This is a genomic window from Streptomyces sp. NBC_00045 (assembly GCF_045041095.1).
Classification (GTDB): domain Bacteria; phylum Actinomycetota; class Actinomycetes; order Streptomycetales; family Streptomycetaceae; genus Streptomyces.
The window spans coordinates 2,460,864-2,918,031 of the sequence record NZ_CP108271.1; the positions used below are offsets into that span (position 1 = coordinate 2,460,864).

Annotated in this window: 405 protein-coding genes, 6 tRNA genes, 1 other RNA gene, 8 pseudogenes and 2 riboswitches (2 of these 422 only partly in view); of the genes and pseudogenes, 192 read left to right on the forward strand and 228 right to left on the reverse strand. The window is 71.7% G+C overall.

From position 1 onward, the window contains the following. Positions 1-963 carry the 5' portion of an NYN domain-containing protein gene (locus tag OHA65_RS11610; RefSeq protein WP_327285621.1) on the reverse strand. Its footprint begins 402 nt before the window's first position, so 963 of the gene's 1,365 nt are visible here — the first part of the coding sequence; it begins with the start codon at positions 961-963; the stop codon falls past the left edge of the window. Between the two features lie 39 nt (positions 964-1,002). After that, positions 1,003-1,242, reverse strand: coding sequence for a hypothetical protein (locus OHA65_RS11615; RefSeq protein WP_008738811.1), 240 nt, complete (start codon positions 1,240-1,242; stop codon positions 1,003-1,005). Positions 1,243-1,369: 127 nt separating this feature from the next. On the opposite strand from OHA65_RS11615, the gene OHA65_RS11620 reads away from it, so the two are divergent. Next, positions 1,370-2,092, forward strand: a complete 723-nt coding sequence (locus OHA65_RS11620) for a rhomboid family intramembrane serine protease (protein WP_328762503.1) — start codon at positions 1,370-1,372, stop codon at positions 2,090-2,092. Continuing rightward, positions 2,089-2,370: an Lrp/AsnC family transcriptional regulator gene (locus OHA65_RS11625; RefSeq protein WP_030013053.1), complete on the forward strand. Its 282-nt coding sequence runs from the start codon at positions 2,089-2,091 to the stop codon at positions 2,368-2,370. The genes OHA65_RS11620 and OHA65_RS11625 overlap by 4 nt, the downstream gene beginning before the upstream one ends. Before the next feature lie 605 nt (positions 2,371-2,975). Here the strand turns inward: OHA65_RS11625 and OHA65_RS11630 are convergent. The 6 genes from OHA65_RS11630 to OHA65_RS11655 all read right to left on the reverse strand — a co-directional run bounded on the left by OHA65_RS11630 (position 2,976) and on the right by OHA65_RS11655 (position 10,411). Continuing rightward, entirely contained in the window at positions 2,976-4,394 is a 1,419-nt protein-coding gene (locus tag OHA65_RS11630; RefSeq protein ID WP_327283052.1) for an aminotransferase class V-fold PLP-dependent enzyme, read from the reverse strand. Between the two features lie 231 nt (positions 4,395-4,625). Continuing rightward, positions 4,626-4,742: riboswitch (SAM riboswitch) on the reverse strand. Positions 4,743-4,997: 255 nt separating this feature from the next. Beyond that, positions 4,998-6,062, reverse strand: a complete 1,065-nt coding sequence (gene trpD / locus OHA65_RS11635; RefSeq protein WP_327283053.1) for an anthranilate phosphoribosyltransferase — start codon at positions 6,060-6,062, stop codon at positions 4,998-5,000. Positions 6,063-6,227: 165 nt separating this feature from the next. Continuing rightward, positions 6,228-7,853: a cytochrome bc complex cytochrome b subunit gene (locus OHA65_RS11640; RefSeq protein ID WP_327283054.1), complete on the reverse strand. Its 1,626-nt coding sequence runs from the start codon at positions 7,851-7,853 to the stop codon at positions 6,228-6,230. Then, complete coding sequence (locus OHA65_RS11645) at positions 7,850-8,908, reverse strand: Rieske 2Fe-2S domain-containing protein (RefSeq protein WP_327283055.1); 1,059 nt, start codon at positions 8,906-8,908, stop codon at positions 7,850-7,852. The genes OHA65_RS11640 and OHA65_RS11645 overlap by 4 nt, the downstream gene beginning before the upstream one ends. Continuing rightward, complete coding sequence (locus OHA65_RS11650) at positions 8,905-9,714, reverse strand: c-type cytochrome (protein ID WP_327283056.1); 810 nt, start codon at positions 9,712-9,714, stop codon at positions 8,905-8,907. Before OHA65_RS11650 ends, OHA65_RS11645 begins: the two co-directional genes overlap by 4 nt. Positions 9,715-9,790: 76 nt before the next feature. Further along, complete coding sequence (locus tag OHA65_RS11655; RefSeq protein ID WP_327283057.1) at positions 9,791-10,411, reverse strand: heme-copper oxidase subunit III; 621 nt, start codon at positions 10,409-10,411, stop codon at positions 9,791-9,793. 198 nt (positions 10,412-10,609) lie between these two features. Here OHA65_RS11655 and OHA65_RS11660 point away from each other — a divergent pair, with 198 nt between their 5' ends. After that, on the forward strand, positions 10,610-11,014 hold the full coding sequence (locus tag OHA65_RS11660; protein WP_327283058.1) for a hypothetical protein: 405 nt from the start codon (positions 10,610-10,612) through the stop codon (positions 11,012-11,014). Between the two features lie 74 nt (positions 11,015-11,088). Here the strand turns inward: OHA65_RS11660 and OHA65_RS11665 are convergent, their stop codons facing one another. The 4 genes from OHA65_RS11665 to coxB all read right to left on the reverse strand — a co-directional run bounded on the left by OHA65_RS11665 (position 11,089) and on the right by coxB (position 15,550). Continuing rightward, on the reverse strand, positions 11,089-12,336 hold the full coding sequence (locus tag OHA65_RS11665) for an Ig-like domain-containing protein (RefSeq protein WP_327283059.1): 1,248 nt from the start codon (positions 12,334-12,336) through the stop codon (positions 11,089-11,091). Positions 12,337-12,453: 117 nt separating this feature from the next. After that, positions 12,454-12,852, reverse strand: a complete 399-nt coding sequence (locus OHA65_RS11670) for a cytochrome c oxidase subunit 4 (protein WP_030291781.1) — start codon at positions 12,850-12,852, stop codon at positions 12,454-12,456. Further along, positions 12,849-14,579, reverse strand: coding sequence for a cytochrome c oxidase subunit I (ctaD, locus tag OHA65_RS11675; protein ID WP_327283060.1), 1,731 nt, complete (start codon positions 14,577-14,579; stop codon positions 12,849-12,851). The genes OHA65_RS11670 and ctaD overlap by 4 nt, the downstream gene beginning before the upstream one ends. Beyond that, positions 14,576-15,550, reverse strand: coding sequence for a cytochrome c oxidase subunit II (coxB, locus tag OHA65_RS11680; protein WP_327283061.1), 975 nt, complete (start codon positions 15,548-15,550; stop codon positions 14,576-14,578). The genes ctaD and coxB overlap by 4 nt, the downstream gene beginning before the upstream one ends. Positions 15,551-15,833: 283 nt before the next feature. Between coxB and OHA65_RS11685 the strand changes: the two genes are divergently transcribed. Continuing rightward, positions 15,834-17,213, forward strand: a complete 1,380-nt coding sequence (locus OHA65_RS11685) for an aminotransferase class V-fold PLP-dependent enzyme (protein WP_328762505.1) — start codon at positions 15,834-15,836, stop codon at positions 17,211-17,213. A gap of 48 nt (positions 17,214-17,261) precedes the next feature. Here OHA65_RS11685 and OHA65_RS11690 read toward each other — a convergent pair whose 3' ends face one another. After that, positions 17,262-18,239, reverse strand: coding sequence for a carbohydrate kinase family protein (locus OHA65_RS11690; protein ID WP_327283063.1), 978 nt, complete (start codon positions 18,237-18,239; stop codon positions 17,262-17,264). A gap of 133 nt (positions 18,240-18,372) precedes the next feature. On the opposite strand from OHA65_RS11690, the gene OHA65_RS11695 reads away from it, so the two are divergent. Together OHA65_RS11695 and OHA65_RS11700 are read left to right on the forward strand one after the other, a co-directional pair. Continuing rightward, positions 18,373-18,597 carry a hypothetical protein gene (locus tag OHA65_RS11695; protein ID WP_327283064.1) on the forward strand — a complete coding sequence of 75 codons (225 nt, stop codon included), beginning with the start codon at positions 18,373-18,375 and terminating at the stop codon, positions 18,595-18,597. Between the two features lie 114 nt (positions 18,598-18,711). After that, positions 18,712-20,190: a hypothetical protein gene (locus tag OHA65_RS11700; protein WP_327283065.1), complete on the forward strand. Its 1,479-nt coding sequence runs from the start codon at positions 18,712-18,714 to the stop codon at positions 20,188-20,190. Between the two features lie 75 nt (positions 20,191-20,265). Here the strand turns inward: OHA65_RS11700 and erpA are convergent, their stop codons facing one another. Then, complete coding sequence (erpA, locus tag OHA65_RS11705) at positions 20,266-20,622, reverse strand: iron-sulfur cluster insertion protein ErpA (RefSeq protein ID WP_008738845.1); 357 nt, start codon at positions 20,620-20,622, stop codon at positions 20,266-20,268. 306 nt (positions 20,623-20,928) lie between these two features. Between erpA and nadA the strand changes: the two genes are divergently transcribed. From nadA to OHA65_RS11720, 3 genes are all read left to right on the forward strand, one after another. Beyond that, positions 20,929-22,116, forward strand: a complete 1,188-nt coding sequence (gene nadA / locus OHA65_RS11710; RefSeq protein WP_327283066.1) for a quinolinate synthase NadA — start codon at positions 20,929-20,931, stop codon at positions 22,114-22,116. Between the two features lie 86 nt (positions 22,117-22,202). Then, positions 22,203-22,592: a hypothetical protein gene (locus OHA65_RS11715; RefSeq protein ID WP_327283067.1), complete on the forward strand. Its 390-nt coding sequence runs from the start codon at positions 22,203-22,205 to the stop codon at positions 22,590-22,592. Then, positions 22,579-24,861 carry a caspase, EACC1-associated type gene (locus OHA65_RS11720; protein WP_328762507.1) on the forward strand — a complete coding sequence of 761 codons (2,283 nt, stop codon included), beginning with the start codon at positions 22,579-22,581 and terminating at the stop codon, positions 24,859-24,861. Before OHA65_RS11715 ends, OHA65_RS11720 begins: the two co-directional genes overlap by 14 nt. Before the next feature lie 54 nt (positions 24,862-24,915). Here the strand turns inward: OHA65_RS11720 and OHA65_RS11725 are convergent, their stop codons facing one another. The 3 genes from OHA65_RS11725 to OHA65_RS11735 form a co-directional block, all read right to left on the reverse strand. Then, entirely contained in the window at positions 24,916-28,047 is a 3,132-nt protein-coding gene (locus tag OHA65_RS11725) for an efflux RND transporter permease subunit (RefSeq protein ID WP_327283069.1), read from the reverse strand. A gap of 201 nt (positions 28,048-28,248) precedes the next feature. Next, complete coding sequence (locus tag OHA65_RS11730; RefSeq protein WP_327283070.1) at positions 28,249-28,947, reverse strand: response regulator transcription factor; 699 nt, start codon at positions 28,945-28,947, stop codon at positions 28,249-28,251. A 38-nt stretch (positions 28,948-28,985) separates the two neighbouring features. Continuing rightward, entirely contained in the window at positions 28,986-29,819 is an 834-nt protein-coding gene (locus tag OHA65_RS11735; RefSeq protein WP_327283071.1) for an adenosylcobinamide-GDP ribazoletransferase, read from the reverse strand. An 87-nt stretch (positions 29,820-29,906) separates the two neighbouring features. Here OHA65_RS11735 and OHA65_RS11740 point away from each other — a divergent pair, with 87 nt between their 5' ends. Further along, positions 29,907-30,677: a hypothetical protein gene (locus OHA65_RS11740; RefSeq protein ID WP_327283072.1), complete on the forward strand. Its 771-nt coding sequence runs from the start codon at positions 29,907-29,909 to the stop codon at positions 30,675-30,677. Between the two features lie 124 nt (positions 30,678-30,801). On the opposite strand, the gene OHA65_RS11745 is transcribed toward OHA65_RS11740, so the two are convergent. Together OHA65_RS11745 and OHA65_RS11750 are read right to left on the reverse strand one after the other, a co-directional pair. After that, on the reverse strand, positions 30,802-31,080 hold the full coding sequence (locus tag OHA65_RS11745; protein ID WP_327283074.1) for a PspA-associated protein PspAA: 279 nt from the start codon (positions 31,078-31,080) through the stop codon (positions 30,802-30,804). A gap of 13 nt (positions 31,081-31,093) precedes the next feature. Then, on the reverse strand, positions 31,094-31,888 hold the full coding sequence (locus tag OHA65_RS11750) for a PspA/IM30 family protein (RefSeq protein WP_327283075.1): 795 nt from the start codon (positions 31,886-31,888) through the stop codon (positions 31,094-31,096). Positions 31,889-32,211: 323 nt separating this feature from the next. On the opposite strand from OHA65_RS11750, the gene OHA65_RS11755 reads away from it, so the two are divergent. After that, entirely contained in the window at positions 32,212-32,820 is a 609-nt protein-coding gene (locus OHA65_RS11755) for a DUF3043 domain-containing protein (RefSeq protein ID WP_327283076.1), read from the forward strand. A 101-nt stretch (positions 32,821-32,921) separates the two neighbouring features. Continuing rightward, the gene (locus OHA65_RS11760) at positions 32,922-33,629 is read left to right on the forward strand and encodes a class I SAM-dependent methyltransferase (RefSeq protein WP_327283077.1); all 708 of its coding nucleotides are present in this window, start codon (positions 32,922-32,924) and stop codon (positions 33,627-33,629) included. An 84-nt stretch (positions 33,630-33,713) separates the two neighbouring features. On the opposite strand, the gene OHA65_RS11765 is transcribed toward OHA65_RS11760, so the two are convergent. Beyond that, positions 33,714-33,926: a hypothetical protein gene (locus OHA65_RS11765; protein WP_327283078.1), complete on the reverse strand. Its 213-nt coding sequence runs from the start codon at positions 33,924-33,926 to the stop codon at positions 33,714-33,716. A gap of 104 nt (positions 33,927-34,030) precedes the next feature. On the opposite strand from OHA65_RS11765, the gene OHA65_RS11770 reads away from it, so the two are divergent. The 5 genes from OHA65_RS11770 (at position 34,031) to OHA65_RS11790 (ending at position 40,366) form a co-directional block, all read left to right on the forward strand. Continuing rightward, entirely contained in the window at positions 34,031-35,236 is a 1,206-nt protein-coding gene (locus tag OHA65_RS11770; protein ID WP_327283079.1) for a bifunctional adenosylcobinamide kinase/adenosylcobinamide-phosphate guanylyltransferase, read from the forward strand. A gap of 71 nt (positions 35,237-35,307) precedes the next feature. Then, positions 35,308-36,372, forward strand: coding sequence for a nicotinate-nucleotide--dimethylbenzimidazole phosphoribosyltransferase (cobT, locus tag OHA65_RS11775; protein WP_327283080.1), 1,065 nt, complete (start codon positions 35,308-35,310; stop codon positions 36,370-36,372). 106 nt (positions 36,373-36,478) lie between these two features. Then, entirely contained in the window at positions 36,479-38,377 is a 1,899-nt protein-coding gene (locus OHA65_RS11780) for a phosphatidylglycerol lysyltransferase domain-containing protein (RefSeq protein ID WP_405761819.1), read from the forward strand. Further along, positions 38,374-39,108 carry a hypothetical protein gene (locus tag OHA65_RS11785; RefSeq protein WP_327283082.1) on the forward strand — a complete coding sequence of 245 codons (735 nt, stop codon included), beginning with the start codon at positions 38,374-38,376 and terminating at the stop codon, positions 39,106-39,108. Before OHA65_RS11780 ends, OHA65_RS11785 begins: the two co-directional genes overlap by 4 nt. A 43-nt stretch (positions 39,109-39,151) precedes the next feature. After that, complete coding sequence (locus tag OHA65_RS11790) at positions 39,152-40,366, forward strand: sensor histidine kinase (RefSeq protein ID WP_371646658.1); 1,215 nt, start codon at positions 39,152-39,154, stop codon at positions 40,364-40,366. Positions 40,367-40,388: 22 nt separating this feature from the next. Here the strand turns inward: OHA65_RS11790 and OHA65_RS11795 are convergent, their stop codons facing one another. The 5 genes from OHA65_RS11795 to OHA65_RS11815 all read right to left on the reverse strand — a co-directional run bounded on the left by OHA65_RS11795 (position 40,389) and on the right by OHA65_RS11815 (position 47,194). Then, complete coding sequence (locus tag OHA65_RS11795; protein WP_405761821.1) at positions 40,389-41,240, reverse strand: endo alpha-1,4 polygalactosaminidase; 852 nt, start codon at positions 41,238-41,240, stop codon at positions 40,389-40,391. Further along, a complete protein-coding gene (locus tag OHA65_RS11800) occupies positions 41,237-41,884 on the reverse strand; it encodes a spherulation-specific family 4 protein (protein WP_327285623.1) in 648 nt (215 codons plus the stop codon). Before OHA65_RS11800 ends, OHA65_RS11795 begins: the two co-directional genes overlap by 4 nt. Positions 41,885-41,991: 107 nt before the next feature. Then, positions 41,992-43,530 carry a hypothetical protein gene (locus tag OHA65_RS11805; RefSeq protein WP_371646660.1) on the reverse strand — a complete coding sequence of 513 codons (1,539 nt, stop codon included), beginning with the start codon at positions 43,528-43,530 and terminating at the stop codon, positions 41,992-41,994. Continuing rightward, complete coding sequence (gene pelF / locus OHA65_RS11810; protein ID WP_327283085.1) at positions 43,527-45,062, reverse strand: GT4 family glycosyltransferase PelF; 1,536 nt, start codon at positions 45,060-45,062, stop codon at positions 43,527-43,529. The genes OHA65_RS11805 and pelF overlap by 4 nt, the downstream gene beginning before the upstream one ends. Positions 45,063-45,166: 104 nt before the next feature. Then, the gene (locus OHA65_RS11815) at positions 45,167-47,194 is read right to left on the reverse strand and encodes a hypothetical protein (protein WP_327283086.1); all 2,028 of its coding nucleotides are present in this window, start codon (positions 47,192-47,194) and stop codon (positions 45,167-45,169) included. Between the two features lie 346 nt (positions 47,195-47,540). Here OHA65_RS11815 and OHA65_RS11820 point away from each other — a divergent pair, with 346 nt between their 5' ends. The 7 genes from OHA65_RS11820 to OHA65_RS11850 all read left to right on the forward strand — a co-directional run bounded on the left by OHA65_RS11820 (position 47,541) and on the right by OHA65_RS11850 (position 58,322). Beyond that, a complete protein-coding gene (locus tag OHA65_RS11820; protein ID WP_327283087.1) occupies positions 47,541-49,073 on the forward strand; it encodes a leucyl aminopeptidase in 1,533 nt (510 codons plus the stop codon). Between the two features lie 343 nt (positions 49,074-49,416). Continuing rightward, positions 49,417-50,805, forward strand: a complete 1,389-nt coding sequence (lpdA, locus tag OHA65_RS11825; RefSeq protein ID WP_327283088.1) for a dihydrolipoyl dehydrogenase — start codon at positions 49,417-49,419, stop codon at positions 50,803-50,805. A gap of 54 nt (positions 50,806-50,859) precedes the next feature. Then, a complete protein-coding gene (sucB, locus tag OHA65_RS11830) occupies positions 50,860-52,605 on the forward strand; it encodes a 2-oxoglutarate dehydrogenase, E2 component, dihydrolipoamide succinyltransferase (RefSeq protein WP_327283089.1) in 1,746 nt (581 codons plus the stop codon). Positions 52,606-52,720: 115 nt separating this feature from the next. After that, positions 52,721-54,055 (forward strand): lipase/acyltransferase domain-containing protein, encoded by a 1,335-nt coding sequence (locus OHA65_RS11835; protein WP_327283090.1) that lies wholly within the window; start codon positions 52,721-52,723, stop codon positions 54,053-54,055. An 85-nt stretch (positions 54,056-54,140) separates the two neighbouring features. Then, positions 54,141-54,764 carry a GntR family transcriptional regulator gene (locus OHA65_RS11840; protein WP_327285624.1) on the forward strand — a complete coding sequence of 208 codons (624 nt, stop codon included), beginning with the start codon at positions 54,141-54,143 and terminating at the stop codon, positions 54,762-54,764. A gap of 231 nt (positions 54,765-54,995) precedes the next feature. Next, on the forward strand, positions 54,996-57,680 hold the full coding sequence (gene aceE / locus OHA65_RS11845; protein ID WP_327283091.1) for a pyruvate dehydrogenase (acetyl-transferring), homodimeric type: 2,685 nt from the start codon (positions 54,996-54,998) through the stop codon (positions 57,678-57,680). Between the two features lie 123 nt (positions 57,681-57,803). Next, positions 57,804-58,322, forward strand: coding sequence for a DUF4240 domain-containing protein (locus tag OHA65_RS11850; protein WP_327283092.1), 519 nt, complete (start codon positions 57,804-57,806; stop codon positions 58,320-58,322). Positions 58,323-58,326: 4 nt separating this feature from the next. Here OHA65_RS11850 and OHA65_RS11855 read toward each other — a convergent pair whose 3' ends face one another. Further along, positions 58,327-59,097, reverse strand: a complete 771-nt coding sequence (locus OHA65_RS11855) for an SDR family oxidoreductase (protein WP_327283093.1) — start codon at positions 59,095-59,097, stop codon at positions 58,327-58,329. An 85-nt stretch (positions 59,098-59,182) separates the two neighbouring features. Between OHA65_RS11855 and OHA65_RS11860 the strand changes: the two genes are divergently transcribed. After that, positions 59,183-59,869 carry a TetR family transcriptional regulator gene (locus OHA65_RS11860; protein WP_327283094.1) on the forward strand — a complete coding sequence of 229 codons (687 nt, stop codon included), beginning with the start codon at positions 59,183-59,185 and terminating at the stop codon, positions 59,867-59,869. Between the two features lie 60 nt (positions 59,870-59,929). Here OHA65_RS11860 and glnA read toward each other — a convergent pair whose 3' ends face one another. Beyond that, entirely contained in the window at positions 59,930-61,339 is a 1,410-nt protein-coding gene (gene glnA / locus OHA65_RS11865; RefSeq protein WP_327283095.1) for a type I glutamate--ammonia ligase, read from the reverse strand. Positions 61,340-61,523: 184 nt separating this feature from the next. Between glnA and OHA65_RS11870 the strand changes: the two genes are divergently transcribed. Further along, on the forward strand, positions 61,524-61,991 hold the full coding sequence (locus tag OHA65_RS11870) for an RDD family protein (RefSeq protein WP_327283096.1): 468 nt from the start codon (positions 61,524-61,526) through the stop codon (positions 61,989-61,991). A gap of 82 nt (positions 61,992-62,073) precedes the next feature. Here OHA65_RS11870 and OHA65_RS11875 read toward each other — a convergent pair whose 3' ends face one another. The 8 genes from OHA65_RS11875 to OHA65_RS11910 form a co-directional block, all read right to left on the reverse strand. Next, positions 62,074-62,772, reverse strand: coding sequence for a DUF4191 domain-containing protein (locus OHA65_RS11875; protein ID WP_327283097.1), 699 nt, complete (start codon positions 62,770-62,772; stop codon positions 62,074-62,076). Between the two features lie 10 nt (positions 62,773-62,782). Beyond that, positions 62,783-62,980 (reverse strand): hypothetical protein, encoded by a 198-nt coding sequence (locus tag OHA65_RS11880; protein WP_054225563.1) that lies wholly within the window; start codon positions 62,978-62,980, stop codon positions 62,783-62,785. A 389-nt stretch (positions 62,981-63,369) separates the two neighbouring features. Continuing rightward, the gene (lipA, locus tag OHA65_RS11885; protein ID WP_327283098.1) at positions 63,370-64,317 is read right to left on the reverse strand and encodes a lipoyl synthase; all 948 of its coding nucleotides are present in this window, start codon (positions 64,315-64,317) and stop codon (positions 63,370-63,372) included. Between the two features lie 111 nt (positions 64,318-64,428). Next, entirely contained in the window at positions 64,429-65,226 is a 798-nt protein-coding gene (lipB, locus tag OHA65_RS11890) for a lipoyl(octanoyl) transferase LipB (protein ID WP_328762514.1), read from the reverse strand. A 76-nt stretch (positions 65,227-65,302) separates the two neighbouring features. Then, on the reverse strand, positions 65,303-65,581 hold the full coding sequence (locus tag OHA65_RS11895) for a hypothetical protein (protein WP_327283100.1): 279 nt from the start codon (positions 65,579-65,581) through the stop codon (positions 65,303-65,305). A gap of 432 nt (positions 65,582-66,013) precedes the next feature. After that, complete coding sequence (locus tag OHA65_RS11900; protein ID WP_405761824.1) at positions 66,014-66,844, reverse strand: helix-turn-helix domain-containing protein; 831 nt, start codon at positions 66,842-66,844, stop codon at positions 66,014-66,016. Beyond that, positions 66,841-67,362: a DUF6879 family protein gene (locus tag OHA65_RS11905; protein ID WP_405761826.1), complete on the reverse strand. Its 522-nt coding sequence runs from the start codon at positions 67,360-67,362 to the stop codon at positions 66,841-66,843. The genes OHA65_RS11900 and OHA65_RS11905 overlap by 4 nt, the downstream gene beginning before the upstream one ends. After that, the gene (locus OHA65_RS11910) at positions 67,349-67,540 is read right to left on the reverse strand and encodes a hypothetical protein (protein ID WP_033222303.1); all 192 of its coding nucleotides are present in this window, start codon (positions 67,538-67,540) and stop codon (positions 67,349-67,351) included. The genes OHA65_RS11905 and OHA65_RS11910 overlap by 14 nt, the downstream gene beginning before the upstream one ends. 389 nt (positions 67,541-67,929) lie before the next feature. Here OHA65_RS11910 and OHA65_RS11915 point away from each other — a divergent pair, with 389 nt between their 5' ends. Beyond that, on the forward strand, positions 67,930-69,372 hold the full coding sequence (locus OHA65_RS11915) for a regulator (RefSeq protein ID WP_327283102.1): 1,443 nt from the start codon (positions 67,930-67,932) through the stop codon (positions 69,370-69,372). A 149-nt stretch (positions 69,373-69,521) separates the two neighbouring features. On the opposite strand, the gene OHA65_RS11920 is transcribed toward OHA65_RS11915, so the two are convergent. From OHA65_RS11920 to OHA65_RS11930, 3 genes are all read right to left on the reverse strand, one after another. Next, entirely contained in the window at positions 69,522-70,778 is a 1,257-nt protein-coding gene (locus OHA65_RS11920; RefSeq protein WP_328762516.1) for an FAD-dependent oxidoreductase, read from the reverse strand. 215 nt (positions 70,779-70,993) lie between these two features. Further along, on the reverse strand, positions 70,994-71,887 hold the full coding sequence (locus OHA65_RS11925; RefSeq protein ID WP_327283104.1) for a TIGR01777 family oxidoreductase: 894 nt from the start codon (positions 71,885-71,887) through the stop codon (positions 70,994-70,996). Between the two features lie 54 nt (positions 71,888-71,941). Then, on the reverse strand, positions 71,942-72,652 hold the full coding sequence (locus OHA65_RS11930) for a VIT family protein (RefSeq protein ID WP_327283105.1): 711 nt from the start codon (positions 72,650-72,652) through the stop codon (positions 71,942-71,944). Positions 72,653-72,741: 89 nt separating this feature from the next. On the opposite strand from OHA65_RS11930, the gene OHA65_RS11935 reads away from it, so the two are divergent. Continuing rightward, a complete protein-coding gene (locus tag OHA65_RS11935; protein WP_327283106.1) occupies positions 72,742-73,923 on the forward strand; it encodes a PP2C family protein-serine/threonine phosphatase in 1,182 nt (393 codons plus the stop codon). An 89-nt stretch (positions 73,924-74,012) separates the two neighbouring features. Here OHA65_RS11935 and OHA65_RS11940 read toward each other — a convergent pair whose 3' ends face one another. Then, complete coding sequence (locus tag OHA65_RS11940) at positions 74,013-74,270, reverse strand: hypothetical protein (protein ID WP_327283107.1); 258 nt, start codon at positions 74,268-74,270, stop codon at positions 74,013-74,015. A gap of 107 nt (positions 74,271-74,377) precedes the next feature. Between OHA65_RS11940 and OHA65_RS11945 the strand changes: the two genes are divergently transcribed. The 3 genes from OHA65_RS11945 (at position 74,378) to OHA65_RS11955 (ending at position 76,956) form a co-directional block, all read left to right on the forward strand. Further along, positions 74,378-74,749 carry an ArsC/Spx/MgsR family protein gene (locus OHA65_RS11945; RefSeq protein ID WP_327283108.1) on the forward strand — a complete coding sequence of 124 codons (372 nt, stop codon included), beginning with the start codon at positions 74,378-74,380 and terminating at the stop codon, positions 74,747-74,749. A gap of 71 nt (positions 74,750-74,820) precedes the next feature. Next, a complete protein-coding gene (locus tag OHA65_RS11950; RefSeq protein WP_327283109.1) occupies positions 74,821-76,269 on the forward strand; it encodes a PLP-dependent aminotransferase family protein in 1,449 nt (482 codons plus the stop codon). A gap of 141 nt (positions 76,270-76,410) precedes the next feature. Next, the gene (locus tag OHA65_RS11955) at positions 76,411-76,956 is read left to right on the forward strand and encodes a hypothetical protein (protein ID WP_327283110.1); all 546 of its coding nucleotides are present in this window, start codon (positions 76,411-76,413) and stop codon (positions 76,954-76,956) included. A 52-nt stretch (positions 76,957-77,008) separates the two neighbouring features. On the opposite strand, the gene OHA65_RS11960 is transcribed toward OHA65_RS11955, so the two are convergent. After that, positions 77,009-77,938 (reverse strand): Gfo/Idh/MocA family protein, encoded by a 930-nt coding sequence (locus tag OHA65_RS11960; protein WP_405763399.1) that lies wholly within the window; start codon positions 77,936-77,938, stop codon positions 77,009-77,011. A gap of 236 nt (positions 77,939-78,174) precedes the next feature. On the opposite strand from OHA65_RS11960, the gene glnII reads away from it, so the two are divergent. After that, the gene (gene glnII, locus OHA65_RS11965) at positions 78,175-79,194 is read left to right on the forward strand and encodes a glutamine synthetase (protein ID WP_327283111.1); all 1,020 of its coding nucleotides are present in this window, start codon (positions 78,175-78,177) and stop codon (positions 79,192-79,194) included. A gap of 509 nt (positions 79,195-79,703) precedes the next feature. Then, on the forward strand, positions 79,704-80,327 hold the full coding sequence (locus OHA65_RS11970) for a winged helix-turn-helix domain-containing protein (protein WP_327283112.1): 624 nt from the start codon (positions 79,704-79,706) through the stop codon (positions 80,325-80,327). Between the two features lie 82 nt (positions 80,328-80,409). Here the strand turns inward: OHA65_RS11970 and OHA65_RS11975 are convergent, their stop codons facing one another. Further along, on the reverse strand, positions 80,410-81,897 hold the full coding sequence (locus OHA65_RS11975; RefSeq protein WP_327283113.1) for a PepSY domain-containing protein: 1,488 nt from the start codon (positions 81,895-81,897) through the stop codon (positions 80,410-80,412). Positions 81,898-81,984: 87 nt separating this feature from the next. Then, entirely contained in the window at positions 81,985-82,614 is a 630-nt protein-coding gene (locus OHA65_RS11980; RefSeq protein ID WP_405761830.1) for a hypothetical protein, read from the reverse strand. Between the two features lie 155 nt (positions 82,615-82,769). Here OHA65_RS11980 and OHA65_RS11985 point away from each other — a divergent pair, with 155 nt between their 5' ends. From OHA65_RS11985 to OHA65_RS12020, 8 genes are all read left to right on the forward strand, one after another. Further along, positions 82,770-83,372, forward strand: coding sequence for a rhomboid-like protein (locus OHA65_RS11985; protein WP_327283115.1), 603 nt, complete (start codon positions 82,770-82,772; stop codon positions 83,370-83,372). A 112-nt stretch (positions 83,373-83,484) separates the two neighbouring features. Then, complete coding sequence (locus tag OHA65_RS11990) at positions 83,485-84,282, forward strand: tyrosine-protein phosphatase (RefSeq protein ID WP_327283116.1); 798 nt, start codon at positions 83,485-83,487, stop codon at positions 84,280-84,282. 158 nt (positions 84,283-84,440) lie between these two features. After that, a complete protein-coding gene (locus OHA65_RS11995; protein ID WP_371646679.1) occupies positions 84,441-86,384 on the forward strand; it encodes a hypothetical protein in 1,944 nt (647 codons plus the stop codon). A gap of 154 nt (positions 86,385-86,538) precedes the next feature. After that, positions 86,539-87,990: a hypothetical protein gene (locus OHA65_RS12000; RefSeq protein WP_328762522.1), complete on the forward strand. Its 1,452-nt coding sequence runs from the start codon at positions 86,539-86,541 to the stop codon at positions 87,988-87,990. Positions 87,991-88,110: 120 nt separating this feature from the next. Further along, positions 88,111-89,007 carry a metal-dependent hydrolase gene (locus OHA65_RS12005; RefSeq protein WP_405761832.1) on the forward strand — a complete coding sequence of 299 codons (897 nt, stop codon included), beginning with the start codon at positions 88,111-88,113 and terminating at the stop codon, positions 89,005-89,007. Continuing rightward, positions 89,004-90,050: a PDR/VanB family oxidoreductase gene (locus OHA65_RS12010; protein ID WP_328762526.1), complete on the forward strand. Its 1,047-nt coding sequence runs from the start codon at positions 89,004-89,006 to the stop codon at positions 90,048-90,050. The genes OHA65_RS12005 and OHA65_RS12010 overlap by 4 nt, the downstream gene beginning before the upstream one ends. A 30-nt stretch (positions 90,051-90,080) precedes the next feature. Beyond that, complete coding sequence (locus OHA65_RS12015) at positions 90,081-90,803, forward strand: TetR/AcrR family transcriptional regulator (RefSeq protein WP_327283120.1); 723 nt, start codon at positions 90,081-90,083, stop codon at positions 90,801-90,803. Between the two features lie 22 nt (positions 90,804-90,825). Beyond that, the gene (locus OHA65_RS12020) at positions 90,826-91,362 is read left to right on the forward strand and encodes a GNAT family N-acetyltransferase (protein ID WP_327283121.1); all 537 of its coding nucleotides are present in this window, start codon (positions 90,826-90,828) and stop codon (positions 91,360-91,362) included. Here OHA65_RS12020 and pulA read toward each other — a convergent pair. The 7 genes from pulA to OHA65_RS12055 all read right to left on the reverse strand — a co-directional run bounded on the left by pulA (position 91,349) and on the right by OHA65_RS12055 (position 105,345). Next, complete coding sequence (pulA, locus tag OHA65_RS12025; protein ID WP_405761835.1) at positions 91,349-96,691, reverse strand: pullulanase-type alpha-1,6-glucosidase; 5,343 nt, start codon at positions 96,689-96,691, stop codon at positions 91,349-91,351. The genes OHA65_RS12020 and pulA overlap by 14 nt on opposite strands. 85 nt (positions 96,692-96,776) lie before the next feature. Beyond that, the gene (locus OHA65_RS12030; RefSeq protein WP_327283122.1) at positions 96,777-98,474 is read right to left on the reverse strand and encodes a carbohydrate-binding module family 20 domain-containing protein; all 1,698 of its coding nucleotides are present in this window, start codon (positions 98,472-98,474) and stop codon (positions 96,777-96,779) included. Between the two features lie 981 nt (positions 98,475-99,455). Beyond that, on the reverse strand, positions 99,456-100,472 hold the full coding sequence (locus tag OHA65_RS12035) for a LacI family DNA-binding transcriptional regulator (RefSeq protein WP_327283123.1): 1,017 nt from the start codon (positions 100,470-100,472) through the stop codon (positions 99,456-99,458). Continuing rightward, positions 100,460-102,067, reverse strand: a complete 1,608-nt coding sequence (locus OHA65_RS12040; RefSeq protein ID WP_405761837.1) for a glycoside hydrolase family 13 protein — start codon at positions 102,065-102,067, stop codon at positions 100,460-100,462. Before OHA65_RS12040 ends, OHA65_RS12035 begins: the two co-directional genes overlap by 13 nt. A gap of 74 nt (positions 102,068-102,141) precedes the next feature. Continuing rightward, positions 102,142-103,020, reverse strand: coding sequence for a sugar ABC transporter permease (locus OHA65_RS12045; protein WP_405755764.1), 879 nt, complete (start codon positions 103,018-103,020; stop codon positions 102,142-102,144). A gap of 2 nt (positions 103,021-103,022) precedes the next feature. After that, positions 103,023-104,063 (reverse strand): sugar ABC transporter permease, encoded by a 1,041-nt coding sequence (locus tag OHA65_RS12050; RefSeq protein WP_327283126.1) that lies wholly within the window; start codon positions 104,061-104,063, stop codon positions 103,023-103,025. A gap of 7 nt (positions 104,064-104,070) precedes the next feature. Next, positions 104,071-105,345, reverse strand: coding sequence for an extracellular solute-binding protein (locus tag OHA65_RS12055; protein ID WP_328762531.1), 1,275 nt, complete (start codon positions 105,343-105,345; stop codon positions 104,071-104,073). A 222-nt stretch (positions 105,346-105,567) separates the two neighbouring features. Here OHA65_RS12055 and OHA65_RS12060 point away from each other — a divergent pair, with 222 nt between their 5' ends. The 4 genes from OHA65_RS12060 to OHA65_RS12075 all read left to right on the forward strand — a co-directional run bounded on the left by OHA65_RS12060 (position 105,568) and on the right by OHA65_RS12075 (position 110,306). Then, on the forward strand, positions 105,568-107,196 hold the full coding sequence (locus OHA65_RS12060; RefSeq protein WP_327283128.1) for an alpha-amylase family glycosyl hydrolase: 1,629 nt from the start codon (positions 105,568-105,570) through the stop codon (positions 107,194-107,196). A 26-nt stretch (positions 107,197-107,222) separates the two neighbouring features. Then, on the forward strand, positions 107,223-108,272 hold the full coding sequence (locus OHA65_RS12065) for a LacI family DNA-binding transcriptional regulator (RefSeq protein WP_327283129.1): 1,050 nt from the start codon (positions 107,223-107,225) through the stop codon (positions 108,270-108,272). Positions 108,273-108,365: 93 nt separating this feature from the next. Next, positions 108,366-109,259 carry a phosphatase PAP2 family protein gene (locus tag OHA65_RS12070; RefSeq protein ID WP_327283130.1) on the forward strand — a complete coding sequence of 298 codons (894 nt, stop codon included), beginning with the start codon at positions 108,366-108,368 and terminating at the stop codon, positions 109,257-109,259. Between the two features lie 150 nt (positions 109,260-109,409). After that, positions 109,410-110,306, forward strand: coding sequence for an immunity 49 family protein (locus OHA65_RS12075; protein ID WP_405761839.1), 897 nt, complete (start codon positions 109,410-109,412; stop codon positions 110,304-110,306). Between the two features lie 179 nt (positions 110,307-110,485). On the opposite strand, the gene OHA65_RS12080 is transcribed toward OHA65_RS12075, so the two are convergent. From OHA65_RS12080 to OHA65_RS12090, 3 genes are read right to left on the reverse strand one after another with little or no spacing between them, the layout of a single operon-like run. Then, the gene (locus OHA65_RS12080; RefSeq protein WP_405761841.1) at positions 110,486-111,652 is read right to left on the reverse strand and encodes a hypothetical protein; all 1,167 of its coding nucleotides are present in this window, start codon (positions 111,650-111,652) and stop codon (positions 110,486-110,488) included. Then, positions 111,649-111,906, reverse strand: a complete 258-nt coding sequence (locus OHA65_RS12085) for a DUF397 domain-containing protein (protein ID WP_328762537.1) — start codon at positions 111,904-111,906, stop codon at positions 111,649-111,651. The genes OHA65_RS12080 and OHA65_RS12085 overlap by 4 nt, the downstream gene beginning before the upstream one ends. Beyond that, positions 111,903-112,751, reverse strand: coding sequence for a helix-turn-helix transcriptional regulator (locus OHA65_RS12090; RefSeq protein WP_327283134.1), 849 nt, complete (start codon positions 112,749-112,751; stop codon positions 111,903-111,905). Before OHA65_RS12090 ends, OHA65_RS12085 begins: the two co-directional genes overlap by 4 nt. A 407-nt stretch (positions 112,752-113,158) precedes the next feature. Here OHA65_RS12090 and OHA65_RS12095 point away from each other — a divergent pair, with 407 nt between their 5' ends. Beyond that, the gene (locus OHA65_RS12095) at positions 113,159-113,959 is read left to right on the forward strand and encodes a helix-turn-helix domain-containing protein (RefSeq protein ID WP_328762539.1); all 801 of its coding nucleotides are present in this window, start codon (positions 113,159-113,161) and stop codon (positions 113,957-113,959) included. Positions 113,960-114,153: 194 nt separating this feature from the next. Further along, the gene (locus OHA65_RS12100; protein WP_405761843.1) at positions 114,154-115,383 is read left to right on the forward strand and encodes an esterase/lipase family protein; all 1,230 of its coding nucleotides are present in this window, start codon (positions 114,154-114,156) and stop codon (positions 115,381-115,383) included. Positions 115,384-115,505: 122 nt separating this feature from the next. Here OHA65_RS12100 and OHA65_RS12105 read toward each other — a convergent pair whose 3' ends face one another. Continuing rightward, positions 115,506-118,493: a bifunctional [glutamine synthetase] adenylyltransferase/[glutamine synthetase]-adenylyl-L-tyrosine phosphorylase gene (locus tag OHA65_RS12105; RefSeq protein ID WP_327283137.1), complete on the reverse strand. Its 2,988-nt coding sequence runs from the start codon at positions 118,491-118,493 to the stop codon at positions 115,506-115,508. Between the two features lie 1,005 nt (positions 118,494-119,498). Here OHA65_RS12105 and OHA65_RS12110 point away from each other — a divergent pair. Next, a complete protein-coding gene (locus OHA65_RS12110; RefSeq protein WP_371643371.1) occupies positions 119,499-121,778 on the forward strand; it encodes a PIG-L family deacetylase in 2,280 nt (759 codons plus the stop codon). Between the two features lie 188 nt (positions 121,779-121,966). Next, entirely contained in the window at positions 121,967-124,057 is a 2,091-nt protein-coding gene (locus tag OHA65_RS12115; RefSeq protein ID WP_327283140.1) for a PIG-L family deacetylase, read from the forward strand. Between the two features lie 58 nt (positions 124,058-124,115). On the opposite strand, the gene OHA65_RS12120 is transcribed toward OHA65_RS12115, so the two are convergent. Both OHA65_RS12120 and OHA65_RS12125 read right to left on the reverse strand, forming a co-directional pair. Further along, a complete protein-coding gene (locus OHA65_RS12120; RefSeq protein ID WP_328762547.1) occupies positions 124,116-125,450 on the reverse strand; it encodes a hypothetical protein in 1,335 nt (444 codons plus the stop codon). A 541-nt stretch (positions 125,451-125,991) separates the two neighbouring features. Then, on the reverse strand, positions 125,992-126,906 hold the full coding sequence (locus OHA65_RS12125) for a phosphatidylinositol-specific phospholipase C (protein ID WP_328762548.1): 915 nt from the start codon (positions 126,904-126,906) through the stop codon (positions 125,992-125,994). Positions 126,907-127,255: 349 nt separating this feature from the next. Here OHA65_RS12125 and OHA65_RS12130 point away from each other — a divergent pair, with 349 nt between their 5' ends. Next, positions 127,256-129,619 carry an ATP-binding protein gene (locus OHA65_RS12130; protein WP_405761846.1) on the forward strand — a complete coding sequence of 788 codons (2,364 nt, stop codon included), beginning with the start codon at positions 127,256-127,258 and terminating at the stop codon, positions 129,617-129,619. A 101-nt stretch (positions 129,620-129,720) separates the two neighbouring features. Here the strand turns inward: OHA65_RS12130 and OHA65_RS12135 are convergent. Beyond that, a pseudogene (locus OHA65_RS12135) lies at positions 129,721-129,807 on the reverse strand (glutamine synthetase); the annotation flags it as partial. Positions 129,808-130,350: 543 nt separating this feature from the next. On the opposite strand from OHA65_RS12135, the gene OHA65_RS12140 reads away from it, so the two are divergent. Beyond that, positions 130,351-130,689: a hypothetical protein gene (locus OHA65_RS12140; RefSeq protein ID WP_405761848.1), complete on the forward strand. Its 339-nt coding sequence runs from the start codon at positions 130,351-130,353 to the stop codon at positions 130,687-130,689. Between the two features lie 6 nt (positions 130,690-130,695). Next, positions 130,696-131,343: a hypothetical protein gene (locus tag OHA65_RS12145; RefSeq protein ID WP_405761850.1), complete on the forward strand. Its 648-nt coding sequence runs from the start codon at positions 130,696-130,698 to the stop codon at positions 131,341-131,343. Between the two features lie 308 nt (positions 131,344-131,651). Here OHA65_RS12145 and OHA65_RS12150 read toward each other — a convergent pair whose 3' ends face one another. From OHA65_RS12150 to OHA65_RS12165, 4 genes are all read right to left on the reverse strand, one after another. Next, on the reverse strand, positions 131,652-134,360 hold the full coding sequence (locus OHA65_RS12150) for a tetratricopeptide repeat protein (protein WP_405761852.1): 2,709 nt from the start codon (positions 134,358-134,360) through the stop codon (positions 131,652-131,654). Positions 134,361-134,697: 337 nt separating this feature from the next. Continuing rightward, entirely contained in the window at positions 134,698-135,030 is a 333-nt protein-coding gene (locus OHA65_RS12155; protein WP_405761854.1) for a trypco2 family protein, read from the reverse strand. Between the two features lie 109 nt (positions 135,031-135,139). Further along, positions 135,140-135,448: a hypothetical protein gene (locus OHA65_RS12160; protein ID WP_405761855.1), complete on the reverse strand. Its 309-nt coding sequence runs from the start codon at positions 135,446-135,448 to the stop codon at positions 135,140-135,142. A gap of 376 nt (positions 135,449-135,824) precedes the next feature. Beyond that, on the reverse strand, positions 135,825-136,415 hold the full coding sequence (locus tag OHA65_RS12165) for a UTRA domain-containing protein (RefSeq protein ID WP_405763400.1): 591 nt from the start codon (positions 136,413-136,415) through the stop codon (positions 135,825-135,827). Here OHA65_RS12165 and OHA65_RS12170 point away from each other — a divergent pair. After that, positions 136,340-137,392: pseudogene (locus tag OHA65_RS12170) on the forward strand (tyrosine-type recombinase/integrase); the annotation flags it as partial. The gene OHA65_RS12165 and the pseudogene OHA65_RS12170 overlap by 76 nt on opposite strands. Before the next feature lie 84 nt (positions 137,393-137,476). On the opposite strand, the gene OHA65_RS12175 reads toward OHA65_RS12170, so the two are convergent. Beyond that, positions 137,477-138,838 carry a glutamine synthetase family protein gene (locus OHA65_RS12175; RefSeq protein WP_327283144.1) on the reverse strand — a complete coding sequence of 454 codons (1,362 nt, stop codon included), beginning with the start codon at positions 138,836-138,838 and terminating at the stop codon, positions 137,477-137,479. A gap of 173 nt (positions 138,839-139,011) precedes the next feature. Between OHA65_RS12175 and OHA65_RS12180 the strand changes: the two genes are divergently transcribed. The 4 genes from OHA65_RS12180 to OHA65_RS12195 all read left to right on the forward strand — a co-directional run bounded on the left by OHA65_RS12180 (position 139,012) and on the right by OHA65_RS12195 (position 141,436). Beyond that, positions 139,012-139,422, forward strand: coding sequence for a hypothetical protein (locus OHA65_RS12180; protein ID WP_327283145.1), 411 nt, complete (start codon positions 139,012-139,014; stop codon positions 139,420-139,422). A 72-nt stretch (positions 139,423-139,494) separates the two neighbouring features. Beyond that, on the forward strand, positions 139,495-140,148 hold the full coding sequence (locus OHA65_RS12185) for a DUF3105 domain-containing protein (protein ID WP_327283146.1): 654 nt from the start codon (positions 139,495-139,497) through the stop codon (positions 140,146-140,148). After that, positions 140,145-140,894, forward strand: coding sequence for a DUF305 domain-containing protein (locus OHA65_RS12190; RefSeq protein WP_405761856.1), 750 nt, complete (start codon positions 140,145-140,147; stop codon positions 140,892-140,894). Before OHA65_RS12185 ends, OHA65_RS12190 begins: the two co-directional genes overlap by 4 nt. A 122-nt stretch (positions 140,895-141,016) precedes the next feature. After that, positions 141,017-141,436, forward strand: coding sequence for a CBS domain-containing protein (locus OHA65_RS12195; protein WP_327283148.1), 420 nt, complete (start codon positions 141,017-141,019; stop codon positions 141,434-141,436). 52 nt (positions 141,437-141,488) lie between these two features. Here the strand turns inward: OHA65_RS12195 and OHA65_RS12200 are convergent, their stop codons facing one another. Beyond that, positions 141,489-142,367, reverse strand: coding sequence for an alpha/beta hydrolase (locus OHA65_RS12200; RefSeq protein WP_327283149.1), 879 nt, complete (start codon positions 142,365-142,367; stop codon positions 141,489-141,491). Further along, positions 142,364-143,074: a DUF998 domain-containing protein gene (locus OHA65_RS12205; RefSeq protein WP_327283150.1), complete on the reverse strand. Its 711-nt coding sequence runs from the start codon at positions 143,072-143,074 to the stop codon at positions 142,364-142,366. The genes OHA65_RS12200 and OHA65_RS12205 overlap by 4 nt, the downstream gene beginning before the upstream one ends. A gap of 71 nt (positions 143,075-143,145) precedes the next feature. Between OHA65_RS12205 and OHA65_RS12210 the strand changes: the two genes are divergently transcribed. The 4 genes from OHA65_RS12210 (at position 143,146) to OHA65_RS12225 (ending at position 148,743) form a co-directional block, all read left to right on the forward strand. Beyond that, the gene (locus tag OHA65_RS12210; RefSeq protein WP_405761858.1) at positions 143,146-143,769 is read left to right on the forward strand and encodes a hypothetical protein; all 624 of its coding nucleotides are present in this window, start codon (positions 143,146-143,148) and stop codon (positions 143,767-143,769) included. A 109-nt stretch (positions 143,770-143,878) separates the two neighbouring features. Further along, positions 143,879-145,507 (forward strand): multicopper oxidase family protein, encoded by a 1,629-nt coding sequence (locus OHA65_RS12215; RefSeq protein WP_327283152.1) that lies wholly within the window; start codon positions 143,879-143,881, stop codon positions 145,505-145,507. Positions 145,508-145,633: 126 nt separating this feature from the next. Beyond that, positions 145,634-146,902 (forward strand): hypothetical protein, encoded by a 1,269-nt coding sequence (locus tag OHA65_RS12220; RefSeq protein WP_405761860.1) that lies wholly within the window; start codon positions 145,634-145,636, stop codon positions 146,900-146,902. An 86-nt stretch (positions 146,903-146,988) separates the two neighbouring features. Further along, on the forward strand, positions 146,989-148,743 hold the full coding sequence (locus tag OHA65_RS12225) for an NAD+ synthase (protein ID WP_329313394.1): 1,755 nt from the start codon (positions 146,989-146,991) through the stop codon (positions 148,741-148,743). A gap of 143 nt (positions 148,744-148,886) precedes the next feature. On the opposite strand, the gene OHA65_RS12230 is transcribed toward OHA65_RS12225, so the two are convergent. Continuing rightward, positions 148,887-149,915, reverse strand: a complete 1,029-nt coding sequence (locus tag OHA65_RS12230) for an endonuclease/exonuclease/phosphatase family protein (RefSeq protein ID WP_327283155.1) — start codon at positions 149,913-149,915, stop codon at positions 148,887-148,889. A 338-nt stretch (positions 149,916-150,253) separates the two neighbouring features. Here OHA65_RS12230 and panB point away from each other — a divergent pair, with 338 nt between their 5' ends. The 3 genes from panB to OHA65_RS12245 all read left to right on the forward strand — a co-directional run bounded on the left by panB (position 150,254) and on the right by OHA65_RS12245 (position 153,089). Beyond that, positions 150,254-151,114 (forward strand): 3-methyl-2-oxobutanoate hydroxymethyltransferase, encoded by an 861-nt coding sequence (gene panB / locus OHA65_RS12235; RefSeq protein ID WP_371643384.1) that lies wholly within the window; start codon positions 150,254-150,256, stop codon positions 151,112-151,114. A 101-nt stretch (positions 151,115-151,215) separates the two neighbouring features. Beyond that, on the forward strand, positions 151,216-152,250 hold the full coding sequence (locus OHA65_RS12240) for an ATP-binding cassette domain-containing protein (protein ID WP_327283157.1): 1,035 nt from the start codon (positions 151,216-151,218) through the stop codon (positions 152,248-152,250). Then, entirely contained in the window at positions 152,247-153,089 is an 843-nt protein-coding gene (locus OHA65_RS12245) for an ABC transporter permease (RefSeq protein WP_327283158.1), read from the forward strand. Before OHA65_RS12240 ends, OHA65_RS12245 begins: the two co-directional genes overlap by 4 nt. Before the next feature lie 62 nt (positions 153,090-153,151). Here OHA65_RS12245 and OHA65_RS12250 read toward each other — a convergent pair whose 3' ends face one another. Next, entirely contained in the window at positions 153,152-156,448 is a 3,297-nt protein-coding gene (locus OHA65_RS12250; RefSeq protein ID WP_327283159.1) for a BTAD domain-containing putative transcriptional regulator, read from the reverse strand. A gap of 73 nt (positions 156,449-156,521) precedes the next feature. Here OHA65_RS12250 and OHA65_RS12255 point away from each other — a divergent pair, with 73 nt between their 5' ends. Next, a complete protein-coding gene (locus OHA65_RS12255; protein WP_327283160.1) occupies positions 156,522-157,322 on the forward strand; it encodes a site-2 protease family protein in 801 nt (266 codons plus the stop codon). 10 nt (positions 157,323-157,332) lie between these two features. Here OHA65_RS12255 and OHA65_RS12260 read toward each other — a convergent pair whose 3' ends face one another. Next, entirely contained in the window at positions 157,333-157,518 is a 186-nt protein-coding gene (locus OHA65_RS12260; RefSeq protein ID WP_054221878.1) for a hypothetical protein, read from the reverse strand. Between the two features lie 83 nt (positions 157,519-157,601). On the opposite strand from OHA65_RS12260, the pseudogene OHA65_RS12265 reads away from it, so the two are divergent. Continuing rightward, positions 157,602-158,159: pseudogene (locus tag OHA65_RS12265) on the forward strand (TerD family protein); the annotation flags it as partial. A gap of 104 nt (positions 158,160-158,263) precedes the next feature. On the opposite strand, the gene npdG reads toward OHA65_RS12265, so the two are convergent. Beyond that, complete coding sequence (gene npdG / locus OHA65_RS12270) at positions 158,264-158,992, reverse strand: NADPH-dependent F420 reductase (protein ID WP_327283162.1); 729 nt, start codon at positions 158,990-158,992, stop codon at positions 158,264-158,266. Between the two features lie 114 nt (positions 158,993-159,106). On the opposite strand from npdG, the gene OHA65_RS12275 reads away from it, so the two are divergent. Then, positions 159,107-159,712, forward strand: coding sequence for a hypothetical protein (locus tag OHA65_RS12275; RefSeq protein WP_327283163.1), 606 nt, complete (start codon positions 159,107-159,109; stop codon positions 159,710-159,712). Between the two features lie 20 nt (positions 159,713-159,732). Here OHA65_RS12275 and OHA65_RS12280 read toward each other — a convergent pair whose 3' ends face one another. Then, positions 159,733-159,972 carry a hypothetical protein gene (locus OHA65_RS12280; RefSeq protein ID WP_327285628.1) on the reverse strand — a complete coding sequence of 80 codons (240 nt, stop codon included), beginning with the start codon at positions 159,970-159,972 and terminating at the stop codon, positions 159,733-159,735. 72 nt (positions 159,973-160,044) lie between these two features. On the opposite strand from OHA65_RS12280, the gene map reads away from it, so the two are divergent. After that, complete coding sequence (gene map, locus OHA65_RS12285; protein ID WP_327283164.1) at positions 160,045-160,902, forward strand: type I methionyl aminopeptidase; 858 nt, start codon at positions 160,045-160,047, stop codon at positions 160,900-160,902. Between the two features lie 154 nt (positions 160,903-161,056). Then, positions 161,057-161,704: a heme oxygenase (biliverdin-producing) gene (locus tag OHA65_RS12290; protein ID WP_405761863.1), complete on the forward strand. Its 648-nt coding sequence runs from the start codon at positions 161,057-161,059 to the stop codon at positions 161,702-161,704. 1 nt (position 161,705) lies between these two features. Here OHA65_RS12290 and OHA65_RS12295 read toward each other — a convergent pair whose 3' ends face one another. From OHA65_RS12295 to OHA65_RS12310, 4 genes are all read right to left on the reverse strand, one after another. Next, complete coding sequence (locus OHA65_RS12295) at positions 161,706-162,038, reverse strand: hypothetical protein (protein WP_327283166.1); 333 nt, start codon at positions 162,036-162,038, stop codon at positions 161,706-161,708. A 65-nt stretch (positions 162,039-162,103) separates the two neighbouring features. After that, positions 162,104-162,781: a PhzF family phenazine biosynthesis protein gene (locus OHA65_RS12300; RefSeq protein WP_327283167.1), complete on the reverse strand. Its 678-nt coding sequence runs from the start codon at positions 162,779-162,781 to the stop codon at positions 162,104-162,106. A gap of 19 nt (positions 162,782-162,800) precedes the next feature. Next, entirely contained in the window at positions 162,801-164,252 is a 1,452-nt protein-coding gene (locus OHA65_RS12305; protein ID WP_405761864.1) for an HtaA domain-containing protein, read from the reverse strand. A gap of 73 nt (positions 164,253-164,325) precedes the next feature. Next, positions 164,326-165,852 carry an HtaA domain-containing protein gene (locus OHA65_RS12310; protein ID WP_327283169.1) on the reverse strand — a complete coding sequence of 509 codons (1,527 nt, stop codon included), beginning with the start codon at positions 165,850-165,852 and terminating at the stop codon, positions 164,326-164,328. Between the two features lie 138 nt (positions 165,853-165,990). On the opposite strand from OHA65_RS12310, the gene OHA65_RS12315 reads away from it, so the two are divergent. From OHA65_RS12315 to efeU, 6 genes are all read left to right on the forward strand, one after another. Further along, a complete protein-coding gene (locus tag OHA65_RS12315; RefSeq protein WP_405761865.1) occupies positions 165,991-167,040 on the forward strand; it encodes a hemin ABC transporter substrate-binding protein in 1,050 nt (349 codons plus the stop codon). Position 167,041: 1 nt separating this feature from the next. Continuing rightward, a complete protein-coding gene (locus OHA65_RS12320; protein WP_405761867.1) occupies positions 167,042-168,142 on the forward strand; it encodes a FecCD family ABC transporter permease in 1,101 nt (366 codons plus the stop codon). Next, positions 168,139-169,029, forward strand: a complete 891-nt coding sequence (locus OHA65_RS12325; RefSeq protein WP_405761868.1) for a heme ABC transporter ATP-binding protein — start codon at positions 168,139-168,141, stop codon at positions 169,027-169,029. The genes OHA65_RS12320 and OHA65_RS12325 overlap by 4 nt, the downstream gene beginning before the upstream one ends. 186 nt (positions 169,030-169,215) lie before the next feature. After that, a complete protein-coding gene (gene efeO / locus OHA65_RS12330; protein WP_371643392.1) occupies positions 169,216-170,364 on the forward strand; it encodes an iron uptake system protein EfeO in 1,149 nt (382 codons plus the stop codon). A 20-nt stretch (positions 170,365-170,384) separates the two neighbouring features. Beyond that, on the forward strand, positions 170,385-171,713 hold the full coding sequence (gene efeB, locus OHA65_RS12335; RefSeq protein WP_371643394.1) for an iron uptake transporter deferrochelatase/peroxidase subunit: 1,329 nt from the start codon (positions 170,385-170,387) through the stop codon (positions 171,711-171,713). 25 nt (positions 171,714-171,738) lie between these two features. Next, positions 171,739-172,620: an iron uptake transporter permease EfeU gene (gene efeU, locus OHA65_RS12340; protein ID WP_327283174.1), complete on the forward strand. Its 882-nt coding sequence runs from the start codon at positions 171,739-171,741 to the stop codon at positions 172,618-172,620. A gap of 61 nt (positions 172,621-172,681) precedes the next feature. On the opposite strand, the gene OHA65_RS12345 is transcribed toward efeU, so the two are convergent. The 3 genes from OHA65_RS12345 to OHA65_RS12355 all read right to left on the reverse strand — a co-directional run bounded on the left by OHA65_RS12345 (position 172,682) and on the right by OHA65_RS12355 (position 175,125). Beyond that, positions 172,682-173,239 (reverse strand): GNAT family N-acetyltransferase, encoded by a 558-nt coding sequence (locus tag OHA65_RS12345; protein WP_327283175.1) that lies wholly within the window; start codon positions 173,237-173,239, stop codon positions 172,682-172,684. 196 nt (positions 173,240-173,435) lie between these two features. After that, positions 173,436-174,296, reverse strand: a complete 861-nt coding sequence (locus OHA65_RS12350) for a PhzF family phenazine biosynthesis isomerase (RefSeq protein WP_327283176.1) — start codon at positions 174,294-174,296, stop codon at positions 173,436-173,438. Between the two features lie 67 nt (positions 174,297-174,363). Further along, the gene (locus OHA65_RS12355) at positions 174,364-175,125 is read right to left on the reverse strand and encodes an SDR family oxidoreductase (RefSeq protein WP_327283177.1); all 762 of its coding nucleotides are present in this window, start codon (positions 175,123-175,125) and stop codon (positions 174,364-174,366) included. Positions 175,126-175,233: 108 nt separating this feature from the next. Here OHA65_RS12355 and OHA65_RS12360 point away from each other — a divergent pair, with 108 nt between their 5' ends. Next, entirely contained in the window at positions 175,234-176,538 is a 1,305-nt protein-coding gene (locus tag OHA65_RS12360; protein WP_327283178.1) for a multidrug effflux MFS transporter, read from the forward strand. A gap of 67 nt (positions 176,539-176,605) precedes the next feature. Next, positions 176,606-177,613 carry a small ribosomal subunit Rsm22 family protein gene (locus OHA65_RS12365; protein WP_327283179.1) on the forward strand — a complete coding sequence of 336 codons (1,008 nt, stop codon included), beginning with the start codon at positions 176,606-176,608 and terminating at the stop codon, positions 177,611-177,613. Between the two features lie 13 nt (positions 177,614-177,626). On the opposite strand, the gene ddaH is transcribed toward OHA65_RS12365, so the two are convergent. Further along, a complete protein-coding gene (ddaH, locus tag OHA65_RS12370) occupies positions 177,627-178,436 on the reverse strand; it encodes a dimethylargininase (protein WP_327283180.1) in 810 nt (269 codons plus the stop codon). Between the two features lie 131 nt (positions 178,437-178,567). Between ddaH and OHA65_RS12375 the strand changes: the two genes are divergently transcribed. Together OHA65_RS12375 and OHA65_RS12380 are read left to right on the forward strand one after the other, a co-directional pair. Then, entirely contained in the window at positions 178,568-179,197 is a 630-nt protein-coding gene (locus tag OHA65_RS12375; RefSeq protein ID WP_327283181.1) for a TetR/AcrR family transcriptional regulator, read from the forward strand. Between the two features lie 183 nt (positions 179,198-179,380). Next, the gene (locus OHA65_RS12380; RefSeq protein ID WP_327283182.1) at positions 179,381-180,127 is read left to right on the forward strand and encodes a bifunctional DNA primase/polymerase; all 747 of its coding nucleotides are present in this window, start codon (positions 179,381-179,383) and stop codon (positions 180,125-180,127) included. 175 nt (positions 180,128-180,302) lie between these two features. Here the strand turns inward: OHA65_RS12380 and yaaA are convergent, their stop codons facing one another. Beyond that, the gene (yaaA, locus tag OHA65_RS12385) at positions 180,303-181,103 is read right to left on the reverse strand and encodes a peroxide stress protein YaaA (protein ID WP_327283183.1); all 801 of its coding nucleotides are present in this window, start codon (positions 181,101-181,103) and stop codon (positions 180,303-180,305) included. A gap of 102 nt (positions 181,104-181,205) precedes the next feature. Between yaaA and OHA65_RS12390 the strand changes: the two genes are divergently transcribed. Both OHA65_RS12390 and OHA65_RS12395 read left to right on the forward strand, forming a co-directional pair. Continuing rightward, positions 181,206-182,654, forward strand: a complete 1,449-nt coding sequence (locus tag OHA65_RS12390; RefSeq protein WP_327283184.1) for an RNB domain-containing ribonuclease — start codon at positions 181,206-181,208, stop codon at positions 182,652-182,654. Between the two features lie 147 nt (positions 182,655-182,801). Further along, positions 182,802-183,068, forward strand: a complete 267-nt coding sequence (locus OHA65_RS12395) for a hypothetical protein (protein WP_327283185.1) — start codon at positions 182,802-182,804, stop codon at positions 183,066-183,068. Between the two features lie 15 nt (positions 183,069-183,083). On the opposite strand, the gene OHA65_RS12400 is transcribed toward OHA65_RS12395, so the two are convergent. Together OHA65_RS12400 and OHA65_RS12405 are read right to left on the reverse strand one after the other, a co-directional pair. Next, positions 183,084-183,941, reverse strand: coding sequence for a hypothetical protein (locus OHA65_RS12400; protein WP_327283186.1), 858 nt, complete (start codon positions 183,939-183,941; stop codon positions 183,084-183,086). Further along, positions 183,938-184,699: a MerR family transcriptional regulator gene (locus tag OHA65_RS12405; RefSeq protein ID WP_327283187.1), complete on the reverse strand. Its 762-nt coding sequence runs from the start codon at positions 184,697-184,699 to the stop codon at positions 183,938-183,940. The genes OHA65_RS12400 and OHA65_RS12405 overlap by 4 nt, the downstream gene beginning before the upstream one ends. 77 nt (positions 184,700-184,776) lie before the next feature. On the opposite strand from OHA65_RS12405, the gene rnpB reads away from it, so the two are divergent. After that, positions 184,777-185,178: RNase P RNA component class A (rnpB, locus tag OHA65_RS12410), an RNA gene on the forward strand. A 73-nt stretch (positions 185,179-185,251) separates the two neighbouring features. Here rnpB and OHA65_RS12415 read toward each other — a convergent pair. The 3 genes from OHA65_RS12415 to OHA65_RS12425 are packed head-to-tail and all read right to left on the reverse strand — an operon-like array spanning position 185,252 to position 188,165. Then, positions 185,252-186,568, reverse strand: coding sequence for a bifunctional RNase H/acid phosphatase (locus OHA65_RS12415; protein WP_371643404.1), 1,317 nt, complete (start codon positions 186,566-186,568; stop codon positions 185,252-185,254). Then, positions 186,568-187,311, reverse strand: coding sequence for a C4-type zinc ribbon domain-containing protein (locus OHA65_RS12420; RefSeq protein WP_327285630.1), 744 nt, complete (start codon positions 187,309-187,311; stop codon positions 186,568-186,570). Before OHA65_RS12420 ends, OHA65_RS12415 begins: the two co-directional genes overlap by 1 nt. Further along, positions 187,308-188,165, reverse strand: coding sequence for a Nif3-like dinuclear metal center hexameric protein (locus tag OHA65_RS12425; RefSeq protein ID WP_328762593.1), 858 nt, complete (start codon positions 188,163-188,165; stop codon positions 187,308-187,310). Before OHA65_RS12425 ends, OHA65_RS12420 begins: the two co-directional genes overlap by 4 nt. A gap of 233 nt (positions 188,166-188,398) precedes the next feature. On the opposite strand from OHA65_RS12425, the gene OHA65_RS12430 reads away from it, so the two are divergent. After that, entirely contained in the window at positions 188,399-189,466 is a 1,068-nt protein-coding gene (locus OHA65_RS12430) for a hypothetical protein (protein ID WP_327283190.1), read from the forward strand. Positions 189,467-189,577: 111 nt separating this feature from the next. Here the strand turns inward: OHA65_RS12430 and OHA65_RS12435 are convergent, their stop codons facing one another. After that, positions 189,578-190,774: an ROK family protein gene (locus OHA65_RS12435; protein WP_405761872.1), complete on the reverse strand. Its 1,197-nt coding sequence runs from the start codon at positions 190,772-190,774 to the stop codon at positions 189,578-189,580. Between the two features lie 132 nt (positions 190,775-190,906). Here OHA65_RS12435 and OHA65_RS12440 point away from each other — a divergent pair, with 132 nt between their 5' ends. Continuing rightward, positions 190,907-191,197 carry a hypothetical protein gene (locus tag OHA65_RS12440; protein ID WP_327283192.1) on the forward strand — a complete coding sequence of 97 codons (291 nt, stop codon included), beginning with the start codon at positions 190,907-190,909 and terminating at the stop codon, positions 191,195-191,197. Further along, entirely contained in the window at positions 191,194-191,787 is a 594-nt protein-coding gene (locus OHA65_RS12445; protein WP_327283193.1) for a hypothetical protein, read from the forward strand. The genes OHA65_RS12440 and OHA65_RS12445 overlap by 4 nt, the downstream gene beginning before the upstream one ends. Here the strand turns inward: OHA65_RS12445 and OHA65_RS12450 are convergent. The 3 genes from OHA65_RS12450 to OHA65_RS12460 are packed head-to-tail and all read right to left on the reverse strand — an operon-like array spanning position 191,784 to position 194,735. Beyond that, the gene (locus OHA65_RS12450; protein ID WP_327283194.1) at positions 191,784-192,734 is read right to left on the reverse strand and encodes a 3-oxoacyl-ACP reductase; all 951 of its coding nucleotides are present in this window, start codon (positions 192,732-192,734) and stop codon (positions 191,784-191,786) included. The two genes, OHA65_RS12445 and OHA65_RS12450, sit on opposite strands and share 4 nt — an antisense overlap. Before the next feature lie 14 nt (positions 192,735-192,748). Further along, positions 192,749-193,828 (reverse strand): Zn-dependent alcohol dehydrogenase, encoded by a 1,080-nt coding sequence (locus OHA65_RS12455; protein ID WP_327283195.1) that lies wholly within the window; start codon positions 193,826-193,828, stop codon positions 192,749-192,751. 34 nt (positions 193,829-193,862) lie between these two features. Then, positions 193,863-194,735 carry a MaoC/PaaZ C-terminal domain-containing protein gene (locus tag OHA65_RS12460; protein ID WP_329313406.1) on the reverse strand — a complete coding sequence of 291 codons (873 nt, stop codon included), beginning with the start codon at positions 194,733-194,735 and terminating at the stop codon, positions 193,863-193,865. Between the two features lie 265 nt (positions 194,736-195,000). On the opposite strand from OHA65_RS12460, the gene OHA65_RS12465 reads away from it, so the two are divergent. Together OHA65_RS12465 and OHA65_RS12470 are read left to right on the forward strand one after the other, a co-directional pair. Next, positions 195,001-195,417, forward strand: a complete 417-nt coding sequence (locus OHA65_RS12465) for a DNA-binding response regulator (protein ID WP_327285631.1) — start codon at positions 195,001-195,003, stop codon at positions 195,415-195,417. A 113-nt stretch (positions 195,418-195,530) separates the two neighbouring features. Continuing rightward, the gene (locus OHA65_RS12470) at positions 195,531-195,959 is read left to right on the forward strand and encodes a hypothetical protein (protein ID WP_327283197.1); all 429 of its coding nucleotides are present in this window, start codon (positions 195,531-195,533) and stop codon (positions 195,957-195,959) included. Positions 195,960-195,982: 23 nt separating this feature from the next. Here OHA65_RS12470 and OHA65_RS12475 read toward each other — a convergent pair whose 3' ends face one another. The 3 genes from OHA65_RS12475 to OHA65_RS12485 are packed head-to-tail and all read right to left on the reverse strand — an operon-like array spanning position 195,983 to position 204,029. Beyond that, the gene (locus OHA65_RS12475) at positions 195,983-196,321 is read right to left on the reverse strand and encodes a YcxB family protein (RefSeq protein WP_327283198.1); all 339 of its coding nucleotides are present in this window, start codon (positions 196,319-196,321) and stop codon (positions 195,983-195,985) included. Between the two features lie 3 nt (positions 196,322-196,324). Next, on the reverse strand, positions 196,325-196,825 hold the full coding sequence (locus OHA65_RS12480; RefSeq protein WP_327283199.1) for an SUKH-3 domain-containing protein: 501 nt from the start codon (positions 196,823-196,825) through the stop codon (positions 196,325-196,327). Then, entirely contained in the window at positions 196,767-204,029 is a 7,263-nt protein-coding gene (locus tag OHA65_RS12485; protein WP_327283200.1) for an RHS repeat-associated core domain-containing protein, read from the reverse strand. The genes OHA65_RS12480 and OHA65_RS12485 overlap by 59 nt, the downstream gene beginning before the upstream one ends. Before the next feature lie 349 nt (positions 204,030-204,378). Here OHA65_RS12485 and OHA65_RS12490 point away from each other — a divergent pair, with 349 nt between their 5' ends. After that, on the forward strand, positions 204,379-208,587 hold the full coding sequence (locus OHA65_RS12490; RefSeq protein ID WP_405755841.1) for a ricin-type beta-trefoil lectin domain protein: 4,209 nt from the start codon (positions 204,379-204,381) through the stop codon (positions 208,585-208,587). Positions 208,588-208,662: 75 nt separating this feature from the next. On the opposite strand, the gene OHA65_RS12495 is transcribed toward OHA65_RS12490, so the two are convergent. Both OHA65_RS12495 and OHA65_RS12500 read right to left on the reverse strand, forming a co-directional pair. After that, positions 208,663-209,853 carry a lipid-transfer protein gene (locus tag OHA65_RS12495; protein WP_405755844.1) on the reverse strand — a complete coding sequence of 397 codons (1,191 nt, stop codon included), beginning with the start codon at positions 209,851-209,853 and terminating at the stop codon, positions 208,663-208,665. 12 nt (positions 209,854-209,865) lie between these two features. Further along, entirely contained in the window at positions 209,866-211,998 is a 2,133-nt protein-coding gene (locus OHA65_RS12500; protein ID WP_405761875.1) for an acyl-CoA dehydrogenase, read from the reverse strand. Between the two features lie 172 nt (positions 211,999-212,170). Here OHA65_RS12500 and OHA65_RS12505 point away from each other — a divergent pair, with 172 nt between their 5' ends. Further along, positions 212,171-212,566: a hypothetical protein gene (locus OHA65_RS12505; protein ID WP_405755850.1), complete on the forward strand. Its 396-nt coding sequence runs from the start codon at positions 212,171-212,173 to the stop codon at positions 212,564-212,566. A 30-nt stretch (positions 212,567-212,596) separates the two neighbouring features. Here the strand turns inward: OHA65_RS12505 and OHA65_RS12510 are convergent, their stop codons facing one another. The 6 genes and pseudogenes from OHA65_RS12510 to OHA65_RS12535 all read right to left on the reverse strand — a co-directional run bounded on the left by OHA65_RS12510 (position 212,597) and on the right by OHA65_RS12535 (position 215,564). After that, positions 212,597-212,728, reverse strand: a complete 132-nt coding sequence (locus OHA65_RS12510; protein WP_405755853.1) for a hypothetical protein — start codon at positions 212,726-212,728, stop codon at positions 212,597-212,599. Continuing rightward, on the reverse strand, positions 212,692-213,516 hold the full coding sequence (locus OHA65_RS12515) for a hypothetical protein (RefSeq protein ID WP_405755856.1): 825 nt from the start codon (positions 213,514-213,516) through the stop codon (positions 212,692-212,694). Before OHA65_RS12515 ends, OHA65_RS12510 begins: the two co-directional genes overlap by 37 nt. A 430-nt stretch (positions 213,517-213,946) precedes the next feature. Beyond that, positions 213,947-214,270, reverse strand: a pseudogene (locus OHA65_RS12520) (protein kinase domain-containing protein); the annotation flags it as partial. After that, positions 214,177-214,440: pseudogene (locus OHA65_RS12525) on the reverse strand (serine/threonine protein kinase); the annotation flags it as partial. The pseudogenes OHA65_RS12520 and OHA65_RS12525, both read right to left, overlap by 94 nt. A 55-nt stretch (positions 214,441-214,495) precedes the next feature. Continuing rightward, on the reverse strand, positions 214,496-214,756 hold the full coding sequence (locus OHA65_RS12530) for a DUF397 domain-containing protein (RefSeq protein ID WP_405755859.1): 261 nt from the start codon (positions 214,754-214,756) through the stop codon (positions 214,496-214,498). After that, entirely contained in the window at positions 214,716-215,564 is an 849-nt protein-coding gene (locus tag OHA65_RS12535; protein WP_405755861.1) for a helix-turn-helix domain-containing protein, read from the reverse strand. The genes OHA65_RS12530 and OHA65_RS12535 overlap by 41 nt, the downstream gene beginning before the upstream one ends. Before the next feature lie 84 nt (positions 215,565-215,648). Here OHA65_RS12535 and OHA65_RS12540 point away from each other — a divergent pair, with 84 nt between their 5' ends. From OHA65_RS12540 to OHA65_RS12580, 9 genes are all read left to right on the forward strand, one after another. Then, complete coding sequence (locus OHA65_RS12540; protein ID WP_405755864.1) at positions 215,649-216,086, forward strand: ATP-binding protein; 438 nt, start codon at positions 215,649-215,651, stop codon at positions 216,084-216,086. A gap of 102 nt (positions 216,087-216,188) precedes the next feature. After that, positions 216,189-217,202, forward strand: a complete 1,014-nt coding sequence (locus OHA65_RS12545; RefSeq protein WP_329313415.1) for a polyprenyl synthetase family protein — start codon at positions 216,189-216,191, stop codon at positions 217,200-217,202. A gap of 146 nt (positions 217,203-217,348) precedes the next feature. Further along, on the forward strand, positions 217,349-218,884 hold the full coding sequence (locus OHA65_RS12550; RefSeq protein ID WP_405761877.1) for a protein kinase domain-containing protein: 1,536 nt from the start codon (positions 217,349-217,351) through the stop codon (positions 218,882-218,884). 88 nt (positions 218,885-218,972) lie between these two features. Continuing rightward, the gene (locus OHA65_RS12555; RefSeq protein ID WP_405761878.1) at positions 218,973-219,179 is read left to right on the forward strand and encodes a hypothetical protein; all 207 of its coding nucleotides are present in this window, start codon (positions 218,973-218,975) and stop codon (positions 219,177-219,179) included. Positions 219,180-219,308: 129 nt separating this feature from the next. Further along, entirely contained in the window at positions 219,309-219,956 is a 648-nt protein-coding gene (locus OHA65_RS12560; RefSeq protein ID WP_327283209.1) for a class I SAM-dependent methyltransferase, read from the forward strand. A gap of 265 nt (positions 219,957-220,221) precedes the next feature. Next, positions 220,222-221,154 (forward strand): N-acetylmuramoyl-L-alanine amidase, encoded by a 933-nt coding sequence (locus OHA65_RS12565; protein ID WP_328762605.1) that lies wholly within the window; start codon positions 220,222-220,224, stop codon positions 221,152-221,154. A 137-nt stretch (positions 221,155-221,291) separates the two neighbouring features. Beyond that, complete coding sequence (locus tag OHA65_RS12570) at positions 221,292-222,098, forward strand: hypothetical protein (protein WP_329313419.1); 807 nt, start codon at positions 221,292-221,294, stop codon at positions 222,096-222,098. Positions 222,099-222,205: 107 nt separating this feature from the next. Next, on the forward strand, positions 222,206-223,216 hold the full coding sequence (locus tag OHA65_RS12575; protein WP_327283212.1) for an LLM class F420-dependent oxidoreductase: 1,011 nt from the start codon (positions 222,206-222,208) through the stop codon (positions 223,214-223,216). Positions 223,217-223,308: 92 nt separating this feature from the next. Then, a complete protein-coding gene (locus tag OHA65_RS12580; protein ID WP_329313421.1) occupies positions 223,309-226,059 on the forward strand; it encodes a PKD domain-containing protein in 2,751 nt (916 codons plus the stop codon). 64 nt (positions 226,060-226,123) lie between these two features. Here OHA65_RS12580 and OHA65_RS12585 read toward each other — a convergent pair whose 3' ends face one another. Both OHA65_RS12585 and OHA65_RS12590 read right to left on the reverse strand, forming a co-directional pair. Next, complete coding sequence (locus tag OHA65_RS12585) at positions 226,124-226,543, reverse strand: hypothetical protein (RefSeq protein ID WP_327283214.1); 420 nt, start codon at positions 226,541-226,543, stop codon at positions 226,124-226,126. A gap of 146 nt (positions 226,544-226,689) precedes the next feature. Further along, positions 226,690-227,337, reverse strand: a complete 648-nt coding sequence (locus OHA65_RS12590; RefSeq protein WP_371646824.1) for a hypothetical protein — start codon at positions 227,335-227,337, stop codon at positions 226,690-226,692. 133 nt (positions 227,338-227,470) lie between these two features. On the opposite strand from OHA65_RS12590, the gene OHA65_RS12595 reads away from it, so the two are divergent. Further along, complete coding sequence (locus OHA65_RS12595; protein ID WP_327283216.1) at positions 227,471-227,773, forward strand: hypothetical protein; 303 nt, start codon at positions 227,471-227,473, stop codon at positions 227,771-227,773. Positions 227,774-227,845: 72 nt separating this feature from the next. Here the strand turns inward: OHA65_RS12595 and OHA65_RS12600 are convergent, their stop codons facing one another. The 3 genes from OHA65_RS12600 to OHA65_RS12610 all read right to left on the reverse strand — a co-directional run bounded on the left by OHA65_RS12600 (position 227,846) and on the right by OHA65_RS12610 (position 231,067). Further along, positions 227,846-228,928, reverse strand: coding sequence for a prenyltransferase (locus tag OHA65_RS12600; protein WP_327283217.1), 1,083 nt, complete (start codon positions 228,926-228,928; stop codon positions 227,846-227,848). Continuing rightward, entirely contained in the window at positions 228,925-229,659 is a 735-nt protein-coding gene (locus OHA65_RS12605; protein ID WP_327283218.1) for a class I SAM-dependent methyltransferase, read from the reverse strand. The genes OHA65_RS12600 and OHA65_RS12605 overlap by 4 nt, the downstream gene beginning before the upstream one ends. A gap of 91 nt (positions 229,660-229,750) precedes the next feature. Further along, positions 229,751-231,067 carry a glycosyltransferase family 4 protein gene (locus tag OHA65_RS12610; RefSeq protein WP_327283219.1) on the reverse strand — a complete coding sequence of 439 codons (1,317 nt, stop codon included), beginning with the start codon at positions 231,065-231,067 and terminating at the stop codon, positions 229,751-229,753. Positions 231,068-231,318: 251 nt separating this feature from the next. On the opposite strand from OHA65_RS12610, the gene OHA65_RS12615 reads away from it, so the two are divergent. Beyond that, the gene (locus tag OHA65_RS12615) at positions 231,319-231,945 is read left to right on the forward strand and encodes a TetR family transcriptional regulator (RefSeq protein WP_327283220.1); all 627 of its coding nucleotides are present in this window, start codon (positions 231,319-231,321) and stop codon (positions 231,943-231,945) included. 50 nt (positions 231,946-231,995) lie between these two features. On the opposite strand, the gene OHA65_RS12620 is transcribed toward OHA65_RS12615, so the two are convergent. The 3 genes from OHA65_RS12620 to OHA65_RS12630 form a co-directional block, all read right to left on the reverse strand. Next, positions 231,996-232,322 (reverse strand): hypothetical protein, encoded by a 327-nt coding sequence (locus OHA65_RS12620; protein WP_405761881.1) that lies wholly within the window; start codon positions 232,320-232,322, stop codon positions 231,996-231,998. 139 nt (positions 232,323-232,461) lie between these two features. After that, a complete protein-coding gene (locus OHA65_RS12625; RefSeq protein WP_327285633.1) occupies positions 232,462-232,695 on the reverse strand; it encodes a ferredoxin in 234 nt (77 codons plus the stop codon). 5 nt (positions 232,696-232,700) lie between these two features. Beyond that, complete coding sequence (locus tag OHA65_RS12630) at positions 232,701-234,164, reverse strand: aldehyde dehydrogenase (RefSeq protein ID WP_329313425.1); 1,464 nt, start codon at positions 234,162-234,164, stop codon at positions 232,701-232,703. 217 nt (positions 234,165-234,381) lie between these two features. On the opposite strand from OHA65_RS12630, the gene OHA65_RS12635 reads away from it, so the two are divergent. The 7 genes from OHA65_RS12635 (at position 234,382) to OHA65_RS12665 (ending at position 242,580) form a co-directional block, all read left to right on the forward strand. Further along, complete coding sequence (locus tag OHA65_RS12635; protein ID WP_405761882.1) at positions 234,382-235,503, forward strand: MBL fold metallo-hydrolase; 1,122 nt, start codon at positions 234,382-234,384, stop codon at positions 235,501-235,503. A gap of 98 nt (positions 235,504-235,601) precedes the next feature. After that, positions 235,602-235,676, forward strand: a riboswitch (cobalamin riboswitch). A gap of 134 nt (positions 235,677-235,810) precedes the next feature. Next, a complete protein-coding gene (locus tag OHA65_RS12640) occupies positions 235,811-237,058 on the forward strand; it encodes a prenyltransferase/squalene oxidase repeat-containing protein (protein ID WP_405761883.1) in 1,248 nt (415 codons plus the stop codon). Then, positions 237,058-237,714, forward strand: a complete 657-nt coding sequence (locus OHA65_RS12645; protein WP_327283225.1) for an SCO2322 family protein — start codon at positions 237,058-237,060, stop codon at positions 237,712-237,714. The genes OHA65_RS12640 and OHA65_RS12645 overlap by 1 nt, the downstream gene beginning before the upstream one ends. After that, positions 237,711-239,117 (forward strand): energy-coupling factor transporter transmembrane protein EcfT, encoded by a 1,407-nt coding sequence (locus OHA65_RS12650; protein WP_405755885.1) that lies wholly within the window; start codon positions 237,711-237,713, stop codon positions 239,115-239,117. The genes OHA65_RS12645 and OHA65_RS12650 overlap by 4 nt, the downstream gene beginning before the upstream one ends. Beyond that, complete coding sequence (locus OHA65_RS12655; protein ID WP_328762616.1) at positions 239,114-241,027, forward strand: ATP-binding cassette domain-containing protein; 1,914 nt, start codon at positions 239,114-239,116, stop codon at positions 241,025-241,027. Before OHA65_RS12650 ends, OHA65_RS12655 begins: the two co-directional genes overlap by 4 nt. Further along, complete coding sequence (locus OHA65_RS12660) at positions 241,024-241,827, forward strand: ECF transporter S component (protein WP_328762618.1); 804 nt, start codon at positions 241,024-241,026, stop codon at positions 241,825-241,827. The genes OHA65_RS12655 and OHA65_RS12660 overlap by 4 nt, the downstream gene beginning before the upstream one ends. Positions 241,828-242,127: 300 nt before the next feature. Beyond that, positions 242,128-242,580 carry a transglycosylase SLT domain-containing protein gene (locus OHA65_RS12665; protein ID WP_327281485.1) on the forward strand — a complete coding sequence of 151 codons (453 nt, stop codon included), beginning with the start codon at positions 242,128-242,130 and terminating at the stop codon, positions 242,578-242,580. 155 nt (positions 242,581-242,735) lie between these two features. On the opposite strand, the gene OHA65_RS12670 is transcribed toward OHA65_RS12665, so the two are convergent. Further along, positions 242,736-243,905, reverse strand: coding sequence for a steroid 3-ketoacyl-CoA thiolase (locus tag OHA65_RS12670; protein ID WP_327283229.1), 1,170 nt, complete (start codon positions 243,903-243,905; stop codon positions 242,736-242,738). 242 nt (positions 243,906-244,147) lie between these two features. Here OHA65_RS12670 and OHA65_RS12675 point away from each other — a divergent pair, with 242 nt between their 5' ends. Together OHA65_RS12675 and OHA65_RS12680 are read left to right on the forward strand one after the other, a co-directional pair. Next, complete coding sequence (locus OHA65_RS12675) at positions 244,148-245,392, forward strand: cytochrome P450 (protein ID WP_327283230.1); 1,245 nt, start codon at positions 244,148-244,150, stop codon at positions 245,390-245,392. Between the two features lie 227 nt (positions 245,393-245,619). Beyond that, the gene (locus OHA65_RS12680; protein ID WP_327283231.1) at positions 245,620-246,003 is read left to right on the forward strand and encodes a DUF6193 family natural product biosynthesis protein; all 384 of its coding nucleotides are present in this window, start codon (positions 245,620-245,622) and stop codon (positions 246,001-246,003) included. Positions 246,004-246,247: 244 nt separating this feature from the next. On the opposite strand, the gene OHA65_RS12685 is transcribed toward OHA65_RS12680, so the two are convergent. Beyond that, a complete protein-coding gene (locus OHA65_RS12685; RefSeq protein WP_405761885.1) occupies positions 246,248-248,266 on the reverse strand; it encodes a bifunctional glycosyltransferase 87/phosphatase PAP2 family protein in 2,019 nt (672 codons plus the stop codon). A gap of 120 nt (positions 248,267-248,386) precedes the next feature. Here OHA65_RS12685 and OHA65_RS12690 point away from each other — a divergent pair, with 120 nt between their 5' ends. Next, positions 248,387-248,719 carry an antibiotic biosynthesis monooxygenase gene (locus tag OHA65_RS12690; protein WP_327283233.1) on the forward strand — a complete coding sequence of 111 codons (333 nt, stop codon included), beginning with the start codon at positions 248,387-248,389 and terminating at the stop codon, positions 248,717-248,719. A 48-nt stretch (positions 248,720-248,767) separates the two neighbouring features. Here the strand turns inward: OHA65_RS12690 and OHA65_RS12695 are convergent, their stop codons facing one another. Beyond that, positions 248,768-249,163 carry a nuclear transport factor 2 family protein gene (locus OHA65_RS12695; protein WP_327283234.1) on the reverse strand — a complete coding sequence of 132 codons (396 nt, stop codon included), beginning with the start codon at positions 249,161-249,163 and terminating at the stop codon, positions 248,768-248,770. A gap of 106 nt (positions 249,164-249,269) precedes the next feature. Here OHA65_RS12695 and OHA65_RS12700 point away from each other — a divergent pair, with 106 nt between their 5' ends. Then, positions 249,270-249,824 carry a GNAT family N-acetyltransferase gene (locus OHA65_RS12700; RefSeq protein WP_405761887.1) on the forward strand — a complete coding sequence of 185 codons (555 nt, stop codon included), beginning with the start codon at positions 249,270-249,272 and terminating at the stop codon, positions 249,822-249,824. Between the two features lie 29 nt (positions 249,825-249,853). On the opposite strand, the gene OHA65_RS12705 is transcribed toward OHA65_RS12700, so the two are convergent. Beyond that, positions 249,854-251,920 carry a DHA2 family efflux MFS transporter permease subunit gene (locus OHA65_RS12705; protein WP_371646826.1) on the reverse strand — a complete coding sequence of 689 codons (2,067 nt, stop codon included), beginning with the start codon at positions 251,918-251,920 and terminating at the stop codon, positions 249,854-249,856. Positions 251,921-252,143: 223 nt separating this feature from the next. Here OHA65_RS12705 and OHA65_RS12710 point away from each other — a divergent pair, with 223 nt between their 5' ends. Then, positions 252,144-252,998: a peptidoglycan-binding domain-containing protein gene (locus tag OHA65_RS12710; RefSeq protein WP_328762624.1), complete on the forward strand. Its 855-nt coding sequence runs from the start codon at positions 252,144-252,146 to the stop codon at positions 252,996-252,998. Between the two features lie 125 nt (positions 252,999-253,123). Then, positions 253,124-253,807 (forward strand): HAD-IA family hydrolase, encoded by a 684-nt coding sequence (locus OHA65_RS12715; RefSeq protein WP_405761888.1) that lies wholly within the window; start codon positions 253,124-253,126, stop codon positions 253,805-253,807. 62 nt (positions 253,808-253,869) lie between these two features. On the opposite strand, the gene OHA65_RS12720 is transcribed toward OHA65_RS12715, so the two are convergent. Then, entirely contained in the window at positions 253,870-254,490 is a 621-nt protein-coding gene (locus tag OHA65_RS12720; RefSeq protein WP_405763402.1) for a DUF664 domain-containing protein, read from the reverse strand. Between the two features lie 140 nt (positions 254,491-254,630). Next, positions 254,631-255,224: a TMEM165/GDT1 family protein gene (locus tag OHA65_RS12725; RefSeq protein WP_327283240.1), complete on the reverse strand. Its 594-nt coding sequence runs from the start codon at positions 255,222-255,224 to the stop codon at positions 254,631-254,633. A gap of 557 nt (positions 255,225-255,781) precedes the next feature. On the opposite strand from OHA65_RS12725, the gene OHA65_RS12730 reads away from it, so the two are divergent. The 4 genes from OHA65_RS12730 (at position 255,782) to OHA65_RS12745 (ending at position 259,712) form a co-directional block, all read left to right on the forward strand. Continuing rightward, entirely contained in the window at positions 255,782-256,426 is a 645-nt protein-coding gene (locus OHA65_RS12730) for an HNH endonuclease family protein (RefSeq protein ID WP_327285636.1), read from the forward strand. Between the two features lie 105 nt (positions 256,427-256,531). Beyond that, on the forward strand, positions 256,532-258,199 hold the full coding sequence (locus OHA65_RS12735) for an alkaline phosphatase D family protein (RefSeq protein ID WP_327283241.1): 1,668 nt from the start codon (positions 256,532-256,534) through the stop codon (positions 258,197-258,199). A 186-nt stretch (positions 258,200-258,385) separates the two neighbouring features. Then, positions 258,386-259,015 (forward strand): VTT domain-containing protein, encoded by a 630-nt coding sequence (locus OHA65_RS12740; RefSeq protein WP_327283242.1) that lies wholly within the window; start codon positions 258,386-258,388, stop codon positions 259,013-259,015. A 187-nt stretch (positions 259,016-259,202) separates the two neighbouring features. Continuing rightward, the gene (locus OHA65_RS12745) at positions 259,203-259,712 is read left to right on the forward strand and encodes a hypothetical protein (RefSeq protein WP_327283243.1); all 510 of its coding nucleotides are present in this window, start codon (positions 259,203-259,205) and stop codon (positions 259,710-259,712) included. A gap of 7 nt (positions 259,713-259,719) precedes the next feature. On the opposite strand, the gene OHA65_RS12750 is transcribed toward OHA65_RS12745, so the two are convergent. From OHA65_RS12750 to OHA65_RS12760, 3 genes are all read right to left on the reverse strand, one after another. After that, positions 259,720-259,944 carry a DUF2277 domain-containing protein gene (locus OHA65_RS12750; RefSeq protein WP_327283244.1) on the reverse strand — a complete coding sequence of 75 codons (225 nt, stop codon included), beginning with the start codon at positions 259,942-259,944 and terminating at the stop codon, positions 259,720-259,722. A 15-nt stretch (positions 259,945-259,959) separates the two neighbouring features. Next, on the reverse strand, positions 259,960-260,580 hold the full coding sequence (locus OHA65_RS12755; RefSeq protein ID WP_327283245.1) for a TRADD-N-associated membrane domain-containing protein: 621 nt from the start codon (positions 260,578-260,580) through the stop codon (positions 259,960-259,962). A gap of 431 nt (positions 260,581-261,011) precedes the next feature. After that, on the reverse strand, positions 261,012-261,188 hold the full coding sequence (locus OHA65_RS12760; protein ID WP_327283246.1) for an HGGxSTG domain-containing protein: 177 nt from the start codon (positions 261,186-261,188) through the stop codon (positions 261,012-261,014). A 451-nt stretch (positions 261,189-261,639) separates the two neighbouring features. On the opposite strand from OHA65_RS12760, the gene OHA65_RS12765 reads away from it, so the two are divergent. Next, entirely contained in the window at positions 261,640-262,425 is a 786-nt protein-coding gene (locus OHA65_RS12765; RefSeq protein ID WP_405703190.1) for a hypothetical protein, read from the forward strand. A 69-nt stretch (positions 262,426-262,494) separates the two neighbouring features. Here the strand turns inward: OHA65_RS12765 and OHA65_RS12770 are convergent, their stop codons facing one another. After that, positions 262,495-263,250, reverse strand: coding sequence for a GntR family transcriptional regulator (locus OHA65_RS12770; RefSeq protein WP_327283248.1), 756 nt, complete (start codon positions 263,248-263,250; stop codon positions 262,495-262,497). A 76-nt stretch (positions 263,251-263,326) separates the two neighbouring features. On the opposite strand from OHA65_RS12770, the gene OHA65_RS12775 reads away from it, so the two are divergent. Both OHA65_RS12775 and OHA65_RS12780 read left to right on the forward strand, forming a co-directional pair. Then, positions 263,327-263,605, forward strand: a complete 279-nt coding sequence (locus tag OHA65_RS12775) for a hypothetical protein (RefSeq protein WP_327283249.1) — start codon at positions 263,327-263,329, stop codon at positions 263,603-263,605. 82 nt (positions 263,606-263,687) lie between these two features. After that, positions 263,688-264,229: pseudogene (locus OHA65_RS12780) on the forward strand (tyrosine-type recombinase/integrase); the annotation flags it as partial. 69 nt (positions 264,230-264,298) lie between these two features. Here the strand turns inward: OHA65_RS12780 and OHA65_RS12785 are convergent. Further along, positions 264,299-264,373: transfer RNA gene (locus OHA65_RS12785), tRNA-Val, on the reverse strand. A 105-nt stretch (positions 264,374-264,478) separates the two neighbouring features. Here OHA65_RS12785 and OHA65_RS12790 point away from each other — a divergent pair. From OHA65_RS12790 to OHA65_RS12800, 3 genes are all read left to right on the forward strand, one after another. Then, positions 264,479-265,717 carry a hypothetical protein gene (locus tag OHA65_RS12790; protein ID WP_327283250.1) on the forward strand — a complete coding sequence of 413 codons (1,239 nt, stop codon included), beginning with the start codon at positions 264,479-264,481 and terminating at the stop codon, positions 265,715-265,717. 421 nt (positions 265,718-266,138) lie between these two features. Next, positions 266,139-266,687 carry a DUF4383 domain-containing protein gene (locus OHA65_RS12795; protein WP_371646830.1) on the forward strand — a complete coding sequence of 183 codons (549 nt, stop codon included), beginning with the start codon at positions 266,139-266,141 and terminating at the stop codon, positions 266,685-266,687. A 58-nt stretch (positions 266,688-266,745) separates the two neighbouring features. Further along, positions 266,746-266,949: a zinc ribbon domain-containing protein gene (locus tag OHA65_RS12800; protein ID WP_266629577.1), complete on the forward strand. Its 204-nt coding sequence runs from the start codon at positions 266,746-266,748 to the stop codon at positions 266,947-266,949. Here OHA65_RS12800 and OHA65_RS12805 read toward each other — a convergent pair. Genes OHA65_RS12805 through OHA65_RS12820 form a run of 4 tightly spaced genes read right to left on the reverse strand, consistent with a single transcriptional unit; the run spans position 266,946 to position 272,285 of the window. After that, a complete protein-coding gene (locus tag OHA65_RS12805) occupies positions 266,946-267,626 on the reverse strand; it encodes a class I SAM-dependent methyltransferase (RefSeq protein ID WP_327283252.1) in 681 nt (226 codons plus the stop codon). The genes OHA65_RS12800 and OHA65_RS12805 overlap by 4 nt on opposite strands. Further along, a complete protein-coding gene (locus OHA65_RS12810; protein ID WP_327283253.1) occupies positions 267,623-268,540 on the reverse strand; it encodes an HAD family hydrolase in 918 nt (305 codons plus the stop codon). The genes OHA65_RS12805 and OHA65_RS12810 overlap by 4 nt, the downstream gene beginning before the upstream one ends. Beyond that, positions 268,537-271,086 carry a phosphoribosyltransferase gene (locus OHA65_RS12815; RefSeq protein WP_405763404.1) on the reverse strand — a complete coding sequence of 850 codons (2,550 nt, stop codon included), beginning with the start codon at positions 271,084-271,086 and terminating at the stop codon, positions 268,537-268,539. The genes OHA65_RS12810 and OHA65_RS12815 overlap by 4 nt, the downstream gene beginning before the upstream one ends. A gap of 32 nt (positions 271,087-271,118) precedes the next feature. Continuing rightward, positions 271,119-272,285, reverse strand: coding sequence for an HpcH/HpaI aldolase/citrate lyase family protein (locus tag OHA65_RS12820; protein WP_327283254.1), 1,167 nt, complete (start codon positions 272,283-272,285; stop codon positions 271,119-271,121). Between the two features lie 194 nt (positions 272,286-272,479). On the opposite strand from OHA65_RS12820, the gene OHA65_RS12825 reads away from it, so the two are divergent. Next, a complete protein-coding gene (locus OHA65_RS12825; protein WP_327283255.1) occupies positions 272,480-273,265 on the forward strand; it encodes a TerD family protein in 786 nt (261 codons plus the stop codon). Between the two features lie 88 nt (positions 273,266-273,353). Here OHA65_RS12825 and OHA65_RS12830 read toward each other — a convergent pair whose 3' ends face one another. From OHA65_RS12830 to OHA65_RS12855, 6 genes are all read right to left on the reverse strand, one after another. Then, on the reverse strand, positions 273,354-274,094 hold the full coding sequence (locus OHA65_RS12830) for a Tellurium resistance (RefSeq protein ID WP_327283256.1): 741 nt from the start codon (positions 274,092-274,094) through the stop codon (positions 273,354-273,356). Between the two features lie 99 nt (positions 274,095-274,193). Further along, positions 274,194-275,309, reverse strand: coding sequence for a DUF475 domain-containing protein (locus tag OHA65_RS12835; protein ID WP_327283257.1), 1,116 nt, complete (start codon positions 275,307-275,309; stop codon positions 274,194-274,196). A gap of 25 nt (positions 275,310-275,334) precedes the next feature. Then, positions 275,335-275,910 (reverse strand): TerD family protein, encoded by a 576-nt coding sequence (locus OHA65_RS12840; protein ID WP_328762632.1) that lies wholly within the window; start codon positions 275,908-275,910, stop codon positions 275,335-275,337. 136 nt (positions 275,911-276,046) lie between these two features. Next, positions 276,047-276,622, reverse strand: a complete 576-nt coding sequence (locus OHA65_RS12845; protein WP_030160471.1) for a TerD family protein — start codon at positions 276,620-276,622, stop codon at positions 276,047-276,049. Positions 276,623-276,813: 191 nt separating this feature from the next. After that, a complete protein-coding gene (locus OHA65_RS12850) occupies positions 276,814-277,272 on the reverse strand; it encodes a peroxiredoxin (RefSeq protein ID WP_327283259.1) in 459 nt (152 codons plus the stop codon). A 152-nt stretch (positions 277,273-277,424) separates the two neighbouring features. Further along, positions 277,425-277,850 carry a DUF3052 domain-containing protein gene (locus OHA65_RS12855; RefSeq protein WP_327283260.1) on the reverse strand — a complete coding sequence of 142 codons (426 nt, stop codon included), beginning with the start codon at positions 277,848-277,850 and terminating at the stop codon, positions 277,425-277,427. A gap of 448 nt (positions 277,851-278,298) precedes the next feature. Between OHA65_RS12855 and aceE (OHA65_RS12860) the strand changes: the two genes are divergently transcribed. Next, positions 278,299-281,031 (forward strand): pyruvate dehydrogenase (acetyl-transferring), homodimeric type, encoded by a 2,733-nt coding sequence (aceE, locus tag OHA65_RS12860; RefSeq protein ID WP_327283261.1) that lies wholly within the window; start codon positions 278,299-278,301, stop codon positions 281,029-281,031. A gap of 134 nt (positions 281,032-281,165) precedes the next feature. Then, positions 281,166-282,020 (forward strand): potassium channel family protein, encoded by an 855-nt coding sequence (locus OHA65_RS12865; RefSeq protein WP_371643443.1) that lies wholly within the window; start codon positions 281,166-281,168, stop codon positions 282,018-282,020. Here OHA65_RS12865 and OHA65_RS12870 read toward each other — a convergent pair. Together OHA65_RS12870 and OHA65_RS12875 are read right to left on the reverse strand one after the other, a co-directional pair. Beyond that, positions 282,001-282,402 carry a peptidase inhibitor family I36 protein gene (locus OHA65_RS12870; RefSeq protein WP_327283263.1) on the reverse strand — a complete coding sequence of 134 codons (402 nt, stop codon included), beginning with the start codon at positions 282,400-282,402 and terminating at the stop codon, positions 282,001-282,003. The genes OHA65_RS12865 and OHA65_RS12870 overlap by 20 nt on opposite strands. 182 nt (positions 282,403-282,584) lie before the next feature. Next, the gene (locus OHA65_RS12875) at positions 282,585-284,201 is read right to left on the reverse strand and encodes an MFS transporter (protein WP_328762639.1); all 1,617 of its coding nucleotides are present in this window, start codon (positions 284,199-284,201) and stop codon (positions 282,585-282,587) included. A gap of 141 nt (positions 284,202-284,342) precedes the next feature. On the opposite strand from OHA65_RS12875, the gene OHA65_RS12880 reads away from it, so the two are divergent. The 3 genes from OHA65_RS12880 to OHA65_RS12890 all read left to right on the forward strand — a co-directional run bounded on the left by OHA65_RS12880 (position 284,343) and on the right by OHA65_RS12890 (position 287,228). Further along, on the forward strand, positions 284,343-284,993 hold the full coding sequence (locus tag OHA65_RS12880) for a TetR family transcriptional regulator (RefSeq protein WP_327283265.1): 651 nt from the start codon (positions 284,343-284,345) through the stop codon (positions 284,991-284,993). A gap of 177 nt (positions 284,994-285,170) precedes the next feature. Then, positions 285,171-286,310, forward strand: coding sequence for an alpha/beta hydrolase (locus OHA65_RS12885; protein WP_328765177.1), 1,140 nt, complete (start codon positions 285,171-285,173; stop codon positions 286,308-286,310). A 66-nt stretch (positions 286,311-286,376) separates the two neighbouring features. After that, the gene (locus OHA65_RS12890; RefSeq protein ID WP_327283266.1) at positions 286,377-287,228 is read left to right on the forward strand and encodes a DUF4429 domain-containing protein; all 852 of its coding nucleotides are present in this window, start codon (positions 286,377-286,379) and stop codon (positions 287,226-287,228) included. 199 nt (positions 287,229-287,427) lie between these two features. On the opposite strand, the gene OHA65_RS12895 is transcribed toward OHA65_RS12890, so the two are convergent. Beyond that, on the reverse strand, positions 287,428-288,447 hold the full coding sequence (locus tag OHA65_RS12895) for an aldo/keto reductase (RefSeq protein WP_327283267.1): 1,020 nt from the start codon (positions 288,445-288,447) through the stop codon (positions 287,428-287,430). Continuing rightward, positions 288,444-288,839, reverse strand: coding sequence for a MerR family transcriptional regulator (locus tag OHA65_RS12900; RefSeq protein ID WP_327283268.1), 396 nt, complete (start codon positions 288,837-288,839; stop codon positions 288,444-288,446). The genes OHA65_RS12895 and OHA65_RS12900 overlap by 4 nt, the downstream gene beginning before the upstream one ends. Positions 288,840-288,891: 52 nt before the next feature. On the opposite strand from OHA65_RS12900, the gene OHA65_RS12905 reads away from it, so the two are divergent. Continuing rightward, on the forward strand, positions 288,892-289,728 hold the full coding sequence (locus tag OHA65_RS12905; protein WP_329313443.1) for a serine hydrolase domain-containing protein: 837 nt from the start codon (positions 288,892-288,894) through the stop codon (positions 289,726-289,728). Positions 289,729-289,768: 40 nt separating this feature from the next. Here OHA65_RS12905 and OHA65_RS12910 read toward each other — a convergent pair whose 3' ends face one another. Beyond that, positions 289,769-290,422, reverse strand: a complete 654-nt coding sequence (locus tag OHA65_RS12910) for a pirin family protein (protein WP_371643447.1) — start codon at positions 290,420-290,422, stop codon at positions 289,769-289,771. Between the two features lie 81 nt (positions 290,423-290,503). On the opposite strand from OHA65_RS12910, the gene OHA65_RS12915 reads away from it, so the two are divergent. The 5 genes from OHA65_RS12915 to fabF all read left to right on the forward strand — a co-directional run bounded on the left by OHA65_RS12915 (position 290,504) and on the right by fabF (position 295,407). Then, a complete protein-coding gene (locus OHA65_RS12915; RefSeq protein WP_327283271.1) occupies positions 290,504-291,709 on the forward strand; it encodes a helix-turn-helix domain-containing protein in 1,206 nt (401 codons plus the stop codon). Positions 291,710-291,798: 89 nt separating this feature from the next. After that, positions 291,799-292,731, forward strand: a complete 933-nt coding sequence (locus OHA65_RS12920) for an ACP S-malonyltransferase (RefSeq protein ID WP_328762644.1) — start codon at positions 291,799-291,801, stop codon at positions 292,729-292,731. Between the two features lie 19 nt (positions 292,732-292,750). Further along, positions 292,751-293,755 carry a ketoacyl-ACP synthase III gene (locus OHA65_RS12925; protein ID WP_327283273.1) on the forward strand — a complete coding sequence of 335 codons (1,005 nt, stop codon included), beginning with the start codon at positions 292,751-292,753 and terminating at the stop codon, positions 293,753-293,755. A 58-nt stretch (positions 293,756-293,813) separates the two neighbouring features. Further along, positions 293,814-294,062, forward strand: coding sequence for an acyl carrier protein (locus OHA65_RS12930; RefSeq protein ID WP_030227178.1), 249 nt, complete (start codon positions 293,814-293,816; stop codon positions 294,060-294,062). Positions 294,063-294,141: 79 nt separating this feature from the next. Further along, on the forward strand, positions 294,142-295,407 hold the full coding sequence (gene fabF / locus OHA65_RS12935) for a beta-ketoacyl-ACP synthase II (protein WP_327283274.1): 1,266 nt from the start codon (positions 294,142-294,144) through the stop codon (positions 295,405-295,407). Between the two features lie 64 nt (positions 295,408-295,471). On the opposite strand, the gene OHA65_RS12940 is transcribed toward fabF, so the two are convergent. Further along, on the reverse strand, positions 295,472-295,966 hold the full coding sequence (locus tag OHA65_RS12940) for a DUF3145 domain-containing protein (RefSeq protein WP_030160508.1): 495 nt from the start codon (positions 295,964-295,966) through the stop codon (positions 295,472-295,474). Positions 295,967-296,215: 249 nt separating this feature from the next. Between OHA65_RS12940 and OHA65_RS12945 the strand changes: the two genes are divergently transcribed. After that, positions 296,216-297,112 (forward strand): SGNH/GDSL hydrolase family protein, encoded by an 897-nt coding sequence (locus tag OHA65_RS12945; protein WP_327283275.1) that lies wholly within the window; start codon positions 296,216-296,218, stop codon positions 297,110-297,112. 99 nt (positions 297,113-297,211) lie between these two features. On the opposite strand, the gene OHA65_RS12950 is transcribed toward OHA65_RS12945, so the two are convergent. After that, positions 297,212-299,689, reverse strand: a complete 2,478-nt coding sequence (locus OHA65_RS12950) for a beta-glucosidase (RefSeq protein ID WP_405761893.1) — start codon at positions 299,687-299,689, stop codon at positions 297,212-297,214. Positions 299,690-299,874: 185 nt separating this feature from the next. Between OHA65_RS12950 and OHA65_RS12955 the strand changes: the two genes are divergently transcribed. Beyond that, positions 299,875-300,453: a TetR/AcrR family transcriptional regulator gene (locus tag OHA65_RS12955; RefSeq protein ID WP_327283277.1), complete on the forward strand. Its 579-nt coding sequence runs from the start codon at positions 299,875-299,877 to the stop codon at positions 300,451-300,453. On the opposite strand, the gene OHA65_RS12960 is transcribed toward OHA65_RS12955, so the two are convergent. After that, the gene (locus OHA65_RS12960) at positions 300,450-301,100 is read right to left on the reverse strand and encodes a hypothetical protein (RefSeq protein WP_405761895.1); all 651 of its coding nucleotides are present in this window, start codon (positions 301,098-301,100) and stop codon (positions 300,450-300,452) included. The two genes, OHA65_RS12955 and OHA65_RS12960, sit on opposite strands and share 4 nt — an antisense overlap. 198 nt (positions 301,101-301,298) lie before the next feature. Here OHA65_RS12960 and OHA65_RS12965 point away from each other — a divergent pair, with 198 nt between their 5' ends. After that, on the forward strand, positions 301,299-302,012 hold the full coding sequence (locus OHA65_RS12965) for a carbon-nitrogen hydrolase family protein (protein WP_405761897.1): 714 nt from the start codon (positions 301,299-301,301) through the stop codon (positions 302,010-302,012). Between the two features lie 108 nt (positions 302,013-302,120). Here OHA65_RS12965 and OHA65_RS12970 read toward each other — a convergent pair whose 3' ends face one another. The 3 genes from OHA65_RS12970 to OHA65_RS12980 form a co-directional block, all read right to left on the reverse strand. Then, positions 302,121-303,713, reverse strand: coding sequence for a DUF2142 domain-containing protein (locus OHA65_RS12970; RefSeq protein ID WP_328762651.1), 1,593 nt, complete (start codon positions 303,711-303,713; stop codon positions 302,121-302,123). 13 nt (positions 303,714-303,726) lie between these two features. Beyond that, positions 303,727-305,433, reverse strand: a complete 1,707-nt coding sequence (locus tag OHA65_RS12975; RefSeq protein WP_327283281.1) for a hypothetical protein — start codon at positions 305,431-305,433, stop codon at positions 303,727-303,729. A gap of 258 nt (positions 305,434-305,691) precedes the next feature. Beyond that, positions 305,692-306,279 carry a DUF1707 and DUF4190 domain-containing protein gene (locus tag OHA65_RS12980; RefSeq protein WP_328762653.1) on the reverse strand — a complete coding sequence of 196 codons (588 nt, stop codon included), beginning with the start codon at positions 306,277-306,279 and terminating at the stop codon, positions 305,692-305,694. 131 nt (positions 306,280-306,410) lie between these two features. Here OHA65_RS12980 and OHA65_RS12985 point away from each other — a divergent pair, with 131 nt between their 5' ends. Then, complete coding sequence (locus tag OHA65_RS12985) at positions 306,411-307,136, forward strand: hotdog fold domain-containing protein (protein ID WP_327283283.1); 726 nt, start codon at positions 306,411-306,413, stop codon at positions 307,134-307,136. A gap of 19 nt (positions 307,137-307,155) precedes the next feature. Here the strand turns inward: OHA65_RS12985 and OHA65_RS12990 are convergent, their stop codons facing one another. The 3 genes from OHA65_RS12990 to OHA65_RS13000 form a co-directional block, all read right to left on the reverse strand. Beyond that, positions 307,156-308,151 carry an EI24 domain-containing protein gene (locus OHA65_RS12990; protein ID WP_328762655.1) on the reverse strand — a complete coding sequence of 332 codons (996 nt, stop codon included), beginning with the start codon at positions 308,149-308,151 and terminating at the stop codon, positions 307,156-307,158. A 67-nt stretch (positions 308,152-308,218) separates the two neighbouring features. Next, positions 308,219-308,641: an organic hydroperoxide resistance protein gene (locus OHA65_RS12995; protein ID WP_327283284.1), complete on the reverse strand. Its 423-nt coding sequence runs from the start codon at positions 308,639-308,641 to the stop codon at positions 308,219-308,221. 64 nt (positions 308,642-308,705) lie between these two features. Next, positions 308,706-309,725, reverse strand: coding sequence for an NADP-dependent oxidoreductase (locus tag OHA65_RS13000; protein WP_327283285.1), 1,020 nt, complete (start codon positions 309,723-309,725; stop codon positions 308,706-308,708). Between the two features lie 113 nt (positions 309,726-309,838). Between OHA65_RS13000 and OHA65_RS13005 the strand changes: the two genes are divergently transcribed. Continuing rightward, complete coding sequence (locus tag OHA65_RS13005; RefSeq protein ID WP_327283286.1) at positions 309,839-310,261, forward strand: MarR family transcriptional regulator; 423 nt, start codon at positions 309,839-309,841, stop codon at positions 310,259-310,261. Positions 310,262-310,301: 40 nt separating this feature from the next. Here OHA65_RS13005 and OHA65_RS13010 read toward each other — a convergent pair whose 3' ends face one another. Then, the gene (locus OHA65_RS13010) at positions 310,302-310,931 is read right to left on the reverse strand and encodes a hypothetical protein (RefSeq protein WP_327283287.1); all 630 of its coding nucleotides are present in this window, start codon (positions 310,929-310,931) and stop codon (positions 310,302-310,304) included. A 186-nt stretch (positions 310,932-311,117) separates the two neighbouring features. On the opposite strand from OHA65_RS13010, the gene OHA65_RS13015 reads away from it, so the two are divergent. Next, positions 311,118-311,699: a hypothetical protein gene (locus OHA65_RS13015; protein WP_327283288.1), complete on the forward strand. Its 582-nt coding sequence runs from the start codon at positions 311,118-311,120 to the stop codon at positions 311,697-311,699. A gap of 27 nt (positions 311,700-311,726) precedes the next feature. Here OHA65_RS13015 and OHA65_RS13020 read toward each other — a convergent pair whose 3' ends face one another. After that, a complete protein-coding gene (locus OHA65_RS13020) occupies positions 311,727-312,413 on the reverse strand; it encodes a triacylglycerol lipase (protein WP_327283289.1) in 687 nt (228 codons plus the stop codon). Positions 312,414-312,632: 219 nt separating this feature from the next. Here OHA65_RS13020 and OHA65_RS13025 point away from each other — a divergent pair, with 219 nt between their 5' ends. After that, positions 312,633-313,670 carry a rod shape-determining protein gene (locus tag OHA65_RS13025; RefSeq protein WP_327283290.1) on the forward strand — a complete coding sequence of 346 codons (1,038 nt, stop codon included), beginning with the start codon at positions 312,633-312,635 and terminating at the stop codon, positions 313,668-313,670. After that, entirely contained in the window at positions 313,667-315,238 is a 1,572-nt protein-coding gene (locus OHA65_RS13030) for a GAF domain-containing protein (RefSeq protein ID WP_327283291.1), read from the forward strand. The genes OHA65_RS13025 and OHA65_RS13030 overlap by 4 nt, the downstream gene beginning before the upstream one ends. Here the strand turns inward: OHA65_RS13030 and OHA65_RS13035 are convergent. After that, entirely contained in the window at positions 315,235-315,669 is a 435-nt protein-coding gene (locus OHA65_RS13035; RefSeq protein ID WP_327283292.1) for an Lrp/AsnC family transcriptional regulator, read from the reverse strand. The two genes, OHA65_RS13030 and OHA65_RS13035, sit on opposite strands and share 4 nt — an antisense overlap. A 69-nt stretch (positions 315,670-315,738) precedes the next feature. Here OHA65_RS13035 and OHA65_RS13040 point away from each other — a divergent pair, with 69 nt between their 5' ends. Then, the gene (locus OHA65_RS13040) at positions 315,739-316,620 is read left to right on the forward strand and encodes a hypothetical protein (protein ID WP_327283293.1); all 882 of its coding nucleotides are present in this window, start codon (positions 315,739-315,741) and stop codon (positions 316,618-316,620) included. 17 nt (positions 316,621-316,637) lie between these two features. After that, positions 316,638-317,981 carry a carboxyl transferase domain-containing protein gene (locus OHA65_RS13045; RefSeq protein WP_328762659.1) on the forward strand — a complete coding sequence of 448 codons (1,344 nt, stop codon included), beginning with the start codon at positions 316,638-316,640 and terminating at the stop codon, positions 317,979-317,981. 185 nt (positions 317,982-318,166) lie between these two features. Here OHA65_RS13045 and OHA65_RS13050 read toward each other — a convergent pair whose 3' ends face one another. Further along, the gene (locus tag OHA65_RS13050; protein WP_327283295.1) at positions 318,167-318,994 is read right to left on the reverse strand and encodes an AraC family transcriptional regulator; all 828 of its coding nucleotides are present in this window, start codon (positions 318,992-318,994) and stop codon (positions 318,167-318,169) included. 49 nt (positions 318,995-319,043) lie between these two features. Between OHA65_RS13050 and OHA65_RS13055 the strand changes: the two genes are divergently transcribed. Continuing rightward, complete coding sequence (locus OHA65_RS13055; RefSeq protein ID WP_327283296.1) at positions 319,044-319,406, forward strand: cupin domain-containing protein; 363 nt, start codon at positions 319,044-319,046, stop codon at positions 319,404-319,406. A gap of 77 nt (positions 319,407-319,483) precedes the next feature. Here the strand turns inward: OHA65_RS13055 and OHA65_RS13060 are convergent, their stop codons facing one another. After that, complete coding sequence (locus OHA65_RS13060; protein ID WP_327283297.1) at positions 319,484-320,746, reverse strand: MFS transporter; 1,263 nt, start codon at positions 320,744-320,746, stop codon at positions 319,484-319,486. Between the two features lie 204 nt (positions 320,747-320,950). Between OHA65_RS13060 and OHA65_RS13065 the strand changes: the two genes are divergently transcribed. Further along, positions 320,951-322,117 carry a glutamate--cysteine ligase gene (locus OHA65_RS13065; protein WP_327283298.1) on the forward strand — a complete coding sequence of 389 codons (1,167 nt, stop codon included), beginning with the start codon at positions 320,951-320,953 and terminating at the stop codon, positions 322,115-322,117. A 106-nt stretch (positions 322,118-322,223) separates the two neighbouring features. Here the strand turns inward: OHA65_RS13065 and OHA65_RS13070 are convergent, their stop codons facing one another. Genes OHA65_RS13070 through OHA65_RS13090 form a run of 5 tightly spaced genes read right to left on the reverse strand, consistent with a single transcriptional unit; the run spans position 322,224 to position 325,630 of the window. Then, positions 322,224-322,526, reverse strand: a complete 303-nt coding sequence (locus OHA65_RS13070) for a hypothetical protein (RefSeq protein WP_327283299.1) — start codon at positions 322,524-322,526, stop codon at positions 322,224-322,226. Positions 322,527-322,545: 19 nt separating this feature from the next. Next, positions 322,546-323,379, reverse strand: a complete 834-nt coding sequence (locus OHA65_RS13075) for a hypothetical protein (protein ID WP_327283300.1) — start codon at positions 323,377-323,379, stop codon at positions 322,546-322,548. Further along, positions 323,366-324,292 carry a heme ABC exporter ATP-binding protein CcmA gene (gene ccmA, locus OHA65_RS13080; protein WP_329313457.1) on the reverse strand — a complete coding sequence of 309 codons (927 nt, stop codon included), beginning with the start codon at positions 324,290-324,292 and terminating at the stop codon, positions 323,366-323,368. Before ccmA ends, OHA65_RS13075 begins: the two co-directional genes overlap by 14 nt. Before the next feature lie 40 nt (positions 324,293-324,332). Continuing rightward, positions 324,333-325,292, reverse strand: a complete 960-nt coding sequence (locus OHA65_RS13085; RefSeq protein ID WP_328762666.1) for a sporulation-delaying protein SdpB family protein — start codon at positions 325,290-325,292, stop codon at positions 324,333-324,335. Beyond that, positions 325,283-325,630: an SdpA family antimicrobial peptide system protein gene (locus OHA65_RS13090; RefSeq protein WP_405761900.1), complete on the reverse strand. Its 348-nt coding sequence runs from the start codon at positions 325,628-325,630 to the stop codon at positions 325,283-325,285. The genes OHA65_RS13085 and OHA65_RS13090 overlap by 10 nt, the downstream gene beginning before the upstream one ends. On the opposite strand from OHA65_RS13090, the gene OHA65_RS13095 reads away from it, so the two are divergent. After that, on the forward strand, positions 325,576-326,214 hold the full coding sequence (locus OHA65_RS13095) for a hypothetical protein (protein ID WP_327283303.1): 639 nt from the start codon (positions 325,576-325,578) through the stop codon (positions 326,212-326,214). The genes OHA65_RS13090 and OHA65_RS13095 overlap by 55 nt on opposite strands. Positions 326,215-326,381: 167 nt before the next feature. On the opposite strand, the gene OHA65_RS13100 is transcribed toward OHA65_RS13095, so the two are convergent. Together OHA65_RS13100 and OHA65_RS13105 are read right to left on the reverse strand one after the other, a co-directional pair. Next, positions 326,382-326,864 (reverse strand): NUDIX hydrolase, encoded by a 483-nt coding sequence (locus OHA65_RS13100; RefSeq protein ID WP_327283304.1) that lies wholly within the window; start codon positions 326,862-326,864, stop codon positions 326,382-326,384. A gap of 176 nt (positions 326,865-327,040) precedes the next feature. Beyond that, a complete protein-coding gene (locus tag OHA65_RS13105; protein WP_327283305.1) occupies positions 327,041-328,105 on the reverse strand; it encodes a helix-turn-helix transcriptional regulator in 1,065 nt (354 codons plus the stop codon). 202 nt (positions 328,106-328,307) lie between these two features. Here OHA65_RS13105 and OHA65_RS13110 point away from each other — a divergent pair, with 202 nt between their 5' ends. From OHA65_RS13110 to OHA65_RS13140, 7 genes are all read left to right on the forward strand, one after another. After that, positions 328,308-328,589 (forward strand): hypothetical protein, encoded by a 282-nt coding sequence (locus OHA65_RS13110; RefSeq protein ID WP_327283306.1) that lies wholly within the window; start codon positions 328,308-328,310, stop codon positions 328,587-328,589. A gap of 320 nt (positions 328,590-328,909) precedes the next feature. Then, complete coding sequence (locus OHA65_RS13115; RefSeq protein ID WP_327283307.1) at positions 328,910-329,419, forward strand: nucleoside-diphosphate kinase; 510 nt, start codon at positions 328,910-328,912, stop codon at positions 329,417-329,419. Positions 329,420-329,493: 74 nt separating this feature from the next. Continuing rightward, positions 329,494-329,793 carry a hypothetical protein gene (locus tag OHA65_RS13120; protein WP_327283308.1) on the forward strand — a complete coding sequence of 100 codons (300 nt, stop codon included), beginning with the start codon at positions 329,494-329,496 and terminating at the stop codon, positions 329,791-329,793. A gap of 148 nt (positions 329,794-329,941) precedes the next feature. Then, positions 329,942-330,532 carry a hypothetical protein gene (locus tag OHA65_RS13125; RefSeq protein ID WP_405761902.1) on the forward strand — a complete coding sequence of 197 codons (591 nt, stop codon included), beginning with the start codon at positions 329,942-329,944 and terminating at the stop codon, positions 330,530-330,532. Between the two features lie 39 nt (positions 330,533-330,571). Continuing rightward, a complete protein-coding gene (locus OHA65_RS13130) occupies positions 330,572-331,342 on the forward strand; it encodes a hypothetical protein (RefSeq protein ID WP_327283310.1) in 771 nt (256 codons plus the stop codon). Next, the gene (locus tag OHA65_RS13135; protein ID WP_327283311.1) at positions 331,342-332,733 is read left to right on the forward strand and encodes a hypothetical protein; all 1,392 of its coding nucleotides are present in this window, start codon (positions 331,342-331,344) and stop codon (positions 332,731-332,733) included. The genes OHA65_RS13130 and OHA65_RS13135 overlap by 1 nt, the downstream gene beginning before the upstream one ends. A 20-nt stretch (positions 332,734-332,753) precedes the next feature. After that, the gene (locus tag OHA65_RS13140) at positions 332,754-333,497 is read left to right on the forward strand and encodes a class I SAM-dependent methyltransferase (RefSeq protein WP_405761904.1); all 744 of its coding nucleotides are present in this window, start codon (positions 332,754-332,756) and stop codon (positions 333,495-333,497) included. A gap of 591 nt (positions 333,498-334,088) precedes the next feature. On the opposite strand, the gene OHA65_RS13145 is transcribed toward OHA65_RS13140, so the two are convergent. The 3 genes from OHA65_RS13145 to OHA65_RS13155 form a co-directional block, all read right to left on the reverse strand. Beyond that, positions 334,089-334,162, reverse strand: a tRNA-Ile gene (locus OHA65_RS13145). Between the two features lie 186 nt (positions 334,163-334,348). Further along, positions 334,349-334,421 (reverse strand) — tRNA-Asn (locus tag OHA65_RS13150). Between the two features lie 5 nt (positions 334,422-334,426). Then, a tRNA-Asn gene (locus OHA65_RS13155) sits at positions 334,427-334,499 on the reverse strand. Between the two features lie 145 nt (positions 334,500-334,644). Here OHA65_RS13155 and OHA65_RS13160 point away from each other — a divergent pair. The 4 genes from OHA65_RS13160 to OHA65_RS13175 all read left to right on the forward strand — a co-directional run bounded on the left by OHA65_RS13160 (position 334,645) and on the right by OHA65_RS13175 (position 340,298). Next, entirely contained in the window at positions 334,645-334,947 is a 303-nt protein-coding gene (locus tag OHA65_RS13160; protein WP_405761906.1) for a YtxH domain-containing protein, read from the forward strand. Positions 334,948-335,020: 73 nt separating this feature from the next. After that, positions 335,021-336,475: an FGGY family carbohydrate kinase gene (locus OHA65_RS13165; RefSeq protein ID WP_405761908.1), complete on the forward strand. Its 1,455-nt coding sequence runs from the start codon at positions 335,021-335,023 to the stop codon at positions 336,473-336,475. Between the two features lie 170 nt (positions 336,476-336,645). After that, complete coding sequence (locus tag OHA65_RS13170; RefSeq protein WP_327283315.1) at positions 336,646-338,379, forward strand: ABC transporter ATP-binding protein; 1,734 nt, start codon at positions 336,646-336,648, stop codon at positions 338,377-338,379. After that, positions 338,376-340,298, forward strand: a complete 1,923-nt coding sequence (locus OHA65_RS13175; RefSeq protein ID WP_327283316.1) for an ABC transporter ATP-binding protein — start codon at positions 338,376-338,378, stop codon at positions 340,296-340,298. The genes OHA65_RS13170 and OHA65_RS13175 overlap by 4 nt, the downstream gene beginning before the upstream one ends. Before the next feature lie 50 nt (positions 340,299-340,348). On the opposite strand, the gene OHA65_RS13180 is transcribed toward OHA65_RS13175, so the two are convergent. From OHA65_RS13180 to OHA65_RS13200, 5 genes and pseudogenes are all read right to left on the reverse strand, one after another. Beyond that, the gene (locus tag OHA65_RS13180; protein ID WP_327283317.1) at positions 340,349-341,494 is read right to left on the reverse strand and encodes an RNA polymerase sigma factor; all 1,146 of its coding nucleotides are present in this window, start codon (positions 341,492-341,494) and stop codon (positions 340,349-340,351) included. A gap of 204 nt (positions 341,495-341,698) precedes the next feature. Then, positions 341,699-343,780 carry a molybdopterin oxidoreductase family protein gene (locus OHA65_RS13185; RefSeq protein WP_327283318.1) on the reverse strand — a complete coding sequence of 694 codons (2,082 nt, stop codon included), beginning with the start codon at positions 343,778-343,780 and terminating at the stop codon, positions 341,699-341,701. A gap of 46 nt (positions 343,781-343,826) precedes the next feature. Then, positions 343,827-343,979, reverse strand: coding sequence for a hypothetical protein (locus OHA65_RS13190; RefSeq protein ID WP_405755972.1), 153 nt, complete (start codon positions 343,977-343,979; stop codon positions 343,827-343,829). Positions 343,980-344,105: 126 nt separating this feature from the next. Then, positions 344,106-344,350 (reverse strand): annotated as a pseudogene (locus OHA65_RS13195) (SDR family NAD(P)-dependent oxidoreductase); the annotation flags it as partial. 32 nt (positions 344,351-344,382) lie between these two features. Continuing rightward, positions 344,383-345,060, reverse strand: coding sequence for an ElyC/SanA/YdcF family protein (locus tag OHA65_RS13200; RefSeq protein WP_327283320.1), 678 nt, complete (start codon positions 345,058-345,060; stop codon positions 344,383-344,385). Between the two features lie 330 nt (positions 345,061-345,390). Between OHA65_RS13200 and OHA65_RS13205 the strand changes: the two genes are divergently transcribed. The 4 genes from OHA65_RS13205 (at position 345,391) to dnaG (ending at position 350,903) form a co-directional block, all read left to right on the forward strand. Continuing rightward, positions 345,391-346,170, forward strand: coding sequence for a sirohydrochlorin chelatase (locus tag OHA65_RS13205; RefSeq protein WP_405761909.1), 780 nt, complete (start codon positions 345,391-345,393; stop codon positions 346,168-346,170). A gap of 64 nt (positions 346,171-346,234) precedes the next feature. After that, complete coding sequence (locus OHA65_RS13210; protein ID WP_327283322.1) at positions 346,235-347,575, forward strand: deoxyguanosinetriphosphate triphosphohydrolase; 1,341 nt, start codon at positions 346,235-346,237, stop codon at positions 347,573-347,575. Positions 347,576-347,668: 93 nt separating this feature from the next. Further along, positions 347,669-348,943, forward strand: coding sequence for an FAD-dependent oxidoreductase (locus tag OHA65_RS13215; protein ID WP_328762683.1), 1,275 nt, complete (start codon positions 347,669-347,671; stop codon positions 348,941-348,943). Between the two features lie 34 nt (positions 348,944-348,977). Then, the gene (dnaG, locus tag OHA65_RS13220; RefSeq protein ID WP_327283324.1) at positions 348,978-350,903 is read left to right on the forward strand and encodes a DNA primase; all 1,926 of its coding nucleotides are present in this window, start codon (positions 348,978-348,980) and stop codon (positions 350,901-350,903) included. Positions 350,904-350,952: 49 nt separating this feature from the next. On the opposite strand, the gene OHA65_RS13225 is transcribed toward dnaG, so the two are convergent. Further along, a complete protein-coding gene (locus OHA65_RS13225; RefSeq protein WP_327283325.1) occupies positions 350,953-351,378 on the reverse strand; it encodes a gamma-glutamylcyclotransferase family protein in 426 nt (141 codons plus the stop codon). Further along, a complete protein-coding gene (gene cutA, locus OHA65_RS13230) occupies positions 351,375-351,692 on the reverse strand; it encodes a divalent-cation tolerance protein CutA (RefSeq protein WP_327285639.1) in 318 nt (105 codons plus the stop codon). Before cutA ends, OHA65_RS13225 begins: the two co-directional genes overlap by 4 nt. Before the next feature lie 296 nt (positions 351,693-351,988). Between cutA and OHA65_RS13235 the strand changes: the two genes are divergently transcribed. The 3 genes from OHA65_RS13235 to OHA65_RS13245 all read left to right on the forward strand — a co-directional run bounded on the left by OHA65_RS13235 (position 351,989) and on the right by OHA65_RS13245 (position 354,043). Then, positions 351,989-352,408, forward strand: a complete 420-nt coding sequence (locus tag OHA65_RS13235; protein WP_405761911.1) for a hypothetical protein — start codon at positions 351,989-351,991, stop codon at positions 352,406-352,408. Between the two features lie 249 nt (positions 352,409-352,657). Beyond that, complete coding sequence (locus tag OHA65_RS13240; protein ID WP_405761913.1) at positions 352,658-353,227, forward strand: hypothetical protein; 570 nt, start codon at positions 352,658-352,660, stop codon at positions 353,225-353,227. A gap of 195 nt (positions 353,228-353,422) precedes the next feature. Continuing rightward, entirely contained in the window at positions 353,423-354,043 is a 621-nt protein-coding gene (locus OHA65_RS13245; protein ID WP_405761915.1) for a class F sortase, read from the forward strand. Between the two features lie 60 nt (positions 354,044-354,103). On the opposite strand, the gene OHA65_RS13250 is transcribed toward OHA65_RS13245, so the two are convergent. Genes OHA65_RS13250 through OHA65_RS13260 form a run of 3 tightly spaced genes read right to left on the reverse strand, consistent with a single transcriptional unit; the run spans position 354,104 to position 356,575 of the window. Continuing rightward, a complete protein-coding gene (locus OHA65_RS13250; protein WP_327283330.1) occupies positions 354,104-354,880 on the reverse strand; it encodes a TSUP family transporter in 777 nt (258 codons plus the stop codon). A 37-nt stretch (positions 354,881-354,917) separates the two neighbouring features. Next, positions 354,918-355,247, reverse strand: coding sequence for a hypothetical protein (locus OHA65_RS13255; RefSeq protein ID WP_327283331.1), 330 nt, complete (start codon positions 355,245-355,247; stop codon positions 354,918-354,920). A 32-nt stretch (positions 355,248-355,279) separates the two neighbouring features. Then, entirely contained in the window at positions 355,280-356,575 is a 1,296-nt protein-coding gene (locus OHA65_RS13260; RefSeq protein WP_327283332.1) for a ferredoxin reductase family protein, read from the reverse strand. Between the two features lie 168 nt (positions 356,576-356,743). Here OHA65_RS13260 and OHA65_RS13265 point away from each other — a divergent pair, with 168 nt between their 5' ends. Genes OHA65_RS13265 through nirD form a run of 3 tightly spaced genes read left to right on the forward strand, consistent with a single transcriptional unit; the run spans position 356,744 to position 360,959 of the window. Next, the gene (locus OHA65_RS13265) at positions 356,744-358,069 is read left to right on the forward strand and encodes an NAD(P)/FAD-dependent oxidoreductase (protein WP_405761916.1); all 1,326 of its coding nucleotides are present in this window, start codon (positions 356,744-356,746) and stop codon (positions 358,067-358,069) included. A gap of 2 nt (positions 358,070-358,071) precedes the next feature. Next, the gene (gene nirB / locus OHA65_RS13270; RefSeq protein ID WP_405761917.1) at positions 358,072-360,618 is read left to right on the forward strand and encodes a nitrite reductase large subunit NirB; all 2,547 of its coding nucleotides are present in this window, start codon (positions 358,072-358,074) and stop codon (positions 360,616-360,618) included. After that, positions 360,615-360,959 (forward strand): nitrite reductase small subunit NirD, encoded by a 345-nt coding sequence (gene nirD / locus OHA65_RS13275; RefSeq protein WP_327283335.1) that lies wholly within the window; start codon positions 360,615-360,617, stop codon positions 360,957-360,959. The genes nirB and nirD overlap by 4 nt, the downstream gene beginning before the upstream one ends. A 16-nt stretch (positions 360,960-360,975) precedes the next feature. Here nirD and OHA65_RS13280 read toward each other — a convergent pair whose 3' ends face one another. The 5 genes from OHA65_RS13280 to dusB form a co-directional block, all read right to left on the reverse strand. Continuing rightward, on the reverse strand, positions 360,976-361,380 hold the full coding sequence (locus tag OHA65_RS13280; RefSeq protein ID WP_327283336.1) for a VOC family protein: 405 nt from the start codon (positions 361,378-361,380) through the stop codon (positions 360,976-360,978). Between the two features lie 129 nt (positions 361,381-361,509). Beyond that, positions 361,510-361,974 (reverse strand): group III truncated hemoglobin, encoded by a 465-nt coding sequence (locus OHA65_RS13285; RefSeq protein WP_327283337.1) that lies wholly within the window; start codon positions 361,972-361,974, stop codon positions 361,510-361,512. A 114-nt stretch (positions 361,975-362,088) separates the two neighbouring features. Then, a complete protein-coding gene (locus OHA65_RS13290; RefSeq protein ID WP_327283338.1) occupies positions 362,089-363,141 on the reverse strand; it encodes a helix-turn-helix domain-containing protein in 1,053 nt (350 codons plus the stop codon). A 390-nt stretch (positions 363,142-363,531) separates the two neighbouring features. Beyond that, positions 363,532-366,240: a pyruvate, phosphate dikinase gene (ppdK, locus tag OHA65_RS13295; RefSeq protein WP_327283339.1), complete on the reverse strand. Its 2,709-nt coding sequence runs from the start codon at positions 366,238-366,240 to the stop codon at positions 363,532-363,534. A 376-nt stretch (positions 366,241-366,616) separates the two neighbouring features. Then, on the reverse strand, positions 366,617-367,759 hold the full coding sequence (gene dusB / locus OHA65_RS13300; RefSeq protein WP_328762698.1) for a tRNA dihydrouridine synthase DusB: 1,143 nt from the start codon (positions 367,757-367,759) through the stop codon (positions 366,617-366,619). Between the two features lie 64 nt (positions 367,760-367,823). Between dusB and OHA65_RS13305 the strand changes: the two genes are divergently transcribed. Then, entirely contained in the window at positions 367,824-369,275 is a 1,452-nt protein-coding gene (locus tag OHA65_RS13305; RefSeq protein WP_327283341.1) for an MFS transporter, read from the forward strand. A gap of 9 nt (positions 369,276-369,284) precedes the next feature. Here OHA65_RS13305 and OHA65_RS13310 read toward each other — a convergent pair whose 3' ends face one another. Continuing rightward, the gene (locus tag OHA65_RS13310; protein ID WP_327283342.1) at positions 369,285-369,749 is read right to left on the reverse strand and encodes a MarR family winged helix-turn-helix transcriptional regulator; all 465 of its coding nucleotides are present in this window, start codon (positions 369,747-369,749) and stop codon (positions 369,285-369,287) included. A 91-nt stretch (positions 369,750-369,840) separates the two neighbouring features. On the opposite strand from OHA65_RS13310, the gene OHA65_RS13315 reads away from it, so the two are divergent. From OHA65_RS13315 to OHA65_RS13330, 4 genes are all read left to right on the forward strand, one after another. After that, a complete protein-coding gene (locus OHA65_RS13315) occupies positions 369,841-370,185 on the forward strand; it encodes a DoxX family protein (protein ID WP_405755989.1) in 345 nt (114 codons plus the stop codon). 57 nt (positions 370,186-370,242) lie between these two features. After that, positions 370,243-371,259, forward strand: a complete 1,017-nt coding sequence (locus OHA65_RS13320) for an aldo/keto reductase (protein ID WP_327283344.1) — start codon at positions 370,243-370,245, stop codon at positions 371,257-371,259. 21 nt (positions 371,260-371,280) lie between these two features. Next, a complete protein-coding gene (locus tag OHA65_RS13325; protein WP_328762703.1) occupies positions 371,281-371,874 on the forward strand; it encodes a TetR family transcriptional regulator in 594 nt (197 codons plus the stop codon). A gap of 218 nt (positions 371,875-372,092) precedes the next feature. Then, positions 372,093-372,743 (forward strand): VC0807 family protein, encoded by a 651-nt coding sequence (locus OHA65_RS13330; RefSeq protein WP_329313487.1) that lies wholly within the window; start codon positions 372,093-372,095, stop codon positions 372,741-372,743. A gap of 101 nt (positions 372,744-372,844) precedes the next feature. Here OHA65_RS13330 and OHA65_RS13335 read toward each other — a convergent pair whose 3' ends face one another. Beyond that, the gene (locus tag OHA65_RS13335) at positions 372,845-374,227 is read right to left on the reverse strand and encodes a glycine--tRNA ligase (protein WP_327283347.1); all 1,383 of its coding nucleotides are present in this window, start codon (positions 374,225-374,227) and stop codon (positions 372,845-372,847) included. A 155-nt stretch (positions 374,228-374,382) separates the two neighbouring features. On the opposite strand from OHA65_RS13335, the gene OHA65_RS13340 reads away from it, so the two are divergent. The 4 genes from OHA65_RS13340 to OHA65_RS13355 all read left to right on the forward strand — a co-directional run bounded on the left by OHA65_RS13340 (position 374,383) and on the right by OHA65_RS13355 (position 377,533). After that, the gene (locus tag OHA65_RS13340; protein WP_327283348.1) at positions 374,383-375,372 is read left to right on the forward strand and encodes a metal ABC transporter substrate-binding protein; all 990 of its coding nucleotides are present in this window, start codon (positions 374,383-374,385) and stop codon (positions 375,370-375,372) included. A 23-nt stretch (positions 375,373-375,395) separates the two neighbouring features. Continuing rightward, entirely contained in the window at positions 375,396-376,187 is a 792-nt protein-coding gene (locus OHA65_RS13345; RefSeq protein WP_327283349.1) for a metal ABC transporter ATP-binding protein, read from the forward strand. Next, the gene (locus OHA65_RS13350) at positions 376,187-377,053 is read left to right on the forward strand and encodes a metal ABC transporter permease (RefSeq protein ID WP_328762709.1); all 867 of its coding nucleotides are present in this window, start codon (positions 376,187-376,189) and stop codon (positions 377,051-377,053) included. Before OHA65_RS13345 ends, OHA65_RS13350 begins: the two co-directional genes overlap by 1 nt. Before the next feature lie 72 nt (positions 377,054-377,125). After that, a complete protein-coding gene (locus OHA65_RS13355; protein ID WP_327285640.1) occupies positions 377,126-377,533 on the forward strand; it encodes a transcriptional repressor in 408 nt (135 codons plus the stop codon). Here the strand turns inward: OHA65_RS13355 and OHA65_RS13360 are convergent. From OHA65_RS13360 to OHA65_RS13380, 5 genes are all read right to left on the reverse strand, one after another. After that, complete coding sequence (locus OHA65_RS13360; protein WP_328762710.1) at positions 377,530-378,060, reverse strand: hypothetical protein; 531 nt, start codon at positions 378,058-378,060, stop codon at positions 377,530-377,532. The two genes, OHA65_RS13355 and OHA65_RS13360, sit on opposite strands and share 4 nt — an antisense overlap. A gap of 70 nt (positions 378,061-378,130) precedes the next feature. Next, complete coding sequence (locus OHA65_RS13365; RefSeq protein ID WP_327283352.1) at positions 378,131-378,949, reverse strand: isoprenyl transferase; 819 nt, start codon at positions 378,947-378,949, stop codon at positions 378,131-378,133. An 11-nt stretch (positions 378,950-378,960) separates the two neighbouring features. After that, entirely contained in the window at positions 378,961-379,707 is a 747-nt protein-coding gene (gene recO, locus OHA65_RS13370) for a DNA repair protein RecO (protein ID WP_134075430.1), read from the reverse strand. Between the two features lie 85 nt (positions 379,708-379,792). Next, positions 379,793-381,343 carry a nucleobase:cation symporter-2 family protein gene (locus OHA65_RS13375; protein ID WP_328762713.1) on the reverse strand — a complete coding sequence of 517 codons (1,551 nt, stop codon included), beginning with the start codon at positions 381,341-381,343 and terminating at the stop codon, positions 379,793-379,795. 621 nt (positions 381,344-381,964) lie between these two features. After that, positions 381,965-382,660, reverse strand: coding sequence for a TerB family tellurite resistance protein (locus OHA65_RS13380; protein ID WP_327283354.1), 696 nt, complete (start codon positions 382,658-382,660; stop codon positions 381,965-381,967). A 203-nt stretch (positions 382,661-382,863) separates the two neighbouring features. Here OHA65_RS13380 and OHA65_RS13385 point away from each other — a divergent pair, with 203 nt between their 5' ends. Then, positions 382,864-383,622, forward strand: a complete 759-nt coding sequence (locus OHA65_RS13385) for an SDR family NAD(P)-dependent oxidoreductase (RefSeq protein WP_327283355.1) — start codon at positions 382,864-382,866, stop codon at positions 383,620-383,622. A gap of 58 nt (positions 383,623-383,680) precedes the next feature. Here the strand turns inward: OHA65_RS13385 and leuA are convergent, their stop codons facing one another. Beyond that, on the reverse strand, positions 383,681-385,444 hold the full coding sequence (leuA, locus tag OHA65_RS13390; RefSeq protein ID WP_327283356.1) for a 2-isopropylmalate synthase: 1,764 nt from the start codon (positions 385,442-385,444) through the stop codon (positions 383,681-383,683). 364 nt (positions 385,445-385,808) lie between these two features. Here leuA and OHA65_RS13395 point away from each other — a divergent pair, with 364 nt between their 5' ends. The 3 genes from OHA65_RS13395 (at position 385,809) to OHA65_RS13405 (ending at position 388,051) form a co-directional block, all read left to right on the forward strand. After that, the gene (locus OHA65_RS13395; protein WP_327283357.1) at positions 385,809-386,873 is read left to right on the forward strand and encodes a M4 family metallopeptidase; all 1,065 of its coding nucleotides are present in this window, start codon (positions 385,809-385,811) and stop codon (positions 386,871-386,873) included. A 28-nt stretch (positions 386,874-386,901) separates the two neighbouring features. Beyond that, on the forward strand, positions 386,902-387,171 hold the full coding sequence (locus OHA65_RS13400; RefSeq protein ID WP_405756001.1) for a protealysin inhibitor emfourin: 270 nt from the start codon (positions 386,902-386,904) through the stop codon (positions 387,169-387,171). A 175-nt stretch (positions 387,172-387,346) separates the two neighbouring features. Then, positions 387,347-388,051 (forward strand): SAM-dependent methyltransferase, encoded by a 705-nt coding sequence (locus tag OHA65_RS13405; protein WP_405761920.1) that lies wholly within the window; start codon positions 387,347-387,349, stop codon positions 388,049-388,051. Positions 388,052-388,064: 13 nt separating this feature from the next. On the opposite strand, the gene era is transcribed toward OHA65_RS13405, so the two are convergent. From era to OHA65_RS13420, 3 genes are all read right to left on the reverse strand, one after another. Then, positions 388,065-389,015: a GTPase Era gene (gene era / locus OHA65_RS13410; RefSeq protein WP_327285641.1), complete on the reverse strand. Its 951-nt coding sequence runs from the start codon at positions 389,013-389,015 to the stop codon at positions 388,065-388,067. A gap of 935 nt (positions 389,016-389,950) precedes the next feature. Next, positions 389,951-391,258, reverse strand: a complete 1,308-nt coding sequence (locus tag OHA65_RS13415; protein WP_405761922.1) for a beta-xylosidase — start codon at positions 391,256-391,258, stop codon at positions 389,951-389,953. Positions 391,259-391,353: 95 nt separating this feature from the next. Continuing rightward, on the reverse strand, positions 391,354-392,397 hold the full coding sequence (locus OHA65_RS13420) for a helix-turn-helix domain-containing protein (protein WP_329313499.1): 1,044 nt from the start codon (positions 392,395-392,397) through the stop codon (positions 391,354-391,356). 71 nt (positions 392,398-392,468) lie between these two features. On the opposite strand from OHA65_RS13420, the gene OHA65_RS13425 reads away from it, so the two are divergent. Together OHA65_RS13425 and OHA65_RS13430 are read left to right on the forward strand one after the other, a co-directional pair. Further along, positions 392,469-393,770, forward strand: coding sequence for an MFS transporter (locus OHA65_RS13425; protein WP_328762721.1), 1,302 nt, complete (start codon positions 392,469-392,471; stop codon positions 393,768-393,770). Next, the gene (locus OHA65_RS13430) at positions 393,767-394,423 is read left to right on the forward strand and encodes a class I SAM-dependent methyltransferase (protein WP_405761924.1); all 657 of its coding nucleotides are present in this window, start codon (positions 393,767-393,769) and stop codon (positions 394,421-394,423) included. The genes OHA65_RS13425 and OHA65_RS13430 overlap by 4 nt, the downstream gene beginning before the upstream one ends. A 468-nt stretch (positions 394,424-394,891) precedes the next feature. Here OHA65_RS13430 and OHA65_RS13435 read toward each other — a convergent pair whose 3' ends face one another. From OHA65_RS13435 to OHA65_RS13460, 6 genes are all read right to left on the reverse strand, one after another. Beyond that, on the reverse strand, positions 394,892-395,248 hold the full coding sequence (locus tag OHA65_RS13435) for a cytidine deaminase (RefSeq protein WP_327283364.1): 357 nt from the start codon (positions 395,246-395,248) through the stop codon (positions 394,892-394,894). A gap of 72 nt (positions 395,249-395,320) precedes the next feature. Then, complete coding sequence (locus tag OHA65_RS13440; protein ID WP_327283365.1) at positions 395,321-395,674, reverse strand: MmcQ/YjbR family DNA-binding protein; 354 nt, start codon at positions 395,672-395,674, stop codon at positions 395,321-395,323. Next, positions 395,671-396,975 (reverse strand): hemolysin family protein, encoded by a 1,305-nt coding sequence (locus OHA65_RS13445; RefSeq protein ID WP_327283366.1) that lies wholly within the window; start codon positions 396,973-396,975, stop codon positions 395,671-395,673. The genes OHA65_RS13440 and OHA65_RS13445 overlap by 4 nt, the downstream gene beginning before the upstream one ends. Continuing rightward, the gene (gene ybeY / locus OHA65_RS13450) at positions 396,972-397,469 is read right to left on the reverse strand and encodes an rRNA maturation RNase YbeY (RefSeq protein WP_030862467.1); all 498 of its coding nucleotides are present in this window, start codon (positions 397,467-397,469) and stop codon (positions 396,972-396,974) included. Before ybeY ends, OHA65_RS13445 begins: the two co-directional genes overlap by 4 nt. Positions 397,470-397,482: 13 nt before the next feature. Then, positions 397,483-398,526, reverse strand: coding sequence for a PhoH family protein (locus tag OHA65_RS13455; RefSeq protein ID WP_327283367.1), 1,044 nt, complete (start codon positions 398,524-398,526; stop codon positions 397,483-397,485). A 140-nt stretch (positions 398,527-398,666) separates the two neighbouring features. After that, positions 398,667-399,833 (reverse strand): PfkB family carbohydrate kinase, encoded by a 1,167-nt coding sequence (locus OHA65_RS13460; RefSeq protein WP_405756015.1) that lies wholly within the window; start codon positions 399,831-399,833, stop codon positions 398,667-398,669. A 145-nt stretch (positions 399,834-399,978) separates the two neighbouring features. On the opposite strand from OHA65_RS13460, the gene OHA65_RS13465 reads away from it, so the two are divergent. Beyond that, positions 399,979-401,301: an MFS transporter gene (locus OHA65_RS13465; protein WP_405761926.1), complete on the forward strand. Its 1,323-nt coding sequence runs from the start codon at positions 399,979-399,981 to the stop codon at positions 401,299-401,301. On the opposite strand, the gene OHA65_RS13470 is transcribed toward OHA65_RS13465, so the two are convergent. From OHA65_RS13470 to hrcA, 6 genes are all read right to left on the reverse strand, one after another. Beyond that, positions 401,298-402,203, reverse strand: coding sequence for a ribonuclease Z (locus tag OHA65_RS13470; protein ID WP_327283370.1), 906 nt, complete (start codon positions 402,201-402,203; stop codon positions 401,298-401,300). The two genes, OHA65_RS13465 and OHA65_RS13470, sit on opposite strands and share 4 nt — an antisense overlap. A 3-nt stretch (positions 402,204-402,206) precedes the next feature. Further along, a complete protein-coding gene (locus tag OHA65_RS13475) occupies positions 402,207-402,566 on the reverse strand; it encodes a histidine triad nucleotide-binding protein (RefSeq protein WP_327283371.1) in 360 nt (119 codons plus the stop codon). Positions 402,567-402,665: 99 nt separating this feature from the next. Next, on the reverse strand, positions 402,666-403,409 hold the full coding sequence (locus OHA65_RS13480; protein WP_327283372.1) for a 16S rRNA (uracil(1498)-N(3))-methyltransferase: 744 nt from the start codon (positions 403,407-403,409) through the stop codon (positions 402,666-402,668). Continuing rightward, positions 403,406-404,497, reverse strand: coding sequence for a nitronate monooxygenase (locus OHA65_RS13485; RefSeq protein WP_327283373.1), 1,092 nt, complete (start codon positions 404,495-404,497; stop codon positions 403,406-403,408). The genes OHA65_RS13480 and OHA65_RS13485 overlap by 4 nt, the downstream gene beginning before the upstream one ends. Positions 404,498-404,644: 147 nt before the next feature. Then, positions 404,645-405,784, reverse strand: a complete 1,140-nt coding sequence (dnaJ, locus tag OHA65_RS13490; protein ID WP_327283374.1) for a molecular chaperone DnaJ — start codon at positions 405,782-405,784, stop codon at positions 404,645-404,647. Beyond that, positions 405,785-406,801, reverse strand: coding sequence for a heat-inducible transcriptional repressor HrcA (gene hrcA / locus OHA65_RS13495; RefSeq protein ID WP_327283375.1), 1,017 nt, complete (start codon positions 406,799-406,801; stop codon positions 405,785-405,787). Positions 406,802-406,957: 156 nt separating this feature from the next. On the opposite strand from hrcA, the gene OHA65_RS13500 reads away from it, so the two are divergent. Both OHA65_RS13500 and OHA65_RS13505 read left to right on the forward strand, forming a co-directional pair. Next, positions 406,958-407,683, forward strand: coding sequence for an MBL fold metallo-hydrolase (locus OHA65_RS13500; protein WP_327283376.1), 726 nt, complete (start codon positions 406,958-406,960; stop codon positions 407,681-407,683). 28 nt (positions 407,684-407,711) lie between these two features. Next, positions 407,712-408,518, forward strand: a complete 807-nt coding sequence (locus OHA65_RS13505) for a DUF3097 domain-containing protein (RefSeq protein ID WP_327283377.1) — start codon at positions 407,712-407,714, stop codon at positions 408,516-408,518. Between the two features lie 56 nt (positions 408,519-408,574). Here the strand turns inward: OHA65_RS13505 and hemW are convergent, their stop codons facing one another. The 3 genes from hemW to lepA all read right to left on the reverse strand — a co-directional run bounded on the left by hemW (position 408,575) and on the right by lepA (position 413,918). Further along, entirely contained in the window at positions 408,575-409,807 is a 1,233-nt protein-coding gene (hemW, locus tag OHA65_RS13510) for a radical SAM family heme chaperone HemW (RefSeq protein ID WP_405761928.1), read from the reverse strand. 117 nt (positions 409,808-409,924) lie between these two features. Beyond that, positions 409,925-411,814 (reverse strand): AMP-dependent synthetase/ligase, encoded by a 1,890-nt coding sequence (locus tag OHA65_RS13515; RefSeq protein WP_327283379.1) that lies wholly within the window; start codon positions 411,812-411,814, stop codon positions 409,925-409,927. Positions 411,815-412,052: 238 nt separating this feature from the next. Then, the gene (gene lepA / locus OHA65_RS13520; protein WP_327283380.1) at positions 412,053-413,918 is read right to left on the reverse strand and encodes a translation elongation factor 4; all 1,866 of its coding nucleotides are present in this window, start codon (positions 413,916-413,918) and stop codon (positions 412,053-412,055) included. A gap of 212 nt (positions 413,919-414,130) precedes the next feature. Between lepA and rpsT the strand changes: the two genes are divergently transcribed. Then, a complete protein-coding gene (rpsT, locus tag OHA65_RS13525) occupies positions 414,131-414,397 on the forward strand; it encodes a 30S ribosomal protein S20 (protein ID WP_327161927.1) in 267 nt (88 codons plus the stop codon). Positions 414,398-414,767: 370 nt separating this feature from the next. On the opposite strand, the gene holA is transcribed toward rpsT, so the two are convergent. Further along, on the reverse strand, positions 414,768-415,760 hold the full coding sequence (gene holA / locus OHA65_RS13530) for a DNA polymerase III subunit delta (RefSeq protein ID WP_328765179.1): 993 nt from the start codon (positions 415,758-415,760) through the stop codon (positions 414,768-414,770). Positions 415,761-415,835: 75 nt separating this feature from the next. Here holA and OHA65_RS13535 point away from each other — a divergent pair, with 75 nt between their 5' ends. Continuing rightward, positions 415,836-416,078 (forward strand): hypothetical protein, encoded by a 243-nt coding sequence (locus OHA65_RS13535; protein ID WP_327283381.1) that lies wholly within the window; start codon positions 415,836-415,838, stop codon positions 416,076-416,078. Positions 416,079-416,104: 26 nt separating this feature from the next. Here OHA65_RS13535 and OHA65_RS13540 read toward each other — a convergent pair whose 3' ends face one another. The 14 genes and pseudogenes from OHA65_RS13540 to OHA65_RS13605 form a co-directional block, all read right to left on the reverse strand. After that, entirely contained in the window at positions 416,105-416,965 is an 861-nt protein-coding gene (locus OHA65_RS13540; protein WP_327283382.1) for a YceI family protein, read from the reverse strand. A 157-nt stretch (positions 416,966-417,122) separates the two neighbouring features. Next, positions 417,123-419,495 (reverse strand): annotated as a pseudogene (locus OHA65_RS13545) (ComEC/Rec2 family competence protein); the annotation flags it as partial. Next, on the reverse strand, positions 419,492-420,427 hold the full coding sequence (locus OHA65_RS13550; RefSeq protein WP_327283383.1) for a ComEA family DNA-binding protein: 936 nt from the start codon (positions 420,425-420,427) through the stop codon (positions 419,492-419,494). The gene OHA65_RS13550 and the pseudogene OHA65_RS13545, both read right to left, overlap by 4 nt. Before the next feature lie 98 nt (positions 420,428-420,525). Further along, complete coding sequence (locus tag OHA65_RS13555) at positions 420,526-421,371, reverse strand: DegV family protein (protein WP_327283384.1); 846 nt, start codon at positions 421,369-421,371, stop codon at positions 420,526-420,528. Positions 421,372-421,979: 608 nt separating this feature from the next. After that, positions 421,980-422,732: a hypothetical protein gene (locus OHA65_RS13560; RefSeq protein ID WP_327283385.1), complete on the reverse strand. Its 753-nt coding sequence runs from the start codon at positions 422,730-422,732 to the stop codon at positions 421,980-421,982. 124 nt (positions 422,733-422,856) lie between these two features. Continuing rightward, the gene (leuS, locus tag OHA65_RS13565; RefSeq protein WP_327283386.1) at positions 422,857-425,739 is read right to left on the reverse strand and encodes a leucine--tRNA ligase; all 2,883 of its coding nucleotides are present in this window, start codon (positions 425,737-425,739) and stop codon (positions 422,857-422,859) included. Positions 425,740-425,986: 247 nt separating this feature from the next. Continuing rightward, positions 425,987-426,059, reverse strand: a tRNA-Ala gene (locus tag OHA65_RS13570). Between the two features lie 173 nt (positions 426,060-426,232). Next, the gene (locus tag OHA65_RS13575) at positions 426,233-426,466 is read right to left on the reverse strand and encodes a hypothetical protein (RefSeq protein ID WP_008738908.1); all 234 of its coding nucleotides are present in this window, start codon (positions 426,464-426,466) and stop codon (positions 426,233-426,235) included. Between the two features lie 143 nt (positions 426,467-426,609). Further along, positions 426,610-426,682: transfer RNA gene (locus OHA65_RS13580), tRNA-Ala, on the reverse strand. 112 nt (positions 426,683-426,794) lie between these two features. Beyond that, the gene (locus OHA65_RS13585; RefSeq protein ID WP_327285643.1) at positions 426,795-427,451 is read right to left on the reverse strand and encodes a histidine phosphatase family protein; all 657 of its coding nucleotides are present in this window, start codon (positions 427,449-427,451) and stop codon (positions 426,795-426,797) included. Further along, positions 427,448-427,894: a ribosome silencing factor gene (gene rsfS / locus OHA65_RS13590; protein WP_327283387.1), complete on the reverse strand. Its 447-nt coding sequence runs from the start codon at positions 427,892-427,894 to the stop codon at positions 427,448-427,450. The genes OHA65_RS13585 and rsfS overlap by 4 nt, the downstream gene beginning before the upstream one ends. A gap of 118 nt (positions 427,895-428,012) precedes the next feature. After that, positions 428,013-429,671, reverse strand: a complete 1,659-nt coding sequence (locus OHA65_RS13595; protein ID WP_328762739.1) for an LCP family protein — start codon at positions 429,669-429,671, stop codon at positions 428,013-428,015. A 24-nt stretch (positions 429,672-429,695) separates the two neighbouring features. Further along, positions 429,696-430,313: a nicotinate-nucleotide adenylyltransferase gene (gene nadD / locus OHA65_RS13600; protein ID WP_327283389.1), complete on the reverse strand. Its 618-nt coding sequence runs from the start codon at positions 430,311-430,313 to the stop codon at positions 429,696-429,698. Positions 430,314-430,381: 68 nt separating this feature from the next. Then, positions 430,382-430,549 (reverse strand): hypothetical protein, encoded by a 168-nt coding sequence (locus OHA65_RS13605; protein ID WP_327283390.1) that lies wholly within the window; start codon positions 430,547-430,549, stop codon positions 430,382-430,384. A 141-nt stretch (positions 430,550-430,690) separates the two neighbouring features. Between OHA65_RS13605 and OHA65_RS13610 the strand changes: the two genes are divergently transcribed. Further along, positions 430,691-431,776 carry a M48 family metallopeptidase gene (locus OHA65_RS13610; protein ID WP_405756038.1) on the forward strand — a complete coding sequence of 362 codons (1,086 nt, stop codon included), beginning with the start codon at positions 430,691-430,693 and terminating at the stop codon, positions 431,774-431,776. On the opposite strand, the gene OHA65_RS13615 is transcribed toward OHA65_RS13610, so the two are convergent. The 7 genes from OHA65_RS13615 to OHA65_RS13645 all read right to left on the reverse strand — a co-directional run bounded on the left by OHA65_RS13615 (position 431,760) and on the right by OHA65_RS13645 (position 438,406). After that, complete coding sequence (locus OHA65_RS13615; RefSeq protein WP_328762740.1) at positions 431,760-432,923, reverse strand: hypothetical protein; 1,164 nt, start codon at positions 432,921-432,923, stop codon at positions 431,760-431,762. The genes OHA65_RS13610 and OHA65_RS13615 overlap by 17 nt on opposite strands. 69 nt (positions 432,924-432,992) lie before the next feature. Further along, positions 432,993-433,544 (reverse strand): hypothetical protein, encoded by a 552-nt coding sequence (locus tag OHA65_RS13620; RefSeq protein ID WP_327283393.1) that lies wholly within the window; start codon positions 433,542-433,544, stop codon positions 432,993-432,995. 77 nt (positions 433,545-433,621) lie between these two features. Continuing rightward, a complete protein-coding gene (locus OHA65_RS13625; protein WP_327283394.1) occupies positions 433,622-434,899 on the reverse strand; it encodes a glutamate-5-semialdehyde dehydrogenase in 1,278 nt (425 codons plus the stop codon). 342 nt (positions 434,900-435,241) lie between these two features. After that, positions 435,242-435,634, reverse strand: a complete 393-nt coding sequence (locus tag OHA65_RS13630; RefSeq protein ID WP_371643496.1) for a hypothetical protein — start codon at positions 435,632-435,634, stop codon at positions 435,242-435,244. Between the two features lie 84 nt (positions 435,635-435,718). Continuing rightward, positions 435,719-436,846 (reverse strand): glutamate 5-kinase, encoded by a 1,128-nt coding sequence (gene proB / locus OHA65_RS13635; protein WP_327283395.1) that lies wholly within the window; start codon positions 436,844-436,846, stop codon positions 435,719-435,721. A gap of 102 nt (positions 436,847-436,948) precedes the next feature. Continuing rightward, positions 436,949-437,371 carry a GtrA family protein gene (locus OHA65_RS13640; RefSeq protein WP_327283396.1) on the reverse strand — a complete coding sequence of 141 codons (423 nt, stop codon included), beginning with the start codon at positions 437,369-437,371 and terminating at the stop codon, positions 436,949-436,951. Between the two features lie 3 nt (positions 437,372-437,374). Continuing rightward, complete coding sequence (locus OHA65_RS13645; protein ID WP_327283397.1) at positions 437,375-438,406, reverse strand: glycosyltransferase family 2 protein; 1,032 nt, start codon at positions 438,404-438,406, stop codon at positions 437,375-437,377. A 158-nt stretch (positions 438,407-438,564) separates the two neighbouring features. On the opposite strand from OHA65_RS13645, the gene OHA65_RS13650 reads away from it, so the two are divergent. Together OHA65_RS13650 and OHA65_RS13655 are read left to right on the forward strand one after the other, a co-directional pair. After that, positions 438,565-441,444: a bifunctional glycosyltransferase family 2 protein/CDP-glycerol:glycerophosphate glycerophosphotransferase gene (locus tag OHA65_RS13650; RefSeq protein WP_327283398.1), complete on the forward strand. Its 2,880-nt coding sequence runs from the start codon at positions 438,565-438,567 to the stop codon at positions 441,442-441,444. Further along, a complete protein-coding gene (locus OHA65_RS13655; protein WP_327283399.1) occupies positions 441,441-442,634 on the forward strand; it encodes a glycosyltransferase in 1,194 nt (397 codons plus the stop codon). The genes OHA65_RS13650 and OHA65_RS13655 overlap by 4 nt, the downstream gene beginning before the upstream one ends. Before the next feature lie 91 nt (positions 442,635-442,725). On the opposite strand, the gene galE is transcribed toward OHA65_RS13655, so the two are convergent. The 10 genes from galE to OHA65_RS13705 form a co-directional block, all read right to left on the reverse strand. Continuing rightward, the gene (gene galE, locus OHA65_RS13660) at positions 442,726-443,727 is read right to left on the reverse strand and encodes a UDP-glucose 4-epimerase GalE (RefSeq protein ID WP_327283400.1); all 1,002 of its coding nucleotides are present in this window, start codon (positions 443,725-443,727) and stop codon (positions 442,726-442,728) included. A 79-nt stretch (positions 443,728-443,806) separates the two neighbouring features. Then, positions 443,807-445,426 (reverse strand): glycosyltransferase family 2 protein, encoded by a 1,620-nt coding sequence (locus OHA65_RS13665; protein ID WP_327283401.1) that lies wholly within the window; start codon positions 445,424-445,426, stop codon positions 443,807-443,809. A gap of 77 nt (positions 445,427-445,503) precedes the next feature. Further along, complete coding sequence (gene obgE, locus OHA65_RS13670) at positions 445,504-446,949, reverse strand: GTPase ObgE (RefSeq protein ID WP_327283402.1); 1,446 nt, start codon at positions 446,947-446,949, stop codon at positions 445,504-445,506. A gap of 167 nt (positions 446,950-447,116) precedes the next feature. Beyond that, the gene (gene rpmA / locus OHA65_RS13675; RefSeq protein ID WP_008738950.1) at positions 447,117-447,371 is read right to left on the reverse strand and encodes a 50S ribosomal protein L27; all 255 of its coding nucleotides are present in this window, start codon (positions 447,369-447,371) and stop codon (positions 447,117-447,119) included. Positions 447,372-447,384: 13 nt separating this feature from the next. Next, a complete protein-coding gene (rplU, locus tag OHA65_RS13680; protein ID WP_008738952.1) occupies positions 447,385-447,705 on the reverse strand; it encodes a 50S ribosomal protein L21 in 321 nt (106 codons plus the stop codon). A gap of 279 nt (positions 447,706-447,984) precedes the next feature. Continuing rightward, positions 447,985-452,007 (reverse strand): Rne/Rng family ribonuclease, encoded by a 4,023-nt coding sequence (locus OHA65_RS13685; RefSeq protein WP_329313516.1) that lies wholly within the window; start codon positions 452,005-452,007, stop codon positions 447,985-447,987. Between the two features lie 234 nt (positions 452,008-452,241). Then, positions 452,242-453,021, reverse strand: coding sequence for a TIGR03936 family radical SAM-associated protein (locus OHA65_RS13690; RefSeq protein WP_327283404.1), 780 nt, complete (start codon positions 453,019-453,021; stop codon positions 452,242-452,244). 127 nt (positions 453,022-453,148) lie between these two features. Next, positions 453,149-454,123, reverse strand: a complete 975-nt coding sequence (locus OHA65_RS13695; protein ID WP_327283405.1) for a hypothetical protein — start codon at positions 454,121-454,123, stop codon at positions 453,149-453,151. A gap of 116 nt (positions 454,124-454,239) precedes the next feature. Next, complete coding sequence (locus OHA65_RS13700; RefSeq protein ID WP_327283406.1) at positions 454,240-456,165, reverse strand: TIGR03960 family B12-binding radical SAM protein; 1,926 nt, start codon at positions 456,163-456,165, stop codon at positions 454,240-454,242. Between the two features lie 91 nt (positions 456,166-456,256). Beyond that, on the reverse strand, positions 456,257-457,168 hold the 3' portion of the coding sequence (locus OHA65_RS13705; protein WP_327283407.1) for a CYTH and CHAD domain-containing protein. The gene runs 612 nt beyond the window's last position; the window shows 912 of its 1,524 coding nt (coding positions 613-1,524); the start codon falls outside the window, past its right edge — the gene reads right to left on this strand; the stop codon is at positions 456,257-456,259.

A 457,168-nucleotide genomic window follows, 5' to 3' on the forward strand; every position in this document is an offset into this window, starting at 1 on the left:
CAGCAGCGCCGGATCCGTCTCCGACAGCGCCCGCGCCGCAATGTCCTTCGGGGTCATCCGGCCCGGCTCCACCGCCTCCACGGTGTCGGCCGGCCGCGTCGACACCGGCGGCAGCGCCAGCTCGCGGCGCAGCCCCTGGGCCGCGTCCAGCACGGTGTCCAGCAGCAGCCGCAGCCGCATGTCCTCGACGCTGCGTCCCTCGCGGGTGGCCCGGCGGGAGGTCTCCAGCGCGGTCTCCACCTCGGCGAGGCGGGACTTCAGGCGCCGGGTCTCGCTCTCGGCGGCGGCCACCTGCGCGGCCGCCTCACCGCGGATCCCGTCGATCTCTGCGGTCACCTTGCGCAGGGCCGCCTCGCCGCGCTTCACATCGCTCTGGGCGCTGCGCAGCTTGCGATGAAGCGATTCCGCTTCCTTGCGCGCCGCGTCCAGCTCGGCCCGCACCTGCTCGCCGCCGAGGCGCTGTACGTCCCGGGCGTGCGCCAGTTCCTCGCGGAGCCGGTCCAGTTCGCGCCGGGTCTCCTCGCCGACCCGCTCGGCGTCGGCGCGCTGCGCCTCCTCGCCGGCGGCGGCCACCAGCTTCACCCAGCCGACCGGCCGCAGCACGTACGCGGCGGCCGCCACGTCCAGCGGGTCCGCGGCGGCGGGCGGGGCACCGGACTCCAGGGCGCCGGTCAGCTCGGTCTGGGCCTCGCGCAGCTTCTCGGCGACGCGGCCGCGGAAGACGGGATCCGTCTCCACTGCCGCGGCCATCGCGTTGCCCGCGAACTTGGCGCGCCGGGTCGGGGTGAACCGGGCGTACTGGCGCAGCTGCGCCGGGAGGTCCGCGACCGTCAGTCCGCCGAAGGCGTCCGAGACGAGCGCGACGACCCGGCGCCGCACGCCTTCCGGCAGCGGGCGGTCGAGCACCTCGGCGGCGTCGCCGGCCGCGTCGGCCGGCTCAGCGCCGCTTGCTGGCTCCACAATCCGTCACCCCTACCGTGATCTACTGTGGGCCCGGCTCCGTCAGGAGTCCGCGCCCGGCCTGTCCACGAGCTCGATCTGGTCCACCGCGTTGCACCAGCGGCAGCGGACCGACTCGATGGTCTCATTGACCACCTCGCGCTCCTCGACCTTGGGCTCCCCGGCAAGATCCAGGTGGACGTACTCCACGACCTTCGACGAACGAGTGACGTCGAAACGCGTGAGGTTGCCGCACAGGGTGCAGCGCCACCGGGTGGTGTCGGTGGGCAGGGGAACCGTCATCAGGCCGCTCTCTCCTTCGTAGCTCTTTCAATTAAAGCCGCCGTCCGCGTCAATCGGCGGACCGCAGCACGTAACCCTACGGCCTGCCGGTGCTCCGGGCGGGTCCGCTTGGGTCATGCTCGATCGCATGATCGTAAAGTGGCAGGCCCTCCGGGAGGCGGCCCGGGGCCCGGTGGTCGTCCACGCGCTGATCGCCGGCTGCTGCGTGGTGTTCCTGCTCGGTCCGGCTTCGGGCCTGAATCCCTCGTACGGAGCGGGCGAGCGGCTGGTGGAGACGGGGACCGCTTACTTCCGGCGCTGGGGAGTGGTCCCGGACGAACTGTTCACCGGCTCCGCGCGGGCGCTGCTCACTCCGCTCACCGCGCTGTTCGTACACGGCAGCTGGCTCCACCTGCTCGGCAACATGCTCTTCCTCTACGTCTTCGGCGTGATGGCGCAGGAGCGGATGGGGCGACCGGAATTCCTGGCGTTCTACGTCTGTACGGGGTACCTGGCGCTGGCGGCGTACGCGGCGGCCAACGCGGCCTCGGAGCAGACCCTGGTCGGCGCGTCCGGCGCGATCTCGGCGGTACTGGGCGCTTTCCTGTGCCTCTTCCCGCGGGCCAGGGTGACGAGCCTGTTCCCGTTCCTCTTCTTCCTGCCGCTGCGCTTCCCGGCCTGGATCGTACTGATGTTCTGGTTCGGCCTGCAGTGGCTGGCGGCGCACCGCGCGGGGAGCGGCCCGGGGGTGGCGTACCTGGCCCACGTGGTGGGCTTCTCGCTCGGCTTCGTCTACGCGTGGGTGCGCTATCGGCGTACGACTAGAGTGAGGCGACCAGCGACGGCCACCGAGGGAGACAGCCAACCGTGATCACCGCGATCGTGCTCATCAAGACCAGCGTGGACCGCATCCCCGAGATCGCCGAGTCCATCGCCGCGCTGGAGAACGTCAGCGAGGTCTACTCCGTCACGGGGACGTACGACCTGATCGCCCTGGTGCGCGTGGCCCGCCACGAGAACCTGGCGGACATCATCCCCGGCCGCATCAGCAAGATCCCGGGCGTGGAGGCGACGGACACGCACGTGGCGTTCCGCACCTACTCCCAGCACGACCTGGAAGCGGCCTTCGCCATCGGCCTGGACGCGTAGCGTCCGACCGTTCACAGTTCCGGCAGCCGCTCCCCCGGCCGGGGCACGCGGCGTTCCTGCAGCCAGAACGGGTAGCCCCGCAAGTGGTCACCGAGGCCGGTGTCGAGGTGCGCGAGGTACGCGCGGGACCGCCGGCCGCCTCACGCTCGTCCTCCCGCTCCGACGCCGACCGGCTCCGGTCCAGGCCCACGGCCCACTCGCGGTCCCGGCCCCGGTCCCGCCACCGGTCCCGGACCAGCTCCGGGGTCCAGTGCGCGTCGCCGTCGCACTCGTACCCGGCCATCGGGTCCTGCCGGGCCGCGGCCATGACCCGGTACGTCTCCTCGGGCGTGCACGGCTGGCGGTGGACGAACTCCCCGCCGGACTCGTCGTCGTACAGGACGTGGGCCGGCGCGACCTCGCGGCCCACCCAGCAGGTGTCGGTAGCCGCCCCGTAGAACGGCCCCGGCGCGTTGCGCCAGTTGCGCTCCCGCCACGCTTCGGGCCGGCCGCCCCACGGCGGCTGGTACGCGGGCACCCAGTTCGCGAGGCCGGGTAGCGGCTCGCCCTCCGCGCAGGCGCGGACCGTCGGCAGCGGATCCCAGTAGGTCATGCCGAGCAGCCCGTCAGACGGCCGGGACGCAGCGACCCTCCTCCGTGCGGTACTGCCACTTGGCGCCGTCCCGAACCAGCTCGCGCACCGCGCGCACGAACCGTTCGACGTGCTCGTCCGGGGTGCCCGCGCCGAAGCTGACGCGGATCGCGTTCAGCGTGGGGGCACCCCCGGACGAAGTCTGGGGGTGTTCGCCCGGGGCCGCCTCGGGGGCCCCGCATTCGCCCTGCGCCTGCGGCTCGCTGCCGAGCAGGGTGCGGACCAGCGGGTGGGCGCAGAACAGGCCGTCGCGGACGCCGATCCCGTACTCCGCGGACAGCGCGGCCGCGAAGTGCGAGCTGTTCCAACCGTCCACCACGAAGGAGATGACGCCGACCCGCGGGGCGTCGTCGCCGAACAGGGAGAGGATCCTGACCTGCGGGACCTCGGCCAGGCCTGCGCGGACCTTCGCGATGAGGTGCCGCTCGCGGGCGACGAGGTTCTCGAAGCCGGCCTCGTCCAGCGCCCGGCAGGCGGAGGCGATGGAGTACACGCCGATGACGTTCGGGGAGCCGGCCTCGTGGCGGGCGGCCGTGGTGTGCCACTCGACGTCGACGCCGCCGTCCTCACGGCGGGCGACCTTCCGGGAGGCGCCGCCGCCGGCCAGGTACGGCTGCGCCTGCTGGAGCCAGTCCGCGCGGCCGGCCAGTACGCCGGAGCCGAACGGCGCGTACAGCTTGTGCCCGGAGAAGGCGACCCAGTCCACGTCCAGCTCCTGGACGGAGACGGGGTGGTGCGGGGCCAGCTGCGCGGCGTCCAGGACGATCCGCGCGCCGTGGGCGTGCGCGGCGGCGGCGAGTTCCTTCACCGGCCACAGTTCACCGGTGACGTTGGACGCGCCGGTGACGCAGACCAGCGCCGGCCCGTGCGGATCGCGGTCCGCCAGCGCCCGGTCCAGGGTCTCGACGGCCTGCACCGGGGTCCGCGGGGCGTTGAGGTACGTGACCTGCGCGTCGCCCCACGGCAGCAGCGAGGCGTGGTGCTCGGTCTCGAAGACGAAGACCTGACAGCCGGCGGGGAGCACGGCGGCGAGCAGGTTCAGGGAGTCGGTGGTGGAGCGGGTGAAGACCACCTGGTCGGCGGGCCGGCAGTCGAGGAACTCGGCGACGGTGGCCCGGCTCTGCTCGAAGAGGTCGGTGGAGAGCTGCGAGAGGTACCCGGCCCCGCGGTGGACGCTGCCGTAGTAGGGGGCGTACGCGGCGACGTCGTCCCAGACCCGCTGGAGCGCGGGGGCGCTGGCCGCGTAGTCGAGGGCCGCGTAGCTGACCTCGCCGCCGATGACGAGCGGGACGGTCACGTCCCGGCCGAGGACCGGCAGCGGCTCGGCACGGGCGGGGTCGACGGGCGGGGTCGCGACGGACGCGGTGGCGACGGCGTTCGGGTACGTGGACATGGCGGTATCTCCCGGCAGGACAGGCGGAATGGCTTCGGAAGGCCCGTACGTGGGTGCACGGATGCGCGGGCGCGCGGCAGCGCGGATGCACATGTGCCAGTGGTACGGGAATTGCCTCGACGCGCGGACGACTGGGGACCGCACGGAGGGTGAAGAGGGGCGGAGTCGCCCTATCGCATTCGCTTGCTCACGGAAAAGCTCCTCGGGAGACCAGGACCCCTGGTGTCGAGGGATCCGCGCTTGCCGTAGGCCTTTCTGGCTACGACCTGGTCATCACCCGGGGCACCCCGCCACGGAAGGAGGGTTGCCGGACAGCAAGCCGGGGCCGAAACGCTGTCACTCGTGACCTGGTGAGCATCCTGCCACATGATCCCCAACGCGCAAGACCCCGGTCCGCATGCTGGACCGGGGCCTTGGCCGGAAAAGATCAGGCGCTGCCTACGCGTTGCTCGCCGCCACCCAGCGGTCCAGGGCGGCCTTGGCCGCGCCCGAGCACCAACCCCCGACGCCGCACTCGCGCCGCTCGGCCGCAGGCGGCCTCCCGGGCATCGACCGGCTGCGCCGACCTCCGGCCGCCGGGGAACGCGAGCCGGTGGCCCCCGCCTACGCGTTGCTGGCCGCCACCCAGCGGTCCAGGGCAGCCTTGGCCGCGCCCGAGTCAATGGATTGCGCCGCCCGGGCGATCGCGGCGCGGATCTCGTCCTCCAGGGAGCCCGTGCCCGGGTCCAGGGCCACCAGGGCCGCCGCCGAGTTCAACAGCACCGCGTCACGGACCGGCCCGGTCTCGCCGGCCAGCAGACGGCGGGCGACGTCCGCGTTGTACGAGGCGTCCGCGCCGCGCAGCGCCGAGACGTCGACCAGGGGGATGCCCACGTCGCGCGGGTCGAACGACTGCTCGTCCACCCGGCCGTCGCGGACCCACCACACCCGGGAGGTGGCCGTGGTCGTCAGCTCGTCCAGGCCGTCGTCGCCTCGGAACACCAGCGCCGAGGAGCCGCGCTCCGCCAGCACGCCCGCCACGATGGGCGCCACCCGCGGGTCCGCGACGCCCGTGGCCTGCGCCCGTACCCGCGCCGGGTTGGTCAGCGGGCCGAGGAAGTTGAAGGTGGTCCGGATCCCGAGCTCCTTCCGGGCCGCGGCCACGTGCCGCAGCGCCGGGTGGAACTTCACCGCGAAGCAGAAGGTGATGCCGGCTTCTTCGGCGACCTCGACCACCCGCGCCGGGGTGAGGTCCAGGTTGACGCCGAGCTTCTCCAGCACGTCCGAGGACCCGCTCGCGGAGGACGCGGCCCGGTTGCCGTGCTTGACCACCTTGGCACCCGTGCCGGCCACCACGATCGACGACATCGTCGAGATGTTCACCGTCTTGGCCCCGTCGCCGCCGGTGCCGACGATGTCCACCGTCCGGCCCGGCACCTCGATCAGGTTGGCGTGCTCGTACATGGACCGTACGAGGCCGTTGATCTCCGCGACCGTCTCCCCCTTGGCCCGGAGCGCCACCACGAAGCCGGCGATCTGGGCGTCGGTGGCCTCCCCGCGCATGATCCGGTCCATGGCCCAGGCCGTTTCGTCGGCGCGCAGGTCCTGGCCGGTGAGCAGGGCGTCGAGGAGACCCGGCCAGCCACGGGCCGCCACGCTGTCGCCGCCTGCCGGGGTCACAACGTTCATGGTCCGCTCCTGCTGCTGGTCGGCCGTCCGATGCCGGGGCCCACGTCGAATGGGAAGGAGATCAGCCTATCCAGCCCCGGGGACGGCAAAGAGCCCCGTCCAGACACTGGACGGGGCTCTTGCCGTGGCGACACCGGGACTGGCGTGAATCAGTCCCTCATGGGATCAGTGGTGGCCGTGGCCGCTCTGGATCTCCTTGTACTCCTCCACCGTGGGCTTCGGAATCTGGTTGTTCTCGGCGTAGAAGCCCTTGCTGAGCTTCGCGCGGAGCTTCTCCATGCGGCCGACCTTGCGCTCGACACCGTTCTCGTCGACCGTCGGGCCGATCTCGACCGGCTTGTACTGCTCGTGCGCGGTCAGCGTGTGCAGCTTGCCCTGCGGGAGCGGCTCGTGGATCTCGACGAACTCACCGTGCGGCAGGCGCTTGATGATGCCGGTCTCGCGACCGTGCAGCACCTTGTCGTGGTCCCGGCGCTGGAGGCCGAGGCAGATGCGCTTGGTGACGATGAAGGCGAGGACCGGGACGACGAAGAAGCCGATCCGGACGAACCACGTGATGTTGTTGATCGAGAGGTGGAAGTACTGCGCGAACATGTCGTTTCCACCGCCGATCAGCAGCACGATGTACTCCGCGATCCAGGCGACACCGAAGCCCGTACGGGTCGGGACGTTGCGCGGGCGGTCCAGGATGTGGTGCTCGCGCTTGTCACCGGTGACCCAGGACTCGATGAACGGCCAGGCGGCGATCGAGCCCAGCACCAGCGGGAAGATCAGCAGGGGGATGAACACGCCGAGAACGAGCGTGTGGCCCCACAGGTTGATCTCCCAGCCCGGCATGGCACGGATCAGGCCTTCCGGCATACCCATGTACCAGTCGGGCTGCGCGCCGGTGGACACGTGGTCCGGGCGGTACGGGCCGAGGGCCCAGATCGGGTTGATCGAGGCGATCGCCGCGATGGCCGCGATGACACCGAAGACCAGGAAGAAGAAGCCTCCGGCCTTGGCCATGTAGACCGGCAGCAGCGGCATGCCGACGACGTTGTTGTTCGTCTTGCCGGGACCCGCGAACTGGGTGTGCTTGTGGTAGAAGACCAGGATCAGGTGGGCCACCAGCAGGCCCATCATGATGCCGGGCAGCAGCAGGATGTGGATCGAGTAGAACCGCGCGACGAAGTCGCCGCCGGGGAACTCGCCGCCGAAGAGGAAGAACGAGATGTACGTGCCGACGATCGGCACGGACAGGATCGCGCCCTCCATGAAGCGGACACCGGTGCCCGAGAGCAGGTCGTCCGGCAGGGAGTAACCGGTGAAACCGGTGAACATGCCGAGGACCAGCAGCAGGAAGCCGAAGATCCAGTTGACCTCGCGCGGCTTGCGGAACGCGCCGGTGAAGAAGACGCGCATCATGTGCACGACCATGCCGGCGACGAAGATCAGGGCCGACCAGTGGTGGATCTGCCGGATGAGCAGACCGCCGCGGACGTCGAAGCTGATGTCCAGCGTCGAGGCGAAGGCCTCGGACATCTGGACGCCCTGCATCGGCACGTACGAGCCGTGGTAGACGACCTCGTTCATGCTCGGGTGGAAGAACAGCGTCAGGTACACACCCGTGAGGATGATGATGATGAAGCTGTAGAGGCAGATCTCACCCAGCATGAAGGACCAGTGGTCCGGGAAGATCTTGCGCATGTTGGACTTGGCCAGGCTGTAGATGCCCAGGCGGCCGTCCGCCCAGTCGGCTACCCGCTCGCCGGCCGGCGCTTTGCGCTTCGAATCGGTGGCAGTACTCATCCGCGCTCCCAGAATGCAGGACCGACGGGCTCTTCGAAGTCGCCGAGCGCTTCAAGGAAGCCTTCGCCGTTCACGCCGATCCGCAGCTGCGGAAGCGCGTGGCCGGCCGGGCCGAAGATGACACGGGCGCCGTCGGAGAGGTCGAAGGTGGACTGGTGGCACGGGCAGAGCACGTGGTGCGTCTGCTGCTCGTACAGGCTGATCGGGCAGCCGACGTGGGTGCAGATCTTCGAGTAGGCCACGATGCCCTCGTGGGACCACTCCAGCTCCTGCTTGTCCTTGATGTCGTCCGGCTTGATCCGGACGATCATCAGGGCAGCCTTGGCGATCTGCGTCTGGAAGTCGTGCTGCTCCTCGTCCAGGCCCTCGGGCCGGACGAAGGTCAGCGAACCGACCTGGACGTCCTCGGGACGCAGCGGCTCGTTCGTGTTGTCGTTGATGAGCAGCTTGCCCTTGGCCCACACGGTCTTGCGCAGCTTCTCCTCGGGCAGCGGGCCCAGGTCGCGCATGATCATGACGGCGGACAGCGGCAGCATGGCCAGCGCGCCCAGCATCGTGTTGCGGATCAGCGGGCGACGGCCGATGGCGGACTCGTTCGCACCGTCGGCGAAGTCCGACAGGACCTTCGCCTTGACCTCCGGCGGCGCCGCGATCGCGTGGCGCTCGTCGGCGACCTCCACGTCGGACATCAGGGTGCGGGCCCAGTGGACCGCGCCCGCGCCGATGCAGAAGAGGGCGGCACCCAGGGTCAGACCGAGGGCGAAGTTGAGCCCGCTCACCTTCCCGACGGGGAAGATGTAGACGATCTTGTCGACCGGGATGGCCACGTACGAGACGATGAAGCCGATCGTGGCCAGCATCGACAGCGTGAACAGCATCGCCACGGTGCGCTCGGAGCGCCTCGCGGCCCGCTCGTCGATGTCCTGGATACGGGGCTTGTGGACCGGCAGGCCCGGGTCGGCGAACGGGTCGTCCGCGACTGCTACGCCACCGTGGTGCGCGTCGCCCTGCTCGCTCGGCAGGTGCTTCTCTTCGGGAATGTCTTGGCTACTCATGACTTCTTGGCCTTAGCGGTGTGGGCCGCGACCCAGACGGCGACAGCGATCAGCGCACCCAGACCGAAGATCCAGCCGAACAGACCCTCGGAAACGGGGCCGAGGCCACCGAGCTTCAGGCCGCCAGGGCTGACCGACTGCTCGCCGTTCACGTGCTGGATGTACGCGATGATGTCCTTCTTCTCCTTCGTCGGCATGGTGCTGTCCGGGAAGGAGGGCATGTTCTGCGGGCCGGTGAGCATGGCCTCGTAGATGTGCTTCGGCTCGACGCCCTCAAGGCTGGGGGCGTACTTGCCGTTCGTCAGTGCGCCGCCTTCGCCGGTGAAGTTGTGGCACTGCGCGCAGTTGTTGCGGAACAGCTCACCACCCCTGGCGATGTCGGCACCCGCCGGGTCGTACTGCTTCTCGGTCGGCACCATCGGGCCGGCGCCGAGGGAGGCGATGTAGGCGGCGAGCTGGTCGATCTGCGCCTGGTCGTAGACGACCGGCTTCTTCGGCACCTGCGCGCCGGGCTGCTGGGCGGGCATGCGGCCCGTGCTCACCTGGAAGTCGACGGCCGCGGAGCCGACGCCGACCAGGCTGGGGCCGTCAGTGGAACCCTGACCGCTGGATCCGTGGCAGCTTGCGCAGCTCACGGCGTAGAGCTTCTTGCCCTCGTCGATGGCGAGGGACTGGGCGGTTTCATCGGCCTGCGCCTTGCCCGCGGGGGCGAAGGCGGCGTACAGCCCCCCAGTGGCCGCCAGCGCGAGGAGTAGAACGACGACCGCCGCCAGCGGATGGCGTCGTCGTGCGGAGAGCTTTTTCACGGATTACCCCGGTGTCAGGATCTTCTGCGTCGGTGTGTCTGGATGGAGTGCCGGGTCGGGCCCGGTGACGTGTTCGCTACTTGATCAGGTAGATCGTCGCGAAGAGGCCGATCCAGACGACGTCGACGAAGTGCCAGTAGTAGGACACGACGATGGCCGACGTGGCCTGTTCGTGGGTGAACCTCTTGGCCGCGTACGTCCGGCCGAGGACCAGCAGGAAGGCGATGAGACCGCCCGTCACGTGCAGACCGTGGAAGCCGGTGGTCAGGTAGAACACCGAGCCGTACGGACCTGACTTGAGAGACATGCCCTCGTGCTTGACCAGCTCGGTGTACTCGAACACCTGGCCGCCAATGAAGATCGCACCCATGACGAACGTGACCATGAACCACGACCGGAGCTTCTTCACGTCACCGCGCTCGGCTGCGAATACGCCGAGCTGGCAGGTGAGGGAGGAAAGCACCAGGATCGTCGTGTTCGTCGCCGAGAAGGGCAGATTCAAGGCCGAAGCCTGCTCTGCCCAGTACTCGGCGCCTGTCACGGATCGCAGGGTGAAGTACATCGCGAAGAGGGCCGCGAAGAACATCAGCTCGGAACTCAACCAGATGATGGTTCCGACGCTGACGAGGTTCGGCCGGTTGACCGTCGGGTGCGCGTGCCCGGTATCTACTGTCGTTGCTGTCGCCACGACCGACATTATGTCGGTCGCTTATCCCGCCCTCACCCCGGGGGGTGCCGTTCGGAGTGTCAGGGGCGTGTGCAAGGCCCGAACGGCCCATCAGATCGGCCCCGGAGCAACACCCGCGAGGCTGTTCGAACCGATGTTGACACCGGGTCGGACGGAGTAGCATCCCGCGCAACACCAACGTGATTCACGGCACCGTGGAGGAACGAAATGCGGTCGACTGCACGGGTTCTGGTCTACAGCGACGACGCGAGCACCCGGGAGCAGGTGCGGCTGGCGGCCGGGCGCAGGCCGGCCGCGGACCTGCCTCCTGTCGAATTCGTGGAATGCGCCACGCTCCCGGCGGTCCTGAGCGAGCTGGACGCGGGCGGGATCGACGTGTGCGTGCTGGACGGCGAGGCGGTCCCGGCCGGCGGCATGGGCGTGTGCCGGCAGATCAAGGACGAGATCTTCCGGTGCCCGCCCGTGCTGCTGCTGATGGGGCGTCCGCAGGACGCCTGGCTGGCCACCTGGAGCCGCGCCGACGCGGCGGTGACCCTTCCCGTCGACCCGGTGGAGTTCCCGGACGCCCTGGCGGGCCTGCTGCGTTCACGGCTCTCCCACAACGCCGCCTGACCCCCACCAGGCTCCGCCGGCCCCGTTCGGGGCTGGCGGAGCCGGTGCGGCGCGAGCGCGGGCCTACGGGGCGCTCAGACGGTGGGCCGCAGGCGGGTCTGGTCGACCGGGCTGCGGCCTTCCTGGGTGTCCTTGAGGAGGGCGCTGCCGTCGCGCCACTCCTTCCAGTCGAGGTTCCAGTCGCCGAAGCCGTTGCCGAAGGGCTCCATGTCGTCGCCTACGCTGTTGATCACCTTGACGATGTCGCCCTCGGTGATGTTCTCGTAGAACCAGGCGGCGTTGCCCGTGCTCATGCCGGTGCAGCCGTGGCTGACGTTCTCGGAGCCCTGCGATTCCACGGACCACGGCGCGGCGTGGACGTATTCACCGCTCCAGGTGACGCGGGTCGCGTAGTAGACGGGCAGGTTGTAGTACTCGCTGCCGCCGATGCCGACGGTGTCACCGCGCATCTGGACGAAGTACTGCTTGCCGAGGACCACCTTGATGCCGTTGCGGGTGGAGAACCCGGGCTTTCCGGTGGTCACCGGAATGGTGTTGATCACTTCTCCGTTGCGCTTGAACGTGAGGTAGTGCGCGGACGCGTCGGTGGTGACCTCGACGCGGTCCCCGATCTCCAGCGTCAGTGACTTGCTGGCGGCCCCGTGGAGGTTGTCGGAGATCCTGATGCCCTCCAGATTGCTCCGTACGGAGACGGTGGAGTGTGCGGGCCAGTACTCCTTGGGGCGGTAGTGCAGGTGCTTGTCGTCCACCCAGTGCCAGGCGCCCTCGACGCCCGAGGGCGCGTCGACCACCAGACCCCGCTCTACGAGCGCCCGGGCCGCCTTGTCCTGGACGGGCTCGTTGAGTTCGGCCGTGATCGGCTGTCCGACGCCGTACTTGCCCTCGTCCGGCCCGAATTCGACCTTGAGGACCTCATGGGCCGGAGTGGTCTTGAACGTCAGCCTGCGCTGCCCCGGAGCGCCGCGTTCGTCCTCGGTCTCCACCAGGACCGTGTAATGGGCGCCGGCGGCCAGCGGGACGGTGCTGTGCCAGCGGTCGCCCTTGGCGCTCAGCTCGCCCGCGAGGCGGCGCCCTTGGGCGTCCACGGCGGTGACGTCGGTGATCCGGCTGCCGCCGGTTCCCTTCGCGGTGATCTCCAGCGGCCGCTCGGGGTCGACCGGCCGGCCGCCCGGGGGCTGGTTGAAGACGACCTGGTCGCCCGCGTCGTACGGGCGGGCTGACAGCGGGTTGTCTCCGGGCCCGCAGCCGGTGGCGCCGGCCCCGAGGGACGCCACCAGCACGGAGCAGCCGACTACCGTCCAAAGACGCGGTGAGTGCTTCATGGAGCCAACGCTATGAAGGTATGACAAATACGGCGCGCCGGGTGACTGCAAACGAGGGGCCCGGACTCCTCCGTTGGAGGTGTCCGGGCCCCAGGTCTTTGCTGCGCGAGTGCGGTCCTACTGGTTCTGGTTCTCACCGCGGTAGTACTCGTACACCCAGCCCCACAGGCCGATCACGATGATCGGGGCCGAGAAGTACATGAGCCACCAGCCGAAGATGACGCCCATGAACGCGAGCGCACCGCCGATGCCCAGCGAGAGCGGCTGCCAGCTGTGCGGGGAGAAGAATCCCAGCTCGCCCGCCTCGTCGGCGACGTCGGCCTCCAGGTTGTCCTGGGCCATCTCGTCCACGCGCTTGGCCGTGAAGGCCAGGTAGTAGCCGATCATGACGCTCAGGCCGAAGGCCAGGAAGAGCGCGGTGGTTCCGACGGGCTCCTTCGACCACACGCCGTACACGACGGCCATGATCAGGATGAAGAAGGAGAGCCAGAGGAACATCTTGCCCTGGATCTTCACTTGCCGGCCTCCTTGCCACCGGTGACGGCCTTGGCGGCCACGCTGTGGTCCTCAAGGTGGTCGAGGGCCGCGATCTCAGGGTGGTGCAGGTCGAACGCCGGGGATTCGGAACGGATCCGCGGCAGGGTGAGGAAGTTGTGCCGCGGCGGCGGGCAGGACGTCGCCCATTCGAGCGAACGGCCGTAGCCCCACGGGTCGTCGACCTCGACCTTCTTGCCGTACTTCGCCGTCTTCCAGACGTTGTACATGAACGGCAGCATCGACATGCCCAGCAGGAAAGAGCTGATCGTCGAGATCGTGTTCAGCGTGGTGAAGCCGTCGGCCGCGAGGTAGTCGGCGTAACGACGCGGCATGCCCTCGGCACCCAGCCAGTGCTGCACCAGGAACGTGCCGTGGAAGCCGATGAACAGCGTCCAGAAGGTGATCTTGCCGAGACGCTCGTCCAGCATCTTGCCCGTGAACTTCGGCCACCAGAAGTGGAAGCCGGCGAACATCGCGAACACCACGGTGCCGAAGACGACGTAGTGGAAGTGCGCGACGACGAAGTACGAGTCGGAGACGTGGAAGTCCATCGGGGGCGAGGCCAGGATGACGCCGGTCAGACCACCGAAGGTGAAGGTGACCAGGAAGCCGATCGTCCAGAGCATCGGGGTCTCGAAGGACAGCGAGCCCTTCCACATGGTGCCGATCCAGTTGAAGAACTTCACACCGGTCGGTACCGCGATCAGGAAGGTCATGAAGGAGAAGAACGGCAGCAGCACACCACCGGTGACGTACATGTGGTGGGCCCACACGGTCACGGAGAGGCCGGCGATCGCGATCGTCGCGGCGATCAGGCCGATGTAACCGAACATCGGCTTGCGCGAGAAGACCGGGATGATCTCGGAGACGATTCCGAAGAACGGTAGCGCGATGATGTACACCTCTGGGTGTCCGAAGAACCAGAAGAGGTGTTGCCACAGCAACGCGCCGCCGTTTGACGCATCGAACACGTGCGCACCGAACTTGCGGTCGGCCTCCAGCGCGAACAGCGCGGCGGCCAGCACCGGGAAGGCGAGCAGGACCAGGACACCGGTCAGCAGCACGTTCCAGGTGAAGATCGGCATGCGGAACATCGTCATGCCCGGGGCGCGCATGCAGATGATCGTGGTGATGAAGTTGACCGAACCGAGGATCGTGCCGAAGCCGGAGAAGGCCAGACCCATGATCCACATGTCGGCGCCGATGCCCGGCGAGCGGACCGCGTCCGACAGCGGGGAGTAGGCGAACCAGCCGAAGTCGGCGGCGCCGTTCGGCGTCACGAAGCCGGCCACCGCGATGGTCGAGCCGAAGAGGTACAGCCAGTACGCGAACATGTTCAGCCGCGGGAACGCCACGTCGGGCGCGCCGATCTGCAGCGGCATGATCCAGTTCGCGAAGCCCGCGAAGAGCGGGGTGGCGAACATCAGCAGCATGATCGTGCCATGCATGGTGAACGCCTGGTTGAACTGCTCGTTCGACATGATCTGCGTGCCCGGACGAGCCAGCTCGGCGCGCATGAGGAGCGCCAGCAGACCGCCGATGATGAAGAACACGAACGACGTGACCAGGTACATCGTGCCGATGGTCTTGTGGTCGGTAGTGGTCATCCACTTCACGACGACACTGCCCGGCCGCTTGCGCCGCACCGGAAGCTCGTTTTCATACGAGTCGGCGGCGGCACCCTGAGATTCGTTGAGGATGCTCACAGTTTGTTCGTCTCCGCATTCCGGGCCGGGTCGGTCTGCTTGATGCCGGCCGGGAGGAAGCCGGTCTGCCCCTTCTCGGCCAGTTCCTTGAGGTGCGCCCGGTAGGCCTCGGGCGAGACGACCTTGACGTTGAACAGCATCCGGGAGTGGTCGACGCCGCAGAGCTCGGCGCACTTGCCCATGAAGGTGCCCTCCTGGGAGGGGATGACCTCGAAGACGTTGGTGTGGCCCGGGATGACGTCCTGCTTGAAGAGGAACGGAACCACCCAGAAGGAGTGGATGACGTCGTTCGACGACAGGATGAAGCGGACCTTCTCGCCCTTGGGCAGCCACAGGGTCGGACCCGGGTTGCCGGTCTGGGGGTTCCGGTCGCTCGGGACACCCTTCTCGTAGACGCCCTCGGCGCCCACCTGGAAGTCCTTGGTGAAGCGGTCCGGGATGTTGGAGAGCTCCTTGGGGATCTCCCCCACCTTCGGGGTCGCCGCATCGCCGTCGACGTTCTCGATGTAGTTGAAGCCCCAGCTCCACTGGAAGCCGATCACGTTGATCGTGTGCGCCGGCTTCGGGGTGAGGGCGAGCAGCTTCGACTCGTCACGCGCGGTGAAGTAGAACAGCACCGAGACGATGATGAGCGGGACCACGGTGTACAGCGCCTCGATGGGCATGTTGTAACGGGTCTGCGGGGGAACCTCCACCTTCGTCCGGCTGCGCCGGTGGAAGATGATGCTCCAGATGATCAGGCCCCAGACCAGGATGCCCGTGATGAGGGCAGCTGCCCACGACCCCTGCCACAGGGACAGGATGCGAGGCGCCTCCTCCGTGACCGGATAGGGCATTCCGAGCCGGGGGAAGTCTTGCCAGTTGTACGAGCAACCAGTGGCGGTCGCCAGGACCGCGCCCGCAGTCAGCGCCTGCAGCAGCTTCCGCCGCATCGGGCGCCGCGGCGAGCGGTCGGAGCCGTAGGGACTCACGTAGCGCCTTCCCGAGAGTCTCGGCCCGCGCGGCCGGCCGCGGCCGTATTCGGGTCGGTCGCCGGCCCTGACGCAGGCAGGGGTTTGGATGTTTATGCGGACCAAACCCTACTGGACGCTATTTGGGGTCGCGCGGGGAGGGTGCCCAACGCGCCGCTACTGCCCCCGAAGGGATGGATCCGCCGTACGGGGGACGGCTCAACACCCCCTGAATGGCGGCCTCCGGAGGGCATCTGACGGCCCCTGACCTCGAACGACCCCGGCCGCCGGCTAGCGTGGATGGATGCCGTACTTCGACACCGCGTCCGCCGCTCCCCTGCACCCCGTCGCCCGGCAGGCGTTGCAAGCGTCCCTGGACGAGGGCTGGGCGGACCCCGCCCGGCTCTACCGGGAAGGCCGGCGCGCCCGGCTGCTGCTCGACGCGGCCCGCGAGGCGGCCGCGGAGGCCGTGGGCTGCCGGCCCGACGAGCTCGTCTTCACTCCTTCGGGGACGCACGCGGTTCACACGGGCGTCGCGGGCGTCCTCGCCGGGCGCCGGCGCGTCGGCGGTCATCTGGTCGTATCGGCGGTCGAACACAGTTCCGTCCTCCATGCGGCGGCGGTGCACGAGGCCGCCGGGGGGACGGTGGCGCAGGTCCCGGTGGACCGCCAGGGGGCGGTCTCCCCGGCCGGATACGCCGTCGCGGTGGACTCCTCGACGGCCCTGGCCTGCCTCCAGTCGGCCAACCACGAGGTGGGCACGGTGCAGCCTGTGGCGGAGGTGGCCGAGGTCTGCGCGGCAGCGGGGGTTCCACTGCTGGTGGACGCGGCCCAGTCGCTGGGCTGGGGCCCCGTCGAGGGCGGCTGGTCGGTACTTACCGCGAGCGCGCACAAATGGGGCGGCCCGGCGGGGGTCGGGCTGCTCGCGGTCCGCAAGGGGGTCCGGTTCTCGCCCCAAGGGCCCGCCGACGAACGGGAGTCGGGCCGCTCCCCCGGCTTCACCAACCTCCCGGCCATCGTGGCGGCCGCGGCCTCACTGCGGGCCGTACGGGCCGAGGCCGACGCGGAGGCGGCCCGGCTGCGCATCCTGGTGGACCGCGTCCGGCGGCGCGTGGCGCGGTTGGTGCCGGACGTGGAGGTGGTCGGGGACCCGGAGCGGCGGCTGCCGCACCTGGTCACGTTCTCCTGCCTGTACGTCGACGGCGAGACGCTGCTGCACGAGCTGGACCGGGCGGGCTACTCCGTCTCGTCCGGCTCGTCCTGTACGAGCTCCACACTGACCCCGAGTCATGTGCTGCGGGCGATGGGCGTGCTGTCGGAGGGGAACGTACGGGTCTCCCTGCCGCGGGGGACGACGGCCGAGGAGGTGAACGGCTTCCTGGAGGTCCTGCCCGGGGTGGTGGCGGGGGTCCGCGCCACGCTCGGCGTGGGCGAACCGACGGCCGTGGAGCCGGTGTCGGACGCCCTGGAGATCGACGCCCTGGGGCTGCGCTGCCCGCAGCCGGTGATCGAGCTGGCGCGGGTCATCTCCGCGGTCGCGGTCGGCGGGACGGTGACCGTCCTGTCGGACGACGAGGTGGCCCGGCTGGACATCCCGGCCTGGTGCGCGATGCGCGGCCACGCCTACCTGGGCGAGGCCCCCCGCCCGCGCGGGGTGGCGTACACCGTCCGCCGGCAGGGCTGACGCCGGCGGGGCCGGAATCCGGCCCCGCCGGTGTGCGCGGCGTGCGTCCTACGCGGCCAGGTGGGAGCGGACCTCGGAGGCGGCGGCCTCGCCGTAGGCCTTCGTGAAGCGGTCCATGAAGTGGGCGCGGGCCAGGGTGTACTCCTGGGTGCCCAGCGTCTCGATCACGAGCGTGGCCAGCATGCAGCCGACCTGCGCGGCCCGCTCCAGGCCGACGCCCCAGCCCAGACCGGTCAGGAACCCGGCGCGGAACGCGTCGCCGACGCCCGTCGGGTCCACCTTCGCGGTCTCCTCGGGGCAGCCGACCACGATCTGCTCCTCGCCGGTCCGCTCGATGCGCACGCCGCGCGAGCCCAGCGTCGTCACCCGGGTGCCGACCTTGGCGAGGATCTCCTCGTCGGACCAGCCGGACTTCGTCTCGATGAGGCCCTTCTCGTACTCGTTCGAGAACAGGTACGTCGCGCCCTCCATCAGGGTGCGGATGTTCTCGCCGTCCATGCGGGCGATCTGCTGCGAGAAGTCCGCCGCGAAGGGGATGCCGCGCGTGCGGCACTCCTCCGTGTGGCGGAGCATCGCCTCGGGGTCGTCGGCGCCGATGAGGACGAGGTCGAGCCCGCCCACCCGGTCCGCGACCGCCTTCAGCTCGATCAGACGGGCCTCGCTCATCGCGCCCGTGTAGAAGGAGCCGATCTGGTTGTGGTCGGCGTCCGTGGTGCACACGAAGCGCGCGGTGTGCAGCACCTCGGAGATCCGCACGGAGGTGGTGTCGACGCCGTGCCGCTCCAGCCACGCCCGGTACTCGTCGAAGTCGTAGCCGGCCGCGCCGACCAGGACCGGGCGGGTGCCGAGCTGGCCCATGCCGAAGCAGATGTTCGGGCCGACGCCGCCCCGCCTTACGTCGAGGTTGTCGACGAGGAAGGAGAGGGAGACCGTGTGCAGCTGGTCCGCGACGAGCTGGTCGGCGAAGCGGCCGGGGAAGGTCATGAGGTGGTCGGTGGCGATGGAGCCGGTGACTGCGATGCGCACGGCGTGGACGCTCCTGCGGAGGACGGCGAGGGGGACAGTCAAAACTACCCGGTCGCGGGGCGACAGCCGAACGCACGAAACTACCCCGTAGTAGGTCTTTCTCCGCCCGCGGCGCCGTGCCTACCGTGCCTGCATGACCTACACCGATGGTTTCGGGTACGCCGCTGCGGCCGAGAACGCTGCCGACACGCAGCCGGGTTTCGCCCGGCTGCTGGGTGACTGCGCCAGGATGGCACCGCACTGGGCGGTCCCGGCGGACCCCCGGCCGGACCGGGTGGCTCCCTCCCAGATCCATGGGATCAGCGTCCCGCCGGCCTCGGCCCGGCTGATCGCCTCCACGGCGGAGTACGGCGACTGAGTCCTCCCTTCGGGGGACCTTCCGAAGCCGTTCTTCCGGAGCCGGGGAACCGGTTCGCCGTCTGTTCCGTCACAGCCGCATCAGCCACCTGCGGCGAGGGCGAAGGAGCAAGCGGTGACCAGCGAACAACCCGACACATCACGCGGCACACGGCGGCGGCCGGCCTGGGCCATCGGCTCGATCGCGGCCGCCGTCCTGCTCGCGGGCGGCGGTACGGCGTACTGGGCGTCGACGGCCTACGGCGACGGCGGGCCGGGCCGCCGCACGGGTGACAGCGCGGCCTCGGCGCCCCGCGTCGCACCGAGCCCCTCCCGGCCGGGCATCGCCCCCGGCGAGCCGGATCCGCACGGCAGCGGGGTGACGTACCGGGCCGACGTGGCGCTGCCCGAGGCCCCGGCGACCGCGCCGGCGTTCGCCGCGACCGGCGAGGTCACCTCGGAGGAGGTGGCCCGGCTCGCGACGGCCCTCGGCATCCCCGGCACCCCGCGGCTCACGGGCGAGGTCTGGCAGGCCGGGGAGAGCGCCGACGGCTCCGGACCCCGGCTCACGGTGAACCGCAAGGCTCCCGGGACCTGGAACTTCTCCCGCTTCCAGGGGACGGGCGGCGCCGGCGACGACTGCAAGCGCGGCAAGGACACCTGCGGCCCCGCCACCCTCCCCGAGGGCGCCCGGAGCGCCCAGGGGGCGGACGGCACGGGCGCATCGGACGCCGCCGCGGGCGGCAAGGGCGGGACGCCGGTGAGCGAGGAGGCGGCCAAGGCCGCCGCCGCCCCGGTGCTCGCGGCCCTCGGCCAGGGCGGCGCCAAGCTGGACGCCCGGCTCACGCAGGGCGCCGTACGCGTGGTGAACGCCGACCCGGTGATCGAGGGGCTGCCCACGCAGGGCTGGGCCACGAAGATCAGCGTGGGCGCGGACTCCCAGGTGGTGGCGGGCAGCGGCGAGCTGAAGGCGCCCGTACGCGCCGCGGAGCGGCCGGTGGTCGGAGCCACCGAGGCGCTGGCCCGGCTGAACCGGTCCTCGGCCGGGTCCGGCGGTACGGACCCCGGTCCCAGCGGCTGTGCGACCTCGGTCCCGCTGACCCCGGACACCCCGGTCGGCCCCTCGGACACGCTGCCCTGCAACCCGGAGCCGCGTCCGATGAAGCCGCCGAAGACCGAGACCGTGCAGGGGGCGGTGCTGGGGCTGGCCCCGGGGACCGTGGACGGGACGCGCGGTCTGGTGCCGGCCTGGCTGTTCGAGGTGGCGGGCAGCAACGGCGGGCCCGGGCGCACGGTGGCCCAGCCGGCCGGTGAGGACGCCTCCGGGACGCCCTCGGCCCCCAAGGGCGGGAAGACGGTGCCCGGGTTCTCGTACAAGGAGGACGACCGGAAGCTGACCGTGAACTTCTGGGGCGGTGCGTGCAGCACCTACGCCCTGGAGGCGCGGGAGGAGGCGGGGTCGGTGATGGTGAAGATCACTGACACTCCGAACGAGCCGGGCCGGTCCTGCATCATGATCGCCCAGGACATGACGGTGTCGACGACGCTCCGGGAGCCGCTCGGCGAGCGCAAGGTGGTCGACACGACCTCGGGCAAGCCGCTCCCCCGGCAGTAATCGCACCCGCGCACGCGAAAGGCCCCCGGCACCTCTCGGCGCCGGGGGCCTTCGTCGTACGAGCTCGCCGCAGGCTTAGCTGAACGAGTCGCCGCAGGCGCAGGAGCCGGTGGCGTTGGGGTTGTCGATCGTGAAGCCCTGCTTCTCGATGGTGTCGACGAAGTCGATGGAGGCACCGTGCAGGTACGGGGAGCTCATCCGGTCCGTGACGACCTTCACGCCGTCGAAGTCCTTGACGACGTCGCCGTCGAGGGAACGCTCGTCGAAGAAGAGCTGGTAGCGCAGGCCGGAGCAGCCACCGGGCTGGACGGCGACGCGGAGCGCCAGGTCCTCGCGGCCTTCCTGCTCCAGCAGGGTCCTGACCTTCTCGGCGGCGGCGTCGGACAGGAGGATGCCGTCGCTCACAGTGGTCTTGTCGTCCTGTACGGACATCTGCATTCACTCCCGAAGTGGGCGGCTCCCCGCCGCGGGCGGGGAAACGTCGGACTCTTGCCGTCGATGGCAACGAGCGGGGCCGCGGATTCATTCCGGACCCGACGCATGTTTCAGATATTCATGCTCGCACACCGGCGCGGGGTGGTGGCCCCGACGGACCGGGGGCTTCGTCACGGGCGAATTCGTCACATCGACACTATCGGCATCGTCAAAGTGACGTGAAGCGGCTATCATAGATAGCGTCAAATAGACGAGAAGTCGGAAGCCCTCCTTCAGAAGTCCCCTTGTCGCAGAACAGAAAGGGTGCGTGTCGTGACCACCGCCCAGCCTTTGGACGTCCAGCCGACGCCCCTTGCCCTGCTGCTGCTCGGCCGTGAGGCCGACCCCAAGAGCGAGCGCGGGGTGGAGTGCCCGGGCGATCTGCCGTCGCCGTCCGACCCGGACCTGGTCGCGCGCGCCCGCGCGGCGAAGGAGAAGCTCGGGGACAAGGTCTTCATCCTCGGCCACCACTACCAGCGCGACGAGGTGATCGAGTTCGCCGACGTCACCGGCGACTCCTTCAAGCTGGCCAAGGACGCGGCCGCCAAGCCGGAGGCCGAGTACATCGTCTTCTGCGGCGTGCACTTCATGGCCGAGTCCGCGGACATCCTCACCTCCGACGACCAGAAGGTCGTCCTGCCGGACCTGGCCGCCGGCTGCTCGATGGCCGACATGGCCACCGCCGAGCAGGTCGCCGAGTGCTGGGACGTGCTCACCGACGCGGGCATAGCCGGGGCGACGGTCCCCGTCTCGTACATGAACTCCTCCGCCGACATCAAGGCCTTCACCGGCAAGCACGGCGGCACGATCTGTACCTCGTCCAACGCGAAGAAGGCCCTGGAGTGGGCGTTCGAGCAGGGCGAGAAGGTGCTCTTCCTGCCGGACCAGCACCTGGGCCGCAACACCGCCGTCCGCGACATGGGCATGTCCCTGGACGACTGCGTGCTCTACAACCCGCACAAGCCGAACGGCGGCCTGACGACCGAGCAGCTGCGCAACGCCAAGATGATCCTGTGGCGCGGCCACTGCTCGGTGCACGGCCGGTTCTCGGTCGACTCCGTCAACGACGTGCGCGCCCGCATCCCCGGCGTGAACGTCCTCGTCCACCCCGAGTGCAAGCACGAGGTCGTGGCGGCCGCGGACTACGTCGGCTCGACGGAGTACATCATCAAAGCGCTGGAGGCGGCCCCGGCCGGCTCCAAGTGGGCCATCGGCACCGAGCTGAACCTCGTCCGCCGCCTGGCGAACCGATTCGCCTCGGAGGACAAGGAAGTCGTCTTCCTCGACAAGACGGTCTGCTTCTGCTCGACGATGAACCGCATCGACCTCCCCCACCTGGTGTGGACCCTGGAGTCCCTGGCCGACGGCACCCTCGTCAACCAGATCCAGGTCGACAAGGAGACGGAGAGCTTCGCGAAGCTCGCTCTGGAGCGCATGCTCGCGCTCCCGTAACGGGGCGGAACGGATCGGCGAAAGGGGCACCCTCCGGGGTGCCCCTTTCGTTTAACCTCCCCGGTACGAAGGGGGAGTTGATCGCCATGACGCGCTACATCGAGGTACTGGCCGACGCAGGTCCGGACGCCGACGCGCAGGAGCGGGAGGAGGCCCGGGCCGAGCTGGTGGCGGCGCTGGACGAGCTCGGCGTCGACGAGGTCCGCGTACGGGAGCGGCCCGCTCCGCCGGGGTCCAAGTCCGGCGGCCTGACGACCGCCGAGATCCTGGTGGCCGTGGGACCACCCCTGTTCGCCGCCGTGGTCGCGGCGTTCGAGTCCTGGGTGCAATGGGCCGGCTCCCGGCAGGTCCGCGTGCGCATCGGGGAGGACGAATTCGAGGCCGCGCGGCTGACCGAAGGGGAACGGCAGCGGCTGCTCGACCACTTCGTCGCGCAGACCACGAGGCCGGAGGCGCCGCGCAATGGCGGTGCGTGAAGCGCTCGTCATCGGCACTTCCACCTACGAGGACTCCCGGCTCAACCGGCTCCGCTCGCCGGGGCTGGACGCCATGGAGCTGTCCGACGTGCTCAGCGATCCGGGCATCGGCGGCTACGCGGTCCGACCCGTCATCGACCAGCCCTCGCACGTCGTCCGGCGCGAGATCGAGCGCTTCTTCCGCGCCCGCAGACCCGACGACCAGCTGCTGCTGTACCTGTCCTGCCACGGCATCAAGGACTCCAAGCTCCAGCTGTATTTCGCCGCCGCCGACACCGACCGCGACCTGCTGGAGTCGACCTCCGTCCCGGCCGCCTTCGTCAACGGCCGGCTGGTCCGGTGCGGTTCCCGCAAGATCCTGGTGCTGCTGGACTGCTGCTACAGCGGGGCGTTCCGGCCGGGCGGCGCGAAGTCGGCGGACACCGCCGTGCACCTGCTGGAGGAGTTCAAGGACACCGGAGTGGCGGTGATCACGGCGACGGACGCGCTCCAGCAGGCCTGGGAGGGCGAAGGCCCCGTCACCGAGACCGGGGAGGGGCAGCTGTCCGTCTTCACCGCGGCGGCCGTGGAGGGCCTGCGGTCGGGACGGGCGGACCGTGACGGCGACGGCTGGGTCTCGGTCGAGGACCTGTACGGCCACGTCCGCGAGGAGATGCTGGCCCGCGACGCCCGGCAGAGCCCGCTGCGCTGGGTCCTGGGCGGCCAGGGCACCCTGAAGGTGGCCCGCCGGGCGGCCCCCGACGGCACCGGGCCGGTCCGCCTCCCCCGCCCGCTGCCCACCCTCGGCACCCCTGCCGTCGAGGTCCTCACCGGGATCACCTCGGCGGCCGCACCGCTGCGGCGCACCCTGGGGCCCGTCCCCCGGCGGGTGCTGCTCACCGGCCCGGACGGCGTCCCGTACAGCAGCACCGACACCCGGGAGATCGTCGCCGCGCTACCGACGGGGTCCGGGCACGCGGCGCTCGGCGTCGGCCTCGTCCGCGATCTGGTCGCCGACCAGTACCGGCGGGCGCAGGACGGTACGGCGACCGCGGTGGTGCTCTTCGAAGCCATGGTCCGTGCGCTCCAGCCGGCGCTGGCCGGGGGCTCCCATCCGACTCCGCTGGCCAGGACCGTCTCAGAGGTCCTCGATTCGGCGAGGAAGCTGCTCACTGAGTGGAATCCGCGTCCGGTGGCCATGACCCAGGTGGACGTCGGCCGGGTGGTTCCCCCGGAGGTGTTCAGTGGGCACGTCGTCAGGGCCGTGCACGGCGCCGGTCTCGGGGCCTTCGTCCTGGTCGAGCCCTCCGCGGGTTCCGGCATCACGAGCCGTGTCTCCGACGCCTGTGTTCTGGGCGGCCACTTGTCGCCGTACCTCCCCGCCGACGAGGTGACGGGACGAACGGCGCTGCGGGACGCCTCAGTGCTGGTGTGCGGGCAGCGGCTCTCCTCGGCGTCCGATGCCCGGTGGGCCGTCTCGTACGGGGACAAGCGGCGGCCCCTGGTCGTGGTGGCACCGGCGTTCGACGAGGAGGCCCACGCGGCCCTCGCCGGGCATTTCCGGGACACCGGCCGCCCCTGCATGGCCGTCGCCCCACCCGCTTTGAGCCGCCCCTGGCGCGCGGTCCAGTGCGAGATCGCGTCCCACTTCACCGGGGCCTGCGTCGCCGTCCCGCAAGCCACGGCCGTGAGTCTCGGCAGCGCCCGGCTCGTGGTCGCCACCACACAGTGCACAGCGCTGGTCCGCGACCGCGGCAGTCCCGAGGCGCACGCCGAGTACGTCGAGAAGCTCCGCACCGAGATGACCCCGTCGTCGGACCCGGCGTTGACCGAGTGGCACCTGCTGACCGGCAAGGTCGCCGAGGTCTTCGTCGGCGGTTCGGACGAACGGGCCCGCCACCGACGCGTGGCGCAGGTGCGGCTGGCCGTCCGCAGGGCACAAGCCGCCCTGGTCCAAGGTGTTCTGCCCGGTGAGGCCGCGGCTCTCGCGGCGCTGGGCCGCCGGCTCCACCGGGACACCCGGCCGTGGGAGGAGCGCCCGGTCGAGGCGGCGCTGAAGCGGGCGCTTGCCCAGCCGCTGTGGGCTCTGGCCGAGAACCACGGAGAGCGGGACCCGGCCAAGGTGGTCGAGGCGGTCCAGGCGGACTGGCCGGCCGTCACCTACGAGGCGGTGCACCACCGCGGGGTCGTGCCGTCCGAGAGCGAGTACGTGTGGACCCCCGCCACGCACCCGTGGGTGATGCTGCACGCCGTCGAGGCCGCCGTGACCGCGTACCTGTCGCTGATCTGAGAACGAGAAGGGGCGCCCCGCCGTGCGGGACGCCCCTTCGGGCCCGTCAGTGGGTCAGACGCCGGCCGGGGTCTCCTCGGAGACCTGCGGGACCACCGTCAGGCGGGAGTTGCGCTTGGCCTCGCGCTTCGAGCGGCGGCGCTCCTTGCGGAGCTCGATCATCGTGTAGAGCGTCGGGACCAGGAGCAGCGTCAGCAGGGTCGAGCTGACCAGGCCGCCGATCACCACCACCGCGAGCGGCTGTGAGATGAACCCGCCCCCGCCGGTGACGCCGAGCGCCATCGGGAGCAGCGCGAAGATCGTCGCGAGGGCGGTCATGAGGATCGGGCGCAGTCGGTGCCGGCCGCCCTCGATGACGGCTTCGACGACGCCGAGGCCCTGGGCGCGGTACTGGTTGACCAGGTCGATCAGCACGATCGCGTTGGTCACGACGATGCCGATGAGCATCAGCATGCCGATCATCGCCGGGACGCCCAGCGGGGTGCCGGTGACCAGCAGCAGGCCGAGTGCGCCGGTCGCCGCGAACGGGATCGAGACCAGCAGGATCAGCGGCTGGACCAGCGAGCGGAACGTGGCCACCAGCAGCATGAACACGATCGCGATGGCCGCGAGCATGGCCAGGCCCAGCGAGGCGAACGCGTCGCTCTGGTCCGAGGAGACGCCGCCGATGGTGGCGGTGGCCCCGTCGGGCAGGTCCAGTGCCTTGATCTTCGTCTGGAGCGCGGCGCCGATCGCGCCGGTGTTGTCGCCGACCGGCTTCGCGGTGATGGTCGCGGCGCGGGCGCCGTCGATCCGGGTCATCGAGACCGGGCCGGGGACCTCCTTGACCTCCGCGACGTCGCCGAGCTTGACCGGGCCGACGGGCAGCGCCTGCAGTTCGGCCAGGGTGGTGGCAGGCTGCGCGGACTTGATGACGACGTCCCGCTCGGTGTTGTCCAGTACGGCCTTGCCCGCCGGGGTGCCGCGGACGGCCTGGGCCACGATCGCGCCGAGGGCGGCCTGGTTGAGGCCCGCCTCGGCGGCCTTCGGGGTGGCGGTCACGGAGATCCGGGGCACGGACTGGGACAGGTCGCTCTGGACGTCGGTGACGTCGTCGAGCGTGGCCACCTCGGCGCGGACCTGCTCGGCGGCCTTGGCGAGGACGTCCGCGTCGCCCGCCTTGACGACCACGCTGAGGTTCTGGCTGCCGAAGCCGCCGCCCGCCGAGATGCTGGTGTCGCCGATGCCTCCAAGCTTGCCGAGCGCGTCCTCGATGCGCTTCTTGACGCCCTCGGAGTCTCCGGAGTCCTCCAGGGTGACCTGGTACGAGGCCTGGTTGGAACCCGTACCGCCGCCGAACGCGGCCAGGAAGCCGGAGGAACCGACGGTGACCTGGTAGTCCTTGACGCCCTTGACCTCGGTCAGGGCCTTCTCGACCTTGCGGCTCGCCGCGTCGGAGGCGGCCAGCGAGGTGCCCGGGGGCAGCTGCTGCTTGACCGTCAGGACGCTCTGCTCGCCCTGGTCGAAGAAGTTGGTCTTCAGCAGCGGGGCCATCCCGAAGGTGGCGACGAGGACGATCACCGCGACGGCCAGGGTGGCGATCCGGCGGCGGGTGACCAGGCCCAGGGCCCGGACGTAGAAGCGCTGGAGGCGGCTCTTGGCCTCCTTCTCCTCGGCTTCGCGCCGGGCCTTCGCCACGCTCTCGGCGTTCGCCAGGTCGACGCCCTTCGGCGCGCGCAGGAACCAGTACGAAAGCACCGGGACGACCGTCAGGGAGACGATCAGCGAGGCCAGCAGGGCCGCGGCGACCGTGAGGGAGAACGGGCCGAAGAACTCGCCGACCATGCCGCCGACGAAGCCGATCGGGAGGAAGACGGCCACGGTGGTGAGCGTGGAGGAGGTGACCGCGCCGGCGACCTCCTTGACCGCGGCGAGGATGGCGGCTTCGCGCTCCTCGCCGTAGCCGAGGTGGCGCTTGATGTTCTCCAGGACCACGATCGAGTCGTCGACGACACGGCCGATGGCGATGGTGAGCGCGCCCAGGGTCAGCATGTTGAGCGACAGGTCGCGGGTCCAGAGCACGATCAGCGCGAGGACCACGGACAGCGGGATGGAGACCGCGGTGACCAGCGTCGAGCGCAGCGAGGCCAGGAAGACCAGGATCACGATCACCGCGAAGAGCAGGCCGAGGAGGCCTTCGGTGGTGAGGCTGGAGATGGACTTGGCGACGGGCGGTCCCTGGTCGCTGACGACGGTCAGTTCGGCGCCGGCGCCGAGGGCGGAGCGCAGCTCGGGCAGCTTGTCCTGGACGGCGTTGGAGATCGCGACGGCGCTGCCGTCCTTGTCCATGGTGAGGACGAGGGCGAGGCTGGGCTTGCCGTTGGTACGGGTGAGGGAGACGGCCTTGGCGGGTTCCTGCTTGACGGCGGCGACGTCGCCGAGGCGTACGGCCGGCTTGCCGGGGCCGGCGCTCAGGCGCAGGTCCTGCAGCTGGGCGAGGGAGGTGTAGCCGCCGCCGACGCGCACCGTCCGGTTCTTGCCGGCCTCGTCGAAGGAGCCGGCGGGGACGGTCGCGCCGCCCGCCTGGAGGCCCTGGGCGAGGGCGGCGCCGTCGAGGCCGGCCGCCGCGAGCTTGGCGTTGTCGGGCGTGATGGCGACCTGGAGGTCCTGGACGCCGTCCACGCTGACCTGGCCGACGCCTTCGACGTCTTCGAGGACGGGGACGACGGAGCGGTTCAGCTGGTCGGCGAGCGCCTGCTGGTCCTTGTCCGACGTGACGGCGAGGACGACGGTCGGGATGTCGTCGGTGGAGCCGGCCACGACCTGCGGGTCGACTTCGGCGGGCAGCCGTACCCGGGCCCGGTTCACGGCCTGCTGGACGTCGGCGACGAGCTGCTTGGTGCCGCTGTCGCCGTAGTCGAACTTGGCCATGATGAGGGCGTTGCCCTCGCTGGCGGTGGAGGTGATGCCGGTGATGCCGTCGACACCCTTGAGGGTGGCCTCGATCGGCTCGATGACCTGCTTCTCCACCACGTCGGGCGAGGCGCCCTGGTAGGGCGCGAGCACGGACACCATCGGCAGTTCGATGGACGGCAGCAGCTGCTGCTTGAGCTGCGGGATGGCTATGGCGCCGAAGAGCAGTGCGGTGATCGACACGAGGCCGATCAGCGCTCTTTGGGCCAGGCTGAAGCGGGACAGCCAGGACATGGGTGTGGGATCTCTCTGCAGTGGCGTGCGCGGGGCTGGGCCTGAAGGCCGCGGGCCTTCAGCCTTCCGCACGCCGGGGCGGTGCTGCGTCGCCCCCAGGTGCCGCCTCTTTATGCGCCGCATACCGCGTCCGCAGTACGCGGCCGTACTCCACGCCGCTGCGCGCTGTCGTGCTCCCGGACCCGTGTACGGCCGGCGGCGCTACTCGGCCCGGGGTCGGACCAGACCCGATTCGTAGGCGATGACGACCAGTTGGGCCCGGTCCCGGGCACCGAGCTTGGCCATGGCCCGGTTCACGTGGGTCTTCACGGTGAGCGGGCTGACTTCGAGCCGTCCGGCGATCTCGTCGTTGGACAGGCCGGCGGCGACGTGGACGAGGACCTCGCGCTCCCGGACGGTCAGTGCGGCGAGCCGCTCGGCGTGCGCGGCGGGGGCGGCGGGATCGGCTCCGCCGCCCTGTGCGAGGAAGGTGGCGATGAGCCCTTTGGTGGCGGCCGGGGAGAGCAGCGCCTCCCCGGCCGCAGCTACGCGGATGGCGTTGAGGAGTTCCTCGGGCTCGGCGCCCTTGCCGAGGAAGCCGGAGGCGCCGGCCCGCAGGGACTGCACGACGTACTCGTCGACCTCGAAGGTCGTCAGCATGACCACGCGGACGGCGGCGAGTTCGGGGTCCGCGCTGATCATGCGGGTGGCGGCGAGCCCGTCGGTGCCGGGCATCCGGATGTCCATGAGGACCACGTCGGGCCGGGCCTGCCGGGCGAGCGCGCAGGCCTGGGCGCCGTCGGAGGCCTCGCCGACGACCTCCATGTCGGGCTCGGAGTCGACCAGCACCTTGAAGGCGCTGCGGAGCAGGGCCTGGTCGTCGGCGAGCAGCACCCTGATGGTCGTCGGCGTCTCTTCCACGCCCCGACCCTACGCGGTCCCCTCTCCGGGGAGGGCGGTCAGCCCAGGGCCAGGACGACGAGGGCGGTGGTCCCCGCGATCTCGGCGAGGGCGCCGAAGACGTCGCCCGTGACCCCGTCGAAGCGGCGTACGCACCGCCGGAGCAGGAGCTCCGCCGCGCCCAGGGCGATCAGGACCGCGCCCGCGCACTGGACGGCGGCGCCCGGCCCCACCGGCAGGGCGGCCACCCCGGCCGAGGCGGCCACCAGGGCGGCGATCCCGGCGGCCGAGCGCTTGGGGAGCACCCCGGCCACCGCCGCCCCCAGCCCTTCGAGGCGGGCCGGCGGCACGCCGTCACGGGAGGCCACCGTCATGGCCAGCCGGGCGGTGACGGCCGCGATGACCGTCGCCAGGGCCCCGTGCACCCAGCTCTCGGCGTAGAGGTCCGCCAGCGCCCCGGCCTGGACCAGCAGCACCAGCAGCAGCGCCACCACCCCGAACGGGCCGATGTCGGACTGCTTCATGATGCGCAGCGCCACATCGGCCGGCTTCGCGCTGCCCAGCCCGTCGGCGGTGTCGGCGAGCCCGTCGAGGTGCAGTCCCCGGGTCAGGGCGGCCGGTACGGCGACGGTGACGGCCGCCGCGAGCAGCGGGCCGCCGCCAAGGACCAGCAGCAGCACCCCCGGTACCGCCGCGAGCACGCCTACGACGAATCCGGCGAGGGGTGCGCAGGCCATGCCGGTGCGGGCTGCGGGCCGGTCCCAGCGGGTGATGCGGGCGGGCAGCACGGTGAGGGTGCCGAACGCGAAGCACAGGCCGTCTCGCAGGGAGGCGCGCTCGGCGGGCGGCGTCAGGGGCGGCGCGGGAGGCTGGTCATCGAACGAATCTTTCATCGGCGCGAACGCTACCTGTTCGCCGCGGACGGTAAATTGCCTCATACGGGAAAAATAGGGAGCTGCCACGACAGGGGAGCCGGCGGTATGGGTCACTGGTGGTACCGGAACATCGTCGAACCGGGGAAACTGCCCCTGCTCCTCGCGCTGCTCTCCTTCGTCATGTCGTTCCTGGTCACCCGAGTGATCACCCGGCTGATCCGGGCGGGGCGGGGACCCTTCAAGAACATCACCCCGGGCGGCGTGCACGTCCATCACGTGGTGCCCGGCATCATCCTCGTGATCATCGGCGGGTTCGGGGCGGTCGGCAGCGGCCGGTACGGTCTCGGCGCCATGGCCTCCGCCGTCATCTTCGGGCTGGGCGCGGGCCTCGTGCTGGACGAGTTCGCGCTGATCCTGCACCTCGACGACGTCTACTGGAGCGAGCAGGGCCGCAAGAGCGTCGAGATCGTGGTGTTGACGGCGGCCCTGGTGGCGCTGGTGCTGGGCGGGTTCCTGCCCTTCGGCGTCAACGACCTGACCGCCGACGAGCGGCAGAGCCGCGGGCTGGTCATCATGAACACCGCCACCAACTTCTTCCTGGCCTTGATCGCCCTGTGGAAGGGCAAGGCGCGCACCGCGCTCTTCGGCACGGTCATCCCCTTCGTGGCACTGATCGGGGCGATCCGGCTGGCCCGGCCGGGCTCCCCGTACGCGAAGAGGTTCTACGCGAAACGCCCGCGGGCCCGCGCCAAGGCCAGGCTGCGCGCCTTCCACCACGACCGGCGCTGGGCGGCCCCGCGCCGCAAGTTCGAGGACTTCATCGGCGGGACCCCCGACCCGGCGCGGGCTCCCGTCTCCAAGCCGACGAAACACTGACGAAGCACCGACGAGGCGCTGACGAAGCACTGACGGAGCGCTGAGGGAAAACCGGCGGCGCCCGGCCCGCCCCCGCGAAGGGGGCCGGCCGGGCGCCGTCACGTCCGGGTCGCGGCGCCGGGGCTCAGCCCGGGATCAGGCCGTCGTCGCTGAGCATCTGCCTGACCTCGTCGAGCGAGGCGTCGCCCGCGGGGAGGATCAGCTCGGACGGCTCCAGGGCGTCGTCCGGCAGTGGCGTGCCGAGCCGCCGCACGGCGTCGAGCAGCGCGCCCAACGTGCGCCGGAAGGCGTCCTCGTCCCCGCCCTCCATCTCCGCGAGCAGTTCGTCGTCCAGCTTGTTGAGCTCGGCGAAGTGGCCGTCGGCCACCTGCAGCTGTCCTTCCCCCATGATGCGGACAATCATGACGGGCCCCGTCCTACTGCTTGTCGAAGCGGTGCTGGGTCTGCGACTGCTGGTTGTTGCCCGGGGCCCCGCCCTCGATGGCCTGCTGCTGCGCCGACGGGCCGCCCGCCAGCTCGGCCTTCATCCGCTGGAGCTCCAGCTCCACGTCCGTACCGCCGGAGAGGCGGTCCAGTTCGGCCTGGATGTCGTCCTTGGAGCCGAGGCCGCTCTGGTCGTCCAGGGCGCCGGAGGCCAGCAGCTCGTCGATCGCGCCGGCGCGGGCCTGGAGCTGGGCGGTCTTGTCCTCGGCGCGCTGGATGGCCAGGCCGACGTCGCTCATCTCCTCGGAGATGCCGGAGAAGGACTCCGCGATGCGGGTCTGCGCCTGCGCCGCCGTGTACGTGGCCTTGATGGTCTCCTTCTTCGTGCGGAAGGCGTCCACCTTGGCCTGTAGGCGCTGCGCGGCCAGCGTCAGCTTCTCCTCCTCGCCCTGGAGGGTCTGGTGCTGCACCTCCAGGTCGCTGACCTGCTGCTGCAGCGAGGCACGCCGGGACAGCGCCTCGCGGGCCAGGTCCTCGCGGCCCAGGGCGAGGGCCTTGCGACCCTGGTCCTCCAGCTTGGCGGACTGGCCCTGGAGCTGGTTCAGCTGCAGCTCCAGGCGCTTGCGGGAGGTCGCCACGTCGGCGACGCCGCGGCGCACCTTCTGAAGCAGCTCCAGCTGCTTCTGGTACGAGTAGTCGAGGGTCTCGCGCGGGTCCTCGGCCCGGTCCAGGGCCTTGTTCGCCTTCGCGCGGAAGATCATCCCCATACGCTTCATGACACCGCTCATGGGCTTCGCGCGCCCCCTTCTGACGGACTTCGCTCCAGGTCACCAGCCATGGCGATCATCCCGGTCCCCCGGGCCGACCGCCATCAGAACCCACAGTACGGGCCCTGTCTCCATTACCGCACTGTTCGTGTACGGATGCGCTCCTCCTCCAGGACGACTCCACCCCCGCCCGTGTCAGGCGTAGGGAGTAGGTGCTCCCCCGACCGGCGCCGGGGGTCCGGGATGAGGCCCGACCCGCAGTACGAACCCTGCACAGGGAAGACGCCGGCCGTTGCCGGATCGTTCCCGAGCGGAGTGGGGTACCCGGCCGCGACCACGTAGGCTTGGGTTTTGTGTTTGGTAGCCGCTCCTCCAAGGAAGAGAAGGCCGCCGCCACCGACAAGGTGAGCGCCGACCTCTCGCAGCCCCGTAACCCGCAGGCCCCGAAGGGCCGCCCGACGCCGAAGCGTGCTGTGGCCCAGTCGCAGCGCAAGGCCGTGGTGGCCTCGACCGGCAATCGCAAGGAGGACGCCAAGCGTGCCCGTGAGCGCCGCCGCGTAGAGATGGCCAAGCAGCGCGAAGCGCTGGCCAGCGGTGACGAGCGCTATCTGCCCGCCCGTGACAAGGGCCCCGTCCGCCGGTATGTCCGCGACTTCGTGGACTCCCGCTACTCCGTCGCCGAAATGTTCCTGCCGCTCGCGGTGATCATCCTCGTGCTGAGCATGGTGCGGGTGCCCTCGATCCAGAACATCGCCCTGCTGCTGTGGCTCGCGGTGATCGCCCTGATCATCCTCGACTCCATCGGCCTGGCCTTCCGGCTGCGCAAGGCCCTCGCCCAGCGCTTCCCCGACGAGCCGCGCCGCGGCGCCGTCGCGTACGGCCTGATGCGCACCCTCCAGATTCGCCGGCTGCGCCTGCCGAAGCCGCAGGTCAAGCGCGGGGAACGGCCCTGAGCGGAGGGAAGCCCGGAACGTCGGGGGACGGCTTCGCGGGGGGCGCCAGGCTGTGGCTTGAGGGACTGGGCGGACTGCGCAACGCCGTCCGCCAGGAACTCGTGGGCCGGCAGGTCGACGAACAGATCGCGCAGCGCTTCCCGGTCGGGCAGCGGCTGCGCGTCCTCGACGTCGGCATGGGCCAGGGAACCCAGGCGCTGCGCCTCGCCCGCGCCGGGCACAAGGTCACCGGGCTGGAGCAGGACCCGGCCATGCTCGCCGTCGCCCATGCGGCGCTGGCGGCCGAGCCCGCCGGAATCCAGGACCGGGTCGAGTTCCTGGAGGGCGACGGCCGGGAGACCGGCGCGCACTTCACGCCGGGCAGTTTCGACGTGGTGCTCTGCCACGGAGTCCTGATGTACGTGCCCGAGCCCGACGCGATGCTGGCCGGGCTGGCCCGGATGCTGGCGCCCGGCGGACTTCTGTCCCTGCTGGTGCGCAACGGCGACGCCCTGGCGATGCGGCCCGGGCTGGACGCCGACTGGGCGGGTGCGCTGGCCGCCTTCGACACCGTCGACTACACGAACCGGCTGGGCCTGGACGTGCGGGCCGACCGGCTGTCCGGGCTCACGGCCACGCTGTCCGGGATCGGTGCGCCGCTGCAGGCCTGGTACGGCGTGCGCGTCTTCACCGACGGGACCGAGGCCGGCGAGACGCTGCCCCCCGACGAGGAGCTGGAGCGGCTGCTGGCCGCCGAGGACCGCGCCGGGCGGACCGACCCGTACCGCGGGGTCGCCGCGCTGCTGCACCTGTGCGGCGTACGGGGCTGACCCGACGCCTCCCCGAAGAGACCGAGAACCGCAGAAGCCCGGACCCCGTGCGGGGTCCGGGCTTCGTGCATCGGCGGGCGCCGCTCAGGCGTCCAGCGCCTCGCGCAGGCTCATCGCGTACAGCTCGGTGCCGTTGTCGTCCGACAGCTTCACCTTCTCGGTGCCGCCTTCCAGCAGGTCCTTCCAGTACTCACCGATCCAGGATTCCGCGTCGCCCTGCGTCGTGAACTCCTCCGGCTGCACCGACGGGCTCGTCTCGCTGCCGTCGGCCGTCTCGAACCGCCACGTCCACGCCATGTCCGCCTCCGTTGCTCGTCCGCTGCTCGCACGCTTCTCGCCTTGAGTCTGCCCGCAGAGTAACCGGGCGCGCACCACTCTCGGCGACGCGGGAGGATCTTCTCGTGGAACTCACTCTGCTCGGCACCGGCACACCCGAAGGACTGCCCCGCCCCGGCTGTCCCTGCGCGGTCTGCGCGGTCTCCGTCGGCCCCCGGGCGCGCGCCGCGACCTCCCTGCTCGTCGACGGGGCGCTGCTGCTCGACCTGACCCCCGGGGCGGTGCTCGCCGGCGCCCGCGCGGGGCATTCGCTGGCCGGCGTGCGCCAGGTCCTGCTCACCCATCCGCACGACGGCCCGCCGGTCGAGTTGCCGCCGGGGCTGCCGGCGGCCGGGCGGGTGCCGGACGGGCAGGAGCTCGCGGTGATCAGCGGGCACCGGGTGCGGGCGGTTCCGATGGACGCGCCGGGCACCGGGTACGAGGTGACCGGCCCGGACGGGAGCCGGCTGCTGTACCTCCCGCCCGGCGGAGCACCGGCCGGGACGGACCACGGCGACGGGCAGCGCCCCTACGACATGGTCCTCGCGGACGTGCTGGGCCGGCCGGAAGCGCTGGTCCGGCTGCGGGCGAGCGGCGCCGCCGGGCCGACCACGGACGTGATCGCCGTCCACCTGGACCACGACACCCCGCCGGGCCGGGAGCTGGAGCGCCGGTGTGCCGCGGCCGGGGCACGGGCGGTGCCGGACGGGACGACGCTGACGGTCGGCGAGTACCACGCGGTGCCGGACCTGCCGCGCCGGACGCTGGTGCTCGGCGGGGCCCGCTCCGGGAAGTCCTTCGAAGCGGAACGGCGGCTGGCGGGCTTCCCGGAGGTGGTCTACGTGGCCACCGGCGGCTCCCGGGACGGCGATGTGGAATGGGCGGCGCGGATCGGCCTGCACCGGGAGCGCCGGCCGGGGAGCTGGCGGACGGTGGAGACCTGCGAGCTGGTGCCGCTGCTCGTGGAGGGCGGGCCGCCGCTGCTGATCGACTGCCTGGCGCTGTGGCTGACGGACGCGATGGACCGGGCGGGCGCCTGGGACGACGCCGTCTGGGCGGGGCAGGGGCAGAAGGACCTCCGGGAGCGGGTGGCGGAGCTGGTGGCGGCCGTGCGGGCGACCCGCCGCACGGTGGTGGCCGTCAGCAACGAGGTCGGCTCGGGGGTCGTTCCGGCGACCGCTTCCGGCCGGCGTTTCCGCGACGAACTCGGGCGCCTGAACAACCTGGTGGCCGCCGAGTGCGAGCACGTCCTGATGGTGGTGGCCGGGCAGGTCGTGGTCCTCAAGGGCTGACTCCGCGGCCCGCCCGGCGAGCACCCCCGACGGGGCTTGGGGAGGGCCTTACCCGCTGTACGCTCTGGCAGATGACCACGCTGAATCTCGACGACTTCTCCGATCTGATCGAGCGCCCCGACGGGGGCGTCCGGCGTGACGCCGAGGAACGCCGTGAGCGGCTGGCCGTGCCGGCCGGGGCGCTGGGGCGGCTCGACGAGCTCGCCGAGTGGCTCGCCGCGGCGCAGGGGCGGGTGCCCGTCCGGCCGATCGAGCGGCCGCGCGTCGTGCTGTTCGCCGCGGACCACGGGATCGCCGCCGAGGGGGTGTCCGCCCGCGCCGCCGGCAGCGCGCACGAGTTGGTGCGCTCCGTGCTCGACGGCAACAGCCCCGTGTCGGTCCTCGCCCGGCGCCTGGGCGCCGGCGTACGGATCGTCGACGCCGGCCTGGACTGCGAGCCCGGGCTGCTGCCCGAGGACGTGGTCCGCCACCGCGTGCGCCGCGGCAGCGGACGGATCGACGTCGAGGACGCGCTCACCCTCGAAGAGGCCGACGCGGCCCTGCGCCTCGGCATGCGGATCGCCGACGAGGAGGCCGACTCGGGCACCGACCTCGTGGTCCTGGGCGACTTGAGCGTCGGTGGAACCACGGTCGCGGCGACGCTCGTCGCCGCCCTGTGCGGAACCGACGCCTCCGTGGTCACCGGGCGCGGCGGCCGGCCCATCGACGACCTGACCTGGATGCGCAAGTGCGCGGCGATCCGCGACGCGCTGCGCCGGGCCCGCCCGGTCCTCGGCGACCAGGTCGCCCTGCTCGCCGCGGTCGGCGGCGCCGACGTGGCCGCGATCACCGGCTTCCTGCTCCAGTGCGCGGTCCGCCGTACGCCGGTCATCCTCGACGGCGTCGTCTCGGCGGCCTGCGGACTGGTGGCCCAGCGCGCCGCGTTCCGGGCCCCCGACTGGTGGCTGGCCGGTCAGGCCAGCGGCGAACCGGGCCAGACGAAGGCCCTGGACCGGATGGCACTCAACCCGGTGCTCGACCACGGCGTCACAGTGGGAGAAGGAACCGGGGCATTGCTGGCCCTCCCCCTGGTCCAGGCGGCCGCCGCACTCGCGGCGGAGCTCCCGGAGCAGGCGGTGCAGGAGCCGAAGGACTGAACGCCCCGCTCCGGGAGTTACGCGGCCCGACCGGCCGCGTACCCCGGACCGGGCCACTCATCGACGGCGGGGCCCCATATCATCGCGTTTCATGGGAGAGGCCCGCTTGACCAGCGCAGACACCGACCGGACCGCCACACAGGCCGCCAAGACGGCCCAGGGCTCCGGCAAGGACACGAACAGCAGGAAAGACGAGAGGAAAGACGACAAGAAGGACGAAGGGGGCGGCCGGGGAACCGGCCGGGGGTCCGCCCGGTCACGGCGCAGCGCCGCGTTCGCGGTCTGGTACCTGCGCGCCGTCACCTTCGTCAACTTCCTCAGTGCGGTGTGGCTTTCGCTCGGGCAGGACCTGCGCCGGCACAACACCGCGGATTTCTACACCCCGTACCTGCTCACGGCCGGCTTCGCGTCCGGCCTGTTCTCGTTGCTGCTCGCCGTCACCATGGGCCGGCGCAAGCGGGCCGCGTGGATCCTGAACCTCGTGCTCAGCGGCATGCTGCTGTTGGCCTTCGCCACCGCCGCCTTCGCCCCGTGCACCAGCGGTGACTTCAACCTCTGCTACCCGGAGTTCCGGGACCACACGCAGAACTGGGTCTCCCTCGCGCTGACCGCCGGCTTCGTCGGCGCCCTGCTGCTGGGCCGCCGCGAGTTCTACGCCAAGGGCGACCGCTCCAACCCCAAGCTGGCCACCGCCGTCGGCGCCGTCGGCCTGCTGATCACCTCGCTGCTCGCCGCGCTGATCGTCGGCGCCGCCAACACCGACCCGGACGCCGCCGACGCCACGTTCCTGGCCCGCTGGCGGTACGGCGTGATGCGGCTGATCACCCTGGAGCCGAACGCCCGCGACTACGCGGCGATCACCACCCCCGGCTGGGTCGACATCGTGATCAACGTCATGTCGACGCTGCTCCTGATCGCCGTGCTGCTCGCCGCCTTCCGCTCGCGCCGCGCCGTCGACCCGCTGACCGAGGAGGACGAGGAGAAGCTGCGCGCGCTGCTCGCCAGGCAGGGCGACCGCGACTCGCTCGGCTACTTCGCGCTGCGCCGCGAGAAGTCCGTCATCTGGTCCCCGACCGGCAAGGCGGCCGTCACGTACCGCGTCGTCGGCGGCGTCTCGCTGGCTTCCGGCGACCCGATCGGCGACCCCGAGGCCTGGCCCGGCGCCATCGAGCCCTGGCTGGCCGAGGCCCGCGAGCACGGCTGGGTGCCGGCCGTGATGGGCGCCAGCGAGGAAGCCGGGCAGATCTACGCGCGGCACGGACTGGACGCGCTGGAGCTGGGCGACGAAGCCATCGTCGAGACCGACGAGTTCACCCTGGAGGGCCGCGCCATGCGGACCGTCCGGCAGGCCTTCAACCGTGTCAAGCGCGCCGGGTACACCGTCCGCATCCGCCGCCACGCCGACATCCCCGTCGACGAGATGGACGTGCTCCTCACCCGCGCCGACGACTGGCGCGACGGCGCGACCGAACGCGGCTTCTCCATGGCGCTGGGCCGACTGGGCGATCCCGGCGACGGCCAGTGCGTGATGCTGGAGTGCACCGACGGCAAGGGCGAGCTGCGCGCCGTGCTGTCCTTCGTGCCGTGGGGCCCCAAGGGCCTGTCGCTGGACCTGATGCGCCGTGACCGCGATTCCGAGAACGGCCTGATGGAGTTCATGGTCATCGAACTCCTGGAACGCTCCAAGGAGATCGGCGTCACACAGGTCTCGCTCAACTTCGCGATGTTCCGTTCCGTCTTCGAGCGGGGGTCCAAGCTCGGCGCGGGTCCGGTGCTGCGCATGTGGCGCTCGCTGTTGAGCTTCTTCTCCCGCTGGTGGCAGATCGAGTCCCTCTACCGGGCCAACGCCAAATACCGGCCGATCTGGGAGCCGCGGTTCATGCTCTTCGAGAAGAGCTCCGACCTCCTGCGGATCGGTATCGCGGCGGGCCGGGCCGAGGGCTTCCTGGAGGCACCCGGGCTGCCGAAGTGGCTGAACCGCAAACATCTGGAGACCAATCGTTGACGGCTTGGACGACAACCCCCCTGCGGCGGTTCGCCCGCCGCGAGTGGGGGCCCCTGTTCTGGACCGTCCGGGACGCCCTCGTCCGCGACAAGTGGCGGGCCGCCCCGATGACCCTGGGGGCCGTCTGCCTGACCTCGGTCTTCCAGATCGTCCAGAACACGTCCTGGGGGTTCCAGCCGGTCCAGAACCTCGGGTCGGTCAAAGCCGTCGACCCGCTGTGGCTGGCCGTGCTGCGGACCCCGCTGTCCCTGTTCGTCCCCGCCCTCGACCTGCCCGTGTGGGGGGCGCTCGCCCAGATCCTGCTGGTCTTCGGGATCTCCGAGATCTGCATCGGCTGGTGGCGCACGCTGGTCATCGGCTACGTCGCCACCCTCGCCGGGACCACGTACGCGCGGATCGGGCTCTCGCTGGGCGCCGACCACCCCTTCGGCCTGCCGGTGTCCGACCGCGTGGTCAACGACACCGGCCCGTCGGCGGCGGTGGTCGGCCTCGCGATCTACGTGTGCTGGCGCTACCGGGCGTACCTGACCGGCGCCGTCGTCATCGCGGTGATGATCGGCGAGGTGCTGGTCAAGGACAACCTGGCGGGCAAGGAGCACCTCGCGGCCATCGCCGCCGTCATGGCGGTGTGCGTGGTCCGCGCGAAGTGGGGGCCGGAGCGCTCCCGCACCCCCCTCGGCAGGCGCCCGCCCCCGGCGGCCCCGCTGCCGCCGCAGCGGCCGGGCGCCTGACCGTCCCGTCCGGCGGCCCGGAGGCAGGCCGTACCGTATCGGGGTGACGACAGACCTCGGGCCGTTCGCCCCCACCCGGCACTGGATGCGGGCCCATCCGCTCGCCACCGATGCCGTCCTCGCGCTCGGGGCGCTGGTCTCCATGGTCGTCGGCTCCTTCGCCGACCCGCACGGCGCGCACGGGCCCACCTTCGGGACCCGGACCCCCGAGCCGTTCTCGCTGCTGCTGATGGTGCTGGGCGCGGCCGCGCTGGTGTTCCGGCGGCGCCGCACCCGCACCGTGCTCGCCGTGACCATCGGGCTGTGCCTGCTGGAGCTGACCACCGGCGAGCCGCGGGCTCCCGTCGCCATGTCCACGGTGATCGCCCTCTACACGCTGGCCTCGCGCACGGACCGGCCCACCACCTGGCGGATCGCCGTGCTCACGATGGCGGGGCTGACGGGCGTGGCCATGCTGGCCGGCCCGCTGCCCTGGTACGCGCAGGAGAACATCGGGATCTTCGCCTGGACCGGGATGGCCGCGGCCGCCGGTGACGCCGTGCGCAGCCGGCGGGCGTTCGTCGACGCCATACGGGAGCGGGCCGAACGGGCCGAACGGACCCGCGAGGAGGAGGCCCGGCGGCGGGTCGCCGAAGAGCGGCTGCGGATCGCCCGGGACCTGCACGACGTGGTGGCCCACCACATCGCCCTGGTCAACGTGCAGGCGGGGGTGGCCGCGCACGTCATGGACAAACGCCCGGACCAGGCCAAGGAGGCCCTGGCCCACGTCCGGGACGCGAGCCGCTCGGCGCTGAACGAGCTGCGGGCCACGGTCGGGCTGCTGCGGCAGTCCGGCGACCCGGAGGCACCGACCGAGCCGGCTCCGGGGCTGGCCGTCCTGGACGAGCTGGTGGACACCTTCCGGCACGCCGGGCTGCCGGTGAAGGTGATGGTCGAGCTGGGCCGGGAACGGGACCCGCTGCCGGCCGCGGTGGACCTGGCGGCGTACCGGGTGATCCAGGAGGCCCTGACCAACGTGCGCAAGCACGCGGGCCCGGAGGTCCGTGCCGAGGTCAGCGTGGTCCGGGTCGGCACCTCGGTGGAGGTGACGGTGCTGGACGACGGCGGCACCGCCGAGGTCGCCGAGGACGACGGCGCGGGCGGTGGCCACGGGCTGCTCGGCATGCGCGAGCGGGCCACGGCGCTGGGCGGCTCCTGCTTCACCGGTCCCCGGTTCGGCGGCGGCTACCGGGTGCACGCCGTCCTCCCCGTCACCTAGCCCCCGGTCTTCGTCCGGTCCGCTACTTCTCCTGCTCGTTCCCGGGCGGGCAGAACTGGCGCCAGACGCCCAGCTCGTACTTCTTCTGCAGCGAGCTGAGCCGCAGTTGCTGCGAGCGCGGGCACCACTTCCCGATCCGGCCCTCGTACTCCACGTGGAAGACGGCCTTGCCCGCCGTGACGAACGGGGTGAGCCGCTCGCACTCGTCGTACTCGAAACACTGCTCGTTGACCGCGAAGTCGAAGTCCCCCACCAGCTGCGGGATCTGGTCGAGGTCGTTCTTCAGCCCGACCGCCAGGCCGCGGTCGTGCGCCAGCTTCGCGATCAGCCGGTTGTACTTCAGCTGGTCGTCGGCGGTGAGCGGGAAGCCCGTCTCGTTGCGGTAGCCGTCCATGTTGTCCGGCTCCACCGCGTCGAAGCCCTTTTCGCGGCACATGTCGAACCGTTTCGCCATCAAGGGCTCCAGCTCCGAGGTCCGCCGGACGTCCAGCCAGCGCTCGCCCTCCCAGCCGTTGCCCTCGCCGAGCAACGCCTTCGGGAAGGCGGCGGCGTCGGGGCGGAACTCCTCCCAGGCGCCGGTGGACACGTAGCAGATGGTCCGGCGGCCGGCCCGCTCCAGCTCGGCGACCTGTTCCTTGGTGGTGTTGAACCCGTCGACGTCGTACACGGCGGCCTTCACCGAGGTGTCCAGCTTCTCGGTGAGCTGCCACTGCCAGCTGACCCCCGGCTTCGGCTGCCAGCGCTCCCCCGGCGCAGGGGCGAGCGACCGGTCGTCCGGCTCCTGCGGCCGCTCGCTGGTGCAGGCGGCCAGCAGGAGCAGCAGGAGCAGCGGCACGGCGCGGCCGGCGCGGCCGCGGCCGGTGGTGCGCGTCATCCGGCGGCCTCCAGGGCGTACGGGAGGGTCCCCCACGGGTGCGCGCCGGTCCCGGGGACCGCGCAGTGCACCGCGGCCCCCCGTCGGCTGGCCAGTTCGGCGGCGGGCGCGCCCGGCGGGACCGCGTACACGAGGTGGCAGAACCGCTGGGCGGGGTGGTCGGCCGTCCAGGGCGGCACCGCCGCGTCCCGGTAGGCGTCCCAGGGGCCCTCGAAGGTGACCAGTAGATCGGCGAGTGCGGCGTAGTCGGGGTGCGGGTGGACCCCGTGGTTGAGCACGAGGGTCCGGGCGCCGGCGGCCCGGGCGGCGACGGCGAGCCGCCCGTAGTGCGACAGCAGGGCCTGATCGGCGGAGGCCTGGTCGAGGAAGGCCCCGTCGGCGCCGTACCAGTCGCGGTGGCGCAGCAGGTCCTGCACCACGGCGGAGTGCGGGCGCCGCCCGTAGTCGGTGTCGGTGTAGCCGAGGACGGGCACCCCGGCGTCGCGCAGTCGCTGCGCGACGGCGGCGAACCGCTCGTCGGGGGCCTCGCCGGGCCCGCTGGCGGGGTTGAGGACCACGGAGTGCAGCCGGCCGGCGGAGCGGATCAACAACTCCCAGTCCTCGGGCCGGTCGTCGGGGTGCTCGTAGAGGGGCACCAACAGCATGGGGGCCTTCTTCTCGTACGGGGTCACGTCGTTCGGGGTCGCGTCGTTCGGGGTCGCGTCGTTCGGGCTGTCGCGGATCGGGGTCACGTCGTACGGGCTCACCGGGATCAGCGGTGGGCCGTCGCGCGGCCGAGCAGGAGGCAGACGAGCGTGCCCAGCGCCGCCGCGGCTGCACCGGCCACGACGAGCTGGACCAGCCGCGGCTGCCCGAGCCCGAGCAGCAGCGCCAGGCTCTGGGCGACGGCCGCCGAGGCGCAGACCACGGCCGCGGGCCGGACCGCGCCGAAGGACTGGAGCAGCAGCCCGGTCCACATGACGGCGCCGAGCAGCAGCAGGGTCGCGGCCCGGACCCCGGTCAGCGCGGGGGCTCCCGGCCACAGCAGGGTTCCGGTGAGCCCGAGGAGCAGGAGCACCGCCAGGTACGCGGCGAGGCAGCGGCCCAGCGTGCCGAGCATCCTCAGTCCGAACTGCCGGGGCGAACGGGCCGCCCGCAGCCCGGCCAGGCTCCCGCTGCGGAACCGGTGGAGCAGCCATTCGGCGGGCCCCATGCTGAGGGTGAGCGCCACCGCCGACGGGGCGGCGACGGCCTCGGCGGGACCCCCGGCGAGCACCTCCCCGAGGGCGGCGTACAGCACGAGCAGGCCGGTGCCGAGGCCGAACACGCCGTACGGCACGGAGTCCCCGATCCGGGGACCGCGCGGGCCGTACTCCTCCTCGGCTCCCCGCAGCATCCGCCAGCGCACCGGGCCCTCGCCGGGTCCGTGCCCGGACCAGTCCCGGATCCGGCGCACGCCGGACCGTACGCCCTCGGCCAGCGGCAGCTCGTGTAAGGCGAGGGTGCAGGCGGCCAGCAGGGACACCAGCAGCAGGCCCACCCGCACCGGCAGGGGCGGGTCGGTGAAGAGCGAGAGCAGCGCCCCCGCGGCCATCGGGGCGAGAGCGGCGAGCAGCACCCGTTCCCGGCCGAGGACCAGCAGCACGGTGGCGGCGCCGACGTACAGGGCCTGGCCTGCGGCGAACGCGTACGAGAACGGCGGCCCGCCGGGCACGGTCAGCGCGGCGGCGATGCCGAGCAGGGCGCCGACGGGGGCGCCGACGAGCAGGGTCCGCCCGGCGGCGGCCCTGTCTCCCAGACCCAGCCAGGAGTAGGCGCGGTGGGACAGGGTCTGGTCCCACACCCAGCCGATGAGCGCCCCGGCGAGCAGGGTCAGCGTCCCGGCGGGCAGGCCCAGGCGGTCCTTGGGGCCCTCCAGCAGCGGGGCGCCCAGGACGTAGGCGAGACCGGGCAGCGCGAAGATCAGCCCGCGCAGCAGACAGGCGGTGAGGGAGACCCTCCAGGGGTCGGGGACGTGCTCCGGTTCGGGGAAGGAGCGGGGCACCCGGACGTAGAGCTCCTCGGCGAGGCCGAAGGAGTCGTGACGCCCGTAGGCGAGCCGGATGTGCTCGTCGGTCATCCCGTCGGATTCGAGGATGGCGGCGATCTCGTCGGGATGGACGGCCGCCGCGATGAAGGGGCCGAGGCGTTCGGCGAGTTCGTCCATCGGGTCGCCGGCGGGGCCGGGCTCCCCCGGCCCGGTGCGCCGGGGCCGGGGGATGGCGGGCAGGGTGTCGCCGCCGGGGACGCGCAGCCAGAGGGATCCGCTCACCACAGGCTCCCGTCGGCGGCGAGTTCGCGGTACCAGGGGTCGGCGAGCCGCTGCGTCCAGTCGTCGCCCTCGCGGACGGGCAGGACGGGCTGGCCGGCGAGTTCCCGGTAGATGTGGCGGAAGCCGTCCACGGACTGGTGGAGGGTGAACTTCTCGACGACCCGCTTGCGGGATCGCCGGCCCAGTTCGGCGCGGCGTTCGTCGTCGCGGAGCAGGGCGAGGGTGGCGCGGGCCATGGTCTCCGGTTCGCGCGGCGGGACGACGAGCCCGGTGTCGCCGACGGCCTCCCGCACCCCGCCGACGTCGGTGGAGACGGTGGTGCGGCCGCAGGACATGGCTTCGATGATGCTGAAGGGGAAGCCCTCGCTGATGCTGGAGAGCATCACGACGCTGCCCGCCGCGTAGGCCCCGGCGACGTCCGCGACGCGGCCCTCGTACGAGATCCCGTCGGTCACGCCGAGTTCGGCGGCGAGTTTCTCCAGGCGGAGCTTGTACTCCTCGCAGCCGGCCGGGACCGGGCCGAACAGCCTCAGCCGCAGGGCGGGCAGCTCTTCGCGCATGAACGCGTAGGCCCGGACGAGGGTTTCGAGGTCCTTGATCGGGTCGATGCGCCCGCACCAGCTGAGGGTGGGGACCTCGGGTTCGGGTCCGGCGTCGGGGAAGGCGTACGGGTCGACGCCGTTGTACACCGTGCGGATGCGGTCGGGGGCGGCGCCGCCGCGCTCCTCCCAGCGGCGGTTGTACTGGTTGCACGGGGTGATGAGGTCGGCCTGCCGGTAGCCCTCGGTGTTGAGCTCCCGGTAGAAGCCGAGCATCAGGGCCTTGACCGGCCAGCGCTGCTGCGCGGTGCGGTAGCCGAGGTAGCGCTCGCGCAGGTAGATGCCGTGCTCGGTGAGCAGGAAGGGCACCTGGTCGAGGTACTTGGCGGCGAGGGCCGGGAGGGTGGCGAGGCCGCTGCTGACGGAGTGCGCGACGCTGTCGGGCGGGATCCGTACGGCGAGCGGCCGCAGCGCGTGCTCGATCAGGTCGGTGGCGGTGAGCGCGTCGTGGATGGTGGGCCCGGCGGCGGCGGTGGAGACGCCGGGGCGCGTCCACACGTCCATGAGGAGGCGCAGGACCGTTTCGGAGCGCAGGGCCGGGGCGAGGCGGCCGGCCCGGGCCAGGACGGCGAATTCGCGGAGGGCTTCGGAGAATCCGCCGCGGCCGGGGGTGCCCCCTGCGGTGGCCGGGGGAGGATCGAGGAGCGAGAGCAGGAAGGTTTCGTAGGTGTCGGCGAACCGGCGGTGCGCCTTGCCCCGCAGGACCGAGCGGCGGCCGGGCGTCGCTCCCCAGAGCGGGACGGCGGTGTGCCGGTAGACGTTGCGGGGCAGCTCCCACGTGACGGGCTCACGGCCGGAGCCGGTCAGGGCTATGACGTTGAAGTCGACCTCCGGCATCCCGCGCACCAGTTGGTCGCACCAGGTGCTGACTCCCCCGTGGACGTGTGGATAGGTGCCTTCGGTGAGCATGGTGACATGACGCCCATGACTCATGCGCTGTGTCCCCCCAGGACGGAAAAGGGGCCGGCGCCCGTAGATGTCCGGAGCGCCGGCGCTAGGTGGTACCAGGTGGTACTGGCGTCGGAGTGACGCGGTGGTCAGCTGGGCAGCTTGAGCGTGACCGCGCTCTGGAGCATCTCGGGCGCGGTCCACGCCGAGCGGTTGCCCGCGTAGGCGGTGCCGAAGTCGGCGGTGCCCAGCAGGAGCTGCTTCTTCGTGCCGTTGGGTGCGGTCAACGGGGCGACGACCCCGGAGGGCGCCTTGACGGTGACGGCGGTCCCGATGCGGTAGGCCGTGACCTTGCCGTCGGCCAGGGCCTTGTCCCAGGCGGCCCGGCGGCTCAGCTCGACGCCGGTGTCCTTCATGCTCTGGTTCACGATCGGGGCGCTGGGTGCGTAGAGCGCGCGGTAGGTGTCGAGGACCTGGTTGAGCACCGGGTAGAGGGTGCGGTCCTCGGCGAGGTTGGACTGGTGGACGTAGTGCGGACGCGGGTCGTTGGCCAGGACGTGGCGCAGGGCGGTCCGCGCCTCGGCCGGGACGATGTAGTCCAGGTAGCCGGTGGAGGCGTTCAGCGGGGCCGGCAGACAGGTGGAGGTCGCCGGGTTGTCCTCGCAGGTGCCGCTGCCGCCCTGGGCGCGACTGGTGTAGATCCAGTTGTACTCGTCGGCCATCTCCGCGTTGGTGCCCGTGTTGTAGTACACGTTCATCGGGTAGCGGGGGACGGTCAGGGCGGCGCCGACCGCGCGCTGTGCGGACTCGCGCGAGTTGTCGCTGCCGGCCCACTTGACCCCGTTGTCGGCGAGCGCGCCCGCCAGGTTCGGGTTGTCGACGGGCTGCTCCGGGAGGGTCTTGAGGCCCGAGTGCTCACCGGTGACGAGCTCGGAGCGGTCGGTGGTGATGCCCTTGGCCGCGGCCCAGTTGTTGTTGTCGCGGATCTGGGCGGAGATCTCGGACCGGCTCATCCAGTTGACGGCGCCCTGGGCGTTCTTCGTACAGGTCCACGGGACGGTGGTGGTGTCCTGGACGCAGCCGAGGAACGGGTGGGTGTAGGTGTGGTTCATCCAGCGGTACTTGGCCCGGTCCGCGACGAGCTGTGCGGTGAGGGCGTCGGTGCCGCCGTTCTCGGTCTTCCACTCCTCGCCGGCGCCGGCGTTGAAGAGGAGGTCGAGTTTGAAGTTCTTGCTCGTCTGCCACTGCGCCGCGTACTGGGCGTCGGCGGCGGACATCCGGATGGTGCTCTCCTTGCCCTCGCCGCCCGCACAGGCGTAGTCGCCGGGCGTGCAGTTGAGGTCCTTGCTCCACCGGGCGTCCGGGGCGAAGATGTCGTCGACGTGGACGGCGAAGTACTGGCGCTCCTGGCCGAGATGGACCCCCTGGGTGAGCCAGTCGACGATGCCGCGCGCGAGCAGCCGGAACTGCTGCTGGTACTGGTTGTAGCCGAAGGTGACGACCAGTTCGCTGCGGCCGTCGTGCGCGTACTCGCCGACGAGCGAGGCCCGTCCGCCGGCGACGGGCGCGTCGAGGTAGCTGGTGTAGCCGGCCCGCGGCTTGCCCATGAACCCGTAGCTCTCGGGGACCAGGGCGGAATTGTCTTCGAAGGCGACCTGGCCGGCCAGGTAGTTGAACGGGCCGGCCTTGCCGGCGGCGGTGACGGAGGCCTGGGTGCCGTCGAGCTGCCCGCTGTAGCCGCCGTTGTCGGTATATTCGAGGCCCACGCCCGGGTGGGCCCAGGTGTAGGCGTCGACCTGGCGGATGTTGTACGTCGTCTCGTACGTGCTGAGTGCGGCCATCTCGGCCGAGCCCTCGCCGAACGGGTTCTCGTTCGGCAGCACGACGCCCTGGTACTTGGCGCGCGGCCGGCCGTCGACCGTGTCGCTGAGGAACCCGGCGTTGATCACCGGGCGGCCGGAGCTGCCCAGGACGACCCGGGTGTAGGGCACCCCGGTGTCCCGGAGCTGGGCGGTGATCGCCTCGACCGAGCTGCCGCCGTCGTCGACGACGAGCACCTTCAGGTCGATGCGCGGTGTCACGACCGCCTCGGCGGTCGCGGCGGGCATTGCCACGGACATCAGCGCTGCCACGGCCATTGCGGCGGCAGCCCTGTTCATCCGGTTCTTGTTGACCATTTCGGCCTTTCCCCCCGCAGGCATCACTCGACTACGGCCCCATGGCGGTCGGCCGGGCCGAGGAGGCTCTGTGGAAATCATGCAAAGGGACCCCGCGTCCCCTTGCGAGAGTGGACCGAGTCTCTCGGACCTCGTCAGGTCTAAAGGGCAAACCTGGAACAGAAGCCACAGATGGGTGAACCTGTCGGCGGCTTGATCGAACAACTTGCCAAACCTTCGAGTGCCGTACGGACGAGCCGCTACGCGTAGGCTCATTTCTGGCGGCCGTCGGGCCGGAATACGATCGCTACGGATGGCCGTCCACCCACTCGGCCCACAACACAAACGGAAGCGAGACTTCACCACCGTGACTGCTCTGACTCTCAGCACTGCCGGCGCGGCGACGCTGCGCGCCGACGCCCTCGTGGTCGGCGTGGCGAAGGGCCCGAAGGGCCCGGTCGTCGCCGCAGGCGCCGAGGCCGTGGACAAGGCGTACGACGGAAAGCTCGCCGCCGTGCTCGACGCGCTCGGCGCCTCCGGCGCCGAAGGCGAGACCACCAAGCTGCCGGCCCCGGACGGCCTGAAGGTCCCGGTCGTGCTGGCGGTCGGACTCGGCTCCGTCCCCGAGAAGGACGAGTCGTACGACGAGGAGGCCCTGCGGCGCGCCGCCGGCGCCGCCGCCCGCGCCCTGCACGGCTCCAAGAAGGCCGCCTTCGCCCTCCCCCTGGACGACGCCTCGGCCGTGACCGCCGTCGCCGAGGGCGCGCTGCTGGGCGCGTACGCCTTCACCGCCTACCAGGGCGGCGAGAAGAAGGCCTCCGGCAAGAACGGCGGCCCGAAGCAGCCGCTCGCCGAGGTGACCCTGCTCGGCGCCAAGCCGCGCGACAAGGAGCACAAGGCGGCCGCCGAGCGCGCGACCGTCGTCGCCACCGAGGTCAACGTCGCCCGCGACCTGATCAACACCCCGCCGAACGACCTCACCCCCGAGGCCTTCGCCGCCGTCGCCTCCGCGACGGCCAAGGAGAACGGCGTCAAGGTCCAGGTCCTCGACGAGAAGGCACTGGTCAAGGGCGGCTACGGCGGCATCATGGGCGTCGGCAAGGGCTCCGAGAACCCGCCGCGCCTGGTGAAGCTCTCCTACACCCACGCCAAGGCGGAGAAGACCCTCGCCTTCGTCGGCAAGGGCATCACCTACGACTCGGGCGGCATCTCCCTGAAGCCGGCCGGCCACAACGAGACGATGAAGTGCGACATGTCCGGCGCCGCCGCCGTCTTCGCCGCCGTCATCGCCGCCGCCAAGCTGGGCCTCCAGGTCAACGTCACCGGCTGGCTCGCGCTCGCCGAGAACATGCCCTCCGGTTCCGCCACCAAGCCCGGCGACGTGCTGCGCATGTACAGCGGCAAGACCGTCGAGGTCCTGAACACGGACGCCGAGGGCCGCCTGGTCCTGGGCGACGCCCTGACCAAGGCCTCCGAGGACAACCCGGACGCGATCGTCGACGTCGCCACCCTGACCGGCGCCATGGTGCTGGCCCTGGGTGACCGCACCTTCGGGATCATGGCGAACGACGACGCCTTCCGCACCGCGATCCACGAGATCGCCGAGGAGGTCGGCGAGGCGTCCTGGCCGATGCCGCTCCCCGAGGACCTGCGCAAGACCATGGACTCCCCCACCGCCGACATCGCCAACATGGGTGTCCGGATGGGCGGCGGCCTGGTGGCCGGCCTCTTCCTCCAGGAGTTCGTCGGCGAGGGCATCACCTGGGCGCACCTCGACATCGCGGGCCCGGCCTTCCACGAGGGTGCGCCGTACGGCTACACCCCCAAGGGCGGCACCGGCTCGGCCGTGCGCACCCTGGTGCGGCTGGCCGAGCGTACGGCCACCGGCGACCTGGGCTGACGTACCTCACCCAGCGCACCTACCACGTGTGAGGCGTGCCGCCTGACATGTGATGTGTGACGCGTGACGCACCCCGGGGCCTCGAAGATCAGTCGATCGAGGCCCCGGGTTCGTTCACCCACAACGAAATCCGTAGGTTTCTACGCTTCGGTAACCCCTACTTCGGGCAGAACGACCTGCCACAGTGCGGGCCCGGCGTCCCGCGTTCCCCCGACAAATGCGAAGATGGGTTCTCGGCAGGACAGGGCCCCCACCACAGGGCCGAATCAACAAGCGGCCGATTACCAGCCGCCGCCCGGTCACAGAGGACCGGTGCTCGGCGCACATGCATGGAGGACGTGACGTGGCGAACGACGCCAGCACCGTTTTCGACCTAGTGATCCTCGGCGGCGGCAGCGGCGGTTACGCCGCGGCTCTGCGCGCATCCCAGCTGGGTCTGGACGTTGCCCTGATCGAGAAGAACAAGCTCGGCGGCACCTGCCTGCACAACGGCTGCATCCCCACGAAGGCCCTGCTCCACGCGGGCGAGATCGCGGACCAGGCGCGCGAAGCCGCCCAGTTCGGCGTGAAGGCCACCTTCGAGGGCATCGACATCGCGGGTGTGCAGAAGTACAAGGACGAGGTCATCTCGGGCCTGTACAAGGGCCTGCAGGGCCTGGTCGCCTCCCGCAAGGTGACGTACATCGAGGGTGAGGGCCGCCTTTCCTCGCCGACCTCCGTCGACGTGAACGGCCAGCGCATCCAGGGCCGCCACGTCCTGCTGGCGACCGGCTCCGTGCCGAAGTCGCTGCCGGGCCTGCAGATCGACGGCAACCGCATCATCTCCTCGGACCACGCGCTGGTCCTGGACCGCGTTCCCGAGTCGGCGATCGTCCTGGGCGGCGGCGTCATCGGCGTCGAGTTCGCCTCGGCGTGGAAGTCCTTCGGCTCCGACATCACCGTGATCGAGGGCCTCAAGCACCTCGTCCCGGTCGAGGACGAGAACAGCTCGAAGCTGCTGGAGCGCGCGTTCCGCAAGCGCGGCATCAAGTTCAACCTCGGCACCTTCTTCGACAAGGCCGAGTACACCGAGACCGGCGTGCGCGTCACGCTGGCCGACGGCAAGACCTTCGAGGCCGAGGTGCTGCTGGTCGCCGTCGGTCGCGGCCCGGTCTCGCAGGGCCTCGGCTACGAGGAGCAGGGCATCGCGATGGACCGCGGCTACGTCCTGGTCGACGAGTACATGCAGACGAACGTGCCGACGATCTCGGCCGTCGGCGACCTCGTCCCGACCCTGCAGCTCGCGCACGTCGGCTTCGCGGAGGGCATCCTCGTCGCGGAGCGCCTGGCCGGTCTGAAGACCGTCCCGATCGACTACGACGGCGTTCCGCGCGTCACGTACTGCCACCCCGAGGTCGCCTCCGTCGGCATCACCGAGGCCAAGGCCAAGGAGATCTACGGCGCGGACAAGGTCGTGGCCCTGAAGTACAACCTGGCGGGCAACGGCAAGAGCAAGATCCTGAAGACCGCGGGCGAGATCAAGCTCGTCCAGGTCAAGGACGGTGCCGTGGTCGGCGTCCACATGGTCGGTGACCGGATGGGCGAGCAGGTCGGCGAGGCCCAGCTGATCTACAACTGGGAGGCCCTGCCGGCCGAGGTCGCGCAGCTCATCCACGCGCACCCGACCCAGAACGAAGCGCTCGGCGAGGCCCACCTGGCCCTGGCCGGCAAGCCGCTTCACTCCCACGACTAATACGTCACGGGCGCGACGACCACTTCCGCACATTCGTTAGGAGCAACTGAAACCATGTCGGTTTCCGTAACCCTTCCGGCGCTCGGAGAGAGCGTTACTGAGGGCACTGTCACCCGCTGGCTGAAGGCCGAGGGCGAGCGCGTCGAGGCCGACGAGCCGCTGCTCGAAGTCTCGACCGACAAGGTCGACACCGAGATCCCGTCCCCCGTGTCCGGCATCCTGGCCGCCATCAAGGTCGCCGAGGACGAGACCGTCGAGGTCGGCGCCGAGCTGGCCGTCATCGACGACGGCTCCGGCGCGCCGGCTGCCGCCGAGGCCGCGGCCCCGGCACCGGCAGCAGTCGCCGAGGCTCCGGCCGCCCCGGCCCCGGTCGCCGAGGCCCCCGCCGCCCCGGCCCCGGTCGCGGAGGCTCCGGCCGCCGCTGCACCTGCCGCCTCCGGCACGGACGTCGTTCTCCCCGCCCTGGGCGAGAGCGTCACCGAGGGCACCGTCACCCGCTGGCTGAAGCAGGTCGGCGAGTCCGTCGAGGCCGACGAGCCGCTGCTCGAAGTCTCCACGGACAAGGTCGACACCGAGATCCCCGCGCCGGTCTCCGGCACGCTGCTGGAGATCCGGATCGGCGAGGACGGGACCGCCGAGGTCGGCGCCGTCCTGGCCGTCATCGGTGCCGCCGGTGCCGCCCCGGCCGCCGCTCCGGCTCCGGCCGCCGCTGCTCCGGCCGCTGCCCCGGCTCCGGTCGCGGCTGCGCCTGCCGCTCCGGCTCCGGTCGCCGCCCCGGCTCCGGTCGCCGCCCCGGCTCCCGTGGCCGCTCCGGCTCCCGTTGCCGCTCCGGCTCCGGTCGCCGCCCCCGCCGCTCCGGCTTCCGCCGGTGACGAGGGCGCGTACGTGACCCCGCTGGTGCGCAAGCTCGCCTCGGAGTCCGGCGTCAACCTGGCTTCGGTCTCGGGCACCGGTGTCGGTGGCCGCATCCGCAAGCAGGACGTCCTGGCCGCCGCCGAGGCCGCCAAGGCCGCCGCTGCCGCCCCGACTCCGGCCGCCGCCCCGGCCGCGAAGGCCCCGGCTGCCGCCGCGGTCTCCGAGCTGCGCGGTCAGACCGTCAAGATGACCCGCATGCGCAAGGTCATCGGCGACAACATGATGAAGGCGCTGCACTCGCAGGCTCAGCTCAGCTCCGTGGTCGAGGTGGACATCACCAAGATCATGAAGCTGCGCGAGCAGGCCAAGGCGTCCTTCCTGGCCCGTGAGGGCGTCAAGCTCTCGCCGATGCCGTTCTTCGTCAAGGCCGCCGCCCAGGCGCTGAAGGCCCACGCGGTCGTCAACGCCCGGATCAACGACGACGAGGGCACCATCACCTACTTCGACTCGGAGAACATCGGCATCGCCGTGGACTCCGAGAAGGGCCTGATGACCCCGGTCATCAAGGGTGCCGGCGACCTCAACCTGGCGGGCATCTCCAAGGCGACCGCCGACCTGGCCTCCAAGGTCCGCGGCAACAAGATCACGCCGGACGAGCTGTCGGGCGCGACCTTCACCATCAGCAACACCGGTTCGCGCGGTGCGCTGTTCGACACGGTCATCGTGCCCCCGAACCAGGTCGCCATCCTGGGCATCGGTGCCACGGTCAAGCGTCCGATGGTCATCGAGACCCCCGAGGGCACCGTCATCGGCGTCCGCGACATGACGTACCTGACCCTGTCCTACGACCACCGCCTGGTGGACGGTGCGGACGCGGCCCGGTACCTCTCGGCCGTCAAGGCGATCCTCGAAGCGGGCGAGTTCGAGGTCGAGCTCGGCCTCTAAGGCGCACGCCGCACCGGCAGCCCCTCGTACGGCGCCCCCGCCCGGAACCACTTCGGGCGGGGGCGCCGTCGTCATACCCTGGTGGGTCCATGTGTGACATCTCGGGGGGCGTCGTATGGCACGGGCACGGGTGACGGATCTCGTCGTGGTACTGCCGGGCATCTTGGGCAGCCGGCTGGCGGACGCCGACGGCGGGGCCGTCTGGGACCTGGCGGGCGCGGACCTGTTACGCGGCCTGCGGACCTTCGGCCGTTCCCTGAGCGCCCTGCGCCTCCCGAAGGACATCGGCGACGGGGATCCGGGAGACGGCGTCGTCCCCGTGGGCCTGATGCCCGACCTGCACGCCCTGCCCGGCATCTGGGGCCCGGTGGACGGTCACACGGACCTGTTGCGCTGGCTGGAGCGCCGTTTCACCCTGTCCGTTTCGGACAACCTCCTCACCTTCCCGTACGACTGGCGGTTGTCCTGCCGGTACAACGCGGAGCGGCTGAAGGGCCGGATCGACCTGGAGCTGGAGCGCTGGCGGGCCTCGGCGCCCGAGCGGCGCGAGGCTCAGGTGGTCTTCCTCTGCCATGCGATGGGCGGGCTGGTGGCCCGGCAGTACGTGGAGCGCCTCGGCGGCCACGAGGTCACCCGCCGCCTGATCACGCTGGGCACGCCGCACCGTGGCTGTGTGGAGGCCCTGGTCGGCCTGGTCGACGCCGGGGACCCCCTGGGCCTGGGCCCGGACCTCGGCGCGTTCGCCCGCAGTCTGCCGTCCCTGCACCAGCTGGCCCCCGACTACGCCTGCCTGGCGGGCTCCGACGGCCTCGCGCACCCCCGCGACCTGCCGGGGCTGCCCGGCGTCGACGCGGCCCTGCTGGCGGACGCGGCCCGCTTCCACGCGGACCTGCGCAGCGCCCCGCCGCGGGCCGAGCTGCGGGTGGTCGTCGGGGTCGGCCAGCCCACGGCGACGACCGCGACCTGCGACGGGGAGCGCCTGACCCTCCTGGAGGAGGCCGATGGTGACGGCACGGTGCCGCGCCCGGCGGCCCTCCCGGCGCAGCCGCCCGGCGACGGCGGCGCGGCCACCGAGTCCTTCGCCGCGTACGAGCAGCACGGCTCGCTGCACAACAACCGGGCCGTACGGGCAGCCCTGCGGGGCTTCCTGGGCGATGAGCGGGACCGGCGCACGGTCCCCGCGGACCCGGCAGCCGGGCTGGGCGTGCGGGCGCCCGCCGTGCTGGCCGCGGGGGCCCCGTACGAGGTCACGGTCACGGCCCCCGGCGAGGGGCTGCGGCTGATGGCGGAACTGCGCCCTACCGACGGCGGGAGCCCGACGGCCCGCCCCCTGCGGGGCCTGGGCGGCGGCCGCTACTCCGTCGCGTTCGCGCCGCCGCAGCCGGGCGCCTACCGCCTGACGGTGGGCTCGGTCACGGCTCTTGTAACCAGCCTCACCCAACGGCCCTGACCAGGAAGGCATCCCGGCGGGCTACTGCGCCGTATTGTCTACGCATCGAAGCGATCGTGCCGTCACAGGAGATGAAGCCCGGATGATCACCCCACCCGTCGTGCACTCGCTGCGCGAGCAGATCCGCGAGCACATCGTGGAGGGGATCGTCAGCGGGCGCTGGAAGCCCGGTGAGCGGATCGTGGAGCGTCGGATCGCCGTGGAACTGGAGGTCAGCCAGACGCCGGTGCGCGAGGCGCTGCGCGAGCTGGAGACGCTGCGGCTGATCGAGTCGGCGCCGAACAAGGGCGTGCGCGTACGGAACCTGTCGGCGGCCGACCTGGAGGAGATCTACCCGGTCCGGGCCGGTCTGGAGCAGATCGCGGCAGAGCTGGCCGCACCCCGGCTGGCGGCCGACTGCTCGACGCTGGAGCCGCACGTGGCGGCCCTGTGGGAGGCCGACCGGATCGAGGACGGGACCGCGCAGGTGCGGCACACCGTGGGCTTCCACCGGGAGCTGGTGCGGGCGGCCGGGAACAGCGTGCTGCTGCACACCTGGGAGAGCCTGGGCATCGAGGTCTTCACGGCCCTGTCCATCCGCTGGCTGGGAACCGTCCAGAAGTCGTACGCGGAGGAGCACGCGGCCCTCGTGGAGGCGTTCCGCAATCAGGATCCGGACATCGGCGTGCTGGTGAAGCGGCACGTCCTGGGGTGCGCGCCCCGCGCCTGACGGTCGCACCGACAGGTTGGTTCGTCCCGTTTTACCCGGCACCGGGTGCCTATTTTCATGGCACCGGGTGCCGACTTTCGGCCGCTGGACATTTCTTCGCCACATTCATTTGATCGATCATCGATCAGCGATTTACAGTCGACGACGGACCCCACCCGGGTCCACCGACCCTGTCCTGCCCGTCAGGGATTTTTCACCACCTCTCCTTTGTCCGGAAGGCGGCGCACACCGATGTCCGACCCCGTAGGAAAGCTTCCGAGCGAGCTCGACCAGCTCCCGGACCGCGACACCGAGGAGACCGCCGAATGGGCGGCCTCCCTCGACGCCGTCGCCAAGGCCGCCGGTACGCGCCGCGCCGAATACCTGCTCCGCCGCACCCTCCAGCACGCCGAGGCCGCCGGCCTCGCCCTGCCGAAGCTGCTGGAGACGGACTACGTCAACACCATCCCCACCTCCGCCGAGCCCGAGTTCCCGGGTGACGAGGAGATGGAAGCCAAGATCACCGCATGGAACCGCTGGAACGCGGCGGCCATGGTGACCCGCGGCTCCAAGTACGGCGTCGGCGGCCACATCGCCACCTTCGCCTCGGCGGCCTGGCTCTACGAGACCGGCTTCCAGCACTTCTTCCGCGGGAAGGAGGCCGACGGATCCGGCGACCAGCTCTACATCCAGGGCCACGCCTCCCCCGGCATCTACGCCCGCGCCTTCCTCGACGGGCGCATCTCCGAGCAGCAGCTCGACAACTTCCGCCAGGAGGCCGGCGGCAACGGCCTGCCGTCCTACCCCCACCCGCGGCGCCTGCCCTGGCTGTGGGAGTTCCCGACGGTCTCCATGGGTCTCGGCCCGCTGTCCGCGATCTACCAGGCGCGCTTCAACCGCTACCTGCAGAACCGCAGCATCAAGGACACCGCCAACTCGCACGTCTGGGCCTTCCTCGGCGACGGCGAGATGGACGAGCCGGAGTCGACCGCCGCCCTGGCCCTCGCCTCCCGCGAGCAGCTGGACAACCTGACCTTCGTCATCAACTGCAACCTGCAGCGCCTCGACGGTCCGGTCCGCGCGAACTTCCGCGTCGTCCAGGAGCTGGAGGCCCAGTTCCGCGGCGCCGGCTGGAACGTCATCAAGTCGCTGTGGGGCTCCGCCTGGGACGAGCTGTTCCAGCTCGACACCACGGGCGCCCTCGTACGCCGCCTGCGCGAGGTACCGGACGCGCAGTTCCAGACGTACGCGACCCGCGACGTGGCCTACATCCGCCAGCACTTCTTCGGCGCCAACGCCGAGCTCGTGCAGCTGGCCGGGGTGCTCTCCGACGCGAAGATCGCCGAGTGCTTCCACAGCTCCCGCGGCGGCCACGAGCCCCGCAAGGTCTACGCCGCGTACAAGGCCGCCCTGGAGCACAAGGGTGCGCCGACGGTCATCCTCGCGCAGACCGTCAAGGGCTACACGCTGGGCGCCGGGTTCGAGTCGAAGAACGCGAACCACCAGATGAAGAAGCTGACGACCGACGAGTTCAAGAACATGCGCGACCTCCTGGGCCTCCCGATCCCGGACAGCGCCTTCGTCGACGGCAAGGTCCCGTACGGTCACCCGGGCGCGAACAGCCCCGAGGTGCAGTACCTGAACGAGCGCCGCGCGGCCCTCGGCGGCCCCGCCCCGGCCCGCAAGGTCCACCACGTGGCCCTGCCGGCTCCGGCCGAGCGCTCCTTCGCCCCACTGCTCAAGGGCTCCGGCAAGCAGGAGATGGCCACCACCATGGCCTTCGTCCGTCTGGTCAAGGACCTGATGCGCGACAAGGAGACCGGCAAGCGCTGGGTTCCGATCGTCCCCGACGAGGCCCGTACCTTCGGTATGGAGTCCCTGTTCCCGTCGGCCGGCATCTACTCGCCGCTGGGCCAGACGTACGAGCCGGTCGACCGCGACCAGCTCATGTACTACAAGGAAGCCAAGGACGGCCAGATCCTCAACGAGGGGATCACCGAGGCCGGCGCCATGGCCGACTTCATCGCCGCCTGCACGTCGTACGCGACGCACGGCGAGCCGATGATCCCGTTCTACATCTTCTACTCGATGTTCGGCTGGCAGCGCACCGCCGACCAGATGTGGCAGCTCGCCGACCAGCTCGGCAAGGGCTTCATCGTCGGCGCCACCGCCGGCCGCACCACGCTGACCGGTGAGGGCCTCCAGCACGCGGACGGCCACTCCCACCTGATCGCGTCCACGAACCCGGCGTCGCTCAACTACGACCCGGCGTTCGCGTACGAGATCGCGGTGATCGTCAAGGACGGTCTGCGCCGCATGTACGGCGAGAAGCCGGAAGACGTCTTCTACTACCTGACGGTCTACAACGAGCCGAAGCCGCAGCCGGCCATGCCCGAGGGCGTGGAGGAGGGCATCCTCAAGGGTCTGTACCGCTTCAACACGGCGGCGGACCTGGCGGAGGCGGCCCCGGCCGCGGACGCCCCGAAGATCCAGCTGATGGCCTCGGGTACGGCCATCCACTGGGCCCTGGAGGCACAGCAGCTGCTCGCCGCCGACTGGAACGTGGCCGCCGACGTCTGGTCCGCCACCTCCTGGGGCGAACTGCGCCGCGACGCGCTGGAGTGCGACGAGGCGCTGCTGCGCGGCGAGATGCGCACCCCGTTCGTCACCCGCGCCCTGGAGGGCGTCACGAGCCCGGTCCTCGCGGTGTCCGACTGGATGCGCCAGGTCCCGGACCAGATCAGCCAGTGGGTGGAGCAGGACTGGACCTCGCTCGGTACGGACGGCTTCGGCCTGTCCGACACCCGCGAGGGCGCCCGCCGCCACTTCGGCGTCGACGCGCAGTCGATCGTGGTGGCCGCGCTGGCCCAGCTCGCCCGCCGCGGCGAGGTCCCGGCGTCCGCCATCAAGGAGGCGCGCGAGCGTTACGGCCTGTAGCCCTCGGGCACGGGCACGGTAGGCCGAAGGCCGGTGTACGACCTCGTAAACGGGGTCGTACACCGGCCTTTGGCCGTATGCGCGGTGGCGGCGAGGGGGCGCACCCGTGATGCTGGAGCGGTGATGGACGAGACGGAGTTCTGGGAGATCGTCGACCGTACCCGCGAGGCCGCCGAGGGCGACCCCGAGGAGCACGCCGAGCTGCTCGTGGAGCGGCTGGCGCAGCTCGACCCGGACTCCGTCCTGGACTTCGCCCGGCACTTCGAGTCCCGGTACAACCGGGCGTACACGTGGGACCTGTGGGGCGCGGCCTGGGTGCTGCTCGACGGGGCGAGCGACGACGCGTTCGACTACTTCCGGTGCTGGCTGATCGGCCAGGGCCGGGAGGTCTTCGAGGGCGGGGTGCACGACCCCGACGCGCTCGCGGAGCTCCTGGAGGAGTTCGACGAGGAGATCGACGGGGACGGCGAGGAACTGGGGTACGCGGCCGACGAGGCGTACGAACAGCTGACCGGGGCGGTGGCGCCGGACTTGGGGATCGCGCTCCAGGCCGCCGAGCCGGAGGGCACCCCGCTGGACTTCGAGGACGAAGCCGTGCTCGCGGAGCGCTTCCCCCGGCTGTGGGACCGCTTCAGGGGCTGAGCGGCTAGTAGTGCGTACCGCCGTCGATGCGGATCTCCGTACCGGTGATGAAGGCGCCGTCCTCGGAGCCCAGCATGGCGACGACGCCGGCGACGGTCTGCGGACCCGCGAAGCCCTGGCCGAGGGCCGGGGCCAGCTTGGCGAACAGGCTCCAGTCGGTGTCCTCGGGCAGGCCGGGGCCGTTGCCGGTGGTCATGCCGCTCTCGATGGAGCCGGGCGCGACGGCGACGAAGCGCAGGCCCTGCTTGCTGTACTCGGCGGCCAGGGCGTGGGTCATGGACTGGATGCCGCCCTTGCTGGCCGCGTAGGCGGACATGTAGGGGTGGGCGAAGGACGCCGAGGTGGAGCTGAAGTTCACGACGACCGGCTGGTCGCCCTCCAGCAGCGCCGGGAGCGACTCGCGGATCATCAGGAAGGTACCGGTGAGGTTGACCCCGATGACCTGGTTCCAGAAGTCGAGCGTGGTCTGGTGGGTGTGCGCGGAACGCAGGATGCCGGCCGCGTTGACCAGGACGTCGAGCCCGCCGAGGGACTCGACGGCGGCGGCGACACCGCTCCGTACGGCGGCCTCGTCGGATATGTCGAGGACGGCGGTGGTGAGCCGGCCGGCGTGGCCGTCGGCCGCGGCCCGGTCGGCGGTCGCCTTCAGGCCGGCCTCGTTGACGTCCACGGTGTGGACGCGGCCGCCCTCGGCGAGGATGCGGTGGACGGTGGCCCGGCCGATGCCGGAGCCCCCGCCGGTGATGAGGACGCGACGTCCTTCGTAACGGTTCATGGGGCGAGCGTACGAGCATGCGACATGTTTTGCCAGAGTGTCAAAGCATGCAATCCCTCTCATTGCCGAGGGGTAGGCTTCACCCGTGAGATCCCCTCGTCCGTACTCCCCCCTGGCAGGCCCCGGAGCCCAGTCGCTGACCGAGCGCCGCAAGGCCGCCACCCAGCTCGACATCGCCCGCGCGGCCTGCGCCCTGTTCGCCGAACACGGCCCCGACGGCACCACCGCCGAGGACATCGCGCACCGCGCCGGCGTCGCGCTGCGTACGTTCTACCGGTACTTCCGCAACAAGCAGGAGGCCGTGGCCCCGCTGCTCGCCGGCGGCGGCGACGCCTGGCGCGCACTGCTCGCCGAGGAGGACCCCGGCACGCCCCTCGACGAGGCCCTGGAACGCGCGGTGACCCGCTCGCTCAGCGACTCCCGGACGGTCGAGGAGGGCCTGGAGGTCACCCGCGGCCTGCTCCGCGCGGCCCAGGCCGACGAGGCGTTGCGCGCGGTCTGGTACCGGGTGAACCAGGACTCCGAGGAGCGCCTGGTCCCGGTGATCGCCCGGCTGGTCGGCGAGGACGCCGACCCGCTGGGCGTCCGCCTCCTCGCGGCGGCGGCCACGGACGCCATCCGCATCTCCCTGGAACTCTGGTCGACCACGGACGCCCCGGTCTCGGGCACCGGCTGCCCCGCCGAACTCGCGGTCCGCTGCCTGCGCGACCTGACGGGCGCGATGCCGCTGCTCCGCCGGCCCGGAGGAACGGCCGCGGCGCCGGGAGCCTGAACGACGAACGGCCCCGCCGCTCTCCGGGGAGAGCGGCGGGGCCGTTGCGTGCACTGCTTCTTAGATGTCGAAGTACATCTCGAACTCGTGCGGGTGCGGGCGCAGGGCGATCGGGGCGATCTCGTGCGTGCGCTTGTAGTCGATCCAGGTCTCGATCAGGTCGGGGGTGAAGACACCGCCGGCCAGGAGGTACTCGTGGTCGTTCTCCAGGGCCTTGAGGACGTCCTCCAGGCTGGTCGGGACCTGCGGGACGCTCGCGTGCTCGTCGGGGGAGAGCTCGTAGAGGTCCTTGTCGATCGGCTCCATCGGCTCGATCTTGTTCTTGACGCCGTCGAGGCCGGCCAGCAGGAGGGCCGCGAACGCCAGGTACGGGTTCGAGGACGGGTCCGGGGCGCGGAACTCGACGCGCTTGGCCTTCGGGTTCGAGCCCGTGATCGGGATGCGCATGGCGGCCGAGCGGTTGCGCTGCGAGTACACCATGTTGACCGGCGCCTCGAAGCCCGGGACCAGGCGGTGGTACGAGTTCACCGTCGGGTTGGTGAAGGCGAGCAGCGACGGGGCGTGCTTGAGGATGCCGCCGATGTAGTAGCGGGCGGTGTCCGACAGGCCCGCGTAGCCGGCCTCGTCGTAGAACAGCGGGTCGCCGTTCGCCCACAGCGACTGGTGCACGTGCATGCCCGAGCCGTTGTCACCGAAGATCGGCTTCGGCATGAAGGTCGCGGTCTTGCCGTTGCGCCAGGCGACGTTCTTCACGATGTACTTGAAGAGCATCAGGTCGTCGGCCGCGGCGAGCAGCGTGTTGAACTTGTAGTTGATCTCGGCCTGGCCACCGGTGCCGACCTCGTGGTGCTGGCGCTCGACCTGGAGGCCCTGGGCGTCCAGTTCGAGGGAGATCTCGGCGCGCAGGTCGGCGAAGTGGTCGACCGGGGCTACGGGGAAGTAACCACCCTTGTAGCGGACCTTGTAACCACGGTTGTTCTCCTCGGAACCGGTGTTCCAGGCGCCGGCCTCGGAGTCGATGTGGTAGAAGCCCTCGTTCGCGGAGGTCGCGAAGCGCACGCTGTCGAACACGTAGAACTCGGCCTCGGGGCCGAAGTACGCGGTGTCGGCGATGCCGGTGGAGGCGAGGTACGCCTCGGCCTTCTTCGCGATGTTGCGCGGGTCGCGGCTGTAGGCCTCGCCCGTGATCGGGTCGTGGATGAAGAAGTTGATGTTGAGCGTCTTGTCCTTGCGGAACGGGTCCAGACGCGCGGTGGTGATGTCGGCACGCAGCGCCATGTCGGACTCGTGGATCGCCTGGAAGCCGCGGATCGAGGAGCCGTCGAAGGCGAGCTCCTCAGCCGGGTCGAACGCCCGAGCCGGGATGGTGAAGTGCTGCATCACACCAGGCAGGTCGCAGAAGCGGACGTCGACGAACTTGACGTCGTTCTCCTCGATGTACTGCTTCACTTCGTCGGCGTTCTGGAACATCCAACTCCTCCTACTCCCGGCCCCGGGGCAGGGCGGGCTTTATAGCTCGTGGTGCGTCAGTGCGGTGCCGCACGCTGACCCGACCATAAGCAGACGGGATTTCTCAAGCATGACCCATTTGTTTCGCACAAGTTAACCAGGGTCCCGCCGGAAGGCCGTGGAGCCGCACAGGTACCGTGGTCGGGTGGACAACAGGCAAGCACTCGGATCCTGGCTCTCCGGCCCCCGCGCGGCCGCCGAGGACATGGGCGTCGACTTCGGCTACCCGGGCCAGCGGCTCGGACTGCCCCAGGAGGGGTCCGGCTCCGCGGCCCGGTTCGGCCGCCGCTTCGGCGCCGTCGCCATCGACTGGATCGGCTGCCAGGTGATCGCATACGGGCTCATCACCGGCGGCAACGCGACCGCCACGGGCAACTGGACGCTCGCGCTCTTCGTGGTGCTGAGCATCCTCACCGTCGGCACCGTGGGATTCACCCCCGGGAAGCGGCTCGTGGGCCTGCGGGTCGTCGCGGAGGGCGGCGGCCGCCTCGGCTTCGGCCGGGTCGTGCTGCGCACGCTGCTGCTCGCCCTCGTCATCCCGGCGCTGGTCTGGGACCGCGACGGGCGCGGCCTGCACGACCGCCTCGCGCGCGCCGTCCAGGTCCGCATCTAGGAAGACGCACGACAGAAGGGGCGCCCCGGACCGATCGGTCCGGGGCGCCCCTTCTGTCGTATACGAAGATCGCCTGAACGGGTCAGCGCATCTTTCCGCCGCGCGGCATCCGCGTGCCCTTGGGCATCGGGCCCTTCGGCAGCGGCATGTTGCTCATGAGGTCACCCATGGCGCGCAGCTTGTCGTTGACCTGGGTGATCTGCGGGCCGGCCAGGACGCGCGGCAGCTTGAGCAGCGTCGTACGGAGCTTCTTCAGCGGGACCTCGCCCTCGCCGGTGCCCACGATGAAGTCGTGCACCGGGACGTCCGGCATGATCCGGGCCAGCTTCCGCTTCTCGGCGGCGAGCATCGGCTTGAGCCGGTTCGCGTTGCCCTCGGCGATCAGCACGACGCCGGCCTTGCCCACGGCCCGGTGGACGATGTCCTGGCTCCGGTTCATCGCGACGGCCGGGGTGGTCGTCCAGCCCCGCCCCACGTTGTCCAGTACGGCCGCGGCCGCGCCCGGCTGTCCCTCCATCTGCCCGAAGGCAGCCCGCTCGGCCCGCCGTCCGAAGACGATCGCCATCGCGAGGAACGCCACCAGGAAGCCCAGGATGCCCAGGTAGACCGGGTGGTCGATCAGGAAGCCGATCGCGAGAAAGACACCGAAGGTGACGATTCCCACGCCCGCGACGATCAGACCGACCTTCGGGTCGGCCTTGCGCGTCATCTTGTACGTCAGGGCGATCTGCTTCAGTCGCCCGGGGTTCGCAGCAGTCTCTGCGTTTGACTTCCTCGCCATAGAGCGAAGTTTACGTGGCCTGCGGGGTCCGGGTCGCCGCGGCCTCAAGTACGTGTTCGGTTTCGACCCGGTCCTTGGCTCTGCGGCGGTCCTCCAGTACGGCGGTCCACGCGTTGCGGCGGGCGCCGCTCATGAGCAGGGACTCGAAGCCCCGGAAGGCGTCGGTGAACGACGGAATGGCAATGGCGCGTACGGGCGCGGCCTGCATGATGTCGATCCCTTTCACGGTGCTCACGGTGCTCGTCGGGGGGCCGAGGTGCACGGCGGGGAGGGTCAGCGGTGTGTGCGGTGCGTGGACCCATCGTCACTGACTGGTGTTACCAGGGCATGACCGCTCGGTCAAACGGTGATGAAACATTTACGCGGCCCGCCGGGCTCTTCGTTACAAAAGAGCCTAGGGGCCGCGTCGATGCGGTGTTACCCGCTGGTAAGACTTTGTGCGTGAGTTCACACAGTCCGGGTGGTAGCGCGCGTCACACCCTCACGCGCGTCCCCCGGACCCGGCTGCGCTTCTCCGTCCCCGCGGTCGAGCTCCACCTCGCCACCGCTCCGGCCGAGTGCCCGCCCTCGTACCTCGGGCGGACCCTCAACCTGCGCTCAGACTCGGCTGCGCTTCTCCATCGCCTGCTGGTAGAGGCGGCCGGCCCGGTACGAGGAGCGGACCAGCGGGCCCGACATCACGCCGGAGAAGCCGATCTCCTCGGCCTCCTTCGCCAGCTCCACGAACTCGGCCGGCTTCACCCAGCGCTCGACGGGGTGGTGCCGCGGCGAAGGCCGCAGGTACTGGGTGATGGTGATGAGCTCGCAGCCGGCCTCGTGCAGCTCCTTCAGCGCCTCCGAGACCTCCTCGCGCTCCTCGCCCATGCCCAGGATCAGGTTGGACTTCGTGACGAGGCCGTAGGCGCGGGCCTGCCGGATCACGTCGAGCGAGCGCTCGTAGCGGAAGCCGGGGCGGATCCGCTTGAAGATCCGCGGCACCGTCTCGACGTTGTGCGCGAAGACCTCGGGGCGGGAGGCGAAGACCTCCTCCAGCAGCTCCGGGACCGCGTTGAAGTCGGGGGCCAGCAGCTCGACCTTGGTGTGGCCGGCCTCGCGGCCCGCCGTCTGCTGGTGGATCTGGCGCACGGTCTCCGCGTACAGCCAGGCACCGCCGTCGGCCAGGTCGTCGCGCGCGACGCCCGTGATGGTGGCGTAGTTCAGGTCCATCGTGACGACCGACTCGCCGACGCGGCGCGGCTCGTCCCGGTCCAGGGCCTCGGGCTTGCCCGTGTCGATCTGGCAGAAGTCACAGCGCCGGGTGCACTGGTCGCCGCCGATGAGGAAGGTGGCCTCGCGGTCCTCCCAGCATTCGTAGATGTTGGGGCAACCGGCCTCCTGGCACACGGTGTGCAGTCCTTCGCCCTTCACCAGGGCCTGCATCTTCGTGTACTCGGGACCCATCTTCGCCCGGGTCTTGATCCACTCGGGCTTGCGCTCGATGGGGGTCTGGCTGTTACGGACCTCCAGGCGCAGCATCTTGCGTCCGTCGGGTGCGACTGCGGACACGACCGGCTCCCTGTGACTTCGATTCTTCGGCGCCCACCAGGGTACGCCCGTAATTTCATACGCTCTTACGTCGGCCAACCTGGGGGCGGCCGGACGCATTCCCCCCGGTCGTCAGCCCGCGGCGGGCTCGATCTCCCGGGGCCGCAGCTCGGCCTGCTCCAGTACGTCCTTCAGGTGGCGTTGGACGACCGGCAGCACGTCGGCGATGGTGATCTCGCGGCCCAGTTCGTACGAGAGCGAGGTCACACCGGCGTCCCGGATGCCGCAGGGAACGATCCGGTCGAACCAGGTGTTGTCCGGGTTCACGTTGATCGCGAAGCCGTGCATGGTGACGCCCTTGGCGACGCGGATGCCGATGGCGGCGAGCTTGCGGTCCTCACGCCGCTGGCCGGCGTTGGAGGGGGCGTACTCGGGGCCGTTCAGGCGCGGGTCGAACTCCTCGTCCGTCAGCCGCGGGTCGAAGTCGAGCGAGAGGCCGCCGATCTTCGGGCGCTCCTCGATCGGGTCGCCGAGCACCCAGACCCCGGAGCGGCCCTCGACCCGGGTGGTCTCCAGGCCGAACTCGGCGGCGGTGCGGATCAGCCCCTCCTCCAGGCGGCGCACGTGCGCGACGACGTCGACCGGGCGGGGCAGCTTCATGATCGGGTAGCCGACCAGCTGGCCGGGGCCGTGCCAGGTGATCTTGCCGCCGCGGTCCACGTCCACGACGGGCGTGCCGTCCAGCGGGCGCTCGTTGTCGTCGGTGCGCCGGCCGGCGGTGTAGACGGGCCGGTGCTCCAGCAGGAGGCAGGTGTCGCCGATCTCGTCCGCGAAGCGCGCGGCGTGGACCCGCCGCTGCTCCTCCCACGCCTGGGTGTACTCGACGTAATCGGGTCCGAAGCCCAGATGGACAAACCCAAGCTCAGCCACCGCAGCGCCTCCTCATTGAACCTGCCGTGTGCACGTACCGCACCAGCCAAGGGTACGGCGGCCGGTTTCCTACCCCTCAGCGGCCCGTTGGCGGAGCGTCCTCGGGGCCCGGCGGCAGCGGCTTGGGCCGCTTGCGGCCCCGGGGCGGCCGGTCCGGGTCCTCGTCGGCCCGCGGCAGCCGCCGGTGGCCTTCCGAGTGGTCGTTGACCCAGCCGCACACCCCGCACGCGTACCGGCCGTCGAGCCCCGCGATGTACGTGCCGCAGCGGCGGCACTCGGCCTCGGTCAGTTCGGGCGCGAGCAGTGGCGCGGTGGCGTCGGCGGAGGGATCCGCCCCGGTGGGCCTGCGGGTCATGTCGCGCAGCGTACGCGGACGGAGGAGGCCAGTCCGTAAAGGGCCCTACCGATTCTGCACACAAACGAGTGAGTGTGGCTTTGACCTGTACGCATGGGCTGCTCCATGTGCTAATGCCAGCACATCTCAGCACGGGGTCATCACCGGTGCTGAGTCGCCGTTACGCGGCCAGCCCCAAGATCCCGTCGAGCACGTTCACGGCCTGGAGCATGGAGTCCGGCGTCATGCGCCCGTACGTGCCGGCAGTGATGGTGATGGAGGCGTGTCCGAGCACTTCTGGCACCTGTCGCAGCTAGCGGGAGGCTGCGGCCACGGGGGCATGAAGAGCTTTGCTGCCTGCTGCTGTGCCGTCGTTGCTGCCGCCATCACCTCACCCCTTCACGTCACCCTCGCTGCGTCGGCAGCAATAGTGACCAGGGCCGGAGACAGTTCCTAGCCGGTTTCCTGTTCCCTCAAAAACCCGTCCCGGATGCCTTCAACGAGGCTCCGCATTTCATCGCCGGACACCGCCGCTTTCTCGAATCCTTCGAACTTCCGGACGTACATTTCAACGTCGCGCGGATCCGTGACGACTATCTCGGCGTGCACCGTCTCAACGGTCACCATGCGGTCGTCTCGGACGACGAAGGCGTGATTGGCGATGTCCGTCTGCGGGGCGGACAGCGGCACGACCCTGATGTCTACGTGCGCGAGGCGGGACATGGAGACGATCCGGTCGAGCTGCGCGGCCATCATCGGGGGCGGGACGATCCGCCACCGAAGGACGGGTTCGGTGATGACGAAGCGGAGCTTCTTCGTGCTGTCGAACAGCACCGCCTGACGTTCAAGCCTGCCGCTGATCGTGCGCGTGAGGGCGTCCTCGCTCAGGTCATGGCGCTGAAGGATGGCGCGGATGTACTCGGGCGTCTGGAGCAACCCGGGCACCAAGGCGGGCTGGAACAGCCTCAGGACGGCCATCTGAGCTTCCAGGGCCTTCGCCGCCTGCTGGCCCTTGTGGATGCCGGCCCGCTTGAGGAGACGCCACGCGGTGGCCTCAGTGGTCGCCGCGCGGGCAGCTTCCGTGTACTCGGCCTTGATGGCGTCAGAGACGCCTATGGCGGTCAGGATGCGCTCCACGTCCGTGGCGCTCGGCAGGAGGTTGGGGTTCTCGATCTTGGAAAGCTTGGACGGAGACATGAGGGCGCTACGAGCGACTGCTTTGGCTTCCTTGCCGGATGCCTCTCGCAGTGCCCGCAGCGCGGCCCCGAGCTGTGCCTTGTTCACTCGCCGTACTTGGCCCACCAGTCGGTGAACGGCTCCGCGTGGGCGAGTGCCGTTTCCCGGTAGGCGACGTAAGCGGCAGCGTCGTCCTGTGGCAGAACGTCGGCGCCAAGGAATCCCCCGGCGTCGTCGTACCGCATCACGGCCGTGCCCTTGGAGTCGAAGAGCCAGAAGTCCGGAACGGCGTCGAGCGGGTTCGGGGCGTCCGTCACGTCGAGGATGAAGAACTCTTCCCCGCCGGTCATGTTCGTCCGGTAGCCCCACCCCAGCTCGAATCGGAGGTACTCCGTGAGAGGCCGCTTGAGGACGTGCACGCGGTACACCCGCTTGCCCTCGTGCGTGAGTCCTCGGAGTTCTTCGACCCATCCGGCGTTGTAGCCCTCAGGCCGCTCCTGACCGGCCTGGAAGGCCCGGTAGGCATCAACGTTCCCGGAGCCGCTGTAGTCGTCCAGAGTCTCCAGGCGGAAAGCCTCGTGCTGGAACCGCTCGAAGAGTTCGGCGAGGGTGCTAGATGAGGCCATCGGCAATGGCCTTCTTGATCAGCTCGACGGGGATCTCCACGAGGGTTTCGTGAGCGGGAATCTTGAGCCCGTGGTCGTCGGGCGTCTCGCCCTGCACGAGGAACGTACCTCGGTCGGTGGCGTAGATCGTCGGGCAGTCCTTCACGTCACAGGTGCTGATCAGCTTGGTCACCTTCATGGCTTCCGGTTCCCCTCTCCCGTTCGGCGTAGTGCCGCGTTCGATGCTCCCGACCCCGTGACCCCGGGGTCAAGCGATCACGATTGAGGGAACGGGAAACCGGCCCGGACAGCAGAAGACCCCCGACCTTTGTGGCCGGGGGTCCCTGGGCGCTGGATTCCAGCACGGCGCCAGCACCGCTACACCTATCCAGCAAACGCATCTAGATGGGTCAGTTATCGGCCAACGATCCTTCTTGGCCACGGGCCACTGTCCACCCCGGGCTCTGTTCTGCACACGATCGGATGAATGTGGGACAGAGAGGGCGGCATGGGCGGAGTTCGCCGCTACATTCACGCCGTTCACAGGGCCGGGACTCCGGTCCGTCACGTCAGGAAACCGTGGAGCCGATGACGGAACGACCTGCCCAGCGCGTCCCCAACCGGCAGCTCGCGGCGCTGATCGCGGAAGCCGGGTTCTCCAACGCCGGTCTGGCCCGCCGCGTCGACCAGCTCGGCCTCGAACACGGTCTCGATCTGCGGTACGACAAGACCTCCGTGACCCGATGGCTGCGCGGGCAGCAGCCGCGCGGCACCACCCCGGCGCTGATCGCCGAGGTCTTCACCCGCCGGCTGGGCCGGCGGCTCTCCGCCCAGGACCTGGGCCTGGACGCCTGCGCGCCCGTCTACGCCGGTCTGGAGTTCGCGGCCACCCCGGAGGAGGCCGTCGACATCGCCAGCGGTCTGTGGCGCAAGGACTCCGGTTCCCACGCCGAGCTGCGGAAGATCGCGTTCACCCCGGCCGGACTGGTCGTACCCAGCCGGGACTGGCTCATCGGGCGGCCCGACGAGCGGGTGGGCCGCGGCGCCGATCCGGCGACCGCGACCCGGGTCCCGGTGCAGGGGCGCGGCTCGGTGCCCCGCCAGCGGCAGATCGACCGGGGGCCCGGCCAGCGGGTGACCGGCGGGGACATCGCGGCGCTGCGGTCGGTGAGCGAGCTGTTCCGGACCCTCGACCAGGCCTACGGCGGCGGGCACGCCCGACAGGCCCTGGTGCGCTACCTGGAGCACGAGGCCGAGCCCATGCTCCGCGGCACCTACGGGGAGACCACCGGGCGGCGGCTGTTCTCCGCCGCCGCCGACCTGACCCGGCTCGCCGGCTGGACCTCGTACGACATCGCCGCGCACGGGCTCGCCCAGCGCTACTTCGTCCAGGCCCTGCGCCTCGCACAGGCGGCCGGGGACCGGCCGTACGGCTCGTACGTGCTGGTGACCATGAGCCGGCAGGCCGTCTACCTCGGCCACGGCCGGGAGGCGGTGCAGCTGGCCCGGGTCGCGCAGCAGGGCGTCGGCTCCGGGCCGCCGCCGGTGGTGCAGGCGCTGCTGCACTCCGCGGAGGCGCGCGGACACGCGGTGCTGGGCGAGGTCCGGGCGGCGACGGCTTCGCTGGTGCGGGCCGAGCGGGCGCTGGGCGGGGCCCGGCCGGGGGACGACGTACCGCACTGGGCGCGCCTCTTCGACGAGGCGCAGCTGGCGGACGAGTTCGGGCACTGCCACCGGGACCTCCAGCAGTACCGGGCCTCGGCCCAGCACGCGGAGCGCTCGCTGCAGCTGCGGGCGCCGGGCTTCGCGCGCTCGCGGCTGTTCTGCCGGGTGGTGCTGGCCACGGCCCGGTTGGGGCTGGGAGAGCTGGACCAGGCGTGCGCGCTGGGCGCGGAGGCCGCGCAGCAGGCGATGGAGATGCGGTCGGTGCGCGCGGTGGAGTACGTACGGGACTTCGAGCGCCGGCTGGAGCCGTACCGGGACGCCTCGGCAGTACGGACGTACCGGGACCGGGTCGCGGCCCTGCCGTGAGCGCCGCCGGCGAGGCGGTCGGGGCGGTGGGCGGGGCGGTGGGCGGGGCGGTGGGCGGGGCGGTGGGCGGGGCGGTGGGCGGGGCGGTGGGCGGGGCGGTGGGCGGGGCCCGGTTCCGCGGAGGGAACCGGGCCCCGGTGTCGGGCTTCTCAGGCCACCGCCGGAAGGGCTGGTTCCGCGCTCGCCGGGAGCCGGATGCCGAAGTCGCGCAGGACGGCCGTGGCGGCGCGGCGGGCCGAGTGCAGCGCCCCCTGGACCGTGTTGGAGTCGCGGTGGTCCCCGCACACGTACAGCCCGGCCAGGACCCGGACCGGACGGCGCAGGTCGTACGGCGGCGGCATCGCGGGGACGGCCTCCGGGGCGTGGTGGACTGCCAGCAGCTCCCAGTCCCGGGTGCCGGTCTCGTACAGCCGGGCCAGGCGCGAGGCGACCGTGCGGGCGGGCGGCGGCGGGCCGAGCACGGTGGTGGTGACCAGGCTCCGGCCGGCGGGGGCCCGCACCGGGTCGACCGCGCTCATCACCGCGGTGTGGGCGACGGGCCACCGGGTGTCGGCGTCCAGCAGGAGCGAGCCGTCCCAGGGGAGCGGCGCGGCGGTGGCGTGGTGGATGACGGTGACCTCGTGGAACGCCGGAACCCGCAGCCCCGGCAGCAGTTCCGAGGCCGCCCGCGCCCCGGTGGCCAGGACGGCGGAACGGCAGCTGAAGTCGCCGTGTTCCTCGGTGGTGACCAGGTTGGTCGCCACCGACCGGACCCGGACCCCGGTGCGCACCGTGCCCGGTGGCAGCGCGGCGGCGAGCAGGTCGGGCAGGGCCGCTGCTCCACCCTCGGGCACGGCGAGCCGGCCGCGGGCGAAGGTGCGCAGGGCGAGGTCGGCAACCCGGCTGGAGGTGGTGAGTTCCGGATCGCGGAGCAGCGCGGAGAGCAGGGGCCGCAGGGTCGCGCCGTGGGTCCGGGAGCGCAGGGCGGCCAGCGCCGTGCGCTCGGGGCGGGCCAGTACGCGTTCCACCGGCAGGGCGGCGAGCCGGCCGAGGTAGGCGCTGAGCCGGGCCTGGTCGAAGGATCCGCTGGCCAGCGCGCGGGCCGGGGTCAGGGCCCCGGCCCGCAACTGCCTGCCGTCGGTGTGGACGAGCACCCCCGGCGCGAAGGGCCGCAGGACCAGGCCGGCCAGGCCGGGGGTCCGGTCGAGCTCCGTGTACGAGGTGTTGAGCAACTGCCCGATCCGGTCCAGCCGGAATCCGTCGACGTGCTCGGTGGCCATCCGGCCGCCGGGATCGTCGGCGGCTTCCAGGACGGTGACCGCGACCCCTGCCGCGATCAAGTGGTGCGCCGCCGCGAGTCCTGAGACCCCGGCTCCTACGATGACGACGTCCGCATGCTGTGCGGCGCGGTGTGAGCTGCTGAGCACGTGCCCCTCCCCGAGGTCGGCGCGGCTGTGTGGGAATCCTCCTTCCCCCAACCGGCTCCAGGGGAACCCGAGTTCGGTGGGGTATTGCCGTCGGGCCCGGTCGCACGGCGGTCGCATCCGGGTCACAGACGGTCGCACGGGGCCGGCGGCCGGGGCCGGGAAGGGCCTCGGACGGGGGCCGGGCAGCGCGGGAGCAGGGGCCCGGGCGGTGCCCGCTACCGGCCGAGGGCGGCCCGGATCGCCTCGTCGATCCCGGGGTGCCGGAAGGTGAACCCGGACTCCAGCAGCCGGGAGGGCAGCACCCGCTGACTGCCCAACACGTCCCCGGCGAACTCGCCGAGCACCACGCGCATGGCCGCCGCCGGTACGGGGAACGGCGTCGGCCTGCGCAGTACGCGGCCCATCGCGGCGGTGACCTCACGGTTCGTCAGCGGCTCGGGGGCGGTCAGGTTGACGGGGCCGGACAGCTCCGGGGTGTCGACGGCGTACCGCAGGGCGGCGATCTCGTCGTGCAGGGAGATGAAGGACCAGTACTGGCGGCCGTTGCCGAGCCTGCCGCCGACCCCCGCCCGGAAGATCGGGAACAGCTTGCCCCAGGCCCCGCCCTCGGCGGCGACCACCAGTCCGGTCCGGGCGAACACCGTCCGTACGCCGGCCTCCTGGGCGGGGGCGGCGGCCGCCTCCCACTCGATGCAGACCTCCGGCAGGAAGCCCTGCCCCGCCGGGGCGTGCTCGTCGACGGCGTGCTCGCCGGTGTCGCCGTAGTAGCCGACGGCGGTGCCGCAGACGAAGACGGCGGGCGGCGCGTCCAGCGCGGCGATCGCCCGGGCCATGGCGTCGGTGCCGCGGACCCGGCTGTCCCGGATCTCCCGCTTGTACGCGGCGTTCCACCGGCGGTCGCCGACCCCGGCCCCGGCGAGGTGGACGACGGCCGCGCAGCCGGCGAGCCCGGCGGGGTCGACGTACCCGCGGCGCGGATCCCAGGCCGCCTCGTCGGGAGCGGCGGGCGTGCGGCGCACGAACCGCACCACGTCGTGCCCGTCCGCCCGCAGGGACCGTACGAGGGCATGCCCGATGAGCCCGGTCGACCCGGTGATCGCAATGCGCATGCCCCCATGATGCAACCCCGCCCCACGACAGGGGTGCGGCGCGACGCGGCGCGCTCAGACGGTTCCCAGCCAGGTGCCCACCGCGTACGTGACCGCCATCGCCAGGGCGCCGCCGGTGACGTTGCGCAAGACCGCCCGCGGGGCGGGGGCACCGCCCAGCCGTGCGCTGATCACCCCGCACAGGGTGAGCGCCCCCAGCACCGCCGCCACCGTCACCGGTACCCGCTGCGACGGCCCCGGCAGCACGATCGCCAGCAGCGGCAGCACCGCCCCCACCGTGAAGGCGATCAGGCTGGCGAACGCCGCGTGCCAGGGGTTGGCCAGCTCGTCGGGGTTGATCCCGAGCTCCACCCGGGCGTGCGCCTTCAGCGCGTCGCGCTCCGTCAGCTGCACCGCCGCCTCCCTGGCGAGTTCCCGGTTCAGCCCCCTGGCCTCCAGCAGCTGGGTCAGTTCCTCCAGCTCCGCTTCCGGCTCCTCCGCCAGCTCCCGCCGCTCCGCCTCCAGGGCGGCCCGTTCCGAGTCCCGCTGGGAGCTCACCGAGACGTACTCCCCCGCCGCCATCGACAGCGATCCCGCCAGCAGTCCGGCCACTCCCGCCTCCAGGATCGACGCGCGCGAGGTGGTGGCCCCGGCCACGCCCACCACCAGCCCGGCGGTGGAAATGATCCCGTCGTTCGCGCCGAGCACCCCCGCCCGCAGCCAGTTCAACCGTGTGCTGATCGCCGCGCTCTGCTCCGCCGACCCGTGCGTACCCGTATCCGTCACGGGACCACTGTCGGCGCCCGGCCCCCGCACGGCCACCCGGCAGGCCGGTCCGGGGTGCGCGGCCCCGGCGCGCGTACCAGGGTGGAGGGGTGAGACGCCGACGCGAGGAGCCCGGCTGGCTGCAGGGAAAGCCACCACCACGCTGGGCGCGGCTCGCACCCGCCGTGGCGCTGGTGGGGCTGGTCCTCGCGCAGCGGGCCACCCCGGGTGACATCGAGCTGGGCTTCTTCCTCGCCGGCCTGCCCCCGGTGGCGGCGTTCGCGTACGGGGCCGCCGGGACCGCCGTCTTCGCCGCCCTGGTGCTCTTCCTGCTCGGGGAGCCGTGGATCGGGGTCGCTCACGCCCGGGGCACCGACCTGGCCACGGTGGCCGCGATCGGGCTGCTCAGCGTGGTGATCGCCTGGGTCCGGCGGCGCCGTGACGCCCAGCTGGTCAGCGTACGGACCGTCGCGGAGGCGGCGCAGCTGGCGGTGCTGCCGCCGGTGCCGGACCGGGTCGGTCCGGTGCGCTGCGCCGGGCTGTACCGGGCCGCCCAGCGCGGCACCCTGGTCGGCGGCGACCTGTACGACGTACGGGCCGGGCCGTACGGGGTGCGGGCGCTGGTCGGGGACGTGCAGGGGCACGGCCTGGCGGCCGTCGGCACGGTGGCCGCCTTGCTCGGCGCCTTCCGGGAAGGGGTACTGGACGATCCGGAGCTCGCGGGTGTGGCGGCCCGGCTGGACCGCAGACTGCTGGCCGACACCGCGGCCCCGGCGCGCCCTGCGGCGGACACCACGGGCCCGCCCGGCCCGGCGGACCCGGCCGGCCCCGCGGACCCCGCCGGGCCGGGCGACGGATCGGCCGGGCATCCGGAGCTGTTCGCGACGGCGCTGCTGCTGGAGTTCCCGCCCGGGCTGGGGCTCGTACGGATCGTTTCGTGCGGGCATCCGCCGGCGCTGCTGCTCCGGGCCTCCACCGTGTCGGAGGTGACCGTCGAGCCGGGCCCTCCGCTGGGGCTCGGGCTCGCCGGAGAGGACCTCGCGGTGGTGGCCGACGTACCTCTGCTGCCGGGCGACCGGCTGCTCGCGCACACGGACGGGGTGACCGAGGCCCGGGACGCGGCGGGCGAGTTCTACCCGCTGGCCGCCCGGGTCCCGGTCCTGGCGAAGGATCCGCAGGGGCTGGTCGGGGCGGTGTGGCAGGACCTGGTGAAGTTCACCGACGGCGGCCCGCGCGACGACGTGGCCCTGCTGGTGCTGTCCCTCCCGGACTCCACGGACGGCGCCGGATGACCGGCCGGGTCGGACGCGTCGGGTCCGACCCGGCCGGGCGGTGCGGTGTGGCGCGGTGCCGTGCGGTGAGGTGCCGTGCGGTGAGGTGCTCAGGCTCCGTTGCTGATGATGAAGGCGCGGACCATCTTGCACGTGACATTCGACGGACGGTGGACGCCCGTGCGGACCGCCATCGTGCGGATCTTCCGGTTGGTGGCGCGGCGGGCGTCGTACGTCCCCGAGTCGAGCAGGGATATTGCCAACCGCATCGCCTTCAGACGGCGGTTGTGGCTCTCGTACCACTCGCGGGGCAGGCCCGCCGGAAGCGGCTTCTTCTTGACGGGCCCCATGGTCATGGCAGTGGCCATCTACAGCCTCCCAAACGGTAGTTGGCTTCCTGTCGTTCTCCCTCGATTTTACCGGGGACCACTGACAGAAGCCCCTGGCCAGACATGCTCCGGATAGGCTGGCGGCCATGGAGATCTGGATCAATCCCGCCTGTTCGAAGTGCCGCAGCGCGCTGACCTTGCTGGACGCGGAGGGTGCGCAGTACACGGTGCGCCGGTACCTGGAGGACGTGCCGAGCGAGGGCGAGATCCGCGAGGTCCTGGACCGGCTCGGCCTGGAGCCGTGGGACATCACGCGCACCTCGGACCCGCTCGCGAAGGAGACCGGCGTACGGGACCTGCCGCGCGAGGAGACGGACGAGGCCCGCGGGCTCTGGATAGCCCACCTGGCGGCGCACCCGAAGCTCATCCAGCGCCCGATCATCACAGCGGAGGACGGCACGGCGGTGGTCGCCCGCTCGGAGGAGGCGGTCCGCGAGGCCCTGTCCCGCCGGGGCTGAACCGTCCGACCTGCGCGGACGGCCCGCTGATCGCCCGCCGACGCGCGGGGACGGCCGCCTACGCTCCCCGTATGACGTCCGACGACACCGCCCCCGCGTCCGCCACGGGCACCGATCCGGGCAGCGGCTCCGGCGGGGCCGATCTGCACCTTGAGCTCCCCGCGCACGGTGCCCGGCGGGCCGCCCTGGCCCGGGCCCTGCGGGACGCCGTGCGCAGCGGCCGGCTCGTCGGGGGGACCCGACTGCCGCCGTACCGGGCGCTGGCCGCCGACCTCGGGCTGGCCCGCAACGCCGTCGCCGACGCGTACGCCGAGCTGGTGGCCGAGGGCTGGTTCACCGCCCGGCAGGGCTCCGGCACCCGCGTCGCCGAGGGGGTCGCCGTCGCCACCACCCCGGCGGCGCCGGCCGCGGCCGTCCCGGAGGGGCCGCGGCACGACCTGCTCCAGGGCAAGCCCGACCCCGCCTCCTTCCCGCGGGGCGCCTGGTCCGCGAGTGCCCGGCGGGCCCTGGCCGAGGCTCCCACCGAAGCCTTCGGGCCCGGCGATCCCCGGGGCCGCCCGGAGCTGCGGCGGGCACTGGCCGCGTACCTGTCCCGGGCCCGGGGCGTGCGTACCGACCCGGGGAACATCGTGGTGTGCTCCGGCTTCGCGAACGGCCTGCGGCTCCTCGCGTCGCTACGGCCCCGCGACTGGGCCGTGGAGGAGTACGGACTCCCCTTCCACCACGGCATCCTCGAAGCCGCCGGGGTCCGCCCGCACCCCGTGGCCGTCGACGAGGACGGCGCCCTTACGGACGCGGTCCCGGCCCGGGCGCGCACGCTGTTGCTGACCCCGGCCCACCAGTTCCCGACGGGGGCCCGGCTGCTCCCGGCGCGGCGTGCCGCCGCCGTGGAGTGGGCCCGTACGACGGGCTCCCTGATCGTGGAGGACGACTACGACGGGGAGTTCCGCTACGACCGCAAACCGGTCGGCGCGGTCCAGGGGCTAGCCCCCGGGCACGTCGTCTACGCGGGCTCGCTGAGCAAGTCCCTCTCCCCCGCGGTCCGCCTGGGCTGGCTGGTGCTGCCGGACCACCTGGTCGAGCGGGTCCTCGCGGCGAAGGGCTTGCGGGAATCCTGGGCGAGCGCCCTGGACCAGCTGGCACTGGCCGACTTCATCGAGTGCGGCGCCTACGACCGCCACATCCGCCGCATGCGCCACCGCTACCGCGACCGTCGCGACCAGCTGGTGTCCGCGCTGGCCTCCCGGGCCCCGCAGTTGCGGGTGACGGGCATCTCGGCGGGTCTGCACGCGGTCCTGGAGCTCCCGCCGGGTACGGAGGCCGCGGCGCTGGGGGCGGCCCGGGCGGCGGGCCTGGCCCTGGACGGCCTCTCGGGGTACCGGCACCCCGCCGCGGCGGGGGCGGGAGGGGGCAGGGAGGGGCTGGTGGTGGGGTACGCGGCGCCGCCGGAAGCGGCGTTCGGTCGGGCGGTGGAGGCACTGGCGGCTGCGGTGGGTTCCGTGGCCGCGCCACGGCCGTAGCGCCGGGTGGCCGGGGCGGCGCCCGACCACCGTCGACACCCGTCGCGGGGGCCGCGCGCCCGGGCCCTCATCTCGCCCTCACACCTCGCCCCATATGGTGTAGACCATAGGAAAAGGGATGTACCACACCGAGGGACGGCGATGACCGACACGAAGGACCAGCAGCAACTCCTGCCCCGACTGCCGCCCACGGGGTCGCGCCCCGCCGCGCGCCGGGGTGCCGACTGGATGTTCGGCGGGGTCTACGGGACCGTGCTCGCGTCCGGCCTGCTGGCCGCGCTCGATCGGGCGGGCGGCGAGTACACCCCGTTCTACGACGCCACCTGGGTACTGGTGACCGCCGGTGCGGCCGCCCTCGCGCACGGCTACTCGCACCACATGGCCGGCCACCCGGCCGGATCCGCCGCCCACAGGTGGCGGGCGCTCGTGCGGGCGTTGTGGAACGAGTGGCCGATGATCGTGGCCACCCTTCCCACCGTCCTGCTGCTGGTCTTCGCCGGGCTCGCCCACTGGGACTCCCCCGGGGTGACCGCCGTCGGGCTCGGCCTGAACACCGCGCTGCTGTTCGCCTGGGGGTCCTTCGTGGCGCTCCGCGTCGGCTACCGGCTCGGCCCGGCCCTGCTCATCGGCATGGCGGACGCCACCATCGGTCTCGTGATCATCGTGGCCAACGCCGTCATCAAGTAGCCGGCCGGGCGCCGCGCCCGGGCCATGGGCCGCCCCCGGCCGGGGATCGGCCTCAGGCCGGCAGCTGCTCCTCGGCCTCCGCCAGGATCTGCGTCAGCCGGGCCGCGAACTCCGCGTCGCGCGGGTCCGCCACCCCGGTCCGGGCGGCGGTGACCAGCGCGTCCAGGGCGCGCCCGTACGCCCCGGGCACATCGGTCCAGTTGGGCAGCGAGAACACCCCTTCGGCCCCGCGCAGTTCCAGCCCCACCCCGGCCGCCGCGGCCGGCGCGCCCAGGCTGAGCACGGCGGTGCTGGCGGCGCCCGACGCGTGCCGCAGGACGAGCTGGACCACGTCGGACGGCCCGCGGGCGGCGGTGACGGACGTGACGTCGCCCAGGACCGGGATCAGGACGGACAGGGCGTGCGGGCCGACGTCCCAGAGCCCGCCCTTGTCCTTGCGCCAGGGCGAGGCGGCGTACGCGCTGGGCGCACCGTCGGGCGGGAAGACGGCGCCGAGCCAGTGGGCGCTCGCGGTGAACCAGCCGGAGCGGGCGGCCTGCTCGGCGACCCAGCCGGCGGCGGGCTCGGCGAAGCGGAGGGTGAGGAAGACGACGGAGGCGACGCCGTGCCGGGCGGCGGCGTCGGCCACGGCGCGGGCGTCCCGGGTGGTCGTGGCGACGGGCTTGTCGAGGAGCAGGTGGCGGCCCGCGGCGGCGGCGCGCACGGCGAGCGGAGCCTGTACGTCCGGCGGCAGGGCGAAGGCAACGACGTCACAATCGGCGAACAGCGCGTCGGGGTCTTCGTACACCTTCACGCCGTACGCGTCGGCCAGCTCGGCGGCCGCTTCGGGGCGCCGTCCCCACACTCCGGCGAAGTCGGAGCCGGAGTGCGCGGCGAGGGCTGGGGCATGGGTGCGCTGGGCCCAGGGGCCGGTGCCCAGCAGGCCGACCCGGGGGCGGGCCGGCAGGCGGGAGGAGTCCGTGGGGCCACCGGTCGAAGTCAAATCGTACGAAATGCTCACCTGCTCAGTCTGCCCCACTCGGACGGGCGTGCTGCGACCAACCCGCACAACCCGCTCGACCTGCGGCGTAAACCTCGGTAACACGGGGTTCACACATGGGCAACGGTAGAGAAATCGCGAGCGGGCACGCTGCGGTCCACACCGCAACGACATCGCAGCACCGCGAACGCAGCACCCGCAGAGTCTGCGCCGGAGCGACGCACCGAAGGATGGGGCCCGTGAGCTACAAGGCTGAGTACATCTGGATCGACGGCACCGAGCCGACGGCGAAGCTGCGCTCCAAGACGAAGATCCTGGCCGACGGCGACGCGCTGCCGATCTGGGGCTTCGACGGATCGAGCACCAACCAGGCCGAGGGCCACGCCTCCGACCGCGTGCTCCAGCCGGTGTTCTCCTGCCCGGACCCGATCCGCGGCGGCGACAACCTCCTCGTGCTCTGCGAGGTCATGAACATCGACATGACCCCGCACGAGTCGAACACCCGCGCCCTGCTGCGCCCGATCGCCGAGCAGTTCGCGGACCAGGAGCCGATCTTCGGCATCGAGCAGGAGTACACCTTCTTCGACGGCATCCGGCCGCTCGGCTTCCCGGTGGGCGGCTTCCCCGCCGCGCAGGGCGGCTACTACTGCGGAGTCGGCTCGGACGAGATCTTCGGCCGCGACATCGTCGAGAAGCACCTGGACCACTGCCTCGCGGCGGGCCTGAGCATCTCCGGCATCAACGCCGAGGTCATGCCCGGCCAGTGGGAGTTCCAGGTCGGCCCCGTCGGCCCGCTGGAGGTCTCGGACCAGCTGTGGATCGCGCGCTGGCTGCTGTACCGCACCGCCGAGGACTTCAACGTCTCGGCGACGCTGAACCCGAAGCCGGTGAAGGGCGACTGGAACGGCGCGGGCGCGCACACCAACTTCTCGACGAAGGCGATGCGCGAGGACTACCGCGCCATCATCACCGCGTGCGAGTCGCTGGGCGAGGGCAGCAAGCCCCTGGACCACGTCAAGAACTACGGCGCCGGCATCGACGAGCGCCTGACGGGTCTGCACGAGACCGCCCCGTGGAACGAGTTCAGCTACGGCGTGTCCGACCGCGGCGCCTCGGTCCGCATCCCGTGGCAGGTGGAGAAGGACGGCAAGGGCTACATCGAGGACCGCCGCCCGAACGCCAACGTGGACCCGTACGTGGTGACCCGTCTCATCACGGACACCTGCTGCGCGAGCCTGAAGAAGGAGGGCCTGGTCTAGCACCCGGCCCCCACTGCGCGACGCACGGCGCCCGCCGAGCCCCCGTGGCCCGGCGGGCGCCGCCGCGTTCCTGGCCCGAGCCCGCCCTGCGTCCACACTGTTGACCAGCATGCGATACGGGGCGCCGGTCCGGACGGGCCGACGAGGCATGCCGGGTGACGGTTTGTCCGGGTTACCGGAGGTCCACTGGAGATGTTCTCGCGGAATTTGAGATTCCGCTCCAGCAATTGAGACGGGGCCTGCCCCGCAACCGCCGCATCTGATTCAATGGGCGCATGGCCAGCCACTCGCACACCTCGAACGGTCGCAGCGACCTCGAACCGTTCTGGCCCTCCCGTCAGCACCACGATTTCGACCGGGTGTGTTGCCGCGCGAAGAACGCGCCGGCCCTCTAAAGCCTTCCGGGACCTCCCACCGGACGTCCCCCGCCGAGGCCTTCGGTCTGCGCGGTACGCGTTGACGTACGTACGTCTCCTGCCGACCACTCCGCGTGAAAGAGCTGACCACTCATGTCTCACTCCCGTTCCCTGACCTCTGCCGCTTCCGCCGCGACCGCTGCGAGCGCGCCCCTCTCCTATCCGCCCAGTCCGCGCCACCGGCTGCGCGCCGTGGACCGCAACGAGGTCGCCCGCGTGGTCGACCTCCTGCCGCCCGGCGCCACCTGGCTGCCCGCGCCGCAGCACACCCTGCCCACGCTGCCGGGCCAGCCGCCGATGATCGGCTACCTGGTCCTCGTACCGGCCGGGTCCGCGGACCAGCAGCCGCCGATCGCCTTCGCCCCGCAGTCCGTTCCCGCGCCGGCCGCCTCCCGCGGTGCCGCGGCCACCACGAGCGCTGCGCCCACCACCGGGGACGAACTCGTCCGCATCGACGCGGCGCAGCGCACCGCCGAGGTCGACGGCCGCGTACTCGACCTGACCTACCTGGAGTTCGAGCTGCTGGCCCACCTGGTGGCGCACCCGCACCGGGTGCACAGCAGGGACCAGCTGGTGACCACGGTGTGGGGCTACGGCCACGTCGGCGACGGCCGGACCGTGGACGTCCACGTCGCCCGCCTGCGCCGCAAGCTGGGCGCGGCACACCGCGGCGCGATCCAGACCGTGCGCCGCGTGGGCTACAAGTACGCGCCCTGAGCACGGCACGACGTACGCCGGTGGGCCCGTACTCCGCGAGGGAGTACGGGCCCACCGGGCCGTCGGGGCCGGACCGTCCGGGTCAGGCGGTGCCGGCCGCCCCGGCGCGGCGCGCCGCGACCGCACCCAGCAGCACGTCGACCGCCAGGAACGCGACCAGGCTGATGCCGAGCAGCGGTACGAACCACCCGACCACGGCGGTCACGGCGGCGAGCGGGAGCAGCAGGGTCAGCGGCACCTTGCGCCAGGCTCCGCGCGGCTGGGCCCGGCCGGCCGAGAGGGCGCGGTCCTTGGTGGGTCGGCGCAGCCACCACATCCGGTAGCCCCAGAACACCAGGAACATCACCGCGACGGCGAGCGCGGCGAGCGCGATCTGGTTGGCGAGGCCGAGGGTCTTCCCCATGTGCAGGTCGATGCCGAAGCGGGTCAGCTTGGCGAGGACGGGGTAGTCGGCGAAGCGCAGTTCGTCGATGATCCGGCCGTCGGCGGGGTCGACGGAGACGGAGTCGAGGTGCACCGGCAGCTGCTTGTCCTGCTCCTTGATCACGTAGCCGTTGCCCTTGGCGGGCAGGGTGATGCGGAGCTCTTCGTTGACCCCGGCGGCGCGGGCGGCGGCCACGGCCTTGTCGATGCCGATGTCCGCGGTGGGCGGCGTCGCGGGCATCTCCGTGCCGTCGGGCATGGCGTGCCCGGTGTGCCCGGCGTGCGCGTCGGAGCCGGAGTCCGAACCGGGGGCGAGGGCGGCGGACACGGAGGGGGTGGCGCCGCCGAGCCGGTCCTGGAGCTGCCCGATGTTCTCGCCCGCGTACTTCGACCAGGTCAGGCCGGTGGCGGAGAGGGCGACGAGTCCGGTGACGGCCCAGATGCCGACGGCCCCGTGCCAGGAGAGGGTCTTGCGGCGCCCGGTGGCGGCGCGGTCGGGCACGACCAACAGGGCCTTGCGGGAGCGGCGGCGGCCGATCCACAGGGCGAGGCCGCCGAGTGCGACGACCCACAGCCAGCTCGCGGCGAGTTCGCTGTAGTTCCGGCCGAACTCGCCCAGCTGGAGGCTGGAGTGGAACTCGCTGAGCCAGGCGCGCAGCGGCAGCGCGTCGCCTTCGGTGGTCAGCGTTCCGTTGACGTGACCCGTGTACGGATCCACGAAGACGGTGCGGGTCTGGCCCTCCTCCAGCCCCGGGGCCTCCATGATCACGCGGGTGGTCGCCTCGGCGTCGGGCGCGGGCCACACGCCCACGACCTTGCCCTCGGGGACGGTGCCCCGGGCGGCCGTGACCTGGGCGCTGAGCGGCAGTGCGCTTCCGCGGACCTCGGTGACGGTCAGCTCGTCGGAGTAGATGATCTTCTCGGCCTGCCAGGAGCCGGCGTACAGCAGGCCGGTGGCGGCGGCGAGGAACAGCAGCGGGGCTATCAGGATTCCGGCGTAGAAGTGCATGCGCAGGAGCAGCGGCCGCAGGGCCGCCCAGGTGCCGGACTTGGCGGGTGCGGCGGAACCGGCGGGTGCGGTTGCCGCGGCCGGAATGTCGGTGGTGGCGTCCGGGGTGCGGACGTCCTGGACCTCTTCGAGGGACATGTGTGTCCTAGGTGTTGGCCTGTTGGCGAAGACATGGGTGATCGGGCCCCGGGTCTCGCCCCCTCGCCGATGAGGGAGGTGCGCCGGTCAGGCGCAGGCAGGACGGCCGGGGGCCGTGGCGCGGGTGTCTCGCCGCCCGGGCGGACCGCGGCGCACCAGGGCGTGCGCGGGCACGGCCCCGCGCAGCCTGCGCGGGGGTTCGTACGAGGGCCGCGGCGCGGGCGGCGGCGGTACGGCGGCCACGCGGGCCCGCACCAGTGCGATCGCGCGGGCGATCGGCCGGGCCGCGAGCAGCGCGGCGGCGCCGAGGACGGCGGCCAGGCGGAACACGGCGGCCTCGCCCCGCGCGAGCCAGACGGCGCAGAACAGACCGGCGAGGACGTGCGCGGCGACCATGCCGGGGCCGCCGTGCCCGGCCATGTGGGCCATGTCGGCCATGTCGGCCATCCCGCCCGCCTCAGCCGTGCCGTGCATGTCGGCCATGCCGCCCATGCCCGCCATCCGGTGGTGCCCGGCCATGGGCGCGGACCGGGCGGAGTGGCCCGCGTGCCCGGCCTGGCCGGCGGAGAAGAACAGGTGCAGTACGCCCTGGACGGCGAGCAGTGCCGCGCCGATCCCGACGGGTCCGCGGCGGCGCCCGGCTCCGAGCCACGCGAGCCCGCCGGTCACCCCGAAAGCACCCAGAAGGGCTATCAGGGGAATATCGGTGTCAGACATGTACGAATGCCCCAGAGCGCCCAATGCGGTGCACACCGCCGCGAACATCGCGGCCCGTGTGGCGCGTAGCGGCGCGGGGGTTCCTGGCATGGCTGAAACATGCTCGCACGGGCCCCGGTTCCACCAGCCCGGGGGTCGTATCCGATCATGATCCGATGAAATCACTGCTCTGGCCGCCGCCGACCCTCGGCGTGGTGTATGCGGGCGGGGTCCAGCTCGGCGCGTACGCCCTGGAGCGACTGGGGGCGGCGGAGCGGGACCGGGTGCTGCGGGGCTGCTCGACGAATGTCGACAACCTCGTCGCCGGCCGCTGGGAGACCCTGCTGAGCAGCGCGTTCGTCGTCGAGGAGCCGATGCCGCTGCCGTACGCGCTGCTGCTCGTCGCGGTCCTCGGGTACGCGGAGTACGCGTACGGGGCCTGGTGGACGGCCGCGGCGTTCTTGTTCGGGCACGCCGCGGCGACGCTCCTCGTCCACGGCGGGCTGCGCCGGACCGCCGATCCGGCCACCCGGCGGGCCCTGGACGTGGGGACCAGCTACGGCTTCAACGCCGTGCTCGGTGCGCTGACCTCCGCGCTGCCGCGCGGGCCGGTCCGCACGGCCGCCCGGGTCGGGCTGCTGACGCTCGCCGCAGGGCCCGTGTTGAAGCGGGAGCGGACCTTCACGGACGCCGGGCACCTTGCGGCGCTGGGGATCGGGGTCGGCCTCTCGCTCGCTCTCGATTGCCTATCCGGCCCGAAACATCAGAAAATCGGGTGAATACATCCGATCTGCACCACATCACCGGCACTACCCGCCCCACCGGCACTACCCGTACTACCCGCCCCACCCGCACCGCCCGCGCCGTACGCACACCGCTGGAGCCGCCACGATGACCACCACCACCCCCTCCACCACCGTCGCCAACCTCCGCGACCTCGGCGGCACCCCCCTCTCCGGCGGCCGCACCGTGCGCCCCGGCCTGGTCCTGCGCTCCGGCCAGCTCGACCGGCTCGACGTCGACGCCGACCCGGTCGTGGCCGCGCTGGGCCTGCGCACGGTCATCGACTTCCGCACGGACGCCGAGCGCGGCGCCCACCCGGACCGGATACCGGACGGCGCCCGCCTCCTCGTCCACGACGTCCTCGCCGACAAGCTGCGCTCCGGGAAGATCCCGGCCGCCACGCAGCTCAAGGACCTGCTGTCCGACCCGGCGATGGCGCAGGAGCACCTGGGCGGCGGCAAGGTGCAGGCACTGTTCGCCGACACCTACCGGTCCTTCGTGTCGACCGCTTCCGCGCAGGCCGCGTACCGGACCCTGCTCTCCGAGCTCGCGGACCCGCAGGCGGGCCCGCTGCTGTTCCACTGCACGGCCGGCAAGGACCGTACGGGCTGGGGCGCGACCGTCGTCCTGTCCCTGCTCGGCGCGGACGACGAGACCCTGATGGCCGAGTACCTCTCCGTCAATCCGGCGGTCAAGCAGGCCTTCGCCCGGATGATCGAGGGCTTCACCATGGCCGGCGGCGACCCGGACATCGCGCTGGGCCTGATCGGGGTCTTCCCCGAGTACCTGGAGGCCGCGCTCCACGAGGTGAACACGCGCTACGGCTCGATGGAGAAGTACGTGCGCGAGGGTCTCGGCGTCCCCGACGACACGGTCGAGGCGATGCGCGTCCGCCTGACGGCCTGACCCGACCCCCGGGCCCACCCCGATCCCGGTCCCTCCGGGCCGCCGAAGCCCGCTGAGGCCCGCTGAGGCCCGCTGAGGCCCGCCTGCGACCGGCATTCGACCCGAACGTGTGACCTGGGGGCGGGTGACCATCCGACGATTCGCTCGTTCTGCTGAACGTGACTGCGCCGGATACCGCCACCCGCCCCCCGTCTCCCGTGCCGCCCGACGTCGAGCTGGCCGAGGCCGCCATCGTCGAGCACTACCCGCGGCTGGTGCGGCTCGCCTATCTGGTGCTGCCGCCCGCCCTCGGCCGCAACCGGCGGGTGCTCACCGCGCATTCGCTGGCCCAGCGGGCACTGCCGCGCGGGCGGCGCGGCGCCGGCGCGGATGCCGCCGCCGCGGCCGCCGTGCAGGGCGGGGTTCCGGGCCAGCGCGGGACCGCGTCCGCCGAGTCGGGGTACGCGTACGTCCGACTGCGGGTGCTGCGCGCCGCCCTGGAGGCCGGGATCCCGCTGACCTTCCGGGCGCTGCCCCGGCGGGCACAGTTGCCTCCGCTGCTCCCCCAGGTGTGGGGGCTGCGGCTGTTCCCGCGCTCGGGCGGCGCCGAGGAGCTGGCCCTGGACCAGTGGCTGGCCACGCTGGACGGGCCCGGCCGGGCGGCGTGCGTACTGCGCGCCCTGGAGCGGCTGCCGGAGCCGGAGGTGCTCCGCGTGCTCGACGAGGCGGGTGTGGCGAACCCCGCCGCCGCGGTCGCGGAATCCGGGGATCCGTCGAACGACGCCCTGTTCGCCTCCCCCGAGTTCGATCCCTGCGTGCTCCAGGCGCGGCCCACCGACCTGCTGCGCCGGCGCCGGTTCGCGCGGGCCGCCCTCGCCGCCGGGGCCGCCCTCGCCGTGTGCGGGGCCCTGCTCGCGCTGCCCGGCGGCGGCTGGGGTGCGGACGGGGCCGCGGCCCCGCCGTACGCGCTCAACGCGGCGGCGGAACGGGCCCTGGATCCGGGGAAGCTGGTCCGCATCGCACCCACCGCCTGGCGCACCTCCTCCCGTACCGACTTCTCCACCTGGCCCGCCCGCGGCGACCGCACCGACGACGCCGAACTGCTGCGCCGGGCGCTGGCCGTCTGGGCCCGGCCCGGCTCCACGGTGGTCGCCTCGGCCACACCCGGCACGCCGCCCGGACCGCCGATGGGACCTCCGCAGCTGCTGTTCGCGGGCACCGTCGACCAGGCGGTCGTGGTCCTGCTGTACGACGGCCTGCGCGTGGTCCGGTACGCCGAACCGCGCACCGGGACCTCGGTCGCCGCCCTCGACTTCGCCCGGACCGACGGCGCCTCGGCGGACACCGCGACCGCGCTGGTGCTGAGCCGGGTCGACGGCAACGTCCGCTATCTGACCGCGCCGTGGATCACCGGCGTGGGACTGCGCGACCTGCTCAAGCCCGGTGACGCACCGACGACACTGAAGCCGAGTCGGGACGGGATCACCCCGCCGGTGGCGAGCCCCGCCCCGACGGGCAGTTGCACCGGCTGGAACGCGCTGGCCCTGACCGGCGCCGGCACCACCCGGCTGGTCACCGACCTCGGCGAACTGACCCCGGCCCGGCTGACGTCGGGCGCACCGGGTGCGGAGCGCGATGTGGCGGAGGGTGCGGAGCTCGGCGACTGGTCGCGGATCGCGTGCCTGCTGCCGTCGGTCCGCTCGCACGGCGTCCGCAGCGTCAACGCCTGGACGTACGCGAAGCAGCCGCTGCCCGAGGGCGACGGCACGGCGACCTGGCTGTGCACCCGGGCGGACACCTGGGCGGGCACGGAAGACCGGGTGCAGGCGCAGTTCCTGACCCCGGGCGCCCCGCTGGCGGCGCAGGCGGCGAAGGCGGAGGGCTCGCCGGCCTGCGGGCCGCGGGAGCCGCGGGTGCTGGCGGGCGTGCTGTGGAAGTCGAAGGCGGGCCAGTGGTACGTGCTGGCGGCGGGCAGCGCCCAGTTCGCATCGCTGTCGGTGACGGGCGGCGGAGTGAACGGTTCGGCGAACGGCAACCGGCTGGCGGTGAAGGCGCCGGCGGGCGCGCAGGTGGAGCTGGCGGGCAAACTCACTGACGGTACGAAGGCGGGGGTGCTCCGGTAGCGCCATGACTGGTGGGTGAATCTTCAACCGTCAAGTGCGGCCGGGGAGTTGGCGGGATCCGGACATGACTGCCGCAGTGCACACATGGCATGATCGGGTTCCGGTTACCTCGCGGTAACCCCCCACACCCCTCACGTACCGAAGGTTCACCCACGTGCGCTTGCTCGCCCGACGTCTTCTGCTGCCCGGCCTCACCACACTGGCGCTCACCGCCACCGGCTGCTCCTCGTCACCGCACACCGGCCCCGCCGACGCGGCCGCCCCCGCCACCCTCGCGCCCACGGGCGACGGAACGTCACAGCTGGAGGTGGCCGCGGCACCGCAGGGGACGCCCACACCGGCCGCCGTGGCCCGCGCCGACGGAAAGGGCAAGACCCAGCAGTCCTCGCTGAAGGTCGCCTCGTACGACCAGGCGAGCGGACGGGCCGTCATAGCCAAGGCCCCGCAGGGGCCCGCCCCGTCCTCCTCGTCCTCGTCCTCGTCCTCGTCCTCGCCGAGCAAGAAGCCGGAGCCGAGCAAGAAGCCGGAACCCGGCAAGTCCCCCGACGCCGACAAGCCCGTCGCGGTCGGCGACGTCATCGCCAGCGCGCCGGCGCCCGGCGCCCCCAACGGCCTGCTGGCCAAGGTCACCGAGGTCGTCGGAAAGACCGACCGCGGCACCGAGGTCAAGACCGCCTCCACCACGCTGGCCTCCGTCCTGAACGACGACAAGGCCGACGGCAAGGTCCCCGTCGACCCGTCGTCGGTCACCGTCGAGCCCCTGATGAAGGGCGTCACCTTCTCCTGGGCCAAGACCGGGGGCGTGAAGTTCGGCCCCCAGAGCGCCAAGCTGCCCCTCGGCAACCTCCGCCTGGACGTGAACGCCGCCGTCGACACCGCCCCCGACGCCCCCGCCTCGGCCGGCGCCTCGGTCTCCGGTTTCGTCCAGCTCGCCCCGCAGGTGGAGTTCTCGTACGACGGCAGCGGCGGCTCCGGCCCGCGCGGCGCCTTCCTCGGCATGAGCGGCGACTGGTCCTCCCAGTGGAAGCTCCAGGGCCGCGCGGCCGCGAGCACCGGGGCGCCCAAGCGGATCCCCTTCGCCAAGCTGCACAGCGCCCCGGTCATCCAGGTCGGCCCGGTCCCGGTCGTCGTCAACCTCGACCTGACCTGCTACGTCCAGGTGGAGGCCGACGGCCGCGTGACCCTCGACGTCCAGCAGGACGTCAAGGGCGACTTCAAGGTCGGCGGCAGCTACGCACTGGGCAAGGGCTGGACTCCGGTCAGCCAGTCCAACGTCAAGAGCACGCCGGTCACGGCGACCGTCACCGCCTCCGGCAAGGTCAAGGGCGCGCTCGGTGCCGAGGCCTCCGTCGGCCTGTACGGGGCCGTCGGCGTCAGCGCGGACTTCGCCCCCTACCTGCGCGGCGAGGCCGACGCCAAGGCGAGTGCGTCCAGCGACGGCAAGACCTCCCTCAGCGGCTCCTGGGCGCTGTACGGCGGCTTCGACCTGAGCGGGAACCTGCACCTGCAGCTCTCCCTGTTCGGCACGCCGCTCTTCGAGCGCAAGATCCCGCTGGGCACCCTCAACCGCGAGTGGGCGCTCGCGAGCGGCCACGCCGAGCTCTAGCCGCAAGGCCGGGCAACCGGTCCGAGTCCCCCGGGCGCCGTGCGCGCCCGGGGGACTCTTGCGTGAAGTGGTGGACGCAGAGGGGTTTTCCTCCCCCCTACCCCTCAGTACATTGACACCATGTCTAATACGCCGCTCGCGCCCGCCCCCGTGGCGTCGGAACACATAGGGCTCAAGGCGCGGAACGTGTCCTTCGGCTGGGAGGGCACCCCGCTCCACTGGCTGCCCGGCGACCCGTTCGCCACGCACACCATCAACGTGCTGCACCTGCTGCTGCCCGCGGGCGAGCGCTGGTTCGTGCACGTCTACAAACAGGTGCTCCCGTACATCAAGGACGAGCAGCTGCGCGCGGACGTCGTCGGCTTCATCGGCCAAGAGGCCATGCACGCCGCCGCGCACGACGACGTGCTCCCCCACCTCAAGCGCCTGGGCCTGGACCCGACCCCGTACACGGCGCAGGTGGACTGGCTCTTCGAGAAACTGCTCGGTGACCGGACGCTGCCGCCGGGCAAGGCCCGCCACTGGTGGCTCATGGAACGGGTCGCGATGATCGCGGCGATCGAGCACTACACGGCGTTCCTCGGGAACTGGGTCCTCAACGCCGACGAACTGGACCGCCGGGGCGCCGACCCCGTGATGCTCGACCTGCTGCGCTGGCACGGCGCGGAGGAGGTGGAGCACCGCTCGGTGGCCTTCGACCTCTTCATGCACGTGGACGGCGGCTACCGCCGGCGGACCCGGACCTGGGCCACCGCGTTCACGGCACTGGTCTTCCTGTGGCAGCGCGGCGCCCGCTTCTTCATAGAGAACGACCCGGAACTGATCGGCGCCAAGGCCTCCCTCGGCCAGCTCTTCCGCGCGGGCCGGCAGGGCACGCTGCCCTCGACGGGCGCGATGCTCAAGTCGATCCCGACGTACCTCTCCCGTACGTACCACCCGTCGCAGGAGGGCTCGACCGCCCAGGCCGTGGCTTACCTGGCCTCGTCCCCCGGCGCGAACGGCGGTGCCACCGCATGAGCCGCACCCTGAAGGTGGCGGCGCTGGCGGGTGCCGCACTGCTGATCCGCCGCACCCTGCGCGGGCGCATCGCCCGCTCGCCCCTGTGGCCCCTCCCGGCACTGGAGACCCCGATCTCCGGCCACTCCCCGCGCCGTTGGCTGCCGACCCTGATCGTCTCCCGCACGGAGCCCGCGGCCGGCGTCCTGCACCTGGCCCTGGAATCCCCGGACCTCCCGGAGTGGACCCCGGGCGCGCACGTGGACGTACGGCTCCCGTCGGGCCTGATCCGCCAGTACAGCCTCTGCGGGGACCCGGCCGACACGGGCCGCTACACGATCGCGATCCGCCTGATCGAGGACGGCCGCGGCGGCTCCCGCGAGGCACACGCCCTCCTTGCGGAAGGCGCCGAACTGGCGGTCCGGCCGCCGCGCAACCACTTCGAGCTGATCCCGTCCGGGTCCTACGCGTTCGTGGCGGGCGGCATAGGCATCACGCCCGTCCTCCCGATGCTGCGCGCGGCAGCGGCGGCGGGCGCGGACTGGACCCTCCTCTACTGCGGCCGCAGCCGGGCCTCGATGCCGTTCCTCGCCGAACTCTCGGCCCACGGCTCCCGGGTGACCGTCGTCCCGGAGGACGAGGCGGGCCTCCCCGACCTGTCCCCGCTGGCCGCCGCCGCCCCCGGCACCCTGATCTACTGCTGCGGCCCGGAACCCCTGATGGAGGCGGTCCGGGCGGTGGCCCCGGCCCCCTCGGCCGTCCACCTGGAGCGCTTCACCCCCGCTTCCGCGACCGGGCCCTCCCGCCCCTTCACCGTGGAACTCCACCGCACGGGCCGCACGATCGAGGTCGCGGCGGAGGAATCCGCACTCACCGCGGTCCGCCGCGAACTGCCCACCACCCCGTACTCCTGCGAACAGGGCTTCTGCGGCACCTGCCAACACCGCGTCCTCGCGGGCGAGGTGGACCACCGCGACACCCTCCTCACGGACGGGGAACACGAGGACTCGATGCTCCTGTGCGTCTCCCGCGCCAAGGACGACCACCTGGTCCTCGACCTCTGAGCGCTGCCGCGCGCCCAGTAGGGTGTCCGCATGACAAGCGGGACGCGGCGCAGGATGGGTGTCGAGGAGCGGCGGCAGCAGCTGATCGGGGTCGCCCTGGAGCTGTTCAGCCACCGGTCGCCCGACGACGTGTCGATCGACGAGATCGCGGCTGCCGCGGGGATATCGCGGCCGCTCGTCTACCACTACTTCCCGGGCAAGCTGAGCCTGTACGAGGCCGCCCTGCGGCGTGCCGCCGACGAGCTCGCGCAGCGGTTCGTGGAGCCGAAGGAGGGGCCGCTCGGGGCGCGGCTGCTGCGGGTCATGGGCCGGTTCTTCGCGTTCGTCGACGACCACGGGCCCGGCTTCTCGGCGCTGATGCGGGGCGGCCCGGCCGTCGGCAGCAACCGGGCCAACGCCATGATCGACGAGGTCCGGCAGGCCGCGTACCAGCAGATCGTCACGCACATCGGGATCGAGAAGCCGCCGGCGCGCCTCGAACTCGTGGTGCGGTCGTGGGTGTCGCTGGCGGAATCCACCGCGCTGATCTGGCTGGAGGGGCGGCGGATCCCGAGGGCCGAGCTGGAGCTCCAGCTGGTGCACGACTTCGCCGCGCTGGCCGCCGTGAGCGCCGCGTACGACGCGGAGATGGCCGGGATCCTCGGACGGATCCTCGCCGACGAGCCGGCCGACGGCCCGTTCGGGGAACTGGTCGGGCGGCTCGGGGCGCTCGTCCCGGCGGCGGTGGAACCCGCGGTGCCCTCCCCGCGGTGATCATCCGCGTGATAATACGCGCGTGATCATTGATGACGGGATCTTGTTCCGGCGGGCCGTGGAAAAGGACGCCGCCACCCTCGTGGCCCTGTACGACCAGGCGGCCCGGTGGATGCGCAAGCACGGGATCGACCAGTGGAAGCCCGGGGACAAGGACGCCCCGCACTTCCTGGCGAAGATGCGCGAGGGCGAGGTGTGGCTCGCCGGGGACAGCGACGGCCGGATCATCGGCGCGTACGAGCTGTGGTGGTCCGACGAGGAGGCCTGGGGCGTGCAACCGCCGGTCGCCGGCTACGTGCACCGGCTGATGGTGGAACGCGAAACCGCGCCCGCGGGAGCCGGACGCCGGCTGCTCGAACATGCCGAGCGCCGGATAGCCGGGGCAGGATTGCCGCGGGCGCGGCTGGACTGCGTCTCCACCAACCCCCGGCTGCTCGCGTACTACCGGGGTGCGGGCTACCGGGTGGTCGGGGAGTTCCCCCACAAGGAGGGCAAGGACGGCCGTGTGTACGGGGTGATCCTGCTGGAGAAGCGGCTGGATCAGCTCAGCGTCGTGTGAAGACCGCGACCGTGCGGGCCGGGGTGGTGAACTCTCCCGTCCGTGCGTCGTAGGTGGCCTGCTTGACCGCGGGGTCGGTGCCGGCCGCCTGGACCGGGTGCAGGGCGTAGCCCGTGCCCGCGAGGGCCGGGATGCGCTGGGGCTGGGCGGCGGGAGTGGCGTTGAAGACCACCACCAGGTCGCCGAGCGTCATGGTGATCACGCCCGGGGTCTCGTCCTTGCCGGAGAGCGGGAAGGCCAGCGCGGCCTGGACCGCCTGCGGTGTGGTGAGGGCGAAGGCCCGTTCCGTCGTACGGATCCGCAGCAGGTCGCGGTAGGCCGCCGAGGCTCCGGTGATGTCGGCGCAGCCGGGCGCCGGGCGGCCGCTCAGCAGGGGCTTCGCGTACGGCCACTTGGAGCCGTTGTCGGCGGCGGGCGGCAGGCCCCGGCCGAAGCCGTTGCCGTCGCGGCAGTCCCAGTGGATGGCGTTGAACCAGTCGCCGCTGTCGTACGAGTTGCGGTCGAGGGACTTGGAGCGGAGCAGGTCCGTGCCCGCCTGGGACAGCGACGGGCCCTGCGAGAGGGTGCCGACGGCCATCGCCAGGACCTGCATCCGGGCCTGGTCGGCGGTGGAGGTGCCCTGCGGGAGCTTGTACGCGAGGGCGTCGGCCAGCGTTTCGTTGTCGTGGGCGTCGGCGTAGGCGAGTGCGTCGCCGGGGGCCGCCGCGTAGCCGGCCGGGGAGCCGTTGTAGTCCACCTCGGAGCCCTTGACGGGCCGGCCGGCGGTGTCCGTGAAGGCGTACGAGGCGAGGTTGCCGGACAGCCCGACCTTGATCAGGTCCTGGTCGTGCAGGAGCCGGGCCCGCTGCTGCTCCGCGGTGCCGTTCGCGGGTGAGGCGTTGGGGGCGGTGAACAGGCCGGAGGCGAAGCCCTGGACGCGCGGGTCCTCGTCGAAGGGGCCGCCGCCGCGGACCGCGTCGCGCGAACGGTCCGAGAAGGTGGCGATGCCGGTGCCGGCCATGTTCTTCTGCGTGGCCTGGACGAAGCGGGCGTCGTCCGCGACCTCGCCGAAGTTCCAGCCCTCCCCGTACAGGATGATCTTCTTGCCGTCGACGCCGTCCTTGGCGACGGTCAGCGCGTCGAGGGCCGCCCGGACGGCCAGGATGTTCGCCTTCGGGTGGTGGCCCATCAGGTCGAAGCGGAAGCCGTCGACCTTGTACTCCTTCGCCCAGGTGACGATCGAGTCGACGACGAGCCGGCCCATCATGGCGTTCTCGGGAGCCGTGTTGGCGCAGCAGGAGGAGTTCGCGACCGAGCCGTCCGCCAGCAGCCGCTGGTAGTAGCCGGGCACGATGCGGTCGAGGACCGACTTGTCGGACTGGCCGGCGGCGACGGTGTGGTTGTAGACCACGTCCATCACCGTGCGCAGGCCGGCCCCGTTCAGCGACTGGACCATCCTGCGGAACTCGACCGTACGGGCCGTGCCGTTCGGGTCGCTCGCGTACGAGCCCTCCGGGACCGTGTAGTGCAGCGGGTCGTAGCCCCAGTTGTACGCGTCCTTCGCGGCCGCGGCGGCCACGCAGGCCTGCTGCTCCGGCGAGTCCGGCGCGTACACCTTGAGGTCACAGGCGGGTTCGGTGCGGTCGGAGGCCTTCTCCGGGATCGTGCCGATGTCGAACGCGGGCAGCAGGTGGACGTAGGAGGTGCCGGACGCGGCCAGAGCGCGCAGGTGCTGCATGCCCGCCGAGCCGGTGTCGGTGAAGGCCAGGTACTGGCCGGGGTGGGCGCTGGTGGGGTCCGCGACCGAGAAGTCGCGGATGTGGAGTTCCTGGATCTGCGCAGAGGTGAAGGGGACGGCCGCGGGCTTGTGCAGGTTGCGCCAGCCGGGCGGGGCCAGCTTCGGGGCGGCCAGGTCGACGGCGAGGCTGTAGGTGGAATCGGTGGTCAGGGCGGTGGAGTACGGGTCGGTGACGAGGTTGCGGACCATCCGGCGGGTGCTCGGGGCCCACACGCTCACGTCGTAGCGGTACGGCTTGCCCGTCCAGCTGCGCTCGCCGCGCACCGACCAGACGCCGGTGGTGTCGTCGCGGTGCATGGCGACGGTGCGGCCGTCGAGTTCGAGGGCGACCTGCCGGGCGGTGGGGGCCCACACGGACAGGGTGGGACGGCCGTCCTTGAAGACCGGGCCGAGGGGGGCCGTGTTCGCGTACAGGTCGTCGAGGACGCCGGCGAGCTGGACGCCGGTCGCGGCGAGGACGGCCCCGTTCGCGGCGCGGGCGCTCGCGACGAGCTGGCCGCGCAGGGCCTCGCGCACGCGGCCCCGGTCACGCGGGTCGACGGTGTACGCGGCGTACCCGGCCAGGTGCGGGAACTTCTGCTTCTGGGCGGCGGTGAGCTCGGACTTGGCGAGGCGCAGCCACTGCGCGCCGTCCGCGTGCAGGGCGCCGTTCTCCGCGGTGACGGTGCCTTCGCGGGAGGCGAGGAGCTGGACGGACGCGGCGGCCGCGGGGGCGTTCCAGGCGAGGGTGTCGCGGTCGATCCAGACGGCCTCGGACTTGGTGAGGTCCAGGGCTGCGGAGGAGCCGGCGGGCTGCGGGAGGAGGTACGGGGCCCGGCCGCCCAGCATCCAGACCTCGTGGCCGGTGGCCTTCAGGTCGAGGGACTGGTCGGTGGGGAGGTCCTTCTCGTCGCCCTTGTGGAGGATGTAGCTGAGGCTGGTCGCGCCTTGCGCGAGCGGGACCTCGTACACGGCGCCGTAGGAGTCGGTGCGGGCGGGCGCCAGCGGCTTGGACCAGTCGGTGGGGGTCGCGGCGCCGGTCCAGACGTGCAGGCCCCAGCCGTCGTAGGCGCCGTCGGCACGCTGGTAGTGCAGGACGGCCTTGGCCTGGTCCTGGGGCGGCTGGGCGGGGCGGTCGGTGGTGGCCGCTTCCTTGCCCTGTTCCAGCCAGACCTCGCCGCTCTTGGTCACGTCGAGGGTGCGGTCGGTGGCGACGTCCTTGTTGCCGTCCTTGTCGATGACGAGGTAGCCGATGGAGGAAGCGCCGGGCTTGAGGCGGACGTAGGCGAAGGCGCCGTACGCGTCGCGGCCGGTGAAGTCGTGTCCGGCGGGCCACGGCGTGGCTTCGCCGTCGGCGAGGTCGCCCCAGGCGTACAGCCGCCAGTTCGTGTAGTCGCCGTCGGGGCGCCGGTAGTGGACGACCGCGTAGTCGCGCTGGGTGGCGGTGGGGACGGGGACGGGCGGGACCTGGCCGGAGACGGACTCGGCGAGGGCGCTCGCGGTGCGGCCGCAAGCGTCGACGACGACGGCCTTGTAGCGCAGGGCCGTGCCGGCCGGGACCGTGACGTTCTGGGTGACCTTGTACGGGGCGTGGTCGGCGGTGCCGAGGACCTGCCACGGGCCGGTGCCGCTCTGGGCGGCGAAGACGACCCGGTTCAGGCCGCCTCCGGTGACGTCGGCGGACAGCTCGACGGTGCCGGTGGCGCCGGGGGCCGGGGCCTTCAGGGTCAGGGCGGGCTTGGTGGCGGGGGCGGCGAGGGGGGCGATGCCCTGGAGGACGACCGAGCCGAGGGCGGGGACGGTGACGGTGAGCTTGCCGGCCGCGGAGGAGCGGATCAGCGCGGTGCCGCCGTACAGGGTGCGGTACTGGGCGCCGGCCGGGGCGTCGAGTTCGACGGTCCGGGCCTCGGCGGCGTTGTTGGCGGCGACCAGGTACTCGGTGCGGCTGCGGGTGTCGGTACGGGCGAAGGCGTAGACGGATCCGTCGGACAGGCGCTCGCTCTGGACGCCGTCCCGCAGGGCCGGGTGGTCCTTGGTCAGCTTCGAGAGAGCGCTGATCTCCTTGTAGAGCGGGTGTCCCGGATCGTAAGCGTCGCTCGCATGCGTGCGCACCGTTCCCAGCTGGTCGTCGTCCAGGTAGTCGGCGACCTTCGTGGCGAACAGCGGCTGCCGGGCGTCCTTGTCGCCGCCCGCGCCCGTGAAGCCCTGCTCGTCACCGGAGTAGATCACCGGGTTGCCCCGGGAGAAGAACATCAACTCGTTGGCGAGCCGGTAGCGGTCCAGCAGCTCCTGCTCCCCCGCCCCCGGCCGGTCCTGCTTCAGGAAACTCCCGAAGCGGCCCATGTCGTGGTTGCCGAGGAAGGTGACCTGCTCGTACGCGTTCGCCTTGTCCGTGGTGTACCGGTAGTCGTCGGCCAGTACGGAGCCGAGCCGCGGGGCCGCCGCGCCCTGGGAGGCGTACGCGCGGATCGCGTCCTGCAGCGGGAAGTCGAGGGTGGCGTCGAGCCGCCCCTGCGTCACGTACGGGGAGGTGACGGCGGTGTCGGCGGAGTAGACCTCGCCGAACATGAAGAAGTTCTTCCGGCCGCGCTGGGCTGCGTACTTGTCGAGGGCGGTGGCCCACTGCGTCCAGAACCCGGTGTTGACGTGCTTGACCGTGTCGATGCGGAAGCCGTCGATCGCGAAGTCCTTGACCCACTTCTCGTAGATCTTCTCCATCCCGCTGACGACCTCGGGGCGTTCGGTCCACAGGTCGTCGAGACCGACGAAGTCACCCTGGTCGGAGGATTCTCCGGCGAAGGTTGAATCGCCCCGGTTGTGGTACATCGTCGGGTCGTTCAGCCACGCCGGAGCCTTCAGCCCCTTCTTCTCCTCGGGCACGAACGGCGTCCGTGGAAAGGAACCGGCGTCGACCCGCGGGAACTTCTTCTTCCCGTCCGCGTAGTCGGAGTCCTCGAAGGGCACTCCATCCTTCGTCAGATAGGGAAAGGCCCCCTTCGACAGGTAGGAGTAGGACTGCTCCCGGTAGTCGACGACATCGGCGGTGTGGTTGGTGATGACGTCGAAAAATACCTTCATCCCCTTCCCGTGCGCCTTGTCGATCAGGCGCTCCAGATCGGCGTTGGTGCCGAAATGCGGGTCGACCTGGGTGAAGTCGGTGATCCAGTACCCGTGGTAGCCGGCGGAGACATCGGCCCCCTTGCCCTGTACCGGCTGGTTCTTGAAGATCGGCGCCATCCAGATGGCCGTCGTCCCGAGCCCCTTGATGTAGTCGAGCCGGTCGGTCAGGCCCTTGAGGTCGCCGCCCTGGTAGAAGCCCTTGTCCGTCGGGTCCAGTCCGGTCTCCAGCCGGGTACCGGTCAGGCCGCCGGTGTCGTTGCGCGGATCACCGTTCGCGAACCGGTCCGGGAGGACGAAGTAGAACTGCTCCCGGGTCAGGTCGTGCCGCGCGGGCTCGGCGGCCAGTTTGGCGTCCGAGGGCGGGGCGGGCGGCGCGGCGGCCGCTGCCGGGAGGGCGGGCAGCAGCGTCACGGCCAAGGTGGCGGCGATCACTCCTGCGGCGGGGCGTATCAAGGCGGGTCTCCTTGTGTACGGGAGGGCCGCCCGGTGGATGGCAGGGTGGGACACCGGGCGGCCCTGGTCTGTGGGGTGTGGTGTTTCAGTTGCGCCAGGTGTCGTTCAGCGCGACCTTGCCGCTCCCCGGGACGGTGGCGGTGCGGTTGGCCCCGCTCTCCCAGGTCACGTTCCCGGCGGCGTCCTTGCGCAGGTACTTGTACGAGAACGCGGTTCCGGCCGGCAGGGACACGTCGAGCTTCCAGACGGGGTAGGCCGCCAGGTCGAGCTTGAGGGCGCTGCCGATGTTCCAGCTGCCGAGCTCGGCGCGGTCCCCGGTGACGTATACGTTCTGCCCGGGGACGGTGGTGGCGTTGACGGCGAAGGCGGCGCCGGCGGAGTTCGCGGGCGTGCCGGTGCAGGTACGGGCGTTCACGTGCAGGGCGAGCGCGGTACCGGCACCGAGCGTGGCGGTGAACTGCCCGGTGGAGTTCACGGTGACCGTACGCCCGCTCTGCACGTCGCAGTAGTCGCCTGCCGCCAAGGACGTCTGGAAGGTCCGGGTCAGGCCCGCCCCTTCGTGATTGATGGCGACGTACGCCTTGTTGCCGCGCCCGAACGCGATCTGGTCGCCGCCGTTGTCCCACCAATCGGTGACGGCCTGACCGCGGGCCGCGTTGCGGAAGCCGACCATGGAGGAGATCTCGCGCCAGGCGTGCTGGCACTTCCACCCGTCGGAGTAACAGGCGTTCACCGTGCCGCCGTTCGGCGGGCCGGCGTCCTTGTCGGTCCACTCGTAGCCGGAGTGCACGTCGGGGGACCCGTACGGCCAGGCCAGCATGAAGACGCTGGCCAGCGTGTAGGCGGAACCGTCCTTGTAGTTGAGGGTGTCGCCGCCGCGCTCGGTGTCGTGGTTGTCGACGAACACCCCGGCCTGCCCGCTCGGCATGTACCCCCAGGCCTCCCCGAAGTTCTTCAGGTAGGCGAGGTTCTCGTTCTGGAAGACCCGCTTGAGGTCCCGTGCGTAGCGGAACTCCTGCACGTCTCCGTTGCCCAGGTACTCGGAGGGCTGGACGGCCTCGCCGGCCCCGTAGATCGCCTCCTGCTTCCAGTACGCCCCCGGATTGCTCAGCCGGGACTTGATGTTGGCGAGGTCGGCGGCGGGCATGTGCTTGGCGGCATCGATCCGGAACCCGTCCACGCCCAGCGACAGCAGGTCGTTCAGGTACCCGGCGATCCGCCCGCGCACGTAGTCCTCGCCCGTGTCCAGATCGGCCAGCTGCACGAGCTCGCAGTTCTGCACGTTGGCCCGGTCCTGGTAATTCGAAATGGTCACGCGGCAGTCGTCCATGTCGGCGCCGGAGTAGATCCCGGGATAGCCGTACTTGGTATAGGACGAACCCCCGGTCCCGACGCCGTCGCCGGCGGCCATGTGATTGATGACGGAGTCCGCGACGACCTTCACTCCGGCCGCGTGACACGTGTCGACCATGGCCTTGAACGCGGCTCGGTCCCCCAGCCGCCCGGCGATCCGATAGCTGACGGGCTGGTAGGAGGTCCACCACTGCGACCCCTGGACGTGCTCCTGGGGCGGCGAGACCTGCACGTACCCGTACCCGGCCGGCCCGAGAGAATCCGTGCAGGCCTTGGCGACGGAGTCGAACCGCCACTCGAAGAGCACGGCGGTGACGTCCTTCCCCCCGGGCGCGGCGGCGACGGCCCGAGGCGCCTGCCCCGCGAGCCCGGCGGCGGCAAGTGCGGTGGCGGCGAAAAGAGTTGCAGCTCTGACGGCTCTGGCAGGCATGTGGGGGGCCTCCTGGCGGACGAGGTGGGGATGGCAGCGACCGTAGGGGTCAGGTATGAGGCCTGCAAGACTTTGCGCAAGAGATTGCAGAATTGTTTCCCCGACGTGTCCTCCCGGCCACCCGGGCCTGCCAGTTGACCCTCTGCCCCGACGGGGCAGACCAGGCCGCGACGCCGACGGGCCGAGTTCGATCGCGTCGCGAGGCGACGGCGAGGTGCGTCGGAAGTTCTCGATCTACGTCCTCGCCCGGCCCGCCTCATCGGGCCGCCAGCCCGAGACCGCCGTCGGACGCCGTGCCGGGCGAAGCGCGTAGCGATCTGTCGCGCCTGGAGGCCGACCGGAGCCGTGCGCGCACCTGCGCGCTGCGCTGCTCCGGCTTGGCCCCGCCCCCGACCCGGGACTGCTGGCGCCGGACCCCTGACGGAGCCGTTCCCCTCCCTGCGCCGCATCCGGGCCGGGCTCGGGGGCGCCGGCAGCCCGGCTCCGGATGACGGAGCCGCCGGCCGGGATCTCTGATGGGTCCGCCCCTGGACGTGAACCTCCCGGCCGTTCCTTCGGGGGTTCCCGACGGTCTTTGGCATTCCGGGACGGGACGGGCGGTCAAGGGTGGCCGAAGGCCGTCGCGAAGCGACGCGAACGAAGAGAGCGCCCTTGACGGGCCGGCACGGCACGGCACGGAAGGACGGTGGACTGCCCGGACGCCCCCGGACACTCCACCGACACCGCTTGCCCGAAGCCGCCCGAGCCCGTCCGAGACGGGCTCGGCTTCCCGAAAGGTCCTGCGCCCCGCACTCCCCCCGGAAGGGCTCGGCTGCCCGGTGCCGGCCCCGCGCTCGCGGCCAAGACCTTCTGCGGTGGGGCGCGACGTCCGAAAACGAGACGGACAGCGGCGGCAACGGAACCCGGTACCCGCAGGGCAGCGCGGCTACGCCGACGGGGCCGCCCGGCGCCGGCCCCGCCCGCCCTGCTCCCCCGGCCGCTCTACTCGCCCGGCCCCTGTCCCGTCGAGCCCCGGACCACCAGTTCCGGTTGGAACACGTATTCCGTGCGCTGGACGGGGGTGCCGCCGACCGCTTCCAGGAGGGCTCCGACCGCGGCGGTCGCCATGGCGCGGACCGGCTGGCGGACCGTCGTCAGCGGCGGGTCCGTGAACGCGATCAGCGGCGAGTCGTCGAAGCCGACCACCGATACGTCCTCGGGTACCCGCAGCCCCCGTTCGCGGGCCGCGCGGATCACGCCGAGTGCCATCGGGTCGCTGCCGCACACGATGCCGGTGCAGCCGCGGTCCAGCAGGGCGCCGCCCGCGGCGTGGCCGCCTTCCACCGTGAACAGCGTGCGCTGGATCAGCCCCTCCTCCTCGGCCCCCGGCAGCGCGGCCTTGAACCCCTGCTCCTTGCGGGCCGACGGTACGTACCGGGTCGGCCCGATGGCCAGGCCGATCCGACGGTGTCCGAGGTCCTCAAGGTGACGGACGGCCATGTCGGCGGCCGCCCGGTCGTCCGGGGAGATGAACGGGGCGTTGACGTGTTCGTTGAACCCGTTGATGAGGACGAAGGGGACACCGCGGGAGGACAGCCGCTGGTAGCGGGAGGGGTCCAGGGTCGAGTCGGAGTGCAGGCCGGACAGGAAGACGATCCCGGTGACCCCCCGTTCCTCCAGCTGCTCGACCAGTTCGTCCTCGGTGGCTCCGCCCGGTGTTTGGGTGCACAGCACCGGGGTGTACCCGTGGCCGGCCAGTGCCTGCTCTATGACCTGTGCGAACGCGGGAAAGATGGGGTTGGTGAGCTCCGGGATGAGGAGTCCCACCAGCCCGTTGCTGCGGCGGCGCAGCCGCACGGGCCGCTCGTAGCCGAGCAGGTCCATGGCGGCCAGCACCTTGTGCCGGGTGCCGGCCGCCACGCCCGCCTTGCCGTTGAGCACACGGCTGACCGTCGCCTCGCTGACCTCGGCCTGCGCGGCGATGTCCGTCAGCCGGAGGGGGGAGGTCACACCTGCCACCACACCGCCGTGTCGGCGGGCAGCGTGCCCGGGTCGGCCAGCTCGGCGCTGGCGAGCAGGACGGCAGTGCCCCGGGCCGGCATCCGTACCGGCTCGCCCGTCGTGTTGACGGTGCAGACGAACTCGCCGCGGCGGAAGGCCAGGACGCCCTCCGGCGCCTCCAGCCACTGCACTGCGTCGCCCGCGCCCAGGTCGGCCCGCTCGCGGCGGATCCGCAGCGCCGCCCGGTACAGCTCCAGGGTGGAGGCGGGGTCGCCGGTCTGGGCGGCCACGCTCAGGCCGGCCCATTCGGCGGGCTGCGGCAGCCAGCTGCCGCCGTCGCCGAAGCCGTACGGGGCCTGGTCGCCGGACCACGGGATCGGTACGCGGCAGCCGTCGCGCAGTCCGTCCTGGCCGTTCTCCTTGAAGAAGGACGGGTCCTGGCGGACCTCGTCGGGCAGGTCGACGACCTCGGGCAGGCCGAGCTCCTCGCCCTGGTAGACGTACGCGGACCCGGGCAGCGCCAGCATCAGCAGCGCGGCGGCCCGCGCCCGGGCCAGGCCCTGCGCCCCGCCCCCGTACCGCGTCACGTGCCGTACGACGTCGTGGTTGGACAGCACCCAGGTCGTCGGGGCGCCGACCGGCCGCATCGCGTCGAGCGATTCGTCGATGGCGCCGCGCAGCGCGGCCGCGTCCCAACCGGTGGTCAGGTAGTGGAAGTTGAAGGCCTGGTGCAGTTCGTCGGAGCGCAGGTAGAGCGCGGTGCGGTCGGCGCTCGGGGTCCAGGCCTCGGCGACGCCGATGCGGTCGCCGGCGTACTCGTCGAGGACGGTCCGCCAGGAGCGGTAGATCTCGTGCACTCCGTCCTGGTCGAAGAAGGGCAGCACCTGGTTGCCGAGCAGCTTGAGCTGTTCGTCGCGGCCGAGGTCGGGCAGGCCGGGGGCCTTGACGAGGCCGTGGGCGACGTCGATGCGGAAGCCGTCGACGCCCAGGTCCAGCCAGAACCGCAGGACCGACCGGAACTCGTCCTGGACGGCAGGGTGCTCCCAGTTGAAGTCGGGCTGCTCGGGAGCGAACAGGTGCAGGTACCACTCGCCGTCGGCCACCCGCGTCCACGCCGGCCCGCCGAAGATCGACTCCCAGTCGTTCGGGGGCTCGGAGCCGTCCGCGCCGCGGCCCGGGCGGAAGTGGAAGCGCTCGCGCAGCGGGGTGCCGGGGCCTTCCCGCAGTGCCTGCTTGAACCATTCGTGCTGGTCGGAGCAGTGGTTGGGGACGAGGTCCACGATGATGCGCAGGTCCAGCCGGTGCGCTTCACGAATGACGGCGTCGGCGTCGTGCAGGGTGCCGAACATGGGGTCGATGGCCCGGTAGTCGGCGACGTCGTAGCCGGCGTCGGCCTGCGGGGAGGCGTAGAAGGGGCTGAGCCAGACGGCGTCGACGCCCAGCTCCTTGAGGTAGGGCAGTCGGCTGCGGATGCCTTCGAGGTCCCCCATGCCGTCCCCGTTGGAGTCGGCGAAGCTGCGCGGATAGACCTGGTAGATCACCGCTTCTCTCCACCAACCGGGCAGGGTGCTGCCGGCCTGAGTGGGGAGCGTTTCGGCGAGGTGCTGGGTCATGTCGTCCTTGAAGAGATCGGGCCGGGGGTGTGTGGGGGCGGGCGCCGGGTGGTCAGCCCGTGGTCGCGAGGGGGTCAGCCCTTGGTCGCGCCCGCCGTCATCCCGGCGACGAGGTGACGCTGGGCGAAGAGGAAGAAGATGGCCGCGGGGATGGCGATGAGGACGGAAGCGGCACTCATCGCACCCCAGTTGGAGGTGTACTGCGTGACGAAGGTCTGCAGGCCTCCGGCGAGGGTGAGGTGCTCGTCCCCGACCATGAAGGCGGAGGCGTAGGCGACTTCGCCCCACGCGGTGATGAAGGAGTAGAAGCCGGTGACGGCGAGGCCGGGCTTGGCCAGCGGGAGGATGAGGCGCCAGAAGGTGCCGAAGGGGTTGAGCCCGTCGACGCGTCCGGATTCGTCGATCTCGATCGGGATCGTGTCGAAGAAGCCCTTCATCATCCAGGCGCAGAACGGCACGGCGATGGTGAGGTACGTGATGATCAGGCCGAGCGGCTGGTTGAGCAGTCCGAGCTGTCCCATGAGGTTGTAGAGCGGGACGATGAGGATGGCCATGGGGAACATCTGCGTGATGAGCAGGGTCCACATCAGCGGCTTCATGCCGGGGAACTTGAACCGGCTGACGGCGTAGCCGGTGGTGGCGGCGATGAACACACCGAGGACGGTGGTGATGCCGGCCACGAGCACGGAGTTGCCGAACCAGCTGAGGAACGAGGTCGACTCCAGCAGGTACCGGTAGTTGTCGAAGGTCGGTTCCTTCACGAAGTCCGTGGAGATCGCGTGCTTCGCGGGCTTGATGGAGGTCAGCAGGACCCACAGCACCGGGAAGACGGCGATCACGGACGCGACGATCAGGGTGGCGTGCAGGCCGGTGGAGGCGAGCGCCGAGCGCTGCCCCCTGACGCGCGGGGTGCGCGAGGTGCCCGGGGCATCCGGGGTATGCGAGGTCGTCATGGTCACCACACCTCTCCCTGCTTGCGCAGCGAGCGCCGGTAGACCAGCGCGAAGATCATGAGTAGGGCGAGGATCAGCACGCCCCAGGTGGCGGAGCCCGCGAAGTCGCGCGGACTGGCCACGAAGGCCTCGCGGAAGGCCTGGGTCACCAGGATCTCGGTGGAGTCGCCCGGTCCGCCCCGCGTCAGCAGGAAGATCACCGGGAACATGTTGAAGGTCCAGATGGTGGAGAGCAGGATCACGGTCATGCTCACCGTGCGCAGTCCGGGCAGGGTGATGTGCCGGAACCGCTGCCAGGCCGTGGCACCGTCCATCTCGGCGGCTTCGTAGAGCTCTGCCGGGATGGACTGCAGTCCGCCGAGCAGGGCCACCATCATGAAGGGGACGCCGAGCCAGACGTTGACGGCGACGACCGAGAACTTCGCCCAGGTCGGGTCGTCGAGCCACGGGACGGCGGAGATGCCGCCGCCGTCGAGGATCTTGTTGAGGATGCCGCTGTCGCGGTTGAAGAGGAACCGCCAGGCGAAGACGGACACGAAGCCGGGGACGGCCCAGGGCAGGATGAGCGCCATCCGGTAGGCGGCGCGGCCCCGGAAGTCCCGGTTGAGCATGTTGGCCAGGGCCAGTCCGAGCGTGAAGGTGATCGACACGCACAGGACGGTCCAGGCGACGGTCCACACCAGCCGCTGCAGGAACACCGGGTCGGCCAGGACGTCCGCGTAGTTGTCGAGGCCGACGAACTTGTACGTGGCCTCGATGTGGTTGGCGCCGATGGTACGGGCGACATTGCGCTCGTTGGCGTCGGTCATCGACAGGTAGACGCCGCGGAAGAGCGGCCAGCCGATGATGACGGCGAGGACGAGCACCACCGGGGCGACCATGGCCCAGGCGTACCAGTGGGTGGCGAGGGCACGCCTCAGTCCGCCCCTGGTCCTGCCGGGGGCCTTGCTGTCAGTCCTGCGGCTCCGGCCGCGGGCGGCGACGGTGTCTTCTCCGTCGCTGCCCGCGGCCTTCACCACCGACTGGCTGGTGTCAGCAGCCATCGTCTTGTTACTTCCAGCCCTTGAGGATCTTGCGGAACTCGACGCCGGCCGCCTTGGCCGCGTCCTCCGGGCTCGACGCCCCGGTGACCGCCTTGGTGTATTCGACCTTCAGCGGCTCGAAGAGGGAGCCGTTCTCCGGGATCCAGGCGCGCTCGACGGCCTTGTCCACGGCCGGCTTGAAGAACTGGACCATCTCGCTGGACTTGACGTCCGGCTGCTCGTACGCGGCGGTCCGGGTCGGGAGCAGGCTGAGGTCCTTGGTGGACTGCACCTGCACGTCCTGCGAGGTCATGTACTCGACGAAGGCGTGCGCGGCGGCGCGGTTCTTGGAGCCGGCGTAGACGGCGAGGTCGTGGCCGCCCTGCGGGGCGCCGGCCTTGACGGAGCCGGCCGGGACGGCGGCGACGCCGAGGTTGGCCTTGTCCTTGAACTGGTCGCCGGCGTAGGTGTCGGCGACGGCCCACGGACCGTTGATCATCATCGCGGCTTCGCCGGTCTTGAAGGCGGTCTGCATGTTGACGTAGCCGTCGGTGGCGTTGGTGATCGCCGCGCCGGAGGAGACCAGGTCACGGGCGGTCTTGAACGCCTTGACGCCGGCGGGGTTGTCGACGGTGACCGTCTTGTTCTTCGCGTCGACCAGGTCGCCGCCCTCGCCGTAGATGAAGGGCAGGAACCAGTACGAGTCGTCGCCGCGCAGGTAGAGGCCGGCCTTGCCGGTCTTCGCCTTGATCGCGGCGGCGGCGGTCTTCAGCTCCTCCAGGGACTTGGGGGGCTGGACGCCGGCGTCCGCGAGCATCTTCTTGTTGTAGAAGAGGCCGAGGGTGTCGATGACCTGCGGGACGGCGTAGGTCTTGCCCTCGAACTTGCCGCTGGCCGCGGCCTGGGGCAGGAACTCGGCGTCGACCTTCTTGGCCGTCTCGGCCGGAACCTCGTCGAGGTAGCCGAGCGAGGCGAAGTCGGCGACCCAGCCGACGTCGGCGCGGATCACGTCAGGGGCTTCGGAACCGCTGCTGAAGGCGTTCTTGACCTTGTTCTGCGCGTCGCCGTACGGGACGTTGACGTACTTGACGGTGACCTTCGGGTGCTTCGCGGTGAACGCCTCGGCGATCTTCTGGAAGCTGGCCTTCTCGGCGTCGTTCGAGGTGTCCCACCACGTGACCGTGCCGGAAAGCTCCCCGCCGGCCTTGGTCTCGCCACTGTCACCCTTGGTGTCACCGCCGCAAGCCGTCGCCGCGAGCGCCAGGGTCGCGACCAGCGCGGTGGCCGCTATGCCACGCCGCATATGAACTCCTTCGATGATCCCGGCCGCGCCCTCGCGGTCCCGAGTTGCAGGGAACGTAACAAGCCTGAAAGCCGACCGAAAGAGCTTGCGGCAATTTTCTGCAAGCGAGGCCGATCGTTACATCCGTGTGTCCTGAAGGTTGCCACTACTTGCTGGTTGTTCGAACTTCCTTCGGGTCGTCAGGCCCGCAACCAGGGGGCATGTACCCGCGTTGGGACCGGTATGACCCATGAGCTGACCGCGTCCCGGCTTGCAAGCGCTTCCAGCAAGGCCACCGCAAGCGGCGGCTGGTGGCGCGATGCCGTCATCTACCAGGTGTACGTCCGCTCCTTCGCGGACAGCGACGGCGACGGCATCGGTGACCTCCGCGGGGTGCGCGCGCGCCTGCCCCATCTGGCCCGGCTCGGGGTCGACGCCGTCTGGCTCACCCCCTTCTACCTCTCCCCGCAGGCCGACGGCGGCTACGACGTCGCCGACTACCGGGCGGTCGACCCGCTCTTCGGGGACCTCTCCGACGCGGACGAGCTCGTCCGGGGCGCCCACGCGCTCGGCCTGCGGGTCATCGTCGACGTCGTGCCCAACCACACCTCCGACCGGCACGCCTGGTTCCGGGAGGCCCTCGCCGCCCCCGCCGGCCACGCCGCCCGGGACCGGTACCACTTCCGCCCCGGCCGAGGAGCCGCCGGCGAGCTGCCGCCCAACGACTGGGAGTCCGTCTTCGGCGGCCCCGCCTGGACCCGGACCCCGGACGGTGCGTGGTACCTACACCTGTTCGCGCCCGCGCAGCCCGACCTGAACTGGGAGCACCCCGAGATCGCGGAGGAGTTCGCCTCCGTCCTGCGCTTCTGGCTCGACCTGGGCGTCGACGGGTTCCGCGTCGACGTCGCCCACGGCATGGTCAAGGCCCCCGGCATGCCCGACATCGGCCGCGGCGCCCAGGCCACCTTGATCGGCACCGAACCGCTCCCCTTCTTCGACCAGGACGGCGTGCACGAGATCCACCGCTCCTGGCGGCGGCTGCTCGACTCCTACGAGGGCCCGCGCATCGGCGTCGCGGAGGCGTGGGCGCCGACCTCCGAGCGGCTCGCCCTGTACGTCCGGCCCGACGAGCTGCACCAGGCCTTCAATTTCCGCTTCCTGAACTGTCCCTGGGACACCCGCGCGATGCGGACCGTCATCAACGAGTCCCTGGCCGCCACCGCCTCCGTCGGCGCCCCGACGACCTGGGTGCTGTCCAACCACGACGTCGTACGGCACGTGACGCGGTACGGGGGCGGGGCGCAGGGCCTGGCCCGGGCGCGGGCCGCCGCGCTGCTGATGCTGGCGCTGCCCGGGTCCGCGTACGTCTACCAGGGCGAGGAGCTCGGCCTGCCCGAGGTCGTCGACCTGCCCGACGAGGTCCGCCAGGACCCCGCCTTCGTCCGCTCCGCCGGGCAGGACGGACTGCGCGACGGCTGCCGGATCCCGCTGCCCTGGTCCGGCGAGGAGCCCCCGTACGGTTTCGGGCCGGCCGGCAGCTGGCTCCCGCAACCCGCCGACTGGGCTCCGCTCAGCGTCGCCGCCCAGACCGGCGACCCGCATTCCACCCTGGAGCTGTACCGGGCCGCGCTGGAGCTGCGCCGCGCGCTACCCGGCCTGGGCTCCCCCGATGCCGGCCCGCTGACCTGGCTGCCCGCGCCCGACGGCGTCCTGCTGTTCACCCGGCCCGGCTTCGCCTGCACCCTCAACAGCCGCTCCGATCCCCTCGAACTTCCCTCACCGGGGCGGCCCGTACTTTCCAGCGCGCCGGTGGAGACGGACGGCCGGACCGTGCTGCTTCCCTCGGATTCGTGCACGTGGTGGGCGTTGTGAGGGGGGAGCCGGTACAGTCCAATCCCGTGACCGCACGGCTAGCCGACATCGCAGCCCAGGCGGGGGTCAGCGAAGCCACAGTCAGCCGCGTGCTCAACGGCAAGCCCGGTGTGGCCGCAGGCACCCGAGAGTCCGTGCTGGCCGCGTTGGACGTCCTCGGCTACGAGCGTCCCGTCAAGCTGCGCCAGCGCAGCGCCGGCCTCGTCGGCCTGATAACCCCGGAACTGGACAACCCCATCTTCCCGGCGCTCGCCCAGGTCATCGGCCAGGCTCTGACCCGGCAGGGGTACACCCCGGTACTGGCCACGCAGACGCCCGGCGGGTCCACCGAGGACGAGCTCACCGAGATGCTGGTCGACCGCGGGGTCTCCGGCATCATCTTCGTCTCCGGGCTGCACGCCGACACGACCGCCGACATGGGCCGCTACGACCAACTCCGCGGGCAAGGGGTTCCGTACGTCCTGATCAACGGGTTCTCCGACAAGGTGCAGGCCCCCTTCGTCTCCCCCGACGACCGCGCCGCGATGCAGCTCGCCGTGACCCACCTGACCGCGCTCGGGCACACCCGGATCGGGCTCGCGGTGGGCCCCAAGCGCTTCGTGCCCGTCCTGCGCAAGATCGAGGGCTTCCGGCTCGGGATGAAGGAACGGCTCGGCCTGGACGAGGCCGAGGTCGAGGAGCTCATCCAGCACTCGCTGTACACCCTGGAGGGCGGGCAGGCCGCCGCGTCCGCGCTCATCGCCCGCGGCTGCACGGCCGTCGTCTGCGCCAGCGACATGATGGCGCTCGGCGCGATCCGGGCGGCCCGGCAGCAGGGGCTGCGGGTGCCGCAGGACGTCTCGGTCGTCGGCTTCGACGACTCCCCCCTCATAGCGTTCACCGATCCGCCGCTGACCACCATCCGGCAGCCCGTGCAGGCCATGGGGCAGGCGGCCGTCCGCACGCTCCTGGAGGAGATCGGGGGTACGCCGGCCCCCCACAGCGAGTTCGTGTTCCTGCCCGAACTGGTGGTCCGCGGCTCCACCGCCTCCGGCCCGCAGCTGGGGGCACCTCCCGGCCGGAGGCAGGGGCAGTAGGGGAACGTCTCGTCCCCGAGGGTGAGGGGCTGCGCCGTAGACCCTCCGGAGGGATGATCGAAGGCGAGAGTGCATCTGGCAGACTCTTTCCCCATGGGTGAAGCGAGCGTGAAGACACTGGAAACCCGAACGGAAGTCTCGTCACCCCCCGTGACCGAGAGTGAGACCCGTCCGGGAGATCAGCGCGCGCTCCTGCCCCGGCTGCGCGCCCCGCGCCGGCCGCGGATCTGGTTCGAGGTCCTGCTCATCGGGGTCAGCTACTGGACGTACTCGCTCATCCGCAACGCGGTTCCCGAGCAGAAGGCGGTCGCCCTCGCGAACGCCGACTGGCTGTGGGACCTCGAACGCACCCTCGGCATCGCCGTGGAGCAGTCGGTCAACCACGCCGTCAACTCGGTGACGTGGCTCATCGTCGGCATGAACTACTACTACGCCACGCTCCACTTCATCGTGACCATCGGCGTCCTGGTGTGGATCTACCGCTTCCATCCGGGGCGGTACGCGGCCACCCGCATGATCCTCTTCGCCACCACGGGCGTGGCCCTGCTCGGCTACTTCTTCTACCCGCTCGCGCCGCCGAGGCTGATGAACGGGGGGCACTTCGTCGACACCGTGCTGGTCCACCACACCTGGGGCTCCATGGCCTCCGGCAACCTCAAGCACATGTCGAACCAGTACGCCGCCATGCCCTCCATGCACATAGGGTGGTCGCTCTGGTGCGGGCTGACGATCTTCGCGGTCGCCTCCGCCCCCTGGGCCCGGATCCTGGGCCTGCTCTATCCGGCGGCCACGCTCGTGGTGATCGTGGCCACCGCCAACCACTTCTGGCTGGACGCGGCGGGCGGCATGCTCTGCCTCGCGTTCGGTTACACCGTCTCCCGCGCCTGGTACGGCTCGCTCCCCCACCGCCTGCCCCGTCACCCGGAGACCACGGACCCCCACCCGGCGACGGCCGCCCTCCTGAACCGCTTCCGCGCCGGCCGCTGACCCGGGCCGCGGGTCGTCCCGAGGGGCCCGCAGCCGTGATCGACCGACCACCCACCGTGCGCAGCCGGTGCCCCCGCGTGCCCCGTCCGCCCGTTGTCAGCGGGCGTTGCTAGCGTGCGCGTCGCAAGGTGAAACGATCAAGGAGTCGGCGTGCAGGACGTGAAGCGGCACGAGGTCAGCGAGCACCGGACGTCCCAGGCACTGGCGGACGTCACCGGACGGACCTACGACCACTGGCACGGGCTGCGGTACGGGGGGAGGCTGTCCCTGAAGGGGCTCCACGAGACCCGCGACGACCTCCTCGACCACGTCGGCGCGCAGACGCTGACGGACCCCGAGCTGAGCGGAGCCGTCGTACGCCGTGCGCTGCGGACGGCCGCCGAATGCGCGCTCGGGGAACTCTCCCTCGGTTGCTTCCCCGACGGCGACTTCGAGGTGCCCCTCCCGCTGCTCGACGAGGAGCTCAGCAGCATGGACATCTCCTTCGGTGACGCCGTCGACCAGGCGCCCACCGCCCGGACCTGGCTGGACGCGTTCGCGCTGTGCGTGGTCAGCGGGGCGGTGCGGGAGCGGGACCGGGTGATCGGGCTGCTGCTGCGGAATGACTTCGCGCCCGCCCTCCACGACGGCGTGCCCTACTCGCCGCTCGACTCGCACTCCGACCCGGCCGAACTCGCCGAGATGGACGCGCTGTGCCTCTACCTCACCCCGGCGGCCGGGCACCTGCCGCGGGACTGGCCGGACGCGACCCTGTGCGAGCCCGACGCCGCCGAGCGCGCGGAGGCGGCCCGCCGGCTGGACGGCCTCGGTGTGCTCACTCCGGACCAGCGGCTGCTGCGCGTGCTCCTCGACGACGACCAGCCCGCCTTCGAACGCGCCCTGGCCGGGAACCTCGCCGACCACCGCGAGGGCGCCCGCCCCGACGCGGCCCCCCGCACCCTGCTCCCGACCGGCACGATCGCCGTGGCGGCGCTCGCCGTCCAGGTCCACGGCTGGCAGCTCGGCGTCACCTCCGCCTACCTCCCGCAGAGCCTGCTGAACGCCTGACCGTCGCCCCCTCCGGCTAGCGCCGGCCGGAACTTCCTGCCGTACGTGATCCGGCCGCCCGACATCGTGAGCCGGATCGGGGACTCGGCCGGCTCGTCCGGGGCGGTGCCCACGGGGTCCATGGCCCGTCACCCGCTGCTCCCCCTCTCCCCCGGGGGCGAAACGGCCTGAGGAGGCCGTCAGTGGGGACGCGCTGCGTGCGGCCCCCGCCATCTCCGCAGCAGTCCCCGCCGGGCGGAGGGCACGGGCGCCCGTACGGGGCCGTCCGCGCTCGGTCCGATCCGTTCCAGGGCCTCGGTGAGGGTGCGGACGTAGGTCTCGTCGGCCAGGATCCGTCGGCTCTCGAAGGGGTGGCCGAGGCGTTCCCCGGAGGCCAGGATCCTGCGGAGCAGGGGCGCCGCCGCGGCGGCCGGGGCGCCGATCTCCCCGAGGCGGCGCACGGCCTCCCGGGTCGGCAGGGCCGGGTTCCCGGTCCAGTCCGGGTCCACGGCCGCCAGCAGCACCGGCACGGCGGGCTCCGGGTCTCCGGTGATCCGCCAGTGCGCGTGGGCCGCGGCGACCCGGGTCCACCCGCCGGGCGAGTCCATCAGGCCGCGCACGGTGTCCGCGTATTGGGCGGCCAACGGGCCGAGATCCGCGAGGAAGGGCAGGCCGTGGCTCCCGGTCCCGGACCCCACGGCCGCGCCGCACACGTCGAGGGCGAGCGCGGGGTCGCCGGTGACCTTCCAGTGCGCCCAGGCGGCCCGCCGCGGATGGTGGCGGCCCGCGAGCCCGGCGCGACCGGTCGCGAAGTCCGCCAGCCGGTCCGCGGCGACGGCCGCCGCGGGACCGATCCGGCCGAGGACGCGCAGGGCGTCGTAGGCGTACGGCGTCTCCAGGTACCGGACCACCTCGGGCACGGCGGGCGCGGCGGCCGGACCCCAGGAGGCGAGGAGTTCGAGCGTGAAGGTGCTCGCGTGGTACGGCGGCGGCTCCTGCCGCAGGACGGTCCGCATCGTCGGGAGCAGCTCCGCGGCGGGCAGCCCGGCCAGGGTGCGGGCGTGCGCGCGGTCGGACGGGAGGTGGTTCTCCTCCCCGAGGCGCCGCAGGGCGGGCAGCGCCCGGGCGTCGCCCATCCCTGCGAGCGCGAGCGCGAGTTCCTCCACGCTCCCGAGCCGCTTGTCGAGGGCCTCGGCCATCCGATCGGCATGGGCGGAGATGGCGGAGCCGGCCTGGGCCACCGCCTTGTTGGCGTCCCAGCTGTGGCACGTCCCGTCGCAGACGGCCGCGACGACGACTTCCCAGCACTCCGGATCGGGCCGCCGGTAGCGGAACACCGCCTTGACGGCCGAACCCAGTGTTCTCACGCGGTCGCGTAGCTGACGAAGCCGTTCCAGGCGGCCGGGGTGACGGCCAGGCGGGCGTGCTCGGGACGCTTGGAGTCCCGGACGAGGACGGTCCCGGGGATCCGGGCGACCTCGACGCAGTCAGCCCCGTCAGCGGTGCTGTAGCTGCTCTTGGTCCAAGCCACTTCGATGCAGTTGGGTCCGTCGTTGGTGCTGTAGCTGCTCTTGACCCACGTCAGTGCGGAGAGGCCCTCAGCCGACGGCTTGATGCTCATGTCTCCCCCAGTACCTTCTCGATGAACGTCAAAGATTCGCGAGGCGTCAGAGCCTGTGCTCGGATCATGCCATAGCGCATGTCCAGGACCTGGACCTCTTTGGGTTCAGTGATCAAGCGGCTGACCAGCTGAACTTCGTTGTGCCCAACGGTCTTTCCGTCCTTGAGGCGCATGACCGTGAGGGATCCGGCGAGGCCTGCATGCTCCTCGACGGCGGTGGGCATCACCTGGATCTCAACGTTGCGCAACTGGCCGACCTCCAGCAGGTGCTCCAGTTGGCGGCGCAGCACCATCTTGCCCCCGACAGGCCGTCGGAGGACAGCCTCTTCCTGCACGACGGTCAGCAACGGGGCCGGATGTCGTCGGAGGATGTCCTGGCGCGCCACCCTCGCCGCGACCAGACGTTCGGTCTGGTCCTCCGAGTAGGCTGGGCGCCTCACCGCGTAGAGGGCACGGATGTACTCCTCGGTCTGAAGCAAGCCCGGGACCACGCCGTTGTCGTAGGACCCGATCTCCACCGCCTCGGATTCCAACTTGGCCAGATCCCGGACCTTCTTGGGGTAGCGGGCCTTTTCGACGTCCACCTTCATCGCGGCGATCTTTCCGCCAGCACCGAGAACCTCGTCCGCCTTGTCGAGGAACTCCGGACGCGGAATGCGGGTGCCACTCTCGATCTTACGGGTCAGGTCCGCCCCGTAGCCCATCTGTTCAGCGAAAGCGGATCGGTCGATTCCGGCCGCCTCCCGCCACATTTTCAACTGGCGTCCCACCGCCGCGACGACCGCCACGGATTCGTCCTCCGGGTCGAGTGCCCAGCTCGACTCATCGGCGCCCTCTGCGCTCACTGCCACATCCGTTGGCCTGCAACTCCGTTCAGGCTACGCACGGGTGGCCACTCCGAATCACGTGAATCAGGAAATCCGTTTTCACCGGATCGAGGCCTCCACGACCCGGTGGGCCAATATCCGGAACCGCCCGACATCTAAAGACAAACAACCGGGGGAAATGACCTCTCCTAACCTCCCCCCTCCCCCTCTCACTCGGACGGGTGAATCGCCCCAACCCGGCTGGCGCATATGCCAATTCGCCGGGCAGTCTGTCTCTCGACAACCCCATAAACGCGAACGGCCCCCGTACGGGATTGCAGTCCCGCCCGAGGGCCTCGCCGCTGAGGAAGCAGGACCTTCCCGTGGCTGAACAGCAGCTTAGCGCGCCCTCGCGCGCTCCGTACCGCATTCCGAGGCCCGGTGTCATGCACGAGAAAGACCGGCAGCCCGAGCGCTACGTCAAGATCGGCAACCACCTCGCCCAGCACCGCGAGTTGAGCCTGACGGCGATCGGCCTGTCCACGTACATCCAGTCCCTGCCCACCGGCGCCGATGTGTCGATCAAGGCCCTGGCGCAGCGGTTCACCGAGGGCGAGACCCGCATCGCTTCGGCCCTGCGGGAACTGGAAGCCCACGGTTACCTCTCCCGCACCCGGGAGCGGCTGCCTTCGGGACAGATCGTCACCCGTACGGTGTCGTACAACAACCCTCCCGCCAGGCGGCTGAAAGCGGCGGAGCGCCCTGTCCAGCCCCCGGCAACGGCACCCGCGCCGGCCCGGACGGAGGTTCCGGACCCCGACCCGGAACCTGAGCCGGGACCCGGACCCGAACCGGCCCCGGCGGTTCCGGAGATCGAGCTCCAGGCCCGGGAGTTGCTGGCCCGGCTGCGGCTGCGTGATCCCCGGCTGGTGCTGTCCGAGCGCGACACGGTGAGGCTGGCGCCCGCCGCGGCCGCATGGCTGGAGCGCGGGCTGACCCCGAGCGCCGTCGCCACCGTCCTGACCCGCACCTTGCCGATGACCCCGATCCACTCCCCTGCGGGGCTGCTCGCCCACCGCCTGCGGGAGCTGGTCCCGCCCCGGCTGCCGGCCCCACGGGCGGCGCACCCCGTACCGCCCGACCGCGAGATCCATCCCCTCCGTACCTGCGACGGCTGCGACCGCGCCTTCCGCTCCCCCACCCCCGGCCACTGCCGGGGCTGCGCCCCGTCGGCGGACGCCGCTTAGCGCGACATCGTTCCCCGTACGCCGATCCAAACACAGCCGCAGGTCCCCCCTAACGGGCGAACGTAGCGCTGCGTAATCGACTATCACGCTCCGTGCGCACATGATGAGTCGGCACCACTCATCACCCCGCACCGCCGCGCGTCCGGCCCGCCCGGACTGCCGAGCCGTGCGCGCAGATCAGAAGGAGATATCCCATGCCCTCGGCCCAGAACGACAAGGACGCCCAGGCGGAACAGATCAGCGGAATCCTGATCGCAGCGGCACCGCTGAGTTCGCCGCCGCCCGTCCAGGTCCCGGTGCACCAGCGCGACACGGAATGGGAGCTGCCGAACGGCTTCGCCTGGGTCTACTACGGCGAGGGCACCGACTCCGTCCGGAAGCCGGTGATCATGGCTGACGGCTTCAACCTCGGCCGAAGCGATCTGCAGTGGCTCGCCCAGGGCCTGGACGGCGGGGAGTACAAGTTCCTGACCGAACTGCGCAAGCAGGGACGCACCGTGATCCTGGTCGGGTTCGACGAGCGCACCGCGCCGATCCAGGAGAACGCCGAAACCGTGATGGCCGCGATCCAGCGGACCCTCGGGGAGCGCGTCGGTGACGACCGGCTGACCGTCGGCGGCTTCAGCATGGGCGGCCTGATCACCCGCTACGCGCTGGCCAAGCTGGAAATGCGGCGGATGGACCACCAGGTCGGGCTGTACTTCTCCTACGACACCCCGCACCGCGGCGCCGTGATCCCGATCGGACTGCAGGCGTTCGCGCACTTCATCCCGCAGGAAAACGACTTCGCACGGCAGATGAACAGCCCGGCGGCCCGGCAGATGCTGTGGCGCCACTACAACAGCGAGACCGGCAAGAACGAGATCGACCCGCTGCGCACCGAGCTGCTGGCCGAGTTGGACCACATGGGCGGCTGGCCGCGGATCCCGCGCACGATCGCGGTGGCCAACGGCACCGGCGACGGCATGGGCCTCAGCATTCCGCCCGGCGAGATGGCGCTGAAGAGCACCGGCCTGATCGCCTTCCCCGGCACGACCTTCTACGCCCAGGCCTCCGGCAACAACGTCACGGTCGCCGAGCTGAAGCGGCTGTTCCCGCCCGCCTCGAAGCCGGTCACCACCAGCGGCTTCCCCGAGCTGGACGGCGCACCGGGCGGCACCCTCACCTCCTACAAGATCGTGGCGGACGAGCTGGTGGCGAAGGGCGGCAAGGTCGACCTGCGGCACGAGGCCATCTGCTTCGTCCCGACCGTCAGCGCGGTGGCGATCCGCGACATCGACAAGCAGGAGGACCTGTACGCGAAGGTCGCCACCCTCGACCCGAACGAGAGCGAGGTGGACGAGTTCTTCTGGTCCTCGACCACCACCCCGCACACCGCGATCACCCGAGAACTGTGTCAGTGGATCATCAAGCGGCTTCCGTAATGACGCCACGCCGTCACCGCTGGTCCAGCCGATGATCCAGCCGCCCGCCCCGGACCTCTCTGCGCCGGGCGGGCGGCCTCGCGGCGCGCCGGCGTCGGACCGCCGCCGGGGAACCGGACCGCTCAGGCCCCGTAGAACAGGTCGTCCACGACCGCCCGGGCCCGGCGGGTGATGCGGCGGTAGTCGTCGAGCAGCTCGCCGGCCGTGCCCTCCGCGTAGCCGAGGTAGCGGCCGACGGCCGCCAGCTCGCGGGCCTCCGACGGGAAGGTGTCTCCGGCGCGGCCTCGGACCAGCATCACCGCGTTGCGGACCCGGGTGGCGAGCACCCAGGCCTCGTCCAGGATCTGCGCCTCCTCGGTGGCGATCAGCTCGGCGGCGCGGGCGGCGGCCAGGGCCTCGCGGGTCCGGGTGGTGCGCAGGCCGGGCTGCGACCAGGCGTGCCTCATCTGGATCAGCTGGACGGTCCACTCGACGTCGCTGAGGCCGCCGCGGCCCAGTTTGGTGTGGAGCGTGGGGTCGGCGCCGCGCGGGAGGCGCTCGGACTCCATGCGGGCCTTCAGACGGCGGATCTCGCGGACCGCGTCCTCGCCGAGGCCCTCCACCGGGTAGCGCAGCGGGTCGATCAGCTCGATGAACCGCGCGCTGAGGTCTGCGTCGCCCGCGACCGGTTCGGCGCGCAGCAGGGCCTGGCTCTCCCAGGTCAGGGACCAGCGCCGGTAGTAGGCGGCGTACGAGGACAGGGTCCGTACGAGCGGCCCGGAGCGGCCCTCGGGGCGCAGGTCGGCGTCGATGAGCAGCGGCGGGTCGGCGGTGGGGAGTTGGAGCAGCCGGCGCATTTCGGCGATGACCGTCTGGGCGGCCTTGGCGGCTTCCTGTTCGTCGACGCCTTCGCGGGGTTCGTGGACGAACAGGACGTCGGCGTCGGAGCCGTAGCCAAGCTCGTGGCCGCCGAAGCGGCCGACTCCGATGATCGCGAAGCGGGTGGGCAGGGTTTCGCCCCAGTGGTCGCGGACGGCGGCGCGCAGGGCTCCGGCGATGGTGGCGGCAGTGAGGTCGGAGACGGCGCCGCCGACCAGGTCGACGAGGGCTCCGGGGTCCTCCTCGGCCGGACTGTCCTCCGTACCGTACGAGCGGATGATGTCGGCGGCGGCGGTGCGGAACAGCTCGCGGCGGCGGACCCCGCGGGCGGCGGCGACGCCGGCCTCGGAGCTGTCGGCCCGGCCGACGGCGGCGAGCACCTCCTGTCCCAGGGCCTCGGGCGTACGGGGTTGGAGTCCTTCGGGGTCGCCGAGCAGGGCGACGGCTTCGGGGGCGCGCATCAGCAGGTCGGGGGCGAGGCGCCCGGCGGACAGGACGCGGGCCAGGTTCTCGGCGGCGGCGCCCTCGTCACGGAGCAGCCGCAGGTACCAGGGGGTCTTGCCGAGGGCGTCGGAGACCTTGCGGAAGTTCAGCAGGCCGGCGTCCGGGTCGGCGGAGTCGGCGAACCAGCCGAGCATGACCGGGAGCAGGGTGCGCTGGATGGCGGCCTTGCGGGTGACTCCGGAGGCGAGGGCTTCGAGGTGGCGCAGGGCCGAGGCCGGGTCGGCGTAGCCGAGGGCTTCGAGGCGCTGGCCGGCGGCGCGGGGGGAGAGCCGGGTCTCGCCGGGGGCGAGCTGGGCGACGGCGTCGAGCAGCGGCCGGTAGAAGAGCTTCTCGTGCAGGCGCCGGACCACGGAGGCGTGGCGGCGCCAGGCCTTGTTGAGTTCGGCGACGGGTTCGGTGCGCAGGCCGAGGGAGCGGCCGAGGCGGCGCAGGTCGGCCTCGTCCTCGGGGACGAGGTGGGTGCGGCGCAGCCGGTAGAGCTGGATGCGGTGCTCCATGGCGCGCAGGAACCGGTACGCGTCGTTCAGCTGGGCGGCGTCGGCGCGGCCGACGTATCCGCCGGCGGCGAGGGCGTGCAGGGCGTCGAGGGTGGTGCCGGAATGCAGGCCGGCGTCGCTGCGGCCGTGGACGAGCTGGAGCAGCTGGACGGCGAACTCGACGTCGCGCAGGCCGCCGGGGCCGAGTTTGAGCTCGCGGTCGACCTGGGAGGCGGGGATGTTGTCGACGACGCGGCGGCGCATCTTCTGGACGTCGGCGACGAAGTTCTCGCGTTCGGCGGCCTGCCAGACGAGGGGCGTTATGGCATCGATGTACTGGGCGCCGAGGTCCGGGTCGCCGGCGACGGCGCGGGCCTTGAGCAGGGCCTGGAACTCCCAGGTCTTCGCCCAGCGCTGGTAGTAGGCGAGGTGGGAGGCGAGGGTGCGGACGAGGGGGCCGTTGCGGCCCTCGGGGCGCAGGTTCGCGTCGACGGGCCAGATGGTGCCCTCGATGGTGGTCTCGGAGCAGATCCGCATGAGGTGGGAGGCGAGGCGGGTGGCGGCCTGGAGGGCGTTGCCCTCGTCGGCTCCGTTCGCGGCGTCCCCGACGAAGATGACGTCGACGTCGGAGACGTAGTTCAGCTCGTTGCCCCCGCACTTGCCCATGGCGATGACGGCGAGCCGGCAGGCGGCGGCGTCATCGGGTGCGGCGGCGCTCGCGATCCGGAGGGCGGCGCGGAGGGTGGCGGTGGCGAGGTCGGCGAGCTCGGCGGCGGTCTGGGCGACGTCGATGGTGCCGCAGACGTCGCGGGCGGCGATGGACAGCAGGCAGCGGCGGTAGGCGACGCGCAGGGCGACGGGGTCGTGCGCGCCGGCCAGCCCGCGCTCGAACTCGGGCAGCCCGGGGTGCAGATCGGCGGCCTCGTACGTGACGAGGGCGTGCCAGTCGCGGGGATGGCGGGCGAGGTGGTCGGCGAGCGCCTCGGACGCGCCGAGCACGCCGAGGAGGCGGTCGCGCAGCGGCTTGGCGCTGACGAGGGTGTCGAGGAGCACGGGCCGCTCGTCGTCGCTCTGCGCCTCGGCTAGCCGGACCAGGCCGAGGAGGGCGAGATCGGGGTCTGCGGTGGCCCCGAGGGCGTCGAGGAGCACCGGATCGGTGCGTACGGAGTCCAGCGCATCGGAGTCGAGCAGCCGGGCTGCGGCCGAGGGGTCGGTGAACCCGCTGCGCAGCAGCCGGATGAAGGTGCTGCTCCTGCGTCCCGGGACTGTCATCCCGCCGCCTCCCGCGTACGTCGCCGCCACTGCCCAAGGCCCGGGCGTCCTGGGGGGAGCCTAGCCGGAGCAGGCGTTCGACTCACCGGCGTGTCCCGGCACATAACCTGACGCGGATTGTCGGATTATCTGGATACTTATTCCGAACAAGCTCCCGAACGCCCTTCCGGACACGTGCCCTTGCTTCGGGCCGCTACCCGCCCGAGGACCCACATGCCCGACGGACCCCCCGCCCAGGGCCCTTGGCACGCCACCGGCCCGGCCGGCCCGGCGTGGAACGGACCGCACGCGGACCCGGCCGGCCCTGGCGGCCCGTCGGCCCCACCACCGCACCCCGGCCCGGGCCAGGCACAGCCGTGGCCGGGCGAGCCGTCCGCGTACCCGTCACACCCCGGCCCCGGCCCGGCACAGCCCTGGCCAGGGGAACCGTCGGCGTACCCCGGCCCGGACCAGGCACAGCCGTCGCCGGGCATGCCGTCCGCGTACCCGTCACACCCCGGCCCGAGCGCGGCACAGCCCTGGCCAGGGGAACCGTCGGCGTACCCCGGCCCGGACCAGGCACAGCCGTCGCCGGGCATGCCGTCCGCGTACCCGTCACACCCCGGCCCGAGCGCGGCACAGCCCTGGCCAGGGGAACCGTCGGCGTACCCCGGCCCGGACCAGGCACAGCCGTCGCCGGGCATGCCGTCCGCGTACCCGTCACACCCCGGCCCGAGCGCGGCACAGCCCTGGCCGCAGGGCGGACCGGCTGGGAGCCCGGCGGCCGGACCCGGCTGGGAACCGGCGGTCGGACCGGCAGCGGGCCCGACCGCCCCGCCGTACACGGGGGCTTGGGCAGCGGCGGGGCCCGACGCCCCGTCCGCCCCGCCCGGCAGCGGGACTTGGCGGGGCGCGCCCCCGCACGCCCCCGCCCCGGCGGCTCCCGGAGCCCCGCTGCACGACCACCGCGGCGGCATACCCGGCGCCGTTCCGGCCCGGACCCGGAGCGGCCCGCCCCCGCACGCCGTGCCCGGCACCGCCACGGCCGACGCACCCGACCCCCGCCGCGCCGCGCTCCGTACGGGCACCGCCGAGCCCGCGGACACCGCCGACACCGCCGACACCGCCGACACCGCCGGCAGCCGCTCCCGTCGCGCCGCGCTCCGTACGGGCACCGCCGACGCCGACCCGGGGGGCCGTCGGCCGGGGCGCGGGGGCGCGGGCCGGGCGCGGAAACGGGCGCGGGTCGTCAAGGGCGTGGCCTTCTGCGCGGCCGCCGTCGCCTCCTGCATGCTCGTACTGCGCGCCAACGAGGCCCTCGGCGGCATCGGTCACCGCCCGACGGCCGCCCCGGCGGCCCCCGTCGACGCACCCGACCCCGGCCGCGTACTGCAGATCGTCGCCCACCCCGACGACGACCTGTACTTCATGAACCCGGACCTGCGCTATTCCATAGCCTCCGGCCACCCCGTCACCACGGTCTACCTCACCGCCGGCGAGGCGGACGGCATCAACGCCACCGAAGGCAAGCAGGCGTCCACCCCGCCCAACAAGCCCGCCTACGCCGAGGCCCGCCAGAACGGCATCCGCGCCGCCTACGCCAAAATGGCCACCGGCGACCGCGCCAGCGCGTGGAAGCGCACCGTCGTCCCCACCAAGGGCGGCGGCCACGCCGAGGTCGACGTCCTCCTCGCCAAGCCCGAGGTCAACCTCGTGTGGCTGCAGATGCGCGAGGCCGGCACCGTCTACGACAGCGCCCCCGACAGCCTGCACGGCCTGTGGGACGGCAAGGTGGCCCGGCTGGAGTCGGTGCTCGCCTCCGGCACCCCCGCCAAGCAGCGGTTCTCGTACTCGAAGGAACAGGTCGTCCAGACGATCACCGGTGTGTTGGAGCAGTACAAGCCGACCACGGTCCGCGCCCAGGACCCCACCCCCGGCCGGTTCCCCGACACCAAGCGGTACACCGACCACCAGGACCACTTCTACGGCGCCCGGTTCGTACAGGCCGCCCTCGCCGCCTACGCGAAGGACGTCGGCCCCGAGCAGCGCCCGCACTTCGCGGTGCAGAACTACGTCGGCTACTTCAACGGCTCCCTGCCCAGGGCCCTCGATCCGGACGAGGCCAAGGAGAAGCTGGACATCCTGGACACCTACGCCTGGCTCGACAAGCAGAACCACTGCGGCAGCGACGCCGGCTGCGGCGACCTCAAGGTCGCCGACCACCCGGCCGGCAACGGCTGGACCTCGACCGTCAACTACGCCCGCGGCACGAGCACCTCATGGCTGACCTCCGACAAGGAGCACGGCCTGTGGGCCTTCAAGGTGCTCGACGGCCAGGTCGCCGTCTGGCACCGGTCCGGCCCGATCGGGGCGTGGAGCGGTCCGCGGCTGCTGCCCGGCACCGGAATGGACCCGGGCGTGTCCACCGTCACGCTGCCGGACGGGCGAATAGCCGCCTTCGGCACCCGTACGTCCTTCGGCGCGCGCCCCACGGACTACCGGCGCGAGGTCGTGTACGCGGTCCAGAAGGGCCCGGGCGCGCCGGAGTTCGGCGACTGGCAGTCGCTCGGCACGCCCGAGACCGTCGACGAGAACTGGACCTCCGACATCAGCGCCCCCGCCGTCTCGGTCGACGGCACCGGTCAGTTGGCGGCGTACGTCCGCGACGGCGCGGGCGGCCTGCGCGGGCGGGTGCAGGCCGCGAACGGCAGCTGGGGCCCGTGGGTGCAGTACGGCGGCACCGACCTGCACGGCACCCCGGCCACCGCGACCGACGGCGCCGGGCGGCGCATGGTGTTCGCGGCGACCACCAAGTCCGTGCTGGGTTGGGTGCAGCCGAAGCCGGGCGCGCCGCTGGGGCCGGCCACGGCGACGGGGCTGCCGGACACGACGCTGCCGCTCACCGCGGAGGGGCGCGAGGGCGGGGTGCGGTTGTGGTTCCGCAAGCCGGGTTCGGGCAACGTCCGTACCGCCCTGGTGACGGGCGACGGCGGGCTGAAGGCGAACGGGCTGACGGACCTCGGCGGACTCCAGGGCTTCGGCGCGGTGACGGCGAGCGGGCACGTGCTGGCCGGCCGGTCGGCGGGCGGCCGGCTGGGCTCGGACCTCGGGTCGGGGCGGCCGTGGGAGCGGTCGCCGCTGATGTTCGTCGGAGCCCCGTCGGCCACGACGACCGGCAAGGACATGGTCAGCCTGGCGGTGGTGGGGCTCGACGCGCGACTGTACGTGACCTCGTCGGCGGACGACGCGAACGCTCACCTGGCGCCGTGGCTGCCGGTGGGTCCGCGCAACGTCACGCCCCGCTGAGGCACCGGCTGGGGCCAAGTAGCATCCACATCCCGGGCACATGTCACCGGATCAAAAACGTACGGGCACAATCACATCCGGTCGTTTTCGGAAAGCAGGAGTCATCGAGCCCATCGGTGAACCAAGTCACCCGATTTGGCCTCTCACTCAATGCAACGACCGTCCGGAACGACCCCAAGGCGTGACCGATGCCGATTGCCCGTCGCCGCTTCCTGCTCGCAGCCCTCCTTCCCGTACTCACCGTCGGTGCCACCGGCGTGCTCGCGGTCGCGACCGGCCAGCAGACGTCGGCCGAGGCCACGCAGGAGAAGGGCCCGGCCGTCGCACTGCCCGTGAGCACCACGTCCGGATCGATCGTCCAGATCGTCGCCCACCCCGACGACGACCTGTTCTTCATGAACCCGGACCTCAGCCGTTCGCTGACGGCCGGCCTCCAGCTCACCACCGTCTACCTGACCTCCGGCGAGGCCGACGGCCGCAACGAGGCCCACGGGGCCGGCGCCACGGACCCCGAACAGCCCGCCGACCGCGCCCACTACGCGGAGGCCCGGCAGAACGGCATCCGCTCCGCGTACGCCCAGATGGCCACCGGGGACCGCACCAGCGCCTGGAAGCGCACGGTGATACCCACCACGGGCGGCGGGCGGGCGGAGCTCGACGTCCTGATGGCCAGGCCGCAGGTCAACCTGGTCTGGCTGCAGCTGCGCGAGGCCCGCAACCCCACCGCCGAGAACCCGGACAGCCTGCGCGGCCTGTGGAACGGCAAGATACCCGCGCTCGGAGCCCAGCTGACCTCCGGAACCCCGGTCAAGCAGCCGTACGCGTACACCAAGGACCAGCTGGTCCAGTCGATATCCGGGCTGCTCTCGCTGTACAAGCCGACGACGATACGCATGCAGGACCCGACGCCGGGCCGCTACCACGACACCGGCAAGTACACCGACCACCAGGACCACATGTACGGCGCCCGCTTCGTGCAGGCCGCCACCGCCGCGTACGCCGCCCAGGCCGGCGACCGCCCGCGGTTCTCGGTGCAGAACTACCTCGGCTACCACAACGGCGCCCTGCCGCACGCGCTGGACCCGCAGACGGCCGAGACGAAGATCGGCTACCTCAAGACGTACGCCTGGCTCGACCACGAGAACTACTGCGGCAGCCCCTCCGGCTGCGGCGACCGCAAGGTGGCGAGCAGCCCCACCGGCCGCAACTGGGCCCAGTCGCTGCGCTACGCCCGCGCCGACAACACCTCCTGGCTGGCGGCCAGCGGCACCGGCCGGCTGTACGCCTTCGCGGCGCTGGACGGGCAGATGGCCGTCTGGACCCGGCAGAGCGGCCCGGCCGGCTGGACCGGCCCGGCCCTGCTCCCCGGCACCGGCATCGACCCGGGCGCGAACACCACCCGCCTCCCCGACGGCCGCATCGCGGTCCTCGCCACCCGCACGAACCTCGGCCCGGCGCCCGCAGACTACCGGCGCGAGATCGTGTACGCCGTCCAGACCGCGACCGACGGCCCGTTCGGGCCGTGGCAGTCGCTCGGCACCCCCGAAGGACCCGACGAGGACGGCACCTCCGCGATCAGCGCGCCCGTGGCCACCGTGGCCCCGGACGGCCGGCTCACCGTCTACGTCCGCGACTCCCACCGCACCCTGCGCGCCCGCGAGCAGCAGCCGGACGGGGGCTTCGGCCCGTGGCAGCACCTGGGCGGCGAGGACCTGCAGAGCGACCCGGTGACGGCGGTCGACGCCGCCGGGCGGCGGCAGGTGTACGCCGCCACCACCAAGTCGGTCCTGGCCTGGACCCAGCCCGCCCCGGGCGCCCCGCTCCAGGGGCCGTTCCCGACGGGCCTACCGGCCACCACCGTCCCGCTCTCGGCGGCCCCGGAGGGCGCGGGCACCAGGCTGTACTTCCGCCGTCCCGACTCGGGGGTCGTCCGTACCGCCCTGGTCACGGCGGGCTCCGGCAAACCGCAGGTCTCCAGCGTCTCGGAGGCCGGCGGCCGGGCGGGCTACGGCGCGGTCGCCGTCGCGGGCCGCCTCCTGGCGGGCCGCGCGGAGACGGGCACGGTCAGCACGACGGGCCTCGGCGGCCCTCCGGCGTGGACGGAGTCGAAGATGCTCTTCGCGGGCGCCCCGGCCGGTGTCCTCGAACCGGCGGGCGCGACGACGACGGCGGTCCTGGGCCTGGACGCCGAACTCCACACCACCACGACCCCGCCCGCCACCCCGGACCCCACCCAACCGTCCCGCACCACCTGGCACCCCGCGCTCCCCCGGACCTAACCCCGCGCCCCCGACCTGCGGCACGGCCGTCACCAGTCGTGCGCGTGAGCCATCGCGTTCAGAGGAACACGTCGTCTTCACGACCGGGCCAAGCGAGCGTGATCCCCACGCGCTCGCACAGGTCGACCCACCGCGACTCCGACGGCTCGCGCTCCACCCACAGGACAGCACGCACGGAGTCCGCCCTGTCCCTGAGCCTGTCGTGGTAGTCGAGCAGTTGCCCGATGCCCGTGCGCAGCTGACGCGTCTCGTTGGCCGGCGTCAGCGACTTCACCTCGCACACCGTCAACTCGGTGGCGACCGGGCGCCACCCGATATCGAAGTCGGGGTCCGCGAGGCCAGGTGACAACACCTCCAGCCCGCGCGCCTCGGCCGCCTTCGCCAAGTCGTTCTGCAGCTTGCGGTGCGCCTTGAGGTTCCTCCCGACGAGATCGGAATCAGAAGGGCTGAGCTGGGCGGGGGAGGGCTCTACCGATTCGTCCGCCACGCGGTATCCACAGCCGACCGGGACGCTCGCCGGCTGGGTGGTGCTGCCGACCGGCACCAGGTGGAACCGGATGACCTTCCGGAGCGGCCCGCCGCCCGTCTCCGGCGCCTCCCCCCACGAATACGGCTGCTCCGGGTCCACCGCGAACTCGCCGACGTAGCGGACGACGCCGCGCGACCCTTCGAAGAGCCGCAACGCGAGCCCCAGGCTCACGTGGTCCCGGGTGGAGGCGTTCCCCAAACTGTCGAAGGTCTGCGGCCCGGTCTGGCCGTCTCCCGTGTAGTGGAACGTGCCGTCCTCGGCCCACTTGTCGAAGTAGCCGTGCTGGTGGCCCGTCTTCGGATCGCTGAACAGCAGTACGTTGTCCGACTTGGCGCACTTGCTGATGCCGCCCTGGCGGCTACCGCCGTACCGGTCGTGCAGCTCCTTGCGCTTGATGGTCTGGCCGGGGAGCAGGTGCCAGGCAGGGGCGGTGTCCCCGACCTGCCCGCTGGCGAAAGCCTCTTCGAAGGCACTCCACTGCTCCTCCGTCACCCTGTGGGGGTTCGTGGCGAACAGGGAGCGCAGCGGGGACCGCTCTTGAAAGCGCGCGTCCTCCTGGAAACGCTGCCGCGGGACCGCCTGCGTGAGCCACTCGTCCATGACCAGCGGCGCGTACCAACGCGTCCCCGGGTCCTCCTGCCAGTACCCGTCGGGGGCGCTCGCCTGCTGCGTCGGGACGCCGGTGATGCGCCCCCTGCCGACGAGTCCGCCGCGGGGCCCCGTCACCCACATGACGAACTGGTCGCCTGCGACCAACTCCTTGAGGTGCCGCCCGACGCTCCAGGAACTCAGGTCGTGCCCGTCCTGCCGGTACCTGTCGAGCTCGAACATCTCCTGGTTGCACGCCAAAAGCCACGTCGCCATACCCACCCCCGTCGGGTCGAGGAGATCAACCACACGAGGCTACGACAGGGGTACGACAGGACACCCGGGCGCCGGCGGGGGCCGGGACTCCCCGAAGGACACGGCACGGGCATCTCGCCCGAGCGCACCCGAGTCGGCCACGGGCGGATGTGCTGCGAACGTTGAAGCCCGCGAAGGGGATCCGACCGGTACGGCGCAAACGGATGCGCAAGGTCGCCAACAGGGAGGCGGTCCGGCTTGATTCCTGGCGGTCGGTCGAGCGGTGGAGCGGTGGCGCCGGCAGTGGCGCGAGCCGTGGAGCACAGATCGCCAGGCTGGCACGGGAGTTGGAACGCGGACCGCTGGTCCGCGCCGGCAGCAGCCCGTCCGGTGGGCGATCGAACGCGATGCACGGCGGTCGGGGTCCGGCAGAAGGAGACCTGGCCGCCGGCAAGAGCACCGCGGCGGCGCGCAACGGCCGGATCCTCTTCGAGGGCGAATCCTGGCAGTCGACGACGCCGCCGCGGGCGAGGAAGTGGGGAACGCCAGGGCCGCGCAGCCCTTAGATGAAGTTCTTGTCGACCAAGAGGCTCACGACCTCCCGATAGAAGTCAGGGTAATCCATCGGGACGATACCCAAGTGGGTCCTCTCGTTCCTCCTGTCCTTCAGATACTTGATGACATCCGGCAAAATGATCTTTGTGGTCACCTGGGGCCACATGTTGTCCGAGTAGCTCGTGAAGTTCACATACATCTGATCGGCGTTTTGGTTCCGCCAGGCATCGTCGAAATGATTCACGATGGCCTTGATCTTCGCGAAATTGTTAGTGTTCCAGATGTCCTGCGTATTGAAATACTTGCTGCCGGACCAATCGAGTATGCCCCAAGTGTTTTCGAAGTCTGCTGCCACGATGACCTTGCCGCGAACCTGCCCCAAATGGGGCCAGGACGGGTTAGTCCAGACCAGACTCCTGTAGCCCAAGTCGTCCAGGTAGTAGTTGAAGCGGCGCCGGAACTCTACGGGGTCAAGGGCCTGCCCGCCCTCGTTTTCATTCTTCACCCGCATGATGACGGTCTCGCTGCGATACTCTCGCAAGTACCTGCGGCAGTCTTCCAGAACATCCTGAAAACGCTTTTCCTGATACCAGGAGCCGTGGTAGACGCCAAGCTCGTTGCGCGCACCCTGAAGGCCATTCAAGCGAATGTCGAGGAAGCGAATTCCGCGCTGGAGCTGTTCGGTCACACCCCAATTCTGGGTCTGCGCCCACTTCGTTCCATTACTGGGGTCCGTGCAGCATGAATCGTGGGTGCCAGGGATCGTGAGGTGGGGAAGATAGGTATTGTCGGGGAGCCGGGCCATCCACGAGAAATAATAATCAGCTGCATGGGCGCTCGCCGGCAGGCCGAGTGTGGCTGCGGCGGCCATACCACCGGCGCCGACTCCCCATTTCAAGACGTCACGACGGGTGGGGCTCATACTTGTTCTCCACATCATTGCGAGATGTACACGAATAAGGGCGGCGAAGAAGATCCGGAATCCAACCGCGTCGGCTTCGGCCAGCCCGAGGCAGAACGCGCCTCCAGCACGCCCTGCGATCCATCCCTCTTGCTCCCACTCACGGCGATGCTCCTTCTAGGAGTCCGACGGGGCGAGGGAGCGCGGGGCCGGAGCGCGTCGGCCGGCTCTGGTCCCGGGTCCGCGGTGTCCAGCCAACCCGTGGGACGGGGAACGGACCAGGAAGTCGCATCGGCAGAAGTGGAGTTGACATACTTCTGCCGGTAGGTCCGCCGGTTCGGGGGACCGCGCTGACCAGGGGATTTCAGCCATGAGTAGTGGGGGGTTCGCCGCGCGCCTGTACGCCCTGCGGACGGGTGCGAAGCTCAGCCAGGAGGAACTGGCGCAGGCCGCGGGGGTCAGCGTGCGGGCCGTGTCGGACATGGAACGCGGTCGCTCCCGGGGGCCACAGCGCCGCACGGTCCAGGCCCTGGCCACCGCCCTGGGACTGGACGCCACCGGCGCCCGCGATCTGGAAAGTGCCGCCGCCCTGGGCCGCCCCCGCCCCCGCCGCGCAGCCAGGCCCGCCAGCCCGCCGGCAGGCCGAACAGCGACACAGTCCACCCCGCACCACACGCTGGGACTGCCACGCGATCTCGCCGACTTCACCGCACGCGGCCCCGCCCTGGAGCGGCTCCGCACTCTGGCCGAACACCTCGACCCCGCCCACCCACCCGTCGCGGTGGTCTGCGGACAGCCCGGCCTGGGCAAGACCGCCTTCGCCGTACACGCCGCCCATGCCCTCGCCCCCCACTTCCCGCACGGGCAGTACGCCATCGACCTGCGCGGCATGGACCCCCAGCCCACCGCTCCGCGCGACGCACTCGCCCGGCTGCTGCGCGCCCTCGGCGTCGCCGACAGCGCCATCCCCACCACCACCGACGACCGCAGCGGGCTCCTGCGCTCCGTACTGCGCGAGCGCCAAGCACTGCTCCTCCTGGACAACGCCGCCGACGAGGACCAGGTCCGCCCCCTGCTGCCCGGCCGCAGCCCCACGCTCACGCTCATCACCAGCCGCAACACCCTGGCCGGCCTCGAATCGGTCCACCGCCCCGAACTGACCCTGCTGCGCCGTGAGGAAGCGGTCGAACTCCTCACCCGCGTCATCGGCCCCGAGCGGGTCGGCCGGGAGAGCCAGGCCGCCCGCGATCTCGCGGACCTGTGCGGGCACCTCCCCCTGGCCGTCCGCATCGCGGCACAACGCCTCGCCGCCCGCCCTGACGAACACCTCACCAAACTCGTCACCCAGCTCGCCGAAAACACGACGCGCCTGGACACCCTGCAAGCCGGCTCACTGCAAGTCCGGGCCGCCTTCGCCCTGTCCTACCGGCAACTACCCCCGCCAGCCCGCACCCTCTTCCGCCGCGCCTCACTCGCCGCCGGCCCCGACTTCAGCCCCCGGAGCGCCGCCCTCCTGGCCGGCCTGCCCCTGCGCCAGGCAGCCAGGTGCGCGCAGGACCTCACCGACGCCGGACTGCTCCAGCCCCACCCCACCGCCGACCGCTACCGCTTCCACGACCTCCTCCGCCTCTTCGCCGCCGAACAGCTGGCCGAAGAGGACGAGCCCGCGCACATCACGGCCGCCCTGAGCCGGGCCGACCTGTGGACACTGCGCCGGGCGACCGCCGCCGCCCGGTTGTTCGACACCGAACCCCACCCCGACACCAGCCCCGATCCCGACCCGGACCCCGCCACCGCGCCCACCGACCACGATCAGGCCCGGAGCTGGTTGGAGGCCGAGCGCGCCCAATGGCTCGCCGCCCTGGGCCGCGCCCAAGACCGCGGCCTGCACCAGCAGGTCATCGACGCCGCCGAGGCGATGCACTGGTTCTCCGACCGCACCCCGCACTGGGAACTGTGGGCACAGGTCTTCCGGCGGGCCGTCAGCTCTGCCCGCGCCCTGGGCAGCAAACGGGACGAGGCCATCCACCTCAACTACCTGTCCTGGGCCTACAACATGTGCCTCTACGACCACGCCTCCGCCCTGACCACCGCACGGGCCGCCCTGATCGCGGCACGCGAGAGCGGCGACCAGCTCCAGGTCGGCTGGGCCTTGGGCTACGTGGCCGGAGCGCTCCACCGGCTCGGACGCACCGAAGAGTCGATCACCCGACTCCAAGAAGCAGCAGACCACCTCCACAGGCAGACCTGCGCACAAAGCCGCCTGGCCGAACTGACGGTCCTCAACACCCTGGGCCAGCACCTGCGCCACACCGGCCGAGCACAGGAAGCCCTGACCATCCACCGCCGCAGCGAAGCCATCTGCCGCGCCGGCGTCCCCGGAAAGCCACAAGAACTGATCGGCCTCTACCTCGCGGTGACCCGCCAGCACATCGGCAACGACCGCGCAGCCCTGCACCAGTGGAACGAGGCCGAAGACCCCCTGCGCTACGCCCTCACCCACTTCGAGGCCGCACACATGCCCGCCTGGAGCGAACCAGCACGCCTCGACCTCGGCATCGTCCTGCGCCACCTCACCCGGCACCGCGAAGCCCACGAGACCCTGACCACCGCCCACGACGCCCTCGTCCGGCTGAACAACCCCCGCCACATCGAAGCCGCCGACGAACTCCAGCAACTCAACTCCGTGTTCGACGGTCGGCCACGAGGAGACTCGGCTCGCGCCAGGCGATGACCACACGGCGGATCGGGGACCGGAGGATCAGCTGGGAGGGTGACACGCCTCCGGGCCGGCGGTCATGGACCGCCGGCCCGGAGCGTCGTGCACGCCTGCTGTTACAGCACCGGAAGGTTCTTGCGGAGCTCGAAGGCCGTGACCTCGCTCCGGTACTCCTCCCACTCCTGCTTCTTGTTGCGCAGGAAGTCATGCTCCCATCCTCCCACCAGCCAGGCCACGTTCCACCCCTACTCCAACCAGCGTCCGGGTGGCGTTCATTGGTCGTTGTCGGCCACCCTCGGCCGCCCTCCGACGGCCCACAGACGGCCCAGACTTCCTCTGGACCCGGCTGAGTCACCGCTCTGGAGGCCCAGCGCGTCTCACGCGTGTCCGCTGGTCAGGCGACTGTCAGCACATGCGGAATGGTCAGCCACAAGGGCCCCATCTCGTAGATGACTTCACCGTAGCGATCACCCTGGCCCTCGGTGCCCACATCCCCCTGACCAGCCAAAGACGCCGATCTGCAGGTGTCCCTCTTCTTCGCTGCTGTTCCCACTTGCTGCAGCCCCATCAGACACGCTGGGGGCACGCCTATGCCAAGTCGTCTCGCTCCAGGACGAGGCCGACCGGCCCTTCCGCAAGGTCACCAGGCTGTTCCCGTCGACCACCCGATTGCCTCCGCCAACAGGCGCCTCTGGCCGCCTCCGCTTACGGTCCGAGTTGACACCCATGCCAGGAGGAGGACTCGAATGGCCGTCGTACCGTGCAGACACAACGACGGGGGGCTGTGTAACGAACCTGATTCCGTCGGCTCTGCAGGTGCCACCGTGCTCGTGACGCAGGGGAATCTCTCGCTGCTCTCCCAGCCTTTGGTCGATCAGCTTTTCCCGGAAGGAATTCACCTAAAAGAAGACCGATTCGTTACCGAACTTACGATGCCTCAGGACGTGTTCATGGCGGAAGTGTTTCAATCCATCTTCTCTCCCGAGCAGTCAAAACTACAGAGGGATGTGGTGCGAGAAATCGGGGAGGGTGATGGAGTTATCGTGCTCTGCGACTGCGACCATATGTATCTATATAAAATCTGAGGCGTCATGAGTGAACCGCAGCGAATCCCGCCGGACTTCGGCCAGAGGATTGTAATCAATAGCTACATGGAGGGGATTAAAGCCTCCCTTTCTTCCAGTGATTCAGCCTGCGAAAAGATCCTTACAGCAGCGATTTCATTGACGACAGTCTATGGCGCGGTGATTACTCTGGTCGCACCGAAGGACGAATCCGCCAGCTTCTCAACGGCTCTCCCCTTCTGTGGTTTCGCCCTGGCGGCATTGGCTTGCATGTGGGGGCAGTCGTGCGGTATCAAATTCGCAGACGATAAATTGATGAGCAGCGTCGAATCAAACCTCAAGACGGTGATTCGCAAAAAGAGATGGGCCGCGAGGGTGGCGGTGGTGATACTCGCAGCCTCGCTCGCCATTGCCGGGTTCGTACTGAATGACCAGTACGGCAAGAAACCGCAGGATTCGGAGCCAAAATCAGCAAACATTACGCTTTCCATGGAAGCGCATCGGGCCTTGTCTCAAAAATGTGACGGAATTCAGAATCCGGTACGCGGGAACATTAAGGAAGGGAATATCAACTCGACGACAATGACCATTGTAGTCAGCGATTGCCCTAAAGGTCCCCTAGAATTCACCATCCCCGTAACCTCTGCAACGCTGGTGCAGCTTACGAATTCGTGATGTCAACGAACGTTCGACCGGGCTCCGTGCGGCCACCTAGGAATGCATCCGCACGGCCGGCGGTCGGGGTGCAGCGGGGCGGAGAGAGAAGCACAGGCCCGGGCAACGGGCCGCGCGCAGCGCTGTGCGCGGCGGGTGCCTTGATGAGCTAAAGAAGCTCTCACCGCGGAGCCGATTCCAAGACGGATCGGCTTGCAGCGCTCATTGGGCACCTGACCTGTACGGCAGCCCCCGTGGAGGTGCACTTACCCACGCATGGCCCAAACGGTGCCGAATGCTTGGGATCCAGGTCCTCATCCGGCGCTAAGTCAGCCCGGGGGATCCTGGAGTACGGCGCCATTTTCGTGGCCGGGGATGCACTCCGCGAGAGAGTGGCGGATACGTGCTGATTCTTCGCTCACGGCCAGGCTCCCCTCTCCCACGTCCTCCATCAGGATGGCTAGGTTGTTCAAGGCAGCAGCAAGGTCAGGCAGGTGCTTCCCCGGGTCGGCCTCGGCAAGAGCCCGGTAATGGCCAACAGCCTCCTGGACAGCAGCAAGACCCTCCTCCACCCTCCCCACATCCCCCAGCCGAACAGAGAGGGTATTCAAGGCTCCGGCGAGGTGCGACAGATGCGCGCCGGGGTTGACCTGCGCAAGAACGCGGCGGATGCACACTACTTCCTCGATCGCGGCCAGGCTCTCGTCTGTACTCCCCACTTTGCTCAGAGCGATCGAGAGGTTCTTTAAGGCTGTGGCGAGGTCTGGCCCGTATGCGTATGCGCCGTGGGCCGCCTCGGCAAGATCGCGGTAGTAGCTGACGGCTTCCTGGACCGCAGCGAGAGCCTCCTCCACCTGCCCCACCCATCCGAGCCAGATAGAGAGGCTGTTCAGTGACATGGCCAGGCCGGGCAAGTACGCATCGGGGTTGGCCTCGGCAAGAGCCCGGTGGTGACCGACAGCCTCCTCAACCACAGCAAGACCCTCCTCCACCCGCCCCACGTTTCCCAGGTCGATCGAGAGGTTGTTCAAGACCGTGACGAAGTCAGGCAGGTACGTGTCGGGGTTGGCCTCGGCAAGAGCCCGGTAGTAGCCGACAGCCTCCTGAACCGCAGCAAGGGCTTCCTCTGCCCACCCCGCCACTCCCAGCCAAATGGAAAGTTGATTAAGGGCAACGGCGAGGTCAGGCAGGCATGCGGCGGCGTCGGCCTCGGCGAGAGCCCGCTGGCGGTCGGCAACATGTCTGGCGAGGCGGAGTGCCACGTCGACGAGTCGCAGGCTGGAGTCCGGGAGCCCATTCTGGAGTTGCTTGAGACTTTTCAGAGATATAGCAGGGTCGGTGGTGATTTTTTCAAGAGCGGTAATGAGTGGGGTGGGGTGATCGGTTTGCGTGGCGATGGCGATGACATGGCTAGCCAGTTGGTGGTGGCGCCGTACGCACAGGTCTGTCAGGTGTGTGTCGAGGCCCCCGTTGAAGACGGGATGAGCCGCGGCGCGGGTGTAGACGGTCAGGAGCTGGGCGGCTTGCGCGGCGTCGGCGTTCTGGAGGAGGTGGTCGGCGAGGGTGGGGTCAGCCGCCAGAACGCGCCCGATGTGCCGTTCGGCGAGTCGGTCGGGTTGGAGGCTGCCCCATGGCCGGCCGGGTTCGGTGGGTGGATATAGGGCGCCGATCCAGCCCGTGACCGCATCACGGCGGTCGCGAGCCTGGTCGGCCAGTGCGGGGAGCCTGCGCCAGGTCTGGTCCGCTTGTTCGCGGTCTGCCGCACCGGCCAGGTGGCTGGCTGCCAACGCCTTCTCCAGAGTGTCAAGGCTCAGCCCTGGTTCCAGCCCGCGGGTCGTGGCTGTCTGGTGCCAGTAGCGGCCCTCGTGGCCGAGCAGCCGGTCCTCCACCTCGTCGACCCCCTGCCACCGCAAACCGCCCCGGGTCTGGCCGGAAGGGTCGGCGGGGACGGTGTCGAGGAGGTCGGCGAGGGCTGTCATGTGGAGGGTGAGCGCGTTGCCGTAGCCGTCCTGGTCGAGGCGGGGCGCCTGCAAGATAGCAGCTGCGGCGCGCCAGTCGTGTGCGGCAGTGCCAGCGACGTGAGGGATGGCGGTGGCGAAGGCGCTGGCGGCTGAGTGGTAGGCCTGGGGTCGGTCGGCCGGGGCATCCTCCAGCGGGGGCAGGCGCTGGGAGGGGGCGGTGGCCAGGTAGTCCTGTGTGAGGCTGGTGGCGGTCTTCGCGCGGGCCCACCAGTCACCGTCGGTTCGGGCTAGGAGCAGGATCTTGAGCGGTGTGGTCCCGGGGTGTTCAGCGGCGGCCTCGATCAGGGTGCGGAGTTGACCGGTGCGGGTCTCTGCGTAGTCGACGACTACCAACAGCGGCTTAGCTGCGTGCCGGACCTCCCGCAGTTCCGCCGCGGAGGCGTCCGGCCGCGGCAGCAGCACGGCCCACCTGTCGGCCGCCAGGAGGGCGGCGAGGTGGTGGGCGAAGCGAGTCTTGCCCTGGCCGCCAGGCCCGTGCAGCAGCCACGCTCCGAAGCCACCCAACGCACACCATGCCCGCAACTGCTCGAGCAGGGCCTCGCGGCCGTGGAACGGGACGGTCTGACGCCCTGCCTCCAGTAGCGCCGCTGGTGACCGCGGTTGACCTCGGGGCGCGGTGCTCGCGGGATCCGCGAGGTGCTGGAACTCCACCGCCTCCAACCCGCTGACGCCGCCGTGCTCGGCAAGCACGGCACGGAAGGCAGGATCGTGGTGGAGGACGTAGGCGGGCACCACGTTGAGCTGGCCATGGGCGGAGTGTGCACGGTCCGAGGCGACGACGCCTGTCAGCAGGCGGCCGCTGAACATCGCCGCTCCTGACAGGCCTCCCCACGGCGAGGTGTCCAGCGACCACTGCGGTGGGTGCTGGACCAGGTCCATCACATATTGATTGCCGACGAACCCGCTACCCGGGTTCACCCGCCCCTTGAGCTGGGCGGCCTCCGCCCTGGCCGCGGAACGCTGGGCGACGTCCGGTACGCCCCAGGTCTCGCAGTCAGTGCAGGGCTGATCCGTCACCAGTCGGCCCCATCGCACTGCTCCGGCCGGCGCCTGCCACTGAGGGGTGTCGACGCGGATTAGGGCCGCGTCGTCCCTTCCGCCCGGTGTGCCGCACCACACGACCACGCCAGTGAAGACACGGTCGGCGGCGGGGCGGAATACCTCCACCCGCTCACCGGCCCGGGCGACGACGTGTGCAGACGCCAGCACCAGCTGGCCGCCGACCGCGTACCCCGAACCTGGGTGCCCCGGCCGGGTCACCCCCATCAGACGCGCTCGCTCCACCCGTAGCCCCAAGACGTGTAAGCCACCCGCCGCCCTCCGGTCGGAGGCGACCTATCCAGTGATGCTCCGGTCAGTCCGGGATGCGGTCCGAGGCGTCACCTGGGCCCAAGGGGCGCTCAAGCGCACCGCTGACCAGCAGGTCATCACCGCTCTTGGTCTTCGGCGTCAGCGTGAACGACACCCGGTGCGTGCGACCACGGGACGCCCCTGCCTCCGTCTCCGCTCCCACGGCCCAGAGCTTGAACCCGGCTTTCGCCTTCGCGTCCGCGCGCAGCTCGACCTCGAACTCCATCTCCACCGGCCCCACGGCGAACACCAAGTCCGGATGGTTCCCGCCCAGTGCCGCCGCCGCGATCAATTCGTCGCGCACCGCAGCCACCGCGTCCACCAGAGGAATGTCCACTCGACCCCACCCCAATTCGATACACCGTCACATGAATACGGACACCTTACGGACCACCAACCGACGCTCTGGAGGCAATCCGTAAACTGCCTGTTGGAAATGCTCCGGTCTAGCGTGCCGATTCCGCGGTGTCGCCGTAGCCAAGTGCCCGCAGCAGACTCGACGAACGTCCGTCATGGACGAGGTGTGGCTCGTCCGAGCCGGGCACCTCGAAGCGGCCGGCGTGGCGTCGGAGGTCTGACTCGCTGAAGTACATGGTGTTCGGGTTGTCGAACGTCTGCTGGTTGCGTTCCTCGATGCGTCCCCACAGCTCGTCGTGGGTCGCGGGCAAGTACACCAGCGTCAGGGCCGCGCCGGCCTGTTCGCCAAGTAGGCGCCACTCCTGGCGCTCCTCCACGGTCCAGAACCCGTGATCCATGGCCACGTCACGGCAGCCAGCGCGGATCGCGCTTCAGCCGCTATGCCGTCGAGGACCGGGCGTTCCCTGACCCTGCACTCGCCGCGGGGGAAGTCTCGCCCGTAGTGCCCGTGCACCCGCCAGACCCGTTCTTCCGGGCAGAGGCGGAGGAACCCGCGGGTCTCCAAGTCGCGGGCGAGGGTGGTCTTCCCTGAACCGGGGAGGCCGGCCATCAGGACGAGCTTGGCCGGGCCGCTTCGTCCTGCAAGCGTCCGCATGATGCGCGTGATCTCGTTCTTCCCGCCCTGAGGCAGGACGCCGAGACTCTGGGCGGCCAGAAGAGCATCCAGGTGTTCCTCGGCCGCGTGCAAGAGGCCATCATCGCGCAGCGGAGAGGTCATCCGACAGACTCCTCCTTGGCCCAGCGGGAGCCAGGGCCTCCGACGTCGACGCCGTATTCGATCGTCATGCCGTTGGTGTCGACGACACGGACGGTCAGAACGATGACAGCGGCGCGGGCGTCCTCGGGAATTTCGAGTGTCCCGGCATCAGCAGGCGTGGTGATGCGAGCCCACATCGAGCTGAACCGTTGTGCGACCGGCCTGCCAGTGTGACGGGTGATCACGTCGATCGAGGTGCCGCCGCTCAATCGCTTGCCCATGACCAGCTCCGGCAGCTGCTCGGCGAACGACGCCGGGATCCATGAGGTCGAGTGCGAGATAACAGCGTGTGTGTGTTCGTCGCGGTAGACACGGGAGCGCCGTAGTACCGGCTCCCCAGCTGTGATCCCGCGGGCCTCGGCTTCGCTACCGCGCCCGGTACATCGGGCCCGACGGCACCGAGAAGAGCAAGTCGTTCCGGGACCGAGAGAAGCGTCTCGCCGAGCAGTGGCTCGCCAACATCGAGGCGGACATGTCCCGGGGTGCCTACCTCGACCCGGCCGCCGGCCGGACCACCTTCCGCCAGTACGGCGAGAAGTGGATCGCAGCGCAGACCACCGACATGGCCACCCGCACCACCGTGGAGGTACAGCTCCGGCTCCACGCGTTCCCGCACATCGGCACCCGGCCCCTGGGCTCGTTCAAGCCCGAGCACATTCGGGAGTGGCTCGGCGTACTGGAGAACCTCCTCCCCAAGTCCTCCTACCGGCGCGTCATCTTCAACACCGTGTCGGCCGTGCTGACCGCGGCCGTGGAAGACGGGCACCTGCTCAAGAACCCGTGCCGTGCGACTTCAGTCCGCGCTCCCCTGGCCGCGACGCCCCGTGTACGTCCGTGGACCGCGGAGCGCGTCTTCGCCGTGCGGTCCGCGCTCCCCGCGCGGTACCGAGCGATGGCCGATGTCGGCGGCGGCTGCAGGCTGCGGCAGGGCGAGATCTTCGGGCTCGCCGTGGGCGCGGTGAACGGCGGGACAGGGTGGGTCCACGTGGACTGCCAAGTGAAGGTGGTCAATGGGCACCTCGTGTTCTCACCGCCCAAGCGCGGCAAGGAGCGGGACGTACCGCTTCCCGACAGCGTGGCCCATGTGCTCAAGCAGCACAGCGAGGAGTTCCCGCCCGTGGACGTGACGCTCCCCTGGCTCCGGCCGGACGGGCCGCTCGTCACGAAGCGGCTCCTGTTCTCGCTCGCCGGCGGCGGGGCCGTGCGGCGGACCGACTTCAACACCCGCGTGTGGAAGCCCGCCCTCGTCACAGCCGGGGTGCTGGAGGAGCCGAAGCCCGGTGAGCGTCACCAGGCCGCGCGCGAGCACGGGATGCACGCGCTGAGGCACTTCTACGCCTCGGTGCTCCTGGACGCCGGCGAGAACGTCAAGGCGCTCAGCACGTACCTGGGGCGCAGTGACCCCGGCTTCACGCTCCGGACCTACACGCACCTCATGCCGAGCAGCGAGGGGCGGACCCGGAAGGCCGGGGACGGGGTCTACAAGGACTCAGGTTCCGCGTCGGACGGCCCACAGACGGCCCAGGGCTATTTAGACGACTCCGGGCCGACGGTCAGCGACCGTGGGCCCGGGATGCCATACACGCCCCAAAGGGGCTCTGACCTGCCCTTACAGCACTGGAAGGTTCTTGCGGAGCTCGAAGGCCGTGACCTCGCTCCGGTACTCCTCCCACTCCTGCTTCTTGTTGCGCAGGAAGAAATCGAAGACGTGTTCGCCGAGGGTTTCGGCCACCAGTTCGCTGCGTTCCATCAGGGAGATGGCCTCGCCGAGGTTCTGCGGGAGGGGTTCGATGCCCATCGCGCGGCGTTCCGCGTCGGAGAGGGCCCAGACGTCGTCGTCGGCGCCCGCCGGGAGTTCGTAGCCCTCCTCGATGCCCTTGAGGCCGGCGGCCAGCAGGACGGCGTACGTGAGGTACGGGTTGGCGCCGGAGTCGATCGAGCGGACCTCGATGCGGGAGGAGCCCGTCTTGCCCGGCTTGTACATCGGGACGCGGATCAGGGCCGAGCGGTTGTTGTGGCCCCAGCAGATGTACGACGGGGCCTCGCCGCCGGAGCCGGCCGTGCGGGATGAGCCGCCCCAGATGCGCTTGTACGAGTTGACCCACTGGTTGGTGACCGCCGCCGTCTCCGCCGCGTGGCGGAGGAGACCTGCGATGAAGGAGCGGCCGACCTTCGAGAGCTGGTACTCGGCGCCCGACTCGTAGAAGGCGTTGCGGTCCCCCTCGAAGAGGGAGAGGTGGGTGTGCATGCCCGAGCCGGGGTACTCCGAGAAGGGCTTGGGCATGAAGGTGGCCTGGACGCCCTGTTCGAGCGCGACCTGCTTCATGACCAGGCGGAAGGTCATGACGTTGTCCGCCGTGGAGAGCGCGTCCGCGTAGCGGAGGTCGATCTCCTGCTGGCCCGGGGCACCCTCGTGGTGGCTGAACTCGACCGAGATGCCCATGGATTCGAGCATGGTGATCGCCTGGCGGCGGAAGTCCATGCCGACGTTCTGCGGGGTGTGGTCGAAGTAGCCGGAGTTGTCGGCCGGTACCGGGCGGGTCCCGTCCAGCGGCTTGTCCTTCAGCAGGAAGAACTCGATCTCGGGGTGGGTGTAGAAGGTGAAGCCCAGGTCGGAGGTCTTGTTCAGGATGCGCTTGAGCACGTACCGCGGGTCCGCGAAGGAGGGGGAGCCGTCCGGCATCAGGATGTCGCAGAACATCCGGGCGGTCCCGGGGGCCTCGGCGCGCCACGGCAGTATCTGGAACGTGCTGGGGTCCGGCTTGGCGATCATGTCGGACTCGTAGACCCGCGCGAAGCCCTCGATGGCCGAGCCGTCGAAGCCGATGCCCTCGTCGAAGGCCTGCTCCAGCTCGGCGGGGGCGACCGCGACGGACTTCAGGAAGCCCAGTACGTCGGTGAACCACAGGCGCACGAAGCGGATGTCGCGCTCCTCAAGCGTCCGGAGGACGAATTCCTGCTGCTTGTCCATGCCTTCATCCTCGCAGTTCAGACGGCCTGTGTACCACCTCCCCCGAGGGCGGGGGCACAGTCGGGCGGGCCCAGTATCGCCGGCCGCGGTTTCCGCCACATTACGCACCCTTGAAAGATGGCGGCACCCCCGCACTGACCGTGGGCCGGTCATGAGCATTACCATCTGCGCCCATGGGGGGCTGGGAGCACATACGGCGCGGGCGCATCGGGCGCCACGTACGTCGGCGCGCCGTCATCGCGGTCGCCCTTTCGGTGCTGCTCGGAGCACTGTTCCTGTGCGTACGGCCGGGTGATCCGCACGCCGTGGGCGGCGCGGCGGGAGCGCCTGCGGCGAGTGCCGCGAGCGGGCCCGCCCACGAGTACGGGACGCGCGCCGTCTGCGTGTCGCCCGACGAGCCGCCCGGCTGCTCCCCCTTCTCGCACGTGGCCCCCGGCGTCCTGCCCGCCCCGCCGCCGCCCGTGACCGTGGCGGGCTCGGTCCCGGACACCGTCGCGCGCACCGCCGGCGCCGGGCCGGCCCGGCCGCCCGGGACGCTCGCCCGTGCCCCCGACCTCCATGCCCTCCAAGTGCTGCGGACCTGACGGGTCCGGGCGGCGTACCGCGCTCCACCGGATCCATCCCTCCACCCCCCTCAGCAGAAGGATTCAGGGCACATGGCCAGCTGGACCCCGAACGACAGCAACTCCCCGCAGGCTCGCATAGCCGAGATGCGCCGCGCCGAGCGCGCCCGTGACCGGCGCAACGCGGCCATCGCGGTCACGGCCTCGGTGGCCGTCGCCGCCGGGCTCATCGGTTTCGGCGCGTGGGTGATGATCGACAAGAAGGAGAAGCGGGAGGCCACGGCGGCGGCCCGCAAGGCCCCGGTGACCGGCGAGCAGAGCTGGGACGCGAAGACGCTGGGCCGCAACCACGTCGAGACCCCGGTGAAGTACCCGGTGAACCCGCCGGTCGGCGGTGACCACAGCCCCCGCTGGATGAACTGCAACGGCGACGTCTACAAGAACGCCGTCCCCGAGGTGAACGCCGTCCACTCGCTGGAGCACGGCGCGGTCTGGGTGACGTACAACGAGAAGGCCTCCAAGGGTGACCTCGACGCGCTCGCCGGGACGGTGTCCAAGACCCCGTACACCCTGATGAGCCCGGACAAGGAGCAGGCCGGCACGATCGTGCTGAGCGCCTGGGGCAAGCAGCTGACGGTGGACAAGGCCGACGACCCGCGGGTCGCGCAGTTCTTCACCAAGTACGTGCAGGGCCCGCAGACCCCCGAGCCGGGCGCGGCCTGCACCAACGGGCTGGCCGAGAAGTGACCCGTACGGCCCGTACCACCCGTACGTACTGGGCGGCGGGGACGGCCGTCCTGCTCGCGCTGCTGTTCGCGGCGGCGGCCACGGTCACCGCCGCGAGCAGCAGCGACGGCTCCGGCTCCGGTACGTCGGCCCGCGCGCCGGGCCTCTACTCGCCGGACGCGGGCTTCGCCCGGGACATGGCCGTGCACCACCAGCAGGCGGTGGAGATGTCGTTCATCGTGCGGGACCGCACGAAGGACGAGGCCGTGCGCGGGCTGGCCTACGACATCGCCAACACGCAGGCCAACCAGCGGGGCATGTTGCTGGGCTGGCTGGACCTGTGGGGGCTGCCGAAGGTGGTGGCCGGCGAGCCGCCGATGTCGTGGATGGGCTCCGCGGACGAGCACGGCGGCGGGCACGACATGAGCGGCCACGACATGAGCGGGCAGAACACGGCCGGCCAGGACATGAGCGGCCACGACATGGGCGGCGCCGTCACCAAGTCCGGCGCGCTGATGCCCGGCATGGCCACCAAGGAGGAGCTCTCGCAGCTCGGCGCCGCCGAGGGCCGCGACGCGGAGGTGCTCTACCTCCAGCTGATGACCGACCACCACAAGGGTGGTGTCGCGATGGCCCGGGGCTGTGCGGCGCAGTGCGAGACCCCCGTCGAGCGGGCGCTGGCCCAGGGGATGGTCGAGGCGCAGCAGTCGGAGCTCACCCTCATGGCGGACATGCTGAAACAGCGCGGGGCTGCACCGCGCGGGTGACGGGCCACGCCCGTACGGTGGTGGGAGGCGCCCTCATCAGGCCCTCCCCCCACCGGCTTCCCGAGGGTGCCGTGGCGGGCGCGTCCGCGCCCGGCCGCACCGGCATCCCCAGGAGGCAGGCAATGACCACCGCGGCAGACATCATGCACCCCGGGGCCCAGTGGATCCCGGCCACCGCGACCTTGGACGAGGCCGCCCGGCTGATGAGCCGGCTCAATGTGGGCGCCCTTCCCATCAGCGATGCCGCCGAGCGGCTGTGCGGCATCATCACGGACCGCGACATCGTCGTGACCTGTGTGGCCCAGGGGCTGAACCCGGCCGAGATGACCTGCGGTGACATGGCTCAGGGCACCCCCCGCTGGATCGACGCGGGCGCCGACGTCACCGATGTGCTGGACGAGATGGAGAGCCACCGCATCAAGCGGCTTCCGGTCATCAAGGACAAGAAGCTGGTCGGCATGATCAGCGAGGCCGACCTGGCCCAGCACCTCGACGAGCACCAGATGGCGGGCTTCGTCGAGAAGGTCTACGCGAGGCGCTGACCACCCCACCCGCCCGGCGCAGCCCGGCCACCGGCCCACCCCGTCGGTACGACTACCGCACCACCGCGTCCAGGACCGCCCGGGCCACCCGGCCCGGGCGGTCCAGCATGACCAGGTGCCCCGCCGGTTCGGCGACCTCGAAGCGGGCGCCGAGCCGGTCGGCCAGCCCCGCCTGCCGGGCGAGCCAGCGCAGCGCCCCCCGCCCGGCCGAGCCGTCGTACCCGGCGAGGACGGTGACGGGCACGGCCAGCGGGCGCCCGGCCCGCAGGGCCAGGACCTCGGCGGCGGTGTCGGGGTAGCGGGAGTTCTCCAGCAGGGCGCCGCGCCAGACCCGGCCGGTGCGGTAGCAGCGGCGTACGAGGTCCCGCGCGGCTGGGGGTCCCCCCGCCGAAGGCAGGGGGAGGTCGCCGCTGCTGGTGCGGGAGGCCCGTACGACGGCGCGGCGCGCGAGCGGGCCCAGCGCGGCGGGCAGCCCGGCGGCGGTCAGGGCCCGGCCCAGCAGCCGGGCGGCGCCGGTGCGCACCCCGACGGGCAAGGCCGTGCGGGGGTCCTCCTCGACGCTGCTGTCGACCAGGACCAGCGCGGCGGTGCGCTCGGGGTACAGGCGCGCAAAGGCCTCGGCGTGGAACCCGGCGATCGAGTGCCCGACCACGGTGACGGGGCCGGCCAGGCCGAGCGCGTCGAGGAGCCCTGCGATCCGGCGGGCTTCGCCGGCGGCGGTCGGCGGGGCGGTGGCGGGTGCGCTCAGGCCGTGCCCGGGCCGGTCGAAGCGGACGACGGTACGGCCCTGCGCGACGAGCAGCGCGGCGACGGGGTCCCAGTCGAACCAGGCCATGGCGAGGCCGGCACTCAGCACCACGGGCGGCCCGCTCCCCTCCACGACGACGTGCAGCGCAGCTCCCTCCACCAGGACGAAACGGCCGGTCGTCACGTGCGGTGCTCCTTGTGGACGCAGTACGCGAGCAGGCCCAGCCACAGGGCCACGAACAGCACCTGGAGCCGCTGCCCGGCGCCGAGCGCCCAGGTCCCGCGCCCGGCGGTGAACAGCGAGATGGCGGACAGGGTCCAGACGGTGGCCAGCAGTTCCAGTGCGACCAGGGCGGGTCCGTAGCGGGCGAGCGGGGCGTGCCGGCCGTAGCGGCGGGCGGCGACGGTGAGGGCGACGATCCCGACGAGGGCTCCGGTCATGGCGAGGCTGCTGCTGACGGCGTGGGCCTGATGGGTGGCCGGGACCAGGCCGGCGGTCTCCCGCGCGGCGCAGACGGGGTCCACGGTGGGTGTGCAGCTGAGCGGGAGCCAGGCGTCGGCGGCGGTGGCCGCGCCGAAGAGGGTGACGCCGGCCCAGCCGGCGATCGACCAGGGGCGCCGGGACGCTGCGCGGCGCAGCAGCCCGACCAGGGCGAGCAGGCCGCCCGCGAAGGCGAGCAGGCCGGCCGTGAAGTCGGTGGCCCGGAACAGTCCGCCGAGCGGCTGGTCCTGGGCGGCGAGCTCACTGACGTACGTCTCGATGGGGTTCAGGCCGGTCGACAGTACGACTTCGAGCACCCACGCCGTGTACGCGGCGGCGCCCAGGCCGATGAGGAGGGCGACCGGCCCTGCGCTCTTCACGAGAAACCCCTCTTCGGGCTTTGTGGACATCCTGCGCATCATCCTCAACACGGCGGACCCGGTCCTACGATCAGATACCCACCCGGGGTAGGGTTCCGCCCATGACGCGCCCCGCCCTGCGCACCGACCGGCGAGCCGTCCGGTGGCCCCGGCGGCTGCTGTTCGCTGCGCTGCTCCTGGGCATCGTCACCATGCACACCCTGGGCCATCCGAGTCGTTCCCACGCCATGGAGGACGCGACGGCGGTCGCCGCCGTTGCCCCGGCCGGGCGTGCCGCCGACCACACCGCGGGTCGGGCTCCGGCCCTCACTCCGGACCACAACCTGGCCCTCACGCCGGACCACACCGCGGGCCTCACGCCGGACCACACCGCGGGCCGACCGCCGGCCCTCACTCCGGACCACACCGCGCGCCTCGCGCCGGACCACACCGCGGGCCGGGCTCCGGAGCGCGCCGCGGGCCCCGCGCCGGGCGTCCACACCGCAGACCCCGGTGCCCCCGGCCCCGCCGCCGAGGCCCCGCCGGTCGGGTCCGGCATGGACCCCATGTCGGTGTGCCTGGCCGTGCTCGGCGGACTCACCCTGCTGATCCTGGGCGCCGGACCGGCCGGCCTCCGCGACGCCGCGCCGCTCGGGGGCGCGGCCCGCGCGCCGGGCCGGTCCGGCGGACCGGACCCGCCCTCGCCCCGCGAACTCCTCACCCGGCTGGCGGTACTGCGCGTATAGCGACGGGCCCGCTGCCGCCCCCGCATGCCCGCGCCCCCGCGCGCAGGACCCGAGCGGCGGCAGCAGACGGCGCCCATCCGCTCGCTCGACCACACCACGAGGTGCTCCCATGCGCTCTCTTCCCACCCGCCGCGCCGTTCTCGGCGCCACCGCCGCCCTCGCCGGTTCGGGGCTGCTCGCCGCCTGCTCCGACGGCTCCGGCACGACCGGCACGGGCCACGGCTCCATGGGCCACGGCTCCATGAACCACGACGGCTCCTCCCCCGCCGCCACGCCGGGCGGCTACGTCGACCCGGCCGGGCCCGAGGTGCAGGCCGCCGAGGCCGCCCGCAAGGCCACCGGGCCCGTCTCCGAGGTCAAGCTGACCGCCACCGCCACCCCGCTCGACCTCGGCGGCGGGTTCACCGTCCGCTCGTGGGCGTACGGGGACGAGCTGCCCGGCCGGGAGGTCCGGGTCACCGCGGGCGGCACCCTCGCCGTGACCCTGGCCAACAACCTCCCCGAGGCCACCTCCCTGCACTGGCACGGCATCGCCCTGCGCAACGACATGGACGGGGTGCCGGGCCTGACCCAGCGGGACGTCGCGCCGGGCGCGTCGTTCACGTACCGGTTCGCCGTCGCGCACCCGGGGACGTACTGGTTCCACCCGCACTCGGGACTCCAGCTGGACCGGGGCCTGTACGCGCCGCTCATCGTCGAGGACCCGAAGGAGCCCCTCTCCTACGACAAGGAGTGGGTGGTGGTTCTGGACGACTGGATCGACGGGGTGGACGGGTCCACCCCGGAGGCCGTCCTCGCCGAACTCCGCAAGGGCATGGACACGGGATCGGCCCCGACATCGGGCGGGCACGCCGGCCACCACGGCGCCGTCGCCTCCCCGCCCCCGGCCGGGGGCGCGCCCGCGCGGATGCTCATGGGCGGGGAGAGCGACGTCCTCGGCAAGGACCCCGGCGACATCGCCTACCCGCACTACCTGGTCAACGGCCGGACGCCACAGGACCCGTCGGTCTTCACCGCCAAGCCGGGCGACCGGATCCGACTGCGGATCGTCAACGCGGGCGGGGACACCGCCTTCCGGATCGCCCTCGGCGGCCACGAACTGACGGTCACCCACACCGACGGCTACCCGGTGGAGCACGCGAAGACCGGCTCCCTGCTGCTGGGCATGGGCGAGCGGTACGACGTCCTGGTCACCGCGCAGGACGGGGTGTTCCCGCTCACCGCGCTCGCCGAGGGCAAGGGGGCCTCGGCCTCGGCCCTCGCCGTGCTGCGCACCGGGCCGGGGCAGGCTCCCACCGCCGGGACCCGGCCCGCCGAGCTGGCCGGGACGCCGCTGACGGCGGTCGGGCTGCGGGCCGCGCAGCCCGTCGCACTGGCGCCCCGTACGCCGGACCGCACGATCGGGATCAAGCTGACCGGGGGGATGGAGAAGTACGACTGGGCCTTCGACGGCAAGCCGTACACCCCGGACCAGCGGCACCCGGTGAAGGCGGGCGAACGGGTCCGGTTGGAGTTCAACAACTCGACAACGATGTTCCACCCGGTGCACCTGCACGGGCACACGTTCGCCCTCGCCGGTGGAGCGGGCGGCGCCCGAAAGGACACCGCACTGGTCCTGCCGGGCGAGAAGCTGACGGTGGACTTCGATGCCGACAACCCCGGTCTGTGGATGGCCCATTGCCACAACGTGTACCACGCGGAGGCCGGGATGATGACGGTGCTCGGCTACCAGCGGTAGCTCCCGAAGGGCGTTCGGCTCCCGGCCCGAGGGCCGGGAGCCGAATCCCCCTTGGAGCCGTCCGGGGCGCATGGCAGGCTTGGTGATCACCGAGCACACCATCCCCCGTGAGGACTTCCGCCAGGTATGAGCACGCCCCCGAACCCGCCCAGCAATCCGTCCGGTCCGCCGACGGAATCCGCGGGCACGCCCATACCGGAGCCGGCGACCGAGCCGGCACAGCCGCTGTCGCTCCGGAAGACCCCGGAGCCGGAGCCGGCCCCGGAGCCCGCACCCGCGCCGGAGCCGGCCCCGGAAGCAGGAGCCCAGCCCGAACCGGCATCCGAACCGGCATCCGAACCGGACCCGCAGCCCGCCGCGGCCCCCGAGCCGACCCCGACCCCGGCCCCGGCCCCGGCCCCGGCCCCCGAGCCTGCCCCCGCTCCCGCCGCCGCGCCGCAGCCCGCGCCCGTCCCGGCGCCCGCGCCCGTCCCGCAGCCCGCGCCCGTCGACGCCTTCGCACCGCCCGCACCCGGGTCCTTCGCGCCGCCGACCGCGCCCGTGCCCCAGGCCCCCGCGTTCGGCGGGCCCGTGCCGCCCGCCAACGTCTGGGGCGCCCACGCCGCTCCCGGCGCTGTCCCCGGCAACCCGTGGGGCGCGCCCGCCCCACCCACCAACGGCCTGGCCGTCGCCGCCCTCGTCCTCGGCATCGCCGCGGTGGTCATCGGCCTCGTCCCGTTCCTCTTCTGGGCGGGCACCCTCCTCGCCGTGATCGGCATCGGCATCGGCATCGGCGCCCTCGTCCGCGCCTCGCGTGCCGGTCGCAAGACGATGGCGATCGTGGGCACGATCCTCGCCGTGCTCGGCCTGGGCACCTCGGTCGGCGGTTTCCTCTTCACCGGGCTCATCCTCGACAAGGCGGCCGCACGCCGGCTGGACGAGGACCGGGACCCCCCGGCCGACCTGCGCCCCGGCACGCGGCCGTTCGCGAGGCCGTCGCCGACGCCGACGCCCTCGCAGGTGCCCGGCATGACGACGCCGCTGCCGTTCGGCGAGACGTACACGTACCCGAACGGCATCAAGGTGACCCTCTCGACGCCGAAGAAGTACGTCACGAAGAACAAGTACTCCACCGTGGGCAACGCGGTGGAGATGACGCTGACCATCACCAACGGCTCTTCCGCCGCGCACAACGTCATCTACGCGATGCCCAACGTCCGCGACGAGAAGGGCATGACCGCCAAGCTCGTCTTCGACGGCGACGTCCCGAAGATGATCAGGGGCGACATCCTGCCGGGCGAGTCCGCCAGCGGGGTCGTGGCCTTCGAGGTACCCGAGGGCACCGAGCACATCAGCGCCGACATCTCGCCCGGAGTCATGCTGCCCAACGCGAAGTTCAGCGGCGCGATCGGCTGACCGGAGCGCCGCCCGGGCACGACCGGAGCACGCCGGAAGCACGGGACCCAAGACATCGCGTCAGAAAGACGATTAGACTGGGTCCCGTGCCTCAACTTCGCCTCGCTCTGAATCAGATCGACTCGCAGGTCGGCAACATCGCCGCCAACGCCGACTCGGTCGTCCACTGGACCCGGCACTCCGCCGAGCAGGGCGCCCACCTGGTGGCGTTCCCGGAGATGGTGCTGACCGGGTACCCCGTCGAGGACCTCGCCCTGCGCGGCTCGTTCGTCGAGGCCTCCCGCACCGCGCTGCGCGCACTCGCGGAGCGGCTGGCGGCCGAGGGCTTCGGGGAACTGCCGGTCATCGTCGGCTACCTCGACCGTACGGAGAAGGCCGCCCCGCGGCTCGGTCGTCCCGCCGGCTCCCCGGAGAACGCGGCGGCCGTGCTGTACGGCGGGAAGGTCGTCCTCCGGTTCGCCAAGCACCACCTGCCCAACTACGGCGTGTTCGACGAGTTCCGGTACTTCGTGCCGGGCGACACCCAGCCGGTGATCCGGGTGCGCGGCGTCGACGTGGCCCTGGCGATCTGCGAGGACCTCTGGCAGGAGGGCGGCCGCGTGCCGGCCACCCGCTCCGCCGGCGCCGGCCTGCTGATCTCCGTCAACGCCTCCCCGTACGAGCGCAACAAGGACGACCTGCGCCTCGAACTGGTCCGCAAGCGCGCCCAGGAGGCCGGCTGCACCCTCGCCTACCTGGCGATGATCGGCGGCCAGGACGAGCTGGTCTTCGACGGCGACTCCATCGTCGTGGACGCCTCCGGCGAGGTCGTCGCGCGCGCGCCGCAGTTCTCCGAGGGCTGCGTCCTCGTCGACCTCGAACTGCCCGCGGCGTCCAGCGACGCTCCCGAAGGCGTCGTGGACGACGGGCTGCGGATCGACCGCGTGATCCTCTCCGAGGAGCCGGTGGAGCCGTACGAGCCCGTGGCCACCGGCGGATACGCCGACCGCCTGGACGACGACGAGGAGGTGTACGACGCGCTGGTCGTCGGCCTGCGCGCGTACGTGAAGAAGAACGGATTCCGCTCCGTCCTGATCGGGCTGTCCGGAGGCATCGACTCCGCCCTCGTCGCCGCGATCGCCTGCGACGCGATCGGCGCACAGAACGTGTACGGCATCTCGATGCCCTCCAAGTACTCCTCGGACCACTCCAAGGGCGACGCGGCCGACCTCGCCGAGCGGACCGGCCTGAACTTCCGGACCGTGCCGATCGAGCCGATGTTCGACGCGTACATGGGCGCGTTGGGCCTGACCGGCCTGGCGGAGGAGAACCTCCAGTCCCGGCTGCGCGGCACGATGCTGATGGCGGTGTCCAACCAGGAGGGCCACATCGTCCTGGCCCCGGGCAACAAGTCGGAGCTGGCCGTCGGCTACTCCACCCTGTACGGCGACTCGGTGGGCGCGTACGGTCCGATCAAGGACGTCTACAAGACGGACGTCTTCCGGCTCGCGCGCTACCGCAACCGGGCCGCGACCGAGCGCGGCGAGGCCCCGCCGATCCCGGAGAACTCGATCGTCAAGCCGCCGAGCGCCGAGCTGCGCCCGGACCAGGTGGACACGGACTCGCTGCCGGACTACCCGGTGCTCGACGCGATCCTGGAGCGGTACGTGGACCGCGACCAGGGCCTGGACGCGATCGTCGCGGCCGGCTTCGACGCGGAGCTCGTCGCGAAGACCCTGCGGATGGTCGACACGGCGGAGTACAAGCGCCGCCAGTACCCGCCGGGCACGAAGATCTCCGCGAAGGGCTTCGGCAAGGACCGCCGGCTGCCCATCACGAACGGCTGGCGCGAGCAGGCCTAGCCGCTACGCCCGGCAGGAACGGGAAAGGGGGGCCGGCCCGCTTCGGCGGCGAGCCCCCCTCGAACCGTTCGGGTGCACCCGGCGGTGCCGGAACCGGCCGCCCCTGAGCCGGCGGCACGGCCCCGGCCCGGCCCCGGCGGAGCCTATTTGCGCACGGTCACCCGCGCGGCGACCGGCAGGTGGTCGCTGCCCGTGCGCGGGAGGGTCCAGGAGGCGTCGGGCGTGATCCCGCGGACCATGATCTGGTCGATGCGGGCCATCGGGAACTGGGCCGGCCAGCTGAAGCCGAAGCCGTTGCCCGCCGCGCCCTGCGTGGAGCGCATCTGCGAGGTGACCTCGGACAGGGAGCGGTCGTTCATGGTGCCGTTGAGGTCGCCGAGCAGGATGACCTTCTTCAGCGGTTCGGCGGCGAGCGCGGCGCCCAGGGCCCCGGCGCTGTTGTCGCGCTGGTTGGCGGTGAAGCCCGCGTTCAGTTTGACCCGTACGGAGGGCAGGTGGGCGGCGAAGACGGCGATCGGGCCGTGCGGGCTGTCCACGGTGGTGCGCATGGCGCGGGTCCAGCCCATCTTGATGTCGACGGGCAGGCTGGAGCTCAGCGGGTACTTGCTCCACACGCCGACCGTGCCCTCGACGGCGTGGTACTTGTACGTGCCGGCGAGGGCCTGCTCGTAGACGGGGACCACGCTGCCCTTGAGCTCGGTCAGGGCCAGGACGTCGGCCCCGGACTTCGCGACCTGGGCGGCGGTGCCGCGCGGGTCGGTGTTGTCGGCGTCGACGTTGTGGGTGGCGACCATCAGGTTGCCGCCGGAGCCGGACTTGTCGAGGACGAGGCCGCCGAAAAGGTTCACCCAGACGACGGCCGTCAGCAGTATCGCGATCAGCGCGGTGGCCGACTTGCGGACGACGGCGGCGGCGAGCAGGAGCGGCACGGCCAGGCCCAGCCAGGGCAGGAAGGTCTCGGTGAGGCTGCCGAGGTTGCCGACGTCGTTCGACAGCTCGGCGTGGAAGATCATGACCAGTGAGATCAGGGCGGCCAGGGCCGCGGTCACGATCCCGCGCCGCCAGATGCCCCGGTCGTGGCGCAGCCCGGCCAGTCGGCGCCGGAGGCGGGATCCGGAGGGCTCGGGCTCCGAGCCGCCGTTCCCCGTCTCCGTCATGTACGCCTGTGCCATGCCACTGCCCTCGCTGCCGTGCTTGCGCTCCGTCCCCGCACCTTGACCCTAGGCGATCGACGAAGCCTTCCGTGCCGTGTTCCGGCCGTACGTCCGCAAGGACGAACAGCCGTGTGGCCGAGGTTCCGCTTGTCACGAAACGCGCACATTCGCTCTCGCGCGCGTCGAACGCCCCAGGAGGGGACCATGAGGGGGCCATGAGGGCGCCTCGTGTGGGCCGGGAGTGTGACGCACCGGTCTTCGCGCCACTTTCCCCACGGGCCGGGCAGGTGCCACCATGGTGGGTGAGTCCGGGGACGCCGTGAGGGCGCCTCGAGATGACACAAGGAGCAGTTGCAATGACGCATGCCGTTTCGCCTGCCCGCGAAGCCACCTCCCCCACCCTGTACGGAGGCACGGGCACCCGGCGGATCACCGTCCGCGACCTCACCCTCGCCAAGGAGCGCGGCGAGAAGTGGCCCATGCTCACCGCCTACGACGCGATGACCGCGTCCGTCTTCGACGAGGCCGGCATCCCGGTCATCCTCGTCGGCGATTCCATGGGCAACTGTCACCTCGGCTACGAGACCACCGTCCCCGTGACGATGGAGGAGATGACCCTGCTGTCGGCGGCCGTCGTACGGGGCACCAGCCGGGCCCTCGTCGTCGGCGACCTGCCGTTCGGCTCGTACCAGGAAGGCGCCGTGCAGGCGCTGCGCAGTGCCACCCGCCTCGTGAAGGAGGCCGGTGTCGGGGCCGTGAAGCTGGAGGGCGGCGAGCGCTCGCTGCACCAGACCGAGCTGATCGTGCAGTCCGGCATCCCCGTCATGTCCCACCTGGGCCTGACCCCGCAGTCCGTGAACGCCATGGGCTACCGGGTGCAGGGCCGCGGCGACGAGGCCGCGCACCAGCTGCTGCGCGATGCCAAGGCGGCGCAGGACGCGGGCGCCTTCGCGGTGGTGCTGGAGCTGGTCCCGGCCGAGCTGGCCGCCGAGGTCACCCGGTCCCTGCACATCCCGACGGTCGGCATCGGTGCCGGCGCGGAGTGCGACGCGCAGGTGCTGGTGTGGACCGACATGATGGGTCTGACCGGCGGGAAGATGCCGAAGTTCGTGAAGCAGTACGCGAACCTCCGCGCGACCATGGGCGACGCGGCGAAGGCGTTCGCCGAGGACGTGGTCGGCGGAACGTTCCCGCAGGCCGAGCACAGCTTCCACTGACCCGGCCGGATCCCGGTCCGACAGCCCGCCGACGTGTCGTCGGCGGGCTGTCGGCTGCCTGTCGGTCGCCTGTCGGTGCGTTGTCGGTCGCGGATGGTCCCATGATGGACATGACGCGAAACGACAAGAATCCCCTGAACGGCTCGCACGCCGTCGAGGTGCGGGGACTGGTCAAGCACTACGGCGAGACCAAAGCCCTGGACGGTGTCGACCTGGACGTGCGCGAGGGCACGGTCCTCGGGGTCCTCGGTCCCAACGGCGCCGGCAAGACGACCCTCGTACGCTGCCTCTCCACCCTGATCGTCCCGGACTCCGGCACCGCGATCGTCGCGGGCTACGACGTGGTCCGCCAGCCGCGGCAGCTCCGGCGCACCATAGGCCTGACCGGCCAGTACGCCTCGGTCGACGAGAAGCTCTCCGGCTGGGAGAACCTCTACATGATCGGCCGGCTGCTCGACCTGTCCCGCAAGGAGGCCCGGGCCCGCGCCGACGAGCTGCTGGAGCGGTTCTCGCTCACCGAGGCCGCCAAGAAGGCCGCGATGAACTACTCCGGCGGCATGCGCCGCCGGCTCGACCTGGCCGCCTCGATGATCGGCCGCCCGGCCGTGCTGTACCTGGACGAGCCGACCACCGGCCTCGATCCCCGCACCCGCAACGAGGTGTGGGACGAGGTGCAGCGGATGGTTGCCGAGGGGGCCACCGTCCTGCTCACCACCCAGTACATGGAGGAGGCCGAGCAGCTCGCGAACGAGCTGACGGTCATCGACCGGGGCAAGGTCATCGCCAACGGCAAGGTCGACGAGCTGAAGGCCCGCGTCGGCGGCCGGACCCTGAAGATCCGCCCCGCCGCCGCTTCCGACCTGCCGGGCATGGCCCGTGCGCTGGCGGAGGCAGGGCTCGACGGCATCGCCGGTTCGCAGGCCGTCCCGGACGAGGGCGTGCTGCTGGTCCCGATCCTGAGCGACGAGCAGCTGACCGCCGTGGTCGGCCTGCTGGCCGCCCGCGGATACGGGATCGCCGATCTCGGCACGTACCTGCCCAGCCTGGACGAGGTGTTCCTGGCCATCACCGGCCATCGGCCCACCTCGATCGAGGAGTCCGTTCCCACCGAGAAGACCGAGGAGGTCGCGGCATGAGCACCGTCACCACCACCAAGCCCGTGGCCGCCCCGGCGGCCGCGGCGTCCGCCCCGTCCGAGGACGGCCGGATCGGCCTGCGCGCCAACCTGCGCCACATCGGCGCCCTGGTGCGGCGCAACGCCCTCCAGATCAAGCAGGACCCGGAGTCGATGTTCGACGCCGTGTTCATGCCGATCATCTTCACGCTGCTGTTCGTGTTCGTCTTCGGTGGCGCGATGTCCGGCAAGGGCAACCAGGAGCAGTACGTCAACTACCTGGTCCCGGGCCTGATGGCGATGATGGGCATGAACATCGCCATGGGCGTCGGCACCGGCGTCAACGACGACTTCAAGAAGGGCGTGATGGACCGGTTCCGGTCCATGCCGATCGCCCGGTCCTCCGTGCTGATCGCCAAGATCGTGGTCGAACTCGGCCGGATGATGGTCGCCAACGCCATCCTGCTCGCCGTGGGCTTCATGCTCGGCCTGTCCGTCCATTCGGTGCCGGCGCTGCTCCTGGCCATCGGGCTGTCGGCCGTCTTCGGCGCCTCCCTGATGTGGATCTTCATCCTGCTGGGTCTGACGATGAAGACCGCGCAGGCCGTCCAGGGCATGGCGATGCTGGTCCTGATGCCGTTGCAGTTCGGCAGCTCGATCTTCGCCAAGCCGACGACCATGCCGGGCTGGCTGCAGTCCTTCACGGACTACAACCCGCTGTCGAACCTGGCCGACGCGGCACGCGGCCTGATGAACGGCACCCCACTGGGCCACTCGGTGTGGATCACTCTGGCCTGGTCGGTCGCCATCACCGCGGTCCTCATGCCGCTCGCCGTCCGCAAGTTCCGCCAGAAGACCTGATCCGGGACGGTCGGTCCGTTCCGGATCGCGTCCCGGACGGGCCCCGCACGGGGGGGGCCGGGTCAGATGAGGGCGGTGGCCTCCTCCAGGGTGAGGCCGCCGCCTTCGGCGTACGCCGCCTCGTAGGCAGCGTCGCCGAGCGCGGCGCGCGTCAGCTCCTCGGCGCGGGCCGCGTCCTCGCGTTCCGTGCTGACCGCGAAGTGCAGGGGCGGCAGCAGCGCCCGGTACGCGCCGAGCAGCCGCGCGGCGTCGTAGGCGTCCTGCGGGCCGCCGAGGCAGATGCGGGAGAGGGCCGCCGTCATCAGGTACACGGCGGGAAGTTGTGGGGTGACCATCACGGCGAGCGGGTCCCGGACGCTCTCCATGGCCTGCCGCAGCAGGGCGAGGGCTTCCGTGTACTTGCCCTCCCGGTTCTCCAGCCAGGCCATCGTGCCGAGCAGGAACCCGTCGAAGACCCCGTGCACGCCGAACGCGAACTCCTCGCGCAGCAGCCGGAGGTGGCGGTGGGCCTCGGCGATGCGCCCGGTGCGGCCGTTGATGATCGCGAGGAACATCCGGGCGGCCGGCAGGGCCTCGTTGCCGTAGGACCGCGTGGTGTCCACGGCCTCGGTGAGGATCTCCTCGGCCTCGGCGAGGGCACCGCTCTCGATCAGGCCCCCGGCCATCCTCACGCGCAGAACGGAGACCTGGGACGGGGCGCCGAGCCGCTCGGCGTGTTCGATCGCGGACCGGTAGTCGTTGGCGGCCGACGCGAACTCGCCGCGCTTCTCCAGTGATTCGGCGCGGGCGGAAAGGGCCTCCGCGCAGCCCCAGTCGTCGCCGAGCGCCTCGAAGAGGGCGAGGCTCTCGTCGGCGTCGCGGGCCGCGTCGCCGGACCAGTCGGCCCGGTTGGCCAAGACGTTGGCCCGTACCTGGAGGGCGGCGGCCAGCTCCCAGCGGAAGTCCAGCTCGCGGGCGGTGTCGACGGTGACGTCGAGGACCTGCTGGAGCAGCGCGGGATCCCCGGCGATCATCACGGCGAAGATCCACAGACCTGCCGGGTACCGGCAGGTCTGCGGGAGGCCGGGCCGGTAGGCGGCGAGGACCCCCTCTGCCCGTTCCAGGACGTCGGGCGCGTTCCAGCTCCCGCTGTGCTGGTCGCGGGCTGCCAGCTGGATCAGCCGGATGCCGCGCCAGGCCTCGTTGAGCTGGTCCCCGCTGTACGGCGGGGGCGAGTCCACGAGCCGCTCGTACACCGGCTCCGCGGGGACGACGGGCGCGAGGAAGGGGTCGGGGCCGAGCGCGGCGGCGGCGTTGGACCAGTGCCGGGACTCGGCGCGCAGGTCGTGCATCTGCCAGTACCAGACGAGGGAGTGGACCAGGCAGAGCACCTCGCCGGTGTCGCGGGCCGCGACGGCGCGGCGCAGCGCGGTACGGAGGTTCTCGTACTCGGTGGCGAACCTGGTGGTGGCCTCGCGCTGGCCGCGGCCGTGCAGCAGCGGCTCGGTGGTGCGGGCGAGTTCGCGGTAGTACGTGAGGTGGCGGCGCTCGGCGTCGGCGCGGTCCCCGCCGGCTTCGGCCAGCCGCTCGGCTGCGTACTCGGCGACGGTCTCCAGCATCCGGTAGCGCATGCCGGTGCCGTCGGGGCCCGGGGCGGCCACGACGAGGGACTTGTCGACGAGGGAGCCGAGCAGGTCGAGGGTGTGGGGGTCGGCGCACACGGCTTCGGCGGCGGCGACGTCGCAGCCGCCGGCGAAGACGGACAGCCGGCGCAGCACGGCCCGTTCCGGTGCGTCGAGCAGGTCCCAGGACCAGTCGACGACGGCGCGCAGCGTCTGCTGGCGGGGCAGTACGGTCCGGGCGCCGCTGGTCAGGAGCCGGAAGCGGTCGTCGAGCCGGTCGGCGATCTGGCGCGGGGTGAGGAGGCGCAGCCGGGCCGCGGCGAGCTCGATGGCGAGCGGCAGCCCGTCGAGGCGGCGGCAGATCTCGGCGGCGGCCTCGGGGTCGTCGTCGGTGCGGAACCCGGGCCGGGCGGCGGCCCCGCGCTCGCCGAGCAGGCGCAGTGCGACGGGGTCGGGCAGCGGCTCCACCGGTCGTAGGAACTCGCCGGGCACGCCGAGGGGTTCGCGGCTGGTGGCCAGGATCCGCACGCCGGGGCAGCGGGCGAGGAGTTCCTCGGCGAGTTCGGCGGCGGCGCCGATGACGTGCTCGCAGTTGTCGAGGATCATCAGCATCCGGCGGCGGGCGCAGTGTTCCGCGAGCCGGCCGAGGGGCTCGTCCCCGGCCCGGTCGGTCAGCGCCCGCAGCTCCTCGGTGGCGGTGCGCAGCTTGGTCTCGCGCGCACCGAGCGCGGTGAGCGCGGCCTCGGCGACGTCCTCGGGGTCGTCCACCGGAGCCAGCTCCACGAGCCACACGCCGTCGGGCCACGCCCGGGCGGCGTGCTCGGCGGCCTCCTGGGACAGTCGGGTCTTCCCGGCCCCGCCGGGCCCGAGGAGGGTGACGAGCCGGGCCCGCCCGAGGTCCTCGCCGATGACCTTGATGTCGTCCTCGCGGCCGACGAAGCTGGTCAGCCGCACCCGCAGGTTCCCCTGGCCATGCCCGGCGGCGACGGGCTCCGGCACCGGCTGCGCAGGGTGGGCGACGGCGGGGGGCCGGGGGGTGTCGGCCGGCGGCGGGGCCAGGAGGGCCGTGTGGAGGGCCCGCAGTTCGGGGCCCGGGTCGGTGCCCAGGCGGGCGGCGAGGTGCCGGCGGACGGTGTCGTAGGCGGCCAGTGCCTCCGCCGCCCGGCCCGTGTCCCGCAGCGCCCGGATCCGCAGGACCTGGAGCGGCTCGTCCAGCGGGCGCTCCCCGCACAGGACGGTCAGTTCCGGGAGGGCCCGCTCGGCTTGGCCCAGGGCCAGGGCCGCCGCGAGCCGGCCCCGGCGCGCGTCCATGCGCACGGCCTCCCAGCGGACGGACTCGGCCGCCGATTCGGGCAGGTCCGCCAGTGCCGGGCCGCGCCACAGCGCCAGGGCCTCGTCATAGCGGGCGGCCGCCTCGGCGGGGTCCTGCGCGGCGGCTCCGGCCCGGACGAGCCGCTCGAAGCGGTACAGGTCGACGTCCTCGCTCGCGGCGACGAGGAGGTAGCCGCCCTCCACCGAGCGCACCGCCCCGTGTCCCAGCGCCTTCCGCAGCCGGCCCACCAGGGCTTGGAGCGCGGCCGGGGCGTCCGCCGGCCGGTCACCGTCCCACACCTCCGCCACGAGGAGGTGCGCCTGCACCGCCCGTCCGGGGCGCAGCGCGAGCGCGGTCAGCAGCGCGCGCAGGCGTGTTCCGCCGACGGCGACGGGTGTCCCGTCGTCGCTGCTGGCCTGGGCAGTACCGAGAATCGCGTAACGCACGGGCCCATTGTCGCTGGCCCCACCCCCTGGCCCGTACTCCTTTTGGCCCCCTGCCCGGGGTAGGTTTCGCCGCATGGGTCATCAGGGCAGCCGCGGCGAGCGGCAGATCAGTTCCGTATTCCTCGGGATCGTCGCGGTCATGGCGGTCACCGGGTGGGCCGTGTGGACGGGGTATTCGACGAGCACCGGGCTCGCCGTGTTCCTGTTCGTGACCTCGGCCTGGATCGTCTCCCTGTGCCTGCACGAGTACGCGCACGCCCGCACGGCCCTGCACAGCGGGGACCTCACGGTCGGGGCCAAGGGCTACCTCACGCTGAACCCCTTGAAGTACACGCACGCGCTGCTCAGCATCATCCTGCCGGTGATCTTCGTGATCATGGGCGGGCTGGGCCTGCCCGGCGGCGCCGTCTACATCGAGCACGACCGGATCCAGGGCCGCTGGAAGCACAGCATCATCTCGGCGGCGGGCCCGCTGACCAACGTGGCGTTCGCGGTCGTCTGCACGGCGCCGTTCTGGCTGAACGCCCTGGACGGCGTCCCGATGGCGTTCCGCTTCGCGCTCGCCTTCCTCGCGCTGCTCCAGGTCTCGGCGGCGATCCTGAACTTCCTGCCGGTCCCGGGCCTGGACGGCTACGGGATCATCGAACCCTGGCTGTCGTACCGGATCCGCCGCGAGGTGGCGCCACTGGCGCCGTTCGGGCTGATCGCGGTGTTCGCGCTGCTGTGGATCCCGGAGGTCAACGGGTACTTCTTCGACGTGGTGCGCAATCTGCTGTCCACGCTGGGCGTGTCCGACCTGGAGACCTTCTGCGGCCGCGACCTCTACCGCTTCTGGCAGGACACGAACGGCTTCTGCGCCGCACCCCAGCCGTGAGCGGCCGCGCCTAGCCCGCGGAGCGCGAGGCCTTCTCGGCCTTGGCCTTGCGCAGGTAGAACCAGGCCATGTTGGACGTGAGGCCGGCCAGTAGCACCCACACGATCCCCAGGAAGCTGCCCTCCACGAAGGCGACCACGGCCGCGGCCACGGACAGGACGCAGACGACGATGGCGAACACGGCAAGGCGGGGCATGGGGAACAGCTCCTCGGCAACACGGAACGGGGTCGAGCCCCACCAGTGTCCCCCATGCCCCGCAGTGCTCCCGTAAAGGCAGCCAGGTCTGCCTGCGCCTGGGCGGGGAACTCGGGCAGAAGGCGCTCCCCGTGCAGCGCGCCCGGCGCGGAAGCGACCCGCAGGCGCGTCGTGCGGCGGCGGCGGAGAAGCTGTGCCGGGACGGGCGGCTCACGGCGGAGCTGCGCATCGACGGGACGAGCAGCGTCCTCGCGGTCACCGCCGATCTGCGGACGGGCAAGGTCCGCACCTCGGTCGACGTACCGGCGCCGGCGGGCTCGTATCCGCTGACCACGGTGAAGCGGCTGGTTCGGCTGCTGGCCGAGGCGCCGGCGGACCTGCACGTGGAGAGCCTCGTCGAGGAGGGGAACGGGCCGCGCGGCACCCTGGAGCGGCTGCGCCCCGAGCCGGGCGACCTGCTGCCCAAGGGCGGCGCACCCCTCACCGGGTTCCGGCTGTCGCTGATCAAGGGCATGGGCAACACCCGCGGGAACACGGAGTCCGGTTTCATCCGCAGCGTCGACGAGGCCGTGGACCGCTTCTACCAGGGGGTCGTGGCGCATCTGGGGCCCGTCGAGGCGCGCGGCGGACGCCGGGGCTGACCGGGGCTGACCGGGGTGGCGGCGCCGCCGGGCCCGGCGGACGGCTTCGGGAGGCCGCCGGGCCCGGCGGCCTCCCCTCAACGTCAGATGTCCGACGTCAGATGTCAGATGTCCGTGACGCGCAGGCCCGTGTGGGCCTTGTAGCGGCGGTTGGTGGAGATGAGGTTGGCGACCAGGGATTCCACCTGGTGGGCGTTGCGCAGGCGGCCCGCGAAGACTCCGCGCATGCCCGGGATGCGGGCGGCCAGGGCCTGGACGATGTCCGTGTCGGCGCGGGATTCTCCGAGGACCATCACGTCGGTGTCGATCTCCTCGACCGAGGCGTCCTGGAGCAGCACCGCCGAGAGGTGGTGGAAGGCCGCCGTGACCCGGGAGTCGGGGAGCAGGGCCGCGGCCTGCTGGGCGGCGCTGCCCTCTTCGACCTGGAGGGCGTACGCGCCCTGCTTGTCGAAGCCGAGCGGGTTGACGCAGTCCACCACGAGCTTGCCCGCGAGGTCCTCGCGGAGGGCTTCGAGGGTCTTGGCGTGGCCCTCCCACGGCACGGCGATGATCACGATGTCGCTGCGGCGCGCGCACTCGGCGTTGTCCGCGCCCTCTACGCCGAGGCCCAGCTCGTCGGCTGCGCCCTGCGCACGGTCGGCGGCACGGGAGCCGATGATCACCTTCTGGCCGGCCCGCGCCAGCCGGTAGGCCAGGCCCCGGCCCTGGTCGCCGGTGCCGCCGAGGACGCCGACGACGAGGCCCGACACGTCCGGCAGGTCCCACGGGTCCTTGGCCGGCGCCTTCGCCGGTGCCGTGGCGGGCGGAATCTGATTGCTGTCTGAGGAGGTCATGGGGGCGAGGGTAATGCCGTGATCCGCAGAGTCGAACGGACACGGGGCCCGCACTGCCGGGCGAAGCGGGGCGAAGCGCTCCTGTACGTCCCTTCCATGCGGCAGGATGCCGATATGGACGCCGTGAGGGTCGCGCTGCTGCGCGAGGTGCTCGCCGGTACGCAGTGGCCCGCGACCGCGCGCCGCTTCGCCGGGTCGCTGCGCCGTTCCGTGGCTCCGGCCGGCGGGAGCTTGCTCTTGGTGGGCACCGAGCAGTACGAGCCCTGGCACCTGGCGGCCCACCTGGTGGACGAGGCCGCCTGGTCGGGGCTGCCGGAGCTGGCGCCCACGCTGGTGCGCCACCGCGTGCTGCCCGGGGCGCCGCCGCACCTGGCGGTGGGGCTGGGCCGGCTGGAGGGGGCCCGGCGCGGGCACACGCTGCTGGTGGTGGCGCCGGAGCGGCCCGGGGCGGGGCTGCTGGATCGGGTGCACGACGCCCGGCGCGCGGGGGCGACCGTACTGTCCCTGGACGGCGGTGATCCGGATCTCGCCGCGCTCGCGCACGACGCCCTGTCCGTCCGGGAGGGCGCCGGCGAGCTGGACCTGGACACGGTGCAGCACCTGGTCAGCGCGGCGGCCGGGGAGAACGGCCTGCCGGAGCAGCGCGGGCCGCGGCGGCTGCGGGACCGGCTGGCGCGGCTGGCCGACCAGCTGACCGCCCCGCCGCCGAGCCGCTGGTAGCCCGCCCCGGCCCGGCGGTCCTAGGGCGCGGCCGTGCCCTCGTCCTCGTCGGGGGTCTTGTCGTTCCACTTGGGGTCGTTCTGCCATTCGAGGTTGCGTTCCTGCGCCGTCTCCATGGCGTGGTTGGCCTCCTCCGGCGTCGCGTACGGTCCGAACCGGTCCTTCGCCGGGCATTCCGGGCCTTCCTCGACCTTGTGGTGGACCAGGCAGTAGTACCACTCGCCGGGTTTGCCCACCTGGCGCTTCTTGAACAGGGCCATCGTCGTAGGGCTCCTCTCGATACCGCTCTCTGCCGCCATGCTGCCCCATCCCCGCTGGATACACTCGCTTGCATGTCTGGCCAGTCGCTGCTCGTACCAGGCGAGCTTTCTCCCGTCCGTTCCGTTCCCGGAAACATCCGCAGGCCCGAGTACGTGGGCAAGCCCGCGCCCACTCCGTACACCGGACCGGAGGTGCAGTCGGCCGCGACCATCGAGGCCATGCGCATCGCCGGTCGGATCGCCGCCCAGGCGATGGAAGAGGCCGCCAAGCTGATCGCCCCGGGGGTGACCACCGACGAGTTGGACCGGGTCGCGCACGAGTACATGTGCGACCACGGCGCCTACCCGTCGACGCTGGGCTACCGGGGCTTCCCCAAGTCCCTGTGCTCCTCGGTCAACGAGGTCATCTGTCACGGCATCCCCGACTCCACCGTCCTGCGCGACGGCGACATCGTGAACCTCGACGTCACCGCGTTCATCGGCGGCGTGCACGGGGACAACAACGCCACGTACCTGTGCGGGGCGGTGGACGAGGAGTCGCGGCTGCTGGTGGAGCGCACCCGCGAGGCCCTGAACCGGGCCGTCAAGGCCGTCAAGCCGGGCCGCCAGATCAACGTGATCGGCCGGGTCATCGAGTCGTACGCGAAGCGCTTCGGCTACGGCGTGGTCCGGGACTTCACCGGGCACGGGATCAACTCGTCCTTCCACTCCGGCCTGATCATCCCGCACTACGACAGCCCGCACGCCACGACGGTCATCGAGCCCGGGATGACCTTCACGATCGAGCCGATGCTGACCCTGGGCACGCACGAGTACGACATGTGGGCGGACGGCTGGACGGTCGTCACGAAGGACCGCAAGCGCACCGCGCAGTTCGAGCACACACTGGTGGTGACGGACACGGGAGCCGAGATCCTCACCCTGCCGTAAAACTTCCGCCGGGAGTGTTTTACCGACAGCACGTCGGGAACACATTGACTTAGGTAACCCTAAGCACGAGGATCGGGCGTGGCGGCCGCGCCGTCACGCCCGCCGGGCCCGAGCCCGTCGGACCCGTCCCTCGTCCCGTCTCCGGAGGATTGTCTTGGACGCCTTCTCCACGGTCATCCGTGTCGCCTCGCACGAGCAGCACACCGAGGCGGAGACCTCGACGTTCATGAGCGACCTGCTCGGCGGCCGGTTGGGGGTGGACGCGTACGCGCGCTACACCGAGCAGCTGTGGTTCGTGTACCGGGCTCTGGAGGACGCGGCCGCGTCCCTGAAGGACGACCCCGTGGCGGGCCCGTTCATACGGCCCGAGCTGATGCGCGTCGCCGAGATCGAGCGGGACCTGGCGCACCTGCGCGGACCGGCCTGGCACGAGACGCTGATCGCGCTGCCCGCGACGCAGGCCTACGCGGCCCGCGTGGCGCAGTGCGCGGCCACCTGGCCCGGCGGATACGTCGCCCACCACTACACCCGCTATTTGGGCGACCTCTCGGGCGGCCAGATCATCCGCGACAAGGCGGAGCGGACCTGGGGCTTCACGCGCAAGGGCGACGGGGTGCGGTTCTACGTCTTCGCGGACATCTCCAACCCCGCGGCCTTCAAACGGACCTACCGGGAACTGCTGGACGCGATCGCCGCGGACGACCTGGAGAAGCAGCGCATCATCGACGAGTGCAAGCGCGCCTTCGACTTCAACGGGGCGGTCTTCCGCCAGCTGGGCGAAGCGTTCCCCCTGAGCGCCTGAGTCAGTCGCCCTGGATCAGCCAGACCGCCAGGCCGATGCAGAACAGCAGGGCCTCGGCGCCCTTGGCGTAGAAGAGGGCGAGCGCGCAGCCGATGCTGCCCGCCACGATGCGGTTCGTCCTCTGCTGCGGGGTCCGCGGCCGCCGCCAGGTGGCGGCGGCCAGCCCCAGCGGGATCAGGTACGGCAGCAGGAGCCAGCGCGACGCCTGCGGCAGGTAGGAAGTCGAGTAGCTCAGGCCTGCGGCCGCCAGCGTCAGCGCCGTGAAGAGCGCGGGGACCAGCAGCCACTGCTGCGTTCCGGTGGGGTGCTGCGCGGCGGTCGAATTCGTGTTCATGCGCCCATTCCACCGCAGGCGCCAGCCCGGCCCCAGGGTGCGCGTACTCAACTTCGGGTGCGCGCCTACTCAGTTCCGGGGCGGGCCTGCGGGGGCTTGGCGAAGCGGACGCGGCCACCGATCTCGACCGTGCCGTCCGGGCCGGGCGCGGTGAGGATCTGGGAGCCCGCGCCCTGGGTGATGTTCAGGGCCCGGTTCAGCTCGGCGGTCAGCAGTATCGCGGCCGAGCCGGTGGCCTCGTCCTCGGTGATGGCCCCGTCGGGGCGGCGCGGGAAGCCGCGGGCCCTGATGCGGCCCGCGGTCTCGTCCTCCCAGGCCCAGGCGTACAGCCAGCCCTCGCCCGGCGGCGGCGCGGGCAGCGCGTCGACCTCGGCGGGGCTGGCGTACTGCTCGGTGCGCTTGCCCTCGACCCACTCGGGGAGGGCCGTGATCCAGGTGAACTCGCCGTCGTCACGGGCCCATACGGAGCCGGCCGGCGGCTGGAGCTCCTCGATGTCGAGCAGCCAGGCGACGCCGACCAGCGGATGACCCGCGAAGGACATCCGCGTTCCGGGGGTGCGGATGTCGACGACCCCGCGCTCGGGGTCGTCGACGAACACCGTCTCGCTGTAGCCGAGTTCAGCGGCCAGGGCCTGCCGCGACGCGTCGTCGGGGCAGGACCGGCCGTCGCGCACGACGCCGAGCAGGTTGCCGTACCGCCCGTCGCCCGCACAGAAGACACTGAGCACATCGAGATCGTTCACGCTGGAATTGAAACACGGTTCACATCCGGACTGAGCGCCGCCTGCGCGCGAGGTGGACGGCGCCCGCACCGGCCACGACGGCTGCGCCGGAGGCGGCGAGCAGGGCCGTGGCCGGGAGTTCGGCGCCGGTGCTGGCGAGGTTCCCGCCGATGCTGCCGCCAGCGCCGCCACCTCCCACGGCGCCTCCCGTGCCGCCGGCGGTGGCCGGCGCGGGGGTCGCGGTGGGCGCGGTGGTGGGCGTCCCCGTGGGGAGCACGGCGTCCTTGTCGACGGACACGGAGAGGGTGACGGGGTCGGTCGGCTTGCCCTCCGCGTAGTCCGGGCTGGGCGCCCCGATGGCGGCCGCGCCCTCCGCGGTGAAGGCGGCGGGGACGGCGTTCAGGGTCAGCAGGCCGCCCGTGGTCCGGTACTCGGTCTTCGACAGGTCGAGCGTGGCGAAGGGGACGTCCGCCTTGGTGGCGGTGGGCGTCTTGACGTCCAGGACGAGGGTGCCCTTCTTGCCCTCGGCGTTGACGCGCAGGTTCGCGAAGGTCATGTCGACGCCGTGGTCGGCCCGCTGGAAGCGCAGGCTGCCCGCGAACGAGGCGCTCAGCTTCTGCTTCGCGGTGTCCAGCTCGCCCTTGCCCAGGGCGAAGGCGAAGGTGTCGCCGCTCGCGACGGCCCCGCCCGCCGGGGTGACCGAGCCGCCGCCCTTCACCACGTACGAGCGGAACGAGTCCTTCACCCCCCAGGTCAGCCGGCCGCCCACGAGCTGCTGGGGCCCGTCGGCCGCCGGGGAGCCGGTGCTCTGCGAGGGCGCCGCCCCCGTCGACGGGGCCGAGGCGGACGGGGACACCGGGGCGGACGTCGTCGCGGACGGAGAGGGGGACGGCGAGGGCTGCGCGAACTCCAGTGCCGCCGTGAGCGGGTCGCCGGCCAGACCGACGTACTTGTCCGAACCCAGCTGCTCCGCCGCCTCCTTGGTGAGGGTGGTGCCCAGCTTGTCCATCGCCGGGCCGCCGAAGGCCACGTCCGCCAGCGGGACGCCGGGGGTGAGGGTGCCGTTCTTGGTGACGTCGGCCGTCAGCTTCTTCGTACCCGTGTCGAAGCGGAGGTTGGCGAGGGTCACCTTGAAGCCGTGGGCGGGCGCGTCGAAGGTGACGCTGCCCTTGAAGGCGGCGGTCACCACGTGCCCGCCGTCCTTGTCGTACCGGCCCGTCGCCGAACCGAAGCGGAAGGTGCCGTCGGAGTTCAGCGCGGCCCCGTCCGCCAGGGTGATCGTGCCCTTGGCGATGTTGAGGACGTACGAGCGGTAGCTCGCCAGGACGCCCCAGTCGAGGGTGCCGTTCACGATCGGCGTCGGCGCGGCGGCGACGGCCGCCGGGGCCTGCCCGCCGCCCGCCGCCGTCGCGGGCAGGACGAAGGCAGTGGCGCCGAGCACCGCCGCGGCGGCGATGGCGAGGGCGAGGGGACGACGGTGGGACGAGGTCATGGGGCAGGCCTCCTGAAAGGCGACGGGGGTGGCTGACGGAACGGGAGGGGCAGGGGCGGGAACGACGGGGGTGTCAGGGCCGGGACTGCTGCGGGCCCCCGGACCCGGCGGAACCGCCCGGGGCGTCCGAGGTCGTCGGGGCGGTCGGGGTCGTCGGGGCATCCGGGGCGGGCGGGGCGATCGGGGCGTCCGGTCCGGCGGGGGTGGGCTCCGTACGGCGGTTGCGGCGCAGGAGGAGGAGGGTCGCGCCGCCGACCAGGACCAGGACGGCCACGCCGAGGGCGACGTACGGCCCGGCGTTCGAAGACTCCCCCTCCTCGGCGACGGGCGCGGGCGACGGGCCGGGGGCGGCGGGCGGGGCGGGCGGGGCCGTGGAGCCCAGGTCGGGCAGGGCCGGCAGCTTCGCGGTGGCATCGAGCGCGACGGCGAGGGAGACGGGGTCCATCTCGGTGCCCGCCTTATACATGGAACCGAAGGCCTGCGAGCCGCCCTCGGTGAGGGTCGCGGGGGCATCGGTGAGGGTGGCGAGTGCGCCCTCGGTCTTCAGCCCCTTGGCGTCGAACTCGACGAGCGGGACGGCGCCCTTCGTCTCACCGCCGGTGGTGACGTCCGCGGACAGGACGCCCTTGCCGTTCTCCACCGTGACGCGCGGCCTGCCGAGTTCGAGGTCGAGATGGACGCCGGTGAAATGGACCGTGCCGGCGAAGGAGGCGTCGAGCGTCCCCTTCGAGCCGTCGTACGCGCCCTTGCCCTGCGGGAACCGGAACAGCGCGCCGCCGTCCCGGGCCCCCTCGGCGAGGGTCCATCTGCCCTGGCCGACGGACCCGGTGACGTACTCGCGGAACGTGCGCCGGACACCCCAGTCGACGGCGGCGTCGGCGAACGCTCCCCGGGCGGCCTGCGGGTCCGGCGGAGGCTGCGGGGTCTGCCCCGGGGCGCTCGCGGACGGCGGGGTGCCGGCGGCCGGGGCGGCTTTGACGTCGACGGAGAGGGAGAGGGGGTCGAGCCGGTCGCCCGCCGAGTAGTAGCCCGCGAAGGCCTTGGCACCCTGGTCGGTGAGGGTGACCGGGACGCCGGTCAGGACGACGGGGCTGGCGCCGCCCTTCATGTTGATCCCGCCGAGGCCGAGGGTGGCGAAGGGAACCCGGGTCCGGGTGCTGACCTCGCCGGTGTCCTTGGCCTTGCCCGTGACGTCCGCGTAGAGGGTGCCGCCGCCTCCATCGATCTTGACGGTGGGGCGGCTGACCGTCAGGTCCAACTCGTACGCACCGTCCGGCTTCTGGTGGCCCTGGAAGCCGACGCCGCCGCTGAAGGAGGCCTCGAAGGCTCCGGAGTCCGGATCGTAGGAGCCGGTGGCCGAGTGGAAGCGGAACAGGCTGCCGCCGACCGTGGCGGCGCCGTTCTTCAGCTGGAAAGCGCCTTTCGCGACGGGACCGGTGACGTAACTCTGGAAGGAGGATTTGATGCCCCAGTCGAGCCGGCCCCCCTGTACGGGGCGTTCGGCCGCATGGGCGGCGGTCGCCGGGAGCAGGGCGCCCCACAAGGCCGCCAGGGTCGCCAACAGGGCGACTGTCGACGCGCGGGCCGGTCTTGCAGGCATGGACGCCCCCCAGGGCTAGTTAATAAGGTTAGGCTAACCTAAGCTACCTCCAGTCGGAGGGGAACCCCCGATTCCCCGGAACCTCGACCCGGCCCCCGAATCCCAGACCTCCAGCCGGACGATCAGGACGGTGCCTTCGTGCCTACGCCCGCCGCTTCAACCCGCCTGCCCCGCCGCGCCCTTGCCCTCGCCCTCGTCCTCACCGTCGCCGCGCTGGCACTGGCCGCCCTGACGGGCTGCGCGGGCACGTCCGCCACCGACTCCGGACCCGGCACGGCAGCCCGGCCCGCCGCCGTGCCCGACCGGGTGGAACCGCTCGCCCCGGCGCCGCTGCCCGCGCTCCCGGCGACCGTGTCCTCGGCGGACGGCCGGCAGGTGACGGTGACCTCCGTGGAGCGGGTGGTCCCGCTGACCGGCGGCTTGAACGAGATCGTCCAGACCCTGGGCCTCGGTCCCCAGGTCGTCGCCCGCGACATCACCGCCACCTTCGAACAGGCCGCGCAGCTACCGGTGGTGACCCGGGGTCACGACGTGTCGGCCGAGAGCGTGCTGTCGCTGCGCCCGACCCTGGTACTGGCCGAGACCACCACCGGCCCGGCCGAGGCGATCGGGCAGATCCGCGACGCGGGCGTCCCGCTGCTCGTCGTCGCCCCGGCCAAGTCCCTGGAGGACGTGCCGAAGCGGATCGGGACGGTCGCCGACGCGCTCGGCGTCAAGGACGCCGGGGTGCGATTGAACCAGCGCACCGCCGAGCGGATCGCCGCCGTCCGCAAGGACATCCCCGCGACCGCGGCCACCGGGAAGAAGCCCCGGGTGGCCTTCCTCTACCTGCGCGGCACCGCATCCGTGTACCTGATGGGCGGCTCCGACTCGGGGGCGGCCTCACTGCTCGAAGCGGCCGGCGCCGTGGACACGGGCCAGGAGTCGGGGCTCGGCAAGGACTTCACCCCGATCACGAGCGAGGCCCTGGCGGCTGCCGCGCCGGACGCCATCCTGGTCATGTCCAAGGGGTTGGAGTCCGTGGGCGGCACGGAAGGCCTGGTGAAGATCCCGGGCGTGGCGCAGACCCCTGCCGGAATGGACCGGCGGGTGGTCGCCGTCGACGACGGCGTCCTCTTGAACTACGGCCCGCGCACGGACCAGGTGCTGGGCTCCCTGATCTCCCAGCTCTACGGAAGGACCGCGTGACGTGACGGGACGGAACACGGTCACCGCGGCCGCCCCGGACCTCGTCCACGGGGAGCCCCGGACGGACGGGGCGCCCCGCCGGACCGAGGCGTGGCTGGCCGTGGGGCTGGTCGTCGCGCTCGGGGGGCTGGCGCTGGTGTCCGCCGGGGTGGGGGCCTACGGGATACCCGTCGGAGAGGTCCTCGGGTCCGTCCAGCACCGCCTGGGGCTCGGCGGAGCCCCGCTCGACCGGGTGGGCGAGAGCGTGCTGTGGAACGTTCGGCTCCCCCGGGTCGCGCTCGCCCTGCTCGTCGGTGCGAGCCTGGGCTGCGCGGGGGCCCTGATGCAGGGGGTGTTCGGCAATCCGCTCGCCGAGCCCGGCGTCATCGGGATCTCCGCGGGCGCCGCCGTCGGCGCGGTGGCCGCCATCGGACTCGGGCTCGGCTTCTTCGGCAACTGGACCATCACCGCCTGCGCGTTCGTCTCCGGGCTCGTCACCGTCGGCTCCGTCTACCTCCTGTCCCGCAACGGCGGCAAGACCGAGGTCGTCACCCTCATCCTGACCGGCATCGCGGTCAACGCCTTCGCCGGCGCCCTGATCGGCCTGTTCGTGTTCTTCGCGGACAGCGGCCAGGTCAACCAGATCACCTTCTGGCAGCTCGGCTCCCTCGCCCAGGCCACCTGGCCCAAGGTGCTCGCCGTCCTACCGTGCGCGCTGGCCGGCCTGACGATCGCTCCCTTCTACGCCCGCAAGCTGGACCTGCTCTCGCTGGGCGAGCGGCCCGCCCACCATCTCGGCGTGGACGTGGAACGGCTGCGCGTCGTGCTCGTCCTCGTCGTCGCGCTGCTCACCGCGGCCGCCGTCGCCGTGGCCGGCATCATCACCTTCGTCGGGCTGCTCGTCCCACACCTGCTGCGCATGGCGAACGGCCCCGGCCACCGCTCCCTGGTCCCGGGCAGCGCCCTCGCCGGCGCTGTGGTGCTGCTCGGGGGCGATCTAGCCGCCCGGACCATCGCCCGGCCGGCCGAGCTGCCGCTCGGCGTGCTGACCGCGCTGATCGGCAGCCCCTTCTTCTTCTGGCTGTTGCGCCGTACCCGCCGCAAGCAGGGAGGCTGGGCGTGAGCACCCCCTTCTCCCTCCCCTTCTTCCGGCGCGGCGGGCGCGGGGTTCCCGCCCGGCCGGCCCCCGGTGCGGCGGTCGCCGAGGCCGTCGGCCTCCACGTCAGGCTCGGCGGGCGCACGGTGTTGGCCGGGATCGACCTGACCGCCCGGGCCGGCGAGGTACTGACGCTGGTGGGCCCGAACGGCGCGGGGAAATCGACCCTGTTGGCCGCCCTCGCGGCCGATCTGCCCGCCGCCGAGGGCCTCGTACGGATCGACGGGCGGCCGGCGGGCGACTGGCCGGCCCCGGATCTGGCACTGCGCCGGTCCGTGCTGCCCCAGTCGGCGACCGTGTCCTTCCCCTTCCCGGTCGGGGACGTCGTCCGCATGGGCCGCGCCCCGTGGTCCGGCACCCCGCTCGCCGACTCCGACGAGGAGGCGGTGGCCGCCGCCATGGCCGCCACGGAGGTGGCGGACTTCGCCGATCGCCCCTTCTCCGCGCTCTCCGGCGGCGAACGGGCCCGGGTCGCCCTGGCCCGGGTGCTGGCCCAGCGGGCCCCGCTGCTGCTCCTCGACGAGCCGACCGCGGCACTGGACCTGCGCCACCAGGAGCTGGTGCTCCGGATCTGCCGGGAGCGGGCCGCGGCCGGGGACGCGGTGGTCGTCGTCCTGCACGACCTCGGGCTGGCCGCGGCCCACGCCGACCGGGCCGCCGTGCTGCACCGCGGGCGGATCGCGGCGGACGGGCCACCAGGCGAGGTGTTCGGGGACGAGCTGCTGAGCCGGGTCTATCGGCAGCCCGTCGAGGTGCTGCCACATCCGCGTACGAGGGTTCCGCTTGTGCTCCCCGTACGGGACGACGACCTTTCCGTCCTACGGAACGGCCACACCGACTTGACCTCCGCTTGACCTTTCTTTGGGCTGGACCTGAAGGCACCGTGACGGCCCCGTGTCCGGCGGTCGTATCTGTGGCCTGAATCACTGGACCCGCGAGCATGGGTCAGGTAAGCCTCGGTTAAGTTAGGTCCGCCTCACCGGCCGCCCTCCTGATCGGGGCGGCCGTCTGCCGAACGCCAGACAGCCAGGAGCCAGCCCATGCGCCCCGCCCGCCTCACCGCCCTCACCGCGGCTGCCGCCGTGGCCGCGCTCACCGCCGTCACCGGCTGCGCCGAGAAGAGCGGCGCCGGCGACGGGGCCATCAAGGTCGCCGCCTCCGACAGCGCCTGCGAGGTCTCCAAGACGGAGTTCCCGGCCGGCAAGGTCACCATCGAGGTCGAGAACAAGGGCTCCAAGGTCACCGAGGTCTACGTCCTCTTCCCGGACGACCGCATCGTCGCCGAGCGCGAGAACATCGGCCCCGGCACCAAGGCCTCCATCACCGCCGAGATCAAGGCCGGTGACTACGAGATCGCCTGCAAGCCCGGCATGAAGGGCGACGGCATCCGCCAGAAGGTCAAGGCCACGGGCAACGGCGCCGCCGAGAAGCGCAGCCCGGAGCTGGACGCCGCGGTCGCCGCGTACCGCAAGTACGTGCAGGAGCAGGCCGACGAGACCCTCCCCAAGGCGCAGGCCTTCGCGGACGCGGTCAAGGCCGGCGACGTCGAGGCCGCCAAGAAGGCGTACGCCGTGTCCCGCATCGGCTGGGAGCGCACCGAGCCGGTCGCCGAGTCCTTCGGCGACATCGACCCGAAGGTCGACGTCCGCGAGGACGGCCTGGAGGCCGGCCAGGACCCGGCGAAGGACTGGACCGGCTGGCACCGCCTGGAGAAGGCCCTGTTCGCCGACAACAAGATCGGCGACGACGAGAAGAAGCTCGCCGACCAGCTGATGACCGACCTCACCGGCTGGCAGAAGAAGGTCGGCCAGGCGGAGATCACCCCGACCTCCATGGCGAACGGCGCCAAGGAGCTGCTGGACGAGGTGGCCAGCGGCAAGGTCACCGGTGAGGAAGAGCGCTACAGCCACACCGACCTGGTCGACTTCAAGGCCAACGTCGAGGGCGCCCAGAAGGCGTACGAGCTGCTCAAGCCGGCCGCCGCGAAGAACGACCCGGCCCTGTCCGCGGAGCTGGACAAGCAGTTCGCCGCGATGAACACGCTGCTCGACAAGTACCGCGCCGACAAGAACACCTACGACTTCGCCTCGTACGAGACGGTCGGCCAGGACCAGCGCAAGGAACTCTCGGACGCCGTCAGCGCGCTCGGGGAGCCGCTGTCGAAGCTTGCCGCCGCCGTCACCAAGTAACGCGTATCAGGGGTACGGACATGTCTGAGGACACCAGCACCACCACCACCGACGCAGCCGCCGAGTCCGCCGCGTCGACCGAAGCCGTCGCGTCCGCCACCGGCAGCGATGCCACCGGCGGGCCGTCCCGCCGGTCCGTGCTCGGCTGGGGCGGTGCCGGGCTCGCGCTCGGCGCCGCCGCGGCGGGCGGCACGGTCGCCGCGCTCAGCAGCGGCAGCGACGCGGTTCCGGCCGCGCTCAGCGGCTCCGCCGTGCCCTTCCACGGCGCGCACCAGGCCGGCATCGCCTCCGCCGTCCAGGACCGGCTGCACTTCGCCGCGTTCGACGTGAAGACGAAGGACCGCGCGGAGCTCGTCCAGCTCCTCAAGGACTGGACGCGGGCCGCCGAGCGGATGACGGCGGGCCTCCCCGTCGGCGAGGGCGCGGTCGGCGGCCTCCCCGAGGCGCCGCCGGACGACACCGGCGAGGCCCTCGGCCTCAAGCCGTCCCGCCTGACGCTGACCATCGGCTTCGGCGCCTCGCTGTTCGCCAAGGACCGGTTCGGCCTGGAGGACCGGCGCCCCGAGGCCCTGGTCGACCTGGAGCAGTTCCCCGGCGACAACCTGGACCCGGCCAAGAGCGGCGGCGACCTCTGCGTGCAGGCCTGCGCGGACGACCCGCAGGTCGCGGTGCACGCGATCCGCCAGCTCGCCCGGATCGGCTTCGGCAAGACCGCGGTGCGCTGGTCGCAGCTCGGCTTCGGCAAGACCTCGTCCACCACCCCGGACCAGCAGACCCCGCGCAACATGATGGGCTTCAAGGACGGCACCCGGAACATCGCGGGCACCGACACCGCCGCCCTCGACAAGCACGTGTGGGTCGCGGACGAGGCCAAGGGCGCCTCGGCGTGGATGGCCGGCGGCTCGTACCTGGTCGCCCGCCGGATCCGGATGCACATCGAGACCTGGGACCGCACTCCGCTCCAGGAGCAGGAGGACATCTTCGGCCGGGACAAGGCCGAGGGCGCACCGGTCGGCAAGTCGAAGGAGCGCGACGAGCCGTTCCTGAAGGCGATGAAGCCGGAGGCGCACGTCCGCCTGGCGCACCCCGACAGCAACAACGGTGTGACGATCCTGCGCCGCGGCTACTCGTTCACCGACGGTTCGGACGGACTGGGCCGGCTCGACGCGGGCCTGTTCTTCCTCGCGTACCAGCGGGACGTCCGCAAGGGCTTCATCCCGCTCCAGCGCAACCTGTCCAAGCACGACGGGCTCAACGAGTACATCCAGCACGTGAGCTCGGCCCTCTTCGCCGTCCCTCCGGGCGTCCGTGACAAGGACGACTGGTGGGGCCGGGCGCTGTTCGCGTAGTTCCGCGGAACGGAAAGGAACCGACGTGTTCAGCAACTACCTGATCGGCCTGCGTGAGGGGCTTGAGGCCAGCCTGGTCGTCTGCATCCTCATCGCCTACCTGGTGAAGACCGGGAACAAGGACAAGCTGGGACCGCTGTGGCTCGGCGTCGGCCTCGCGGCCGCGCTCAGCCTGGCCTTCGGCGCGGCGCTCGAATTCGGCACCTCGGAGCTGACGTTCCAGGCGCAGGAGGCGATCGGCGGCAGCCTGTCGATCGTCTCGGTCGGCCTGGTGACGTGGATGGTCTTCTGGATGAAGCGCACCGCACGGCACCTGAAGACCGAGCTGCACGGCAAGCTCGACGCGGCGCTCGCGATGGGCACCGGCGCCCTGGTGACGACGGCTTTCCTGGCCGTCGGCCGGGAGGGCCTGGAAACCTCGCTGTTCGTGTGGCGGTCGGTCCACGCGGCCGGTGACGGCGCGGGTCCGCTGGTGGGCGTGCTGCTCGGCATCGGATCGTCGATCGTGCTGGGCTGGCTGTTCTACCGCGGCGCGCTGAAGATCAACCTGTCCAAGTTCTTCACGTGGACCGGCGGGATGCTGGTCGTGGTCGCCGCGGGCGTGCTCGCGTACGGGGTGCACGACCTCCAGGAGGCCGAGTTCCTGCCCGGTCTCCTGAACAAGGCCTTCGACGTCAGCGCGGCGATCCCGCCGGACAGCTGGTACGGGACCCTGCTGAAGGGCACGTTCAACTTCCAGCCCGACCCGACCTGGCTCCAGGTCTCGGTGTGGCTGCTGTACCTGGTCCCGACGCTGCTCCTGTTCCTCGGGGTGTTCGCCCGCAAGGCGGCCCCCGCGGCGCCGGCACCGGCTCCGGCGGCCCAGCCGGCGGGCGTCCCCGCGAAGGCCGAGGGCAGCGGCTCGTAAGGCATCGGCGAAGGGGCCCGGATCGAGATGATCCGGGCCCCTTCCGCACGTCCGGGCCGGGTCACCAGAGGCGGTCGACGAGCCCCGGGTACAGGGCGATCCGTACGCCCGTGAACGCCGCGGCATCGGTGTGCGGGCCGGGGAAGTCCGCGAGGACCTCCTTGTCGAACCCGGGCGCGTCCGTGGCCAGCGGCTCCTCGGGCGTCCCGCCGACCAGTACCGTCCCGGGGAGCCGGGTGAAGCCGGCCGCCTCGTAGAAGGGGGCGAGCGGACGGTCGCAGCTGAACAGGACGAGGTCCACGGCCGGGTCGGCGGCCAGCGCCGCACGGGCCGCCGCCACCAGGTGCCCGCCGTGCCCGCGGCCCCGGGCCGTGTCCAGGGTCACCACCGCGCTGAGCCCGGCCGCGCGGTGGGTGCGCCCCGCGTGCCGGACCTCCTTGAACAGCAGGGCGAGGGAGGCGGTCACCGTGCCGCCCTCGTCCACGAGGACCATCACCTTGGGGGCCAATGCCGGGTCGTGCCCGCCGCCGGCGCCGGGCCAGGCCTGCGCCTCCAGGGCCGCGACCTGCGCGGCGAGCCCGCCCGGGAGCTCGGCCTGTGCGTAGGCGAGCACCGTCATCACGGCCGGGCCTCCGCTGCGCGCCGCCGCTTCCTGCCGCGCGCCACAGCGGCGCCCCGCACGGGCGTCTGCCCCGGCCGGACGGTTGCCCGGCCCGTACGCCCCGCCGGGGGCGTACGGACAGCGCGGACCACCGGGCCGGGCAGAGCCGCCGGGGCCTCTGCCCGGTAGGCGGGTGCCGCCACCAGGCCGTGGCTCATCCGATCCGGACCCCGCTGCCGCCCACCCTCACCCGCGGGTCACCGGCCCGCAGTTCCACCGTGAGGACCCCGGGCCGGCCCATGTCCTCGCCCTGGTGGAGGGTGAGCACGGCGTCCGCCGGGACCAGGCCGAGTTCGCGGGCGTACGCCCCGAAGGCCGCCGCGGCGGCTCCGGTGGCCGGGTCCTCGACGACGCCGCCGACCGGGAACGGGTCCCGTACGTCGAACAGCGCCGGACCCGCCCGGTGCACCAGCTGGACGGTGGTCAGGTCCAGGCGCTGCATCAGCGCCTCCAACCGGGGGAAGTCGTACGCGAGGTCCGCGAGCCGGGCCCGGGTGCCGGCGCCGAGCACCAGGTGACGGTTTCCGGCGTAGGCGATCCTGGGCGGGAAGGCCGGGTCCAGGTCGGCCTGCGGCCAGTCCAGCGCGGCCAGCGCCTCGGCGAGGTCGTCCGGGGCGACGTCCTCGACGTGCGGTTCGACGCTGGTCAGGACGGCCCGCAGTCCCTCGTCGGTCGCGGTGACCGAGACGGGCACCGTCCCGGCCGGGGTTGCGAAGACGAGCTCGCCCGGACCGATCCGCTCCGCCAGCGCCACCGAGGTGGCCACGGTGGCGTGCCCGCAGAAGGAGACCTCCGCCTTCGGGCTGAAGAACCGCAGGGTGAAGGCCCGTCCGGGCTCCCCGCCGAGGCCGTGTGGCGGTGCGGTCAGGAAGGCCGTCTCGCTGTAGCCCAGGTCGGCCGCGATCTCCAGCATCCGGGCGTCGTCCAGGCCGCTCGCGTCGAGCACGACCCCGGCGGGGTTGCCGCCCGCGGGGTCTGCGGAGAACGCCGTGTAGCGCAATACCTCAGTCGTCATGATCGGCTCAACTCCGGCCCGGGGCACGGCATTCCCGCCGGTCCGCCCCCGCCGGCGCCGGCGGGGTTCAGCCCCGCCCGATGTACGGCATCGTCGTCGCCATCACCGTCGCGAACTGCACGTTCGCCTCCAACGGCAGCTCCGCCATGTGCAGCACGGTGCGCGCCACGTCGGCGGCGTCCATCACCGGCTCGACCGCCAGCTGCCCGTTCGGCTGGAGGATCCCGGTCTGCATCCGCTCGGTCATCTCGGTGGCCGCGTTGCCGATGTCGATCTGCCCGCAGGCGATCCGGTACGGGCGCCCGTCCAGCGAGAGCGACTTCGTCAGGCCCGTCATCGCGTGCTTGGTCGCGGTGTAGGCGACCGAGTTCGGCCGGGGCACGTGCGCGGAGATCGAGCCGTTGTTGATGATCCGGCCGCCCTGCGGGTCCTGCGCCTTCATCTGCCGGAAGGCCGCCTGCGCGCACAAGAAGGACCCGGTCAGGTTGACGTCCACCACGTGGCGCCAGGCCTCGTAGGCGAGGTCTTCCAGCGGGACCCCGCCCGGGCCGAACGTGCCGGCGTTGTTGAAGAGGAGGTCGAGGCGCCCGTACTGCTCCCGTACCGCGGCGAACAGTGCGGCCACGTCGTCCGGATCGCTCACGTCCGCCGGTACGCACAGCACGTCCGCATCGGCCCCGGCCGCCTTCGCCGTCTCCTGGAGCGGTTCGGTCCGGCGGCCGGCCGCGGCCACCGCCCAGCCCGCGGCGGCCAGGGTCAGGGCCACGGAGCGGCCGATGCCGGAGCCCGCACCGGTCACGAGGGCGATCTTCTTCCCACTTGCGTTCATGGGGCCGCAGGGTACGTCACATGTCGCATCGCTCCACGGACGTTCCGATAGCTGAGAGCATGGGTCGGTCGGGGGTGTGAAAAGACGACGAAAAGACTGGAGTTCCGCATGTCGGAGAGAGGCCCCGCGACGGCCCCCTCGCACGAGCCGTCGCCCGAGACGCCCTCCGCACCGCAGACCGTTTCCACACCGAAGACCAAGTCCGCCCGCAGGACCGGACTGCTCGTCACCTTCATACTCGGCGGCCTCAGCGCCCTCCCCCCACTGTCCATGGACATGTACCTGCCGGCCCTGCCGGAGGTCACCAGCGCCCTGCACAGCCCGGCCGCCACCATCCAGATCACCCTCACCGCCTGCCTCGCCGGCATGGCGCTGGGCCAGGTCGTCATCGGCCCGATGAGCGACAAGTGGGGCCGGCGCCGGCCCCTTCTCTTCGGCATGGTCGTCTACGTCCTGGCCACCGCGATCTGCGCCCTCGCCCCGACCGCGGAAATGCTGATCGGCTTCCGCCTGATCCAGGGCCTGGCCGGGTCGGCCGCGGTCGTCATCGCCCGGGCCGTCGTGCGCGACCTGTACGACGGGGTCGAGATGGCCCGGTTCTTCTCCACGCTGATGCTCATCTCCGGCGTCGCCCCGATCATCGCCCCGCTCATCGGCGGCCAGATCCTGCGCTTCGCCGACTGGCGCGGGGTGTTCGTCGCCCTCACCGGTGTCGGCGCCGTGCTCACCCTCGTCGTCTGGCGCAGCCTCGGCGAGACCCTGCCGCCCGAGCGGCGGCAGACCGGCGGCGTGGGCTCCGCGCTGCGGACCATGCGCGGGTTGCTCGCGGACCGCGTCTTCGCCGGGTACACCCTGACCGGCGGCTTCGCGTTCGCCACGCTCTTCTCGTACATCTCCGCCTCGCCGTTCGTCGTGCAGGAGATCTACGGGGCCTCGCCGCAGACCTTCAGCCTGCTGTTCGGCCTCAACTCGGTGGGCCTGATCGCCGCCGGGCAGGTCAACGGCAAGCTGCTGGTCGGCCGGGTCCGCCTGGACAGGGTGCTGGGGGGCGGGCTCGCCGTCATCACCACGGCCTCGGTGGCGCTGCTGCTGATGTCCTCGGGGGTGTTCGGGGCGGTCGGGCTGGTACCGATCGCGGCCGCGCTGTTCGTGCTGATGACGGCGATGGGCATGGTCCTGCCGAACACCAACGCGTTGGCGTTGATGCGCACCCCGCACGCGGCCGGCTCGGCTTCCGCGCTGCTGGGCACCTCCTCGTTCCTGGTCGGGGCGATCGCCTCGCCGCTGGTCGGGATCGCGGGCGAGGGCACGGCGGTGCCGATGGCGGTGGTCCAGCTGGTGTGCTCCCTGCTGGCGGTGGGCTGCTTCACCGCGATGTGCCGGCCGTGGCAGAACCGGGAGTCCGCGGTCTGAGCCTCGGCGGGCACGGCGCCCGGGGTGCACGGCGTTCGGGGTGCGCCGGGCGCCGTAAACTTCGCTGGTGAACGCCTCCGCCTCCGTCCCCACCACCGCCGAAACGCTCCGGTCCGCGCTGGGCGGGCTGCTCGACGGGCTCCCGCCGAAGCAGGCCACCGCCGCCGTCGAGCGGCTGATCGCCAACTACCGCGGCCGGACCCCGACCGACGCACCCGTCCTGCGCGACCGCTCCGACGTGGCCGCGTACGCGGCGTACCGGATGCCGGCCACCTTCGAGGCCGTACGGTCCGCCCTGGACGCCCTCGCCGAGGCCGCCCCGCAGTGGTCCCCCGGCTCCCACGTCGACGTGGGCGGCGGCACGGGCGCGGCGACCTGGGCGGTGGACGCGACCTGGGACGGCCCGCGCGGCACCACGGTCCTGGACTGGGCGGAGCCGGCGCTGGCCCTCGGCAAGGAGCTCGCGGCGTCCTCCGGATCGCAGGTGCTGCGCGCCGCCGAGTGGCGGCGGGCCGTCATCGGATCGGAGCTGGCCCTCCCCGGGGCGGACCTGGTGACGGTGTCGTACGTCCTCGGCGAGCTGACGCCGGAGGCCCGCCGGGCCGTGGTCGCCGAAGCGGCCCGCGCCGGGCAGGCGGTGGTGCTGATCGAGCCGGGCACGCCCGAGGGGTACCTGCGCATCCGCGAGGCCCGCGACCAGCTGATCGCGGCGGGGCTGAGGGTCGCCGCGCCGTGCCCGCACGACGGCACCTGCCCGATCGAGGTCGGGCAGGACTGGTGCCACTTCTCGGCGCGGGTCAGCCGGTCCTCGCTGCACCGGCAGGTCAAGGGCGGCTCCCTGCCGTACGAGGACGAGAAGTTCAGCTACGTGGCCGCGACCCGCTTCCCGGTGGAGCCGGTCCCCTCCCGGATCACGCGGAGGCCGCAGATCCGGAAGGGGCTCGTCCTACTGGACCTGTGTGGTCCGGAGGGCGAGGGCCTGACCCGGGCCACCGTGAGCAAGCGCCACGGTGACCTGTACAAGGCGGCGCGGGACGCCGACTGGGGCCAGGAGTGGCCGCCGGCCACCCGGTAGCACCCCGCGGCCGCTACATCCGCAGCTCCTGGGTGCAGCACTTCACGCTGCCGCCGCCCTTGAGCAGCTCGCCCAGGTCCATGGGGACCGGCTCGAAGCCGCGGTCCCGCAGCGGTGCGAACAGCCCGGCCGCTGCCTGCGGGAGCAGGACGTGCCGGCCGTCCGAGACCGCGTTCAGGCCGAGGGCCGCCGCGTCCTCGTCGCCGGCGATCAGCGCGTCCGGGAACAGCCGCTTGAGCACGGCCCGGCTGCCGGGCGAGAAGGCGGACGGGTAGTACATGACCTCGTCGCCGTCGAGCACGCAGAGCGCCGTGTCCAGGTGGTAGTAGCGCGGGTCCACCAGGTCGAGGCCGATGACGGGCCGGCCGAAGAACTCCTGCGCCTCGTCGTGCGAGAGCGGGCTGGAACGGAAGCCCCGGCCGGCCAGGATGTAGCTGGCGGTGACGGCGAAATCGCCCTCGCCCTCGTTGACATGGGACGGCTCGTGGATGTCCTCGAAGCCGTGGGACCGGAACCATTCGAGGTGGATCTCCGCCTCGGCGGCGCGCTCCGGGTAGGCGAACCGGGCGCCGAGCACCCGGCCGTCGACGACGAGGGCGCCGTTCGCGGCGAAGACCATGTCGGGCAGCCCGGGGTCCGGTACGAGCGTCTCGACGGTGTGGCCGAGCGAGCGGTAGCGGTCCCGGAGGTCTTCCCACTGGGCGTGTGCGAGGGGCAGGTCCACCGGTTTCGTGGGATCCATCCACGGGTTGATGGAGTACGTGACCTTGAAGTGTGCGGGTGGGCACATCAGGTAGCGCCGGGGTGTGGCGTCTCTGCGCAAAGAAGGCTCCTCACGACTCACGGAGATGTCGAGAGAATCGTCTCTCCTCAACCGGGACCGCGCAGTGAACTGATTGGGTGGTTTACGGAATGACACGAAGACGAGACATCTCGCGTTGCTAATTTGTCCGGATGAGCAGCAGAACCTCCGACGGGAAAGCCCCCGACCCCGCCCGCCGCAGCGACCGTTCCCGGCGGGCCATCCTCGACGCGGCGCTCGCACTGGTCGGTGAGGTCGGCTACGACAAGCTGACCATCGAGGCCATCGCCGCCCGTGCGGGCGTCGGCAAGCAGACGATCTACCGCTGGTGGCCGTCCAGGGCCGCGGTCCTGCTGGACGCCTCGCTCGCACTCGGCGCGGACGCGGAGGCCGAAAGCGGCTGGACCGGCTTCCCCGACACCGGGGACCTCGCCGCCGACCTCAAGCTGGTGCTGCGGGCGACGGTCGACCAGTTCAACGACGAGAAGTACGCGGCCCCCACCCGCGCCCTGACCGCCGCCGGGGCGACCGACCCGGAGCTGGGCGCCCGCTTCACCGAGCAGCTGCTGGAGCCGCAGCTCGCCCTGTACGAGGCACGGTTGCGCACCGCCCGGGAGGCCGGGCAGCTCGCACAGGACGTGGACCTGCGCCTGACGGTGGAGATGCTCGTCGGGCCGCTGACGTACCGCTGGCTGATGCGGACGGCGCCGCTGACGCACGCGTACACGGACGCACTGGTGGACCGGGTGCTGGGCGGGGTGGCGAAGGTCACCGACGACTGACGGGTGATGGCCGGGCGGGGACAATTGGCCGAATTTCAACAGTATGTGACGGTATCCCGTCTCCCCTTCCGCACGCTCCGTGCACCGCTCCCCCACCCCCGGTTGGGGAGTGCGGTCACCCGGACCGCAGGATGGTGGGACCATGTGAGGGTCTGCCGGGGAAACGGTGAGGTGAGGGGATAGATGGGGTCTGAGTCCGGCCGCGTCAAACGCGGCGAGCAGAGCAGGATTTCCCAGTGGCTGCGTCGGCGGCCCAAACCCTCCCCCGAAGACCCCGAGCGCGTGCGCGAGGACCTCCTGCTGGCCGTGGCCGCCGCAGGCCTGCCGCTCGCCCCCGCCGCCCATCCCGCCGGCTACCGGTGTTCGTGCGACCGGATCGGCTGTCCCACCCCCGCACGCCACCCCCTCTCCTTCGCCTGGCAGACGCAGTCGACGACCGACCGCGCACAGATCGAACGCTGGGCGCGCAACCAGCCGCAAGCGAACTTCATCACCGCGACCGGCATGGTCCACGACGTACTGGACGTCCCCCTCGAAGCCGGAGCGAGCGCGCTGGCCCGCCTGCTGGCGGCGGGCGTCGAGGTCGGCCCCGTCGCCGAATCGGGCGGAACGGGCGACCAGGCCCGGATGCTCTTCTTCACGGCGACCCGCGGCACCCCCGAGGACGAGGACGAATGGTGGCCGTGCGAACTGGACTGCCACCCGGAGACGATGGACGAACACCCCGGCCTGCGGTGGCACTGCCGCGGCAGCTACGTGCTGGTGCCGCCGGCGGCCCTGCCGGGTGACCTGGCGGTGACCTGGCTCCGGGGCACGGAGCACCCGCTCCCGGATCCCCTCACCCTGCTGGAAACCCTGACGGACGCCTGCGCCACGTACGCGGTGGCGGCCGACCGATCCCCCACGGCGGCCTGGCCCCTGAGCCACTGACCGGGCCCCGCGGCCGGCCCGTACGACCCGGCCGGTGGGCCACCGGCCCGCGGGGCGCTCAACCGACCGCCGGCGTCGGCTGCTGCGTGTCGCCCCGCCCCACCCTTCGACCGTTCCCGGGGCGCCGGGCGGCGCGCCCACAACGGCGCCGCGCCCGGCCCGGGAGCCCGTACGGTCAGTGGATCTGGGTGACCACCACGTCCAGGGACCAGGGCCTGGCCGGCTTCGCGGGGGCCTGCGCCTCGACCGTGTACCCCAGGTCGCGCAGGGCCACCACCAGCTCCGCCGGGGTCGCCGGCACGACACCCTCGACCAGCAGGTCCCGTACCAGCCGCCCCTTCGTCGCCTTGTTGAAGTGGCTCACCACCGACCGCTTCTCCACCCCGTCCACGATCTGCGCGTGCAGCACCCGCACCGTCGCCGTGCGCCCCGCCACCTCGCCCTTGGGCTTCCACGCCGACGCGTAGGCCGAGGACCGCAGGTCCAGCACGAGCCCGTCCCCCGCCGCGGCCGGCATCACCGCGGCCATCGGCTCCCGCCAGTAGGCGCCCAGCGCGCCCAGCCCCGGCAGCTTCACCCCCATCGAGCAGCGGTACGAGGGGATCCGGTCCGTCACCCGGACCGCGCCCCACAGACCCGAGAACACCAGCAGCGACCGCTCCGCCCGCGCCCGCGCCGCCGCCGGGAGGTCCGCCAGGCCCAGCGCGTCGTACAGGACGCCGGTGTAGACCTCACCCGCCGGCCGGGCCACCGCGGACCGTAGCCCGGCGTTCTTCGCCACCTCGCCGCGCAGCCCCTCGCTCAGGCCGAGCACCCCGCGGGCCTTCAGCTCGTCGCCCGCGCACAGCTCGACCAGTTCCTCCAGCACGGCCGCCCGCGCTTCGGCCAGTCCCTGCAGCGACAGCGTCTGCGGCTCCAGGGGCGCGCCGGAGGCGCCGGCGGCCTTTCCCTCGGACGGCGGCAGCAGCACGAGCACGGTGGTTCTCCTTCAGTACGACGCGGCGCAGGGGGTGCGGCCCCCGAGCCAGGGTAGACGGCTCGCCGCGCCACCAGCGCCCACCCGCCATACGCTCGATCCATGCCACGCCGTCATATGCACATGACCGGCGCAGACGGGACTGCCCTGCGGGCCGCGCTGCGTGAACTGCGGACCGCCCTGGGGGTGCCCGGGGAGTTCCCGGCCGCGGTGCTCGCCGAGGCCGAGCGGGCCGTCCGCGATCCACGGCTCCCGGACCTCGATGCCACCGACCTGCCCCTGTTCACCATCGACCCGCCGGCCTCCCGCGACCTGGACCAGGCCATGCACCTGGCGAAGCGCCCGAACGGCGGCGGCTACCGCGTGCACTACGCCATCGCCGACGTCGCCGCCTTCGTCGCACCCGGCGGCGCCCTCGACACCGAGGCGCACCGCCGCGTCACCACCCTGTACTTCCCCGACGACAAGGTCCCCCTGCATCCGGCGGTGCTCTCGCAGGGCGCGGCCAGTCTGCTGCCCGGCCAGACCTGCCCGGCGCTGCTGTGGCGGTTCGACCTGGACTCCGCCGGCCGGGTGGAGACCACCGAGGTCCGCCGGGCCCTGGTCCGCAGCCGCGCCAAGCTCGACTACGAGGGGGTACAGCAGGCCATCGACTCCGGGACCGCCGACGAGTCCCTGGCCCTCCTGCGGGACATCGGCAGGCTCCGCGAGACCCTGGAGCAGGAGCGCGGCGGCGTCTCGCTGAACGTGCCCGAGCAGGAGATCGTCGCGCACAACGGCTCGTACACCCTCGCCTACCGGGCCCCGCTCCCGGCGGACGGCTGGAACGCCCAGATCTCCCTGATGACCGGCATGGCCGCCGCGGACCTGATGCTCGCCGCCGGCGCCGGCATCCTGCGCACCCTCCCCAGCGCCCCCGACGGCGCGGTCGGCCGGCTCCGGCGCACCGCCACCGCCCTGCGGATCGACTGGCCGCACCACGTGCCGTACGCCGAACTCGTCCGGACCCTCGACCCGCACCTCCCGGCCCACGCCGCGTTCCTCCAGGAGTGCACGGCCCTGCTGCGCGGCGCGGGCTACACGGTCTTCACCGGCGGGGCGACCCCGGACCCCGTCCTGCACGCCGCGGTGGCGGCACCGTACGCGCACTGCACCGCCCCGCTGCGCCGGCTCGTCGACCGGTACGCGGGCGAGCTGTGCGTGGCGGCGGTGGCGGGGGCCGAACCCCCGCAGTGGGCGCTGTCCGCGCTGGACGGGCTCCCGGAGCGGATGGCGGAGGGCAGCAGGCTGTCCAACACGGCCGAGCGGGAGTCCGTGGACCTCGTCGAGGCGGCCCTGCTGAAGGACCACGTCGGCGAGACCTTCGACGCGACCGTGATCGACGTGAAGGACCACGAGCCGCTGGTGGGCACGGTCCACCTGGAGGAACCGGCGGTCGTCGGCCGGGTCGAATCGCCGTCCGCGCCGCTGCCGCTGGGCGACCGCATCCGGGTCCGGCTGACGGAGGCCGACCCGGGCCGGGCGAAGAAGATCACGTTCGCCCCTGCGTGAGCGGTGTCCGCCGCAAGGCCGGCGTGCGCGCTGCGGCGGGCTGGCCTAGCGTCGAAAGGGGAGGGGCCGTCGTCCGGCGCCCCCGACCGGGTCCGCGAGCTACCGGATCCGTGAGTCCCCTGACCGCCCGGAGAGCAGGTGCCTCCCATGCGCATGTCGGTTCGCATCACCGGTGTCCTCACCGGTCTGATCCTCGCCCTCGGCGGCGGGGCCTTCGTCGCCCGCGCCGACATCCCGGCCTGTACGAACCTGGTCGCACAGTCGGGTGTCGCGGTATCCGAAGCCGTCACGACGGCCTGCACCCAAGGTGTGCACGGTGATCTGACCGGCTGTGTGAGCGCCATGTCCGCGGCCGGCGTGGCGGGCGGCGCCGCGCACGGCGCCTGCCGGATGGCGGCCAACCCTCCCGCCTGATCGGCCACCTCCACCTCACGGGCCGGTGGGCCCCGCCGCCACCGGCCCGGCCCGACGCAGGGCAGCGACCAGCGTGCGCGGGTCGTCGGCGTGGAAGCGGACGGTGCGGGCCTCGGCGCGGGAGCCGAGCGGCCGGGTGAAGGGGAGCGGACGGGTCAGTTCCAGGGTCACGGTGGTCTGGCTGGCGACGATCAGGTCGAGCACCCCGTCCTCGGAGAGGGTGACGAGGCGGCCTTCCGGGTAGCGCCGGTCCACCCGCACCGAGGCCACGGCGTCCGGCGGGACGGTGAGGTCGAACAGGGCCCCGTAGCGGATGCGCAGGGAGCCGTCCGCGCCGACCACGTGCGGCCGGGTCACGCAGGCGGCGTGCATCGCCAGGACCAGCAGCACCCCGTACGCGTCGAGGACCAGCACCACGCGGTGCACGGCCGGCCAGGGGATCAGGACGGCCAGCCCGACGGTCTCGATCAGCGACACGAACAGCAGCCCGTACGTCATGGCCGTCTGGGGTCCGGTGTACCCGGCGGCGAGTTCGCCCGGCCCCACCCCGTGCGCGGGACGGCGCAGTGCCCACCGCCCCAGCGAGGCGGCGGTGCGCAGCTCGTGCAGCACCAGTCGGCGCACCGGCTCGGGCACGACCGCCCGCACCGCCGCCCGCCGCGCTGCGCGGGGTTCGGCGCCGCGGGCCCGCTCGGCGCAGTACAGCGACCGGAGCACCCACAGCTCCAGCAGCAGCACCCCGGCGACGAGCACTTCGGCCGCGGCCGCGACCGTGAGCGGTGGGCGCACCCCGGCCGCCAGGCACACGACGAGGGCCAGTTCGCCCGGTATCGCCGCGGCGGCGGCGATCCGGGCCGCCCGGACCCGGCTCATCGGCTGCTTCCCTTCTGCGCGAACGCCTCCATGACCTGGCGCACGACCTCCGCCTGGGCGGGGGCGTACTCCGCGAGCAGCGCCTGCGTGAAGCCCGGGGCGGCCGGGCCGTCCGCCGGGATCACGTCGAACACCCCGTCGGGGACGGCCGCCACCAGATCGGCGGCGAGCACCGGGATCCGGGGGTCGTCGGTGGGGGCGTCGGCGAGGTCGTCGAGCCGCTCGTACAGGGCGAGCACGGCCGGATCGGCGGCCATCGCGGCCATCGCCTCGTACAGTTCGGGGCCGCCGGCGCCGGCGGTGTCCAGCAGGATGAGGTGCTCGCGGTCGAGGGCGGCGGACGGCGACGTCGTTTCGGGGGCCTGGGCGAGCAGTGCGGCGAGCGCGGGCGGGAGCGGCCCGTCGTCCACGGGTGGCGCGGCCCGCAGCGCCGCGAGCCGCTCCCGGCGCTCGCGGATCGCGGCCTCCTGCCGGGCCAGGTCGGCGTCGAGTTCCTCCAGTACGTCGGCGAGCTCGCGCCCGGCGTCGTCCGCGAGGACGTCGCGCACCTCGTCGAGGCTCAGCCCCAGCTCGGTGAGCCGGCGCACGCGGGCCAGCAGGACGGCGTCGCGCACGCTGTACGCGCGGTAGCCTCCCCCAGCTACCGCTGGGAGGTACCCCCAGCGCCGCTCCGGCTCCGGGAGCAGCCCGACGTGGTGGTAGTGCCGGACGGCCCGGGTGGTGACCCCGACCAGCGCGGCGATCTCTCCGATCCGCATGGCGTCCAGTAAAAACCCTGCCGCTGCGTCAAGGTCAAGCGCGGCGCCGGGCGCGGGTAGCATGGTCACTCGCAGAACAACCGGAGCGGGCGGCCGCGTCGGGATCCCCGGATCCCGCCGAGGAACGTCCGGGCTCCACAGGGCAGGGTGGTGGCTAACGGCCACCCGGGGTGACCCGCGGGACAGTGCCACAGAAAACAGACCGCCGGGGGCTTCGGCCCTCGGTAAGGGTGAAACGGTGGTGTAAGAGACCACCAGCGCCTGGGGTGACCCAGGCGGCTAGGTAAACCCCACCCGGAGCAAGGTCAAGAGGAGTCGTCTTCGGACGGCTTTGCGCGAACGTTCGAGGGCTGCCCGCCCGAGTTCGCGGGTAGACCGCAGGAGGCCGGCGGCAACGCCGGTCCTAGATGGATGGCCGTCTCCCCGGCGACCGCGAGGTCACCGGGCGACAGAACCCGGCGTACAGCTCCGGTTGTTCTGCACTCGACGAAGCCGAAGGGCCCGTCCCCGTCAGGGGGCGGGCCCTTCGCCGTACCCGGTCGGACCGGCCGGCTACCGCAGGTGCGAGGTGTCGTTCAGGAGGCGGACCGAGGCGTTGCCGTCGGCGTAGTAGGCCACCGCCGACAGGGAGGCCGCGGACAGCTCCATCCGGAACAGCGACTCCGGCGGGGCTCCCAGCGCGAGGCGCACCAGGATCTTGACCGGGGTCACGTGGGTGACCAGCAGCACCGTGAGGCCCGCGTACGCGGCCAGCAGCCGGTCCCGGGTCGCCGAGATCCGGCGGGTGGCGGCCGTGAAGCTCTCGCCGCCGCCCGTCGGGGACGCCTTCGGGGAGTCCAGCCAGGCCTGGAGGTCTTCGGGGAAACGCTCCCGCACCTCGGCGAAGGTCAGGCCCTCCCAGGCGCCGAAGTCCACCTCGCGCAGGCCCTCCTCGACGGTGACCGTCAGCCCGAGGCGGTCCGCGACGGCCTGCGCGGTCTCCCGGCAGCGGCGCAGCGGGGAGCTGACGATCGTCTGGACGGTGCCGCGCGCGGCCAGTGCCTCGGCGACCGCGGAGGCCTGGCGGCGGCCCGCCGAGGACAGTTCCGGGTCGGTACCGCCGCTGCCGGAGAAGCGCTTCTGCGGGGTGAGGGCGGTCTCGCCGTGGCGCAGCAGTACGAAGGTCGCCGGGGTTCCCATGTCGGGGCCCCAGCCCTGGCCGCCCGCGGGGGGTGTGGCCGGCTGGGCGGGACCGGCGTGACCGGTACGGGGCGGTGTGCCCGCTCCGGCTTCCGCTCCGGCGAACGGCCCGTCGGCGGCGCCGGTTCCGGCGGCGCCGCCGGTCGCTCCGGCGAGGGCGGCCCGGACGGCCGCGGCCCCCTTCGCGGCATCCCCCGGAGGGCCCGCCGGCGGGGTGGCCAGGGCGCGGGCCGCCGAGGCGTCCAGGGCCGCAGAGGAGGCCGACGGCTCCCACTGCCTGCCGTGCTTGCCCGCGTCCATCGCCTCGTTGGCGAGCCGGTCCGCGTGCTTGTTCCGCTCGCGCGGGATCCACTCGTACGTGACCTGCGCGCGGGGCAGGATCGACGCCGCCTCCGCCGCGAGGGGCTTCATGTCCGGGTGCTTGATCTTCCAGCGGCCCGACATCTGCTCGACGACGAGCTTGGAGTCCATGCGGACCTGGACCTCGGCGTCGGCGGCCAGTTCACGGGCGGCCTTGAGGCCCGCGATCAGGCCCTTGTACTCGGCCACGTTGTTCGTCGCGACGCCGATGTACTCCGCACGCTCGGCCAGTGTCTCGCCCGTCGCCGGGTCGAGGACGACGGCGCCGTAGCCGGCGGGCCCCGGGTTGCCCCGGGAGCCGCCGTCCGCCTCCACGACGAACCGGAGCATCAGATGCCCGAGTCGGCCGTACGGACCAGGATGCGGCCGCAGTTCTCGTGGCGTACGACCTGGTCGCGGGCCGCGGCCTTGATCTCGTTGACCTCGGCCATGTCGAGCTCCAGGCGGCAGCCCTCGCAGCGGCGCTGGTACAGGCGGGCGGCGCCGACGCCGCCCTGCTTGACGCGGATCTTCTCGTACAGGGCCATCAGGTCGGCCGGCATCGACGCGACGATGACCTCACGGTCCTTGGTGACCTTCGCGGCCTCGGCGTCGAGCTCGGCGGTGGCCGCGTCGCGGCGGGCGGTGGCGTCGGCCTGCTTGGCTTCGAGGGCGGAGACCCGCTCGGTGAGCTCGGTGACCCGCTCCTGCGCGCCCTCCAGGCGCTCCATGACCTCCAGGACGACGTCCTCCAGGTCGGCCTGGCGCTTGGCGAGGGAGACGACCTCGCTCTGCAGGTTCGCCAGGTCGCGGGCGGAGATGCCCGCGCCGGAGTCGAGCCGCTGCTGGTCGCGGGCCGCGCGCTGGCGCACCTGGTCGACGTCCTGCTCCGCCTTGGTCTGCTCGCGGGCGGCGTCGCTCGCCTGGGTCTGGGCCGCCACGAGCAGGTCGCGCTGCTGCGTCAGGTCCTTGGTCAGGGACTCGACCTCGGTGTGCTCCGGCAGGGACTTGCGCTTGTGGGCGAGCTGAGACAGCCGGACGTCCAGGGCCTGGACGTCGAGGAGTCGGATCTGGTCGGCGGGCTCGGCGTTCAGTTGGGGGCTCCAGAGATAGAAGGGGGTGTTACGGACGGCTCGTGAACCGTCCACGGGTCGGTGACCGTGCGCGAGACGTGGGTGCGCAGACCCCAGCCGTGGCGCTCGGAGATCGCGTCGAGCTGCGCGGCGGCCTGCTCGCACCACGGCCATTCGGTGGCCCAGTGCGCGGCGTCGACGAGGGCGAGCGGGCTCTGCTCGCGGGCCTCGGACGCCGGGTGGTGGCGCAGGTCGGCGGTGAGGAAGGCGTCCACGCCGGCGGCGCGGACCTGCCCGAAGAGGCTGTCGCCGGAGCCGCCGCTGACGGCGACGGTGCGGATGACCGCGTCCGGGTCGCCGGCGACGCGGATGCCCTGGGCGGTCTGCGGCAGCCGGGCGGCGGCGCGGGCGGCGAACTCCCGCAGGGTCTCGGGGTGGTCGAGTTCGCAGATCCGGCCGAGGCCCCGGCGGCCCGCGGGGTCGCTGGCGTCGGAGACGAGCGGTCCGGTGATGCGCAGTCCGAGGGCGCCGGCGAGGGCGTCGGAGACGCCGGGGTCGGCGGTGTCGGCGTTGGTGTGGGCGACGTGCAGCGCGATGTCGTTCTTGATCAGCGTGTGCACGACGCGGCCCTTGAAGGTGCCGGCCTCGACGGTGGTGGTGCCGCGCAGATAGAGGGGGTGGTGGGTGACGATCAGGTCGGCGCCCAGCTTCACCGCCTCGTCGACGACGCCCTGCACGGGGTCCACGGCGAACAGGACGCGGCCGACCTCGGCGTCGGGATCGCCGCAGACGGTTCCGACGGCGTCCCACTGCTCGGCCCGCGAGGGGGGCCACAGGACGTCCAGCGCGGCGATGACTTCGGAGAGACGGGGCACAGGCCAAGGCTACCGTCCGTACGGGAGCGGCAGAGTCCGTACGGGGTCCCGGGCGGCCGGGGCTCCTCACGCGCCTCCGACGGTCCCGGGCACGCCCCTGCACCGCACAGCACAACCGTCCCCGTTGCCACGGTCGAACCGCCCGGCGGCCACCCGTACGTGTGAAGCGCGGAACGTCGTGCTGTTCGGGCCGAAGTGCGATAACTAGCTTCCTCACCGGAGGTGACGCACGGATGACTGTCTGTGCCATCGAGATCACGATGACGGCCCGGTTCACCATCGCCGCGGACGGGTCGTACGCGGCCCGACTGGCCGGGGACGGCGAAGCCCGCTACCCGGAGCGCTGGACCCTGGCCGGGCCCGAGCCGTACGCGGTGCCGCTGCCGCTCGCGCAGCCCGAGGAGGCCGACAGCGAGGTGCTGGCCCTGACCGACGGGCGGGTGCTGATCCACCGCCGGGTCGCCGAACGGCACGCCTTCGCCCTGTTGTACCCGACGGGCGGCGCCGCGGCCGGACCGCGGACCGGGGAACTCCCGCTGGGCTCGGTGGAGCCCGGGGCCGAGGGCGTACGGGTGTCCCTGCTGCCCCCGTCCCCGGACGGACACGGGGCCTTCGCCCTGGCCGCCTCGGCCACCGGGAGCACCGTCTGGCAGGTCGCCGGCGGCCCCTTCGGGCCGGTCGCGCGGATCCCGGGCCGGTGCACCGGCGGTGTCTGGCTGGACCGGGCCGGCCGGATGCTCGCCCTGGACCGCGAGTTCCGGGGCACCACCAAGGCCGTCGCCGTCGACCTGGGCCGCGGCGGCGAGGTCTCCCCGCTGCTCCAGATCGCGGACGGCAGCGACGACCGGCTGTTGCTGGCCGACCCCGACAGCGGGCTGCTGCTGATCCGCTCGGACGCCCCGGGCGAACCGCGCCTGGGATGGGGGGTACTGGGCAGCTCCCTCCCGGTCCGGTTCCCCGAGTGCCTGCGCGGGGAGGCGGGGATCCCGTTCGCGGTGCAGCCGGGCCAGGCGCTGATGCCGGAGACCTGCGCGGTCGCGCTCCGCCTGGAGAACGGTGGGATCGGCCTGTGGCGGCCCGCCGACCGGCACGTCTTCCGACTCGCGGCGCCCGACGGGTGGCTCGGCACCGGCCTGTGGAGCCGGGAGGGCCGCCTGCACCTCCCGTACGCCACACCCGAGATCCCCTGCGGGATCACCGGGCTGACCCTGCCGGTGTCCCCGCCGGCCCCGGTCCGGCTGGACCCGCCGCCGGCGGCGGCACCCCGGCCCGTACCGCTCCAGCAGGCGCCGCTGCACTGACGCGGAGCCCCGCCGACGCGGAGCCCTGCCGGCCGAAGGCCCTGCCGACGCGGGGCCCTGCCGACGCGGGGCCCTGCCGGCCGAAGGCCCCGCTGACGCGGGGCCCTTCGGTCAGCGGCCCTCGAAGGCCAGGTCGCGGGCCGATCCGAGCGCCGTGGCGACCGCGCCCAGCAGGACCGCGTCCTCCCCCAGCCCGCCGGCCGACACCTTCGGCCGCAGCGGCGTCAGGGTGCGCAGCGTCCGCCGGACCGTGCGGAGCAGCAGGTCGGCGCTGTGGCCGATGCCGCCGCCGAGGACGACGAGGTCCGGGTCGAGGACGGCGGAGACCGCCGCGACGGTGTGGGCGAGGCGTTCGCCCTCCTGCTCGACCGCCCGGGCGGCGGCCGCGTTCCCCGCCCGGGCGGCGTCGAAGACGTCCTTGGCGGTGAGCGGCCCGGCCATTCCGTGGGCGCGGGCCGCTCGGACCACGGCTTGCGCGGAGACGGCGTCCTCCATGCCGTCGGGCTCGGAATCGCGGTCGGGGCCGGGCTCCGGGGCCCGGCGGCCCGCCCACGGCAGGAAGCCGATCTCGCCGGCTCCGCCGTGCGCCCCGGTGAACAGCCGGCCCTCGTTGACGATGCCCATGCCGAGGCCGGTCCCGATCATGACGTAGACGAAGAGCCGGCTGCCCGCGCCGACGCCGTACGCGTACTCGCCGAGCGCGGCGAGATTGGCGTCGTTCTGGACGGCGACGGGCAGGCCGAGCCCGTCGCGGATCCGGTCGAACAGGCCGGGCCGGCCCCAGCCGGGCAGTTGTCGGGCGTACCGGACCCGGCGCGCGTCCCCGTCGTAGACGCCGGGCGTGCCGACCACGGCCCCGGTGACCTTGCGCGGGTCCACTGCGCAGTCGGCGACGAGCCCGCGGGCGGCGGACACCGCGAGGTCAGCCACGCCGTTCGCGGTGCGGGCCTGGTTGCGGACGTCGCAGCGGGCCACGACGGTGCCGTCGAGGTCGGCCAGCGCCACCCGCAGCCGGCTGCGGCCGATGTCGACGCCGAGGGCGTAGCCGGCCGTCGGATCGGGGGCGTACAGCACGGCGGTGCGGCCCCGCCCGGGTGCGCGCGTACCGGCTTCCCGGACCAGGCCGGCCTGTTCGAGGGCCGCGAGGGCGCTGGAGACGGTGGGTTTGGACAGGCCCGTCTCCCGCGCGAGCTGCGCCCGCGACGCGGCCCCGTCGGACCGCAGTCGCTCCCACAGCAGCCGCTCGTTGGCACTGCGCTGCCGCTGGGGCCTCCAGGGCCGCTCAACACCCGCGTCGCTGCTGCTCATCGGGCCATTCTCACGTAGCCCGGAGGCCCGCGGCGGTGCGCCGGAACGGGGGGCGGGCGAGGTCCGGCGTGCACCACGAGACGGCGTCAAGGATTTCTTGACAAGTCGGCCTCGTCAAGGTTTCCTTGACGCATGTTGATCTTGAATTCGAAGGTTCGGCACCGGGACGTCTTCCCCGCCACCGCATCCATGGCCGCCGTGCTGCCGCTCGCCGTGAGCCTGCCGGCCATGGCCGTGATGTTCGGCGCCCGGCTCGGCACCTCCGCCACCGTCGCCCTGATCGTCGCGGGCCTCGTACTCATCGCCTGCACGGCCGGCCTGACCGCCCGCGCCACTGCCCACCACAACGCCGCCGCCGAGCGGATGCGCCGCGACGAGGCCGTCCTCGACGCCCTCGAACCCCTTGCCGGACTGAGCCGATGAACGACAACCAACCGCTGCTCCACCCGGTGGAGATGGACCGGATCCGCGAAGGGATCGCCGCAGCCGTCCTCGGTGCCCCCGAGGGGCTGGCCGACTCGCTCGAACACGACGCCCACGGCTACCTGCGCCTCGTGGACGCCTCGCGCGTCGGCGCCGAGGAGGCGAGCCGACTGCTGCGCGAGGCCGTCCAGGGCGCAAGGGCCGCCGGCCACAGCTGGGACACGGTGGGCCGCGTCCTGGGGGTGAGCCGCCAGGCCGCCCAGCAGCGCTTCTCGGGCAAGGCCGGCACGGGCCCGTCGGCGCCGCCCACCAAGGGACCGAACGCCCCGAAGCGCCGCACCCTCAGCGGGTTGACCGCCTTCAACGAGATGGCCGCCCTGGAAGAGGCCGGCCGCGACGGCTGGCACATGATCGGCTACGGCCCCTTCTTCCACGAGGTGGAGGCGTCCGGCCACCCCTGGGAGCACTGCCGGGTGACGCTCCCCTCCCTCGCGCGACACCGGCGGATGGAATCAGAAGGTTGGATTCCGGTCGGGGCGGGCTGGTTCCCCTGGCGGTACTACAAGCGGCCCGTCACCGCCGCCGCCTAAGCCCCCCGGTCGTGCTTGAGGCCCAGGACCTCCGCCGCGGCGAACGTCTCGTTCGCCGGGCGGGAGTCGTAGTGCGGGGTCAGGACCTCGTCCAGCTCCTCGAAGGAGAAGGCCTCCTTGGAGGTGTCGAACTTGGCGGCCACCTTGGGCCGGTCCATCACGACCACGATCCCGCCGTGCACGACGAACAGCTGCCCGTTCGCCCTCGCCGAGGCCGGCGAGGCCAAGTAACCGACCAGCGGGGCGACGTGTTCGGGGGCGAGCGGGTCGAGCTTGCCGTCCTCCGGGAGCTGGAAGCCCGCGAAGACGTCCTCCGTCATCCGGGTCCGGGCGCGCGGGCAGATGGCGTTGGCGGTGACCCCGTACTTGGCGAGGGCCAGCGCGGTCGAGGTGGTCAGCCCCACGATGCCGCCCTTGGCCGCCGCGTAGTTCGGCTGGCCGGCCGAGCCGCCGAGGAAGGCCTCCGAGGAGGTGTTGACGATCCGGCCGTACACCTGCCCGCCCGCCGCCTTCGACCGCTCGCGCCAGTGCACGGACGCGAAGTGCGTGGTGTTGAAGTGGCCCTTGAGGTGGACCCGGATGACCGAGTCCCACTCCTCCTCCGACATGGAGAAGACCATCCGGTCGCGCAGGATGCCCGCGTTGTTGACCAGGACGTCGAGCTTCCCGAAGCTGTCGACCGCCAGCTCGACCAGCTCGCGGGCCTGCTCGAAGTCGGCCACGTCGCCGAGGTGCGCCACCGCCTGTCCGCCCGCGGCACGGATCTCCGCGGCCACTTCCTCCGCCGGAGCGGCCGAGGCCTCTCCGGAGCCGTCCCGTCCGCTCTGGCCGAAGTCGTTGACGACCACGCTCGCGCCCAGCCGCGCGAGCTCGATCGCCTCGGCCCGGCCGAGCCCGCGGCCCGCGCCGGTGACGATGGCGGACAGCCCCTCAAGTGGGAGTGACATCTACCGGATTCCTCTCAGAGTTCGATGCAGGTGCGCAGGGCCACGCCCGTGCGCATCTGGTCGAGGGCGTCGTTGATCTCGGCGAGGTGCACCCGGTGCGTGATCAGGCCCGCCAGGTCCACCCGGCCCGCCCGCCACAGCGCGATGGTGCGCTCGTACGAGCGGAGCACGTCCCCGCCCCCGTACATCGACGGCAGGATCTTCTTCTCGTCGAAGAACAGCGAGAACATGTTGATCGAGTAGTTGTCGTCGAGCGCGCCCGCACCGACCACGACGACGGAGCCGCCGCGCCGGGTCATTTCGTACGCGGTGTGCGTGGTCGCGGACTTGCCGACGACTTCGAAGACGTAGTCGAAGCCCTCGCCGGCCGTGATCCGGTTCTTGGCGTCGGCGAAGGCCTCCGGCGCGACGGCCTCGGTGGCGCCGAAACGGAGCGCCGCCTCGCGCCGGGAGGCCACCGGGTCCACGGCGATGATCTGCGCCGCGCCCTGCACCTTGGCGCCCTGGATGACGGAGATGCCGACGCCGCCGCAGCCGATGACGGCGACCGAGGACCCGGCCTCCACCTTGGCGGTGTTGATGGCGGCGCCGAGACCGGTCGTGACCCCGCAGCCGATCAGCGCGGCGATGTCGTAGGGCAGGTCGTCGGGGATCGGCACGGCGCACGCGGCCGGCACCACCATCTCCTCGGCGAAGGTTCCGGTGCCCGCGAAGCCGAAGACGTCCCCGGCCCCCGAGCGGCGGAAGTTGGGCGTGGCCACGTTCGCGAAGGACTCCAGGCACAGGTGGCCCTGGCCGCGCTTGCAGGCGGGACAGTGCCCGCACGGCGGCAGCCAGCAGACGAGGACCCGGTCGCCGATGTGGTGGGTGCTCACCCCGTCACCGACGTCGACGATCTCGCCCGCGCCCTCGTGGCCGGGGATGAAGGGGGCGGGCTGCGGCAGCACGCCGCTCATCGCGGAGAGGTCCGAGTGGCACAGGCCGGTGGCCCTGATGCGGATCCTGACCTTGCCGGGGCCGAAACCCGCGGTCTCCATGTCGTCGACGACTTCGAGCTTGTCCTGGCCTATCTCGCTCTGCAGTGCTGCGCGCACGGTGCGGCTCCTTGTGTGTCGCGAAGGTCGGGCGTTACGCGTGTTCGACGACGGTGTCGGCGAGGACCGGCGCGTCGTCCCGTTCGACGGCGGTCACCGAGACCCGGACCCGGCCGGGCTCCTCCCACATCCGGATCCGCAGGGTCTCGCCCGGGAAGACGATCCCGGCGAAGCGCGTGCGGTAGGCGCGGACCCGCGAGACGTCCCCGCCCAGCGCCGTGTCGACGACGGCCTTGAGGGTCATCCCGTACGAGCACAGACCGTGCAGGATCGGCCGGTCGAAGCCGGCAAGCTTGGCGAATTCGGGGTCCGCGTGCAGGGGGTTCCAGTCTCCGGACAGCCGGTACAGGAGCGCCTGCTCCTCGCGGATGTGCCGCTCCTCGACCCGGTCGGGTGCGCGCTGGGGCAGCTCCTCCGTCACGGAGGGGCCCCGCTCGCCGCCGAACCCGCCTTCTCCCCGTACGAAGATCTGCGCGTCGCTGGTCCACAGGGGCCCGTCGGCGTCCGCGACCTCGGTACGCAGCACGATCACGGCCGCCTTGCCCTTGTCGTAGAGGGCGGCGACCCGCGCGCTGGAGGAGGCCCGCCCCTTGACGGGGATGGGCCGGTGCAGCTCGATGGACTGGCCGCCGTGCAGGACGTTGGCCAGGTTGACGTCGATCCCGGGTGCGGCGAGGCCGCCCAGCATGGCCATGCCGGCACCGGCGACGGTCGCGAAGCTGGGCAGGACGTGGAGCTTGGACTCCAGGGTGTAGCGCAGCTCGTCGGGGTCGGTGGCGGGGCTGGCCTTGCCGGGGTTCGTGCCCGCGCCGAGTCCGAGGTGGTAGAGCTGGATGTCCTTGTGGTCCCAGGCGATCTCCCCCCGGCGGGGGTCTGCGGCGAGGGCCCTGGCGGCATCGATCGGCATTGAGGATGCTGCTCCTTGTTCGGTTCCCACTTGCTTGGAAGAGCTTGGAAGCGCTTGGAAGACCTCGGTGCGGCCGTCCGCACCGTCGGCCACACCGAGGTCGTCTGCGGGACCGGTTCTAGAACGCGTTCTAGGATCGGTGAGGCATGTATAACGCACGCCCCACCAGTTGGGAAGACTCCTGACTCCACGTCAGAGTGGCTTTGGCCGGGGCGTGTTGCCGGACCCGCAGAGGGCGGGGCCCTAGGCTGACGGGGTGGACGAGATGCCCCGGAATTTCCGTACGACGAGGTCGTTGCGGGTCCTGCTGGCGGAGGGTCCGGGCATGTCGGCCGGCGCGCTGGCGGTCCTGCTCGGGCTGGAGCCGGACCTCGACGTGGTCGCCCGGGTCGCACCCGGTGCGGACGTGGGCGCGGCGGCGCTGACGGCCTGTCCGGCGGTGGCGCTGGTGGACGCGGACCGCCCGGACGTGCTCGCTGAGGTGGCGGCGGTGTGCCGCGAGGCCCCGGAGTGCCGGGTGCTGCTGCTGGCCGGTTCGGCCCGGCCGGGCCTGGTCGAGGGGGCGCTCGCCGCGGGAGCGGCGGGGGTGGTGCTGCGGGACGACCCTCCCGGGGCGCTGGCCGAAGCCGTCCGCCGCGCCGTGACGGGCGAGGCGGTCACGGACCCGACGCTCGAACCGTAGTGAAGCCGGGCGGGACCCCCGTTCCCGGCCACCGATTGACGAATTCCGCCGCAGCGCTGCTCCACGTACCGGGCCAGGATGGGGCTCCCGCAACCTGGTTTCGTGGAGGAATCATGCGCGTATCCGTCCTGCCCGCCGCCCTTGCGCTGGTGGCCGCCACGCTCGCCGCAGGAGCGGCTCCGGCCGCTGCCGACACCGCGGCCGGCCCGGTCCTGACGGTCGACCTGGAAGCCGGCACCGCCGCCCTCCACCACAACACCGCGAGGGTGACCTACGCGCGCGTCGACGGCGAGGTGAACTCGGTCAGGATCATCTCGGTGGAGATCGTCAGCGGCGAGCGCGACTGCGCCTGGGTGTCGTGGAACGACCCGCACAACGTGAACGGCTGGTCCAACCTGACCAGCGAGCCCTCCTGCAACGGCACCGGCCTGGTGGAGTCGCCCGACGAGGTCATCAAGGCGCCGGCCGGCCACCCCCTCAAGGTGCGCCTGGCCGCGGACCACGGCTCGGACGTGGTGCACAAGGACATCGAGAAGCTCTGACCGGGGGCGGGTGGGCCCGGTCGCTACGCGCCGTCGCCGGCCCGCGCGTGGGCGAGGGCGGCCAGGAGGTCGCTCTCTTCCGGGCCGGTGAACAGCCGCTTGGGCAGCACCACGAGGCAGGTCCGGCGGCGCGAGCGGCCCGTGAACACGTGCAGCCGGGGCGTCTCGTGGTACGAGCGCACCTCGTCCCAGACGATCCGCTGCGACTCCCCGCCGCGGGACACCTCGATGCCCGCACCGTCCACCACGGCCCGCTTCTCCTCCTCGGCCCGGCCGGCGCGGAAGCCCCGGGCGACCGCCCACCGGGGCAGGACCAGCAGCACGACGAGGCCTTTGGCTTTGTGGCGACGCCATGCCCCCAATCATTACCCCTCGCCAAGCACCTCAGCATCGTAGCCAAGCAGCATCTTCTCGAATGCCTCCGGGACCTGCCCATAAGTGGTGGCAACGCCGCTGCCCAGCGCAATCACGGCACCATGCTCGTCGATCGCAAGGAAAGCCACCCCTTCCGCGCGTTCCCCGATCGGGAAGAGAGACAGCGCCAGTTCCTCGCCCCACTCAAGGAAGACCTCCTCTTCGCCCTCGCATACCGACGGGTCGAGCAGGAACGGCTCTCGGGCGCACTCGACACCCGGCCCCGAGAACATGAATCGCAGTCCGCCGAACTCTGCCAGAAATGCTCGTGCCGCAGTATGCGCCGTCAGCCCGCCATCTTCCAGCAGCGCAACCCAGCCTTCTACGTCTACGGACCGTCCAGGCTGCCAGCCGGCAGCCCGGAGCTCCTCCACCACTGCAAGGGAATATTCGTTATTCAAGGTCAGCGAGTCCAATGATTCCGTCGACATCACCCAATTGGCCGAGGTCATCCATACCTCCCACCGTCGTGAAGTCTAGTTCGAAGGCATCCTCAAGTGCCACGCAGCTGTCACACGGACCGACTCGCCCCCCCTGGTCCTTGTGTGTCAGGTTGTTACGGATCTTGACCGCAGCAACCCGTCCACCAGTCGGATTCTGGCCAGCGTCCAATGCCTGCGAGATACAGACCGGCAGACCACACTTTCCATGCACGCTTCCAGCAGCCCGGTCAGCCGTAGGCACCGCATCCAGAACTTCTTGGACCAGGGGATGAAGCGGACGCTGCTCGCCGCTGCTAGTGGCCGAGTAAACCCGACCATTGGAGAGTTCCAGTGACTCGGCGACCTTCGGACGAGATCGGCTCGAGAAGTTCTTGTCCAGCGTGGTCTTATTGGCCAGTTCCCTGGCCTCTTCCAGGACTCCGCTCCCATCAGACGAATCAGCCCCGGATGCACCGCCCTCGCCTGCCGGCGTCTTCGGCGTACCTGCGCCCGGCTCGCTCGGAGCTGTCGTGTCCGGGGCGTTTTCGTGTGGGGTTTCCTTCGCCGACGGGGTCGGGACGTCGTCGTCTAGGAGCTTCTTTAGTGGTGCGGCGCTGCCTTCAGCGGCCTCTGCCGCCTTGGCAGCGGCACGAAATCCCTTGACCAGCTTGAATGCCCCGACACCGTCCATGAGCATCGAGCCGATGACGCCCGACCAGAACCCCTGCTGGTACCTCTCGGAGGTCGTGTCGATGCCGAAGAGTTCGGCGGTGGGATGGTCGCCCCAGAGGTTGGGGATCTTGTAGTCGCTGCCGTCCCAGCCCGTCCAGTCGTTGAAGTCCTCGTTGTCGCCGTTCCAGATGTCGACGCAGTTGTCGAGGGCCCAGCCGCCCGGGTTGATCCAGAGTTCGTTGCCGCCGCCGGAGACTCCGTCGATAAGGCCGCTGAGGTAGTCACCGGCATCGCTGAAGATCGAGAGGCCGGAGGGGTCGCTCGCGTTGATGGGGTCGTTGCCTGCGTAGGCGTAGCCGCCCATCTGGTTCGGGTCGCCGGCTTCGAAGACCGGGTCACACGTGAGGAAGCGGCCTATGACCGGGTCGTAATTGCGGGCGCCGAGGAGGCTGAGGCCGGTGGCCGTGTCCGTGGGCTGGCCCAGATAGCCGCGGTTGTCAGCCCAGCTCGGCGGGGCCGGGCCACGCTGGGCTCCGTACGGATCGAAAGCCCTGCGGGTGACGTTGAGCGTGGCCGCGTCGACCTGGAGCTGGGACGTGTTCTGCGGGTTGGTTGCCTGGTAGACGACGGTGCCGGTGGAGGAGCGGGTGATCTTGGTGCCGTCGGGGCCCTTGTAGTTGCGCAGCCCTGCGACCGTGGTCGACGTCTTGTTCAGGGTGAGCTGTTCGGCGCCCCCGAAAAGGTAGAGCGTGTCGCCGTCCGGCCCTCGCTGGATCAGCAGTTCGCCGTCGGCGTCGTACAGGTAGTTCGAGGTCTGCGTTCCGCCGACGGGCTTGGGCGTGACGACGGTGTCGGTACGACCCTTGGCGTTGTAGGTGAACGTCTGGGTCGTGGCCGCGGCCGCGCCGACCTTGGTGTCCCGGCTGGTGGTGTTGCCCACGGCGTCGTAGTGCGGGGTGAGGGTGGTCGTGCCGTCCGGCCCCGTGGTGGTGATCGTGGTCGCCGTGTTGGGCTGGGCGGCCGGTGTGGTGCCGTTGCCGGGGTAGGTGATGTTCTGGGTGACGTTCTTGAGCGGGTTGCCCGACGTGTCGTGCTTTACCTGCTGGGTTCGGTCGCCGAGCAGGTTGTACGTGTAGTTCTGCCAGTACGGGTTGGGTCCGCCGATCGTGGCGGCTGTCGGCTGTGCGGTGTTGCACTTGGATATCTGGCCCGGCTTCGCGGCTGCGAGGCCCTTGGTGTCCGTCCATGCCTGGGCCAGGCGGTTCTGCCCGTCGTAGAGGAAGCACTGCGTGTCGGTGCCGGTGACCGCGCCGCCGCTGGACTGCACCGTGGACGTACCGGTGAGGTTCCCGGCCTCGTCGTAGGCGTAGGTGGTGGCGTCGATCGGGCTGTTGCTGCTGGTCTGCAGGCTCACCGTGTTGGTGGCCAGCCGGCTGGTCGCCTGGTCGTACGTCTGGGCGGTGCGGAACTGCTTCCCGTAGACGCCGTAGGTGGACTGGACGACCTGGCCGAGCGGTGTGTAGATGGTCTTGTTCAGGTACGGAGTCGTGCGGGAGCCGAACTCCGTCTCAAGGCCCTGGAGGTTGTAGCCGTAGCCGACCGTCTCGGCCGGTAGCCCGCTATCCGCCCCGAAGGTGGTGGACTGCAGCAATCCCACGGTGGGGGTGTACTCGGCACTTGCCGTGTAAGTGCCGGCGAGCTTGCCCTCCGTCGCCGGGATCACCATGGTGGAGCCGGTGGGCTGGTAGGCCGTGTTGTAGCCGTTGATCTTCTTCGTGTAGGCCTTGCCTCCGACTCCGCCCACGAAGCGGGTGGACGAAGTCTGTCGCCCCTTGAGGAGGGTGTCGTACGTCCACTCGGCCAGCTTCTTGGACTGGTCGGTGGTGCTGGTGCCCTCGTACTCACCGGTCTTGCGGCCGAGAGAGTCGTAGGTGGTCGAGACGCTCTTGCCCAGCGCGTCGGTGCTCAGGACCTGCCGGCCGAAAACGTCGTAGCCGAAGGTCGAGAGGCCCGTGTCCGGGTCGGTCTGGGAGGTCTTCTGGCCGAGGAGGTCGTATGTGTAGGTCCACTTGTTGCCGACGGTGTCGCTGATGGACTTGACCTCGCCGGCGGGCGTGTACGTGTACGAGGTCTTGGTGTCGGCGGCAGCCGCCTTGCCGGCGGTTCCCGAAGACCAGATGGCGGTGCCCGCGGCGTTGTACATGCGGAAGTTGCCATCGCCCTTGACGATGGCGAATCCGCCAGTGGCACCGGCGGTACCCGTGCCGGAGGTCCACAACACCGTGCCGGTGGTGCCGGTGACGACCAGGTTGCCGTCGGCGCGGACCGTGGCGCTCGCGCCCGGGTTGCCAGCAGTGCCCGAGGACCACAGGGCCTTGCCGTTGGCGATGCCCGTCAGGACGAGGTTGCCGTCGGCCTGCATGTCGAGCCGGACGCTCTTCGACGAGAACGTCGTACCCGACTGGATGACGGTGCCGGCCGTCAGCTTGCGGTCAGCGGTGGTGTCGAGGGTCTGGGTGGCCGTCGTCTGACCAATGGCATTGGTGTAGCTGGCCGCCGCCTGCCCGCCCTTCGGCGGCGTGCTGATCGTTTTGTCGACGCCTGGGTAGGACGTGGTGGCCTCCCAGAGCTTGGCCCCCTTCGACCACTGCTGGGCGGCCGTGACCCGGCCCTGGCCGTCGTAGACCTGGCGGGTCTGGTTCGGGACCGTGTTCTCGGTCTCCACCCACAGCGTGGTGCCCGGAGCCGTGGTCGGGTCCGCGTACGTCGCGATACTAGAGGCCGTCCACCCGTGGCTGTCGTACGAGGTGGACGAGATCAGTCGGCCCGCAGAATTGTCCGCCGTCGTCGACTGCTGCTGGCGAACGCGCAGCAGCCCATCGTAGAGGGTGACGGACTTGCCGTAACTCCCGTCCTCACGAAGCGTCTCCGTAGTGACGGCCGAGGGGTTCGGGCTGTCACCGGCGCCATTGACGGAGTAGGCGAACTTGCGGTCCGGAGTCTGGGTGGCCCGGTCGCGGCCCGGCGTCCAGACCGCGGTACGCCGGCCCAGGGTGTCGTAGGTGCTGCTGGTGACACGTCCGTTGATGTCGACCGACCGCTTGTTGAGACCGCGTGTCGGGGACACATCCGTGGTGGTGGTCCAGTTGTACGGCTGGGGGTAGGTCGTGGTGACCTGCGTCGGCAGCGTGCCCGAGGCAGGGGAGAACGCGGTGGTGGTGACCTGGGACGCCACGTCGATCTGCTTGGTGACGCGACCGTAGTCGTCGTACACCACGCCACCGTTCGTCTGGAATACGGGATTGCCCGCACCGTCGTACTTGGTGACGACCTGCACTGCCGTTACCTGACCGACCGAGTGCGTCTTGCCGTCAGAGGCCCAGGCCTGGCCCAGCTTCCCGTAGGTACCCGGGCTGGTCACGGAGCCGTCGCCATCGTAGAAGATCCGCTTGTGGCTGAGGGTCGTGTCCTTGCCGGGCTTGGTGCTGCACGGGCCCGAGACCGAGAGGATCTCGCTCGGGTGCATCAGCATCATCGGGTTGTCCGCCGGCGCCGATGCGTAGTCGGTTGTGGTGCAATTCTCCTGCTCGGGGGCGGTGACGTCACCCTTGTCATCGACCTGGTGCACCCGGCCGAGGCTGTCGTACGTCGTCACCTTCTTGGAGGTGCGCCAGCTGCCGCTGGACAGCAGGCCCATCGACCGGTTGGTCACCTCCGTCGAACGACGGGACACCAGATCGGGCAGTGTGGAGAGAGATGCCGGCGCCGGGTCCTTCGAGGTCCAGGCCGTCCGGGTGCTGGAGCCGGTGTCCAAGGTGGCGAGCGGTCCGTTGAGGGTTTTTGTGGTGACCGTGCCGCCAGCGGCGGTGAAGGTTTGCGACTCCAAGGTGGCACCAGCCAGCCAATCGCTGTCGGGGAAGGACTCGCCCAGCGAGTTCGTCACCGACACCGATCGCTTGGTGCCGTCCTGCTTGTAGTCGCCGTCCATGCCCTGCAGGTACGTGGAGACGGTCTGGGTGATCGGGTCCGGAGCCACACCGGACGTCGTGGTGACGGTGCGGTACCCACGGAAGTCGTTCCACGTCCGGTACTGGTCGTCGGTGAGTTCGGAGTCATCGCGGTGCCAGGCCGCACCACCGTCGTAGGCGTAGCCGGTGACCTTGGCCGGCGAGCCTGCCTTGGTGAGGTCGCTGTTGACCACCTGGGTGACGAGCGTCTTGACGAACCAGTCGGCCACGGGCTCGGCGGCACCCGGCGGGAACCAGTTGACCGGGTAGCAGGCCATCGTGTTGGCGTCCGCCGACGCCGGCATCGTGTTCTTGGTGCGGGAGCACTCGGGGTCCCGGTAGGTGACCGCCGAGGACTCGCCGGACTCCGTCCGGACACTGGAGATCCGTGGACGGTACAGCGGTGGGGCCGCCGGTTCCAGGCCGTCGACGCGGTTGTCCATCTCGATGCCGGTGAACGTGACCGGGTCCAACGTCAGGGGGGTATCGCCGCCTGCCGTGGTGTCACGGCCGGTGTGCTGGATCGAGGACAGCCACATCACCGACTGGAGCATGCCGGCGCTCTCCGTCTTGCCGGTCTTTCCGGTGACGGGGTCCATCACACCGCCCGCGTCCGAGAAGACGTGGGTCAGGGTGTAGGCGTCGACGTCCTGCCAGTCGGCGCCGATCTTGACCTGGGTTGTGATGTCCTTGAGGCGGTATGTGGACCAGAAGGTGGGCGAACCGAAACGGCAAACGTCGTCGCCCTCGCCCTCGGTCTTGTAGCTGGAGGGGCAATTAATGTCGTACGGGACGTCAGGCCAGTTCTTGGCCGTGTCCTTCGACAGGTTGTCGCCCGTGCACACCGTGTCCGAAGTGGTGCACCGTTGCTTCGTGCCGAAGTTGATCCGGGCCGCGGGGTCCTTGCCGGCGACGGCGTCTGCGAGCTTGTAGCCGTAGGAGATGCGGGTCAGGTAGCCCGAACGGGTGTACTGCGTCAGGGTTCCGCCCTTGCCGTCCTTGACGACTTGGCCGTAGCCCATGTTGTAGTAGTTCGACTCGGTCGCGTAGTCGTAACGCTGGACGTTGCCCTGCGGGTCGACGACGAAGTCGAGGTTGAATCGGTAGCCGACCTGCTTGTCGCACTGCGACGCATTGCCCTTGGACGAGCTGTAGCAGGGGTCGTCCGACTTGGGGTGGTAGAGCGGCACGCCCCAGGCGCTGTTGGTCGCGGTGTCGCCGGACGCGCCGGGCGCGTGGTTCAAGCCGAGGTAGTAGGCGGTGCCGTCGGGCGTGGTGACCTTGAAGTACTCGCCCTCCCAGAGGTCGTTCGTCGCACCGGTCAGCCGCTCGATCTTGGTGCCGTCGTCGGATTCCAGCCGGTAGACGCCGTCACTGCCGCGCACAAGCTGTCCGGTGTGGGCACCGAGCGACAGCGTCGCGTTGTAGCCCGCCCAGCACAGGTCGCCGGAATTCTCGATTCCTGAGTTCTTGCAGGGCTTGTAGGAGCGCTCGATGAAGCCGGGGGTGTAAGCCCAGCCGTCACCGATCCAGGAAGACTGCGAGTTGCGGGCCGAGGTCTTGCCGTCTACGGACTGCGAGTTGTAGGTGAGTGCCACGGACGGTGCGGTTCCGCCCAAGGAGGGCGGGACCGCGACGGGGTAGTTGTACGTGAAGGCCCCGGAGGCCGACTGCGCCCACGATCCCGAAGCCGAGAGAGAGGTCGCGCCATAGTCGCCTTGCGAGCCGGCCGTGCCCGACACCGCGGCGACGGCGACGGCTTGGCTGCTGGCAGCCGCTGCCATCGTCCGCTGCTGCCCGGACAGGACCGCGTCCTTGAACGGTGCCGCGCTGGTGCCGAGATTCACGTCGGCGGTGAGCCGCTGGTTCTTCGGATCGTTGGCCGTCTGCAGCGGCTGCTGGACGCGGCAGGCCGCGACGTCGGGAGTGGTGAGGGCGCACCCCGGCAGGGCCACGAGGTGCAGTCGTGAGGCCCAGCCGCCGCCGTAGGCGTCTGCCAGCGCGCTGTAGTCAAGGCCCACAGAGACCTTGCCTCCGGCGGCGACACCGTCGGCCGGTGTGAGGCCGACCAGCATTCCGTTCACGTTGGCCGAGGCGGCCCGCTTCCGGTCTGCCGTCTCCACCCGGACGGTGGTGGGGCTGCTGTTGGCGGCGGGTGCGTTTGCCGACCCGGTCGTCGAGCGGGCGGTAGCCGCAGACGCCGCCGGCGCGATCCAGACGGGTGATGTTCCGGCCTGAACCGGTGCCCCTGCCGGGGCCATACCGCTTTCCACCGACTTGCCCATGCCGCGGACCTGCTGGGACGGGTGGGCGACCGTTACGGTCTCCGTCCGTGCGGCGGGCCACTTGGGCGTCTTGGGCACGTGCGCACGCATCTCACGTGCACCCTGGGGTACGCGGGTCACCGCGGACTTGGCGGCCTGGCCGACCGGATGTCCCTTGACCACAGGCAGGTCGGGCAGTTCACCGTCCTGCCAGGATTTACCGGTGTAACGGTATCCGCCGACCGTGTCCGCTCTGGCGAGCGGCACGACAAGTGACATCGCGGCCGTCATGGCCACGACAGCATATGCCCGTCTCCGCCGGCCTCTTCCAGACATATGGACAGGCCAGCGCATCGATGTACGCACCTCGACAGTCCCCACCCCAAGTGCGCGGCCCGACAGGGCCGAAAGAAAGAAGGGGCCACGGCGGGCCCCACAAGATCAGCGGAACATTATTGCTGTGTACACGCAAACGCAATACCCTTCCCGCGAATCCACCCCGCCCGGGCGCCGTGCGCCGACCAGACCGACGAGTCCGGCGTGCGGGATGCCGGGGTGGAGCTTTCAGCACGCCTTACTCTGGGGGGAATCAGCGCTTATGCGCCATCATCGGCATCAACACACCAGACGCACTGTCGGCTTGATCACATCGCTGGGGCTCATGCTCGCGACGCCGGGGGCCGCGCTCGCGGCCACACCGGAGGCCGCGCCCGGCGCGCACTCCGTCACAGCCGCCACGTCCCCCACAGGCGCACTACCGAAGGCCCTCCAGCAGGCCAAGGCGGAGCAGAAGCCGGTCCCGATCACCGCCTTGACCACTCCGACCGCCGAAACCGTCGCGAACCCGGACGGGACCTTCAGTACGACCACACACATCAAGCCCGTTCGGGTACTGAAGTCGGGAAAGTGGAGCTCTCTCGATGCCGCCCTGCAGCGCAACGCGGACGGGACGTACAGCCCCCTCGCCACACCCGCCGGCGTCTCGCTCTCCGGTGGCGGTACGGGCCCGCTCGCAACACTGACGAACGGCGAGGGCCGGCGCCTCGCCATGTCCTTCCCCGTCGCGCTCCCCGCCCCCCGGGTCAGCGGCAGCAGCGCCCTGTACCCGAACGTCTTCCCCGGAGTGGACCTCCAGGCATCCGTCAGTGACCAGGGAGCGTTCAGCGAGGTGCTGATCGTCCACAACGCCGAGGCAGCGGCGAATCCGGCACTGCGCAGCCTGCGCCTGGCCACCAAGGCCGTTGGTCTGAATGTGGGCAGCGACTCAGCCGGCAATCTCCAAGCCACCACGCCTGAGGGAGCGATGGCGTTCACCAGCGCCACACCCCTCATGTGGGACTCAAGTAGCTCCACGCAGAGGACTCTTACGAGCGAGAGCTTCGTCACCGGCCGCAGCGCGGCGGCCGCCCAGGGCACCGGGACTCCACCGGCGCCGCTCGTCGATTCCCCGGGACGGTCGTCGGCCACCAGCCCCGGAGAAGGCGCCCAGGTGAAGCCGATCACCATCTCGGCACAGCCCGAGGCCTTGACCTTGACCCCCGATCTGGGGTTGTTGACGGGGCCGACGACTGCCTACCCGGTCTTCATCGACCCCGTGGTCAACCCCGTGACCTCGGGGACGGGCCACTACGTCGTGGCTCAGGAAGGCTGCCCGGGAGCGAACACCTATGACACCGCCCAGGACTGGGGCGAGGGCGTCGGCTACCAGCAGTACACCTCCAACTGCTTTGGGATGCAGGAATCGTTCTTTGAGATCAACACGAGCGCTCTCACGCCTCAGATGGTGATCCAGAAGTCGACTCTGTACCTCACCGAGACCTATGGCGCGGACCACGGCTGCTCGAACACGTGGCCGATCACCTTGAAGCACACGAACGGCATCAACAGCGGCACGAACTGGAACAAGCGGCCCGGTGCGATCGCCACGATCGGGACGCAGCAGATCTCCAGTGCCAGCCCTGCCAACGACTGCGGCTACAAGAGCGCCAACTTCGACGTCACCGACCGCATCAGGCAAGGGGCGTCGCAGGATGCCGACACCTGGACATTCGGCCTCTACGGCGACAGCAGCAAGACGATGTCGAACCTCGGCTTCATGCGGTTCAGCACCAACCCGTACCTCGTGACGGTGTTCGACATCCCGCCGTACGCTCCGGACTCCGTGAGCACCACCCCCGACTCCGCGAACCCCGCCGGCGCAGCCTGCAACAACGGTACTCGGGGCTGGATCGGCAGAACTTCCACCGCCTACGGAGTCACCAACTTCTCCCTCAACGCCCGCCTGACGACGCCCATGGAGGGCGTGAACCTCCAGGCCGTCTACATGGTCTGGGACGACATGAAGAACAACGGCAGCGGAGCCCCCGCCACCGTGTCCCAGCCCAGGAGCACCTACGTCGCGCCCGGGACGACCGCACGCACCAACGTGGGGATCACACTTGCCGACGGCCATGCGTACGGCTGGGGCGTCAAGGCCTTCGACGGCACCCTGGAAGGCCCCTGGACCCCGTACTGCGGTTTCAAGGTCGACCTGACGCCGCCCACCGCCGTCGCGTTCGCTGATTCGAAGGCGTTCCCCCCGCTCGCCAGCGGGCGCACGCCCACCGCACACGCCGGCGACACCGGGATCACCATCGCCGTCTCCAGCAAGGACGTCGCCCCTACCGGATGTGAGCTCTCGGCCTGCATCAAGAGCGACATCCGCCGGTTCGAGTACTCGCTCGACACGCCCATCCCGCCGACCGGTGCCCAGTCGATCGCCGTCACCCCCGACGCGAACGGCGCCGCCACTGCCAACATCCCGATCAACCTCACCGCCCAGCAGTGGGGCACGCACACCCTCTACGTCCAGGCCGTGGACGGGGCGAACAACGCCCGGCCCGCCGGATACCGCTTCTACGCCCCCTGGAACCCGGCGGCTCCGGTGACGGCGGGAGACGTGACCGGAGACGGCATACCTGACACCCTCCGGCCCGACCGCAGCGGAAGCGGCAGTCTGCTCCTCATCCCCGGCAACACCGACGCGTCCGCCACCGCGATCACGGCGTCGACAACGGCCCAGAGTCCCGACAAGACGGGCTGGGACAACTACCTCGTCACCCACCGCGGAAGCCTCAGCCAGTCCGGCGTCGACGACATCTTCGCCTACAACCGGAACACCCATCAGCTGTACGCCTACGGCAACGACGCATCCGGGATCGGCGGCACGCCCGGACACTTCAGCCTCACCCAGAGCGTGATGCCCATCTCGGCCAAGCCGGCGTGCAATCCGGCGGCTCAGTGCACCGGATATGCCGCGGACTGGTCGAAGGTCTCCCAGATCCTCGCGCCGGGCAGCTTCGACAATCCGCGCGGGCTCGCGGATCTGATCACCATTGAGGACAACCGCCTCTGGTACTACCCTGGTACCTCGTTCGGCGGCCTGCACCTTGACCAGGGCATGCTGCTCAGCTCCGGCGACTGGTCACGTACCACCCTCATCGCCCCGGGCAAGGTGGGTGACACTCCCACCTTGTGGGCACGCGACGACGCCACCGGCCGCATCTACAGCTACGCGCTGAAGTTCGATTCCAACGGCATCCCCGCCGCGTTGCTGGCACCTCCTTCGGCGCAAGCGCCCTCGACCGCCATCGCAACGCTCGACGCTGCGGTGTACCCGCAGGTCGGCTCCTACGGGGATCTGAACGGCGACGGACGTGCCGATCTGTGGGCGATCAATGCCAACCAGCAGCTCCTGGCCTTCAGCGGGACGAGCACCGGCTTCTCGCCGGCTCCCGTTTCCCTCGGAAACCTCAACGTGCCGGCAGCCCAGTGGAAGCTGACCGGCCACAGCGGCGGCATCACTCCGAGCACCGACGGCAAGTACCCGGCGACATCGTCCGGCATCACGTGGTCCACGGGCTCCATCGGCGGCGTCCAGACCTCGTACCCGGAATTCAAGGGGTCCCAGTCGACGATCACGGCCAACGGCCCCATCGTCGACGCGCAAAAGAGCTTCACCATCAGCACGTGGGCCAAGCCCGGATCCAAGACGAGCATCATCGCCAGTCAGGACATGAACCGCACCAGTTCGTTCTTCCTCTACGCGGATGCCAATTCCTCCCAGTGGCATTTCGCCCTGGCGAGCGCTGACTCCGATGGATGGCCATTCGACTACACCTACGCCGCCAACGACGCCGCGCGGTTCACTCCCGATGCCTGGACTCACCTGACCGCCGTCTACAACGCTCAGAGCGGCCTGATGAGCTTGTACGTCAACGGTGTCCTGGCCAGCACTGGCCAGCACAAGGCGTCCACCAGTCCGGCCTCTGGCGGACCGCTCGTCTTCGGCCGGTTCAAGGCCAACGGGGCACCGCAGGACAGCCTCACGGGCGGTGTCAGCAACTTCGCCGTATACCCCTATGCCGCTGCCCCCACCGCCCCCGGCACCGCCGGCCCGATCACCCTGGCCGCCGCCTCGGCCAACTGCATGGACAACGACTACGCCAGGCCCGACGACGGCAACAGGATCCAGGTCGCCCGGTGCAACGGCACCTCGGCCCAGAATTTCGAGGTCCGAGGTGACGGCACCCTCCGCGTCCAGGGCAAGTGCGTCGACGCCAGCAACGCCGGGACGGCCAATACCACGCTGCTCATGCTCTACACCTGCCACGCGGGACCGAACCAGCAGTTCGTGCCCCGTGCCGACGGCTCTCTCTACAACCCCGTCTCCGGCCGCTGCATCGACCTCGGAGACCTCAACACCACCCCAGGCACCCAGCTCTGGCTGTACGACTGCAACCTCTCCAACGCTCAGCGTTGGACCATCCCCGCACTGACCACGGCGTCTCTTCCCGTCCCCAGTCCGTAGCAACCCCGCCGGACAGACGACGGTCTCCCCAGCCCCACGGGGGTGGGGAGAGCGTCCAGGCGGGGCCTGACGGAATCAGCGTCGCAGCAGGGTGACGACGGCCGCGCCGCCCAGGCCTATGTTGTGGGCCAGGGCCGTACGGGCGCCCGGGACCTGCCGTGCGCCGGCCTGGCCGCGCAGCTGCCAGACCAGTTCCGCCGCCTGCGCCAGACCCGTCGCACCCAGCGGGTGGCCCTTGGAGATCAGCCCCCCGGAGGGGTTCACCACCCACCGCCCGCCGTACGTGGTCGCGCCCGATTCCACCAGCTTCCCGGCGGCGCCGTCCTCGCACATGCCCAGCGCCTCGTACGTCAGCAGCTCGTTGATCGAGAAGCAGTCGTGCAGCTCGATCACGTCCACGTCCTCGATGCCGAGCCCGGACGCCGAGAACACCTGCCGCCCCGCCGCGGCGGTCATCGGCTTGCCGACGACGTCGATGCACGACCCCGACGCGAAGGACGCCTCCGTGTCCGTCGTCATCGCCTGCGCGACGATCTCCACCGCCTCGTCGTGCAGCCCGTGCCGGACCACGAACCGCTCCGAGACGACCACCGCGGCCGCCGCCCCGTCCGAGGTCGGCGAGCACTGGAGCTTGGTCAGCGGTTCGTGGATCGGCTTCGCGGCCAGGATCTCCTCGACCGTGTACACCTCCTGGAACTGCGCGTTCGGGTTGTTCGCCGAGTGCCGGTGGTTCTTCGCCCCGACCGCCGCCAGCTGTGCGGCCGTGGTCCCGTACCGCTCCATGTGCTCGCGCGCCGCGTTCCCGAAGATCTGCGCGGTCGGCGGGGACATCTCGAAGCCGTGCCCGGCGGCCATGATCCCGTAGTGCCGGGCGACCGGCGAGGTCTTGAAGTCGGAGCCCGCGTCGGCGCCCCCGCCCAGTGCGCCCTTCTTCATCTTTTCGAAGCCGAGCGCCAGCACGCAGTCGCTGATCCCGCCCTCGACGAACTGGCGGGCCATCATCAACGCCGTGGACCCGGTCGCGCAGTTGTTGTTCACGTTGTAGACCGGGATCCCGCTGAGCCCCAGTTCGTACGCGGCCCGCTGGCCGGCCGTGGAGGCCTGGAAGCAGTACCCGACCGGCACCTGTTCGACCAGGTCGTAGCCGATGCCCGCATCCGCCAGCGCCGCCGTCCCGGCCTCCTTCACCATGTCCCAGTACTGCCAGTCCCTCGACTCCGGCTTCTCGAACTTCGTCATGCCGACGCCCACGATGTACGACTTCATGCCCGACAACTCCTAGTCCCTGGGAAGGCCGAGGATCCGCTCGGCCACGACGTTGAGCTGGACCTGTGTGGTGCCCCCGGCGATGGTCAGGCAGCGGGACATGAGCATCTCGTGCACCGCCCGCTCCCCCGCCCCCTCCCGTACCGCGCCTGCCGGGCCCAGCAGTTCGAGCGCGAGCTCGGCGGTCCGCTGCTGGTGCGGGGTCTGGACGAGCTTGCGCACGGAGGCGCCGGCCCCCGGCTCCAGCCCCGACACCTGCTGGAGGGTGGTGCGCAGCCCGATGCAGGCGAGGGCGTGGGCCTCGGCGGTGAGCGCCCCGATCCGGGCCCGGTGGGCGCCGTCGAGTTCGGCCGAGCGGGCGATGAGCACTTCGAGGCCGGTGCCGAAGGTCATCTGGTCGGCCATGTGGACCCGCTCGTTGCCGAGCGTGTTGCGGGCGACCTTCCAGCCGTCGTCGGGTGCGCCGACGAGGGCGTCCGCGGGCAGCGGGACGTCGTCGAACCAGACCTCGTTGAAGAGGGCGTCGCCGGTGATCTCTTTGAGGGGGCGCACGTCGATGCCTTGGCTGTTGCGCATGTCGACGACGAAGTAGCCGAGGCCCTTGTGCTTGGGGGCGGCGGGGTCGGTCCGGGCCAGCAGGATCCCGAAGTCGGCGCTGTGCGCGGAACTCGTCCACACCTTCTGCCCGTTGATCTTCCAGGAGCCGTCCGCCGTCCGCTCCGCCCTGGTCCGCAGTGAGGCCAGGTCCGAGCCGGCTCCGGGCTCGGAGAAGAGCTGGCACCAGGTGACGTCCCCGCGCAGGGTCGCCAGCAGGTACTTCTCGCGCTGTGCGTCGCTCCCGTAGGCGAGCAGCGAGGGCACGACCCAGGTGGCGATCCCCAGGTCGGCGATCTTGACTCCGGCCGCGGCCAGCTCCTGCTGGACGACGAGCTGTTCGACGGGGCCGGCGCCGAGCCCGTACGGGGGCGGCAGGTGGGGGGCCGCGTAGCCGGTGGGGGCCAGGACGCGGCGGGCTGTGGCCGGGTCGAGGCCGCGCGCGTCCTCGATGGCGGCCTTGGCCCGCTGCCGGTACGTCTCGGCCTGCGCCGGGAGTTCGAGGCGCAGCTCCCGCCGCGCACCGGCGGCCGCGAGCCGCACGGCCCGTACGCGGTGCCCGTCCCCGGGGCCGAGCAGCTGTCGGGCGACGATCGCGCGCCGCAGGTGGACGTGGGCGTCGTGCTCCCAGGTGAAGCCGATCCCGCCGAGGACCTGGATGCAGTCCTTGGCGCAGGTGTAGGCGGCGTCGAGTGCGTTCCCGGCGGCCAGGGCGGCCACGAGCGAGCGGACCTCCGCCGGCTCGTCGGCCGCCCGGGCGGCGTCCCAGGCCAGGGCCCGGGCCTGTTCGAGGCGCACCAACATGTCGGCGCACAGGTGCTTGATCCCCTGGAACTTTCCAATGGGCCGGCCGAACTGCTCGCGGACCTTGGCGTACTCGGCGGCGGTGTGCAGCGCCCAGGCGGCGGTGCCGCAGGCGTCGGCGGCGAAGAGCGTGCAGGCCAGGTCCCGGACCAGGGCGGCGTCGAGGTCGAGGAGGCGGCCGGGTGCCACGGTGACCCCGCGGGCCCGTACCTCGGCGGTGGGCCGGGTGGGGTCGGCGCTGTCGTGGGTGCGGACGTCCAGCGTTGCGGCGTCGACGGCGAACCAGCAGGTGCCGTGCGCGGCCTCGGCGGCGAGCAGGACGAGGTCGGCCTCCCCGGCGCCGAGCACGGGCGGCGCGAGCCCGTCGAGGAGGTGTCCGCCGCCTTCGACGGCGACGGCGGTCAGGCTTCCGGGGCCGAGGGCGACCGCGCCGACCCGCCCCGCGAGGGGTTCGGCTCCGGCCCGGTCCAGCAGTACGGAGGCCAGCGCGCTCGGCAGGTACGCCCCGGGCAGTGCGGCCCGGCCGGCTTCCTCGACCACGACGGCGAGGTCGAGCAGGGTCCCGCCCTCCAGGTGCGGCTCCAGCAGCCCCGACTCCGCCAGCGCGTCCCAGTAGGCGGGCCGCACCCCGGTCCGCGGCGGGCTGTCGAGCAGCTTGCGCACCTCCTCGGGCGGCACGGCCCGCGCCACCCAGCCTCGTACGGCCTCGGCCAACTCCCGCTGTTCCCCAGTGATTCCGATGCCCATGGGCAGGCAGGCTAGAACACGTTCCATTCTGACGGAAGGTCAGAACGAGAACGTGTTCTTCTCGGGCCGCCCGTGGCCGTCGGTGGCACGTCCGTGGACGGGGCGATCCCGCACCGGGTCCGTGCGGTGTGATGAACTGCGCTCCGTTCGCCGTTGGCCAAGAGGGGGAAACATGACTGCTGACGCTCCGGCACCGCACACGCCCGATCCCGCAACTGCGGCACCGGCTCACGCCGAAAACAAGCGCCGGGAAGCGGGCCGCATCGAGGGGTGGTCGATCGCGTGGATGCTCCTGGCCCTGACCCTCTGGGGAGGGTTCGTCTTCCTGATGCTCGCCGACTACGGACCCGACTACCAGGGCAGGGCCATGTGCCGGGGCCCGCTGGTCGGCCCGTCGACCAGGGACGCCGCGTGCCGCGACGACGCACTGCGCCAGTGGCCCGCCCTGCTGGGCATCCTCGCGCTGGCGGCCGTCGCCACCGTGACCGCGGCGGCGACCACGGTGTACGCCAAAGTCCTCTCCCGCCTGGTACCCGGCGACGGGCCCGGCGTGCGGCCGCGGGACTGAACCGGCAGGGCCGTCCGGCACCGGAGTGCGTCAGGTGCGGCGCGGGACGGCCGCCAGCGCGGCACGGGCGATCTCCTTCGCCTCGGTCTCGCAGGCCGCGGCGGGGTGCTCCGCACCGCCCAGGGCTACCTGCACGATGAGGTTGCCGTCGCGCACGCGCAACTGGCAGGTCTCCTTCTCGTCCGGGGTGCTCCACAGCGCGGCGTCCCCGGCCTCCAGGCCGGTCTCGGCCCGCCCGCAACCGAGGCGGCCCCGCTGGTACTCCGTACCGCTCCCGGCGTGCGACCGCTGCGCTCCAGGCTCCACTCGACGACGGCGTGCGGCGCCGGCTCGCGCTCCGTGACCACGTCGTGGGCCGGCAGCCAGGCGCAGTGCGTGAACGCCCGCTCGGGCAGGTCCTGGTAGCTGTCCTTCTCGTCCTTGCGTGCCGGCAGCGGCAGCTTCCCGGCCGCCTCGGCGCAGGTCGGCAGGCCCAGGTACTTGTCCGCCTCGACCGGCGGGCCCTGCGGCTTCCCGTCCTTCCCGGTCAGTGCGTACGCGCCGACGCCGACCGCCGCCACGAGGACCACCGAGAGCAGCAGGCTCCTCCCGCCCGGCCACAGGCGCCGGCCGCGCGGCGCGTGCGCCCCCTCCGGCCGGGCCGTCCGCGCGGCGGTGGCCGTGGCGGTCGCCGCGTCCGGGTTCGCGTCCGGGCTCCCGAGCGCGCGGGCCGCACCGTCCGGGTCCAGGAGCAGCCGGTCGATCTCCTCCTGCTGCGCGACGGCCTTCCGCTCGACCGCCGGCGGCCACCCCGCCCCGTCGCCCGCGCCCGTCAGCCGCAGGATCTCGGCCGGGGTCGGCCGGGCCGCCGGGTCCTTGGCCGGGCACCGGGTGACGAGGCCGTGCAGGCCGGGCGGGAGGCCGAGGAGGTCGGGTTCCGCGTGAACGACGTTGTACAGGGTCAGCACCATCGTCGCCGCCGCGAAGGGACTGCGGCATATCCGCCGCGCCCGCCACGACCGCGATCGGCGGCCGGGTCCGGCGGCGGGGCCGCGAGGGGGCCGTTCCGGCAGCCGGGGCCTCGGACACCAGCCCGCCGATCTCGGCGAGCTGCTCCCGGATCAGGGCGTTCACGGCATCCGGCCACAGCCGCGCCGAGGGCGTCAGCCCGCCGACCGCGGCCAGCAGCTCGGCCGGGGTCGGCCGGTCGGCCGGGTCCTTGGCCAGGCACGACGCGATGACCCCGCGCAGGCCGGCCGGTACGCCGCCCAGGTCCGGTTCGGCGTTGACGACCTCGTGCAGGATCCGCGGCACCGAGCTCCCGGCGAACGGCGGCCCGCCCGTACAGGCCGTGACGAGGGTCGCGCCGAGCGAGAACACGTCGCTCGCCGGGGTGAGTTCCTACCCCAGCACCTGCTCGGGCGACATGTACGCGGGCGAGCCGATGAGCGAGCCGGCGTGCGCGATCCGGGTCTGGTCGCCGACCGCCCGCACGATGCCGAAGTCGATGACCCGTACGCCGTCCTCGGCGAGCAGCACGTTGGACGGCTTGAGGTCCCGGTGGATCAGCCGGCCCGGTGTACGTCGGCCAGGGCGTGCGCGAGCCCGGCGGCCAGCCGGCGCACCGCGTCCTCGGACAGCGGCCCGGCGGCGTCCACGGCCCGCCTCAGCGAGGGCCCCGGCACGAACTGCGAGGCCAGCCAGGGCGTCTCCGCGTCGGGGTCGGCGTCGGCGTCTATCACGGCCGCGGTGTACCCGCCGGCCACCCGCCGCGAGGCGTCCACCTCGCGGCGGAACCGCGCCCGGAACCCCTCGCCCTCGGCCAGCTCGGCATGTACCTGCTTGACCGCGACGTACCGCCCGTCCGGCGCCACCCCCAACACCACCCGGCCCATCCCGCCCCGGCCGAGCACGGTGACCGTCCGGAACGGTCCTATGTACTCCACCCCGTTACAGGGCGCCAACGAACGCAGCGAAGGCGGCGGGGCTCACGGTGAAGACGGGGCCGCCGGGGTTCTTGGAATCCCTGACGGCGATGAGGCAGGGCTGGGTCGCGACCTCGACACACTCGCCGCCGTTGGTTCCGCTGTACGAGGCCTTGCGCCAGGCGGCGGTGCCGAGGGGGGCGCACTCGATGCAATTTCCCCCCGTGTCGCCGCTGTACGAGGACTTACGCCACCTTGCGCCCGTCAGGTTCTGGTTGGTGCCCATAACGCTCCTCCATTACGCGGGCGATCCGTACCGCCGAGTCCTCCACGGAGAGAGCGGCGGCCTGCAAGTGATCGTAACGGAGCGAACCCTCCCTGAGAGCCTGCGGATTGGCCGTCATATGGCCCTGGACGAAGTCCTCCGTATAGACAAGATCCGGGTCGTCATCGAACCGCAGGAGACTGAACTCGCCCATCAGTCCCGCATGGGCGCCCGCCTCAAACGGCAGAATCTGCACCTGCACCCACTCCCGCCTTCGCAGGGCCAACAAGTGGGCGAGTTGGTTCCACATGACCTCCTGGCCGCCGATCTCCTGATACAGCACGGCCTCGCTCATCACCACCCACATCAGTGGCGGGTTCCCTCGGTCCAGGATCCGCTGCCGCTCCATCCGGGCGGCCACCTTCGCGTCGAGGTCCCCCTCCGTCCGCACCCCCAGCACGGCCCGCGCATACTCCTCCGTCTGCAACAGCCCGTAGACCAACTGTGCCTGGAACGACGAGATGTACTCCGCCTTCGCTTCCATCTCGGCATACGGTTGAAACCACGTCGGCAGCTGACTCCTCAGCACCAGCCCCACCAGCCGGGAGAACGCCCCGTTCGTGTCGAGCGCCGCATCCACCCGCTCCGAGAAGTCCCGCGTCGGGACCTTCCTGGCCGTCTCGATCTGCCCGATCAGCGAGGCCGTGCAGAAGACGATGTCCCCGAGCTGTCCCTGTTTCAGCCGGGCCTCCTCCCGCAGGCGGCGCAACTCCGAGCCGTAGTAGTCCAGCGGAGAGGCGGTCGGGTCGAGATCGCGGATGTTGACCATGAGGAGGTCACCCCCAAGTACACGCCGTGCAGCGTTCGTTTCGGTCCGTAGCCGAGCGTAACCACACCACCTCACTGTGGTGCCGTGAATCACGTAACTGAGTACTCGGCAAGCGAAGTTGGCGAGAGCTACCGGATGGGTTTCACCGTCGGTGAGCATTCGGCCCGGCACATGCGGCGCATCCTGCGCATCTACCTGGCCAGTTGGGGCCTGGCCGGGCTGGCGCACTCCGCCGAGCTGGCGCTGACCGAGCTGGTTTCCAACGTCGTCCGGCACGTCCCCGGGCGGGGTTGCTCGGTGCTCATCCTGTGCGGGCCGGGCGGTCTGCGGGTCGAGGTGACGGACTGCGGCCGGGAGCCGGTGCGCGTGGCGCGCGGTGACGACGGAGAGCTCGGCGAGGGCGGGCGCGGGCTGCTCCTGGTCGAGGCCGTGACCGACCGCTGGGGCGCGGAGGCGACGGCCACCGGCAAGACGGTGTGGTTCGAGTGTGACGCGCCCCGCCACGAACCGGCGAGAACATAAACCGGCCGTGGCCTGAAATCGCTCTGGATACCCTCGGTATCAAATGATCCAATCTGGGGCGTTCACGCCACCCCCAATTCACCTCCAGGACGGAAATCACCCGTGAATTCCCTCACGTACGTGGACCTGCACCGGCAGGTCTCCTTCGACATCCAGAAGGAAATGGAGACCGCGCTCCTGAGGCTCGCCCCCGCCTCGGGGTCGAGCGCCGCCAAGAGCGCGGTGGGCAGACTCCTCCGGCATCAAAAAATGCGGCATCCCCTGTCGGTGCTCCCGATGATGGTGCACGCCGTCGAGACGGGTGATCCCGGACCGGCCGTCCCGCTGTCCGCCGTGCACCTGCTGTGGTGGACCTCGGCCTGCTACCTCGATGACCTGGCCGATGGCCACGGAACGACCGCTTCCGACAGCCTGGACCAGAACGAGGCGCTCCTGGCCTCGATGCTCAGCGGAACGGTGCTCCCGATCCGGATCATCCGGGCGCTCCCGGTGCCGGCGGGAGTGCAGGGCGCGCTGACGGCGGAACTCGCGACCGGCTGGGTCGTGGGCGTCGAGGGGCAGCTGAGCGATATCGCCGGAGACGTCGAGAGCGCCACCCGGAACTCCGTGATCGCGGCCTACCGCGGGAAATCCGGCGGCCCCTACTCGATGATCACGGCGATGGCGGCGATATTGTCGGGCGCGAGTGACGAGAGAGTGGAGTTGTGGCGGGAGTTCGGGTACCTATTCGGCATACTCTGGCAAATATTCAACGATCAGGAAGACATCCTGTCGGGCCGCAATGAGGACCTCCTCAACGGGACGGTCACCTACCTGCTCAGCTGCGCCCTCGACGACGCCCCCGACCTCCGGGCCCGGGAGGAGCTCCTCGACTGGTGCGCCGCCGCACGGCACTCCGAGCGGGCGCGCACGGAACTCACTCGCTTCCTCCTCTCGCCGGAGGTGCTCCACCCGTACTCCGCGGAACTCGACGCCTTCCGCAAGGAGGCCCACCGCCTGCTCACCGACCTCGGAGGGCACGAACACCACCTGCCGCCCATGCGGCACCTCGTGGACCACGCGGCCCAGATGCTCCTTCGGCCGACCCTCACCCCTGCGGTGGCGGCCTCCGCGTAGGGCGCCACCACCGCGGCAGTTCAGCCGCGCCCCGCCGCCGGCGCGGGCCGACCGGGACTCGGATCCGATCGGGGCGGCACCCGCTCATGCAGGGACATAATGCTCCTACCGAGCGAGTGGATCACGGTGTAACGGGGGCCGACGGCGTGCGGGAACTGATCGACGACCGGTACGAGCTCGACGAGTTGCTCGGCCGGGGCGGATTCGGCGAGGTCTGGCGGGCCAAGGACAGCCGAGTGGGCCGCTGGGTCGCAGTCAAGCTCGGCTATCCGCAGACGTACGAGGACACGCGCCGCTTCGAGCGGGAGGCGAGGCTCGCCGGGAGCCTCGCGCACCCCAACATCGCCACCCTCCACGACTTCGGCCGCACCGAACGCGCCGGGCGCAGCGCGGTCTTCCTCGTCATGGAGTTGCTGCAGGGCCGGAGCCTGGACGGCGTCCTGGCCGACGGCGTGCCACCGCTCGCCGACGCGCTGGACTGGACGATGCAGGTGGCGGCCGCGCTCGGGGCCGCGCACGACGCGGGAGTCGTCCACCGGGACGTCAAACCGGCCAACGTGATGGTCACGGAGGGCAGCCGGGTCGCGAAGGTCCTCGACTTCGGCATCGCCAAGGCCCAGGACGGTCCCGGGACGGAGCTGACGGCGACCGGCATGGTCATCGGCTCGTTCCCGTACATGGCTCCGGAACGCTGGACCGGCGGCGCCAACGGGGTTCCCGTCGACGGGCGGGCCGACCTGTACGCCCTCGGCTGCGTCCTCATGGAGCTGCTCACCGGCTCGCGGCCCTTCCCCGCCGGGGAGATGCACGAACTCCTGGCCCTGCACCTCACGGCCGCGCCGCCCGCGCCGAGCTCGCTGCGGGCGGGGCTGCCGGCCGCACTCGACCCCCTCGTACTGGACCTGCTCGCGAAGGATCCCCGCCACCGTCCCGCGAACGCCCGCGAGGTGAGCCGGCGGCTGGCGGAGATCGCCCGGGGCGAACGGGACGGCCCCGGCCGTCCCGCCGACCCCCGCGTGGCGGTGCGGTCGCCGGAGCGGGACGCGGCAGCGGCGTCCTGGCCGCCGCTGCCTGCCTACGCCCCCACCGTGCACACCACGGCCGGGGATCCCGTCCGGGTGATGCTGGGCCACCGGCTGACCCGCCTGCTGGAGGACGCCCCGGCCGGCCTCACGGATCGGCTGGGCGTGCTGGTCGCCGATCTGACGGAGGAGCTCGGTGCGAGCGACCCGTTGACGGTGCGGGCCGCCTACCACCGGGCCGTGAGCGCGCGCGGGCAGTCCCCCACCGACCTGGAGCGGATCCTGCCCCGCATGATGCGGGTCCTCGGGCTGGCGGACCCCGACACGATCACCGCCCGTGCCGTGTACGTCGGCGAGGCCGCGGCCCACGGCCCCGGCGACGGCCGCCGCCACGAGGGCGAGCTGCGCGAGATCATCGAGCAGGCGGGCCGGGTACTCGGTCCCGGCGATCCGGTGACGCTGGTCGCCCGGTACCACCTGGCCGGTGCGCTCCACCGCGGTGCGCGCGACCGCGACGGCCAGTGGGACCCGCGCACACCCGAGCGGGCGGAGAGCGAACGCGCCTGGCTGGGGCCGCTGTTGCCCGACCTGGAAGGCGCGATGTCCGGTCCTGCTCGACATCCGGCGTCGCCTCGCGCACGACGCCTGGCTGGTCGGTGATTTCACCGCCGCGGCGCCCCTGTACCTGACGCTCTTCCCCGACCTCGAAGAACTCGCGGAACACGGCGATCCGGAGGTGGGCTACCGCGTGCTGCGCAGCATCGGCGAGGCGGGGGATCCCGCACTGGCCCTGGCGCACATCAATCCGCTGCTGCACCGGCTCCCCCTGCTCTTCGGGAACACCCACTGGCTGGCCCAGGAGCTCTCCGACACCCGGGCGGACTTCCGGCGGGCCCTGCGCGAGCAGCGGCGGGCGAGCGGGGACGGCGGCCTGTCCCGGCTGTTCGGCCGCTGACCCCGGTCCGCCGACCTCGGCCGCCGGCCCGGGGCCGGGGCCGGGGACCGGGCCGGGGACCCCGGCCGTAGCGGCCTACCGGGCGGTAGGGCAGCATGGGCCGCCCACACGCAGCGCAGGAGGAACCCCATGGCCCCCGCCACCCCCAAGCCGGAGACCCTCGCCGCCTTCGAGGCAGCCAAGGGGTTCATGCCCGTACGCGAAGGCCTCGCCCTGTACGAGGCCGCCGCCGGGGCGGCGGCGCTGGGCCTGCCGCTGCTGGAGGTCGGCACGTACTGCGGGCGCTCCACGATCCTGCTGGCCGATGCCGCCCGCGAGGCCGGGGTGGCTGCGATCACGGTCGACCACCACCGGGGCAGCGAGGAGCAGCAGCCGGGCTGGGAGTACCACGACCCGACCGTCGTGGACCCGGAGGTCGGCCTGATGGACACCCTCCCGACCTTCCGCCGCACCCTCCACAAGGCGGGCCTGGAAGACCACGTCATCGCGATCGTGGGCCGCTCGCCGCAGGTCGCCGCGGCATGGGGCGGCGGGCTCGGCTTCGTCTTCATCGACGGCGGCCACACCGACGAGCACGCCAGTGGCGACTACGAGGGCTGGGCCCCGCACGTCGCCGAGGGCGGCACGCTCGTCATCCACGACGTGTTCCCGGACCCGGCCGACGGCGGCCAGGCCCCGTACCGGATCTACCTGCGCGCCCTCGCCTCCGGTGCCTTCGAGGAGGTCTCGGTGACCGACTCCCTGCGGGTCCTGCGCCGCATCGCCCCGGGCATCTGACCCCGCCGGCCAGACCTGGCGCAGCTGACCCCGCCGGACCTGGCGCAGCGTCGAGCCCCATCCGGGGCCGCGTCGGGCCCCCGCCCGGGTCCTGGGGCGGGCACCGCTCGGCTTCCGTCGGCGGCGCAGCCGTCGACGCCTGCCGGGCCGGCTGCCCGGCTGGGGCCCGATCGGCCGATCCGGGCACATAAGCGGATAATCTCACCACGCCCCCGGATGGCCCACGGTCCGCGCCGTCGGCGGAGCGCCGGTCTAGGCTCGCGGCGTGCGCTACGACGACACTCCCCCAGCCCCCGAGTCCGCCTCCTCGGTCAGCCCGGAGCGGCGGTGGTTCGCGCGCCGCTCCGGCCTCGCCGTCGGGGCGGCCCTGCTCGCCCCGACCGCCCTGGCGGGGTGGGTCCTCATCCAGCTGACGACCGGGGCGGGGGCGGACGACGCCCGCCCGCCGCGGATCGTGATGCCGGCCGGCTCCGCCTCCGCCGCCACCGACGCCACCCCGAAGGCCGACCCGAGCCCCTCCAAGGGCCCGCTCGCCGGCCGGACCGTGGTCATCGACCCCGGCCACAACACCGGCAACTTCAAGCACACCTCCGAGATCGACGAGAAGGTCGACATCGGCACCAACCGCAAGGAGTGCGACACCACCGGCACCACCACCAACTCGGGCTACATGGAAGCCGAGTTCACCCTCGACGTGTCCCGTCGGCTGCGTACCGTACTGGAGGCCAAGGGCCTCAAGGTGGTCCTCACCCACGAGGCCGACCGCGCCTGGGGCCCCTGCATCGACGAGCGCGCCCGCATCGGCAACGGGGCCGCCGCCGACGCCGTGGTCTCGGTCCACGCGGACGGCGTCTCCGAGGGCAACCGCGGCTACCACATCATCCTCCCGGCCAAGGTCAAGGGCGGTGCCGCGGACACCGCCCCGATCGTCGGCCCCTCGCGGGACCTGGGCGAGCGGATCGCCTCGAACTTCGCCCGGACCACCGGCTCCGCCCCCGCCAACTACCTCGGCAGCGGCACCGGATTGGTCGTCCGCGACGATCTGGGTGGACTCAATCTCTCGACCCGGCCCAAGGTGTTCATCGAATGCGGCAACATGCGTGACGCCAAGGACGCGGCGCTGCTGACGAGTCCGGAGTGGCGCCAGAAGGCGGCCCAGGGCATCGCGGACGGCATCGTCGGCTTCTTGGGCGGGTAGTCCCCTCCGGGACAGCCCGCCGCCCCGATCCTCTCGGTCGCGGTGAACCTCCGTACCATGGTCCCGCCCGCCCCGCTCCTGCACGTGCGCGACCGCGGCACCACGAGACGACCGAGACCGAGAAGGACACCTAAGACGTGAACATCCGCTCCCTCACTCGAGGCGACGGCGTGGTGATCGGAGCAGCGGCGCTGCTGTTCATCGCCTCGTTCCTCGATTTCTACTCCGCGACCGGCATCGACATGCCGGGCGCGTGGGACACCGACGTGTACGGGCTGGTGCTTCCCTGCATCTTCCTGCTCGCCTTCATCGCGACCGGCCTGCTGATCGCCGGCCGCTTCCAGCCGGAGAGCCGCAAGCTCGCGGGCCTGCCGCTACCCGCGTGGGGGATGGTGCTCGCGATCGCGGCGGCCTGGTCCTCGCTCTGGTCCCTGATCACCATCCCGAGCAGGGTGAGCCTCGGCCCGGGCTGCATCATCGCCTTCCTCGCCACCCTCGCGCTGGCCGGCGCGGCCGGCGCCGACAAGAAGGTCCCGGCGCTCGCCGGCCCCCTGCTGCCGGAGCCGAAGCCCGTCGCCCCCGCGCCGTTCGGGGCGCAGCCGCAGCCCGGCGCCGGGTACGGCTACCCGGGCGGCCAGCAGCAGCCGTACGGGGCCACGCCGCAGCCGGTCCCGCCGTACGGCGGCACCCCGACCCCGACCCCCGCGCCGGCCCCGCAGGACGCGACGCCCGCCCCGGCGGCGGACTTCACCCCGTTCTGGTTCGCGGTCCCGGTGGCCCGCCCCCTCTTCGCCGAGGACGGCTCCCCCACCCCGATCGCCGAACTCGCGCCGGGCACCTGGTACCTGGCCGTGGACCAGCGCGGTCCGGCCACGCTGATCGCCCAGACCCAGGACGGCCGTCGCGGCGTCCTGAACGACACCTCGGGCATCCAGCGCGGCTGACCCGCACCGCACGGCACCACCGACGGCCCACCGCCCTTCCGGGCGGGGGGCCGTTGCCCTACAGTCACCTGACGCATCGTCAGATACGGCTGGAGGGGACGACGTACATGCGCCTCGGACTCGCACTCGGCTACTGGGGCCGCGGCCCCGACCGCGCCCACCTCGACCTCGCCACCGAGGCCGAGGACCTCGGCTACCACTCGGTGTGGACCGCCGAGGCCTGGGGCTCGGACGCCTTCACCCCGCTGACCTGGATCGCCGCGCACACCTCACGGATCCGCCTCGGCACCGCCATCGCCCAGATGGCCGCCCGCACCCCCACCGCCACCGCCATGCACGCCCTCACCCTGGACCACCTCTCGGGCGGCCGGATGATGCTCGGCCTGGGCCTGTCCGGCCCGCAGGTCGTGGAGGGCTGGTACGGGCGCCCCTTCCCCGCGAGCCCTCTCACCGCGACCCGCGAGTACGTCGACGTCGTCCGCCAGGTGCTGCGCCGCGAGGGGCCCGTCACCCTCGACGGACGCTTCCACCAGCACCCGTACCGCGGCGCGGACGCCAGCGGCATCGGCAAACCGCTCAAGCCCATCACGCACCCGCTGCGCGCGGACCTACCGATCCTGTTGGGCGCGGAAGGCCCGAAGAACATCGCCCAGACGACCCGGATCGCGGACGGCTGGCTGCCGCTGTACTGGTCGCCGACCCGCACCGACGTCTACGAGGCCTCCCTGACCGACCTGCCCGAGGGCTTCATGATCGCCCCGATGGCCCGGGCCAGGGTCTGCGACGACGTCGCCGAGGGCCTGCTGCCCGTCAAGGCCATGCTCGGCTTCTACATCGGCGGGATGGGTCATGCGGCCCGCAACTTCCACGCCGACCTGATGGCCCGGATGGGCTACGAGAAGGAGGCCCGTCGCATCCAGGAACTCTTCCTCGCCGGACGCAAGGAGGAGGCGGTCCTCGCCGTACCGGACGCCTTCGCCGACGAGATCTCCCTGATCGGCCCGCGCGAGCGGATCGCCGAACGCCTCGAACTGTGGCGGGGCGGCCCGGTCACCGACCTGCTCCTGACGGCCCCGGACCCGCACACCCTGCGCGTCCTCGCGGAGCTCAACAGCTAGAGGTCCGGTTGTGAGGATCTGAAGTGACAGCGACTGCCCCAAAGAAGGATGATCATCGCTGCTCGTCACGTCTTCTCGAAGGAACCCTTCTGTTGCGTCCCACTCGTGCGACCGTCCTGCTGACCGCGGGTCTCGTCACCCTCCTCGGGGTCCCGGCCGCCGTCGCCGCCGACGCCCCGTCCACCCTCTACGTGGACAACGACCGCGCCGTGACCGACTGTTCCGATGCCGGGCCCGGTTCGCTCGACCTGCCGTACTGCACCATCTCGGCGGCGGCCGGGGCCGCACGGCCCGGCCAGACCGTGCGCATCCACACGGCCAAGCCGTATCCCGAAGCCGTCACCATCGGCCGCTCCGGCGAGCCGGGCAAGCCGATCGCCTTCGTCGCCGACGGGCCGGCGGCCGGTGACCTCGTACAGATCGGCCAGGGCCAGGCCCTCAGGGTCGACGGCGCCTCCCACGTGGTGCTGCGCGGGCTGCGCTCCTCCGGAGGGGTCCAGGTCAGCCGTTCCACCGACGTCGAGCTGGACCGGATCACCAGCGCCACGGCCGGCGCCGCCTCCCTCGTCGTGGACTCGGGCAGCACCGACGTGCGCGTGACCAGGAGCAACCTGCTCGCTCCGGCCCGGATCGAGGGCGGCGCCCGCGACACCGTGCTGAGCCGCAACCAGATCCGGGGCCGCATCACCGCGACGGTCGACGCGGTCGAGGCACCCGGCACCATCGTCACCAACAACACCCTCTACCTCGGCTGTAATGCGGCCGTCTCCTTCCGCAGCAACTCTTCCGGCTCCGGGGCGTTCAACAACCTGATCTACATCGGCAACCCCACCTCGTGCGTCAACCCCGATCCCCGCAGCGGCATCCTGGTGGGACAGAGCGCCGCGGCCGGCACCCGCGCCGACTACAACCTGCTGGCCGGCTTCCCGGCGGACGGGGTCATCGCCTACAAGTGGGCCGATGCCGGCTACGCCACCGCGGCGGCGTTGCAGGCCGCCACCGGACAGGGCGCGCACGACGTCCTGACCCCGTCGGCGCAGGGCGTGGGCCCCGTGGACGGCTCCCCCACCATCGACTCCGGCGACCCGACGGCGCCGGGCGTCCTGCCCACCGACTACAACGGGTACCCGACGGCGGACGACCCGCGCGTGCCCAACACGGGCAAGGACGGCGGCTTCATCGACCGCGGCGCCCGCGAGACCCAGGACGACCTGCGCAGCGTCCGGCTGGAGATCGCCCAGAACTGGGCTCCGGTCGGTACCACGGTCCGGGCGAAGGCCATCGCGGACAACACGTGGCCGGGCACCCTCACCCACCACTTCGACTTCGGCGACGGGACGGCTCCGGTCGTCACCAAGACGGCCACCGCCGAGCACGTCTACCAGGCGCCGTGCGCGTGCACGGTCAAGGTGACGGCGGTCGACTCCGCCGGGCGGAAGGTCTACGACCAGCAGCCGACCAAGGTCACCGCGGCCGGTCCGCTGACCACGGCCCTCACCGGCCGGGCGGTCTTCCCCACCGCGGACGCCCCCAGGGAGTTGGTCCCGCCGCTGTCCGTCGAGGTCGATCCGCGGACCACCGCCGCACCGTGGCCGGTCCAGCGGATGGACCTGGACTTCGGTGACGGCACGAAGGACGTCCGGGACGCACTGGACCCGGTCCGGCACGCCTACAAGCAGCCCGGCACGTACGAGGTGACGGTCACGCTCCAGGACGTCAAGGGCGCCACCTCCACCGCCGAGCGGACCGTACAGGTCGCCTACGCCCCGGCCGGCTACGTCGCCCTCGACCCGTTCCGCGCACTGGACACCCGCACCACCAACACCCCCGTCCAGGGTGGCACCGCAACCCCGATCACCCTGCCGGTCGTCTACACCGGCTCCGGCCCGAGCCACACGGCCGGCGCGTCCGCGGCGGTCTTGAACGTGACGGTCACCGGGGCCACCGAGGACACCCACCTCAGCGTCTGGGCCGCGGCTCAGCCCCGCCCGGTCACCTCGAACGTCAACGTCAAGGCGGGCGGCACCTCCTCCAACACCGTCACCGTCCCCATCGGCGCGGACGGCAAGGTCTCCGCGCAGCTCAACTCCGGAACGGCCGCGCTCATCGTGGACTTCGTCGGCTACTACCAGCCCAACGGCGGGCAGCGGTTCTCCCCGCTCTCCCCGACCCGCGTCGTCGACACCCGCACCGCGGGCGGCGCCCTGGGCGGCGGGCAGACCCGCACGGTGAAGGTCGCAGGGGTCAGCGGGATCCCCGCCGACGCCACGGCCGTCGCCCTCAACCTCACCGGCACCGGCGCGACCGAGAACGGCCACGTCATCGCCTACCCGGACCCGGCCAGGCGCCCGGCCACCTCCAACCTCAACCTCGAACCCGGCAAGGACAAGTCCAACCAGGCCATCGTCCCCGTCGGTCCGGACGGCACCATCACCCTCTACACCAACACCGGCTCCACCCACCTGGTCCTGGACGCGGTCGGCTACTACGCCAAGGACGCCGAGGCGCTGTTCACCCCCGTCGTCCCCCAGCGCCTCGCCGACACCCGCAGCACCGGGAAGCTGGCCCCCGGCGCCACCACCACCGTCGCCGGGCTCCCGGCGAACGCGATCGGTGCGGCGCTGAACGTCACGGCCACCGACACCACCGGCCCCGGCTTCCTCACCGTCCACGGACACGGCAGCACCCGCCCCGAGGCCAGCAGTCTCAACACCCGGACCGGTGAGACCGTCCCCAACCACGTCACCAGCCCGGTCGGTGACGGCCGCATCAGCATCTGGAACAGCTACGGCGGCAGCAACCACGTGATCACCGACCTGTTCGGCTACTTCACCCGGGGCTGACGTCCCCGCAGCACGCCGGAGCCCCGGTCACCGCGCACTCCCGGCGACCGGGGCTCCCCGCGTGTCAGGGCGACGGTTCGTCCGCGTCCGGCGGCGGCACGGCCGCCAGCAGTTCCCGCAGGTCCAGCGGCATCACCGCGATCTCGATGGTCCCGCCGGCCGCGCCGCCCTCGCCGCTCCCGTACGTGCAGGCCACGATCCGCGATCCGGGGTTGATGGAGATCCCCTCCTTCACGGACGGCGCCCGCACCCCGGTCGCCAGGCCGCCGGGCAGCGCAACGGGCTCACCGCGCCGGGGCACCCAGCGCACCCCGCCGGGGCCGGTGAACACCCGGCCCATCCGCCAGCGGCCCGCGCCGGCCGGGTGCCGCACCATGCACGGGATCCCCTGCGGTGACCCGGCGGCGACCCGCTGGCGCTGCTTGCGCCGCACCAGCCACCCGGCCCCGACGGCGGCGGCCGCGACCACCAGGAATTCGATCATCCGCCCATTGAAACAGCCGGGCGGGCGGGCGGCCCCGGCAGGGCAGCGGCAGGCCGGACGGGCGACGCTGCCCGTCCGGCCCGGCGACCTGCCCGGCCCACCCGGGTTGCCGACCTACCCGGCCCGCCCGGCCTGGATCCGGAGGTCTACCCGCCGCTCAGCTGGGAGACGCTCGGAACCCTGTCGGTCACCGTGGCGCCCGCGCTCTTGCCGGCGCCCTTGACCCCGTTGATGACGTCCTCGAAGGAGCCGATGTCGGCATCGCCCGCGCTACCCGCGCGCAGCTTCGAGCCCAGCCCCTTGAGGGACGCGATGCCCGCCGTCAGCGGCACCATCGCCTTCGACAGCAGCGGGTCGCCCTTGGCGTTGTCCGCCGCCGCCTTCAGCCGGTTGTACGCGAACGCGCCCGCGAGGCCCGCCTTGATGAGCGCGAACGTACGGCCCTTGGCGCCCTTCTTGAACTTGCCCGCACGGTACGGCTTGATGATCCACTGGTAGGTCGCCCCGGCCGCGAGCCCCGCGTTGGCGACGAAGCGCGTCTTGGCGAACTTCTGCTTCTCCGCGCTGGTGGTGGGCGTGGGCTCGGCGAGGGCCGCGACCTCCGCCGCTTCCGCCGCCTGCCACGCTTCGGGCGCCGCCACTTCGACGGCCGGCGCCGCGGGCACGGACAGGGCCGCGTCCTCGCCCCGGCCCCTGCCGCCGCCTTCGCTGCCGCAGGCGGTGGCGCCGGCGAGCAGCGCGCCGGACACGAGCAGGGCGGTGAAGGCGCGTCGGAATCGGGTCGTACTGGGTATGGACACGCTGGGTATGGACACGTGAGCCTCCGGGGAGTGAGGTGTCTCCCGCAGCGTCACCCGGGCCCCGGCACTGCGCCACTTGGATGACCCATTCGGGTTTGCTTCACCCCGACGGGGCAAGACGCGCTGCATGCGCACACACACCGGAGTACACGCCCGCGGAGGCGTTCAAGCCGGCCGGGTCGTCGCCGCGGTGGCGGACGTGCTGGCCTTCACGATCGGCCTGTGGATCCTGCTCTACTTCCTCGAAGCCAACCGGGGCAACGGCCTGGTGGAGTTCATCCACGACGCCGCGAGCTGGCTGGCCGGCTGGTCCTACGACCTGTTCACGTTCGACCGGGAATGGGTCCAGGTGGTGGTGGGCTACGGCGTGGCGGCCGTGGCGTACCTCGTCCTGGGCCACCTCATCGCGGGCCGGCTCTACCGCCGCTGACCGCGAGCCACGTACGGGCAGGCCGCCTCCCCGGCGGCCTGCCCCACTCTCGTCCGTCCGGCCCTGCGCGGGCTAACGGCAGCAGTCCGGCTCCAGTCCGGACGGCAGCTCCAGCCCCCCGAACACCGCCCCGGTGGCCTCGTCCCCACCCAGCGCGGCCACGGCGAGCAGCAGCGACCCGGCCGTCCAGGTCGTCTGCTCGACCGGCCACACCGCCTCGTCCTCGAAGACGTAGCCCGTCCAGTACATGCCGTTGTCCGCCCGCATGTGCGTGATGGACCGCAGGATGTCCAGCGCCCGGTCCGACTCGCCCATCGCCCACAGGGCGAGCGCGAGCTCGCAGGACTCCCCGCCCGTCACCCACGGGTTCGGCAGGACGCAGCGCACGCCGAGGCCCGGGACGACGAACTCCTCCCAGCGCTCCTCGATCCGCGCCTTCGCCTCCGCGCCGGTGAGCGCACCGCCCAGCACCGGGTAGTACCAGTCCATCGAGTAGCGGGACTTGTCCAGGAAACGCTCCGGATGCCGCCGGATCGCGTGCCCGAGGGAGCCCGCCGCCAGCTCCCAGTCCGGCTGCGGCTCCTCACGGTGCTCGGCGATCGCCAGCGCGCACCGCAGTGCCTGGTGGATCGAGGAGGAGCCGGTGAGCAGCGCGTCCGTGACGGGCGTGCCGTCGGCCTCGCGCTTCCAGCCGATCTCGCCGCCCGGCTGCTGCAGGCCGAGGACGAACTCGGTCGCCGCGTAGACGACGGGCCACATGCGGTCCAGGAACGGGTCGTCGCCGGTGGCCAGGTAGTGGTGCCAGACGCCGACGGCTATGTACGCGACGAAGTTGGACTCCCGGCTCGCGTCCTGCGGCTCGGCGGTGTCCACCCCGTCCGGCCGGTCGGCGTACGCCGCGAACCAGGAGCCGTCGGCGTTCTGGTGCCGGGCCAGCCAGTCGTAGGCCCGCTCCGCCGCCTCGTGCTCGCCCGCCGCGTCCAGGGCCATCGCGGCCTCGGTGTGGTCCCACGGGTCGAGGTGGTGCCCGCGGAACCACGGGATGGCCCCGTCGGAGCGCTGCGCGGCGAGGATGCCGGCCACCGTGCCGGCGGCCTCCTGCGCGGTCAGCACCCCGTCCAGGACCAGGCGTTCGGTGCGCCCGGGGGAGCTCACTTCGCCGCGCCGACGGGAAGGTGCGGCTTCGTCGCGTACGCCACGAAGCTCTTGCCGATGACCGGGTTGAGCGCCTGCTCCGCGAGCCGCGTCGCGAGGGGCTTCTTCATGATGTCCCAGACCAGGAGCTTGTGGTACGCCTTCACCGGCAGCGCCTTGTCGTTGTCGACGCCGAACGCGCACTTGAGCCACCAGTACGGGGAGTGCAGCCCGTGGGCGTGGTGGGTGCCGTACGTCTTGAGGCCGGCGGCCGCCATCTTCCCGAGCAGCTCGTCGGCCTTGTAGATGCGGATGTGACCGCCCTCGACCTCGTGGTAGGCGTCGCTCAGCGCCCAGCAGATCTTTTCCGGGCCGTAGCGCGGCACGGTGATGGCGATGCGGCCGCCCGGCTTGAGGACGCGAACCATCTCCGCGAGCACGCCCTTGTCGTCGGGGATGTGCTCCATCACCTCGGAGATGATGACGACGTCGAAGGAGTCGTCGGGGAAGGGCAGGGCCAGCGCGTCGCCCTCCATTGCGGTGGCGGTGGCGCCGGCCGGGGCCTCACCGGCCTCCTTCATGGCCGCGAACCACTTGGCGACCTCGCGGATCTCCTCGCCGTTGCGGTCGACTGCGACCACCTGGGCGCCGCGCCGGTAGCACTCGAAGGCGTGCCGGCCGGCGCCGCAGCCCAGATCGAGCACGCGGTCGCCTGCGGCGAGCGGGAACCGGGAGAAATCGACGGTCAGCACGGGGTCCTGCCTTCGCGGTCGCGGGGGTGGAGAGGATGGGGGTGGTGGAGCGGGTGGCGGAGGTGCCGGGGAAACGTCATGGGGCGGAAGGTCACCGCGCGCTGCGGGTACGGCCGGCCGCGCGCTCGATCGCGGCGCGGTAGTGCGCGGCGGTGCCCTCGGCGGCTCTGGCCCACGTGAACCGGGACAGCACCCGCTCGCGTCCGGCCGCGCCGAGGCGCGCCCGCAGCTGCGGGTCGCCCAGCAGCCGGCCCAGCGCGGCGGACAGCGCACCCGCATCACCGGGCGGCACCGCGAGGCAGGTCTCGCCGTCGGGGCCCGCGACCTCGGGGATGGCACCGCCGGTGGTGGCGACCAGCGGGGTGCCGGTGGCCATGGCCTCGGCGGCGGGCAGCGAGAAGCCCTCGTACAGCGAGGGCACGCAGGCGATCTGCGCGCTGCGCACCAGGTCCACGAGTTCGGCGTCGGTGATGCCCTTGACGAAGCGCACCGCGCCCTGGAGGTCGTACTTCTCGATCGCGCGGGCGACCGGCCCCTGTTCGGCGCGCTTGCCGACCACGACGAGGTGTGCGTCGGGCTGCTCGGTCCGCAGCTTCGCGAGCGCCTCGACGAGGTGCACGAGGCCCTTGAGGGGGACGTCGGCGCTGGAGGTCGTGACGATCCGCCCCGGTACCTCGGCCACGGACGCGTCGGGCGACCACAGGTCGGTGTCGGCGCCGATGTGGACGACGTGGATGCGCTCGTCGCGCACGCCCAGGTGCTCGGCGATCTCCTGCTTGGAGGATCCGGAGACGGTCAGCACGGAGGGCAGCCGGCGGGCGACCCGCCCCTGCATCCGCGTGAAGCCGTACCAGCGGCGCACGGAGAGCCGCTTCTTGCGGTCGTGGGCGGCATCGAGGTCCAGCTGCCGGTCGACGGTGATGGGGTGGTGGATGGTGGTGACCAGCGGCGCGCCGAGGTCGGCCAGCAGGCCGTAGCCGAGGGTCTGGTTGTCGTGGATGACGTCGAACTCGCCCGCGCGGGCGGCGAGGTGGCGCCGGGCCCGCAGCGAGAAGGTCAGCGGCTCGGGGAATCCGCCGGTCCACATGGTGGCGACTTCCAGCGCGTCGATCCAGTCCCGGTACTCGTCGCGCTTCGGGGTGCGGAACGGGTCGGGCTGCCGGTACAGGTCGAGGCTCGGCAGCTCGGTCAGCGTGGCACCGGTGTCGAGGACCGGGTACGGCTGCGCGCCGATGACCTCGACGGAATGTCCCAGCCTCACGAGCTCCCGCGAGAGGTGCCGGACGTAGACGCCCTGACCGCCGCAGAACGGGTTCCCCTTATAGGTGAGGAGTGCGATGCGCAACGGGCGGTCGCCGTCGGTGGCGGAACCCACGAAAGGGCTCGTCACCATGGCCTCAGCGGTCACTCTCGGCCCCCTTATCCCTGCAACTTTCGCCGGAGCGTAACCGCTCGCATAATGTAGAACAAGTTTCAGACTTGATCCGTCGAAGACCATTGAATCTACCGGCCGGAAACCACACCGTAAGAGGCGGAGCAGGTGATTCGCGCCACGGCTCGGACGCCTGCCATGCTGACTGTCGATCACCGTCGAAGTCACGACACGAACGGCCCGGAAATCAGCACCGCAACGACACGGAACGCCATGGAACGGGACAGATGACAGCGGATGCGAAAGCCGTCGCCACGACGGCGTCCCCTCCCCTGACGGAGCGCCAGGAGGCGCGCCGCCGCCGGATCCTGCACGCCAGCGCCCAGCTGGCCAGCCGGGGCGGTTTCGACGCCGTCCAGATGCGGGAGGTGGCCGAGGCGGCCGGGGTCGCGCTGGGCACCCTGTACCGGTACTTCCCGTCCAAGGTGCACCTCCTCGTCGCCACGATGCAGGACCAGCTCCAGCACATGCACACGACGCTCCGCAAACGGCCCCCGGCGGGCGAGGACCCGGCGGCCCGCGTGTCGGAAACCCTGATGCGGGCCTTCCGCGCGCTCCAGCGGGAGCCGCACCTGGCCGACGCCATGGTCCGCGCGCTGACGTTCGCGGACCGGAGCGTGAGCCCCGAGGTGGACACGGTGTCCCGGCTGACCACGGCGATCATCCTGGACGCGATGGGCCTGGACGCCCCGCCGACGGCGGAACAGCTCTCCGCGGTGCGGGTGATCGAGCACACCTGGCACTCGGCGCTGATCACCTGGCTCTCGGGCCGCGCCTCGATCGCCCAGGTGAAGATCGACATCGAAACGGTCTGCCGCCTCATCGACCTGACGACGCCACGAGAAAAGGCCTGAACCGGGCAGTTGGCACCGCGCGCCGGTAGGGCCCCGCAGCCCTCGGGGCGTCAGGCCGCGCAGCGCTTGCTGTTGAGCGCGGTCTCGGCGCCCTTGTCGTAGCCGGCCTGCCAGTTCGGGTCCGGTTGCGTGAGGTGCTGCGGCTGGGTCTTCTTGCAGGACTCAAGGTTGTCCTTGAGTCCTTGCCGGAAGCCCTTCCCGTACTGGTCCTGGCTCTGGTCCGTGGAGGTGCCCGCGCCCCCGGTGCACTCCGTGTGCTGGTAGCACGTGCTGGTCGCCGACGCAGGAGGGGCCGCCAGTGCGCGGGCGGCCGGGAAGACTCCGGCCAAGGAGAGGACGAGGGCTCCGACCAGGGCCGGTCGGCCGGGTCCGTTCATGGTTTCGCCTTCCCCTGAAGGTGCGGCCAGGGGTCATCTGCCTCCCTGCCCACGACCCTCCCCCGCCTCCCCCTGTCGACCGGACCCGGACCGGCCCCGGACCCCGCGCCGACACCGGCCGGCCCGGCCGCCCCGCCCCTCACTCCTCCGGCGGGAACACCGCCTCCCCCGTGCCCGCCAGGGTGATCAGGATGGCTTCCACCGGGCAGCCCTCCGCCGCCGTCAGGACCGGCTCGTTCGCGTCCGTCTCGGGATCCCGCGGATGCGACTGGCGCGCCGAGTCCAGTGCGAAGCCCTCCGGTGCGTGGTTCACGCACATCCCCGAGCCGATGCAGACGCCCCGGTCCACCTCCACGTGCCACCGGTCGCCCATGCCGTTCACGCACCCGCCGCGTAGCCCGCCGGCAGGTGGATCATCTTGTGCTCCAGGTACTCGCTCAGCCCCTCGGGCCCGAACTCCCGTCCCACGCCGCTGTTCTTGTAGCCGCCGAAGGGCCCCAGCATGTCCAGGCTGAAGGTGTTCACGTTGAAGGTGCCGGTCCGCACCTGCCGGGCGAAGTCGATGCCGTGCTCGACGTCCGCGGTCCAGACGCTGCCGCTCAGGCCGAACTCCGAGTCGTTGGCGACCCGTACCGCTTCCGCCTCGTCCCCGTACGGGATCAGGCAGACGACCGGTCCGAAGATCTCCTCGCGGGCGATCCGCATCGAGTTGTCCACGTCCCCGAAGAGCGTCGGCTCCACGTACCAGCCCTGTTCCAGGCCCGCCGGGCGGCCGCCGCCCGCCAGGACCTTCGCGCCCTCCTCCTGACCGATCCGGATGTAGTCCAGCGACCGCTGCTGCTGCCGCTGGGCGACCAGCGGCCCGAGTTGCGTCGACGGGTCCAGCGGGTCGCCGACCACGAGCGCGCCGGCCGCGGCCGCGAGGGCCTCGGCGACCTCCTCGTAGCGGCTGCGCGGCGCGAGGACGCGGGTCTGGGCCACGCAGGCCTGCCCGTTGTTCATCCAGGCCGCAGGGACGATCCCGGCGATGGTGGTGTCGAGGTCGGCGTCCGGGAGGATCACGGCGGCGGACTTGCCGCCGAGTTCGAGCGTGACCCGGGTCAGGTTGCGGGCGGCGACCTCCATCACGCGCCGGCCGGCGGCGACGGAGCCGGTGAAGGCCACCTTGTCGACGCCGGGGTGGCCGACCAGGTACTCGCTGACCTCCCGGTCGGCGGGCAGGATCGACAGCACGCCTTCCGGCAGCCCGGCCTCCCGGGCGATGTCGGCGAGGATGTACGAGTCCAGCGGCGACTCGGGGGACGGCTTGAGGATCACCGTCGACCCGGTCAGCAGCGCGGGGGCGAGCTTGGCTGCGGCCACGAACTGCGGCACGTTCCAGGGGATGACGGCCGCGACCACGCCCACCGGCTCCCGGCGCACCAGGATCGGGCCGAGCGCTCCCTGGCGGCGCTCCTCGTACGGGTAGGCGCGCGCGACCTGGATCGCGGCGTCGTAGACCATCATCGGGCCGAGTGCCTGCGCGAGGACGCTCCAGGAGTACGGGGAGCCGTTCTGCGAGCTGATCGACCGGGCGATCTCCTCGTGCCGGACGGCGATCGCGTCCTTGATCCGGGTGACGACGGCGATCCGCTCGTCCAGGGACGCCCTGGGCCAGGGCCCCTCGTCGAAGGCCTTGCGCGCCACGGCGACGGCGCGGTCCACGTCCGCGCGGGAGGCGTGCGGGACGCTGCCGATGACCTGCTCGGTGTGGGGGGAGACGATCTCGATCGTGTCGGTGCCCAGCGGATCCGTCCACTCCCCGCCGATGAACAGGTGTCCGTGTTCCACGAGCTCGGTCATGGCTGCTGCCTCCTGCGGCTTGGCGTTCCCGAACTGATACCAGTTCTAGTTCCAGGAGTCCACGGCCAGGACGGAACGACCCGGAAGATCCAACGGGCGGTTACGACTAGTCAGGACGGGCCGCAGATGGTCGACTTGGGCGACTACTGCAACACGTTCTCGTATGAGTGGGCCGGGCGGCGCGGACGCGGCGGCCAGGCCCGGACAGGGAGCCCCCATGCCGCAGGACACGCATCCGACCACACCCCCGACCACACCCCCGCTCACCCCGCACGTCACCGACCACGGCGGCGGCGTCCGCGGCATCAAGGTCCCGATCCCCGACAACCCGCTCGGCCACACCCTCGTCCACGTCCTCGACACCGACCGCGGCCCCGTCCTCATCGACACCGGCTGGGACGACCCGCAGTCCTGGGACACCCTCGTCGCCGGCCTCGCCGCACTCGGCATCGCCGTCGCCGACGTCCACGGCGTGGTCATCACCCACCACCACCCCGACCACCACGGCCTGTCCGGCCGCGTCCGCGAGGCCTCCGGCGCCTGGATCGCCATGCACGCCGCCGACACCGAGGTCGTCGTACGGACCCGGTCCGCCGAGCCCGGCGTCTGGTTCGACTACATGAGCGGGAAGCTCGCCGCCGCCGGAGCACCCGAGGAGCACGTCGCACCGCTGCGCGCCCGCGCGAGCGGCCGCATGCTCCCCCATGGCGTTCGGCACGGGAGGGGCCCCCACCTGCCCGGGCTGCGGGCCGCCGTCCCCGACCGGGAGATCGTCCCCGGCGAGCTGCTCCCCCTCGCCGGGCGCCGGCTCCGCGCCATCTGGACCCCCGGGCACACCCCCGGCCACGTCTGCCTGCACCTGGAGGAACAGCACCCGGCGAACCTCCCCGGCAACGGCCGCCTCTTCTCCGGGGACCACCTGCTGCCCGGGATCTCCCCGCACATCGGTCTCTACGAGGCTCCCGACGAGAACGGAATCACCCGGGTCACCGACCCCCTCGGCGACTACCTCGACTCTCTCGAACGCATCGGCCGCCTCGGCCCCGCCGAGGTCCTCCCGGCGCACCAGCACGCCTTCACCGACGCCCCCGCCCGCGTACGGGAACTGCTGCGCCACCACGAGGAACGGCTGACCGGACTGTGGGAGCTGCTGGCCGAACCGCTGACCCCGTGGGCGCTGGCGGAACGCATGGAGTGGAACCGTCCCTGGGAGCAGATCCCGTACGGCTCCCGCAACATCGCCGTCTCGGAGGCAGAAGCGCATCTGCGGCGGCTGGTGAAGCAGGGCCGGGCCGAGGCGGTCCCGGGCAGCGACCCGGTCACGTACCGCGCCCTGTGACGGCGGGCCCGTCGGTAAGGGGCGCCAAGGTCTGGCGCCACCCTTCCGGACTCCTACGGGCCGGTACAGTGAACCCGTCGTCCACCCTTCCGTACGGGGGGAAGCCGGTGCGATTCCGGCGCTGACCCGCAACCGTGACCCGCCCCGGCCCCGCCCGGGCGGCAAGCCGGACCGCCCCGTACGCGAGGTGCGCGGCTCGCGCCGCCGGAGCCCCGGCGGCCGGCACCGTCGAGGTTAACGGGGCCGGAGCCCGGTGCCCTGTGCGCGCCTGCCTCCCGGCCCCCCAGCACGAGAGGCACCCGCCCCCATGAACGTCCGTCGCAGCGCCGCCGCGCTCGCCGCCTCCGCCGTGCTCTGCGTGGGCGCCGCCCCCGCAGCCCTCGCCGCACCGTCCCCGTCGGCCCCGCCGGCCCCGGTGATCCCCTCCGGCCTGTTCGGCAAGAAGGACCCGACGTACGACGGTGTGTGGCGCCAGTCCTTCGCGCTGCTGGCCCAGCAGACGGTCGGCGTGAAGCCGGCCGAGGAGGCCGTCGCCTGGCTCGCCGGACAGCAGTGCGCGAACGGCGGCTTCGCCTCGTTCCGTGCGGACGCCGCCGCGGCCTGCGACGACAAGACGATGTACGACACGAACGCCACCGCGATGGCCGTGCAGGCGCTGAAGGCGCTGGGAGGCCAGGACGCGGCGGTGAAGAAGGGCGTGGACTGGCTGAAGTCCGTCCAGAACGAGGACGGCGGCTGGGCGTTCGTCCCCGGCACCCCGAGCGAGGGCAACTCCACCTCCCTCGTCATCAGCGCGCTGGCCGCGACGGGCGAGAAGCCGGCCGAGGTGAAGTCGAAGGCGGGCAAGTCCGCGTACGAGGGCCTGCTCTCCTTCCAGCTGGGCTGCCCCGCCGAGCCGGCCGCCGACCGGGGCGCCTTCGGGTACCAGCCGGCGGACGGCAAGCTCGCGGCCAACGCCGACGCCACGGCCGCCGCGGTCCTGGCCGGGCTGGCCCAGGGCTCGGTCGTGGCCCCTGCCGCGACGGACACCCCCGCGGCCGCACTGGCCTGCCCGGCCGGCTCCGCCGACCCGGCGGGTGCGGCACAGGGCGCGGCCGGCTACCTGGCCGAGGCCCTGAAGAAGGACGGTCACCTCACGGCCGTCACCCCGGGCGCGGACCAGCCGACCGCGGACACCGGCAACACCGCCGACGCGGTGATCGCCCTGGCCGCGGCCGGGCACAAGCAGTCGGCGGCAGGCGCGCTGGAGTGGCTGAAGGCGAACTCGGCGGACTGGTCCAAGGACAGCCCGGCGGCCCTCGGCACCCTGGTCCTGGCCGCGCACGCGACGGGCACGGACCCGAAGTCGTTCGGCGGCACGGACCTGGTGACGGCACTGAACGCGACGGGCCCCGCCGCACGGACGGCTGACGCGTCCGCGTCGCAGGCCAAGGACGAGAAGAAGGACGAGAAGGACTCGAACCAGAACGTTTGGTGGATCGTGGGCGCGGGCCTGGCGGCCGGCATGGGCATCGGCGTCCTGCTGAGCGGCCGCCGGAAGAAGAACCAGCTCTGATGCGTCGTAGCCCGATCCCGCTGGTCCTCGCGTTCGGTGTCCTCCTCACCCTCCTGGCGTCCTCGCCGGCGCTGGCGGCGGGCTACCGCTACTGGTCGTTCTGGGAGGGCACGGGGGGCCAGTGGCAGTACGCCACGCAGGGCCCCTCGACGGCCCGCCCGGCCGACGGCGCGGCGCTGGGCTTCCGCTTCGCGGTGAGCCAGGACGCGGCGGCCGAGGCGGCGAAGCCGCGCGCGGCTGCCGATTTCGCGGCGGTCTGCGCGTCCACCCCGGCCGTGGAGGGCCGCAAGCGGATCGCGGTCGTCGTCGACTTCGGCGTCCCGGCGGACGCCCCGGCCGGCGACGCCCCGCCGCAGGACACCCCACGCACGGCCTGCGCCCAGGTCGCCCCGGACGCCACGGCGGCCGAAGCCCTGGCACAGGCCGCCAAACCGCTCCGCTACAACAGCGCTGCGCTGCTGTGCGCGGTGTCGGGCTACCCGAAGCAGGGCTGCGGCGAGCAGATCGCGGACGCCGGAGCGAAGCCGGAGCCGAAGCCGTCGGCGCAGGCCGGACCCAAGGCCGACGGCGGCCCGTCGACGGGCCTCCTGGCCGGCCTGGCCGCGGTGGCCGCCCTCGCCGCGGCGGCAGTCTGGCAGTCCCGCCGCCGCCGATGACTCCCGACCAGCCCGCCCCCCGGCGCGCCGCCTCCACCGAGGGCCCCCACCCGGCGGCCCCCACCACCACCGAAGGTCCCGCACGGGCCGACGCGCCACAGCCCGCCACCGCCGCGACGCCCCGCCCGGCGAACGCCGCCGCACAGGGCCACGTGGGGGGTGGCGGGGCGCTCGCCGACGCCGCTCGGCCGGCCGCGGGCCGGGGCACCGTGCGCACCCACCGGCCCGCACCCGGCGACCCGACCCCGCCCGGGCCCGGTCCGGCCGGGGCGGGTGACACCGGGTCCTGGCCGACGTACGAAAGGATCAAGGCGCCGCTGGCCCGCCGCGGCAACGCCCTGCACGCGGGCGCATGGTGGCTGTGGGCCCTCGGCCTCGCCACCGCCGCCTCCCGCACCACCAATCCGCTCCTGCTCGGCCTGATCGTCGGCGTCGCAGGTTACGTCGTGGCCGCCCGCCGGACCTCCGCCCCGTGGGCCCGTTCGTACAGCGCCTTCCTCAAGCTCGGCCTCTTCGTCATCGGGCTCCGCCTCTTCTTCTCCGTACTGCTCGGCTCCCCGATCCCCGGCGCCCACACCCTCTTCACGCTCCCCGAGCTCCCCCTCCCCGCCTGGGCGGCCCAGGGCATCCGCGTCGGCGGGCGCGTCACCGCCGAGCAGCTCGTCTTCGCCTTCTACGACGGCGCCAAGCTCGCCGCCCTCCTCGTCTGCGTCGGCGCCGCGAACGCCCTCGCCAACCCGGCCCGGTTGCTGAAGTCCCTCCCGGCCGCCCTCTACGAGGCCGGTGTCGCCGTCGTCGTCGCCATGACCTTCGCGCCGAACATGGTCGCCGACGTCGCCCGACTGCGGACCGCCCGGCGTCTGCGCGGCCGTCCCACCGGCGGCATCAAGGCGGTCCTCCAGATCGGCCTGCCCGTCCTGGAGGGCGCCCTGGAACGCTCCGTCGCCGTCGCCGCCTCGATGGACGCCCGCGGCTACGGCCGTACCGCACAGGTCCCGCCCGCCGTCCGGCACACCACCAACGTCCTCACCCTCGGCGGCTTGCTCGGCATGTGTGCGGGCACGTACGGGCTGCTCGCCGCCGAGGGCGCCGCGTACGGGCTGCCCGTCCTGCTCATCGGCCTGGCCATGGCCCTCGCGGGCCTGCGCCTGGGCGGGCGGCGCAGCATCCGGACCCGCTACCGGCCCGACCGCTGGGGCGGGCGCGCCTGGCTGGTCGCCGGATCGGGCGCGGCCGTCGCCGCCGCCCTCGTCCGCGCCGCGGCCGTCGACCCCGACGCCCTGCTGCCCGGTGTCGTCCCCCTCGTGGCGCCCACGCTCCCGCTGTGGCCGGCGGCCGCGATCCTCATCGGCCTGCTCCCCGCCTTCGTGGCGCCCGTACCGCCCAAGGAGGCATCTCAGTGATCCGCTTCGAGCAGGTGTCGGTCACGTACGACGGCGCCGCTCAGCCCACCCTCCGCGATGCCGACTTCGTCATCCCGGAGGGCGAGCTCACGCTCCTGGTCGGCCCTTCGGGCGTCGGCAAGTCGACCCTCCTCGGTGCGGTCTGCGGCCTGGTCCCGCACTTCACCGGGGGCACGCTGCGCGGCCGCGTCACGGTCGCGGGCCGCGACACCCGTACCCACCGGCCGCGCGAGCTCGCCGATGTCGTGGGCACCGTCGGGCAGGATCCGCTCGCCCATTTCGTCACGGACGTGGTGGAGGACGAGCTCGCCTACGGCATGGAGTCGCTCGGCCTGGCCCCGGCCGTCATGCGCCGCCGGGTCGAGGAGACCCTTGACCTGCTCGGCCTGAACGAACTGCGCGACCGCCCCATCTCCACCCTCTCCGGCGGCCAGCAGCAGCGGGTCGCGATCGGCTCGGTCCTGACCCCGCACCCGAAGGTCCTGGTCCTGGACGAGCCCACCTCGGCGCTGGACCCGGCGGCCGCGGAGGAGGTGCTCGCGGTCCTGCAGCGCCTGGTGCACGACCTGGGCACCACCGTGCTGATGGCGGAGCACCGCCTGGAGCGGGTGGTCCAGTACGCGGACCGGGTGCTGCTCCTGCCGGCCCCGGGCGCGGCTCCGGTCCTCGGCTCCCCGTCCTCGATCATGGCGGTCTCGCCGGTCCACCCCCCGGTGGTCGCCCTGGGCCGCCTCGCCGGCTGGTCCCCGCTCCCCCTGTCGGTCCGCGAAGCCCGCCGCCGTTCCGCCCCCCTCCTCGCCCGCCTACCGCAACCGACCCCGCCAACGCTCGCAGCACCGGTCCCGAGCCAGGGCCCCACCACCCCCCACCCCGAACCCGGCGCGGAATCAGCCCCGCCGGCGCTTGAAGCGCGGGGTCCGGGGCGGAGCCCCAGGTTCGGGAAGGGGCGGGGTGGGGAAGAGGCCCCGCGCAGCGCCGCAGGCCCCGGCGTCCTGTCCCGCCTGCTCCGCCGGAGCGGGCCGACCCCCACCCCCGGGACGGCCACCGGCACCACCCCGGCGGAGCCGGTGGCCCGCCTCACCTCCGTCTCCCTCCGCCGCGGCCGCGCCGAGGTCCTCCACGGCATAGACCTCTGCGTGGCCCCCGGCGAGACCATCGCCCTCATGGGCCGCAACGGCGCCGGCAAGTCCACCCTCCTCGCCACCCTCATCGGCACGCTGGCCCCCACCACCGGCTCGGTGACCGTCTGCGGCAGCACCCCCCACCTCACCGCCCCGCAGGAGATGGTCCGCCGCGTCGGCCTGGTCCCGCAGGAGCCGCGTGACCTCCTCTACGCCGACACCGTGGCCGCCGAGTGCGCCGCGGCCGACGCCGACGCCGGCCGCCCGGCCGGGACCTGCCGGGCCCTGGTCCGCGAGCTGTTGCCCGACGTCCCCGACGGGACCCATCCGCGGGACCTCTCCGAGGGCCAGCGCCTGGCCCTGGCCCTGGCCCTCGTACTCACCGGCCGGCCCGCCCTGCTGCTGCTCGACGAGCCGACCCGTGGTCTGGATTACGCGGCCAAGGCCCGTCTGATCGAAATCCTGCGGGCGCTGGCCGCCGACGGGCACGCCATTGTCCTGGCCACCCACGATGTGGAGCTCGCCGCCGAGCTGGCGCACCGGGTGGTGATCCTGGCGGGCGGGGAGATCGTCGCGGACGGCCCGACCGCCGAGGTCGTCGTGTCGTCCCCGGCGTTCGCGCCGCAGGTGGCCAAGGTCCTGGCGCCGGGGCACTGGCTCACGGTGACCCAGGTCGCCCGCGCCCTGGCCGGGGACGGAACCCTGACCGGGGACGGGACCCTGACCGGAGCCGCAGCCGCAGCCGCAGCCGGGGACGGGTCCGCGGCCGGCGACGGGGCGACGCCGTGAGCCACCGTCCCGTGCGCCTCGGCCCCCGCGCGGCCGTCGCCCTGATCTTCGTGACGCTCATCGGGATCGCGGCCTTCGGCTGGCCGCTCCTCGCTGACCGCCAGTCCGGACTCGCCCATTCCCAGGACGCTCCGTGGCTTTTCGCCGGCTTGCTCCCGCTCCTCGTCGCGGTGGTCGTCGCGACCATCGCCGATCAGGGGATGGACGCCAAGGCGGTGGCGATGCTCGGTGTGCTCGCCGCGGTCGGGGCCGCGCTGCGCCCGCTGGGCGCGGGGACGGCGGGTCTGGAGCCGATGTTCTTCCTGATGGTGCTCAGCGGCCGGGTCCTCGGCCCGGGCTTCGGCTTCGTCCTGGGCTCGGTCACGATGTTCGCCTCCGCGCTACTGACGGGCGGGGTCGGGCCGTGGATGCCGTTCCAGATGCTGGCCATGGGCTGGTTCTCGCTGGGCGCCGGGCTGCTGCCGGGCGCGGAGCGGCTGCGGGGCCGGGCGGAGCTGCTGATGCTGGCGGCGTACGGGTGCGTGGGCTCGTTCGCGTACGGCACGGTCATGAACCTGCAGGGCTGGGTGCTGTTGCAGGGCATGGGCCAGGGCATCTCGTTCCGTCCGGGGGACGCGGTGGCGGCGAACCTGGCGCGGTTCGCCGCGTACTGCGCGGCGACCTCGTTGGGCTGGGACCTGGGCCGGGCCGTGCTGACGGTCGTACTGACCCTCGCGATCGGGGGGACGCTGCTGAAGGCGTTGCGGCGGGCGGTACGAAAAGCGGCGTTCGAGGCACCGGTTTCCTTCGGTTCGGGTTGAAAGTGGCCCGGCGCACACCCCATTTCGTGTAGCGAACCATGACAGAAGGTGACATTCGGCCCCCCTCGCGGTGACTCACCCCATAGGACCCACGTCACATACGACCCGCGATAGTAGGCTGCGCGGCCGTTCGCCAGCACCCGGGGCGGGGATCCGCGGGCCCGCGGCTGCGAGGGCGGCTAGTAACCGGGGTCGTTGCCAGGCCCTCGGCGGCCTGGCTAACTGGTGATGTCGCCACGGCGGCGGGGCGCTTCGCCCCTCGCCCGACGAACCCCTCTCCTTTGCGTGAGTGGCTCACGCATGTCTTCGGCATGCCGCGACAGTCCTTGTCCCCGTCGGAAGGTTTCCTCCGTGTCCAACGTCATCCGCCGCATCGCCGCCTCCAAGAAGACCCTCGCCGGCTCCATCGTCGCCCTGGGCGTCGCCGGCACCATGCTCGCCACCGTGCCCGCCCAGGCGGCCCCGATGGACGCGAAGGCGATCGCGCACCAGATGATCAAGGACCCGGCCCAGTTCGCCGCCTTCGACAAGATCATCTCCCACGAGAGCGGCTGGAACCACACCGCCACGAACGCCTCCTCCGGCGCGTACGGCCTGGCCCAGGCCCTGCCGGGCTCGAAGATGGCCTCGGCCGGCGCCGACTGGAAGACCAACCCCCGCACCCAGATCAAGTGGGGCCTGGACTACATGAACTCCCGCTACGGCAGCCCGGTCGGCGCCTGGAACTTCTGGCAGGCCAACCACTGGTACTAAGCCACCAGTGACCGCGGGCGCCCCACAGCGGCACCAGCAGTGCGAAGGCCCCGGTGGCCGGACCTCCCCAGGTCCGGCCACCGGGGCCTTCTGTTTCCCATCCCACAGGGTCCGTGCGGCGCCGACGCGCCCAGCGACCGGCGACCGGCGACCGGCTACAGCCGCTGGATGATCGTGCCGGTCGCCAGCGCGCCGCCCGCGCACATGGTGATCAGCGCGAATTCCTTGTCGCGGCGTTCCAGCTCGTGCAGCGCGGTGGTGATCAGCCGGGCTCCGGTCGCACCGACGGGGTGGCCGAGCGCGATGCCGCCGCCGTTGACGTTGACCTTCTCCAGGTCCTGTCCGAACACCTGGGCCCAGCTGAGGACGACGGAGGCGAAGGCTTCGTTGATCTCGACGAGGTCGATGTCCTTGAGGGACATGCCGGCCTTGCCGAGCACGGCCCGCGTCGCGTCGATCGGGCCGTCCAGGTGGTAGTGCGGGTCGGCGCCGACGAGCGTCTGGGCGACGATCCGGGCGCGCGGCTTGAGCTTGAGGGCGCGGGCCATCTTGCGCGAGGCCCACATCACGGCGGCGGCGCCGTCCGATATCTGCGAGGAGTTCCCGGCGGTGTGCACGGCGGTCGGCATGACCGGCTTGAGCCGGGCCAGCGCCTCCATGCTGGTGTCGCGCAGGCCCTCGTCGCGGTCGACGAGGCGCCACATGCCCTGACCTGCGCCCTGCTCCTCCTCCGTCGTGGGGACCTGGACGGCGAAGGTCTCGCGCTTGAACCGCTCCTCGGCCCATGCGGTGGCGGCGCGCTCCTGGGAGAGCAGCCCGAGCCGGTCGACGTCCTCGCGGGTCAGGCCCCGGTGGCGGGCGATCCGCTCGGCGGCCTCGAACTGGTTGGGGAGGTCGACGTTCCACTCGTCCGGGAACGGCTTGCCCGGGCCGTGTTTGGAGCCGGAGCCCAGCGGCACCCGGCTCATCGCCTCGACGCCGCAGGCGATGCCGATGTCCATGACCCCGCCGGAGATCATGTTGGCGACCATGTGGTTGGCCTGCTGGGAGCTGCCGCACTGGCAGTCCACGGTGGTCGCGGCGGTCTCGTACGGCAGGCCCATCGCGAGCCAGGCGTTGCGCGCCGGGTTCATGGACTGCTCGCCGGCGTGGGTGACCGTGCCGCCGACGATCTGCTCGACGCAGTCGGGCTGGATTCCGGTCCGGGCGAGGAGTTCGCGGTACGTCTCGCCGAGCAGGTAGGCGGGATGGAGGTTGGCGAGCGCGCCCCCGCGCTTGCCGATGGGGGTGCGTACGGCTTCGACGATGACGGGTTCCGCGGCCATGAGCTCGTCCTCTCCTGCACTGTGCCGGCGCGGCGGGCCGTCCCGGCGCCCCGCCCGAACTAGTACGCGTTCTAGTTCCCCTCGCAGTCTTATGACCCGGGGGCCCGGCACGCAAGGGTCTTGCACGCGGCTTACACGGATTCCACACGCAACAGTTGGCGCGAGGACCCTTGTCACTTCTAGAACTCGTTACTACCTTCAAGCCAAACATCTGATGGGCCGTCAGACTTTGGAGTCGCCCGATGCCCTGTCCCGAGCTGCCCGAAGGCTTCGACGCCACCGACCCCGACCTGCTCCAGGACCGCGTCCCCTTCCCCGAGTTCGCACGGCTGCGGCAGACCGCACCCGTGTGGTGGTGCCCCCAGCAGCGCGGCGTCACCGGCTTCGACGACGAGGGCTACTGGGCCGTGACCCGGCACGCGGACGTCAAGTACGTCTCCACGCACCCGGAGCTGTTCTCCTCCACCACCAACACGGCGATCATCCGCTTCAACGAGCACATCCAGCGCGAGCAGATAGATGCCCAGCGCCTGATCATGCTGAACATGGACCCGCCGGAACACACGCGGGTACGCCAGATCGTGCAGCGCGGTTTCACCCCGCGGGCCATCCGCGGCCTGGAGCAGGCCCTGCGCGACCGGGCCCGAAAGATCGTCACGCAGGCGCTGGCCGCCTCCGCCGACGGCAGCTTCGACTTCGTCACGCAGGTCGCCTGCGAGCTCCCGCTCCAGGCCATCGCCGAACTGATCGGCGTACCGCAGGAGGACCGCCTGCGCATCTTCGACTGGTCGAACAAGATGATCGCCTACGACGACCCCGAGTACGCGATCACCGAGGAGGTCGGCTCCAACGCGGCGATGGAGCTCATCGGCTACGCCATGAACCTGTCCGCCGCCCGCAAGGAGTGCCCGGCCAAGGACATCGTCACGCAGCTGGTCGCCGCCGAGGGCCAGGGCAACCTGGGCTCCGACGAGTTCGGGTTCTTCGTGCTGCTGCTCGCCGTCGCGGGCAACGAGACCACGCGCAACGCCATCAGCCACGGCATGCACGCCTTCTTGACCCACCCCGACCAGTGGGAGCTGTACAAGGCGAACCGGCCGGCGACGGCTGCCGAGGAGATCGTCCGCTGGGCCACGCCGGTGGTGTCCTTCCAGCGCACCGCCACCCGCGACACCGAGCTGGGCGGGCAGAAGATCAAGGCGGGCGACCGGGTCGGGCTGTTCTACTCCTCCGCCAACCACGACCCCGAGGTCTTCGAGAACCCCGACGCCTTCGACATCACCCGCGACCCGAACCCCCACTTGGGCTTCGGCGGCGGCGGCCCGCACTTCTGCCTGGGCAAGTCCCTGGCCATCATGGAGATCGACCTGATCTTCAACGCGCTGGCCGACTCCCTGCCCGACCTGCGGCTGGCCGGCGAGGGGCCGCGCCGGCTGCGCGCGGCCTGGCTCAACGGCATCAAGGAGCTCCGGGTCAGCCACGGTTGAGCACCGCGTCCGCGGCCGTACCGGTTCCACGACGGCAGGGGTCACTCCTCCCACGCCCCGGCCCCTGCCGTCCCGTGGAACACCGCCGGACGTGCGCCGAAGCGCCCTCGGCGTGCGGAAGGGGGCGTGCTCGGCGCGCGGGAGGGGGCGTGCCGGGGGCGCACGTATGCCGGATTGTTGGCTTCCGAACCATTGTCCTAGGGCCGGTGGGGCGTCACACTGCGCGGATGAACCTTCACGCTGCCGATACAGACACCGCTCACCGGGTGGATGCCCGCTGGCAGCGGCTGCCCACCACGTGGCAGCTGATCCAGGAGCGAGGCGGGCCCGACACGCTGTGCCGCGGTGTCATCGAACTCATCGAGGCCGCCTCCGCGCAGCCGGAGCTGCGCCGGCTGTACCCGTTCACCCGCCAGTGGACCCTGTGGTTCAGCTCCCGCACCCGCCACCCCTTCGAGGTGGAGGCGCCGGCCGCGGAGCCCTTGCCCGACGGCCGCTTCCGCGTGCGCAGCCCCAGCCTGAACACCGTCATCGCCGAGACCGACACCGCCGAGGCCGCCATCGCGCTCGTCGTGGACCGGCTCTGCGCGGACGGCGCGGCGGCCAGCTGATCGCCCCGAGTGGCGAAGGCGCCGCCGACGGCGGATCCTGACAGGACGCGGCGATCCACCGAAGGGGCGCCGGGCGCCACACGGCCTGCCCGGCACCCCTTCGCGCCGCGCAATCCGCCATCCGCCATCCGCCGCCGGCGCGGCTGCTCGGACCCGGCGGGCCCACGCCCGACTGCGCGTGGCCGCTCAGGCCCGGCGGCTCAGACCCAAGCTGCTCAAGCCCGGCTCCCTCAGGCCCGGCTCCTCAGGCCCGGCTGCGCGTGGCGGCGCCCAGCCGCTCCGACTCGCGCGGGTGCGGCACGCCCACCGCGTCCGGCAGCACGGCTCCGCGCGGCCCCGACAGTACGTGGACGAGCCCGAACCCGGCGCTGACGACGACCGCGCCGCCGACCGCGTCGAGCACCCAGTGGTTGGCGGTGGCGACGATCGCGCACACCGTGATCAGCGGGTGCAGCGCCCCGAGGACCTTCTGCCAGGCCTTCGGCGCCAGCGTGACGATCACGATCCCGCACCACAGCGACCAGCCGAAGTGCAGCGAGGGCATCGCCGCGTACTGGTTGGAGATCGCGGTCATCGCCCCGTACTGGGGGTTGGCCAGGTCCTGCGGCCCGTGCACGGTGTCGATGAAGCCGAGCGCCGGCATCAGTCGCGGCGGTGCCAGCGGGTACAGCCAGAAACCGATGAGCGCGAGGACGGTGGCCAGGCCCAGCGCGGCGCGGGCCCAGCGGTAGTCGCCGGGCCGGCGCCAGTACAGGACCGCCAGGATCGCCAGCGGCACCACGAAGTGGAACGACGTGTAGTAGAAGTTGAAGAACTTCTCCAGCCAAGCCGTGTTCACCACGGCGTGGTTGACGGCGTGCTCGATGTCGATGCCCAGCGCCCGCTCGGCGGCGTAGATCTGGCTCCCGTGGCCCTCGGCGAGGCTGCGACTGCTGGGCGCGGCGGCCCGGATGTGCGAGTACAGCGAGTACCCGACCCGTATCAGCAGCAGCTCCAGCAGCAGGTTGGGGCGCGACAGCACGCGCCGCCAGAACGGCATCAGCGGCACCCGCGACCACCGGGCGGCGGCAGGCCGGCCGTACTCCGTCGGGACGGGCTCGCGCCAGTACGGCGAGGAGCTCGGCAGGAACGGCACCGCGCAGGCCGCCGCCAGCGCGGCGAGCAGCAGCACGTTGTCGCGTACGGGGGCCAGCGCGGCCAGGTTGGGCAGCAGTACGTCGCTGGGCAGCGTCATGGCCAGTACGACGGCCACCGGCCACACGGGCCGGTCCGCCGCGCGCTCGCCGACCTTCCCGGCCACCGCGAGCAGCACCCACAGCAGCTGGTGGCGCCAGCCGGTCGGTGCCACGGCGACGGCGACGCAGCCGGTGACGGCGACGGCGAGCAGCAGCTGGCCGTCCCGGGCGTAGCGGGCCGCACGGCGCAGGCCCACCCACGTGATCGCGGCGGCGAGGGCCGCGTACAGCAGGACCTCGGCGGGCCCGTTCACCCCGAGCCGCAGCAGCGCGCCGTGCACGGACTGGTTGGCGAGGCCGTCGGGGGCGCCGCCGAGGCCGGTGCCGGCCAGGTGGTGGACCCAGTACGTCCAGGAGTCGCGCGGCAGGACCGCCCAGGACAGCGCGGTGGCTCCGGCGAACGTCACGGCCGCGGCCCCGGCGGTGGGGCGGCGGCCGGTGAGCCACAGCAGCGGCGCGAAGAGCAGCAGGGCCGGCTGGAGCGCGGCGGCGAGGCCGACGAGGAAGCCGGCCGGACGCTCGCCGGGCACCCGGAACACGGCCAGCAGCACCAGCAACACGGGCAGGACGGCGGTCTGGCCCGGCGAGGCGGCGGCGCGGACGGGCAGCGACACCATCATCAGGCCGACGAGTACGGGCGCGGCGAGCAGCGCGGTGCGCCGCGGCACGGGGTCGGGCAGGCCGCGCGCGGCGACCAGCCCGACGGCGGCGACCAACAGCAGCGTCACGCAGGTCCAGGCCACCTCCAGCGACGGCGCCGCGAGCCCGAGGAACGGCCTGAGGACCAGCCCGGCGAAGGGCGTCCCGGTGAACTGGCCGCTGTCGTACAGCGACCCGGGGAAGCTGTTGGGGATACGGAAGTCGGTGAGCCACTCGCCCGGTGGCATGCGCAGCGCGGCGGCGGCCTGTCTGACGGCGAGGACACCGGCCAGGGCCCACAGCAGGAAGCGTGCCGCCCCCAGTCTGCCGCTACCGCCTATGACCCCGGCATGTCCGTTCGCACCACTGTGCTCCGCCGCGTTAGCCACGCCTCGCCGGCCTCCCGCCCTGTTGACCGCAACCTTGACTTCGCCTGGCTGCCGCGTTTCATGCACCACGTCATTACCCGGGACGACGATATCCCCCACGGCATCCCTAGGATGGCGGGCATGAGCATCGTGAAGATCAATGCGCTGACCGTGCCCGCCGAGCAGCGGGAAGTCCTGGAGCAGCGGTTCGCCTCGCGGGCGGGCGCCGTGGAGGGTTCGGACGGGTTCGAGTGGTTCGAGCTGCTGCGTCCCGTGGAGGGGACGGACCAGTACCTCGTGTACACGCGGTGGCGGTCGGAAGAGGACTTCCAGGCGTGGATGGAAGGGCCCATGAAGGCCGCGCACCAGGGCGGCGGCGCGGGTGGGGGCGAGCGGCCCAAGCCGGCGGCCTCCGGGTCGGCGGTGTGGTCGTTCGAGGTCGTGCAGCAGGCTGCGCCGAAGCCGCAGGGCTGAGCGAGCGGGGGCGGGCTGGGCGGCGAGGAGGTTCTGACCGGTCGGGGCTCAGCCCCAGAAGGCGTCCTCCTCGTCGATGTCCTGCGTGCACTCGTCGATGTCGGTGATCTTCCCGCCGACGATCGTGAAGAACAGGCCTTCCTGGATCTCGATCCCGTGGTCGCCGCGGTCACCGCGCGCGGTGTGGAAGGACATGACGTGGCCGCGGCCGTCGACGAGCACCGCGTGCAGATCGACCTGGAAGGTGCCGTTCGTCTCCTCGCCGAACCGCCGGTACAGGTCGAGGACGGCTTCGCGGCCCTTGTGGTGCCCGGAGAGGGGATTGCTGCCGGGCACGTGGTGGATGACGTCCGCCGTCATCAGCGAGCCCAGCGTCTCCATGTCGCCCTTGCCGAAGGCCTCGTAGCCACGGCGGATCAGGGCAGCGTCAGGGTGCTCGGACATGGCGTTTCACGCCCTCCATCTGAGTGAAATGCGTCTTTTCCTATCATCGGCCCGTACCTGTGGATATTCCACGCGGCGAAATCCGCCCGGACTCCACAATGACGCCATGAACATCAACAGCACGAGCAGCAGCCCCACCACCGCCACCACCACAACCGGTACGGCAGCCGCACCCGCAGCGGTCGACTGGACCGTCGTCGCCGAACACTTCGCCACCGCCGACGCCACCGCGCTGCGCCGCGCGTACTACGCCGAAGTCGCCAGCCGGTACTGGAAACGGCCCGCCACCGAAGCCGAGATCGACAAGGGCCTGCGGGACGACCCGGCCGACGAACTCGTCCCGCCGACTGGCCGGTTCGTGGTCGGCCGGCTCGACGGAACGCCACTGGCCTGCGGCGGCATACGGCTGCTCGACCCGGTCACCGCCGAACTCACCAGGGTGTACGTGGACCCGCGCGCCCGCGGCACCGGCGGCGGGGCGGCGCTGCTCACGGCCCTGGAAGACGAGGCCCGCGCGCTGGGCGCCGAGCGGGTCCGACTCGACACCCGGTCGGACCTGGTGGAGGCCCGGGCCTTGTACGCGCGGCACGGGTACGCGGAAATACCGGCGTACAAAACGGGCCCGTACGCGGAGCACTGGTTCGAGAAGCCCCTGGCCTGACATCGGCCGGGCGCGCCCGGCACCCGGGGTCAGGGCGCGGCGTGGTCGCGGCGCGCCTCGGCGTCGTAAGGCTCTTCGGCGTCGGATCCGCAGAGTTCCGCGTTGATCTCCTTGACCAGCTTGACCAGGTCGGTCGGCCGGTCCGGGCCCCACCAGTCGCCGAGCAGTTCGGCGAGCGAGTCCTCGCGGGCCTCCGCCAGCTTCCCGGCGGCCTCCCGGCCGCTCGGGGTCATGACCAGCGGCAGTCCGTCCCGTACGGCGAGGCCGCGTTCTTCGAGCTGGCGGGCGGCGTCCGTGATCACCTTCACCGGCACGGTGGTCCGTTCCGCGAGCATCGCCGGCTCGGCCGAGCCGTACTTCTTGATCCGCAGCAGCAGCCAGCTCGCCGCGGGCAGCAGGTCGAGGCCGGCCCTCTCGGTGATCTTCTCGTAGACGTGTCGGCGGCCCTCACGGGTCCCGAGGACCGTCAGCGCGCGGGCGACCTCGTCGCGGGAGGACCGGTGGACGGGGTTGGAGGCGAGGGTCTCGGTGACGTCGGGGGCGGTGACCGATCCGCGCAGGACGTCCTCCTTGAGGAACCAGGCGATGACGAAGGCGACGAGGACGACGGGCACGGCGTAGAGGAACACGTCGGTGATGGAGGCGGCGTACGCGTCGAGCACGCGGGGCCGCACCTCGGCGGGCAGCCGTCCGATGGCCCGCGGGTCGGCCTCCACCAGCGCTGCCGAACCGGGCGGCAGCGGCAGCCCGGCGAAGGCGGTGGCGAGCTTGCTGTCGAGGCGGTTGGTGAAGACCGTCCCGAAGATCGCGACGCCGAAGGAGGCGCCGATGGAGCGGAAGAAGGTAGCGCCGGAGGTGGCCACGCCGAGGTCGGCGTAGCTGACGGCGTTCTGCACGACCAGCACGAGCACCTGCATGACCAGACCCAGTCCGGTACCGAAGACGAAGAAGTAGATGCTCATCTCCCAGGTACCGCTGGTGCGCTCCAACTGGTGCAGCAGGAGCAGCCCGACGGCCGTCACGGCGGTCCCCGCGATCGGGAAGACCTTCCACCGTCCGGTGCGGCTGACGATCTGCCCGGAGACGGTGGAGGCGATCAGCATGCCGAGCACCATCGGCAGCATGTGGACGCCGGACATGGTGGGCGAGACGCCCTGGACCACTTGGAGGAAGGTCGGCAGGTAGACCATCGCACCGAACATCGCGAACCCGATGACGAAGCTGATCACCGAGCAGAGGGTGAAGGTGCGGATCCGGAACAGCCCCAGTGGCAGGACGGGTTCGACGGCCCGCCGCTCCACGAGGAGGAAGACGGCCAGCAGTGCGGCGCCGAGGACGGCCAGGCCGATGATGCGGGCCGAGCCCCAGCCCCAGGTGCCGCCGAGGGAGGCGACGAGTACGAGGCAGGTGGCGACGCAGGCGATGAGGAACGTGCCGAGGTAGTCGATGGTGTGCTTCGAGCGGCGCACGGGGATGTGCAGGACCGCGGCGATGACGACGAGCGCGACGAGCCCGATGGGGAGGTTGATGTAGAAGACCCAGCGCCAGGACAGGTTGTCGACGAACAGGCCGCCCAGCAGCGGTCCGAGGACGCTGGTCGCGCCGAAGACGGCACCGAAGAGGCCTTGGTATTTGCCGCGCTCGCGGGGCGGGACGATGTCGCCGACGATCGCCATCGACAACACGATCAGTCCGCCGCCGCCGAGGCCCTGCAAGGCGCGGAAGCCGATGAGCTGTGGCATGTCCTGGGCGAGCCCGCACAGGGCCGATCCGATGAGGAAGAGCACGATGGCGCCCTGGAACAGCTTCTTGCGTCCGTATTGGTCGCCGAGCTTGCCCCACAGGGGTGTGGCGGCGGTGGAGGCCAGCATGTAGGCGGTGACGACCCAGGACAGGTGCGCCATCCCGCCGAGCTCGCTGACGATCGTCGGTAGTGCGGTGGAGACGATCGTCTGGTCGAGGGCGGCGATCAGCAAGCCGAGCAGCAGGGCGCCGATGGAGACGAGGACCTCACGGGTGGCGTGTTCTGCGGTGGGGCCGGACTGGTGCGGATCGGGGACGGGGTTCGCCGCGTCCGCGGTCACTTCCTGAGCCATCCGCTCCTCCTCGGGCCGGATCAACATGTCCATCCTGAGCGGTGTGGCCGGTTATGGCCTCTCGGGCGGGTTGGGCGGACCCCTGCGGGTCTGCATAATCGCTGGCAATGGCCAGGGAGGGATTCCAGTGAGCGCTGAGCGCTGTCCAGAATGCGGCGCCGTGGGCGTCGACTGCGGGTGTGTGCCGGGGGGCGGTTTCGAGCCACTGCGCATCCGTCCGTACGTGACGCTGCCCGACCCGCGCCACTCCGACGGGCCGCCGCTGTCGCCGCAGCCGGTGCACGGCGTGGTGTCCGGACCGGCGCAGGGGTACACCCACCCCGGCGCGACGCCGTCGGGGGACGACACCCCTGCGTACGGCATACCCGCGGCCTGGCCGGACGCCCCGCCGCAGGCACTCTGGCCGGCCGAGACGGTCCAGCTCCGGGCAGCCACCCCGGCAGCCGACGGCAGACACGAAAACGGGGGCGGGGGGAGGGGAGGGGGAGGGGGCCCCACGAAGCGGTCCGGCGGCTCCCGTCGACGCCGGCTCCCGACGGTCCTGGCCGGTGCCGGCACGGTGGTCGCGGTCGGCACCGCGGCCCTGGCGCTGGGGCTGCTCCCGCATTCCGGTGGCAGCGACACCGTGCTGTTGGACGCGAAGCCGTCCGCGCCCGCCGTGGACGTGGCTCCGGCCGGTCCGACGCAGCCGTCCTCCACGGTCAGCCCGTCCCGCTCGGCCTCCGCTTCGGGTTCGCCGTCACCGAGCCCCTCGAAGTCGGCGTCCCGTTCCGCCTCCCCCAGCGCCTCCCGCAGCTCGACGCCCCCGTCCCCCACCCCGTCGGCTAGCGCGAGCCGCACGCCGAGCGCCCCGGCGCCGCCGCAGGCTCCGACGTTGAGGTACGGGGATTCGGGCCCGGAGGTGGAAAAGATGCAGCGGCTCCTGACGGGTCAGGGCCTGTACAGGGGCCGGGTCAGCGGCAAGTTCGACGACCGTACGGAGAACGCGGTCTCGGAGTTCCAGTGGCGCAACAACATCGACGAGGACTGGGGCGTCTACGGTCCGCTGACCCGGCGGGCCCTGGAGGGCACGGGCTGACCACCCCCGGGTAGCGCGAACCGCCCCCGGTTTTGTATCGTGGAGGAACAAAGTGGTTCCGCCCGCATTCCCTGACCGGTGGGCGGAACCGCTTGTTCTCTTTTCCCGCGTCTGGAGCACCTCCCATGCCGGCCAGCACCACCACCGCGCCCGTCGTCCTGACCGCCAAGGCCCTGCTCCTGGACATGGACGGCACCATCGTCAACTCCGACGCGGTGGTCGAGCGCTGCTGGCGCGACTGGGCCGTGTCCCACGGGCTGGATCCGCAGGAAGCCCTGAAGGTGGTCCACGGCCGACAGGGCTACGCCACGATGGCCATCCTGCTGCCGGAGCGCCCGATGGAGCTCAATTACGCCGAGAACTCCGTGATGCTCGCCCGCGAGACCGCCGACACCGACGGCGTGGTCCCGGTCCGCGGGGCCGCCGCGTTCATGGCGGCGATCGCGGACCTGCCGCACGCCTTGGTCACCTCCGCCGACGCCACCCTGGCCGCGGCCCGGATGACGGCCGCCGGCCTGCCCATGCCCGAGGTACGGGTCACGGCCGAGTCCGTACGGGCCAGCAAGCCCGACCCGGAGGGCTTCCTCAAGGGCGCCGCCGAACTCGGCGTGGACCCCGCCGACTGCATCGTCTTCGAGGACTCGGCGGCGGGCATCGCCGCGGGCCGGGCCGCGGGCATGCGCGTGATCGGCATCGGCCCCAGGGCCGCAGCCCACGCCCCGACGGCCCACACCCCCGACCTGACCTCGATCCGGGTCACCACCACCCCGGGCGGCTCGATCCACCTCACCCTGACACCGGACGCCTGACCGGGGCGGGGCCGGCGCCGGCGCCCGCCGGCCCGGGAGGGAAGCACCCGGAGGACACCGCGTCAACGCCCACCGACCCGGCCCGGAAACCACAGCCGGAACGCCGGGGGCGGCACGTTCCAACGCTCCGCCCAGGAAGCAGGCCGGGACCTCCGGGGGGCTGAGCCGAGCGGTGTCGGCGGGGTCAGCCGGGATGCCGGGGCAGGGTCCGAGCCGAGCGGTGTCGATGACATCAGCCGGGATACCGGGGCGGGGTCTGAGTCGAGCGGTGTCGGGAGAGTGTGCGGGGGCGTCCCGTCAGTCCACTGTCCTTCCGTGCCGTGCCGGCCCGTCAAGGGCGCTCTCTTCGTTCGCGTCGCTTCGCGATGTCGCTGCGCTCCACCCTTGACTGCCCGTCCCGTCCCGGAATGCCAAAGACCGTCGGGAAGCCCCCGAAGTCGTACGTCCTCGCCGGCCATCACCTGGCGGAACCAGTACTGCTCCACCCCTGCCAGGTTCCGTACGAGCCCCAGTAGTGACGGGTTCGACGGCTCCACCGAGCGGCGCGCCATCGCCTCGGCGTCGAGCCCGGCGCATTTCAGTTCCAGCGTCAGCCGCTGATCGCGCAGGTAGCCGGCGAGGACGGCGCGTTCGCCCTTGAAGCCGCCGTCGGTGCAGGTGTCCTGGTCGGGGTGGACGAACATGTTGGACCGGCGGAAGCGCCGTTCCGCCTCGGGCGCGGGCGCAGAGTCAGCAAGGTCAGCAGAGTCATCGGTGGCGTGCACGCCCGCGAGCGCGACCCGTACGTACGTACGCGGCCCGGCAACGAAATATCCCGGCGCCGTCAGCCCGCGATCGCCTCGTACAGCGAGAACGCGGCAAGTGCCGCCATCACGCCCGCCGCGACCTTCGTGATCAGGCGCAGCGGTACGTACTTCATGAGGGTCTTGCCGCCGAGGATTCCGATGCCCGCGACCGCCCAAAGGGCGAGGACGGCGCCGATGCCTACGGAGAAGGGGTTGTCGTAGCGTGCGGCGAGGTTCGCGGTCATGATCTGGGTCAGGTCGCCGAATTCGGCAACCAGGATCAGCATGAATCCGGCCCCGGAGACCTTCCAGAAGGACTGGTCGGCGGGTGCCTTGACCTCGTCGTCCTCGTCACTCTTCTTCAGGAGCAGCATGGCCGCGCCCGCGAGGAAGAGGACTCCGACGACGGCCTGGACGAGCCGGTGCGGGAGGAGGGTGAGCACGCTGCCCGCGGCGATGGCGAGTGCGACGTGTACGGCGAAGGCGGCGGCAACGCCGGCGAAGACGTACGAGGCGCGGTAGCGGGTGCCGAGCATCAGGCCGGCGAGGGCGGTCTTGTCGGGGAGTTCGGCGAGGAAGACGACTCCGAAGGCGATCGCCGTGACGGTGATGCTGAAGGTGGTGCTGAACACGGGGGTGGAACCTCAATCGGTCGGGCAGGACGCCATCGGTACCGAGAGACCTGGGGTGTTTCAGGGGTCGCTTCGGCTCGGCGGCGCCCTGGATTGGAGCAGGACACTGCGGCCGAAGGTCTCGCTGGCCGGCCGCTGTGTGCGGCTTGCCTCCGGGCGCCGGCTGGGGTGACCCAGCAGTATGTCGACGGTCCGGCGAAGAGCTACTCCCCTTCTGCACTCCTCAGGGTACGGGACGGCCACGGCGGCCTGGAATAGGCCTTTGGTCCCTGCGTGGTCCGGCGCGTCGGCCCCGTCTGGTCCCGGCCCGCCCGCTCCGGCCGGGTCTCGCCGCCACTTCGGTCGGGCGTCGCCGCACCCCGGCTCATACGGATGCACAACTTCCGTTTAATTCAGGGAAGTTGGCTACCTACGTCTGACGTGCTCATGTCGCAAGCCTGTAACCTTGCGCCCGCCGCCACGCAATCTGGCGCCGCCACCATGGCCGCGCCCCTCCGGGGCCGACCGGCCACATCCCCCCGCATCCAGGGAGCCCCCTCATGGCCCTCAAGACCCTCATACCCGCTGTCTACGCGCGTCGAATTGGCGTGATCGCGTCAGCAGGCACGCTCGCCGCCCTCACCTCCCTCGTGAACGCGCCCCTCGCCCAGGCCTCCCCGCCCGCCCCCATCAGCGCCGCGGCCGCCCGCTCCTACCTCGCCACGGTCACCCCGAAGACCGAGGGCTCCCTCAGCGGCTACAGCCGCAGCCTCTTCCCCCACTGGATCACCGTCTCCGGCAGCTGCAACACGCGCGAGACCGTCCTGAAGCGCGATGGCGTCGGCGTCGTCACCGACTCCTCCTGCGCCTCCGTGAGCGGCAGCTGGTACTCCGAGTACGACGGCGCCACCTGGACCAACGCGGCCGACCTCGACATCGACCACGTCGTACCGCTCGCCGAGGCATGGCGCTCCGGGGCCGCGTCCTGGACCACCGCCAAGCGCCAGCAGTTCGCCAACGACCTCACCCGTCCGCAGCTCATCGCGGTCACCGACAACGTCAACCAGGCCAAGGGCGACCAGGACCCGGGCAAGTGGCTCCCGTCGCGGACCGCCTACCGCTGCACGTACGCCCGGATGTGGGTGGACGTGAAGCAGTACTGGGGTCTGAGCATGGACTCCGGCGAGAAGACGGCCCTGGTCAACATCCTCAACGGCTGCTGACGGGCCCGCCGACGGTTCACCCGGCCTTTCCCCCGCCAGGGGGAGGCCACGCTCCCCCTCCCCGTCGTACCGTGATCGAAGGGGCTATGGAGGAGGGGGAGTTGCATGGCCGGATTGCGTCTGGGGCCACTGCTTCGCTACGTCGACTGGGACACGGGCGGTTCGGCCACGATATGGGTCGAGGCCGACCGGCCGTGTACAGCTGAAGTACGGTGCGCCGACGGAGCCGGCGGCAGCGTGCGCACCTTCCAGGTGGCTGGGCACCACTACGCGCTGGTACCGGTGACCGGCCTGACCTCGGGGCGCACCACGGCGTACGAGGTGTTGCTCGACGGCGTGCGCGTCTGGCCCCTGGCGGGCTCGGCGTTCCCGGCGAGCACGATCAGCACGCCTGCCGTCGCGGCGGCCGGGCGGGCCGCCCCGGGGCTGCGGGTGACGTTCGGGTCGTGTCGGCAGGCTGCGCCGCCGGCTGGCCGGCACGGGCCGCACGGTCCGGATGCGCTCGACACGCTGGCGTCGCGGCTGGCCTCCGATCCGGATGAGGTGCGGCCGGATGTGCTCCTGCTGCTGGGTGACCAGGTGTACGCGGACCAACTGTCGCAGGAGACCAGACAGTGGCTGGCGGCCAGGCGGGATCTGCGGGATGCTCCTGGCGCGCAGGTCGCGGACTACGAGGAGTACACCCGCCTCTATGACGAGTCCTGGCTCGACCCGGAGATCCGCTGGCTGTTGTCCACGGTCCCCAGTCTGCAGATGTTCGATGACCACGATGTCGTGGACGACTGGAACACCAGCGCGGCGTGGCTGGCGGAGATGCGGGCGACGCCGTGGTGGCAGGAGCGGGTGCTCAGCGGGCTGATGTCGTACTGGGTGTACCAGCACCTGGGGAATCTGTCACCGGCCGAGCTCGCGGCCGATGCGGTGTACGCGGCGGTGCGTGAGGGTCCGGACGGTACGGATGCGCTGCGGGCGTTCGCCGCCGCGGCGGATGCCGATCCGGGGTCGGTGCGCTGGAGCTACCGGCGTGACTTCGGGCGGTCGCGGCTGCTGATGGTGGATACGCGGGCGGCGCGGGTGCTGGCCGAGGGCGGGCGGGCGATGCTCGATCCGGCGGAGCAGGAGTGGCTGCGCGACAACGCCCTCGCGGGGCACGGTGGTTATGACCATCTCTTGATCGGGTCGTCGTTGCCGTGGCTGATGCCGCCGTTGATCCATGACGCGGAGGTGTGGGATGCCGCACTGTGCCGTGGGGAGCGGGGGCCGTGGTGGGCGCAGATCGGGGAGGACCTGCGGCGGCGCAGCGATCTGGAGCACTGGGCTGCGTTTCCGGCCTCGTTCGCGGCGTTGAGTGATCTGATCGAGGAGGTGGGGACGGGGCCGCGGGCGCCAGCGACGGTGTGCGTGCTGTCGGGGGACGTGCATCACGCGTATGTGGCCGAGCCTCGAATACCCAGTACGGCGCGGGTGTTCCAGTTGACGTGCTCGCCGGTGCACAACTCGATCCACATGGTGGTGAAGTGGGGTTTCCGGCTGGGTTGGTCGCGGGCGGGGCGGTGGCTGGGGCGCGGGTTCTCGCGGCACGGGCGGACGGGTCGGCCGCCGTTGAGCTGGCGGCGTACGGGTGGGCCGTGGTTCGGGAACCAGCTGATGACGTTGGCGCTGGCGGGGCGGTCGGCCCGGCTTCGGCTGGACCAGGCGCGCCGGGGGCGGAAGGGGGGTGCGGCTGCCCGGTTGGTGACGGTGTTGGACCGGGAGCTGACGGCTGCGGATTGAGGGCTGCGGAATTGGCGGAGCGCACGGGCGGCCCGGGCTGACACACTGTGGGCCCGGGCCGCCCCGGGCATACGGTGTGCCAACGCCAGGCGTACGCTGTATGGCTGTCAAGCCGCCCCTGCCGCTCCCCCGCGACGTCGCGGCGCTTCATGCCGAAGCACGTCCATCGGACTGGGGAGTCCCGCTGTGTTTGAGACTCTGGGGTCGCTGACCGCGAGCCCATGGATCTATGCCGTGGTGGCGCTGTCCGTCGTGCTCGACGTCTTCTTGCCGGTGCTGCCGAGCGGGGTTCTGGTGATCACTGCTGCGGCGGCTGCGGCGGCTGCTGGTGCGGCGGGTCCGGTCGGGGTGCCTGCTCAGGTGCCGGACATTCTGGCACTGCTGGTGATCGCCACGACGTCGTCGGTGCTGGGTGACATGGCCGCGTTCCGGCTGGCTCGGCGTGGCGGGGCCCGGCTGGACCGTGCGATCGCCCGGTCCCGTCGGCTGACTCGCGCCCATGAACGTCTGGGGACGGCTTTGGCGCGTGGCGGCGGTGCTCTGGTGGTGATCGCCCGCTTCGCCCCGGCCGGCCGTTCGGTGGTGTCGCTGGGCGCGGGCAAAACGCACCGCAAGGTGATGGAGTTCCTGCCGTGGTCGGTGCTGGCGGGCATGGCTTGGGCCGGGTACAGCGTGGCTCTGGGGTATTTCGGTACGCAGTGGCTCGGCGCGACGTGGCTGGGCACAGCAGTGTCGGTGGTCGCGCTGTTCGCGGCGGGGGCCTTGGCGGCCTTCGTCATCCGCCGGCCGGCCCCGACGGCGGCTTCGGCGGCGTAGCCGCGCGTCCCCGGCCCAGCCACCTGTCCGGTTCCCCCGGGCGGAGCAGCGGCTCACCCGTTCACCCGGCACCGTTCGCCGCCCGGGGCTCGGGCTCCTAGCGTCCACAGCACGGCGCGCAAAACCGAATCCGCGTCACATCCGTGCCCTGGCCGCATCGTTTCGAGGAGCCCGAGGAGTTTTCTCCATGCCCGCCAAGCCGCTCGCCCAGCCGTCGAACCGCCGTCTCCTGGCAAGGGTCGCGGCCGCGTCCCTCGTCCTCGCCGCGGCCTCGCCCATCACGCTCGCCCACGCCGCTTCCCCCTCTGCCGGCGTTTCCCCCACGGCCGTGGCCCCCGGCGGCCGTGTCAGCTTGAACATCGCCGGCTGTGGGACGAAGACCGGCGTGGCCTCGTCGTCCGCCTTCGGCGAGGTACGGCTGACCCCCGGCAACCTCGAAGCCAGCAACCTCTTCGGCAGCGCCACCGTCAACGGCAACGCCACCGCGGGGGCGTACTCCGTCACCTTCGAGTGCGGGGGCTCCGGCGGACAGCGGGTCACCGTATCCCTGCAGGTCACTCCTGGTGCGGCGCGCGGCGGGCTGGGCGGCAGCGTCGGCGTGATGAGCCCCGGCCAGATCGCCTTGGGCGGCGCTCTGGCCGCGGGCGGGCTCGGCACCGGCATCTGGGTGCTGCGCCGCCGTTCCCGTATGACCTGAGCGCTGCCTATGCGGTGGCGACCGCGCCTCTGACCTGTAGTCCGTCCAGCAGGTCACGCGTGGCTTCGGCGATCGCGTCCACGGCGGCGTCGAAGACCTCTTGGTTGTGCGCGGCGGGCGCCCGGAACCCGGAGACCTTCCGTACGTATTGCAGGGCAGCGGCGCGCATCTCCTCCTCGGTAGCCTTCGCGGGGATGGCGGGCGGGCGCAGCGTCTTAATGGATCGGCACATACCCCCACTATGGCGCTACCGGGGCAGCTCGGCCCCGGACAGTTTCATGATCAAACCTGCTTGGAGCCGTGCCCGTAGCTCGGGGTCCGCCACCTCGTCGAGCAGCTCGACGGCCCGCTGCATGGCGGTGGCCGCCCGCCGGTCCTCGCGCAGGGAGGCCGTCTGCGCGGCCATGTGCCGCAGTGCGACGTCGGCCCGGCGGTGGAACAGCTGCCCGATGAGGGTGACGACGAGCCCCACCGAGCTGGTGACCACCCCGAGGTACAGGTCCCCGGTGCTCTCGGCCTTCCACACCGCGAGCGCCACCCCGAGCAGCAGGATGGCCGCGCCCGCCCCGGCGAACAGCTGACTGGTGACGAAGCTGCTGCGTGCTTGTGTCAGCCCGTACGCGTAGTACTCCACGAGCACGGACGTGAACTCGGCGTCCCCGTGCCCCTCCCGCCCGGCCGGTGTCCGCCCGACATCGGCGTACTTCGGGTCCCCCGCGGCCGGCGCGGCCTCTGCCACCTGCGCGAGCAGCCGCTCCCGCTCGGCATCCCGGCGCTGCTCGAAGCCGCGTATCTCCCTCCCCCACCCGACCAGGACCGCGCCGGCCAGCACGACCGCCACCCCGCCCGCTGCAAGCCACTCCCCCATTCCCGCCCCATCCCCCGCCCGGCACCCCTCAAACCCCGACGGCGCAGGGGGGAAGCCGGCGATGCGTGCCAGCCGTTCCCGGCGATCGCGCCTACACGTCGTGTACGCCCACGTCGCCCAGGACACCCAGGACACCCAGCGCATGGCGATGGGGCACAAGGACCGGCCGCTGCACCGCCGGCAGCCGGCCGAGTGGGCGACTGCCGTCGCCCGTAACCGTCAAAGGCCCCCAACCGTGACCGGTTGGGGGCCTTCGTGCTGGTGGGCGTGGACGGTTTCGAACCGCCGACATCTGCTTTGTAAGCTCGCCCAGACCCTGCCCCGCACCCCCAAAGCCCAGACCGCAACACGTCTCCACGAGCGCTCCGAGTCGCCAGCGTGCACCCGCGTTGATGTCAGCCATGGATGTCAGCGACCAGCCACTGACCAGGTCACTTCTTCCGTCGCAGCTTCCGCATCTTCGCTTCGGCTTCCTTCTTCTTCCGCTGCGCCACTCCGTAGCTCGACCAACTGCCCTGATGTAACTGACACCGGGAACTGTTCATGATCGCGGGCTTGGTGCACGGACGCCCCTTGGCCGTCTGCGCCCCACACCTGGGCTGAGTCATCGGTATCCCCCTACTGCCAGCGCGGATGACGGACCCAGGGATGCTCTCGCCGCCGCAAGCCTCTGGGAAGGGCGCAAACGACGCGGACCGAGGCACAGCCGGCACGCGAATAGTGGGGCGCCTTGCATCCTCTCGACCGCTAACGGGCGTAGGAGTACACCAGCACGACCACACAAGGACACGTCAGGAGGCACGGGTGGGGTCCCACTCCTCCCGGCAGTCCCATTCGTCGGCGTATTCCAGGCCAAGTCGAACAGATCGGGACATGGCCGTTCCACCTGGAGCGCCAGAGCTCGCGGTATGCCGACGCGCCCACTTGGCTGCCCCCGGGTGGTCAAGCTCCGTCCCATGCTGGATGGTCGGTAGCGATGACGGAGAACGGGAGAGGGACATGCCTCGGTCTGTCCGGCGAACCTGGCGGATCACAACGCCTTCGTCTGGTACGGAACGGATGTCTGCATGGGCAGCAGTAGCCGGTGCCACCGTTGCGGTGATAGCTACTGCGATATCCCTCTTCTCGACACTTGTCGCCGTCCGCACATCACAAGGAATTGCCGATGCGCAGCAGCAGAATGCGGCGCGCAGCGAGATATCGAACTACGTAGTACAGATGAGTGAAATGGACCGCACGGGTGGATCCGGCCGCCGAAACGAGATCGTCACACTCGCCAGGCAGATTGACGCCCTGGTATCTCAGTACGGCCAGAAAAGGCTGAACATCAGCGCATCGACATATAGGCTCGTTGGCCTTTTCTTGGCGCTTTCGACTACAGACCTTGAACTTGCGGCTCGCATGGCTAACCGGGCATTGGAACTCGCCGCCCACACGACGCTTGATAATGCCGGCATCCCACAGATGGACGATCCGCTCGAAACGCTCCAGGCCCATCGCGTGCTCGGCGATGTAGCAGCCCAAAACCTCAATTTCGATGTAATGACGAAAGAGTACAAGGCGGCGCTGGAGATATCCGAGCTAGAGGGGAAGCGTAACCGATATATAGCCATCGAAGCCCGCCAGTATACCCGCACATACTGGGCCCTGAGTGCAATGATGCTGGTTGACGACTTGCCAAATCCCACAAATGAGGAATGTTTCGAGGTGCGGCACCGCGTAGATGTAGCGCGCGCAGATTTTGACGCGCTACGTAAAAATCCTGAGATTGTACGCCGGGCAAAACGGATAGAAGAAAACGCATGCGTTGCGAGGGTTGATCTTTCCGAGCTCAAGAAGGATTGACCTGCGGCTCTTTCCCGACCCAACCGCAGAACGGCCTCGGAGGCGGTGCGCACTCCCGGAGTGGGCGGGCTAACGGTTGATCGGCACCTCGTAGACGATCTCGCACAGGGCGACGGGGATGACGATGTCGGCCGTCTCTACTGGTAGCCCTTGGTCGCTGTAGTACGTCCGCCGGATGTGCGTGACCAGAGCGGCCTTCTGGATCCCGAGGAGCGATGCTTCCTCGGCGCTCGCCTGCCGCGGCTCCGGTTGCTCCACAGCGTGGCTGACCGTGATCCCGATCGCGTCCATCCGGTTCACGACGCCGGCCCCCGCATGCGGCCCGCCCTCCGGCAGCACGACGAGCGTGCCGGCGGTGAGTTCGTACGGCTCCCAGCTCGTCGACAACTGCACCGGCCGCCCGTCCGCGAGGAACTCATACACGGTGCGCACGCACAGCTCGCCTTCGGCGATGCCCAGCCGCCCCGCGATCTCGACCGGGGCCGGCACCTTCGCCTCGGTCCGACTCTCCCAGTTCCCTTGCTTGCCCAGAGCCCGCATGTCCGACCGGAACGGCGAGCCGTCCGGCTGCTCCCTGGCCGAGGAACGAACCACGCGTACACGCTGCCGCGGCTCGGCCACGTACGTACCGGACCCCGCACGCCCCTCCAGCACGCCCTGGGAGATCAGGAGCTCCTGCGCCCTACGGACCACGTTCTCACCGACACCGCACTCCTCGGCGATCTGGGCACGCGACGGCAGCCGATCTCCGGCCGTCCACACGCGCTCCGCGATCCGCTGCCGCAGGACGTCGGCGATGCGGAGATAAGGCGGCTGCTCAGGCATGTGGAAAATCTAGTCCACTAGCTCTAATCTAGTTAACTAGCTTCACTCAACGTGATCAATCGGCGACGGAGGCCCTGTGCCCGCTTCAGAAGCAAGGGCCAAGGATCTCGCCGCTCGGTTGTCGGCCCTCGGGCTGACCACGCGCGTGGAGCCGCACGCCACGTACACGTCGATCGAGGCGGAGGTGCCGGAAGCGCTGCCCGCCGAATCGTGGCGGGAGGTCTTGGAAGTGGTGGCGGAGGCCGACCGATTCGGGCTCCTCGCCAGCAGTTTGACCGGCCGCACCCTCTGGGCCGCCGTAAACAAAGCGGTCCCCGCGACGGGCGACGTCCGGGGACCTGGCCATCAGCGATAGGAGCTGATTCCAGCTCCTCCCGACAGGCGGCGGCGATGGCGGTCCGCAGCACCCGGTGCGACTCCTTGGCCGTCGCCGCGCTGCCCTCGGACTGCGGCGTGGTGAGCTGGTCGGACTGCGCTGGGAGAACGTGGACCTGGAGAAGCGGGAGATCCGGGTGCGGAGCCAGCGGCAGCGGGTTCGCGGCGAGGCGTACGAGGACGATCCCAAGGGACGGCGACGTCGGCAGACCCTGCCCCTGCCCGGGATCTGCGTCGCTCCCCTGCGCTGGCAGCGAATGAAGCAGGCCACCATGCGGGAGACCGCCGGCGCCAAGTGGGAGGAGACCGGGTACGTGTTCACCACCCGGACCGGACGGCCTATCGAGCCGCGGAACGTCTACCGGTCCTTCACCCGAGTGGCCAAGGACGCCGGGCTCCGAGTGGTCCGGCTGCACGACGCGCGGCACGGGACCGCGACTCTGCTGACCGCCGCAGGCGTGCCGCCCCGGGTCGTCATGGAGATCCTCGGGCACTCCCAGATCGCGGTCACGATGAACGTGTACGCGCACGTCGTCCAGGACACGCGCGCGAGGCCATCGGGCATATGGACCGGCTGTTGCGGCAGCGTCCCGGCCGTACCTGACCGCTCCCGTTGATGTCACTTGTGGATGCAAAAGACCCCCCCGCCATGATCGGCGGGGGGTCTTTTCGCTGGTGGGCGTGGACGGTTTCGAACCGCCGACATCTGCTTTGTAAGAGCAGCGCTCTACCCCTGAGCTACACACCCGTGGATGAGTGGACAGCCTACATGGCGGGCGCACCCCCCACGCAAACCCGTTCCCGTGGGAGAGAATGGACCGGGGCATGGCGGAGGCGGTACGGGAGAGGGATTGTGACGACGGCATCCCGGCGGTGGTTCGGTGGGCGGGACGAGAGTCGGCGGGCGGATGCGCAGGCGGCGAAGGATGCCGCCGCGGCCGCGTTCTACGAGTTGGATACCGCCCAGCGGGATCTGCGGATCTCCATGGAGACCATCGCGGCCGCCGACGGGTCTCCCGCGGCGCGGCAGGCCGGGGAGGGGTTCGCCGCACTGGGGCAGCGGATCGACCAGGTCAGCCACGTGTACATCGATGCCGTCGATGCGCATGACCTCGACCGGGTGGATCTGGAGGGGTCCGTCGCCGCGCGGGCGCAGGAGCAGCTGACGCGGGCGCGGGACGAGCTCGTGCGGGTCAAGGGTGAGCTGGACCGGTTCGCGCAAGGACTGCAGCCGCTGCTGGACAAGGCCGAGACGCAGTTGGCCCGGGTGGCGCCGGCCCGGGAGCGGGCCAGGGCCGCGCTGCTCGCCGCGAGTACGGCGCTGGACGACGTGCGGGGCAAGGGGATGCGGGCCGACGAGTTCGCGGCGCGGCTGGCCGCGCTGGGGCCGGAGCTGACCCTGCTGAACCAGGGCGCCGCGCAGCACGGGGTGCAGGAGACCGTCCAGCGCGCGGACCGGATCCTGCGGGACGCGGAGGCGATACGGGCCGAGGTGGCGCGGCTCCCGGAGCGGGCCGCGGAGATCGACCGGCGTCTGGTGAGTCTGCGGACCCGGGCTCAGGCGCTGCGCAACCGGGCGGACCGGGTGGATCCGGTCCTCAGTGAGCTGCGCCGGCGGTTCAGTGCCGCGTGCTGGCAGGACCTGCAGCAGGTTCCCGATCAGGCCGTACGGGACGTGGCGCGGGCCGAGGAGCAGCTGGCGGAGGCCGCGCGGGCGCGGGAGGAGCAGCGCTGGGCCGATGTCGGGGCGCTGGTCGAGTCGGTGCGGGGTGCGCTGGATGCCACCGATGAGGCGGTGTCGGCGGCGCAGGACCGGCTGTCGCGGCTGGAGGCGGTCGCGCGGGATCCGCAGGCGGAGGTGCAGCGGACCCGGTTCGCGATCCGGGATGCGCAACGGCTGGCGATGGAGGGGCGCAGTGTGCCCGATCCGCGGCACGCGGGGCCGCTGGACGGGGCGGTGGCGCGGATGGAGCGGGCGCTCGCCGGGCTGGAGGAGCGGCATCCGGACTACTGGCATTTCCTTCAGGAGATGGAGCAGGTGCGGGCCGATGTGGCGCGGGTCGTTGCCGATATCCGGGGGCGGCGCGCGTAGGTCCGGTCCGCGGAGGGCCGCCCGCGGGGTCACCGGCGCCCGTCGCGGGCGCGGCGGGCGGAGCGCGGCGGGCGGAGCGCGGCGGGCGGAGCGCGGCGGGCGGAGCGCGGCGGGCGGAGCGCGGCGGGCGGAGCGCGGCGGGGGGCCGGCCGGGGGGCGAAGCAAGCAGGCTGGGGGGCGGCCGCGCTTGTCGTGGGGTGGGCTTCGGCGGATGCTGGAAGTGGCCGGTACCGGAGCTTAGGAGGGCATGATGGCTGCCCGTACTTCCCCCACCTCTCGTGCGCCCGATGTGCCCCCCGCGACCTCGTCCGGAACGGCGAACGCCCCGCATGCGGCGTACGGGTGCCACGAGCCCCACGAGCAATACGCGCCGTACGTGTCGCACGGGCCGATCGAGATCCCCCAGCCGCACGTCCCCTATCTGGTGCGGCGCGTCGCGCATCCCGTCAATGCCCGGCTCGACGAGCACCTGCCCACCGATCACAAGCTCAGCCACGTGTACCGGGTGGGTGCGGGTGTGGTGGGGCTGCTGCTGGTCGCCTTCGGGATCCTCGGGCTGATCGACCGGATCGGCTTCTTCGACACCGGCGGTGCGACGGTGCTCGCCCTGAACACGAACGGTGCGCTGAGCGTCCTGTCGATCTGTATCGGGCTGCTGCTGTTCGTCGGGATGGTGATCGGCGGGAACTTCGCTTCCACCCTGAACATCGTGCTGGGGCTGGCGTTCATCGCCAGCGGGTTCGTGAATCTGGCGCTGCTGGACACCGGCCTGAACTTCCTGGCCTTCGAAATCCAGAACGTGCTGTTCAGCTTCGTCGTCGGCGTGATGCTGATGTGGTTCGGGATGTACGGGCGGGTGGGCAGCGCCCTGCCGCACGACAATCCGTACTGGCGGGCCCGTCACCCCGAGCAGGCCGCGCGGGAGGACCGGGCGCGGGCCGCCCGGGCCGGGGCCGTCCACGCCCACTAGGGACCCTCCGCCCTCCGGGGGCTGTGGCGGACGGCGGACGGCTCGGTAGCCTTGGGCCATGCCTCGTTACGAATTCCGCTGCCGGACCTGCGACGACACCTTTGAGGTCAGCCGACCCATGGCCGAGTCGTCCGCTCCCGCCGACTGCCCGGCCGGGCACGCCGACACCGTGAAGCTGCTGTCCGCCGTTGCCGTGGGCGGGACCAGCAGCGCCCCCGCCCCGTCCGGCGGGGGCTGCTGCGGCGGCGGGGGCTGCTGCTAAGCCGGGTCCGCATCACCCTGGCGCTTGCGCGACAGGGTGATGCCGTCCGAGATCGCCAGCAGGACCGATTCCATGCGGGAGTCCGCCGCGACGTGTTCGTTGTAGGCGCGCACTCCGGCCGCCGAGCCCGTGGCGGACTCGTCGAGGACCGTGCCGTGGTACAGGGTGTTGTCCGTGACGATCAGCCCGCCCGGGCGCAGCCGTGGAACGAGCTCTTCCCAGTACGCGATCTGGCTTTCCTTGTCGGCGTCCACGTAGGCCATGTCGATGTGCGGCTCTTGCGGCATGGCGCGCAGCGTGTCCAGTGCCGGGGCGATCCGCAGGTCGATCCGGTCGGCGACGCCGGCCTTCTGCCAGGCTTCGCGGCCGTACGAGGTCCACTCCTGCGAGACGTCGCAGGCGATGAGCGTGCCGTCCGCGGGCAGTGCCTGTGCCATCGACAGGGTCGAGAAGCCGGTGAACGTGCCGATCTCGACGATGTGGCGCGCGCCGGTCAGCCGGACCAGGAAAGCCAGCAGTGGTCCCTGCTCCTCCGCCGACTGCATGCCGGCGACGTCCGGGAACCTCTCGTACGTGGTCGCCACCAGCCCTTGCTGGATCGGGTCCAGCGGCGGGTTGTGGTCGAGCACGTAGCGGTACAGCTCGTCGGTGATCTTGGTGCTGTTGCCCTTGGTCATGATCCCAGTGTGCCGATTTCGCCTGCCGTGCGGGCGGTCTCGGCGGATTGCGCAGCCTCGACGGACTCGCGGGCGGCCTCGCGTGCGGACTCCTGGGCGACCTCGCGGGCGGCCGTGCGGCCGAAGGCGCGCACGATCTCCTCGCCGGCCAGGACGCCCGCCGTGGCCAGGGGCGTGACCGTCGGCGCGGTCCAGCCCGCGTCGGCCAGTTCGCCGTGGCCGGGCCGCCAGGCCGCGTCCGCCGCCAGCAGCAGGTCGGCGTCGAGCAGGGAGTCGCCCGCGGCGAGGGTGGTGGTCGCACCCGTACGGCGGGCCACCTCGCGCATGGCCGCGCTCTTGGTCAGCGGGCGGGGCACGGCGTAGATCTTGCGGCCCTGGAGGGAGACCGTCCAGCCGCGGGCTTCGGCCCATTCCGTCAGCGCCTTGATCCACTCCTGGGGTACCAGGGCGCGCTCGACGACGAGGTAGGCGAACAGGTCCTCCGCGACGCGCGCCTTGCGCAGCCACTCCGGGTCCGCGGTGGCCAGCAGGTGCCCGTGGACCTCCTCCAGCGGGGCGCACTCGGCGGCCAGCCGCGCCGTCACCCGGCGCCGCCAGTCGCGGTCGGGGACGCCGTCCACCAGCAGCTGTCCGCCGTTGGCGCAGATCGCGTACTTCGCCGGGCGGCCGGGGAAGCGGATGCGCTGGTACTGCTTGCGCGTGCGGGTCGTGGTCGGGACGAAGACCACCGCGGGATCGGCGGTCAGTTCGGCCAGCAGCTTCGCCGCCGTCTCCGTCATGTACGACAGCGGCTTGCTCTCGTGCACCTCGACGCACAGCAGCCGCGGGGCCACCGGGTCGGGCATGGTGAGGCCGAGCGCGGCCGTCGAGTAGATGAGCGTGCGGTCGAGATCACTGGCTACCAGGACAGTCACTTGGAGGCCACAGCCTTTCCGTCGGCGCCGGTCGCGCCGCGCGTGAAGCGGGGGTGGATGAGTCCTACGCACGTGTAGGGCAGCCCGTCGACCTCTTCCACCGGTACGCCGCGCTGCTCGGCGAGCAGCCGTACGTGGTCCAGGTCGGCTCCGGCGCCGCGCTGCGCCAGGATCTTCCACGGCACGCGGCGCAGCAGCACCCGCGTGGTCTCGCCGACGCCGGGCTTGACCAGGTTCACGTCGTGGATGCCGTACTCCTCGCTGATCCGCTCCACCGCCGCCCAACCCTCCCAGGTCGGGGTGCGGTCGGCGGCGAGGAGCTCCTTGACCTCGGCGTCGACGGCGTCGGCCACCTCGTCGAAGCGGGCGGCGACGGTGTCGATGAAGTCGGTGGAGACATCGGCTCCGGCGAGCTCGCGGTAGAACTTCGCGCCGTGGAAGTCGGCGGGCCCGACCAGGTCGGACCTGAGCACCGTACGCGAGATCAGTCCGGAAACGGTGGAGTTGAGGCAGGCGGAGGGGATCAGGAAGTCCTCGCGGGTGCCGTACGTGGACACGCAGGAGCCGGGGTCGGCGAGGACCACGATCTCCGGATCGAATCCGGGTCCCCCTGCTTCCTGTTGGGCTGCGAGGGCGGCCGACAGTTCGCGGGTGATGGCGCCCTTGCCGGTCCAGCCGTCCACGAAGACGACGTCGGCGGGGTCGTGGTGGGCGGCCAGCCAGCGCAGTGCGTTGGGGTCGATGCCGCGGCCGCGCACGATGGAGACGGCGTAGTGCGGCAGGTCCAGGCCGTGGCGGGCCCGGGCCCAGCGGCGCATCAGCACGCCGACGGGGGTGCCGGCGCGGGCCAGCGAGACGAGGACCGGGGAGGGGGACCGCTCGGCGAGGACGGTCTCGGTGACCGTGCCGACGGCGCGCGCCATTCGCGCGGCGGATGCGGTCAGCGCGCTCCGGTACAGCTCCTGGTACTGGGGGGACGGCTGGTATTCGACGGGCAGCGACTCCGCGTAGTGCGCGCCGCCCGCCTGGATGGCCTCCTCCCGCTCCTCGGTCGGGGCTTCGAGCGCCACGTCGGAGAGGTCCTGGAGCAGCCAGCCGACGTCTTCGGCGGCGTACGAGGAGAACGCGGGCCCGCGCAGGGGCTCGGGAAGGACCGGGGCGGTGAGGACCGGGGCGGGGAGGGCAAGGTCGGGGAGGACCGCTTCGGGCATGATCGGCTCCCGCCGCTCGGGTACGGAGGTCGGTACGGGGGCCGGTGCGTACGACGGTACGGGGACCAGCAGGACGCGGCCGGTGTGCGGGGCGAGGGCCGCGAGCAGTCCGGTGCGCAGTTCGGGGGTGTCGCCGGTCGAGTCGACGACGGCGACGACGACGTCGAAGCCGGCTCCGGCGACGTTGTAGGCGTAGCGGTCGCCGGGCCCGTCGGCGGGGCCGTCGTGGGCGGGGAAGACGAGTCGGGTGCGGATGGCGTAGCCGGGGTCATTGACGGCGAGGACGGGCGAGCGGGTGGTGGTGGAGAAGCGGACCTCGCGGGCGGCGCCTGACTCCTCCAGGGCCTTCGCGAGGCGCAGCGGGGCGTACATCAGCTCTTCGTTGCCGAGTACGAGGACCCGTCCCGGCTGCTCGCCGAGCGCGTCGGTGAGCCGGCGGGCCACTGCGGGGAGCAGCGCGTCCAGGGTTTCCCGGTGGGCGGGGGTGAAGCCGTGGCGGCCGCCGTCCGGGAGGCCGCCGGGCCAGTCGAGCCGGACCCGCTCGTGGTCCGGCTCCGTGCCGTCCTGGGCTGCGGGACGGACCCCGTCGCCGCTGTTCGCGGCGAGGACCTCGGCGGCGGCCCCGTACTCCTCGACCAGCGCCCGGCCCTTGGTCAGGACTCCTTCGGGGAGGTGCACCGTCCCGGAGGCCAGGGCGATCAGGTCGACGCGCGCGCCGAGGTCGGCGGCGAAGGCGGTGAGCCGGTCGCGGTCGGCCGGGGAACGCATGTCGACGAGGGCGACGACCACGTAGTGCGCGCGGGGGTGGCGGGCGTGCAGGTCGCGGATGGTGTTCAGGACGGTGTTGCCGGTGGAGAACTCGTCGTCGACGAGGACCAGCGGCCCGCTGCCGGCCAGCAGCTTCGGGTCTTCGGGCAGCAGAAGGTGCGAGGTGGCGTGCGAGTGGGCCTCCTCGAACCCGCCGGCGGGTTCGACGCCCGGGACGGGGCGGCGGGTGGAGTGCAGGTAGGGGGCCGCGCCGAGGCCGTCGGCGACGCAGTGGCCGAGTCCGGTCGCGGTCTCGGCGTAGCCGAGGACGACCGCGGAGGCGGCGTCGTCGCCCAGCAGGGCGCGGACGCGCTCGCCGAGGCCGTGTCCGGCGGCGTAGACGGCCGTCGGGGACTGGGGGACGTGCTTGCCCAGCACCTGTGAGACCAGCAGGTGGGCCCGCTTCGGGTTGCGGCGCAGGGCCAGCCCGAGCAGTTCGTCCAGCCGTGGCGATCCCGGATCGCCGGCCTCCTGCAGGCGTACGCCCAGCCGGTCCGCGACCCAGGTTCCCGACCACACCGCGTCGATCTTCTTGCCCTTCTCCGTGTTCACGTGCGGACTCACACTTGGAGCCCGGCCGTGAGGAGGTCGACGAAGCCGACCTCTTCCTTCGCCACGCCGAAGACCTCGGCGCGGAGCATGGTGCGCTCGGCCCAGGCGCGGTGGGGCTTGACCTCGTTCATTTTGTTCGTGTAGGCGGAGCGCATGACTCCGCCGCCGCCGCGCTCGGGGCGCAGGATGTCCTGGGCGTCGCTGAACTCCTCGTGGGAGACCACCGAGAGGGCGTGGACGGGGGTGACGTGGGCGGGGTGGATGCAGGTCTTGCCGAGGAGTCCGTTGGCCCGGTCGAGTTCGATCTCGCGCAGGAGCCCGTCGAGGTCGTGCTCGATGAGGGTGGTGCGCAGTTCCTCGGCACCTTCCTCCAAGAAGGGGCTGCGGCGCAGCTGGGGCTTGAAGAGGCGCTGCTGGCTGCGGAAGTACTCCCAGACGGGTCCGGTCACGGTGAAGCCGGTGCCGTCGGCGCGGCTGAGGACGTTCACCACGTCGGCGATGACTCCGGCGACGATCTGGACGTCGTAGGCGGTCATGTCCGGGGTGCGGCGCAGTCCGTAGACGGAGCAGAAGTCGGTGACGCCGAGGCGCAGGGCCAGGACGCGGTCGCGGTAGCGGTTGACGGTCCGGGAGATGCCGGCGAGGGCTTCGATGCGCGTTTCGAGGTGGAGGAGGTCGGGGGTCTCCAACACGGGCATCGCGTACAGCGGGTGCTGTCCGCTTTCCGCTTCCGCCTGGGCCACGGCGTCGAGGAAGGCGGTTCCGCGGCTCTCGGTGAACTTGGGGAGTACGAATCCGGCCAGTCGGCGGGCGGAGCCGCCGAGGCGGTGGACGAGGTCGGGTATCTGCTCGGGCGTGCGGACCCGGATGAAGAGGAGGGGGAGCTCGCCGCCGTCGGCATCGAGGGCTGCGAACTGCCGGACCAGGTTGTCCTCGGCGTCCGCGACCTCGGCGTCGCTGATGGAATCCTCCAGGCACAGGACCATGGAGACGACTCCGCGGCGGGCCTGCTTGTGGACGTCCCCGGCGAGGTGGGGGCGGGTCGCGGGGCTGTAGAGGGTGGCTCCGAGGGCGGCGGCGAGGATGCGGGAGGGGGAGGCGGCGGTGAACTCGGCCGGCTCCTGGTGGAAGAGGTCCTTACGGACGGTGGGCGATATGTGCCCAAAGTGACGCATGTGCTTCCCCCGTACTGCCTCGGCGGCCCAACTGGCGTGGCCGGTAATAGTACGTACGAATGTGAGTCAAGAGTTCCTCAAGCACATGAAGTTCAGGTAACCCTCTTGCACAATGCCCAGGACTTTCGTCCGCGACAAGGCCCTGCGGGGGGCCGCGTTGTTCCGCACCGCCCCGGGAGGGCAGGATGACGGGCATGACGCACGCGATGCAGAAGGGCTCGAACATCCCGGTGACCGCCGTGTCGGTCCGGGCGGTGCTGCGCTGGACCGGCGGCCCCGAGGTGCCGGACGTCGACGCCTCGGCACTGCTCGTGGGCCCGGACGGGCGCGTGCGCTCGGACGAGGACTTCGTGTTCTACAACCAGCCCCGGCACCCCTCGGGGGCCGTCTGGCGACTCGGCAAGAAGCAGCTCGGCGACACGATCACCGATGCCGTGCAGGCGGACCTGCGCGCGGTGCCGCCGGTGGTGGACCGGATCCTGGTGGTGGCCTCCGCCGAGGACGTGCCGTTCCAGCAGGTCCAGGACCTGCGGATCCTGCTGTACGACGCCACCGCCACCGGCGGCTCCGAGCCGATGGCCTTCTTCGACGTACGCCCCGAGACCGGTGCCGAAACGGCCCTGATCTGCGGCGAGGTGTACCGGCGCGGCGACGGGTGGAAGTTCCGGGCGCTGGGCGAGGGCTACTCGAACGGGCTGGTGGGGCTTGCGACCGACCACGGGATCTCCGTGGACGAGAACGCGGCGGAGGCCTCCGGTGCGGCGCCCGCCGCCGGGCCGACCGCCGAGCAGACCGCCGCGATGCGCCCGCCGGCCCAGCAGAACCCGCAGGCACCGCAGGCACCGCTGACGCAGGCCCCGCCGGCCGCGCAGCCGGCGTACGGGTACCCGCAGCCGGTGTCCCCGGCCCCGGTGCCGGCGCCCGGCGGCGACCCGACGTTCCGGCTGCCGGTGCAGGGCCCGCAGTTCGTCCCCCGCTGACACCCTGCCGCCCGACGTCCCCGACGTCTTTGACGCCCCTGGCGTCCCTGACGCCCGGCCTGGCCGGAGCCCCCGCCGCGGGTTCCGGTCAGGCCTTTGCGCTCTTGTAGCCCCGCCCCCACTGCAAGCCCCACCCGTACAGCCGGTCCAGCTCGGCCTGGAACCCGTACACGAACTTCACCTCGCGCCGCACGATCAGCTCGCCCTTGACGTGCTCCAGGGTGAGCACCGCGCAGGAGCGGGCCTGCGGCTGGCGCTCCTCCAACGGGATCTCGATCCGCGGCCCGGTGATCGGGTAGAGGGTGATCATGGCGTGCGTGCGGTCGAAGGCCGGGGTCTGGTCGTAGATGTAGACGAACACCAGCAGCCGCTTGATCTCTTCGGCGTGGTCGAGGTTGACGAACACCGTCTCCCCGGAGGGCGCCCCGAACCGGTCGTCACCGCTGAGCTTCACGTACGGCGGGTTGTTGATGTCGCCGTGCAGGTTGCCCAGCGGCTGCACTACGCCCCGGGTGCCGTCGGCCAGCTCGTAGAGGCAGCCCAGGTCGAGGTCGACGTTGACCATGCCCTGGGTGTGCGCCTGCACCATGTCGGGCTTGAACAGCTTGAACGGATGGCGCAGGAGCCCGCCGCCCTCGCCGCCGCGGCCGCCGATGTCCGAGCTGCGCATGCGCCAGGACAGGTTGACCCGCAGGTTGCCGTGGACCGCCCCCTGTTTGGTGAGCGACACCGTCGGATGCCGCTTGGTGAGCTCGATCGCGTTCGACGAGGCGCTGCCCGAGTCGAACTGTAGGGCCCGGCTGCCCCTGATCCCGTCGAAGAATCCCATTCCCCTACCCCCCTTTTGAATACGCGGACGGGGCGGCCCGGCAGTCCGCAGACCAGCCCGGCCGCCCCGCAGATGGAGCGTTCCGCATTACCGCCGTGATCATGCCTCGGCGGCGGAACCCTCCAGTTCCAACCGCTTGTTGCGCCGCACCGAGGACCAGAACGACCAGGCGATGAGCACCACGCCGACGAGGCCGGTGATGACCTCGTGGATCTCGTACTGGATGGTGACGAGCAGGATGACGGCGAGCGCGCCGATGGCGTAGTGCGCGCCGTGCTCCAGGTAGACGTAGTCGTCGAGGGTGCCCTGGCGGACCAGGTAGACCGTGAGCGACCGGACGTACATGGCGCCGACGCCGAGGCCGAGGGCCATCAGCACGATGTCGTTGGTGATGGCGAAGGCGCCGATGACCCCGTCGAAGGAGAACGAGGCGTCGAGGACTTCGAGGTAGAGGAACATGAAGAAGGCGGCCTTGCCGGCCATGACGACGGCCGAGACGGGCTTGCCGCTCTTCTTGGCCGCTTCCTCGGCCTCGTGCTCGGCTTCTTCCTCCTCTTCGAGGCGGTTCTCGAAGTAGCCGGAGAGACCGCCGACGATCATGTACGTGATCAGGCCGGCGACGCCGGAGACCAGGACGGTCTGCGCCTTGTCCACCACGGCACCGCCGTGCTGGTGGGCGTGGGCGGCGAAGGTCATGGACGTGATCAGCAGGACGATCAGCGCGATGCACGCCGACAGCATGTCGATCTTGCCCAGCTTGGCGAGCGGGCGTTCCAGCCACGCGAGCCACTTGATGTCCCTGTCCTCGAAGATGAAGTCGAGGAAGATCATCAGCAGGAACATGCCGCCGAAGGCCGCGATCGCCGGGTGGGCGTCCGTGACCAGCTGCTGGTACTGCTCCTTGTCGGTCAGCGCGAGATGCACGGCCTCGATGGGCCCGATCTTGGCGGTGACCGCGACGATCACGACGGGGAAGACCAGGCGCATGCCGAACACGGCGATGAGCACGCCGACCGTCAGGAAGATCTTCTGCCAGAAGGCGTTCATCTTCTTCAGGATTCCGGCGTTGACCACCGCGTTGTCGAAGGACAGCGAGATCTCAAGGATGGTCAGGATCGCGACGATCCCGAGCCCGGTCATACCCCCGTAGAACCACGCTGCGACCAGACCGAGCGCAGTGACTGCGAACGACCAGCCGAAGGTTTTGAGAACCACTGGCACCCCATCGTCTTGTACGGCTTTACGAAACGTTGACCCCGAAGTCTAGAGCGATGCCCCGGAGCCCCGACGCGTACCCCTGCCCCACTGCGCGGAACTTCCATTCGCCGCCGTACCGGTACACCTCGCCGAAGATCATCGCGGTCTCGCTGGAGGCGTCCTCGGTGAGGTCGTAGCGGGCCAGCTCCTGGCCGTCCGACTCGTTCACCACGCGGATGAAGGCGTTGCTGACCTGGCCGAAGCTCTGCCTGCGGGCCTCCGCATCGTGGATCGAGACCGGGAAGACGATCTTGTCGACCTCGACCGGCACCTTGGTCAGGTCGATGATGATCGACTCGTCATCGCCCTCACCCTCGCCGGTGAGGTTGTCCCCCGTGTGTTCGACGGAGCCCTCGGGGCTCTTCAGGTTGTTGTAGAAGACGAAGTACGCGTCCCCCAGGACCCGGCCGTCGCGGCACAGCAGTGCGCTGGCGTCGAGGTCGAAATCGGCCCCCGTGGTCGAGCGCGCGTCCCAACCGAGACCGACCAGGACCCGGGTGAGGTTCGGTGCGGCCTTGGAGAGGGAGACGTTGCCCCCCTTGGCGAGTGTGACGCCCATGTTGTGGTCCTCCCCGGACGACGTGGTGATCGCGGCACGCTCGCGTGGCGGGCCGACGGTGGTGGTGCGTTGGTGCAAAGCACGTCCGGCGCCGTACACACAGTGCACGGCGCCGGACGGGTGACTGCGGGCAGGCTCAGACGTTGACGCCGAAGTCCTGGGCGATGCCGCGCAGGCCGGAGGCGTAGCCCTGGCCGATGGCGCGGAACTTCCACTCCGCTCCGTTGCGGTACAGCTCGCCGAAGACCATGGCGGTCTCGGTCGAGGCGTCCTCGGAGAGGTCGTAGCGGGCGAGCTCGGAGTTGTCGGCCTGGTTCACCACGCGGATGTACGCGTTGCGGACCTGGCCGAAGCTCTGCTGGCGGCTCTCGGCCTCGTAGATCGAGACCGGGAAGACGATCTTGGCGACATCGGCGGGGACGCCGGCCAGGTTGACCTTGATCGCCTCGTCGTCGCCCTCGCCCTCACCGGTGGTGTTGTCACCGGTGTGCTCGACCGAGCCGTCCGGGCTCTTCAGGTTGTTGAAGAACACGAAGTTCGAGTCGTTGGCGACCTTGCCCTGGTCGTTGGTCAGGATCGCGCTGGCGTCGAGGTCGAAGTCAACACCGGTGGTGGTGCGAGCGTCCCAGCCCAGACCGACGATGACCGCCGTCAGATTCGGCGCGGCCTTGGTCAGCGAGACGTTTCCGCCCTTGCTGAGGCTGACTCCCACGGGTCCTCCATTGGGTTCATGTGTGGGGCGGTGCCCCGTCGTGCGGTTTCTACCGGGATCAACGTTTCGATCCTAGTGACGGGTTCCCGCCTGTCGGCGTCTTTCCCGGTGAACACTTCCCGGAACCCGCCCGGAGCACGGCAAGTACGGCGGGTGCCGCGGCTGCCGGGGCCGGACCGGCCCGGCGGTCCTCAGAGGCTGTCGAGGGCCTTGACGTACTCGTTCAGGTCGCGCGCGTCGGGCAGGCCGTTGACGACGGTCCAGCGCACCACGCCGTCCTTGTCGATGATGAAGGTGCCGCGGACCGCGCAACCCTTCTCCTCGTCGAAGACGCCGTACGCGCGGGAGGTCTCGCCGTGCGGCCAGAAGTCGGACAGCAGGGGGTAATCGAGGCCCTCCTGCTCGCCGAAGACCCGCAGGGTCGGGACGGAGTCGTTGGAGACCGCGAGGAGCTGGACGTCGTCGTTCTGGAAGCGCGGCAGCTGGTCGCGCAGTTCGCAGAGCTCGCCGGTGCAGACACCGGTGAAGGCGAACGGGTAGAAGAGCAGCACGACGGCCTTCTCCCCGCGGAAGTCGGAGAGCCGCACGGTGGCGCCGTGGTTGTCCTTGAGCTCGAAGTCCGGGGCCTTGCTGCCGACCTCGATCGCCATCTCTCGCATCCCTTCGTTCCCGCATCCCTGCGTTGGGCTGTTCGGGTGGGCCCCAGCCTAGGGGGACCGGGTGCCCACAACGCACGCACCCCGCCGACCGGAGGTGATCCGGGTCGACGGGGCGTACGTCCGCTTGGCTGCGAGTGTGCGGCTCAGCGCTTGGCCTTGGCGGCCTTCGGCGTCACCAGCTTGGTGGAGGTCCACTCCTTGCCGACGGGCAGGCCCTTGGCAAGCGAGAGGCCGGCCGTCACGGCCGCCTCGCTGATGTCGCTGGCCTCGACGTAGCCGTCACGGCCCGTCTTGGGGGTCAGCAGCAGGATCAGTGCGCCGTCCTCGACCAGCTCGGTCGCATCGACCAGGGCGTCCGTCAGATCGCCGTCCTCGTCGCGGAACCACAACAGCACCGCGTCGGCGACGTCGTCGTAGTCCTCGTCGGCAAGTTCACTGACGAGCTGATCGACGGCGTCACGGAATTCCTGATCGACGTCGTCGTCGTAGCCGATCTCCTGGACCACCTGTTCGGACTGGAAACCCAGCCGGGCGGCCAGGCTCTCCGCGTGGTCCGCGGTCGCGCTCACGGGGTGCCTCCTGCTCATGTTCGGTGAATGTCTTCGGCGGCGCGCGTACGCGCAGCATTGGGCGTAGTCCACACGGGCGCGGCGGATCGCGCAAGTACCCGGCCGTCGAGACCGTCGAAACGGTGACGATTACGGCCGTCTCGCCGCAACTTTCAGCCTTCCCGTGTGCACCTCTGGTGATTCATCCCACACCATTCCAGCTCATTCGGCATCATCGGCAACGCTTACCGGCTTTCCTACCTGTTTGAGGGACCGAACGGCCTTACGAACCAGCTGATCGTCTTGGGCGTAAGGTTGCGGTTTGGCCGGACCGCCGCCGCCTGCTCTCACGGATCGCTGCGGACTCCAGTGATTACCCAGTGGTACAGGTGACGATTCCGACCGAGCGTAAGACGATGGGAGGCGGCGAAACCCCATGGCACGACTCCCCTGACAGCGAAGGAACAGCGTGGCTTCCGCATCCGATCGCAATCCGATCATCATTGGCGGCCTGCCGAGCCAGGTCCCGGACTTCGATCCGGAAGAGACGCAGGAGTGGCTCGACTCCCTGGACGCCGCCGTCGACGAGCGGGGCCGTGAGCGCGCCCGCTACCTGATGCTGCGGCTGATCGAGCGGGCCCGCGAGAAGCGCGTGGCCGTGCCCGAGATGCGCAGCACGGACTACGTCAACACGATCGCCACCAAGGACGAGCCGTTCTTCCCGGGCAACGAGGAGATCGAGCGCAAGGTCCTGAACGCCACCCGGTGGAACGCGGCCGTGATGGTCTCGCGCGCCCAGCGTCCCGGGATCGGCGTCGGCGGCCACATCGCCACGTTCGCGTCCTCCGCCTCCCTCTACGACGTGGGCTTCAACCACTTCTTCCGGGGCAAGGACGAGGGCGACGGCGGCGACCAGATCTTCTTCCAGGGCCACGCGTCCCCCGGCATCTACGCGCGCGCCTACCTCCTGGACCGGCTCTCCGAGCAGCAGCTCGACGCGTTCCGGCAGGAGAAGTCGAAGGCCCCGTACGGCCTGTCCAGCTACCCGCACCCGCGGCTGATGCCGGACTTCTGGGAGTTCCCGACCGTCTCGATGGGCCTCGGCCCGCTCGGCGCGATCTACCAGGCCCGGATGAACCGGTACATGGAGGCGCGCGGGATCGCCGACACCTCGAAGTCACACGTTTGGGCGTATCTCGGCGACGGCGAGATGGACGAGCCGGAGTCGCTGGGCCAGCTGTCGATCGCCGCCCGTGAGGGTCTGGACAACCTGACCTTCGTCGTGAACTGCAACCTGCAGCGGCTCGACGGTCCGGTGCGCGGCAACGGCAAGATCATCCAGGAGCTGGAGTCGCAGTTCCGCGGTGCCGGCTGGAACGTCATCAAGCTGATCTGGGACCGCTCCTGGGACCCGCTGCTGGCGCAGGACCGCGACGGCATCCTGGTCAACCGGATGAACTCGACGCCGGACGGCCAGTTCCAGACGTACGCGACCGAGACCGGTGCCTACATCCGCGACCACTTCTTCGGTGACGACCAGCGGTTGCGGGCGATGGTCGAGAACATGAGCGACCAGCAGCTGCTGCACCTGGGCCGCGGCGGCCACGACCACAAGAAGATCTACGCGGCGTACGCGGCGGCCAAGGCCCACAAGGGCCAGCCGACGGTGATCCTGGCGCAGACGGTCAAGGGCTGGACGCTCGGCCCGAACTTCGAGGGCCGCAACGCGACGCACCAGATGAAGAAGCTGACGGTCGACGACCTCAAGCGCTTCCGCGACCGCCTGCACATCCCGATCACGGACGCGCAGCTGGAGGGCGGCGCCCCGCCGTACTACCACCCGGGCCCCGGTTCGCCGGAGATCCAGTACATGCACGACCGGCGCAGCTCGCTGGGCGGCTACGTGCCGACGCGCGTGGTGCGCGCGAAGCCGCTGCAGCTGCCGGACGACACGGCGTACGCGGCGGCGAAGAAGGGCTCGGGCCAGCAGTCGATCGCCACGACCATGGCGTTCGTGCGCATCCTGAAGGACCTGATGCGGGACAAGGAGATCGGCAGGCGGTTCGTGCTGATCGCCCCGGACGAGTACCGCACCTTCGGCATGGACGCGTTCTTCCCGAGCGCCAAGATCTACAACCCGCTGGGGCAGCAGTACGAGGCGGTCGACCGCGACCTGCTGCTCGCGTACAAGGAGTCGCCGACCGGCCAGATGCTGCACGACGGCATCTCGGAGGCGGGCTGCACGGCCTCGCTGATCGCCGCGGGTTCGGCGTACGCGACGCACGGCGAGCCGATGATCCCGGTCTACGTCTTCTACTCGATGTTCGGTTTCCAGCGCACGGGTGACCAGTTCTGGCAGATGGCCGACCAGCTGGCGCGCGGTTTCGTGCTGGGTGCGACCGCCGGCCGGACCACCCTGACGGGTGAGGGCCTGCAACACGCCGACGGTCACTCCCAGCTGCTGGCGTCGACGAACCCGGGCTGCGTGGCGTACGACCCGGCGTACGGGTACGAGATCGCGCACATCGTCCAGGACGGCCTGCGGCGGATGTACGGGCCCGAGGCCGAGGACGTCTTCTACTACCTGACCGTCTACAACGAGCCGATCCAGCACCCGGCCGAGCCGGCCGACGTGGACGTGGACGGGATCCTCAAGGGGATCCACCGGGTGGCCGCGGGCTCGGCGGGCTCCATCGGGGCGCAGATCATGGCCTCGGGCGTGGCGGTGCCGTGGGCCCTGGAGGCCCAGCGGATCCTGGCCGAGGAATGGAACGTTCGGGCGGACGTCTGGTCGGCGACCTCCTGGAACGAGCTGCGCCGCGAGGCCGTCGAGGTGGAGGAGCACAACCTGCTCCACCCGGAGGAGGAGCAGCGCGTCCCGTACGTGACGCGGAAGCTGTCGGGTGCGGAGGGGCCGTTCGTGGCGGTCTCGGACTGGATGCGGTCCGTCCCGGACCAGATCTCGCGGTGGGTGCCCGGCGCGTACACCTCACTGGGTGCGGACGGGTTCGGTTTCGCGGACACGCGCGGCGCGGCCCGGCGGTTCTTCCACATCGACGCGCAGTCGGTGGTGCTGGCGGTGCTGACCGAGCTGGCCAAGCAGGGCAAGATCGACCGTTCCGCGCTGAAGCAGGCGGTGGACCGGTACCGGCTGCTGGACGTCGCGGCGGCCGACCCGGGCGCGGCGGGCGGCGACGCATAGCGCTCCGCGGGGCGGACGGCTGACGGCGGCGGGCCGGGGTGTGCGGGAGTGCGCCCCGGCCCGCTGCCGTTGCCCCGGCCGCTGCGGCACTGCGCCGGCCCATTCCGCTTTACCTGTTCCTTACGATGCTCCGTATGAAGGAACCCTCCCGCCAGCTGCGGTGGGAGCGGCGGAGTCAGACCCCGCTGCTCGTGCTCGCCGTGGCGTTCGCCGTCGCCTACACCGTGCCGATCGTCGTACCCGACGCGAATGCGCAGGTGCACCGGGCGTGCACGGTCACCGAGTGGGTGGTGTGGGGCGCGTTCGCCGCGGATTACCTGATGCGGCTGGGTCTGTCGACGGCGAAGAAGGCGTTCGTGCGGACCCACTGGCTGGACCTGGGCGCGGTGGTGTTGCCGATGTTCCAGCCGCTGCGGCTGTTGCGGCTGGTGTCCACGCTGCTGCTGGTGGGCCGGCGGGCCCGGATGGCCCCGCAGATCCGGCTGACCACGTATGTGGCGGGGGCGGTGGTCGGGCTGCTGATGTTCGGCTCGCTCGCCGTGCTGAGCGTGGAGCGGGACGCCCCCGACGGCAACATCAAGAACCTGGGCGATGCCGTGTGGTGGAGCTTCACCACGATGACGACCGTCGGGTACGGGGACCACTCCCCCACCACCGGGCTCGGCCGGATCATCGCCGTGGGGCTGATGCTGTCGGGGATCGCGCTGCTGGGTGTGGTGACCGCCAACATCGCGGCCTGGTTCATCTCCCGTTTCGAGCGCGACGACCAGGTGGAGCGGGCTCAGACCGCGGCGATCGCCGAACTGTCGGCGGAGGTACGGGCGCTGCGCGCCGAGATCGGGCGGCTGGGCGGGGCGTCGGCGGTGGCCGCCGAAGCCCAGGCGCCCGCTCCGGGTGCGGGAACCGCCCCGGGCTCCGGGGCCGACGTACCGGCCCTGGTGCCCGGAGCGGCCCCTGCGGCGGGTGCCGCTAGCGCTCCCACACCTTGAACGCGCGGATGAGGTAGGGCGATTCGGGCAGCCAGACCCCGTCGCCCGGGTAGGTCTGGAACTCCCCGGTCTCCTGGCACTCGGCCGACTGGTAGGTGGTCACGGGCCGCCCGGTGCGGTTGATCAGCGACTGGGCGCTGGTCCCGGCCGGCAGTGCCGTGCAGCTGTTGATGTCGAGGGTGCTCAGCTCGTGGGCGTGTCGGGTGCCCTTGAACTCCGGCTTCGCCCACAGGCACAGCTGCCCGGTGGCGCAGGCGGGTGCCTTGCCCGGCGGGGCGCCTGCGGCGTGTGCGGCGGTCGCCGTGCTCGGGATGAGGGCGGCGAGGGCCAGCAGGGTCGCGGCGAGGGCGGTGGTGGACCGTGCGGGTGAACTCGTACGCATGACGGGTCAACTCCTTGTGGACCAGGGCGCCCGGACCGGTTCCGCAGCGCCTCTGACACCACGCTGACCTGCGAGGACGGCCGGGCGGAAGGGGTCAGGGGCGGGTCCACCCGGATAGGCGACGGCCCCGCCGGAACCGTCCGGCGGGGCCGTCGCGCCCACGAGGTTGACGCCGGTGCGGCTCAGACGTGGGCCGCGCCCGCCCCGGCTGCGGCGTTCTCGCCCCGCTTGGTGAAGCAGGCGACGAGCGCGGCGAGCACCGCGACGCAGCCGGCGACGGTGAAGGCGGTGCTCATGCCGGACACGAACGTGTCGTGCGCGACCTTGGTGATCGCCTCGGCGACCGGGGCCGGGGCCTCCGGCGGGACCGGGGCGATGCCGACCTGGACGCCCTTCTCGGCGAGGTCCAGCTGCTCCGGGGTGAGCGGGGGCAGCTGCGCCCGCTCCCAGTTGTCGCCGAACGAGTTGCCGACGGTGGTGGCCATGACCGCGCCGAGGACGGCGGTGCCGAGGCTGCCGCCGACCTGCATGGCGGCCTGCTGGAGCCCGCCCGCCACGCCGGAGAGCTCCAGCGGGGCGTTGCCGACGATGACCTCGGTGGCGCCGACCATGACGGGCGCGAGGCCGACACCGAGGAGGGCAAACCAGAGCGACATCTCCAGGGTGCCGGTGCCCGGGGTCAGCGCGGACATCCCGAAGCAGGCGGCGGCGGTCGCGACCATGCCGGTGACCAGCGGGATCCGCGGGCCGACGGCGGTGATGGCGGCGCCGGCCAGCGGCGAACCGATGATCATCATGCCGGTCAGCGGCAGCAGGTGCAGGCCGCTGTCGACCGGGCTCATGCCGTGCACGTTCTGCAGGTAGAAGGTGACGAAGAACAGGCCGCCCATGAAGGCGAAGGCCATCAGCACCATCAGCACCGTGCCCGCGGACAGGGGCAGCGAGCGGAACAAGCCGAGCGGGATCAGCGGCTCGGCGACCTTCGACTCCCAGACGGCGAAGAGCGTGAAGCAGACGACGGACGCGAGGAGGAACAGGATGGTCCGGGTGTCGCTCCAGCCCCACTCCGAGGCCTTGATCAGCGCCCAGATCAGCGAGAACATCGCGGCCGACAGCAGCAGGACACCGACGGCGTCGAAGGACTTCGGGGCGTTCTCGGCGCGGTGGTCGAGCAGGATGAACAGGCCGAAGGTCAGGGCGATGATGCCGACGGGCACGTTGATGAAGAAGACGGACTGCCAGCTGACGTTCTCCACGAGCAGGCCGCCCACGATGGGCCCGGCGGCGGTCGAGGCGCCGATGACCATGCCCCAGATGCCGATGGCCATGTTGAGCTTCTCGGCCGGGAAGGTGGCGCGCAGCAGGCCCAGCGCGGCGGGCATCAGCAGTGCGCCGAACAGGCCCTGCGCCACGCGGAACGCGATGACGTACTGGACGCCGGAGGAGAGGCCGATGGCGGCGGAGGCCGCGGCGAAGCCGGCGATGCCGATGAGGAAGGTCTGGCGGTGGCCGAAGCGGTCGCCGAGCTTGCCCGCGGTGATCAGCGAGACGGCCAGGGCCAGCAGGTAGCCGTTGGTGATCCACTGGACGTCGGCGAGCGAGGCGTGGAGGTGCTGCTGGATCGCGGGGTTGGCGACGGCGACGATCGTGCCGTCCAGGGTGACCATCATGACGCCGATCGCCACGGCGAAGAGGGTCAGCCAGGGGTGCCCGCGCAGCCCGGACCGGGCTGGGCCGGGACCGGATTCCTTGACGGGTAACCGGTCGCCCTGGTCTTCGATGGTGATCTGACTCGTCATGCGAACAGGCTAGTGACAGCGACTGACACTTCACAAACGGGTTAACGGGGCCATGGCTGTCAGCTCGGTCACAGGTACCCTGTCCGCTCACTCAGCGTCAGATTCGGCATGTGGAACATGCGGAAAGGACACCCCTCGGTGATGACCGACGAGGCGCCGGCGCCGGCGCCCGCGCCCGGACTGCGCGAACGCAAGAAGCGGCGCACCCGGGACGCGCTGCTGCGCGCCGCCCTCCTCCTCTTCGTCGCGCAGGGGTACGAGCACACCACCGTCGACGAGATCACCGACGCCGTCTACGTCTCCCAGCGCACCTTCTTCCGGTACTTCGCCAACAAGGAGGAGGTCGCCTTCGCCGTCCAGGACCTGGTCGAGGCGCACTTCGTCGCCGCGCTGCGCTCCCGGCCGCCCGCCGAGGGCCCGCTCGAAGCCCTGCGGGGCGCGGTGCTCGACGCCTGGGACACCCTCGACGAGGCCCTCTCCGACGTGGTCCCGGTCGATCTCTACATGCGCACCTACCAGCTGATCGAGTCGACGCCGGCACTGCTTGCGGTGCACCTGCGCCGCTCCACCGAGCTGGAGGAGCGGATCGCCCGGCTGATCGCCGAGCGCGAGGGGCTGGACGTGGACGCGGACCCGCGGCCCCGCGTGGCGGTCGCCGCGTTCTCCGGGGTGATGAGGGTCACCGGGCGGCTGTGGGGGCGGGGAGAGGACGCCAGCGTGGCCTCGATCCGACGGATGACCGAGTCCTACCTTGACCAGATCGGCCCTGCGCTGGCTGCGGACTGGCGCTGAACCCCCGTACGGAGTCGCACGGTCGACCGTGAACCCGGTCACCCCGGACCCCGTGTCCGGATCCGGTCTCCTACGCTGGTCCCAGTGAACCTGCCCGGCCTCGCCCCCTCCATCGTCGGCGCCGACCCGCGCCCTGCCGCCCTGCGCACCCTGCTCGCGCTCGCGGTGGTCTTCATCATGCTGGCGACCACCGGCTGGACCGCGGTGCACCGCCCCGACGCGGGCACCTCGCTGCGGGCCGCCGCCCTCGCCTCCTGGGCCACGGCCCGGATCGACGGCCGGCCCCTGCCGCCCGCCGACGCCCCCGTACGGACGGTGGCCCGGTTCTTCGCCGGCCTGGACGGATCCCAGCGGGCCCGGCTCGCCGAGGGGTACCCCCTGGTCGTCGGCAACCTCGACGGGGCGCCCGCAGCCTTGCGCTACCGGGCCAACCTGCGCGGCCTGGAACAGGCCGAGCGGGTGGAGGACGCCCGCAGCCGGGACGTCAGCCTGACCCCGGCCGACCGCTCGACGGCCAGCCGGCGCTCCCACCGCTTCGCCTCCCTGGCCGAGCCGGGCCGGCAGATCCTCGCGTTCGACCCGACCGGCAACGGCCGCGTCGCCGAGGTCTTCGGCGACCTCGACAAGGCCGACCGGATCTCGGTGGTCGTCCCCGGCGTCGACACCGACGTGCTCACCTTCGAGCGCAGCCAGCGCCGCCTGACCGCCCCCGTCGGCATGGCGCAGTCGCTGTACGAGGCCCAGCGCACGCAGGCCCCCGGCAGCCGGACCGCGGTCATCGCCTGGGCCGGCTACACCGCGCCCACCGGGGTCGGCATGGACGCCGCCACGGGTCGGATGGCGATGGACGGCGCGGTACGACTGGAGGCCCTGACGGCGGCGCTGCCCGGGGACGCGGGCGTGGCGCTGTTCTGCCACAGCTACGGCTCGGTGGTGTGCGGGGTCGCCGCGCACGCACTGCCCCGGCGGGTGTCGGACGTGGTGGTGGCGGGCAGCCCGGGGATGCGTGCGGATTCTGTGGCCGGCCTGCACACGTCGGCCCGGGTCTGGGCCACGCGCGATTCCGGGGACTGGATCGCGGACGTGCCGCACGTGGAGGTCGGCGGGGTCGGCCACGGTGCGGATCCGGTGTCGCCGGAGTTCGGGTCGCGGCTGCTGTCCTCGGCGGGGGCGAAGCTCCACACCGGCTATTTCGAGCCAGGCACCGGATCCCTGGACAACTTCGCCAAAATCGGAACCGGTGCGTTCGGTTCCGTTGTGTGTGCGAGCGGCGACGATGCGTGCCGCCGTGGAATTTCCGGGACAGACGGGGACTGACACGTGTAGAGCCGCGGAAAACGGTCTCCGCACCGAGGGGGACGCACGGGGGTGCGTCCCTTTACCATGTGCCGCATGGGTGACGTACTGGCCGGAAATCATGCCGTCTGGGAGTTCGACTCGGACTCGTTGGTCATCCGCTTCGCACGGGGGATGAGAACACCGAAACTCCTTCATGCCCTCGGGGCGCGGCGGATCCCCTTCGAGGCGTTGTCGGGGGTGACGGTGAACGCGACCGGGTCCGGAGGAAAACGGGACGCGGTGGTGCTGCGTGCCGTGCCGCGGGCGGGTGCGGATCCGCTGATGGAGGTCGCGGCAGGACAGCTGCGGGAGGTCTGCGACCCGTACCGGCTCGTACTGCCGGGCGACCGGGCCGGGCGGGCTGCCGAGTTCGCGGACGCCGTACGGGCCCGGCTGGGCCCCGGATCCGACGGTCCGGCGGAACGATTCCTCGTCCAGGTGCCGGAGCCGCCGCTCCAGCTGAAGGCGTACGACGCGCGCCTGGGGTTCGACGGCTCGACCGTCACCTTCCACTGGTCGCGCACGGGCGCCACGAGCGCCAAGTGGAAGGCGGGCGACCAGCGTTGTCCACTGTCCGCGCTGACCGGGGTCGAGTGGCGCACGCCGGAGGGCCCCGGCGGCCACCTGCGGCTGCTGCGCAGGGACGCCGCCGCCGATCCGCGCCCCGACCACGACCTGGCGTCCGCGGTGTTCGGCGTCGGGTACGGCTCGGTGCACGAATCGCTGCCGTTCGCGGCGGCCGTCCTCGCCGCCCTGCGCGGCCGCACCCCGGTGGCCTCGGTCCCGGCGGCCCGCACGGACGAACGCCTGCAGCACCTGAGCGAGCTGCACAGCGCGGGGCTGCTGACGGACGCCGAGTACTCGGCGCTGCGCGACCGCTTCACCGCCGAAGCCTGACCTCCCCGGCCGGACCCCGGCGCCGCCCCGGGTCGGGCCCGGCCGGGCCCTGGCCAGGCCCGGCTGACCCGGCGCGGACCGGCTGGCCCGGCGCGGACCGGCCGGCGACCGGTCGACGGTCGTTCCCGGGGTCCCGCCGCCGAACGCCGGGAGGCATTGCGGCGGCGGCGCCCGTACGGGCCCGGTCCGCTCGGCCGGCTCAGTCCTCGCGGGCCGCGGACGTCCAGGTCATGTCCGGGTAGCGGTCGCCCGCGACCTGGGCGGCGATCGGCTCCAGCAGGGCCAGCTCCGCCGGCGTCAGGGTGATCCGGGTCGCCGCGGCGTTCTCCGCGAGGCGGCCGGGCTTGCGGGTGCCCGGGATCGGGACCACCGTCAGCCCGTGCACCTGCGCCTGCTGGTGCACCCAGGCCAGCGCGATCTGCGCCGGGCTCGCCCCGTGCGCCTGCGCGATCTCCCGGACCGGCGCCAGCAGGGCCGCGTTGGCCTTGGCGTTGTCGCCGGTGAACCGGGGCTGGAAGCGGCGGAAGTCCGCCGCCGACAGATCGGCCGCCGCGTCCGAGAACGCGCCGGTCAGGAAGCCGCGCCCGAGCGGGGAGTACGGCACGAAGGCCACGCCCAGCTCCGCCGCCGCGCCCACCGCGCTGCGCTCCACGTCCCGGCTGAACAGCGACCACTCCGACTGGAGTGCCGCGATCGGGTGCACCGCGTACGCCTCGCGCAGCTCGGCGCCGGTGACCTCGCTGAGCCCCAGGTGGCGCACCTTGCCCTCCTGTACCAGCTCGGCCATCGTGCCCACCGACTCGGCGAACGGCACGGCCGGGTCGCGCCGGTGCATGTAGTAGAGGTCGATCACGTCGGTCCCGAGCCGCCGCAGGCTGTCCTCGACGGCCTGGCGGATGTACGCGCGGTCGTTGCGGATGCCCCGGTACTGCGGGTCGTCGCTGCGCGCGATGCCGAACTTGGTGGCGAGGGTGATCTCGTCGCGGCGCTCGGCCACGAACGGCGCGAGGAACTCTTCGTTGGCGCCGCGCCCGTAGGTGTCCGCCGTGTCGAAGAGGGTGACCCCGGCGGCCAGGGCCGCTTCCAGGGTGTCGCGGGCGCGGGCCTCGTCGGTCTCGCCGTAGAACTCGCTCATGCCCATGCAGCCGAGGCCCTGGACGCCCACCAGCGGGCCTCCCTTGCCGAGTTCAACCTGCTCGATGGTGGTGTTCTGCGTCATTGCTGTGTCGCCTTCCCCGCGGTCGTGCCCGTGGCATACATGTCGATCTTGAAGTCCAGTACGGCGAGTGCGTCGGTCAGTTCCGTGATCCGCGCGCGGACCTCGCGCCGCGTCTGCTCCAACAGTTCGCGGCGCTGGTCGACGGTGTGCTCGCCCTCGCGCACAAGTTCTGCGTAGCGGACCATGTCGGCCACCGACATCCCGGTGGTGCGCAGCTTGCCCACGAAGGCGAGCCAATGGAGGTCCTTGTCGCTGAACCGGCGCTGTCCCGAGTGGGAGCGGTCCACGTGCGGCATCAGGCCGATCCGTTCGTACCAGCGCAGGGTGTGCTGGGTCAGACCGGTCCGGGCCTCGACCTCGCTGATCGTGTACCGCGTCTGCGTCAGGCTCATGGCGACCACGCTAAAACCTTGGAGTGCACTCCAAGCAAGTAGGCTCGGCCGCATGGAGAGCGTGGAGACCCTACAGAGCCTGCGGACCATCGAGAACTGGCCGGTACCGACCGCCGCGGCGGCCGTCGTGCGCGCGGACGGGAGCCTGGCCGGATCCCACGGGCCCGTCGACCACCGCTTCGCGCTGGCCTCGGTGACCAAGCCGCTCGCCGCGTACGCCGCGCTCGTCGCGTACGAGGAGGGGGCGATCGAGCTGGACGAGCCGGCCGGGCCCGAAGGTTCGACGGTCCGTCACCTGCTCGCGCACACCAGCGGGCTGGCCTTCGACGAGCACCGTGCGATGGCCGCGCCCGGCACGCGCCGGCTGTACTCGAACGCCGGTTTCGAGGTGCTCGGCGACCACATCACGAAGGCCACCGGCATCCCCTTCGCCGAGTACGTGCACCAGGCGGTGTTCGAGCCGCTGGGCATGGCCTCGACGACGTTGGAGGGCTCGCCCGCCAAGGACGGCGTCTCGACCGTGTCCGACCTCGTCCGCTTCGCGGCGGAGCTCCAGGCGCCGCGGCTGCTGGACGTGCGCACGGTCGCGGAGGCCACCTCCGTCGTCCACCCGGGCCTCAAGGGCGTGCTCCCGGGGTACGGGATCCAGTCCCCCAACGACTGGGGGCTCGGCCTGGAGATCCGCGACGGCAAGGCCCCGCACTGGACGGGCGCCTCGTCCTCGCCGCGCACCTTCGGCCACTTCGGGCAGGCCGGCACCTTCCTGTGGGTGGACCCGGACGCCCGCGTCGCGTGCGTGGCGCTGGCCGACCGCGCGTTCGGCCCGTGGGCCGTGGAGGCCTGGCCGCCGTTCACCGACGCGGTCCTCGCCGAACTCGCCGGCCGCTGACCTCCGCGCCGCTCCGGCGCCCGATCCGCAGGAGCAGGCCCTAGGGCAGCTCCCAGATCAGCAGTTCTCCCGGGGACCCGGCGACGATCTCCAGGTTCCGTTCGTCGGTGATCCGTGCCGCGTCCCCGGGGCCGAGCTCTTCCCCGTCCAGGCGCAAGTCCCCGCGCACCACGTGCAGGTAGACCCGCTGCGCCGCCGGTACGGCGACCCGCTCGCCCGCGCCCGGCCTGCGTACGTGCAGGACGGCGCCGGCCGCGGGGACCTCGTACGGGGTGCCGTCGGCGAGACCCGTCACCAGCGTGTACGAGGGCTCCCCGCCGGGGGCCTGCGGCGCGAGCCACAGCTGCACGAAGCGCAGCGGCACGGCGCCGTCGTTGCGCTCGATGTGCCGGGCGCCGGATCCGGCGCCCAGGTGCTGTACGTCTCCCGGGTGGACCAGGGTGCTCTCCCCGGTGCTGCCCTTGTGCGCGAGCTCGCCCTCGACGACCCAGGTCACGATCTCGGTGTGGCTGTGCGCGTGCTCGTCGAAGCCCGCGCCCGGGGCGAGGGTCTCCTCGTTGCAGGCGATGACCGGGCCGAAGCGCAGGTTGTCCGGGTCGTAGTGCCCGCCGAAGGAGAAGGCGTGCAAGGTGGTGATCCCGGCGTCCGGATCCCCGCCCCCGTACCGGTCGGCCCCGCGGCGTACGTCAATCATGAGTGCCACCGTAGTCCCCCGGAGGACGGCCGCCACGGGACCGGACTCCGCGCCGCCGTCCCGATAAGGCAGTCTTGTCCCGTGCCCCAACCCGAACGTGAGCATTCCCCCGCGCATCCCGCTCCCGCCCATCCGCACGCCGCGACGCTGCGCCGACTGGAGAAGTCCTCCGGCCGGCTCGCCGCCAACGCGATCGCCCGCATGGACGAGGCCCTGCCGTGGTACCGGGCGATGCCCCCGGAGAACCGGTCCTGGATCGGCCTGGTCGCGCAGGCCGGCATCGCCGCGTTCACGGAGTGGTTCCGGCACCCGGAGACTCCGCAGGCGATCTCGACGGACGTCTTCGGGACGGCTCCGCGCGAGCTGACCCGGGCGATCACCCTGCGCCAGACCGTGGAGATGGTCCGTACGACGATCGAGGTCATGGAAGCCGCGATCGAGGAGGTCGCGGCGCCGGGCGACGAGTCGATCCTGCGCGAGGCGCTGCTGGTGTACGCCCGGGAGATCGCGTTCGCGACGGCCCAGGTGTACGCGCAGGCCGCCGAGGCGCGCGGGGCGTGGGACGCCCGGCTGGAGTCCCTCGTCGTGAACGCGGTGCTGTCGGGCGAGGCCGACGAGGGCGCGCTGTCGCGGGCGGCGGCGCTCGGCTGGAACTCGCCTGAGCACGTGTGCGTGGTGCTCGGCACCGCGCCGGAGGGCGACAGCGAGCTGACGGTCGAGGCGATCCGGCGCGCGGCCCGCCACCACAAGCTCCAGGTGCTGACGGGTGTGCTCGGCGACCGGCTGGTGGTGATCGCGGGCGGCAGCGACAACCCGATCCAGGTGGCGAAGTCGCTGATCGGGCCGTTCGCGGCGGGCCCCGTGGTGGCCGGTCCGGTGGTTCCCGATCTGCTGAACGCGACCAAGTCCGCTCAGGCCGCGGCGGCCGGGCTGAAGGCGTGTACGGCCTGGCAGGACGCCCCGCGGCCGGTCCTGGCGGACGATCTCCTGCCCGAGCGCGCGATCGCCTCGGATCCCTCCGCGCGGGAGCAGCTGGTGGAGGAGATCTACAGACCGCTGGAAGAGGCGGGGTCGGCGTTGCTGGAGACGCTGAGCGTGTACCTGGAGCAGGCGAGCAGCCTGGAGGGGGCGGCGCGGATGCTGTTCGTGCACCCGAACACGGTGCGCTACCGGCTGCGACGTGTGACCGACGTCACCGGCTGGTCACCCTCCGATGTTCGCTCGGCGTTCACGCTGCGAATCGCCTTGATCCTCGGGCGTCTGGCCGACGGCGATCTGCAGTCCTAGACTTTTGTCGGACATCAACAATTACCCCGACGGTTCTTGGTCCCTGTCCCCACGGGCGGCGGGGACCATCCACAAGAGAGAGTGTGAGGGTGCTCGTACTCGTCGCTCCCGGCCAAGGCGCACAGACGCCCGGCTTCCTGACTCCCTGGCTCGACCTCCCCGGTGCCGCTGACCGCGTCGCCGCCTGGTCGGACGCCATCGGGCTCGACCTTGCCCACTACGGCACGAAGGCGGACGCGGACGAGATCCGCGACACGGCGGTGGCGCAGCCGCTGCTGGTGGCCGCCGGTCTGTTGTCCGCTTCCGCGCTCGCCCCCTCCGATGGGCACGGCCGTGCGGCCTTCGGTGCCGTCGCGGGCCACAGCGTCGGTGAGATCACGGCCGCCGCGTACGCCGGTGTGCTGTCCGACGCGGACGCGCTGTCGTTCGTACGGACGCGCGGTCTGGCCATGGCCGAGGCCGCGGCCGTCACCGAGACGGGCATGGCCGCCGTGCTCGGGGGCGACCAGCAGGTCGTCGTCGCGCACCTGGAGAAGCTGGGCCTGACGCCGGCCAACATCAACGGAGCGGGCCAGATCGTGGCCGCGGGCACGATGGAGCAGATCGAGGCCCTGGTCGCCGAGAAGCCCGAGGGCTCCATGAAGGTCGTCGCCCTCAAGGTCGCGGGCGCCTTCCACACGCACCACATGGCTCCCGCGGTCGCCACGCTGGAGAAGGCCGCGCAGGCCCTCGCCCCGGCCGACCCGGAGCTGAAGTACGTCTCGAACAAGGACGGCCACGTCGTCACCACGGGCGCCGACGTCGTCGCCCGCCTGGTCGGCCAGGTCGCCAACCCGGTCCGCTGGGACCTGTGCATGGAGACGTTCGGCGAGCTGGGCGTCACCGGGATCATCGAGCTCAGCCCGGGTGGCACGCTGACGGGTCTGGCCAAGCGCGCGCTCAAGGGCGTGCCGACCGTGGCCCTGAAGACGCCGGACGATCTCGAAAAGGCCGCTGCGCTCCTCGCCGAGCACGCGGCCTGAGAGAAGGAGCCCACACAGCATGTCGAAGATCAAGCCTGCCAAGGGCTCCCCGTACGCCCGCATCCTCGGCGTCGGCGGCTACCGGCCGACCCGCGTGGTCTCCAACGAGGTCATCCTGGAGACGATCGACTCGTCCGACGAGTGGATCCGCTCCCGCTCCGGCATCGCGACCCGGCACTGGGCCTCGCCCCAGGAGACCGTCGCGGCGATGTCGGTGGAGGCCTCCGGCAAGGCGCTGGCCGATGCCGGGGTCTCGCCCGAGCAGATCGGCGCCGTGATCGTTTCGACGGTCTCGCACTTCAAGCAGACGCCCGCCGTCGCGACCGAGATCGCGCACCGGATCGGTGCGGTCAAGCCGGCCGCGTTCGACATCTCCGCGGGCTGCGCCGGCTTCGGCTACGGCCTGACGCTGGCCAAGGGCCTGGTCGTCGAGGGTTCGGCCCAGTACGTGCTCGTCATCGGCGTGGAGCGGCTGTCGGACCTGACCGACCTGGAGGACCGCGCGACGGCCTTCCTGTTCGGTGACGGCGCCGGCGCCGTGATCGTCGGCCCCTCGGACGAGCCGGCCATAGGCCCCACGGTGTGGGGTTCGGAGGGCGACAAGTCCGAGACGATCAAGCAGACCGTGCCGTGGGACGAGTTCCGCAGCACGGACAGCGCGCAGAAGTTCCCGGCCATCACGCAGGAGGGCCAGGCGGTCTTCCGCTGGGCCGTCTTCGAGATGGCCAAGGTGGCCCAGCAGGCGCTCGACGCCGCCGGAATCACTGCCGAGGACCTGGACGTCTTCATCCCGCACCAGGCGAACATGCGGATCATCGACTCGATGGTGAAGACTCTCAAGCTGCCGGAGCACGTCACGGTCGCCCGTGACGTGGAAACCACCGGCAACACGTCGGCCGCCTCGATCCCGCTCGCCATGGAGCGGCTCCTGGCGACCGGAGCGGCGAAGAGCGGCGACACCGCGCTCGTCATCGGCTTCGGGGCGGGGCTCGTCTACGCCGCAACGGTCGTTACCCTCCCCTAGGGCTCCGGATCCGTATCCAGCCCTGTTTCACCTCAGTTAGCTAGAGAAGGAGCGCCACATGGCCGCCACCCAGGAAGAGATCGTCGAAGGTCTCGCGGAGATCGTCAACGAGATTGCCGGCATCCCGGTCGAGGACGTCGAGATCGGCAAGTCCTTCACCGACGACCTGGATGTCGACTCGCTGTCCATGGTCGAGGTCGTCGTCGCCGCCGAAGAGCGCTTCGACGTGAAGATCCCGGACGAGGACGTCAAGAACCTCAAGACGGTCGGCGACGCCGCTGACTACATCCTGAAGCACCAGGCCTGAGCCTGACGAGCGTTTGTCGCCACCCGGCGGTGGCGCCGTGACAATTCAGCACCCCCTGAGACGTGGAGAAAGAATTCCTGTGAGCCCGACCAATCGCACCGTGGTCGTCACCGGTATCGGCGCAACCACTCCGCTGGGTGGCGACAGCGCTTCGACCTGGGAAGGTCTGCTCGCCGGTCGTTCCGGCGTCAAGCCCCTTGAGGGCGAGCGCTTCGCCGAACTCCCGGTCCGTATCGCCGCCCCGGCCGCCGTGGACCCCAGTGAGGTCCTGCCGCGCCCGCTGGCCCGCAAGCTGGACCGCTCGGCCCAGTTCGCCGTCATCGCAGCCCGTGAGGCCTGGGCCGATGCCGGCTACACCGCCCCGGCGGGCGAGGACGCGTCCATCGCGCCCGAGCGCCTGGGCACCGTGATCGCCTCCGGCATCGGCGGCGTCACCACCCTGCTCGACCAGTACGACGTACTGAAGGAAAAGGGTGTGCGTCGGGTCTCCCCGCACACCGTCCCCATGCTCATGCCGAACGGCCCGTCGGCCAACGTCGGCCTGGAGGTGAACGCCCAGGCGGGCGTGCACACCCCGGTCAGCGCCTGCGCGTCCGGCGCCGAGGCCATCGGCTACGCCGTCGAGATGATCCGTACCGGCCGCGCCGACGTGGTCGTCGCGGGCGGCACCGAGGCGGCGATCCACCCGCTGCCGATCGCCGCGTTCGCCAACATGATGGCGATGTCCAAGAACAACGAGAACCCCGAGCAGGCTTCCCGCCCGTACGACAAGGCCCGCGACGGCTTCGTCCTCGGCGAGGGCGCGGGCGTCGTCATCCTGGAGTCCGCCGAGCACGCCGCCGCGCGCGGCGCCCGGGTGTACTGCGAGGTGCTGGGCCAGGGCCTGTCCGCGGACAGCCACCACATCGCGCAGCCGGAGCCGACGGGCCGCGGTGTCGCAGCCGCGGTGCAGAACCTGCTGGACAACACGGGTCTCGACCCGGCCGAGCTGGTCCACCTGAACGCGCACGCCACGTCGACCCCGCAGGGTGACACGGCCGAGCTGAAGGCCCTGCGCAAGGTGCTGGGCGACGACCTCGACCACATCGCGATCTCCGCGACCAAGTCGATGACCGGTCACCTGCTGGGCGGCGCCGGCGGTATCGAGACCGTCGCGACCGTGCTCGCGCTGTACCACCGGATCGCCCCGGCGACCATCAACGTCGACGAGCTCGACGATGACATCGACGCGGACATCGTCGTCGGCGAGCCGCGCAAGCTGCCGGCCGACGGCCCGGTCTCCGCGATCAACAACTCGTTCGGTTTCGGCGGCCACAACGTCACCCTGGCGTTCCGCACGGTCTGACGCCCCGAGCCGCACGCAGAAGGCCCACCCGGGAGACCGGGTGGGCCTTCTGCGTGCCCGGGGTTCAGACGACCTGGTGGAGCCAGCGCACCGGGGCGCCCTCTCCCGCGTAGCGGAAGGGTTCCAGCTCGTCGTCCCAGGGCTTGCCGAGCAGTTTGGCGATCTCCGCCTCCAGGTCGGTCTCGCCGCGGGCGGACCGGGCCAGGGCGGCGCGCAGCCGGTCCTCGGGGATCAGGATGTCGCCGTGCATGCCGGTGACGGCGTGGAAGATGCCGAGCTCCGGGGTGGAGCTGTAGCGCTCGCCTTCGGCGGTGGGGCAGGGTTCGGCGGTCACCTCGAAGCGCAGCAGGTGCCAGCCGCGCAGCGCGGAGGCGAGCTTCGACGCGGTGCCGGCTTCGGCCTGCCAGGAGAACTCTGCTCTCCATGTGCCGGGTGAGGCGGGCTGCCTGATCCAGTCGAGGTTCACCCGCACCCCGAGCACGCCCGCAACTGCCCATTCCACGTGCGGGCAGAGCGCGCGCGGTGCGGAATGCACGTACAGAACTCCACGTGTCGTCACCGGGACCTCCAGTGTGGGACGAGGTCGGGAATAAACTCCAGAAAAAGGACAGAATGTGACGTGATGTAATGTAACGGAAATTATTTGACATTGCGCAACGGGACCTGCGGCCGAAACGCCACGGGAAAAAGCTACCGTGCGCCAGGGGTCATGGTGTGACGTACGGTCGGTCCGAGGCCGCCAAACACCGAGCTTTCACTCAGCAGGACGCCCCCGGAGTACGCGGGGCGACGAGGAGGGAACCACCCGATGCGCACCACCGCCCCGCGACGCCGCGCACGCCGGACACTCGCCGGAGCGGGCGCGGCGATGGTCGTCCTGACCGGTGCGCTGACCGGGTGTCAGTCGGGCGGGTCGGCCACGGAGGGCGAGCGGGGGGCCCAGGCCGGGCCGCGCTGGAACACCGCCCCCACGTCGATCGCCGCCGTCGGCGATTCCATCACGCGGGGCTTCGACGCCTGTTCGGTGCTGGCGGACTGCCCGGAGGTCTCCTGGGCCACCGGGAACGACCCCGCCGTGCACTCCCTCGCCGCCCGGCTGCTCGGGGACGCCGGGGTGCCGGAGCGCAGCTGGAACCTCGCGGTGACGGGCTCTCGGATGGCGGACCTGGCGGGGCAGCTTGCCTCGGCTGCGGAACACAAGCCCGACCTGGTCACGGTGATGGTGGGCTCGAACGACGCCTGCCGCCCGCTGGCCTCGTCGATGACTCCGGTGGCGGATTTCCGGGCGGGGTTCGAGAAGGCCCTCGCCGGTCTGCGGGCGGCCTCTCCCGCGTCCCAGGTGTACGTCTCCAGCGTGCCGGACCTGCAGCGCCTGTGGGAGCAGGGCAAGGACAGCCCGATGGTGCGGCAGATCTGGAAACTGGGGATCTGTCAGTCGATGCTGGCGGACCCGCTGTCGGCGGCGACGGGGGCGACGTCCCGGCGCGAGCAGGTGCGGGCGCGGGTGGTCGAGTACAACGAGGTGCTGCGCGAGGTCTGCGCGAAGGACCAGCTGTGCCGCTACGACGGCGGTGCGGTGTTCCAGTACCCGTTCGCCGCCGACCAGTTGAGCCACTGGGACTGGTTCCACCCGGGCAAGGACGGGCAGGCCCGGCTCGCAGAGCTGGCGCACCGTCAGGTGACGGCGGCCGAGCCGCCGCGCTGACGCGCCACGCGTCGCCGACGGCGCCGGAGGGACCGGGGGCGGGTGTCAGGGCCCGCCCCCGGTCCGGTTCATGGGTGATTTCCGGCCAGTCCGGATCTTCTAGATCTCCAGGGTCGCCGTCAGCCGCGTGTCGCCGTGGGCGTGGCTCGCGCGGACCTCGTAGGCGCCGCCGATGCGCTGCCAGCGGCCGGCCGGCTCGTCCCAGATCTCGAAGGCCCGGGCGGGCAGGGCGATCTCGGCCTCGACGCTCTCCCCGGGGCCGGCCTCGACCCCGGCGAAGGCGGCCAGCCAGCTCGCGGGGCGCTCCACGGTCGCGCTCTGCGCGCCGTCGGACGCGGTGTCCACGGGGGCGAGGTAGAGCTGGACCACCTCGCGGCCGGGCCGGGTGCCGGTGTTGGTGATGCGGACCCGGGCGGTGGTGCCGGTGACCTCAAGGGACTCGTACGCCCAGTCGGTGTAGCCGAGGCCGTATCCGAACGGGTAGGCGGGGGCGATCCCGTGGGCCTCGTACGCCCGGTAGCCGATGAGGAGCCCCTCGCGGTACTCCAGCCGGCCGCCGTCCGGGACGACCTCGGTGACGGGCGCGTCGGCGAACCGCGCGGGCCAGGTGGTGGGCAGCCGCCCGCCCGGCTCCGCGTCCCCGAGCAGTACGTCGGCCAGCGCGGCCCCGCCCTCCTGCCCGGGGAACCAGGCCAGGAGCACGGCGGCCACCTCCTCCCGCCACGGCAGCTCCACCGGGGAACCGGCGTTGACGACGACCACGGTGTTCGGGTTGACGGCGGCGACGGCGCGCACCAGGTCGTCCTGGCGGCCCGGCAGGGCGAGGTCCTGCCGGTCGAAGCCCTCCGATTCCACGCGCTCGGTGGTGGCGACGACCACGACCGCGGTGTCGGCGGCGCGCGCGGCGGCCACGGCCTCGGCGATCAGCTCGTCGGCGTCGCGCTGCGGGCCGAGGTGGAGCAGCGAGAACATGATCGCCTTGAGCGGCAGGGTGGTCGTGTCGGGGACCTGGAAGGTCAGCGAGACGTCGACTGCCTCCCCCTCGGCGAGGTCGACGCGGCCGCGTTCACTGGGGGCGCCGAAGAAGGCCTCGAAGGGGTCGGCCTCGTCGCCCATCGGCTGGACGCCGTCCCAGAGGGTCTCGCCGCCGACGGCGAGGGCGAACGCGCCGAGCCCGCGGGTGCCGAAGGCGTGCGCGCCGCTCTCGCGCGGCACGAAGGTCCCGGTGACCTCGATGCTGGCCATGGTCTCGTACGAGGCACCCGCGGGCAGGTCGTCGCCGATCCACTGGACCTGGCCGGTCGGCAGGCTGCCCTCGCCGAGGACGGCGCCGGAGGCGTCGCGGCAGATCGCGCGGAGCTCGAAGCCCTTGTCGGCGGGGGTGAGCTCCTCGCTGGGGTCGGCGCCGACGGCGAAGGTCAGCGATCCGGCGGGCAGGGCCGCGGTCAGCCCGTCCAGCGGGGAAACGATCCGTTCGGGGAAGACGGTGGCCGAACCGCCGCCCAGGACGCGGGCGTCGCGGGCGGCGGCCCCCAGCAGGGCGACGGTGCGGCCGGGTGCGGCGTCCAGCGGCAGGGCGCGCCGCTCGCCGGCCACGGGCTCGTTGCGGACGAGGACGGAGCCGCGGGCGGCGATCTCGCGGGCCAGCGCCTGACCGTCGATCTCGGCCGGGGGCCCGGTGACGGCTGCGGGGGCGCCCTCCAGGATCCCGACACGGGCGGCGAGGCGCAGTACGTTGCGCACGGCCTCGTCCACGGCGGACTCGGGGACCTCGCCGGCCCGGACGGCCTCCGCGAGGGGAGGGCCGTAGACGGTCTGCGGTCCGGGCATGGCGACGTCGAGGCCGCCGAGGATGTCGCCGGTGGTGGAGCGGGCGGCCATCCAGTCGGAGACGTTGCACCCGTCGAAGCCCCATTGGCCCCGCAGGACGTCGTTCACGAGGTACTGGTGCTCGGTCATCGTCGTGCCGTTGACGCGGTTGTACGCCGTCATGATGCCCCAGGGGTGGGCATTGGCGACGATGGCCTCGAAGGGCGCCAAGTACAGCTCGCGCAGCGGGCGCGGGGCGATGACGCTGTCGACGGTGAACCGCTCGGTCTCGGCGTCGTTGCCGACGAAGTGCTTGACGGTGGTGCCGACGCCGCCGTCCTGGACGCCCTTCACGTAGCCGGTACCGATGGCGCCGGTCAGGTACGGGTCCTCGGAGTAGCACTCGAAGTGCCGGCCGCCGAGCGGGGAGCGGTGCAGGTTGACGGTGGGGGCGAGGAGGACGTGGACGCCCTTGCGGCGGGCCTCCTGGGCGAGGAGCCGGCCGGCGCGGCGGGCGAGCGCGGGATCCCAGGCGGCGGCGAGCGCGGTCGGGGAGGGCAGTGCGATGGACGGGTCGTCGGCGGTCCAGCGCACGCCGCGGACCCCGATGGGGCCGTCGGACATGACCAGGGACTCCAGCCCGATCTCGGGAACGGCGGGCAGGGACCACATGTCCTGGCCGGCCAGCAGGCGGGCCTTGGTGTCGAGGTCCAGTTTGCCGAGCGCCGCCTCTACGGCGTCGTGGCGGGCCTGATCGGCATCGGTCACGGCCGTGCCTCCTCATCGTGTGCGTGCGGTGGGGTGTGGTGCGGGCGCCGCGGGGGTGTCCCCCATCGTGGACCTGATACCTGTAGAACGGTAGGGTTCGTAATGTTTTCGTGATGTTCCGATAGCGTACGTACGGCTCCGCCGCCGAGGCGGGGCGCGGCGTGGACGGAAGGGGAGCCGGGGCGATGGCCAGGGCGAGGAGCGAGGAGCGGCGCGGCGACATCGTCCGCGCGGCGGTCGAGGTGATCGCGGAGCGCGGCTACCGCGGCGCGTCCCTGGGCGCGGTGGCCGAGCGCGTCGGCCTGACCCAGCAGGGGCTGCTGCACTACTTCCCGACCAAGGAGGCGCTGCTGGTCGCGGTGCTGGAGGAGCGCGACCGCTGGGACACCGGCGGCGGCTCGCGCGCCTCGGCCGGCACCTGGCGCCTGGAGCTGCTGGCCTCGCTGGTGGAGTACAACGCGATGCGTCCCGGCATCGTGCAGACCTTCTCGGCGCTGCTGGGCGAGAGCGTCACCGACGGGCATCCGGCGCGGGAGTTCTTCACCGAGCGGTACGCCCAGGTGCGCGCCGAGATGGCGGCGGTGCTCCGCGCCGAGTTCGGCGACCGACTCCCCTCGGGCCTCACCCCGGAGCAGGCGGCGCCCCTGCTGACCGCGGTCATGGACGGCCTCCAGTACCAGTGGCTGCTCGCCCCGGAGTCGGTGGACATGCCGGCGGCGTTCCGCTCCTTCCTGGCCCTGCTGCGCGGGCCCGAAGCGTCCTAGGGCCGGCCCAACAGCGGGTCGTGGACGGCGCAGCGCGGGCGCCGGGACGGGGCGGGGACCCGGTAGTAGACCCGGTCGCGCAGGCGTCCCGTCCAGGGCTCCCGCTCCGAGCGCCGCTTGACCAGGAGATGGCGGCTGCTGCCCGCCTCCAGGTGGGTGCGGTACGCGGCGAGCAGCGGGTCCGAGGCGCCGAGGAAATCCCGGATCTGTTCCTCCACCAGGCAGAACGGGCAGTGCGCTCCGGGCGGCAGGTGGAACTGGCGGCCCTCGGGATGGTCGTCGTCGGCGAAGGCGGTCAGCGCCGTCGCACCGCTGAACATCACGCACACGCCCAGGACCTGGGGCCCCGCGGCGCCCGCCGCCTGCCGGATCAGCCCCTGGAACTCCTCGGCGTCGACCCGCCGGATACGGGCCGCCAGGCTCCGCATCGCCGCCAGCAGGCTGTGCACCGCGGCCACCAGGGACACCAACGCGACCGCGACCACGGCCCAGGGCGGCGCGGTGGACGCGAGCAGGCACAGCACGCCCGCGTTCAGGGCGGCCATGAGGAGCACCGCCACCCGCAGGCCGGCGCCGCTGGTGCGGACCATGCGGTACGACACGACCAGGAAGGCACCGGCGAGGACCGGTCGGATCCAGTCGGGCATCAGCCGGCCCTCCGTCAACTCCGGCGAACACACGGGCCGTTACAGCATCGCCCGGCCGCACCGCCACGTCGAGCCCCTCGTCGGTGCCTGCCTCGAACCCTGCCTCGAACCCTGCCTCGAAGCCTGCTTCGGGACGCACGGCGGGCCGCACGTCTGCCCGCCCGTCGGGAGCTGCGGCCGCGCTGGCATGCTGAGTTCGTGAAGATCGCAGCAGCGCAACTCAACTGCGTCCCGGCCGACGTCCCCGCCAACACGCGGCGCAGCGTCGCACTCGCCGTACGGGCCCGGGCGCAGGGCGCCGAGCTCGCAGTGTTCCCCGAGTTCACGCTCACCGGCTACGAGTTGGAGGCCCTGGCCGCCGACCCCGGACTGTGGATGGCGGACGCCGACGACCCCCGGCTGGATCCGCTGCGGTCCGCCGGCCTCGCCGTCGCCGTCAATGTCGCGCTGCGCACGACCGGCCCGCTGCCCGCCATCGCGACACTGGTGTACGGGGCGGACGGCGCGCACCTGACGACGTACACGAAGCAGCACCTGTACCGGCACGAGCAGGGCGCCTTCGTAGCCGGCGAGGGCCCGGGCCGCTTCACGCTCGGCGGGATCCGCTTCTCGCTCGGCATCTGCTACGACAACCACTTCCCGCAGCTCGCCGCCCGCGCGGCGGCGGACGGCTGCCGGGTCCACCTCGCGAGCTCCCTGTACGGGACGGGCGACGGGATCCGGGAGCGGGCGAGCGTCCACACCGGGATCGCCGAGGAGCACGGCCTGTACGTCGCCCTCGCCAACCACGTCGGCCCGTCGGGCCCGTGGACCGGCTGCGGCCGCGCCGCGCTCTGGGCCCCGGGCGGCGCGCTGCTCGCCGAGGCCGACGACCGTACGGCCTCCGTGGTGACGGCGGACGTCGGCCCCTGACGGCCGCCGGCGCGCCGGCGCGGCGGGACACCGGCGCGGCGGGACACCGGCGCGGCGGGACACCGGCGCGGCGGGACACCGGGCGGCCCCTCGGGACGTGGACCGCCGTCAGCCGACCGCCGGGACCTTCGAGTGCCGTCCGGTGCGCGTGCTGTCGTCCCGCTGCACGGGACCCTCCGCCGGAGCGGCCCCGCGGTCCCGCACCAGCGCCGGCAGAACCAGCGCGAACGCGGCCGCCGTGTACACGCCGGTCCACAGCACCCAGCCGCCGGGCGGCACCCAGTGCGCCGAGAACGGCACCCACGGGCCGTTGACACCGACCGCGAAGCGCCGCAGGGCCCAGAAGAACGCCGCCGCATTGGCCAGCGCGAGCCCGGCCGCGCCGAAGCCGACCAGCCTGCGCCACGGGAACCCCTGCTCGGGTGCCCTGCTCGCGCAGATCAGCACCGCCATCAGCGGCAGGCCCACGGCGAACGGCAGCAGGTAGCGGCCCTGCCAGACCATGCCGAGCTGCTCCGCCTGGGAGGCTTGCGCGACGACCGGCACCACGACGATCGCCACCAGCATGCCGATCAGCGCCACCGCTTCGCGCGCCCGCCCGTACGCCAGCCCCAGCGCGGTGAGGACCGCGATCACGCCGAGCCAGACCAGCCAGGTGAACGCGGGCGCCGGGGTGTCCAGCCAGCCGAAGTAGCCGAGCATCTGGTGGACGTACGTCTCGGTGTTGCCGAAGGTCTGCCGGGCGGCTTCCTTGGCGGTGAGCGTCTTGGGCGTGTTGATCACCGAGTTGTCGGGGTGCGCACGGGCCCAGAGCAGCGCACCGGCCGTGGCCGCGCCGAGCAGGGCCGTCCAGACCCACAGGGCCTTGCGGCGCAGCACCGAGCGCACCACGCCGCGGTGTGCCAGGAGCAGGCCGAAGAAGACCGCGCCGGAGAACCAGATCAGCCCGAGCGGGCGGATGTTGATCAGCACCAGCCCGCCGATGCCGACCCGGGCCAGGCGCCGGTTCAGCAGCCTCGGATCGGGCGACATCAGGATCGACAGCAGGGCCGTCCAGACGAGGATGCCGGCGGCGATCTCGCCGCCGCTGGGGTTGACCATGCCGGCCATGTAGAGGGCCATCGGCGTGGCCGCGGTGAACACGCCGAGCAGGGCGAGCGAGCGCCCGCGCCGCCATTCGGCGGCCGTGACCACGGCACCGGCCAGCAGGGCCGAGCAGAGCGCGGCCGACATCAACCGCATCAGGTACAGCCCGTTGGGGCCCTTGACCAGCAGGCTCGGCCAGCCCGTGGCGAGGTAGTAGGCCGGGTGGTAGCGGCCGGCGGCGGTGGTGACCTGGACGATCTTCTCGGAGTGCCCGATCCGGGGCGCGCAGGAAGCGGGTTTGTCCTCGTGCCAGGCGTAGCACTCGTGCTGCTTGGGCAGCGGCCCGTACCACTCGGGCAGCTGTACGCCGGTCTCGGCGAACTTGCCCTCGATGCCCGCCACCATGTGCGGGACCATCACCTCGGGGCCGCCGATCTGGCCCCGGGCGACGGCGGCCGCGCGGATGAAGTGGGCGTGCTCGTCAGGGGAGCCGCCGAGCGGGGTGGCGGCCGACCAGGAGGCCGCGAGCGTGAAGAACAGCGCGAAGGCGATGGCCCAGAGCCGCTTCGGGGTCCGGGCCGACCAGTCGGCCAGGCGCGTCAGTGCGGAGATCATCGCTTCCCTCTGATCATCGGATGTAGCTCAGCCAGCTCTGGTCGCCGTCCTTGGAGCACTCGTGCTTGGGCGCGAACTTCGGGCACTTCCCGTCCTGCTTCCGGATGGTGTGCGAGACCCACGGCAGGATCCGGTAGGTGCCGTCCTGGGCCGGCATGTAGCGGTCGGACATCGAGGAGGAGACCGTGCCGAGCAGCAGCAGGAGGGCGCAGAGGGTGCCGATCACCGCTCCCTCGCGGCCGGGGAAGCCGACGGCGCTGCGAACCGGGGAGGTGCTGCCCGGAACGGGTGCGCCCGCACCGGTCGCGGTGCGGCGCTCGGCCAGCTTCAGCGAGACCAGGTGGGCCACCAGTGCGCACAGGATCAGACCGCAGTAGAGCAGCTGGTTGTTGGTGCGCGTGTACAGCTGGACGGTCTGCGTCTCGTACATGTGGGAGGCGATGTACATGCGCATCACCCACGCGCTGATGAACATCGCGGCGATGGTGACGACGAGCGGCTTGCGCAGGCCGAGCCAGATCGCGGCGCCCAGGCAGACGAAGGTCACCAGGGCGAACAGCCCCACCCCGCCGAACTCGCCCGGCGGCGGCCAGTCGCCGACCTTGCCCGGCATGTCGGTGCGCCACATCAGGTAGTAGGCCGGGTCGGTGAAGTTGTCGAAGCGGAAGTTGTAGTCCTTGGTGGTCTGCCCTTCCTTCAGCATGACCATCAGGTAGCGCCCGGCGACCACGAGGAAAGCCGCCAGGGCTGCGCCCATGAACGCCGCGCCCTTGACCCGGCCCGTCCGCCACGGGAAGTACAGCAGGGCGGCGAACAGCACGCCGGCCGCGCTCCACAGGAACCAGCCCGAGTAGGTGAGGAACAGCACGCCCAGCAGCGCGCCGAACCCGGCGCCCTTGAGCAAGAGGGGCCGCCAGCCCTCGGTGCCGCTGCGGCGCAGCGCCACGACCATCGCGACCAGGACCGGGATGAGCAGCGCGAGCACCGTCTGGCTGTACGGCTTGTACGCGTCGATCAGCGCGAAGGCGGGCACGACGCCGAAGGCGAGCGCCCGGAGCGGGCTCAGCAGCATCCGCCAGGCCAGGTAGACGAGCGGGCCGAAGGCGGCGGCGCCGAGGATCTGCAGGTCCTTGAAGGCGTACGCGGTGTTGCCGCCACGGAACCACTCGGCGTAGTAGCCCAGGGTGTAGAGCGGCATCGGCGGGTAGACCGGCGAGCCCGAGGGCTGTCCGTTGGCGACGGCGTGGGCCCATTCGACGATCCGGCCGCTGTCGCCGTTGAGGCCGAACATCGGCCAGGGCGTGCCCAGCAGCGCGACGACCGCGCCCGCCGCGACGAAACCGCTGGCCAGGCCCGCGACGGCCGCGGCGGCTATGCGGGTCGCGAGGTCGAAGTGGCGGCCACCGCGCAGCCGCATCGCCAGCAGTACGGCGGCGACGAACAGCAGCCCGATCAGCGCGAACCGCAGCTGGATCGCGGCCAGGCCGCTGACCTGCGCGATCCGGTTCAGGGGGTTGAGCTTGAACCCGCGCGCCAGCAGCGGGAGGGCCAGGGCCGCGGCGAACGCCACGGCGGCTTCCAGCAGCAGGAGCCCAGCGCGGGAGCGCAGCGCGCGGCGCGGGGCCGGGCCCGCGGATTCCGGGGCGCCGGGTGCGTGCGCGGCCGGTCCGCTCGGGGGAACAGGGCGCACGGCCGCCGACCCCTCGGTACTGACTGTCACTGACGGTGTCCCTACTGCTGGTCGGTGCGCGGCGCGACGGCCGGTCGGCGTTCTCGGTGAGCCACTGCCCGGCTCCGGGCCCGCAGGTCCGGTGCGCCGAAGCCGTGACGGCTCCGGACCCGTGCGGCGGGCGGCGGGCGGCGGGCCGGGGGACGGTGTGGGACGGCCCCGGCTCTTGCCGCCACGCATACTATCGGGCCGCCTGTGACGGGTGCGGGTTCCGCGACGGCGGCCGTCGCCACAGGGAGAAGGCGCAGGTCAGTCGAGGACGCCGAGTCCGGCGAGGAGGAAGAGGAGCACCCAGCCGCCCAACGACAACCAGCCGAGCACCAGGCCGATCGTCGCGGGAGCCGTCCCCTCGTCCCCGCGGGCGCGGATCTGTGCCTTGGCGACGTGCCCGGTGATCACGGCGCCCAGGCCCGCGAGGCCGAGCGTCGGCAGGCTCAGTACGCCGAGCGCGAGCGAGGCGATCGCCATCCCGTTGACCGGACGGTGCGGTACGGGCATGGGCATCGGCATCGGAACCGGCGGCCCGTAAGCGGCCGGCAGCCCGGGCACCGCGGCACCGAACGGAGCCGCCACGGGCCCCGCCGGCAAGTCCGCGACCAGCTGCGCGAGCTGGCCGTACGTCTGCGCCTGGTACACGGCGTCGAAGCGCTGCCCGTACTCCTCACGGGAGAGTCGGCCCTCCGCGTAGGCGGCCTTGAGCACGTCCACCGTCCGGTCGCGGTCCGTGTGCGAGGCGCGCATCGCGGACTGCGCGGTGTGCGCGGGCTGCCACGGCTGCCCGTACGGCTGCTGCTGCGGGCGGACCGGGTACGGCTGCCCCCACGGCTGTTCGGCCATCCGGCCACCTCCGAAACCCCTGCGCGCGGTGCGCGCCTCCAGGATGGAGGACGAAAGGGCAGCCGCGGTAGTTGCGGGCCTCCCGGGCCGGTACCTGCGACGAGGGCGACGCGTGTGATGAGGTGGCGGGCATGACCGACTCGATGACGATCACGGTTCCGGCCCACCTCAGCGGATATCCCGGAGTGGCGTTCGGCGGCTACGTGGCCGGGGTGCTGGCCGCGCGGGCGGCCGCGAAGACCGTACGGGTGGACTTCCGCCGGCCGGTGCCCACGCAGGCCCCGGTCCGGCTCGCCCCGACGGCCGGCGGCGGCGCGGAGCTGTTGGACGGTGAGCTGCTGCTGGCGGCGGCGAGCCCGGCCGAGCCGGCCGTGGAGGCCCCCGGGGCCCCGTCCTGGGAGCAGGCGTCGGCGGCGGCCGAGGCCTACCGGACGGCTCCGCCGGACGGAATGGTCGACTGCTTCGGCTGCGGCCTGCACCGCACGCCCGACACCGGACTGCGGCTGCACTGCGGCCGCGTGCCGGGGAGCGCGGTGGTCGCCGCCGCCTGGACCCCCGGCGCCGCACTCGGCGACGCGGACGGGCTGCTGCCGCCCGAGCTGGTGTGGGGCGCGCTGGACTGCCCGGGCAACGCGGCCGGCCGACTGCTCGACGACCGGCGGGCCGGTGCGGTCACCGCCGCCCTGACCGCGCGGCTACTGCGGCCGGTGCCGGTCGGCGAGGGCCTCGTCTCGTACGCCTGGCTGCTGGGCAGCGAGGGCCGCAAGTACCGCGTGGGCACGGCCCTGGCCACCGCCGGTGGCGACCTGTGCGCGGTCGCCGAAGCCCTCTGGGTGGAGCCCCGCTCCCAGGCTTAGGCTCCGGGCCGCGGGGAGGTCAGCGGTACGGGTTCGACGCGGGCCCGTGGTTTCCGGCCTCGCCGCCGCCCGGGTACTGCGGGGGCTGGTACTGCGGGGCCTGGTACTGCGGGGGCTGCTGCGCGTACGGGTTGTGCTGGGGCGCCGGGTACTGCTGGGGCGCCGGGTACTGGGGCTGGGCCGGGTACTGCGGCGCCGCGTACGGGGCCTGCTGCTGCGGGAGCGGGTGGGAAGGACGGCCTGGGTCCTCGGCCCCGTCTGCGGCGGTTCGTTCTTCGTCCTCGCCGCGCAGCTCCCGGACCATGAGCGTGGCTCCGGCCACCGCACCCGGCATCAGGAACACCGCGACCAGCGGCACCAGGAACGCCAGCACCAGCGGTACGCCGAAGCCGAGCGCCATCGAGCGGCGGCCGCGCAGCAGGGCGAGGCGGTCCTTCAGCTCCACCTCGCGGCGCTGGAGCGCCACGGCGGTGAGCTCTTCGGTGAGGAAGAACCCGGACACGCAGAACCCGACCACCGGGATCACGGTCTGTCCGACCACGGGGATGAAGCCCAGTGCGAAGAGCGCGATCCCGTACAGCAGCACCCGGACGAGCACCTTGATGCTGTCCCGGGCCGAGATCCACAGCTCCCGGGCCAGCGGCAGCCCGGATTCGGGGGCGTCGCCGCCGACGCTGCGGTCGACCTGCTCCGAGAGGGACTCGTAGAACGGCTGGCCGATGAGCAGGGTCACCGCCGTGAAGGTGATCACCGCGATGAAGAGGCCGAGGCAGAAGACCAGGGCGGTCAGGAAGCCCCGGAAGAGGCCGAGCCAGGGAGAGCCCCAGTCGTCGGCGAAGGGCGTCGCCCATGCCGTCAGGTCGTCGGCGCCGTAGCCGAGCCCGACGAGTGCACCGGCGTACAGCACCAGTGCGAGCAGCCCGGGCAGCAGGCCGAAGCCCAGCCACCGGCCGTTACGGAACACCCATCTCTGTCCGGCCAGCAAATGGCCGAATCCCCCCGCAAGATCACGCATGGGCACAGCTTACGGCGAAGGCCGCACCCCGGGATCGGGGTGCGGCCTCCGGTGAGCGCGAGCCGGATCAGACGGCGAGCTCGACCGTGATGTTGCCGCGGGTCGCCTTGGAGTACGGGCAGACCTGGTGGGCCTTCTCGATCAGGTCCTTGGCGGTGGCGGGGTCCACGTTCGGGATCACGGCGGAGATCTTGACGATGATGCCGAAGCCCTCGTCGTTCTTGCCGATGCCGACCTCGGCGGTGACGGTCGAACCGGAGATGTCCGCGTTCTCGTTGCGGGCGACGACACCGAGGGCGCCCTGGAAGCAGGCGCTGTAACCGGCGGCGAACAGCTGCTCCGGGTTGGTGCCGGCGCCGCTGCCGCCCATCGCCTTCGGCGGGTTCACGACGACGTCGAGCTGGCCGTCGTTGGTGGCCACACGGCCGTCACGGCCGTTCTCGGCGGTGGCGACAGCGGTGTAGACGACATCGGACTGCTGGATGGACATGTAAAGAGATCCTCCTGGTAATCGCCGTGACTCGCGCCCACGATCACGACGGTGTGCAGTGAGCCTAACCGGTGAAGGAAACGATCATCTTTCCGGTGTTCTCACCGCGCAGCATGCCGAGGAAGGCGGCGGGCGCGTTCTCCACGCCCTCGACGACGGTCTCGTCGACCACGAGCTCACCGGAGCGCAGCCAGCCGGCGACGTCCTGGACGAACTGCGACTGGAGCCCGGCGTGGTCGCCGACCATGACGCCCTGCAGGCGCAGCCGCTTGCCGATGACCAGGGCCAGGTTGCGCGGGCCGGGGGTCGGCTCGGTGTCGTTGTACTGGGCGATCGCCCCGCACAGGGTGGCGCGGCCGTGCACGTTCAGGGAGGAGATCGCGGCCTCCAGGTGATCGCCGCCGACGTTGTCGAAGTAGACCTCGATGCCCTCGGGGGCGGCTTCCTTCAGCTGCTCGCCGACGGGGCCGTTCTTGTAGTTGAAGGCGGCGTCGAAGCCGTACTTCTCCGTGAGGAGCGTCACCTTCTCGTCCGAGCCGGCGGAGCCGATCACGCGGGAGGCGCCCTTGATCTTCGCGAACTGGCCGACGAGGCTGCCGACCGCGCCGGCCGCGCCGGAGACGAAGACGGAGTCGCCCTCCTTGAAGGAGGCCACCTCGAAGAGGCCTGCGTAGGCGGTCAGGCCCGGCATGCCCAGCACACCGAGGTAGGAGGAGAGCGGCGCGAGCGAGGCGTCGACCTTGGTGGCGTGCTTGGCGTCGAGGTCGGCGTACTCGCGCCAGCCCAGGCCGTGCAGTACGTGGTCGCCCACCTCGAAGCCTTCTGCGGCGGAGGCCACGACCTCGCCGACCGCGCCGCCGTCCATCGGCTTGTCCAGCTGGAAGGGCGGGATGTAGGACTTCACGTCGTTCATCCGGCCGCGCATGTAGGGGTCCACGGACATGTGCAGGTTGCGCACCAGGATCCGGCCCGGGGCCGGGGCCGCGACCTCGACCTCGCGCAGGGCGAAGTCCTCGGCCACGGGCCAGCCCTGCGGACGGCGGACGAGGTGCCACTCGCGGCTGACGGCGGGGATCTGAGACATGGGTGCTCCCGAATCGAGGTGTCGGCACCTGGGCGCCGAGGAATACTTCAGTAACTGAAACAACCATGCGCCTGGATATTTCATGTTGTCAAGTAAATGGGTACTCTGGATCCATGCCCAGTCGTCGCGCAGATCCCCTGACCCTTGAGGTTGTCGAGCTCATCGGCTCCGTCGTGGCCCGCTACCACGAGGAGTACGAGCACGCGGCAGCCAGCCACCAGCTCACCGGCGCCCAGGCCCGGGTGCTGAACCTGCTCTCCCTGGAGCCGATGCCGATGCGCCGGATCGCGCAGCAGCTCAAGTGCGAGCCCTCGAACATCACGGGCATCGTGGACCGGCTGGAGTCGCGCGGCCTGGTCGAGCGCAGGCCGGACCCGGCGGACCGCCGGGTGAAGCTGGCCGCACCGACGGAGGAGGGCCTGCAGACCGCGGACCGGCTGCGCGAGTCGCTGGACTTCGCTCGCGAACCGCTGGCCGGGCTGTCCGCGGCCGAGCGGGCGGTCCTGCGGGACCTGCTCAAGCGGATGCTGGGCTGAGGGCAGGTCCGGGCAGCGGAAAAGGGCTGCTCAGCAGAGCTCAGCAGAAGAAGATGAACCAGCAGCCGCCGCTGGTCGGCGTCGGGCTCGGGCTCGGCGCCGGAGACGGGGGACGCGCCGTCCCGGAAGCGCTCGGCGAGGCCTTCCCGGACTGACCGGGCTTCACGGACGGCCCCTTGCCGGGGGAACCCTTCGTCGGTCCGGGCTTGCCGGATGCGGAGGCCGACGGAGACGGATCCGGCTCCGACGAACCCTCGGCCGACGCCCCGGGCTCGGCCGACCGCGTCCCGCCCCCGGTGGCCTTCGCGGCCGCGGAGGCCTTCACCGGCTTCAGCGCCGAAGGCGCGGCGGGAGTCCCGTGCCCGCTCGGCAGCGGAGCCGGGTCCTGCGGGCCGTTCCCGTCGGTGAGCACGACCTCGGCGGCCCGGTCGGTCTTCTGGCCCTCGGTGACGATCCGGGCCAGCGCGACCGTGCCCCCGGCGGCGAGCGCCAGTCCGAGCCCGATGGTCAGCACGGTCCGGCGGCGCCGGCGGTGCGTGGCGCGGCGCCGCGCGCCCGAGCGGCCCTCGTGGGCTCCGGCCAGCACGACGATCGAGTCCGCGAACGGGTCGGCGGGCTCCGGACCGGGAGAGCCGTACGGGGCGCCGGAGCCGTAGGGGGCTGCGGGCACGCCGGAGCCCCCGGGCGCGGCGGGCGGCAGGTACTCGATCGGGGTTCCGCACCCGGCACACGCCAGGGCTCCGTTGAGGTGCCTCCGGCACGCGTGGCAGTAGTCCATGACGACCGCACGCTACGTGGTTCCGCGCAACATCCGTATCGCGGGTTCGTGGAGGTCCTGTGTGGAATCGTGGCTTCCATGACTCCGTCCGCACCTTCGGGACCCTTCGGTCCGGCCGCCTTCCAGCTGGTGCTGCTGCGCCGGATGGCGGACTTCCGGCCGGACCTCGCCGAGGCGGCGCGGCAGCACCTGGGCGCCTCGCTCGCCGATCAGCGGGAGGCGAACAAGCGCTGGCAGGCGATGGTGCGCTCGCCCCGCTCGCGCGGGGCGCTGGCCCGCTACCGCTCGGTGCTCGGCCCTCCGGAGTCGACGGCCGCCCGCACGATCGGCGACCTGGAGTGCGAGGCCCTGGTGTGGCCGGTGCCGCTCTGGCCCGACCTGCGCTTCGAGGTGCTGGCCGCCCCGGACGGGGCCGTGTGGAACGAGTGGCTGGTACGGGCCCCGGGCGCGCGGGGGCCCGTACTGGAGACGGTGCAGGACCTGCGGCCGTGGTCGGCCACGGTGGACGAGGTGGCGCGGGCCTTCGCCCCGGTGCGCCCGATGGAGGGCACGGCGCCGACCCGGTGGCGCCTCGCGTTCACCGCGCGGGGGAGGCCGTGCGTGGCGGAGTTCACGTACGGCCTGCTCCAGCGCCTCGCGGTGGACGGCGTCGAGATCTGAGGGCGCCGGGGCCCCGGAGGTCGGGATCTAGGAGGCGAGGAAGGAGCGGACGCCCGCCGAGGTGGCGTCGTCCCCCAGCAGGTCGTTGTGCTTGATGCAGCCGACGGGCGTGTTGGCCGCGCCGGCGAGCGGGACGCTGCTGTCCGGGTTGACGACCTCGTCGCAGTTCGACCAGAAGGTCGCGTACTTCACCGCGCCCGGCGTCTCGTCCCCGGAGTTCAGGTTCTTCACGACGTACGAACCGGGGGTCATGTCCCGGCACGCCTGGTCCCACAGGGCGCAGGCCCACGCGGTGGAGGTGCCGTGGTTGGGGCCGGCCAGCGAGACCCAGTGGTCGACGGTGGCGGTGCCGCCGCCGAACTTCACGTACCAGCGGCCGACGAGCGAGCCGAGGGAGTGCGCCACGACGTCGACCTTGGCGGCGCCGGTCTGCCGGCGGACCTGGTCGACGTACGCGCCGAGCTGCCCGGACAGGACCTCGTTGACGGACTGGTGCGTGTCGTATCCCCAGGAGAAGAGCTCCGAGTCCGTGTACCCGGCGGCGCGCAGGTCCTCGCGCAGACCGCCCCAGACGCCCGGGTCGGCGTTGTAGCCGTGGATGAAGACGACCGGGTTGTGCGACTGCACGGGCGCGGCGGCTCGGGCGGGGAGGGGTGCGAGCAGGGCCAGGCAGAGCGTCAGGAGCGCGAGCAGTTTCTGGCGGGGCGTCAGCATGGGGTCCCCTTACCTTGTTACGCACGAGTAGCGCGGTCAGTGCGCGCATGGTGCTGCCTGTCGGTACAGAAATCCACCCCCGTGCAGCACCTCTCGCCCCGTGCGACACACCCGGCCGGAGCAGCCCAACGGGCGCTATGCCCCATTCGCCCGAGAAGATATGAAATGCAGCCGGCAGTCGCCGGTCTTCTTGCGTTAGCGCTCTCGGGAGGATCTGCCGTGACCGTCAGTCTTGAGCAGTTGCGCCGCTGCCACGTCGCCGTCGACTTGGGAGCCGCCAGGACCCGCGTCTACGTCAAGGGCGCCGGCCTGGTCGTCGACGAGCCCAGCGTCGCCGCCGTCAACACCCGTACCGGTGCACTCATCGCGGTCGGGACGTTCGCCGAGCGGATGACGGGCCGCACGCCCGACTACATCCGTGTCGTACGCCCCGTCTCCGGCGGCACCGTCGTCGACATCGAGATGGCACAGCGGATGCTGCGCCACCTCCTCGGCGAGAAGCTGCGCCGCGCCCTGCGCCGCAAGCCCCGGCTGCGCGCCGCCGCCTGCACCCCGCACGACGCCGACCCGCTCGCCCAGCGGGCCGCCGTCGAGACGATGGTCGGGCTCGGGGCCCGGCGCGTCGAACTCGTCGACACCCTGATCGCGGCGGCCGTCGGCTGCGGCCTGCCCGTGGAGCAGCCGACCGCGACGATGATCATGGTGTGCGGGGCCGCCGCCACCCAGGTCGCCGTCCTCTCCCTCGGCTCCATCGTCACCGCCCAGCGGATCCCGGTCGGCGGCGAGGCCATCGACCACGCCGTCGTCCAGCACCTGCGCCACGCACACGAGCTGATGCTGCCCAGCCAGGCCGTCCGGCCGCTCCAGCTGGCCCTGCACGGCAACGGCATCACCGACGGGGGCCCCGCCTCCACCCTCATCCACGGCCGCGACGTGGCCACCGGGCTGGCCCGCTCCGTCCACGTGGACACCGCCGCCGTCCGTGACGCCATCCACACCCCGCTGACCGCCGTCCTCGACGGCATCGGCAAGGTGCTGCGCGACTGCCCGCCCGACCTGGTCGCCGACCTGACGGACCGGGGGATCATGATGGTGGGCGGCAGCGCCCTGCTGCCGGGCCTGGACCAGATGCTGCGCGACGCCACCGGAATGCCCGTCGCCATCGCGGAGCGGCCGGACGTGTGCGCCATCCTCGGTCTCGGCATGATGCTCGAAGGGAAGATCGCCCCGATGGTCCTCAACCCGCTGGCCGAATGACGAACGCGGAGCCCGAGCCGGCCGACCCCGCGGAACGGGCGACTCTGCCCGTACTCCTGGAGGCGGTGCTCAGCGTCGGCTCCGAACTGGAGCTGCAGGCCACTCTCCAGCACATCGTGGAATCGGCGACCGAGCTGTGCACGGCCCGGTACGGGGCGCTCGGGGTCATCGACCCCGAGCGCCTGCGGCTGACAGAGCTCTACACGGCCGGGCTGAGCGAGGCGGAACGCGCCGCGATCCCCCACCTGCCCGACGGACGCACGGGCGTGATCGGCGCGCTGATCACCGATCCGCGCCCGCTGATGCTGGAGGACCTGTCGAAGGACCCGCGCTCGGCCGGGTTCCCGCCGGGCCATCCCCCCATGCACAGCTTCCTGGGCGTCCCGATCCGGGTCCACACGGAGGTGTTCGGCAACCTCTACCTCACCGAGAAGCAGGGCGGCGGGCCGTTCACCGACGAGGACCTCGCCCTGATGCGCGTCCTGGCCTCCCAGGCGGGGATAGCGATCGGCAACGCCCGGCTGTACGAGACGGCGCGCCGCCGGGAACGCTGGATCGAGGGTGCCGCCGCCGTCACCACGACCCTGCTGGCCGGCCGCCCGGCCGCGGACGCGCTGATGTGCGTGGCCGAACGGGCCCGGCTGCTCGCCGACGCGGCGGCCGGGGTGGTGCTCCAGCCGACCCCGGAGGGCGGCATGGAGATCGTGGCCGCCTCCACCCACGGGGACACCGGGGACCTGATCGGCACCGCCATCGCCCCCGGCTCGGCGGTCCTGGAACAACTCCTCGGCGGCGAACCCGTCTTCATCGAGGACTCGGCGACGGACCCGCGGATGACCACGCACGTGCGGGAACGATTCGGCCCGAGCATGATGCTCCCGCTCCAGAGCAGCGGCCAGCTGATCGGCACCCTCGCCCTGCCACGGGCCCGCGGCGGGCGCCCGTACGACGCCGTGGACCGGCTGCTGGCCTCGCAGTTCGCCTCCCAAGCCGCACTGGCCCTCGTACTGGCGGACGCACAGCACGACCGGGAGCAGCTGGCCGTCTACGAGGACCGCGACCGGATCGCGCGGGACCTGCACGATCTGGTGGTCCAGCGGCTGTTCGCGACGGAAATGATGCTGGAGAGCACGAAGAAGCGCTCGGCGGCCGCACCGTCCGGGGACACGGTCGGCGACGAACTCGGCCGGGCGGTGGACGAACTCGACTCCACCATTCAGGAGGTCCGCACCGCCATCTTCGCCCTCCAGCAGCCGCCGACCGACGCGCCGACGACGTTCCGCGGCCGGGTCCTGCGGGAGACGGGCGGGGCGGCGGTCCTGCTGGGCTTCCAACCCTCGGTCCGCTTCGCGGGCGCGGTCGACGCCCTCGTCGCGGAGCCGGCCGCGGGCGACCTCCTGTCCGCCCTGCGCAGTGCCCTGGCCGCGGCCCACCGCCGCCCGGCGGTCACGTCGATCGAGGTCGACGTGGACGCGACCCCGACCCGCGTCCGCCTGACGGTCACCGACGACGGCCGCACGGAGAAGGGAACGCACGGAACGACCCTGCGGTGGCAGGCGGCGTTCTAGGCCGGCCGGTGGGCGGCCCGCAACGCGATCCGGGTACTGGACTGCGCCACCCCGGCCTCCCGCTTGAGCCGGCGCAGCAGCGCGTCGAGCGCGGCAGGATCGGCGGCCCGGGCCCGTACGAGGTAGTCGTACTCCCCCGTCACGTGCACCACCTCGGTGATCCCCGGAAGGGTGGCGACCTTCGCCTCGAACTCGTCGTTGCTGACGTCCTGGCGCAGTACGAGATCGATGAACACCACGAGCCCGCCCCGGGTGTCGGCGGCCGGATCCACGATGACGGTGAACCCCCGGATCACCCCGTCCCGCCGCATCCGGCGCACCCGATCGGCGGTCGCGTTGGCGCTGAGCCCGACGCGGACGCCGAGGTCACGGTACGAGATCCGCGCATCCTGCTGCAGGATGCCGAGGATTTCCCTGTCGAGGCGGTCCATACCGCGATTCTCGCAGCCGGGGCCGATATGCGCCGCTGCGCCCGCACCCCCGCCCCCCACCCTCCCCTCATGAACGGATTCCTCTCCCCCGCGCTGTCGGGCGCGGTCGCGGGCCTGGGCGTGGCCATGCCGATGGGTGCCATGAGCGTGCTGCTGCTCCAGGAGGCGGTGCGGCACCGCCGCACGGCGATGGCCGCGGCGGCGGGCATCGCCACCGTCGACCTCGCCTACGCGGCCCTCGCCACGGCCCTGGGCCCCTGGGTGGCCTCGCACGTCTCCCCGATCGAAGCCTGGATCCGCCTCACCTCGGCGGCGATCCTCCTCTGCATCGCCGCCCATGGCCTGCGCCCCACCCTCCCAACCCCGCCGACGCTTGAGGCGCAGGGACCGGGACGAAACCCCGACCCCTCGGCCACGCCGGCGTTTGAGGCGCGGGGTCCGGGGCGGAGCCCCGGTTTCGGGAAGGGGCGGGGTGGGGAACTGCCGCCCGCAGGGCCCCACCCCGCCGGCCTCCCCGCACCGGAACCCCTGACCGGAGCCGAGGTCGGGCCCCGGGTCGGGGCAGGGACCGGGGTCGGGGCAGGGACCGGGGTCGGGGCAGGGACCGGGGTCGGGGCAGGGACCGGGGCCCGGTCGGACGGCAGGGGCGGTGCGGCGCGGGCCTTCACCCGGTACGTCGGCCTCACCGCCGTGAACCCCACCACCGCCCTCTACTTCGCCGCCCTCACCACCGCCCAGGCCGCCACCCTCACCACCCCCACCACCGCCGCCGTCTTCCTCGGCGGCGTCGCCGCCGCCTCCCTCCTCTGGCAGCAGACCCTCGTCGCCCTCGGCGCCTTCGCGGGCCGCAAGATCTCCCCCACCGCCCGCGCCTGGACCTTCCGCCTCGGCTACGGCCTCGTCGCCGCCTACGCCCTGAAGATCGCTTTCCCCCTGCCGAGCCTGACGTGACCCCATAGGGTGAATCCGTGACGACGACCCGCCTCTCGGCCCGCGCGGCCATCGCCTCCGTGGCCGACCCCGGCAGCTTCGCCGAACTCCCCGCCCCCCGGCGCGATTCCGCCCCCGACGGCCCCCTGACCTGGGCCGGATACGACGACTCCCGCGCCCGCGCCACCACGCGGACCGGCGAGCAGGAGTCCGTCGTCACCGGGACCGCCCTCATCGGCGGCCGTCAAACCACCGTGATCTCCTTCGAGTTCGGCTTCCTGGGCGGCTCGCTCGGCGAACGCACCGGAGACCGGCTCGAAGCCGCCTACACCCACGCTCGCGAACACCGCCTCCCCCTCGTGTCCTTGATCGCCACCGGCGGCTCCCGCATGCAGGAGGGCATGCTCGCGCTGACCCAACTCCAGCGCGTGGCACGCCAGTCCGTCCTGACCCGGGCCGCCGGGCTCCCGCAGATCGCCGTGCTCCGCGATCCCACCACCGGTGGCGGCTGGGCCACGCTCGGCGCCGGGGCGGACGTGGTGCTCGCGCTCCCGGGGGCCCAGGTCGGCTTCGCCGGCTCCCGGGTGCGGCCGGCGGACGCGGACCCGGCGGCGTACACCGCCGAGGGGCAGTACGCCGCCGGCCACGTGGACGCCGTCGTCCCGGCCGCCGAACTGCCCGCGACGCTGGCCGACTGGCTCCGCGTCCTGGCCGCGCCCCGCTCCGCCGAACCGGTCGAGCCCCCGGCGGCGCTGTCGGACGTACCTCCTCCGCCGACCGGCTGGGACGCCGTACGGCAGGCCCGTCACCCGGACCGGCCGCGCGCCGGGGCGTACCTGGACGCGTACTTCGCGCTCCGCCTCCCCCTCTCGGGGGACCGGGCGGGCGCCGTCGACCCCGGGATGCTGTGCGGGTTCGGGCTGCGGGAGGGGCGGGCCGTCGCGTACGCCGCCCAGTGCGGCACCGCGACCCGCCCGGCGGGATACCGTACGGCGGCCCGCGTGATCCGCCTCGCGGACCGCCTCGGGATCCCCGTGCTCACCCTGGTCGACACCCCCGGCGCGGCCAACGACGCCGCCGCGGAACACGCCGGCGCCGGCGCGGCCATCGCGGACACGTTCGCGGCGGTCGCGGCGGCCGGGGTCCCGGTGACCACCCTCCTGATCGGCGAGGGAGGCTCGGGCGGGGCGCTGGCCCTGGCCGCACCGGGGAACACCTGGGTCACCCCGGACAGCTACTTCTCGGTGATCGCCCCCGAGCTGGCGGCGGCCATCCTCAAGCGTCCCGCGTCCGAGGCCCCGTCGACGGCGGACCAGCTCCGCATCCGCCCCCAGGACCTGGTCGCCCTCGGCGTCGCCCGCGGCGTGGTCGCCCCCGCCTGACCCCCGCCCCCGCGCGCAACGGCGGCGCGCGGTCGGTTCCCGGCGCGCCCGGCGGAGGCCTGGTTCGCCGTCGCGCGGCCCTACGGGGCCGGGCGCAGGGACGGGACCGGTCCTCCGCGGCCGCTCCGGCCGGCACGACGCACCAGGACCGGCCACTCGGGCGACAACGGACCCGCCGGCCCCCTTCACACCCGCCCGGACCGGGCGAACCGCGCCGGACTGATCCCCACGTACCGCCCGAAGTGCCGGGTCAGATGCGCCTGGTCGTAGAACCCGGCCGCGGTGGCCACCGCCGCCGGCCGCATCCCGGCGAGCAGCAGCTGCCGCGCCCGGGCCACCCGCCGCCCGGTCAGATAGGCGTGCGGCGGCAGCCCGTACGCCTGCCGGAAGCTGCGGATCAGGTGCGTGGGATGGAGGTGTCCCAGCTCGGCCGATGCCTGCGCGAGGGTGACCCCCTCCACCACCCGCGCATCGAGCAGCTCGCGCAGCCGTACGGCGGTGCCCGCACCGCCCGGCCCGCCGCCGGGCGTACTCTCCCGGCCCGCCAGCCGCATCCGCAGCCGCTCCCCGACGAAGGCCAGCCGCGAGTCCGCCTCGAAGCGCTCGGCCGGGGATTCCTGCGAGCCCAGTGCCAGGTGCAGCCCGTGCACACGTGCCCGCAGCGCGGGGTCGTGCAGCAGTGGGGCGTCGACGGCTGCGCCGGTCAGGTGCTCGGGGAGGACGGAGGTGTCGAGGTAGAGCACCCGTTTGCGGAAGCCGGCCTCGGTGACGGTCCGCCCGTCGTGCACGACGCCGGGCGGCAGCAGGATCACCGCGTCCGAAACCCCGACGCCGTGCCGCTCCCGGTCCAGCGCGAAGTCGACGCGGCCGCCGTCCAGGATCATCAGCGCCCAGGTGTCGTGCACGTGGGCGGGGTACGCGTGGTCGGTGAAACGGGCGTGGAAGACCTCGGCGACGCCCGGAACCGACGGCTGCCAAGCGGAGACGGTGCTGCGCGGACGGATCGCGGCCATGCCAGGAACGTACAAGACGGCCCCCGGCCCACCCGGGCAGCCTCTCCCCATGACAACGCATCCGGTGAACATCGCACAGAAGCTGTCCGCGTTCGACGAGCAGTGGGCCCCGCGCCGCATCGCGCGCATCAACGACTACGAGGTCAAGGCCGCCAAGCTCCAGGGCGAGTTCGTGTGGCACAGCCACGAGGACACCGACGAGCTGTTCCTCGTCGTCAGCGGGACCCTCACGATCCGCCTCCGTGACGGGGACGTGGTCCTCGGCCCCGGCGAGCTGTACGTCGTCCCCCGCGGGGTCGAGCACTGCCCGGCGGCGGACGAGGAGGTCTCGATCCTGCTGTTCGAGCCGGCCGGCACGGTCAACACGGGCGGTGCGGGCGGCGAACGTACCCGGGAGCCGATCGACGCCTGAGCCTTCATCACGGGTCACGCGCCACACGTCACGCCTCACGCCTCATGCCTCGCGCGTCACGCCTCATGCCTCGCGCGTCACGCCTGCGGCGACCTCGCGTCGTAGCGGGCGAAGCCTCGCCAGCGCAGGGCCAGCAGGAGCAGCACGAGCACGCACGCAAGCCCGCCGCCCGTGATCGCCACGGCCGGGGAGGTCAGGTCGGCGGCGGTCCCGGCGAGGAAGTCCCCGAGCCGGGGCCCGCCCGCGACGACCACGATGAACACGCCCTGGAGGCGGCCGCGCATCTCGTCGGGGGTCGCGGCCTGCATCATCGTGGAGCGGAACACCATGGAGATGGTGTCGGCGCAACCGGCCGCCGCCAGGGAAAACAGTCCGAGCCACAGGTTCCGGGTGAGCCCGAAGACGGCCACGGCCAGCCCCCAGCCCGCGACGGACAGCAGGATCGCCAGGCCGTGCCGGCGGATGCGGCCCTGCCAGCCGGAGAACAGGCCTCCGAGCAGTGCCCCGACGGCGGGCGCGGCCACCAGCAGGCCGACGGTCTTGGCGTCGCCGCCGTACCAGAGCCCGGCGACGGCCGGGAACAGCGCCCTCGGGCTGGCCAGCACCATCGCGGACATGTCGGTGAAGAACGTCATTCTGATGTTCGGCCGGGTGCCGAGGAAACGCAGCCCGTCCAGTACGGAGGCCCGCCCCCGCCCGCCGTTCTCCCGGGCGGGCAGCATCGCCGGCAGCCGCCACACCGCGTAGAGCGCGGCGAAGAAGGTGACGGCGTCGATCAGGTAGGCGGCCTGGTAGCCCCACCAACCGACGACGAGTCCGCCGAGAACCGGGCCGATCATCGTCCCGGAGGTCATGGTCACCGAGTTCAGCGCGTTGGCGGCGGGCAACTGCTCGGCGGGGAGCAGCCGGGGAATCATCGCGGACCGGGCGGGTCCGTTGAGGGCGCCGCAGACCGCCTGGAGCGCGACGACCGTGTACAGCAGCCAGACCCGGTGGTAGTCGAACAGTGCGGCGCCGGCCAGCGCCGTCGACAGGGCGGTCAGGCCGAGGGAGCTGTACAGGCCGAGCTTGCGCCGGTCCACGGTGTCGGCGATGGCCCCGCCGTACAGGCCGAACACGACGAGCGGGACGAGCGAGAAGAGTCCGACGAGCCCGACGGAGAAGCTGGACCGGGTGATGTCCCAGACCTGGAGCGAGATCGCGAGGGAGGTCATCGCCTGGCCCATCCAGGAGATGGTGCTGCCGACCCAGAGCCGGCGGTAGTCCGGTGAGGTGCGCAGCGGGGTCAGGTCCGCGAATATCCGCGTCGGGCGTCGGGTGGGAGTGCTCGTACCGGTCACAGCGGATGATAACCAGCGGCCCTCCGCCCGGACCCCGGGATTTTCCCGCACCGCACCAGCCGCCCCACGCTGACCGGCGGCCTCAGACCGGGCGGCTCCTTGCCGGTAACTCGCCACTGTCGCAGGACATTTGACTGAATCGACCCGCGCTCCGCCGTGGCGTTCAGCTCATGATGAAAAGACTCGTATGTCCAGGGAGGCGTAGTGATCGAACCTGGCAACAGCACCACGAGCACCGGCAGCGCGGACAACGGCGTCCACGCGGCTCCCCTCACGGCCCCGTTGACCGTCGGTGTCGAGGAGGAGTTCCTCCTCGTCGACAACCACACCTTCCGGGTGGTTCCGGCCGCCCCGCTCGTCCTGGCCACCGCCGCGGGCCTGCCCCACGAAGTGCACCCCGAGGGCACCCGCTACCAGGTGGAGATCTCCACCCCGGTCGCAGGCTCCGCGACCGTGCTGCGCGAGGAGCTCGCCACCTTGCGGCGCACCCTCGCCCGGGCGGCCCGCGCCCACGGCTGCCGGTTGCTGGCCTCGCCCTCGCCGGTCGTGGCCGTGGAGGGGCCGCTGCACCTGACCGACGACGAGCCGCGCCAGCGCGAGCAGCACCGCCGCTTCGGCTCGCTCACCGACACCCTGGTCAGCTGCGGCCGCCACATCCACATCGGCACCTTCGACGTGGACACGGCGGTGGCGGTGTCCAATCGGGTCAGACCATGGCTGCCCACGCTGATCGCGCTGGCCGCCAACTCGCCGTTCTGGGGTGGCCGTGACACCGGTCACGCCAGCTGGCGGGCGATGGCCTGGTCGGGCTGGCCCTCCGCCGGACTGCCCCCGCACTTCACGTCCACGGCCCACTTCCGGCGCTCGGTGCAGACCCTGCTCGGCTCCGGGGCGGCACTGGACACCAAGATGGTCTATTGGGACCTGCGCCCGTCCGGGCACTGGCCGACGCTCGAAATCCGGGCACCCGACATGTCCGCGGACATCGACACGGCGATCCTCCAGGCCGAGCTGGTCCGCGCCCTGGTGGCGACGGCCCTGCGGGACATCGCGGAGCAGCGTCCCGAACCGGCGCTACGGGACGACGTACTGCGCCTCGCGCGCTGGCGGGCGGCCCACGACGGGCTGGAGGGCTTCGGTCTGGACCCGTACACGGGCGCGGAGCTCCCGGCGGCGGACCTGGCGGAGGCCCTGCTGGACCTGGTCGCCACGGAACTCGCGGCGTCGGACGAGCTCGACCACGCGGCCAAGACCCTGGGAGGCCTCCTGCGCGACGGCTCGGGCGCCCACCGCCAACGCGCGGCCTACGCCCGCCGCCAGGACCTGAACGACGTACTGCGCCACCTGGCGGACGAGACGGAGAACTTCTAGCATCCGATACGCCGAAGCCGCAGGCGAGAACGTCTCTTCGCCTGCGGCTGTCCCGGGCTCGGCGCCGACCGCCGGAGGGGCGACGACGCGCCGCCGAATCGCACCGTCAGCCGATGACCACGCGGAAGCTGCTCCCGTTGCGCGCGCCGAGCCGTGCGGTCACTCGGAGTTCAGACATCGAACCGTCCACCGTGAACTCCTCGTGCCCCACGCCCAGCCGGGCCGTTCGTTGTCCGCGATAGCGGAAGTACACCGCCAAGCGGTGCGCCCCGGCCTCGACGGCGACCTCCGTCGTTCCCCACGCCGCTTCCCGCTCGACGCCGTCGATCTCCAGCAGCGGCCTGGTGAAAGCGCGGTGGAACGGCAGCGCGACCAGGGAAGGCCGGATGTCGACAATCAGTTTCGTCATCAGCAGATCCTTGGATCGATCAGGAGGAACCGAGTACCGATTCCGGACGGAATCCACGTGCGGCGCCGACCAGGGCGCACACCGTGATCAGGGCGGTGATGCCGCCTGCGCTGATCAACAGCCTGATCGGTCCGAGTTCGGTCAGGCCGAGCGCCAGCACCAGCAGGGCTCCGAAGCCGGGCGCCATGGCGACCATGCTGACGAGCGCGCCGCCATTGCCCGCAAGGCCTGCCTGCCCCGGTTGGGCCAGGCGCGGGAAGAGCAGACTGAGCATGAGGGCGAGGGCGGCACCTGCCCAGGCCGCCAGCAGGGGCAGGCCAAGGGCCAATGCCAGGTATCCACCGTCCGGCGAAAGGCTGTCGTGGTGGAGCCAGTCGGAGATGGCCAGGGCCAGTGCGCCGAGCGCGGTCATCACCACCCACTGGCTGGTGGTGACGACGAGGGCGTAACCGAGCAGCCCGCCGGCGATGCCGGCCGCGGTGTACGGAGCCGCCAGCATCGCCTCCAGCGCGCCGACCCCGGCTTCGGCGCCGATGACGTTCCGTACGGCCAGGCCCGCGCCGAGGGTGCCGTGTACGGCCACCACGCCGGGAATCAGCGTCATCAGAAGGCCGGCGGCGACCGCATCGCCGGTGGCCCCGTACCGGAGGCCGAGTGCGGCGCTGCCGGCGGCGCCGTTCGTGCCGCTGTCATCGGAGGCCAGCGGCAGGGCGACAACCGAGGCGAGTGTCAGGACGAAGGGGAGGAAGACAGTGGCGAGACTCCGTAATCGTTCCCTCCGCACCCGCCAGAGCAGCGCCGTTGCCAGAGTCCGCGACCGCGCCAGGTAGAGCGCCGCGTCACTTCGTGTCACGAGCCGTACCTTCCTTCTGGAGCCGGAGGTAGACGTCCTCCAGCGGGTTGCGCACGGGTACCACCTCATGCACCCCCACGCCTTGTCCGACCAGCCCCGCCACCAGGATTTCCGCGGCCTTCTCGGAGGCCACCTCGACGACGATCGGACCTGTTCTCTGCCGCTCCCAACGATGGCCCAGTCTCTCCAAGGCGGCGGGTATGTCACCCGTGCCGCGTATCTGCAGGCGATAGGAACTGCCCAGCAGGGCTGCCCGAAGCGCCGCCGGCTCGCCGCGACCGGCGATCCGGCCGCCGTGCAGGACTGTGACGTCGTCGGCCAGCCGGTGCGCCTCGGTCAGGGCATGCGTGGAGGTGACGATGGTGTGGCCGTGATCGGCCAGCCCCTTCAGATGGTCGGACAGCTGCTCTGCCATGGTCGGATCGAGACCGGACATCGGCTCGTCGAGCAACAGGATCGGGGGGCGGCCGAGGAACGCTTTGGCCAGGCCGACTCGCTGGTTCTGGCCGCGGCTCAGGCTGCCGACCCGCTCATCGGCGAGTCCCTCCAGTCCGAGCAGCGCTAGGACATCGGCGATCCGTGCCTCCGAAGGCCCAGATGCCAGGCCCAGTACACGGGCCCAGTAGCGCAAGTTGTCCACCACGCTCAGCCGGTGCGCCAGCGCCGACCGATGGCCGGCGAGGCCGATCGCGGATTTCGCATCCGCCTGGCGGTGGGGGTTCTTGCCGTTGACCAGGACGGTCCCCTGTGTCGGGGGCAGGATCCCGGAGAGAACCCGGAAGGCCGTCGTTTTGCCGGAACCGTTGGGTCCGACCAGTATGTGAACCCCCGGGTCATATTCGAGATTGATATCCCGTAAGACAACGTTGTTCCGATACCCTGCACAGACATTCTCTGCCGTCAGTGTGGCCATGGGTCCAACCTCGCACCGCAGATGATCAGTCATCCTTCCGTCAGGCCGCGCCGATTTCGCTCGGCGACCGGGCGAATGCGGGCTTCCCCTCATTCGGTTCGCTCGGTTCCTCGGCCCGCGGGGCAACCGACGTGGGCGTGGCGGCGATGACCGCACAGCCGATCATTACCAGGGCGAAGCTCCACAGCCCCATGGTCACAATGATCATCCCATGGAGCAGGACGTCAAATACCAGGGCGACTTTGCGCCATCGGTCCGACCCGAGCAGGCACACCGCGATGATCAGCTCCACGACCAGCGCCCCCCAGGTCATGCCGACCACCACCACAGGGATCTTGGACAGTTCCAGGAACAGTCCGTCCAGTGGTTCGCTAATGCCGAACATGTTGTCCCGCAGGAAGTAGTACTCCGCGGTGCCGTTGGCCCAGTCGGATACGCCGAACTTGCTGATGGCGGTGTCGAGGTAGAGGTAGGCGAGCTGTATGCGGATCGCCCAGAAGGCGGCGAAGGCAATCGCGTGCCCGTTCAGCCGGAGCGGTTCGTCCGCGCTGCTCCAGTGCCACTTGCGGTCGTCTGCCAGGCAGATCGGCAGCATGAGCAGCGAGATGATCAGGCCGACCGACTCGCCGCCATCCGGCACGGAAATGCTCACGGCGATCGAGTAGACGGCCCAGAGCTGCGGGAGCACCGTCCACCGGGGGCGATACCCGCTGGCCGCGACCAGCAGCACGGCAACCAGCAGCCACCGGGCGTACTCGGCACTGGAGTCGCCGCCCACGCAGAAGGCAGAGGCGCTCCGCACCCCATCGCAACGCGCACCCTCGGTGATGGTCAGGACAGGGATGAGCAGCGCCTTCGCCGGCGTCAGGAGCACCACCGTCAGCTCGGCGAAGCAGATCAGCGAACGCCCGGCTCCCAACCAACGGGACCGGAAATCGAATCGTCCGAGGTGGTGCTGCAGGCTTGCAGCCTGTTCGTCAATGAATGCGACTATGGACATGAGACATCCAGGTGGGCGATTTTCGTGATGCGCCGGTCGTACTTCACAAGATCCCGATACGACCAGGGGACGACCGTTTCCTGGGTGATGAACGAATCACCGCAGACGGTCGGGACGGGACTACCGTTCTTGACTTTTGCAGCTGGCATTTCCGCTGCCTCGGCAAGGCAGCGCTCCGGCGTTCCGGAACATTCAGCCCAGTTGGCCACTGCGGCTTCAAGGTAAGCGATCTCTGGACCCTGGGCCCGCTGACTCCGCTCCAGAAGCCGCAGCCGCCACCTACGTGCGCGAGCTTGACCGGAAGTACCGACGCCGGGTAGATAGCCTGCCGGCTGCACGTCGGGGTGAGTACGACGAATTGCGTGAGCAATCCGCCCGTGCGGAAGAGACGCGTCTGATCCTCCCGACAGCGATCAATGCCCGCCCGTTGGAGAAGGCTTCGACCGATCAGAAACACTTGTACGTCGCAGAATCTGATGGCTTGTACCCGCATGTGGCAAACGGATGGGAACGGGAGATCCTCGACGCTGAACTCGCCGATCCTGCCCTGTTGGGCTGGTATCGCAACCCCACGGGAGGTCGGCGTGCCCTACGCATCCCCTACGCCAACGAATCAGAGCAAGCCGTGTATCCCGATTTCATCTTCTTCCATCGAAGCGCGGATGGCGAAGTTTCTGTGTCGATCGTCGACCCTCACGGCACGCACCTTGCCGATGCCGTGAACAAACTGCGCGCATTGGCGGCCTACGCCGCCAAGCATGGCGACATTTATGCCCGCGTAGATGCTGTAGCGAAGGGGACAGATGGGCGGCTGTTGCGGCTGAACTTGTGCAGAGTCGAACAGCGCACAGCGGCGCTTGACGTTAGGCATACCGAGGACATTGATGCCGCCTTCGAGAAGTACGGTTCGCTATACGCCTGATAGCTCCCCGAGCATAGGCCTCGTAGGGCAGCAGCTGCGCTAGTGCACGATCGGTCTTCGTGCTGTTGCACTGGCTTGGGAGCGCGGGACCCTTGATTGACATCATCCACCGATACCCAGTCTGCACGGACATCCGCGTCCTCCGTGGCTGGGTCTCGGGTGATTGGTTATGTCCCCGTTTCCGGCGATTCCCCGTGCTCCAGATAGGTAGTCAGGTCGGCGGCTCGTGCCTGGATGGCAGCGGCGATTCGGCGCGCCAGGCGAGGGATGGTGAGATCCGCTACCTGGTCAGCGTTGTGGAAGTCGTAGCTGCGGAGCTCGTCCGCCTGCAGTGCGATCTGTCGGCGATCATGTGCGCTTAGGCGGCCGCCATCGAAGAGGTAGAGGACCTTGTCCCCCTCACCCGGGTTCGGTGCCCAGTCGACGACGAGGAGGCGGCCGATGTGGGGTGTGATGCCGAGTTCTTCCTGGACCTCGCGCACGCAGGCTTGCCGGGGCGACTCGCCTTCTTCGACGTAGCCACCAGGGATGTCGTGGTAGTCCTTGTAGGACGGCTCCACGAGGAGGACTCGATCGGCTTCGCCGAAGAAGAGAGCGCCGGCTGCCATGCGGGGGCGGGCCATCTTCGCTTCGTGCTCGTTCTCGCTCACAGATCGGACTCTAGCCGCCCGCGACGATGCCCAACCTGCGGGCCAGGTCTGCGACGGAACGGGCAGGCCGGCCCCTGGTGCCGCGTATCCAGCCGATAACCAGTTCCCGGCTCAGGTAGTGGTGGCGCACCTGCTCGGGGGCGACCTGTTCCGCTTCCAGCAGGACGGCCAGGGCTTCATCGGTGCGGTTCCAGGAGCTCAGCGCCCTGGCGACCGAGGCTGTGCCGTACGCGCCACTCCACGGGCAGCGCAGTCGTGTCGATTCCTGAGCCCAGGTCCGCGGCGATCTGGATGTCGCCGAATTCGCCGGCGGTGGCTACGCAGTGGATCGCCACGTTGGTCGGGCCGAAGGCGGTCCACATGTGATTAGCGTCGGCGCCGAGTCGCTGCGCGGTCTCGTTCGCCTCCCGGAGGAAGGTCTGCGTGGTCGCCCGGTCTTCTGCCCGTGCGGCGGCCATCGCGCCGGTGAGGAACAGCGTGCCGTACACCGAGAGGTACTCGTCGTTGGCGTTGCCCAGCTCCGGCTGCATAACGGCTGCCGCATCGTTCACCAGCTGAACTGCGGCTGTGAAGCGTCCGGTGGCCAGGAGGCAGTGCGTGACTGCTCGGAAGAGCGATCCTGTGACTTCGCTGCGGCCACTGCGTTGCGCTGCTGCCAGGCCGCGGTCCGCGGCGATCCATGCCAGCTCGGACTCCCCGACCTTGCCCAGCACCATGGCGGCGCCGTGGTAGGCGAGAGCGAGCAGGGCGTGGGCTTCCTCCGCCTCGTGCCCCGTGTAGGCGCGGGACGCGGCGAGAGCATCGGCCAGGACAAGGGGGAGGCGCCGGGTGGCGAAGCCGTATCGAGATGCCTGGTAGGCATCGAGCACGTCGCCCACGTTGCCTCGAAGCTCCTGCAGGGCAGGTGGGTCCTCGTCGCTGGCGGCTCCCAGTAAAGGGCCGAGCTGCTTGTAGTCCATGAGCGTTTCCCGCAGCGCGGGAACCGTCCGGTGGCCGCTGTCGGCTGACCACTCCATGAGCGCCGGTTCGGCGAGCAGGTCTCCGAGCGAGACGTCGAGGGCTTCGGCGAGTGAGGTGATCACCGAGAGACGATCGAGCTCGATCCGGTTGTTCTCCGCTTTGCTCAGCCAGTCCGTGGTACGGCCGACAAGGCCAGCCAGTACCTCTTGGGAGAGGCCACGCCGACGCCGATACCAGGCGATGCGCTCGCCGATGGTCAGGTTCTCTGTCATACCTCGCATGTCCTGATCATCACCTCGTGGCCGAAGTGAACCCCGGAAGGTTTTTCCGGGGTGTCACTGGGCGCCCTGGCTACTGTCGCAGCAGACCGAGAACACCGCTGGAAGACGCGAACAACTCGTCCTGCATCAACTGGCTTCGGCTGATGACGCTCGTCCGTTGCACCCGTCTTCTTCAGGCCGAGAGATCGGAGATGGCAAAGCCATGAAGCCCGCACCGCACGACCCCGAAGGAGCGGTCCAGGCCGTATCGCAGCGCCCCGTGACCGTCGAAGCCGCGGCTGGCTGGAGTTCGCTGCCGGAGTGGCTCACGGTCCGCGCGCTGGTCATCGACACGGGCACTGGCCGCCAGGGTGAGGTGCAGCCGTGGCCCTACTACTCCGAGCGTCCTCCCACCAGCGCCTGGCTGCGGCCGGAGGGCGGCGGGAGGGAGCGGGCGGCCCCGATCGACGGCCTCCGGCCGGCTCGCGGCCAGCCGGCCGCGTGAAGCCTCAGAAGCTGTGGCAGCGGTTCGAGTGGACCAGCGGGAGCTGTTTCCGGTGCGAACGGCTTGATGTCGAGGTGGCCGTCATCGGCTCCATCGCCGTGGGCGACGTCGAGGTCGAGATCCACGCGTGCAGGAAGTGTGTTTTCCGCCTGGAGCAGCTGCACTGGGTGCTCATCGAGCGGCAGTCTCGGCCACTTGGCCGATAACCCTTATATAAGTCAACTAACTGGCACAGAAGGGGGTTTCGACGCCGGTAACCTCAGGCGAGCGAGGCGCTGAGCGCCCGTCATATGGCTTACCTGAAAGCTGAAAGGGAATCGATGGCCCAGGATCAGGAAAACACCGTGGAGCGCACGCTCGTCCTCCTAAAGCCCGACGCTCTGGTCCGCGGCTTCGGCGGGAAGATCATTGCCCGCTTCGAGGACGCGGCGCTGAAGATCGTCGGCATCAAGATGAAGCAGATGGACGCCGAGTTCACTCGGCGCCACTACTTCGACCTGGAGGAGCGGCTCGGCCCGGAGGTCTACAACCTCATGGCGACGTTCATGCAGCAGGGCCCGGTCATCGCGCTCGTCCTGGAGGGCTTCGACGCCGTCGCGACGGTCCGGAAGATCGTCGGCAGCACGTATCCGAACGAGGCCCCGGCCGGCACGATCCGGGGCGACTTCTCGCACTACAGCCGCGGCGCCAGCGCCGCCTCCGGGAAGGCCGTGGCGAACCTCGTGCATGCCTCGGGCAACAAGGAGGAGGCCGACATGGAGGTCGACCTCTGGTTCGACAAGGACGAGCTCCATGACTACCGCACCCTGGCGGAGATCTTCACGTACTGAGCCCGGACGGATGTCACCTATCGGCTGTCGACGCGTTGAACACCACCAGGCACCACCGTAGGAGAGAAGACATCATGACCAATCCGACCCGCGTCGCCTCCGTAGCCGAGCTGGAGAACGTCTTCCAGCAGGAGCTGGCCACCGACCTCTGGGCCGCGGCGGAGACCGCCTTCGCTCTCGCCACCCGCAGCCGTGCCCTCGGCGACTGGAACAAGTCCCGGGAGTGGGCCAAGCAGTGCCTGACCCTGCTGGCCGGCTTCCCGGACGAGACCGAGGGCGACGTCGCCACCAAGCGGGTATCGGTCGGCGGCGTCCCGCTGCCGAACTACCTGCACGAGGGCGTCCTCCGCGACCGCTTCGGCGACATCGACTGACGCACCACCCTGGCGGCGGTGCGGTACGCGGCCGCGGACCGCACCCCGCCGTTCGCTGATCAACCACACATCGCATCCAACCGAGCCACCCCCATGCGTGGCCTGGCTCGGGCGGATCACCCATGCCCGATTCCGGAAAGGAGCCCCTGTGGCCATCGAGATCGAAATGCGCGCCCGCTTCGACAAGGACGCCTACGCCCAGCTCATCGACCGCCTCACGGCAGAGGCCGAGGACCTCGGCTGCGACGACAAGAACATCTTTTTCTACGTCCTCCCGGACCAGCTGCTGAAGGTCACCGACAACGTGGCCGCCGGGTCGGCGAAGGTCACGCTCAAGGCCAGCAAGATCGGACAGGGCGTTGCCTTCCCCGAAACGGAGATCGCGATCGACCGCGAGGATGTGCCGGCTGCGGTGCGGATCTTCAACGCCCTCGGCTTCGAGGGCACCATGCACCAGGCGTTCAACCAGCGGCACAACTTCCGCTTCCGCGGCGTCGAGATCGCCGTGAAATGGAGCGAGGCGTGGGGCCACCACGCCGAGTTCGAGGTGCTCCTGGACGAGGCCACCGGGTCCACGGCGCAGGAGGAGGCCGCCGCCCGCATCCGCAACGTCGCCGACGAGCTCGGCGTCCGCCTCATGACGGAGCAGGAGCTCGCCGACTTCACGGCCGCCTTCGAGGCCGCCGAGCAGGAGCGCAAGGAGAGGGACGCGGCCACTGTCGCCGCGCCCGCCAGCTAGGCATCCACTGTCGTAGACCACCACGAGGAGGTGGGCTCGATGAGCACGACCTCGCCGGCCGACAGTCTGGTCGAGCTGGCTGCACGCAAGCAGCTCCCGCACCACCAGTACACCGATCCCGCCACCGTCCGCTGGATCACCGCCAACCGGCCGGACTTCCCCGACGGCCCGCCTCCTCCCACCCTCCGGCCGAGCTCACAAGAGCTCGTGACCCGCGCGGCCATCCCCCGCGACTGGCTCGCCGAGCCCAAGTGCCAGGACTCCCTCCACGGAGTCCGGCACGCCATGCGCACCGCCGCGCTGGCCGCTCTCCTGGCTGAGGTCGTGGGACTCAGCGACAAGGACACCGCCACCCTCGTCCTGGCCGCGGCGCTCCACGACTGCCGCCGCCTCCACGACAAAGACGACCGCGGTCACGGCGCCCGAGCCGCCATCTGGCTCACGGACAACGCCGACACAGTCTTCAGCCACTTCGGGCTCACGGCGACACCCAGCCGGATCACCGCTGCCGCCACGGCCGTCCGACTCCACGACGTGCCGTACGAGCACTTCGCCCCGGACGACCACACCGACCACAGCCACGCCGAGACGATCAGCGACCTGTTGAAGGCCGCTGACGCCCTCGACCGCTACCGGCTGCCCAAGCTCACCTGGTGGCCCGACCCCGCACGCGTCCGTACCGAATCCTTCACCGGGTTACGCACCACCGCCTTCGAGCTCGTCATCCGCTCCGAGGCCGCGTGGCTGGCCGGGGCGAGCGGCGCGGATGCCGTCCTCGCCGGGTTGGCGCATCTGAGGCTGATCACCTGATGGACTTCCTCGACGCCTACGAGCAGTGGGCCGACGCTCACGCGTTCTTCGACACCGCCCTCATCCCCAGCCCCACCGACAGCCAGGACCCTCTCGCAGGCCAGTCCGCTGCGTGGGAGGACCGCCTGGCTGACACCCCCAACGGTCGGCTGCTGCGGGACAACGCCCTCTTCCGTGCGCTGAGCGGGGACGGCAAGCTCCACCTCCTCCACGTTACGCACGCCCTGGAGCAGATCAGCGAGCACGGCACGCTCTACCCCTCAGGCGGCTGCCTGGTCGGCAGCGTCTACTGCGCGCCCCTCACCGCGACCGAGCGCGGCTTCCGCATGCACAACCTCGGCGAATACATCCTGACCAAGGAAGCCCCAGCCTTCTCCGCCAAGGCCATGACCCCCAAGCGGACGCCCACACCGTTGATCTTCGAGGTATCTCTCCCACCGCAGGCGTACCGAGGTCTGGCCGGCGTGGACTACCTCCGCCTCGGCTCGATCCACCTCCAGATCTACAGCCGCCTGGAGTACCTGCTCTCGAAGACCGAGCGTCACCAACTGCGCGAGACCATCGTCAGCCGGATCAAGAATTCCACCGCCTTCCTCGCCTTGGCGGCTGCCGTCGCCTACCAGGGCGCGGCCGTCCAGCCCGACAGGTTCCTGCGGCTGCTGGACGAGACGATCCCCCGCCTGCCGATCCTCGGCTACGTGTACTTCGAGGCCCTGGCCGAGTACCTGATGCTGCACTCCACCGCCCCCGATACGCGCGGGCGGGCGGAGTACGGCGAGTTCGACAACTGGCTCTACAAGGAGATGCTGTTCGCTTCCTTCCCGGACATGGCAGGCAAGTTCGACCTGGCCAAGTTCCGGCCCTCGCCCACCGGCCTGGCCGCGCTCCTCGCCCGGATCGACCCGAGCCTCAACGCCCGCCACGCCCACAGCTACCTGACCGAGCGGATCAGCCATCTCGTCGCAGCTCGCCTCTTCACGCCCGGACAGGTGCCCGAAGCCTGGCACCGCACTCGCTGGGAGTTCGACAGCCTCTCCACCCAGCTCGGGCCGCTCCTCGGGCACCTCATCCACCGCGAGCTGCGCACGTTCGGCCGGTACCCGGACTTCTACTTCTACTTCGACCAGCACAAGGCGCTCCAGGCGTGGAACTACTGGAACCACATGGACATCATCACGCCCTTCAACGGGACCATCCCCAAGGGCGAGATCGGCATCAACCCCGCGTACCCGGACCTGGAGTACCGGGTCTGGCGAGCCGAGCAGGACGAAACCGGCCGCCTCCAACCCGCCGAGGAGCTCGACCTGACCATCGCCCCGCGCCTGGTCGACATCAAGTACACGCTCATGCGCAACAACCAGTGGACCGCACCCACTTCTGCCACCACTTGACGCGAGAGGACACAGAGCCGATGAACGACCACATCACGAACAGCACCTCGATCGACCGCCTCGGCGAGCAGATCACGGCCCTCCTCGCCGACCCGGCTACCACGCATGGCCTCGCCCGTACGCTCCGCGCCGCGGCCAAGGAAATCGAGCTCAGCCGGTACCACAGGGCCATCCAGAAGGCGTTCCCCAGCGGCCGAATCGACGCGGCCCCAAAGAACGTCCAGGTCGGCGGGGGTGCCCACCGCATCGACGGCTTCTTCAATATCGACGCCGTGCCGCCGGCCGACCTGCTGTGGGACGTGCGCGAAGGGCTGCCGCTCCAGGACAACACGGTGGAAGTGCTGTTCTCCGAGCACTTCCTCGAGCACATCGACTACCCGATATCCGCCAAGCAGTACGCCCGCGAAGCCCATCGGGTCCTCGCTCCCGGCGGCCAGCTCATCACCGGCGTCCCGGACGCGGCCTTCATCCTCAGCCAGTACCCCACCGGCCCCGAGCAGGCCGAGGAGATGGTCAACCGCTGGTACGCCAAGCGGAACTGCCGCCAGGACATCAACACCTACCTCGACCTGATCAACTACGTCTTCCGGGACCAGGACGACGATCCCACGTACACCCCGCACCTCTGGGCGTACGACTTGGACAAGCTTCGCCAGTTGTTCGCGGAGGCGGGCTTCAAGGCCGTGGAGCCGTGGTCGTTCGATCCCGCACTGGCCAATCCGAAGCGCGAATGGGCCAGCATCTACGTCGTCGCGACCAGGTGACTCGCGTATCGGCCAGTCCAGGACACCCGGCCACCGTCGGGATGGAGACGAGCAGAAGAGAAGACGTTCTCGGCCATGTAGGCGACTGTGTCGTCAGAGTCTGTCTTCCGGACGGGGGCAATGTGCCGCTGGAGAAGCTCGGCGCGGCGAGGGGCCAGGCGCTGAGGATGTCGGCCGGTTCCACCGATCCGTACTGCGCGGTGCGGTCGCCCCCTGCTGCTCGTAGAAGCGGTCCACGGCCCGAAGTTGCCCGTTCGCGCCGCCCCACCCCACACCGGACCTGCGAGCGGCCCTCCGTCATTGCCAGCGGCCCCGTCGGGGCCGTTTCCAGTACGGGCCGTTTCCCGTGCTGGCTACGCGGACGCCAGAGTGTTCGGCGAGCTCCAGGCGGTGATCACCCACACAACCGGCACACACCAAGACGACGCTTACACAACATGCGACAAAACAGACATGCGCGCGTCCCCGCTGTGTCCCCGCAGCGCCCATGGAACGCGAAAAGCGGCCCCGAAGGGCCGCCAGGATCACCGTAGTGACTCACGCCGCCAGCAAAGATGCTGGTCAGATCGTTTCTGCACATCTGGTGTGCGGTGGGGCGGGTGGGACTCGAACCCACGGCCGACGGATTATGAGTCCGCTGCTCTAACCGGCTGAGCTACCGCCCCTTCACGGCGTGGCGCGTACATGTGTGCGCGCCGTCTGCCGCAGCATAGCCGCTCATACGATCTCCTGCCTCGGATGCCCCGCATGATCGGCTTCGCCTGCTGAGGGAGACCGTTCTGAGGGCTGCCCGGTTCCCCCACCAGGGCAAAAAAGAAAGAGGACCCGCAAGAGGTCCTCTTTCTTTCACGCTCCCCCGACTGGACTCGAACCAGTAACCTGCCGGTTAACAGCCGGCTGCTCTGCCAATTGAGCTACAGGGGACTGCGCTCCCCCGACTGGACTCGAACCAGTAACCTGCCGGTTAACAGCCGGCTGCTCTGCCAATTGAGCTACAGGGGATTGCTGCGGTGCGCCGAACAGCCCACCTCCGGCCTTGCCGGGGGGCGAGCGCCCGTTGCGAGTCATAGATTAGCGCAAGCAGGGGGGTGCTCCGCCAATCGGTATCGCCAGCAGGCCGGGCACCACACGACGAAGGGTGGCAGGCATGCGCTACAAGGTCACGTTCGCGGTCGGACTGGCCCTCGGGTACGTGCTCGGAACGCGCGCCGGGCGCGAGCGTTACGAGCAGCTGAAGAAGTCCGCCCGCGAGATCGTGCAGAACCCGGCGGTGCGCAATACCGCCGAGACCGTCGGACACACGGGGCGGCGGTACGCCGGGCGGGCCTTCGTCGCAGTGAGCGACAAGGTCAGTGGCGTGGTGCCGTCCTCCCTGGCCGGGCGGGTGTGGGGACTGCGTGACCGGGCCGGCGGCGGCTCCGAGGACGACTGGGGCACCAGCAACACCTGAGCCGGCGGGTTCCCCCGGGATCCGGCGCCTCCGGGCGCCGGATCCCGGTCCGGCGTGCGGCAGAATTCTCCGCATGGGGATAGTCGCCGGGCTGGACAGCTCTTCCGCCTTCACTCGCATAGTCGTCTGCGACGCCGAAACCGGTGCCGTCCTGCGCCAGGGCTACGCGCCCCATCCGCAGCCCGCGGGCGATCCCGAGGGTGTCCACCCCCATGAGACCGACCCGCAGGCCTGGCTGCTCTCCCTCGGCGAGGCCGCCGGCGGCGGGCTCCTCGAAGGCGTCCAGGCCATAGGCGTTTCCGCCCAGCAGCACGGACTGCTGCCGCTGGACCAGCAGGGCGCCCTGGTGCGTCCGGCCCTGATCGGCAACGACAAGCGCGGCCAGGTCGCCGCCGCCGACCTCATCGAGGCGCTGGGCGGCAGGCAGGCCTGGGCCGAGGCCGTCGGGTCCGTCCCGCAGTCCGCCCAGCCGGTGGCGAAGCTGGCCTGGCTGGCCCGCACCGAGCCGGAGGCGGCCCGCCGGGTGGCGGTGCTGATGTCCGCGCACGACTGGCTGGTCTGGCAGCTGCTGGGCCGTCCGGCCCGGCGGACCACCGACCGGGGCGGCGCCTCGGGGACCGGCTACTGGTCGGCGGCCACCGGTTCGTACCGCCCCGACCTGGTCGAGCTGGCGCTCGGGCACATGGCGCTGCTGCCCGAGGTGCTCCCGCCGGCCGAGGCCGCCGGGATGACGCCGGAGGGGCTGTTGATCTCCGCCGGCACCGGGGAGACCATGGCCGCAGCTCTCGGGCTCGGCCTCGGACCCGGTGACGCGGTGGTCTCGCTGGGCGCCTCCGGCTCGGTGATGGCCGTGCACCACGAGGCGCTGTCGGAGCCGGGCGGACTGATCACCTCGCTGGCCGACGCCAGTGGCATGCACCTGCCGGTAGTGAACGTCTCCAATGCCGTACGGGCGCTGCGGGGCACCGCCGAGCTGCTGGGCACCGACCTTCGAGGTCTGTCCGAACTCGCGCTGAAGTCGACGCCGGGTGCGCACGGGCTCGTGCTCCTGCCGTACCTGGAGGGCGAGCGGACCCCGAACCTGCCGCACAGCGCCGGGACCCTGGCCGGCCTGAGGCGGGACTCGATGAAGCCCGAGCACCTGGCGCGCGCCGCGTTCGAGGGCATGCTCTGCGGGCTGGCCGACGCGCTCGACGTGCTGCGTTCGCGCGGGGTCGAGATCCGCCGGGTGTTCCTGCTGGGTGCGGCGGCCGAGCTGCCCGCCGTACAGGCCGCCGCTCCCGGGCTGTTCGGCACGCAGATCGTCGTGCCGGCGCCGGCCGACTACGCCGCGCTGGGCGCGGCGCGCCAAGCCGCGTGGGCGCTGGGGGTGCAGCAGGGCACGCTGGCCCCGCACACCCCGCCGGTGTGGCCGGGGCCGGCGGCGCAGGTCTTCGAGCCGGGCGAGGAGTACCCGGCGTGGCAGGGGGTGCGCCAGCAGTACATCGCGACGCGCGAGCAGATCCACCCGGGGGCGTTCCAGGGCTGAGCCGCCGAGCACCCCGGTGCCCGCTCGGGCGCGGGGCCTACTGCCACGGGAGTAGGCCCGGCGGCCGGTCTCCTCCTTTTGGCCGGCCTTTGCGAAAACGGGTGGGGATCGGCCGCGCGGTGGCCGAAGATGGAGTGAACCCCCTCGATCTTGCTGACCGGAGCCTGCGCGTGCTCATACGACTTCTGCGGACCCATCTGAGTCCGTACCGGAAACCGATCGCCCTACTGGTCCTGCTGCAACTGCTGCAGACCAGCGCAAGCCTCTACCTCCCCACGCTGAACGCGGACATCATCGACAACGGTGTCGTCAGCGGAGACACGGGCTACATCCTGCGCTCCGGCGCACTGATGCTCGGCGTCTCCCTCGTCCAGTTGGGGTGCAACTGCGGCGCCGTCTACTTCGGCGCCCGTACCGCGGCCGCCGTCGGCCGCGACGTCCGCGCGTCCGTCTTCGACCGGGTGCAGAGCTTCTCCGCCCGCGAGCTCGGCCAGTTCGGCGCGCCGTCACTGATCACCCGTACGACGAACGACGTGCAGCAGATCCAGATGCTGGTGCTGATGACCTTCACCCTGATGGTCTCGGCGCCGATCATGTGCATCGGCGGCATCGCCATGGCGCTCTCGCTCGACGTGAAGCTGTCGGGCATCCTGCTGGCCGTGGTCCCCATCCTCGGCCTGTCGGTCGGCGCGATCGTCTTCCGGACCCGGCCGCTGTTCCGGAAGATGCAGGTCCGCCTGGACACCGTGAACCGGGTGCTGCGCGAGCAGATCACCGGCAACCGCGTGATCCGCGCCTTCATCCGCGACGAGTACGAGAAGGATCGGTTCCGCGAGGCCAACGCCGACCTGACCGGGGTCTCCCTCGCGGCCGGCCGGCTGCTCGCGCTGATGTTCCCGACGGTGATCGTGGTCGTGAACATCTCCAGCGTCGCCGTCATCTGGTTCGGCGCGATGCGCATCGACAGCGGCGAGATGGAGATCGGCCAGCTGACGGCCTTCCTCGCCTACCTGCTGCAGATCGTCATGTCCGTGATGATGGCCACCTTCATGTTCATGATGGTTCCGCGCGCCGAGGTCTGTGCCGAGCGCGTCCAGGAGGTCCTCGACACCGAGTCCAGCGTCGTCCCGCCCGTCGAGCCGGTGCGCGAGCTCGTGCGGCGCGGCCAGCTGGAGCTGCGCGCCGCCGACTTCCGCTACCCGGGCGCCGAGGTCCCGGTGCTGCGCGGGGTGGACCTGGTGGCCCGTCCCGGCGAGACCACCGCGGTCATCGGCTCCACCGGCAGCGGGAAGTCCACGCTGCTGGGCCTGGTCCCGCGGCTGTTCGACGCGACCGGCGGCGATGTGCTGGTCGACGGAGAGGACGTACGCCGTCTCGATCCGGAACTGCTGGCCAGGACGGTCGGCATGGTCCCGCAGAAGCCGTACCTCTTCTCCGGAACCGTCGCCTCCAACCTGCGGTACGGACGCCCCGACGCCACCGACGAAGAGCTGTGGCACGCGCTGGACGTGGCGCAGGCCAAGGACTTCGTGTCCGAGCTGGAGGGCGGTCTGAACGCGGCGATCACCCAGGGCGGAACGAACGTCTCCGGCGGCCAGCGCCAGCGCCTGGCCATCGCGCGCACGCTGGTGCAGCGCCCGGAGATCTACCTGTTCGACGACTCCTTCTCGGCCCTGGACTACGCGACGGACGCGGCGCTGCGCGCGGCGCTCACGCGCGAGACGGAGGAGGCGACGGTCGTCATCGTCGCCCAGCGGGTGTCCACGATCCGCGACGCCGACCGGATCATCGTGCTGGACGAGGGCCAGGTCGTGGGCGAGGGACGCCACCACGAGCTGATGGCCGACAACGAGACCTACCGGGAGATCGTGCTCTCCCAGCTGACGGAGGCGGAGGCCGCATGAGCGGGCCCGGAGGACGGATGATGATGGGGCCGGCCGAGCGGTCCCTGGATTTCAAGGGCTCGGGCAAACGGCTGCTGAGCCAGATCGCGCACGACCGGGTCAAGCTGTGGGGCATGGTCGCCGCCGCCGTCGGCAGCGTCGCCTGTTCGGTCGTCGGCCCGAAGATCCTGGGCCAGGCCACCGACCTGGTGTTCGCGGGGATCGTCGGCCGTCAGATGCCGGCCGGGATCACCAAGCAGCAGTCGCTGGACGGACTGCGCGCCAAGGGCCAGGGCGGGATGGCGGACATGCTGTCCGGCACCGACTTCACCCCCGGCGAGGGCATCGACTTCGGTGCCGTCGGCGTCGTGGCGATCTGGGCGCTGGTGGTGTTCACCCTCGCCGGCCTGTTGATGCTGGTCGCGACGCGGCTGTCGAACCACATCATGAACGGCACCGTGTACCGGATGCGCGAGGAGCTCCAGGCCAAGCTGTCGCGGCTGCCGCTGTCGTACTTCGACCGGCACAAGCGCGGCGAAGTGCTCAGCCGGGCCACCAACGACATCGACAACATCGGGCAGACGCTCCAGCAGACGATGGGCCAACTGCTCAACTCGCTGCTGACGATCGTCGGCGTGCTGGCGATGATGTTCTGGATCTCCCCGCTGCTGGCGCTGGTCGCGCTGGTGACGATCCCGGTGTCGGTCTTCGTCGCGGCGAAGATCGGCAAGAAGTCGCAGCCGCAGTTCGTGGCGCAGTGGAAGTCGACGGGCGCGCTCAACGCGCACATCGAGGAGATGTACTCGGGCCACACGCTGGTCAAGGTCTTCGGCCGTCAGAAGGAGTCCGCGGCCATCTTCGCCGAGCACAACGAGGCGCTGTACCGGGCCTCGTTCAAGGCGCAGCTGGTCAGCGGGATCATGCAGCCGGTGATGTTCTTCATCTCGAACATCAACTACGTGCTGGTGGCGGTCGTCGGCGGTCTGCGGGTGGCCTCGGGCAACCTGTCGATCGGTGACGTGCAGGCCTTCATCCAGTACTCGCGCCAGTTCTCGATGCCGCTGACGCAGGTCGCGTCGATGGCGAACCTCGTACAGTCCGGTGTCGCCTCGGCGGAGCGGGTGTACGAGCTGCTCGACGCGCAGGAGCAGGAGCCGGACGCGGAGGTCCCGGAGCGGCCGGAGCAGGTCCGCGGCCAGGTCACGCTCGACAAGGTGGCCTTCCGCTACGAGCCGGACAAGCCGCTCATCGAGAACCTGTCGCTGACCGTCGAGCCCGGCCACACGGTCGCGATCGTCGGCCCGACCGGCGCGGGCAAGACCACCCTCGTCAACCTGCTGATGCGGTTCTACGAGGTCACGGGCGGCGAGATCGCCCTCGACGGGGTGGACATCGCCAAGATGACCCGCGAGGAACTGCGCGGCAGCATCGGCATGGTGCTCCAGGACACCTGGCTGTTCGGCGGGACCATCGCGGAGAACATCGCCTACGGTGCGGCCCGCGAGGTCACCCGCGCCGAGATCGAGGAGGCGGCGCGGGCCGCCCACGCGGACCGGTTCGTCCGCACCCTGCCCGACGGCTACGACACCGTGCTGGACGACGAGGGCGCGGGCGTCAGCGCGGGCGAGAAGCAGCTGATCACCATTGCCCGGGCGTTCCTGTCGGACCCGGTGATCCTGGTGCTCGACGAGGCAACGAGCTCGGTGGACACCCGTACCGAGGTGCTGATCCAGAAGGCGATGGCGCGCCTCGCGCACGGCCGTACGTCCTTCGTGATCGCGCACCGGCTGTCCACGATCCGCGATGCGGACGTGATCCTGGTGATGGAGAACGGCTCGATCGTGGAGCAGGGCACCCACGAGGAGCTGCTGGAGGCGGAGGGCGCGTACGCGCGGCTGTACGCGGCGCAGTTCGCGCAGGCGGTGGCCGAGGTCGACTAGCGTCGGCCGATGCCGTGCCAGGGGTGCCCTCTCGCCGGGGGCACCCCTTCTCAGTCCAGGTAGCCGCGGAGCTGGTCGGCGAAGGCGTGGTCACGCAGCTTGTTGAGCGTCTTGGACTCGATCTGGCGGATCCGCTCGCGCGTCACGCCGAAGATCCGCCCGATCTCCTCCAGCGTGCGGGGCCTGCCGTCGGCCAGGCCGTAGCGCAGCTGGACGACCTTGCGCTCGCGCTCGCCGAGGGTCGACAGGACGGCTTCCAGGTGTTCGCGGAGCAGGAAGAACGCGGCGGACTCCATGGGCGAGGCGGCGTCCCCGTCCTCGATCAGGTCGCCGAGGGCGACGTCGTCCTCCTCACCGACGGGCGCGTGGAGCGAGACCGGCTCCTGGGCGAGGCGCAGCACCTCCAGGACGCGCTCGGGCGTCAGCTCCAGATGAACGGCGACCTCTTCGGCGGTGGGTTCGTACCCGCGTTCCTGGAGCATGCGGCGCTGGACGCGCACGACGCGGTTGATCAGCTCGACGACATGGACGGGCACGCGGATGGTGCGGGCCTGGTCGGCGAGGGCCCGCGACATGGCCTGCCGGATCCACCAGGTGGCGTAGGTGGAGAACTTGTACCCGCGGGCGTAGTCGAACTTCTCAACGGCCCGGATGAGCCCGAGGTTCCCCTCCTGCACGAGGTCGAGCATGGTCAGCCCGCGGCCCACGTAGCGCTTGGCGACGGAGACGACGAGCCGCAGGTTGGACTCGATGAGGCGCCTCTTGGCCATCCGCCCCATGACGACGAGCTTGTCGAGGTCGAGGGCGAGCCGCAGATCGAGGTCGGGACTGCCGCCCAGCTTCTCCTCGGCGAACAGGCCGGCTTCGACGCGGCGCGCGAGCTCGACCTCCTCGGCGGCGGAGAGCAGCGGGATCCTGCCTATCTCGCGCAGGTACTGCCGGAACAGGTCGGCGGAAGGGCCCGCTCCGCCGCTGTCCGCGCGCCGGCGCGGCTCGGGCGCCGGCTCGATCAGCTCCAGCACCTCGGGCTCTTCGGGCTCGTCGTCCACGGCGTCGACCTCGGGCTCTTCACCCGCAGTGGCCTCGGCGTCGTGCACGGGCGGGCTCACGTTGACGGTCAGGATCTGGGTCTGCACGGGGGCGACCTCCAGGGCTCCGAGGACGGGGGCACCGCACCTCAGTGTGGAGTACGACACATCACTGCCACGAGGGGCGTGCGTGCACTTTCTGAGTCCGGTGCGTGACCGGATGGTTACCCCCCGCCGGGAATCCCGATGCGGATCGGACGCATGTCCGAGAGGATCGGCGCAATGTCCGCCTACGGCACCCGCGTGCCCCCGCGCCGGCCGGGCCCGGTGGCCGACGCACCCCCAAGTCCGGCCCGTGACCGGACCGTTGGGTCACACCGGCTCGACGCGAACCGCGCAGACCTTGAATTCGGGCATGCGGGAGGTGGGGTCCAGGGCCGGGTTGGTCAGGGAATTGGCGCGGCCTTCGCCCGGCCAGTGGAACGGCATGAAGACCGTGTCCGCGCGGATGGCGTCCGTGATGCGGGCCGGGGCCACGGCGCGGCCGCGGCGGGAGACGACCGCGAGCGGGGCGCCCTCGACCGCGCCGATACGGGACGCGAGGCGCGGGTGGAGCTCCACGAAGGGACCGGGGGCCGCCTCGTTCAGCTCGTCCACGCGGCGGGTCTGGGCCCCCGACTGGTACTGGGCGACCACGCGGCCGGTGGTGAGCAGGACCGGGTACTCGGCGTCCGGCATCTCGGCCGCGTCGCGGTGGGAGACGGGGACGAAGCGCGCCCGGCCGTCGTCGGTGGCGAAGCGGTCGAGGAACAGGCGCGGGGTGCCGGGGTGGGACTCCTGCGGGCAGGGCCAAAAGACGCCCTGTTCGGCTTCGATGCGGGCGTAGGAGATGCCCGAGTAGTCCGCCAGGCCGCCGGCCGAGGCACGGCGGAGCTCCTCGAAGACCTCCTCGGGGGCGGTGGGGAAGCCCTTCTCGATGCCGAGGCGGGCGGCCAGGCCGTGCAGGACCTCCAGGTCGGTGCGCACCCCCGCCGGCGGGGTCAGGGCGCGACGGCGCAGCAGGACGCGGCCCTCCAGGTTGGTGGTGGTGCCGGTCTCCTCCGCCCACTGGGTGACGGGCAGGACCACGTCCGCGAGGGCCGCCGTCTCGGAGAGGACCACGTCCGCCACCGCCAGGAACTCCAAGGAGCGGATGCGGTCCTCGATGCGGGCGGCATCGGGGGCCGAGACCACCGGGTTGGACCCCATGAGGAGGAGGGCCTTCACGTCCGTGCCGAGGGCGTCGAGGAGTTCGTACGCACTGCGCCCGGGGGCGGGCAGGCTGTCGGGGTCGACGCCCCAGACCTCGGCGACGTGCGCCCGCGCGGCCGGGTCGGTCAGCTTGCGGTAGCCGGGGAGCTGGTCGGCCTTCTGGCCGTGCTCGCGGCCGCCCTGACCGTTGCCCTGGCCGGTGAGGCAGCCGTACCCGGAGAGCGGGCGGCCGGCGCGGCCGGTGGCCAGGCACAGGTTGATCCACGCGCCGACGGTGTCGGTGCCCTTGGACTGCTGCTCGGGTCCGCGGGCGGTCAGGACCATCGCGGAGGACGGCGCGCAGAACAGGGCGACCGCCTCGCGGAGTTTGGGGACGGGCACGCCGGTGATCCGCTCGACCAGCTCCGGCCAGTGCGCCATCGCCGCGGCGCGGGCCTCCTCCCAGCCGGTGGTGCGGTCGGCGATGAACTCCTCGTCGGTGCGGCCTTCGGCGACGATCAGGTGCAGCAGGCCCAGCGCGAGGGCGAGATCGGTCCCGGGGCGGGGGGCGAGGTGCAGGTCGGCCTGCTCGGCGGTCCGGGTCCGGCGCGGGTCGATGACGATCAGCGTGCCGCCGTTCGCCTTGAGCTCGGTCAGATAGCGCAGGGCGGGCGGCATGGTCTCGGCGAGGTTCGAGCCGACGAGGATGACGCAGCCGGTCCGCGGGACGTCCTCCAGCGGGAAGGGGAGTCCGCGGTCCAGGCCGAAGGCCCGCTGGTGGGCGGCGGCGGCCGAGGACATGCAGAAGCGGCCGTTGTAGTCGATCTGCGAGGTCCGCAGGGCGACGCGGGCGAACTTGCCGAGCGCGTAGGCCTTCTCGTTGGTGAGCCCGCCGCCCCCGAACACCCCGACCGCGTCGGGCCCGTGCGTGCGGCCCGTCCGGGCGAGGCCCTCGGCGACGGCGCCGAGGGCCTCCTCCCAGGTGGCCGGCTCCAGTGCTCCTGTGGCGTGGGTGCGGACGAGCGGCCCGGTCAGGCGCACCCGGGAGGAGAGCACGGCGGGGGCGGTGCGCCCCTTGCCGCACAGCGCACCCCGGTTCACGGGGAAAGCGGCCCGCTCCTCCACCACGACCGTCGCGCCACCCGGTTCAGGACGGAGGAACATCCCGCACTGCAGCGCGCAGTACGGGCAGTGCGTGGCGGTGGCGGAGTCCGGGGTGTGCATACGGCCCAGCCTGCGCCGGTGGTGTTACGCGGGCCGCCGCCCCCGGTTACGCCTCCTGTACGAGCACCTCAGCACGCCCGCCGGAGCCCAGTGAGGGCAGGCGGAACTCGGGCCGGTACGGGACCTCCGCGCACACGATGCGGTCCCGGACGACTACGACGTCGAGGACGAGGTACCCGCCGTCGACCGGCAGCGACACACAACGCTAGCCGGGCCCGCACGCAGTTCCCCGCGGCTGCGAGGCTGCCCGAATGCTCTGGCCGGGACCGGGCTGGGCCACGGGCCAGGGGGCTGGGGGCTGGGGGCTGGGCCGGACCAGCAGCCGGCCCCACTTGGACGCCCCGTACCCGGCGGTGAGGGCCAGGCCGGTGAGCCCGGCGGCGGGGCCGTCTGCGCGCCCTCCTCCTCCAGCACGTCGGTGATCACGACGCTGCCGCCGCCCTGCACGACGGCCCGGGCGGTCGCCGCGCCCAGCCCGCGGGCTCCCCCCGTGATGACGACGGCCTTGCCGCCCAGATCCACAACAGCCGCGGTTCCCCACCCCTGCCACCGAGGCGGACACACTGCCATATGACTAATCGGCATAGGCGGCCAACGGCGCGTCAGTCTGCCAGAGTGCCCAGGGCCCGCGACACCCCCTGCTCCTTCGGCCCCATGAACCGCGGCTGCGGCTTGAAGGCCGCGTCCAGCGCCGCCTTGCCGGCCGCGAAGACCTCGCGCGTGCCGCCGTAATACCAGGTCGCGTCGTGCTCGTCGTCGACCCCGACTCCGTACGCGTCCACGCCCGCGACGCCGCACAGCGCCACGGCCCGGCGTATGTGGAAGCCCTGGCTGATCAGCACCGCCCGCTTCACCCCGAAGATCTCCTTGGCGCGGACGCAGGAGTCCCACGTGTCGAAGCCGGCGTAGTCGCTGACGATGCGGTCGGCCGGAACCCCGTGCGCCGTCAGGTACGTCCGCATCGCGTCGGGCTCGTCGTACTCGGTGCGGCTGTTGTCCCCGGTGACGAGCACGACCTTGGCCTTGCCCGTGCGGTACAGCTCGGCGGCAGCGTCGAGCCGTCTGGCCAGGTACGGGGTCGGCCTCCCGTTCCACAGACCCGCCCCGAAGACCACCGCCACCTCGGCGGCCGGCGCATCGGCCGTGGTCCGCAACCGGTCCGCGGCCGCCGCATGCGTCCACGCCGAGGGCAGCAGCGCCAGCACGCACCCGGCCACCACCGCCTGGACGGTCCGCCGCCGCCCCGCCACCGTCCTCATCCAGCCCGGCATCAGTTTCATGGTCGATCCCCCCGCTTGCCCACACGCCGTTCGCACACATTGACGATCTACGCCCGACGTCCAGTTCCCCGCCCCCCGCCTTTCACCCGTACGAATGAGCGGGTGAGGTGCTGGTAAACACCCGTCACCCCCGCGCAACGCACCCGCAATCTCCGGGCCGCAGGATCGGTTCATGACGGAGCTGGTGCACCCTCCCGAGTCCCTGTCCCTCCCCTTTCCCCCCGCCACCGCCACGGAGCTGCTGACCCGGATCACCACCCAACTCGGCACGCAGCTCAGCGGACTGCGCCCGTGGCGCGCGGCGGGGGGCCGGTCCGACGGAGTCCCCGCATGCAGCCCACCCTCGTCGCCGTCGCGCACGGCAGCCGCGATCCCCGCGCCCTCCCCGCCGTCCTGGCCCTCCTCGACCGGGTCCGTGAGCTCCGCCCCCGCCTCGACGTCGAGCTCGGACACGTCGAGCTGAACCGCCCGCTGCTCGGCGACACCCTCCGGCACACCAGCGGCGCTGCCGTGCTCGTCCCGCTGCTCCTCGGCCGCGGCCACCACGTCAAGCGGGACCTCCCCGCGGCCGCCGCTCGCGCCACCCATCTGGAGACCCGCGTCGCCGCCCCGCTCGGCCCCCATCCGTTGCTGGTGGAGGCCCTGTACGAGCGCCTCCTGGAGGCCGGCTGGACCCCGGGCGCCGGCCCCGGCGGCCCCGGCAACCGCGGCACCGGCTGCGACCGGGGACCCGCAGTCGTACTCGCCGCGGCCGGCTCCCGCGACCCCGACTCGGCGGCAGACACCCGCCGCACCGCCGCCCTGCTCTCCGAACGCCTCGGCGGCGCGCCGGTCGTACCGGCCTACGCCTCCGCCGCCGCCCCCACCGTCCCCGACGCCGTCCGCGCCCTCACGGCCCGCGGCCACCACCGGGTCGCCGTGGCCTCGTACTTCACCGCGCCCGGGCGCTTCGCCGCGCAGAGCGCCGCCGCAGCGCCCGGACCGGCGGCCGCCCCGCTCGGCGACCACCCCGCCCTGGCCCGCCTCGTACTCCGGCGCTATGACGAGGCCCTGGCCCGGCAGCAGACGCCCCTCACCTCTCCGACCCCGCTGAAACTGGCCACCGCATAAGACCGCGTTGGTTCGGATTGCTCAGATTGGTCGTCTTGTCGGTGTTTCCGGTTACCGTCTGAGCATGGAAGGCATGGAAGGCACCGGCAGCGCACCCGTCCGTCACCTCGTCCCGAACGCCCCGTACGACGCGTCCGACACCGAGCGCTGGGCCACCGAGCCCGACAAACGGCCCGGCCGGACCGCCTTCCAGCGCGACCGGGCCCGCGTGCTGCACTCCGCCGCGCTGCGCCGACTCGCCGGGAAGACCCAGGTGGTCACCCCCGGCAGCCGCTCCTACGACTGGGACGCCAGCCCCCGCACCCGCCTGACGCACTCTCTGGAGTGCGCCCAGGTCGGCCGTGAGCTCGGCGCGGCCCTCGGCTGCGATCCCGACCTCGTCGAAGCCGCCTGCCTCTCCCACGACATGGGCCACCCGCCGTTCGGGCACAACGGCGAGGAGGCGCTGAACGAGTTCGCCAAGGACTGCGGCGGCTTCGAGGGCAACGCCCAGTCGCTGCGCCTGCTGACCCGCCTGGAGCCGAAGCGGTTCGTGCCCGACCCGGCCACCGGCGAGCTGGTCAGCGTCGGCCTCAACCTCACCCGGGCCTGCCTGGACGCCGCCACCAAGTACCCCTGGGCCCGCGGCGGCCACCCCACCGACCCCGACTCGGTCAAGTTCGGCGCGTACGAAGACGACCTGCCGGTCTTCGAGTGGCTGCGGCGCGGCGCTCCCGCGGACCGCAAGTGCTTCGAGGCCCAGGTGATGGACTGGTCGGACGATGTCGCGTACTCCGTCCACGACTTCGAGGACGGCTTGCACGCCGGGCACCTCGATCCCAACCTCCTCTTCGCCGAGCCCGAGCGCGCCTCCATCTGGCAGGTCGCGATCGGCCGGTACGTGCCGGCCGACACCGAGCCGGAGGAGCTGCGGGAGGCCCTCGACCGGCTGATGGAGCAGGACTGGTGGCCGCACGGGTACGACGGGTCGGCCGTCGCCCAGGCCCGCCTCAAGGACGCCACCAGCCAGCTGATCGGCCGGTTCTGCCTGGCCGCCGAGGGCGCCACCCGCGAGGCGTACGGCTCCGGCCGGCTGACCCGGTACGCGGCCGAGCTCGTCGTCCCGCGCGAGGCGCGCAACGAGTGCGCGGTCCTGAAGGCGGTGGCCGACCTGTACGTGATGCAGCGCGACGAGCAGGAGCGGCTGCGCGCCGACCAGCGCATCGTCCTGGCCGAACTCGCCGAGGCGCTCAGCGCCCGTGCGCCCGAGGGACTGGACCCGCAGTTCCGGGCCATCTTCGATGCCGCGCCCGACGACAGGGGCCGCAAACGCGCCGTCATCGACCAGATCGCGGCGCTCACGGACGCCTCCGCGCGCTCCCTGCACGCCCGGCTCACACGGCGCGCGCGCCGGTCCGAAGGGTGAGCCGATCGGGCCACTCCCCCTTCACGCGGCAGGCTCGGTGCGGGACGCTCGCATGTGCTCGCATGTGGCGGAGAGGTTATGAGGAGGCATCAGGTGGTCGACGCACACCGGACGTTCGTCATCGTCGGCGCAGGGCTCGCCGGGGCCAAGGCGGCTGAGACGCTGAGGTCCGAGGGGTTCACGGGGCGGGTGATCCTGGTCGGCGACGAGCGCGACCACCCCTACGAACGGCCCCCGCTGTCCAAGGGCTACCTCCAGGGAAAGGAGGAGCGGGACAGCGTCTTCGTCCACGAGCCGTCCTGGTACGCCAAGGCCGACATCGAGCTGCACCTCGGCCAGCCCGCCGTCCAGCTGGACCGGGATGCCCGGAAGGTGGTCCTCGGCGACGGCACGGCGCTGCACTACGACAAGCTGCTGCTGGCCACCGGGGCGGAGCCGCGTCGCCTCGACATCCCGGGGACGGGCTTGGCCGGGGTGCACCACCTGCGCCGGCTCGCCCACGCCGAGCGGCTCAAGGGCGTACTGGCCACCCTCGGCCGGGACAACGGCCACCTGCTGATCGCGGGCGCCGGGTGGATCGGCCTGGAGGTCGCCGCCGCGGCCCGCGGGTACGGGGCCGAGGTCACCGTGGTCGAACCGCTGGCAACCCCGCTGCACGCGGTGCTCGGGCCGGAGGTCGGCCGGCTGTTCGGGGACCTGCACGCCGAGCACGGGGTCCGCTTCCACTTCGGTTCGCGGCTCACCGAGATCATCGGGCAGGACGGCATGGTGCTGGCGGCCCGGACCGACGACGGCGAGGAGCACCCGGCGCACGCCGTGCTCTCGGCGATCGGGGCGGCGCCGCGGACGGCGCTCGCCGAGACCTCCGGGCTGGCCCTGGTCGACCGGCAGCACGGCGGCGGCATCGCCGTGGACGCCTCGCTGCGCACCAGCGATCCGAACGTGTTCGCGGTCGGCGACGTGGCCGCCGCGCACCACCCGCTGCTCGGGACCCGGCTGCGGGTCGAGCACTGGGCGAACGCGCTCAACGGCGGCCCGGCCGCGGCGCGGGCGATGCTGGGGCAGGAGGTGTCGTACGACCGGGTGCCGTACTTCTTCTCCGACCAGTACGACGTGGGCCTGGAGTACTCGGGGTACGCCCCGGCGGGCGGCTACGACCAGGTACTGATCCGCGGGGACGTGGCCAAGCGGGAGTTCATCGCGTTCTGGCTGGCGGACGGGCGGGTGCTGGCCGGGATGAACGTGAATGTGTGGGACGTCACCGAGCACATCCAGGCCCTGATCCGGTCGAAAGCGCCGGTCAACCGCGAGGCGCTGGCGGACCCGTCGGTTCCGCTTGGCTCCCTCCTGCCGGCCGAGGGGGCCTGACGGGTTTGCCGGCACCCGGCCGTAGACTTCACGGGTGGCAGGACGGATCAACGACGACGACGTGAAGGCGGTACGGGACGCGGTCCCGATCGACGCCGTGGTCTCCGACTACCTCCAGTTGCGCAACGCGGGCGGCGGCAACCTCAAGGGCCTGTGCCCCTTCCACGACGAGAAGTCCCCGTCCTTCCAGGTCAGCCCCAGCAAGGGTCTCTACCACTGCTTCGGCTGCCAGGCGGGCGGGGACACCCTCGACTTCATCATGAAGATCGACCACCTGTCGTTCTCGGAGGCGGTCGAGCGCCTCGCGGGCCAGGCGGGCATCACCCTCCGGTACGAGGAGGGCGGGTACACCGCGGGCACCAGCGGCCGCGGCGAGCGCATCCGGCTCGTCGAGGCGCACAAGGCGGCCGCCCAGTTCTACGTCGACCAGCTGGGCAGCCCCGAGGCCGAGATCGGCCGCAGGTTCCTCGCGGAGCGCGGCTTCGACCAGGCCGCGGCCGAGCATTTCAGCGTCGGTTACAGCCCTGCCGGCTGGGACCACCTGACCCGCTTCCTGCGCGGCAAGGGCTTCAGCGACAAGGAGCTGATCACCTCCGGCCTGGCCCAGGACAGCCGCAGCGGCAAGCCCATCGACCGCTTCCGCGGCCGTCTGATGTGGCCGATCCGCGACATCAGCGGCGAGGTGGTCGGCTTCGGCGCGCGCAAGCTGCGCGACGACGACAACGGGCCGAAGTACCTGAACACGCCCGAGACGGCGATCTACAAGAAGTCCCAGGTGCTGTACGGCATCGACCTGGCGAAGAAGGAGATCGCGAAGACCTCGCGGGCCGTGGTGGTCGAGGGCTACACGGACGTGATGGCCTGCCACATGGCGGGGGTCACGACCGCGATCGCGACCTGCGGCACCGCCTTCGCCGGCGACCACATCAAGATCCTGCGCCGCCTGCTGATGGACAACGCGACCGCCGAGGTGATCTTCACCTTCGACGGTGACGCGGCCGGCCAGAAGGCCGCGCTGCGCGCCTTCGAGGACGACCAGAAGTTCGCCGCCGAAACCTCCATCACCATCGCCCCCGGCGGCATGGACCCGTGCGACCTGCGCCTGGCGCAGGGGGACGCGGCGGTGGTCGGGCTGGTGGACGCCCGGACCCCGCTGTTCGAGTTCGCGCTGCGCCACATCGTCGCCCGGCACAACCTGGAGAACCCGGCGGGCCGGGCGGCCGCGCTGGACGAGGCCGCCCCGGTCGTCGCCAACATCAAGAACATCGCGATCCAGCACGAGTCGGCGGTCCAGCTCGCGGGGATGCTCGGCATCCGGGACGAGCAGTTCGTGGTCAAGCGGGTCGCGCAGCTGGCGCGCTGGGCGCGGGAGCGGGGCAACCAGCCGGGCGGGCAGCAACAGGGCCGCGGCCGCCAGGTGTCCTCGTCCTCGTCTTCCTACGAGGCGGCAGCCGCGCCCTCCGCCGCGGCCGCGGGCGGACCGGCGCTGAACCTGCGCAGCCCGGCGCACCGCACCGAGCGCGAGCTGCTCAAGCTGGCGCTCCAGCGGCCGGCCCTGGTCTCGCCGGCCTTCGACGCGTACGGGGTGGACGAGTTCACCGCCCCGCCGTACGCGGCGGTCCGCGAGGCCATCCAGGCCGCGGGCGGCGCCTCCCTGGGCACCGACGACTACCTGGCCCGGGTCCGCGACGCCGCGCCGAACGACACGGTCCGCGCGCTCGTCACCGAGCTCGCGGTCGAGGCCATCCACGCCAAGACGGTGGACGAGGTCTACGCGGGCGTGCAGCTGGTCCAGGTCCGGCTGCGCGCGGTCGACCGGCGGGTCCACGAGATCCAGGGAACGATGTCGCGCCTGGGCCCGCAGGCCCCGCCGGAGCAGCTGGCGGCGGTCCAGGAGGAGCTCTGGGTCCTCCAGCAGTACGGCCAGCGCCTGCGCAACCGCGGGGCCGAGGGCCTGTAGGGCCGGCCCGTACGGCTTGCAGGGCCCGTGGCGCGCTCGGCCCTGGGCGTCAGACCCTGCGGGCGAACCAGTCGCCGCCCGGTATCTCGGTGCCGGACTCGCGCAGCCGGCGAGCCAGCAGCGGTGCCGCCAGGTAGACCCAGGCGGCGGTCCGGCTGCCGTCCGGGCGGACCGCGTCGAGGCGGACCCGGTCGTAGATGTTCAGCGGCCGGCCCGGTCCGTGGTACTCCTCCAGCCGGTCCAGTTCGGCCAGCAGCCCCCCGTACGCGCCGGGCGCCGCAGTGACCAGCTCGCCGACGATCTGCGATCCCGGGTGCTGGACGGCGTACGGATATCCGGGACCGTCGTACAGGAGCGCGTCCGGGAGCCGGGCGGGCTCCTCGGCGGCCGTGCGGCCCCGCAGGAACAGGGCGTGGTTGACCTCTCCCGGACGCAGGGTCCCGTACACGAAGAAGGGGAGCTCGGCGGTGCTCATCGGGCCGTCACCTCCGCCGCGACCCACGCCGGGTAGTCCGCGCTGCCCCGCACCACCGGGGTGGCGATGATCTCCGGCGTGTCGTACGGGCGCCCCTCGGTCAGCCGGGCCTCCAGGGCCGGGTAGGCAGCCGTGGTGGTGGTCTTGAACAGCACCTGCCACTCCTCGGAGGTCTCCAGCGCGTCCTCCCAGCGGTAGACGGAGGTCACCGGCCCGGAGATCTGCGCGCAAGCGGCCAGCCGCGCCTCCACCGCACCGCGGGCGAGCGCCGAGGCCGCCTGCGCCGAGTCGACGGTGGTCAGCACGGTGAGCACCGCGAGCTCTGCCGATTGCGGCTGCGGCTGCGGCCGCGGCGGTCGTGGCGGTCGTGGCGGTCGTGGCGGTTCTGGCCGATCGGATGGTGTCACGGAGCCCTCCCTCGGTTGTGCCGGACGGCGCACGGCCCGGGACTTTGGTCCCGAATCCGCCCGCGTTCCTCCACGGTACGGACCGCTGTCACACAACCTCCCGGCGCCCGTGACCGTCGCCCTCTACCGTCGGTTCCCCCTCCCCCGATCCCCTTGGCCTCCCTTTCCCATGACGCGACCTCTGACGCGGCCTGGCGCGACCTTTGACGCGGCCGGCCCGCCCCCGCACCACCGCCGCCCTCCTGTGCGCCTGCCTCTGCGCGCTCGCCGCCGGCGGCTGCTCCGCGCCCGGAGGGCTCGCCGTCGGTGAGCCCGTGCCGACGGTGTCGGCCCGGCCGCAGCCCGAGTCGCTCTGGCCGCCGTGGACCGACCGCTCCGACGCGGCGTCCGGCAAGCCGGTCGGCACCCGGGAGCCCCCGCCACAGCCGCTGAAGAACGCGCCGGAGGTGGGCCAAGCCGGACTGGCCGCGGTGAACGTACGGGACGTCGTACGAGCCGACGAGCAGATGAAGCCGTTCGCGGCGAAGGGCTGGATCGACGCACCGGGCAAGGTCGGGATCCGCCCGCCGCTGTACCGCGACCTCACGGGCGACGCCAGGCGCAGCTGGTCGGGGCGCGGGTGACCCTGGCCAACCCGGCCCCGGCGGGCACGGCGGCGACGGTGGTGCTCCCCGGCCTGATTACGGCCCGGCCCGGGCTCCGTCCCGCGTCCGCCCTCACCCGGACGGGGTGGCCCGCTCGAACGGCCGCATGCAGGGCCATGACCTGCGACAACGGCAGCCGCGCGCACCGAACTGACGGCACATCAGCAGGCGGGCCGCGGGCAGGCCGGGTTACCTCGGGAACACGACCCCGTGTCTCCAGGAGCCCCCATGCGTCGACGCACCGCCCATGTGCTCACCACCACCGCGCTGACCGCCGCCGCGCTCACCGGCCCGGTCACCGGCCCGGTCACCGGGGCGGTTGCCGCCGCGGACTTCGGCACGACGGACTTCGGCACGACGGGCGTCGCCCCCGGCGACTTCGCGAAGCTGGAGGTATGGCCGAAAACCGCTGCCCCCGGGGCCGGCATCACCGTGAACACCACCGCCTGCGGAACGGGCGGCCATGCCGACGGAGATGCCACCACGGTCGGCGGCGGCCGCTTCAAGCTGGTGCCGGGAACCCACAAAGAGGTGGTCACCGGACAGTTCCAGATCGCCCGCGACACCCGCCCCGGCACCTATGCCGTGGGCGCGACCTGCGCCGACGGCAAGTTCGCCACCGGCGACCTGGTCGTCACCGAACGCGGCCCGAAGGGCCACGTCCGTACCGGGGTGGGTGGCGCAACGACCACCACCGTCGACCCCACCAAGATCACGGCGGGAGCGGTCGTGCTGGCCGCGGCCGCCGTCGGCGGTACCTGGCTCCTGCGTCGCCGGGCGAGCGGCACGCGGAGCTGACGGGCGCCCACCGCGGCTGCGGCCGCGGTCCGACCGGTACCGCCCCCCGTCGCCCGCCCCGCGAGGTCCCCCCGTTCGCGGGGCCGGGCGACGGCCTGTCACACAACCGGCAAGCGGACACGCGAGCACGCGGACACACGGAGTACGTAGGCACCGGATACGCAGAGCACACCATCGCACCGCCAGGGGGCACGCATGGGCAAAGGCCAGGCCGGCCGCGGCGGGCTCGTCGCGCTCGCCGCCTGCGTCGGCATCTGGCTGATCGGCAGCGGATCGGGCCAGTCCGTCGGACCTCCGCTGCCCTCCCCCGCCGAGGCGCTGAACGGGCGGGTGCGCTACCCCGGCAGCATCGCCCCCCTCACCGGATCCCCGCCGACCCGGATCCGGATCCCGTCCATCCGGGTGGACGCCCCGCTGACCGGGCTGGGCCTCGGGCCCGACGGCAGCATCGAGGTGCCGCCGCCCGACCGCCGCGATCTGGCGGGCTGGTACCGCGACGGCACCACCCCCGGCGCCGTCGGTACGGCCGTCGTCGTCGGCCACGTCGACCACGCCACCGGCCCGGCGGTCTTCTACCACCTGGGCGCGCTGCACCGTGGGGCCGCGATCGAGGTGCCGCGCGAAGACGGACGCACGGCGGTGTTCACCGTCCACGCGGTCGAGGTCTACGAGGCCGACCACTTCCCCGACTCCCGCGTGTACGGGCCCTCGCCGCGCGCGGAGCTCCGGGTGATCACCTGCGGCGGGGGCTTCTCACCGCGCACCGGCTACCAGGGCAACGTGGTCGTCTTCGCCCATCTCACGGGAACGTACTAGCGGGGAGCCGAGAGCGGTTTCCGGTCGGCCCGGTCGGCCCGGTCGGCCCGGTCCGCCCGGTCAGCCCCACTGCTCCAGACCGAGCTTGATCACCAGCGCGCCGACCACCGTCAGCAGGACGCCGCGGACGAACCCGCTGCCCTTCTTGAGCGCCATCCGGGCGCCGATCATGCCGCCGGCCAGGTTGAACACCGCCAACAGCGCGGCCAGCTGCCACAGCACCATGCCCTGGTACGCGAACATCGCGAGCGCCCCGGCGTTGGTGCAGCAGTTGACGATCTTGGCGGTCGCGGAGGCGGTGACCAGGTCGAGGTGGAGCAGTGCGGTGAGGGCGAGCACCAGGAAGGTGCCGGTCCCGGGCCCGATGAGCCCGTCGTAGAAGCCGATGCCGAGCCCGGCGAGTCCGATGGCGAGCAGCACCCGCTGCCGGCTGACGGGCGCGGTCGAGGGGGCGCTGCCGAAGCCCGGCTTGAAGATGACGACGCCCGCGACGACCACGAGCACGCCCATGATGAGCGGGCGCATGGCGTCCTTGCTGATCCCGCCGGCGAGCGCCGCGCCGCCCATGGAACCGGCGAGCGCGGCCAGGCCGATCCGGACGGCGAGCTTCACATCCACCGGCGCCTTGCGTAGGTACGTCACCGCCGCGCCCGCGGTGCCGACGATGGCCACGGCCTTGTTGGTGCCGAGCACGGTGGCCGGGTGGGCGCTGGGCAGCCCGAGGAGCAGGGCGGGCAGGAGCAGCAGTCCGCCGCCGCCCACCACCGCGTCGATCCAGCCGGCCGCGGCGGCGGCCACGCACAGAACGATGATCATGGTCGTTGATATGTCAGGCACGGACACGACCCTATGGAGCTGATGGGTGCAGGACCCATCAATCGCCGGAAACTTGCGCAAAGGTTGAGCTTTGTCGGGCCGGCGCCCGGTCCGGGGCCACGGGGGCGGCCGGATCCACCGTCGCCGTCAGAGCCGTCGCGGCCAGCACGCTGGCCAGACCGAGTCCGGCCGCGAGTCGGCGCGCGGGCGGTACGGCGGCCAGCGCGGCGGCGCCCACCCGCAGCGCGGAGACCCGGCGCGGCTTGCGGTGCCGGGCCGCGGAGCGGACGGAACCGGCGCGGACGGAACCGGCGCGGACGGCCGGGGCAGCGGCGGCGTTGGCCGGCCCGACCGGTACGGACAGGGGGACGTGCAGCGGATGGCGCATGGCGCGGCGACCTCTCGGAACTCGGGTCGGGGTCAGAAGCTGAAGCACTCGCAATGGATGCGCCCGGCCGGCACCCCGGCCCGCAGCAGCGCGCTCCGCGTCGCCTCGGCCATCCCCGGCGGCCCGCACAGGTACACGTCGTGCCCGGTCAGGTCCGGCACCAGCGCGAGCAGTGCCTGCGGGGCGAGCGGATCGTAGGCGGCATCGGAGGACCCGAGCAGGTAGTGCAGCCCGGCCTGCCGTTCGGCGGCGATGGCCTCCAGCTCGGACCGCAGCACCAGGTGCTCCTCGGCCCCGGCCCGGTAGAGGAGGGTGAGGTCCCCCGGGCCGCCGGGCAGCGTCTCGAACAGCGCCCGCATCGGCGTGATGCCGACCCCGCCCGCGATCAGCAGCACCTTGGGCCGGGTCCGCCGGGCGGCGGTCAGCGCCCCGAACGGCCCGGTGGCGATGACCCTGGTGCCGGGGCGGAGCCGACGGATCCGGCGGGAGTGCCCACCGAGCGCCTTCACGGTGATCCGCAGGGCGTGCCCGCGGACCGGCGCGGACAGCGAGAACGGCAGGGCGGTGTGCCACAGCCGGCGCTGGAGGAACCGCCAGCGCAGGAACTGGCCCGGCTCCGCGCGCAGTTCCTCCAGGTGCTGCCCGTACACGACGACGGAGACCACCCCGGGCCCCTCGACCCGCACCTCGGCCACCCGCAGCGCATGCCGCAGGGCCTGCCGTACGGGGACCACGGCCCGGTACCAGACCAGCAGGACGGCGACGGTGGCGTGCGCGAGGGCCCAGAACCAGCCGGCGAGGGCGAGATCGGGCCCGGCGAGCTGGTGGCCGAAGGCCAAGGAGGCGGCGAGGTAGACGAAGAGGTGCACCCCGCGCCAGGTTTCGTGGCTGACCCGTCGGCGTACGGCCCGCGCGGAGGTCACCCCGACGACCGCCAGCAGCGCCGTTCCGGCGAAGGCGGCGGCCACGGCGGGATAGCCGAGCAGCCCGCGGACGGCGCAGACCACGTCGACGCCCTCGTGGACGGCGTATCCGCACAGGGCGAAGAGCGCGTGCCCGAAGCAGAGCAGCAACACGTGCCGACCGCCCAGCGCGTGCCAGCGGGCGATCCGGTCGGCGCCCACGCCGTGCTCCACCGCGGGCACGCGGGCCATCAGGAAGAGCAGGACCAGCACCCCGTACCCGGCGAGCAGACCGGTCAGGTGGGCGCCGGTCGCGAACAGCGCGTCGAGGCGGGCGGAGGGGCGCACCTGGGCCGCCCAGAGCAGCGCCACAGCCCCCGCCCCGCCGAGCATCCCGCCCTTGGCCCGCACCGCCGCATCTCGCATACGGATCACGCTAAGGCTGCTCAGAACGCCGCTGACCTGCCCGAACCGATCCTTAAGTCGGTCTTGAGGAACGCCTCACCGACCCTTAACCCGGGCGCTGAGGTGCGCGTTCCTCCCGGGTAACAGTGGCGATGCGGAGGGGAAACAGCGGACGCGCACGCTCGTGCCATGACCTCGAAGCAGCAGCGTGTGGTGGTGATCGGCGGTGGCCTCGCGGGCCTGCGGGTCGCTGCGCGGCTGGGCGCGGCCGCGGGTGCGGATGCCGGCGCCGGTGGTGCCGAAGTGACGGTCCTCGGCGAGGAGTCGCACGTTCCGTACAACCGCGTCCTGCTGGCGGAGGTCCTGGCGGGCCGGTACGCACCGGAGGTGACCGCTCTCCCGGACGCCGGGCCGGCGCTGCGGCGGGGCGTCCGTGCGGTCCGCATCGACCGCGCCGACCGCACGGTCCACTGCGACGACGGCAGCACCGAGCGGTACGACACGCTGGTCCTGGCCACCGGTTCCAACGCGGTCCTCCCGCCACTGCGCGGCCTGTTCGAACCGGAGGGCCGGGAACTGCCCGACGGGGTCCACGCGTTCCGCACGATGGACGACTGCCTGGCCCTGTCGGCCGCGGTGGGCGCACGGTCCGGCGTGCGCGCCGTGGTGATCGGCGGCGGCCTCCTCGGCGTCTCCGCGGCCCGCGCCCTGGCCGAGCGCGGCGCCCAGGTGGTCCTGGCCCAGCAGGGCGAGCGCCTGATGGAACGCCAGCTGGACGCGGACGCCTCGGCGCTGTTGCACGACCACCTGACCACCCTCGGCATCGAGATCCACACCCAGTGCCGGGTCCGCGGCCTGACGACGGAGCCGTCTGCGGGCGGCGCGGGAGGGCGGCGGGTCGGCGGGGTCGAGTTCGCCGACGGGTACCGGCTCGACGCGGACGTCGTCGTGCTCGCCTGCGGTGTGCGGCCCCGGACCGGGCTCGCGCTCGCCGCCGGGCTCCGCGTGGGCACCGGGATCCTCGTGGACGACCGGCTGCGCACCAGCGACCCGCACATCCACGCGGTCGGCGACTGCGCCGAGCACGCGGGCCGGGTGTACGGGCTCGCGGGCCCCGCCCTGGAGCAGGCCGATGCCCTCGCGGCACAACTGACCGGCGCGAGCGGCCCCGCCGGAGTGACCGAAGGAACCGGAGGAACTACCCCCGGATACACCGGAACCCGGGCCCTGACCCGCCTCACCCTCGCTGCCGCCACCGGATCCGATGCCACGGACACCGGCCCGCTCGATCTCGCCGCCTTCGGCGAGACCACCCCGCTTCCCGGGGACGACGTGGTCCGCCTCGCCGACGCCACCCGCCGGACCTACCGGAAGGTCGTCGTCCGCGGCGACCGCCTCGTCGGCGGGGTCCTCCTCGGCGAACTCTCCAGCGTGGGCGCCCTCGCCCGCAGCTGGGAGGACGCCGAGACCCTGACCGACCTGTTCCACCTGCTCACCGACGACGGAGGCTCCTGATCATGGCCGCACCCACGCCCACTCCCGCCATCGTGCTCATCGGCCACGGCATGGTCGGCCAGCGCTACCTTGAGGCACTCGCCGAGCGCGGGGCCACCTCCACGCACCGGATCACCGTGCTCTGCGAGGAACCCCGGCCGGCCTACGACCGCGTGCACCTCACCTCGTACTTCTCCGGCAGCACCGCCGAAGACCTCTCCCTCACCCCCGCCGGCTTCATGGAGCAGCACGGGATCGACCTGCACCTGGGCGACCCCGCCGAGACCATCGACCGCGGGGCCCGCACCGTCACCTCCCGCTCGGGACGGGTTTTCCCGTACGACGTGCTCGTCCTGGCGACCGGCAGCTACCCCTTCGTGCCGCCCGTCCCCGGCAAGGACGCCCCCGGCTGCTTCGTCTACCGCACCATCGAGGACCTGCTCGCGATCGAGGAGTACGCCAAGACCCGCACCAGTGGCGCGGTCGTCGGCGGCGGTCTCCTCGGGCTCGAAGCCGCCGGCGCCCTCCAGGGCCTCGGACTCGCCACCCGCATCGTGGAGTTCGCCCCGCGCCTGATGCCCGTCCAGGTCGACGAGGGCGGCGGCGCGGCCCTGCTGCGCACCATCGAGTCGATGGGGCTGACGGTCCACACCGGCGTCGGCACCCAGGAGGTCGTCACCGGAGAGGACGGCCACGTCAGCGGAATGCGCCTCTCCGACGGCTCCACCGTCGACACCGACCTCGTCGTCTTCTCCGCCGGGGTCCGCCCCCGCGACGACCTCGCCCGCGCCTCGGGCCTGACCGTCGGCGAGCGCGGCGGCATCGGCGTCGACGCCCGCTGCCGCACCTCGGACCCCCGCGTCTACGCCATCGGCGAGTGCGCGCTGGCCACCGACGGCCGGGTGTACGGACTGGTCGCCCCCGGCTACGAGATGGCCGAGACCGCCGCCGAGGACCTCCTGGGCCGCGACAAGGAGTTCACCGGAGCCGACCTCTCCACCAAGCTCAAGCTGCTCGGCGTGGACGTGGCCTCCTTCGGCGACGCCCACGGCGCGGCCCCCGGAAGCCTCGACGTCGTCTACTCGGACTCCCGCTCCGGCGTCTACAAGAAGCTGGTCGTCTCCCCCGAGGGGGTCCTGCTCGGCGGGGTCCTGGTCGGCGACGCCGACTCGTACGGCCTGCTGCGCCCGCTCACCGGCAGCGTCCCGCCCGTCAGCCCCGACCAGCTGGTGCTGCCCGCCGGCCTTGGTGCGCCGGTCGCGCTGGGCCCGTCGGCGCTGCCGGACTCCGCGGTGATCTGCTCCTGCCACAACGTCACCAAGAAGGCGATCACCGCCTGCGCGAGCCTCCCCGAGGTCAAGCAGTGCACCAAGGCGGGCACCGGCTGCGGCAGCTGCCTGAAGGTGATCGGCCAGCTGCTGCCCGCGGCCGCCGACAAGGGCCTGTGCGGCTGCTTCCCCTTCACCCGTGCCGAGCTCTACGAGATCGTCCGAACCCGCCGGCTCACCTCGTACGAGCAGCTCCTCGACGGCCACGGCCGGGACGCGGCCCGCGGCGGCGACGGCTGCGAGGTCTGCAAGCCGGCCGTCGGCTCGATCATCGCCTCGCTCGCCCCCACCGTCGGCGCGAGCGGCTACGTCCTCGACGGGGAGCAGGCCGCCCTCCAGGACACCAACGACCACTTCCTCGCGAACCTCCAGCGCAACGGCTCGTACTCGGTCGTCCCGCGCATCCCCGGCGGCGAGATCACCCCCGACAAGCTCATCGTGATCGGCGAGGTGGCCCGAGACTTCGGGCTCTACACGAAGATCACCGGCGGGCAGCGCATCGACCTCTTCGGTGCCAGCGTGGACCAGCTCCCCCGGATCTGGGCCCGGCTCGTCGACGCCGGGTTCGAGTCCGGCCACGCGTACGGGAAGGCACTGCGCACGGTGAAGTCCTGCGTGGGCCAGACCTGGTGCCGCTACGGCGTCCAGGACAGCGTGCGGATGGCCATCGACCTGGAGCTGCGCTACCGGGGACTGCGCGCCCCGCACAAGCTCAAGTCGGCGGTGTCCGGCTGCGCCCGCGAGTGCGCGGAGGCGCAGAGCAAGGACTTCGGCGTGATCGCGACGGCGAACGGCTGGAACCTGTACGTCGGCGGGAACGGCGGGGCCACCCCGCGCCACGCCGACCTGCTGGCCCAGGACCTGTCCGACGCCGAACTGGTGCGGCTCATCGACCGGTTCCTGATGTTCTACATCCGCACCGCGGACCGCCTGGAGCGCACCTCCACCTGGCTGGACCGGCTGGAGGGCGGCCTGGAGCACCTGCGGGACGTGGTCGTACACGACTCGCTGGGGCTGTGCGGCGAGCTGGAGTCGCTGATGGCCGACCACGTGGCGCACTACCGCGACGAATGGGCGGAGACGCTGGAGGACCCCGAGCGGCTGCGCCGGTTCGTGTCCTTCGTGAACGCCCCCGGCGCCCCGGACCCGACCGTGAAGTTCATCCCCGAACGCGACCAGGTCAAGCCCGACCTGACCATTCTCGACATCCGGCCGCTGGAGGCCGTGGGAGGCACCCGATGACCGTGGAACTGCAGGTGGCCGAAGGCTGGCTGACGGTGTGCGAACTGACCGACCTGACCCCCGGGCGGGGCGTCGCGGTCCTACTGCCCGACGGGAGGCAGGCCGCGGTGTTCATCGGCCGGTCCGGGGGGTTGTACGCCATCGACAACCGGGACCCGTTCACCGGTGCGGCGGTGCTCTCGCGAGGGCTGGTCGGCTGTGTGGACAACAAGCCCTTCGTGGCCTCGCCGCTGCTGAAGCAGCGCTTCGACCTCGCCTCGGGGCGCTGTCTGGACGACGAGGAGGCGGCGGTCCGGACCTATCCGGTGCGGACCGCCGTGACCTCGGCGGCGGTGGCGTAGCGCGCGAGCGGGGGCATCAGCCCTGGACGGCCGCCGGGTCCATCCACACGTACTCCCAGACGTGGCCGTCCAGGTCCTCGAAGGCCCGGCCGTACATGAAGCCGAGGTCCTGGGCCGGGCGGGGCTCGGTGCCGCCGGCCGCGAGGGCGGCGCCGACGACCTCGTCGACCTTCTCCCGGCTCTCCGCGCTCAGGGCGAGCATGACCTCGGTGGTCTTGGTGGCGTCCGCCACCTCCTTGGTCGCGAAGTCCTTGAAGCGCTCCTCGGTCATCAGCATCGCGAAGATCGTGTCGCTGATGACGAGGCAGCCGGTCTTCTCGTCGCTGAACTGGGGGTTGAAGGAGTAGCCGAGCTCGCCCCAGAACGCCTTGGCGGCGTCGATGTCCTTGACGGGCAGGTTGACGAAGATCATGGTGGGCATCTCGGTTCCTCATCTCTCGTGTACGTGCTTTCGAGAGATAGACCGGGGTGCCCGGGAAAACTCATCGCTGCGGCGGAAAACTTTTCCGAAGTTCCCGCCGGGCAGCCGGGTGGGGCGCGTCAGCGCAGGTCAGGCCGTGGAGCGGAGCTGTAGGGCGGCCAGCGGGACGAAGCCCCGGGTGTCCTCCCGGCGGAGCAGCGCCGGGTCCGGCCCGGCCAGCCGCTTGTGCAGGGCCAGGGCGATCCGCTCGCCCGTCGCCTTCGCCCGCTCCGCGTTCGGCCCCCGGTACAGGCCGTCGACGGCGGCGCGCCACAATTGCACCCACCGTCCGAAGTCCTCGGCGGTCATCGCCCGCGCCGCGTGCAGGGCGGCGTGCGGGGCGAAGGCGTCGCGCCCGTAGCCGGCCGTACGGAACAGGGCCCGCTCCCAGAAGTCGGTGATCCGCGGCAGGTGGACCTCCAGGTCCGTGCCGGCCACCTCGGTGAAGAACGGCCCGATGCGCCGGTCGGCGAATGCGGCCGTGTAGAAGCGGCGCAGCACGACGGCGAGGTCGGCGCGGCCGCAGATGTCGTTGTCCGCGGCGAACTGGTTCATCGTTCCAGCATCTTGGCGCGGGCCCGCGGCCGCCAGGGCTGAAAGTCCTGCGGTTCGTCACTTCGTGGGCCGTGGCCCCGGACCGCGCTTCGCGCCCCGGGGCCGCCGGGCACACTACGAGGCCACCGCTCCGCCCTTCAGCAGCGCGGCCCCCAGCGGGGTCACCGTGTGCAGGACGGCGTTGCCCCGGCGCAGGGTGGTGACCAGACCCGCCTCGCGCATCACGCAGGCGTGCTGGCTCGCGGAGGCCAGCGAGACCCCGGCCCGGCGGGCCAGCTCGCTGGTGGTGGCGCCGTCGCCTATGGCCCGCAGCACCACCGAGCGGGTGTGCCCGACGAGCTTGCCCAGCGTGCGCTGGCGCTGCTCCTCCAAGGGCCGAATCGATTCGGCGCCGGTGGGGGCCGAGGCCAGCTGCGCGGCCGCCGGGTAGACCAGCACCGGGGGCAGCTCCGGGTCGTGCAGGGTCACGGCGGTGCGCCGGCAGAAGAAGGACGGCTGGAGCAGCAGCCCGCGCCCCCGCAGCCGTACGTCGCGGTCCACGGGGTAGTCGCACTCCAGGACCGGCGCCCGCCAGCGCAGCATCGGCGGCAGCGAGGCCAGCAGCTCGTCCGCGCCTCCGTCCAGCAGGGCCCGGCCGCGCGCGGCCCGCTCGGCCTCGATCTGGGCCTGGATGTGCGTCCAGTACGGCTCCACGGCCGCCCGGTGGTAGCCGCGCAGCTCGCCCAGCAGCCTCGGCAGGTGCTTGGTGCCGCCGTCCATGAAGTCGCGCAGCCGTCGCGGGACCAGCGCGTCGGCGCCCCCGCTCACGGCCGAGGGCATGCCGAACGCGGCTCCCACGGCTGTGCCCGCGCCCAGTAGCGCGAGCTCGCGCCGCATCCGCTCGGGGCGGATCCCGCGCAACGCGTCCAAGCCCACGTCCCACCCGTACTGCCCCTCAACAGGGGTCAGGAAATCGGGAAAATAACCACGACTCGGTATGAGCGCACCGAGCAAACGTGTTTCACTATTCAACCTGCTCCGGGTTTCCGTACGCCATTCACCGAAGAGCCGCGCATCACGCCGGTCTCTTAAGCGGTGAAAACTCAGAATCGTTTCCCACAACGCATCGGGACGCCCTGCCATCCGTACGCGTGCCAGGTCCACTCCAGTGAAATGGATACGCAGCACCGAACCCCCACCTGTGCAACCGCAATCCCCCCGCCTCATGAGTATGCATGCCGTCACACGTTGTCACCACGCCCTTTCGGCCACAGTTGAAACCCCTTTCGGCAGGGGCGTGACAACCGAAATCCTGTACTCCGCCAGGCACACTCCAGTGCGACCGAAACGCTCCGTGAAGGCCGTGGGGGGCTTTGCGGGGCCTGGCGGTCGGTCGCACCGGGAAGCGCCGACGTGCCTGGCAGATTGACAGCAGGCGGTGGACGGGTGGGGATCCGTCCACCGCCTGCTGGCGTAAAGATTTGTTGAACAACAAAAAATGGGCGCGTCCGCCCTCGGGGGTCAGGGAACCCGGGGGCGGACGCGCAGTCAGCGGGCCCTGTCAGGGCCGTGAAGGGCTCAGCGGCTGTCGCTGCCCTTCGCCTCGGCCGCGGCGCGGCCGGCCTCCAGGCGCGCCACCGGAATGCGGAACGGCGAGCAGGAGACGTAGTCGAGACCCACCTCGTGGAAGAAGTGGACCGACTCGGGGTCACCGCCGTGCTCGCCGCAGACGCCGAGCTTGAGGTCGGGGCGGGTCGCCCGGCCGGCCTGGACCGCACTGCGGACCAGCGCGCCGACGCCGTCCTTGTCGATGGTCTCGAACGGCGAGACCCCGAAGATGCCCTTCTCCAGGTACGCGGTGAAGAAGCTGGCCTCGACGTCGTCGCGGGAGAAGCCCCACACCGTCTGGGTCAGGTCGTTCGTACCGAAGGAGAAGAACTGCGCGGCCTCGGCGATCTGGGCGGCCGTCAGGGCGGCGCGCGGCAGCTCGATCATCGTGCCGATGGTCAGCTTGAGGCTGGTGCCGGTGGCGGCCTCCACCTCGGCGATGACCGCGTCGGCCTCCTCGCGGACGATCTCCAGCTCCTGGACGGTGCCCACGAGCGGAACCATGATCTCGGCGCGCGGGTCGCCCTTGGCGTTCTTGCGCTCGGCCGCGGCCTCGGCGATCGCCCGGACCTGCATGGCGAACAGACCGGGGATGACCAGGCCGAGACGGACACCGCGCAGACCCAGCATCGGGTTCTGCTCGTGCAGCTTGTGCACGGCCTGGAGCAGGCGCAGGTCGTTCTCGTTGGCGTCCTTGCGGGCCTCGGCGAGGGCGACGCGCACCGACAGCTCGGTGATGTCGGGCAGGAACTCGTGCAGCGGCGGGTCCAGCAGGCGGACGGTGACGGGCAGCCCGTCCATCGCCTCGAACAGCTCGACGAAGTCCTTCTTCTGGAGCGGCAGGAGGGCACTCAGTGCCTCCTCGCGCTCCTTGTCGGTGTCCGCGAGGATCAGGTGCTCGACCAGCTCGCGGCGCTCACCGAGGAACATGTGCTCGGTGCGGCACAGGCCGATGCCCTGGGCACCGAAGCGGCGGGCGCGCAGCGCGTCCTCGGCGTTGTCGGCGTTGGCGCGCACCCGCAGCCGGCGGACGCGGTCCGCGTAGGCCATGATCCGGTGGACGGCGGCGACCAGCTCGTCGGCGTCGTCGGCACCTGCGTGCATACGGCCCTCGAAGTACTCGACGACCGGGGACGGTACGACGGGTACCTCACCGAGGTAGACCTTGCCGGTGGAGCCGTCGATGGAGACGACGTCGCCCTCCTCGATCACCTGGCCGCCGACCGTCATGCGGCGGCGCTTGGTGTCGACTTCGAGGTCCTCGGCGCCGCAGACGCAGGTCTTGCCCATGCCGCGGGCCACGACGGCCGCGTGCGAGGTCTTGCCGCCGCGCGAGGTCAGGATGCCCTCGGCGGCGATCATGCCGTCCAGGTCGTCCGGGTTCGTCTCGCGGCGGATCAGGATGACCTTCTCGCCGGAGCGCGACCACTTGACGGCCGTGTACGAGTCGAAGACGGCCTTGCCGACCGCCGCACCCGGGGAGGCGGCGATGCCGCGGCCGAGCAGGGTCGTGGTGGCGCCGTCGTCGAAGCGGGGGAACATCAGCTGCGCGAGCTGGGCGCCGTTGACGCGCTGGAGGGCCTCGGCCTCGTCGATCAGGCCCTGGTCCACGAGCTGGGTGGCGATGCGGAACGCGGCGCCGGCGGTGCGCTTGCCGACGCGGGTCTGCAGCATCCACAGCTGACCGCGCTCGATGGTGAACTCGATGTCGCAGAGATCCTTGTAGTGGGTCTCCAGCGTCGTCATGATCGTCATGAGCTGGTCGTACGAGGCCTTGTCGATGGCCTCCAGGTCCGCCAGCGGGACGGTGTTGCGGATGCCCGCGACGACGTCCTCGCCCTGGGCGTTCTGCAGGTAGTCGCCGTACACGCCGGCGTGGCCGCTGGCCGGGTCGCGGGTGAAGGCGACGCCGGTGCCGGAGTCGGGGCCGAGGTTGCCGAAGACCATGGAGCAGATGTTGACCGCGGTGCCCAGGTCGCTCGGGATGCGCTCCTGGCGGCGGTAGAGCTTGGCGCGCTCGGTGTTCCAGGAGTTGAAGACCGCCTCGACGGCGAGGTCGAGCTGCTCGCGGGCGTCCTGCGGGAACTCGCGGCCGGCCTGCTTGGCGACGATCTTCTTGAAGCGGGTGACCAGCTTCTTCAGGTCGGCGGCGTCGAGGTCGGTGTCGACGGTGACCTTCTTGGCGGCCTTGGCCTCGTCGAGGGCCTCCTCGAAGAGCTCGCCGTCCACGTCCAGGACGGTCTTGCCGAACATCTGGATCAGGCGGCGGTACGAGTCCCACGCGAAGCGCTCGTTACCGGCCTGGGAGGCGAGGCCGGTCACGGATTCGTCGGAGAGGCCGATGTTGAGGACCGTGTCCATCATGCCGGGCATGGAGAACTTGGCACCGGAGCGCACGGAGACCAGGAGCGGGTCGTCCGACTGGCCGAGCTTCTTGCCCATCTTCGCCTCAAGGGCGGCCAGGTGGGCGCTGACCTCGTCGCGCAGCGCGGCCGGGGCCTCACCGCTGGCGAGGTAGACCTTGCAGGCCTCGGTGGTGATGGTGAAGCCGGGAGGGACCGGCAGACCCAGGTTGGTCATCTCGGCGAGGTTGGCCCCCTTGCCGCCGAGAAGGTCCTTGAGGTCGCGGTTTCCCTCGGTGAAGTCGTAGACGAACTTCTGATCTTTGTTTTCCGACACGGGTCTCGACTCCTCGAGGACTCGGTGGCTGCCCTGACGGCCAGGAACATACCCAGATCGAAGGCTTCTGGGTACGTCCACTTGGTCGTCATGCGGCTGTAACCACCCGTGCGCCACCAGATCGAAAGTAACCGAAGAGTAGCCAGAACCTACGAAGAGCGTTCACCTCCCGAAGGGTGAAGGGGCTCCTGCGGCGTGTTTACGCTCGGATGAGCGATCATCGATACATTTGCGTTCAAGTCTTGAACAAACAAAGGGTGGCACCCAGTGCCACCCTTTGGAAGTCTTACCCGTGATTTTCGCGCTCATGTGAGCGCAACCCCACCCATGCGTGGCGTATGTCACGCCGCCGGCGGCATAGTTTGTCAGCTGTTTCTCAGCCCCCGGACGTGTCCAGTTCGGCGTCCTCGCTCACGCCCGCACAGTCGTACGGATCCTTCAGCCAGCCATCCGGAAGGACAACTCGGTTGTTTCCGGACGTCCGGCCGCGCGGGCCGTCCGCACTCTCGGGCCACGGCTGGTCCAGGTCGAGCTCGCTCAGATGAGCGTCCAGCTCGGCCAGCGACGAGGTGACCGCCAGCTTCTTGCGCATCTCGGAGCCCACCGAGAAGCCCTTGAGGTACCAGGCCACGTGCTTACGGAAGTCGATCACCCCGCGCGCCTCGTCGCCGATCCACTCACCGAGCAGTTCGGCGTGCCGGTGCATCGTGGCCGCGACCTCGCGCAGCGTCGGCTTGTGGAAGTCCTCCGGTCGCCCCTCGAACGCCGCGACCAGGTCGTTGAACAGCCACGGGCGTCCCAGGCAGCCGCGCCCCACCACCACGCCGTCGCAGCCGGTCTCGCGGACCATGCGCAGCGCGTCCTCGGCGCACCAGATGTCGCCGTTGCCGAGCACCGGGATCTCCGGCACGTGCTCCTTGAGCCGCGCAATGGCGTCCCAATCGGCGGTGCCGCCGTAGTGCTGGGCGGTGGTGCGGCCGTGCAGGGCGATGGCGGTGACGCCCTCCTCGACGGCGATCCGTCCGGCGTCCAGGTAGGTGAGGTGGTCGTCGTTGATGCCCTTGCGCATCTTCATGGTGACCGGCAGGTCACCGGCGCCCGCGACCGCCTCACGCAGGATCGCGCGCAGCAGGTTCCGCTTGTACGGGAGGGCGGAGCCGCCGCCCTTGCGGGTCACCTTGGGGACCGGGCAGCCGAAGTTGAGGTCGATGTGGTCGGCGCGGTCCTCCTCGACGATCATGCGGACCGCCTTGCCGACCGTCGCCGGGTCGACCCCGTACAGCTGGATCGAGCGGGGCTTCTCGGTGGCGTCGAAGTGGATCAGCTGCATGGTCTTCTCGTTGCGCTCGACCAGGGCGCGGGTCGTGATCATCTCGCTCACGAACAGCCCCTTGCCGCCGCTGAACTCGCGGCAGAGGGTACGGAACGGGGCATTGGTGATGCCGGCCATGGGGGCGAGCACCACGGGGGGCTGCACGGTGTGCGGGCCGATCGCGAGCGGCGGGGGGAGCGTGGTCATCCCCCCATTGTCGCCCAGACGAATCGCATCACGCATTTCTTTAGTTAGGCGTACTATCGTAACTATGCCCGAGTCGAGTCGTCGTCGCAGACTCCTGGTCCTGGCGATCTGCTGCACGAGCCTGCTCATCGTCAGCCTCGACGTGACGGTGCTCAACGTCGCCCTGCCCTCGATGCGCCGCGAGCTGGACGCGTCCGTCGCCGGCATGCAGTGGACGATCGACGCGTACACGCTGGTCCTGGCCTCGCTGCTGATGCTGGCGGGCTCCACGGCGGACCGGATCGGGCGCCGCAGGGTCTTCGCCGCGGGCCTGGTGGTCTTCACCGCGGGCTCGCTGCTCTGCTCGCTCGCGCCGAGCCTGGAGTGGCTGATCGCCTTCCGGATGGTCCAGGCCGTGGGCGGCTCGATGCTGAACCCGGTCGCCATGTCGATCATCACCAATACGTTCACGGATCCGCGCGAGCGGGCCCGTGCCATCGGCGCCTGGGGCGCGGTGGTCGGCATATCCATGGCCGTGGGCCCGCTGATCGGCGGACTGCTCGTGGATTCCGTCGGCTGGCGGTCCATTTTCTGGCTCAACCTCCCGGTCGGGCTGCTGGCGCTGGTGCTGACGCTGCGCTTCGTCCCCGAATCGCGGGCCGCGCACCCGCGCCGCCCGGACCCGGTGGGCCAGCTGCTGGTCATGACCCTGCTGGGCTCCGTGACGTACGGGATCATCGAGGCGCCGACCGCGGGCTGGAACGCTCCGGTCATCCTCGGCTGCGCGGCCGTGGCCGTGGCCTCGCTGGCGGGGCTGCTGTTCTACGAGCCGCGCCGGGCGGAGCCCCTGATCGACCCCCGGTTCTTCCGGAGCGCTCCCTTCAGCGGCGCGACGGTGATCGCCGTCAGCGCCTTCGCCGCGCTGTCCGGGTTCCTGTTCCTCAACACCCTGTACCTGCAAGACGTACGGGGGCTGAGCGCGCTCGACGCCGGGCTCTACATGCTGCCGATGGCTGCGCTCGCCTTCATCTGCCCCCCGTTGTCGGGGCGACTGGTGGGCAGTCGGGGGCCGCGGCCGTCGCTCCTGATCGCGGGGACGGCGATGGCGTCGAGCGGGCTCCTGTTCGCCGCCTTCTCGGCGCAGACCTCGACGCCGCTGCTGTTCACCGCGTACGTGTTGTTCGGGCTGGGCTTCGGCATGGTCAACGCGCCCATCACGAACACGGCGGTCTCCGGTATGCCCCGGGCCCAGGCGGGTGTCGCGGCCGCGGTCGCCTCCACCAGCCGGCAGACCGGCGGCACGCTGGGCGTGGCCGTGATCGGCGCGGTGCTGGCCGCGGGGACGGCCGGCGGCGCCGATTTCACCGAGGCGACCCGGCCGGCCTGGTGGGTCATCACGGCCTGCGGACTGCTCGCGCTCGTCGTGGGCGCCGTGACCAGCGGCCGGTGGGCAATGCGGACCGCGGCACGGACCGCCCGCACGCTGGAGCGGACGCCCGCGGAACCGAAGCCGGCCGCTGTCCCGCCGAGGGGCTGACGGGGCCCGCTACTCGGTGCAGTTGAAGTCGTCGGCGTTCGAGTCGATCCGGGCCAGCAGCCCGCGCAGCGCGTCCCGGTCCTGCTGCGAGAGCGCGGCGAACATGGCGAGTTCGACCTCGTCGAGCGCCGCGTTCGTCTTGGCGAGGGCGGCCGATCCGGCCTCGGTGATGGCCACGTTGTGACGGCGGCGGTCGGCCGGGTCCCGGCGGCGGACGGCCAGGCCCTCGCCCTCCAGGTCGTTGAGGATGCCGACGAGCACGCTCGGGTCCACCTCCAGCCGCTCGGCGAGTGCCCGCTGACCGACGGGGCCGACCTCCAGGTGCATGAGCGTCATCGCGTGCCGCGGGGTGAGCCCAGCCGTGCTGAGCGCCTTCTTCATCCGGGTCTCGGTGATCGAGCCGTGCCAGGCCAGCAGCAGGCCCAGCCGCTGCGGGGGGTGCGGGGATTCCTGAGCTGCCTGAGCTGCCGTCATATCGGACATCGTAACAACCCGGGAATGATTGCAGACTATCGATCGTTGATGCTATTCAATTATCTGCAACCCCCGATCGTTGGAGTCCAACATGTTCATTGCCTATGCCGTCGTCGCCGGCCTGCTCGCACTCGTCCTGGCCGCGTCCGCCACGTTCACGCTCCAGCGGAACGAGGCGGTCATGGCGAGCATGCGGAAGGTCGAGGTCCCGGACAGCTGGCTGCCCCAGCTGGCCGCACTGAAGGCGGCCGGTGCGATCGGACTGGTCGCCGGTCTGTGGGTGACACCACTGGGCGTCGCCGCCGCCGTCGGCGTGACCCTCTACTTCGCGGGCGCGGTGATCAGCCACCTGCGCGTCAAGGACTTCGAACTGGCCCCGGCGGCGGTCCTGGCCCTGGCCGCAGCGGCTGCACTGACCCTGCGCATGGCGGCATAGCCGCACTGACGAGTGACAGATATTGAAATCTGTCACTCGTCACGCCATGATTCTTCCATGACGACGAACGAGAACACCCGCACCCTCGGCTCGACCGGCCCCTCCGTCTTCCCGCTGGGTCTGGGCTGCATGGGCATGTCCGCCCTGTACGGGGAGGCCGACCGCAGCGAGTCGATCGCGACCATCCACGCCGCCCTGGACGCCGGGGTCACGCTGCTCGACACCGGCGACTTCTACGGCATGGGCCACAACGAGCTGCTCATCGGCGAAGCCCTGCGCACCGCGCCCGCCGCCGCCCGCGAGCAGGCGCTGACCAGCGTGAAGTTCGGCGCGCTGCGGACGGTCGAGGGCGGCTTCGCCGGCTATGACGGCCGCCCCGATGCAGTCAGGAACTTCCTGGCCTACTCGCTCCAGCGCCTGGGTCGGGACCACATCGACGTCTACCGGATCGCCCGTGTCGATCCGGCGGTCCCGATCGAGGAGACCGTCGGTGCCATCGCCGAGGCCGTCGAGGCCGGGCACGTGCGGCACATCGGCCTCTCCGAGGTCGGCGCGGACACCCTGCGCCGGGCCGCGGCCGTGGCCCCGATCGCCGACCTCCAGATCGAGTACTCGCTCATCTCCCGCGGCATCGAGGAGGAGATCCTGCCGACCGCCCGCGAGCTGGGCATCGGGATCACGGCGTACGGGGTACTGAGCCGCGGCCTGATCAGCGGGCACTTCAGCCGTGACCGGGAGCTGGCGCCGGGCGACTTCCGCGGGATGAGCCCCCGCTTCCAGGGCGAGAACCTCCGGCACAACCTCGACCTCGTCGACGCCCTGCGCAAGGTCGCGGAGGACAAGGGGGTCAGCATCGCGCAGACCGCCATCGCGTGGGTGCTCTCGCGCGGCGAGGACATCGTGCCGCTGGTGGGTGCCCGCCGCCGGGACCGACTGTCCGAGGCACTGGGTGCCATGGACGTGAAGCTGAGCCCTGCGGACCTGGCGGCCATCGAGGAGGCGGTCCCGGCCGGAGCCGCGGCCGGCGACCGGTATCCGGCAGCCCAGATGGCCCACCTCGACAGCGAGCGCTGAGCGGGCGGTACGGTCGTACTCATGCCCCCCGCTGCCGCCGAGCCCCTGACACCCGAGCGCATCCTCGAAACCACCGAGGAAGTGCTGCGCCGATTCGGCCCGACCAAGGCGACCGTGGTGGACGTGGCCCGGGCCCTGGGCGTCAGTCACGGCAGCGTGTACCGGCACTTCCCGTCGAAGGCGGCGCTGCGCGAGGCCGTCACGGACCGCTGGCTCGCCAAGAGCGTGGTCCGCCTGGGGGAGATCGCCTCGGCCCCCGACGGGACCGCGCCCTCCAAGCTGGAGGCGTGGCTGGAGGCGCTCTTCGAGGCCAAGCGCCACAAGGCGGGTGACGACCCCGAGCTGTTCGCGACGTACACGGTGCTGCTCGCCGAGAACAGCGGTGTGGTGGACCACCACCTGACACAGCTCATCGACCAACTGGGCCGGATCATCTCCGAAGGCGTCGAGGCGGGCTCGCTCAGTGCGCCCGACGTGCCGGCGGCCGCCCGTGCGGTGTTCGACGCCACCGGCCGTTTCCACGATCCGCAGTACGCGGCCGATTGGCTCTCGCCCACGATCATCACGGAGTTCGAGGCGGTCACCTCGCTCGTGATCCGGGGCCTGCGCGCCTGACCGGGGGCCACACCGTACGGAACGAGCCACTCCGCACAGCTTGATGATCATTTTGGGTGTGGCTTACTTGTCCGTAACCCGTCAAATTCCATACGGTCCCCCTACCGCACTTCATCAGGCACGTTCCAGGGGGAACCTTGTCCGCTCAACCCGCTCAACCCGCTCAGGCAGCTCAGTCCGCACCTCCGGCCCGTTCGGGCGGGGCCGCTGCAATCGGCTTGATCCTGTCCATCGCGCTCAGCGCGGTCGCACCGATCGTCACCTACAACACGCTCGTCGACGACCACGGTTGGAGCGAGGCTTCAGCGCTGCTGGCCAGTGGCGCCTGGCCGGTGCTCGACACCGCCGTCATGGTGGCCTGGCGGCGCAAGCTCGACGAGTTCGCCATCATCGCCCTGGTGTTCCTGGTGATCACCGCCGTGGTCTCCCTCGTGGGCGCCCAGTCCGCCCAGGCCCTGCTGGTCAAGGACTCCGCCGTCACGGGCCTGTTCGGGCTGCTGTGCCTGGCGACGCTGCTCGCGCCGCGTCCGCTGATGTTCTACTTCGGCCGCAAGTTCGGCACGGACGGCACCCCGGCGGGCGTGGCGTACTACAACGACCTGTGGCGGTTCGAGGGCTTCCGCAACACCCAGCGCCGCATGACCCTGGTCTGGGGCGTGGTGTACCTCATCGAGGCGGCGGTCCGGATCGTCCTGTCGTACGTCCTGGACACCTCCACCATGGTGACCCTCAGCCCGTTCATGATCTACGGGACGCTCGGCGGCCTGGCCCTCTGGACGGTCCGCTTCGTCAAGCACGCCAAGGCGGAGGGCGAGAAGCGGGCCGCCGAGGCGGCCGCCGCCGCGCAGGCCGCGGGCTCCGCGGCCTGACCTCTCGGACGGCCCAGTACGGAAAAGACCGGTGGCCCGGTGCGCGATCCGCGCACCGGGCCACCGGTCGTTCAAGCGAAAAACGAGCAGCCAGGCAGGAACTAGCAGCCGAGCAGACGGCTGCCCAGGTAGCTCTGGATCTGGTCCAGGGAGACGCGCTCCTGCTTCATGGTGTCGCGCTCGCGCACGGTCACCGCGTTGTCGTCCAGGGTGTCGAAGTCGACGGTGACGCAGAACGGCGTACCGATCTCGTCCTGACGGCGGTAGCGGCGGCCGATGGCGCCCGCGTCATCGAACTCGATGTTCCAGTTCTTGCGCAGGTCAGCGGCGAGGCCCTTGGCCTTCGGCGACAGCTGCGCGTTGCGGGACAGCGGCAGGACGGCCACCTTGATCGGGGCCAGGCGCGGGTCGAAGCGCATCACGGTGCGCTTCTCCATGACGCCCTTGGCGTTCGGGGCCTCGTCCTCGTTGAACGCGTCGAGCATGAAGGCGAGCATGGCGCGGTTGACACCGGCCGCCGGCTCGATGACGTACGGGGTGTAGCGCTCCCCCGACTCCTGGTCGTGGTAGGTGAGGTTCGCGCCCGAGGCCGCGGAGTGGGCCTTGAGGTCGAAGTCGGTGCGGTTGGCGACGCCCTCCAGCTCGGAGAACTCGTTGCCACCGAAGTTGAAGCGGTACTCGATGTCGGCGGTGCGCTTCGAGTAGTGGGACAGCTTCTCCTTCGGGTGGTCGTACCAGCGGATGTTCTCCTCGCGGATGCCGAGGTCGCGGTACCAGTTCCACCGCTCCTGCATCCAGTACTCCTGCCACTGCTCGTCCTCGCCCGGCTTGACGAAGAACTCCATCTCCATCTGCTCGAACTCGCGGGTGCGGAAGATGAAGTTGCCCGGCGTGATCTCGTTGCGGAAGGACTTGCCCATCTGCGCGATGCCGAAGGGCGGCTTCTTGCGCGAGGTGGTCTGCACCACGGCGAAGTTGGTGAAGATGCCCTGGGCGGTCTCGGGGCGCAGGTACGCCTTGGAGCCGGTGTCCTGGGTCGGGCCGAGGTGGGTCTCCAGCATGCCGGAGAACTGCTTGGGCTCGGTGAACTGGCCCTTCACACCGCAGTTGGGGCAGTTGATGTCGGCGAGGCCGTTCTCGGGGAGACGGCCGTGCTTGGCCTCGTACGCCTCTTCCAGGTGGTCGGCGCGGTGGCGCTTGTGACACGAGGTGCACTCGGTGAGCGGGTCGGAGAAGGTCGCGACGTGACCGGAGGCGACCCAGACCTCGGGGGCCAGGATCACGGAGGAGTCGATGCCGACGATGTCCTCACGCCCGGTGACCATCGCCTTCCACCACTGGCGCTTGATGTTCTCCTTGAGCTCGACACCGAGCGGGCCGTAGTCCCAGGCGGCCTTGGAGCCGCCGTAGATCTCACTGCACGGGAAAACGAAGCCACGGCGCTTGCTCAGGCTGACGATGGTTTCGATCTTGTCGGCGGCCACGGTGCTCTCTTCATTACGAGGACGAACGGCGAATGCCTCAGGTTACCGGCGCCCGCACCCCCCCTTTCAAATCGGTTCCCGTTCCACGGCCCCTCGGCCGGGCCTCCGACCAGGGTTTTTGACAATCGTTTCCATCTTTGATGAAAATGGATGTCATGAACGCACGACGACTCATACCCGCCGCCGCCCTCGCCGGAGCCGTCGCCCTCGGCGCCACGGCCCTCACCGGCTGCTCCGGAGCCTCCGCCGCAGGTGGCCGCGAGGACGGCAAGCTGCAGGTCATGTCGTCGTTCTACCCGATGCAGTTCCTCGCCGAACAGATCGGCAAGGACCACGTGAAGGTCGCCACCCTGACCAAGCCGGGCGTCGAACCCCACGACCTGGAGATCACCCCGCGGCAGACCGGCCAGCTCGGCGAATCCGACGTGGTGATCTACCTCAAGGGCCTGCAGCCCGCCGTCGACAAGGCCGTCGCCCAGTCCGGCGTGAAGCACGTCGTCGACGCCGCCGCCCTCACCGAACTGGAGGTCCACGCCTCCGCCGGCCACGACCACGCCCACGAGGGCGAGGAGGCCCACGCCGGGGAAGAGGGCCACGACCACGGCCACAGCCACGACGAGGCCGGCGAGGACCCCCACGTCTGGCTCGACCCGGTGAAGTACGCCGAGGTCGCCAAGGGCGTCGGCGCGGCCCTGGAGAAGGCCGACCCCGGCCACGCGGCCGAGTACCGCAAGAACGCTGACGAGCTGGCCGGCAAGCTGGCTGCGCTCGACACCGAGTTCAAGGACGGCCTGAAGGACACCGCGTCCAAGACCTTCATCACCACGCACTCCGCCTTCGGCTACCTCGCCGAGCGCTACGGCCTCGACCAGGAGGGCATCTCCGGCGTCGACCCCGAGTCCGAGCCGAGCCCGGCCCGGATGAAGGAGCTCCAGGCCGTCGCGAAGAAGGACAATGTCTCGACCGTGTTCTTCGAGGCGCTGGCCAGCGGCAAGACGGCCAAGACGCTCGCCACCGACACGGGCCTGAAGACCGACGTCCTCGACCCGCTTGAGGGCATCTCCGACAAGTCCCAGGGCGCTGACTACTTCGAGGTCATGCGGTCCAACCTGAAGAACCTGCAGAAGGCGCTCGGTAGCAAGTGATGGCAGTAACGGAGGCGCGTGCCATGGAGTCCAAGCCCGCCGAGGTCGCGGACCAGCCCGTCATATCCCTGCGCGGGGCCACGGCCTCGCTCGGCTCCCGCCCCGTGTTGCGCGGGGTCGACCTCACCGTCCGGCGGGGCGAGGTCGTCGCCCTGCTCGGCGCCAACGGCTCCGGCAAGTCCACCGCCGTGCGCGCCGTCGTCGGGCAGGTCCCGTTGTCCGACGGCGAGCTGGCCCTGTTCGGGACGGACTTCAAGCGTTTCCGCGCCTGGTCGCGCATCGGGTACGTCCCGCAGCGCACCACCGCGGCCAGCGGCGTCCCGGCCACCGTCCGCGAGGTCGTCTCCTCCGGCCGGCTCGCCCGCTCCCGCTTCGGCATCCTCCGCAAGGCCGACAGGGCCGCCGTCGGGCGGGCCCTGGACCTCGTCGACATGGGCCAGTACGCCGACGCCTCGGTCAACGCCCTCTCCGGCGGTCAGCACCAGCGCGTGCTCATCGCGCGGGCGCTCGCCGTGGAGCCCGAACTGCTGATCATGGACGAGCCGATGGCCGGCGTGGACCTCGCCAACCAGGAGGTCCTCGCGAACGCGCTGCGCGAGCAGGTCGCCGCCGGCTCCACCGTCCTGCTCGTGCTGCACGAGCTGGGCCCGCTGGAGCCGCTGATCGACCGCGCCGTCGTCCTGCGCGACGGCTGCGTCGTCCACGACGGCCCGCCCCCGGAAGCCGTGGGCCAGCACGCCCTGCCCGGCCACGACCACGTACACCCGCACGCGGCGCACGACGCCGAGCCCCTTCGGACGGGACTGCTGAGCTGATGGACCTCTTCACCTACGCCTTCATGCAGCGGGCCCTGCTCGCGGCCGTCCTGGTCGGCGTCACCGCCCCGGCCATCGGCACGTACCTGGTGCAGCGCCGCCAGGCCGTCATGGGCGACGGCATCGGGCACGTGGCCATGACCGGTGTCGCGCTCGGTTTCCTGCTCAACGCGAGCCCGGTGTGGATCGCGACCCTGGTCGCCGTCGTCGGCGCGGTCGGCATGGAGCTGATCCGCTCCCGCGGCAAGACCAGCGGCGACATCGCGCTCGCCATGCTCTTCTACGGCGGCCTGGCCGGCGGCGTGATGATCATCAACCTGGCTCCGGGCGGCTCGACGGCCAGTCTGACCAGCTACCTGTTCGGCTCGATCACCACGGTCTCCGCCGAGGACGTCACCGCGGTCGTGGTCCTCGCCGCGTTCGTCGTCGCCGTCACCCTCGGCCTGCGCCGCCAGCTGTTCGCGGTCTGCCAGGACGAGGAATTCGCCCGGGTCACCGGCCTGCCGGTGCGGTTCCTGAACCTGCTGATCGCGGTCACCGCCGCCGTCACGGTCACCGTGGCCATGCGGATCGTCGGCCTGCTGCTGGTCAGCGCCATGATGGTGATCCCCGTCGCGGCGGCGCAGCGCGTCACCCGCGGTTTCACCGCCACCCTGTCGGTGGCCATGGTGATCGGCGTGCTGGTCTCGCTGTCCGGCACGATTGCGACGTTCTACATCGACGCCCCCTCCGGCGGCACCATCGTGCTGCTCGCCATCGGCGTCTTCATGGTGATGACCGCCCTGTCCACGCCGCTGGCCCGACGCCGGGCGAAGGCGGCCCGCGCCGCCGAAGAGGTCTGCACGCGCGATGATGTGAAGGTCTAGGAGGGACGGCCGCCTGGCACAATGGGCCGAGGCCGATACGAGGAGGAACCGGTGGCGACTGCGCCTGGCGAGATGAATACCGCGCCAGTACGAGGACGGTCCACCCGGCAGCGGGCAGCCGTCGCCGCGGCGCTGGACGAGGTGGACGAGTTCCGCAGCGCCCAGGAGCTGCACGACATGCTCAAGCACCGCGGTGACTCCGTGGGCCTGACCACCGTGTACCGCACCCTCCAGTCGCTCGCCGACGCCGGCGAGGTCGACGTCCTGCGCACCAGTGACGGCGAGTCGGTCTACCGGCGCTGCTCCACCGGGGAGCACCACCATCACCTGGTCTGCCGCAAGTGCGGCAAGGCGGTCGAGGTGGAGGGCCCGGCGGTGGAGAAGTGGGCGGAGTCCATCGCCGCGGAGCACGGCTTCGTGAACGTCGCCCACACGGTGGAGATCTTCGGCACCTGCGCCGACTGCGCGGCCGCCGGCTAGAGCCGGTTCAGGTTCGCGTCCAGGAGCGCGCGCAGCCGCTCGACCTCCGCGGGGCCCTGGGCTCCGCGCTTGGGCAGGATCGTCATCGCCACCGCCCGCTTGGCGACGCTGAGCGTGACGAAGGTGTCGGCCGTCTCCATGTACATCGGCTGCGCGGCCCAGTTGATGCGTGTCTGCGTGTCGGTGGCGCTCACCTGCAGCCCGGTGGCGTCCACCACCGCCGTGGTCTCCCCCGCCTTGGCCAGCAGTCCCGCGAAGGCCCGCGCCGTGAGCTGCGGGCCGAAGAGCGTGAGTGCGAGCAGCAGGACCCCGCACCCCGCGATGAGCAGCGGCTTGCCGACGGGTCCGTCGCCCAGGGCCGCCACCCCTCCGAGGGTCAGCAGCAGCACCGCGAAGCCCGCCGTCAGCATCCGCTTGCGGCGGCCCGCGGGCACCCGGGCGTCACGCGCCCGGAGCGCCTGCGCGACGTCCGCCGTGGTGATCCGGTAGGCGAGCCGTACCGGCACCTGTCCCACGCTCATGTCCATGACAGCAAACCCTATGGTCGCGGCGCGTTCCCGGCGACGGCCTTTCGCGCCGGGCCGGCCCCGACCGGGGTCAGGCGCTCGGCTCGGCCTGGTTCGGGACCGCGCCACCGAAGCGGCGGTCCCGCTGGGCGTACTCCAGGCAGGCCTGCCACAGGTTGCGGCGGTCGAAGTCCGGCCACAGCACGTCCTGGAAGACCATCTCCGCGTACGCGCTCTGCCACAGCAGGTAGTTGGAGGTGCGCTGCTCGCCGCTCGGCCGCAGGAAGAGGTCCACGTCGGGCATGTCCGGGTAGTACATGTACTTCGCGAAGGTCTTCTCGTTGACCTTCGACGGGTCCAGCCGGCCCGAGGCCACGTCCCGCGCGATCGCCTGCGCCGCGTCCGCGATCTCCGCGCGGCCGCCGTAGTTCACGCAGAAGTACAGGGTCATCGCGTCGTTGTCGACGGTCTGCTCCTGCGCGACCTGAAGCTCCTGGACGACCGACTTCCACATCTTCGGCATGCGGCCGACCCAGCGGATCCGGATGCCCAGCTCGTTCATCTCGTCGCGGCGGCGCCGGATGACGTCACGGTTGAAGTTCATCAAGAAGCGGACCTCGTCGGGCGAGCGCTTCCAGTTCTCCGTCGAGAAGGCGTACAGGGAGAGGTTCTTGACGCCCATCTCCAGGCAGCCCTTGAGCACGTCGAGCACGACGCCCTCGCCGACCTTGTGGCCCTCGGTGCGCGGCAAACCGCGCTCCTTGGCCCAGCGGCCGTTGCCGTCCATGACCACGGCCACGTGGTTCGGGACGAGCTCGCCGGGGATCTTCGGCGGGACCGCACCGGACGGGTGCGGCTCGGGAACCTTGTACTCCCGGCGAGAACGTCCCAGAATCCCGCGTCGTGCCATGTGTCCAGCTCCTATTTCTCGACGTATCGCAGGGAGCGTAGCCCGCGCTCCAGATGCCAGTGCAAATAGGCGGAGACGAGCCCGCTGCCCTCCCGCACGTACCGCGCCTCGCAGGCGTCCGCATGCCCCCAGTCGCCCGTCAGCAGCGCGCTGAGCAGGGCGATGGCCTCCGACGAGGGTACGACGCTGCCGGCCACCCGGCAGTCCCCGCAGACGACCCCGCCCGCGGCGACGGAGAAGTGCCGGTTGGGGCCGTGGATCCCGCACTTCGCGCAGTCCGTGAAGCTGGGCGCGTAGCCGTTGACGGCGAGGGAGCGCAGCAGGAACGCGTCGAGGATGAGGTTCGGCTCGTGCTCGCCGCGCGAGAGCGTGCGCAGGGCGCCGATCAGCAGCAGGTACTGCTGCACCGCGGGTTCGCCCTCGTTCTCGGTGAACCGTTCGGCGGTCTCCAGCATCGCGGTGCCGGCGGTGTAGCGGGCGTAGTCGGTGACGATGCCGTTGCCGTACGGGGCGATGATCTCGGTCTGGGTGCAGAGCGGGAGGCTGCGGCCGACCAGCTCGCTGCCCCGGGCGAAGAACTGCACGTCGGCGTGGGAGAAAGGTTCCAGCCCGGCGCCGAACTTGGACTTCGTGCGCCGCACCCCGCGGGCGACGGCCCGCACCCGTCCGTGGCCCCGGGTGAGGAGCGTGATGATGCGGTCCGCCTCACCCAGCTTCTGGGTGCGCAGCACGATGCCGTCGTCGCGGAACAGACTCATGCGCCCATTGTCGCCTGCCCGGGCACGGCGACGGCCCTCCGTCCGGACACGGGTCCGGACGGAGGGCCATCGCCCCTTGGGAGGGTCAGGAGGCGGGCGCGGCCTCCTCGTCCGCGTCTGCCTTCACGGCGGTGGCGGCGGCTGCGCTCACGGCGGCGCCGACCGTGGCCTCGGCCACCGTCTCCGCGTCGGCGGCCGCCTCGGCTTCCACACCGGCTTCCGCCTCGGCCGGGGCCGCCGCCTGGGCCGGCACCGCGGCCGGTACGACGCTGTGCGCATCGTCCTTGGCCAGGCCGTTGAAGATCAGGTTGAGCACGATCGCGGCCGTGGCTCCGAGCGTCACACCACTGTTGAGGAGCGAGGACAGGTCCGCGTCCATGTGGTCCTTGAAGAGGACCGGGACGGTGGCCGGGAGCAGCGCGAAAGCCAGGGAGACGCCCACGACCAGCGCGTTCTTCTCCTCCTTGAGGTCGACCTTGGCGAGGGTCTGGATACCGGCCAGGGCCACCATCGCGAACATCACCGTCGCCGCGCCGCCGAGCACTCCGTGCGGGACCGCGGCCACGATCGCGGCGGCCTTGGGGATCAGCCCGAGCGCGATCATGAAGACGCCCGCGGCGACCACGACGAAGCGGCTCTTGACCTTGGTCATGCGGACCAGGCCGACGTTCTCGGCGAAGGCCACGTAGGGGAAGGAGTTGAGGATGCCGCCGAGGGCGGTCGCGGCTCCGTCGGCGCGCAGGGCGCGGGCCACGGTCTCGCTGTCGATGTCCTTGCCGACGATGTCGCCGACGGCGTACGTGTCACCGGTCGTCTCGACCATGGTGATCAACATGACGATGAGCATCAGCAGGATCGGGAACCAGGCGAACTTCGGCGCTCCGTAGTGGAACGGCGTGGTGATGCCGATCCAGTCCGACTTGCTCACGTCGCCGAACTTGGCGTCGCCGAGCAGGAAGGCGACGACGGTGCCGCCGACCAGGCCGAGCAGGATGGAGATGCTGGAGAGGAAGGGCTTGCCGAGCTTCATCAGGACGAGGATGAAGAGCATCGTGCCGCCGGCGTACGCGAAGTTCTTCGGGTCGCCGAAGTCGGGGGTGCCGACGCCGCCCGCGGCGTCGTTGAGGCCCACGGGGATCAGCACGATGCCCAGGACGGTGATCACCGTGCCGGTGACGACCGGCGGGAAGAGGCGCATGACCGCCCGGAACGCCTTGGGGGGCAGCCACGCGAAGGCGAAGGTGGCGATGCCGGCCGTGATCACGGCGCCGTAGATGACGAGCAGGCCCGCCGTTCCGCCGCCCGCCCCGAGGCCGATGGCGATCATCGGGGACACCGCGGTGAAGGTGACGCCCTGGATCAGGGGCAGGCGCGCACCGATCCGGCCGATCCCCCACGCCTGGATGATCGAGGCGATGCCGCAGGTGAACAGGTCCGCGTTGATCAGGTAGACCAGCTGCTCGGTGGTCAGGCCGAGGGCACCGCCCACGATGATCGGAACGATCACCGCACCGGCGTAGAACGCGAGTACGTGCTGGAAGCCGTACAGCGCGAGCTTGGGGAGGGGGAGCACCTCGTCGACCGGGTGCGTGCTCTGCTCTCCGTTGGCGGAAAGCCGGGCGGCGACACGTGCCATCTCTGCCTTGCCCTTCAAGAGGTAGGTAATCGAGAGGAATCTGGTTATCCCTGGCCGAAGTGGGTCTCTCTCCCGTTGGTTCGCCAGGGTTGTCAGTGCGTTCACGTGAATCGAAGCCCCGCTGTGTTACTGGCGGCGTCTCGTCGTGTGACCGGAATTGAACGCCTGTGGGAGGGCTCACAGATATCGTCGACTTCCACAAAGTGTTGACGTTTGAGGATGTCTGATCTGTAGGTTTCGCCAGTGGCGGATGCCTCCGCAGGGGCGTATGGCCGAAACCCTCCGGGTCGATCCACCTCGACTACGCAACAGCGAAGCGATGGCCCCTGAGCTGCTCATATGGACTTTGCGGCATTCGGCAGCGCAAAGTCGAGGGTTTCGCTCCCGGTGTCCAATTGGTGGATCAACCGACGCCGGAGCGCGCGGCTCCCCGCTTCGCACGGCGTGCGCGGGGCCGCGAATTCGGTCGCACGAGGCCGGATCGTTACCTCGGCCGAAGGCGTTTCGGCCGGTTCTACGCGCGGAGCCCATCGAGGCGGCGGAACCGGCCCGCCCCGGCCGTCCGCAACGGCCGCCGGATCAGGCAGCCGCCGCGGACCTCACTGCGGCCCCGCCGACGGGCTACGGCGCGCGGACGGCCGACAGGAGGCGGGTCACCTCGTCGGAGGCGATCCGCAGGGCGGCGCCCACCGTGGCGAGCACCTCGCGCTCGGCCGGGGTGTACGGGCCGTCCGCGAGGGCGATCCGCGCACCCTGCAGCAGGATCGATTCGCGCCCGGGCCCGGACAGGTGCGGACCCAGCGGTTCCAGTGCCTCGTGGAGCTCGATCGCCAGCGCGGCGCCACAGCACTCGGGGCCGTCGTACAGCCCGATCCGGCCCTCGTCGGTGGCCAGCGCCTCCACCAGGGACTCCAGCTGGTCCTCCGTGCAGTCCTGGAAGCCCGCCGCCCGTACGGCTGACACGGCGGCCTCCAGCGCGCCGCGCGAGGCGGTCCCGCCCGCCGCGAGCACGGCCAGCGTCACGGTGTGCACGGCGTCGCGCAGCATCGCCGAGAAGCGGGTGGTGGTCAGGTGGTCGAGGACCTCGGTCTCGAAGCGCTCCCGGCAGCCCTGGCACTCGATGACGGGCCCGGCCTGTCCGCGCGGCAGCAGCGGGATGCCGAGGACCGTGAACCGGCGGCGCCCGGTGCGCCGGCGGTAGTTGCGGTCGCCACCGCAGTCGGGGCAGAAGAACTCCCCGTCGCCCACGGTGTTCCAGGTGGTGCGGATGCCCCAGACCATCAGCTTCCGGCCGTCCCCACCCCGAACTGGCAGCACGTAGCACCTCCGTAACTCCCCCGTGGCTCTGCGGGCACGGGCGGGAACCCCAGGCAGCATCGCCGGGTGGGCGTGATGTTAGCCACATCGGTGAGGATGCGTCAGTCGTGTGACAAGACAACATGCCCCGCCGCCCGCACTTGGCCGGTCTGCGTCCCCGCGCCTGCGCCCGCCGGCGCCGCATTGTGCCTACGCTCGCCCGCGTGAACGAGAAATCCTGTCTGGTCACGGGCGCGGCGAGCGGGATCGGCCGCGCCACCGCCCGTCTGCTGGCCCGCTCCGGCGCCTTCGTGACGGCGGCCGACATCAATGGCCCCGGCGTGGAGGAACTCCGTACGGAACTGGCTGCCGAGGGGTTCGCCATCACCGTCGTGGCAGGTGACGTCGCCGATCCGGATGCCAACCACGCGATGGTCGAGGCAGCGCTCGGGGCGTACGGACGGCTCGACGTCGCCGTGGCGAACGCCGGAGTGATCCCTCTTTCGGATGTACGCGAGACCGGCCCGGCCGACTGGGACCGGGTCATGTCGATCGACGGCCGGGGGATGTTCCTGACCTGCAAGTACGCGATCGAGGCGATGCTGGCGCAGCCGGACCCGGGCGGGGCGCTGGTCTGCGTGTCCTCGGTCTCGGGGGTGGCGGGCCAGGCCCGGCAGGCGGCGTACGGGCCGGCGAAGTTCGTGGCGTCGGGGCTGACGAAGCACCTGGCGGTGGAGTGGGCGGCGCACGGGATCCGCGTCAACGCGGTGGCACCCGGCACCATCCGTACGGAGCGGGTGCTGGCGCTGAAGGACGAGCCGGGCGGCCCGGAATACCTGGCGGAGGTCTCCGCGGCCCATCCGATGGGCCGGCTCGGCGAGCCGGAGGAGGTGGCCCGGGTCATCGCCTTCCTCGCCTCCGACGCGGCCTCGTTCGTGACGGGCGCGGTGGTGCCGGTGGACGGCGGCTACCTGGCCCGCTGAACGCCGCGGCCCCGCCCCTCCGGGTGGAGGGGCGGGGCCGCGGCGCGGCAGGCGGATATCAGCGGCCCGCGCGGTTGACGGCGGAGATGACCGCCTTCAGGGAGGCGCGGGTGGTGTTGGCGTCGATGCCGATGCCCCACAGGACGCGGCCGTCGATCGCGCACTCGATGTACGAGGCGGCCACGGCGGAGGCGCCCTCGCTCATCGTGTGCTCGGTGTAGTCCAGCAGGCGGGCGTCGACGCCGATGCCGGCCAGGGCATCGAAGAAGGCCGAGATCGGACCGTTGCCGGTGCCGTTCAGGACCGCGTCCACACCGTCCACGACCGCCTCGACAGTCAGCGTGTCCGTGCCGTCCTTGTCGGTGGCCGTCGAGCCCGAGCGCAGCTGGATGCGGCCCCACGGGTTCTCGGGGTTGGGCAGGTACTCGTCGGAGAAGACGTCCCAGATCGCCTTCGGCGTGACCTCGCCGCCCTCGGCGTCGGTCTTGGCCTGGATGATCCGCGAGAACTCGATCTGCATGCGGCGCGGCAGGTCCAGCTTGTGGTCGTTCTTCAGGACGTACGCGATGCCGCCCTTGCCGGACTGCGAGTTGACCCGGATGACCGCCTCGTAGGAGCGGCCGACGTCCTTCGGGTCGATCGGCAGGTACGGGACCGCCCACTCGATGTCGTCGACGGTCTTGCCCTGGGCGGCCGCGTCGGCCTCCATGGCGTCGAAGCCCTTCTTGATGGCGTCCTGGTGGGAGCCGGAGAAGGCGGTGTAGACCAGGTCGCCCGCGTAGGGGTGGCGCGGGTGGACCTCCATCTGGTTGCAGTACTCGCTGGTGCGACGGATCTCGTCGATCTGCGAGAAGTCGATCTGCGGGTCGATGCCCTGCGAGAACAGGTTCATGCCCAGCGTGATCAGGTCGACGTTGCCGGTGCGCTCGCCCTGCCCGAACAGGCAGCCCTCGATGCGGTCGGCGCCGGCCATCAGGGCCAGCTCGGCGGCGGCGACGGCGGTGCCGCGGTCGTTGTGCGGGTGCACGGAGATGCAGACGTGCTCGCGGCGGGTCAGGTTGCGGGCCATCCACTCGAAGCGGTCCGCGTGCGTGGACGGCGTCGAGCGCTCCACGGTGGCGGGCAGGTTCAGGATGATCTCGCGGCCCTCGGCCGGCTGCCATACGTCACAGACGGCCTCGCAGACCTCCAGGGCGAAGTCCAGCTCCGTGTCGGTGAAGATCTCCGGGCTGTACTGGTAGCCGAAGGTGGTCTCCGGGCCCAGCAGCTTCTCGGCGTACTCCATGACCAGGCGGGTGCCGTCGACGGCGATCTGCTTGATCTGCTCCTTGGAGCCGCGGAAGACGACCCGGCGGAAGGTCGGGGCGGTCGCGTTGTACAGGTGAACGGTGGCGCGCTTGGCGCCGACCAGCGACTCGACGGTCCGCTCGATCAGGTCCTCGCGGGCCTGGGTCAGTACGGAGATGGTGACGTCGTCCGGGACCGCGCCCTCTTCGATGATGGAGCGTACGAACGCGAAGTCGGTCTCGCCGGAGGACGGGAAGCCGACCTCGATCTCCTTGTACCCCATGCGCACCAGCAGGTCGAACATCTCGCGCTTGCGGGCGGGGGTCATCGGGTCGATCAGCGACTGGTTGCCGTCGCGCAGGTCGGTGGAGAGCCAGCGGGGGGCCTTGGTGACGCGGGCGTCCGGCCAGGTGCGGTCGGCGATGTCCACCTGCTCGTACCGGCCGTACTTGTGGATCGGCATCCCGGAGGGCTTCTGGGAGTGGGTCGCGTTGGTGATGGGCGTGGGGCGACCGACAAAAGGCTGCTGGCTCATGGCGTTGGGCTCCTCGCGTGTCCGCGTGTAGTTCGCTGGGACGGCCGACGGCGGTCGTAAAAACCGCAACACCAAACTCCGCGGGGAGGGGGTCGGCCTACGACTACAGACCCTCGCCGCGGCAGCTAAGGAGAAGCAGCCCGAAACGCATGATGGGCCGAGCCTATCCGAGCCGCGCCGTAACGCGAGGACCTGTTTCAGTATGCGGGACTGCCATGTCCGATTTGTACCTAATGTGAGCTACGCCTCTTTCCTCGCTACAGGTCAGGTTGATCCGTCAACGCGGCGTGACGGATTTCAGACAACTGAATGAATCATGGTTGCAGGTAGTGACACCGTCATGACCCACTGCCACATTGCCGGGATGGATGCCTCCCACGTTCACCGCCACCCCGTCTTCTGCACGGTGGTCCCGCCCCACCTGCTCGACAAGATCGCCCGGTCCGAGGACGCACGGCGCGCCGACGCCGCCCAGCGCACCCTTGAACAGGACGCCTTCCTGCGCACACGGCGCCGGGTCACCACCGTCCGGGGGATCGCCCCCGCCCCGGGGACGCCCGTCTCCGACGAACCGCAGCGGACCGTTTACGACGCACAGCACCGCACCCGGCTGCCCGGGAAGAAGGTGCGCGGGGAGGGCGGCGAGGCGAGCAAGGACGCCACGGTCAACCGCGCGTACGCGGGACTCGGCGCCACGTACGAGCTGTTCCTGAAGGGCTTCGGCCGGCACTCGATCGACGACTCCGGGCTGGCCCTCGACGCGAGCGTGCACTACGGCCAGGAGTACAACAACGCCTTCTGGGACGGCCAGCAGATGGTGTTCGGCGACGGGGACGGTGACCTGTTCCTCGACTTCACCGTGTCGGTGGACGTCATCGGGCACGAGCTCACCCACGGGGTCACCCAGTACACGGCGAACCTCGACTACCACGGGCAGTCGGGCGCCCTGAACGAGTCGATGTCCGACGTCTTCGGCTCGCTGATCAAGCAGTACTCGCTGGACCAGACGGCCGGGGACGCGGACTGGCTGATCGGCGCCGGACTGCTCGGCCCGAACGTCAGCGGGGTCGCGCTGCGCTCGATGAAGGCGCCGGGCACCGCGTACGACGACGACGAGCTCGGCAAGGACCCGCAGCCGGCGACGATGGACGACTACGTCAAGACCTCACAGGACAACGGCGGGGTGCACATCAACTCCGGCATCCCGAACCACGCGTTCTACCTCGTGGCCACCGAACTCGGCGGCAAGGCGTGGGAGCGGGCCGGGCGGATCTGGTACGACACGCTGACGGGCGGCGAACTCGCGGCCGAGGCGACCTTCCAGGACTTCGCGCGGCTGTCGGTGGCGGCCGCGGTGGCCCGGTACGGGGATGGCGGCGCGGAACACCAGGCCTTGCAGAAGGCGTGGTCGGCGGTCGGCCTGGGATAGCCGGCCCATCCGGGATAGAAAGGCGGGCATGCGGATTCTGGTGGTGCGGACGGGCGGCTTCGCGGGCATCGAGCGCCGGGCCGAGGTGGACACCTCGGGCCTGCCCGACGAGGACGAGTGGCGGGCCCTTGCCCAGCTGGCGCTGAAGCCCGTACCGGCCGCCCCCGGATCGGACCGGGTACGGGACGGGTTCTCGTACCGGATCACGGTCGACGGCCGGACGGTCGCCTGCCAGGAACCGAACCTGTCGCAGGCCCAGCGGACGCTGATCTCCCGGGTGCTGAAGGAAGGTGCCTGACGAAGGCGCCCGAAGGAAGGTCGTCACCCTTGCCCGGGTGGCCGAAACCAGCCCCTGACCGGGCCGCGGTGGAGGCCCGCCCGGGCGATTTGCCGGAACGGCAACGATGTTTGCCCGGGTGTCGGGCACCGGCGCAGCATCGAGGGGACAGGCACCCGCAGGGAAGAGGTCCCCCATGTCGCAGCACCGGCAGCACCACGCGCCCGAGTCCGCGTCCGCGTCCGCGCCCACATCACCGTCCGAGTCCGCGTCACCGTCCGAGTTCGTGGGCGAGCAGTTCTGGGACTCCCGCTACCGCGAGGGCAACCGGATCTGGAGCGGCGACGCCAACGCCGTCCTCGTCCGGGAGGTCGCGGACCTCACGCCCGGCCGGGCCCTCGACCTCGGCTGCGGCGAAGGGGCCGACGCCGTCTGGCTGGCCCACCGGGGCTGGCGGGTCACCGGGACCGACATCTCGGGCGTCGCCCTGGAGCGGGCCGCCGGGCACGCCGCCGACGCGGGTGTGGCCGACCGGGTCGAGTGGCAGCGGCACGACCTCGCCGAGTCCTTCCCCGCCGGGGAGTTCGACCTCGTCTCCGCGTGCTTCCTGCACTCGTTCGGGGACTTCCCCCGCGAGCGGATCCTGCGCGCCGCCGCCTCCGCGGTGGCCCCCGGCGGAATCCTGCTGATCGCCGGGCACGCCGGTTGGCCGGCCTGGCAGCAGGACTCGCGCCCCGAGGTCCACTTCCCGACCCCGGACGAAGTCGTGGCGCAGCTGGAGCTGCCCGAGGGCGCGTGGGAGGTCCTGCTCGCCGAGGAGCACGAACGGGTCCAGACCCGGCCTGACGGCCGGCCCGGGACCCGTACGGACAACGCGGTGAAGGTGCGACGGCTCGGTTAGCGGGACCGCAGGGTCAGAAGCCGAGCTTGCGCAGCTGCTTGGGGTCGCGCTGCCAGTCCTTCGCGACCTTGACGTGCAGGTCGAGGAAGACCGGGGTGCCGAGCAGCGCCTCGATGTGCTTGCGCGACTTCATCCCGACCTCCTTGAGCCGGGAGCCCTTCGGGCCGATGATGATGCCCTTCTGGCTGGGCCGCTCGATGTAGACGTTCGCGTGGATGTCCAGCAGCGGGCGGTCCGCCGGGCGGTTCTCCCGGGGGATCATTTCCTCGACCACGACGGCGATGGAGTGCGGGAGCTCGTCCCGTACGCCCTCCAGCGCGGCCTCGCGGATCAGCTCCGCGACCATCACCATCTCGGGCTCGTCGGTGAGGTCGCCCTCCGGGTACAGCGGCGGGCTCTCCGGCAGCAGCGGCGCGATCAGGTCGGCCAGCAGCTGGACCTGGGTGTCACCGACCGCCGAGACCGGGACGATCTCGGCCCACTCGAAGCCGAGCTCGGCGCCGAGCTGGTGCACAGCGAGGAGCTGCTCGGCCAGCTGCTTGGACTCGACCAGGTCGGTCTTGGTGATGATGGCGATCTTGGGGGTCTTCTTGATCCCCGCGAGCTCCTTGGCGATGAATTTGTCGCCGGGGCCGAGCTTCTGGTCGGCCGGCAGGCAGAAGCCGATCACGTCGACCTCGGCCCACGTGGTCCGCACGACGTCGTTCAGGCGCTCGCCGAGCAGCGTGCGCGGCTTGTGCAGGCCGGGCGTGTCGACCAGGACGAGCTGGGCGTCGGGGCGGTGCACGATGCCGCGGACGGTGTGGCGGGTGGTCTGCGGCCGGTTGGAGGTGATCGCGACCTTGGTGCCCACGAGTGCGTTGGTCAGGGTCGACTTCCCCGCGTTGGGGCGGCCGACGAAGCAGGCGAAGCCCGCACGGTGCGGGCTGGTGGACTCGGGGGAACGATCGCTCATACGGGCCATTCTCCCCGATGCGGGTCCCAGCGCCGACCAGCCCGCCGCGACGAGGGCGACGGCGCCGGCAAGTACGGCCACCAAAGGGGGCCGGGCGGCGTACGGGGTGAGCGCCCGGTCGACGGTTCCCGCGGCCTCGGCGCGCACCGAGACCTCGGCCCACTCGACGGCGGGCGGGTGCTCCCACCTGGTGCCGAGCCGGACTTCCTGGCCGGGGAGCAGCTCTGCGGGGAGCCCGGTGAGCTCGCGGCCGAGCAGACGGCGGCCGAGGGCTCCCGAGGCGGTGAGGGTGGCGCGGGGGCGCAGGGTGACGTTGCCGATGTTGTGGAGCGTGTACGAGACCCCGGTGCCGGAGGCGCGCAGGTCCTCGACGGCCAGGGCGGGGGCGGTGGGGCCGGCCACCCTCAGGTACAGCCGGGCGGCGACGGCCTGGCGGACGCCGATCCCCGCGGCGGGGGCGGCGGCCGTCTCCTCCAGGGCCACGATGGCGCCGGGGTGGTCGCCCGGTTCGGCCCGGTCGGGGACGGTGAGGCTGAAGCCGACGCTCACGGACCCGCCGGCCGGGACGGTGACCCGCTCCCGGGCGAGCCTGGCCCAGGCGGCGGTGGCACGGCGGGGCTCGTCGGGGCCGCGGAGCGCGAAGCCGCCGTCGCGGGCGGTGTTGTAGGCGTCGGCGGCGTAGAGGCGGAAGGTGCGGGGGCGGTCGGTGCGGTTGGTGACGGTGACGGCGTCGTCGACGGTCCCGCCGGGGGCGGCGGCCAGGTAGAAGCAGGGCCGCTGGGCCACGCTCGTGGCGGCGGGGAGCACGGACCACTGCCCGTCGTCGGCAGCGGCCGTCCCGGGGGTCAGGAGCAGCACGGCTGCGCCGATCACGCCGCCGAGCAGCGCCACCCCGACCGGCCGGGCCCGCCGTGCCACGGCCCGGGGGACCCGCGGCACGGGGGTCACGAGAGGGTCAGGGTCAGGACCGCCCGGTACGCGCCCGGCGGGGTGTACGGGGGGAGGGTGAGGGTGACCGTCGCGTCGATCGTGAACGTCCCGCCCACCTGCGCGGCGTCGGGCGAGAAGGCGAGCACCGCGCCCTCCGGGCCGACCGCCCCCGGGCTGCCGGGCGCGCACCGGCTCGGGCTGCCCGCCGCAGCCGTGCAGGTCGGGGTCCAGCGCAGCGAAGCCCCCGGGACGCGGACCCCGCCCGGGCCCGTGAAGTCCGTGACCTTGCCGATCAGCGTCCATCCCGCCGGGCCGCCCCGCGCGTCCTTGACGGTGACCGTGCCGATCCGGCCGGGGGCCGCGCCGCCCTCTCCGTACGGGACCGCGCCCAGCGCGATCGACTCGCCCTCCTGGTTCATCGACAGCGCGCCCGGCTCGACCACCACCGTCACCTTCCGGGTACCCGGCGGCGGCGGGGGCGCGTCCTCGATCACCGTGTACGCCGCCGGGCCCGAGCCCTGCTGCGCCGACCATGCCGGGCCCTCGTACGCGACCACCGCCGTCGTCGTCCGGTCCGACACCGGCAGCTGCGCCAGGACCGCGCCGTGCTCGTCCGCCGTGACCGCCACCCGGTCCGCGGTCCCGGCGGCGCCCGCCCGGCCGGCCACGGTCACGGCCGCGCCCGGAGCGAAGCCGGCGCCGGTGACCGTGACCTCGGCGCCGGGTTTCCCGTACGCCGCGGCGAGCGCGACCGACCGCAGGTTGGCCCGGGGCAGCGGGCTCGCGGTGAGCCGCTCGGACACCGGCGCCCCGGTGACGGTGCAGACGGTGTCCAGGTCCAGGAGGTGACTGGTGTGCAGGGTGTAGCCGCCCGGGGCCAGGGTGATCTCGCCGGGCGCAGTGACGGTGAACGTGCCGGTCATGGCGACGGCGGGCAGTTCCGCACCTGCCTGGACGGGGTCGTTCCGCTTCGCTCCCACGACCGTGACCTCCCCGCTCTGCGCACCCCCCAGCAGGATCCGCCCGGTCGGGGTCAGCGCATCGGCCGGGAGTTCGGTGCCGACCGGGTTCACCGCGGGGGTCCGGGCCACCTGGTACGTCACGGTGACCGTGTCGCCGAGCTTCGGCGCCGGGTCGTCGACGGTGATGCGGGCCGTGGTCGGCCCGTCGGCGGGCGGCAGTCCGGCCTCCTGCGGCGGCAGGCAGTGCGTCGGGAACTCGACCTGCCCCGGGGGCCCGGCAGTCGAACCGGCCACTTCGGCGGCGGGCGCACCGGGCGCGACCCCGGTCGTGGCAGCCAGCACCGCCATGCCGACGGCCACCGACCATCTCCTGCTGCCCGCCCGTGTTCGCACGGCCCGCCCCCTGGGTTCCTCGCGCTGACAGGGGGCCATTCACGAGCGGGCGACGGGAGAAGTCAATGCACGGACCCGGCACCAACTGATGGCCCATCAGGAGATGGCAGCCTCTCGTCGCCGCTCCCGCCCCCACCCCCGCTCGTCGCGCGGAACGTGCGCCGGTACGCCGTGGGGCTCACCCCCAGCGCCGCCTGGACGTGCTTGCGCAGCGACTGCGCCGTCCCGAACCCGGTCTCCCGCGCCACCTGTTCCATCGGCAGGTCCGTCTTCTCCAACAACCGCCGGGCCCGCTCCACCCGCTGCCCGACGATCCACTCGCCCGGGCTGACCCCGGACTCCTCCCGGAACCGGCGCGTGAACGTCCGTACCGACATGGCCTCTTGGCGGGCCAGGTCGACCAGCCGCACCGGCTCGTGCAGCCGGTCCAGCACCCAGGCGCGGGCCGCCGCCGTACTGGCCAGCTGCGGCTGCGGCACCGGCCGGTCGATGAACTGGGCCTGCCCGCCGTCCCGGTGGGGCGGTACGACGGTCCGCCGGGCCACGTCGTTGGCGACGGCGGCCCCGTGGTCGCGGCGCACGATGTGCAGGCACAGGTCGATGCCGGCGGCGACCCCCGCCGAGGTCAGCACGTCCCCGTCGTCGGTGTAGAGCACGCCTGCGTCCACCCGTACGGCCGGGAAGAGGCGCTGGAAGTGCTCGGCGTGCGCCCAGTGGGTGGTGGCTGGGCGGCCGTCCAGGAACCCGGCGGCGGCCAGCACGTACCCGCCCGTGCAGATGGAGACGAGCCGCGTCCCGGGCCGGATGTACGCGAGCGCCGCGGCGAGCCCGTCGCCGAGCCGGCCGTGCTCGTACACCGGCCCCAGCTCGTACGAGGCGGGCACCACCACGGTGTCGGCAGTGGCCAGCAGCTCGGGTCCGTGCTCGACCTGGACCGCGAAATCGGCGTCCGTGCGCACCGGCCCGGCGGCCAGGGCGCAGGTGAGGATCTCGTACAGGGGCTGCCCGGTGGAGTCCTTGGCGCGGCCGAAGATCCGGTGCGGGATGCCGAGCTCGAAGGGCAGCAGCCCCGTGAGCGCGAGGACGACGACGCGATGAGGGGCCATGGCCCGATCATATCGAAGGGTGTCGGTCAGGCCACTGTCGTACGGGGGCTCCCCGGCCGGAAGCTTTCTGCGTGACCCAGACAGCTCCCCACCCCGCCCCGCACACCCCCGGTCCGGCCCCGGCATCCCCGGGGCGCGTCCACCGCGCGTGGTTCGTCGCGGCCGTCGCCTTCGTGACGATCATCGGCGCCGCGGCCTTCGCCTCCCTCCCCGGCCTGCTCATCGAGCCGCTGCACGAGGAGTTCGACTGGTCGCGGGGCACGATCGGCCTCGCCGTCTCGGTGAACCTCGCCCTGTACGGGCTGACCGCACCCTTCGCCGCCGCCCTGATGGACCGTTTCGGCATCCGCAAGGTGGTGGCCCTGGCCCTGCTCGTCATATCCGGCGGCACGGTGGCCACGCTGTGGATGACGACGCCCTGGCAGCTGGTGCTGTTCTGGGGCGTACTGGTGGGCCTGGGCAGCGGCTCCATGGCGCTGGCCTTCGCGGCGACCGTCACCAATCGCTGGTTCACCGCCCGGCGCGGCCTCGTCACCGGCATCCTGACCGCGGCCGGCGCCTCCGGGCAGTTGATCTTCCTGCCGCTGCTGTCCTGGCTGGTGGTGCACCACGGCTGGCGTCCGGCGGCCGTAACGGTGTCGCTGGCGGCGCTGGTGGTCGTCCCGTTCGTCTGGCTGCTGCTGCGCGATCACCCGGCCGACGTGGGGCTCGCCCCGTACGGGGGCACCTGGGCCGAGAAGCCGGCGCCGGCCGTGGGCGCGGCGCGGCGAGCGGTGACGGTGCTGTTCAAGGCGGCCCGGACCGGCCCCTTCTGGCTGCTCGCGGGCACCTTCGCGATCTGCGGGGCGTCGACCAACGGGCTGGTCAAGACCCACTTCGTACCGGCGGCGCACGACCACGGCATGCCGGTGACGGCGGCCGCGGGACTGCTCGCGGTGATCGGCGTGTTCGACGTGATCGGCACCATCGCCTCCGGCTGGTTCACGGACCGCTTCGAGGCGCGCCGCCTGCTCGCGGTGTACTACGCGCTGCGCGGGATCTCGCTGCTCTTCCTGCCGATGCTGCTGGCGCCGTCCGTGCACCCGCCGATGGTCTTCTTCATCGTCTTCTACGGGCTGGACTGGGTCGCGACCGTCCCGCCGACCATCGCGCTGTGCCGCGAGCACTACGGGGAGGACAGCGCGATCGTCTTCGGCTGGGTCCTGGCCTCCCACCAGGTGGGCGCGGCGCTGGTGGCGTTCCTGGGCGGCCTGGCCCGTGACGCCTTCGGCTCGTACGACCTGGTCTGGTACGCCTCGGGCGCGCTGTGCGCGATGGCCGCGCTGATGGCCATGGTGATCCGCCGCCGCGCCCATGATCCACTCACTGCGTGACCCCACTGACGCAGCGCGCCTTCGAGGCGATCGGCAGGTTCAACGACGCCCACCCCTGGGACCACAACGCCCACTACCACCGATGGATACTGCGGCAGCTGCCCGGCCGGTTCGGCAGGGCGCTGGACGTGGGCTCCGGCAGCGGGGACCTGGCCCGGCTCCTGGCCGGCCGGGCCCCGGCGGTGGACGCCATCGACGCCGATGCGGCGATCGTCGCCCGGGCACGGCAGCTGACCGCGCCGGGCACCCCGGTGACGTTCTCCGTGGGGGACGCGCTGACGGAGCTCCCACCGGGGCCGTACGACGTCATCACCTGCGTCGCCACGATCCACCACCTGCCGTTCGGCGAGGCCCTGCGGCTCCTGCGCCGACGCCTGGCGCCGGGCGGGACCCTGGTCGTCGTCGGTCTCGCGCGGGCGCAGACCCCGGGCGACCACCTGCTCGGCGCGGCTGCGATTCCGCTCAACGCCGCCCTGGGCTGGATCAAGAACAAGGGGCGTACGGCTCCCCGGCCGCCCTCGATGACCGCCCCGACCCGCCCGGCGGACATGGGCTTCCGGGCCGTCGTCCGCGAGGCCGGGGCCGTACTGCCGGGCGCACGGCTGCGCCGGAGGCTGTTCTGGCGCTACACCCTGGTCTGGCGCCAAAGCTGACGGGTACGAGGTCCGGCGGACGCAAGGCCCGGCAGGCACGAAGCCCCGCGGACGCAAGGCCCGGCGGGCACAAGGTCCAGCAGGCACGAAACCCAGCGGACGCAAGGCCCGGCAGGCACGAAGCCCCGCAGGCACGAGGTCCGGCGGACGCGAAGCCCAGCGGACGCAAGGCCCGGCAGGCACGAAGCCCCACGGACGCAAGGCCGGCAGGCACAAGGTCCAGCAGGCACGAAACCCAGCGGACGCAAGGCCCGGCAGGCACGAAGCCCCGCAGGCACGAGGTCCGGCGGACGCGAAGCCCAGCGGACGCAAGGCCCGGCAGGCACGAAGCCCCGCAGGCACGAAACCCAGCGGACGCGAGGTCCGGCGGGTGCGAAGGATGCCGGACGAGAAGGCCCGTGGGCGCGAAGGCTGCCGGGCGGGAAGGCCGACGGACGCCCGGCCTACCGGCCCGACGGGTCGACCGGGTCAGGAGCCTGCCGGGGTGGTGGACTTGAGGGAGCCGTCCGGGGCCGCCAGGAGGACCGGGGTGGCCGGGCCACCGAGGTCGCGGACCGCCGCGCGGTCGGCTTCGGCCACCGCCTCCACCGAGCTGACCACGGCCGCGGCCTCCAGGGACTCGGCCCCGCTCGCCACCGCCATCGCGACCGCCGTTTGCAGGGCGCTCAACTTCAGGGACTCCAGGTCCACCGTCCCGGCGACGTAGGTACGGCCCGTCTCGTCCCGCACCGCCGCGCCCTCGGGCACCCCGTTGCGGGCCCGGGCGCTGCGCGCCAGCGTGATGATCTTGCTGTCCTCGGGGTTGATCCCGGTGGTGTCGGTCATGGTCGAAAGCATAGGGAGCGCCTCGGCGGGGCCGCGCAACGACCCCGCCCCACCTTCACGGCCGGTCGGGCCTCACGGCCGGTCGAGTCGCAGCCGCTCCGCCCTCGGCAGGCCCGCCACCACCAGGTCGTACGAGTCCTCGATCAGCTCCCGCACCAGCGCGTCCGGCAGCCCGCCGACCGTCACCGTGTTCCAGTGCCGCTTGTTCATGTGCCAGCCCGGCGCGACCGCTTCGTGCTCCGCACGCAGCCGTACCGCCTGCTCCGGCTCGCACTTGAGGTTCACGGTCAGCGGGTCCCCGTCCAGCCCGGACAACGCGAACATCTTGCCGAGCACCTTGAACACCGAGGTTTCCGGGCCGAAGGGGAACTCCTCCACCGCCGCGTTGAAACCCAGGCAGAACGCACGCAGCTCCGCCGGTGTCATTCGCCCTCCCCGCCCTCTCCCGCCGCCGGAGCCACCGGCTCCACCAGCACCGTCACGATCTTGTTCCTCCGGCCCGCCGGGGACTCGGCCGTCAGCCGCAGCGGCCGCCCGTCCGGCAGCTCCACGAGCGCCGAGGCGCCCGCGATCGGGACCCGGCCCAGCGCCTTCGCCAGCAGCCCGCCGACCGTCTCCACGTCCTCGTCGTCGAAGTCCTCGACCTTGAACAGTTCGCCGAGGTCGGTGATGTCCAGGCGCGCCGTCACCCGGTAGCGGTCCTCGCCGAGGTCCTCGACGGGCGCGAGCTCGCGGTCGTACTCGTCGGTGATCTCGCCGACGATCTCCTCAAGGATGTCCTCGATGGTGACGATGCCGGCCGTGCCGCCGTACTCGTCGATGACCACGGCCACGTGGTTGCGCACCTGCTGCATCTCCCGCAGCAGATCTCCCGCGTTCTTGGTGTCCGGCACGAAAACCGCCGGCCGCATCGCCGTCGTCACCAGGTCGGCCTCCGCCTCCCGGCTGATGTGCGTCTTGCGGACCAGGTCCTTCAAATACACGACGCCGACGATGTCGTCCTCGTTCTCCCCGGTCACCGGGATGCGCGAGAAGCCCGACCGCAGGGCCAGCGTGGTCGCCTGACGGACCGTCTTGTACCGCTCTATGCAGACCAGGTCGGTCCGCGGCACCATCACCTCGCGCACCAGCGTGTCGCCGAGCTCGAAGACCTGGTGCACCATCCGGCGCTCCTCGTCCTCGATCAGCGACTCCTTCTCCGCCAGGTCGACCATCGCGCGCAGCTCCGCCTCGGAGGCGAACGGCCCCTTGCGGAAGCCCTTTCCGGGCGTGAGCGCGTTGCCGATGAGGATCAGCAGCTGCGGGATGGGCCCCATGACGCGGGCGAGCGGGACCAGGACGTAGGAGGCCGCCGTCGCCGTGTTGAGGGGGTGCTGGCGGCCGATGGTGCGCGGGGAGACCCCGACGGCCACGAACGACACCAGCACCATCACCGCGATCGCGACGAGCAGCGCTTTCCAGTTGTCGCCGAATTCGTCGAGGCAGACGTACGTGACCAGCACGCCGGCCGCCATCTCGCAGGTGACACGCACGAGCAGCGCCACATTGAGGTAGCGGGTCGGGTCGGCGGCGACCTGCGCGAGCTTCTCGCTGCCGCGCCGGCCCTCCCGTACGGCCTGCTCCGCGCGGAAGCTGGAGATCCGGGCGATCCCGGACTCGGCGCACGCCGCGAACCAAGCCACCACCACCAGCAGCACCGCGCCGGTGATCAGCTGCGGGGCGGTCACGAGACGGTCGGGGCCGGGGACGGACCGGTCATGCCGCGCTCACCGCGCCAGCCGTCGACGATGGCCGCCTGGAGGCCGAACATCTCGGCCTTCTCGTCCGGCTCCTCGTGGTCGTACCCGAGCAGGTGCAGCACCCCGTGGACGGTCAGGAGCTGGAGCTCCTCGTCCATGGAGTGCTGCGTCGGGGCGTCCTCGCCCTGCTTCTTCGCCACTTCGGGGCAGAGCACGATGTCGCCGAGGAGCCCCTGCGGGGGCTCCTCGTCGTCCTTCGCCGGCGGACGGAGCTCGTCCATCGGGAAGGACATGACGTCGGTGGGACCCGGCAGGTCCATCCACTGGATGTGGAGCTGCTCCATGGCGTCCTCGTCGACGACGATGACGGAGAGCTCGGACAGCGGGTGGATCCGCATCCGGGTGAGCGCGTAGCGGGCGATGTCGAGGATCGCCCGCTCGTCGACCTCGGTTCCGGACTCGTTGTTGACGTCGATCGACATGGTGCGCTGGGTTCTACTTCCGCTGGTAGCCGTTCCGGGACTGGGCGTCCTGGGTGTCGTCGTACTTCTCGTACGCATCGACGATACGGCCGACCAGCTTGTGCCGGACGACATCCTCGGACGTGAGCCGCGAGAAGTGGATGTCCGGGACCCCTTCGAGGATCGTCTGGACCTGGCGCAGACCCGACTTGGTGCCGCCGGGAAGGTCGACCTGGGTGATGTCACCGGTGATGACGATCTTCGAATCGAAGCCGAGACGGGTCAGGAACATCTTCATCTGTTCCGGGCTCGTGTTCTGCGCCTCGTCGAGGACGACGAAGGCCTCGTTGAGCGTCCGGCCGCGCATGTACGCGAGCGGCGCCACCTCGATGGTCCCGGCCGCCATGAGTCGGGGGATCGAATCCGGGTCGATCATGTCGTGCAGTGCGTCGTACAGCGGGCGCAGGTACGGGTCGATCTTGTCGAAGAGCGTGCCCGGCAGGAAGCCGAGCCGCTCTCCCGCCTCGACGGCGGGGCGGGTCAAGATGATGCGGCTGACCTGCTTGGACTGGAGCGCCTGGACCGCCTTGGCCATGGCGAGGTACGTCTTGCCGGTACCGGCGGGGCCGATGCCGAACACGATCGTGTTCTTGTCGATCGCGTCGACGTACCGCTTCTGGTTGAGGGTCTTGGGGCGGATGGTGCGGCCACGGCTGGAGAGGATGTTCTGGGTGAGTACCTCTGCGGGCGTCTCGTCCGGCCCGTTGCCGTTACCGCTCGCCTTGAGCATGGCGATCGAGCGTTCCACTGCGTCCTCCGTCATCGGCTGCCCGGTGCGGAGCACCAGCATCATCTCGTCGAACAGGCGCTGGATCAGGGAGACTTCCGCCGTGTCTCCGACCGCGCTGACCTGATTGCCCCGAACATGGATGTCAGCCTTCGGGAAGGCCTTCTCGATCACGCGCAACAGGGCGTCACCCGAGCCGAGCACCGTGACCATCGGGTGCCTGGCCGGAACGGTGAAGTGGGCTCGCGCCTGCCCCGGCGCCGGTGTCTGGGCTGTGGGTGTCTGAGTCATGGGCCGGCACTGTGGCCTGCACATACCTCCCGCTGAGGGGCCTCGCCGATCGACGACCTCCGGAGTACCAAGGGTACGACTCCGCCGGACCATCCCCGAGGGGTTTTCCCCGCCCCGCCGCCCCCGGCGCCGGGCACCCCTCAGACCGGGTGGCGGAAGCCGATGGTCGGGACCGCCCTGCGCCGGGGGGCGGTCTCCGCGCCCGGCGGGACCAGCGCGTCCAGGAAGGCGTAGCGCGGCCGCAGGGCCTCGGGGGCCGCGCGCCACCAGTGGGCCACCTCCGGCCAGCCCGGGGCGGACAGCGAGCCGCCGAACTCCTGGACCGAGAGGGCCGCCGTCAGGCCCGCGAACGCCAGCCGGTCCGCCAACGGCCACCCCGCCAGGGTGCCGGTGACGAAGCCCGCCACGTAGACGTCGCCCGCCCCCGTCGGATCCAGCGCGTCCACCGTGATCCCGGGGACCTCCGCCGTCTCCCCGGTCCGCCCGTCCACCGCGCACGAGCCCTCCGCGCCCATGGTCACCACCGCGACCGGCACCTTCCGCGCGAGCGCCCGCGCCGCCGCCCGCGGACAGTCCGTGCGCGTGTACCGCATCGCCTCCCCCGCGTTCGGCAAGAACGCCTCGCAGTGCTCCAGGTCGGCCAGGGCGTCCAGGTCCCAGCGCCCGCTCTCGTCCCACCCCACGTCCGCGAAGACCCGGGCCCCGCGCCGCGCCGCCTCCGCGATCCACGCGTCCGTCCGCCCCTGCCCCAGCGAGGCCACGGCGGCCCGGGTGCGCGGCGGGCACTGCGGGAACGGCCCCGGGCCACCCGGGGGCGGGGCCTCGTGGCCGTGCGAGACCATCGTGCGCTCCCCCTCGTACGCCATCGAGACCGTGACCGGGCTGTGCCAGCCGGGGATGGTCCGCGACATGGACAGGTCGATGCCCTCGCCCTGCTCCAGCGCGTCCCAGCAGTACTCGCCGTAGTGGTCGTCGCCGAACGCCGCGGCGAGCGAGGTGCGCAGGCCGAGCCGGGCCAGCGCGGTGGCCATGTTGGCCACTCCCCCGGGGCTGGAACCCATGCCGCGCGCCCAGGACTCCGTACCGCGGACGGGGGCCGAGTCGAGGCCTGTGAAGATGATGTCGAGGAAGACCGTGCCGGTCAGGTAGACGTCGAACCCCGGTTCGGCGGGGTCCCGCAACGGGCCGAGCGGATCCACGGCTGCGCTGCGGCTGGTGCGGCTGTCCCGACTGGTCACGGTGTACTCCCCGTTTGGTGCGAAGGCTCGTTTCTGCAAGCGGGCATTCGATGGAAAGCTGCCAGCCATGCCCGTCCCCGACAGGGCCAAAACCCAGTGTGTCGCACATCACTCTCGTGCCGCTCTTCTCCGGGTCGTGGACCACTTGATAGACAAAGGCGCCGCGGTTCCGCGGAACACCCCGCCCCACCTGCGCACCACCGGGAAAACCTCCGTGTCCGACAACACCTCCGCGCCGCCCGCCGCCTGGCCCCTGGTGGCCCTCTTCACCGCCGGATACACCGCCTCGTACCTGCTCCCGACCGTCGTCGGACGGCTCGACGCCCACCTCCCGCTGAGTCCCGCTCAGGCCGGGCTCGTCGGTACCGCCCTGCTGCTCGGCTCCGCCACGGCCGGCTTCACCCTGGCCTCCCGCATCCCCCGCCACGGGCCCCGCCCGCTGGCCCGGCTCGGGCTGCTGCTCGCCGCCCTGGGCTACGGCACGGCGGCCTCGACCGCCCTGATCCCGCTGGTGGTCGCGGGCGTCGTCGTCGGCGGCTTCGGTTCCGGTACCGCCACCGCAGTGGCCGCCGCCGGCATCGCCGGGCAGCGCGATCCGCGCCGCACCTCGTCCCTCGGGCTGCTGTCGGTCTCGGCGACCGCGGGGGCGCTGTACCTGACCCTGCCGCGCCTGGGCGGCGGCCACGGGCTGCCGTTCGCGGCCATCGCCCTGGTCGCGGCACTGGTCTGGCCGGCGACCGGCCGACTCGGCGGGCCCACCCGCCCGGGTCCTTCCGTACGGGGCTCCGGGCGGCCGCCGCACCCGCGCGCCGGGGCGGTGCTGACGGGCTGCCTGCTGTTCTGGTCGCTGTCCCAGGAGGCCCTGTGGGGCGTCAGCGGCCGGATCGGCGCCGAGCAGGCGGGCCTGCCCGAGGCCACCCTGGGCGTCGTCTTCGCCATGGCGCTGGGCGCGGGCCTGCTCGGGGTCACGGCCGCCTCCGCGTTCGGCGCCGGGCTGGGGCGGGCGTTCCCGGTCGGCGCGGGCACCGCGGCCATCGCGGGCTGCATCGTGCTGACCTCCGCCGCGGACGGGCTCGCCGGGTTCGCCACCGGGGAGATCCTGTGGAACGCCGTGTACCCGGTGGTCCTCTCGTACGTGATCGGCCTCGCGGCGACCCTGGACCCGCGCGGCCGCTGGGCGGTGCTCGCCGGGGCCGCCTCCTCGCTGGGAACGGCCTGCGGGCCCGTGGCGGGCAGCCTGCTCGCCGAGGCGTTCGGCTTCCCGGGCATGGGGCTGGTGCTGGGCGCCCTGCTGCTCGCCGTGGCCGGCCCGCTGACCGCCGTCGCGCTGCGCGCGGGCGCCCGCCCGGCGGCTGCGGCCGAGGAGCCGGTCCGCCGCGGCGGGACGGCCCCGGCGGCGCACCCCGGGACGGGGGCCGGGACCGGGCCGGAGCCGGCGGGCGCGCCCGTCCGCGTACGCCGCACCCCGCGCCGGGTGCTGCTGCTCTCACCGGCGGCCCGCCGCTCCCGCGACCGGGAGCGCGAACGGTCCGGCTAGCCGCGCTTCGGCAGGGGGACCCGTACGAGGTCCGCGGCGATCGTCAGTTCGCCCTCGAAGCCGGCCGCGCGGGCCTGGCGTTCGAACTCCTGCGGGTCCGAGTAGCGCTGCGAGAAGTGCGTCAGCACGAGGTGCCGTACACCCGCGTCGCGCGCCGCCCGGGCCGCCTGGCCGGCGGTGAGGTGCCCGTGGTCGGTGGCCAGCGCCTCGTCCTCGTCGAGGAACGTGGACTCGATAACGAGCATGTCGCAGCCCGCGGCGAGCTCGTCCACGCCGGGGCACAGCCGGGTGTCCATGACGAACGCGAAGCTCTGCCCGGGCCTCGGCTCGCTGACGTCGTCGAGAGTGACCCCGCCCAGCTGCCCCTCGCGCTGGATGCGGCCCACGTCGGGGCCCTTGATCCCGTGCCGCGCGAGCAGTTCGGGCACCATGCGGCGGCCGTCCGGCTCGGTGAGCCGGTAGCCGAAGGACTCGACCGGGTGCGAGAGCAGACGGGCTTCGAGGGTGTACGAGGGCCCCCGGGCCAGCGTCCCGTCCCCGGCCACCGGTTGCTCGCCGAGCGCGACGGTCTCCCGGTAGGCGGTGGCGTACCGCAGCCGGTCGAAGAACTTCTGCCCGGAGGCCGGGTAGTGGGCGGTGACGGGGTGCGGGACCCGGTCCAGGTTGATGCGCTGGATCACCCCGGCGAGACCGAGGCTGTGGTCCCCGTGGAAGTGGGTGATGCAGATCCGGTTGATGTCGTGGGCGGCCACCCCGGCGCGCAGCATCTGGCGCTGGGTGCCCTCGCCCGGGTCGAAGAGGATCCCCTCGCCGTCCCAGCGCAGGAGGTAGCCGTTGTGGTTGCGGTGACGGGTGGGCACCTGGCTGGCGGTGCCCAGCACCACGAATTCGCGTACGGACACGGTCTATCCGGGGGGCCACTGGAGACCGCGGCCGCCGAGGACGTGCGCGTGCGCGTGGAAGACGGTCTGGCCGGCGCCGGCGCCGGTGTTGAACACGACGCGGTAGCCGTGGTCGTCGACCTTCTCCTCGGCCGCGATCCGTCCGGCCTCGGCCAGCAGGTCGGCGGCGACGGCCGGCTCGGCGGCGGCGAGCGAGGCGGCGTCGGGGTAGTGCACGCGGGGAATCACGAGGACGTGCGTGGGCGCCTGCGGGTTGATGTCCCGGAAGGCGAAGGTCGTCTCGGTCTCCCGGACCACGGTCGCCGGGATGCTCCCCGCGACGATCTTGCAGAACAGGCAGTCCGCCTGCGGTTCCCCGGCCATTGCTTCGCCTTCCGTGACAGTGGCGTTGACGGGCCGTCGACGCCGGTGTTGATCAGCCCGGGCATCGTATCCGGCGCCGTCGGCGCCCTCACGTGCGTTTCAGGACCAGCGGCCGGTGCGCGCCAGGAGGACCGCCGTCGCCGCGGTGCCGGCGGTGGAGGTGCGCAGGACCGAGGAGCCCAGGCGGTGGGGGTGGGCGCCGGCCTCCGCGAAGACGGCCAGCTCCTCCGGCGAGACCCCGCCCTCGGGGCCGACCACCAGGACGACGGAGCCGCCGGCCGGGAGCTCGGCCGTGGCCAGGGCCCCCGAGGGCGCGTCCCGGTCCTCGTGCAGGACCATCGCCAGGTCGGCGCCGGCCAGCAGCGCCGCGACCTGCTTCGTGGACATGGCCTCCGCCACCTCCGGGAAGCGCACCCGGCGGGACTGCTTGCCCGCCTCCCGGGCCGTGGCCCGCCATTTGGCCAGGGACTTGGCGCCGCGGTCGCCGCGCCACTGGGTGATGCAGCGCGAGGCCTGCCAGGGGACGATGGCGTCCACGCCGGTCTCGGTCATGGTCTCGACGGCGAGCTCGCCGCGGTCCCCCTTGGGCAGGGCCTGGACGACGGTGATCCGCACGGCAGGTTCCGGTTCCCGGCCGGTGGCGGACACCGAGACGACCAGCCGGTCCTTGCCCTCGGCGGCCTTGACCACGGCCTGCGCCCAGCCACCGCGGCCGTCCGTGAGGACCACCGCCTCACCGGGGTTCAGCCGTTTCACGGACACCGCGTGCCGGCCTTCCGGGCCGTCGAGCACGAACTCCGGCCCCGCGGGGACCTCTTCGACCACGAACACGGGGGCGGTCATGACGTACTCCTCTTCTGCATTTCCTTCAACGCGCTGCGGGCCTCGGCCAGTTCGGCCGCCAGCACCTCCATCAGCTCCCCCGCGGGCAGCGCCCGGGCCAGCCGGTGGCCCTGGCCCGCCCACAGGGCCATGCCCTGCGGGTCCCCGGCCGCGGCCGCGGCTTTGCGCAGCCCGGCGGTCATGTGGTGGATCTGCGGGTACGCGGCCGGGGCGTACGGCCCGTGCTCCCGCATGAACCGGTTCACCAGGCCCCGGGCCGGTCGTCCCGAGAACGCCCTGGTCAGCTCGGTGTGGGGGAACAGGGGGTCCGTCAGCGCCTTCTTGTGCAGCGGGTGCGCGCCCGATTCGGGACAGGCCAGGAACGCGGTGCCGAGCTGCGCCGCCTCCGCGCCCGCCGCCAGCAGCGCCGCGATCTGCGAGCCCCGCATCAGACCGCCCGCCGCGATGATCGGGAGGGCCACGGCCTCCCGTACCTGCGCGACGAGCGCGAGCAGGCCCACGCCCGCCGTGCCGTCCGCCTGCGGGTCGTCGCGGTGGGTGCCCTGGTGGCCGCCCGCCTCCACGCCCTGGACGCAGACGGCGTCGGCGCCCGCGGCCTGGGCGGCGCGCGCCTCCTCGACCGAGGTGACGGTGACGACGGAGTACGTGCCCGCCTTGCGCAGGGCGGCGAGGACGGCGGGCACGGGAACGCCGAAGGTGAACGAGACCACGGGAACCGGGTCTTCGAGGAGGATCGCGAGCTTGGCGTCGTAGCCGTCGTCGCTGGTGCCGATGATGTCCTCGTCGGCCAGGGACACGTCGTACCAGCCGGCCTCGCCGGCCAGCTGCCCGCGGTACGCCTCCACGGCGGCCGGGTCCACGTAGCCGGTCTGCGGCATGAAGAGGTTCACGCCGAACGGGCGCCGGGTGAGCGCGCGCAGCCTCTTGATCTCCTGGTACATGCCGTCGGCGGTCTTGTAGCCGCCGGCCAGGAAGCCCAGTCCGCCCGCCTCGCACACGGCGGCGGCGAGCGGCGGACAGGAGGCGCCGCCCGCCATGGGAGCCTGCACGATCGGGTACGGGGAGAGACCGTTCGGTGCGGAGGACATGGACTGCATCGTGCCACGTCCCGCGCACCGGGCCGAATCACCGCATTCGCCTGGCATAGTCCGCTCCGCCGGAGGCGTCCGGATCAATGCGCCGAGCCCGGTCCGGGGCATCCCCGGACCGGGCTCGTACATGCGCTCGCGGGCCGGTCAGCGGCCGTTGAAGGCGTCCTTCAGGCGGCTGAACAGGCCCTGCTGACCCGGCGCGAACTGGCCCATGGGCCGCTCCTCGCCGCGCAGCTTGGCGAGCTGGCGCAGCAGCTCCTCCTGCTGGGCGTCCAGCTTGGTCGGCGTGGTGACCTCGACGTGGACGATCAGATCGCCGCGGCCGCCGCCGCGCAGGTGCGTGACGCCGCGCCCGTGCAGCGGGATGGCCTGGCCCGACCCGGTGCCGGGACGGATGTCGATCTCCTCCAATCCGTCCAGCGTCTCCAACGGGCATTTGGTGCCCAGGGCCGCTGCCGTCATGGGGATGGTCACCGTGCAGTGCAGGTCGTCCCCGCGCCGCTGGAAGGTCGGGTGCGACAGCTCGTGGATCTCCACGTACAGGTCGCCGGCGGGGCCGCCGCCGGGGCCGACCTCGCCCTCGCCCGCGAGTTGGATCCGGGTGCCGTTCTCGACACCGGCCGGGATCTTGACCGTGAGGCTGCGGCGGGAGCGGACCCGGCCGTCGCCCGCGCACTCGGGGCACGGGGTCGGGACCACGGTGCCGAAGCCCTGGCACTGGGGGCAGGGGCGCGAGGTCATGACCTGGCCCAGGAAGGACCGGGTGACCTGCGACACCTCACCGCGGCCACGGCACATGTCACACGTCTGCGCCGAGGTGCCGGGGGCGGCACCCTCGCCGGAGCAGGTGGTGCAGACGACGGCCGTGTCGACCTGGATGTCCTTGGTCGTGCCGAAGGCGGCCTCGTCCAGTTCCAGGTCGAGGCGGATCATGGCGTCCTGGCCGCGGCGGGTCCGCGAGCGCGGGCCGCGCTGCGAGGCCTGGCCGAAGAAGGCGTCCATGATGTCGGAGAAGTTGCCGAAGCCGCCCGCACCGAAGCCGCCCGCGCCGCCACCGCCGCCGGAGGAGGACAGCGGGTCGCCGCCGAGGTCGTAGACCTGCTTCTTCTGCGGGTCCGAGAGCACCTCGTACGCGGCGTTGATCTCCTTGAAGCGCTCCTGCGTCTTCGGATCCGGATTCACGTCCGGGTGGAGTTCGCGCGCGAGGCGGCGGAAGGCCTTCTTGATCTCGTCCTGCGATGCGTCGCGGCGCACGCCGAGAACGGCGTAGTAGTCCGTGGCCACTTACGACTCCGCCAGGATCTGTCCGACGTAACGTGCCACTGCGCGTACCGCTCCCATCGTTCCGGGGTAGTCCATGCGGGTCGGTCCGACCACGCCGAGTTTGGCGACAGTTTCGCCGCCCGAACCGTAGCCGACCGAGACGACGGACGTGGAGTTCAGTCCCTCGTAGGCATTCTCATGCCCGATCCGTACGGCCATCCCCGACTCGTTGGCCTCGCCCAGCAGCTTGAGGAGCACGACCTGCTCCTCCAGCGCTTCGAGCACCGGCCTGATCGTCAGGGGAAAATCATGTCCGAAGCGCGTGAGATTGGCGGTTCCGCCGATCATCAGCCGCTCCTCGGCCTCTTCGACCAGAGTCTCCAGCAGGGTCGCGAGCACGGTCGACACCGTGCTGCGGTCCTCCGGTTCGAACGACTCCGGCAGATCCTGCACGAGCTGCGGCACGTCGGTGAACCGGCGGCCGACGACCCGACTGTTGAGCCGCGCCCGAAGATCGGCGAGCGAGGTCTCGCCGAACGGCGTCTGGCAGTCGACGAGCCGCTGCTCGACCCGGCCCGTGTCGGTGATCAACACGAGCATGAGCCGGGCCGGAGCCAGCGACAGCAGCTCGACGTGCCGGACCGTGGACCGGGTCAGGCTCGGGTACTGGACGACGGCGACCTGTCGGGTGAGCTGCGCCAGCAGCCGCACCGTCCGGCCGACGACGTCGTCGAGGTCGACGGCGCCGTCGAGGAAGTTCTGGATGGCCCGGCGTTCGGGCGTCGACAGGGGTTTGACTCCCGCCAGCTTGTCGACGAACAGCCGGTAGCCCTTGTCCGTGGGGATCCGGCCGGCGCTGGTGTGGGGCTGGGCGATGTAGCCCTCCTCCTCCAGCACGGCCATGTCGTTGCGCACGGTGGCGGGCGAGACGCCGAGCCGGTGCCGCTCGGTGAGCGCCTTGGAGCCGACCGGCTCCTCCGTCCCGACGTAGTCCTGGACGATGGCGCGCAGCACCTCAAGTCTGCGTTCGCTGAGCATGGCGCACACCTCCAGCTGGTCGTCGGTGAATCGTCGTGGTCGGTTTCATCTGCTGCGTTGGCACTCCGGGCGTTCGAGTGCCAGAGATCCCCCGGCCAGTGTACGGCCGGGTAGTCAGCCCCTGGCAAGGGCGGCCCGCCAGGGTAGCGTCCCTGCATGGACGTGCATTGGGAAGAGGCGGGCTGGGAGCGGCTGACCGGGCGGACCGGGCGGCGGCGGCTTCCGGTGTGGGACTGCACCGTGGGACTGGTGGTGGGGGACGAATCGGTCCTCCTGATCGATCCGGGCTCGTGCGTGCGGGAGGGTGCGCAGCTGCGGGCCGAGGCGCAGCGACTGACGGGCCGGCGCGTGACGCATATCGCATTCACGCACGGGCATTTCGATCACGTACTGGGCGTGGCGGCGTTCTCCGGCGCCGAGGTCTTCGGGGCGGTCGGGCTCGACGCCGAACTGTCGACCGGCCGCGAGGAGCTGCGCGCCGGTGCGGTCCGCCAGGGGCTGGCGGAGGCCGAGGCCGCCGAAGCGGTGGACCTGCTGGTGGGGCCGAGGCATTCGGTGTCGGGCGAATGGACGCTGGAGCTGGGCGGGGTCCAGGTCCTGCTGGCGAACGTCGGCCCCGGGCACACCCGGCACGACCTGGCGGTGTTCGTCCCCGGAGAGCGCGAGGTGGTGTTCTGCGGGGACCTCGTCGAGGAGTCGGGCGAACCCCAGGCGGGCAGTGACGCCGTGCCGGCGCAGTGGCCGGCGGCCATGGGCCGGCTGCTGTCGCTGGGCGGCGACGACGCCCTGTACGTGCCGGGTCACGGAGCGGTGGTCTCCGCGGACTTCGTCCGTGCGCAACGCGACACACTGGCACGGCGGTTCGGCGTGTCGGACGCGTGAGCGCCGCCTCTCTCGTAGCGTCGGCCGGATGCGTGAGTACTCCCCCGACCTGACCCCGCAGTGGAAGCGCGCCAAGGCCGTCCCGCAGGTGCCGGCCGAGCCCGACCTGGTGGTCGAGGTGGCGGGTACGGACTTCTGCGGCGCGGTGGTGGCCTGCGAGGCGGGCACGGTGACCCTGGAGGACCGCTTCGGCAAGCGCCGGGTGTTCCCGCTGGAACCGCGGGGGTTCCTGCTGGAGGGCGCCGTGGTGACGCTGACCCGCCCCTCACGGGCCCCTCAGGCGCCCCTGCGCACCGCCTCGGGCTCCGTGGCGGTCCCGGGGGCGCGCGCCCGCGTGGCGCGCGCCGGGCGGATCTACGTCGAGGGCCGGCACGACGCCGAGCTGGTGGAGCGGGTCTGGGGCGACGACCTGCGGATCGAAGGCGTGGTGGTGGAGTACCTGGAGGGCATCGACGACCTCCCGGCCATCGTGGCGGAGTTCGACCCGGCCCCGGACGCCCGTCTGGGGATCCTGGTGGACCACCTGGTCCCGGGCTCGAAGGAGTCCCGCATCGCGGCTGCGGTGACCTCCCCGGACGTACTGGTCGTCGGCCACCCGTACGTGGACGTGTGGCAGGCGGTGAAGCCCTCCGCACTGGGCATCGGGGCGTGGCCGGTGGTGCCGCGGGGCCAGGACTGGAAGACGGGCGTCTGCCGGGCCCTGGGCTGGCCGGAGAACACCGGGGCGGCGTGGCAGCACATCCTGTCCCGCGTGGCGTCCTACAAGGACCTGGAGCCGACCCTGCTGGGCTCGGTGGAGCACCTGATCGACCACGTCACGGCTCCGGCCGACTAGCCCCGGCCGACGGGTCGGCCGGGGCGGCCGGTCGACCCGGCTCGTCGAGCCGTCGGCTAGTCGACCAGGTCGCGGACCACCGCGTCGGCCAGGAGCCGCCCCCGCAGGGTCAGCACGGCCCGGCCGCCCTCGTACGGCCCCGGCTCCAGGAGCCCGTCCGCGAGGGCCTTGCGGGACGCCGTGAGCCCGGCCGGGGCCAGCAGGGACAGCGGGGCCCCGTCGACCAGCCGGAGCTCCAGCAGGATCCGCTCCACCCGCCGGTCCTCCGCGGACAGCAGCTCGCGCCCCGCGCCCGGGGAACGGCCCTCGGCCAGGGCGGCGGCGTAGGCCCCGGGGTGCTTCACGTTCCACCACCGCACTCCGCCGACGTGCGAGTGCGCGCCGGGCCCCGCGCCCCACCAGTCGGCGCCGCGCCAGTACAGCTCGTTGTGCAGGCAGCGGCCCGCCTCCGTGGTGGCCCAGTTGGAGACCTCGTACCAGGAGTAGCCGGCCTCGGCCATCACCGAGTCCGCGATCAGGTACCGGTCCGCGTGCACGTCGTCGTCGGTCATCGGGACCTCGCCCCGCCGGATCCGGCGCGCCAGCTGGGTGCCCTCCTCGACGATCAGCGCGTACGCGCTGATGTGGTCGGGCCCGGCCCCCAGCGCGGCCGTCAGCGACGCCCGCCAGTCCTCGTCCGACTCCCCCGGCGTCCCGTAGATCAGGTCCAGGTTGACGTGTTCGAAGCCCGCCGCCCGCGCCTCCGCGACGCACGCCTCGGGCCGGCCCGGTGTGTGCGTGCGGTCGAGCACCTTCAGGACGTGCTGCTTCGCGCTCTGCATGCCGAACGAGATCCGGTTGAAGCCGCCCGCCCGCAGCTCCGCCAGGTACTGCGGGTTCGCCGACTCCGGATTGGCCTCCGTGGTGACCTCGGCGTCCTCGGCCAGGCCGAATTCGTCGCGGATCGCCGCGAGCATCCGTACGAGGTCGGCGGCCGGCAGCAGCGTCGGCGTGCCGCCGCCCACGAACACCGTGCGGACGGCCCGCGGGTCGTCCCCGAGCACCTTGCGGGCGAGGCGGACCTCGTCGATCAGGGTGTCGGCGTAGTTCTCCCGGGAGGCGAGCACGCCGCCGGTGCCGCGCAGCTCGGTCGCGGTGTACGTGTTGAAGTCGCAGTACCCGCACCGCGTGGCGCAGTACGGGACGTGCAGGTAGAACCCGAGCGGCCGGTCCCCGGCACCCGCCAGGGCATGCGACGGCAGCGAGCCGTCTTCGGGCATGGGGTCACCGTCGGGCAGTGCGGAAGGCATGCCCCCATTGTCCCGCACCCGCCGCCGGGCCGGTCCCCGCGCACCGGCGGGGCGGTTCCCGCCGCACGGCCCCGCGGGGCGGCCTGCTGCCCCGCCCCGCAGGGCCCGGCGCGGACGCTACGCCTCGCGCGACCCCTCGTACATCTCGTCGATGAGGTGCTTGAACTCACGCTCGACGGCCGGCCGCTTCAGCTTGAGGCTGGGCGTGAGGTCGCCGTGCTCCACGTCGAGGTCGCGCGGCAGGATCCGGAACTTCTTGATCGTCTGCCAGCGCTGGAGGCCCTCGTTCAGGGTCTGGACGTACGTCTCGATCAGCCGGTTCGTCTCCGCCGCGGCCAGCACCTCGGCGTACGTCTTGCCCTCCAGCCCGTTCTCGGCGGCCCAGCCCAGGATGGACGGCTCGTCCAGGGCGACCAGGGCGGCGCAGAAGTTCCGGTCGGCGCCGTGCACCACGATGCTCGACACGTACGGGCAGATCGCCTTGAAGCGGCCCTCGATCTCGGCCGGGGCGACGTACTTGCCGTTCGAGGTCTTGATCAGGTCCTTCTTGCGGTCCGTGATGCGCAGGTAGCCGTCGGGCGAGAGCTCGCCGATGTCGCCGGTGTGCAGCCAGCCGTCCTCCTCCAGCACCTCGGAGGTCTTCTCGGGCTGCAGGTGGTAGCCCTGCATGATGCCGGGGCCGCGCAGCAGGATCTCGCCGTCGTCGGCGATGCGGACCTCGGTGCCGGGGAGCGGCTTGCCGACGGTGCCGGTGCGGTAGGCCTCGCCGGGGTTGACGAAGGAGGCCGCGCTGGACTCGGTGAGGCCGTAGCCCTCAAGGATGTGGATGCCCGCGCCGGCGAAGAAGTAGCCGATCTCCGGGGCCAGGGCGGAGGCGCCGGACACGGCGGCGCGCAGTCGGCCGCCGAAGGCGTCGCGGAGCTTGGCGTAGACGAGCGCATCGGCGATCTTGTGCTTGGTGGCGAGGCCGAAGGGGGCCGTGGCCTGGCCGGTGCGCCGGTAGTTGTCCTGGGTGACCTTGGCGTACTCGCGGGCCACTCCGACCGACCACTGGAAGATCTTGTACTTGGCGCCGCCGCCCGCGCGGGCCTTGGCCGCGACCCCGTTGTAGACCTTCTCGAAGATCCGGGGCACGGCGGCCATGTACGTGGGCTGGACGACCGGCAGGTTCTCGATGATCTTGTCGATCCGGCCGTCGACGGCGGTGACGTGCCCGACCTCGATCTGGCCGGAGGTCAGGACCTTGCCGAAGACGTGCGCGAGCGGCAGCCACAGGTACTGGACGTCGTCGCTGGAGATCATCCCGGTGGCAACGGTGGCCTTGGCCATGTACGACCAGTTGTCGTGCGGCAGCCGCACGCCCTTGGGACGGCCGGTGGTGCCCGAGGTGTAGATCAGCGTGGCGAGCTGGTCGGGGGTGATCGCCCCGATCCGCTCCTTGATCGCCTCGGGGTGCTTGGCGAGGTACTCCTTGCCGCGCGCCTCCAGGTCGGCGAGGGAGAGCACCCAGCCCTCCGGGTCGCCCTCGGCCTGCACCGCGTCGGCGGCCTCCAGGACCACGACGTGGGCGAGCTCGGGCAGGTCGGCGCGGCACTCACGGGCCTTGGCCAGCTGGGACGCGTCCTCGGCGATCAACACGCGGCTGGCCGAGTCGGAGAGGATGAACGCCGACTCCTCGGCGTTGGTGCTCGGGTAGATCGTGGTCACGGCTCCACCGGCGCACATGACGCCCAGGTCGGAGAGGATCCACTCGACGCGAGTGTTGGAGGCGAGCGCGACCCGCTGCTCCGGTTGCAGGCCGAGGTCGAGCAGACCGGCGGCGATGCCGAAGACCCGCTCGGCCGCCTGGCCCCAGCTCAGCGACTTCCAGTCGTCGGGGCCGCTGCCGCCGGCCGCGGGCACCGGGAACCGGTACGCCTCGGCGTGGGGCGTGGCGGCGACACGCTCAAGGAAGAGTGCCGCCACGGTGGGCGGGCGGTTCTCGATCAAGGTCTGTGTGTCGCTCACGGACGTCCTCCGGACCACGCGGCAGGGCCTGTCATCCAAGGCGGTGAATGACGGCTTCCAACAGGGCTTGCAACCAGCGCTTGTAACTGGCGAGTAACCAACGGGCAGTGATCAGACTAGGGGCCCTCCGGCTGGCGCGTAAGGGCCCTTGAGACGCCGATTCATAACGAAACAGGCCCCCGCGCGACTGCGCGGAGGCCTGTTTCACATGCGGCACAAGGCCCGTCGGGGCCTGCGGCTACTTCTTCTTGCCACCGGACTCGTCGCTGGAGAGGACGGCGATGAAGGCCTCCTGGGGCACCTCCACCGAGCCGACCATCTTCATGCGCTTCTTGCCTTCCTTCTGCTTCTCCAGCAGCTTCCGCTTACGGGAGATGTCACCGCCGTAGCACTTGGCGAGGACGTCCTTGCGGATGGCGCGGATGGTCTCGCGGGCGATGACGCGCGAGCCGACGGCCGCCTGGATCGGCACCTCGAAGGCCTGCCGCGGGATGAGCTCGCGCAGCTTGGCGACGAGCCGCACGCCGTACGCGTACGCGGCGTCCTTGTGGGTCACGGCGGAGAAGGCGTCGACCTTGTCGCCGTGGAGCAGGATGTCGACCTTGACGAGGCTGCCCGACTGCTCGCCGGTGGGCTCGTAGTCGAGGGACGCGTAACCGCGCGTCTTGGACTTCAGCTGATCGAAGAAGTCGAAGACGATCTCTGCGAGGGGGAGGGTGTAGCGGATCTCGACCCGGTCCTCGGAGAGGTAGTCCATGCCGAGCAGCGTGCCGCGGCGGGTCTGGCAGAGCTCCATGATCGCGCCGATGAACTCGGTGGGCGCGAGCACGGTGGCCCGGACGACCGGCTCGAACACGTCCGAGATCTTGCCCTCGGGGAACTCGCTCGGGTTGGTGACCGTGACTTCCTTGCCGTCCTCCAGGACGACGCGGTAGACCACGTTCGGCGCGGTGGCGATCAGGTCGAGGCCGAACTCGCGCTCCAGGCGCTCGCGGACCACGTCCAGGTGCAGCAGGCCGAGGAAGCCGACGCGGAAGCCGAAGCCCAGTGCGGCCGAGGTCTCCGGCTCGTAGACCAGCGCGGCGTCGTTGAGCTGGAGCTTGTCCAGGGCCTCGCGCAGGTCCGGGTACTCGGAGCCGTCGAGCGGGTAGAGGCCCGAGAAGACCATCGGCTTCGGGTCCTTGTAGCCGCCGAGGGCCTCGGTCGCGCCGTTGTGCAGGCTGGTGATCGTGTCACCGACCTTGGACTGACGGACGTCCTTCACGCCGGTGATGATGTAGCCCACCTCACCGACGCCGATGCCGTCGGCCGGGGTCATCTCCGGGGAGGAGACGCCGATCTCCAGCAGCTCGTGCGTGGCGCCCGTGGACATCATCCGGATGCGCTCGCGCTTGTTGAGCTGGCCGTCGACCACACGGACGTACGTGACGACGCCGCGGTACGAGTCGTAGACCGAGTCGAAGATCATCGCGCGGGCGGGGGCGGCCTTGACGCCGACCGGGGCCGGAACGGTCGCGACGACCTTGTCGAGCAGGGCGTCCACGCCGAGGCCGGTCTTCGCGGAGACCCGCAGGACGTCCTCGGGCTGGCAGCCGACCAGGTTCGCGAGCTCCTCGGCGAACTTCTCCGGCTGGGCGGCCGGCAGGTCGATCTTGTTCAGGACCGGGACGATCGCGAGGTCGTTCTCCATCGCCAGGTACAGGTTGGCGAGGGTCTGGGCCTCGATGCCCTGGGCGGCGTCCACCAGGAGGACCGTGCCCTCACAGGCGGCGAGGGAACGCGAGACCTCGTACGTGAAGTCGACGTGCCCGGGGGTGTCGATCATGTTGAGGATGTGCGTCTTGCCCACGCCCTCGCCCACGGTGGGCGCCCAGGGCAGCCGGACCGCCTGGGACTTGATCGTGATGCCGCGCTCACGCTCGATGTCCATGCGGTCGAGGTACTGGGCACGCATCTGCCGCTGGTCGACGACACCGGTGAGCTGGAGCATCCGGTCGGCGAGCGTCGACTTGCCGTGGTCGATGTGCGCGATGATGCAGAAATTGCGGATCAGCGCCGGGTCGGTACGGCTCGGCTCGGGCACGTGGCTGGGGATCGCGGGCACGCAGTGTCCTGATTCTCGGGTCGCAGTCGGAAGCGTTTCCGGCTCTCGTCGGATCTGTACGCAGACTCCCATGGTCCCATGGACGGGGCGATGCGCTCGGTTTGGGCCGGTCGGAGCGCGCCTGGTAGCCTGGGCAGCTGTGTCTCGTATGCCCTCTCAGCTGTCGGGACACAATCCGAAGATCAAATCTCTGAACCTGAAAAGGCTCTTTCGTGGCGAACATCAAGTCCCAGATCAAGCGGAACAAGACGAACGAGAAGGCGCGCCTGCGCAACAAGGCCGTCAAGTCTTCGCTCAAGACCGCGATCCGCAAGGCCCGTGAGGCCGTGGCCGCCGGTGACGTCGAGAAGGCCACCGTGGCTTCTCGCGCCGCCTCGCGTGCGCTCGACAAGGCCGTCTCGAAGGGTGTCATCCACAAGAACGCCGCCGCCAACAAGAAGTCGGCGCTGGCCACCAAGGTCGCCACCCTCCAGGGCTGAGCTCTGATGTGATCGCCGGAAGGGATCCAGCGGGCCCTCTCTCCCGCTCCCGACCGGCCCCCGCGCCGCACACGAAGCGTTCGCCACGCGGGTGCGGTGCAACCGAGCAGTGAACGAAGGCCCCGGCCGCCTCCCTTCCCCAGGGCGGCGCCCGGGGCCTTCGCCTTTCCTGCGTCCCGGCGCGGCTCAGCGGCCGTCTCGACGGCGGGCCGGACGGTGTTCGGCGGCGGACCGCGCGCGGTTCAGCGGCGGACCGGACGGGGTTCAGCGGGGGCGGACGGGATTCCGGCGGCGGACCGCGCGCAGTTCAGCGGCGGCCCCGGACGGGGTTCGGCGGCGGGCGGGGTTCCGGCGGCGGGTCGGGCGGGGTTCAGGGGCGGGTCGGGCGGGCGGCGCGGGCCACCGCCACGACCGCCTTTTCCAGGGCGTACTCCGGGTCGTCGCCCCCGCCCTTGACCCCGGCATCGGCCGCGGCCACGGCACGCAGGGCCTCCGAGACCCCGTCCGCCGACCAGCCCCGCATCTGCTGGCGTACCCGGTCGATCTTCCACGGCGGCATGCCCAGATCCCGTGCCAGGTCTCCCGGCCGGGCCCCCCGCGGTGCGGAGGCGAGCTTGCCGATGGCCCGGACCGCCTGCGCCAGTGCGCTGGTGATCAGCACCGGCGCCACTCCCGTGGACAGCGACCACCGCAGCGCTTCGAGGGCCTCCGCCGCACGTCCCTCGACCGCCCGGTCGGCGACCGTGAAGCTGGAGGCTTCGGCGCGGCCGGTGTAGTAGCGGCCGACCACGGCCTCGTCGATCGTGCCCTCGACGTCCGCGCAGAGCTGCGCCGCCGCACTCGCCAGCTCCCGCAGATCGCTCCCGATCGCATCGACCAGCGTCTGGCAGGCCTCCGGGGTGGCCGACCGGCCGAGCGTGCGGAACTCGCCCCGGACGAACGCCAGCCGGTCCGCCGCCTTCGTCATCTTCGGGCAGGCGACCTCGCGGGCCCCGGCCTTGCGGGCCGCGTCCAGCAGCCCCTTGCCCTTGACCCCGCCCGCGTGGAGGAGCACGAGGATGATCTCCTCGAACGGCGCCGCGAGGTACGCCTTGAGCTCCTTGACCGTGTCCGCGGACAGGTCCTGCGCATTGCGTACGACCAGTACCTTGCGCTCGGAGAAGAGCGAGGGGCTGGTCAGCTCGACGAGCGTGCCGGGCTGGAGCTGCTCGGGGGCGAGGTCGCGCACGTCCGTGTCGGCATCGGCGGCCCGGGCGGCCGCCACCACCTCTCGTACGGCACGGTCGAGCAGCAGGTCCTCCTGCCCCACCGCGAGGGTGAGCGGGGCGAGCGGATCGTCGGTGGAGTTCTTCCTGGTGGCCATCGCACCCAGCATCCCACGCCGCACTGACAGCCCCCCGCACAGCGGCCCCCTCGCCCCGTACCCGAGAATGACCGCGTGAACGTGCGACATGTACTGGTCCTGCCCGACCGCGACGCCGCCGAGGAGGTGGCCCGGGAGGCGGTCGACCGCTTCGGCCTCCCCGAGGAGCCGCAGTTGGTCCGCGACGCTCTGGCCGGCGAGGACGACGCCGAGGACGCCCAGTGGCTGGTGGTCGTCGAGGACCCGCAGGAACGGCTCGACGCCACCGTGCTGGACGGCCTCGCCTCCGAGTACGAGGGCTGGCTGGAGACCCCGTAGCGCCCCGCCGGCCCGCCTTGCGCGCCTTACGCCTTGTGCACGATCTGGATGTCCAGCACGACCTCCACGCTCGAACCGAGCGCCGCTATCCCTTGAGCCAGCAGGGACTGCCAGTTCAGGGCGAAGTCCTCGCGGTGCAGCTCGGCGCTCGCCCGGCACGCCGCACGCGGTTCGCCCTCCAGCCCCGTACCGAGGCCCAGGTACTCGGTGTCCAGGGTCACCGAGCGGCTGACCCCGTGCAGGGTGAGGGCGCCCGCGACGGCCCAGCGGCTGCCGCTGCGGTGGATGAACCGCTCGCTGTAGAACTCGACCGTCGGATGCCGGGCCGCGTCCAGGAAGTCGGCGGAGCGTAGGTGGTCGTCCCGCATCCGCACACCGGTGTCGATGCTCGCCGCGTCGATGATCACGTGCATGGAGGAGTCCTCCATGCGGTCGGCTATCCGCACCGCGCCGGCAAAGGTGTTGAACCGGCCGCGGATCCGGGCGAAGCCGATGTGCTGGGCGGTGAAGCCGATGGACGAGTGCGTCGGGTCGAGCTCCCAGTGGCCGGGCGCCGGCAGCAGCGGCGGTTCCACGGCGTCGAGGACGATCTCGCCGGTACCGGGCTGTGCCGGGTCCCCCACCAGCGTCGCCCCGTGGAAGGGCGCGTACCCCTCGGCGGTGACGGAGAGCCGGTACTCCCCCTCCGGGACGGCCGCGGTGAAGCCGCCGTACGGATCGGTCTCGCCGCTGACGATGCGCCGGCCGATCGGGTCGGTCACCTCGAACTTGGCCTGTCGGACCGGCTGGTGGACGGTGTCGAGGACACGACAGCTGAGCAGCCGCGCCGTATGAGGCAGCGTCAGTGTGGCGGACGTCTGCGAACCGGCGCTTCCGGCCGTCTCCATCCCTCTTCGACGACTGAACATGGTTGGGGCACCCCCGTGCTGTGTGGACGCGTACCGCTCTGGCGAAAACGCATTCGATCATGCTGCCGGGTTGTGGGCAAACAGAAAGACCGTGTCCGGTATGCCCGTGTCGGCGCCGCCGCCGGCGGGAGGGGAAGGCCCGCATCCGCGGGCCGCTCCCCGCGACGGCGATCGAGCCGTCGGTGTCGGTGCGCAGCACGGTCGCGCCCAGGGTCCGCAGGTGCGCGAGGGTGCCCGGAGCGGGGTGCCCGTAGCGGTTGCCCTCGCCGACCGGGACGATCGCCAGACGGGGCCGGACCCGGGCCTGGAGGCCGGGGTCCTGATGGGCCGAGCCGTGGTGGGCGACCTTGAGGACATCGACCGGACCCAGCTCCGGATGGGCCCTCAGAAGCGCTTCCTGCGAGGGTGGTTCGAGGTCCCCGAGCAGCAGGAGGGTCAGGCCCGCCCCGCGGACCAGGAGGGCGACGCTGGCGTCGTTGGGCCCCTGCGGCCGCGGGCCGTCGGGCGCGGGCCACAGCACCTGCCACTCCAGGGGCCCGGCACGGCGCCGCTCGCCCGCCGAGGCCGCCACGACCGGAACGTGCGCCGCGGCCGCGGCCCTTCGGACGAACTCAGCCTGCGCGGGCGGCTCTTCCAGCGTAGTGGTCTGAATCACACCCACGGTCCGGTCGTGCAGCACCCCGGACAGGCCGCCGACGTGGTCTGCGTGAAAGTGCGTCAGCAGGAGCAGCGGCACCCGACGCACCCCCAAGGAGTGCAGGCACGCGTCCACCGGGCCCGGTTCGGGACCTGCGTCCACCACGACGGCCGTGCCCGGGCCGGCGGCGAGTACGGCGGCGTCGCCCTGGCCGACCGCGCACTGGACGTAGCTCCAGTCGGGCGGCGGCCAGCGGGTGAGCGTACGGGTGAGCTGCGGCGGCCGCAGGACCGCGAGGAGCAGCAGTACGGCCAGTGCGGAGCACACCCACGGCCGGTGCCGGAGCCGTGCGCCGATGCCCACGACGGCCAGGGTGGCGGCGGCCAGCAGAAGTCCCCCGGTGAGCCCGCCCGGCCAGGCGAGCTCCGCGCCCGGCAGCCGCGCCCCGGCCCGGGCCACCGCGGCGATCCAGCCGGCCGGCACCCCCGCGCACCGGGCGAGCAGCTCCGCGACGGGCATGCACAGCGGAGCCGCCGCGAGCACGGCGAAGCCGAGCACGGTCGCGGGACCGGCCGCGAGTTCGGCGAGCAGGTTGCAGGGCACCGCCACGAGGCTCACCCGGGCCGAGAGAACGGCGACCACCGGCGCACAGACCGCCTGCGCGGCCGCCGCGGCGGCCAGCGCCTCGGCGAGCCGGGGCCGCATCCCGCGGTGGCGCAGGGCTTCGCTCCAGCGCGGGCCGAGCGTGAGCAGCGACCCGGTGGCCAGGACCGAGAGCAGGAAGCCGGGGCTGCGGGCGAGCCACGGGTCGTAGAGCACGAGCAGCAGCACCGCGGCCGCCAGGGCGGGGATCAGGGATCTGCGCCGCCCGGTGGCGATGGCCAGCAGGGTGATCGCCCCACAGGCCGCGGCCCGCAGCACGCTCGGCTCCGGCCGGCACACGACCACGAACGCCAGGGTCAGCACCGTCCCGCACAGGGCCGTCGCCCGCAGGGACAGCCCGAGGCGGGGTGCGAGGCCGCCCCGCTCGGCGCGCTGCGCGGCGGCCGGTGCGCCGATGAGCAGGAACAGCACCACGGTCAGGTTGGACCCGGACACGGCCAAGAGGTGCAGCAGGTCCGTGGCCCGGAACGCCTCGTCCAGGTCGGGCGGCACCCGGGAGGTGTCCCCGACCACCAGCCCCGGCAGCAGGGCCCGGGCGTCCGGCGCGAGCCCCTCGGTGGCCTCGCGCAGCCCGGCCCGCAGCCTCCCGGCGGCCCGCTGGACGGTGCCGGGTCCGCCGGTCACCCTCGGCGGGGTGTCCCCGGCCGGGCGGAGCAGCGCCACGGCCCGCTCCCCGGACCGGCCCGGGGCCAGCCGGGCGACGACCGCGACCCGGGTCGACGGCTGGAGCCGGGCCCACTGCGGATGCCCGGCCAGCACCCGTACGGGGGTCTCGACCCGGGTCTGCGCACCATCGGGTCCGGTCACCCGGTCGAGCACCGCGTCCAGGACCACCACGGGCGGGCCGCTACCGCTGCGCGCCGTCCGCGGGTCGGAGCCGATGGTGAGCTCGGCGAGGACCCGGGCATGGTCCCTGGCCAGCCCCAGGACCGGACCGGCCCGCGCCTCGGCCCGTTGGAGGCCCGCCACCCCGGCCCCAGCGGCCGCGCAGAGCAGGACGGCGGCCCCCGCCGTGCCGATCCGCCACAGCGACTGCGGACGCCGGCAGCCGGCCAGGAGCAGCAGCCCCGCGCCGAGGACCGCCGCCCCGGCCCCGGCGGCGGTCCAGCCGGCGGGTGCGCCGAGGGCGAGGGCGGCCGCCGCCCAGCCGGCCAATGCCGGTACCGCGAGGCGCAGATCCACCGGGCCCGGCCCCTCGGGGCGCTTCACGGCCTGACCAGCTTGCGCAGGTCGGCGAACCGCCGCTCTCCGATGCCGTCGACCTGCCGGAGCTCCTCCACCGAACGGAAGCCGCCGCGGGCGGCCCGGAACTCCACGATGTGCTGCGCGAGGACCGGGCCGACCCCGGGCAGGCCGTCCAGTTGCTCCACGGTGGCCGTGCCGAGGCTGAGCGGCCCGGCACCACCACCGGGGCCCGGGCCTCCCGGGGCGGGCTGCGCCGGTGCACCCACCGCCACCTGCTCGCCGTCCACCAGCACCCGGGCCCGGTTGAGCCCGGTGGTGTCCGTACCGGGCCGCACTCCCCCGGCGGCGGCCAGCGCGTCCTCGACCCGCGAGCCGGTGGGCAGCCGCCGCACGCCGGGGTCACGGACCTTTCCGCTGATGTCGACGACGATCCGCGTGCCGGCTCCGCCGGAGGCGACCGGGGGGCTGGGAGGCGCGGCCGAGGCCGGGGTGACCACCGAGGGCGCGGTCACCGGCTGCGGCCTCGACGTCCAGTACTGCTGGGCCCCGAAGGCGACCGCGGCGACCAGCACCACCGCGCCGGCGGCCACCGAGCGCGGCTCCACCGCGCAGCGCGCCTGTAGCCAGAGCGGCAGCCGCTCCCGCACGGCGAGCCGGAGCGCGGTCCCCCCGGCCAACGGGACCTCCCCCGGCGGACCGGCCACGGACCGGATCGCCGCCCCCGGACCCGGCGCCCCCTCCGGTGACGGGGACTGAGGCGGGGGCTCCGGTGACGGGATCTGCGGCGGGCCGCTGCCGCCGAGCAGGGCTTCGGCCCGGCGGCGCACCGCGGCGGGCTCGGGGTGGTGCGGGCGGGCGCGGCCCCTGCCGTGGCGCAACCGCCCGTCGGAAAAGCGGAGGCGGCCGGGGCCGCCGGTGGCTCCGGAGGAATGCGAAGTGCGTGTACGAAGAGTCATGCCACGACGGTAAGGACGAATCCCGACCGCAGTTCGGATTTATCAATTCCGGTGGATATCCCGGCCGTTGTGGATATCCCCGCCACTCTTTCCGGTGATCAGCGGGGGGAGACGACCGCCGCCAGCAGCCCCGGACCCGTGTGTGCGCCGATCACCGCACCGACCTCGCTGACGTGGAGCTCGACCAGTCCGGGGATGCGCTCGCGCAGCCGCTCCGCGAGCTTTTCCGCCCGTTCGGGGGCCGCGAGGTGGTGCACGGCGACGTCGACGCCGCCCGCCCCGGCGCGTTCCACGGCCAGTTCCTCCAGGCGGGCGATGGCCTTGGAGGCCGTACGCACCTTCTCCAGCATCTCGATCCGCCCGCCCTCCAGCGTGAGCAACGGCTTGACGGCGAGGGCCGAGCCGAGGAGTGCTTGGGCGGCCCCGATACGGCCGCCGCGGCGCAGGTAGTCGAGCGTGTCGACGTAGAAGTACGCGGACATGTCCGCGGCGCGCTTCTCGGCGGCGGCCACGGCCTCGTCGACGGAGCCGCCGGCTTCGGCCGTTTCCGCGGCGGCGAGCGCGCAGAACCCGAGGGCCATCGCGACCATGCCGGTGTCGACGACGCGGACGGGGACCGGGGCGGTCTTGGCGGCGACCACGGCGGCGTCGTAGGTGCCGGAGAACTCGGCGGACAGGTGCAGGCTGACGATGCCGGTAGCGCCGGCCTCCGCGGCTGCCTGGTAGGCCCGTACGAACTCCTCCGGGCTGGGGCGGGACGTGGTGACCGGGCGGCGCTTCTGCAGGGCCAGGGCGAGGCTGCGGGCCGAGATCTCGGTGCCGTCCTCAAGCGCCTCGTCGCCGAGGACCACGGTCAGCGGGACGGAGGTGATTCCGTGCCGCGTCATGGCCGGTCGGGGCAGGTAGGCCGTGGAATCGGTGACGATCGCGACATGGCGGGACATGAGCCGGAGGTTACCGCCAGTGGGGGTGGTACGGCAGCCCAGCCCCTGGCCTGGGGGTGGACGGAGTGGCTGCCCAGCCCGCCGCGGGCTGCCCGCGCGCCCGGCCGCGGCTCGGCGCGGGGGGTGCCGGGCACGCTCCTGCCGCGCCACCGGAGGTGCTCGGCCGCTCGTCTGCGCCCGCACCCGAGGGCACCCGCTACCCGGGCGGTCGCCCACCGACCCGAGCCCACGTGTCGCAGGCTGCCGCTAGGCACGGCCCCGTCCGGCTCAGTGCCCGGGGGTGCAGGGCCGAAGCTCAGCGCCAGGCCTCAGGACCAGGGCTCGGAGCCAGGGCTCAGGACCAGGGCTCAGCGCCCGGGGCTCGGGACCAGGGCTCGGGACCAGGGCTCGGAGCCAGGCCTCAGGACCAGGGCTCGGGACCAGGCCTCAGGACGAGGCCTCAGCGCCCGGGGCTCAGCGCCCGGGGGTGCGGGGCCAGGGCACAGCGCCCGGGGCTCGGGGCCAGGGCTCAGGACCAGGGCTCAGTGCCCGGGGGTGCAGGGCCGGAGCCCGGAGCCCGGAGCCCAGGGCTTCAGGGCCGGGCCTCTGGCCCGACCCGGGCCTTCCGCTCACGTCGTCGCTTCCGGCCTCGGGGTCTTCTGCCAGGGGTGGCGGGTCGGTGCGGGGGTGGGGTTCAGGGCCGCCGGGCGGGCCGACGGGGGCTCCGGGGCGCGGTCGGCGGTCCCGGACGGGGGCTGCGAGGTGTGCCCGGCCGGGGGCTGTTGGGCGTCCCAGGCCGCTGCCGCCGCCGCGAGGTCGTCCACCGATTCCCGGGACCAGTCCCGCAGCGCACCCGATTCGACCTCGATCTGCGCCGACAGCGCCGACAGGTCGTCCTGGGCGAAGCGCCGGGCACGGTCGCGGGCGGCCCACCGCAGCGAGTCCGCCGCCTGTGTGATCTTGGCGGTCCGTTCCTTCAGGTCGGGCAGCATGCCGGCGATCCGCCCGCGGTCCGGCTCCTGCTCCAGCCGCTTCAGCTCGTCGTCCAGCTCGTGTCCGTGCTCGCTCAGCCGCTCGAACAGCCCGATCGACTCCTTCAGCGAGGCGTCCGTCTGCACCCCCTGGTACAGCGCCTGCTGCGTGGCCCGCATGGACGTCCGCAGGTCCAGCCGCAGCTGTGCCAGTGCCCCGGTGACACCCACCTGCCCGAAGCTCTTCGCCTTCAGCGCGGTGTCCTCCACGGTGCGGCGGGCCTGAGTGATCGTACGGTCCACGCCGCGCTTCGCCGCCCCGACCACCTTCACGGTGGCCCAGGCCCCCAGCCCCAGGAAGGCGAACAGCACCAACAGGGCAAAGATGATGATCAACGCGCCCGCCTCCATGAGAGGCTCCCTTCCCCTGCCGTTTCCGTCCCTTCCACGGTAAACGCCACGGGCAGGTTGGGGGTTCCAAACGAACCCCCAACCTGCCCGTACGGGAATCCCCCTAGATCGGGGGAGCGACGCTTCAGACGACGATGTTCACCAGCTTCGGCGCGCGCACGATCACCTTGCGGATCTCGGCCCCGCCCAGTGCCGCCACGACCGCCTCGTCGGCCAGCGCCAGCTGCTCCAGGTCACCCTCGGAGATCGTCGGCGGCACCTCCAGGCGGGCCTTGACCTTGCCCTTGATCTGGACGACGCAGGTCACGCTCTCGTCCACCACGTACGCCGGGTCCGCGACCGGGAAGTCCTGGTGGACCACCGAGTCGGGGTGGCCCAGGCGGTGCCACAGCTCTTCCGCGATGTGCGGGGCCAGCGGGGCGATCAGCAGGACCAGCCGCTCCGCGACCGAGCGCTCCAGCGGGCGGCCGGCCTTGGTCAGCGCGTTGTTCAGCTCGGTGATCTTCGCGATGGCCGTGTTGAAGCGCAGGCCGGCCATGTCGGCGCCGGCCCCGTCGATGGCCTTGTGCAGCGCGCGCAGGGTGTCCTCGCCCGGCTCGGCGTCGACGACGGTGACCGCACCGGTCTCCTCGTCCACGATGTTGCGCCACAGGCGCTGCAGCAGCCGGTACTGGCCCACCACGGCCCGGGTGTCCCACGGACGCGAGACGTCCAGCGGGCCCATCGCCATCTCGTACAGGCGCAGGGTGTCCGCGCCGTACTCCTCGCAGATCTCGTCCGGCGTGACGGCGTTCTTGAGGGACTTGCCCATCTTGCCGTGCTCGCGCTTGACGGGCTCGCCCCGGTAGAAGTAGCCGCCGTCGCGCTCCTCGACCTCGGCCGCAGGTACGTACACACCGCGCGCGTCGGTGTAGGCGTACGCCTGGATCATGCCCTGGTTGAACAGCTTGTGGAACGGCTCGGCCGAGGAGACGTGCCCCAGGTCGAACAGGACCTTCGACCAGAAGCGCGCGTACAGCAGGTGCAGCACCGCGTGCTCGGCGCCGCCGACGTACAGGTCGACGCCGCCGTGCGGCGCGTCCTCGCGCGGACCCATCCAGTACTGCTCGATCGCCGGGTCCACCAGGGCCGACGCGTTGTGGGGGTCCAGGTAGCGCAGCTCGTACCAGCAGGAACCGGCCCAGTTGGGCATGGTGTTGGTCTCGCGGCGGTACGAGCGCACCCCGCGCCCGTCACCCAGGTCCAGCTCGACGTTGACCCACTCCGCGTTCCGCGACAGCGGGGTCTCCGGCTTCGAGGCGGCGTCGTCCGGCTCGAACGTGCGCGGCGAGTAGTCCTCGACCTCGGGCAGTTCCAGCGGCAGCATCGACTCGGGCAGCGGGTGCGCGACGCCGTCCTCGTCGTAGACGATCGGGAAGGGCTCGCCCCAGTAGCGCTGGCGGCTGAACAGCCAGTCGCGCAGCCGGAAGTTGACCGTCCCCTCACCGATGCCCTGCTCGGCCAGCCACGCCGTGATGGCTGCCTTGGCCTCGACGACGCCCAGGCCGTCCAGGGAGACGCCCTCGCCCGTCGAGTTCACGATGGTGCCGTCGTACGAGGAGAACGCGTCCTCCCACTCCGCCGGGTCGGCGTCGCGGTCGTCCGAGGGCTCCACGACGCAGCGCATCGACAGTTCGAAGGCGCGGGCGAACTCGAAGTCGCGGCTGTCGTGCGCCGGGACGGCCATGATCGCCCCGGTGCCGTAGCCCATCAGCACGTAGTCCGCGATGAAGACGGGGACCTGGTCGCCGCTGACCGGGTTGGTCGCGTACGCGCCGGTGAACACACCGGTCTTGTCCTTGGCCTCGGCCTGGCGCTCGACGTCCGACTTCGCGGCGGCCTGCTTGCGGTACGCGTCCACGGCCTCGCCGGGGGTGGCGGCGCCGCCGGTCCACACCTGGTGCGTGCCCTCGGGCCACTCGGCCGGGACGATCTTCTCGACCAGCGCGTGCTCGGGCGCCAGCACCATGTAGGTGGCGCCGAACAGGGTGTCGGGACGCGTGGTGAACACGGTGATGGCGTCGTCGCCGACCGCGAAGTCGACGCGCGCGCCCTCGCTGCGGCCGATCCAGTTGCGCTGCTGCAGCTTGATGGCCTCGGGCCAGTCCAGCGCGTCCAGGTCGTCCAGCAGGCGGTCCGCGTAAGCGGTGATGCGCATGTTCCACTGGCTCAGCTTGGCCTTGAAGACCGGGAAGTTGCCGCGCTCGGAGCGGCCGTCCGCGGTGACCTCCTCGTTGGCCAGTACGGTGCCCAGCCCGGGGCACCAGTTCACGGGCGCGTCGGAGGCGTACGCCAGCCGGTGCTCGTTCAGTGCGTCGGCCCGCTCGCCCGCGGTCAGCTCGGCCCAGGAACGGCCGCCGGGGACCTCACGGGAGCCGTCCTCGAAGGCGGCGACCAGCTCGGCGATCGGACGGGCCTTGGCCGCGTCCGCGTCGTACCAGGAGTTGTAGATCTGCAGGAAGATCCACTGGGTCCACTTGTAGTAGTCCGGGTCGATCGTCGCGAACGAGCGGCGCTTGTCGTGGCCCAGGCCCAGGCGGCGCAGCTGGACCTTCATGTTCTCGATGTTCGCCTCGGTGGAGACGCGCGGGTGCGTGCCGGTCTGCACGGCGTACTGCTCGGCCGGCAGGCCGAAGGCGTCGAAGCCCAGGGTGTGCAGGACGTTGTGGCCGCTCATCCGCTGGTGGCGGGCGAAGACGTCGGTGGCGATGTACCCCAGCGGGTGACCGACGTGCAGGCCCGCACCGGAGGGGTAAGGGAACATGTCCATGATGAACTTCTTGGGCCGCGCGACGACCGCCGCCGCCTCGGCGGACTCGGCCCCGGCCAGGTCACCGGTCGGGTTCGGGGCCTCGTAGGTGCCCTCCGCGTCCCATACGTCCTGCCAGCGTGCCTCGATGTCGGCGGCCATGGCAGCCGTGTAACGGTGCGCCTCGGCCGCCTCGGCCGGGGTGTTCGTCTCGCTCATGATTTCTGAAGCTCCATCGATCGTCTCTGCCGTCTCTGCCTGCCCAAACGAAAAAACCCCTCGCACAGGAGGGGGCGCCGCGCCGATGCCGACCGTGTCGAAGGTCGGTACTGATCAGCGCGGCTCGGTAAGCAGAAGGCGTACGGCACGCATGGCGCCAGGGTACCGCAGCGGCCTCGACCGCCGCTCGACCGTTCCGCACAACGAGAAGCGGGCCACCCGATCCGGGTGGCCCGCTTCTCTTCTGTGGAGCTAAGGAGAATTGAACTCCTGACCTCCTGCATGCCATGCAGGCGCTCTACCAACTGAGCTATAGCCCCTTGCTTCTCTGCCGCCGGGCCCCTTCTCGGTTTCCCTTGCCGGTTCCCCCTGGCGACATCGAGAACATTACACGGTCATGGCCCAGGTCCAAAAATCGGTTTCCGGGCGATGCGCTTCGCCCGGTTCGCCCGATCTGCGGCCCCATCGGCCATGCCCGTTCCCTGCCGCGGCCCTACGCCCTGGCGAACTGGTAGAACCGCTTGAGCGTGCAGTGCTCGTCGAGTAGGCGGCCGTAGATCGGCTCCCCTTCCAGCTCGCGGTACGTCTCGATCGGGTCGCCTTTTATGATCAGCGCCCGCGCGCATTCCTCGCACCAGTACTGGTAGTCGGGGTTGACCGGGTCCATGTCCCGCACGATCGGCGTGCCGTTGTTGCACCAGTCGCACCGCCGCCGGTGTGCACCCATCCGTCAGCGACTCCCTCCCGCATCGGGCCGTCGACTCCCCCTCCGGCGTTCCGATTCTGCCACGCGGGTGCGGGGCAGGTCAGCAGGCGCCGAAGGTACAAACGGAAGGATCCCGCCCCCTGTTGGGGACGGGATCCTGATTGTGGAGCTAAGGAGAATTGAACTCCTGACCTCCTGCATGCCATGCAGGCGCTCTACCAACTGAGCTATAGCCCCGCTCTCCGCTGCGCTCCCCCCGTTTCCGGTGTTCTGCGCTGCGAACAAGAAGAACTCTAGCCTGTGACCAGCCGGAAAGTGAAATCCGGGTGGGAGCCGCCCTGAGGCGGGCTCAGTCGTCGTCGCCGAGCACCGGTTCCGGCAGCGTGCCGGCATTGTGCTCCATCAGACGCCAGCCGCGCGCGCCCTCGCCGAGGACGGACCAACAGCAGTTGGAGAGCCCGCCCAGGCTCTCCCAGGCGTACGCCTCCAGGCCCAGCAGCCGGCCGATGGTCGTACGGATGGTGCCGCCGTGGCTGACCACGACGAGCGTGCCGTTCTCCGGCAGCCGGCCGGCGTGCTCCAGCACCACCGGCGCCGCGCGGTCGGCGACCTCGGTCTCCAGTTCGCCGCCGCCGCGGCGGACGGGCTCGCCGCGCTTCCACGCCGCGTACTGCTCGCCGTACTTCTCGATGATCTCGTCGTGCGTGAGGCCCTGCCACTCACCGGCGTACGTCTCGCGCAGCGCGGCGTCCTGCGCCACGGGCAGGCCCGTGACCGCGCCCAGTTCGGCTGCAGTGGCGGAGGCCCGCCGCAGGTCGGAGGCCACGATGGCGTCCGGCTTCAGGGAGGCGAGCAGCCGGGCGGCGCGGCGCGCCTGCGCCACACCCGTCTCGGTCAGCTCGATGTCCGTGGAGCCCTGGAAGCGGCGCTCCAGGTTCCACGACGTCTGGCCGTGTCGCCAGAGGACGATCTTCCGGCCGGTCTTCCGGAGGGCGGTCGTGCTCAGAACAGATCACCGTCCAGGTCGTCGTCGCCCGCCGCCTCGCGCAGCTTGGCGTGCTCCTCCGCCTTGCCCTTGGTGAGCTTGGCGTCCTCGGGCAGCTCGATCTCGGGGCAGTCCTTCCACAGGCGCTCCAGCGCGTAGAAGACCCGCTCCTCGCTGTGCTGAACGTGGACGACGATGTCGATGTAGTCGAGCAGGATCCAGCGGGCGTCGCGGTCGCCCTCGCGGCGCACCGGCTTGGCGCCGAGGTCCTTGAGCAGGCGCTCCTCGATCTCGTCGACGATCGACTTGACCTGGCGGTCGTTGGGCGCCGAGGCGAGCAGGAAGGCGTCGGTGATCGACAGCACGTCGCTGACGTCGTACGCGATGATGTCGTGCGCGAGCCGGTCGGCCGCGGCCTGGGCGGCGGCGGTGATGAGCTCGATGGAGCGGTCCGTGGCGGTCACTGGCCATGCTTTCGGGTTGGCGGGCAGATCCTTACAAGGGTCTCATGTACCGCCGACCCCGCCCGCGCGGAACGTCCCGCGCGGGCCGGGCACCTGCCGATGGCCTGGTCAGGACGGGTCAGGACGGCTTGTAGTCCTTGCCCAGGGTCACCACGATGTCGGCGTTCACGGCGTTCTCGCCCTTCTTCACGACGGTCTCGGGCAGGCCCAGCGTCTTGGCGACGTCGACCGCCTTGGCCCGCTGCGCCTCGTCCTGGTACGTGATCTGCGTGGTGGACTGGGTCTTGTCGGCCTTGCCGCCGTCCACGAAGGTGTAGCCGCCGTTCAGCAGCGCCGCCTTCGCCGCGATCTGCGTCTTGTCGTCACCGGTGGCGTCCTTGAGTCCGACGCGGGGCGCGGCGCCGGCCTGTGCCGCCGTGAAGCTGCCGCCGAGCACCTCCTTGACGACGTTCTTGTTGGCGTCGTCGGTGAGCGCGCCGTCGGGCTTCACCGCGAGGGCGTCCGTGCGGTACGCGCCTTCCTTGGCGTGCTCGCCGAGCTTGGACAGCAGGGTGCCGAGGGTCTGGGCGTTCAGGGAGGGGTCGAGGATCTGGCCCATGCTCTCGACGGTGACGGTCGCCGACTTCGGGTCGCCGGGGACCTTGCGCAGCACCCCGTAGAGCACCTTGCCGAAGCGGTCCAGCTGCTTGGCCTCGGGCTCGCCCTGGGCGCGGTGGGTGGCGTACGCGACGGCCATCGCACCGCTGAGGTGCTGCTTGGCGCCCTGCCCCACGGCCGGGGTCTTGGCGGCGTCGTCGGCCGGGATCGCGGTGTCGGTGTCGATCTCGATGCCGCCGACCAGCTCGACCAGGTTCTCCAGGAAGGGGGTGTCCAGGCGCCAGGTGCCGCCGATGTGGGTGCCGAGCACCGAGTCGAGGGAGTCCCGTACTCCGCCGCCGCCTTCCTCGACCGCCTTGCCGAGGGTCGTGCCGGTGCCGTCGTCCTTCGGGACGCCCAGCGCGTTCGGCAGCAGGACGGTGGCGCCCTTCCCGGTGGTGACGTTGTCGACGAGCAGCGCCGTGGAGGTGCCGCCCTTCTTGGTGTTGTACAGGTGGACGGCGATCATGTCGCGCTTCTGCGCCCCGGCTGCTGCCGCGCCGGCCTTCTTCTGCCCGGGGCCGTCGAGGAACGGCAGCTTGCCCGCGTACCAGAGGTAGCCGACGCCACCGACGACGAAGAGGGCGAGGACGACGAGGAGCGCGACCACGCGGTTGCGGCCGCGGCGGCGGGCCTCCTCGCGGCGCTCGGTGCGGCTCTCGGTGAACTTGAGCCAGTCGATGACGTCTTCGGAGTCGTCGTCCGGCTGGTCGATGAAGGCGAACTGCTCGGTGCGGTAGTCCGGGTCGGACGGCCCGCCCTCGGGCCGGCGCGGTTCGGGGATCCGGTCGGGGCGCGGCGGCTCCGGCTCTGCCGCGGGGGCGCGGGCGGGGGCCGGGGGCTCGGGGGCGGCCTGCTGGGGGATCCACTGCTGGGCCTGCTGCGGGTGCTGCGTTTCGTACCCGTAGGTGGGGGCCTGGGTGTACTCCTGCTGCCCGTACGCCGGGGCGGCCGGCTGCTGCGGCTGCTGGTGGTACGCCTGCTGCGGCTGCCGGCCGTAGCCCTGCTGGTCGTAGCCGTACTGCTGCTCGTACTGCTGCGCGGGCGCCTGGCCGTACACCGGCTGCCCGTACGGGTCGTAGCCGATGAGCTGCTGCTCCTGTGAGGCGTACGGGTCGTACGGCTCCTGTCGGTCGTTCACCGCGGGGCCCCTCTCTCCGGAAGCTCAGGCTCCCCGGTACAGCTCACGCTTGTCGATGTAGCGCACCACACCGTCGGGCACCAAATACCAGACAGGATCGCCCTGGGCGACCCGGGTGCGGCAGTCCGTGGACGAAATCGCCAGCGCGGGCACCTGCACCAGGGAGACGCCGTCCTCGGGGAGCCCGTCGTCGGTGAGCACGTGGCCCGGCCGGGTCACTCCGATGAAATGGGCGAGCGAGAAGAGCTCGGCGGCGTTGCGCCAGGTCAGGATCTGGGCGAGGGCGTCGGCGCCGGTGATGAAGAACAGGTCGGCGTCTTCGTTGAGCGCGCTCAGATCACGCAGGGTGTCGATCGTGTACGTCGGGCCGCCGCGGTCGATGTCGATGCGGCTCACCGAGAACTGGGGGTTCGAGGCCGTCGCGATGACCGTCATCAGGTAGCGGTCCTCGGCGGGGGACACGGCGCGCTGCGACTTCTGCCACGGCTGGCCGGTCGGTACGAACACCACCTCGTCGAGGTGGAACAGGGCGGCCACTTCGCTGGCGGCCACCAGGTGTCCGTGGTGGATCGGGTCGAATGTCCCGCCCATCACGCCGAGCCGGCGCTTGACCGGGCCGGTAGGCATCTCCTGCTCTCCCATGAGCGCAGAGCCTACTGGCCCGGCGGAGCGGTGCGGACCCGCACTTCGAGCACGTGCGCGAGCGCGGTTCAGCGGTCGCGGTTCAGGCGGGTGGTCACCCAGAGCATCAGCAGCAGGATGCACAGCGCGCCGCCACCGGTCAGGTACGGGTTCAGGCTGTCGTGGTTGCCGCCGTGCTGCTCGGCGCCCTCCGACGCGAGAACGACCAGGTTGTGGGCGGTGGAGGAGAGGCTCATCAGGCAGATACCTATCGAGTCGGGGAGCGGGCGGAGACTTCGCTCACATCGTATGCGGGGGCCTGGGGCACGCTCACGCCGACTCAGGCGTTGGAGAGGATAGACGCAGCAGCACTCAGGCCGACCAAGGGGGAGGGCGTTATGACGGAGACCGGATTCGAGAAGGTGCCGGCGCGGGACCGCAGGAGGTTCCCCGGTATTTCTTCGCGCGCGTACGAGCACCCGGCGGACCGCTCGGCGCTGGTCGCGCTGCGCAAGCTGAGCGGTTTCGACACCGTGTTCAAGGCCCTGAGCGGCCTTCTTCCGGAGCGGAGTCTGCGCCTGCTCTTCCTGTCGGACTCCGTCCGGGTGGGCGAGACCCAGTTCCCGCACCTGCACGAGATGCTGCGCGACGCCTGTTACATCCTGGACCTGGAGCAGGTTCCGCAGATGTACGTGCAGCAGGACCCGAAGCCGAACGCCATGTGCATCGGGCTGGACGAGCCGATCATCGTGGTGACGACGGGCCTGGTGGAACTCCTCGACGAGGAGGAGATGCGGGCGGTCGTGGGCCACGAGGTGGGCCATGCGCTGTCGGGGCACGCGGTGTACCGCACGATCTTGCTGTTCCTGACGGGGCTGGCGCTGAAGGTCGCGTGGATCCCGCTGGGCAATGTGGCGATCACGGCGATCGTGACCGCGCTCCGGGAGTGGTTCCGCAAGTCGGAGCTGTCGGCGGACCGGGCCGGACTGCTGGTCGGGCAGGACCTGCAGGCCTCGATGCGGGGCCTGATGAAGCTGGCGGGCGGCAACCACCTCCACGAGATGAACGTGGACGCCTTCCTGGCCCAGGCGGAGGAGTACGAGTCCAGCGGCGACCTGCGCGATTCCGTGCTGAAGATCCTCAACATGCTGCCGCGGACGCATCCCTTCGCCACCGTGCGGGCGGCCGAGCTGAAGAAGTGGTCCCAGAACCGGGACTACCAGCGGATCATGGACGGCCACTACCCGCGGCGGGACGAGGACAAGGACACCTCGGTGACGGACTCCTTCCGCGAGTCGGCCGCGCACTACGCGGACGCCGTGCGCAGCAGCAAGGACCCGCTGTTCAAGCTGGTCGGCGACATCGCGGGCGGCGCGGCCGATGTCGGCGGCAAGCTGCGCGACAAGTTCACGGGCACGGCCGGCGGCGCGGGTACGGGCCCGGGCGCCGGGAACAAGGGTGACGGAGCTACGGAGCAGGGCTGACGGGGGCGGCCCCGGCGGGCGTGGGCGGGGCCAGTACGCCGCACAGCCCGGCGGTGCGCCGCGGGGTGCCGCTGGCGTACGGGTCGCTCGCGGCCGGGCCCACGGTGGTCGGCCCGGCTCCGGCCAGGACCGGGCGGAAGCCTTCGGCGGGCTCGGTGGAGCAGTCCTGCGGGCCGGCCATCACGTAGGCGGAGACCAGCTCCGCCCGCCGGGTCGTGAGGTCTTCCTGGTCGAAGCGCAGTCGCAGCTCGCGCCGGACGGTGAAGAGCGAGGCGCCGTCCGCCGCGGCCGGGGATCCGGTGGCGGGGCGCACGGCGTACACGAAGGTGTGATCGGTGCTCACTTCGAGGACGTCCGCGGAGACCTCCTCGAAGACGAGGGTTCCGTTGACCCGGACCCGGGTGTCGGCCACGGCCGCGGTGCCCGGGTCGAAGCGGACCAGCCAGCCGGTGGCCGCGTGCCGCCCGTCGCCGGAGGGCGAGGTCATGCTGAGGTCGAACTGGGCCAGCTGGTCGGGGTCGAGCAGGACCCGCACGGGCCGGGTGGCGGCGCCGGCCAGCACGTCGGGGTCCAGCGAGGACTGCACCAGGTAGTCCTTGGCGATGGACAGTGCGGTGACGACCTGCCCTTCGGTGAAGTGGTGGGTGCGGCGCGCGGCGGGCAGGGTGATCCCGGCCGCTCCGACGCGGTAGTCGGCCGCCGGGCTCTTTGCGAAGAGGTCGACGGGCCGCCCGCCGGGCACGGCGGTGCTGGGGGCCAGGGGTACGACGGTGCTGGTCAGCGGTTCGGTGCGGCCGGTGTACGGCGGGACCGTCGGGTTGCTCAGGCCCATGTAGACGGCCGCGGCGAAGGCCACCGCGATGAGCAGCACGAGCAGCATGCCCTGGCGGGCGCCGCGGCCGGGGGTGCTGGTCCGGGGCTTGGCGGAGCCACCGCCGGACCAGATGGACCGGCTGCGCACGGCACGGGCGTGTTCGCCCATCCGCTCCTGTGCGGAGAACTCCTGGAGCCGGGCGGCCCGGACGAAGTCCTCGTCGAACACCACCGACCGGTACTCGTCCGACCGGTACTCGTCCGACCGGAATTCCTCGTCGCCCCCGCCGATGCCCTCGGGGGTGCCGTCGGGTGGATCTCCTGGCACGGCCATCGCTTCTCCCCGCTGTCCCCGCTTCAGAGAAGCCCCCGGCTCCGGTGAACGCGAGCGGGGTCGTTACCTTCAGGGTTGGCGGCCGACGGGGTACATAAACGCTCCGGCGCCGGTGACTTCCGTGAGCGGCGTGCTGGCGGGCGCGGGAGTGTGGTCGGCGTCGCTCGACGCGCTGCGGTAAACGGCGCTGAAGGCGAGGGCGACCATGCCGAGGCCCATGACGAAGGCGAGCACCCAGGCGACCGGGCGCAGCCAGCGCGAGCGGCCCCGGTAGGGCCTCAGGGCGCCGCCGTAGGCCCCGTACGGGCCTTCCGGGTAGCCGGCGGGGCCGTGTTCCCATCCGGGTTCGTCGATGCCGTAACCGTCGGGGCGGCCGTAGCCGTAGCCGTCGTGGTCGTCGTCGGACGTCCAGCCTCCGGCGACGGCGCGGGCGGCTTCCGCCTCGGCGCGTGCCCGATCGGCGGCCCGCTGGCGCTCCGCGGCACTCGGTTCATGAATTTCGGCGTTCCGGACGAAGTCCTCGTCGAACACCACGGAGGCGAAGTCATGATCCGCGCCTCCGCGGTCGTCGCTGTCGGGCTCCCCGTCGTCCGGGAACTTGCCCCCCACGTCGTCCGGCACAGCAACAGCCTAGACCTGGGGGGCTGCTTTGGGCAGGGTGTCAGCCGAAATCCGGCCACCCGGTGTTTACTGTCCGACTACCGAACGTGTCCGTCGCCGGTGACGATGTACTTGGTGGAGGTGAGCTCCGGCAGGCCCATCGGGCCGCGGGCGTGCAGCTTCTGGGTGGAGATGCCGATCTCGGCGCCGAAGCCGAACTGGCCACCGTCCGTGAACCGGGTGGACGCATTTACGGCGACGGTGGTGGAGTCGACCAGCTGGGTGAAGCGGCGCGCAGCGGCCTGCGAGGTGGTCACGATCGCCTCGGTGTGGCCGGAGGTCCAGCGGCGGATGTGGGCGACCGCGTCGTCGAGGGAGTCCACGACACCGGCGGCGATGTCGTAGGAGAGGTACTCGGCGGCCCAGTCCTCGTCTGTGGCGGGCAGCGCGGTGGCCTTGGAGTCCTTGGCGGCAGCGAGGACCCGGTCGTCGCCGTGGACGGTGACGCCGGCGTCGGCGAGGGCGTCGAGGGCGCGCGGCAGGAAGGCGTCGGCGATGTCGCGGTGGACGAGGAGGGTCTCCGCGGAGTTGCAGACGGAGGGGCGCTGGGCCTTGGAGTTGACGAGGATGTCCACGGCCATGTCGAGGTCGGCCTGGGCGTCCACGTAGACGTGGCAGTTGCCGGTACCGGTCTCGATGACCGGGACGATGGACTCCTCGACGACGGTCTTGATGAGGGAGGCGCCGCCGCGGGGGATGAGGACGTCGACGAGGCCGCGGGCGCGCATCAGCTCGCGGACGGAGTCGCGGGACTCGCCCGGGACGAGCTGGATCGCGTCGGCGGGCAGCCCCGCACTCTCGACGGCGTCGCGGAGGATCGTGACGAGGGCGGTGTTGGAGGCGTAGGCGGAGGAGCTGCCGCGCAGGAGGACCGCGTTGCCGGACTTGAGGCAGAGGGCGGCGGCGTCGACGGTGACGTTGGGCCGGGCCTCGTAGATGATGCCGACGACGCCGAGCGGGACGCGGATCTGGCGGAGGTCGATCCCGTTGGGGAGCGTCGAGCCGCGTACGACCTCGCCGACGGGGTCGGGGAGCGCGGCGACGTCGCGCACGTCGGAGGCGATGGCCGCAACGCGTTCCGGGGTGAGGGTGAGGCGGTCGATGACGGTCTCGCTGGTGCCGGCGGCGCGGGCCTTGTCGGTGTCGACGGCGTTGGCGGCGACGATCTCGGCGGTACGGGCCTCCAGGGCGTCCGCGATGGCCAGGAGCGCGGTGTCCTTGGCGGACCGCGGGAGCGGGGCGATGGCCGCGGCGGCGGTGCGGGCCGCTTGCGCGGTGGCGATCACGGGCGAGACGGTGGCGTCGAGCGAGGTCATGCCGCCCAGGGTAGTCCCCGGCCCCGCCCGGGCCGACGGGGTTCCATCCCGCGAGACGCCCGCCCCGGACGGGGTCCGGCGCCGCCGCGACCGGCCTCCGGCCTCGGTGGTGCGTCTCGCCGCCGGCGGGCACCGGGCGGTGGGCGGGTCCCGATGGGGGTCCTGCGGGGCTTGGTCCCCTACCCGCCCTTCGCCCGTTCCCCGGGCTCCGCCCGGACCCGTCCCCGGGGCTCCGCCCCCGGACCCCCGCGCCTCGAACGCCGGCGGGGCTGGATCCGGCTGCGCGGGCAGGTCAGCCCGGCGCAGCGGCCCGAAGCGCGCGGAGCGGTGCGGGGCGCGCGTTCAGTAAGGATGCACGCCCACGGGGTGGGCCGGCGGGGGGCCGTAGCCCTCTGCCACGCGCAGGTGGTAGGTGGCTCGGTCGATGACCTCCAGGCCGACGATCTCCCACGGCGGGAGCTGGGCCGAGGAGCGGTGTTCGCCCCACAGCCGGAGGGCGACGGCCGCGGCGTCGTGGAGGTCGCGGGCCTCCTCCCAGTACCGGATCTCCGCGTGGTCGTCGGCGTACCTACTGGTCAGCAGGAAGGGGTGGTCATGGGCCAGCTGTTCCAGCCCGCGCCTGACCTCGGACAGCGGCGCCGGCTTGCCCGAGACGCTCAGGGTGACGTGCCAGAGGCGGGAAGTTTCTTCCTGCTCGTCCCCGCCGCCGCTGATGCTGGTCAGCGCTCGTCTCACCAGCCGCCTCCTGTCTGCGCCATGCCTGTCCGCCCTTCACAGTTGACCAGTCCCCGGCCCGCCGCGCGGCGGTTTTACCGAACCTCAGCCCTCCAGCAGGACCAGATCGTCGCGGTGTACGACCTCGCGCTCGTACTCCGGTCCGAGTTCCTTGGCCAGCTCCCGTGTGGAGCGGCCGAGGAGCTGCGGGAGTTCCTTGGCGTCGAAGTTGACCAGCCCGCGGGCGACGGCGCGGCCGTCGGGCCCGCGCAGTTCCACCGGGTCGCCGGCGACGAATTCGCCTTCGACGGCGGCGATCCCGGCGGGCAGCAGGGAACTGCCGCGTTCGGTCACGGCGCGTACGGCGCCCTCGTCCAGGACCAGGTGCCCCTGCGGGGTCGAGGCGTGCTGGAGCCAGAGCAGCCGGTCGGCCGAGCGCCGGCCGGTGGCGTGGAAGTGCGTGCCGGTCGCCCGTCCGGCCAGGGCGTCGGCCGCCTGGCTGGCCGAGGTGAGGACGACCGGGATGCCGGCGGCCGCCGCGATCCGGGCGGCTTCGACCTTGGTGACCATGCCGCCGGTGCCGACGCCCGCCTTGCCGGCGCTTCCGATGGAGACGTGCGCGATGTCCTCGGGTCCGCGCACCTCGTCGATGCGGGTGGTGCCGGGCAGTGAGGGGTCGCCGTCGTAGAGGCCGTCCACGTCGGACAGCAGGACGAGGAGGTCGGCTCGGACCAGGTGGGCGACGAGGGCCGCGAGCCGGTCGTTGTCACCGAAGCGGATCTCGTCCGTGGCGACGGTGTCGTTCTCGTTGACCACCGGCAGGGCGCCCATGGCCAGCAGCTGGTCCAGCGTCCGGTAGGCGTTGCGGTAGTGGGCCCGGCGGCTGGTGTCGTCGCTGGTCAGCAGCACCTGGCCGACGCGTACGCCGTACCGGGCGAAGGAGGCGGTGTACCGGGCGACCAGCAGCCCCTGGCCGACGCTGGCGGCCGCCTGCTGGCGGGCCAGGTCAGTGGGGCGCCGGCGCAGGCCGAGCGGGGACAGGCCCGCGGCGATGGCTCCGCTGGAGACGAGGACGATCTCCTTCTCGCCGCCGCTGCGGGCCTTGGCCAGTACGTCGACCAGGGCGTCCACCCGGTCCGCGTCGAGTCCGCCAGCCGCCGTGGTCAGGGAGGAGGATCCGACCTTGACCACGATCCTGCGGGCGTCCACGACACCTTGCCTAGCCGCTGACACGTCTGTCCCCTTGCCCCTTGCCGGTACGTCTGCCACCTCAATCTACGGGGTGGTGTGCGGCGCCCGCGCAGGGGTTTCAGACGGTGGACGCGACCGGCGGGCTCAGCCGGCGGACCCGCTGCGGGCCGGCTGCGGTTCCTCGGCCTGCGCGGCGGCACCCGGGACGAGGATCTTGCGGGACAGCAGGAAGGTGAACGGGATCGCCACGACGGCGGCGACGAGCGGGGCGATCCGGGTGTCGAGCCCGGCCCAGGTCACCAGGGCGTAGAGCCCTGCGGACTGGATCACGTAGTTCGTGACGTTCGTCAGCGGGAAGAGGAGGAACTTCTTCCAGGTGGGCTTGGTCCGGTAGGTGAAGTAGGTGTTCATGAAGAACGAGCCGACCATCGCGAGCAGGAAGGCGAGGGTGTAGGCGAGGAAGTACGGCATCCACGGGTGCAGCAGCAGGTAGATGCCGAAGAAGGTGCCGGTGTTCACGGCTCCGACGAGGCCGAAGCGGAGGATCTGGCCGAGCTGGCTGCCCATGGTTCAGCGCACCTCGCGCTCGGCGGCGACCGTCAGGCGCGAGTCGGACAGGCCGCCGCGCTCGCGCTCCGCGGTGCGGACCCCGGCGGCGTCGGGACGGGCCTGGGGGTCTGCGCCGTGCGCCTCCTTCACGAGGAAGTGCGGGCGGCGCTTGGTCTCGTAGTAGATGCGTCCGATGTACTCGCCGATCAGACCCAGCATGACCATCTGAACGCCGCCGATGCCGACGATGATCGCGACGAGGGTCACGTAGCCGGGAGCGGTGACGCCGTGGGTCATGGCCATGATGACGATCCACAGCGCGTACAGGGCGGCCAGCCCCACCAGCGACACGCCGGCCCAGATGCCGATCCGCAGCGGCCGGTTGTTGAAGGAGATCAGCCCGTCCATGGCGTAGTTCAGCAGGGCGCCGAACTTCCACTTCGTCTCGCCGGCCTCGCGCTGGGCATTGCGGTAGTCGAAGTGGACGGTGTCGAAGCCGATCCAGGAGAAGAGGCCCTTGGAGAAGCGGTTGTACTCCGGCAGCGAGAGCAGCGCGTCGACGGCCGGCCGGGACAGCATCCGGAAGTCGCCGACGCCGTCGGTGAGCTCCACGTCGACCCAGCGGTTGACGCCGCGGTAGTAGAGGCGGCTGAGGGCGGAGCGGACCTTCTTGTCGCCCTCGCGGGTGCGGCGGGCGATGATCTGGTCGTGGCCCTGCCGGTAGTAGTCGAGCATGGTGGCGATGAGCTCCGGCGGGTGCTGGAGGTCGGCGTCCATGATCACGACGGCGTCTCCGGTGGCCTCGCGCAGGCCGGCGAGCATGCCGGCCTCCTTGCCGAAGTTGCGGCTGAAGGAGACGTACCGGGTGTGGTCCCCGTGTTCGGAGGCGATCTTGCGGAGTTTGGTGAGTGTTCCGTCACGGCTGCCGTCGTCGACGTAGCAGACCTCGTACTCGACGGGCAGGGAGTCCAGGACCCTGCGGATCTCCACGTCGAAGCTGTCGATCACGGCTTCTTCGTTGTAGCAAGGGACTACTACGGACAGCTTCGTCATGAACACTTCCTGCTGGGTCCGAACGGGTGATTGTCGGCGACCGGACCCGCCACACACCTCTTCCTTAGAAGTATGCACGCCGAGGGTCGGCCTGCCGGATCCGAGCGCGGCACACGGTAGCTTTGACGGGTTAAGCGGAATGGAACGAAGGGATCGAGGTGCACGTGCCTGACGTCTCCGTGGTCGTCATCGTCTACAACGACGCAGAGCGTCTGCCGACAGCCGTCCAGTCGGTTTTGGACCAAACCCTGCACGGGGTCGAAGTCGTGATCGTCGACGACTGCAGCAAGGACCGGTCATATGCGGTCGCGCAGGAGCTAGAAGCCGCACACCCGGACAGGGTGCGCGCCTTCCGGCTGCCCGAGAACAGCGGCGGCTGCGGCGCGCCGCGCAACCACGGCATCCAGCAGGCCACCGGCACGTACGTCATGTTCCTGGACAGCGACGACGTGCTGGAACGAAACGCCTGCCGGAACATGCTGGCCGCCGCCGAGCGGACCGGTTCCGACCTGGTCTCCGGCATGTGCGTCCGCGTGCACCTCGACAACCGGTGGGGCAAGACCACCGAGTGGTACCCCTGGATCTACTCGCGCACCCGCACGCTGGAGTCGATCACCGAGGACCCGGACCTGCTGGTCTACGACACCCTCTCCACGAACAAGTGCTACCGGCGCGCGTTCCTGCTGGAGCAGGGCCTGGAGTTCCCGGTCGGCATCCACTACGAGGACCTGCTCTTCTCCGCGCAGGCCTACGTCGCCGCCCGCCGCATCACGCTGATCCCGAACCACGTCTACTACTGGAACGTGGTCGAGAAGGCCGCGTCGAAGTCGATCAGCAACCGGCGCCACGAGATCGCGAACTTCGTCCACCGGATGGAGATCCACCGCCGCGTCGACGAGCTGCTGGCCGCCAAGGGCCACACGGCGATCAAGTCCGCGAAGGACGCCAAGTTCCTCAAGCACGACCTGGTGCTGCACCTGCGCGACCTGCCCCTGCTGGGCGACGCGTACCGCCAGGAGTTCGCCCGCCTCGCCAACGGCTACCTGGCCGGCATCGACCCGGCCGCGTACGAGAACGTCACGTTCCTCCAGGCGATCTGCGCCTACCTGCTGGGCAAGGAAGACTGGGACAACCTGCTCCCGGCCGCCGACGCCATGACCAACAAGGGCCGCCTGTCCTCGCCGCTCGCCGAGCGCGACGGGCGCGTCTACTGGTGCGCCGCGCACATCGACGACCCGGACGACGCGGAGGCCCGTCGGATACTGGACGTCACCGATCAGGGCTTCCACACCGCCCCGCTCGGCTCCCTCGCACTGGGCAACCGCCTGACCTCGTACGAGGACGACGGGCGCGGTACCGTCACGCTCTCGGGCACCGTGGTGAACCCGCTGGGCCGGATCAGCCCGGAAGCGGAACTGGAGGCCACGCTGGAGTTCCGGGCCCGCCGGCAGATCGGCGTGAGGTCTTTCAGCTTCCCGGTGGCAAGCGTGCGCCACGCCGGTGACACGATCGAGTGGACCGGCACGGCCGACATCGGCAGCACCGTGCGCCCCCTCGGCATCATCGACGCCGTCTGGGACGTCCGACTGAAACTGAAGGCCGGCGGCGACCGCCTCACCACCCGCGTCTCCGTCGGCGGGGTCGACATGGAGTCGGCGGCCCGCCTGCGCGTGCGTCCGCGGCTGACCAGGCTGGTCTCCGACCGCTTCGAGCCGGAGGTCACCAAGAAGGGCAACCTCTCCTACGTCCTGACCGCCGAGGGCGCCGCAGCCGTCCGCACGCAGACCCTGATCAGCAGCGCGATGCACGGCAGGGCCGCCGGCGTCGTCAAGCGGGGCCTGCGCAAGGCGCTGCGGGCCCGCCGCAACCTCGGCTCGGGCGAGCAGAAGGTGAAGGTCTACCACGAGATCTTCTCGAAGCTGCCGGTCAAGAAGGGCACGGTCGTCTTCGAGAGCCACATGGGCAAGCAGTACAGCGACAGCCCGAAGGCGATCTACGAGGAGATGGTCCGCCAGGGCGTCCCGTTCGAGGCGATCTGGTCGTACGCGGGCGGCAAGCCCACCGGCTTCCCCAAGGACGCCACCCTCGTGCGCCGCTGGAGCTGGCCGTACCTGCGCGCGCTGGCGCAGGCCGAGTTCTGGGTCGACAACCAGGGCTTCCCCCTGGCCCTGACCAAGCGCGAGGGAACCACGTACATCCAGACCTGGCACGGCTCCGCGCTCAAGCGCATGGGCTTCCACGAGCCCCGCACCAAGGCGCAGGGCAAGGCCGGCCAGGACAAGTTCCAGGCGGCCGTGAACCGCTTCGACCACTTCCTGATCCGCTCCGAGCACGACGCCCGCACCCTCGCCAAGGGCTTCAGGCTGCGCGACGAGGTGCTGCTGCGCACCGGCTACCCGCGCAACGACGCCCTGGTCGAGGCGCAGCGTGCCGAGGCGCAGAGCGGGGAGCGGGTGCGCGGGTCGCTCGCCGCCGAGCTGGGTCTCGACCCGGAGAAGAAGGTGCTGCTGTACGCGCCGACCTTCCGGGCGACCGCGGACGGCGCGGTGGAGGGCTTCGAGTTCCCCTTCGACGTCGAGGAGTTCGCCGAGCGGCTCGGTGACCGGTTCACCCTGCTGGTGCGCACCCACTACCTCAACAGCGTCTCGCTGCCGCCGTCGGTCGCGGGCCGGGTCGTCGACGTGTCCCGGCACCACGACATCACCCCGCTGCTGGCGCTCGCCGACGGGCTGATCACCGACTACTCGTCCGTGATGTTCGACTACGCGGTCATGGACCGGCCGATGCTGTTCTTCGCGTACGACTACGAGAAGTACGCGACCGACATCCGCGGCACGTACTTCGACCTGAAGGAGAAGGCGCCCGGTCCGGTGGTGGCCACGGCCGACGAACTCCTCCAGGCCCTCGCCGCCTTCGACGAGGCGGACGCCAAGTACGCCGAGGCCCGGCAGCGTTTCCTCACCGAGTTCGGCGAGTACGACCGCGGGGACGCGGCCCGCCAGATCGTCGAGAAGTTCTTCACCAGGAGCGGCAAGTGAGCCAGCAGACCGCCGATTCCGCAGCGGACACCGACCGGCCCGGCGGCCGTGACGTCTTCATCGTCTCCAACAGCGTGGACGAGCTCGGCGGCGTGACGACCTGGTCGCACCAGATGGCCCGGCTGTTCACCGACCGCGGGCACCGGGTGCACATCGTGGGAATCGCCCCGGTCGCCGAGGAGATCCGGCAGAAGCTGCCGCAGGACCTGCCGTACGCGATGACCACCCTGTACGAGGCGCACCCGCCGAAGGCCCGCCGCCTGCGCGGGATCAAGGGTCGCCTCAACGCACCCGAGCGGCGCCGCCAGGCGGCCCGGCGGGCGAAGATGCGGGCGAAGGCGGAGCAGCTGAACGAGCTGTTCCGCGCGGCCCGCCCCGGGGCCGTCGTGATCGTCACGCAGGTCTGGGCGATGGAGTGGGTGGCGCTCGCCGACACCAAGGGGCTCAGCGTCATCGGCATGAGCCACGAGTCGTTCGAAGCCAGCCAGAAGTCCACCCGCGGCAACCGGGTCCGCCGGTACTACCCGGAGGTCGACCGGCTGCTGGTGCTGACCCCCGAGGACGCGGACCTGTGGATCCGGGCCGGCATGGAGAACGTCGGCAGCATGCCGAACCCGCTGCCGTTCATGCCGGACTCTCCCGCCCCCCGTTCGGAGAAGGTCGTCGCCAGCGTCGGCCGCCTCGCGTTCGAGAAGGGCATGGACCTGCTGCTCGACGCGTGGGCCGACGCCGCCCCGCACCATCCCGACTGGGTCCTGCGGATCTACGGGGCGGGTGTGGAGGAGCCTGCGCTGCGGGCGCACGCCGCCACCCTCGGGCTGACCGACTCGGTGCAGTGGATGGGCAGCACGGACGACGTGCTGGGCGCGCTGCGCGGGGCCTCGGTCTTCGCGCAGGCCTCGCGGGCCGAGGGCTTCCCGATCACCTTGTTGGAGGCGATGGCCGCGGGCGTGCCGGTGGCCGCGTTCGACTGCGCGCCGGGCGTACGGGAGATCGTCGAGCACGGCGAGGACGGGCTGCTGGCCCGGCTGGGCAACACGATGGAGCTGGCCGGGCACCTGCGCGTGTTGATGGCGGACCGCGAACTGCGCGACCGGCTCGGCGACAACGCCTTCCGCAACGTGCAGCGCTACTCCAGCGCCGAGATCACCGACCGCTGGGAAGAGCTGTTCACGTTCTTGGAGCGCTGAGCCCCGGGGCGCTGAGCCCTCCCCCGCGTACGCAGCCGCCCGCCCCGGAACGTGTCCGGGGCGGGCGGCTGCGTGTGTGCGGTGTACGCGCTCAGCGCGCGACGTGGGGCAGCTCGCCCTTGCGGTTGGCCTCCCAGCCCGCCCAGGCCGAGGTGATCATCTCGCGGACGTCGTGCTTGGCCTTCCAGCCCAGCTCCGCCGCGATCTTGTCGGCCGAGGCCACGACCTTCGCCGGGTCGCCGGGCCGCCGCGGGACGACGACGGGCTCGTGCGCGTGCCCGGTGCCCTCGTTCAGCAGCTGCGCCATCTCCCGTACGGAGACGCCCTCGCCGCGGCCGATGTTGACGGTGAGGTCCTTGTACTCCCCGGTCGCTCCCCACTCGACGAGCTTGCGGGCCGCCACCACGTGGGCCTCGGCGAGGTCCTCGACGTGGATGTAGTCGCGGATGCAGGTGCCGTCCGGGGTCGGGTAGTCGTCGCCGAAGATGCGGGCGCCCTCGCCCTTGTCGAAGCGCTCGAAGACCATCGGGACCAGGTTGAAGACCCCGGTGTCCGCGAGCTCGGGGGCGGCCGCGCCCGCCACGTTGAAGTAGCGCAGGCAGGCGGTGGAGATGCCGTGCGCCTTGCCGGCGGCGCGCACCAGCCACTCGCCGGCCAGCTTGGTCTCGCCGTACGGGCTCAGCGGCGCGCACGGGGTCTCCTCGGTGACCAGTTCCACGTCGGGCATGCCGTACACGGAGGCGGAGGAGGAGAAGAGGAAGTTGCGGACGCCGGCGGCGGCCACCGCCCCCAGCAGGACCTGCAGGCCCTCAACGTTCTCGTGGTAGTAGTACAGCGGCTTCTCGACGGACTCGCCGACCTGCTTCTTGCCGGCCAGGTGCACCACGCCGGTGATCTTGTACCGGAGGATGGTCTCGTCCAGGTTCAGCCGGTCCAGGACCGAGCCGATCACCAGCGGGACGCCCTCCGGGACGCGGTCCTGGTTGCCCGTGGAGAGGTCGTCGTAGACGACGACCTCCTCACCTGCGGCGACCATCGCGCGGACGACGTGGGAGCCGATGTAGCCGGCGCCACCAGTGATCAGAAAAGTCATGCGTACCTCCCTGGGGACCCCGGACCGAGTCCGGGGGCCTGTCCGAAATCTCAGGCGACCTTGAGGGTCGCCGGCTGTCTCACTCCGATCCGCGGCCTGCCCGGGCCCGGTGGAGACGGTTGCGTACGAGGCTCAGGGCGCCCGCGGCACCCGGCGCGAGCCTCAGGGCCAGTGATCCCCCGCCCGTGCGGAACGGCTGCGCCAGCAGAACACCGTACCTGCTGCTCGGCAGCGCCCGGCGGCGCAGGAGGTCGTCGAGGGGGCGCGGAGAGGTGAGCAGGGAGCTCCCGTCGGCGAAGTCCACGCCCACCTGGACCCCCCAGGACTGCATGCCGCGGCGGCCCCGGCGGCGCCCGGCGGCAGCCACGCCGGTGAGCCGGAACGGCAGCTCGGCGGTCCAGCCGTCACCGTCGGCGGCGACGCGCAGCTCCACCGGCCTGTCCAGGACCGGCTCGCCGCCCGAGCGCGGCACGAAGCTCAGTCGGGCGGTGCGCGGTCCGGCCTCGGCGAGACGCCCGTACAGGTCGCGCACCCGGATCCGGAGCCGGCCGGCGCCGAGGGGTTCGGCGTCGATGCTGACGGGCAGTTCGGCCACCGGCAGCCCGTCCAGCCCGTCCAGGACCACCGGGAGCCCCTCGCTCCACACGGGCAGCCCGTCGGGGCCGGTCGCGTACGGGGGCAACAGCCGCGGCGGCTCGGCGGCGAAGCGGGTGAGCCGCTCCACGTCGGCGGGCGGGGCCGGGGCGGCCCGCAGCAGCCGGACGATCCAGCGGGCGTGCGCCCCGGCGGCCTCGACCGCGGCCTCGTCGAACCCGGCAACGTAATCGCGGGTCAGCGTCCACCAGGCGGCCTGGTACTCGGGGTCCTTGCCGAGCTCGCGCAGGTACATGCGCAGGTCGTACTCCAGGAACTTCACCTGGCAGGCGAGGCCCAGCTCCGGGGAGGACCCGGTGATGATCCGGCGGGCCGAGCGGTGGGCCTCGATCCGGGAGCGCCAGTTGCCCACGTCCTTGCGGTCCAGGGAGATGGACACCTGGGCGGCACTGCGGCGCACGTGCCAGACGTAGACGAGGTCGCCGATGACGGCGATGCGGGGCGCTGCGGCCAGCACGCGCGCGGTGAAGACGAAGTCCTCGTAGACGAACCGTCCGTCGGGAAAGCGGATGGCGTGCTCGTCCAGGAACGCCCGCTCGTAGAGCTTGTTGACGCAGAGGGTGTCGCGGACCAGCTCGGGCCGGTCGGCGGGCCGCTCGATCACGTCGCCCGCGGTGTAGAGACCGGGCATCCAGGGCACGTCGTGGTACTGGGGCAGTTCACGCCGTACGCACGCGCCGACGGTCACCGGCGCGCGGTGCTCCTCGGCGGCGCGCACGAGGGCGTCGGCCGCCCCCGGGGGCAGGACGTCGTCACTGTCGAGGAAGAGCACGTACGGCGAGGTCGCAGCTGCGATCCCGTCGTTGCGCGGCGTACCGCATCCGCCGCTGTTCTGCGTGCGGTGCACGACCTTGAGGCGGGGATGGACGGCGGCCAGCTCGTCCAACACCCGCGCGGTGCCGTCGGACGAGGCGTCGTTCACGGCGATCACCTCGGCGACGACCGGGCCCTGGGCGAGGGCCGACGAAACGGCCTCGCCCACGAGCACGGCGTCGTTGTACGCGATCACCACGACGGAAACGCTGGGAGTGTTGGTGCTGCTCACCCCTGGGATCCTAGGCGACCCGCGTAAACATCACTTCAAGCCCGCCGTCCGGGCCCGCCGAACGGCGAAACAGCAGATCAGAACGGCCGGAACTCGTCGTACTCCTGCTGCGCCGAGTCCCCGCGCTTGGCTTCCTTCTCCTTGCGGCGGGTGGTGGCCGGACGCGGAGCCTCCAGGCGGTGGTCCTCACCGCGGCGGCCCAGCATCTCAGCGCCGGCCATCATGGTCGGCTCCCAGTCAAAGACGACCGCGTTCTCGTCGGAGCCGATGGCGACGCCGTCGCCGGCGCGGGCGCCGGCCTTCTTCAGCGCGTCCTCGACACCGAGGCGGTTGAGGCGGTCGGCCAGGTAGCCCACGGCCTCGTCGTTGTTGAAGTCGGTCTGGCGGACCCAGCGCTCCGGCTTCTCGCCGCGCACCGTGTAGACGTCCTCGACCTCGTCGTACGTGACGGTGAAGCCGGCGTCGTCCACGGCCTTCGGGCGGATGACGATACGGGTCGCCTCCTCCTTCGGCTTGCGGGCGCGCGCCTTGGCGACGACCTCGGCGAGGAAGTACGAGAGCTCCTTGAGGCCCGTCCGGGCGACCGCGGAGACCTCGAAGACCTTGTAGCCGCGGGCCTCCAGGTCCGGGCGGACCATGTCGGCGAGCTCCTGGCCGTCCGGGATGTCGACCTTGTTGAGGACGACGAGGCGCGGACGCTTCTCCAGGCCGCCGCCGTAGATCTTGAGTTCTTCCTCGATCACGTCGAGGTCGGCCACCGGGTCGCGGTCGGACTCCAGGGTGGCGGTGTCCAGGACGTGCACGAGGACCGAGCAGCGCTCGACGTGGCGCAGGAACTCCAGGCCGAGGCCCTTGCCCTGGCTGGCGCCCGGGATCAGGCCGGGGACGTCGGCGATCGTGTAGACGGTAGAGCCGGCCGTGACGACGCCCAGGTTCGGGACGAGGGTGGTGAAGGGGTAGTCCGCGATCTTCGGCTTGGCAGCGGAGAGCACCGAGATCAGCGAGGACTTGCCGGCGCTCGGGAAGCCGACCAGGGCCACGTCGGCCACGGTCTTGAGCTCCAGGACGATGTCGCCCGTGGTACCGGGGACGCCGAGCAGCGCGAAGCCGGGGGCCTTGCGGCGGGCGGAGGACAGCGCGGCGTTGCCGAGACCGCCGCGACCGCCGTCGGCGGCCACGTACGTGGTGCCCTGGCCGACGAGGTCGGCGAGGACGTTGCCCTCCTTGTCGAGGACGACGGTGCCGTCCGGCACGGGCAGGACCAGGTCCTGACCGTCCTTGCCGGAGCGGTTGCCGCCCTCGCCGGGCTTGCCGTTGGTGGCCTTGCGGTGGGGGCTGTGGTGGTAGTCCAGCAGGGTGGTGATCGCCTGCTCCACCACCAGGATCACGTCGCCGCCTCGGCCGCCGTTGCCGCCGTCGGGGCCGCCGAGCGGCTTGAACTTCTCCCGGTGAACGGAGGCGCAGCCGTGGCCCCCGTTACCCGCGGCGACATGCAGCTCGACGCGGTCCACGAAGGTGGTCATGGTTGTTCCTCCAGATACATACGGGAATGTCCCAGGCAGGCCTTGCTGCCCATTAAACGTGTCTCTGTACCAACGCGCCGAGGGCGGACCTCTCTTCCCGGCTTGCGCCGGGAAGAGCTGAGATCCGCCCTCGGGAAGTTACGTACCGCTGATCAGCAGGAGCTGGATCAGGCGGCCGGAACGATGTTGACGACCTTGCGGCCACGGTGCGTGCCGAACTGCACGGCACCCGCCTGCAGCGCGAACAGCGTGTCGTCGCCGCCACGGCCGACGCCCGCGCCCGGGTGGAAGTGCGTGCCGCGCTGGCGGACGAGGATCTCACCAGCGGAAACGACCTGACCGCCGAAGCGCTTCACGCCGAGCCGCTGAGCATTGGAGTCGCGCCCGTTCCGGGTGGAAGATGCGCCCTTCTTGTGTGCCATGTCTCAGTCCCTCTTACTTCGCAGCCGCGGGGATACCGGTGACCTTGATCGCCGTGTACTGCTGGCGGTGACCCTGGCGACGGCGGTAGCCGGTCTTGTTCTTGTAGCGCAGGATGTCGATCTTGGCGCCCTTGTGGTGGTCCACGATCTCGGCCTGGACCTTGATCCCGGCCAGCACCCACGGGTCGCTGGTCACGGCGTCGCCGTCGACAACGAGCAGGGTCGAGAGCTCGACCGTGTCGCCAACCTTGGCAGTGGAAATCTTGTCAACCTCAACGATGTCACCAACAGCAACCTTGTGCTGGCGACCACCGCTGCGCACGATGGCGTACACGCGGATCTCTCTCTCACTCGGGACGGATGCTCCTGAAGCCAGCCGCTCAGGCAGGCCCCTCTTCAAGACGGGGACCGCACAGATCCGGATTGGACGAGCGGCCTCTCCCGCGGGCGGTGCCCGGCCGGAGGAAGGTGCTCAGGAGCGCGACGCGCACTAGACGTAACCATCTAGGACATGCCGACGGTCTAGGTTACGGGGCCGGTTCCGGAGGGTCAAACCGGGCCCCGTGCGGCCGTGGACCCCGCCTCTCGGCGGGTCCACGGCCGGGTGGGCGGATCAGGCTTCGGTCGGAGCCGAGACGGACGGCTGCGACTGCTGCTCGGCCGCCGCGGTCTTCTTCGTCGCCCGCTTCGCCACGGTCTTCTTGGCCGTCGCCTTCTTCGCGACGGTCTTCTTGGCGGCCGTCGCCTTCTTCGCGACGGTGGCCTTCTTCGCCGGGGCCTTCTTGGCGGCCGTCTTGCGGACCGCCTTCTTGACCGGCTTCTCGGCCGGGGCGTCGGCCTCCTCGGCCTCGGCAGCCTCGACCGGAGCCGGGGCGGCCTCGGGCTCGGCGGCGGGGGCCTCGACGACCAGCACGGCCGCCTCCGCCGCGCCTGCCGGGGAACCCGCGGGTGCGGTTGCCTTACGGGTGGCACGCCGACGCGGACGGGCCGGTGCGGCCTCCGCCACGGGGGCCTCGGGGGCCTCCTCGGCAGCCGGGGCGACGGGCTCGGGCTCCGCCGGGGCGACGGGCTCCGGGGCGGCCTCCACGACCGGCTGCGCCTCCGCCTGCGGGGCGGTCCCGGCGACCGGGGCCGGGGCCGTCGCCTTGCGGGTGGCGCGGCGACGGGTACGACCCTTGGGGGCCGCCTCGACGCTCTCGACGGCCTCGGCGGTCTCCACGGCCTCGGCGACGACCTCGGGGGCCGGCTCCAGCACCGTTTCGGCCGGCTCGGTCACCGGCTCGGCCTCGACGACCGGCGCGGCCGGCTCGGCCTCGGCGGCCGGAGCCGCCTGGGCTGCGGCGCCGCGCGGGGCACCCGCCGGGGCGGTCGCCTTGCGGGTGGCACGGCGGCGGTTGCGGCGGCCGCTCAGACCGGCCGCGGCCTCCGCCTCCGCCGGGCTGCCGTAGAGCTCCTCGTCCGCGGCGAACGCCGGCTCGGGCAGCGCCACCGGCGCGGCGAGCTCGGCGGCCACCTCGGCCTCGGTCTCGGCTTCTAGGGCCTCGACCTCCACGGTCTCGACGCCCTCGATCTCGTGGTCGTGCTCGTGGCCGCGGCCACCGCGACGCTTGGCGCGCTTGCCGTTGCCACCGCCGCCGACCGCGGTCGGGGTCTCCATGTGCACGATCACACCGCGCCCGTTGCAGTGGACGCAGGTCTCGGAGAAGGACTCCAGCAGGCCCTGGCCCACCCGCTTGCGGGTCATCTGGACCAGGCCCAGCGAGGTCACCTCGGCGACCTGGTGCTTCGTACGGTCGCGGCCCAGGCACTCCAGCATGCGCCGCAGGACCAGGTCGCGGTTCGACTCCAGGACCATGTCGATGAAGTCGATGACGACGATGCCGCCGAGGTCGCGCAGCCGCAGCTGGCGCACGATCTCCTCGGCCGCCTCCAGGTTGTTCCTGGTGACGGTCTCTTCGAGGTTGCCGCCCTGACCGGTGAACTTGCCGGTGTTGACGTCGATGACGATCATCGCCTCGGTCTTGTCGATCACGAGGGAACCGCCCGAGGGCAGCCACACCTTGCGGTCGAGCGCCTTGGCGAGCTGCTCGTCGATCCGGTACGTCGCGAAGACGTCGACCTCGGAGGTCCAGCGCGACAGCCGGTCGGCCAGGTCCGGGGCCACGTGCGAGACGTAGCCGTGGATGGTCTCCCAGGCGGTGTCACCGCTGACGATGACCTTCGAGAAGTCCTCGTTGAAGATGTCGCGCACGACGCGGACGGTCATGTCCGGCTCGCCGTACAGCAGGCTCGGCGAAGAGGTCGAGATCTGCTTCGACTTCTTCTGGATGTCCTCCCACTGGGCCTGCAGACGCTCGACGTCGCGGCGCAGCTCGTCCTCGCTCGCACCCTCGGCGGCGGTGCGCACGATGACGCCCGCGTCCTCGGGGACGATCTTCTTGAGGATGGTCTTCAGGCGGGCGCGCTCGGTGTCGGGCAGCTTGCGGCTGATACCGGTCATCGAGCCCTCGGGCACGTAGACCAGGTAGCGGCCGGGCAGCGAGACCTGGCTGGTCAGGCGGGCGCCCTTGTGGCCGATCGGGTCCTTGGTGACCTGCACCAGGACCGACTGGCCGGACTTGAGGGCGGACTCGATGCGGCGCGGCCCGTTGGCCATGCCGAGCGCCTCGAAGTTGACCTCACCGGCGTACAGGACGGCGTTGCGGCCCTTGCCGATGTCGATGAAGGCGGCCTCCATGGACGGCAGCACGTTCTGGACCTTGCCCAGGTAGACGTTGCCGACGTACGAGGTGGCCTCTTCCTTGTTGACGTAGTGCTCGACGAGCACGTTGTCCTCAAGGACGCCGATCTGGGTGCGCTCGCCGGCCTGGCGGACGACCATCACGCGCTCGACGGCCTCGCGGCGGGCCAGGAACTCGGCCTCGGTGATGATCGGGACGCGACGGCGGCCCTGCTCGCGGCCCTCGCGGCGGCGCTGCTTCTTCGCCTCCAGACGGGTCGAGCCCTTGATGGACTGCACCTCGTCGGACGGCTCGGCCTTCTCGCGCGCCGGGCGCGGCTCGCGGACCTTGACGACGGTGCGTACGCCGTCCTCCTCGCCCGCGGCCTCGGCAGAGGTGTCGGCGGGCTCACCGCTGCGGCGACGACGGCGACGGCGACGACGGCTGGAGCTGGAGCCCAGGGCGCCGGCCTCCTCGGCCTCGTCCTCTTCCTCGTCGAGCTCGGCGGCCTCCTGCTCGGCGGCCTCCGACTCGGCCTCGTCCTCGTCCTCGGCGGACTCGTCCAGGTCTGCGGCCTCGCCGCGGCGACGGCGACGGCCACCGCGACGGCGCCGGCGGGACGGGCGCTCGCCCGTCTCGTCGCCCTCTTCGAACTCGGCGGACTCTTCGTCGAGCTCGGCGGCCTCGGCCTCGGCCTCGCCCTCCATCTGCTCGACGTCGGCCAGGGAGACCGGCGCGGACTCGGCGACCGGAGCGGCCTCGACGCCGCCGCGGCCGCGGCGGCGGCGACGGCCGGCCGGCTGCGCGGCGGGGGCCTGGACGGCCTCGACCTCGGCCTCGGTCTCGTCCTCCTCCTCGGCCTCTTCCGCCTCGACGGCTGCGGCGGCGGCCGCGGCGGCCATGGCGGCGGTCTCCGGGGTCTGGAACATCGGCTCGGTGAAGACCGGGGCCTGGAACACGGCGACGGCGGGGCGCGTGGCGCGACGGGCGGCCCTGGACGGAGCCGGGGCGGCGGGCTCCTCGGCCACGGGCTGCGCCGGGGCGGCGGCCTGGGCTGCGGGGGCGGCGGCGCGGGTGGCGCGGCGGCGGCCGCCGCGCTTCGGGGAGTCCACGGCGTCGGCGACGGTGACGGTGGCCTTCGGGGCGGCGGCCTCCTCCGCGACGACCTCGGCAGCGGGGGCCTCGGCAGCGGTCACGGCGCGGGTCGCACGGCGACGGGCACGCGGCGCCGGGGCAGCGGCCTCTTCGACGACAGGAGCAGCCGGAGCGGCCGGAGCAGCAGCCTCGACCACGACCTCGGCGGTGGCCGGAGCCTCCGGAGCAGCCACGGCGCGGGTCGCACGACGACGGGCACGCGGCGCCGGAGCAGCCGCCTCCTCCTCCACGACAGGAGCAGCCGGAGCAGCAGCCTCGACCACGGCCTCGGCAGCGGGGGCCTCGGCAGTGGTCACCGCGCGGGTGGCACGGCGACGGGCACGCGGCGCCGGAGCAGCGGCCTCCTCGACGACCGGAGCGGCCGGAGCAGCAGCCTCGACCACGACCTCGGCGGTGGCCGGAGCCTCCGGAGCAGCCACGGCGCGGGTCGCACGACGACGGGCACGCGGCGCCGGAGCAGCCGCCTCCTCCTCGACAACAGGAGCAGCCGGAGCAGCCGGAGCAGCAGCCTCGGCAGCGGGGGCCTCGGCAGTGGTCACCGCGCGGGTGGCACGGCGGCGGGTACGGGCCGGGGCGGCGGCCGGAGCGGCCTCCTCGGCAGGGGCGGCCGGAGCGGCCTCGGTCACCTCGGCGGCAGCGGTCGCGCCGGGCGGGCCGGCGGGCCGGGACGCGGCGCGGCGACGCCTGCGCGGAGGCAGGTTGTCGCTCGGGCTGCCGCTGTCGGCGCCACCGGTGGTGTTGTTGGTTTCGTTGTTGAGCATGCGGGCGGTTCTCCCGTCACGCTCCCGGGCGCCGCGGCTGACTTCCGGTCCGGCACGGCCCCGCGCGATCAGCGCGGACCCGGCCTCCGGGGCGCGTTCGCCACACGGGAGCTGTAGTCCATGGCCGCCGGTTCCGTACGTCTTGTCCGTACGGCCTGGCGGAAGTCTTCAGGTCAGTGCGCGGCCCGACCCAGGTGGCTCCCGAGTGCCAGGGCTGCGCGACGACGACGATCCCTACGCGGCGGGACCTTCCGGCGCCTTCGCGTCGGCGGCTACGGCGGCCGTGGGTGGGGCGGCCGTGACAGCCTCGCGGTCGGGCGCGAGCGGGTCGGTCACCGTGCCGGACTCCTCGTCGAAGAGCCCCTGCGCCAGCCTGGTCACCGCTGCGGGGACCGGCGGCGCCAGGTCGGCCACAGCTCGGAGACCGGACAGGACGTCGTCGGGTCGCACGGCAGGTGTCAGATGCCGAACAACCAGCCGCAGTATCGCACAGGCATTGTCCAGCGGCCTATCAGCCGGGGCAGGAACCGACTCAAGGCTCACCACGGCACCGCGGGTGTCGAAGGTGCGCATGCCGTTCTTGGTGCGGCGCTGCACCTCCACGGTCTCGGCGGCGAGGAAGGCTTCCACCGCCCGCTCGGCGTCGGCGCCCTGCACGCCCTCCAGCCGCAGCTCCCACACGGAGGCGGTCAGCCGGTCGGCGAGCCCGGAGGTGCGGGCCTCGACGGCGTCGATGATGTCGAGCCCGAGCGGCATGGACTCGTCGAGCAGCTCGCGGAGCTTCTCCGGGTCGCGGGCATCGGCGAGGGCGATCTCCAGGTACTCGGCCTCGCTGCCGGTGCCGGTCGGCGCGGCGTTCGCGTACGACACGCGGGGGTGCGGGGTGAAGCCCGCCGAGTACGCCATGGGCACCTCGGCGCGGCGCAGGGCCCGCTCGAACGCGCGCTGGAAGTCTCGGTGGCTGGTGAACCGGAGGCGGCCGCGCTTGGTGTAGCGCAGTCTGATGCGCTGCACCACCGGTGCGGGGGGCGGGCCTTCGGGCTGTCGCTTGCCCAGTGGTTCTTCTCCTTGTGCGGGGCTCCGCGGCTCGCGCGTCGCCCTGAGGTCTGGTGAGCCTGCGGCCCACGCCGTGCCCTCCGGCTCACCCCTGCCGCTGGGGCAGGGCGCTCTCGGGGGCGGGCGTGTTGTCCACGGCTGTCGTACTACCCAGAGTACGCGCCCGTGACCTCACCGGTTCCCGGCCGGGGCCCCCGAACAGCACCTTTCGCACCTCGGCCCGGACCTCGCGGACGGTCGACCGGACGGTGCGCCACACCTCTCGTACGACATGTCCGACCGGTGTCAGCACGTGCCGGTACACCTGCGACACGGGCCACCCCACCAGCACCCATCCGACCAGTCGGACCGCCCGCCACACGGCCCGCACGATCCGCCCGGCGACGTGCCAGGCCCAGACGAGCGCCTGCCCGAGCGGCGCGAGCACGTACCGGTACGCCCCGAACCCGACCGGCCGCAGCAGGTACCGCCAGACCACGGCTCCCGACCACGCGCACGCCCGCCCGACCGGGGTGAGCACGTACCGCAGGACGAGCCCGGCCAGCCACAGCAGCCCCCGGCCGACGGGCGCGAGCACGTACCGCCACAACCCGACCCACGGCCAGACGAACAGGGCCATGCCGAGCGCCCACGCGGCCCACGCCACCCCCTTGGCGAGCGGCGCCAGCAGGTACCGCATCCCGCCGCGCCCGATCCAGGAGAGCGCCTCGCCGAGCGGACGCAGGAGGTACGCGTACAGCAGCCGGCCGCCCGGAGCGAGCAGGTGGACGTACAGCGGCTCCAGGACGAACCGCCACGATCCCACCCACGGCCAGACGAACACCAGCTTGAGCAGCACCGTCAGCACCCAGCCGGTCGCGCGGAGCACCGGCTGGAGGACGTACACGGAGAACGGCCCCAGCACGTGCCGGTGCACCGCCCGCCCGAAGGCGACGAGCAGATCCCAAACCACCCGTACGGGCAGTACGACGATCAGCGCCACGATCTTGACGGGTACCCGGATGACGCCCACGAGGCAGCCCTCACCAGGGTCCGAGGGCTGCCGCTTGTCGAGTTCCATACCCGTAAGGACACCCGAAACCCCCCGACCGTTGCGGCGGGGGCGGTCAAATGGCCACGCCCCCCACCCTTTCCGGTGGGGGGCGTGGCCGAGGTGCGTGCGCCGTCAGCCGCGGGTCACTTCACGACCGTCAGCGGGAGCAGCTTCTGGCCCGTGGGGCCGATCTGGATGGCCGTGTCCATCTGCGGGCAGACGCCGCAGTCGAAGCACGGGGTCCAGCGGCAGTCCTCGACCTCGGTCTCGTCGAGGGCGTCCTGCCAGTCCTCCCAGAGCCAGTCCTTGTCGAGACCGGAGTCCAGGTGGTCCCAGGGCAGGACCTCCTCGTAGGTGCGCTCGCGGGTCGTGTACCAGGCCACGTCGACGCCGTACGCCGGGAGCGTCTTCTCCGCGGCCTCCATCCAGCGGTCGTACGAGAAGTGCTCGCGCCAGCCGTCGAAGCGGCCGCCCGACTCGTACACGGCGCGGATGACGTCGCCGATGCGGCGGTCGCCGCGCGAGAGGAGGCCCTCGACGATGCCCGGCTTGCCGTCGTGGTAGCGGAAGCCGATCGAGCGGCCGTACTTCTTGTCGCCGCGGATCTTGTCCCGCAGCTTCGTCAGGCGCGCGTCCGTCTCCTCGGCCGACAGCTGCGGCGCCCACTGGAACGGGGTGTGCGGCTTCGGCACGAATCCGCCGATCGACACCGTGCAGCGGATGTCGTTCTGGCCGGAGACCTCGCGGCCCTTGGCGATGACGTTGACCGCCATGTCGCCGATCTGGAGGACGTCCTCGTCGGTCTCGGTCGGCAGGCCGCACATGAAGTACAGCTTCACCTGGCGCCAGCCGTTGCCGTACGCGGTGGCGACGGTGCGGATCAGGTCCTCTTCCGAGACCATCTTGTTGATGACCTTGCGCATGCGCTCGGAGCCGCCCTCGGGGGCGAAGGTCAGGCCGGAGCGGCGCCCGTTGCGGGTCAGCTCGTTCGCCAGGTCCACGTTGAACGCGTCCACGCGGGTCGACGGCAGGGACAGGCCCACCTTGTCGTCGCTGTAGCGGTCCGCGAGGCCCTTGGCGATGTCGGCGATCTCGGTGTGGTCCGCGGAGGACAGGGAGAGGAGGCCGACCTCCTCGAAGCCCGTGGCCTTCAGACCCTTCTCGACCATCTCGCCGATGCCGGTGATGCTTCGCTCCCGCACGGGGCGCGTGATCATGCCGGCCTGGCAGAAACGGCAGCCGCGGGTGCAGCCGCGGAAGATCTCGACGGACATCCGCTCGTGGACGGTCTCGGCGAGCGGGACCAGCGGCTGCTTCGGGTACGGCCACTCGTCGAGGTCCATGACCGTGTGCTTGGACACGCGGTACGGGACGCCCGACTTGTTCGGCGCGACGCGCGCGATGCGGCCGTCGGGCAGGTAGTCGACGTCGTAGAAGCCCGGCACGTAGACCTGGCCGGTCTTGGCCAGGCGGAAGAGGACCTCCTCGCGCCCGCCCGGACGGCCCTCGGCCTTCCACGTACGGATGATCTCCGTCATGTCGAGGACGGCCTGCTCGCCGTCGCCGATGACCGCGCAGTCGATGAATTCCGCGATCGGCTCGGGGTTGAAGGCCGCGTGGCCGCCCGCGAGGACGATGGGGTGGTCGACCGTGCGGTTGCGGGCCTCCAGCGGGATGCCCGCCAGGTCCAGGGCCGTGAGCATGTTCGTGTAGCCCAGCTCCGTGGAGAAGGACAGGCCGAACACGTCGAAGGCGCCCACGGGGCGGTGGCTGTCCACGGTGAACTGCGGCACGTCGTGCTCGCGCATCAGCTCTTCGAGGTCGGGCCACACGCTGTACGTGCGCTCCGCGAGCACGCCCTCGCGCTCGTTCAGCACCTCGTACAGGATCATGACGCCCTGGTTGGGCAGGCCGACCTCGTACGCGTCCGGGTACATGAGCGCCCAGCGGACGTCACAGGAATCCCACGGCTTGACGGTGGAGTTGAGCTCACCGCCGACGTACTGGATGGGCTTCTGCACATGCGGGAGCAGAGCTTCGAGCTGTGGGAAGACCGACTCGGACATCACGCGACTTTCGAGAAGCGGGCAGGGGGCGACTCTCAAGCGTAACCCGAGGCGCAGCCGCCTCCCGCCGCCAAGATCACCGCCCCAGTGCCGCCTAGGCGCCGAGGTCCGCCCGGAAGGTGGGGTCGGCCGCTTGCCGCCATACGTCCGGAAGCTCCCTTTCGTTCCGCTCGGCCAGGGCCTCCTCGTGGGCGTAGAGCACGCCCCAGGTGAAAGCGGACTCTCCCGCTCCGGCTGCTTGGACGCCGAGGCCGTGCAGGGCCTGGCGGGCGACGACGCTGTCCTGGTGGTCGCCGAGCAGGCTCTGTACCGATTTCGCGGCCTTGGTCAGCTGCTTCGCCGGTTTGCCGAGCTTCGGCGTGGCCGCCTCCGCCGCGTAGCGGGCGCGTTTGGCGGCCTTGCGGGCTCCGTGGAGGGCGAGGTCGCGCGGTTCGCCCGGATCCTGGTCGAGGGCGTCCGCGACCCGGGTGGCGAGGCGGTCGTAGTCCTTGAGCACGGCCTTGGGCAGGACCCGGGCGGCGGGCTCGGCCGCGGCCGGGCGCAGGGGCGGGTCGGCCAGCAGGGCGTCGAGGGCGTCGAGCAGGGCCGCGTACCGCTTGCCGTCGAGCGCGGCGAGGGCCCTGCGCCGCGTACTGGAGCGGCGGGCGTTGTTCCATACCCGCAGACGGCCGCGGACCGGTCCGATCACCAGGGTGCGCGGGAGCTCGGCGATCCGGGTCTGGATCCGTTCGAAGAGGACTTCCTGGTCGCGGTCGAGGCCGAGCTCGGCGCCCAGCCAGCGGAGCTCCTCGCCGAGCGGGTCGGTGGCGGCGCGGTCGAGGACCTTGCGGTGGGACTTGAAGGCGCTGCGCATCCGGCGGCAGGCGACCCGCATCTGGTGGACGGAGTCGGGCAGGTTGCGGCGGACGGCGGGGTCGTGGGCGATGAGGGAGTCCCGTTGTTCGCGCAGGTACGCGAGCACGTGAGCCCCGGCGGTGTCGTCGGCGGGAGCGGGATCGGGCCGGTG

Excerpts from the sequence above, each read along its gene's own strand:
- OHA65_RS11925 (WP_327283104.1), bottom strand. The coding sequence starts at position 71,887 with ATGCGCATTGCGATCACCGGGTCGACCGGGCTCATCGGGCATGCCCTC.
- OHA65_RS12045 (WP_405755764.1), bottom strand. The coding sequence starts at position 103,020 with ATGACGACCTCGCATACCCCGGATGCCCCGGGCACCTCGCGCACCCCG.
- OHA65_RS13175 (WP_327283316.1), top strand. The coding sequence starts at position 338,376 with ATGAGCGGGCCCGGAGGACGGATGATGATGGGGCCGGCCGAGCGGTCC.
- OHA65_RS12990 (WP_328762655.1), bottom strand. The coding sequence starts at position 308,151 with ATGCGTGATCTTGCGGGGGGATTCGGCCATTTGCTGGCCGGACAGAGA.
- OHA65_RS13435 (WP_327283364.1), bottom strand. The coding sequence starts at position 395,248 with ATGACCGACACCACCGGGATCAACCCCGAGGACAGCAAGATCATCACG.
- OHA65_RS13035 (WP_327283292.1), bottom strand. The coding sequence starts at position 315,669 with ATGGACCGCCTCGACAGGGAAATCCTCGGCATCCTGCAGCAGGATGCG.
- OHA65_RS11895 (WP_327283100.1), bottom strand. The coding sequence starts at position 65,581 with ATGACCCGCAGGCCCACCGGGGCGGATCCCTCCGCCGACGCCACCGCG.
- OHA65_RS13350 (WP_328762709.1), top strand. The coding sequence starts at position 376,187 with ATGGACCTCTTCACCTACGCCTTCATGCAGCGGGCCCTGCTCGCGGCC.
- OHA65_RS12255 (WP_327283160.1), top strand. The coding sequence starts at position 156,522 with ATGGGTCATCAGGGCAGCCGCGGCGAGCGGCAGATCAGTTCCGTATTC.
- OHA65_RS13085 (WP_328762666.1), bottom strand. The coding sequence starts at position 325,292 with ATGTCCATAGTCGCATTCATTGACGAACAGGCTGCAAGCCTGCAGCAC.
- OHA65_RS11975 (WP_327283113.1), bottom strand. The coding sequence starts at position 81,897 with ATGTCCCTCGAAGAGGTCCAGGACGTCCGCACCCCGGACGCCACCACC.
- OHA65_RS12390 (WP_327283184.1), top strand. The coding sequence starts at position 181,206 with ATGCCACGCCGTCATATGCACATGACCGGCGCAGACGGGACTGCCCTG.
- OHA65_RS13315 (WP_405755989.1), top strand. The coding sequence starts at position 369,841 with ATGTTCATTGCCTATGCCGTCGTCGCCGGCCTGCTCGCACTCGTCCTG.
- OHA65_RS12060 (WP_327283128.1), top strand. The coding sequence starts at position 105,568 with ATGACCCATGAGCTGACCGCGTCCCGGCTTGCAAGCGCTTCCAGCAAG.
- OHA65_RS13280 (WP_327283336.1), bottom strand. The coding sequence starts at position 361,380 with ATGCCCACCATGATCTTCGTCAACCTGCCCGTCAAGGACATCGACGCC.
- OHA65_RS12900 (WP_327283268.1), bottom strand. The coding sequence starts at position 288,839 with ATGAGCCTGACGCAGACGCGGTACACGATCAGCGAGGTCGAGGCCCGG.
- OHA65_RS12140 (WP_405761848.1), top strand. The coding sequence starts at position 130,351 with ATGGCCGTCGTACCGTGCAGACACAACGACGGGGGGCTGTGTAACGAA.
- OHA65_RS11915 (WP_327283102.1), top strand. The coding sequence starts at position 67,930 with ATGACGGAACGACCTGCCCAGCGCGTCCCCAACCGGCAGCTCGCGGCG.
- OHA65_RS13130 (WP_327283310.1), top strand. The coding sequence starts at position 330,572 with ATGAGCACGACCTCGCCGGCCGACAGTCTGGTCGAGCTGGCTGCACGC.
- OHA65_RS12500 (WP_405761875.1), bottom strand. The coding sequence starts at position 211,998 with ATGGGCATCGGAATCACTGGGGAACAGCGGGAGTTGGCCGAGGCCGTA.
- obgE (WP_327283402.1), bottom strand. The coding sequence starts at position 446,949 with ATGACCACCTTCGTGGACCGCGTCGAGCTGCATGTCGCCGCGGGTAAC.
- OHA65_RS13645 (WP_327283397.1), bottom strand. The coding sequence starts at position 438,406 with ATGACGAAGCTGTCCGTAGTAGTCCCTTGCTACAACGAAGAAGCCGTG.
- OHA65_RS11940 (WP_327283107.1), bottom strand. The coding sequence starts at position 74,270 with ATGGCCACTGCCATGACCATGGGGCCCGTCAAGAAGAAGCCGCTTCCG.
- OHA65_RS12665 (WP_327281485.1), top strand. The coding sequence starts at position 242,128 with ATGTCTTCGGCATGCCGCGACAGTCCTTGTCCCCGTCGGAAGGTTTCC.
- OHA65_RS11620 (WP_328762503.1), top strand. The coding sequence starts at position 1,370 with ATGATCGTAAAGTGGCAGGCCCTCCGGGAGGCGGCCCGGGGCCCGGTG.
- OHA65_RS13160 (WP_405761906.1), top strand. The coding sequence starts at position 334,645 with ATGCGCTACAAGGTCACGTTCGCGGTCGGACTGGCCCTCGGGTACGTG.
- OHA65_RS12400 (WP_327283186.1), bottom strand. The coding sequence starts at position 183,941 with ATGAGCCGGGTCCGGGCGGCCCGGATCGCCGCCGCCGCGGCGATACCG.
- dusB (WP_328762698.1), bottom strand. The coding sequence starts at position 367,759 with ATGACCACGCTCCCCCCGCCGCTCGCGATCGGCCCGCACACCGTGCAG.
- OHA65_RS13685 (WP_329313516.1), bottom strand. The coding sequence starts at position 452,007 with ATGCTCAACAACGAAACCAACAACACCACCGGTGGCGCCGACAGCGGC.
- OHA65_RS12195 (WP_327283148.1), top strand. The coding sequence starts at position 141,017 with ATGACCACCGCGGCAGACATCATGCACCCCGGGGCCCAGTGGATCCCG.
- OHA65_RS13550 (WP_327283383.1), bottom strand. The coding sequence starts at position 420,427 with ATGACTCTTCGTACACGCACTTCGCATTCCTCCGGAGCCACCGGCGGC.
- OHA65_RS12350 (WP_327283176.1), bottom strand. The coding sequence starts at position 174,296 with ATGACGACTGAGGTATTGCGCTACACGGCGTTCTCCGCAGACCCCGCG.
- OHA65_RS12180 (WP_327283145.1), top strand. The coding sequence starts at position 139,012 with ATGGGGGGCTGGGAGCACATACGGCGCGGGCGCATCGGGCGCCACGTA.
- OHA65_RS12230 (WP_327283155.1), bottom strand. The coding sequence starts at position 149,915 with ATGGCACAGGCGTACATGACGGAGACGGGGAACGGCGGCTCGGAGCCC.
- OHA65_RS12650 (WP_405755885.1), top strand. The coding sequence starts at position 237,711 with ATGACTCCCGACCAGCCCGCCCCCCGGCGCGCCGCCTCCACCGAGGGC.
- OHA65_RS12930 (WP_030227178.1), top strand. The coding sequence starts at position 293,814 with ATGGCCGCCACCCAGGAAGAGATCGTCGAAGGTCTCGCGGAGATCGTC.
- efeO (WP_371643392.1), top strand. The coding sequence starts at position 169,216 with ATGCGCCCCGCCCGCCTCACCGCCCTCACCGCGGCTGCCGCCGTGGCC.
- OHA65_RS12800 (WP_266629577.1), top strand. The coding sequence starts at position 266,746 with ATGCCTCGTTACGAATTCCGCTGCCGGACCTGCGACGACACCTTTGAG.
- OHA65_RS13115 (WP_327283307.1), top strand. The coding sequence starts at position 328,910 with ATGGCCCAGGATCAGGAAAACACCGTGGAGCGCACGCTCGTCCTCCTA.
- OHA65_RS11615 (WP_008738811.1), bottom strand. The coding sequence starts at position 1,242 with ATGACGGTTCCCCTGCCCACCGACACCACCCGGTGGCGCTGCACCCTG.
- OHA65_RS11630 (WP_327283052.1), bottom strand. The coding sequence starts at position 4,394 with ATGTCCACGTACCCGAACGCCGTCGCCACCGCGTCCGTCGCGACCCCG.
- OHA65_RS11715 (WP_327283067.1), top strand. The coding sequence starts at position 22,203 with ATGACGCGCTACATCGAGGTACTGGCCGACGCAGGTCCGGACGCCGAC.
- OHA65_RS12125 (WP_328762548.1), bottom strand. The coding sequence starts at position 126,906 with ATGAGCCCCACCCGTCGTGACGTCTTGAAATGGGGAGTCGGCGCCGGT.
- OHA65_RS12360 (WP_327283178.1), top strand. The coding sequence starts at position 175,234 with ATGTCGGAGAGAGGCCCCGCGACGGCCCCCTCGCACGAGCCGTCGCCC.
- OHA65_RS12040 (WP_405761837.1), bottom strand. The coding sequence starts at position 102,067 with ATGACCCAGCACCTCGCCGAAACGCTCCCCACTCAGGCCGGCAGCACC.
- OHA65_RS13260 (WP_327283332.1), bottom strand. The coding sequence starts at position 356,575 with ATGCGAGATGCGGCGGTGCGGGCCAAGGGCGGGATGCTCGGCGGGGCG.
- OHA65_RS12535 (WP_405755861.1), bottom strand. The coding sequence starts at position 215,564 with ATGGTCAACATCCGCGATCTCGACCCGACCGCCTCTCCGCTGGACTAC.
- OHA65_RS13605 (WP_327283390.1), bottom strand. The coding sequence starts at position 430,549 with ATGAGCCTCTCCTCCACCGCCCACAACCTGGTCGTTCTCGCGTCGGAG.
- OHA65_RS12260 (WP_054221878.1), bottom strand. The coding sequence starts at position 157,518 with ATGCCCCGCCTTGCCGTGTTCGCCATCGTCGTCTGCGTCCTGTCCGTG.
- OHA65_RS12185 (WP_327283146.1), top strand. The coding sequence starts at position 139,495 with ATGGCCAGCTGGACCCCGAACGACAGCAACTCCCCGCAGGCTCGCATA.
- OHA65_RS11750 (WP_327283075.1), bottom strand. The coding sequence starts at position 31,888 with ATGAGCGGTGTCATGAAGCGTATGGGGATGATCTTCCGCGCGAAGGCG.
- nadD (WP_327283389.1), bottom strand. The coding sequence starts at position 430,313 with ATGGGAGAGCAGGAGATGCCTACCGGCCCGGTCAAGCGCCGGCTCGGC.
- OHA65_RS13540 (WP_327283382.1), bottom strand. The coding sequence starts at position 416,965 with ATGGAGACGGCCGGAAGCGCCGGTTCGCAGACGTCCGCCACACTGACG.
- OHA65_RS12645 (WP_327283225.1), top strand. The coding sequence starts at position 237,058 with ATGCGTCGTAGCCCGATCCCGCTGGTCCTCGCGTTCGGTGTCCTCCTC.
- OHA65_RS12345 (WP_327283175.1), bottom strand. The coding sequence starts at position 173,239 with ATGACGGTGCTCGCCTACGCACAGGCCGAGCTCCCGGGCGGGCTCGCC.
- OHA65_RS11950 (WP_327283109.1), top strand. The coding sequence starts at position 74,821 with ATGACGTCCGACGACACCGCCCCCGCGTCCGCCACGGGCACCGATCCG.
- OHA65_RS11970 (WP_327283112.1), top strand. The coding sequence starts at position 79,704 with ATGTCTCACTCCCGTTCCCTGACCTCTGCCGCTTCCGCCGCGACCGCT.
- OHA65_RS12910 (WP_371643447.1), bottom strand. The coding sequence starts at position 290,422 with ATGATTGACGTACGCCGCGGGGCCGACCGGTACGGGGGCGGGGATCCG.
- OHA65_RS12955 (WP_327283277.1), top strand. The coding sequence starts at position 299,875 with ATGGCCAGGGCGAGGAGCGAGGAGCGGCGCGGCGACATCGTCCGCGCG.
- nirB (WP_405761917.1), top strand. The coding sequence starts at position 358,072 with ATGGCCGCACCCACGCCCACTCCCGCCATCGTGCTCATCGGCCACGGC.
- npdG (WP_327283162.1), bottom strand. The coding sequence starts at position 158,992 with ATGACCTCCTCAGACAGCAATCAGATTCCGCCCGCCACGGCACCGGCG.
- OHA65_RS13030 (WP_327283291.1), top strand. The coding sequence starts at position 313,667 with ATGACGAACGCGGAGCCCGAGCCGGCCGACCCCGCGGAACGGGCGACT.
- OHA65_RS12010 (WP_328762526.1), top strand. The coding sequence starts at position 89,004 with ATGAGCCGCACCCTGAAGGTGGCGGCGCTGGCGGGTGCCGCACTGCTG.
- sucB (WP_327283089.1), top strand. The coding sequence starts at position 50,860 with ATGTCGGTTTCCGTAACCCTTCCGGCGCTCGGAGAGAGCGTTACTGAG.
- OHA65_RS13105 (WP_327283305.1), bottom strand. The coding sequence starts at position 328,105 with ATGCGAGGTATGACAGAGAACCTGACCATCGGCGAGCGCATCGCCTGG.
- OHA65_RS13345 (WP_327283349.1), top strand. The coding sequence starts at position 375,396 with ATGGAGTCCAAGCCCGCCGAGGTCGCGGACCAGCCCGTCATATCCCTG.
- OHA65_RS11735 (WP_327283071.1), bottom strand. The coding sequence starts at position 29,819 with ATGAAAGATTCGTTCGATGACCAGCCTCCCGCGCCGCCCCTGACGCCG.
- OHA65_RS12840 (WP_328762632.1), bottom strand. The coding sequence starts at position 275,910 with ATGGGCGTCACACTCGCCAAGGGGGGCAACGTCTCCCTCTCCAAGGCC.
- OHA65_RS12220 (WP_405761860.1), top strand. The coding sequence starts at position 145,634 with ATGAGCACGCCCCCGAACCCGCCCAGCAATCCGTCCGGTCCGCCGACG.
- OHA65_RS12430 (WP_327283190.1), top strand. The coding sequence starts at position 188,399 with ATGACTGTCTGTGCCATCGAGATCACGATGACGGCCCGGTTCACCATC.
- OHA65_RS12625 (WP_327285633.1), bottom strand. The coding sequence starts at position 232,695 with ATGGGCGACCGGTGGCACGTGGAGGTGGACCGGGGCGTCTGCATCGGC.
- OHA65_RS13005 (WP_327283286.1), top strand. The coding sequence starts at position 309,839 with ATGCCCAGTCGTCGCGCAGATCCCCTGACCCTTGAGGTTGTCGAGCTC.
- era (WP_327285641.1), bottom strand. The coding sequence starts at position 389,015 with ATGGCCCGTATGAGCGATCGTTCCCCCGAGTCCACCAGCCCGCACCGT.
- OHA65_RS11695 (WP_327283064.1), top strand. The coding sequence starts at position 18,373 with ATGACCTACACCGATGGTTTCGGGTACGCCGCTGCGGCCGAGAACGCT.
- OHA65_RS13355 (WP_327285640.1), top strand. The coding sequence starts at position 377,126 with ATGAATACCGCGCCAGTACGAGGACGGTCCACCCGGCAGCGGGCAGCC.
- OHA65_RS12175 (WP_327283144.1), bottom strand. The coding sequence starts at position 138,838 with ATGGACAAGCAGCAGGAATTCGTCCTCCGGACGCTTGAGGAGCGCGAC.
- OHA65_RS12160 (WP_405761855.1), bottom strand. The coding sequence starts at position 135,448 with ATGGATCACGGGTTCTGGACCGTGGAGGAGCGCCAGGAGTGGCGCCTA.
- OHA65_RS13340 (WP_327283348.1), top strand. The coding sequence starts at position 374,383 with ATGAACGCACGACGACTCATACCCGCCGCCGCCCTCGCCGGAGCCGTC.
- OHA65_RS12405 (WP_327283187.1), bottom strand. The coding sequence starts at position 184,699 with ATGCGGATCGGAGAGATCGCCGCGCTGGTCGGGGTCACCACCCGGGCC.
- efeB (WP_371643394.1), top strand. The coding sequence starts at position 170,385 with ATGTCTGAGGACACCAGCACCACCACCACCGACGCAGCCGCCGAGTCC.
- OHA65_RS13360 (WP_328762710.1), bottom strand. The coding sequence starts at position 378,060 with ATGGACATGAGCGTGGGACAGGTGCCGGTACGGCTCGCCTACCGGATC.
- OHA65_RS13245 (WP_405761915.1), top strand. The coding sequence starts at position 353,423 with ATGGGCAAAGGCCAGGCCGGCCGCGGCGGGCTCGTCGCGCTCGCCGCC.
- OHA65_RS12870 (WP_327283263.1), bottom strand. The coding sequence starts at position 282,402 with ATGCGTACGAGTTCACCCGCACGGTCCACCACCGCCCTCGCCGCGACC.
- OHA65_RS13615 (WP_328762740.1), bottom strand. The coding sequence starts at position 432,923 with ATGGCCGTGCCAGGAGATCCACCCGACGGCACCCCCGAGGGCATCGGC.
- OHA65_RS11645 (WP_327283055.1), bottom strand. The coding sequence starts at position 8,908 with ATGAGTAGCCAAGACATTCCCGAAGAGAAGCACCTGCCGAGCGAGCAG.
- ccmA (WP_329313457.1), bottom strand. The coding sequence starts at position 324,292 with ATGGCCACACTGACGGCAGAGAATGTCTGTGCAGGGTATCGGAACAAC.
- nirD (WP_327283335.1), top strand. The coding sequence starts at position 360,615 with ATGACCGTGGAACTGCAGGTGGCCGAAGGCTGGCTGACGGTGTGCGAA.
- OHA65_RS13285 (WP_327283337.1), bottom strand. The coding sequence starts at position 361,974 with ATGAACCAGTTCGCCGCGGACAACGACATCTGCGGCCGCGCCGACCTC.
- OHA65_RS12240 (WP_327283157.1), top strand. The coding sequence starts at position 151,216 with ATGATGGACATGACGCGAAACGACAAGAATCCCCTGAACGGCTCGCAC.
- recO (WP_134075430.1), bottom strand. The coding sequence starts at position 379,707 with ATGAGTCTGTTCCGCGACGACGGCATCGTGCTGCGCACCCAGAAGCTG.
- leuA (WP_327283356.1), bottom strand. The coding sequence starts at position 385,444 with ATGAGCCAGCAGCCTTTTGTCGGTCGCCCCACGCCCATCACCAACGCG.
- OHA65_RS12680 (WP_327283231.1), top strand. The coding sequence starts at position 245,620 with ATGAACCTTCACGCTGCCGATACAGACACCGCTCACCGGGTGGATGCC.
- OHA65_RS12820 (WP_327283254.1), bottom strand. The coding sequence starts at position 272,285 with ATGCGTCACTTTGGGCACATATCGCCCACCGTCCGTAAGGACCTCTTC.
- OHA65_RS11740 (WP_327283072.1), top strand. The coding sequence starts at position 29,907 with ATGGGTCACTGGTGGTACCGGAACATCGTCGAACCGGGGAAACTGCCC.
- OHA65_RS13120 (WP_327283308.1), top strand. The coding sequence starts at position 329,494 with ATGACCAATCCGACCCGCGTCGCCTCCGTAGCCGAGCTGGAGAACGTC.
- OHA65_RS12445 (WP_327283193.1), top strand. The coding sequence starts at position 191,194 with ATGAACGACAACCAACCGCTGCTCCACCCGGTGGAGATGGACCGGATC.
- hrcA (WP_327283375.1), bottom strand. The coding sequence starts at position 406,801 with ATGCTCAGCGAACGCAGACTTGAGGTGCTGCGCGCCATCGTCCAGGAC.
- OHA65_RS13310 (WP_327283342.1), bottom strand. The coding sequence starts at position 369,749 with ATGACGGCAGCTCAGGCAGCTCAGGAATCCCCGCACCCCCCGCAGCGG.
- OHA65_RS11725 (WP_327283069.1), bottom strand. The coding sequence starts at position 28,047 with ATGTCCTGGCTGTCCCGCTTCAGCCTGGCCCAAAGAGCGCTGATCGGC.
- OHA65_RS12640 (WP_405761883.1), top strand. The coding sequence starts at position 235,811 with ATGAACGTCCGTCGCAGCGCCGCCGCGCTCGCCGCCTCCGCCGTGCTC.
- holA (WP_328765179.1), bottom strand. The coding sequence starts at position 415,760 with ATGGCCACCAGGAAGAACTCCACCGACGATCCGCTCGCCCCGCTCACC.
- OHA65_RS12380 (WP_327283182.1), top strand. The coding sequence starts at position 179,381 with ATGGGGTCTGAGTCCGGCCGCGTCAAACGCGGCGAGCAGAGCAGGATT.
- OHA65_RS13460 (WP_405756015.1), bottom strand. The coding sequence starts at position 399,833 with ATGGCTGGCAGCTTTCCATCGAATGCCCGCTTGCAGAAACGAGCCTTC.
- OHA65_RS12465 (WP_327285631.1), top strand. The coding sequence starts at position 195,001 with ATGCCCCGGAATTTCCGTACGACGAGGTCGTTGCGGGTCCTGCTGGCG.
- OHA65_RS12375 (WP_327283181.1), top strand. The coding sequence starts at position 178,568 with ATGAGCAGCAGAACCTCCGACGGGAAAGCCCCCGACCCCGCCCGCCGC.
- OHA65_RS12670 (WP_327283229.1), bottom strand. The coding sequence starts at position 243,905 with ATGGCCGCGGAACCCGTCATCGTCGAAGCCGTACGCACCCCCATCGGC.
- OHA65_RS13140 (WP_405761904.1), top strand. The coding sequence starts at position 332,754 with ATGAACGACCACATCACGAACAGCACCTCGATCGACCGCCTCGGCGAG.
- OHA65_RS13020 (WP_327283289.1), bottom strand. The coding sequence starts at position 312,413 with ATGCTGACGCCCCGCCAGAAACTGCTCGCGCTCCTGACGCTCTGCCTG.
- OHA65_RS12575 (WP_327283212.1), top strand. The coding sequence starts at position 222,206 with ATGCGCCTCGGACTCGCACTCGGCTACTGGGGCCGCGGCCCCGACCGC.
- map (WP_327283164.1), top strand. The coding sequence starts at position 160,045 with ATGTCTGGCCAGTCGCTGCTCGTACCAGGCGAGCTTTCTCCCGTCCGT.
- OHA65_RS12970 (WP_328762651.1), bottom strand. The coding sequence starts at position 303,713 with ATGATCTCCGCACTGACGCGCCTGGCCGACTGGTCGGCCCGGACCCCG.
- OHA65_RS11640 (WP_327283054.1), bottom strand. The coding sequence starts at position 7,853 with ATGAGTACTGCCACCGATTCGAAGCGCAAAGCGCCGGCCGGCGAGCGG.
- OHA65_RS11685 (WP_328762505.1), top strand. The coding sequence starts at position 15,834 with ATGCCGTACTTCGACACCGCGTCCGCCGCTCCCCTGCACCCCGTCGCC.
- OHA65_RS13560 (WP_327283385.1), bottom strand. The coding sequence starts at position 422,732 with ATGGAGGCGGGCGCGTTGATCATCATCTTTGCCCTGTTGGTGCTGTTC.
- OHA65_RS13440 (WP_327283365.1), bottom strand. The coding sequence starts at position 395,674 with ATGACACCGGCGGAGCTGCGTGCGTTCTGCCTGGGTTTCAACGCGGCG.
- OHA65_RS11905 (WP_405761826.1), bottom strand. The coding sequence starts at position 67,362 with ATGGCCTCATCTAGCACCCTCGCCGAACTCTTCGAGCGGTTCCAGCAC.
- OHA65_RS12115 (WP_327283140.1), top strand. The coding sequence starts at position 121,967 with ATGCCGATTGCCCGTCGCCGCTTCCTGCTCGCAGCCCTCCTTCCCGTA.
- OHA65_RS12560 (WP_327283209.1), top strand. The coding sequence starts at position 219,309 with ATGGCCCCCGCCACCCCCAAGCCGGAGACCCTCGCCGCCTTCGAGGCA.
- OHA65_RS13455 (WP_327283367.1), bottom strand. The coding sequence starts at position 398,526 with ATGACTCAGACACCCACAGCCCAGACACCGGCGCCGGGGCAGGCGCGA.
- OHA65_RS12515 (WP_405755856.1), bottom strand. The coding sequence starts at position 213,516 with ATGGTGCTGACCCTGTACAACGTCGTTCACGCGGAACCCGACCTCCTC.
- rpmA (WP_008738950.1), bottom strand. The coding sequence starts at position 447,371 with ATGGCACACAAGAAGGGCGCATCTTCCACCCGGAACGGGCGCGACTCC.
- OHA65_RS12105 (WP_327283137.1), bottom strand. The coding sequence starts at position 118,493 with ATGACAGTCCCGGGACGCAGGAGCAGCACCTTCATCCGGCTGCTGCGC.
- OHA65_RS12620 (WP_405761881.1), bottom strand. The coding sequence starts at position 232,322 with ATGAACGGACCCGGCCGACCGGCCCTGGTCGGAGCCCTCGTCCTCTCC.
- OHA65_RS11795 (WP_405761821.1), bottom strand. The coding sequence starts at position 41,240 with ATGACGCGCACCACCGGCCGCGGCCGCGCCGGCCGCGCCGTGCCGCTG.
- OHA65_RS13205 (WP_405761909.1), top strand. The coding sequence starts at position 345,391 with ATGCAGCCCACCCTCGTCGCCGTCGCGCACGGCAGCCGCGATCCCCGC.
- OHA65_RS13265 (WP_405761916.1), top strand. The coding sequence starts at position 356,744 with ATGACCTCGAAGCAGCAGCGTGTGGTGGTGATCGGCGGTGGCCTCGCG.
- OHA65_RS13395 (WP_327283357.1), top strand. The coding sequence starts at position 385,809 with ATGGATGCCTCCCACGTTCACCGCCACCCCGTCTTCTGCACGGTGGTC.
- galE (WP_327283400.1), bottom strand. The coding sequence starts at position 443,727 with ATGACTTTTCTGATCACTGGTGGCGCCGGCTACATCGGCTCCCACGTC.
- OHA65_RS12215 (WP_327283152.1), top strand. The coding sequence starts at position 143,879 with ATGCGCTCTCTTCCCACCCGCCGCGCCGTTCTCGGCGCCACCGCCGCC.
- OHA65_RS13640 (WP_327283396.1), bottom strand. The coding sequence starts at position 437,371 with ATGGGCAGCCAGCTCGGCCAGATCCTCCGCTTCGGCCTCGTCGGAGCC.
- OHA65_RS13420 (WP_329313499.1), bottom strand. The coding sequence starts at position 392,397 with ATGGCCCCTCATCGCGTCGTCGTCCTCGCGCTCACGGGGCTGCTGCCC.
- OHA65_RS12085 (WP_328762537.1), bottom strand. The coding sequence starts at position 111,906 with ATGAGCATCAAGCCGTCGGCTGAGGGCCTCTCCGCACTGACGTGGGTC.
- OHA65_RS12415 (WP_371643404.1), bottom strand. The coding sequence starts at position 186,568 with ATGCTCCGGTTCGTCGTGGAGGCGGACGGCGGCTCCCGGGGCAACCCG.
- OHA65_RS12495 (WP_405755844.1), bottom strand. The coding sequence starts at position 209,853 with ATGAAGTCGTACATCGTGGGCGTCGGCATGACGAAGTTCGAGAAGCCG.
- OHA65_RS11945 (WP_327283108.1), top strand. The coding sequence starts at position 74,378 with ATGGAGATCTGGATCAATCCCGCCTGTTCGAAGTGCCGCAGCGCGCTG.
- OHA65_RS11875 (WP_327283097.1), bottom strand. The coding sequence starts at position 62,772 with ATGGCGAGGAAGTCAAACGCAGAGACTGCTGCGAACCCCGGGCGACTG.
- OHA65_RS12830 (WP_327283256.1), bottom strand. The coding sequence starts at position 274,094 with ATGGGATTCTTCGACGGGATCAGGGGCAGCCGGGCCCTACAGTTCGAC.
- OHA65_RS12720 (WP_405763402.1), bottom strand. The coding sequence starts at position 254,490 with ATGTTCGTCCACCCCGACCAGGACACCTGCACCGACGGCGGCTTCAAG.
- OHA65_RS12295 (WP_327283166.1), bottom strand. The coding sequence starts at position 162,038 with ATGAACACGAATTCGACCGCCGCGCAGCACCCCACCGGAACGCAGCAG.
- OHA65_RS12980 (WP_328762653.1), bottom strand. The coding sequence starts at position 306,279 with ATGGCCGAACAGCCGTGGGGGCAGCCGTACCCGGTCCGCCCGCAGCAG.
- OHA65_RS13210 (WP_327283322.1), top strand. The coding sequence starts at position 346,235 with ATGGAAGGCATGGAAGGCACCGGCAGCGCACCCGTCCGTCACCTCGTC.
- OHA65_RS13575 (WP_008738908.1), bottom strand. The coding sequence starts at position 426,466 with ATGGGTGCACACCGGCGGCGGTGCGACTGGTGCAACAACGGCACGCCG.
- OHA65_RS13050 (WP_327283295.1), bottom strand. The coding sequence starts at position 318,994 with ATGGCCGCGATCCGTCCGCGCAGCACCGTCTCCGCTTGGCAGCCGTCG.
- OHA65_RS12995 (WP_327283284.1), bottom strand. The coding sequence starts at position 308,641 with ATGTCCATCCAGCAGTCCGATGTCGTCTACACCGCTGTCGCCACCGCC.
- OHA65_RS12755 (WP_327283245.1), bottom strand. The coding sequence starts at position 260,580 with ATGGGGGAGTGGCTTGCAGCGGGCGGGGTGGCGGTCGTGCTGGCCGGC.
- OHA65_RS12960 (WP_405761895.1), bottom strand. The coding sequence starts at position 301,100 with ATGCCCGACTGGATCCGACCGGTCCTCGCCGGTGCCTTCCTGGTCGTG.
- OHA65_RS12095 (WP_328762539.1), top strand. The coding sequence starts at position 113,159 with ATGCACGAGAAAGACCGGCAGCCCGAGCGCTACGTCAAGATCGGCAAC.
- OHA65_RS12100 (WP_405761843.1), top strand. The coding sequence starts at position 114,154 with ATGCCCTCGGCCCAGAACGACAAGGACGCCCAGGCGGAACAGATCAGC.
- OHA65_RS11910 (WP_033222303.1), bottom strand. The coding sequence starts at position 67,540 with ATGAAGGTGACCAAGCTGATCAGCACCTGTGACGTGAAGGACTGCCCG.
- OHA65_RS11955 (WP_327283110.1), top strand. The coding sequence starts at position 76,411 with ATGACCGACACGAAGGACCAGCAGCAACTCCTGCCCCGACTGCCGCCC.
- OHA65_RS13040 (WP_327283293.1), top strand. The coding sequence starts at position 315,739 with ATGAACGGATTCCTCTCCCCCGCGCTGTCGGGCGCGGTCGCGGGCCTG.
- OHA65_RS11985 (WP_327283115.1), top strand. The coding sequence starts at position 82,770 with ATGAAATCACTGCTCTGGCCGCCGCCGACCCTCGGCGTGGTGTATGCG.
- OHA65_RS11800 (WP_327285623.1), bottom strand. The coding sequence starts at position 41,884 with ATGCTGTTGGTGCCCCTCTACGAGCACCCCGACGACCGGCCCGAGGAC.
- OHA65_RS12480 (WP_327283199.1), bottom strand. The coding sequence starts at position 196,825 with ATGACCTCGGCCAATTGGGTGATGTCGACGGAATCATTGGACTCGCTG.
- OHA65_RS13135 (WP_327283311.1), top strand. The coding sequence starts at position 331,342 with ATGGACTTCCTCGACGCCTACGAGCAGTGGGCCGACGCTCACGCGTTC.
- aceE (WP_327283091.1), top strand. The coding sequence starts at position 54,996 with ATGTCCGACCCCGTAGGAAAGCTTCCGAGCGAGCTCGACCAGCTCCCG.
- OHA65_RS12005 (WP_405761832.1), top strand. The coding sequence starts at position 88,111 with ATGTCTAATACGCCGCTCGCGCCCGCCCCCGTGGCGTCGGAACACATA.
- OHA65_RS13070 (WP_327283299.1), bottom strand. The coding sequence starts at position 322,526 with ATGACGAAACTGATTGTCGACATCCGGCCTTCCCTGGTCGCGCTGCCG.
- pelF (WP_327283085.1), bottom strand. The coding sequence starts at position 45,062 with ATGAGTCATGGGCGTCATGTCACCATGCTCACCGAAGGCACCTATCCA.
- OHA65_RS13165 (WP_405761908.1), top strand. The coding sequence starts at position 335,021 with ATGGGGATAGTCGCCGGGCTGGACAGCTCTTCCGCCTTCACTCGCATA.
- OHA65_RS12440 (WP_327283192.1), top strand. The coding sequence starts at position 190,907 with ATGTTGATCTTGAATTCGAAGGTTCGGCACCGGGACGTCTTCCCCGCC.
- OHA65_RS12450 (WP_327283194.1), bottom strand. The coding sequence starts at position 192,734 with ATGTCACTCCCACTTGAGGGGCTGTCCGCCATCGTCACCGGCGCGGGC.
- OHA65_RS12905 (WP_329313443.1), top strand. The coding sequence starts at position 288,892 with ATGGAGAGCGTGGAGACCCTACAGAGCCTGCGGACCATCGAGAACTGG.
- OHA65_RS12280 (WP_327285628.1), bottom strand. The coding sequence starts at position 159,972 with ATGGCCCTGTTCAAGAAGCGCCAGGTGGGCAAACCCGGCGAGTGGTAC.
- OHA65_RS12690 (WP_327283233.1), top strand. The coding sequence starts at position 248,387 with ATGAGCATCGTGAAGATCAATGCGCTGACCGTGCCCGCCGAGCAGCGG.
- leuS (WP_327283386.1), bottom strand. The coding sequence starts at position 425,739 with ATGAGCGAGACGAACACCCCGGCCGAGGCGGCCGAGGCGCACCGTTAC.
- OHA65_RS12460 (WP_329313406.1), bottom strand. The coding sequence starts at position 194,735 with ATGCCGATCGATGCCGCCAGGGCCCTCGCCGCAGACCCCCGCCGGGGG.
- OHA65_RS13200 (WP_327283320.1), bottom strand. The coding sequence starts at position 345,060 with ATGAAACTGATGCCGGGCTGGATGAGGACGGTGGCGGGGCGGCGGCGG.
- OHA65_RS11855 (WP_327283093.1), bottom strand. The coding sequence starts at position 59,097 with ATGAACCGTTACGAAGGACGTCGCGTCCTCATCACCGGCGGGGGCTCC.
- OHA65_RS11850 (WP_327283092.1), top strand. The coding sequence starts at position 57,804 with ATGGACGAGACGGAGTTCTGGGAGATCGTCGACCGTACCCGCGAGGCC.
- OHA65_RS12750 (WP_327283244.1), bottom strand. The coding sequence starts at position 259,944 with ATGTGCCGATCCATTAAGACGCTGCGCCCGCCCGCCATCCCCGCGAAG.
- OHA65_RS12130 (WP_405761846.1), top strand. The coding sequence starts at position 127,256 with ATGAGTAGTGGGGGGTTCGCCGCGCGCCTGTACGCCCTGCGGACGGGT.
- OHA65_RS12055 (WP_328762531.1), bottom strand. The coding sequence starts at position 105,345 with ATGCGGCGTGGCATAGCGGCCACCGCGCTGGTCGCGACCCTGGCGCTC.
- OHA65_RS12395 (WP_327283185.1), top strand. The coding sequence starts at position 182,802 with ATGCGCATGTCGGTTCGCATCACCGGTGTCCTCACCGGTCTGATCCTC.
- OHA65_RS12895 (WP_327283267.1), bottom strand. The coding sequence starts at position 288,447 with ATGACGCAGAACACCACCATCGAGCAGGTTGAACTCGGCAAGGGAGGC.
- OHA65_RS13240 (WP_405761913.1), top strand. The coding sequence starts at position 352,658 with ATGCGTCGACGCACCGCCCATGTGCTCACCACCACCGCGCTGACCGCC.
- OHA65_RS12245 (WP_327283158.1), top strand. The coding sequence starts at position 152,247 with ATGAGCACCGTCACCACCACCAAGCCCGTGGCCGCCCCGGCGGCCGCG.
- OHA65_RS12735 (WP_327283241.1), top strand. The coding sequence starts at position 256,532 with ATGGCCGGATTGCGTCTGGGGCCACTGCTTCGCTACGTCGACTGGGAC.
- OHA65_RS12310 (WP_327283169.1), bottom strand. The coding sequence starts at position 165,852 with ATGCCTGCAAGACCGGCCCGCGCGTCGACAGTCGCCCTGTTGGCGACC.
- OHA65_RS13475 (WP_327283371.1), bottom strand. The coding sequence starts at position 402,566 with ATGGCCGGGGAACCGCAGGCGGACTGCCTGTTCTGCAAGATCGTCGCG.
- OHA65_RS12305 (WP_405761864.1), bottom strand. The coding sequence starts at position 164,252 with ATGACCTCGTCCCACCGTCGTCCCCTCGCCCTCGCCATCGCCGCCGCG.
- ybeY (WP_030862467.1), bottom strand. The coding sequence starts at position 397,469 with ATGTCGATCGACGTCAACAACGAGTCCGGAACCGAGGTCGACGAGCGG.
- trpD (WP_327283053.1), bottom strand. The coding sequence starts at position 6,062 with ATGAACGTTGTGACCCCGGCAGGCGGCGACAGCGTGGCGGCCCGTGGC.
- OHA65_RS12630 (WP_329313425.1), bottom strand. The coding sequence starts at position 234,164 with ATGACCGAGCTCGTGGAACACGGACACCTGTTCATCGGCGGGGAGTGG.
- OHA65_RS11720 (WP_328762507.1), top strand. The coding sequence starts at position 22,579 with ATGGCGGTGCGTGAAGCGCTCGTCATCGGCACTTCCACCTACGAGGAC.
- OHA65_RS13320 (WP_327283344.1), top strand. The coding sequence starts at position 370,243 with ATGACGACGAACGAGAACACCCGCACCCTCGGCTCGACCGGCCCCTCC.
- OHA65_RS13000 (WP_327283285.1), bottom strand. The coding sequence starts at position 309,725 with ATGTCTCAGATCCCCGCCGTCAGCCGCGAGTGGCACCTCGTCCGCCGT.
- OHA65_RS13375 (WP_328762713.1), bottom strand. The coding sequence starts at position 381,343 with ATGGCACGTGTCGCCGCCCGGCTTTCCGCCAACGGAGAGCAGAGCACG.
- OHA65_RS13695 (WP_327283405.1), bottom strand. The coding sequence starts at position 454,123 with ATGGAACTCGACAAGCGGCAGCCCTCGGACCCTGGTGAGGGCTGCCTC.
- OHA65_RS12715 (WP_405761888.1), top strand. The coding sequence starts at position 253,124 with ATGCCGGCCAGCACCACCACCGCGCCCGTCGTCCTGACCGCCAAGGCC.
- OHA65_RS12615 (WP_327283220.1), top strand. The coding sequence starts at position 231,319 with ATGACAGCGGATGCGAAAGCCGTCGCCACGACGGCGTCCCCTCCCCTG.
- OHA65_RS12530 (WP_405755859.1), bottom strand. The coding sequence starts at position 214,756 with ATGGGCACCAACCAGAACCTGACGGGCGCAAGGTGGCGTAAGTCCTCG.
- OHA65_RS13305 (WP_327283341.1), top strand. The coding sequence starts at position 367,824 with ATGCCCGAGTCGAGTCGTCGTCGCAGACTCCTGGTCCTGGCGATCTGC.
- OHA65_RS11660 (WP_327283058.1), top strand. The coding sequence starts at position 10,610 with ATGCGGTCGACTGCACGGGTTCTGGTCTACAGCGACGACGCGAGCACC.
- OHA65_RS13185 (WP_327283318.1), bottom strand. The coding sequence starts at position 343,780 with ATGCACACCCCGGACTCCGCCACCGCCACGCACTGCCCGTACTGCGCG.
- OHA65_RS12435 (WP_405761872.1), bottom strand. The coding sequence starts at position 190,774 with ATGAGCAGCAGCGACGCGGGTGTTGAGCGGCCCTGGAGGCCCCAGCGG.
- OHA65_RS12015 (WP_327283120.1), top strand. The coding sequence starts at position 90,081 with ATGACAAGCGGGACGCGGCGCAGGATGGGTGTCGAGGAGCGGCGGCAG.
- OHA65_RS13255 (WP_327283331.1), bottom strand. The coding sequence starts at position 355,247 with ATGCGCCATCCGCTGCACGTCCCCCTGTCCGTACCGGTCGGGCCGGCC.
- OHA65_RS12505 (WP_405755850.1), top strand. The coding sequence starts at position 212,171 with ATGACTGCTGACGCTCCGGCACCGCACACGCCCGATCCCGCAACTGCG.
- OHA65_RS11835 (WP_327283090.1), top strand. The coding sequence starts at position 52,721 with ATGGCACGGGCACGGGTGACGGATCTCGTCGTGGTACTGCCGGGCATC.
- OHA65_RS13480 (WP_327283372.1), bottom strand. The coding sequence starts at position 403,409 with ATGACCGCCCCCGTGTTCGTGGTCGAAGAGGTCCCCGCGGGGCCGGAG.
- OHA65_RS11665 (WP_327283059.1), bottom strand. The coding sequence starts at position 12,336 with ATGAAGCACTCACCGCGTCTTTGGACGGTAGTCGGCTGCTCCGTGCTG.
- OHA65_RS11765 (WP_327283078.1), bottom strand. The coding sequence starts at position 33,926 with ATGGCGTGGACGTGGCGGTTCGAGACGGCCGACGGCAGCGAGACGAGC.
- OHA65_RS12865 (WP_371643443.1), top strand. The coding sequence starts at position 281,166 with ATGAAGGAACCCTCCCGCCAGCTGCGGTGGGAGCGGCGGAGTCAGACC.
- OHA65_RS12850 (WP_327283259.1), bottom strand. The coding sequence starts at position 277,272 with ATGGCGATCGAGGTCGGCAGCAAGGCCCCGGACTTCGAGCTCAAGGAC.
- OHA65_RS12765 (WP_405703190.1), top strand. The coding sequence starts at position 261,640 with ATGTCTGCATGGGCAGCAGTAGCCGGTGCCACCGTTGCGGTGATAGCT.
- OHA65_RS11880 (WP_054225563.1), bottom strand. The coding sequence starts at position 62,980 with ATGCAGGCCGCGCCCGTACGCGCCATTGCCATTCCGTCGTTCACCGAC.
- OHA65_RS13365 (WP_327283352.1), bottom strand. The coding sequence starts at position 378,949 with ATGGCACGACGCGGGATTCTGGGACGTTCTCGCCGGGAGTACAAGGTT.
- OHA65_RS13325 (WP_328762703.1), top strand. The coding sequence starts at position 371,281 with ATGCCCCCCGCTGCCGCCGAGCCCCTGACACCCGAGCGCATCCTCGAA.
- OHA65_RS12890 (WP_327283266.1), top strand. The coding sequence starts at position 286,377 with ATGTGCCGCATGGGTGACGTACTGGCCGGAAATCATGCCGTCTGGGAG.
- OHA65_RS13500 (WP_327283376.1), top strand. The coding sequence starts at position 406,958 with ATGGACGTGCATTGGGAAGAGGCGGGCTGGGAGCGGCTGACCGGGCGG.
- glnA (WP_327283095.1), bottom strand. The coding sequence starts at position 61,339 with ATGTTCCAGAACGCCGACGAAGTGAAGCAGTACATCGAGGAGAACGAC.
- OHA65_RS11980 (WP_405761830.1), bottom strand. The coding sequence starts at position 82,614 with ATGTCTGACACCGATATTCCCCTGATAGCCCTTCTGGGTGCTTTCGGG.
- OHA65_RS13485 (WP_327283373.1), bottom strand. The coding sequence starts at position 404,497 with ATGTCCTCCGCACCGAACGGTCTCTCCCCGTACCCGATCGTGCAGGCT.
- OHA65_RS12695 (WP_327283234.1), bottom strand. The coding sequence starts at position 249,163 with ATGTCCGAGCACCCTGACGCTGCCCTGATCCGCCGTGGCTACGAGGCC.
- OHA65_RS13225 (WP_327283325.1), bottom strand. The coding sequence starts at position 351,378 with ATGAGCACCGCCGAGCTCCCCTTCTTCGTGTACGGGACCCTGCGTCCG.
- OHA65_RS13400 (WP_405756001.1), top strand. The coding sequence starts at position 386,902 with ATGCGGATTCTGGTGGTGCGGACGGGCGGCTTCGCGGGCATCGAGCGC.
- hemW (WP_405761928.1), bottom strand. The coding sequence starts at position 409,807 with ATGCCTTCCGCACTGCCCGACGGTGACCCCATGCCCGAAGACGGCTCG.
- OHA65_RS11815 (WP_327283086.1), bottom strand. The coding sequence starts at position 47,194 with ATGGTCAACAAGAACCGGATGAACAGGGCTGCCGCCGCAATGGCCGTG.
- OHA65_RS11745 (WP_327283074.1), bottom strand. The coding sequence starts at position 31,080 with ATGATTGTCCGCATCATGGGGGAAGGACAGCTGCAGGTGGCCGACGGC.
- OHA65_RS13625 (WP_327283394.1), bottom strand. The coding sequence starts at position 434,899 with ATGACCTCGCTCGACGCCACCGTCTCGCCCGTGATCGCCACCGCGCAA.
- OHA65_RS12880 (WP_327283265.1), top strand. The coding sequence starts at position 284,343 with ATGACCGACGAGGCGCCGGCGCCGGCGCCCGCGCCCGGACTGCGCGAA.
- OHA65_RS12030 (WP_327283122.1), bottom strand. The coding sequence starts at position 98,474 with ATGCCTGCCAGAGCCGTCAGAGCTGCAACTCTTTTCGCCGCCACCGCA.
- OHA65_RS12885 (WP_328765177.1), top strand. The coding sequence starts at position 285,171 with ATGCTGGCGACCACCGGCTGGACCGCGGTGCACCGCCCCGACGCGGGC.
- cobT (WP_327283080.1), top strand. The coding sequence starts at position 35,308 with ATGACCACGCTGAATCTCGACGACTTCTCCGATCTGATCGAGCGCCCC.
- OHA65_RS13555 (WP_327283384.1), bottom strand. The coding sequence starts at position 421,371 with ATGTCCCGCCATGTCGCGATCGTCACCGATTCCACGGCCTACCTGCCC.
- OHA65_RS12120 (WP_328762547.1), bottom strand. The coding sequence starts at position 125,450 with ATGGCGACGTGGCTTTTGGCGTGCAACCAGGAGATGTTCGAGCTCGAC.
- OHA65_RS11990 (WP_327283116.1), top strand. The coding sequence starts at position 83,485 with ATGACCACCACCACCCCCTCCACCACCGTCGCCAACCTCCGCGACCTC.
- OHA65_RS12985 (WP_327283283.1), top strand. The coding sequence starts at position 306,411 with ATGACCGACTCGATGACGATCACGGTTCCGGCCCACCTCAGCGGATAT.
- OHA65_RS12805 (WP_327283252.1), bottom strand. The coding sequence starts at position 267,626 with ATGACCAAGGGCAACAGCACCAAGATCACCGACGAGCTGTACCGCTAC.
- OHA65_RS13505 (WP_327283377.1), top strand. The coding sequence starts at position 407,712 with ATGCGTGAGTACTCCCCCGACCTGACCCCGCAGTGGAAGCGCGCCAAG.
- OHA65_RS12925 (WP_327283273.1), top strand. The coding sequence starts at position 292,751 with ATGTCGAAGATCAAGCCTGCCAAGGGCTCCCCGTACGCCCGCATCCTC.
- OHA65_RS12145 (WP_405761850.1), top strand. The coding sequence starts at position 130,696 with ATGAGTGAACCGCAGCGAATCCCGCCGGACTTCGGCCAGAGGATTGTA.
- OHA65_RS12745 (WP_327283243.1), top strand. The coding sequence starts at position 259,203 with ATGCCCGCCAAGCCGCTCGCCCAGCCGTCGAACCGCCGTCTCCTGGCA.
- OHA65_RS12675 (WP_327283230.1), top strand. The coding sequence starts at position 244,148 with ATGCCCTGTCCCGAGCTGCCCGAAGGCTTCGACGCCACCGACCCCGAC.
- OHA65_RS13015 (WP_327283288.1), top strand. The coding sequence starts at position 311,118 with ATGACTCCGTCCGCACCTTCGGGACCCTTCGGTCCGGCCGCCTTCCAG.
- OHA65_RS12470 (WP_327283197.1), top strand. The coding sequence starts at position 195,531 with ATGCGCGTATCCGTCCTGCCCGCCGCCCTTGCGCTGGTGGCCGCCACG.
- OHA65_RS12770 (WP_327283248.1), bottom strand. The coding sequence starts at position 263,250 with ATGCCTGAGCAGCCGCCTTATCTCCGCATCGCCGACGTCCTGCGGCAG.
- OHA65_RS12635 (WP_405761882.1), top strand. The coding sequence starts at position 234,382 with ATGCCGCAGGACACGCATCCGACCACACCCCCGACCACACCCCCGCTC.
- OHA65_RS12210 (WP_405761858.1), top strand. The coding sequence starts at position 143,146 with ATGACGCGCCCCGCCCTGCGCACCGACCGGCGAGCCGTCCGGTGGCCC.
- OHA65_RS12050 (WP_327283126.1), bottom strand. The coding sequence starts at position 104,063 with ATGGCTGCTGACACCAGCCAGTCGGTGGTGAAGGCCGCGGGCAGCGAC.
- OHA65_RS12705 (WP_371646826.1), bottom strand. The coding sequence starts at position 251,920 with ATGGCTCAGGAAGTGACCGCGGACGCGGCGAACCCCGTCCCCGATCCG.
- OHA65_RS12070 (WP_327283130.1), top strand. The coding sequence starts at position 108,366 with ATGGGTGAAGCGAGCGTGAAGACACTGGAAACCCGAACGGAAGTCTCG.
- OHA65_RS13405 (WP_405761920.1), top strand. The coding sequence starts at position 387,347 with ATGTCGCAGCACCGGCAGCACCACGCGCCCGAGTCCGCGTCCGCGTCC.
- OHA65_RS12585 (WP_327283214.1), bottom strand. The coding sequence starts at position 226,543 with ATGATCGAATTCCTGGTGGTCGCGGCCGCCGCCGTCGGGGCCGGGTGG.
- OHA65_RS12595 (WP_327283216.1), top strand. The coding sequence starts at position 227,471 with ATGCGCACACACACCGGAGTACACGCCCGCGGAGGCGTTCAAGCCGGC.
- OHA65_RS12945 (WP_327283275.1), top strand. The coding sequence starts at position 296,216 with ATGCGCACCACCGCCCCGCGACGCCGCGCACGCCGGACACTCGCCGGA.
- OHA65_RS12205 (WP_327283150.1), bottom strand. The coding sequence starts at position 143,074 with ATGTCCACAAAGCCCGAAGAGGGGTTTCTCGTGAAGAGCGCAGGGCCG.
- OHA65_RS12825 (WP_327283255.1), top strand. The coding sequence starts at position 272,480 with ATGACGCACGCGATGCAGAAGGGCTCGAACATCCCGGTGACCGCCGTG.
- OHA65_RS12355 (WP_327283177.1), bottom strand. The coding sequence starts at position 175,125 with ATGAACGCAAGTGGGAAGAAGATCGCCCTCGTGACCGGTGCGGGCTCC.
- OHA65_RS12700 (WP_405761887.1), top strand. The coding sequence starts at position 249,270 with ATGAACATCAACAGCACGAGCAGCAGCCCCACCACCGCCACCACCACA.
- OHA65_RS11655 (WP_327283057.1), bottom strand. The coding sequence starts at position 10,411 with ATGTCGGTCGTGGCGACAGCAACGACAGTAGATACCGGGCACGCGCAC.
- OHA65_RS12760 (WP_327283246.1), bottom strand. The coding sequence starts at position 261,188 with ATGACTCAGCCCAGGTGTGGGGCGCAGACGGCCAAGGGGCGTCCGTGC.
- OHA65_RS13610 (WP_405756038.1), top strand. The coding sequence starts at position 430,691 with ATGACGGAGACCGGATTCGAGAAGGTGCCGGCGCGGGACCGCAGGAGG.
- OHA65_RS12275 (WP_327283163.1), top strand. The coding sequence starts at position 159,107 with ATGGACGCCGTGAGGGTCGCGCTGCTGCGCGAGGTGCTCGCCGGTACG.
- OHA65_RS13110 (WP_327283306.1), top strand. The coding sequence starts at position 328,308 with ATGAAGCCCGCACCGCACGACCCCGAAGGAGCGGTCCAGGCCGTATCG.
- OHA65_RS12485 (WP_327283200.1), bottom strand. The coding sequence starts at position 204,029 with ATGACGGCCGCGATGTCACTTGTCGTGCCGCTCGCCAGAGCGGACACG.
- OHA65_RS13055 (WP_327283296.1), top strand. The coding sequence starts at position 319,044 with ATGACAACGCATCCGGTGAACATCGCACAGAAGCTGTCCGCGTTCGAC.
- panB (WP_371643384.1), top strand. The coding sequence starts at position 150,254 with ATGACGCATGCCGTTTCGCCTGCCCGCGAAGCCACCTCCCCCACCCTG.
- OHA65_RS12875 (WP_328762639.1), bottom strand. The coding sequence starts at position 284,201 with ATGACGAGTCAGATCACCATCGAAGACCAGGGCGACCGGTTACCCGTC.
- erpA (WP_008738845.1), bottom strand. The coding sequence starts at position 20,622 with ATGTCCGTACAGGACGACAAGACCACTGTGAGCGACGGCATCCTCCTG.